Genomic DNA, 461,373 nt, shown 5'->3' on the forward strand with positions numbered 1-461,373 from the left:
ATGTTTGGCCATCGTGGCGCCGAACAGCTGGGCATCTATCGCCATAATCACAATCACCGCCATGATTTACAGGGACGAATTGTCCTGCGTCGGGGAAATGGACACTCATGATTGAACTGTTACTGCCCGGCTGGCTGGCCGGGATTATGCTTGCCTGCGCCGCGGGTCCACTCGGCTCGTTTGTCGTCTGGCGCAGAATGTCCTATTTCGGCGATACGCTGGCCCATGCTTCATTGCTGGGTGTCGCGTTTGGTTTGTTACTGGACGTGAACCCGTTTTATGCGGTGATTGTCGTCACGCTGCTGCTGGCTGCCGGTCTGGTCTGGCTGGAAAAACGCCCTCACCTGGCAATTGATACCCTGCTCGGCATTATGGCGCACAGCGCCCTGTCGCTGGGCCTGGTGGTAGTGAGCCTGATGTCAAACATCCGCGTAGACCTGATGGCCTACCTGTTTGGCGATCTGCTGGCCGTCACGCCCGAAGATCTCATTTCCATTGCCATTGGCGTGGCGGTGGTGCTCGGGATCCTGCTGTGGCAGTGGCGTAGTTTACTGGCGATGACCGTCAGCCCGGATCTGGCCTTTGTCGACGGCGTGAAGCTTCAGCGCGTGAAGCTGCTGTTGATGCTGGTGACGGCGTTAACCATCGGTGTGGCGATGAAGTTTGTCGGCGCGCTGATCATCACGTCGCTGCTGATAATCCCTGCCGCCACGGCGCGCCGTTTTGCGCGATCGCCGGAGCAAATGGCCGGTATCGCGGTGATTATCGGAATGATTGCGGTGACGGGCGGGTTAACCTTCTCGGCGTTTTATGACACGCCAGCGGGGCCGTCGGTGGTATTGTGCGCGGCGGTGTTGTTTATTTTCAGTATGATGAAAAAGACCGCGCAGTAGTCAGCATGTCCCCGGTGGCGCTTCGCTTACCGGGGCTAGAATTTATCGCTACTTACGGCATCGCGGGCGGCGTAATGCCGAAATGATTCCACGCCCGCACCGTGGCCATACGCCCACGCGGGGTACGTTGCAGGAAGCCCTGTTGGATCAGATACGGTTCAAGCACGTCCTCAATGGTTTCACGCTCTTCCCCGATTGCTGCCGCCAGGTTATCCAGCCCGACCGGCCCCCCAAAGAACTTGTCCAGCACCGCCAGCAGCAGCTTGCGGTCCATGTAGTCAAAACCTTCGGCATCAACGTTCAGCATATCCAGCGCCTGCGCGGCGATCTCAGCGGAGATCGAACCGTTGTGCTTCACCTCAGCAAAGTCACGCACGCGGCGCAGCAGGCGGTTGGCGATACGCGGCGTACCGCGGGAACGCTTCGCCACTTCAAACGCCCCCTCTTCGCTCATCTCCAGCCCCATATAGCGGGCGCTGCGACCAACGATGTGCTGGAGGTCGGCCACCTGGTAAAACTCCAGACGCTGCACGATACCGAAGCGGTCGCGCAGTGGAGAGGTCAACGACCCGGCTCGCGTCGTGGCGCCAATCAGGGTAAACGGCGGCAGATCGATTTTGATGGAGCGTGCCGCCGGACCTTCACCGATCATGATATCCAGCTGATAATCTTCCATCGCCGGATAGAGCACCTCTTCCACCACCGGTGACAGGCGGTGGATCTCATCGATAAACAGCACGTCATGCGGTTCGAGGTTGGTCAGCATGGCCGCCAAATCGCCCGCCTTCTCCAGCACCGGGCCGGAGGTGGTGCGCAGGTTCACGCCCATTTCGTTGGCGACGATATTCGCCAGGGTGGTTTTACCTAACCCCGGCGGACCAAAAATCAGCAGGTGATCGAGCGCATCGCCGCGCAGCTTTGCCGCCTGGATGAAAATCTCCATCTGAGAACGAACCTGCGGCTGGCCGATATACTCATCCAGCAGTTTGGGACGGATCGCGCGATCCACCACGTCATCTGGCTGAATGGTGCCTGCCGATACCAGGCGGTCTGCTTCAATCATCCTTTACCTCACAATGCAGCGCGCAGCGCTTCACGAATCAGGGTTTCACTGCTGGCATCCGGTTTAGCAATTTTGCTCACCATCCGGCTGGCCTCCTGAGGTTTATAGCCCAGCGCCACCAGCGCGGCAACCGCTTCCTGCTCGGCATCATCATCCGATGCAGGCGCGCCCGGGGAAGTCAGCACCAGATCGGCTGCCGGCGTGAACAGATCGCCATGCAGACCTTTAAAGCGGTCCTTCATCTCGACAATTAAACGCTCGGCAGTTTTCTTCCCGATGCCCGGAAGTTTAATTAACGCAGCCGGATCTTCACGCTCAACGGCGTTCACAAACTGTGGCGCTGACATACCGGACAGAATCGCAAGCGCCAGCTTCGGCCCGACGCCGTTGGTTTTGATCAATTCGCGGAACAGGGTGCGTTCCTGTTTGTTATTGAATCCGTACAGCAGCTGAGCGTCTTCACGCACCACAAACTGGGTAAAGACAACCGCCTCTTTGCCCGCCTCCGGAAGCTCGTAGAAGCAGGTCATCGGCATATGGACTTCATAGCCCACGCCACCCACTTCCAGCAGCACTAACGGGGGTTGTTTTTCAATGATGATGCCTCTGAGTCTGCCTATCACGTGACGCTCCTGCGTTCTGGAAGAAATTATCTGCCGACATAATAAAAAAAGGCTGGATAAACATCCAGCCTGATTTGTCATTATCGTAACCTGCCTCGCGCCAGATTGAGCCGCGACTCGCTCATTTGCATCGCATTCTGGCTGACGTGACAGTGGGTAATCGCAATGGCCAGCGCATCCGCGGCGTCGGCCTGCGGGTTCGCAGGGAGCTTCAGCAGGGTACGCACCATGTGCTGCACCTGGCTTTTCTCCGCGCTACCAATGCCCACCACCGTCTGCTTAACCTGACGGGCCGCATACTCGAACACCGGCAGATCCTGGTTCACGGCGGCAACAATCGCCACGCCGCGCGCCTGACCGAGCTTTAACGCCGAGTCAGCGTTTTTCGCCATAAAGACCTGCTCGATGGCGAAATAGTCCGGCTGAAACTGGGTGATGATCTCCGACACGCCCGCATAGATGAGCTTCAGGCGCGACGGCAGATCGTCCACTTTGGTGCGAATACACCCACTGCCGAGGTAGGTTAACTGGCGTCCCACCTGACGGATAACGCCATACCCGGTGACGCGTGAGCCTGGGTCAATCCCGAGAATAATCGACATCACGCGTCTCCTGTAACGGATCTACACGCTCTCATCAGAGAGTCGCTGCAACCTCATCAGAGATTTCACCGTTGTGGTACACTTCCTGTACGTCGTCGCAGTCTTCGAGCATGTCGATCATACGCAGCAGTTTCGGTGCGGTTTCCGCATCCATGTCCGCTTTGGTAGACGGGATCATGGAGACTTCAGCGTTATCCGCCTTCAGGCCAGCCGCTTCCAGCGCATCGCGCACGGCACCCATCTCTTCCCATGCGGTGTAAACATCAATAGCGCCGTCGTCGTAGGTCACCACGTCTTCCGCACCGGCTTCCAGCGCCGCTTCCATGATCGCATCTTCGTCGCCTTTCTCGAAGGAGATGACGCCTTTTTTGCTGAACAGGTACGCTACAGAACCGTCAGTGCCCAGGTTGCCGCCGGTTTTGGTGAACGCGTGGCGCACTTCCGCAACGGTACGGTTACGGTTGTCGGACAGACACTCAACCATCACCGCCGTACCGCCAGGACCGTAACCTTCATAAATGATGGTTTCCATGTTCGCGTCTTCATCACCGCCCACGCCACGTGCGATTGCACGGTTCAGGGTGTCACGCGTCATGTTGTTGGACAGGGCTTTATCCACCGCTGCGCGCAGACGTGGGTTAGAGGCCGGATCGCCGCCGCCCAGACGCGCCGCTGTCACCAGCTCACGAATGATTTTGGTAAAGATTTTACCGCGTTTGGCATCCTGTGCCGCTTTGCGGTGTTTGGTGTTGGCCCACTTACTATGACCTGCCATAAAAAGTTCTCCAAAAATCGCGCCTTCTCAGGCAGCGTTAATTACAAATTCTTCAATCGCCTGCCGGTTGCTCCACGACTTGGTCAGTGCGGCGGCATCCGCCGCATCCACCCAGCGGTAGGTCAGGTGTTCCGTGAACACGATCTCCCGCTCATGGGGAAGCGCAAGGCAGAACCATGATTCCGTATTGCGCTCAATTCCCGGTGCATAGCGATGACGTAAATGGCTAAAAATTTCAAACTCCACCGTGCGCTGACAGTCCTTCAGGGTCAGTTGCTCGTAAGCAACATCAATGGCGACCTCTTCCTTTACTTCACGCGCGGCGGCCTGCGGTGCGGTCTCCCCCTCTTCCAGGCTGCCGGTAACCGACTGCCAGAAATCCGGATCGTCGCGCCGCTGCAACATCAGCACCCGCTTCGTGTCTTCTGCATAAATGACCACCAGAACCGAAACGGGACGCTTATATGCCATATCAGTTTTTCTCTTCCTTCTTCACCACCTCAATGCCCAGCTCAGCCAGTGCGGCCGGGTTGGCAAAGCTTGGCGCTTCGGTCATCAGACACGCGGCGGCAGTGGTTTTCGGGAAGGCGATCACATCACGGATGTTATCGGTGCCGGTCAGCAGCATGGTCAGACGGTCAAGACCGAAAGCCAGACCCGCGTGCGGAGGCGTACCGTATTTCAGCGCGTCCAGCAGGAAGCCGAACTTCTCGCGCTGCTCCTGTTCGTTGATGCCCAGGATGCCGAACACGGTCTGCTGCATTTCACCGCTGTGAATACGCACGGAACCACCGCCCACTTCGTAGCCGTTGATGACCATATCGTAGGCGTTTGCCACTGCGTCTTCCGGTGCTGCCTTCAGCTCTGCCGGCGTCATGTCTTTTGGCGAGGTGAACGGGTGGTGCATCGCGGTCAGGCCGCCTTCACCGTCGTCTTCAAACATCGGGAAGTCGATCACCCACAGCGGCGCCCATTTACTTTCGTCGGTCAGGTTCAGGTCTTTGCCGAGCTTCAGACGCAGTGCGCCCATCGCATCCGCAACCACTTTCTTGTTGTCTGCGCCGAAGAAGATCATGTCGCCGTCCTGCGCGCCGGTGCGCTCCAGGATCGCTTCCACGATGTCCGCGTTCAGGAATTTCGCAACCGGGCTGGTGATACCTTCCAGACCTTTCGCACGCTCGGTCACTTTAATATAGGCCAGACCTTTCGCGCCGTAGATCTTGATGAAGTTGCCGTAGTCGTCGATCTGCTTACGGCTCAGAGCCGCTCCGCCCGGCACGCGCAGTGCCGCCACGCGGCCTTTCGGATCGTTAGCCGGGCCAGCAAAGACCGCGAACTCAACGGCTTTCACCAGGTCTGCCACGTCCACCAGCTCCATCGGGTTACGCAGGTCTGGTTTGTCGGAGCCGTAGCGACGCTCGGCTTCCGCGAAGGTCATGATTGGGAAATCGCCCAGCTCGACGCCTTTCACGTCATTCCACAGGCTACGCACCAGGGCTTCCATCACTTCACGCACCTGCTCAGCGGTCATGAAGGAGGTTTCCACATCGATCTGGGTAAATTCTGGCTGACGGTCAGCGCGCAGGTCTTCGTCGCGGAAGCATTTCACGATCTGATAGTAGCGATCGAAGCCAGACATCATCAGCAGCTGTTTGAACAGCTGTGGAGACTGCGGCAGCGCATAGAATTTGCCTTTATGGACGCGGGATGGCACCAGGTAATCGCGCGCGCCTTCCGGCGTGGCTTTGGTCAGCATCGGGGTTTCGATATCAAGGAAACCGTGGTCATCCATAAAACGGCGCACCAGGCTGGTGATTTTCGCACGGGTTTTCAGGCGCTGAGCCATTTCCGGACGACGCAGATCCAGGTAGCGGTATTTCAGACGCGCTTCTTCAGTGTTGACGTGGTTGGAGTCCAGCGGCAACGCTTCCGCGCGGTTGATGATCGTCAGATCGGACGCCAGCACTTCGATAGCGCCGGTCGCCATGTCGGCGTTGACGTTTTTCTCGTCACGCGCACGCACGGTGCCCGTCACCTGAATGCAGAACTCATTGCGCAGCTCAGAAGCCAGCTTCAACGCATCAGCGCGATCCGGATCGAAGAACACCTGAACGATACCTTCGCGGTCACGCATATCAATAAAGATAAGGCTACCAAGATCGCGACGACGATTGACCCAACCACACAGGGTGACCTGCTGCCCGACGTGGGACTGACGCAGCTGCCCGCAATATTCTGTACGCATGAGATATCCCTTAATTAGCCGCAGGCTGATTGTCGCCTGTCTCGCAGGCTACGATGTCGCAGCTTTCTGTATGTCACAACTGGATGAAAAAAGGCGGCTATTATACTGGAAATTCTGCCGCACGATAAGAGCGAAGCACGACCTGACGCGCGTTTGCTGAACTCTTATTGCCTATTCTCACAAAAATTAACAAAATTATCCGACCGATAACAGGCCATCACGTCGTAAGGTGTAGAAAAGCAATCATTTGACGGGAGCGACGATGTTTACACTTGATGCCACCAAAACCGCCCTTGTGGTCATTGATTTACAGGAAGGCATTCTGCCTTTTGCCGGTGGTCCGCACACCGCTGACGATGTGGTCAGCCGCGCTGCGCGCCTGGCAGAAAAATGCCGCGCCAGCGGCTCGCCTGTTGTTATGGTGCGCGTCGGCTGGTCCGCTGATTTCGCCGAAGCGTTAAAACAGCCGGTTGATGCTCAGGCCCCGGCGCAGGCGCTGCCGGACAACTGGTGGACATATCCTGTCTCGCTCGGTAAACGCGACAGCGATATAGAAGTCACCAAACGCCAGTGGGGCGCATTCTACGGCACTGACCTGGAGCTCCAGCTGCGCCGTCGCGGGATCGACACGATTATTCTGTGCGGGATCTCCACCAATATCGGTGTGGAATCCACCGCCCGTAACGCCTGGGAGCTGGGCTTTAACCTGGTGATCGCGGAAGATGCGTGCAGCGCAGCCTCTGCGGATCAGCACCAGTGCAGCATGACCCATATCTTCCCGCGTATCGGTCGCGTGCGCAGCACGGATGAGATCCTCAGCGCGCTATGATGTACGTGGGCCTGCCCCAGTGGTCGCACCCGAAATGGGTGCGCCTGGGTATTACCAGCCTTGAAGAGTATGCCCGACACTTTAACTGCGTGGAGGGCAATACCACGCTGTACGCCCTGCCCCGCGCGGAGATCGTCGAACGCTGGCGTGAGCAAACCACCGACGACTTCCGCTTTTGCTTTAAATTCCCGGCGACCATCTCCCACAACGCCGCGCTGCGCAACTGCGATGATTTAACCCACGATTTTTTCACCCGGATGTCGCCTCTGGCCAACCGTATTGGCCAGTACTGGCTCCAGCTTCCCGCCGCGTTTGGCCCACGCGACCTGCCCGCCCTCTGGCAGTTTCTCGAGGCCCTGCCACTTGATTTCACCTACGGCGTAGAAGTGAGGCATCCGGAATTCTTTGCCAAAGGCGACGCGGAGAAAGCGCTCAATCGCGGCCTGCATGAACGATCGGTCAACCGCGTGATCCTCGACAGCCGCCCCGTGCACAGCGCAATCCCGCACAGCGAAGCCGTTGTTGATGCCCAGCGCAAAAAACCGAAAGTGCCCGTCCATGCGATCGTAACGGCGCAGAACCCGATGGTCCGGTTTATCGGCAGCGATAACATGCAGCAAAATGAGGAGATGTTCGCCGTCTGGCTGCAAACGCTGGCGAAATGGGAGCACACCACCACGCCGTACCTTTTTTTACATACGCCGGATATCGCACAGGCGCCTGAACTGGTCGATGCTCTCTGGCAGGCCTTGCAGCAGGCGGTTCCGTCGGTTGGCCCCGCGCCGTCCATCCCACAACAATCTTCTCTTTTCTGAAATCACCCCCTATCATAGAGACGTGCCATCTGCCAAAAACAGGGAGTTAGTATGGTCAGCGCGCTGTATGCGGTGTTAGGTGCATTACTGCTGATTAAGTTTTCATTTGATGTTGTGCGCCTGAGAATGCAGTACCGCGTCTCGTACGGTGACGGGGGCTTTTCTGAGCTGCAAAGCGCAATCCGGATCCACGGCAACGCGGTCGAGTACATTCCCGTCGCGTTAATTTTACTGCTGTTAATGGAGATGGATGGCGCTGAAACCTGGATGGTGCACGTCTGCGGGCTGCTGCTGATAGCAGGGCGTTTGATGCATTATTATGGTTTTCACCACCGCCTGATCCGCTGGCGTCGTTCCGGCATGAGCGCGACCTGGTGCTCGCTTTTGCTGATGGTGCTGGCTAACCTTTGGTATATGCCGTGGGAGTTGGTTTTCTCCTTCCATTAGCGCACAATATGCCCCTTTATTTTTCCCGGATTTTTACGTTATGTCAGATCGCGACACGCTTTTTTCCGCGCCTATCGCCAGCCTGGGCGACTGGACCTTTGATGAACGGGTAGCCGAAGTCTTCCCGGATATGATCCAGCGCTCTGTTCCCGGTTATTCCAATATTATCTCCATGATCGGCATGCTGGCGGAGCGTTTTGTTCAACCCGGCACGCAGGTCTATGACCTGGGCTGTTCGCTGGGAGCGGCAACGCTGTCCATTCGTCGTAACGTTCATCACGAAGGCTGCAAGATTGTGGCTGTCGATAACTCACCGGCCATGGTCGAACGCTGCCGTCGCCACATTGACGCGTATAAAGCCCCTACGCCTGTGGAGGTGGTAGAAGGCGATATCCGCGATATCGACATCCAGAACGCCTCGATGGTGGTTCTGAACTTTACCCTTCAGTTCCTGGTGCCGGACGATCGTCAGCGGCTGCTGGATAAAATTTATCAAGGCCTTAACCCGGGCGGCGCGCTGGTGTTGTCTGAGAAATTCAGCTTTGAAGACGCCAGCGTGGGCGAACTGCTGTTCAACATGCACCATGATTTCAAGCGTGCAAATGGCTACAGCGAGCTGGAGATCAGCCAGAAGCGCAGCATGCTTGAAAACGTCATGCTGACGGATTCCGTAGAAACCCACAAAGCGCGCCTGCGCAAAGCCGGATTTGAACACAGCGAACTGTGGTTCCAGTGCTTTAACTTTGGTTCTCTGGTGGCGCTGAAAGCCGGAGACGCAGCATGATCGAGTTCGGTAATTTCTATCAGCTGATTGCCAAAAACCATCTTTCCCACTGGCTGGAAACCCTGCCTGCGCAAATTGCCACCTGGCAGCGCGATCAGCAGCATGGTCTGTTGAAGCAGTGGTCCAACGCCGTGGAGTTTCTGCCTGAACTGACGCCTCATCGTCTGGATTTACTGCACAGCGTGACGGCGGAGAGCGAAGAGCCGCTCCCGGCCGGGCAGATCAACCGCATCGAAACGCTGATGCGTAACCTGATGCCGTGGCGCAAAGGGCCGTTTTCACTTTACGGCGTAAACATCAACACCGAGTGGCGCTCTGACTGGAAGTGGGATCGCGTTCTGCCGCATTTATCCGACCTGACCGGGCGCACCATTCTGGACGTGGGCTGCGGTAGCGGCTATCACATGTGGCGCATGATCGGCGCAGGCGCGCATCTGGTCGTCGGTATCGATCCGATGCAGCTGTTCCTGTGCCAGTTTGAAGCGGTGCGTAAGCTGTTGGGTAACGACCAGCGTGCGCACCTGTTGCCGCTGGGTATCGAGCAACTCCCTGCCCTGAAAGCCTTTGATACCGTTTTCTCGATGGGCGTGCTGTACCACCGTCGTTCCCCGCTGGAGCATCTCTGGCAATTGAAAGATCAGCTGGTCAGCGGCGGCGAACTGGTGCTCGAAACGTTGGTTATCGAAGGCGATGAACATGCCGTTCTGGTGCCGGGCGATCGCTATGCGCAGATGCGCAACGTTTACTTCATCCCTTCCGCGCTGGCGCTGAAGAACTGGCTGGAGAAATGTGGGTTTGTCGATGTACGCATCGCCGATGTGTGCGTGACGTCGATTGAAGAACAGCGTCGCACCGACTGGATGATCACCGAATCGCTGGAGCAATTCCTCGACCCGGACGATCACAGTAAAACCATCGAAGGCTATCCGGCCCCGATGCGTGCGGTATTGATTGCGACGAAGCCGTAGTTTGTGCCGGGTGGCGGCTGCGCCTTACCCGGCCTACGCGTCGCACGTTTTCTCCAAAATAGTTCAAGTTGCAGCAAGGCGGCAACGCAGCGAATCCCCGGGAGCTTACATCAGTAAGTGACCGGGGTGAGCGAGGCGGCCAACGCGGCTGCGGCTTGAAATATGAAGGAGAAAAAAAGGCCCCTGTGTAATTTGCAGGGGCCTGGTACAAGCAAGCATCATATTGGGCGACATGATGCGCGGTAAAAATCGGTACGTTGCTACACGTGATGACGTTCAATCAACGATTTCATTACCGCAACCGACTCTCCATCCACACCGTAGCGCGAGTACTCATCCGCTTCAGCATCCGTCGACATTGACAACCCTGTATTGCGATAACGCATGGGTGAAGGTATCCATTTACCCGCTGAGCTGTGCAGCTCTTCCACCCCTGCGTTTAAAAACAGTTCCAGATTGCTGGCGCGTACTCCTGCGCCCGCCATGATTATTGGAACACCGGAATGTGCTTTTAGTTCCGTAATTAATTTCAGTCCTTTTTCAGCCGAGGACTGCTGGCCCGACGTCAGAACGCGCGCCACGCCCAGTTCTGCCAGCGTATCAAAGGCTTGTATCGGATCCTGACACATATCGAACGCACGATGAAAAGTGACCACCATCCCCCGGGCGGCGCGCATGACCTGACGCATACGCGGAAGATCGATGTTGCCGTCTTCGTCCAGTACACCGATCACCAGCCCCGGAAAACCTAAATCACGGACGAGGGCGATATCCTCAAGCATGGCACTGAACTCACCCGCCGTATAACAAAAATCACCGCCGCGCGGGCGAATAATCGGGTGCACCGGAATAGTGATGGCCTGACGGGCTGATTTCAGCACGCCAGAGGACGGGGTTAATCCTCCTTCTTTCGGTGCCGCGCAAAGCTCGATGCGATCGGCCCCGTGCCGTTGCGCAGTGACGGCACACTCCACGCTGTAACAACAAATTTCCAGCAGCGCCATGTCATCCTCCTTAAATTTCACTCAACGTATCATCGTGGCACGTTGCCCGATTGGTGTCTGGATCGACGCTCACAATGCTTACGCTTCGCTGGCGACGATCTGCTCGATAGTCCAGGGATGGAATTTCACCGTCACGTTGCCGTCCGTTACGGCAAGCGTAGGGTTCGGTAAGCGTTCGCGCTCCCCTTTTGGCGAGCTGGTTTTGACGAAAATACCCGGCTGGCTTAACCCCTCGTCGGAAAGCAGCGCCAGCGCACGGGCGTTCAGCGTCTCGGGTTCCCCTGGCAGAACAATTTCGATATGCTCCCAGCCTTCGTGCGGATAACGCTTCTCTCCTGGCCAGGGCAGTTCCACAACGGTGAATTGCCAGTGCGCCACCGTTACCGGCGCGTGAAGTTTGAACAGGCAAATCGGGCGACCGTTAATGATATTCTCTGACAGCAGTTCTCCGCACTGTTCAAAGCCACGCCGCCAGCGTTCGGCGGTGGCATTCTGGTGGCAGCGCAAAGAGATGTGATCGGCCTCAAGCGGCGCGATATCCAGCCCGAGACGGGTGGCAAGTTCTGTGAACGCCTGGGTGAAGCGCGGTAAATCTGCGGAAATATCATGCAGTTCGTCAATGGTGTGCCAGTTCGCCATAGGTCAGTCTCGTTTCGTGTCGCAAAGCCGCTAATTTACTCTGTTGCCCTCTGTCGACCAACAGCAGAATCACGGTTTTTTCGACTGCATGATTATGCATACCGTCTTCGCCTGGATTCTGAGCGATCTTCGCCCCCCGCAGGGCTGACGCCCGAAGGCATTTGCAGTATACTCCCGCCCTAAATTCTTAAACTGGCGTGGGTGTTTTTTACCCGCATCAAAAACGTAAGGTATCCAGGTGAATATTCAGGCTCTTCTCTCAGAAAAAGTCAGTCAGGCACTGATTGCCGCAGGTGCGCCTGCGGATTGCGAACCACAGGTTCGTCAGTCAGCGAAAGTACAGTTTGGCGACTATCAGGCTAATGGCGTGATGGCAGTGGCTAAAAAACTGGGCATGCCGCCGCGACAGCTCGCTGAGCAGGTACTGACGCATCTGGATCTCACCGGCATCGCCAGCAAAACCGAAATCGCCGGTCCAGGCTTTATCAACATTTTCCTTGAGCCTGCATTCCTGGCAAGCCACGTTGACGCGGCGCTGAAATCTGACCGTCTGGGCGTGGCTCAGCCAGAAGCGCAGACCGTGGTGGTTGACTACTCCGCGCCAAACGTGGCGAAAGAGATGCACGTCGGTCACCTGCGCTCCACCATCATCGGTGACGCGGCAGTGCGTACCCTGGAGTTCCTTGGTCACAAGGTGATCCGCGCTAACCACGTAGGCGACTGGGGCACGCAGTTCGGCATGCTGATCGCGTATCTGGAAAAACAGCAGCAGGAAAACGCAGGCGAAATGGCGCTGGCAGACCTGGAAGGTTTCTACCGTGAAGCCAAAAAGCACTATGACGAAGACGAAGCCTTCGCCGAGCGCGCGCGCAGCTACGTGGTGAAACTTCAAGGTGGCGACCCGTACTTCCTCGAGATGTGGCGCAAGCTGGTGGACATTACCATGTCCCAGAACCAGCTTACCTATAATCGTCTGAACGTGACCCTGACCCGTGACGACGTGATGGGTGAAAGCCTGTATAACCCGATGCTGCCAGGCATTGTGGCGGACCTGAAAGCTAAAAATCTGGCGGTGGAAAGCGAAGGCGCAACGGTGGTGTTCCTTGATGAGTATAAAAACAAGGAAGGCGAACCGATGGGCGTGATCGTCCAGAAAAAGGATGGCGGCTATCTTTACACCACCACCGACATCGCCTGTGCGAAATACCGTTACGAAACCCTGCATGCGGACCGCGTGCTGTATTACATCGACTCCCGTCAGCATCAGCATCTGATGCAGGCGTGGACTATCGTGCGTAAAGCGGGTTATGTGCCGGATTCCGTGCCGCTGGAACATCACATGTTCGGCATGATGCTGGGTAAAGACGGTAAGCCGTTCAAAACCCGTGCGGGCGGCACCGTGAAGCTTTCCGATCTGCTGGATGAAGCGCTGGAACGCGCGCGTCGCCTGGTGGCCGAGAAGAACCCGGACATGCCTGCTGACGAGCTGGAGAAACTTGCTAACGCGGTGGGAATTGGCGCGGTGAAATACGCGGATCTCTCCAAGAACCGTACCACCGACTATATCTTCGACTGGGACAACATGCTGGCGTTTGAAGGCAACACGGCGCCATACATGCAGTACGCTTATACCCGGGTACTCTCCGTCTTCCGTAAAGCCAATATCGACGAAAGCGTGCTGGCGAATGCTACGGTGTCTATTACCGAAGACCGTGAAGCACAGCTGGCTGCCCGCCTGCTTCAGTTCGAAGAGACGCTCTCCGTGGTCGCGCGTGACGGTACGCCGCACGTTATGTGTGCTTACCTGTACGATCTGGCCGGTCTGTTCTCTGGCTTCTACGAACACTGCCCTATCCTCTCTGCCGAGAACGAAGCGGTGCGCCACAGCCGCCTGAAGCTCGCGCAGCTGACGGCGAAGACCCTGAAGCTCGGTCTGGATACTCTGGGTATCGAAACCGTAGAGCGTATGTAAAAAATAAACCCGGCAAGCGCCGGGTTTTTTATTATCAGAAATACTTCCGCAAATACTCCGTCAGGCACAGTATCGCCATCGCCTGCCCGTACGGCATCGACGTGAGCGGTATCTGGCGATAAAACTCAAGATCGCTTCCCATCCCGGTCCCGAACGAGGTTTGCAGCAGCTCCCCTTCCGGCGAGATGTTTTTCACGATACCGCGAATCGCTTTCTCCGCCACCTCTGCGTACTCTGCGCCGACATAACGCTTGCGCACGGCTTTCAGAATGCCGTAGGCAAACCCTGCCGTGGCCGACGCCTCCAGATAAGATTCAGGATCGTCCAGCAGCGTATGCCACAAGCCACTCTCGTCCTGACATTTTGCCAGTGCGGCGATCTGCGCGTTCAGTACCTGCACCAGATAGCGACGAACGGCGTTGTTTTCCGGCAGATCCACCAGCTCGAGGAAATCCGGGATCACGATGGTCAGCCAGCTGTTGCCGCGCGCCCAGCGGGCCCGGGCAAAGTTGTGATTGCCGTCGTAATTCCAGCCGTGGAACCACAGCCCCGTCTCCCGATCCATCAGGTTCTGTACGTGGAGCAGGAACTGATAGATCGCCTCCTCGACGTACTCCGGCTTGTTCAGCAGCTTGCCGATTTTCGCCAGCGGCAGCACCGTCATCATCAGCGTGTCATCCCACATTTGCTGATGGTTCTCTTCCGCCAGGGTGATGTGCTGCATGCCACCATGTTCGGTGCGCGGCATCTCATTCATCGCCCATTCCGCCCAGCTTTCCAGCCACGGCAGCCAGGCCGGGTTTTTGGTCTCTTCGTAGCGATACGCCAGCGTCAGGAACGGCGACATGGTATTCACGTTTTTGGTGGTTGCGCCTTCAGCGAAACGGTCAGTAAACCAGCTGTCGATAATCTCGCGCATGCCTTCGTCACCGGTCTGGCAGTAATACTGCCAGATACCGTATAAACCGACGCCGTGGGTCCATTCCCATCCGGCCCAGCCTTTGGTGTCGATCACGCGCCCGTCGTCCAGCCGCAGCAAAAACTCACCCGTTTTGTCGTGGATATTGACCAGGTTATGCGTCACCTTTTGAATCAGCGATTTCAGCTCATCCCTGGCGATAAAGCGCTCAGGCTGACGCAGTAATGGGCTATGTTTGACAGGCCAAACTTTCATCATCTTAACCTCTGTTGTATGTCGAATTCAGTACCGCGCGATCCTTCAGCGAAGGGGCCGCCGGCTTATTGCGATTCAGATAACCGATATTGTTGTTGCCCCACAGGGATTCATACGGCATACCGGCCAGCATCTCCACGGTGGCGCGGGCCTGCGGGGTCACCGCCTCCGGCATCGCATGGCCGGACTCGCGCATTTTCGCGGTCTCTTCACGCAGGGGGCTGTGGGTCTGCAAATTGAGTTTGAAGCGCAGGGAGACCAGGAAGCCGCAGAACAGTACCAGAATGGTGCCGACGCTCAGGATCATCAGAATGGTGTGGCTCACTTCCGCAGGCTGCACTTTTTGACCGCTGACAAAGCCCGACATCTGCATCACGATCCCCACCAGCATTACCGCACCGGCCTGCGACGCTTTACGGGTCAGCGTCATGATGCCCGCGAAGATCCCTTCGCGACGCTGACCGGTGATCACTTCGTCCACGTCAGCAATGTAGGTGTAGGTATTCCACGGTACGTAGTTGATCCCCCCGCGACCAAGACCGGCAACCGCAGAGATCAGCAGCAGCAGAGCGTAAACGTCGCTCAGGCCCGCGTAATAAAGCACCGCGTAAGAGAGCGAGGCCAGGCCAAACAGCACGACCACCATGCGGTAAGACGGCGCAGGTCCGAAGCGAATGCACAGCGGGATCATGCCGATCACGGCGAGGAACTGGAAGATGGCCATCGTGCCCAGCAGGTTGGACGCCATTGACGCCTCCTGCATCAGCACAAATACCACGTAATAGGTAAACACGGCATTAAAGACGTCCTGTGCGATGTAGCCGCCAAGGTACATCCCCAGATGCTGGCGGAAAATCTTGATACGCAGCGTCGAACTTAATTCAACAAAAAGGCGATTCAGGCTCTGCCCCAGGGTCAGCTTTTTCTTCTCTTCTTCGGCACGCAGGGCCGCTTCAGACCACTCTTCCCGCGGGCGCTCCCAGGTAAAGAACCAGACGAACGTAAGCATCAGTGCGCAGAGTACGGAGAAGACCAGGCTTGCATAGAAGAAGGAGATCGCGTTGTCTTTGCCGAAATGCGTGAGCAGGATCCCCGGGAGGAAGGAAGCCAGAATAGCGGACATCTGCGCCATAGAGATACGCGCCCCGGAGAATTTGGTTTTCTGTTTGAAATCGTCCGTCATCTCCGGCACCAGCGTTTCGTATGGCACCAGGATCATGGTGTAGACGATATCAAAGATCAGATAGGTCAGCAGGTAGTACCAGAAACTCATGTCCCCTACCCACATCAGCGAGTAGCTGAAAACGCAGGGAATACCGAGCAGGATGAAGAACTTACGACGGCCAAAACGCTTGCCCAGCCAGGTGGTGCCAAAGTTATCGGTTAAAAAGCCCATTAACGGGCTGACAACCGCATCCAGCACCCTTGCGGCGGCGAAGATAAAGGTTGCTTCAATCGGTGTGAGTCCACAGAAGGTGGTATAAAAATACAAAAGCCAGGCGGCCGTCAGGGCGGTGGTTCCCGCCCCGAGGAAGTCCCCTGACCCGTAAGCAAGATAATTTGCGAGTCCAATTTTACGTGTTTTCATTGCCGTCAACCCTAATCAGTTTTGGGAGACTCCCTGTAAGCAAACCTCGTCCGGGAGTTTTTACACGGCTACAGTAAAAGTATCGACCTGTTGATACCTTTCTGTTTCTGCCATCACAAAGGGGTGAATGGCAAAAATGCAAAGAGTGTCAATACGCGTGTCACTGATTTATAAAACGGCGTTTCTTTTGTATCAAAAGGGAAGGTCAATTTTGCGAGCCAGCCTTCAGAAATGCCTGAAGACTGGTGAAAAGGCAGGCAGTTAGCGGTAGTTGACGAGCACCTCGTTGCGCTGAACTTTCAGCGCCGGGATCAGACGTCCACCGCCTGGCACTTCCCAGATAAAGCGTAAAGGCTCCTGAGCAGACACCCCGTTGAAGGCCTGGGTGGTGCCACTTTGTCCCTCGATTTCCGCGCAGCGGGTCAGAGAGCACAGCCGCACCCGCAACCCGGCCGGTGTGGGTCCCGTCAGGGTGTAATTCCAGGCCACCAGCGTCATCTGCCCGGACACGGGCTCAGAGGCGGACAACGGACGGGAGGAGATCGACTCCCCGCGATGGTTGAGCGTTAAGCCTATACTGCTGGCCTGCCATGCCCCCTCGCCTGCGGCCTGCGCCGCCAGCGGGAAAAGTAAGATCCCCAGCCACTTCCGCATTATTTCCCTCCTATGGTCGCCGTCATGCGAATATTGCGGTTATCGGACAGCTCCATATTCGACAGCACCACCAGCTGGTTCAGGCTCCGGCGCAGGAAGCGCGACAGCAGCGGACGCAGCGCATGATTCACCAGCAGCACCGGCGGCGCGCCCAGCATCTCCTGACGCGCCAGCGCCTCCTGGGTTTGCGCCAGTAATCTGTCCGCCAGACCCGGCTCCAGCCCGCCACCGCCCTGCAACGCCTGAAGCAGCAGCCGTTCCAGCGGTGTATCCAGGCCAATGACCTGCACTTCGCCGGTTCCCGGGAACCATTGCTGGGTAATGGCGCGTCCGAGCGCCACGCGTACCACCGCCGTCAGTTCGTGCGGAACGCTTTGCAGCGGCGCATGTTCGGCCAGCGTCTCAAGGATGGTACGCATATCGCGAATGGGCACCTTCTCGTCGAGCAGGTTTTGCAGCACTTTATGCAGGGTGGTTAAGGTCAGCACGCCCGGCACTAAATCTTCGGTCAGCTTCGGCATCTCCTGCGTTACGCGGTCGAGCAGCTGCTGCGCCTCCTGACGACCAAACAGTTCCGCAGAGAACTGGCCAATCAGATGGTTGAGGTGCGTCGCCACCACGGTACTGGCCTCAACAACCGTGTAACCCTGGATCTGCGCCTGCTCTTTCAGAGCGCTCTCAATCCAGATTGCCGCCAGACCAAAGGCCGGGTCGGTCGTCTGCTCACCCGGCAACGTGCCTGCGGCCGTGCCCGGGTTAATTGCCAGCCAGCGGCCGGGGTACGCATCACCGCTGCCGATTTCTACCCCTTTCATCAGGATGCGATAGCGCGCGGGCGGGAGATCCATGTTGTCCCGGATGTGGACCACCGGCGGCAGGAAGCCCATATCCTGGGCGAATTTTTTACGAATGCTGCGGATACGGCCAAGCAGTTCACCATCCTGCTGGAAATCCACCATCGGGATCAGGCGGTACCCCACTTCCATCCCCAGCGAATCTTCGAGCTGAACGTCGTTCCAGGTGGCCTCCACCGCCTGGGTGTTCTCAGGCATTTTGACCGGCGCTGGCTCTGCCTTAGGCTGCGTTTCACGGCCACGCATCCACCAGGCAAGGCCCAGCAGCGCGGCAGTAAACAGCAGGAATACCAGGTTTGGCATGCCAGGCACCATACCGAGCAGGCCCAGTACCGCCGCGGAGAGCAGCATAACGCGCGGGTTGCTGAACAACTGCCCCACCATCTGCTCGCCTACATCCTGATCGGTGCTGACGCGGGTCACAATCACACCCGCCGCGGTGGAGATCACCAGCGCCGGGATCTGCGCCACCAGACCATCACCAATGGTCAGCAGCGTATAGCTTTCCGCTGCGTGGCCCATGTCCATGCCGTGTTGCAGCACGCCGACAAGCAGGCCGCCGACGACGTTAATCACCATGATCAGAATGCCCGCGATGGCGTCACCGCGCACAAACTTACTCGCACCGTCCATGGAGCCGTAGAAATCTGCCTCCTGGGTCACTTCGGCACGGCGTTTTTTTGCTTCATCTTCCGCGATCAGCCCGGCATTCAGGTCGGCGTCGATGGCCATCTGCTTACCCGGCATCCCGTCGAGCACGAAGCGCGCGCCCACTTCTGCGATACGCCCCGCCCCTTTAGTGATAACCATGAAGTTGATAATCACCAGAATGACGAACACCACGATACCGATGGCGAAGTTGCCGCCCACCAGGAAGTGACCGAAGGCTTCGACCACCTTGCCCGCCGCCGCCGCGCCGGTGTGCCCTTCCATCAGGATGATACGCGTGGAGGCAACGTTCAGCGCGAGACGCAGCAGCGTGGTGAACAGCAGGATCGTTGGAAACGCGGCGAACTCCAGCGTGCGCTGGGTGAACATCGCCACCAGCAACACCATGATGGACAACGCAATGTTGAAGGTGAAAAGCAGGTCGAGAATAAATGCCGGTAACGGCAGCACCATCATCGACAGAATTAGCAGGATCAGAATCGGTCCGGCAAGGATCTGCCATTGCGTCGATTTCAGGTTGCCGGGCAGGCGCAACATTGCCACCAGATTAGCCATCAGTGTCCTTCTCGTTCAAAAAATCCAGTGCTTCAGGCACCGGAAGGTTCTCAGGTTTTACAGGTCGTTGACCGCCCGCTAAACGCCAGCGTTTCAGTTGCCACACCCAGGCCAGCACCTCTGCGACAGCGGCGTAGAGCTGGCCCGGGATCTGTTGTCCAATTTCCGCGTGGCGATACAGCGCACGGGCCAGCGGCGGTGCTTCCAGGATCGGTACGCGGTTTTCCGTCGCGATTTCACGAATGCGCAGCGCAATCAGCCCGGCCCCTTTCGCCACCACTTTCGGCGCGCTCATTTTGTTTTCGTCGTACTGAAGCGCCACGGAGTAGTGGGTCGGGTTGGTGACGATGACGTCGGCTTTCGGCACATCTTCCATCATGCGCCGACGCGCGGCGGCACGCTGCATCTGCCGGATACGGCCCTTAACGTGGGGGTCGCCTTCCATCTGTTTATATTCATCGCGGATGTCCTGACGCGACATTCGCAGCTTTTTGATATGGGAATAGATCTGGAAGATAACGTCGAACGCCACCATCGGAATAATGCTGAGTACCACCAGCAGCGAGCATAACCCGACCAGGTTCAGGGCATTTTTCATCGCCGTCATCGGGGACTCGCTGATCAGGCGCATCATCTCCGGCCAGTCGTGCCACAGAAAAAACCCGGCTGTACTGCCCATAAGAAGCGATTTCAGGATCGCTTTAAGAAGCTCAGCCCCGGTTTGCGCGGAGAACATTTTCGCAATACCGGGTAGCGGGTTGAGCTTGGAGAATTTCGGTTGCAGCGATTTACCGCTGAACACCAGGCCACCGAGCATGACCGGCGAAACAAGGGCCACGATGACCACGCCCGCGATCAGCGGCAGCAAGGCGATCATCGCGCTTTTCACAAGGTTGATGATTTGAATGAGGATCAGATTGGGGTCATTGACCATGCTGTGATCAAAACGTAAGCCAGCAGAGAGCATTCCCGCCAGTCTGCGGGCGAGCATCTCCCCGCCCCACCAGATTATGCAGACGCCCACCACCAGGATCAGCAGGGATGTCAGCTCTCGGGATCGGGGGATCTGCCCATCCTCACGGGCTTTTTCAAGTCGGTGGGGTGTGGGGGCTTCTGTTTTGTCGTCGTTCTCTTCTGCCACTGTGCCTGCTCGCAGCCCATTAATTCACGGGTATCATGCCAGCGCAGAGAAAATCCAATGGCGGGAAAAGCCCGTTTATTCGGGCTCTTTTCGCTGTTTTTGTTCTGAGCTGCCTCAGGCCGCGTTAACGACCTGAGGCAGAACGGGCAATCAGAAACCAAGGCTATCCAGCAGATCGTCCACCTGATCCTGGCTTGCCACCACGCCCGCTTTGCTGGTGTCAAGCTGTGGACCATTGAGCAGGCTTTCGTTCTCGCGTTTCGGACGGGCAGCCGGTTCCGGAATGTTCTCCAGCAGCACCATCAGCAGCTGACGTTCAATCTCCTGAATCACATCCATCATGCGCTTGATCACTTGGCCGGTAAGGTCCTGGAAATCCTGCGCCATCATGATGTCCAGCAGCTGGGCGTTAGTGAAGCTGGTGTGGCCCGGCACGTCACCCAGGTACTGACGGGTATCCGTTACCAGTTCGCGGGCATCCGCCAGCTCAATAGGGTTCTCAAACCACTCATCCCAGCGTTTGCTCAGCGCTTTCGCACCCTTCTCCATGGCATCCTGGTGCGGCTGCGAGGCTTCAACGCTGTTCAGCGCACGCTCGGCCGCCTGCGCGGTCATCTGCACGACGTAGTCCAGACGGTCGCGCGCGTCAGGGATGGCTTCCGCCGCTTCGGCGATCGCCTGGTCCAGCCCCAGCTCACGCAGGCTGTCGCGCAGCATGCGGGTCAGGCTACCAATGCGGGCAATAATGTCGCTCGGCGAATGTTCTTCAACGGGTTTCATAGCAGGTTGCAACATATCCATCACCTCACATGCCGAGTTTCTCGAAGATCTTCCCGAGCTTCTCTTCCAGAGTCGCCGCGGTGAATGGCTTCACCACGTAGCCGCTTGCGCCCGCCTGTGCAGCGGCAATAATGTTCTCTTTCTTCGCTTCTGCGGTCACCATCAGCACCGGCAGAGAGGCCATGCCTGCATCCGCGCGGATGGTTTTCAGCAGTTCGAGACCGTCCATGTTCGGCATGTTCCAGTCGGAAATCACAAAACCAAACCCGCCAGCCTGGAGCTTGTTCAGCGCATCCACCCCGTCTTCTGCTTCTTCAACATTGTTGAAGCCCAGCTCTTTCAGCAGGTTGCGCACAATGCGACGCATGGTGGAAAAGTCATCCACAACCAAAAACTTAAGCTCTTTATCCGCCATAAAATAATACTCCTGAGTCAAATACGTATTGCCTGTCCGGCACTGATTTTCGCCAGCATCTGCTGGCTTACCTGGCTAAGATCGACCACTTCGCTTACGCCACCCATATTGATGGCCTCGCGCGGCATGCCGAACACCACACAACTTGCTTCATTCTGCGCAATCGTCCAGGCGCCAGCCTGGTGCATCGCAAGCATTCCGGCGGCGCCGTCGTTACCCATCCCCGTCAGGATCACCCCAACGGCGTTGCGCCCCGCATGTTTCGCCACCGAATGAAACAGCACATCCACCGACGGACGGTGCCGGTTAACCGGCGGCCCGTCATGAATTTTGATTTGATAGTTCGCCCCGCTGCGCGCCAGCTCCATGTGCTTGTCACCCGGGGCGATATAGGCCTGACCCGGCAGCACGCGCTCGCCGTCTTCCGCCTCTTTCACGCTGATCTGGCACAGCTTATTCAGGCGCTCCGCGAACGAGCGGGTAAAGCCCGGCGGCATATGTTGCGTAATCAGAATACCCGGGCTTGAGAGCGGCAATGGCTGGAGTACATGGCGAATTGCCTCTGTTCCTCCGGTTGACGCGCCAATCACCAGCAACTTTTCCGAGCTGAGTAACGGCCCCGCCTTCAGGGTTGCCGGGGCTGCCGTCGGTTTATGCGCGGCAAGCTTCGCCCGGGACGCGGTGCGGATCTTCTCGGCGATCATCTCGCTGTACGCCAGCATCCCCTCGCGAATGCCGAGCTGCGGCTTGGTGACAAAATCCACCGCCCCCAGCTCCAGCGCGCGCAGGGTGATTTCTGAACCCTTACCGGTCAGAGATGACACCATCACCACCGGCATCGGGCGCAGGCGCATTAATTTTTCCAGGAAATCGATGCCATCCATGCGCGGCATTTCAACATCCAGCGTCAGCACGTCGGGGTTATATTTTTTGATTAAATCCCGCGCGACCAGCGGATCGGGCGCTGTCGCCACCATCTCCATATCGCTGTGGCTATTGATGATTTCGGTCATGATCTGACGCATCAGCGCCGAATCATCGACAGACAATACCCTGATTTTACTCATGCTTTTTCCTTACTCAGCGCATATACCGTTTGCCCACGCAGGCTAAACTCACGCACGAGGTTGCTGAAGTTTTCCGAGTGCCCGGCAAACAGTAAACCGTCAGGCTTGAGCAACGGAACAAAGCGACGCAAAATGTCCTGCTGCGTCGTTTTATCAAAATAGATCATCACGTTACGGCAAAAAATGGCGTCGAATGGCCCCGGCACGTTGTACTGCTTATCCAGTAAATTAACGGGGGCAAATTCCACGCAGTTCGCCAGCTCCTGGCGTACGCGCACCAGTCCTTCATGCGGGCCGGTACCGCGCATGAAGTAACGCTGTAGCTGCTGGGGAGACAGCGTTTTCAGCTCATCCTGGCGATAAACGCCGTTACGGGCTTTTTCCAGCACTTCCGTGTCGATGTCGCTGGCGTATACTTTCCAGCGACCCGGCGCCATGCCCAGGGTGTCCGCCAGGGTGATGGCCAGCGAGTACGGCTCTTCCCCGGTAGAGGCCGCCGCGCTCCAGACGCGATACTCTCCGCCACGGCGGCGGGCGTGTTCCGCCAGCACCGGGAAGTGATGCGCCTCGCGGAAAAACGCGGTCAGGTTGGTGGTTAATGAGTTGATAAATGCCTGCCATTCGGCGCTGTTCTGGTTCGCTTCGAGCATGCTCAGATAGCGGCCAAAATCGTCCAGCCCCAGCGTGCGCAAGCGCCGCACCAGCCGGTTGTAGACCATGTCTCGCTTATGGTCCGCAAGCACGATCCCCGCACGCTGGTAGATTAACTGACATATCCGACGAAAATGCGCGTCGGACAGCGCGAGGCGCTGTGTCATCTGCAACAATAATGACGTTTGCCCTGAGGGCATGGGTGATGTCATAGCGCCTTCTCAATCACATTCAGGATACAACGGGCACGGCCTGTGACCGTCCGACTTCTGTTACTGCTTCAACGTGCTCTTTCACATTAAATACGGCGACTAACCCGGTAAGGTGATCCGCCTGGTTTGCCAGCTGATCGGTCGCAGCCGCCGCCTCTTCCACCAGTGAGGCGTTCTGCTGTGTAACCTGATCCATCTGTGTAACGGCCTGCGCCACCTGCTCAATACCACGGCGTTGTTCATCAGACGCCGAGGCAATCTCGCCCATAATGTCGTTAACCCGCGTCACGGAGGTGACTATCTCGTGCATGGTCTGCGCGGCGGTATCCACCAGCGCGGAGCCCTGCTGAACGCGGGAGACCGACTCTTCTATCAGCCCTTTGATCTCTTTCGCCGCATTGGCGCTGCGGCTGGCGAGGTTTCGGACTTCACCGGCAACCACCGCGAACCCGCGCCCCTGCTCGCCGGCACGCGCCGCTTCCACCGCCGCGTTCAGCGCCAGAATATTGGTCTGGAACGCGATCCCGTCGATAACGCTGATAATGTCGCCAATTTTCTGCGAGCTGGCGGCAATCTCCTGCATCGTGCTGGCAACATGAGAAGCCTGATCGCCCCCACGTTTCGCCGTCATCGCTGCCTGTTTTGACAAGTCGGACGCCTGACGCGCGTTATCGGCGTTCTGGCTTACCGTCGCGGTCAGCTGCTCCATGCTGGCCGCCGTCTGCGCCAGCGATGCCGCCTGCTGTTCAGTGCGGGAAGAGAGGTCGTTATTGCCTGCCGCAATCTCGGAGATCCCGGTATGCATGGCGTAACTGCCCTGGCGAACGTTGCTTACCGTTTCCCGCAGCGAACTCTGCATCGCCTTCAGGCTGGCGAAAATCGCTGATATTTCATTCCTGCCATACACGGCCACCGGACGCGCCAGGTCGCCCTTCGCAATACTGTCGAAGTGACTGCTGACGATGGCCAGCGGCTGGACGATCATTTTGCGCGACCACCACAGCGAGCCGCCGGTCAGCAGGGCCGCCAGGATTACCATAGTCAGGAATATCACCCCTGACATGCGGTAACTGGTACGGCTGTCCGCACCGGCACGCGCCACAAACTGGTTAATATCCTGCTGCCATGCGTTAAAGCTGTCGTCAAACGCCGCCTGAGACGCCTGCACCGGCGCGGTCAGGAAGTCAGAAAGCTGGTTGTTCTCCAGCCACGTCGCCTGATGGTCGAGATCGCCGTACCACACATCAAAGGTCTTTTTCATGGCGACTTTGAGCGCTTTCTCTTTCTCACTGACCGCCTCCTGCGCCGTAAAGGCCTTGAACTGCGCGTCGGCCTGCTTCAGGCTGCTGCGGGCCACAACCATCAGCGCCTTAATATCCTCCGGCGGATAGCTCAGCGCGGTTAACGTCCCTGCTTTGTTCAGCGCAGTGCTTGCCTGCAACAGCACGGCACGCGTTTGTGCCAGTGCGGAGCGCTGCTGATTACTCGTCTCAACTTCCTGCAAATTCTGATAGCCATCGCGAAACGCCCAGAAAGACAACCCGTTACTGCCAACCTGCAAAACCCCACACAGGATCAGAATCAAAAACAGTGTGGTCGAGATACGAATACGATTTAACATCCACGCTCCCATCAAGCGGCAAGCAGCCGCGGTTTAATTGTCAGTCAAAATGTTTCCCAGTTTTCATCTCGTCCGGTCACCGCTGCGCGCGTACGTGCTGTCACGGGCGCCGGGGCTGCTTCGCCGTACACCGATCGCGAGCTGACCGTATTTGTTGTTTTTGAAGTAAGGCGGAACGCCGAGACGGCCATTTTCAGGCGGCTCGCCTGGTCCTCCAGCGCAGCGGCCGCGGCAGCGGACTCCTGCACCAGGGCGGCGTTTTGCTGCGTCACACGATCCATTTCCGATACCGCCAGGGCGACCTGGTCAATACCACGACTCTGCTCATCCGATGCAGAGGCGATTTCACCCATGATGTCCGTCACGCGCGTCACGGCATTCACGATGTCATTCATGGTTTCACCCGCACTTTCCACCAGCACCGAGCCGGTATCCACGCGTGAAACAGAGTCTTCAATCAGAGCTTTGATCTCTTTCGCCGCATTGGCGCTGCGGCTGGCGAGGTTACGCACTTCGCCGGCGACTACGGCAAACCCGCGGCCCTGCTCGCCCGCACGCGCCGCTTCAACGGCCGCGTTCAGCGCCAGGATGTTGGTCTGGAAGGCGATGCCGTCGATAACGCTGATGATGTCGGCGATTTTCTTCGAGCTGTCGGCAATGTCATGCATGGTTTTCACCACGCCGTCGACCACCCGACCCCCGCGCTGGGCGGTATCGGACGCGCTTTCTGCAAGCTGCGACGCCTGACGGGCGTTGTCGGCATTCTGCTTCACGGTCGCGGTGAGCTGCTCCATGCTGGCCGCCGTCTCTTCCAGAGCGGACGCCTGCTGTTCGGTACGGGACGAAAGATCGTTGTTGCCCATCGCGATTTCACTCGTGCCGGTATAGATGGCATCCGCCCCCTCGCGCACGTTGGCGACGGTATCAATCAGCGAACGCTGCATATGGTCGACGCTGGTTGCCAGCTCGGAGATCTCATTGCGGCCAATAACGGACAGCGTTTTCGTGAGATCGCCCCGGCCTATATCACGGATATGGGCAATGACGCGGCCAAGCGGGTTAAGAAGGATATGACGAATGCCGTACCACACGGCCACCAGCACAATGACCAGCGCGAGGGCGAGAACCGCCATCTGCCATTTCGCGAAACGGTAGTCGTTCTGGCTTTGCGTAAAGGCGGAGTGATAAAGCTCGCCACTGACTTTGGCGTACTCGCCGAGCGCCGCGCCGAGGGCGTTCTGCATTCCCTGGGTCGGCTGCGCGAAATAGGCGTCCATATTGCCCTTCTCCAGGAACTGCACCAGCTCCGTGAGGCCGGCGAAGTAGGCCTGATATTTTTCATCTATGTTCGCGCTCGCCTGCGCCATTGCCGGCTGAGGGGCGATTTTTTTGAAGGTGTCGTAATGTTTCGCCGCGTCTGCCAGCGTGGCGCGCGCATTCTTCAGCAGTTCCGTTTTTGCGCTGCTCTGCTGGTTATTTGGGTCCATCATCATGCGGGCAGACGAGCGGCTCAGGTTGATACGCGTCTGCAACATCAGATCCCAGGTCGTGGTCAGTTCGCTTTGCTGCATTCGCAAATCGTTCGAGGCCGCGAAGCTGTCCTGGTTCTGTTTTAACGACGAGAAAAAGAGGCCGCCAGAAGTAAGCTGAAGAAGTGCGAAAATGACCAGCACCATCATAAGCATTGTGACAACGCGGATACGGTTCAACATGCAACACCTTCTCATAGATTTATTAACGGTGTTATCGGCACAGGCCACAGGAACTTTACATTTGCGAAAGGGAAAAGCGCAGGAGTCAGAATGCGACGTCGACAATCAGCGTATCGGTGTAGGTTCCGGCAGGCGGCGTGGCCTGGCTGGTCAGAACTTTGGCGGTGTAGTTGTAGGTACGTAAAAGCCCGTCCGTACTGACCTGCGATGAGCTGGCGCTGGCCCAGCGCTCGCTGCCGCTGCCGCCCCAGCGGTTGCTGGTCGCCTCTTTGTAGATGTCGTAACTCATGAAGTTGCTGCCGCTGACCATACGACGCACGTTGTTCAGGGCATTTGCACCATTATTAATGCCTATGGTGTAGGTGCTGCCCTTGGTGCAGGTGACGGCAACCGACTGTGAAACGGTAGGAAAATTTTGCACCAGCGGCGCGCTGTTAAAATTCACGTCCGGCGTGGTCATGGTGCTGCAATCGTTGGTGACGGTCATGTTGAGGAGGATCGAGGTGGTTGCCGTGCCGGTTTGCGGGGTCAGGCACGCTCCGACCGCGCCAACGGCGCACACGTTGTAGTTAATGCTGAACGTTAACAACACCTGATATGGCCCGGCGGTGACGTTCTGCCCCATTACGGTCCGGAAATAAAGGGGAATGTTGTAGCGCCTTGAACCCAGCAGCCCGAGCAGCGTGTTTCCGCTCCAGGTATAGGCTTTGCTGATTTGTACTTCACTGTTTCCGCCGCAGCCGGACGCCCCGCACAGGCGCACAGGGATGACATCGGTAATAGCCGCGTTGTCCGTACGCTTCATGGTCGCCCGGCTATTCGCGAAGACGGATGCCGAAGTGTAATTCAGCGTCACCGAGTCGTTGGTTAACAGGTTGAGAACGGTATCGCAGGTCACCACCAGCGTGCCCGTCGTTTCCACTTCCCCGGTACCGCTGAGTGCGAACGAGGTGACGCTGCCAAACGAGGCATTCACCGTACTGACGGTACAGGCCGCCCAGCTGCCGCCGGAGCACAGCAGCAGAAGCGCGATTAACAGGCGTCTCACGGCGCCTCCCGACAGGTCAGCGGACCGTAGGTTTGCAGCTTATGCTCAGGGTTTGCGCCAACGGTCAGCGTTGCCGTACAGCGTTTACCCTCCGGGGTGATGACCTCAAGCGGATTCACATCGTTGAGGTTTTCCAGCCAGGCGAGGCCGTCATAGCCGACAACCGCGCTGCTGCGGGATGCGCGTCTGACCTGGCTTCCCACCGGGATCGCATTGCCCTGCGCATCGTGCAGAATGACGCTGGCAACCCGCTCCTGCTCCATCGGGAAATCCACCAGATAACCGTTATGCCGACGAATCGCCACCCGACGCTCGGTCTCTTTCAGCCGGGTATCCGCAGGTAAGTTCAGGGTATCAATGCGGTAGCTTGCCGGGTAATAGGCGGAAACGCCGCTGACCAACAGATAACCTTTGTTATTGGTTTTACCAACCGGCTGGTTTTCGTAGCTGACGGGTACGTCCGGATGTCCGTCGGTGCTGATCACCACAAACGCATCGTTGATTTTGTTCGCCGCAAATAGCTCACCGTCCATCAACACGACAGAACCCATCGCCTCGCCCCACCAGGTCATCATGCCCTTCTCACCGTAGCCGCCGCCCTGTAGCTCCACGTTGTTATTCCGCCAGCCGAGCGTGGCCTGCTGATAGTTACTCGACCGCGACTGGTTGGCCCAGGCCATGTTCCAGCTAAAGCCGCCGTCTGAAGGCATCGAGTGGTTGTAGTTAATGCGTTGAGTACTGCCTGCGTCAGGAGTGTTTTCAAAGGTGACGGCGGCGCTGTCACGTTCGCCGAGGGGAACCTGCAACGACAGCGCAACCGTCCAGTCGCCCCGCTGCTGGTCACGGCTGGCAGCCAGATAAATACTGCTTGAGCCCCACAAATTACGGCTCCAGGAGAGGTTGAGCAGCTCAGTTTTTTTGCTGTCAAAACTTTCAACCCCGATCCACGCCGCGCCGATATTGCCGTAACCGCCGAGGTTAAAGGTTAAGGAATACTGGTCGGTATTGCGGCTCAGGCTGGCAACGGGGTTATCATTTTCATCATAAACGGTGGGCTGATCGTACAGGGCGAGGTTGCCGAAGCCACGGTCGCGCCGGGTATGCTGGGTCGCTACGCTAAACTCGCTGGTGTTGTACTGATAGCCCCAGTTTATCTGGCCGCCGCTATCGCCGCGCATGCGGCTTTGGGTCCACGAGGTATTTACCACGCCAAAACGCCCGAGCTTCAGCACCGTGCCCGCTCCGCCGAGCGCCAGCGACTCCGCCCCTTCCGCATGCCCCTCCAGCGTCAGCCAGTCGGTCACCCCGTAGCGATACGATCCGCTGCCCGCCGCCGGGCCATAGTCAAAATTCTCAATACCGTAGTTACGCCGCAGGCTGCCCAGCGTCACGGCGCCGTCGCTTAACCCCTGCTTAAGCAGATCGCTGCTGACATAAAACGGCAGCGTGGTACTCACCTGACGACCCAGCGCATCAGTGGTAACCAGCACCGCATCCCCGGCACCGTTGATATACGGCAGATTGGTGAGGGGAAACGGCCCCGGCTGAAGGCGGGTGGAGCCGGAACGGTAGCCATTAATAAAGAGATCGACCGAGGTCGGGACAGCCGCCTCGCCGGAAAACGCCGGCAGCGGCCAGGTCACCAGATCAGGACGCAGGGAGAAGTCGCGCCCGTAGCTGATCCCGCCCATGCGCACGCTGGTGCTCCAGCTCAGCGCATCGCTGATGACGTCCCCGACGGTCCAGGTGGTGGCATCTTCCTCGTTGGTGATCAGAAACGTTGAGTCGTAGCGCACGTACCCTTCCTGCTGCCCGCTGTTACCGGTGAAATTCTGCCGGGCGTAACCCGTCGATGAAAACGAATAATCCTCATTGAAATAGCGGAACTCGTGCCAGACCGACGCCTGGCCGCCCGTGTGCTCGGAATGGTTGGTATAAACGTCGTAATTGAGCAACGCGCCGCGGCCATAGTGCGGCTTGCTATGCGTGTTCTGTTCGCTGAACGGCGTGATCCGCGCGGCGACCCAGTCCCGGGGGACCGTCAGCAACAGACGCTGGGCCGTGCTGTCGTACTCTGCGCGTACCGACGTAAGCGTCGAGAGATTCACCTCTCCGGCAGGCACATGCGCGGGCGGCAGCCCGGCGCGGAGCAAATCCGCGCCCGAAATAAACCAGGCACCCTCGCGCTGCGTCACCGGCACCACCAGACCCGTGTCATAGTGGTTCAGCACCAGGGCGAGCTGGAATACTGCTTCGCCGTTCATCGTCCGTGCATCCGGCGGCGGCGGTAAACTGTCGTCGCCGGTTTCGGCAAAGGCGCAGGTACTGACGCAAAGCAGGATCATCATCGCCGGTTTCAGTTGACGGGCGTCGATTGCCATTGCGTATCCCTGGCATTAATTTGCGCGCTCATCCGGTTCGGCTGATAAATCCCTGCCGGAAGCGGCCAGCTTCGGGTGCTGCCTGGCAGCACATAACCCAGCAGCCCCTCGGCAACCGTGCGTTTTTGCCCGCCCTGCTCAACCGCAACCTGGCTGAGCCGGACGTGAACATCCCCCTGATTACGGACCTGAAGCGCGGGTTTCCCCCCCTCCTGAACGACCCGCCAGCTCAGCTGTTGGGTATTCGCCAGCGCGTGGTGTGCCCCTTCGTTGAGGGTGGGGATCCCCTGCCCATAAACAAATAAAGGAATCGAATAGCGCATTTGCAGTTTGAGGCCCATGGACGGTTCCGCTTTGGCATCCGGCTGGGGAATTTCATCCACAATAATGCGGTAGGCCTGCTCAACCCCCGACGGGATCGTCCCCTGCTTGATCAGGCGAATAAGCTGTTTACTGCCTTTAGCGATAGTCACGATCGGCGGGCTGGCGACCACATCCTGCTGGGCGGTGTAACGCTCATATCCGCCCTCCTGTTTCCAGCGCACAATGCGTATCTGCATTGTCGTGGCGCTGTTGCCCTGATTCTGGATCCACAATTCAGTTGCTCTGGCCTCTGCCGAAAGCCACGGATCGATGGGCCACAAAAGAATGGTTGCCGCTGCCTGCGCCTGGCCCGCTGCCAGAGCCGTTGCCCCCAACAGACCCACCAGGCCTGATCGCCTGAAAAATGGCTTCATCGATGTTCTCCCTTTCCTACCATGACAAGGTCACGGTGAGTTGATCTGAATATGTTCCCGGCAGGCTAAACCCCGTCAGGAGCGCGACGCCAAAAAGAGGCAACGCGATGTTATTGCTGTTGGTATAGGTAATCGGTATGGCCTGGTTAACGCCAATTTCACTGTTCGCGGCCAGTGAGCTGCTGCTGTAGAGCCGGTAACCGACCACCTCTGTCCCGCCTGAACGCGTCATCCGCCTCACAGAGCTATAATTCTGACCGCCGTTAATGCTCATACTTAGCGCCACACCCGGTGTGCAGGCGATGGACAACGCGCCGTCGGCGACAAAGCTGGTGCTGACCGGCGTGTTGTCCACGCCATTGCGGGTTCCAAAATCCAGCGTCCCAAAGCGCCCGCCCGTGCCGGTACTCACCGAGCATCCTGGTACTACCGTCGCGCTCACCCTGAAGGACTGGGAGGTCACCGCCCTGGCGTCGCAGATCATCATCAGCCCGACGATCAGGGCCAAAAAAGGGTGCACGACGCCCTCTGCGCTTTCGCGCAGACATAAACACAATGCCTTCATGGCTGAATCAGTAGGTGACGCTGACGTTAATCGTGTCGGTATAGGTTCCCGGTACAACCGTTACGCTATTGCCGCCGCCCGTTATGCGCCCGTAGAGGGTATAGCTGTTCACCCCGCCCGCTGTGGAAGCTACGGGCAACGCGGCGTTGTTAGCAATCACGTTGTTGTACCCGCTGTCGCTATAGAGGCTGTATGCCACGCCCTGTGCCGCATTGGCGGTGTTCACCAGATATCGGGCGGGTGTGCCGGGGGTGCCGACAACAGTTCCGGGTGCGGTCGCGTTGGTGTTGCCGGTGATCGCCACCGTGTAACTGGCAGTGGTACATTGAATGGTAAAGGTATTTCCGCCGCTGGCCCCGGTTAACTGGGTTGTCAGGGTGGAGCATGTCGCAGGATGGGTGCCGAAATCGAGTGTCCCGAAGTTAATGCCGTTTTGCGTTGGCGAGCCGTTGATCAAACAACCGTTCGTCAACGTCAGCGTCGCCCCGGTAGTACCGCTACTGGTGACTGCCAGCGCCTGACCGACAGTCGCCGCCGTCAGCAGTGTACCCGCCCAGATAAAAAGAAGTTTTCTTTTCATTTACCACCCTCCAGAAGAAATAATGGTCCGCTTGCCATATTTTATTCATACTGTTCAGTATGTTAGCCCCGCTTAAACATTCCCCGGCGCGGTTACTGAGAATTTAGTTTATGGTTCACGCTTCAACCACTTTCAACGAAGGTGAGACACCCGCCCCCAATTAACAGACTATTAACAAACATTACAAAGAGTTAGCAAAATAAAACGGGCATTATTCTTGCTTAATCTGAGGATATATCGCGTGTAATGTGATCTGCATCACAATATATCGTTATGATAAAAACAACGAATTTCATAAAAATTAAAAACAAGTTGTAACTCACGCAGCTTTACTTCAATTTATGCCTCGAATATTTTCCTGCGCTTAAATAAAAATTTTGTATGCATCGACGCAGGAAACTCTTTTAGCGCATAGAGGATCTTTTTGTGGCAAGTGCAAACAAACTCACGCTCTTCATCGTGATTTTCATGCTGGCGGGTATTCTTTCAGGTGCGGCGATCCATGAGTATGCTTCGTCCGACGCGATACAGGCCTGGTCGGAGAACATTACGCTACTGACCGATATTTTCCTGCGGCTGATTAAGATGGTGATTGCCCCGCTGGTGTTCAGCACCCTGACGGTGGGCATTATGAAGCTGGGTGAAACGTCGACGATTGGGCGCGTCGGGGGTAAAGCGATGGTGTGGTTTATCAGCTCATCTGTGCTTTCCATTCTGGTGGGGCTGTTTATTGTTACCCTTGAACAACCCGGCAGCGGTCTGAACCTGAGCATTCCCACAGAGACGGTTGATACCGGCCTGGCCGTTAGTGGGATGTCGCTGAAAGCCTTCCTGTCACATACCATTCCAACCAGCATTGCCGGCGCGATGGCGAACAATGAGATCCTGCAAATTGTGGTCTTCTCGATGTTCTTCGGCATTGGCGGCGCGTCACTGGGCCAAAAATTCAACGCCCCGCTGGTCGCGGCGCTGGATGTGGTCTCCCACATTATGCTGAAGGTGACGGGCTACGTGATGTACGTTGCGCCGCTGGCCATTTTTGCCGCAATTTCGTCCGTCATTGCCACCCAGGGGCTGGGCATTTTGCTGAACTATGCCTCGTTTATTGGCGGTTACTATGTGGCGATCCTTCTGACCTGTCTGGTATTGCTGGCGGTAGGTTACATGGTGCTGAAAAAAGAGATTTTTCGTCTGGTGGCGATGCTGAAAGATCCGGTGCTGGTCGCGTTTACCACCAGCAGCTCTGAAGCGGCATACCCGAAAACGCTGGAGCAGTTAGCGCGCTTCGGCTGTTCACGGAATATCGCCTCTTTCGTCCTGCCGATCGGCTACTCGTTTAACCTGGTCGGCTCCATGGTTTACTGCTCGTTCGCCTCAATGTTTATCGCCCAGGCGTACAACATTCACCTGAGTTTCACCGAGGTGACGGTGCTGATGTTAACGCTGATGCTGGCCTCGAAAGGCATTGCGGGTGTACCGCGCTCGTCGCTGGTGGTGCTGGCGGCAACCATTCCGAGCTTTAACATTCCGGTGGCCGGGATCCTGCTGCTGATGGGGATTGATCATTTCCTGGATATGGGACGGTCCGCCATTAACGTGCTGGGGAACGGGATTGCGACGGCGATGCTGTCGCAGAATGAAGGGGCGCGGGAAGCGGAGGCAGAGCTGGTGGAGCAGGAGGCGTAAGGATACAAAAGAGCCGGGTGGCGCTGACGCTTACCCGGCTTCATTTTATGCTACATGATTCGCCGCAATATCCAGCAGCGCCATCTCTTCACTGTTCAGCAGCTTCTCAATATTCACCAGAATTAGCATACGCTCGCCGAGCGCACCCAACCCCGTCAGGTATTCCGTCGACAGCGTGACCGCAAACTCCGGCGCAGGACGGATTTGATCTGCGGTCAGCGACAGTACATCAGACACGCCATCCACCACGATCCCCACCACGCGCTGCCCCAGATTCAGGACGATCACCACCGTGTTATCGTTGTACTCCACATCGCCCTGGCTGAATTTCACGCGCAGGTCCACGATAGGCACAATCACACCGCGCAGGTTGGTCACACCCTTGATAAACGCTGGCGTGTTCGCAATGCGCGTTACCTGGTCGTAACCACGAATTTCCTGCACTTTCAGGATGTCGATACCGTACTCTTCATCACCTAAAGTGAAAACCAGGAATTCCTGCCCCGATGGCTCGCCCGCCAGTTTCGTTACGTTACTCATACCGGTCATGTTATTACCTTTTACTTAATCAGGCGGCTGTGTTCGCCACACGTTGTTCACGATTTAATCCCTGAAGTGCCGATACATCGACGATCAGCGCGACGCTACCATCACCCAGGATGGTGGCAGCAGAGATCCCCGGCACTTTGCGGTAGTTGCTTTCCAGGTTCTTAACCACCACCTGATGCTGACCAATCAGCTGATCAACCAGCAGCGCGTAGCGGCGTCCGGCGCTTTGCAGGATCACAACGATACCCTGCGTGGCCTCGGTTTTTGCCCCGTCCACTTCGAACACTTTCCACAGTTCCACCAGCGGCAGATACTCGCCGCGTACTTCGAGCACGCGCTCCCCGCCCGCCAGCGGATGCAGATCTTCTTCACGCGGCTGGAGGGACTCCATCACCGCGTTCAGCGGCAGAATAAAGACTTCGTCCGCCACTTTAACGGACATGCCGTCAAGAATGGCCAGCGTCAGCGGCAGCAGGATACGAATCGTGGTGCCTGCACCCTGCTTAGACTGGATCTCAACGTGACCGCCCATCTCCTGAATGTTACGTTTCACCACGTCCATGCCCACGCCACGGCCGGAAACGTCGGTGACCTGCTCTGCGGTTGAGAAGCCCGGGGCAAAAATCAGCATGCCCACTTCTTCGTCCGTCATGTTTTCGTTGACCGCCATTCCCTGCGAGATCGCCTTCGCCAGAATGCGCTCGCGGTTCAGGCCCGCGCCGTCATCGGTCACTTCGATGCAGATGTTGCCGCCCTGATGTTCCGCTGACAGGATCAGGTTGCCCACGGGCGATTTTCCGGCTGCCACGCGATTTTCCGGCAGCTCGATGCCGTGGTCGAGGCTGTTACGCACCAGGTGCGTTAACGGGTCGATAATGCGTTCGATCAGGCTCTTGTCCAGCTCGGTGGAGCTGCCCATCAGCGTGAGTTCGATCTGTTTGTTGAGCTTGCCGGCCAGGTCGCGCACCAGGCGCGGGAAGCGGCTAAAGACATATTCCATCGGCATCATGCGGATGGACATCACCGATTCCTGCAAATCGCGGGCGTTACGTTGTAACTGGCCCATGCTGGTGATGAGATCGCCGTGAGTCACCGGGTCCAGCTCGTTGGAACGCTGGGCCAGCATCGACTGGGTGATCACCAGTTCACCCACCAGGTTGATTAGCTGATCCACTTTCTCCACCGCCACGCGAATGCTCGTGGACTCGCTGGAACGCGCCGCCGGTTTTTCACCGCGGGCCGGGGCAGCCGTCTCTTTTGGCACGGCTTTCAGTGCCGGGGCAGCGGCAACTACCGCAGGGGTATTCTCTGCCGGAGCTGGCGCTTCAACGGCCGCCGCCTCGGTTTCAAACGCAATCTGATCCGCTTCAATGACGAAGCAGAGCACTGCCACGATGTCATCCTGACCGATCCCGCCGTCAAGCGTCGCGGCCAGGCTGTCTTTGCCCTTCACCACGTTGCTGAGCGTCGCCAGGTTCCCCAGCTCCTCTTCCAGCAGGTTGACCTCGTTCTCCTTCAGACGTGACAGCACCACGCGCAGTTTTCCTGCGGGCGCGTCAGGCGCCGTAGCGGGTTCGGCCACGGCGTCAACAACGCTCAGTTTTGCCGCAGGGACAGCGGGCGCAGACGCCTCACCTTTGGCTTCCAGCGCTAACTGACGCAGCGCGTTGCAGATGTATTCAAAGCTGGCGGCATCAGGCTCTGCCGAACTTTTATAGGCGTCGAGCTGTTCCTGCATAATATCTTTCGTTTCCAAAAACAGGTTGATAATGTCGGTATTGAGCTGCATCTCACCGCGTCGTGCTTCATCCAGCAGGTTTTCCATTAAATGGGTGGTTTCCTGCAAAATGGTAAATCCAAACGTTCCGGCTCCGCCTTTAATGGAATGCGCCGCACGGAAGATGGCATTGAGCTGTTCTGAGTCCGGCGCCTCGGGCACCAGATCCAGCAAATGTTGCTCCATATCGGCCAACAATTCGTCGGCTTCATCAAAAAATGTCTGGTAAAAATCGGTAATATCCATGCTCACGCTATCACCTCGGATTGGCTGGTGGCGATGTTGGAACGGCAGCCGAAGGGACGGCCCCAGGCTGTTTTAAATCGTCCAGTGACTCATTCTGACTTTCGGCGTTTTCATGCAGGATGGCCTGCTCCGCCTGCTGGTTCAGCACTAAAAGACTGATACGACGGTTGATGGCGTCATCCGGTCCGCGGTCGGTAAGGCGCATGGTTGCAGCCATGCCGACCACGCGCAGGACCTTGCCATCATCAAGCCCACCCGCCACCAGCTCGCGACGCGAGGCGTTGGCGCGATCGGCAGAAAGCTCCCAGTTGCTGTATCCTTTCTCTCCCGTGGCGTACGGGAAATCATCCGTGTGTCCGGACAGGCTAATGCGGTTAGGAATACCGTTCAGTACCGGTGCAATCGCACGCAGAATATCGCGCATGTAGGGCTCGACATCGGCGCTGCCGGTTTTAAACATCGGCCGGTTCTGGCTGTCGATGATCTGAATACGCAGCCCTTCCTGTACCAGGTCAATTTTCAGATGCGGACGCAGCGCACGCAGCTTGGGGTCCGCTTCAATCAGCTGATCCAGGTCACCGCGCAGTTTTTTCAGGCGCGCCTGCTCCATCCGTTTTTTCAGCTCGTCGATGTTAGGCTGTTTTTTCACTTCGCCCTGCTGCTGGGTGTAATCGTCACCGCCGCCGGGGATCGGGCTGTCGCTGTTCGAAATGCGCGGCCCGCCGGTGACCGCCGTCGCCAGCGGCGTCCTGAAATATTCCGCAATCTGGATAAGCTCTTTCGGGCTGGAGATGGAGATCAGCCACATCACCAGGAAGAACGCCATCATGGCGGTCATAAAGTCGGCGTACGCGATCTTCCAGGAGCCGTGAGAACCGTGCCCGTGCCCCTTATGCTTGCGCTTTTTTACGATGACGATCGGATGGGACTGGTTTTTCATGCGTCCTCAGTTGTCGTCTGTTGGTTGGGGTTTTTCACCGCGCGCACGTGCTCTTCCAGTTCGATAAACGACGGACGTTCGCTGGAGTAGAGCGTCTTACGACCAAATTCGACGGCGATCGGCGGAGCATAACCGTTGAGGTTTGAGAGCAGCGTAATTTTCACGCACTGCATCATTTTGGTGGTTTCGGCGCTCTTCTGGCGCAGCACGCTCGCCAGCGGGGAGATAAAGCCGTAGGCCAGTAAAATACCGAGGAACGTCCCCACCATCGCGTGGGCAATCAGCGCGCCCAGCTCAGCCGCCGGGCGATCCGCCGAGGCCAGAGCATGTACCACGCCCATTACCGCCGCCACGATGCCGAACGCCGGAAGCGAGTCGCCCACCAGCGCCAGGCTGTTGGCCGGCACTTCGGATTCGCTCTCATGGGTTTCAATCTCTTCGTCCATCAGGGCTTCAATTTCGAAGGTGTTCATGTTGCCGCTGATGATCAGGCGCAGGTAATCGACGATAAAATCGAGCATCATCGCGTCGGCCAGAATACGCGGGTAGCTGGCGAAAATTTCGCTCTCTTTCGGATTTTCGATGTCCCGCTCCAGCGAGAACATCCCCTGCTGACGTGACTTCGCCATCAGGCGATAGAGCAGCGCCAGCAGATCCATATACATGCTTTTGGTGTATTTCGAGCGACGAAACAGCAGCGGAATCGCCTTCAGCGTGCCCTTAATCGATTTACCGTTGTTACCAACGATAAAAGCCCCTACCCCTGCACCGCCGATGATGACAAGTTCAGCCGGTTGATAGAGTGCTCCAAGGTGCCCGCCGGTCATCATGTAACCGCCGAAAACTGTACCGAGAACTACCAGGTAACCTAATAAGATAAGCACGACATCATCCTTCCGCTAGTGACTATGGCAGGACGTTCATTTCGAGCGCGAGACCTGAACGCAGGGTAAAAAAAAGCAGCGGTAATCGCTTACCGCTGCTGGAATCTTGCCCACAGGTTCGGGTTAAACAGCGTGTTCGATCTGTTCATCCAGCAGTTGTGGAATAATATCGGCAGCATCCCGGGAAAGTTTACGTCTTTTTACGGCTCGGGATGGAGGCTGGCACAAACTACAGGCGAAGCTGCCCGCAGGCTGATGCGCGTGGGTAATAAAATTGCCGTCACAGCAGTTGCAGCGCGACAATTCAAGCATGCCGCTTTCAACAAAACGCACCAGCGTCCAGGCGCGGGTCAGCGCCAGCAGAGGTCCCTCTTCCTGCTGCGGGCATTGCTCAAGGTAAAGTTTGTAGGCTTTGATCACGGCATCAACGCCGCTGCATAACCCCGTTTTAAGCAGGTACTGCCAGGCATTACAGAACATGGAAGCATGAATGTTCTGCTCCCAGGTCATGAACCAGTCAGTGGAAAACGGCAGCATGCCTTTTGGCGGCGGGCTACCACGCAGTTCTTTGTACAGCTTGATCAGACGACCACGGCTCAACTGCGTCTCGCTTTCCAGCATTTGTAAACGCGCGCCCAGCGTGATGAGTTCCATTGCCAGCTGGATATCACGGGCTTCCTGAACAATGCTTTTTTCGCTCATTGTTAAGCCCTTTTCTTCCGGGCTACGTCATCAGGCTGGCTGATTTCGTTGAGCAGACGGGTGGAGAGAAGAATACCGGTGTGGATTTGTTGCAGATCGTCCACGCGAGATTCCTGAGTCAGACGCGTAATGGTCTGCGGGTTATCAAAACGGAACTGGCAGACAAGTTGATTGGTTTCAGCCAGCTTGACCATTTGCGGGAGGGTTAATCCACCCAGCATGGTTGCCATCTCTTCGTTAACACCCAGACGAAACATCGCTGACGGTTTGTCCTGACTAATCAAACGCTGCGCGAGCAATAAATACGACAAATTGATGTCATAAATATGTTTTAGCAACTCGGATGTATGCATTTTTCCCATCCCGAATAACCAACTATTATTTTTATGCGGAAAGACCGCACCCCGTGATGTCGCCGGGAAATCACCCGGTATAAAAAGAAAAGGCCAAATGCATAGTTGAATTTAGGTTTGTACGTCGTAAAGCGCGTGACCGGTTAACATGGCCAAAATGTCGGTTACACATTTTATCTTTTCTTACAAATAACTAAGATTTTTCCTAATTTGACGCAAACTCTACTCGTCAGTTTTGACACATACAATGCAGCCCCCCCTGGAATTTAAAAAAAATGTGACCTTCGTCACATAATTTACGCGAATGTAACCCATAAATCCATCAGCGTGACTTGTAATTTGACTATTTATTGAGCAACCGAAGCTTGGTTATATTCTTATGGAACGAATACTCATGCAGAGGGATGAGTGGATCGGGTATGAAAATTGCTATGTCGGAGAAGCGCTGCCCTTCCGCGTCTGAACGGGCGCGAACGTCAGGGAACAGCCAGAGTTAATTAAGTAAAAACAGCAGGTTAAGCTTTCAATTCGAGACAGGAGCTTCCAGGGGTCAGCATCACGCTTGCGTTGACGATCGGTTAACGCGATTTAACAGCACGGAAGGCTAAATGTGTGATTTACGTTAAGTTGTTAATTACTTTCATTTAGCGCCGCCATTTCGTTATTCTTCTTATAAGAATAATTAATGAATAATTATGATAAGGTTCACACTATTGTCGCATGTACCTCTTGCAGAAGCGGCAGATTCGCGGTAAAGCTTGAGAAACGTGTCATTCTGACATAAAAGGAGTGTGTGATGAGTTACTCCCATCTTCTTGTTTCTGTTGCGGTTTCCCCAGAAAGTCATCAACTCGTCGCCCGTGCCGTTTCCATTGCCCGCCCGAACAACGCCCGCATAAGTCTGATCACCCTGGCAGCTGAACCCGAAATGTATAACCAACTGGCAGCGCCTATGCTGGAAGATATTCGTGAGGTTCTTCAGGAAGAAACGCAGCAATTTCTGCGCGAGCTGGTTGAGCGGGCAAACTATCCTGTCCATCAGACGGTGATTGCCACCGGGGAATTAAGTGAACATATTCTCGACATTTGTCGGAAACAGAATATTGATTTGGTCATTTGCGGAAATCATAACCAGAGCTTTTTTTCCCGGGCGGCATGCTCGGCAAAATCCATCGTTTCGTCAAGCCAGGTGGATGTCCTGCTGGTGCCTCTCGGGGGCAATTAATGCCCCCGAAGGAAATCAGGCGAGTTTAGGGAAGGTCGCGATCTTTTTTTGCAGATCACCTTCCTGACTTTGCGGCTGGATCGCGCGTAAATCGTCAATAAAACGCGCCTGCCAGCGGTTGATATCATTCTTGACGATGGTCTCCATCATTTCCGAATGACGTGAAATGCGTTCCGCAAGCGGCATGGTTAACGCGCGATTCAGGGCATTTGCCACGTCATCGCGATCGTAAGGGTTCACAACCAGCGCTGAGGTTAACTCGTTTGCCGCACCGGCAAATTGGGACAGCACCAGCACGCCCGGGTCAGCAGGATCTTGTGCTGCGACATACTCTTTTGCCACCAGATTCATCCCGTCGCGCAGCGGCGTGACCAGCCCGACGTCCGCATAGCGGAACACTTTCATCAGGATTTTGCGCTCAAAATGCTGATTCAGATAGAAAAGTGGAGTCCAGCCGAGCTGGCCATAGCGCCCGTTGATGCGCCCTGCTTCGGTCTCAAGCTGGTGACGAATATCCTGGTAGGCCTGAACCTCACCGCGCGAGGTCGGCGCTATCTGGGTGTAGCGGATCTTGCCATGATGCTGCGGGAATTTATCCAGCAGGGTTTCATAGGCGAGGAATCGCTCCGGCAACCCTTTGGAATAATCCAGTCGTTCAACCGAAAAGATATTCTTAACGTGCTTGAGTTCGTCCTTGAGCTGGGCAAGCTTCGGCGGCAGCGGACCGGAGGCCTGCTCGGCAATTTCGTCTGGCTCAATACCGATCGGGTAGACTTCGGTATGGAAATTTCGTCCCCACGCGGTATGAGATTTACCGCCGTGAGTGACCAGCCGGGTTTTGCCCGACACGCTGTCGAGGAAGGCCAGCCTGTCATTTTCCGTCTGGAAACCGAGCAGGTCGTAATCTGACAGCGCCTCCAGGATCTCCTCGTGCTGCGGCAGCGCCGTAAAGATCTCCGGGGTCGGGAACGGAATATGCAGGAAGAAACCGATTCGGTTATTCACACCCCGTTTCCGCAACTCCCTGGCGAAGGGCAGCAGATGATAATCGTGGATCCATAAGATATCGTCTTCTTCGATCAGCGGCAGTAGTTTATCTGCCAGCAGCGCGTTGACGCGCATGTAGCCTTCATAGGATTCACGCTGGAATTTCACCAGATCCAGACGATAGTGAAACGCTGGCCACAGCACGGCGTTTGAGAACTCGGAATAATATTCATCATAGTCCTTCTCGCTAAGGGCGAAGGAGGCCCACGTGATATTGCCCCGTGACACCTTTTTTAGCGGTTTCTCTTCGTTACTGATTTCCCCGCTCCAGCCAAACCAGAGACCACCCGCGGCTTTGAGGGCACCTAATACCCCGACCGCCAGGCCACCGGCACTGGCTTTTTTATCATCCGGCGGTGCGATGCGATTAGAGACGACGACTAAGCGACCCATAATGATTTCTCCCGTTGTTTTGCGCTATTTGTTGTTGTTGCTGGTTAGCGACGTCAGATATCCACTGCCAGACGCTGGCGACATTATCCAGCCGCCATCCGGCAATGGTTTCACCAGATCCAACCTTGACAGACATGCCCTGGGCCTGGTTTACCACCCTGAACCCGGCCTCGTCGGTCAGGTCATCCCCAAAAAAGACTGGCGTACGCCCTTTGAACGGCGCTTCCGCCATAAACGCTGCAATGGCAGCGCCTTTGTTAATTCCTGCCGGTTTAATCTCGACCACACATTTACCCGGCTGTAACGCCAGCTCCGGATGGGCTTCGGCCACGCTTCTTGCTATCGAAAATATCGCCGCCTCATGATGGGGCGCCTGACGGTAGTGCAGCGCAAAAGCCATGCCTTTGGCTTCCAGTTCCGTACCGGGAAGCATTTCCAGAGCCGAAGAGAGTTGCGCATGCAGCGCCTGAATCAGCGTGTCGGGGAGTGAAACTATATGCAGTTGATCATGGATATCGCGGCGCTCCGCTCCGTGCACACCGGCCAGCGGAAAGTGATAAGGACTGGCGAGCACGTCCAGCTCGGCCATTGAGCGCCCTGAAATCAATGCCAGTGCCCCCTCGTTCTGTCGGGAGAGCTGCTGCAAATTCTCTAACACCGTGTCCGGTACAACAACGTCATCCGGATGCGGTTCAATCCCGGCGAGCGTCCCGTCGAGGTCAAAAAAGAAAGCAAATTTTCCGGGCAGTACAGGCGGTGCGGTTAACAAGTCAGCCACCCTAATCCTCCTTACAGTGAACAAAACAGCCATGTAAGTATAGACAGTGTGACGGTGCTCGCCATTTAGCAACCGGCCCGTCAACAAAACTGGCGGGCCGGTCAGGGGGTCAACTATGGTTAATAGTTGAGCAGGTTAGTGGCTAAAAATAAATCAGACGGTACGCTTCGCTTTTTGCTTGTAACGGTCGAAGATCACCGCTGCCAGCAGGATCAGGCCGCGTACGACGTACTGAGAGAACGGAGAAATATTGAGCAGGTTCATGGCGTTCTCTACGGTCCCCAGAATCAAGATCCCCGCCACCACATATGAGATTTTTCCGATGCCGCCCTTGAGGGAAACGCCCCCCAAAACGCAGGCTGAGATGACTATCAGCTCATAACCAATGGAGGTCATAGGCTGGCCGCTGGTCATGCGCGACGCCAGAATAATCCCCGCCGCCGCCGATACCAGCCCGGAAAGCACGAAGATAATGATCTTGGTCCGTACGACCGGGACACCCGCCAGACGCGCCGCCTCTTCATTGCCGCCAATCGCCAGGGTATTTCGGCCAAAGGTGGTGCGGTTGAGCAGGAAACCGAACAGGATCAAACAGCCTACCGTCAGCCAGATTGGCGCAGGCAGCCCCAGCCAGTTGGCATAGCCCAGAGTGAAGAAACGCTCGTCTTCGATCCCGACCGCTTTGCCGTCGGAGATGATATAGGCCAGACCGCGCACGATTTGCATGGTCGCCAGCGTCGTAATCAGGGCGTTAATCTTCAGGCGCGCAATGACAAACCCGTTCACCAGGCCGCTCAACACGCCGAGCAGCAGCCCGGCCAGCACGCCGATCCACAGGCTTTCGGTCATGTTGATCACCACGGCAGTGGTGACGCCTGCACAGGCAATCACCGAGGCGACCGACAGGTCAAAATCACCGGAGGCCAGGCAGAACAGCATTCCGCAGGCCACCATGCCGGACATGGAGATAGCCAGCCCCAGCCCCTTCATATTGATGAACGTGGCGAAGTTCGGCACAAAAATCGCGCAGGCGACGAAGAGGGCAGCAAAGACCACCAGCATGCCGTACTGGTCCCAGATGCGGCCAAAACTGAAAGCCGACTTCGGCGCTCCGGATGTAGTAACAGAGGACATCATTGACTCCTTACTCAGGCGACAGCCTGGCTAACTTTAGGCATGGCGAGACTCAACGCCTGTTGTTCATTCGCCTGTTCATGCAGCAATTCACCGGCAATTTCGCCTTCACGCATCACTACAATGCGGTCGGCGACGCCCAGCACCTCGGGCAGATCGCTGGAGGCGAACAGGACCGCCACACCACGTTTTGCCAGTTCATAGATGACGTTATAGATTTCGTGTTTCGCCCCCACGTCAATACCGCGCGTTGGTTCATCCAGCAAAATGACCTTCATATCTTCCGATAGCCAGCGCCCCAGAATGGCTTTTTGCTGGTTACCGCCGGACAGGTTCATGATCAGCTGTTCAGCGCCGGGGGTTTTAATGTTCAGCGAACGGATATGGTGATCCGCGTTGCTCGCCTCCCAGCCGTCGTTAATCAGACATCCCGCGCGGATAAACTTGCGCCGGGCAGAGATGTTGATGTTGTCGCGCACCGAGTGCACCGGAATAATGCCCTCCGCCTTTCGATCCTCCGGGCAGAGCATAATCCCCGCGTTAATCGCCTGCGCAGGCTTCTGAATATCGACCTTTTTCCCGTCGACGAAAACCTGGCCCTGGGTTATGCGCGTCCCGCCAAACAGCCCTTTCATCAGCTCGCTGCGCCCTGCCCCCACAAGGCCAAACAGCCCGACGATTTCGCCGCTGCGCACCGAGAGTGAAATGGGCGTGCGCACGCCTGGGGCTTTGACGTTATCCAGACGCAGACGCTCCGGGCCATACTCGCGCGGTTTCCAGTGGTAAATGTCACCCAGATCGCGTCCGACCATCGCCTGCACCAGCTGATCGTGATTAACCTGCTGCATATCGGTGAAGGTGCGCACGTAGCGTCCATCTTTAAACACGGTGATGGCATCGCTTAAGGCAAAAATCTCTTCCATACGGTGAGAAACGTACAGAATGATGCGGCCCTCTTTGCGCAGCTCGCGGATCACGCGAAAGAGATTTTCTATTTCACGCGCCGAGAGCGAGCTGGTTGGCTCATCGAAGGCGATAATTTTGGCGTTACGCGCCAGCGCTTTGGCAATTTCCACCATCTGCCACTGGCCGATGGAGAGATACTTAAGGGGCGTTTGCGGATCGACATCCAGCCCAAGGTGCTTGAGCTGCAAGCCCGCTTCATAATTGAGCAGCGAGCGGTTGACCACGCCGCTTTTATGCGGAAGCTGGCCCAGATAGATGTTCTCCGCCACGGTCATTTCAGGAATGAGATGCAGCTCCTGATAGATGATGGCGACGCCCGCATTTAACGCTGCCGTGGTGTCGGCAAAGGCCACCTCTTCGCCGCGAATAGCCAGCGTGCCGGTGGTGGGCGTGTAGTTGCCGCTGAGAATTTTTAGCAGCGTGGATTTTCCCGCGCCATTCTCCCCCATCAGGGCGTGAACCTGGCCGGCATAGCAGTCGAAGCTGATATCGGTCAGCGCGTTTACACCGGGGAACGTTTTACCGATGCCGCGGAAAGAGAGATACGGATCAGACTGTTGCATAACGACTCCGTGATTCCTGTAGTGTGTACGTCTGGCCCCTCACGGTGAGGGAGGGGCGCAATCACAGCGTATTACTTACCGCCCAGTCCTTTTTTCGCCAGCTCCTCTTTGAAGTTATCGCGGGTGATCAGCACCACATCGGTCACTTCAGTGAATTTCGGCGGTTCAGCCCCTTTGGTCACCCAGTTGTAGAGCATTTCGCTGGATTTATAGCCGTGGACATCCGGGCTTGGCAGCAGTGAGCCATAGAAGCCGGTCGCCTGCGCTTTAGACAGTTCGCTCACGGCGTCAACACCGTTAATGCCGATCCCGATCACGTCCGGTGCTTTAAAACCCTGGCCTTCCGTTGCACGCACGCCGCCCAGTACGGTGTTGTCGTTCATCCCCACCACCAGCCAGTGCTTCACTTCCGGATGCTGGACGAGCATGGAGTTCGCCGCATCAAAGGCGCCCGGAATATCGTTGGATTTGGTCGGGACTTTGTAGATCTGTTTTTCAGGGAAGCCAGCCGCTTTCAGGGCGTCCATGGACCCGGTGGTACGACGACGGGCGGTGTCCAGCTCGTCTGCGGTAATAGCCATCACGGCGGTCTCTTTGACATCCCAGCCGCGTTTTTGCATCTCTTTATAGAGCTCCTGGCCCTGACGCTCACCGATTTTAGTGGCCGCCATCATTACCAGCGGAACGGTATCCATCGGTTTGCCTTTGGCATTCACGAACTGATCGTCCACCGCAATCACTTTCATGTCGTAACCGCGCGCTTTCGCGGCAATCGCTGACCCCAGTTTTGGATCCGGCGTACAGATAACGAAACCTTTCGCACCGCTGGCCGCCAGGCTATCAATGGCGTTCAACGTTTTCTCACCGTCAGGTACAGCGATTTTAATTACCTCAAATCCCAAATCTTTTCCGGCTTTATCAGCAAATTTCCATTCGGTCTGGAACCACGGTTCTTCAGGCTGTTTAACCAGAAAACCGAGCTTTAAATTTTCAGCGATAGCGGATTGTGACATAACGGCAGCCAGGCCGATGGCCGCCAGCGCTTTAGTAAATTTGTGCATGGTAAACTCCAGCTTAAGCATTCTTATCTGTAGGGAATAATGGCGAACAACTTATTTAATCGGACTTAAAACAAGGCATTAGCGCTTACCTTGTTATAAGCGTTATTGCTGGAGATAGTTTTAGCGGGAAATTAATCATCCATAAGAGAGCGACATCACACCGCAGAATTACAGTAATTGCGTACATAAATTCAGCGAAAAATGACATAAAAAAGGACGTAATTGTCCTACAAATGGAAAGGAGTTAAGCAGGATTATCCATAAGGTCAGCTAAGAAATCCCTGTAAGCCGGACGCCTTAGCGTCCGGCAGAAAATTTACCAGCGGTAATAGATGTGTTCAGCATGATCGCGCACGGGGGCGTCGACACCCAACAAACGAGCAGAGAGCGTCAGCGCAAAGTCAAAAGCGTGCCCCAGCCCCTTGCCGCTGATGAGGTTATTATCCTCCACGACCGGCGCATCTACATATACTCCATCATCAACGCTCTGCCACAGATCGCCGGAACAGACGTAGCGGCGCCCCTTCAGTAGCCCGTTACCGCCCAGCACCCGCGCGGCCGCAGAGCAGATCGGGCAGATAAGTTTGCCGTGCTCGTCATGCGCGGAAACAAAGCGGATCACCTCCTGGTTAGCAGCAAGATTGACGCTCCCCTGCGGCCCACCGGGCAACACGACCGCGTCATACAGCCTATTAATGCGCTCCGTTAACGTACTGTCAGCCACCATGGGGATATTATGGTAACTCACTACCGCACGGGACTCCGCGCAGGCCAGCGTCTCCACCTCAATCTGTAAACGCCGCAGAATATCAATAGTGATAATCGCTTCTGCTTCTTCAAAACCAGGTGCCAGCAGCACCGCAACGTTAGCCATCATAAACCTCAAATAATGAAACAATGTAAAACATCGTTTCATTTTCTCGCGTTATCAGATCACAATCTTGCGCCGCGATCACAGAACCGTATATTGAGTGAAAATTGATTTAGCTCAAATTTGATACGACAGGATATATTTGCAAATATTATTTCTGATTTATCACTTTTACAGAATTTCCCGCCAAAGAACGTTTACTGAAACGATAAAAATGAGCAAAATTAATTTTACACCCTTTTAAATCAACATGTTATATAATTACCAATCTCGTAACCTTCTTTCTATTCTGGGCTATATTTAAATTTGTAATCTATGGTAAACACAGCCCAATTAAGAGTTTTCTTAAGTCGAAGAGAAGCGTATGCTTATTTAAATCGAACACAGGAAGTGAATTTTCGAGTTTTTACCTTGCAGAAATCTATTTCTGCCATTCAATCGTCAATACCTGCCGGGTCAGGTTAAGTAGCGGACATCAAGTCCCACAGTCAATAAGGATATGAGAATGACTACCCAAACGATGATGCAAAAACTGAATGCCCAGATGAACCTGGAGTTTTATGCTTCAAATCTGCATCTGCATTTGAGCGCGTGGTGTTCCAGAAAAAGCCTCAACGGCACTGCCACCTTCTTTCGTACTCAGGCGCAAAGTAACGTCACGCACATGATGCGTGTCTTTAACTTTTTGAAAGCTGTCGGGGCAAACCCTACCGTCAAAGAGCTTGAAACGATTGAAGATAATTACACTTCTCTGGAAGAACTGTTCCAGAAAACGCTCGAAGAGTATGAGCAACGCTGTGCGAAGCTGAGCAAACTGGCTGATGAAGCCAAAGCGCAACGGGACATCATTACCCTCACGTTTTTACGCGATATGGACAGAGAGCAGCAGCAGGATGGCATGCTGCTAAAGACGCTCGCAGATGAAATCCGCAACGCGAAACGTGCGGGGATTTGTCTGGAGCAGACGGACCGCCATCTTCTCGACATAGCTACCGTGCAACACCACTAAGTCCCTTCACCCGCTCCCGTCAGGGGGTGGGTACCAACTCCCTGCTTTTGCTGACATTTAACAAATCAGATCTTGCTCCCAATGAATAACCACACATCGTGTAATGATTTGTTTAATTACATTCATTGACGAGGGAGCATCATGATCACCATTGAGTTTATTGTCATTATCCTCTGCCTGCTGATAGGCACCCGCTTCGGCGGGATGGGCCTGGGGCTGATAAGCGGTATCGGCCTGTTTATTTTAAGTTTTGTCTTTGGTCTGCAACCCGGTAAACCGCCCGTTGACGTGATGCTCACAATCCTCGCCGTCATCGGCTGTGCGGCCACGCTACAGACCGCCGGTGGCCTTAATGTAATGATGCAGTTTGCAGAGCGCCTGCTGCGTAAACATCCCCAACACATCACCCTTCTCGCACCGTTTACCACCTGGATGTTGACCTTCCTCTGCGGGACCGGTCACGTCGTCTACACCATGTTTCCCATTATCGCGGATATCGCCCTGAAAAAAGGCATTCGCCCGGAACGGCCGATGGCGGTGGCCTCGGTGGCCTCTCAGATGGCGATCACCGCCTCCCCCGTTTCCGTGGCCGTCGTTTCGCTGGTCTCGATTCTGGGTGCGCAGCACGGCATCGGTCACGCGTGGGGGATCCTCGAAATCCTCGCCGTTTCCGTACCGGCCTCACTGTCTGGCGTCGCCATTGCGGCACTGTGGAGCCTGCGCCGGGGGAAAAACCTCGCAGACGATACTGAATTTCAGGAAAAGCTGAAAGATCCGAAACAGCGGGAGTTTATCTATGGAGGAACGGAGACGTTGATGGATCAGCGTTTCCCGAAACAGGCCTACTGGTCCACGTGGATCTTCTTCGCCGGAATTGCCGTAGTGGTCCTGCTGGGTGCGCTGCCCGAGCTGCGTCCGGCGTTTGAGATCAAAGGCAAAATGACGGCCCTGTCGATGAACCTTGTCATTCAAATGATGATGCTGATCGCCGGGGCCATCATGCTGATGACCTGCAAGGTGAATGCGTCGGCCATTTCAAACGGGGCGGTATTTAAGGCGGGGATGGTCGCGATTTTCTCGGTGTTTGGCGTGGCGTGGATGAGCGATACCTTTTTTCAGGCGCATCTCGACGAGCTAAAAATGGCGCTGGAGGGGGTGGTGAAGAGTCATCCCTGGACGTATGCCATCGTGCTGTTCCTGGTATCAAAACTGGTCAACAGCCAGGCTGCGGCCTTGACCGCGGTCGCCCCGATGGGGTTGATGCTGGGTATCGATCCGAAAATGCTGGTGGCCTTCTTCCCGGCATCCTACGGCTACTTTGTGCTGCCGACCTATCCGAGCGATCTGGCCTGTATCGGATTCGATCGCTCCGGTACCACCCGCATCGGTAAATTCATCATCAACCACAGCTTTATTCTGCCGGGGCTGATTGGCGTCAGCTGTGCCTGCGTGGTGAGCTATCTGCTGGTGCAGTCGTTCTTCTGATCCTTCTGCGGGCGACAGGCTTTGTCGCCCTTCGACGTAAAAGCAGAAAAGGGTTTCTAATTTTAAAACATCGATTTATTTTAGTGTGACTCACCCTGCGGTGTGAAGCGGAGTTCAATCAGCGCAATCGCTTTCTGGATCGCGCGGAGCGTAACCGGGTCCGCCGCAGCAGGATGGTTGGTGAAATCGATATTTTTCAGTTGGGTCGACATCTTTTCGCGTACCTCAACCGGCGCGATAACGTCAATCACATCAAGGATTTGTTTGATAACCAGCTGACAGGCGACGACGTCAGATACCAGTTCCTGATCGGCGCTCAGGTTTTGTGACATGGGGTTCTCCTTATTCAAAGGCCGCCATAGTAGCAAAACAGACGCCCTTCCATCTCCCTCTCGTCGTCCGCAGACATAAAAAAACCTGCCGAAGCAGGTATTTTTATCAGAACATCGCACCCGGTGGGACGTCTTTAAACGTTGTGCAGTAGTTTGCCCACATGCTTTTCAGGATTTTGCGCAGTTTCATTATGTTGCTCCAGTAACGTGTTATGCAGGTGTTATTATCAATACGCTTATAATATGACCACCATCACAAAAATCAACCATTTTGTGACCTGCATCACGGTTATTAAACCCTCAGTGCTGCTGGTTTGTTAAAAAAAGCCATGATAAATCCGCACGTTACAGGCTTATAAATTCCAGTAAATGTTTATAAAATTTTTTGAGCGGGCAGGAAGAGAATGAGTGAAAACGTATCCGGCAAAGAGAGCCGTGGATTATCGCCTGCGGCGCTGCTGGTGGCCGGTGCTTTCTTTATGGAGTTTCTGGACGGGACGGTGATTGCCACCGCGCTGCCGGACATGGCAAAAAGCTTCGGTGTACAGGCCGTGGATCTGAATATCGGCATCAGCGCCTACCTGATCACCCTGGCCGTGCTGATCCCCGCCAGCGGCTGGATCGCCGACCGCTTCGGCGCGCGAAAAGTGTTTGCCCTCGCGCTGGCAATCTTCACGCTGGCCTCGGTATTTTGCGGCCTGTCCACCACGCTCGATCAGTTCGTCGCGATGCGCGTCCTTCAGGGCATGGGTGGCGCGCTGATGGTGCCCGTGGGTCGCCTGGCCGTGCTACGCACCACGCCAAAACATCAGCTCATCACGGCAATCGCCACCCTGACGTGGCCTGCGCTGGTCGCGCCGATCATCGGCCCGCCGCTGGGTGGGTTCATTACCAGCTATGCCGACTGGCGCTGGATCTTCTTTATTAACGTGCCGCTGGGGATAATCGCCATTTTGCTGGCACTGCGCATCATTCCAGACCTGCATGAAGATACGCGCCGACCGTTTGATTTACCGGGTTTTGTTGTCACCACCCTTGCCATGGTGAGCCTGGTTTATGCGATGGAGTTGATGGGCGCAGAGCCACTGCGGACAGGATTAACCGCCACGCTGTTTATCGTCGGTATCGTCGCGTTAAGTCTGGCACTGCGTCACTTTAAGCGGGCAACCTGGCCGATGATCAGACTCGATGCGATGCAGGTGCCGACGTTTCGCATCACCCTGTACGGCGGATCGCTGTTTCGCGCCTCCATCAGCGCGGTTCCGTTCCTGTTACCGCTGATGTTCCAGGTCGGCTTTGGCATGGACGCGTTCCATTCGGGCCTGCTGGTGCTGGCGGTTTTCGTTGGCAATCTCACCATTAAACCGGCGACGACGCCGCTTATCCGCAGCCTGGGGTTTAAGCGGCTGTTGCTGATTAACGGTGCGTTGAATGTCCTGGCGTTGCTGGCCTGCGCGTTTCTGACGCCGCAGACGCCCGCGTGGCTCGTCATGCTGATCCTCTATCTGGGCGGCGTTTTCCGTTCGATTCAGTTTACAGCCATCAGTACGCTGGCTTTTGCGGATGTGCCATCGGTGCAGATGAGCTATGCCAATACTCTGTTTTCAACCGCAACGCAGCTTGCCGTGGGGCTTGGGATCACGCTCGGGGCGATTGGTATTCGTATCGGGGAAAAAGTCAGTGAGGCGATGGGGATTGCCGGCATGCCGGGAATGAGCTTCCGGCTGGCATTTGTGGCGATCGCACTAATCTGCCTGGTGGGAATGGTTGACACGCTGCGTCTGACCAAAGATGCAGGCAGCGCGGTCTCATCGAAAAAGTAACGCTATCTGCCGGGCAGGCAACGCATCGCCCGGCAAAACGGAATCAGCCAACAATACCGCGCACGAAGGCTTCGATCTCTTTGTCCTGGCAGTTCTCGAAGAAGCACTGCTGGAAGCGCTGGCCTGAGACGGCGGTTTTAACCAGCTCAGGATCGATTGCTCGCAGGGTATCCAGATAGTTTTCTTTCACCACCGCCGCTTTCACCTGGTTCAGGATCCCGGCGTTACGCACCTGCGGCTCTTTACGCTCTGGTGGATAACCTTCGCCATTGCGTCCGGTAAACGCTTTCTCAAAGATAAAGCGTACGTTCAGTTCTGCCCCCCAGCCGAAGCCCTTCGCAAAAGGCAGAGAAAGCGCGTTACCGTTGTTGATTTGCGCAAACAGGAAGGCATCCGCAGGATCGATGCAGTAACCGCAAATCACACCCGGATGGATGTTCAGGGACATCAACGCGCCCTGCCCGGTACCGCAGCCGGTGACAACAAAATCGACAGCTTTAGCGTTAAGCAGAATGCTCGCCATGATGCCCAGGTGAATATAGGTGAGATGATGATCGTTCTCATCACTCATACCGACGTTATAGACCGGGAAACCTTTCTCATCAGCAACGGCTTTCAGCTCATTAAGGATGATGGGATTTTTAGCGGCCTGGCTGTTTTCCATCATCAGTGCAATTTTCATCTTGTCTCTCCTGAATGCATGGCGGGCGATCCCGCTGTGGATACTTTTACCACTTAACCTTACTATCAAACAAACACACTTTCAAATTAAGTGAAAACTTGTTTTAAAAAACAAAGATGCGCTCACAATTTCGCGCGGTGGCCCGGCTCGTTGCACAGTGAGAGGGCAGATCCTCCGGCTATTCCGGCCATTGCGTCATATCGCGTTGGTTACAATGGCGTATTTCCCGTCACGCAGAGTGAACCATGAAACGTGTAATCATAGCCGGAACGATCCTGTTGCTCGCTGGGTGCAGTATCAACCGTCAGGCAGAAATCAGCAGTACGGATGCCCCAAACGGAATTGTGCGCCTCGACTATGGCCAGGCCATGCTGCAAAACGCCTGGTCTGATGAGTATGTTAATAACGGTACGGCAACCAAAGCCTGTCAACATATGGGCTACGCCACTGCGTCAGCCTACGGGCAGCCAATTAAAACCTGCACCCTGATCAGCGGTTCACTCTGTCTGAACGAAAGTGTGACCATTCAGTATAAATGTCAGGGATATGCTGTTACCTCTTCCAGCCAGAATCCGTGGTATTAACCGCTACTGCCAGTCACGCTGGCAGTTTATTTAATAAGAACTAAAACAATTCTCATTAATAAATATAAATATCGGCAATGCGTTTTATTCCCATTCGTATTTTTAATAAAGAAATATTTATTTTACTTTTTGCAAATAATTAAATAACAAATTATAGTGTCGCTCATCGTGAACCAGAATTAATAAACCGGAGCTGCACCATGTTAAAAACTGAAATGATCGACAAGCTCAATGCGCAAATGAATCTTGAGCTTTTTTCTTCCCTGCTTTATCAGCAGATGAGCGCCTGGTGCAGCTATCACAGCTTTGAAGGAGCGGCCGCCTTCCTGCGTCGTCATGCCCAGGAAGAGATGACGCACATGCAGCGTCTGTTTGATTACCTGACGGACACCGGCAGCCTGCCGCGTATTGATAACGTGGCATCCCCTTTTGCCGAATACGGCTCTCTTGATGAACTGTTCCGCGCCACCTATGAGCACGAACAGCTGATCACCCAGAAAATTAATGAACTGGCTCATGCCGCCATGACCAGCCAGGATTATCCAACCTTTAATTTTCTTCAGTGGTATGTGGCTGAACAGCACGAAGAAGAGAAGCTGTTTAAATCCGTGCTGGATAAATTATCTCTGGCAGGTAAATCCGGGGAAGGTCTGTACTTCATTGATAAAGAGCTGTCGACGCTCGACACGCAGAATTAACAGAAAAGCGGTGCTGAGTTTTCAGCACCGTTTTATTTAATGACGGCAAATTTTACTTTCGTGAGTGGAAAATCCGTCTGCTGCCGGAATGAATTTTCCGCGCGCCGCCAGAAACGCCACCAGCTCCGCGGCCGTCATCTCTGAAGCTGAACAGGTATGGAAACGCGCCGCTTCGCCAAAGCGGGCATGTATCGCCTCAACCAGACTCTCCTCAGTATACCTCTCACCTGACTCAATCATCATATTCAGCACGTCGTGTCCGTGAATTGACATGGTTACCTCTCGTAAATAAAAAGCAGACTAAACGCTCCCTCCACGGCACGCTTTGCGCTGGCTCAGGTTACCCTTTTCTTTTTGTAAATTAATTTTTACACCCTATGTAACGGTGATTTGACGAGACCGGGCTTTTCCCTTACTCTGCGCCGCAGAATGAGTCGCGGTATGGAAGCGTTGTAGAGGAAAGCGTGAAGAACAGAACTCTGGGAAGTATTTTTATCGTCGCCGGAACGACAATTGGCGCAGGAATGTTGGCCATGCCGTTGGCTGCCGCTGGCGTCGGGTTTGGGGTTACCGTAGTGCTGCTGGGCGGTCTGTGGGCCCTGATGTGTTACACCGCGCTATTATTGCTGGAGGTTTATCAGCATGTCCCTGCCGATACTGGCTTAGGCTCCCTGGCTGCACGCTATCTTGGACGCTACGGGCAGTGGATCACCGGTTTCAGCATGATGTTCCTGATGTACGCCCTGACTGCCGCTTACATCAGCGGCGCCGGAGAGTTGATTGCGTCAAGTATCAATGACGGCTTCGGTGCGTCGCTTTCACCGGAAACAGGCGCCATTGTCTTTACGCTGATTGGTGGCGGCGTGGTTTGCGCGGGCACATCGCTGGTCGATCTGTTTAACCGTTTTTTGTTCAGCGCCAAAATTCTTTTCCTTGTTGTGATGCTGGTGCTGCTGGCACCGCATGTTCACAAGATTAACCTGCTCTCCCTCCCGCTGGAGAAAGGTCTGGCGCTTTCGGCCATCCCGGTTATTTTCACCTCCTTCGGTTTTCACGGCAGCGTACCGAGCATCGTGAGCTATATGAACGGTGATATTCGCAAGCTACGCCGCGTCTTTGTTATCGGCAGCGCCATTCCGTTGATTGCTTACCTGTTCTGGCAGCTGGTAACGCTGGGCAGTATTGATTCCAATACTTTTATCGGCCTGATGGCAGAGCATTCTGGTCTGAATGGATTCCTGGTTGCCCTGCGTAACGTGGTGGCCTCTTCACACGTGGAGCTGGCGGTACATCTGTTTGCAGACCTGGCGCTGGCAACCTCCTTCCTCGGCGTGGCGCTTGGCCTGTTTGACTATATGGCGGATCTGTTCCAGCGGCGCAATACCGTTGCGGGACGCTTACAGACGGGGGCGATGACCTTCCTGCCGCCGCTGGCCTTCGCGCTCTTTTACCCGCGCGGGTTTGTGATGGCGCTGGGGTATGCCGGCGTGGCGTTATCGGTACTGGCCCTGCTGCTGCCTTCCCTGCTGGCGTGGAAGAGCCGCCAGCAACATCCGCAGCAGGGGTATCGCGTAGCGGGCGGTACGCCAATGCTGTTCGTGGTGTTTGGGTGCGGTGTGGCGATTATTCTGGTGCAGATTTTGATTGCAGCGGGGATGCTGCCGGAAGTGGGATAACTTATTTATACAGGTCCTGAGGTACTGTTCCGTTCACCTTAAGATCAACAGAATATAATTTTTTCACAGCATGTGAACGGGATAAGGGGGCCGCGGCGGCCCCCTTATCAATCCCCGCGGCCCCGCGGAAAATCGGTGCTTCGCACTACGCTCACCTCCCGACCATCTGCCTGCGGTCGGCTCAACTCGACATCCTGTCTCGATTCGCCTCTGGCCGCCATCCATGGCGTCCAGCCCTTGTCATCTGGTCTCCGGTTCGCCGATTTTAGCGGGGACTCAACACCCGTGCCCCATTCAGGCCACAGTAATTAATGATTTAATGCAGGCAGCAGCTTTTAAACTTCTTCCCACTCCCGCACGGGCACGGGTCGTTACGCCCCACCTTCGACCCGTTCACGATCGGCTTTTTCGCTTCCGGCTGCTGCGGGTTAGCCACCCAGTAGTTATACAAACGCAGCACCGCAGGCTGAATGCTCTCGATGCTGGCCATATACTCCTCTTCGGTCAGCGCATCCAGCTTCTCGCTGTTCTCTTCCGTCCCGTGCAGGGCAATCACCGCCAGGTCCGCTTCCAGCGCTTCCGGCAGGGATGACCAGTCCGTCAGCGCCACGCCGCGCATGTAGCCATAGCACCACTCTTCCACCACGGTATAGCTCTGACCGTCAACGTCGTTATAGCCAAACAGCGGTTCAAACTGATCCGGGTATTCGCTCAAACGCTCGGCAATATCGTTCATGTGCTTAAAGCAGAGATCGATAAAACGGTTCATCTCACGATCGTTTTTCCAGCGAGGAATATATTTCTCACCACCCCAGACCGCCACCAGCCAGGTGTCGGGCTCCACCACAACGGGACCGGAAAGTACTGCGGTAAGCATGCCGTCCAGTTCGGACACGTCAATCACGGATGCATCGTCGTGACCGTAAGAGATTAATGTCTCTTCCAGCCACGCCATCTCGCTTTCATTTAATGGGCCTTCAGCCATTGCTGATACTCCTGATAAAAAAAACGATCCTGACATATATCGCCGCGCGTGCCTATCTGAAGTTTAGGTCTTTATTGCTGCAAAAACGTGCAAATCGTGACCGTTGCACAACTTATGGGCTTTGTTGTTAAGGAGATGTGATCTCCGCTGTAAATTCATATCATCCCGCAAAGGCGCATAAAACGGCGCTCTATACTCAACGTGTTGTGACCCGGTCAAGGGATTAACCATTCTGGCAACCTTTTTGCTTAATGTTCTGCGCGCTTCGCGGTGCGTGGGATCCTCGCCGTATTAAGCATGAGATTGCTTCTAAAGTGCATTTTGTTCTCGCTCTTGTTTTTGGATTTACGATGCCATCAGGCGTTCGGGTTTATACCTGGTGCAAAAACCTCTTTGCTAAGGAACATAATAATGTCGCTGAAATTTACCAAAACTCCCCTCTCCCTGGTGCTGGCCGGTTGTCTGGTGACGGCCTTTTCCGCGCAGGCCGATATCGTCATCGGCGTGGCCGGGCCGTTCACAGGCCCGAACGCAACCTACGGCGATCAATACTGGCATGGCGCTACGCAGGCGGCGGAAGACATTAACGCCGCCGGCGGGATCAACGGTGAGAAAATCAAACTGGTTCAGGGCGACGACGCCTGCGAGCCCAAACAGGCCGTCGCCGTTGCCAACCGCTTAGTCGATCAGGATAAGGTGAAAGCGGTCGTCGGCCACTTCTGCTCTTCGTCGACCATGCCCGCCTCCGAGGTCTATAGCGATGCCGGGATCCTCTCCATCACTCCCGGCTCAACGAACCCACTGATTACCGAACGTGGCATGAGCGACATATTTCGCATGTGCGGACGTGACGACCAGCAGGGCCAGGTCGCCAGCGATTTTATTCTTGATAAGCTGAAAGCCAAACGGGTGGTCATCATCCACGATAAAGACACCTACGGTCAGGGGCTGGCGGATGCCACTAAAGCGGCGCTGGCGAAACGCGGCGTTAAGGAGGTGATGTACGAAGGGTTGTCCCGCGGGGAGAAAGACTTTAACGCGCTGGTGACCAAAATCGGCGCACAAAAACCGGACGTGGTGTTCTTCGGGGGCTGTCACCCGGAAGCGGGCCCGCTGGTTCGCCAGATGCGTGAACAGGGCGTGCAGGCGAAGTTCTTCTCGGGAGACTGTATCGTCAATGAAGAGATGGTCACCGCCGCCGGTGGGGCACAGTACACCAACGGTATTTACATGACCTTCGGTAAAGATCCGCGCCTGATCCCGGACGGAAAAGCCGTCATCGAGAAATTCCGCACCGGTAAATTTGAACCTGAAGGGTACACCCTCTACGCCTACGCGTCTGTGCAGGCTATCGCGGCGGCATTCAAGGCCACGAAAAGGACGGATTCCGCAAAAGCCAGCGAGTGGCTGAAGGCCAACCCTGTCGACACGGTGATGGGTAAAAAAGCCTGGGACAGCAAAGGTGACCTCAAAGTCTCTGACTACGTGGTCTACCAGTGGGATGACAAAGGCAAATATAAAGAAGTGCCATAACGGGACGGAATCTGCTCAGCGCCGGCAGGTCTGACTGTCGGCGTAACCCTTTATTCAGGTGCGCGACCATGAGTACATTCTTTCTGCAACAATTAATTAATGGCTTAACGCTGGGGTCGGTCTACGGTCTTATCGCCATCGGCTACACCATGGTGTACGGCATCATCGGTATGATCAATTTCGCTCACGGCGAAGTGTATATGATCTCCGCCTATCTCTCGGCCATTGGCCTGGCCCTGCTGGCGTTTTTTGGACTCCACTCCTTTCCGCTGCTGATCCTGGGGACGCTGGTTTTCACCATCGTGGTCACTGGCGTTTATGGCTGGACGATTGAGCGCATCGCCTATAAGCCGCTACGCAACTCGACGCGTCTGGCGCCGCTGATTTCGGCCATCGGGATGTCGTTGATACTGCAAAACTACGTCCAGCTCAGCCAGGGCCCGCGCCAGCAGGGCGTGCCCACCATGCTTGATGGCGTGCTGCGTTTTCACCTTGGCGAAGGGTTTGTCCAGATAACCTATACCAAAGTCTTTATCCTCATCGCCTCGTTCGCGGGCATGCTGGTGCTGACCTGGATTATCAACCGTACCCGCTTAGGACGCATGTGCCGTGCGGTACAGCAGGATCGTAAGATGGCCTCCATCCTGGGTATCAACACCGACAGAATAATTTCGCTGGTGTTTGTTATCGGCGCAGCCATGGCCGGGCTGGCGGGCGTGCTGATCACCATGAATTACGGCACCTTTGATTTTTACGTCGGGTTTGTTATCGGCATCAAGGCCTTTACGGCGGCGGTGCTGGGCGGCATCGGCTCTTTGCCCGGTGCGATGCTTGGCGGGCTGATTCTGGGCGTTGCAGAAGCGCAATTCTCCGGGATGGTGAACTCGGATTATAAAGACGTGTTCTCGTTTGGATTGCTGGTCTTAATTCTGATCTTCCGTCCTCAGGGGCTGCTGGGCCGCCCTGTCGTGGCTAAAGTGTAAGGAACAACGCGATGACCTCTGACGGTTTTTCCCTGAAGCGCTGCATTCTGGACGCAATTTTTTCCGGAATGATCGCCCTGATTATTTTCGGCCCGATTGCGGGTGTGATACTGGATGGTTACAGCTTTACCTTTGACGGCCAGCGGCTGGCGTGGATTGTTGGCACGGTGATGGTGGGACGTTTTTTGCTGAGCGCCTTTTCAGCTACGGCGGCCGGAAGACGTTTACAGACGCGGTTTGAATCCGACAATGCGGGCGTGTATGTCCGGCCGCCGGCGTATAAAAGCCGCATGCGCTGGATCATTCCGCTGATTGTCACGCTGGCGATCTGCTTCCCGTTTGTAGCAACGAAATACCTTCTGACGGTTGCCATTCTCGGACTGATCTACGTCCTGCTCGGTCTTGGGCTGAACATTGTTGTTGGCCTGGCAGGGCTGCTGGATCTGGGTTATGTCGCCTTCTATGCCATCGGCGCTTACGGGCTGGCGCTCGGGTATCAGTATCTGGGGCTTGGGTTCTGGAGCATGCTGCCGCTGGCGGCGCTAATGGCCGCGGGCGCAGGCGCCCTGCTTGGCTTTCCGGTGTTGCGCATGCACGGGGATTATCTCGCCATCGTCACGCTCGGGTTTGGCGAGATCATCCGCCTGGTGCTGAACAACTGGCTTAACTTCACCGGAGGGCCTAACGGCGTTTCAGCCCCTGCCCCAACCTTTTTTGGCCTTGAGTTTGGCCGACGCGCCAAAGAAGGCGGCGTCCCCTTCCACGAGTTCTTCGGCCTGACCTATAACCCCAACATGAAGTTTATTTTCATCTATGCGGTACTTTTCCTGGTAGTCATGCTGGTGCTCTACATTAAACACCGGCTGACCCGAATGCCCATTGGACGGGCGTGGGAAGCGCTCCGTGAGGATGAGATTGCCTGCCGTTCCATGGGGCTGAATCACGTTCTGGTCAAACTCTCGGCCTTCACCCTGGGCGCATCGACGGCAGGTATCGCCGGGGTGTTTTTTGCCACCTACCAGGGGTTTGTTAACCCGACCTCTTTCACCTTTTTTGAATCGGCCCTGATCCTCGCCATTGTGGTCCTGGGCGGGATGGGCTCCACCGTCGGCGTCGTACTGGCCGCCTTTGTGCTGACCGTCACGCCGGAACTGCTGCGCAGCTTTGCGGAATACCGGGTGCTGCTGTTTGGCATGCTGATGGTGGTGATGATGATCTGGCGTCCTCGCGGTCTGATCCGCATCAACCGCAGCGGATTTACCGTGCGTAAAGGAGTGGCGCCATGAACGCAACGATTTTACGTGTAGAACATCTGATGATGCACTTCGGCGGGATCAAGGCCTTAAACGACGTCAATCTTGAGGTGCAGCGCGGCTCCATTACCGCACTCATTGGGCCTAACGGCGCAGGAAAAACGACCGTCTTTAACTGCCTGACCGGTTTCTACCGGGCCTCCGGCGGCAACATTCTGTTCAATGCACGAAATAAAACCACCAATGTCATTCAGGTGCTCGGCCAGAAATTCCAGCCGGGCGACTGGCTCAACCCGGCGCAGCTTGGTCAACGCCTGTTCTATAAAATGTTTGGCGGCACGCATCTGGTGAACCGCGCGGGTCTTGCGCGCACGTTTCAGAACATCCGCCTGTTCCGCGAGATGTCGGTGGTGGAAAACCTGCTGGTGGCACAGCACATGCGCGTCAACCGCAATCTGCTGGCGGGGGTGCTGAATACCCCTGCGTATCGTCGGGCAGAGAACGATGCGCTGGACCGGGCGTTTTACTGGCTGGAGGTGGTGGATCTGGTGGATTGCGCGAACCGTCTGGCCGGGGAAATGTCCTATGGTCAGCAACGACGCCTCGAAATCGCCCGCGCCATGTGTACCGGCCCGGAGATGATTTGTCTCGATGAACCTGCTGCCGGCCTGAACCCGGTGGAGACGCACAAGCTGAGTGAGATCATCCGGTTCCTGTGCGACCACCATGACATCACGGTTTTGCTGATCGAGCATGATATGGGGATGGTGATGGGCATTTCAGATGACATCATTGTGCTCGATCACGGCGATGTAATTGCCAGAGGTAAACCGGCTGAGATTCAGCACAATGAAAAAGTGATTGCCGCGTATCTGGGCACCGACGAAAGCGAGGTAAATCTGTGAGCGAACCGATGCTTCAGTTTCAGGATGTGGATGTTTTCTACGGGGTGATCCAGGCGTTGAAGCAGGTTTCGCTTGAGGTTAACGAAGGGGAAACCGTTGCCCTGATTGGCGCTAACGGCGCGGGGAAGTCAACATTACTGATGTCTGTCTTTGGTCAGCCCCGGATCCGCAACGGGCAGATCCTCTTCTGCGGCGAGGATATCAGCCACAAATCTACCCACTATGTTGCCACCGGCGGCATCGCGCAGGCACCTGAGGGACGACGCATTTTCCCGGATATGTCTGTAGAAGAGAACCTGCTGATGGGGACAATCCCCGTCGGCAATCAGCATGCAGCGGAAGATATGCAAAGCATGTTCGACCTCTTCCCTCGCCTCAAAGAGCGACGTAACCAGCGGGCGATGACGCTTTCAGGCGGTGAACAGCAAATGCTGGCTATCGCCCGCGCGCTGATGAGCCGTCCTAAACTTCTGCTGCTGGATGAACCCAGCCTCGGCCTCGCGCCAATCGTGGTTAAACAGATCTTCCAGACGCTGCGCGAACTGGCCCGTAACGGAATGACGATTTTTCTGGTCGAGCAGAATGCGCACCACGCGCTGAAGTTGTCCGACCGCGGCTATGTGATGGTTAACGGCCAGATTCGGTTAAGCGGCAGCGGCGAGGCGTTGCTGAAGGATCCGGAGGTGAGGAAGGCGTACCTGGGTGGAGTGTGAAACGAAAAGGCTATAGTGAGAAAAACTCACAGTGATTGCCATTATTAATCGTTTTTCTGATGCGACCGCATTCAAATATCATCTTCACGACCCGCCTTTGCGCGGGTCGATAAAACGTTCAGCCGCAAACTGAATAATAATGATAAGAGGATCCGGGGCAAATATGACACTTGATGCGTTATATCAGTTATTGAAAACTGTATTACCACCTGACACCGATTCAGCCGATGATTTACAAGATTTTATGGCCATGCTTATGGCGACGAAACATCACTCTGAGGCTCTGTCACCGTTTGCGCAGCGCGTATACATGCTATCCGTTGCCCATCGCGACCCTAAGCAAGCGGCTGCGCTGATTTCAGCCTGTCATCCTGAAGCAGGAAAGCCCCTTCCGCTGCTCGACTTCTCCGGCTGGCCGGACGTGCGTTACGCCACGTCGGGTGAATTACAGACGCCCGAGACTGAAGAATATTTTCACAGAATTTCGTCTGCCGCCACGCTATTACGCGCGGCAATCATTGACGCTGAGCAACAGAAAAACACGCCAGCATTTTATATTCTGGATAAGGTACTCAGCCTGAACAGCGCTTTGCCAGAACGTTATAAAAAGATGGCAAACATATCTTATTCATAACGGTATTAATAAACCCGACTGTCATCGTATTCCAGATAATCGATATCCAGCGCCGGAACGACCGGGGTATGGTTTTGCAGCCAGGCCAGAAGATGCTGAATGCTCTCTCTTTTGAGTGAATTTTTTGGCCAGACGAGGTAGTAGCCATCCCCCGTCGCAATAGCTTCCCTGAACGGCAGGCCCAGCAGGCCACTTTTCAGGGCATCAAGCGTGAGATGCAGGTCGGCGATAGCGATGCCGTGCCCGTTCATCGCGGCAATACTTCCCTGTTCAAGGGTATCGAACACCATACCGCTGCTCATATCGAGCCCCGGGAACAATCCTGTTCTTCGCAGCCAGCGCCGCCAGTCACGTCTGTCCGGTGAAGGATGGATCAAATCGCATTGCGGAAGCCGTTGCCGGGCCGGTTCGATAAGTGATGGGGTACAAACCGGGATAAGCCATTCATGAAAAAGCAGCTGACTCTCCGTTGTGTCACCAAAACGGCCATTACCAAGAAGGATGGCGCAGTCGTAGGGCTCAAGATTGAAATCAACGGTATCAATGTCCATCCAGACGCTGGCAATCTCAACCTGTGGTTTTGCATGGTTGTTGCGAAAAGATCGCAGCACGTCGAGAAGCCATCTCATGGTCAGGGTGCTGGGTGCTTTTAACCGCAGCAGGTGGTTTTCACTGCGAAATGCCCGGCAGGCCCATTCAATGCTCGTGAAGCTCTCGTTCAGCTGTCCGGCAAGCACTCGCCCGGCTTCAGTGACCTCCACGCGAGGACCTTGCCTTTTGAAAAGCTCGCAGTCGAACCACAGTTCAAGGGTACGAACATGTCTGCTGACCGCACCCGGCGTAATATTGAGCGTTTCAGCGGCTTTACTGAAGGAGTTCAACCGCGCAGCAACTTCAAACGCACGCAGTGCATACAATGGCGGTAAAGACATAACGTCCCTTAAATGAAAATTTCATTATGCTAAAACTTGTTCCGGGGCAACGCCAGCAAGTAAATTATGGAGAAAAACAATGATCCCCAATATACCGAGTCATATCGATAGGGGTCAAAATCGATATGCAAAAAGCTGCGGACAAACTCGTAGCCATTAGCAAAGATGTTTATCTGAACGGCTGCAACAGCGATTACAAACACCATATATGCGATAAATAGCGGGTATTTATGCAGCCTGTTAACTTTTAGTTTCCCGAGATAAAGCAAGAAAAAAATTGCAACAGATACAACAAAATAGACGATGGCAGGCCAAACGGGTGGATGAAGCGAAAATTCTAATTCTTGTGACATAATCAATTCTCTTTAGCTATCTGGTACATCTGCCATCCCGTAATGCTCCCAGTGGTCAAATCCAGCGCCATTGCGGTTTTAGATGCCTCTTGTCAACCGTAGTTCATATCCTGTACGTTCGAGAGCTTGTCGCCGGAGAACAATGTTTTGATCATTTGTTGATACCCTTGCCCAGCCCATTTGCAAGCTCTTCCACTTTTTCTAAGGAAAATCCAAATGAAGTTATCTGCGAAGCTGCCGCAGGGCAATCGATGAAACGGAGATATAAGAATTTACGCGATAAGGAAACGCCCTCGACGCATAATGATCGAAAAATTATGGTTGTGCATGGGTCAGGCACGAAAAATAAGATTTGTTGTCAGGAAGGGGGAATTGCAGGCACAAAAAAACCACCTTTCGGTGGTTTCACGACACTGCTTATTGCTTTGATTATTCTGCGTTTTCCCATGGTAGCCGGAGTGGGACTTGAACCCACACAGCGCGAACGCCGAGGGATTTTAAATTCTACGCAGGATCAATGTGTTACATAGCAGTGTATTGCGAAACTTTGCTGTAGTTGTCCTTCTACTTGACTGTAATTGGCAGTAAATAGATAGACTTGGATTACGCTGAGCACAGAATCAGCACATAGCTTAAACTCACCGTGTGTCACGTTGTATCTGACCACACGGTGGTTTCGTGTTATTCCTACTCGCTTTCGCTCAGACAATAAAAGTACTAACAAAGAATTGATTGGAAGTACCAACTACAAGAATTACTTCTCAATAGATTATTCAAAGTCTCTTGTAGTCGCCACGCAGTGAACCGCCGAAGGTGTGAACGAGTCGCCCCCCGCTACTGGGAGAAACTAAAGTAATCCCTATTGATTCTCATGTACCTCATGCGAAATTCTAATATGTACTAAAAAGGAGAGCCGGAAGGGAAAGAGCAATAACCTATTGAACTATTACCATTCTTTATCTGGTATGATAAGATTTTGACTTTAGTACTACACACATATGGAATAGTAACGCATGAAAAATAATATACCTCTAATTGTTTTAGGTACCACATTATTATCTGGCTGTGCTCCGGGTAGTGTTGCTCCAAAAGTCACAACTCAAGAATATGTGGAACCAATGGTTGGTACAACTAACAAAGCATACATGGGTGATCACATTATAAGGTCAGCTACTGGGTATAAAACTGAATTACTCAAACTTGGTAACGCGTCAGGGTCACTATCGGAAATTAAAGAAGGGACATATTGCCATACCGGAAACAATGTTTATGTAAATCCGATTGATAAGAATTCAATTGGACTTAAAAACTTATATGGCGTAGTTGTTAACTCAGTAAACTATGTAACATATGATAAAGCGAAAAATACAATATCACCGCCTAATGGTACAACATACAATTCGAGTGAAATCTCAATACAATATGTACCAAATGGATTATGTATGGTTAGTGATTCATTTGTAAAGACGATAGAGTATAATGGAAAGTCAGGGAACACATTAAAATTCACATATCGTGAATTCTCTAATAATATGGCGAGATCTGCATATACAACAGACTTTACTTTTGACCTTACTGAAGGAACAAAAGTTGTCGCATATAAAGGTGCTAAAATTAGAATTAACGAGGCAAATAATTCTCTTATAGACTATACAATTGTAAGTGGATTCGATTCAAGAAAAGAATTTTAAGTGTAAATTCTTTGTTCCCCTTTGTTGGTTAAGGGGAACAAATTGTTTGAGTATCATATGTTGATAATATAGCGTATTAGTATGGAATTAAAAATAATCTAGAGTTAATTGCATAGAGATATATTAGATGCGAAATAGCACATACAAACTAGAAAGTAACATATCGATAATAACATTAATCACATTTATGTCATATGCGACATATGTATTTTATAAACTCGGCAACTCTGTTTATTATGGATATCCAATAAGTTTAATATGGATAGATTTCAATTCATTAGTATTAACCCTTGTGCAGAATGCAATTATAATAATTGCAGTTTTTTTGTTGTTAAGAAATGCATATAGAAGTTCGAATACTTTATTTCATCATATTACTATAATTAGTGCTGGAATGATGGCACCTATGCTAATATTGGGTGACATATTATTAGAATGGAAATTCTTTATCATAAACCTGATTTTATTTGTATCAATATTCTTACTAAACAGTTGTCTTAAAAAAATATTCCAGGAAAAATCTAAATCATTTTTTTTCGAAATGGGCTGCATGGACTTTAATAACTTATTTCTTCTTGGCTTTCTATATAGGTAATTATACACCAAATATTTTCAACCACATATATACAGGTGAAGATGAAATAATAATTAGTACAAATGGAAGTGAGGCTCTATTGCTTTCCTGTGATATTGAAGGTAATAAAACAATAAAAATAAAATCTATCTTAGATAAGAAGATACATAGTAAAAGCAACGATATCCTAAATAGCTGCGCGGAATAGTAGATCACTGAAAGGGAACTCAGCCCGGATTGTGCGATCTGATCAATCGCCAAACCAACCAAAATCACCAACCGGACTGAGCGATGCCGATCATAGTACCAATACCCCGTGGCGAACGACGCCTGATGCAGAAAGCTATTCATAAAACGCGTGATAAAAATCATGCCCGCAGGCTCACGGCCATGCTGATGCTTCATCGGGGTGAACGGGTCAGCGATGTTGCCAGAACTCTCTGTTGTGCCCGTTCATCCGTTGGTCGCTGGATTAACTGGTTTACGCACTCAGGTATTGAAGGCCTGAAATCCTTACCCGCAGGGCGCTCCCGACGCTGGCCTTTTGAACATATCTGCACCCTGTTACGTGAGCTGATAAAGCATTCTCCCGGCGATTTTGGTTATCAACGTTCACGCTGGAGCACCGAATTACTGGCAATAAAAATCAATGAGATAACCGGTTGCCAGTTACATGCAGGAACCGTTCGCCGCTGGTTGCCATCTGCGGGGCTTGTATGGCGCAGGGCCGCGCCAACTCTGCGTATCCGTGACCCACATAAAGATGAAAAGATGGCGGTAATCCACAAAGCGCTGGATGAATGCAGCGTAGAGCATCCGGTATTTTATGAAGATGAAGTGGATATCCACCTTAATCCTAAAATCGGTGCGGACTGGCAGTTGCGCGGACAGCAGAAACGGGTAGTGACGCCGGGGCAGAACGAAAAATACTATCTGGCCGGCGCACTGCACAGTGGCACGGGTAAAGTCAGCTACGTGGGCGGCAACAGCAAAAGTTCAGCGCTGTTTATCGCTCTGCTGAAGCACCTGAAAGCCACTTACCGGCGGGCGAAAACAATCACGCTGATCGTTGATAACTACATTATCCATAAAAGCCGCGAAACACAGCGCTGGTTGAAAGCAAATCCCAAGTCCAGGGTAATTTACCAGCCGGTTTACTCGCCGTGGGTGAATCATGTGGAACGGCTATGGCAGGCACTTCATGACACGATAACCCGTAATCATCAGTGCCGCTCAATGTGGCAGTTACTGAAAAAGGTCCGCCATTTTATGGAAACCGCCAGCCCATTCCCCGGAGGAAAACATGGTCAGGCAAAAGTGTAGCGGTATTAGGCGCAGCTATTTAGACGTAAATATGAAAATGCGTTAAATCAGAAAAGCGCGTTAAAGGCCGAGCGAATATAGCAAAAAGTTATATCGGCAAACTCTACGCATTGGCACAATAGGCGAAAAGTAAAAACCTAACCCCAGATGAACGCTACCAACTTCGACAAGAAAAAGTATTGCCTATCTTAGCAAAGTTCAAAGCTTGGCTCGATTCTGTATTCCAACTTATTGATTACAATTAAAAACTGAATGACAATCTAAAAATTAAAGAACCATATTCATAGCCAAGAATCCGACACCTCCAGCCAACACCAAGATACCTAAAACAACTATGGTTCGTAGCCCGCTTATCGATCTTTGCTGAGACTCCACCGCTGCCTCTAACTTGCTTTTCAATTCCGCTAATTGTTTAGCAATGCGGCTATCAATTGCTGTGCAGCCTTGTTCAAACTGATCAGGTGTTACAAACTTCAAGGCTGCAACCTCACGCCTTAGTTTCAACTGTTCATCTTTGATCTGGCCTAGAAGATCATTCAGTGACGTAAGGCGACCGTCAAACTCTTCAAATTTATTCGAGTTCTTCGTAACCAATTCAGCCTGTTCATAAGCTAGACTTGCGAGCGTTGATTTCGCTGCCTCTATCTCAGTTCTTGCATCGTTGACGGCGCTCAACAGGCCATTAAACTCTGCCACTTGCGTCGATTGCTCTTCGAGTGAATCGATTACCCGGTGTAGTTTCTGTATGTCATTCACCAATTAATCCCCTTGTATAGGCTGGTAAGTTTTTCAAGTCTAATTGCTAGTGGAGCTAACAAAGTGTGATAGGAGAACGGATCTCCTAGCTCTTCATTTACCTCCTCAAGAAAATCCAAATCTTCAAATTTCTCATGGACCAAACGAGCAAAGCGGCTTCGCGCATTTTCAGAGAACATTGGCTTTAGCTGCATAGTTTTTCGGACCAGCTCTAGTGCTTCATCCCTATTATCACTGATCAACCGATCAAATGACGATGCCATTCTTCGCTCTCCATCTGCATCATCAAACTCATCGGAAGCTAGTCGCAGCACACCACTCAAGTAGTTCAAGAATGCATTATCTTTGTATGACTCTAGGAATCGAGAAATCTGACCTCGTAGGATCGTCATCTTCTCGCTGCCTACTAGATGTTCCGTGCCCTCTTCTTCATCAGTTTCAAAAAAAACTGATGGCCATAACTTCGCCGATGCAGAATTCTCAGCCATATAGAGCAAAAGTTGGCTCGACTTGTCGTGTCTGAAATAACCCTCCAACTTCTCCTTAAATTCTTTGCCATCCATCCTGCCTTCAGCAAATGAACTACAGTGTTCATAAACGTTCTTCTGTGACTGGCGGCGGTTGTAGACAAAATGGTCATAGGACCAAAGTAAAAGAACAAGAAAGATAAATTGCGATTTATCGATAGACCCTTTTCTCAGCTTGTCGCAGAGAATTTTGTAGTACTGGTTATCACTACTGAACACATCAGCGAGCTTAAACTCAGGATCATACTTTCTGACGGTATGCTCAATTTTCTTTTCCAGGCCTTCTTCCGATAGGCACTGGAACTCGACATAGAGCGTTCCATTAAAAAAGTCTTCGATTACCCAGTCAGAGACAATACCTAATTGAGAAAGACGGTAGATAGCCTTTTCCAATTTAAACTTTTCCGTACCAAACTGCCTGGCAGTAATGATCACCGTGTTGTGTTCCTGATTGTACTTAAAGAATTCGTATACATTTGCCATCAACTTGAACTCATCATTGATTGTGTCCAAGCCGTTTGTCATCAGGAATAGATTTGTGTTCAGGTCGCTATCGCGACTCAATGACTTCACGTACTCCTTCAGATCTTTGACGTTCGTGCTAGCGTCCCAAATCTTGTCGAGAATAGCTGAATTGGGCTCTTTTGTGAGAAGCACATAGCAATCTGCGGGTACTTCCTTGAATAGTTTTTTATCTCGCCCGGCCCTGCCTGCTTCCTGATACAAGGCCTCCATCGACCCAGGTATTCCGAAGTGAATCGTATAGGCAATATTCCCCTTATTCACGCCCATTCCGAATGCCTTAGTGGCAGTAAGTAGGCGGTATTTATTTTCTTTAAATTCGTCTTGAACTTGGCGCTTATACCTATCGAAAGCCTCTCCCTGCAATCCACCCATTTTCGGAGCCGACCCCGAAAAATATCTAACATCCATCTTCAAGAGTGTTGAAATTCGGCCCGCTAAGCTATGACAACCCTTAGCTCCGTTGACGGTAGGTGTGAATATGATCCCCGCCTTATTGCCGTCTTCCCGATCGGAATTCCATTTACCCTCCATTTCAGAAACAAGCTTGACGACTGCATCACCTTTAAGGCCTTTATCGTCGATAACGTGGAATGAGAGTTCCTCGCGAGTGAAGTCCATTGGGGTACGGACAAAATCATCGGGGATATCAAACTCTGTTTGAATATCCTTTAAGACGTTAACTGATGCTGTTGCCGTTAGGCCTATATAACTTGCACTAGGAGCAAACCGTTCGATTGTATTTGCTAGGTTCAGATAAGAAGTCCTGAAATCATGTCCCCACTCAGACAAACAGTGAGCTTCATCGATCACCGCGTAGGCAAATGAGAGATCTAGTCCGATAGCCAACATCTCTTTTCTAAACGCATGGGTTTGGAATCGCTCAGGCGATATGAAAACGAAGAAGTACTTACCACGTCCGAAATCTCTCTGAACTTTGGCCTTCTCTCCTGCCTTCAAATCACTTGTAATAAAATTGCTTCGAGTGAAGCCGATGCTATCCAAATCTGCTTTCTGGTCATACATCAAACTTTTTATCGGGCACACGACAAAGCTAACGGCTGGTTGCAGGACCGCTGACAGCTGGTAACAAATCGACTTACCCGAACCTGTAGGCAGCAATCCTATTGTGCCGTTTTTCGAAAGTGCAGATCCTATGATACCAACCTGCCCTTCCCTGAAATCTACATCCTCTAGGTATGGTAGAAACAGGTTGCTGAGGAAGTATCTCAGCGACTCTCGCTGCTCGCTGCCTGGGCTAAGATCTAGCTTGTAGGTAATGGGGTTACTACATGAAAGCTCGAAAAAGTCATAGTCAATCAATTGACTGGTTTCTATTGAAACAGCATCAGAATCTTCGAAGTTTCGATAGAAATCGAAGTAATCCGTACGTGAATATATGACGTCTTGGTTAACTTGAAAGGAATCGTCATAACGCTCCAGTAAGCTGAAGTCGATGAATATATTTTCACCAGACCGTTCGCTCGGAAGCTCATCTGATTCGATCAGCGCAACCTCAATTCGCTTTTCTTCAATGCCGATGAGACGAAAGATATTCGATAACAAATCGTTCAGGTCGTCCAGTGCCGCTTCAGCAAAATCAGTTCCATCACGATTGACTATGAATAGTTTTTTCAACTCCCCTAGTCTGATCTGACCTCGTTCAAGAAGCTCTAATAACAGTATCTGGAAACGCAACGCCGAGGTCAGCCTCAATCGCGAGTCAGTAACATCGACTCCATTTTCATAAGCCTCTTGGTAATTCAATAAAGAAATACCATTAGGAGGCGTTAGGACACCATTTCGCTCTAGACTATCAACGATCTGAATTTGAGAAATAATCGAATTTATCTTACTGATAAATGACTGATTCTCAGATGCCACTTCTTGAACAGTGAAACGAACTGTCTTCAGTCCCAAGGTTTCAGTAAACGCATCCCTCATCTCATCTAAATGCTGAGAATTTTGGTGCTGTTGACCATCTATCTCAATAATTAAACCAACTTGAGGAATGTAAAAATCTACCTGTCGGTTCTGGAATTGTTCAACGTAGACCTGAGTCATATCGTAAATCTGAACTTCAGGGAGCATTAGTTGTTTTACAAAAATGTACTCACCGAAATACTTTGGAATCAGCTCATCAAAAAACCTTTTCGCTGGGTAGTACCCAGAATGCTTGTTGCCTCGAATCAATCTATTCCAAAAAACTGGCTTATCTGACACAAGAGCCTGAGCTGATGTATTAAGACCGCTCTTCTCCAGTTCAATGCCAAATGCCTTCCTCAGTTTCCGCGAGGCTATTGTTGGCTTCCCTCTCTGAAGCATATTCTTAAGAACTTGAATTGCTGCAAATAGCTGTCCAGACGCCGTTTCAGACGAGATAGAATACTGGAGAAGATTGTGGAAAATGAAGTTATGGTTGGTTCTCGCGTAGTTAGCAGAAAACTTCTTGCTTACAAGCCTGCTACTAGACTTCGACCTGACATGTCTAGATAGTTCACTTTCGTCCGCCAGCGAGTCGATGATTGGGTTGTACAAATCTGAAAACAGTTGGTTATTGTGTTGTTGTTCTTGGCTGTCAGTGCCTAGCTCCAATCTATAGAGAGTTTTAACCAACGTAAAAATGTAAATACTTGAATTCGGAAAAGCTTGAGATAGACAGCGTGTTATCTCATCAGTTGTAGCCCCCGAAGTTAATACGTCGTCAACGATCAGAAATGTCGGATTTGAATTAGCTTCTATTGAATCAAAATCGGCTTTATAGGCACCTCTGACCTGGTGGAGTCTTTGTGCTGCAGTGCAATTAGTCGATTTATCTAATACGTGATCTTTCTCTAATATCTTAGGTTGGTAAGAAGCCCCTAAAGCAACAGCCAGCGATTTGCCCAAGGTATCTAATGCTTTATCGCCATCTTCAGCCCTAAGCTCAGCGTGACCTAACGCTCGAACAACTATATCTATGGCTGGGAATGAAGGAGCTAGCTCAACAGTCTTGTTAACCCAGCGGCGAACAGAAGTATTCTTGTTATCTTTGAAAGACCAAACTTCCTGTTTGATACCATCTAAATAGAATCCCAGATGAAGTTTATTCCCAGATTGTATTAACTCAGAACGTCCAGTTCTTGCGGAGCTCCGCGTCGAGTTTTTTCCAATAAGCTCGGTGAGACCGCTTATTCCCTTATGTGACGAATCGATCTCCGAGGCAGAACCCCAATCTACTGAGAAAAACTCAACTCCTGCATTGGAAGCAGCGTCTCGATCTAGGTTACTATCTCCTAAATAAATTGACTCGTCGGCGCTAACACCGAAGTACTCGAGAATACGAGTAACGCCCTCAGGGCTCGGCTTATGCTGAGTTACATCATGGTAGGCTACTACATAATCAACAGTGATACTGAAGTGTTTGAGTAGCCCCTGAACGTAGTTCGAAGGCGCATTCGAGAAGATAGCAACCTTGATTCCAACCGACCGAGCCGTTGTAACAAGGCCGACAACGTCCTGATAGATGACACAACCATTAAAGTACCTGGGTATGTCTCTCCATCGGCCAGCTGACCGAAGTGGTTCGAGGCTTGATGTATCAATAAGCGTGTCATCAAGATCGAGGACGATGACCTTTATCACAGCAGGCCACCTTTTGCTTTCAACGACCTAAATGAACTCGCGATATCTTCTAATTGAAGACGAATATCTTCATAAGATTCGCTCGTGTAGGGTATCGCCCTCCCTTCGTTAACTAGCTGTTGAGTTCCTGAAATTGCCTTGATAGTAAGATCTGGATACTTAGCTTTATGTGCGTCAGGAACGAAGACAGGACGCATCATAGAGATAGCAGATTTGACTGCGTGCATCGTCCCACCATCTATCGAAGTTTCAATAGCAAAGACGGCAGTAGATAAACCTGCTTGTATCCTGTCTCGCTTAGCAAAGAACGCAGGTATTGCTTTGGTTCCTGGTGCATTCTCTGCAACTAGAAGTCCGCCCTCGTCCAATATTTCCTTAGCGAGTTCCCGATTACTTGCGGGAGAAATAGACTCCACATCGACAAGAACAGAAATCGTTGGTGTTTTGGCGTCTAATGCCGCGCGATGAGCAATTGTATCGATACCCAGTGCAAGTCCACTGACTATCGTGAAGCCATAAGTCGCAAACTTTTGAATAGTTTTAATCGTTATGGTTTCCCCCTTGGGGGTGTTTTCACGAGTGCCTACAACCGCTAATGAAAGCCTATTATCTAAGAGGTTCAGATTGCCTTTGCAGTATAGAAAAGGAGGAGGTTTCGGGAGACCGTATAACGCAATTGGATAGGTTTTCGTACCGAAGAGAACAATCTCAACACCTTTATTTTTGAACGAATCAATCTCAGCTTGTACTTCGACCCTGAGAGCTTGGAAGTTCGCAGTATCTAAGAAGCTTTCGAGAGTTGCTCGAGATTTACCGTTTGATATTTTTAGATTGGAGGAGTGGTGTGCCAGTTCTTCGAGTGTTGCCACTCCGCTATACGCTGAAAACTTTAAGATGGACAGAACAGTTTCATCACCAACGTTCATTAGCCTCTTGACAACAAGAGCATCTACTATGTTCACATCCACTCCAAAAACACAACAAATTCTAGTCCATTAACCACAAATTTACTTGTATTCGACCGAAAACACAATAAAGTCAATCTCTATAAGTAGATATACCCCACGGCAAGTGTTGTGGTCAACTAAAACTGGCCACCGCGTTAGAGTTTTTCCAGTATCGGTTTTCTGATTCGTTTGGTGGTAACCCACCATGGTAATGACTCCAACTTATTGATAGTGTTTTATGTTCAGATAATGCCCGATGACTTCGTCATGCAGCTCCACCGATTTTGAGAACGACAGCGACTTCCGTCCCAGCCGTGCCAGGTGCTGCCTCAGATTCAGGTTATGCCGCTCAATTCGCTGCGTATATCGCTTGCTGATTACGTGCAGCTTTCCCTTCAGGCGGGATTCATACAGCGGCCAGCCATCCGTCATCCATATCACCACGTCAAAGGGTGACAGCAGGCTCATAAGACGCCCCAGCGTCGCCATAGTGCGTTCACCGAATACGTGCGCAACAACCGTCTTCCGGAGCCTGTCATACGCGTAAAACAGCCAGCGCTGGCGCGATTTAGCCCCGACGTATCCCCACTGTTCGTCCATTTCCGCGCAGACGATGACGTCACTGCCCGGCTGTATGCGCGAGGTTACCGACTGCGGCCTGAGTTTTTTAAGTGACGTAAAATCGTGTTGAGGCCAACGCCCATAATGCGGGCAGTTGCCCGGCATCCAACGCCATTCATGGCCATATCAATGATTTTCTGGTGCGTACCGGGTTGAGAAGCGGTGTAAGTGAACTGCAGTTGCCATGTTTTACGGCAGTGAGAGCAGAGATAGCGCTGATGTCCGGCAGTGCTTTTGCCGTTACGCACCACCCCGTCAGTAGCTGAACGGGAGGGACAGCTGATAGAAACAGAAGCCACTGGAGCACCTCAAAAACACCATCATACACTAAATCAGTAAGTTGGCAGCATCACCGACAAATGAGCCCATTGGAATAAGTTAGAAACTACATATCTGCCAACAACATCCCAGCCATACCATCCAGTCGCTTCTTAACCTTTTCCCAGCCCGGCATAACCTGCCCCATCAAGCGGTAAAACTCCTCACTATGGTTGTGCTCAGCAACATGACATAACTCATGTAGCAAGACATAATCGATACATTCTGAGGATGCCTTAACCAGCCATGGATTCAGGGTCAGACAGCCTTTTGCAGAGCAGTTGCCCCATTGCGTTTGCATCGCCCGCAGACGTATCGGAGGACGCTCACTGACCCAAAGGGTCTGCGGAATCAGTAAATCAAGCCTGCGCTGAAAAACATCTCTGGCACGTTCCCGATACCATTCAGCCAGCAAGGCTTTAATCTTTTCTGCCGATTTGTGTCTGACAGTCACTTCCAGACGCCCACGCAACATTTTCACTCGTTGCGGCACAGTAGCGTCTTCTGTCACTTTCAACTGATATTGCTTACCGAGATAATAATGGCTTTCTCCGCTGACATACTGACGCGGAACAATGTGTGTCTGTTGCTCCCTGAAATCACGCAGTTGCTGGTATATCCAGCGCCCACGTTTTTTCAGCGCAGACAATACCTCGTGCTCCGGTGTTTCAGGCGGTACAGAGGCCACAACCCGGCAGTCGGGATGCACCTTGATGAGCACCCTGCCCTTTACGACCTGACGCGGAACACACTTTACGACGATGACCTCATCACCATAGACAATGCGTAACGCTTTCATTGATGGCGATTCTTTTTCACTCATGATTTCATCAAACCAACGCGCAGTATCTGGATGATGGTTTCCACAATACGGTTAACCTGATTCATTCCGGCACCAATTTCCCGGCAGGCCGTAAACAGCAGTGGTAGCAGACTTGTCTTAACGACTTTCTCAATGTCCTGGGGGTTCAGGGAGTTTTCTGCCACCGCTCTAACGATAATGCTGTCCACTTCAAAAGCCAGCTTCGTCCACTTATCCTGCACCTGAACGTCTTTTACCACAAAAACCTCAGGTAGCTCTTTTTTAAATACACCGTAATACGCCTGAGCATGCTTGTTTACCGCCAGTGCATCCGGGATATCGCTGAGCTTACGGGCTTCAACCTGTTCTTCAAACTCACGGAATAAGAGGTACTGCTTAAGTGGATGGTCGAACAGTTTTTCAGCCTCTTCGATTGCCATACGCAGGAGTCTGGAAAAGGCCTCCTGAGCATACGGATCATCACGCAGCTCCTGCTCAATCATCTTCGTCACACGGGTTTTAATGATGTCGGTTTCATTGCGGGTTTTATTGTTGTCCCACTCTTCGGGCTTTTCGCTCTTACCCATTTTACCGACTTCATACACGCCATCCGGTTCACGAACCTCAACGCCGGTGACATGCTTATCCAGCAGTTTTTTCACCTGCTCGGCGTAGTCGTCATAATTGACCTGCTCTCCACTGACCTGCATCGCCCACTGGCGCAGGCTGGACATCTGTTTTACGGTTTCTTTATAGAGGTTTCGGTCTTGTTCCGTAAAGCTCTTGTCGGTGAAGAAGGTGGCGGACTGCAGTGCCACTTTCAGGCATCCGGCAAAGGCCGTTAACGCCTCGAAGAAATCATCACGGGTTTTCTGATGGATATCGACCATCTCTCCGTCACGTTCTTCCATTTTAGGCACCAGTACCGCACGTAACTGCTCAGTATCATTTTTGTTTTTGACACCAGCAAATATGGCCCACAGCTGGTTATACAGATGCGGCAGGCGCTTGTATTCAGAGCTCATGGCGCTGTACAGCCCGTCAATATCTTTGATATCGTATCCGCCCTGAGTTCGGGAGGCGAGGTCCTGATATTTGCCGATAGTCGTGTCCAGCTCAGCCAGAATACCGCGATAATCAATCAGCAGACCGAACTTTTTCAGTGGATGCAGTCGGTTCACCCGCGCAATCGCCTGGATAAGGTTGTGGGACTTAAGCGGCTTGTCGATATACAGCACGGTATTCTTCGGCTCATCAAACCCGGTGAGCAGTTTATCAACGACTATCAGCAATTTGAGCTTCTCATCGGTATCGAAACGACTGATGATATTGCGGGTATACACAGACTCATCCTGCGTGCCGACGTTATCTTTCCACCATTTCGTCACTTCCGGCAGTTTGCTTTCATCCACCTCAGTATTCCCTTCCCGGGTATCCGGCGGGCTGATAACTACAGCTGACTCAAACAACCCGGCTTCATCAAGATACTTTTTATATTTGATGGCGGAAATCTTGCTGTCGCAGGCAAGCTGGCCTTTCAGTCCCTCATCAATATTCTTCGAGAAGTGCGTGGCGATATCGAGTGCGATCAGACGGATGCGATCATCTGCACTATAAACCTCACCTTTACGGGCATATTTACGCTTAAGGTCGGCTTTTTGCGCTTCGCTTAACCCATCGGTAATACGATCAAACCAGGCATCTATTGCCCGATCGTTAACCTCAAGGTCGGGAATACGTTCTTCATACAGCAAAGGTGTAACGGCTTTATCTTCTACCGCTCGCTGCATGGTATAAGCGTGGACAATCGGTCCGAATTTATTGGTGGTCTTATCTTCTTTTAGCAATGGCGTACCAGTAAATGCCACAAAGGCGGCGTTCGGCAGTGCCAGTTTCATTCGCACATGGTTCTCACCACCCTGGCTACGGTGTCCTTCATCAATCAGAACGATGATATCGGGGCTGGTATTGACGCATTCAGGAAGTTTTGTCGCTGAATTAAATTTCTGGATTAGGGTGAAAATGATGCGTTCTTTACCGGAGCCAATCTGTTTCGCCAGCATCTGCCCGGATGTCGCCATTGCATTGGCTTTGTCTTTTTTCCCGGCCAACTCGCCGCCGGATGCAAAGGTACTGCTGAGCTGTTCTTCAAGATCGATACGGTCCGTCACCACCACGATACGACACCGCTTCAGGCTGTCATGAAGAATCAGCGCCTTGCTGAGGAACACCATGGTGTACGATTTGCCAGAGCCGGTGGTATGCCAGATAACACCACCTTCCCTGCCCCCATCGGGTCTGCGGGTACTGATGCGCTCCAGCAGTCTTTTAATACCGAACACCTGCTGATAGCGGGCGACAATTTTCCCGGTCTTTTTATCAAACAGAGTGAAGAAGCGGGTCATCTCCAGCAGACGTTCCGGCGAAAGCAGGCTGATGAGCAGTTTGTCCTGTCCACTGACAGCCAGTTCACCGGCGGCGATTAACTGTTGGTACCAGTTGAGATCGGCTGATGGACGATGATCAAACAACGCATGAATTTGTTCAGTCGATAAAGGATGGTTGCGCAGAGCATACATCTGCGCATCGGTAATATCTTCTTCGCGCCATGCCGCCCAGAATTTCATTGGCGTATGGCATGTACCGTAGCGCCCGTCATGACCGTTAATCGAAAGTAATAACTGGCTGTAGACAAACAGCTGCGGGATTTCATCGTTGAACTGGTTGCGGATACTCTGGGATATCCCCTCGTCAATGGTTGGCCCTTTCTTGCCATGACCAGCCGGGCTTTTCGCTTCAATAACAGCCAGCGGGATACCATTAACAAAGCAGACAATATCTGGCCTCCGGGTTTCAACACCACCTGACCGCAATACCGTAAATTCTTCAGTAAAGTGGAACTGGTTATTTTCCGGATGTTCCCAGTCGATCAGCGCAATGGTGGGGTTCACCTTTTTGCCATCGACAAACTCCGTAACGGCGATCCCGTAAAGCAGATGGTTATACATCCGCTCATTGGCTTTCAGCAGCCCTTCATTCAGCGCCGGAGAACAGACCTGTGATATCAGGTTATCCAGCGCTTTTTCCGATAAGCGGCATGTTTTACCGCCCGCCATAAAGGAACGCTTCGACAGCTCTTCACGCAGAACCGGACGCAGCACCACCTCATCCTGTTTATAGCCCCGGTAATCCATAATCTGTTTCGGAGATAAAAACGTCCAGCCGAGGCTGGTCAGTAACGTCAGTGCCGGAATTTTGGCGCTGTATTCTTCCTGGAATTTTGGCGTGTACGTCTGGTTCATCATTAATCCTTTTCTTTCTGGCGCTACTCGCTACTGGTCACATGAAGATTCATCAATGCAGACAGCACTTCTTAAATTTTTTACCGCTGCCACACGGACACGGGTCATTTCGCCCGGGCATGTTTTCTGCCCCCTTCACTGGAACAGGCCGGGATGATGCCTCTGACATTCTCACTGACAACCAGTACTGATAAAGTGCCAGTGCAGCAGGCTGAATAAGGGAAATACTTTTCTCAAACTGCTCTCCGGTCATTTTCTCAAGTACAGGAAAATTCTTCTCCACGCCATGAAGAGCGATCACTTCCAGAGAAGGCCGTAACTCACCGGGAAGACCAGACCAGTCATCCAGTGACTTTCCTTTCATATAACCAAAACACCACTCTTCCACAATGGTATATTTTTCCCCCTTTACCTCACGCTCATTGAAAATCGGCTCAAACAGTTCAGGGGCGTCATAAAGGCAACCAGCGATATCGTTCATATGCTGAAAACACAGACTGACAAAACGCTCCATCTCTCTCTCAGATGACCATTTCGGATGATAATCGCCTCCTCCCCAAATAGCACTCAGCCAGATATTGGGTGAAACCATATTTGGACCTGATAAAATCGCCGTCAGCAATCCATCCAGCTCAGAGAAACAGAGTACAGAATCATCCATTCCATACTTCATTAATATTTCTTCCAGCCAGTCGATTTCCCGGTCAGTCAGTGGACCGCTTTTCGTCAGTTTCATACGGCAACCGCCTCATCCACTTTCACCCGACGTTTCCCGGTCAGCAGTTGCTGCATCAAGGCTTTCTTCTCGTCTTTCAGGCAGGCGAGTTTATTCTCAAGTGTGGAGATTTCAGCATCAGCAGCGGACAGGACGGCGGCGATTTTTTGTTGTTCTTTGATATCTAATGGCAACCTAAAGTCTTTCTCTTTAAGTTCTCGCATATGTCTGCTGTAACCTAAATTCGGAATATCTGTATTTGAAAGAAGATAGTATCCAAGTTTTGGTTCAAGTATTTTGCTAGTTTTTATTACTTGCGTTCCATCAGCACCGGGACAAAACACAAACTCAATCCATTTGACGCATCTTGTATGATCGCCAAAAACAATCACAGGCACGTCCGAATAAACCTCTAAATTATTACAGTACCCAGCAATTCGACTTTGCCCTTGATCGATTATAGGGATGGAACCTGACTGTAAATAATCGGAAGATTTGACTTGCGTCGATTTTTTATTTGCAACAATGAAAGCATTATCAAACGTTAAATATACCCACTCCCCACTAAACCTCACCCCATTCTCATCCAGCAACCGTTTCTTCCCGGTAAGCAATTGCTGCATCAGGGCTTTTTTCTGCTGCTGGCTGTTGACGAGAAGCTTTTCCGTCACCGTAATTGCCTTATCCCAGGTGGACAGGATTTGAGCAATTTTCTTTTGTTCAGGAAGGGGGGCACACAGAACTTTAACTTTACGTAGCTCTTCTAGTGAAATTTCCTTAAATGTACTCCCTTTGCTCAAGGAATTAATATAATTACGTAATTTATCCATCGCAAATTGTTGATGGTAAAACTCATTACATTGATCACCAGATACTGATATCCGTGCTGTACCTTGCGTTAAATTCGCTTCTAATAAATTAGAAGGCACTATGGCTGTCTCGCCAATGTTGCCTCTCAAGGAGAATATAATATCCCCAGGGTGCACAGCTGAACGTCTGTACTTATAATGTATTTCAGGCGCTGTCCTCTGCAGTGACGCAGGATCAATAGCCCCTCTAATGTCAGAGCTTTTTATATAAGGTATTCCATTAGGAATATGTGGTCCCGCCTGAACAATTCCATAAGATATTTTTTCTTTTACAATATCCGACAACTGTTTAAGCATCCAACCTTTAGGCACCATAACCTAACTCCTTCAAATAACCTGCCATCTCCGTTTCCAGTTTCGCCAGTTCCACCTTCAGTTGCTCTCGCGCTTTACGCACGGCCAGCAAATCGACCTCTTCCTCTTCCTCAAAGGTATCAACATAGCGCGGAATATTCAGGTTATAGTCGTTGTCCTGAATCTCTTTCAGGCTGGCGAGATAGGCGTATTTCTCGACGTTATCGCCTTCTCGATAGGTGTTAACGATCTTCTGGATATTTTCAGCGCTGAGCTGGTTCTGATTTTTACCAGCCTTATAATCACGGCTGGCGTCGATAAACAGCACCTTGTCATCCACTTTCTGTTTTTTGAAAATCAGAATCGCAGCAGGAATACCTGTACCGTAGAACAGTTTTTCCGGCAAGCCAATGACGGCATCCAGCAGATTTTCGTCGATCAGTTTCTGGCGAATTTTACCTTCGCTGGAACCACGGAACAGCACACCGTGTGGCACAACTACGCCCATACGCCCCGTTCCTGGTTTCAGGGTTTCGATCATATGCGAGATAAAGGCGTAATCGCCTTTAGTCTTCGGCGGTACACCGCGACGGAAACGACCAAATTTATCGTTCTCAGCCTCGTCATGGCCCCACTTATCCAGGCTGAAGGGAGGGTTAGCTGTCACGATATCAAACAGCATCAGGTCGCCATTTTTATCGAGCAGTTTCGGGTTACGAATGGTATCGCCCCACTCGATTTTGTGGTTATCTTCGCCGTGAAGGAACATATTCATTTTCGCTAGCGACCATGTAGATCCAATCGCTTCCTGACCGAACAAGGCATAGTTACGGCTGTCATGCCCGGAGACAATTTTACGTCCGCACTTCATCAACAACGAACCGGAACCACAGGCCGGATCGCAGATGGTATCACCGGGTTGTGGGTCGAGCAGTTCAGCAATCAGGTCTGATACTTCCGGCGGAGTATAGAACTCCCCGGCTTTCTGCCCGCCGCTGGCCGCAAAGTTTTTAATCAGATATTCATAGGCATTACCGATAACGTCCAGAGTACCTACACGGCTCGGCTTCAGGTTGAGATCTTCACCAGCGAAGTCTTCCAGTAGCTGACGCAGGATGGTGTTTTTCTGTTTTTCTTCGCCAAGACGATCGGTGTTAAACGAAATATCCTGGAACACGCTTTTCCCGGCATCTTTCAGTTTGGTTCCGTTGGCTTCTTCGATTGCATGCAGAGCCTGATCGATACGCTCACCGTTACCCGGCTCATGGCGGCGTTCGTACAGCGCATAAAAGCTGGCACTTTTTGGCAGTACAAAACGCTCGTTGGCCATCATCGCTTCAATCAGTTCCGGCGCATCGCCATACTGTTCTTTGTATTCGTCATAGTGATCCTGCCAGACATCTGAAATGTACTTGAGGAACAGCATGGTAAGGATAAAGTCTTTATAGGTATCAGCACTGATGGTGCCACGGAACGTATCACACGCGGCCCACAGGGCTTTGTTGATCGTGTCCTGACTGATTTTGTCGTTCATGAATCATCCTGGTCTGAAGAAAAAGCTAGCGATGCAGGGCTTTGCATCTTAAAAATTGCGGTAAATGATACCGTAAGATGCCTCCCCTGACACGCCAATATCGCAGCATTCAGGTTTGCATCATCCCCGTAATATCGACATGAGACAGACTGACACAACCTGGCTCGTCACTCGCTAAAAACCAATTATCTTAGTAAGATAGCATCCATATTAGCCATGGTGTAAAACTGCCGTTGGGGTAATGATGATCCATATATCACCCGTTCTGGTGTGTGAAGCTGACATCATCCATAATCGGCAACGTTGATGCCCTTTGATAGTAATGATGACCGTCAATGTGATTCCCCTGTTGACTGGAGGTCTCCGGATAGAATGAGTATTGCCAACTGCGCTATCGGCCCACTTTATGATGAGCAAATAAAAAAAACACTTATGTATGCTGACCATAAATTCAAGCGGCTAATGAATACACGAATGTCGTTACTCGAACATTTATCACCCCACTATGACTTATCTTCCATGTTCAGCTATGAGTTGGAGGGAAGAGTTTTCCGGATTAAATTGATCAAGCCTGAGATTAAATTATCTCGCCAGCAGTTGATCTTCTCCTCACTCTTTTTAGAGCAAGATTTTCTAAAAGAATATAAAAAACACATCTCAAATACTCTACAAAAAACAATCAAACAGTGCATTAAAAAATACAAACAAAAAATCAAAATCGAGCCTTCTGTTTTAGATTACATATCAACGTCACCCCGCAATACGTCGAGTTATGTATTACATGAGATAGTTTCTCAATGTGAACATTGCGATGAAATTCGCAATATTAAAAATGATATACTGCTTGATGAACTAACGTTGAATGGTCGGATCACTAACATTTCAAAATACATTAAAAACAGTCAAGATAAAATCGTCGAACATATAGAGTTCTGCACTCATAAACTTGTCAATATAAGTCGTAAGAATCGTCACATTTTCAACAGCACCACAATCTCTGGCAGAAAACCCAACATCACTGGTGTTTTACTTTGCCTTTCAGAATTGATAAGCAATCTGCATATTTACCCAACTGCAATTAATAATATAAGTAACGCCATAATTATAAGCATTGTATACTCTGTACTTCAACATCTTCAATCCGGAAGAGAAACAGAAAAAACCAAAACCTCTCCAGCACTGGATTTTATCCCCACCATCATCGCACCTCATGTTTTCTACCTGGCGAAACGCGAAAAATCCTCTCAATATAAATACATTGAAAAAGAATATCTTCTCGGCCAGTTACTTATATTTTTGATGTATAAAACAGTTTACTACTCGATTCATAACATCAGGGTAAGCCATAAGCACTTCTATAACGATATAAAACCAAAATTAATGGCATTAAAAAAAGAAAGCTTATTAAGCACCAATTTCATGAAAAATCGAAGTGAGATTAGAGGTGAAGTCTTTGGTGATGTTGGTAGTATTGAGGCTGATTTGAGGGAAATCAGCACACTGATTCATCGGCGGAAGGCATTATTTATTTCCTTTTAACTTTAAAACGATAAAAACAAATGAGAGACTGAATAAATATCAGCCTCTCACATAGTTAATAAGTTTCAACTTTAATATCTGAGAAATCATTCTATCTGGGCCTTGTGGACATTAATCCTCCTGGCAACATACGACTCAAAGTTTCAGCCTTGCATAGATCATTATCAATGCCATAGACAGTGTTAATCATATGACATCGTTCCGGTATTGATACTGATTATCAGGCCTTGGTTTTATGTAATTTCAAAACCATCATATCTCAAACCTCACACCGCTCATATTTTAACCATAAAAACTAACCGATTTACACCCGCCACACACCGTCATAACTTATTGTATTTAAATAGCTATAAGCCTCTAACCCACTAATTACACCATTAAATTCAAGCCATATCCTTACGCAGATTCAAGCTTGCCCCTGCTGCCATTCACGTTTTAGGATTACCTCGCTAACACGACATGCTACTTTTTAAATCAGTGTAATAATTCAAACGAGGATAAAATTATGTTCGAGAAAATGAAAAACAATGTAACCCGTATACCGGGGAATTTAACAAAACTTAATCAATACCAAAAAGACATTGATCACCTGTCTAAACTATTTTCTGAACAGCAATTACTGGAACTAATGACGACTACCGAATCCGATCAAATATTGCAAATGAAGCCTGCTGTAGATATTCTTCATGTACTGTCTCCATCAGCATCTACTGCTAAGCATATCAATTTTTTTCAGCACGTCCCAGTGCTCGAACAATGGTTAAAAAAGGAGTGCACTGCCTTTAATTTACTGGCAGTACATTTCTATTCACAGCAATCCCGTAAAAATGTCATTCCGAAAGAAATCTGTATGCTACTGGATGCATTTATTAAAACTGAACTTTCATCTGCGGTTAATGGTAATAATAATGCCGAACTCCTTTCTTGTTTTCAAAACACGCTGGATAAAATGTGCAATACACTAACATTTATAGACCACACAGTTACGGAACAATCAGGTCAAGTAGCAATGCTTGATTTCAGCGCAAAAATGCATGAATATACTGTTGAAATCAGGACCTTTTTGAAGTCTGAATACTGGCTAAACAAACTACCTAAGGATATTAACATTCCAGCCATTGACCTATCCTGGCTTGTGTTTTGTTACTTTTGCTCTGAATATCTTTTTGTATTTATTCAAACAACGCTCAATACAATGAAGGCAGGAAAAATCATTCGTGATAACTACCTTTATCATCCTAAAATGATTGCATTGATCATTTTATCTATGCTGCCTTATGAAGTCATTCATAACGATGGATCACTGAATAAGTTTAAAACGCCTTTAACCAGCCCTGATGAGTTCATAATCAAATCTATTTGCATTAAAGGTAAGCAAAACACTACAGGGCATAAAAAAGATATCGAACAATTGCTTCGTAAGACATATATCTATATTGCATTACTCTTAAACCCTGAGTGGGCACCATCTTCCAAGGAGTTGATTTCCTTTTTATCAGGAAAGTCCACAGTGATAAGTGGTTCAATGAATTTCCAGTCAACGTCCAGTGGTCTGGGTGTTCAAACTAACAATATCACTCTTCTTAAGAATGAGGTTTACTTCGAAAAAATAGCGAACAAGATCATGAAACTGTAGTTTCTTAATATAATGGCGACATGGAATTGTGTTGCCATTATATCCGAATCAGCATTTTTCACCTGATGAACTGTGAAAGCTGTAACTGGCAGACTATAACCTCACATCGTATTTTTCCAGTGTCATTTACAGGAGAAATACGATGCCTATTCTGGATCTGCGTTTCAGCAATAAATCAATTCACCAACTTCCACATCCCCTCACGGGTTGTCAGGAATACCGTGATATTCACTGCCAAAACCTGCGTGCTCTGGTGTATCCCAATCGGATCACGCTGGCCTTTCGTGCCACTATAAACAATCAGCGTATATATGAAACCCTGGGTCAGTTCCCTCAGCTCTGCGTTGAGGATGCCCGTCAGCATGTGATGAAACTGCTTGCTGATAAAAATCGTCTTGCGGTTCAGTCCCGTCGATTCACTGTGGAACAGGCCATCAATGACCTGTGGCTACCGGATTTGCAGTTGTATAAAAAGAGTCCTCAGTCAGAGTTGTCAAAACTCAACCTCTACGTTCGCCCGTTCTGGGGCAAGCGGCAACTTCGCGACATCACGGCAGGAGAACTAGAACAATATGCTGCTGGCTTACGGGAAAAATTACGTCCGTCAACAGTAAACCGTATCCTCGCAATATTGTCCAAAATATGCTCTCTGGCAGTACGTGCTGGATGGATCACGCATTCCCCGATGACACATGTCCGCTATCTGAAAGAAAATAACATTCGCTATCGCACACTATCAGCGACAGAAATCCCGCGCTTTATTGACGCGGCAACAGCGCTGCAAACACCGGCAGCTGATTCTATATTGCTTGCTCTTTATACGGGGATGCGTATTGGTGAGGTATGTACCCTGAAATGGGAGTACTGGCACCCGGATATGCATCAACTCATACTGCCTGATACAAAGTCCGGACACCCTTTCACCTGCCCACTTGCACCTCCAGCCATTGCAGTTGTCCAGTGCCAGCAGGACCTGATGCTCAGCAAAACTTACATTTTTCCGCGACTAACCGACAATGCCCGCCCTCTGGCATATCCGCGTGCAACCTTTGCCCGTATTTGCCGGGATGCCGACATTGATAACCTGCGGATGCATGACCTGCGCCGTACCTTTGCCACCCGGGTACTACAGGCGACCGGGGATATTGCAATCGCTTCCCATCTGCTCAATCATCACTCACTTACGGCAACCCGTCGCTACGCTTTTCACAATGCAGCGACATCGCACGCAGTGGTTTCTCAGGTCATTGAAAGTTATGACACGAAAAAATGAACCAATGATCTGTGATTCGTGATTGATGCAACACTCGTTTAAGGACGGTATTGTCATTGCATGCTTCTGCAGGGCCCTGCATTAAGTCATCACAGAATGTGGATTGATATTAAATCCGCGTGGCTTCTTATTCTCTGAAACCGGAGGTTTATGTATTTAACCATTAAGCAGTTCGCAGAAAGATTTAATCTTTCTGCATCCACGGTTGCGTCAGATATATCTCGCAATCCCGGAAAACTCCCGCCCTTCATCAGAATTGGGCGGGCTATACGATTCTCTCTTGACGATATTGTTGAGTGGGAAAATGCACATCGTCAAAACAAACTTAAAGGTGATATAAATGGTTACTAAGAACACGGAAAATAACGCTAATAATGCACTGAACATTCTTCCCGAATCGGCAAGCACAGCTGTAGACAACGATGAAAAATATCTGTCCTTTGCATTAGTTCTCGCTATCACGATTATGGACAACTTAGTAAAGCTCATCGGCACAGATGGCTTCGTTCTTTATACCTACACCCTGCAGGACACGGCTACTGCTCGTGCTGTTTTTAATGAATTAGCCAGGCGTCTCAAAAATTTCAATCGTCAGGAGGAGGTCTACACCACCGATTACCTCACCTTTCGAATGAAATACATTTACGGTGTTACCCTGTTCGAACATGATAGTAAATCTATCCTTAACCTTTTTGATAAGAAGGGTTATTCGGTATTGAGTGAATCAGGAGAACCCGGTTCTCTTGATGATATGTATCTTGACATTCAAGCACGATTACATGGCGGCTACGCCTCAAAAAAGTTTCTTCACTTACATGAACATTGTCTGTTATCTGCACACGTTACCCCGTCTGTGGAAAAGACGCAACGTGGCATCCTGATTAAAGCAGGCAGGAAACTCGTTTCCTTTATCTATGTAGATAATGAATCTCGCAAAAATGATATTTTCAAAGCTGTAGTAGACGTCATTAAATCCTGATTCATTATGCCGGGGGGGGACAAACTCCCGGCGTTTTTTCGGAGTTAACTATGAGCAATAATTTGCAGGACATCCTCGCTGCCGCATCGGGGTATCAGTCCGTGACTTCAGAGCCAGCGCTCAATCGTAAAAGACCTAAAACGCTTGATGATTATCCTGTGATACCACCTGCATCAAAAAAAGTGTCTGTGATTTCAAGTGACCTGACACTCTATATCGGTTTTGATACCGAATATGTTTTCAATCCTGAAACACAACAGAATGATATTCTGTCATATCAGAGTTATGTTGTCTTACCCGATAATACAGGTATATCGAACATTATCTATCCACCTGACTCACAGAAAAAATCCCGGCTGTCTTTTAAGGAATTTCTCTGTCAAACGATTACACCGCTTCTTGAAACGGGTGTGATTACAAAATGGCCCGGTATTATTAATATATATGCGCATTTCATTCGTGCGGATATCGCCTCCTTTGCCAATTTCTGGTCAGACTACAAAATTCTTCTGAAAGGAATACGCGGTACTGTCAGCAGCTTCAAAAATCGTTACGGTATCGATTTTGATGAACAGCAGGAACGTCGCGTAAAGACTGAACAGATAATGTTTGACAAACGAACTTCCCCTCCGCGTTGCAGTAACGTAGCTTTCATCGATACACTGCTTATCACTCCCGGGGGTATGGGTCTGGCTGAATGTGGTGAATTACTGGGTCTTCCCAAACTCACCATTCCTGCACCTTATTCCATAACCGATATGCGTGAATATCTTCTGGGCGACAGAGCAGGGTTTGAAGCCTATGCTCTGCGGGATGCCGAGATTGCGGTTCGTTATGCTTTACAGGTTCGCAATTTTTGCGCCCGGGAGCTGATGATTGATCGTGTCCCCGCCACCATCGGGGCGATGGCAGTTTCACGGTTCACCAAAACACTTAAAGAAAACAATATGTCTCCTGAAGTCTGCCTTGGGACACACATTAAAACCCGTGAACTCTGGCTCACGGAAAAACAGGCATTCCGGACGATTAAAAACCCCGCCAGTGTTCCTTCAAGAGAGTTGTTTGAAACGTTCCCGATCAATTGTTACCACGGCGGACGCAATGAGTGTTTTATGATGGGGGTTACACCGTCTGATCACTGGTATGACTACGATCTGGCTGGAGCGTATACCACCGGGCTATTAGATATCCTCACACCCGATTACGGGAACATCCGCCTCAGTAAAAATCCGGACGATTACTGTGGGCATGTAATGGGATTTGCGCTTGTCACATTTCGGTTCCCGGAATCAGTTCCCTATCCCAGCCTGCCGGTTCGGACCGATCAATATGGGTTATTCTTTCCATTAAGTGGCGAATCATGGGCAACGGCACCTGAAATCGAACTTGCTCTGTCGCTCGGGGCAGAGATGACGATCCATAATGGGATCATCGTCCCCTGGATCTGTGACACCTCCCCACATAACAGCGAATCAACATCGGTGTTTCTTCCCTTTGTTCAACAGGTCCGTGAGAACCGTAATCGCCATATTAAAGGTTCTCTGGAGGAGAAATTCTGGAAAGAAATTGGCAACTCGCTTTATGGCAAACTTGCTCAGGGCCTTCGCGCCAAAACCGCCTTTGATACTGCTCGTGGATTAAACAGATCCCTCCCACCATCATCGGTTACTCAGCCATTCTTTGCTGCGCATGTGACGGGATTTATCCGCGCCGTTGTCGGGGAACTCATGAATGCTTTGCCTTCTGATTCATCGGTTGTCAGCGTCACAACCGATGGCTTTTTGACAAATTGCCCACTTAACAAGATAAACATGAGCGGTCCACTGTCTTCCCGCTTCCAGTCGCTGTGCGATATTGTTGATCCGGGTTCATCAATGTTGACATGTAAGCATGAGGTCAGCCAGCTTATCGCCATGAAAACCCGGGGGCAGTTAACCTATAGAGCTATTCAGGGAAAACCTGTTGTTCATGCCAGGGCTGGCGTCAAACCTCCTGCCGATATTCCACGCAGTGACTATAACGACTATATGGTAGATCTTTACCTTAATCGTTTACCCGGTCAGACGTTATCCCGAAGTACGTTGATATGAAGTGGTTTACTGAATTTGGCCACCTGAACAGAGGTGATATGCTCACCTCAGAACAACACAGGTGTCATAATGAAAAAAAGAAATTTCAGCGCAGAGTTTAAACGCGAATCCGCTCAACTGGTCGTTGACCAGAACTACACCGTGGCAGATGCAGCCAGCGCTATGGATGTCGGCCTTTCCACAATGACGCGATGGGTGAAACAATTACGTGATGAACGGCAGGGCAAAACACCAAAAGCCTCCCCCATTACCCCGGAACAAATTGAAATCCGTGAGCTCAGGAAAAAGCTACAACGTATTGAAATGGAAAATGAAATATTAAAAAAGGCTACCGCGCTCTTGATGTCAGACTCCCTGAACAGTTCTCGATAATCGGGAAACTCAGGGCGCGTTATCCTGTGGCCACTCTCTGCCATGTGTTCGGGGTTCATCGCAGCAGCTACAAATACTGGAAAAACCGTCCTGAAAAGCCAGACGGCAGACGGGCTGTATTACGCAGTCAGGTACTTGAACTGCATGGCATCAGCCACGGCTCTGCCGGAGCAAGAAGCATCGCCACAATGGCAACCCAGAGAGGTTACCAAATGGGGCGCTGGCTTGCTGGCAGACTCATGAAAGAGCTGGGGCTGGTCAGTTGCCAGCAGCCGACTCACCGGTATAAGCGTGGCGGTCATGAGCACGTTGCTATCCCGAATCATCTTGAGCGACAGTTCGCCGTAACGGAACCAAATCAGGTGTGGTGCGGTGATGTGACCTATATCTGGACGGGTAAGCGCTGGGCGTACCTCGCCGTTGTTCTCGACCTGTTCGCAAGAAAGCCAGTGGGCTGGGCCATGTCGTTCTCGCCGGACAGCAGGCTCACCATGAAAGCACTGGAAATGGCATGGGAAACCCGTGGTAAGCCCGTCGGGGTGATGTTCCACAGCGATCAAGGCAGCCATTATACGAGCAGGCAGTTCCGGCAGTTACTGTGGCGATACCGGATCAGGCAGAGTATGAGTCGGCGTGGAAACTGCTGGGATAACAGCCCAATGGAGCGCTTCTTCAGGAGTCTGAAGAACGAATGGGTGCCGGCGACGGGCTATGTAAGCTTCAGCGATGCAGCTCACGCAATAACGGACTATATCGTTGGATATTACAGCGCACTAAGACCGCACGAATATAATGGTGGGTTAACGCCAAACGAATCAGAAAACCGATACTGGAAAAACTCTAACGCGGTGGCCAGTTTTTGTTGACCACTTCAATATCAACGCGTGAGATGTGGCTGTCGGAAAGCGATCTGGTATCCCGGGAACAGGATATCCGTCTTAATCTGGAATTCGATTTCAAACGCCAGCCCGTACAGCCCGCCATGAATGAAGGGCATTTACTGATGTCTTCCCGCCCATGGGATAATATGGAAGAGGCTCTGCAGCAACGCTCCCTTTTCGACGACTGGCGGCAAACGCATACACTGAAGACTCTGGCTGACTGGGATGACTGGTGTGATTTTCTCTATTGCCGGACGGTGTTTTCTGATATGAAACTAAAAGTCGGAAGCAAACGTAGTGATGATATTTTAGTCAGACTATTTCTCCGGGCGCTGACTCAGTGCCAATGGGGGCTGATGCTGAAAGATAAAAAAAGTTATTCCTGTAAAGAGGTTGCTGAATGGCTGACGTCAGAAGGCTATTCAGTAACGGTGACTGATGTAAAAAATGCGGTAAGAGCAAAAATACCCCAAATGAAATTTAGTTCTGTAACACCGCGAATGAAGTCACTGATGGATATCATAGCCCGTAAATATCCGACATTCTGTCTTCCAGTCTGATAACCGTTAAATCTCCCCCAACTCCTTTAACAGAAGTTGGGGGCTTAATCACAGGCAATCGGCATCAAAACAGTGAAATAACTGCCGCGCGTCAGGATGGCCATTTACATGATAGATCCGCATGGCATGACAGGTGATACTCTGGAGATTAGCCGCCAGCCTTTTCCCCATATTCACCAGTATGCCGTGTGGTATTTTACTGCTTGTACTGTTTACTGTCAGAGTAAAACAATTTGTTTCAACGCTGACCTCAATAAAATCATTTCCAAATAATGTACCGACAACCTGCCTGATTGTTTCTTCATAATCTGTCAGATCAATGACATCACGCCATCTCGCATTTACGAGTTGATACTTTCTGATATGTAAATACATAGAACCACCTTTATGTTATTTCAACTAATATGATGTTCTCCGACATTATGAAAATATTAATCATCATTGTAATTGCTGATAACCTCTCTAACCTTCGGATCTTACGTTCCCCCCTGCCTCTCCGACTTGATGGCAAAAGTGCATGGTCAAATATGCAGCAAAAACATGTCATGTACAGGTCAGGATAATAATTATCACCCTGAACGTAAAAATACACATGGACAGGATGAGTCCACATGTTATTCGATGATTCCAGCAATGTTTTAATATATTGATAATTAATGAGTTAATTTTTTTCTCCGTCACAGTAAAAGTGGACTCATCCCGTCCGTTACTTTGCTGAAAATATCCTCTTCGCTGGCATTAATCGGATAAACGAATGGGTAAGCACGATAAACTTGGATATCGACTCGGATTGATATTAACTCGCCTGAACAATGGTGAGTCACTAGCCGTCCGGGAGTTATCTGAGGAATTTAACGTTTGCGAAAAAACTATCCGTCGTGATCTTACTCAGCGCCTGTCCTATCTTAATCTGATTCGACAAAATGGTCGCTATCGCCTGTCTGACGGTGTTCTCGGTCAACGCAGCAATGCTGATTTACGTCATTTCACGCGCATCCTGGGTATTGAAGGGCTGTTCCCTCGCTGGGATGACAGACTACTGAGTATTTTGTTAGGTAACACGAAAAACAACCCGTTTCTGATAAAACAACGTCCATACGAAAACTGCGGATCATTCATGTCAATTCTGAATGTATTATCCGATGCCATCCTGTCACAGAAGAAAGTAAATTTTAATTACAAAGATAAAGAGTTTCGGGCTGTTGAGCCATACAGACTGGTTAATGACAACGGATTGTGGTATCTCGCTGCCGCCCATGACAGTACATTAAAAAGCTTTGTTATCTCATCTGTCAAAGACGTTTGCATGAGTAATATCTCTTTCAGGATAATCCCCGAAATTAATGAAAAAATAGAAAAGACAGATGGTATCTGGTATAGCGAAGACCTTATCGAAGTTCTTATTTCAGTTTCCGCACATGTTGCTCCGTGGTTTACCCACCGTCATCTATTGCCAGGACAGGAAATAATTCATACTTCCCGGTCTGGCGATTTACTGGTGATATCACGTGTAACACACACAGATCAGATAATGCCTTTAATGAAATACTGGATACCGGATGTCGAAGTAATACAACCGGCCTCAATCCGTCAACAACTTGCTGAAGATATACAATCCGCACTGAAACGTTACACCCAGCCAAGTAACGCCCCGTAATGACACGGATAATATAATTTTCATTGAGTGCTATTTTTGTAAGCTAAAAAATGGAGTTACCATGAAAAAATGCCCGGTTCTTCTTGTTGTATCAGGGTTTCTGACCGAAAATGATATATCATGGTTTAACCGAATTAAAGCAGGGTGTGGCCTTGATGTCAGATACTATAAATGGGAATCGGCAAATCTACTATCCATATTAAGTTCTGACATAGCGAACAAGTGGGGGTTATATACTCTCTTCCCCCTGAGAACATCTCCTTTATTGTCATCAATCTCCATTCCATTTAAAGCGCGTCAGGCCTGGTATAATGCAACGAAAGCAGCAGTTAATAACAGAGAAAAATTAGCACACGTAATAAACGAGATATACGTTAAAGAAAAGCGTAATGTGATCATAATGGGTCATTCTTTAGGGACTCGATTAATAAACAATACATTACCCTATATTAAAAATGATAATATTCTCTTAACAATCTCTATGGCCGGAGCCACCCCAATAACAAGTTATACAGAGAACATAATGAAAATGGCTTACGGTTCAAAAATGGGGCATTTAAATATCTACAGTGAACATGATAAAGTACTTAACACGATATACCCTCTCGTAGAGTCAGTAACGCCAATTGGGGTTCGGGAGGTGAGATTCAGACCTGCTCGGGTGATCAACTGGAAGTGGGATATTGGTCACACTGAATATATTACTTCAAACAGGATTGATTCATTAACACACTGGTTAAATGTTACCTGTGCCGATTTAGCTGATCCAGACGTAGAGCTCACTGACGACGACATAAAATTGTTTAATGATATTATTGATCTTGCGAATTTAACATGTCATAAAAACACTGTCGCACCTAAATTAATATCATTTGAGTAGTTAAAAAAAGGTTGCATTATAACGGGAGTGTATATTTACTCCCGTTAAGTTTCATATTTTATAGTATTGATATGGATTCGATTAAAAATTTCGTCTAACTCGTTCCCTTATCAAATTTGCCAGCCTTACCCTTCCAGGTGAAATAGTTTCCGTTACAGTTTCAACTCTCAACAAATCACGCTGTCCGGTTCGGCGACTGACCGCGAAACGCTGACATATATCATTAACCGATACCGTATTACCGGTATACAGTTGAAGTAATATCCAGCACAGCCTTTCTGCGATCCTTTCACCGCGAGTTTTATACATCTGTAAAACCTTCAGTTATCGTCAACGATGACATAGCCCACCTCAAAACCCACATAACTGACTGTATTCATGAACATTTATTACCGGTGTAATACTGTCGTTGGGGTAATGGATTAACCGTTATCACCCTGCTACAGGAGAATGCTCCATAGGGGGCAAAAACCACGAGGGATCTGAGATCCCCCGTGTCTGCACATGTTTATGCGAACGGTCCAGTACAACCAGTATCATCATCATGCTGCGATGTACTGCGCATGAAGAGGATTACAAAGATGCCCGTTTTCTTCCTGTTCATAACAGGTCAACAACTTTCCACAGTTACCGTTACCCGGTAAATCCCCATAGACAGGTAATCCATAAAATTACCCTCCCATAAGGACCAGAGTTCATTCCTCTCTGCCGCCAGTGAAATATCCCCAGCCAGATAATGGAAGACGTATTGGCCTGACCAACAAAAGTCCATTTCCTTTTCCAGCTCCGGATAGACTCGTCCCATGTAACTAAAGTCTGTGACATAATCGAAATACCATTCGTTATCCAGGCGGATGAACCGCATTTCAACCGGATGAAATCCGCCGGATTCTGCACTGTAGTCCGGGTCACGAAAATTAATGACTACTGCCCTGACCGATATTTGCTGAGATTGTTCTGCCAGAAGCGTAACGATGTGCTGCTGAAATAATTTAGTGACAGGCAGCGTTAATCCTGCCTGTTTTAGGGCATACTGTGTTTGCATAATAGATTTTCCTGTAAAAGGTGAGAAGAGGTGTGTAGTAGTTTCTGGTTGTATAACAGTTCTGGTAAAGAATTAATTCTTCGCAATCCTTTCTCAATCGCCAACCTTACTGAGTGTTTTAAAACGCGCCCGCCAGTCAGCATATAAAACATGCGTAAACAACTTCTCAGGGTGCGCCTCAAGCAGACATATATCCGGTGAGCGTAAAACAGCGGCCAGAAAACCGGCATTATTGGCACTTGCTCCTTTAAATAATGATCTGAATACGCCTGATGTGAAGCCCGTTGTCGGTTGAACTTCGAGTACACTTTCAATCTTAGAAAGTGGGACCCAGTCTTTAGAGAACAATCCACCGCTGCCATTTGCCATGAGACGCAGGTAAAGTTCATTATCCGTTTCAGACATAGCCAGTTGCCATGTCAGAATACCGCTGGCTTTAGGGCTGATTTTTTCCGCCTGACCTGATTCAATTAGCAGCTTATAACTCTCTTCAGGTAATATTTGGCCATCTTCAGTGATACCTTTTTCAATATCACTTAAATCATTATTTAACCCCAGCTTCTCGTGTTCATTATTATTTTTCTCTAACTCTGATTTTCTCATTTTCATCTCCTGGTTTTAATCTGATTTACAGACGGGATTCCGCCATAGACATTAATGTGTCAATCCCCTTCAAAGGGCATTCCGGATGAAATAGCAGATAAATACCATTTCCATTATCTTCTGTAATTGATAGCATCAAGTAATATTCATCTGTCAGATGGACCACGAACTCAGGGTTTGCAATTAAATGATGAATTACATCCAGTACGTGTCGTTTAATATCTTCGGGAACATCACCGGGTTCAATGTACATTAATGTTACACCCACCTCGCACCAAAAATTCATTGCGGAAAGTTCATCATCAAATGGAAGTATCAGTTCTTTTCTCAAGACAGTCATAACTGAATCGGGAAGAAGGAGCGACGGCAGGTCTTGCCAGTTCGAGATAAATTTCATTGAATAATCCTCATAAACAAAAAACCCGATACGTTTTAAGTATCGGGGTTACATAGACAGGGTAAAGAATCTGGAATTGCCTTCAGGCGTCATCTAAATTCTTTCATAATATCCACAATCCTTGCAGATAAGCACTGGAGCATTATTCCTTTCACGCTGTTTAAGGAATCCAAATAGACGCTGTATCGCCCTGATGATTTCTTTAAGCAATTCTGGTAATTGCTCCGGGCTAATATAACCGGATGTCGATGTCAGAAACCGGTCATCGCGAGTCACCTTTGCTATATTTCCGGCAGTTTCTGTGACTGTATTCCGACTACCGCACTTAGGGCACTTTAACGGCATAATCATTCTCCACGTTTAAGAGATGCAAAAATCACTGTTCTTTACTGGTAGCTACGGGGGGTAAAAGAAGGTCGGTAACACCCTGCCCGGTCTGACGCATTCGCTCTGGTGTCAGTTTTGCGTAGCGCTCCGTACTCTGAATACTGGCATGCGCCAGTTGGGCTTTAACGTCATACAGACTGTACTGTCCGCTGGAGACAAGTAATGATGCGACGGAATGGCGCGTAGTGTGGAAACAGACTTCACTTTTATCTATCCCGCACTCTGCCAGTATTTTTTCATAGGCCCACCGGGGTTCTGATATTGGTTTTCCATTATCTTTTACGGCAAACAGATAGGGGTTGCTGCCAGCCCGTGGGATCGAATCAATAATGGATAATGCAACATCACTGAGATACACAGTTCTGCTGCGACCATTCTTAGTATAAGGAATGAATAACGACCTGTTATCCCGATCAATATGTTTGTGCATGACGTTAAGCATTTCTGATTTGCGGGTACCGGTTAACAACAGCATTGCTATCAGTCCCCCGGCTGCCTTATTGGGATATCGTGCCGCAGCGTCGAGGATTCTCCTGATCTCATCAGCGTCAAAAAAGCGCGTCCGCTGGTTATTCTCCTTTAGCAAAGGGATTTTATCGGCTTCATTCTTCTCCAGGATATCCTGTCGTAGCGCATAACGCCCCATAGTTTTCATAATAGCCAGTGCCCTGTTACAGGTAGACGGTGCATACTGTTGGCCGTGAATACGGCCCTCAAGCATGTCAAAAAGCACCTGCTGGATCCCCCGGGCCCGAAGGTCGCAGTAACGTATCTTCCCCAGACGAGGTTCAATGTATTGCGTGAAACGCTGAACATCCTTATCCCAGGACTTTTTATGGCGCTTGATGAACGGAACATAGGTCTGGTGAAAAAACTCACTAAGCGTTGGCATCGCTCGATAATTATCGCGCTCTGCCTTAGGGTCATTTCCCAGTGCAATCGCCTCCTTGTGACGACGAGCTATCTGACGGGCTGTCCCCACATCAATTTCAGGGAATCTGCCAATACTGATACTTTTTTTGGTACCGTGGAATGTGTAGCGCAGGAGGAAACGTTTGTTGCCCGTTCGACCTGAGAGGCATTTGAGGCCAATGACCTCAGTATCGGATACCTCAAGCTCTGTAGATCGGGTATCTGTGTTTGCCGGAAGGGCTTTGATGGATGAATTGGTGAATCGGAAGGATTTTTGCATATTTATCCTCATGTTTCTGATTGATATCATGAAAATAATATATATCTGAAGGTATTTTTATTACGGGGCAGGATTGAAGAATGGAAAGGCTATTAGACGCGTACAAACGGATATTACAGGAAGTTGACGCCCAGTCATTTAACCTGAATGAAGATAAATACTCAGGCGTCTTTTTACCCGTGCCGTTTGAAGAATACTGGCATTCACCGGTAAAAATCATGCTGGTTGGACGTGAAACCGCTGGCTGGAATACGCTGAATGGTAAGAATACGATATCACGGGTGTTGGGACTTATGCCTGACGTCACCATCGGGCAGGTGGTTGAAGAAGCTGTAGATCGTTACAGGAAACATCTTCCGGTACAAAATTATGGCACCACCAACCTCAAATCACGTAGCCGCTTCACGCAATATCATTTCAGGCTGGCCCGGGAGCTAAATTTTCCTCCTCAGGCTATCGTGTATGCCAATCTACTGGCGTGGGATTACGACGGACTGACCCCTCTCAATCGCCCTCAAAATGAAGTGCAGGAAGTCATATTAGCCTCGCTGAAGCTGCTGGCGGTACAAATTAAACACCTTGAGCCTGATTTCATCATCTTTGCATCCGGAGCCCGGAGAACAGACTACATCATAAAACAGGTGCTTACTGAGCTAGGCGTCTATGAGACTTCTTCAGTCATACCGGGGAAGCTATGGGAGTTCAAAACAAGTAATGCAATCTGTTTCAGAATTGCCCATCCAAGGGCTATGCGCGGACACCAGAAGTACAGAAATGAGGTGATTGCACGAATTAAGCAACTTTGTACTCAGGGTGGCTAGAGCATTACAGCTTGCTCAGCAGGGTCCCCTTCCCGGAGGAGTACCGGAAAACAGGCAAAACGACCTGGTTCTCTATGCTGGAGGCGACACGTTCGATTCGGCATTACCACGCTGGAGATTGCAGCTCATTGCACCCCGTGAGCACAGGATATGCACAGGGCGTGAATTTCAGGCACAAAAAAACCACCCGTAGGTGGTTTCACGACACTGCTTATTGCTTTGATTATTCTGCTTTTTCCCATGGTAGCCGGAGTGGGACTTGAACCCACACAGCGCGAACGCCGAGGGATTTTAAATCCCTTGTGTCTACCGATTCCACCATCCGGCCAGGGAAGAAAGTGGAGGCGCGTTCCGGAGTCGAACCGGACTAGACGGATTTGCAATCCGCTACATAACCGCTTTGCTAACGCGCCTTAAATCTGTTGTCTTTCGACCTGCACCCGCAAACTGCCGATGCTTTAATCTGGAGCGGGAAACGAGACTCGAACTCGCGACCCCGACCTTGGCAAGGTCGTGCTCTACCAACTGAGCTATTCCCGCATGTCATCAAGTAACTATTTAACGACTTCCTAACCACTTGATTTCATTATCGTCCGGCTAACTGTGCCGCCGTTCGATGCGTTGCATTCTACTGATATGACGTTATGAGTCAACGTTATTTTTTGCATCTCAGGACCGTTTGCTGAAAATTAAGCCGAAACGATCACTGTTCAAGCAAATCACCGCGCGCAGCGTTCAAATATTGCAGCATTGACCACAATGTCAGCACCGCCGCAACCCACAGCAGACCAATGCCGGCCCACTCAACCCAGGCATTCGGACGCCACAGCATCCACACCAGCGCCGCCATCTGCGCAGTGGTTTTAACTTTCCCAATCCAGGACACCGCCACGCTGCTGCGTTTACCCAGCTCCGCCATCCACTCGCGCAGGGCAGAGATAATAATCTCACGTCCAATCATGGTCGCGGCAGGCAGCGTCACCCACCAGGTATGATAATGTTCCGCCACCAGCACCATCGCGATTGCTACCATCACCTTATCCGCAACCGGATCGAGGAATGCGCCAAAGCGGGTGCTCTGGTTCCAGCGACGCGCCAGATAACCGTCAAACCAGTCCGTCACGGCAGCGATCAGGAAAATAAGCGCACAGGCAAAAGGCGCCCAGACGACCGGCAGGTAAAATGCCAGGACGAAGAACGGAATGAGCACAACGCGAAAGAGAGTGAGCAACGTAGGGATATTAAATCGCATGATGACGGTAACTGTCTGTTGTCAGTAAAATTTAGCTCTATGTTGCTACAGAGCCCTCAATGTTTCAACGAGTAGTAGATCTTTTCTGCCAGCCCTTGCGAAATACCCGGCACTTTTGCAATTTCTTCCATACTGGCGTTGAGTAATCCTTGCAATCCGCCCATATACTTCAACAGCATCTGGCGACGTTTTGGCCCGACGCCTTCAATCGTCTCAAGGGTACTGGTATTTTTCACTTTCGCCCGTTTTTTACGGTGCCCGCTGATGGCATGATCGTGCGACTCATCGCGAATATGCTGGATCACGTGCAGCGCAGGGGAATCCGGCGGCAGGCTAAAGCCCTCGCCTTCCGGCTCAAAGAACAGCGTTTCCAGGCCAGCCTTACGATCTGCCCCCTTCGCTACCCCTAGCAGCAGCGGATGGTTCTTGTCCCACTCTACGTCGAGCGATTCGAATACCGCCTTCGCCTGCCCCAACTGCCCTTTCCCGCCGTCGATAAGGATAACGTCCGGGATTTTGCTCTCTTCAATCGCTTTACCATAGCGACGGCGCAGCACCTGGTTCATGGCGGCATAATCATCACCGGGCGTAATGCCGGTGATGTTATAGCGACGATACTCTGCCCGCAGGGGGCCATTCGCATCAAAGACCACACACGACGCCACGGTCTGCTCACCCATCGTATGGCTGATGTCGAAGCATTCCATGCGTTTCACTTCCGGCAGCTTAAGCAGCGTAGCAAGGGCGGTTAAACGCTGGCTGACGGTCGACTGCTGGGACAGTTTGGTGGTCAGCGCCGTGGCGGCATTGGTTCGTGCCAGCTTCAGATAACGTGCGCGATCGCCCCGCGGTTTCGTCTGGACATTCACCCGGCGGCCTGCCAGCTCTGAAAGCGAATCTGCCAGCAGGGTTTTATCGTCGAGCGTGAAGTCTAGAAGGATCTCCGAGGGCAGCGTACGCATCTGGCTGCCCTGCAAATAAAACTGGCCGACAAAAGTCTCCACCACTTCACCCAGCTCAGTGCCGCCCGGCACTTTCGGGAAGTAGCTGCGGCTGCCGAGCACTTTGCCCTGACGAATAAACAGCACGTGAACACAGGCCAGACCGGCGTCAAAGGCTACGCCGATAACATCGAGGTCGTCGCCCGTATTAGAAACAAACTGCTTCTCGGTCACCCTGCGCACCGCCTGGATCTGGTCGCGGATGCGTGCGGCCTCTTCAAATTCCAGCGCCGCGCTGGCTTTTTCCATACGAGTAATCAGTTGCGTCAGCACCTGATCGTCTTTCCCGGCTAAAAACAGGCGGACATATTCCACCTGCTGCGCGTACTCTTCTTCGCTTACCAGCCCTTCAACGCACGGCCCCAGGCAGCGGCCAATCTGATATTGCAGGCACGGCCGGGAACGGTTGCGGTAGACGCTGTTTTCACACTGGCGAACGGGGAAGATTTTTTGCAACAGCGCCAGCGTTTCGCGTACGGCATAACCGTTCGGGAAAGGGCCAAAGTATTCACCCTTCGCATGCTTAGCGCCACGATGCATCGCCAGGCGAGGATGGGTATCACCGCTCAGGAAAATAAACGGGTAGGACTTATCATCGCGCAGCAGGACGTTGTAGCGCGGCTGATACAGCTTGATATAGTTGTGCTCAAGCAGCAGCGCTTCCGTTTCCGTGTGCGTCACGGTGACATCAATGTTGTGGATGAGTGCGACCAGTGCTTCGGTTTTACGAGAGGCAAGATTGCTGCGGAAATAGCTGGAAAGGCGTTTTTTCAGATCTTTTGCCTTACCGACATAGATAACCGTACCGCCAGCGTCGTACATTCGGTAGACGCCCGGCTGGCTGGTGACGGTTTTCAGAAATGCTTTTGAATCGAACGCTTCACTCACTGACTTATTAACGACTCCGCATTGCACAAACCATGGCGAATGGCCAGGTGAGTCAGTTCGACATCACCGTGAATGTTCAATTTACTGAACATCCGATAGCGATAGCTGTTGACCGTTTTCGGGCTGAGATTCAACTGCTCTGAGATCTCATTCACCTTCTGACCTTTAGTGATCATCAGCATAATCTGCAATTCGCGCTCAGACAAACTGGCAAACGGAGATTCCGTTTTTTCCGGTTCAATCTGACTCAGAGCCATCTGTTGAGCAATATCAGAAGCGATGTAACGCTGCCCGGCGTATACGGTGCGAATCGCATTGACAACTTCCTGCGGCGCGGCGCCTTTACTGAGATACCCGGCAGCACCCGCCTGCATAACCCTGGCAGGCAGCGGATTTTCGGTATGGACGGTCAGCATGATAACTTTGGTATCAACGAACATGCGCGCGATTTTGCGCGTGGCTTCAAGCCCGCCAATACCGGGCATGTTCATATCCATCAGCACCACGTCTGCGGAGTTAGCGCGACACCATTTGACGGCATCTTCGCCACAGCACGCCTCGCCGGCAACTTTAATACCCTTTATATCTTCAAGAATGCGTCGTATCCCTGCGCGCACCAGTTCGTGGTCATCAACAAGAAGGACGTTGATCAAAGGAAATGTCTCCAGAATAGGGATAACGCTACTGACTGCTAATTGGGTTTATATTAACGGTTTTCCATGCAAGATTAAAACGCTAAAAAATCGGCTATACGATTCTGGTCTCGTTTTTGGAAATTAGGCTGTACAGCAAGTGGAAAGAAAACCCTTGTCCGCTGGGCTTTTACCGCTATTTTCTAGCATCGATATTCAAAAAGTTACTAAAACAGTTGTTAACCCAAACGAAAAAGAGCGCGCGATTTTTTGTAACAACAATTAACGAATGACGAACCGGGGATAAACATTTAATTGCCGCTAACATATTGGACAGAGTACCTTCATAATCCGCGTCGACCAATAATCGCGGCGCGACAAGTATAAAAAACAACCACTGCATTTTTTGCCATAGCTTGTGGTATACTCCGCCGCCTTAACTTTCATCGTCGCGCTCATGCGCTGTTTTATAATGAGGAAAATAAATGAGCACACCTGAATTTGCCACTGCCGAGAATAACCAGGAACTGGCACAGGAAGTAAACTGCCTGAAGTCGCTGCTGACGCTTATGCTACAGGCGATGGGCCAGGCTGATGCTGGTCGTGTGATCATTAAAATGGAAAAACAGATCGCGCAGATGGAAGACCAGGCGGAATCCGCTGTTTTTGCCAATACGGTTAAGCAAATTAAACAAGCCTACCGCCAGTAACAAAAACGGCTGGATGCAAAGCATTCAGCCGTTTTCTCGTCTGACACGCAGAACGTGATATCAGTCAGATAAGTCCCGTCGCCGCGGCATAACACGCTATCTGGATCTTATTCGGTGCGTTGAATTTCTTCTGCATATTCTTCTGGTGGAAATTGACGGTATTTTCCGAGATGGAAAGAATGATGGCGATTTCTGCCGACGTCTTCCCTTCTGCGGTCCACTTCAGAATTTCCCGTTCACGCTTGCTGAATTTCATTTCAGGCGGCATCACCGTCTCATGTTCAAAGCGCAACAGCGTAGTGAGCGCCATCTGGACCAGCATTTGTAAACGCAGCTCAACTTCTTCACTGGATATCGAGTGTGCCTGTAAGCTGGTACATGACACGGAAAGGAAACCGAGCGCATGATTTGGCATCATCAGACACTGCGTTATTCCCTTGCGTAAACCGTGATCCCGCGCGCCGTCCCATAATTGCTGGGCATCCGTGAATAATTCATCCGTCCAGGGCAAATGTCCCTGAATGAAATTCTCCGGCTTCAGTACCGGGTCAATGGCGAAATAATTCTCGGACTGATATTGCGCCATCCATTGTTGCGGATAACTGGAATGGACGGATGTTCGCGGGCGGGTAAATGGCACAGGGTGTCGAACACAAAGCGCATAATAATCGAATTCAAGCGCCTGCGTTTGTCGCTGAAGTTCCTGATATACCTCGTCAGCACAGGTCATTTGCTGAAACCGGAGGACGCATTCCCGTCGCCAGGTGAAAAAGTCTATATCCCTCATACTTGCCGAATGAAGCCTCTGATAAAGATAATCATTATTATGGTGAATATAACCTAACACATTTAGCATGATTATTTATATAAAATATCGGCCACAGGCAGATTATCTTTAATTTGGCGATGGCTTATCCACTTCAGGCGGAATAAAAAAGCAACAGAACGGAGTTTAAGGGAGGATTATTTGCTCCAGAAGCGGCATCTGGAGCAAATTGAACGCTAAAATGCTACTGCATTAAGAATTTTTCAAGGAACTGACGGGTACGGGGCTGCTGCGGATTGGCAAACAGCGCTTTAGCTGGCCCCTGCTCAACTATTCTCCCCTGATCCATGAAAATAGCCCGATCGGCAACGTCGCGGGCGAAGCTCATTTCATGCGTCACAATCACCATCGTGCGTTTCTCCTGCGCCAGCTGTCGGATGGTGTTCAGCACTTCCCCGACCAGCTCAGGATCGAGCGCGGATGTGGGTTCGTCAAACAGGATCACATCAGGGCGCATCGCCAGCGCGCGCGCAATGGCGACACGCTGCTGCTGCCCGCCAGATAAGCGACGCGGATAGCTCGTCTCCTTCCCTGCCAGGCCAACCTTCGCCAGCAGCTCGCGGGCGCGGACCGTGGCGTCTTCCTTAGGTTCCCCCTTGACGATGACCGGCCCTTCAATAATGTTTTCCAGCACCGTGCGGTGCGGGAAGAGATTAAAGCTCTGGAACACGAAGCCGACATGCTGGCGCAGGCGGCGAATCAGCCCTTTTTGCTGGCTGATAGGTTTCCCGGTATCAATGGTGATATCACCCACGCGGATCGTCCCGCCTTCGGGCTGCTCCAGTAAATTGATGCTGCGCAGCAGCGTGGTTTTGCCTGACCCGCTCGGGCCGATAATTGCCACCACTTCGCCCTGCTCAACCTCAAGATCAATGCCATGCAGCACCGTTTGCCCGTGGAATTTTTTCACCAGGTTTTTGACGTCAATTGCACTCATTTTGGATCACGCTCCTGGCGGTTAAGCTGGTTTTCAAAATAGTTTTGCAGAGCGGACAGCACCGTCGCCATCACCCAGTAAATCAGCGAGGCCGCCAGATACATAGTAAACACTTCCAGCGTACGCGAGGTGATCAGCTGCGCCTGACGGAACAGCTCCGGCACCTGAATGGTCGCCGCAAGGGAGGTGTCTTTCACCAGGCTGATAAAGCTGTTGCTCAGCGGCGGCAGCGCCACGCGCGCCGCCTGGGGCAGGATCGCCCGGCGCAGCGTCTGCCACGGGGTCATCCCGATACTGGCCGCCGCTTCCCACTGCCCTTTATCGATGGAGGAGATCGCCGCACGCAGCGTTTCAGAGGTGTACGCCGCCGTATTCAGCGACAGGCCAATCATCGCCGCCGGGATCGGATCCAGCTCGATACCGAACTGTGGCAGCCCGTAGTAAATCATAAACAGCTGGGCGATAAGCGGCGTTCCGCGGAACACGGAGATGTAAAACCGCGCCAGCCACCGCACCGGCCAGATGTTGGACATGCGCATCAGTGCCAGCACAAACCCGAGCACCAGCCCGAAGAACATCCCGCCGATACTGAGCTGTAAAGTAAACACCGCGCCTTTAAGCAAGAACGGCAGCGAATCAATAACCAGTTGAATACTTTCTTGCATTATTATTTTTCTACCTGATTTTTAGACATGAGGATGATAGGCAAACAGCGCAGGCGCTCCGCCAGTATGAACAAACAAAATGGGTCCTTCATCCTTAAAGCGCTTGCGGGCGATGCCGTCGATCAGGCCCGCCATTGCCTTACCGGTATAGACCGGGTCAAGCAGAATACCTTCGAGACGGGCCAGCAGCTTAACGGCCTCCATCCCTTCATCATTGGGGGTGCCATAGCCCGGCGCGAAATAGTCATCCCACAGCAATATTTCCGCCTTCGCCTGAAGCGCAAGCTGTTCAGCCACCGCCTGTTGCAGGGTGACGACTTTCGGCTTTTGGTCCGCAACGCTTCTGGAAACCGTCACGCCAATCAGCTCGACCTCCGGCATCAGCTGCTCAAGCCCGACCGCTAAACCGGCATGGGTCCCCGCACTGCCGGACGCCACCACCACCGAGGATAAACTTACCGCGCCTTCGCACTGCTGAGCGATTTCCAGCGCGCTCTCAACATAGCCGAGGGCACCCAACGCATTCGAGCCGCCAACCGGGATCACGTACGGACGAAAACCCTGCGCTTCCAGACGCGTCGCCAGCTCGTCGAGCTGTGCTGTCGGGTCGGTCAACGCGTCGACCATTTCAACCTGCACGTTGAACAGATCCAGCAGCAGACGGTTACCGTTAGTCAGGTAATTCTCTGCCTGCGTCCCGATCGGGTTCTCCAGCAGGGCTACGCAGTGGAGTCCCAGCTTCGCCGCCACTGCCGCCGTCTGGCGAACGTGGTTAGACTGAATTGCCCCGGCGGTGATCAGCGTATCCGCCCCCTCGCGCAGGGCATCGGCGGCGAGAAATTCCAGCTTGCGCAGCTTATTTCCGCCCATCGCCATGGGCGTCACATCGTCACGCTTAATGAATATATCGCGCCCCAGATAGTCAGAAAATCGCGGCAGATACTCCAGCGGCGTGGGTGCGCCGATAAATTCCAGACGGGGAAAGCGCGTTAAATTCTGTAGTGACATGGTTCCTCCGGTCACGCAAACAATTGTTATTTCATTATGCACGCAGACGCGCGAGAAATAAAAAAGGCGCTTTTAAAAGCGCCTTTTTTTGTCAGTCAGAGACTTATTTCGTCACGTCTGCGCCGAACCACTTCTCAGAAAGCGCCTTCAGGCTACCGTCTTTCTGCATCTCAGCAATGGCGCCATCGATGGCTTTCAGCAGATCCTCGTTACCCTTACGCACCGCCACGCCGGACTCCTGACGGGAGAACGCATCACCCGCGACAGCCAGGGTATTGTTGGTTTTCTTCACCAGATCCAGCGCTGCCAGGCGGTCCACCAGAATGGCGTCAATACGGCCTACGCGCAGATCCTGGTATTTCGTCGGGTCATCATCGTAGGTACGGATGTCCACGCCCTGCACGTTCTGGCGCAGCCACTCTTCGTAGTTGGTGCCCAGACCGACGCCGACTTTCTTACCTTTCAGATCCGCTGCGGACTTGATGCTGCCTTCGTTACCTTTCTTCACCAGCGCCTGAATACCGGACACGGTGTACGGCGTGGAGAAGTCATACTTCTTCTTACGTTCGTCAGAAATGGTTACCTGGTTAATCACCACGTCAATACGTTTGGAATCCAGTGACGCCAGCATCCCATCCCATTTGGTGGGTTTCAGGGAGGCTTTAACGCCGAGGTGTTTTGCCAGCTCCTGCGCAAACTCCACTTCAAAACCGGTCAGTTTACCGTCGTCACCCTGGAAGCTGAACGGAGGATAGGTTCCTTCCAGCCCAACCAGCAGCGTGCCGCGCTCTTTAACTTTGTTGAGCAGATTCTCTGCCGCGAACGTTTTCACGCTCATCCCCGCGACCAGCGCAACGGCCATCATCCCCATCAGCGCCTGACGACCCAGAAGTGCTAATTTCATAAGTACTCCGATACAGTGGAATTTTTGAGTAGTGTAGAGAAATCGCCTGCAACGTCAAAGGCGGCTGCGCTACATCTTATTCTTTTTTAATATATATCAGAAGTTGTTCCGGCGCGGACTTTCTGCTTTATGACGCCCGGCATCTGGACTTTATATTGTGCATACTTTCGCAGCGCGATGCGGTAATTGTTGGTACTGGTGGCGGGCAGCCAGGGCTCCAGATTTTCATCCAGGTATCCGGTCGTCAGCAGATCGCGGGAGATATTTTGCATGGTCAAATGCTGACCCAGGCGGCGCAGGCGAACCACGTATTCACGCACGGTGCCGTGACTCATCTCGGTTTGTTCAAACAGGAACTGCTTGAAGCCGATAATATCGAAGAAGTCGCTTTGCTCTTTGCAGTGGAGATCGCCACAGAAACGGCAAAGCGCTACCCACTCTTTTTGCTCTTCAAGCCAGGCGGCTTCATCCATCAGCGTATCGAGGCGGGAAATCGCAATCTTATTCACGATTTCACCGCGACGAACCAGCGTGATGCGGTCGAGTAATTTTTTACAGTGGGCGCAATGCGTCTGGCTGTGTTTAAAGTCTTTCAGGTAGCGGCTTAAAGGCCGTCTTTTAGATTGCTGCACCGTCATGATAACTCCTGGTTGTCAATACGTTGTGCGGCATTTCCAAGGCGAATGACTCACCTATAACTTACCCAGTTTTGTGCGCAGGCGTTTAATGGCCTGACTGTGCAGCTGGCTCACCCGTGACTCGCCCACCTCCAGCACGGCGCCAATCTCTTTGAGATTGAGCTCTTCCTGGTAATAGAGGGTTAACACCAGTTGCTCACGTTCCGGTAAAGCTTCAATCGCTTCCATCACGCGCTGGCGTAAATTCCCTTCCAGTAAATGGTGTAACGGGTTCTCTTGCTGGTGTTCATCCGTCACCAGCTCGATGCTATCGCCATGCTCTTCGCGCCACTCATCATAAGAGAAGAGTTGGCTGTTATTGGTGTCGAGCAACATCTGGCGATACTCTTCAACAGGAATGCCCAGACGCTCCGCTACTTCGGTTTCCGTCGCGTTGCGCCCCAGTTCCTGTTCCAGCTGCCCCATCGCATGCGCCACTTCGCGCGCGTTGCGGCGAACGCTGCGCGGCACCCAGTCGCGGCTGCGCAGCTCGTCCAGCATCGCACCACGAATACGCTGCACTGCGTAAGTCGTAAATGCCGTTCCTTGCAGAGCGTCGTACCGGTCAACTGCATTCAATAACCCGATACCGCCCGCCTGTAGCAGATCGTCCAGTTCCACGCTCGCCGGCAAACGCACCTGGAGGCGCAATGCTTCGTGACGCACCAGCGGAACATAACGCTGCCACAGCGAGTGTTTATCCATTACACCTTCAGCGGTATAGAGTGAATTCACGATAAACAGCCCTGCGTTAGTTGAGTTATCGGCATGATTATCCGATTCTGGAGGGGTTTTAATCGGGTGAATAGTGGGTGAAATGAGGGGTTATTTGGGGGGTTACGCGTAAATGCGGACAGAAAAAACCCCGCCGAAGCGGGGTTTAAGCGTAATCAGGCGATTAGCCTTGCAGCAGAGACAGAACCTGCTGAGGAACCTGGTTAGCTTTGGACAGCACGGAGTTACCGGCCTGCTGAACGATCTGCGCTTTAGACATGTTGGACACTTCGGTCGCATAGTCGGCGTCCTGAATACGGGACTGCGCTTCAGACAGGTTGGTGGTGGTGTTGTTCAGGTTGGTTACGGCAGAGCTCAGACGGTTCTGAACCGCACCCAGTGAAGAACGGAATTTGTCTACGGACGCGATAGCTTTGTCCAGCAGAGCCAGTGGATCGTTGGTAGCAGCGCCTTTAAATTCTGCAGTCGCTTCAATTCCTGGTACGGCAGCAACGGCATCGCCTGCACCCGGTGAAGTTTCAGGAATTGCAGCAACGGCAGCCTGAGCTGACAATTGGATAGTTGTAGCAACAGACGTTGGAGTAGTTGTACCGCTATTTGCAATTGCATCTTTACCTGTTCCTGTAGCTCCAGCCAGGTAGTTTTTACCCTGCACAGTAACAACGCCAACAGCTTCACCATTAGCATTAGTTGAAACTTTGATTGGCTGAGCTGTTTGTGTTGCACCAGTAATGCCGCTTGCAGGGTCGTTATAAGTAACGTTAGTGGTATTTAATGTTACTTTACCTGTTGCAGAGTCCAGTGAAGCTGAATAAGAATTACTACCCGACTGAATAACGTAAGTACCGGTTGCGTCGCCTTTTGAGTCCAATACGTTATGCAGGCTGAGGCCTGAAGTATCCGCAACCCCTAACGTTTTAGCAATTGCAGCCGCACCATCTGCGTCAGCACCAAAAGTTACAGCGATCGGGGCAGAGCCTGCTGTGGCTCCCGGAACGCTGGTGATTGCATCACTAACTTTAAGCGCGTTACTTGATACAGAGAAACCTTTCAAATTGAGAGTAGAAGAGTCAATCTTCTGCAGGTCGATAGAGATGGTCTGACCATCGTTTGCGCCAACCTGAATCTTCATGGTGCCGTCTTTAGCCAGCACGTTCACGCCGTTGAACTGAGTCTGACCAGATACGCGGTCAATTTCGTCCAGACGGGATTTGATTTCGTCCTGGATTGAAGACAGGTCAGAATCAGAGTTAGTACCGGTAGTTGCCTGAACGGTCAGTTCACGAACACGCTGAAGGTTGTTGTTGATTTCAGACAGCGCGCCTTCAGTGGTCTGCGCCAGAGAGATACCGTCGTTAGCGTTACGTGCAGCCTGAGTCAGACCTTTGATGTTAGAGGTGAAGCGGTTAGCGATAGCCTGGCCCGCAGCGTCATCTTTCGCGCTGTTGATACGCAGACCAGAAGACAGACGCTCGATAGAAGAAGACAGAGCGGACTGGTTCTTGTTGATGTTGTTCTGAGTGATCAGCGAGAGGCTGTTGGTATTAATGACTTGTGCCATGATTTCGATTCCTGTTGTTCATCAAATCTGTTTGGTTAGATTTGGGTTTCCACCCTTCGGCTTCATCGCCGTCAAAGGTGTTATCATCTGGTCCAAACCAACCTTTAGATTTTTTTTCAGGATCGCGTTAATTTTTTTAGCCACGGAAAAGCTCTTCTCTATTACCGTTATTCCCGCCATTAAAAAAAAGAAATTAACCGTAAACTTTCCCCCATAAAAGCCGATAACCCCACTATTCGTTCTACGTGTCGATAGATTAAGGAATAAATATGGCAAGTATTTCATCATTGGGGATTGGATCGGGTCTTAAGTTAGCAGACATTCTGGATAGTCTGACCAAGGCCGAAAAAGAGCAGCTGACGCCGATTTCCAAACAACAGTCATCTTATACCGCCAAGCTGAGCGCTTACGGCACGTTGAAGAGTTCACTGGAAGCCTTTCAGACTGCCAACACCGCGCTGAATAAAGCCGACCTGTTTACGGCGACCAGCACGTCGAGCAGCTCCACGGCATTCAGCGCCACCACTACCGGCAGCGCGATTGCCGGTAAATACACCATCAGCGTGTCGCAGCTGGCGCAGGCGCAAACCCTGACGACCAAAAACGCGCAGCCGGATACCAAAACGGCCATTGCCACGGCTGACAGCAAGATCACCTTTACCGCCGGTAACGGTAAAGATCCGGTGACCGTCGATATCAGCGCGGCAAACTCCTCGCTGACCGGCATTCGCGATGCGATTAACAAAGCTGACGCCGGCGTGACCGCCAGTATTATTAACGTCGGTAATGGTCAGTATCGTCTGTCCATCACCTCCACCGAAACCGGGGCGGACAACGCGGTCAGCATCAGCGTGAGCGGCGACAGCGCCCTGCAATCCTTTATGGGTTACAACGGCACCAGCACCGACGCCAGCAACGGCATGACGGAAAGCGTCACCGCGCAGAACGCGAAGCTGAAGGTGAATAACGTCGATATCGAAAACAGCAGCAACACCATCAGCGATGCGCTGGAAGATATCACCCTGAACCTGAACGATGTCACCACCGGTAACCAGACGCTGACGATCGCTAAAGATACGTCGAAAGCGGAAACGGCGATGAAAGCCTGGGTGGATGCCTACAACACCCTCCAGGACAGCTTTGCATCGTTAACCAAATATACGGCGGTTGATGCGGGTACAGATGCGCAGGACTCCAGCAACGGCGCCCTGCTCGGAGACAGTACGCTGCGTACTATCCAGACGCAGCTGAAAACCATGCTGGGCAACTCCGTCGGCGGAACCGCCTATAAAACGCTGTCTCAGGTCGGTATTACTTCCGATCCAAGCACGGGCAAGCTGGAGCTGGATAGCGACAAGCTGAAAAAAGCGCTGACGGAGAACCCGGCTGCCGTGAAAGATTTGGTTGTGGGTGACGGTAAAACCACCGGGATCACCACCACCATGGCCACCCATCTGACTGACTGGCTTTCCAGTAAAGGGATTATTCAGGCTGCCAAAGATGGCGTAAGCAAAACGCTGAACAAGCTGACGGATCAATATAACTCAGTAAGCGAACGTATTGACGCAAGAGTGGCACAGTACAAAGCCCAGTTTACCCAACTGGACGTACTGATGACCTCGCTGAACAACACCAGCAGCTACCTGACGCAGCAGTTCGAAAATACGTCCAGCAACAAGTAGTAAACGCTAATCAGACCCGAGGGGGATAACATGTACGGCGCAAAAGGCACGCAAGCCTACGCAAAGATAGAAGTTGAAAGCGCGGTGATGAGCGCCAGCCAGCAGCAGCTGGTTATCATGCTATTTGATGGAGCCCTCAGCGCGCTGGTACGCGCGCGTCTGTTCCTGGCAGACGGTAATATCCCGGCAAAAGGGCTGGCGCTCTCAAAAGCCATCAACATTATCGAAAACGGGCTGAAGGTTGGCCTGGTGGAAAATAATGGGGATGAGCTTACGCAAAACCTGATTGCCCTTTATGCCTATATGGTACGTCGCCTCCTGCACGCCAACGTGAATAACGACGCCAGCGCCATCGAAGAGGTGGAAAACCTGCTGCGCAATATCGCTGACGGGTGGAAGGAGGTTGCCGGTACGCCACAACTGATGCAGGACGCCGTCTAATGAGTAACGCACCGCAACTTTATGCCCTTTATCAGCAACTCCTTGAGCAGAGCCAGTTGATGTTGCGACTGGCCCGGCAGGGACTATGGGATGATCTGATCATCTGTGAAACCGACTATGTTAATGCGGTGCACTCACTGGCTCGTCTCACTCAGGAAAGTGAACCTTCGACGCAGATTCAGGAGCAGCTTCGCCCGACGCTGCGGGTGATCCTGGACAACGAAGGCCAGGTAAAAACGTTGCTGCAAGCCAGAATGGATGAGCTGGCGAAGCTGGTCGGGCAATCTTCCATCCAGAAAACCGTTCTCTCCACCTACGGTAACCAGGGCGGTCATGTCCTGGTTCCGCAAAGTAATAGCGATATCAATTAGCCATTTAACTGGCGGGCAAACGTTAACCGTTTCGTTCGCCAGGCATTTCTGCCAAACCTGCTCCATACTTGAGTTTCGCGACCTCATGGAGATGGTGCATGCGCAACCCAACACTTTTACAATGTTTTCACTGGTACTACCCCACCGGCGGTGAACTGTGGCGAGAAGTCACGGCATTAGCCCCCAATCTGAACGAAATCGGCATCAATATGGTCTGGTTACCGCCGGCCTACAAAGGGGCATCCGGCGGCTATTCCGTCGGGTATGACTCTTATGACCTTTTCGACCTCGGTGAGTTTGACCAGAAAGGCAGCGTCGCCACCAAATACGGCGATAAAGCCCAGTTGCTGGAGGCCATCAACGCCTTAAAAAGTAACCAGATTGCGGTGCTTCTGGACGTGGTGGTCAACCACAAAATGGGGGCCGATGAGAAGGAACCCGTCCGCGTGCAGCGCGTGGATGCGCAGGATCGCACCCAAATCAGCGATGAGATCATCGAATGCGAAGCCTGGACGCGCTACACCTTTCCCGTTCGGGCCGGCCAGTATTCGCAGTTCATCTGGGATTACAAATGCTTTAGCGGTATCGACCACATTGAAAACCCCAATGAGGACGGTATCTTCAAAATCGTGAACGACTACACTGGCGAAGGCTGGAACGATCAGGTCGACGACGAGATGGGCAATTTCGATTACCTGATGGGTGAAAATATTGATTTTCGCAACCACGCGGTGACGGAGGAGATCAAATACTGGGCGCGCTGGGTGATGGAGCAAACCCACTGCGACGGCTTCCGCCTTGACGCGGTAAAACACATCCCGGCCTGGTTCTATAAAGAGTGGATTGAGCACGTCCAGGAGGTGGCCCCGCAGCCGCTGTTTATCGTGGCGGAATACTGGTCACACGAAGTGGATAAATTGCAGCACTACATCAATCAGGTGGACGGCAAAACCATGCTGTTTGATGCGCCACTGCAAATGAAATTTCACGAAGCCTCACGCCAGGGACGCGACTACGATATGAGCCAGATTTTCACCGGTACGCTGGTGGAAGCCGATCCGTTCCATGCCGTGACGCTGGTTGCCAACCACGACACCCAACCCTTGCAGGCGCTGGAAGCCCCAGTTGAAGCCTGGTTCAAACCGCTGGCCTACGCGCTCATCCTGCTGCGTGAAAACGGCGTGCCGAGCGTGTTCTACCCGGATCTTTTTGGCGCCAGCTATGACGACACCGGCGGGGATGGCGAGACGTATCACATCGATATGCCGGTGATTGAACAACTCCACGAGCTTATCCTCGCCCGGCAGCGTTTTGCCCACGGCGTGCAGACGCTGTTTTTCGATCATCCAAACTGCATTGCGTTCAGCCGCAGCGGGACTGAGGAGCACCCGGGCTGTGTGGTGGTGCTGTCGAATGGTGATGACGGCGAGAAGACGATCTGCCTCGGGGAAAATTACGGCAATAAGACCTGGCGTGATTTTTTAGGCAACCGCGAGGAAACCGTGACCACGGCGGCGGATGGCGAAGGGACGTTCTTCTGTAACGGGGGAAGCGTCAGCGTCTGGGTGATTGAGGACGCGCTGTAGGGCTGGAACAGTGCGGTCTGCGGACCCGCTCCCGAAGCGTACGCCATCCTCACAAAATAATGTCTGCACAGACGGCCCCCTCTCCCTTGAGGGAGAGGGCTGGGGTGAGGGGGAACATACGGCTCTGGTGGTCATTCCGTTCACTTTATGTTCCTTGCTACTCTGTCACAACATAACCGGTGAACGTGCCAGGGTGGCTCAGTCGCCACCACCCTGGCGACCCGGGCTTCCGGCGGAAAATCGCCGCTTCGCGGTGCCTTCGGCTTATTCCTTCCGGCTTATCGGGGACGGGCGGAGGTAACATCCCTGTAAAGCCCGCCCTCTCGGCGCAACCCTGCGCCTCGCCCCGGCCTACAGGAAACGCCTCAGCGATTTACAGCCGGACCAGAGCATCGCTGAAAGCCTTCAGTCGTTCTCAAACAAGTTTTTTGCTTCGGGTTAAAAGTTACGGAAGCTTACTCTCCAGCGGATTCTTACTCAGGTAATCTGCGCATTCCACCGTTGGACGGTCAACCTTGTACAGTTCCATACCGTCATACTCCAGCGCCGCCCCATCACGCTCCAGCGGATAGACATCCAGCTTACGCGTCACGTTATAATAATCATCTGAACGCAGCATGATCTTACCCGGCACCGCGATAACGCGCTGCCACTGACGGCAATCCAGCGTATCCCCTTCTGGCGTCACCACCAGCGTGGCGATCGCTTCCGGGCTCACCATCGCGCTCTGCGGACCTTTCGACTGCCAGTAACCTGCCAGTTGCGAAGGTACCGGGTGCTTAATCACTTCCTGATAGTTATCAACCTGAACACATCCCGCTAACGTCAGCATCGCAGCCACAATTGCTACTTTTTTCATCATCTTTCCTGCATGCGAAGAAAAAAATATTGTGGCATTAAAGCCATCAGGCTGCCAGCGTAAGATTGGAAGGTTTACACCTGCATCCCCATGACTTCCTGGTATGCCGACACCAGCTTGTTACGCACCTGCAACCCCATCTGCAATGACACCGACGCTTTTTGCAGATCGGCCATCACATCGTTGAGCGCCACGCCGGGTTCGCCAAGGGTAAATCTCTCAGCCTGGGTACGGGCCGCGTTTTGCTTGTCGCTGATCCGGTCCAGCGCCGCATGCAGTTGACCGGCGAAACTGACGCCCGGCGGCTGGTCAGCCACGCTCTGATTACGGGCGGTCATCGCCGTTGCCTGTAACTGACTGAGTACCCCTTCAATGCCCTGTATAGCCATGACTCTCCCCTGGATGGTTTTTTACGAGGTCAAGACTAACAGCTTGTCAATAAGATAATGGCGGTAAATAGCGTTAAAAAACCAGGTTATTTGACGCATAGAAAATCCCGAATCATCAAATAATGGCAGGGCCATCAGTATGGAACTTTTGTCGTGTTTGCCGACCCGGGAGTCAGTTTTGTTTCTCTACACGAATAACGTAAACCACCAGGATTTAAGAGGTGCGCAATGAGTGCGACAGCAGCATCGACAGCGCCACAGAATAAATCACTCGAGTGGATGAACCGCCTTCGCGCCAACCCTAAGATCCCGTTGATTGTGGCAGGCGCTGCCGCCATTGCGATCGTTGTCGCGATGGTCTTATGGGCAAAAAGCCCCGATTACCGCACGCTCTACAGCAACCTTTCCGACCAGGATGGCGGTGCCATCGTCACCCAGTTGACCCAGATGAACATCCCGTATCGCTTTGCCGATAACGGCGGTGCACTTGAAGTACCGGCAGATAAAGTGCACGAGCTTCGCCTGCGTCTCGCCCAGCAGGGGCTGCCGAAAGGCGGCGCGGTTGGGTTTGAGCTGCTGGATCAGGAAAAATTCGGCATCAGCCAGTTCAGCGAGCAGGTTAACTACCAGCGCGCGCTGGAAGGTGAGCTGGCCCGTACGATTGAAACCTTAGGCCCGGTGAAAAGTGCCCGTGTGCACCTGGCGATGCCTAAGCCGTCCCTGTTTGTCCGCGAACAAAAGTCCCCTTCTGCCTCTGTGACCGTTAACCTCGAACCTGGCCGTGCGCTGGATGAAGGGCAGATCAGCGCCGTCACGCACCTGGTCTCCAGCGCGGTGGCCGGTCTGCCGCCGGGTAACGTCACGCTGGTGGATCAGAGTGGTCATCTGCTGACGCAGTCCAACACCGCCGGGCGCGATCTCAACGACGCCCAGCTGAAATACGCCGCCGACGTGGAAGGCCGTCTTCAGCGTCGCATTGAAGCGATTCTGGGCCCGGTGGTCGGCAGCAGCAATGTGCACGCGCAGGTCACCGCGCAGATTGATTTCTCGAATAAAGAACAGACCGAAGAGCAGTACGCTCCGAACGGGGATGCCTCCCGCGCCGTGTTACGCTCGCGTCAGATCAATGAGTCGGAACAGGTCGGCGGCCAATATCCTGGCGGTGTGCCGGGTGCGCTCTCTAACCAGCCTGCACCTGCCAACGCCGCGCCAATCTCCACCCCGCCGGCAAACCCGCAGAACGGTCAGCAAACGAATCAGCAGACGACCTCGACCGCGAACAGTGCCGGCCCGCGTAACAGCAGCCGTAACGAAACGACCAACTACGAAGTCGACCGGACCATCCGCCATACCAAACTGAACACGGGCGATATTCAGCGTCTCTCTGTTGCCGTGGTGGTGAACTACAAAACGCTGCCGGACGGTAAACCGCTGCCGCTCACGGCGGAGCAGATGAAGCAGATCGAAGATTTGACCCGCGAAGCGATGGGCTTCTCTGAAAAACGTGGCGATACCCTCAACGTTGTGAACTCACCGTTCAACCCGGTGGATGAGACCGGTGGCGAACTGCCGTTCTGGCAACAGCAGGCGTTCTTCGATCAGCTGATGTCCGCAGGCCGCTGGCTGCTGGTGCTGATTGTCGCGTGGCTGCTGTGGCGTAAGGGCGTTCGTCCTCAGCTACAGCGTCGTGCTGAAGCCGAGAAAGCCGCGCTGGAACAGAAGAACGCGCGTCCGGACGAGGAAGAAGCGGTTGAAGTTCGTCTCAGCAAAGATGAACAGATGCAGCAGCGTCGTGCTAACCAGCGCATGGGCGCAGAGGTGATGAGCCAGCGCATTCGCGAAATGTCAGATAACGATCCGCGCGTCGTCGCGCTGGTCATCCGCGGTTGGATGGGTAACGAACATGAGTAATACGCTTACAGGCACCGATAAGAGCGTCATCCTGCTGATGACCATTGGCGAAGATCGCGCGGCGGAGGTGTTTAAACACCTCTCCCAGCGAGAAGTGCAGATCCTCAGCGCGGCGATGGCCAACGTGCGCCAGATCTCTAACAAGCAGCTGACCGAGGTGCTGGCGGAGTTTGAGCAGGAAGCCGAGCAGTTTGCCGCCCTCAACGTCAACGCCAACGAATACCTGCGCTCCGTGCTGGTTAAGGCGCTGGGCGAAGAGCGCGCCGCCAGCCTGCTGGAAGATATTCTCGAAACGCGCGACACCGCCAGTGGGATCGAAACGCTCAACTTTATGGAGCCGCAAAGCGCCGCCGATCTTATTCGCGACGAGCACCCGCAGATTATCGCCACCATTCTGGTCCACCTCAAACGGGGCCAGGCGGCCGATATTCTGGCGCTGTTCGACGAGCGCCTGCGCCACGACGTGATGCTGCGTATCGCCACCTTCGGCGGCGTCCAGCCAGCCGCGCTGGCGGAGCTGACCGAAGTGCTGAACAACCTGCTCGACGGCCAGAACCTCAAGCGCAGCAAAATGGGCGGCGTGAGAACGGCAGCGGAAATCATCAACCTGATGAAAACGCAGCAGGAAGAGGCGGTTATTACGGCGGTACGCGAGTTCGACGGCGAGCTGGCGCAGAAAATTATCGACGAGATGTTCCTGTTCGAAAACCTGGTCGAAGTGGACGACCGCAGCATCCAGCGCCTGCTTCAGGAGGTGGACTCCGAATCGCTGCTTATCGCCCTCAAAGGCGCCGAGCAGCCGCTGCGCGAGAAGTTCCTGCGCAACATGTCCCAGCGTGCGGCCGATATCCTGCGCGACGACCTGGCCAACCGTGGCCCGGTACGTCTGTCTCAGGTGGAAAACGAACAGAAAGCGATCCTGCTTATTGTTCGTCGACTGGCCGAAACCGGCGAGATGGTGATTGGCAGCGGAGACGACACCTATGTCTGATGAACTGTCGTGGAAGCGCTGGACGCCTGACGACCTCTCCCCTCCCAGCGCAGAGTTCACCCCTGCCGTTGTGTCGTCCGACGAGGGCGACGCCGGGGCGGGCGAACCCGAGCTGAGTGAAGAGGAACAGCGCGCCCAGTTGCTGGCCCAGATGCAAATGCAGGCGCACGAACAGGGCTTCAATGCAGGGATGAACGAAGGCCGTCAGACCGGGCACGCACAGGGTTATCAGGAAGGGCTGGCGAAAGGTTTAGAGCAGGGCATCGAGCAGGCGCGCCAGCAGCAGGCGCCGCTACATGCTCGCATGCAGCAGCTGGTGAGCGAGTTTCAGCATACGCTGGATGCGCTCGACAGCGTGATTGCCTCGCGCCTGATGCAGATGGCGCTGGAGGCGGCCCGTCAGGTAATCGGCCAGACGCCGGTAGTGGATAACGCCGCGCTGATTAAGCAGATCCAGGGGCTGCTCCAGCAGGAGCCGCTGTTCAGCGGCAAACCGCAGCTGCGCGTTCATCCTGATGATTTGCAGCGCGTGGAAGAGAGCCTCGGCGCGACGCTGAGCCTGCACGGCTGGCGGCTGCGCGGCGATCCGTCACTTCATCACGGAGGCTGTAAGGTCTCGGCGGATGAGGGCGATCTGGATGCCAGCGTCGCGACCCGCTGGCAGGAACTGTGCCGCCTGGCGGCACCGGGAGTCGTCTGATGACCGCTCGCCTTACGCGCTGGCTTAACACGCTTGATAATTTTGAAACGAAGATGGCGCAGCTGCCATCCGTTCGTCGTTATGGACGCCTGACGCGCGCCACCGGTCTGGTTCTGGAAGCCACGGGGCTGCAACTTCCGCTCGGCGCCACCTGCGTGATTGAGCGTCAGGACGGGGGCGACACGCGTGAAGTGGAAAGCGAAGTGGTCGGGTTCAACGGTCAGCGCCTGTTTCTGATGCCCCTTGAAGAAGTGGAAGGGATTTTGCCCGGCGCCCGCGTCTACGCGAAAAACATTAGCGGTGACGGCCTGCAAAGCGGCAAACAGCTCCCGCTCGGTCCGGCGCTGCTGGGCCGCGTCCTGGACGGAAGCGGCAAACCGCTCGATGGCCTGCCCTCCCCTGATACCACCGAAACCGGCGCGCTGATCACCCAACCCTTCAACCCGCTGCAACGCACGCCAATCGAGCACGTACTGGATACCGGCGTGCGGCCGATTAACGCCCTGCTCACCGTGGGACGCGGCCAGCGTATGGGGCTGTTTGCCGGCTCCGGCGTGGGTAAATCGGTCCTGCTCGGCATGATGGCGCGTTATACCCAGGCGGACGTGATCGTCGTTGGCCTGATTGGTGAGCGTGGTCGCGAAGTCAAAGATTTCATTGAAAACATTCTGGGTACGGAGGGCCGCGCCCGCTCGGTGGTGATCGCGGCGCCTGCGGACGTGTCGCCGCTGCTGCGTATGCAGGGTGCCGCCTACGCCACGCGTATTGCGGAAGATTTCCGCGACCGGGGCCAGCACGTGCTGCTGATTATGGACTCCCTGACCCGCTACGCGATGGCGCAGCGTGAGATTGCGCTGGCCATCGGCGAGCCGCCCGCGACCAAAGGCTACCCGCCGTCGGTCTTCGCCAAGCTCCCGGCGTTGGTTGAGCGCGCGGGGAACGGCATCAGCGGCGGCGGCTCCATCACCGCGTTCTATACGGTACTGACCGAAGGTGATGACCAGCAGGACCCGATTGCCGACTCCGCGCGCGCGATCCTCGACGGCCATATCGTGCTGTCGCGCCGTCTGGCCGAAGCCGGGCACTACCCGGCGATTGATATTGAAGCGTCGATCAGCCGTGCGATGACGGCCTTGATCACCGAGCAACACTACGCCCGCGTGCGTAACTTCAAACAACTGCTCTCCAGCTTCCAGCGCAACCGCGATCTGGTAAGCGTCGGGGCGTACGCCAAAGGCAGCGACCCGATGCTCGATAAAGCGATTGCCCTCTGGCCGCAGCTGGAGGCATTTCTGCAACAGGGTATTTTTGAACGCGCCGACTGGGAAGATTCCCTCCAGGCACTGGAGCTGATTTTCCCGCAGGTGTAACACAGGTGGAGGGCGAAGGTCATGGCGCAGAACAGCGCGTTATCAACGCTGAAAGATCTGGCTGAAAAAGAAGTTGATGATGCCGCATTGCAGCTTGGCGCAATGCGACGCGGGTGCCAGCAGGCTGAAGAACAGTTGAAGATGTTAATCGACTATCAGCATGAATATCGCACCAACCTTAACACCGACATGACGCAGGGCATTGGTAGCCAGCGCTGGATTAACTATCAGCAGTTTATCCAGACGCTGGAAAAGGCGATTGAACAGCATCGCCAGCAGCTCAACCAGTGGACGCAAAAAGTCGATACCGCGCTGAATTTCTGGCGCGAGAAAAAACAGCGGTTGCAGGCCTGGCAAACCCTACAGGACCGGCAGATTGCAGCCTCGACCCTGGCGGAAAACCGTCTGGATCAGAAAAAAATGGATGAGTTTGCCCAGCGCGCATCAATGAGGAAACCTGAATGATCACACTGCAACAACTGCTGATGACCGACAGCGACCCGTCCGGCGGCACGCTTGCCGGGAAAGGCGCTGAGGGCGCGCAAGATTTTCTCTCTCTGCTGGCGGGCGCGCTGACCGAGACCACTGGCAAAGGCAAAGATGCCCCGCTGACGCTGGCGGATCTGAAAGCGGCGGGCAGCAAGCTCTCGACAGCGGCAAAGGAAAAAAACGGTGATACCACGCTCCAGGCCAAAATCGCCGAACTGCTCTCCCGTCAGGAGACTCTAACTGATGAAGATACCGCCGTCTCCCTGCAAAGCCTCGTCTCCGGCCTAAAACCCGCCGCGAATACGGATGCGCTGAAGGCGCTAACCCAGCCGGAGGCGAAAACAAACAGCGAGACCACGACTGAAGAAGAGGAGCTGGCCGGGTTAAGCGCGCTGATGGCGATGTTACCGCACCAGCAGACCACCACCCCGGTAGCGACGCAGCCTGCGAGCACCGGGGAGATCGCCCCCCGTGCCGCCCTCCCCTCTGCGCTAGCCCAGACGGATAACGGCCAGCATCAGCCGCTTAGCCATGCGTTAACGGGTCAGGAAAAAATGCCGGTTCAGGACAGCGACACCTCGCTGCCCGCCACGGCAGCCGTTACGCCAGCCGTCGCCGCCGTCGCGGAGAAGCAGGACGTAGCGAGCGCGGCGTCGCCTGCCGCCAGCCCAACCGCGACGCTGGCCCCGATCGTCAGTCACCTGGCGCCTTCACAGCCTGCCGCTACAGTTGCGACAGCGCCGGTGTTAAGCCAGCCGCTGGGCACGCACGAATGGCAGCAGAATCTGAGCCAGCACATCACCCTGTTCACCAGACAGGGACAGCAGACCGCAGAGCTGCGTCTGCACCCGGAAGATCTGGGTCAGGTGCAAATTTCGCTTAAGCTGGATGACAACCAGGCACAGTTGCAGATGGTTTCGCCCCACAGCCACGTTCGCGCGGCGCTGGAAGCGGCCCTACCGATCCTGCGCACGCAGCTTGCGGAAAACGGCATTCAGCTTTCCCAAAGCAGCGTCAGCAGAGAGGGCTTTACCGGGCAGCAGCAGTCCTCATCCGGGCAGCAACAGCACGCTTCGCGTTCCGGCCAGCATGGCGGGTTTAACGATGAGAGTGAAGAGTTATTGCCTGCCCCTGCCGCCCTGCAATCCGCCGCGCGCGGCAGCCGTGCCGTAGACATCTTTGCCTAAACGCCAGAGGTAACGTGATTATCCCCGTCTTTTCCACGCTTTGACCTAAGCCGGACACGGGATAATCACCGTATTAAGCTGTACCGAAACAGGAAGCTCGTATCAGATGACAGACTCCGCTATCACCAAAAAAAGCAAGCGTTCCATCTGGATCCCGCTGCTGGTGTTGATTACCCTCGCGGCCTGCGCCACCGCAGGCTACAGTTACTGGCGTATGCAGCAGGAACCCTCCAGCGCGGCCGCCAAAGCTGAAGCGCCGCCTCCACCGGCGCCGGTCTTCTACCCGCTGGATACGTTCACCGTGAACCTGGGCGATGCGGATCGCGTGCTTTACGTGGGTATTACGCTGCGTCTGAAAGATGAAGCGACCCGTGCACGTCTGAACGACTACCTGCCAGAAGTGCGTAGCCGTCTGCTGCTGCTGTTTTCTCGTCAGGATGCCTCCGCGCTCGCCACCGATGTGGGCAAGCAAAAGCTGGTCGATGCCATCAAACAGACGCTGGCGACCCCGCTGGTAAACGGCCAACCTAAGCAGGAAGTCACTGACGTTCTGTATACAGCCTTCATTCTGCGGTAACGACATGGGCGACAGTATTCTTTCTCAGGCAGAAATCGATGCGCTGCTCAACGGCGACAGCGATAAGAGTGACGAACCGAAACCGGGTCTGACCGGCGACGATAATATTCGTCCCTACGATCCCAATACCCAGCGTCGCGTGGTGCGCGAGCGTTTACAGGCGCTGGAGATCATCAACGAACGTTTCGCACGTCAGTTCCGTATGGGGCTGTTTAACCTGCTGCGTCGTAGCCCGGATATCACCGTCGGTGCCATCCGCATTCAGCCGTATCATGAGTTTGCCCGCAACCTGCCGGTGCCAACCAACCTTAACCTGATCCATCTGAAACCGCTGCGCGGTACCGGCCTGGTGGTGTTTTCGCCAAGCCTGGTGTTCATCGCAGTGGACAACCTGTTCGGTGGCGATGGTCGTTTCCCGACCAAAGTGGAAGGCCGCGAGTTTACCCATACCGAACAGCGCGTGATTAACCGCATGCTGAAGCTGGCGCTGGAATCCTACAGCGACGCGTGGAAAGCGATTAATCCGCTGGAAGTGGAGTACGTGCGTTCCGAGATGCAGGTGAAATTTACCAACATCACCACCTCCCCGAATGACATCGTCGTGAATACCCCGTTCCACGTCGAGATCGGCAACCTGACGGGCGAGTTCAACATCTGCCTGCCGTTCAGCATGATTGAACCGCTGCGCGAACTGCTGGTGAACCCGCCGCTGGAGAACTCACGTCACGAAGATCAGAACTGGCGTGAGAACCTGGTGCGTCAGGTGCAGCACTCGCAGCTGGAGCTGGTAGCCAACTTTGCCGACATCTCCATGCGGTTATCGCAGATCCTGAAATTACAACCCGGCGACGTTTTGCCGATAGATAAACCCGACCGCATTATTGCCCATGTGGATGGCGTACCCGTGCTGACAAGCCAGTACGGCACGATTAACGGCCAGTATGCGTTACGCGTTGAGCACTTGATCAACCCGATTTTGAATTCGCTGAATGAGGAACAGCCCAAATGAGTGACATGAACAATCCGTCCGATGAAAACAGCGGAGCACTGGACGATCTGTGGGCTGACGCGTTAAACGAGCAGAAAACGACGCCGACGAAAAGCGCGGCAGACGCGGTCTTTCAGCAGTTAGGCGGCGGCGACGTCAGCGGCACGTTGCAGGACATCGACCTGATTATGGACATTCCGGTCAAGCTCACCGTTGAGCTGGGTCGTACCCGCATGACCATTAAAGAGCTGCTGCGCCTGACGCAGGGTTCCGTGGTGGCGCTTGACGGTTTAGCGGGTGAGCCGCTGGATATTCTGATCAACGGCTACCTGATTGCACAAGGCGAAGTGGTGGTGGTGGCCGATAAATACGGCGTACGTATCACCGACATCATTACCCCTTCCGAACGTATGCGTCGTCTGAGCCGTTAAGTATGAAAACCCAGGCAACACTGTCCGCGCCCTCCGCCGTACCCGGCTCACCGCTGCTCCAGGTGAGCGGCGCGCTGTTCGGTATTATTGCCTTTATCCTTATCGCCGCCTGGCTGGCAAAGCGTTTCGGTCTGGCGGGGAAAACGGCCGGTACCCGCGGGTTGAAGGTCAGCGCCAGCACCCCGCTAGGACCGCGCGAACGCGTGGTCATTGTGGAGGTGGAAGATGCGCGACTGGTGCTGGGCGTGACCGCCTCCAGCATTAACGTTCTTCACACGCTGCCCCCTGCGCCTGCCACGGTGGAGGCTAACGCCCAGGCCCCTGCGGATTTCCAGTCCGTTATGAAGAGTTTGCTCAAGCGTCCCGGGAGATCCTGATGCGCCGTTTGTTATTCCTTACGCTGGCAGGCCTGGGCCTGTTCGCGCCCTCTGTGTATGCGCAACTGCCGGGGCTGGTTTCCACGCCGCTGGCGAACGGGGGACAAAGCTGGTCCCTGTCCGTGCAGACGCTGGTGTTCATCACCTCGCTGACCTTTATCCCGGCGATCTTGCTGATGATGACCAGCTTCACCCGCATCATCATTGTGTTTGGTCTGCTGCGAAATGCGCTCGGCACACCGTCCGCACCGCCCAATCAGGTGCTGCTGGGTTTAGCCCTGTTCCTGACCTTTTTCATTATGTCGCCGGTTATCGACAAGATTTACACCGAGGCGTACCAGCCGTTCAGCGAAGATAAAATTTCCATGCAGGTTGCCCTGGAAAAGGGGGCTCAGCCATTACGTGAATTTATGCTTCGCCAGACGCGCGAAGCGGATTTGGCCCTGTTTGCCCGTCTCGCTAACACGGGCGAGTTACAGGGACCGGAAGCGGTGCCGATGCGCATCCTGCTGCCAGCGTATGTCACCAGCGAGCTGAAAACCGCGTTCCAGATTGGCTTCACCATTTTCATTCCGTTCCTGATTATTGACCTGGTGATCGCCAGCGTCCTGATGGCGCTCGGGATGATGATGGTTCCGCCCGCGACCATTGCCCTGCCCTTTAAGATCATGCTGTTCGTGCTGGTCGACGGCTGGCAGCTGCTGGTCAGCTCGCTGGCGCAAAGTTTCTACAGTTGAGGAGCGCGCAATGACGCCTGAGTCGGTCATGATGATGGGCACGGAGGCGATGAAAGTCGCGATTGCCGTCGCCGCGCCCCTGCTGCTGGTTGCGCTAGTCACCGGTCTGATTATCAGTATTCTCCAGGCCGCCACGCAGATTAACGAAATGACCCTGTCGTTCATCCCGAAGATCATTGCCGTCTTCGTGGCGATTATCGTTGCCGGGCCATGGATGCTCAATTTGCTGCTGGACTATATGCGCAACCTGTTCACCAATCTGCCTTACATCATCGGCTGACGGACGATGCTGCATTTCACCAGCGATCAGTTTGTTCAGTGGCTCGGGATCTATTTCTGGCCGATGCTGCGCATCATGGCGCTGATCTCCACCGCCCCCATACTCAGTGAAAAGTCGGTGCCTAAACGCGTCAAAATTGGGCTGGGCATGGTTATCACGATTATCGTTGCCCCTTCCCTGCCGGCGGTGGATATTCCGATTTTTTCCCCGAACGCCGTCTGGATTGCCCTGCAACAGGTGATGATTGGCGTGGCGGTCGGGTTCACGATGCAGCTCGCCTTCGCCGCGGTACGAACGGCGGGTGAACTTATCGGTTTGCAAATGGGCCTGTCTTTCGCGACGTTCGTTGACCCGGGCAGCCACCTGAATATGCCCGTGCTGGCACGTATTATCGACCTGCTGGCGATGCTGTTGTTTCTCTCGTTCAACGGCCACCTGTGGCTCATCTCAGTGCTGGTGGACACCTTCCACACGCTGCCGATTGGCGACAACCCGGTCAACAGCAACGCGTTTCTGGCGCTGGTGAGGGCTGCCGGGCTGATCTTCCTCAACGGGCTGATGCTGGCGCTGCCGATCATTACCCTGCTGCTCACCGTTAACCTCGCATTAGGTTTACTCAACCGAATGGCTCCGCAGCTGTCGGTATTCGTCATCGGCTTTCCGGTGACGTTGACGGTTGGCCTTTTATTAATGTCATTATTGATGCCACTTATCGCCCCCTTCTGCGAACATTTATTCAGTGAGATATTCAATCTGTTAGCGGATATTGTTAGCGAACTACCACGCAAATAATAACCCGCAGTGTTTGCAATGTCTTTCTGAGGATATTCCTAAAAATAATCTCGAAAAACATCTACCAGGATATATCTGACGCGGTTTAAATGTTTCTAACCACCTCACAATACTTAATATTTACTTTACTTTAAGATGATTCCTGGCAAATTATACGTAACTTTACGGGATAGTGAGTTCGCCTGAAAGTCTTTGTCATGCTCACAGGTTTTATTAGATTTTTTCCATCCCGTATGGCTGTTTATGAGCTCTCAGGCAGGTGGTGAATTATCGTTACGCATTGAGTGAGGGTATGCCATGTCAACGATCATTATGGATTTATGCAGCTACACCCGGCTAGGGTTAACCGGGTACTTAGCAAGCAGAGGGGTTAGAAAGAGAGACATCAACGATGCACACACCGTTGAAGAACTCGCAGCCGCTTGTGACGCCCACAAGCCCGGCGTGGTGTTTATTAATGAGGACTGTTTCATTCACGACCCCGCTAACAGTCAGCACATTAAGCAGATCATTAATCAGCATCCTAAGACCCTGTTTATTGTTTTTATGGCGATCGCCAATATTCATTTCGATGAGTATTTGTTGGTGCGTAAAAACTTATTAATCAGCTCGAAATCGATTAAACCAGAGTCACTTGATGACATTCTGGGCGATTATTTGAATAAAGAAGTTAAGAATGTAGGGGCGATTAACTTACCCACCCTATCATTAAGCAGAACTGAATCAAGTATGCTAAGAATGTGGATGGCTGGACAAGGGACAATTCAGATCTCAGACCAGATGAATATCAAGGCAAAAACAGTATCGTCACACAAAGGAAATATTAAAAGGAAAATTAAAACGCATAATAAGCAAGTGATATACCATGTCGTACGCCTGACAGATAATGTGACGAATGGGATTTTCGTTAATATGCGCTAATTTGCACGGCCATGTTGTACCCTACCTTGATCTCTGGCCTGGCCAGAGATTTTGCTTTTAAGCAGCCGGAGCCGGGGAGAAGACGCCCCCGACGCCGCCCTATTCCGCCGTTTCCACAAAGATCCCATCCGGGTGCCCCAGTTCGTTGAAGAACCAGATGCCGAGCGGGTAATCTTCCAGCGACACCAGATACATTGTGCCTTCATTAAACTCTTCTATTGCCAGAACCACGCCCGGGCGGCGCGGCCCACCGTCCGTTTTGACGGTTACCCGATCGTTGACCTTCATACATTCCTCCTGTGGTTTTGAGCCAGTGTAGAACAAATTACATTGCCTGGCATCGCCGCCTGGCGCGAATGGCGTTTTTGTGTGCGGTCTATACTTAGCTGTTGAGACGGTTAAATGAGGAGCCCGCCATGAAGACTGACAAAGAGTACAGCGACACCATTAAGCGTGAGGTTGAAGTGGATGTCGATGCCCTGCTTGCCGCCATCAATCAAATTAGTGAGTCCGAAGTTCATCGCGCGGAGGATAATTCAGACCGTGTCGTGGTCAATGGTCGGGATTACCATACCTACCGTGAACTGGCTGAAGCATTCGAGCTGGATATCCATGACTTTAGCGTCTCGGAGACGAACCGCTAAGACGAAAAAAATCCCGGTCAAGGGGATGACCGGGATCAAACTTGCTTATGCAAGAAGCACTTGTAAATTCGTTACACCAGGAAATCTGATGCAGGTAAGACATTATCCCCAACAGAATTGTCTTACAAGCATATATTCTCTTAGCGAATATTATATTTTATACATGTGAATTTTGGTTATGAGTATAAACCTGCGCCGCGTGTGGGTTTGTCGGGATCGTTTCCACTTAAACGGCGCTTCAATGCCTATTTTTTTAAGATTTTTCTTAGGAAAAATCATTATCCGGGAGACATTATGCCTTCGCTTGAGGAGACTCTTCTTGTCTTTACCGACCTCGACGGCACGCTGTTGGATTTTCACACCCTTGACTGGCAGCCTGCGGCCCCGTGGCTGGAAAAATTAATGGATGAACAGATACCGGTCATTCTGTGCAGCAGCAAAACCGCGTCCGAGATGGATGACATCCAGCAGGAACTGGGGCTTGGCGGGCTGCCCTACATTGCGGAAAACGGCGCGGTGATCCAGCCTGACGTACGGTGGGAAAACGCCGCACGGTTCATCTCAGAAAAGAAGCATGACGATATCCGGCAGTGTATTGCCCGGGTACGCCAGGAGATGCATCTGAAATTCACCACCTTCGATGATGTGGACGAGCACGTAGTCGCCGAATGGACCGGGCTGAGCCGTCCCCGTTCGGTGCTTGCGCGCAAGCACGAGGCTTCCGTGACGCTGATCTGGCGTGACAGTGATGAACAAATGAGATACTTTGCCGCCGAACTCGCCCGGCAGCGGCTGAAGATCGTCCAGGGTGCACGCTTCTGGCATATTCTGGACACCTGCTGCGGCAAAGACGTGGCGGTTCACTGGCTTGTGGACCAGTATCGCCTGCACGAGGGCTACGAACCGACGACGCTGGGCCTGGGCGACGGCCCCAATGATGCCCCGCTGCTGGACAGCGTAGGCTTCGCCGTGGTGGTGAAAGGCTTCAACCGGGAGGGTATCAGCCTTATAAACAACGATCCAGCCCGGGTTTATCACACTCAGCACACCGGGCCGACCGGCTGGTGCGAGGGACTTGATTACTTTTTGAGGTGATCTTGCCAGATGACCCGGTTACGCCCGCGCTGTTTCGCCTCATACAGACGCGCATCGGCGGTGGATTGCAGATTTTCGAAGTGATAATTGCCCTTCTCCTGCGCACCAGAGACGCCAAACGACGCACTCACGCGCAGGGTGGTACTTTTCTTAATCAGGATCTCTTTGCTGTCGATACGCTCGCGGATCTGCTCTGCGACTTCCGCCGCCTCTTCAAGCGTCATGCCGGGCAGCACCACACAGAACTCTTCCCCCCCGACACGTCCGGCAATATCTTTATCACGGAGGGTGCTGGCAATCAGCCCCGCGGCATGGGACAACACCTTATCACCCGCCTGATGCCCGAACCGATCATTGATACTCTTGAAACAGTCAAGATCGATCTGAATGACCGAGAAAGGCAGCGACTGCTGTTCACACTGCTTCGCCAGTATTTTCGCCTGATCAAACAGCGATCCACGATTATTCAGCCGGGTCAGAGGGTCATGCCAGGCCTGCCATTGCAGCGAGTTCTGCATCGAATACATATTACTGACCATGCGCCGGATCACCAGCCATGAGATGAGCAGCATCGCGGTGAACAGCGCCCAAAGCAATGCCAGCACAATGCTGATGCTACCGAAATCGCCGCGCACCCCTTCATCCAGGGTGTGCACGCGCAGGATGACGCCATCAAAATGGTCAAGACGCTCCCAGCTGACAAAACGACTCCCCAGACGAATGCCGCCTTCGGAATCCGATTCTATCGCGTGCGCTATTTGGGCTAATTCGCGCGCGTCAAAATGATTAACGTCCACAGCAGGTGACTCAGATGTCGCAAGCAGGGTAAGCCGGCTGTCATACAGCTGGTATTCCCCTTCCGGGTTATCGCCCACGGCTTCCACCAGCAGGCGACGCAGGGTGGCAAAGGTGAAATCCATCGCCACCACGCCATACCAGACGTGATGGTAATAAACCGGCACGCTGGCGGTAATCAGCGGCTTTTTGCCCACAAAAGAGGAAGGCGGCGAGATAAACCAGCGCACGGCACGCGCACGGTTTTCACGCTCGGACTGTTGGGTAAACCAGGGCTGAGTGACCAGATGATAATAGCGCTGCACGATATCGCTGGAATTTCCCGGCGTATCCGTTTCCAGAAAGAATCCGGCGCGAGAGACATAAATCACGCGCTCTTCGTTGCGGGAAGGGCTGGATGCCAGACGCAGTAAATACCCCACTTCAAGCGCCGCGGACAATTCATTATCAAGGTACTCATCATCACGGTTCAGAAGAGTGGTCTTTTCAACGAAGGCATCCGAAACACCGTTGATCGGTAATGTGCGCCGTTTATCAACCGCAATTTGCCAGGTGGGAGACGTGCGCAAATGCGCAAAACGCTTTACCGCATCATGCAGCGCGCCAAACGCCAGCGGCGTTTCCAGCGCATCATGCATGCTGTGGCGAAAAAACAGCATTTTATCGACGCTGAACTGAAGCTGTCTGTCCAGCGCACTGGCAACCGTTTCCAGATGGTTACGCTGGCTGGAGATATAAGCATCTTCCAGTACCACAACTTCGCGCCAGGTCAGGAGAGTGGAAAAAATCAGGACAACGATAAAACAGAGGTTAACAATCAAACTGGGATTGCTACGCTTATGCAGCCACTGCAAAAAAGATTGTTTTACAACAAAGGTATCGTGCTGCACACACACTCCCTGATTGTCGCTCACCATCCGATATGATAAGTCTTCTGCCAGTAAAAACGCCCGGCAAGGCCGGGCGTTGTGTGATTAAGCCTTGTCGCGTTTTTGCCTTTTATTAGCAGGCTGAAGCTCGTCTTCACGAAAAGCCTCCCGCTTAATGCCGTATCCATCATGCCACCGACACTCCACCATTCCGATGGAATACCCGGTGACGATCATGCCTGGACCACCATTTTTAGGCTTAACTTCATCACTGATCAAAAAGACCATACCTGCCTCCTGTATCAGGGTGAAACGTTTTCAATTTAGACGAGGAATAGTCTTTTTGCACCCGGGGTCAGCAATAATTAATGCGATTTCCCGCGTACTTTTTCAACCAACTTAACAACGGCTACCACAATCAGACCGACGATAAAGCCCAGCACGAGGTTAAGCAGTGTGGGCAGGATCGCAGCGACTACCGCTCCCTGGCCTGACGCAAAATGTTCAATCATGTGATGCAGCGAAGCAACACCGTGCACGATAATTCCGCCGCCGACCAGGAACATTGCCAGGGTTCCCACCACGGATAAGGTTTTCATCAGCCACGGCGCTACCACCAGCAGGCTTTTCCCGATGCCGCGCGCAATTGCGCTGGATTTTTTTTCCAGCCAGAATCCGATATCGTCCAGCTTGACGATCAGCCCGACCAGACCATAAACCCCTATCGTCACGAGGATCGCAATGCCGGACAGGATCAGCACCTGGTTCATCAGAGGGGCTTCTGAGACGATCCCCAGCGTAATCGCCACAATTTCGGCCGAGAGGATGAAGTCAGTACGGATCGCGCCTTTGACCTTATCGCGCTCGAACGTTTTTGGATCCTGCGCGGCCAGCGCTTCCAGACGCTGCTGGCGCATTTCCGGGGTGTCTTTCTCTTTGCGTGCAGCGAACATATGCAACACTTTTTCGGCACCCTCGAAGCACAGGAACGCCCCGCCAATCATCAGCAGGGGCGTAATGGCCCAGGGTATAAAGGCGCTAATCAGCAACGCCAGCGGAACGAGGATCACCTTGTTAATAAAGGACCCTTTCGCTACGCCCCACACCACCGGCAACTCACGGTTCGCCCGCACGCCGCTGACCTGCTGCGCGTTCAACGACAAATCATCTCCCAGTACCCCGGCGGTTTTTTTCGCCGCCAGTTTTCCCATAACCGAAATGTCATCCAGCAAGGTGGCGATATCATCCAGCAATGTTAATAAGCTACTTCCTGCCAAAATCTCTATCCTTCTTTTTTTGCTAATTAAGTGAATAGTATGGAACAAAACTCACCGCCCGGAAACAGGCACCTCACGTCAACAAAAATTTCACATTAACTACACAATTAAAGCACTCGCCAGCCCGATAGTTTTGGCGTTAACTATGAGCGAACTTTTTATTTCGTCGTGAGGGACTATGCGTTTTCGGCATTTATTACCGCTCATTGGAGCACTCTTTTCTCTTTATATCATCTGGGGATCCACCTATTTTGTCATTCGTATAGGCGTGGAAAGCTGGCCCCCGCTGATGATGGCCGGTATTCGTTTCCTTACGGCCGGCGTGCTGCTGATGGCATTTTTATTGCTGCGCGGCCACAGGCTACCGCCGCTGCGTCCCTTGCTTAACGCCGCCCTGATTGGCCTGCTGCTGCTGGCGGTGGGCAATGGCGCGGTAACCGTCGCCGAGCACCAGAACGTACCGTCGGGCATCGCCGCCGTGGTCGTCGCGACCGTGCCGCTGTTTACGCTCTGCTTTAGTCGTCTCTTCGGGATCCGCACCCGTAAGCTCGAATGGCTGGGCATCGCGATTGGGCTTGTGGGTATCATCCTGCTGAACAGCGGCGGTAACCTGAGCGGGAACCCCTGGGCTGCCGTTCTGATCATGATCGGCTCCATGAGCTGGGCCTTCGGCTCGGTCTACGGTTCCCGCATCGAGCTGCCTTCCGGGATGATGGCGGGTGCCATTGAGATGCTCGCGGCAGGCATTGTGCTGCTGATGGCCTCCGCGTTGACGGGTGAAAAACTGACGGCGATGCCAGACCTTTCAGGTTTCCTGGCCGTCGGGTATCTGGCGCTGTTTGGCTCCATTATCGCCATTAACGCCTATATGTACCTGATCCGCAACGTCTCACCGGCGGTTGCCACCAGCTACGCCTACGTTAACCCGGTGGTGGCCGTGCTGCTGGGTACCGGTTTTGCGGGCGAAGTGCTGTCGACGATTGAATGGCTGGCGCTGGGCGTGATTGTCTTTGCCGTGGTGCTGGTCACGCTGGGTAAATATTTGCTGCCCGCGAAACCGATTGTTACGACGTGTGAGGTGGAGAAACCGTGATCGGGTGAATGCCCTGGGTATCGATCTGCGCGGCCTGACCGCCGCCGCAGATCCACTCTTCCAGCCGCTCCGTCAGTTCCACGTCATTCAGCTTCATTCTTCCGCGCAGCGCGCACTCCCAGACAATCAGCACCCGCCAGCCCTGAGCGTAAAGCTGCGAAACATCGCGTTTATCACGCTCGACGTTCCTGCCAATTTTGTCCAGCCAGAAGTCGGTGCGTGTCGCCGGGACTTTAAACAGATAGCAGTCATGATGATGCCAGAAACAGCCGTGGGTAAAGATGATGCACTGGTACGCGTCGATGACGAAATCAGGACGCCCGGCAAGCGTGGCATCCTGAACCCTGAATTCAAACCCGACGGCGGTCAGGAGGCCCGCGATCCGTTTTTCGATCGCGGTATCACGCGTGCCGATGGCACGCATGTTTTTACTGCGCGTGGCCTTATTGTGAACGTCCGCCATTGACGGCCTCACTCTGACGAAGCTGAACGGCCTTGCTGATACGTGAGGCCAGCAGTTTAGCTACGGCGGCAAAGGCGGGCACTACCACCGAGTTGCCAAACTGACGATAGGCCTGGGTGTCCGACACGGGGATGCGAAAACTGTAGCCCTGCGGCGTCTCAAAGCCCATTAAGCGAGCGCACTCGCGCGGCGTTAAGCGCCGCGGTCGGTGCTGTTGGTTCTGTGGATCGTCGAAATCTTTTTCGCCCAGCGCCTTATCCCAGCCCCGATCGATAAGAATTTCCGCGCCATCTTTGTAATAGCGCGCCGACAGCGTACGCGTCACGCTGTCAGGATTAAGCGGATTGACCATGCCAAACCCAAAGCCATTGCCTTTGGCCTGATGCTTTTTGGCATAGCGATAGAGGTATTTCCACAGCACCGGGGTCAGAATGAATTTTGCATCGACGGCCGGCTCCAGCAGATCGGCTACCGTCGGGCGGCGCGCCGGATACAGCGAAGGCAAATCACGCAGCGTAAAATCGCCTTTCAGGTTGAGATCGCGGCGGAAGCCCACCAGCACAATACGTTCGCGGTGCTGTGGCAGGAAGTGTTTACCGTCGATAATTTTCGGATCGTCCGGCCCCATATCCTCTGCATCCGCCACGTCGTAACCCAGTTCATCCAGCGTTTGCATGATAATGCGGAAGGTTTTGCCGCCGTCATGACTCTTTAAATTCTTGACGTTCTCCAGCACAAAAATTGCCGGGCGGCGGGCATCAATAATCCGGGCAACGTCAAAAAACAGTGTGCCCTGCGTATCACAGGCAAAGCCGTGTGCGCGTCCCAGCGCGTTCTTTTTCGACACGCCAGCCAGCGAGAACGGCTGACACGGAAAGCCTGCCAGCAGCACATCGTGCGCCGGAATGGTATTGCGAATGTGTTCGGCGGCCTCTTCATCGCTGACGCCAGTTTTGTGGCTCAGCGTGACATCACGAATATCCGCGTTGAACTGGTGCGCGTCGGGGTCGCAATACCAGTTGGCTTTATAGGTACGGACGGCATGTTTATTCCATTCACTGGTGAACACACACTGCCCGCCAATAGCTTCAAAGCCATGGCGAATGCCGCCGATACCGGCAAAGAGATCGATAAATCGAAAGGCATAATTCGGATGCGCAGCAGGAGGACGCGGCAGCAGGTTGCGCAGATAACGGAACTCGCCGTCGCTCAGGCGGTGCCCTGCCCTGTCGCTTATCAGCAACCGCTTGAGTATCGCCGGGCTCCAGTGACTCTCGCCATGGGCCACCAGCTGGTTTGCCAGCGTTTTAGCATCATACATTTCCAGCAGCTGACGCAGGAGTGCCTGCACGGCTGCCGTTGATTTCTCAACCCGCTCAGGCGCGGGCACAGTCACTGATCGATTTTCCTGCATTCTCTTAACCGGACAATAAAGACAGAAAACAGAGTACCACAGTTCAGGATCGCACACTGCGACGGAAATGGGTCAATATCTGGCTGTCGGTTCCGAGGTAATCGCCCTGTAATTCGGCACTCAGCTTCGCCATAAACTGGATCAGAAAATCGGCATTGTGACGCGCAAGTTTGCGCCCCCGCGCGGTTTGCATAGTGTCCGGCAGGCGCAGGAGTTTGGTCTGAAAGTGGTCGAGCGCGAAGGCTTTATCATCCAGCGCTCGTGTTCCGGCGAACGGGTCGTCGGCATCAAACAGCGCGGCGCCCAGCGCACCGGAGACGGCAAAGACGCGCGCCAGGCCGATAGCGCCTAACGCCTCCAGCCGGTCGGCATCCTGCACAATTTTGGCCTCCAGGCTTTGCGGCGCGATACCGGCACTGAAGCTGTGCGCTTCAATAGCATGCTCAACGGCTGCATAACGATCCGGCGGAAAATCAGGAAAGTCGCGACTGAGGATCTCGCGCGTTTTTCGCGCTGCCAGCCGCGAGGAGTGGCTACGTTCCGGGTGATTTTTCGGCAGGCTGACAATGTCATGGAAGTAGCATGCGGTCAACACAACCAGCGGATCGCTATCCTCGTCAGCCATAATACCCTGCGCCGTCATCCAGACGCGGCGAAAATGGGCGATATCGTGCGCCGCATCATCAGTAAAATGATTTTCGTCGAGCCAGCGCTCATAACGGTGCTGCCACTGCGCAAGTTCCATCATCCCATCCTGTTGCTCAAAAGAGAGTGAATTATAATACATCCGAATCAAAATCTTTAATAAATAGAATTACGAAATACTTAATAATAATTACCCGCTATATTTTCAATTAATTAATTCACATGAAAAATAAAGAGATAAAAAGAAATATTTTGTAATATTTTTACCAGTTTAATTACATTTATTTTTGAACCTAAATAATAATCCATAGAATAGTATCAGTCATGTAGTTACGGAGGGTAATTACATATATTCAGACAATTTATATTTAAAGGGAATATATAATGAAAAGAAAAGTTCTGGCAATTCTCGTACCCGCGTTATTAATGGCTGGCGCAGCAAATGCAGCGGAAATGTATAACAAAAACGGCAACAAAGTTGACCTGTACGGTAAGGTTGATGCGCGTCATACCTTCTCCGACAACCCAGGCGACGACGGCGATGAAACCTATGTACAGGTGGGTTTCAAAGGCGAAACGCAGATCACGAACGACCTGACAGGTTACGGCCAGTGGGAATATAAAACCTACGCTAACGATACCGAAGGCGCAGGCGACACCTCTTTTAACCGTCTGGCCTTTGCTGGCCTGAAATACGGCGAATATGGCTCATTCGATTATGGCCGTAATTACGGCGTCGTGTATGACGTTGAAGCCTGGACAGATATGCTGCCGGTATTTGGTGGCGACTCCTATACCTGGACCGACAACTATATGGTTGGCCGTACTAACGGTGTGGCGACCTACCGTAATAATGACTTCTTCGGTCTGGTCGACGGCCTGAACTTTGCGCTGCAATACCAGGGTGCTAACGAAGGTGCTAACGCAAACGAAAATCAGGAAGGCACCAAAAACGGTCATGATGATGTTCGTTTCCAGAACGGCGACGGCTTCGGTATGTCTACCACCTATGACTTCGATTTCGGCCTGACGCTGGGTGCGGCTTATTCTTCCTCTGACCGTACTAACGACCAGGTCGCTTACGGCGCTGGCACCTATAACCGCTTCAGCAAATATGCTGGCGGTGAACGTGCGGAAGCGTGGACAATCGGCGCTAAATACGATGCTAATGATGTCTACCTGGCCATGATGTATGCGGAAACCCGTAACATGACTCCGTACGGCAACGATGGCATCGCCAACAAAACCCAGAACTTTGAAGCCGTAGCACAGTACCAGTTTGACTTCGGTCTGCGTCCATCCCTGGCGTGGGTCTATTCTAAAGGCATCGATTTGGGTGGTAACGATTATCATCCAGGCAATGGTTATGACTATGTAGACCAGGATCTGGTTAACTATATCGACGTGGGCATGACCTACAGCTTCAACAAGAACTTCTCCACCTACGTTGATTATAAAATCAACCTGCTGGACGAAGATGATGCCTTCTACAATGACAACGGTATTGCTACCGATGACATCGTTGGCATCGGTATGATCTACCAGTTCTGATCCCCATAAATAGCAAAGCCCGCAACGCGGGCTTTTTTATTTGACGCTGAAATGTTATGGCGCTTCCTGCAAGGCCAGGCGAACAAACCCGTTATTCTGCGCCAGCAATTCATGCGCTTTCCAGGCATTCAGACCCGTCAGCACCATCAGTACCGCCGTTTTGCACTGGTGGTTACAGCTTTCCAGCGCGGCCTTCGCCTGCGCCCGGCTACATCCCCCCGCTTCCATCACAATGGCAATTTGTCGTTCGGCCCATCTGGTGTTGCTTGCCTCCAGATCAACGCGCAGGTTGCTGTACACCCGTCCTGTCCGTATCGCCAGACCGGTGGTGACCATATGCAGGATCATGCTTTGCGCAATGCCTGCTTTAGCGTTGGTATACCCGGCCACCACATCCGCGCCCAGATCGGGAGCAATGACCATACTCGCCAGCTGCGCCGCTTCACTTTGCGCATCCTCCGTAATGAGCGCAACCGTTGAGCCCAGAGACCACGCATGACGCATCGCGCCCCATATCCATGGGGTTTTGCCGCTGACGGACAGCGCCAGCATCATGTCATGCTCGCCAAATTCTATCGTCTGAAGGTCGGCAACGCCGCTCGCGTAGCTTCCGGCGTTATCACCTGCTGTTAACGCAATGACGGGGTGTTTGCCCGGCGCAAACGCTTCTGCCGCCTGCTCAGCCATGCGTCCGGACGCGCCCGCGCCGGTCAGCACCAGACGTCCGCCGTGGCTAAGCGTCGCCGCCGCGTTATCCACCACGCGGGCCAGCATACTTAAGTGTGGGGTAAGTGCAGAAGAGATTTGCGCGTCATCCTGGTGTATGACGTTAAGCATATCCAGCGTCGATAATCTGTCGATGTTCATCGTGCTGGCGTGCCGTCTTTCCCTGGCCGTACCGGTAAGCATAATGCTCATAAACTGCCTCCTTATTATGAGTACCCACACACTATAAAGTGTTTTATATAGGTCACCTGAGAGGAGGCTCACGAAACGCCTCTCTTTACATGGCTTTATGAAACGCCCGTCATCAGCGATAATTAGCCCTTTCTTTTTCATCGCGGAGTGTTAATGAGCGATTTGCAGCCCTTCCCCCCGACGCGCAAGCGCCCTATGAAGCTGAATACGCTGGTTACGCTGATGGTGTGCGCGATTATCGGCTCGGTGCTGCTGGTGGTCTTCGCGCTCTACTCTGTGCAGATCACCCGCGCCACGCGCGATGACGTGAAAGATACCGCGCTGGGTATCGCCCGGACGCTGGCCGACAGCCCGGAGATCAAGCGTGGCCTGATGGAATCGCCGCAGGCTGGCATCATCCAGCCGATAGCCGAGGCGGTGACGAAGCGCAACGACTTGCTGTTTACCGTGGTCACCGACCTGCGTGGGATCCGCTATTCCCATCCAAACGAAGCGCTGTTAGGTTTGCATTTTATTGGCGACGATCTGACGCCCGCCCTGGAAGGGAAAGAGAACGTCTCCGTTAACCGCGGTGCGCTCGCGGAAGCGCTGCGCGTCTTTACCCCCGTGTATGACGACCAGCACGACCAGATCGGCGTGGTGGTGGTGGGTATTTCGCTGAATAAAGTTGAAGATCAGATTGCCCGCGGGCGGCTCAACGCCGTGTGGACCATCTTATTCAGCGTTCTGATGAGCTCGGTGGCGATATGGGGTCTGGTCCGGGTGCTGAAGCGTATCCTCTTTGGGCTGGAGCCTTACGAGATCTCAGCCCTCTTTGAGCAGCGCCAGGCCATGTTGCAGTCCCTGCGCGAAGGCGTGATGGCCGTGGATATGCACGGGCGCGTGACGATGATTAACCACACCGCCAGAGAGATTTTGCTCCTGAGCTCGGGTGAGCACTCCGAGAGCAGCGGCGAACCACTGCTGGCCAGCCTGCGGGAAGTGGCGAAAACCGGCATTGCTCGCCAGGATCAGGAGATCGGCTGTAACGGACGGCTACTGCTGTGCAACATGGTCCCCGTGAAAAGCCAGAATCAGGTGATCGGGGCAATCAGCACCTTCCGCGATAAGACCGAAATCAGCCAGTTAATGCAGCGTATCGATGGCATGGTCAACTATGTTGATGCCCTGCGCTCCCATACGCATGAGTTTATGAACAAGCTGCACGTGATCCTCGGCCTGCTGCACATGAAGCGCTACGATAAGCTGGAGGAGTACATCATCCAGACCGCGCAGAATTATCAGACGGATATCGGCGCGATACAGCGCAAAGTTAAATCGCCGGTCATTGCGGGTTTCCTGCTGGGTAAAATTAACCGCGCCAAAGAGGCTGGAGTGACCCTGACGCTGGCGGAGGAGAGTCAGCTTCCTGACACCGCCAATGAAGAGCAGGTTGCGGTGCTGATCACCGTGCTGGGCAATTTAATCGAAAATGCCCTGGATGCGATGGAAGGCCAGCCGGAAGGCGAGATCGGCCTGCTGCTGCATTATCAGAACGGCTGGCTGAGCGGTGAGGTCAGCGATGACGGTCCCGGTATTGATCCCGAGCGGCTGGAGGCTATTTTTACAAAGGGCTACTCAACAAAAGGTGAAAACCGCGGCGTTGGGCTGTTCCTTGCGCGTCAGCAGATCCAGAATCTGGGCGGAGATATTACCGTCGAGTCTGAACCTGGCGTATTTACCCAATTTTTTGTTCAGATCCCCTGGGATAGCGAGAGGAATATCGCGTGATAAATGTGTTAATTGTCGATGATGACGCCATGGTAGCCGACCTCAACCGTCTGTATGTTAACCGCGTTGAGGGTTTTAGCTGCTGCGGCGTCGCTTCCACGCTCAACCAGGCCGAGGCGTTGATCGCCAACCCAGGCCAGCCGATCGATCTGGTGCTGCTGGATGTCTATATGCAGCAGGATAACGGGCTGGATCTGCTGCCCATCATTCGCGCGTCGGGCCGCCCGATTGACGTCATCATGATCTCGTCGGCCTCCGACGCCGCAACAATCCAGACGTCCATGCACTATGGCGTGGTGGATTACCTGATTAAACCATTCCAGTTCCCGCGTTTTGAAGAGGCGCTGAACGGCTGGAAGGCAAAGCGCAGCCTGATGGGATCGCATCAGTATTATGAACAGGCCGACGTCGACAGGCTGATCCACGGCGGCGCGCCGGAGCTGGCTGACAGCAAAAAATTACCGAAAGGCCTAACGCCGCAGACGCTGCGCACCATTTGCCAGTGGATCGACAGCCATCCGGAGATAGAATTTTCCACCGACGATCTGGCGAATGCGGTGAACATTTCCCGCGTCTCCTGCCGCAAATACCTGATCTGGCTGGCGCAAATTAATATCCTGTTCACCAGCATTCATTACGGCGCTACCGGCCGACCGGTATATCGCTACCGTTTGCAGCCGGAACAGGTCGGACTGCTCAAACAGTACTGCCAGTAATTCGGTAGCTGTCGTCCAGAAGGGTAAAACGGAAGTGGTGCATCGAGGAGATCACCACTTCTTTTGTTTTGGTGACAAAGATGGCTTCAATATCGGGGCGCGAACGCAGCGCGGCGCAGCCCTTTTCCACACCCATGCCGTAGATCAGCGTGGTCCAGATATCGCCGTCGAGAGAGTCTGGCGAAATAATCGTCACGCTGTCCAGTTCGTTATCCAGCGGGTAGCCGGTGCGCGGGTCAAGTATGTGGTGATAACGTTTGCCGTTCTGCTCGAAATAGCGCTCATAGGTGCCTGACGTTACCACCGACCGGTTCTCTACCGTCATAGCGCCAATCAGCGCGTCACCGGCGAACGGTTTTTTCAGGCCGACGCGCCAGCCGCCCTCCGGCGAACCTAACGTCTGGACGTTGCCGCCAAGGTTGATCAGCCCAAGTTCAACGCCCTCTTTATGCAGGTGATCCCGCACCCTGTCGGCGATATAGCCTTTAGCAATAGCACCCAGATCGATCTCCATTCCCTGGCGCGTAAGAAACACGTTGCTATTGGCTTCATCCAGCACCACGTCCGCAGGATCCGTGATGCCCATCAAGGCGGCGATCTCGTCCGCGGGCGGTACCGCGTCCCCCTTAAAGCCAATTTTCCAGCATTTCACCAGCGGGCCGATCGCCAGGTTAAAGGCGCTGTCTTTAAGCAGGCTTGCCGCTTTCGCGCAGCGGATCAGCTCAAACACCGGACGACTGACGGCAACCGGATGCTGGCCGGCCGCATGGTTGATGTCCATTACCTGGGAGTGCGCACGGTTAACGGTGAGCAGATCTTCGTACTGTTTGATCAGGCGAAACACGCGGGAGGCAAGCGCTTCGTCATGGGAAAAGAGTTTCAGGAGGATGGGCGAGCCCATCAGAACGGCGGAGTAGCTGTAAACGCGATGGCTATCAGGCATTGCATGAGTCCTCAGGTGTAGCCCCGGCAGGCACCGCGCCGCCGGGGAAACAGGAGCCTTACCGTGTTTTCGAACGCATAGCCGCCTGATGTCCTGCAAGCGTACCAAAAATAATGATATCTGCCACCGCATTACCGCCGATGCGGTTACCGCCGTGGATGCCCCCGACAACCTCACCCGCAGCAAACGCTCCCGGCAATACGTTGTGGTTGCTGTCCAGCACGCAGGTATCGGTATTGATGGTCACGCCGCCCATGGTGTGGTGAACCCCTGGTGCAATCTGAATGGCGTAGAACGGCCCTTCGTTGATTGGCGCACGCAGCGCGGTGGTACGTCCAAAGTCGTCATCGTGCTGTTTCTCCACAAAGACGTTGTAGCGTTCCAGCGTTGCCAGGAACTGGTGGTGATCCATCCCCAGCGCTTCCGCCAGGGCTTTTGGCGAGCTGGCGCTGGTAACAAACCCTTTCGCGATGTACTCATCCGCGGCTTTATTTTTGACGCGAACATGCTCGTCAAAGACGATGTAAGCGTATTTCTCCGGCAGCGCGATGATTGACGCCGAGACTTTATCGCGGGTCGACATTTCGTTATAGAAGCGGTTGCCCTGCTGGTTTACCAGAATCGCCCCGCCGCCGCGGATGGATTCGGAAATCAGATACGACGTTTTCTGCTCAACGGTTGGGTGGATCTGAATTTCGCCCATATCCACTGTGCCTGCACCGATACGCTCCAGCAGCGCGATACCGCCCCCGGTCGCCCCTTTGTGGTTAGTGGTAACGAACCCTGCAAGATCCGGACGGTATTTCACCACCATCTGGCTGTTGGCGCTGAAGCCGCCCGTTGCCACAATCACGCTTTTGGTTGCCACGGTGAGGGTTTCGTTCTCTTCGGTGGTCAGACGCACGCCGGTCACTTCGCCGTTTTCGAAGATGATGTCGTTCACGGAGGTATCCAGCATCACCTCGATGTTGCGCTTGTTGACGTTACGCACCAGGCCGCTGATCAGATACCCGCCCACTGCGGAACCGTCTTTCGGACGGTGCGTACGGTCGATGCTCATCCCGCCGGTGGTGGTGATGTCGTTCAGCATAATGCCGCGCGTTGCCAGCCATTCGATGGCCTGCGGCGCGTTCTCGACAAAGCGACGCAGCAGTTCAGGGTTGTTCTTGTTGCCACCGCCTTTCAGGCTTTCCTGGTAGAACAGCTCTTTGCTGTCCTGAATACCTTTCACGCGCTGGAAGCGGGTCTCCGCCGCGTTCATCCCGGCCGAGGCTTTAATGGTGTTCCCGCCGATGGTTGGCATTTTCTCGACGATCAGCACGCTCGCGCCTTCGTCATGCGCCTGAATCGCCGCCGCAAGACCGGCGCCGCCGCTGCCGACCACTACAACATCCACGCTTTTAGTCTCATTCGGGTCAGCGCCCTCTTCCGCTGCCAGCGCTTTGCTGGATTTCAGCATCGCCTTCGAGACCGCTTTTTTCACCGCCTCGCTTTGGCTGGTCGCGCCGGTGATAGCATCCACGTGCGGAGTGTTGGCATCAAGAATACGGGAGCGGATCTCTTCGAAGCTGGTGACAAACTCGACGTCTTCACTCGGGCCGGAGGCCAGTTCGATATCGGCAATACGATCGGTTTCGAGGCTGACGTTAATCACCAGTTCGTTAGCATCGTCCTGCACTTTTTCAATAAAGGTGCCCGGTTTGAATTTAGATTCGCCCATGCTCATGTCGCGGATCATCGCTTCCACCAGCGAGAAGCGCCACAGCGGTTCCGGGATGCTCAGTTCTTCGCGTCGGGTACTGTCCATAAACAGCTCCAGGCTTTCGCCCGCCGCGATGCGATCGGTCCAGTCCGGATAGGCGATGGTGGCACGACCAACGGCAATCAGGTCGTAACCGTAATCCAGCGCTTCATTCACATCCGTGGCATTCACCACGCCGCCAACGCCCATCACCGGTACCTGAGCCAGCGTGTCTGAGCGCATGGCGCAGTATTTTTCGATAAGTGGCGTCGGGTCCTGAGTATCGACGATAGAAGGACGCAGGGCGTCGCCGAGGGAAAAGTGGAGATAATCCACCCCGCGCGCGGCCAGTTTTTCCAGCAGATACAGGGTATCTTCGAAGCGAATGCCCGGGACTTCCAGCTCTTCCGGAGAGAAACGGTAGCCAATGATAAACGCGTCGTCCGCGTACTGGCGCACCATCTTGTGGGTAATGTCCAGCACCGCCAGCGGGAATTTCGCGCGGTTTTCGCGGCTGCCGCCCCACTCGTCGTCGCGCTGGTTGGAGTTCGGGGAGAAGAACTGCTGGATCAGATAGGTATTCGCCCCGTGGATTTCGACGCCGTCGAACCCGGCCTGAATTGCGCGGCGCACGGCTTCGCCAAACTTGCCGATCATGCCTTCCACCTCTTCCGCGGTCAGGGCAACCGGCGTGGCGGCACCGTCACGCGGCGCGGCAACGGCGCTTGGGCCAACCGGCGTGCGACCGCCGATCAGTTTTGGGTCGACCATACGGCCGCCGTGGTAGATTTGCAGCAGGGCTTTGGAGCCTTTTGACTTGATGGCGTCAGCGATTTTTGCCAGCCCGGCGATTTTCTCGTCGTTATCAATGCCAATTGCGCCCGGGAACGCCAGGCCGAGATCGTCAACAAAACAGCACTCAACGATGATGGTGCCGATGCTGCCCGCGCGGGCGCGGTAGTACTCCACCAGCTCGCTGGTCACGGTGCCATCGTAATAACCGGTACAGGTTGTCATCGGGGCCATTAACAAACGGTTTTTCAGTTCAGTACCATTCGGTAATGTGAAGGGGCTTAAAATACGTTCGTTAGTGCTCATAATAGAAACTCCAAACTTTAAAAATTAAGAATTCGTTATCGGGATGATTTTTTTATTTCGTGTTTTTTGCCGATGTCATGATAGTAATATAAAGCTTTTTTTAGTTTATAAAGCCATTACGTTAGTTAATAAACTATTTAATCCCTTCGATAACATTAATAACACATTGGTGTTAGCGCGAATGTTTCACTCGTTCACAATAATTTAAAAAAAGTTAAATCACAAAAGGTCAAACCAATACACCACAACTACTAAAAAACCAAATAAAACAACAACAAGAAAAATCACCAAAATTTAAATGTTATAGTTTTGATACATAAAATGCGTAAAATCAGCGAATAACCACACTACTCAGAGTGGTTATTATAAAAAATATAAAAATAGCCATTCAGTTCCGTTTTTTTGATCGTGATCAATAGTTATGGCATTCAAAAGAGCAATATAAAAACATCATCATTTTTTATTTGGCGCAAACAAAAATGCGTTAAATCGCTATTACTGAAAACACAAAAACGCACCTTAAATAACTAAAAAAAGCAAAACGAATAAAGCAATCGAATTTGTGTTTTCGCTGTACGACGAATTTTTGACAACTTAAGACGTGAAACTATGAATACAAAAACTGCTGTAACGCCTCCTGCGGCGAATCTGGCATCAAATGGAACAGCAAAACGACTGCTGATGATGGCTTTGCCCGTCATTGTTGCCGTCCTGCTGTTGTTTGTTCCCGTTCCGGACGGGCTGCCGCCTTATGCGTGGCACTACTTCGCCATCTTTGTTGGCGTCATCGTCGGGTTGATTTTCGAACCTCTGCCGGGCGCCGTGATCGGTCTTACCGGCGTCGTGGCGATTGCGCTGTGCAGCCAGTGGGTGCTCTTTAGCCCGGAACAGCTGGCTGAGCCAAAATTCAAGCTGGCGGGCGCCTCCTTTAAATGGGCGGTCAGCGGGTTTGGTAACTCCACCGTCTGGCTGATCTTCGGTGCCTTTATGTTTGCTGCGGGCTACGACAAAACCCGCTTCGGCCGCCGCCTGGCGCTGATACTGGTGAAATATCTGGGCCGTCGCAGCCTGACGCTCGGTTACGCCATTACGTTTGCGGACCTGCTGCTGGCCCCGTTTACCCCGTCCAATACCGCGCGCAGCGGTGGGACCATCTACCCGATCATCGCCAACCTGCCGCCGCTGTACGGTTCAAAACCCAACGACCCAAGCGCGCGTAAAATCGGTTCGTATCTGATGTGGGTGGCAATTACCGCGGCCTGTATCACCAGCTCGATGTTCCTTTCCGCTCTGGCGCCTAACCTGCTGGCGCTGGCGCTGGTAAAAAGCACGGTCGGAATTGATATCTCATGGGGGACCTGGTTCCTCGCCTTCCTGCCGCTGGGTATTCTGCTGATCCTGACCATGCCGCTGCTGGCTTACTGGTTCTACCCGCCGGAAGTGAAGGTAAACAACGAAGTACCGTTGTGGGCGACCCGTGAACTGGAAAAACTGGGCAAACTGTCGCGCAATGAGATCCTGCTGCTGGTGTTCGTGTGCTGTGCGCTGCTGATGTGGATCTTCGCCGCGGCGTGGATTGAACCGGCCATGGCTGCCCTGCTGATCGTTGGCCTGATGCTGTGGACCGGCGTGCTGGAGTGGAACGATATCACCGGTAACAAAGCCGCGTGGAATACCTTCGTGTGGTTCGCCACCCTGGTGGCGCTGGCGGATGGCCTCTCCTCCACCGGCTTTATCAGCTGGCTGGGTAAAGAAGGCGGCCTGCTGATGAGCGGTATTTCTCCGGGTGTCGCCACCATCGTGCTGCTGCTGGCGTTCTACCTGCTGCACTATCTGTTCGCCAGCACCACCGCGCACACCACGGCGCTGCTGCCTGCGATGCTGACTATCGCCTCCACCATTCCGGGCATGAATATGGAAGTGTTCGTCCTGCTGATGGTGACCTCACTGGGCGTGATGGGGATCATTACCCCCTACGGTACGGGTCCAAGCCCGATTTACTACGGTAGCGGTTACCTGCCAACCAAAGACTACTGGCGCCTCGGCACCATCTTCGGTGCCATCTTCCTGGCGGCCCTGCTGCTGATTGGTTACCCGTGGATGTCCATGATGTTCTGATTCCTGACCGCCGGACATATCCTCCGGCGGTTTTATTTTTGTGGAGCAAGCTATGTCAAACAAACCCTTTATCTACCAGAACCCCTTCCCTCTCGCGCATGACGACACCGAATACTATCTGCTGACCAAAGAGCATGTCTCCGTTGCCGAGTTCGACGGTCAGGAAGTGCTGAAAGTGGAGCCGGAAGCCCTGACCCTGCTGGCGCAGCAGGCTTTCCACGACGCCGCGTTTATGCTGCGTCCGTCTCATCAGAAGCAGGTTGCCGCCATTCTTAACGATCCGGAAGCCAGCCAGAACGATAAGTACGTTGCCCTGCAATTCCTGCGCAACTCCGAAATTGCGGCGAAAGGCGTGCTGCCCACCTGTCAGGATACCGGTACGGCAATCATTATGGGTAAGAAAGGCCAGCGCGTCTGGACCGGCGGCGGCGACGAAGCGGCGCTGAGTCAGGGCGTGTATAACACCTATATTGAAGACAACCTGCGCTACTCGCAGAATGCGGCGCTGGATATGTATAAAGAGGTGAATACCGGCACCAACCTGCCCGCGCAGATCGACCTCTACAGCGTTGATGGTGACGAGTATAAATTCCTGTGCATGGCGAAAGGCGGCGGTTCCGCCAACAAAACTTATCTGTATCAGGAAACCAAAGCGCTGATCACCCCGGCGAAGCTGAAAAATTATCTGGTTGAGAAGATGCGGACCCTGGGCACCGCGGCCTGCCCGCCTTACCATATCGCCTTCGTTATCGGCGGCACCTCTGCGGAAGCCACGCTGAAAACCGTCAAGCTCGCCTCTGCGCGCTACTACGATGGCCTGCCAACCGAAGGCAACGCGCACGGCCAGGCGTTCCGCGACGTCCAGCTCGAGCAGGAACTGCTTCAGGAAGCGCAAAACCTCGGCCTGGGCGCGCAGTTTGGCGGGAAATACTTCGCGCACGATATTCGCGTGATCCGTCTGCCGCGCCACGGCGCCTCCTGCCCGATCGGCATGGGCGTCTCCTGCTCCGCTGACCGCAACATCAAGGCGAAGATTAACCGCGAGGGGATCTGGATTGAGAAGCTGGAGCACAATCCGGGCCAGTATATTCCTGAATCCCTGCGCCAGCAGGGGGAAGGCGACGTGGTAAGCATTGATCTGAATAAGCCGATGCCCGACATTCTGGCGCAGCTTTCCGCGCACCCTGTCTCCACCCGCCTGTCGCTGAGCGGCACCATCATCGTGGCGCGTGACATCGCCCATGCGAAGCTGAAAGAGCTGCTCGACAACGGGGAAGAACTGCCGCAGTACGTTAAAGATCACCCGATTTACTATGCAGGCCCGGCGAAAACGCCAGAAGGTTACGCGTCTGGCTCCTTAGGCCCGACCACCGCCGGGCGTATGGACTCCTATGTAGACTTACTGCAATCCAACGGTGCGAGCATGATCATGCTGGCCAAAGGTAACCGCAGCCAGCAGGTCACCGACGCCTGCCATAAGCACGGCGGCTTCTACCTCGGCAGCATTGGCGGCCCGGCGGCGGTACTGGCGCAAAACAGCATCAAGAGTCTGGAGTGCGTGGCGTATCCTGAACTGGGAATGGAAGCCATCTGGAAAATTGAAGTGGAGAACTTCCCGGCGTTTATCCTGGTGGATGACAAAGGCAACGACTTCTTCCAGCAGATCCAGAATAAACAGTGCAAAGGGTGCTCACAGCGCTGAGCGTTTCCATAACGCCGGAAGCTGCGAGAGCGTATCGTTGATCAACCCGCGCTTGTCGCTGCCCGGCTTCCAGATGGTGACCATCGTCTGGCTTATCCCCTGGCTGCCCACTTCGGTGGGCAGCCTTTTTACGTTTTTCCACTGCGTTGCGTGAAGATGGGTCGGCAAAAACCCCCAGCCGCAGCCCTGCTCCAGCAGGCCGCGCAGCATCTCCAGTTCGTTAGTGAAAAGCGTGTGCCCTGAAATTTGCAGGCGACGGGCAACCGGCTCGTCTGACGCGGGATGCATAATCACCTGTGGCACCAGAGAGAGATCGAGCAGCGACACCGGCGACGCAACCTCCGCAAAAAGCGCCGTTGCGGCGTAAAAATCCATTTCGATCGCCCCCAGCGCCCGCCACTCCATCTCATTGCCCACGCTGCGGTTGCGCGCCTGGCAGATCCCCAGATCGGCCTGACCGTTTGCCAGCATCGCTTCCGCCTCATCGCGCGATGCGCTGGTCAGGCTCAGGCGGATCTTTTTCGTCGCCAGCGTAGCGATCAGCGCCTGCAAAAAGGCTCTGGGGGTGAACGGATCGTAAACGAGGGCAATGTCCTGCGTCGCGCTGTCCGGCACCGTACGGGCAAACGCCTCAAACGCTTTGACCTGCCGCATCAGCAGGTGCGCCTGCCGCTGAAGCTGCTCCCCCTCCGGCGTCAGGCGCAGGCTACGCCCCTCCCGCAGGAACAGCGCGTAGCCCAGCCCATCCTCAAGGAAATCGATCAGATCCCGCAGGGTTGTACGATCTTTGCCGAGTTTACTGGCCGCCTTCATCAGGCTGCCGTGCTCAGCGACGGCGGTGAACGCCTCAAGCTGGGCAAAGGAATAGATCAGTGATGCCACGTCATTCTCCACGCGATTTTTCCGGGGGATTTTCCCCCATAACGCGTTTTTTATTATAGGCCTCAGGTTCTTAAACTGAAGTCCTTCCTGAGCCAAACGAGATAAATATGAAAATCAAAACAAACCGCACACTGCTCACGGCGCTGGTTATCAGCAGCCTGCTCTCGCCCGCCGTCATGGCGGCCTGCAACGGTACCGACCTCACGACCTGTCCGGCGCCTTTCGATGCCAGACTCCCGGACGCACATACCATGCTCACCTGGAGCCAGGCCGATCGCGTGGTGGGCTTTCGCAATGACTACCGCAACTACGCGGGGGATGTGTTCCGCCACGGCAACGCTACGCCACTGCTGCCCGCAGAAAAACCGCTCACCGATGCCCGCTATCAGGTGAAGGGTAAGATTTACAATCTTCAGGATTACCTGAAACGCCAGAACGTCAGCGGCATGCTGGTGCTGAAAAATGGCAAAGTGGCCTATAAATATCTGGGAGAAGGCAATACCGACTCTACGCTCTGGACGTCGCGTTCCGTGGGCAAATCCGTGGTCTCCGCGCTGGTGGGTGTTGCGATTAAAGAAGGGAAAATCCACTCCCTGGACGACCTTGTCACCCAATACGAACCGGATTTAAAAGGCACCGCCTGGGAGGGCGTAACGCTGAAACAGCTCATCACCCACACCTCGGGCGTGGCGTGGACTGAAGATTACACCAACGCGCAATCTGACTTCGCCCGGCTTACCGAATGCGAAGCGAAACCGGGCACCTACGACTGTGTGCGCACCCTGGTGAAGGGGTTACACCGTGAACACCCGGCGAGCGAAAACTGGTCCTATTCCTCGGGTGGTGCCTGGCTGTTAGGCGATGTGCTTGAGCGCGCCACCGGCATGACGCTCGCGGCGTATCTGGAGAAAAGCATCTGGCAGCCGTACGGTATGGCGAGCGACGGCGTGTGGCATGCCTACAGCAAAGGCCAGCACGACGTGGGTGCGCATGGGTTCAACGCCACGCTGGAAGACTGGGGGCGTTTCGGGGAGTTTATCCTGCATAACGGTACCCTGCCGGACGGAAAGCAGATCCTCCCCGAGGGCTGGGTGAAACAGTCCTCAGCCTGGACACAGGCCAAAGGATCGGTGTCCGAGGCGCATCCGAAGGGGTTGTACGGCTACCAGTGGTGGAACAATGAAGTGCCAGCCACCGCCACAAATGTGGAGCCGAAAGTCGAAAATTCGCTGAAGGATTCCCTGTGGGCGCTGGGTATTTTTGGGCAGATGATCATGGTTAATCAGAAAGAAAATCTGGTTATCGTCCAGTGGTCCACCTGGCCGCAGGCAGAGCCGTCATTCAGCGCCCAGCCGCTGGAAGCGTCGCTGATGTTTAGCGCGATTGCGAACGCGCTGCGCTGATAATCCCAAGCCAGGCCCCGCCTGGCTTCTCATCTGCGCGGTGTCACAAAACTGATATATCAGCGACTTAGCGAAACGTGGTAAATAAAAGATCATCGAAATGTTAAGTTATTGTTGAATATGTAAATACTGGTCAACGCATTGTCATTAATGCACCACACGCATCGGTTTATGCGCTATTTGCGCTTATTAATTTCCACTTCCTGATCCAGTTTTCAGAAACAGACGAGCATAACGTCGCTATAAAACTGGAGATAATCATGGTTTCCTCAACCTCACCTGCAACGGTTCGTGCGAAAGCGGGCGCGATTTTTCGCGTCACGTCGGGCAACTTTCTTGAGCAATTCGACTTCTTTCTGTTCGGCTTTTATGCCACCTACATCGCCCATACTTTTTTCCCGGCAAGCAGTGAATTTGCGTCACTGATGATGACCTTCGCCGTCTTTGGCGCGGGCTTCCTGATGCGTCCGATCGGGGCCATTGTGCTGGGGGCTTACATTGATAAAGTGGGTCGCCGTAAAGGGCTGATCGTCACCCTGTCAATTATGGCCGCCGGAACCTTCCTGATCGTGCTGATCCCTTCTTACCAGAGCATTGGCCTGTGGGCGCCGCTGCTGGTGCTGACCGGCCGCCTGTTGCAGGGTTTTTCGGCAGGCGCCGAGCTGGGCGGGGTTTCGGTTTATCTGGCGGAGATCGCCACGCCGGGCCGCAAGGGTTTCTACACCAGCTGGCAGTCGGGTAGCCAGCAGGTCGCCATTATGATCGCGGCGGCGATGGGCTTCGCGCTGAATGTGGTGCTGGAAGAGATTGCCATTCGCGAATGGGGGTGGCGTATTCCGTTCCTGTTTGGCTGTCTGATTGTGCCGTTCATCTTTTTCCTGCGCCGCAAGCTCGAAGAGACCGAGGAATTCAGCGCCCGTCGCCACCATCTGGCGATGCGTCAGGTCTTCACAACGCTGCTCGCCAACTGGCCGGTCGTCGTCGCGGGCATGCTGATGGTGGCGATGACCACCACCGCGTTTTACCTGATCACCGTTTACGCGCCGACCTTCGGTAAAAAAGTCCTGATGCTCAGCGCGTCGGACAGTCTTCTGGTCACGCTGCTGGTGGCGGTGTCCAACTTCATCTGGCTGCCGGTGGGCGGCGCGCTGTCGGATCGCTTCGGGCGTAAACCGGTGCTGATCGCCATGACGCTGCTGGCGCTGGCAACCAGCTATCCGGCGCTGACGATGCTGGCGGCAGCTCCGAGCTTCTCAATGATGCTGACCGTGCTGCTGTGGCTCTCTTTCCTCTACGGTCTGTATAACGGCGCGATGATCCCGGCCCTGACTGAGATCATGCCAGCAGAGGTGCGCGTGGCGGGCTTCTCGCTGGCTTACAGCCTGGCAACGGCGGTCTTTGGCGGTTTCACGCCGGTGATTTCGACCGCCTTAATTGAGTACACCGGCGACAAAGCCTCCCCGGGCTACTGGATGAGCTTTGCCGCCGTTTGCGCCCTGCTGGCAACGCTCTATCTCTATCGTCGTCGCACGTTAATCCTGCAAACTGCCGTTAAGGAGTGATCCCTCATGCTTACATTCAGAACGGTGATTGCCGCCCTGACCTTCGCCACCCTCAGCGCGGGCGCGCTTGCGCAGGATGTGACGGTGATGATTTCTGGCGGCTTCAAAGCGGCGCTGGAGAAGCTGACGCCGCAGTACGAAGCGCAAAGCGGCGACAGGCTCATTGTGATCTCCGGCCCGTCGATGGGCAAAACGCCGCAGGCCATTCCGGCCCGGCTCGCCCGGGGCGAAAAAGCGGACGTGGTGATTATGGTGGGCGATGCGCTGGCGAAACTGGAACAGGATCGCAGGACGGCGGCGGGCTCCCGCGTGGAGCTGGCGGATTCGCCCGTCGGGATGGTCGTCAAAGCGGGCGCGCCGGTGCCGGATATCAGTACGGTGCCTGCCCTGCGGCAAACGCTGCTGAAGGCGCATTCCATGGCTTATTCCGACAGCGCCAGCGGCCGGTATGTTGAGAGCCAGCTGTTCCGTAAGCTGGGCATAGACGGCCAGGTCCACGATAAAGCGCACCGGGTTGAGCGTATCCCGGTGGCGTCTGAAGTGGCAAAAGGGAAATACGACCTCGGCTTTCAGCAGGTGAGCGAGCTTCTGCCGGTCCCGGGGGTGACGTTTGTCGGTAAGTTGCCTGACGACATTCAGTACATTACCCGTTTCGCCGGAGCCGTAACGCAGAAGGCCGACCATCCTGAACAGGGAAAAGCGCTGCTGACTTTTCTCGCCTCGCCACAGGCCGCCAGCGTCATTACGGCAACGGGCTTAACGCCCGTCAGTGCACCTCGCGATACTGCTCGGTAATCAGCGTTTCGAGTTCGGCAGCAATATAGGACTGGATCCGACCGCGGCGGCGGATCAGCCCCACGGTTCGCCTGACTTCAGGCTCGGTTAAAGGTACCGACGTCAGCAGCGAATGCTCTGCGCGGGGCATTGACATGGCGGGAACGGCCGCAATGCCGATCCCGGCTTCAACCATCCCCAGCATGGTCGTCACGTGCCGCGTTTCGCAGATGCTGGGGCGCTCAGGCCGAATATGCCCGACCCGCTGGTCGAGAAGATTGCGGTTGCCGGAGGTCTTATCCAGACCGATATAATCCTGCTGATAAAAAGCCTGCCACGTCAGGCTTTTTCTTTTTGCAAGCGGGCTGTCGCGTCGGCAGGCGGCCACGTAGACATCCTCCACCAGCGGGACAAACTCGATGTCGGGCTGCAAACTCCGGGCAAAGCAGATACCAAAATCCGCCTGTCCGCGGGTGACGGCCTCGATAACATTTCCGGCGCTGCTGTCGATCAGTTTTATGCGCACGCGGGGGTAACGGGACTGAAAGCGGCGGATCACATCCGGCATAAAGTAACAGGCGGCTGACGGCACCGTCGCCACGGTGATCAGCCCCGTGCGCTCTTCGCTGGCCTTATCGATATCCGAAAGCATGGACTCCACGTCAGCAAGCAGTTGCCCGCACCGGTCGGCAAAGGTCTGTCCATACAGGGTCAGCGTGACGCGCCGGGTGGTTCTGTCGAACAGTTTTGTCCCCAGTGCCGCCTCCAGCTTTTCAATTCTGCGACTCAACGCCGACTGGGAAAGGCAGATAGATTCTGCCGCAAGACGGAAATTGCCGTATTCCAGTAAAGCGCGGAAGGCATAGAGATCGTTGAGGTCAAAATTGACGGGCATACTGACGGGATCCTTAAGCACGGTAGGGTAAGAAGAGATTTATCATAGCCGCGCACGACATACTTCACAAAATGAAGGGGATACCCCTAAAGCGCTATCAACCTGACGGCACATAGTGATAGTTTATGCGGGCTGGATTCCTCTTAAACAGGCCGCCACTCTGCATGCAGCCGATGAGGAGTGTCATACTGCTTAACAGAGTATGTTGGCATGCTAACAGCCCCTGACCTTTCCATTTTGTTCACGTGCGAGTAACGAGCAAAGCGATGATTAAGTGGCCCTGGAAAACGAACGACGCTGGTCGAAATATGGCGCTCCCCTGGGATGAGGCTCTGGCGATCCCCGTGCTGGCGAATCTCTTGCCTGAAGAGCAATCAAAGCTGATTCAGCTGGCCGAGCGTTTTTTACAGCAAAAACGGCTGGTACCGCTACAGGGCTTCGAACTGGATCCGCTTAAAAATTCGCGCATCGCCCTGCTCTTCTGCTTGCCGGTGCTGGAGCTGGGTATCGAATGGCTGGATGGCTTCCACGAAGTGCTGATCTACCCGGCGCCGTTCATCGTCGATGATGAGTGGGAGGATGACATCGGGCTGGTGCACAACCAGCGTATGGTGCAGTCCGGGCAGAGCTGGCAGCAAGGGCCAATCATCCTCAACTGGCTGGATATTCAAGACTCGTTCGATGCCTCGGGCTTCAACCTGATTATTCACGAAGTGGCGCATAAGCTGGATACCCGTAACGGCGATCGCGCCAGCGGCGTGCCGCTGATCCCGCTGCGTGAAGTCGCGGGATGGGAGCACGACCTGCACGCGGCGATGGAAAACATTCAGGATGAGATCGACCTGGTGGGTGAAAGCGCGGCCAGCATTGATGCCTACGCCGCGACCGATCCCGCCGAGTGTTTTGCGGTGCTGTCCGAGTATTTCTTTAGCGCACCTGAGCTTTTTGCCCCGCGCTTCCCGGCGCTGTGGCAGCGTTTTTGCCAATTTTATCAGCAGGATCCACTCCAGCGTCTGCGGCAAAGTGAGGACGCAGCCAGCACATCCTCTCATCCGTTCCACTAATGTTTAAGGGGTACGATCGGTCGATCGTACCCACACGCTCACCGCGAGAAACAGCAGGGCCATTCCCCATGCGGCAGTAATCAAAAACTGCTCACCGTAAAAGCGCGTCACCACGGGTACCAGCAGCGCGCTGGCGCCGTAGCCCAGCGTATGGCTGGTGGCGATCACCCCTGCGCCTTTGCCCGTCGTCAGCCGATCGTTGAGCAAAAGCTGGTATCCCGGCGTTGCCATGGCGGCCCCCAGCGAAGTGATGACAATGCCCACGTAGAACAGGGCTAAACTGGCGAGAGACATCAGCCCAAGACCCGCCACCATCAGCACTGCGGCAATTAAGAGCAAAACTCTCGGGGTAAAATGCTGCGGGCGTACCACCAGAAACTGCGCCGCCAGGGTCGCCAGGGCGGCCAGACTTAGCAGCAGCGCGACATGATGGCTGATTTGCACGGCATCGCCATTGAATAACGGATGAAGATGCGGCGATAAGCCAAGCTGCATCAGGCTGACCAGCGCTGCCAGCAGCAGCGCCAGCACCAGGAAAGGCAGCATGGAGGCCTGTAACCGCGTCGACTGGTGCGCCACCGGCGGCAGCGGGGGATCGGCGGCTTCGCGCAGCACCAGCAGCAGCGCGATCAACGGCGCCAGCGCCATCAGCCAGAGCGGTGCGACCGGGCTGACGCCGAGCATCAGCGCGGCAAGAGGCGGTCCCAGCAGACGCCCGCAGCTCAGGCCAGAGCTTATCGTCGCCAGCGCCGCCATCCTTTTATCCAACCCCGCGCGTTGAATGGCCCACGTCTGGGCCGCAGGCACCAGCCCTGATACCGTCAGGCCGTACAGCATGCGCGACAGAACCAGGCCCGCCATTCCCCAGAGGGCATTCAGCGCGCCGTTCGCCATCGCCCAGACTACCAGCGCCATCACGACGAAGCTCGCCAGGTAGCCGCCCAGCGAGGCCAGCATAACGATCTTACAGCCGTGCCGCTCGCTCTGGCGTCCCCACCAGGGCGATGCGGGTAAAAAGAGCATCGAGCCGAACATCAACAGCCCGGCCCAGACGGAGAGCGACAATCCGGTCAGGGAGACCAGCTGCGGCAGCATGACCAGCAAACCGTTTTGTCCAATACCTAATAAACCGGCGCCCAGTGCCAGGGGCCAGTTAGCTTTGGGGGCCACAACGTCAGTGAGATTCTCGGTACGGGTGCGCATAAAATTGTGAAGATAATGTCAATAAATGTGTGGAAATTATGAAGTTTATGAAAACAAATATTGCAAAAATAGTTGCCACTGTAAACAGAATGAATATCATAACGAGAATTATTATCAGTCATGGAATGAGGTACAACTATGCGTACTCTGCCCCGCTCCGCCGGTACAGATGTTGCGGCCCAGTGTTTTTTGAACGCGCTGCTGCGCGAAACGAAGGACTGGCACTATCTTCCCGCAACCCGTGCGGATGAGTTATCACTGATTCATATCCCGCTCTCCCCAACCCAGGCCATTCGGGTTCCGGTACGCTATTTCTCCCCCACACAGCATCACCAGTATCTTTTCCCGGCAACGCTGATTCAGGCCGACAGCGACGGCGGTGACACGGTCACATTCCATCAACTGATTGATTTAATTATTGAAAAAGAGACGGTTAAAGGCGCTCTGGATGCCGATACGCTGGCTCGCTTTAAGCAGCGCGTCCTGGAAAGCCATACACACACCTGGCAGGCCATTGATTTACGCCACAACTGGGCAAACCTGCGCGATAAGCCGCTGACCTTTGCCGAAGCGGAACAGGCGCTGCTGGTCGGCCATGCTTTTCATCCTGCCCCAAAGTCGCACGAGCCGTTTAACGAGGCCGAGGCGCGTCGCTATCTGCCGGATTTCGCCTCCCGCTTCCCGCTGCGCTGGTTTGCGGTTGAGCATGAGCTGATTACCGGCGACAGCCTGAATGTCTCCCTGCGGGAACGTCTGCTGCGCTTTGCAGCGCAGAGCGCGCCGGCTCTTCTCGGTCACTTCACCGACACCTGCTGGCTGCTGCCGATGCACCCGTGGCAGGCCGACTATCTGCTGGAGCAGGACTGGTGCCAGCGTCTGGTAGAAAAAGGCGCCCTGCGCGATCTGGGCGAAGCCGGTGCGCCATGGCTACCCACCAGCTCTTCCCGCTCGCTGTACAGTGAAACCAACAGCGACATGATTAAATTCTCCCTGAGCGTGCGCCTGACCAACTCCGTGCGCACGCTGTCGGTGAAAGAGGTTAAGCGCGGCATGCGCCTGGCGCGGCTGGCGAAAACGGCACGCTGGCAGGAACTTCAGGCGCGCTACCCGACCATGCGTGTGATGCAGGAAGACGGCTGGGCGGGGCTGCGCGATGAGCACGGCGTCATTCAGGAAGAGAGCCTGATGGCCCTGCGCGTCAATCTGCTGTTCGATACCCCTGAAACGCAAACCAACGTGCTGGTGAGCCTGACCCAGGCCGCGCCGGACGGCGGCGACAGCCTGCTCGCCGCGGCGGTGCGTCGTCTGAGCCAGCGTCTGGACTTACCCCTCGCCCAGGCCGCGCGCTGCTGGCTGGATGCCTACTGCGACCGCGTATTGCTTCCGCTGTTCAGCGCCGAGGCGGACTACGGTCTGGTCCTGCTGGCGCACCAGCAAAATATCCTCGTTGAGATGCAGCAGGATTTCCCCGTTGGGCTGATCTACCGTGACTGCCAGGGCAGCGCCTGGACCGAAGGGGCCGACGCGTGGCTGAATGAGGCAGGTGAAACCGAAGTTGAAAACCGCTTCGGTGAGAGCCAGCTGCTGCGCTACTTCCCTTATTACCTGCTGCTGAACTCTACCCTTGCCGTCACCGCCGCGCTCGCCGCTGCCGGTTTCGACAGCGAAGAGAACCTGATGTCCCGCGTGCGTGACGCGCTGGCCGAACTGCGCACGACGGCGAAGCAGACCCGCTGCCTTGATTATGTGCTCGACAGCCCGACCTGGAACTGCAAAGGCAACTTCTTCTGCTACCTGCACGATCGCAACGAAAACACCATCGTCGATCCGGCGGTGATCTATTTCGACTTTAGCAACCCGTTTTATAAGGAGAAGGCGTGATGGCAAACGCGAATATCGTCCATTCCGGCTACGGCTTTCGCTGCACGGTCACGGAACAAAACCTGCCGCTGACGCTGGGTCTCGACGGCTGCGCGGTGCTGGAGCGGCTGACCGGGCTCCCGGACGGCTGGCTGGTGGACGCCCTCGACCAGCTGTTTGTTGCCGCGCCCGCCCTGACCGGCATTACCCTGCCGTGGGCAGCCTGGCAGGATGAACCTCAGGCGCAGGCGCTGTTTAGCCTCGTTCACGGAGATTATCTGGCGCGTGAAATTTTCTGGCAGCTGCCGCTGTGGCTGAAAGGCGAGCGTCCGCAGGCGAGCGGCGGAATGCAGTTTGATGAAAGCCGTCAGCTGTACTTCCCGCTGCGCCCTCACCGCCCGCAGGGCGAGGTGTATCGCCGTTACGATCCGCAGATTAAGCGCACCCTGAGCTTCCGCGTGGCGGACGTGGCGCTGGACGGCGAGCGTTTTACCCGCTGGATGAACACCCCACGCGTGAACGCTTTCTGGGAGATGGCCGGCCCGCAGGCCGAGCAGGAGAACTACCTGCGTCGCCAGCTCGACTCGACCTATTGCTATCCGGTGATCGGCTGCTTTGACGATCAGCCATTCGGCTATTTTGAACTCTACTGGGCGGCGGAAGACCGCATTGGCCGCCACTATCGCTGGCAGCCCTTTGACCGCGGGCTGCATATGCTGGTGGGCGAAGAGAACTGGCGCGGAGCGCAGTATATCCGCAGCTGGCTGCGCGGCCTGAGCCACTATCTGTATCTCGATGAACCGCGCACGGCGCGCATTGTGGCGGAACCGCGCTTCGACAACCAGCGTCTGTTCCGCCATCTGGCGTCCGCCGGTTTCGACACGGTGAAAGAGTTCGACTTCCCGCACAAACGCTCCCGTCTCATCATGAGCGAGCGTCATCGCTTCTTCCACGAGGTGGAACTGTGAACGCGCTCTGGCAGAAAGTGAACCGCGAGATGGTGGCGAAGATCCTCGCCGAACTGGAATATGAACGCACCCTGCGCGCCGAGCCGGATTCGGCGGACTACTGGCGCATCAGTATGGGCAACGCGTGCTGGCAGTTTCGCGCCACGCGTGGGATCTGGGGCTGGCTGCATATTGACCCTGATACCCTGACCACCACCAGCGGCGCGGCGGTCGAAGCGGAAAACGCGCTGCTGCAACTGGCCACCGTACTGGAGATGAGCGACGCGCAAACGGCGGAGCACATGGAAGATCTCTACGCCACGCTGCGGGGCGACATGCAGCTGTTGCAGGCGCGTGAAACGCTGGATGCCGATGCGCTGATCCACCTTGACCCGGACGAGCTACAGTGCCTGATGCGCGGTCACCCGAAGTTTATTTTCAATAAGGGACGCCGCGGCTGGGGGCTGGATGCCCTGCGCCTGTACGCGCCGGAATATCGCGGGCGTTTTCGCCTGCACTGGGTCGCCGTGCAGCGCGATCGTCTGGTCTGGAGCAGCGACGCCGATTGCGATATTAACGCCCTGCTCTCCAGCGCCATGGACGATGCCGAGCGCGAGCGGTTCGACGCCCGCTGGCAGGAGCTGGATCTGGATGATAGCTGGCTGCCGGTGCCGCTGCACCCGTGGCAATGGCAGCAAAAAATTGCCATTCATTTCCTGGCGCAGCTCGCACGCGGTGAAATGGTGGAGCTGGGTGAGTTCGGCGATGAGTATCTGGCGCAGCAGTCCCTGCGCACGCTGACCAACGCCAGCCGTCGCGCGCCGTATGACATCAAGCTGCCGCTGACCATCTACAACACCTCCTGCTATCGCGGTATTCCGGGCAAGTATATTGCCGCCGGTCCGCTGGCCTCGCGCTGGCTACAGCAGCAGTTTGCCAGCGATGCCACGCTGATTCGCTCCGGGGCGCAGGTGCTTGGCGAACCCGCTGCCGGATATCTGTCGCATCCGGGTTATGCCGCATTGCCTGAGGCGCCGTACCGCTATCAGGAGATGCTGGGGGTGATCTGGCGCGAGAACCCATCCTGCTATTTACAGGATGGTGAACAGGCGGTGCTGATGGCGGCGCTGATGGAAACCGATAATCAGGGGCGCCCGCTGATTGACGCATGGATCAAACGCTCGGGGTTAACCGCTGACGCATGGCTGGAAAAGCTGTTTGAGGCGACGGTGATCCCCTTCTATCACCTGCTCTGTCGCTACGGGGTGGCGCTCATCGCCCACGGCCAGAACGTCACGCTGGTGATGAAAGATTACGTTCCGCAGCGCATTTTGCTGAAGGATTTCCAGGGCGATATGCGCCTGGTGGATGAAGATTTCCCGCAGGCGCAGAGCCTGCCGGAGCAGGTAAAAGCGGTGACGGCGCGCCTCAGCGCGGATTACATCATCCACGACCTGCAAACCGGCAACTTTGTCACGGTGCTGCGCTTTATATCCCGCCTCACCCTGCAATGCGGCGTGAATGAAACCCGCTTCTATCAGATCCTGGCGCTGGTGTTACATCGTTATATGGCCGCCCATCCGGATCTTGCGGCGCGCTTCGCGAAGTTCGACCTGTTTAAGCCGCAGATTATTCGCGTGATCCTCAACCCGGTCAAACTGACCTTCTCTGAACACGACGGCGGCAGCCGCATGCTGCCGAACTACGTCTGCGATCTTGATAACCCTCTTTTTCTGGTCTCCCGGGAGTCAGCGCAATGAAAACCTATGATTTCATCGGCATTGGTATCGGTCCGTTCAACCTCAGTATTGCCGCGCTGGCGGAGGGGCTGGACGGTTTTAGCTCGCTGTTTCTTGAACGCAAGCCGCACTTCTCCTGGCACCCGGGGATGATGGTGCCGGACTGCCATATGCAGACCAGCTTCCTGAAGGATCTGGTCAGCGCCGTAGAGCCAACCAACCGCCACAGCTTCCTGAACTACCTGGTACAGCGCAAAAAGTTCTACCGTTTCCTCACCACCGAGCAGCGAACCGTGTCGCGCGAGGAGTTTGCCGACTACCTGTGCTGGGCGGCGGATAACCTCACCAACCTGGCCTTCAGCCAGCAGGTACAGCAGGTCAGCTTTGATGAGCAAAACGGCCTGTTTGAGATCGTGACCCAGCGGGATCGCTTCCTGGCGCGGCACGTCTGCGTGGGGATTGGGAAGCAGATCAATCTGCCAGACTGCGTCACCGCGCAGGACGATACCTGCTTCCACGCCAGCGAAATGATGCTGCGCACGCCGGATTTAGCGGGCAAGCGCGTCACCGTCGTCGGCGGCGGCCAGAGCGGTGCGGATCTGTTTTTGAATATCTTCCGTGGGGAATGGGGCCAGCCGCTGAGCCTCAACTGGGTGTCGCGCCGCAACAACTACAACGCGCTGGATGAAGCCGCGTTTGCTAACGAGTATTTCACGCCAGAGTATGTGGACAGCTTCTCGACCCTCGGTGACGACGCCCGACGTCAGATGTTGCAGGAGCAGAAAATGACCTCCGACGGGATCACCACCGAGTCCCTGCTGGCGATTTACCGCGCCATGTACCACCGTTTCGAAGTGCTGCGTGAAAAACCCTGGGCGCACCTGATGCCGTCCCGCTCGGTGACGGCGCTGACGCGCCAGGAAACCGGACCTCGCCTCAGCATCCAGCATCACCTGGACGGCGGGCGCGAACAGCTTGAAAGCGACGTGGTGATTTTCGCCACCGGCTACCGCGCCGTGCAGCCCGCGTTTCTCGCCCCGCTCTCTTCCCGACTGCGTCTGGATGAGGATGAAGCCTTCTGCATCAACAACGATTTTACCCTTGAATGGGACGGCCCGCAGAGCAACCGCCTGTTTGCCGTGAATGCCGGGATGCACCGTCTCGGTATTGCCGAACCCCAGCTCAGCCTGATGGCCTGGCGCGCGGCGCGAATTTTGAATCGCGCTCACGATGACGAGCCGTTTGAGCTGGCAACCACCCCCGGCGTGATCCACTGGCGGAGCACCACCAGCCCGGAGAGCAGCCAGGTTTTTAAATCATTAATAAAGACCACCGAGTACTGACACACACATTCAGGATCAACATAACAATGAAACGTTCTCATCTTTGGGTTTTAAATCCGTGCTTGCTTGCCATGCTTTCTACCTCTGCGTGGGCGGAAGAACAAAAGGAAGAAGATATTGTGGTCTCCGCCAGCCGGGCACATCGCAGCGTGGCAGAGATGGCGCAAACCACCTGGGTTATTGAGCGGGCGGAAATTGAGCAGCAGGTTCAGGGCGGGAAAGAGATTAAAGACGTTCTGGCCCAGCTGATCCCCGGCATGGACGTCAGCAGCCAGGGACGTACCAACTACGGCATGAACCTGCGCGGTCGCTCCATGATGGTGATGGTGGACGGCGTACGTCTGAACTCGTCCCGCAGCGACAGCCGCCAGCTCGACTCTATCGATCCGTTCAACATTGACCGCATCGAAGTGATCTCCGGCGCCACCTCGCTGTACGGCGGCGGCAGTACCGGCGGGCTGGTGAACATCGTCACCAAAAAAGGCCAGCCGGAGACCGAAGTGGAGTTCCAGACCGGGGCAAAAAGCGGGTTTAACAGCCATAACGACCATGATGAGAACGTCTCCGCAGCCGTGAGCGGCGGCAATGACAACGCCTCTGGTCGTCTGTCGGTCTCCTATCAGCGCTACGGCGGCTGGTATGACGGCAACGGCGACGAGGTGATTATCGATAACACCCAGACCGGCTTGCAGTATTCCGACCGTATCGACGTGATGGGGACAGGCACCATCAACATCGACGATCATCAGCAGCTCCAGTTAACCACGCAGTACTACAAGAGCGAATCTGACGGCAAGCACGGCCTGTTCCTTGGGGAGAATTTCGCTGCGGTCACGGGCGATGCCAAAGCCTATAACAAAGACAACCTGAACTCTGACCGTATCCCGGGCACAGAGCGTCACCTGATCAACCTGCAATACTCGAACACCGATTTCTGGGGTCAGGATCTGGTTGCGCAGATTTACTACCGTGACGAGAGCCTGACCTACTACCCGTTCCCGACGCTGAGCAAAGGCGCGGTGACCAGCATTGGCGCGTCCCAGCAGAAAACCGATTTTTACGGCGGCAAGCTGACGCTGAACAGCAAGCCGATGGACGACCTGACCCTCACCTGGGGCGTGGATGCCGACCATGAAACGTTCGATGCCAACCAGCAGTTCTTCGACTTAAGCAAAGCGGCGGCGAGCGGCGGCATGGAGCTGGACAATGCCTACAACGTGGGCCGTTATCCGGGTTACAGCATTACCAACCTCGCGCCGTTCCTGCAAGCCAGCTATGACATTGACGCCATCACCCTGAGCGGCGGCGTGCGTTATCAGTACACCGAAAACAAGGTGGACGATTTTGTCGGTTACGCCCAGCAGCAGGCAATCGCCACGGGCAAAGCCACCTCCGCTGACGCGGTGCCGGGCGGGAAAACCGACTACAACAACTTCCTGTTTAACGCCGGGATCCTTGGACGTCTGACCGAACAGCAACAGCTGTGGTTTAACTTCTCCCAGGGCTTCGAGATCCCGGACCTGGCGAAGTACTACGGCTCCGGCACCTATCAGCTGGTCGATGGTCACTATCGTCTGCAAAACAGCGTCAATGTGAACGACTCAACGCTGGACGGGATTAAGGTCAATGCTTACGAGCTCGGCTGGCGCTTCACCGGCGATAACCTGCGTACCCAGGTGGCGGCATACTACTCGCTCTCGGATAAAACCATCACCATCAACAAGAGCGACATGACCATCAACCTGGAGGACGACAAACGTCGTATCTATGGGGTTGAAGGCCAGGTGGACTATTTCTTCACCGACAGCGACTGGAGCACCGGGGCGAACTTTAACGCCATCAAGTCCGAAACGCGTGAAAACGGGAAATGGGAGAAGCTGACGGTCGACAGCGCCAGCCCGTCTAAAGCCAGCGCATGGGTCAACTGGGCGCCGGGCGACTGGACGCTACGCGTGCAGAGCACACAAACCTTTGACGTGTCTGACGCCGACGGTAAGAAGATTGATGGCTATAACACCGTTGATTTCCTGGGTAGCTACGCCCTGCCGGTGGGCAAAGTCAGCTTCAGCGTGGAGAACCTGCTGGACAAAGACTACACCACCGCCTGGGGCCAGCGCGCACCGGGGCTGTATAGCCCAACCTACGGCGCACCGGGTCTTTATACTTATAAAGGCCGTGGACGTACGTTTGGTCTGAACTACTCCGTTCTGTTCTGATCCTGCGCGCCGCCTGTCTGCGGGCGGCGCGATTTGCTGTGCAATTTGAAAGCAAATTTGCTATTAAATCATCGGTTTGCTGAAATTGTCGACAAACGAACAAAAACGGTGTTTTCCCCTTTGACAAGGCGCACGCAGGTCGATAATATGCGCCTCGTTCACACGATTCCTCTGTAGTTCAGTCGGTAGAACGGCGGACTGTTAATCCGTATGTCACTGGTTCGAGTCCAGTCAGAGGAGCCAAATTTGAAAAGCCTGCTTTTAAAGCAGGCTTTTTGCTTTTGTGGGTTCGGTAAATTTGCCGGGTGGCGGCTGCGCCTTACCCGGCCTACTGATTAGCGACTAAATCTGATAATCAATCGCCACCTCTTCCGGCTCCATCACCTGGCGTTTGATCTCATCCACCGACAGCCCCGCATTGCATAGCTCAATAAAACGCCACACGTAGTTACGCTGAAGCTGCCCGCGCTTTAGCCCCAGCCAGACGGTATTCGCATCGAACAGGTGACGCGTATCCAGACGCACCAGATTTCCGGCCTCATATTCTCCGCCAGACTGCTCGGCCACCAGGCCAATCCCCAGCCCTAACTCGACGTAGGTTTTGATCACGTCGGAATCCTGCGCGCTCAGCACCACGTCCGGCGTGAGCCCTTTACGCTTGAACGCTTCATCAATGCGCGAGCGCCCGGTAATGCCCTGCCGGTAGGTAATCAGCGGCCATTTGACGATCTCTTCCAGCGTCAACGGCGAAACCTGATTCAGCGGGTGATCGGCGGGTAACAGCAGGCTGTGGTGCCAGCGGAACCACGGGAACGCCACCAGCAGCGGGTCGTTGCTCAGCCGTTCACTGGCGATACCGATATCGGCTCCGCCGTTATGCAGCAGCACTTCGATTTCCTGCGGCGTGCCCTGGATCAGTTCGAGACGTACGTCCGGGAAGATCTCACGAAATGCTTTGATAACCGTCGGAAGACTGTAGCGCGCCTGTGTATGGGTGGTGGCGATAGTCAGCACACCGGAAGCGTCGTTGGTAAAGAGATCCGCCAGCCGGCGAACGTTGCTGGCCTCGTTGAGAATGCGCTCAGCGATGGTCAGTAATGCCTTGCCTGGCTCGGTCATACCCAGCAGGCGCTTGCCGCGACGGATAAAAATCTCAATGCCTAACTCCTCCTCCAGCTCGCGGATATGCCGGCTGACGCCCGACTGAGAGGTGTAAAGCATATTGGCGACTTCGGTCAGGTTGTAATCCCGCCTGGCCGCCTCACGAATAATTTTAAGTTGCTGGAAATTCACAATTCACTCCGGCGCATCTGACATAAGGCTATTGTTAGAGTCAGCCGGGCTGGAGAACAAATAATAAAAACCAGCATCTTATGCTTATTTGGAATATCAGCTGACCAGTTGCAGCTCGCGATTTTCCAGCGACGGCTTACTGACCAGAGACATCAGGATCTCTTTCACCGCCTGCGCCTGCGGTGACAGGGAGCCGCGCGCGGACATATTTAACGACAGCGGTAAGCTCATGGATGGCGTGGTGATACGCGCCATCCAGCCGTTTGCCGCGCTGCACAGTGAACGTGCGGCAGACTCGGGCAGAACCGTTACACCCATGCCGCTGGCAATGGCGGCAGTCAGCGTGGAGATGGAGTCGATCTCGCCGATGATCTTCGCCGTCAGACGGCGCAGCGAAAACGCTTCGTCAACGCGCACGCGCACGGCACTGTAGTCGCGCGGCAGAAACAGGTTCATCTCTGCCACAGCGGTTAAATCAATGCTCTGGCCAGGGCAATCACGGGTACCGACCAGATAAAGATCTTCCTTCAGCAGCGGCTGGCTGGTGATCCCGGCAACCGGGGAGCGATCGTACAGCACCGCCATATCCAGCTGACCGTTGAGCAGTTTGTCATTGAGCACGGAACCACTGTTCTCATGCAGATAAACCAGCACTTCCGGTAGCTCTGCGCGCACCGCCTGAAGCAGCGGCATGGTTACCGACGATGCGGCCGTTCCCGGCGCCAGCCCGATGGAGACATGGCCACTCAGGGTCTGACCCACATTGTGCACGGCCAGCTGCGCCTGTTCACACTGACGCAGGATCGTGCGGGCATGGGTATATAAAATTTTTCCCGCTTCGGTAGGCGTTACGCCGCGCTTGGTGCGGATCAACAGTTGCTGGTCCATTTCGCCTTCCAGAGTCGCGACCTGCTGGCTCAGCGCAGGCTGCGCGATATGCAGCACTTCAGCCGCCTGGGTCAGGCTGCCGATATCGACGATTTTTACGAAGTATTTCAGTCGTCTTAAGTTCATGTTGCCCCCTGTTCGAAAATAGCGTGCCGGTAACGGCTGTGTTGTTAAACAGGTTTTGCAATATGGATGCCAGTTTTTTGCAGCGGGTGTATGTCTCTGCTAAGCGGCTGAAAATAAGGAAAGCCAATCACTGATGCCTGTTTTGAGATGGGGACAACGGTTTCCGATCTGCCCCATGCGGGGTATATCTGCACAATAATGGTGCATTCCGTTGGCAAAAACGTCACTTTGCTGGTTTTGTCAGCAAACAGTCTAAAGTGGGCGATCCATCCTTTGACAAGGCGTACGGAGGTCGATAATATGCGCCCCGTTCACACGATTCCTCTGTAGTTCAGTCGGTAGAACGGCGGACTGTTAATCCGTATGTCACTGGTTCGAGTCCAGTCAGAGGAGCCAAATTTGAAAAGCCTGCTTTTAAAGCAGGCTTTTTGCTTTTCTGCGTTCGGTAAGTTTGTCGGGTGGCGCTCCGCTTACCCGACCTACGGTACTCAAGGCCCGGCAAGCGAAGCGCTACCAGTCATAGCAAGCTTCACCGGCATCCCCGACCGCCGTTCCAGTTCAGCGCCCGCCCCTTCACTTATCAGCTGCGTCCTTTGTGCGGCTGAAATGGGCAGCGGCACCTTATTTGTCGATTCAAATTCCGCGCGATTGCGTGAAAGCGGCTCGTGAACCTCTACCCAACGGCTACCGTCCGGCTCCGTGGTCACTTTTACGGGCTGATCGATAAGCTGTACCCGCGTCCCCACCGAAACGTTATCGAACAGGTATTTGATATCGTTATTACGCAGGCGAATGCAGCCCTGGCTGACGCGCAGACCAATGCCGAAATTTGAGTTGGTACCGTGGATCGCGTACAGCCTGCCGATATAAAGGGCATACAGCCCCATCGGGTTATCCGGCCCGGCGGGAACGAACGCGGGCAACGTTTTCCCTTCCTTCGCGTAAGCGCGTCGCGTATTTGGCGTGGGTGACCAGGTTGGGCCTTCCTGTTTGCGCTCAACGGCGGTTACCCAGTTACGCGGCGTTTCGCGCCCGGCCTGACCGATGCCAATAGGCAGCACCTCAACCGTGTTGCTGCCGGGTGGATAATAGTAAAGTCGCATTTCCGCGACGTTCACCACAATTCCCTCGCGCACCGTTGGCGGCAGAATAAGCTGCTGCGGCACCGCAAGCTGTGTTCCGGCTCGCGGTAAAAACGGATCCACCCCCGGGTTGGCTTCCAGCATATTGCTCAACCCCTGTCCGTGCTGCGCTGCAAACGCTTCGAGCGGCAGAGTATTGCCCTCAGGCACGGTGATGGTGATCGGCGCCCCCACCAGGCGGCTGCCCTCGGGAGGGAGGGGGTAGGTTACAGCAGATGCAGCGGGAACCAGAATACCAAGCGTAAAAACGAACGAGGCAAATCGAATCATAGTGTTCTGTACTCAGTCAAAGAGAAAGCCTGCCGGCGGGCAGGCTTAGCCTGCTCATTCAGTCATCTTTTCGTCGTGCGCCATCTCCGGGTAAGGACTTTTTCTGCTTCAACAATCATGAACATCGCAAACCCAATCAGGAAGGTAATGATCCAGTAGCGGAACGGTAGCGCTTCGGTACCGAACAGCATTTGCATGAACGGCGCATAGATGATCAGAAGCTGAAGGGCCAGAAGTACGCCGCTCACGATCCATATCCCCTTATTAGCCAGCAGACCTTTACTCAGGGAGAAACCGTCGGTGACGCGGCAGTTGAGCATGTAAAACCACTGGGCGGTGACCAGCGTTTGCAGCAACACGGTGCGGATGAACTCCGGCGAGTAGCCGCGAGGTTGCAGCCAGGCCTCCAGCACAAAGGCGCTGATGGCAATCATCAGGCCGACAAACACCACTCGCCAGATGGCATAACCGTCCATCACATGCAGGTTAGACTTACGCGGAGGCCGGTTCATGATGTCCTTCTCACCCGCTTCAAACGCCAGGCCAAACGACAGCGTTGCCGAGGTTGCCATGTTCATCCACAGGATCAGTACCGGTGTTAACGGGATCAGGTTCCCCGCCAGCAGGGCAATAATGATCAGCAGGGCCTGGGCGATGTTGCTCGGGATAACGAACAAAATGGTCTTTTTCAGGTTGTCGTAGACCCGACGCCCTTCATGGACCGCCCGGGCAATGGTGGCAAAGTTATCATCCGTTAACACCATATCGGCGGCTTCTTTGGTGACTTCAGTACCTTTGATCCCCATCGCGATGCCGACATCCGCCCGCTTCAGCGCAGGCGCATCGTTCACCCCGTCCCCGGTCATTCCGACCACTTCCTGCTTACTTTGCAGCGCCTGCACCAGGCGGAATTTATCTTCCGGGCTGGTTCGGGCAAAGATATCGTATTTTTGCGCCGCCTCGCTCAGCTGGTGGTCGTCCATCGCTTCCAGCTCGCGCCCGGTAATGGCGCTCGCCGCGTTGCCAATACCCAGCATCTGTCCAATGCTCATCGCCGTTTGTGGATGATCCCCGGTAATCATTTTCACGCGAATGCCCGCCTGCAAGCAGTCGGCAATGGCCGAAATGGCTTCCGGGCGCGGGGGATCCATCATGCCCGCAATGCCGAGCAGTATGACCCCCTCTTGCAGATCCGCATGCGTCAGCTCGCGCTGCCCGCTGGCGGCCGGTTTCCAGGCCGCAGCCACCATGCGCAATCCCTCGCGCGCATACTCTTCAATCTTCTCTTCCCAATAGTGCAGGTTGAACGGCTCCAGCCCGTTTTGGGTCTGCTGGTGCTGGCAAAGACGGAAAAGGACGTCCGGCGCACCGGTGATTAACATCACCTCTTCGTCGCCCAGGCGATAAAGGGTGGACATGTATTTATATTGCGAATCGAATGGGATTTTACTGCGCAATTCGGCGTCAATTGTCGGAAGCGGGATTTTGGCGGCCAGCACCTTCAGCGCGCCTTCGGTTGGCCCGCCGGTGATTTTCCACAGCCCCTGCTCATCTTTGATCAGCTGGCTGTCATTACAGAGATCGACGGTGCGCAGATAGCGCTCAAGCACAGACCCCTGGGTCACGGTGACCGGTGTTGGATCGTCAACAGGGTGAATAGCGCCCACCGGTTCGTAACTGTCTCCCTCGACGCGGTAGGTGGTGTCCGCGGTAATCACCGCTTTTACCGTCATCTCATTCATGGTCAGGGTGCCGGTTTTATCCGAGCAGATAACCGTCATCGCCCCCAGCGTTTCCACGGTAGGCAGCTTGCGAATAATCGCCTTGCGACGCGCCATCGCCTGCACGCCCAGCGAGAGGATGATCGAGATAATGGCCGGTAATCCTTCCGGCACCGCCGCCACCGCAAGGCTAATCAGCGACAGCACCAGCTCTGAAACGGGCATATCGCGGAAGATGAGGCTGAAAACGAACAGCGCCAGCATCATCACCAGAATGGTGATAAAAATGGTCTTGCCGAGCTTGTCCATTTGCACCATCAACGGGGTACGGTGTTTTTCAATGTCTGACATCATCTGGTTGATATGGCCGAGTTCGGTCTCCCCACCGGTTGCCACCACCAGCCCTTTTCCCCCGCCGGAGCTGACGGTGGTGCCCGAATACAGCAGATTGTAACGGTCACCTAACGGGAGTTCGCCGCTGAGCACATCGCTGCTTTTCTCCACTACCGTGGATTCGCCGGTGAGAATAGCTTCTTCCACCCGCAGGTTGTGCGCCTCTATCACGCGAAGATCGGCAGGAATGCGATCCCCGGCGCGTATCACCACGATATCTCCGGGCACCAGCGCTGTCGTCGGGATAGTTTCATGGTTGCCCTGCCGGATGACCACAGCCTCGCTGGAGAGCATATTACGAATGCTTTGCAGCGATTTCTCCGCATTGCTCTCCTGAATATGGCCAATCAGGGCGTTAATGATAGCCACCCCAAGAATGACAAACATATCCACCCAGTGTCCCATTATCAGCTTCAGCAGCGCCGCCGCCAGAAGGACGTAAATAAGGACATCGTTGAAATGGGCCAGAAAGCGCAGCCAGCCGGGTTTACCCGGTTTTTGCGGTAAGGCGTTTTCGCCGTATTTTTCCAGCCTGGCGGTCGCTTCTGTACTGCTGAGTCCGTCGAGGCTGGATTGGATATTTGTCAGGGTTTCATCAACGGTCTGTTGATAATACGGGCGGTGAGGCTTTTCTGTTATCATCGTTCCTTCCTCGGGTTCTTTTCAGAAATCACCTTGCTTTCATGTCATTAACGAATAACGAAAACAGGAACATGCGCATAACGAACGATACTCGCCGCCTCTGACCCTAATAAATGGGTTTGAATATTGGGATTACGCGATCCCACAATAATCGCACCGACGTTAAGTTCATCCGCCAGTTTGATTACCTCATCACGTATATTCCCGCTGCGAACATGCAGATGGACATTTGCTTCCGGCAGGTTGATTTTTTTTACCAGCGCAGCCAGTTTTTCTTTAGCATTATTAATCATATATTCATCCATCTTTCTCGCGTCTGCAATAAAACCGCGGGTCAGTTCCGCCGAGAACTTTGGCATAACGTACAGCAGATGGACATTACCCGATGCGCTTTGCGCCAGGAATTGGGCATGCTGTAGCGCTTTATCAGACAACGCTGTTTCGTATACATCCACCGGCACCAGAATCGTTTTATACATATCAAGCATCCTTTTTATAACCAACACAACAGTGAGTGAATCAGGAGAGATCGCATCAACCCCATGGGTACAGGCGTGAATGCCTTTTACGGAAAAAAGGAATGGATGCTATTAAACGTAGCACAGGAATATCAGGATGTTATTCAAAGGGGATACGCTATTGTAACGCTTGTTTCGCCTGAGTATGTCACGCCACTAATAATGGTTATTTAACATTTATTTATTCACCGACTATGCTCATAGTCAGGCATGCAACACGTTCATTCTCTTTATCCCGCGCCACCTTCAACCTCATGGAGGAATGCATGTACGGTTTAAGCCTGATTCGCCTTGGTTTGTTTATTGCGCTCGCCATTATCGCCAGCACAGCAATCGGTTTATTTACCTATGTGGTCGTCTCGGCCCTGGCAGAATAGCGCCACCCCAGCATTGATGACGAAATAAATAAAACAATTATTATCAGGGGAATACTGTGAAGCGCTACCTCTCTCTTCTGCCTGCTGTTTTATTGCTGCTGACGGCGTGCGATCCGAAATCCGACCGCGCCGCGCCCCTGCCGAAAATGGTAAAAGTCGCAGAGGTGGTGAAGGCTGGCAACGCGCAGCAGCGCGTCTTTCCCGCCCGTATCGAATCCGGCGACGCCACGGATCTTGCGTTCAAACGTGCCGGGCAGATTGAGACCCTGGACATTCGCCAGGGTGTCGTTGTCAAACAGGGGCAACGGCTCGCCAGTCTTAACGATCGCGAAGCCCGGCAGCGTCTGAACGACAGGCAAACGGCGGCGACCCTGGCTCAGCGGCAATTCGACCGCTTCCAGACCCTGGCAGGACGCCAGGCCGTGTCGAAGGCCGAGATGGATGTCCAGCGCGCAAACCGCGATTCTGCAAACGCCGCGCTTCAGATTGCACGCGAAGAATTGAGTCAGATGACGCTCGTCGCCCCCTTTAGCGGGACAGCGGCCAGCGTACATGTGCGAAACCATCAGGTCGTCTCAGCCGGCCAGCCCGTCGTCACATTGACCCGTACCGATCTGCTGGACGTGGTGTTCAGCCTTCCAGAGAACCTGTTTAACACCTTCGATATCCGCAATGCGCAGTACAAACCGGTAGTGAGGATCAACGCCCTGCCCGGTCGCGAGTTTACCGCTGTGTACAAAGAGCACTCAGGCAGTAGCGACAGCAACACTTTGACCTGGCAGATAATTTTAACCATGCCCCGCCCGGATGATTTTCCCGTCGTGGGCGGCGTCAGCGGAACGGTCACCATCAATTTAACCAACCTACCGGCGGGCGTGGGCAGTGAGGCGCTGGTGGTGCCGGTTGAAGCGGTCTTTAACCCGGATAACCGCCCGCGCAATGAGCCACACGTCTGGGTGGTGACGGGCGAAGGCGATACGTTGCACCTTGAAGATCGTAAGGTCAGCGTGGGACAAGTCAGCGCTGAGGGGGTCATCATCGTCGGTGGGCTTAAGGCGGGTGAACGCGTGGTGGCCGCAGGCGTTGGGGAGTTACATCCCAACCAGCCGGTACGTATCTGGACGCGTGAACGGGGACTGTAATGGATATCTCTCGTCAGTTTATCAGCAACCCGGTTCGCGTCTGGCTGACGATTTTGCTGCTGGGCGTAGGCGGCATTATTGCCCTGTTGAACATCGGCAGACTGGAAGATCCGGCGTTTACCATCAAAACGGCAGTGGTGATCACCCATTATCCGGGCGCGTCGGCGCAGCAGGTTGAGGAAGAGGTCACCCTGCCACTGGAAAACGCGCTTCAGCAATTACCTTACCTGGATAACGTCAGCTCCATCTCCTCCAGCGGCCTGTCGCAGATCACGGTCAATATAGCCTCGCGCTACCACTCAAATGCGCTGCCGCAAATCTGGGATGAACTGCGTCGCCGGGTGGGAGATGCCGCCCGACAGTTTCCACCCGGCGTAGTGACCCCGTTTGTGAATGACGATTTTGGCGATGTGTTCGGCTTTTTCTTTGCCATTTCCGGCGATGAATTCAGCAATCCGGAACTGGTCCGGTATGCCGAGCAGCTGCGCCGGGAGTTGGTCCTCGTGCCAGGCGTGGGCAAAGTGGCCATCGGCGGAGCCCTCACCCAGCAGATTAACGTGGATATTTCTCTGAGCAAAATGGCCGCGCGCGGGATAACGCTGAACCAGCTTTCTGTCCAGCTCAGCAGGCTGAACGTGGTCTCCAGCGCGGGAGAGATCCCCTCCGGTACTGAGTCAATTCGTCTGCATCCTACCGGTGAATTCGAGAGTATTGACGAGCTGGCCGATCTCATCGTGACCCCGCCGGGCGTTGGGGCGGCTACCCGCTTACGGGATATTGCCACCCTGTCACGCGGGCTGGATGCCTCCCCTGCCAGCATCTACCATGCCAACGGCAGAGAAGCCGTAACCATGGGCGTCTCCTTTATCCCCGGCGTTAACGTGATCGACGTGGGACATGCCCTGGAGGCGAAGCTTGAGCAGATGTCAGCCGAGAAACCGGCAGGTATCCATATCGACCTGTTTTACGATCAGGCGGCGGAGGTCGGGCATTCCGTTAACGGATTTATCATTAACTTCCTGATGGCGCTGGCGATTGTTATCGGTGTGTTGCTGATCTTTATGGGCTTACGCAGCGGGATCATTATCGCCTTTTCCCTCGCGCTTAATGTGCTGGGTACGCTGCTGATCATGTATCTCTGGGGTATTGAACTACAGCGCATTTCACTGGGCGCGCTGATCATCGCCCTCAGCATGCTGGTCGACAATGCCATTGTTATTGTCGAAGGGGTACTGATAGCCCGGCAGCAGGGCTCGTCCCTGATGAACGCCATTAGCAACATTATTCGCCGTTCTGCGCTGCCGCTGCTGGGTGCGACGGTGATCGCCATCCTGGCCTTTGCGCCCGTCGGGCTGTCGCAGGACTCTACCGGCGAATACTGTAAGTCGCTGTTTCAGGTTCTGCTGATTTCGCTCATGCTGAGCTGGTTCTCTGCCCTCACCATTACACCGGTGCTGATCAAATGGTGGCTGTTTAAACGGGACGCTGCGCCGCCAGAGGCTGACGAAACGGATCCCTATGACAAACGCATCTATCGGATCTATCAGGCGGTGCTCAACGCGCTGTTACGGCGTAAAGCGCCAACGCTGGTGGTGATGACCGCACTGCTGGCAGCCGCCATCTGGGGCTTTGGCTCGGTGCGGCAGAACTTCTTCCCCTCCTCCAGCACGCCGATTTTCTTTGTCGACCTCTGGCTCCCTTACGGTACCGACATTAAATGGACCGAGAAGATGACCGGTGATATCGAGAAAACCATTAACGGCCAGCCTGGTGTGGAAACCACGGTCTCGACGATTGGTCAGGGAAGTATGCGATTTATTTTGACCTACAGCGGACAGCGGCAGTACAGCAACTATGCGCAAATCATGGTGAGAATGGACGACCAGCGTAACATCCCCGCCCTGACCCGCCACGTTGATGAGTACATCACCCGGAACTATCCGCAGGTTAACGCCAGCACGAAGCGGGTGATGTTTGGCCCCTCCGGCGACAGCGCTATTGAAGTGCGTATTAAAGGCCCCGATCCCGACAGGCTGCGTCTGATCGCCAGCCAGGTAGACAACATTCTTACGCGCGATCCGGCGACGGACAGCGTCAGGAACGACTGGCAAAACCGCAGCAAAGTGATCCGCCCGCAGTACGTCACCGCGCTCGGACGTGAGCTTGGCGTGGATAAGCAGGACGTCGATAACGCACTGGAGATGAATTTCTCCGGCAGCCGGGCAGGCCTGTACAGAGAAGGAAGCGATCTGTTACCCGTGGTGGTGCGCCCGCCGGAAAGCGAGCGGCTGGACGCCAACCACCTGAACAACGTCCTGGTCTGGAGCCAGACCCGGCAGCAGTATATTCCGCTGAGCAACGTCGTCAGCGGCTTCGCGCTGGAGTGGGAAGATCCGCTGATCCTGCGTCGCGACCGCTCGCGCGTGCTGACCGTGCAGACCGACCCTGACCCGTTGAGCCAGCAAACGTCCGGCGATATTCTCGCCCGCGTGAAGCCGCAAATAGATGCCCTGCCCCTGCCTCACGGCTACAGCATTGAGTGGGGCGGGGACGCGGAGAATTCCAGCGAAGCGCAGCAGGGGCTATTTACCACGCTGCCGATCGGGTATCTGGTGATGTTTGTGATCACGGTGCTGATGTTCAGTTCGGTGAAAAACGCCGTCGCTATCTGGCTGACCGTGCCGCTGGCGCTGATCGGCGTGACGCCGGGGTTTTTAATTTCCGGCATCCCCTTTGGCTTTATGGCGTTGATTGGCCTGCTGAGCCTGAGCGGGATGCTGATCCGCAACGGCATTGTGCTGGTGGAAGAGATAGAGCAGCAGAAAGCGCAGCAGGATCAGCACAGTGCGATCGTTTACGCCGCCACGTCGCGCCTGCGTCCCATCCTCCTCACCGCCTTTACGACCGTACTCGGCCTCGCCCCTCTGCTGCTGGATGTGTTCTTCCAGAGCATGGCCGTTGTGATTATGTTTGGGCTTGGGTTTGCTACAATCCTGACGCTGCTGGTACTCCCCGTAATTTACGCGTGTTTCCATCGTAAGGACAAAGCTGAACAACAATGAATGCGACAGGGCTGAATATCATCAAGACGCTGGGCTGTATGACGGCGGTTACCTTTTTCACCATCTACAACACCTGGGATCATTACGATTATGACTATCACTGGATCCTCGGTTTTTTAACCTTCATTTCGACCATCGCCACACCGTTATTTTTTGTGGTTGCAGGGTATCTGGACGGGCAATCCCGACACGGCACGCGCTGGCAGCTGGATAAGATCAAACGCCTGGTGATCGTCTTTCTGTTCTGGGTAACCATTTACTACCTGTGGGAGCCCTACCAGCGCGGATATCTGATCCAGCCCTGGTTCGTGTTCGCGTTTATCGTGATTTACACGTTTCACCCGGTGGTGGAGCGGCTCAGCCAGCGACGAACGCTCTTTTGCGGGGTGATTGCCGCCCTGCTGCTTTTCTCATACGGGTACGATTTGCTGTCGGCCCTCTATCCTGATGCCCACGTCCTTTCATTGTCGCCGCAGTATCGCCTGTGGACGTGGCTGCTGTTTTATCTGACAGGCCAGCTCTTTTGCGATCCGCAGATCGCGGCGTGGATCGGCCGCAAAAACGTGGTCGGGGCCGCGGTGATTGCGATACCGTTTATCTATCTCTTCACATGGTTTTACGAACGGCACTTCTTTTTTGCGCTATTTAAAGCAGACAGAAACGCCTTTATCCTCACCGGATCGCAAATTTACATTCTGATTATTGCCCTGGTGATTGCGGCAAATGGCGTGCGGTTTCGCCGCAATGCGGAGTTTAAAGAGTCCGTGCTGGCCGCCATTAGCAAAACGATGACCGGGGTCTATATCATGCACTACTCGGTGTTTCACCTGCTGACCGCGCTCATTCCGGTGACGTCCCTGAGCACCAAACTTGCTCTGATTGTGCTTACGTTTGTTACGTCGGTACTGTTTTCGCTGCTGATCCTGTCCAACGCAGTGGCCAAAAAAGTGATCACCCTCTAAAAGCCCAGGCGCAGCCAGGCAAACAGCACGTTGCCGTTGTTGTAGGTCCCGGGAATATAGGTGAACTGGACGGTGACGCGCTTATATCCGGCAGAGAAAAGCGGGAAGATAAACGGCAGCGGGACATAGTTGGCAAAGTCGTCGCGCGCGGTGATCCCCGCGGCGGCCCCCAGCCCCAGACGGAAATCTTTTGCGTTATCCAGATACCACCCCTTCTCCCAGCCGTAACCCATCGCGGGCTGCCACTCGTTGTGGGAATCTTTAAACATCATGGCAAACAGCGCGCTCCAGTTGCCCTCGTCGTTGTAGCGAGACACGCCCAGCCCCCCGCCCCACGGCATTTCGTTGTAATTATCCGTTTTCTCTTTGTCATACATGAAGCGTGCATGCCAGCTCAAAAACGGAAGGTAGAGATCGTAACGATCCGGCTGTTCCCAGGTTTGCGCAATATCGTCCGTTACTGCATCCCACCAGCGATGAATACGCTGTTCGCCATAGACTTTCTGCTCCGCATGCAGCGGAGATACGACTAAAAACAGGACTACCCACAGTGCAGGAAAGAGGCGTTGCATCGTTATTCCCTCAGCTTACGTCACACAGCGATCATTATTACTGTAAACCATTCAGCCCTAGCCGGAGCCAAACAGGCTGATTTATGTTGTCGCCCGATAAGATGAAATTTATTTATTCTGCGCTTTCAGGAAAGATAAAAACGTTTTCTCAGGCCGCGTGTCGCGGTAGTCTCATACGTTCCGCCAATATGACGGCCGTGATGTGAGTGACCTTTTCTTATACCAATAATTAAAAATCAGTACAGACAGGACAACTATGGACTCCACCCTTATCTCCGCTCGCCGCAACGAGGAGACACCTTCGCTTAACCGCGCCCGCCGCGCCGCTTTAGGTAGCTTCGCAGGCGCCGTCGTCGACTGGTATGACTTTCTGCTCTACGGTATTACCGCTGCGCTGGTCTTTAACCGTGAATTCTTTCCCCAGATCAGCCCCGCCATGGGTACGCTTGCTGCGTTTGCCACCTTCGGCGTCGGTTTTCTGTTTCGTCCGCTGGGCGGGATAATTTTCGGCCACTTCGGCGATCGCCTTGGCCGTAAACGTATGCTGATGCTCACCGTGTGGATGATGGGTATTGCCACCGCGCTAATCGGTATTTTGCCCTCCTTTGCATCGATTGGCTGGTGGGCCCCGGTGTTGCTGGTGACGCTGCGCGCCATTCAGGGCTTTGCCGTTGGCGGCGAATGGGGCGGCGCGGCATTGCTGTCCGTGGAAAGCGCGCCGAAGAACAAGAAAGCGTTCTACAGCAGCGGCGTGCAGGTAGGTTATGGCGTGGGTCTGCTGCTCTCCACGGGTCTGGTGTCGCTAATAAGCCAGCTCACGACAGACGAGCAGTTCCTGAGCTGGGGCTGGCGTATTCCGTTTATCTTCAGCATTGTGCTGGTCGTGGTGGCCCTGTGGATCCGTAACGGCATGGAAGAGTCGGCTGAGTTTGAGCGGCAGCAGCGCGAAAAACCGGTCGCCAAAAAACGGCTGCCGGTAATGGAAGCGCTCGTGCAGCACCCTGGCGCTTTTCTGAAAATTATCGCCCTGCGCCTGTGCGAACTGCTGACGATGTATATCGTCACCGCCTTTGCCCTCAACTATTCCACGCAAAACCTCGGCCTGCCGCGGGAATTGTTCCTGAATATTGGCCTGGTGGTGGGCGGGATCAGCTGCCTGACCATCCCCTGCTTCGCCTGGCTGGCGGATCGCTTTGGCCGTCGACGGGTGTATATCACCGGGGCGCTCATAGGCACACTTAGCGCCTGGCCGTTCTTTATGGTCCTGGAGGCACAGTCGGTCTTCTGGATTGTCTTCTTCGCGATCATGCTTGCGAACATCGCTCACGATATGGTGGTCTGCGTGCAGCAGCCGATGTTTACCGAGCTGTTTGGCGCAAGCTACCGCTACAGCGGCGCGGGCGTGGGATATCAGGTGGCGAGCGTGGTCGGCGGCGGGTTTACGCCGTTTATCGCCGCCGCGCTGGTGACGTTCTCCGGCGGTAACTGGCATAGCGTGGCGATTTATCTGCTGGCGGGTTGCCTGCTTTCTGCTGCCACCGCCCTGTTGATGAAGGAAACCGCGCACAGCTGATCTCCTCACTTTTGTTTCACAGGCGTGTGACATACTATCGGGTATAGCCGCACACCTGTGGAACAAGGAGACAGACATGAATAATAAGGGCTCCAGCCTGACCCCGGCTCAGGCGCTGGAAAAACTCGACGCGCTGTATGAACAGTCCGTCAATGCACTGCGCAGCGCCATCAGTGACTATATCGAAACAGGGAAACTTCCCGATGAAAAGGCCAGAACCCAGGGCCTTTTTGTTTATCCATCGCTCTCTGTCACCTGGGACGGTAGCGCCAGCAGCAATCCGAAAACCCGCGCCTATGCGCGTTTCACCCACTCCGGCTGTTACAGCACAACCATCACGCGACCTGCGCTGTTCCGCCCCTACCTGGAAGAGCAGCTTACCCTGTTGTATCAGGATTACGGCGCGCATATCAGCGTTGAGCCGTCCCTGCACGAGATCCCTTACCCGTACGTGATAGACGGCTCAGCGCTGACGCTGGATCGCTCCATGAGCGCAGGCCTGACCCGTCATTTCCCGACCACTGAGCTGTCGCAGATTGGCGATGAGACGGCGGACGGGATCTATCACCCGGCAGAGTTTTCACCGCTGTCGCACTTTGATGCCCGCCGTGTCGATTTCTCGCTGGCACGCCTGCGCCACTACACCGGCACGCCAGCCGAACATTTCCAGCCGTTCGTGCTGTTTACCAACTACACCCGCTATGTAGACGAATTTGTCCGCTGGGGCTGTAGCCAGATCCTCGACCCGGACAGCCCTTACGTCGCCCTCTCCTGCGCGGGCGGGATCTGGATCACCGCCGAAACCGAAGCACCGGAAGAGGCCATCTCCGACCTGGCGTGGAAAAAGCACCAGATGCCAGCCTGGCACCTGATCACCGCCGACGGTCAGGGCATTACGCTGATTAACATCGGCGTTGGCCCGTCGAATGCGAAAACCATCTGCGACCATCTGGCGGTACTGCGCCCGGACGTCTGGCTGATGATCGGCCACTGCGGCGGCCTGCGTGAAAGCCAGCTGATTGGCGATTACGTCCTCGCCCACGCTTATCTGCGTGACGACCATGTTCTTGACGCGGTTCTGCCGCCGGATATTCCTATCCCGAGTATCGCGGAAGTGCAGCGCGCTCTGTACGACGCCACCAAAGAGGTGAGCGGCATGCCGGGTGAAGAGGTGAAACAGCGCCTGCGTACCGGTACGGTCGTTACCACCGACGATCGTAACTGGGAGCTGCGCTATTCCGCCTCCGCCCTGCGTTTCAATCTCAGCCGTGCGGTCGCAATCGATATGGAAAGCGCCACCATTGCCGCGCAGGGCTACCGCTTCCGCGTCCCTTACGGCACGCTGCTGTGCGTGTCCGATAAACCGCTGCACGGCGAGATCAAACTGCCGGGCCAGGCGAACCGTTTTTACGAAGGGGCGATCTCAGAGCACCTTCAGATTGGTATTCGCGCCATCGATTTACTGCGTGCAGAGGGCGACAAACTGCATTCCCGCAAGCTGCGCACCTTCAATGAGCCACCGTTCCGCTGATAACAAGGACACATCACGCACACCACTCACCCGGCCTGGGATTTCGTAGGTCGGGTAAGGCGAAGCCGCCACCCGACAATTTTACCGAACGCAGAAAAGCAAAAAGCCTGCTTTAAAAGCAGGCTTTTTAAATTTGGCTCCTCTGACTGGACTCGAACCAGTGACATACGGATTAACAGTCCGCCGTTCTACCGACTGAACTACAGAGGAATCGTGTGAACGGGGCGCATATTATCGATGCGCCCTGAGGATGTCAAAGGGTGAATGCAGATTTTCAATCGTTTGCCGATTTATTCTCCACTTCGCACATTTGTCAGGCACTTGCCGTTTCCGAAACCTCCTGCTCCGGTTTTTTTCGCGGATATTTCCACAGCCAGCGCCCGCTCACCATGCGCCAGTAGAACAGCGCGCCGCGCACGGCCCAGTCAAGGAACATCCCCAGCCAGACGCCGACAACGCCCATACCTAACATTACCCCCAGCGTGTAGCCCGCCACGACGCGACAGCCCCACATGCCGAGCATGGAGACCCACATCGCAAACCGGGCATCGCGCGCCCCTTTCAGCCCGGCAGGAAGTACCCAGGACGCGGCCCAAATTGGCATAAACGCCGCGTTGAGCCAAATGAGCACCTTCACGACCTCTTTCACGTCATTTTCATGCGTATAGAACGAGGCCATCAGCCCGGCAAAAGGCGCAGTTCCCCACGCAATCGCCGTCAGTCCAATGGTTGAAAGCCAGAAGACATGCCGAAGCTGCCGTTCCGCCTGCCCTATCTGCCCCTTTCCGAGACGTCTGCCGGTGATGATCGTCGACGCCGACCCCAGCGCGTTTCCCGGCAGGTTAATGAGTGAGGCAATGGAGAAGGCAATAAAGTTGCCAGCGATGACGTCTGTTCCCATCCCGGCAACAAACATCTGCGTCAGCAGTTTCCCGCCGTTAAACAACACGGATTCGATACTGGCCGGAATCCCGATCCCCATCACTTCCCAGATGATGGCGAAGTTAAGCGGACGGAAATAACTTTTCAGCGTCAGGCGCAGCGATGGCGTAATTCCCGCCATCAGTACGCCAATTATCGCTGCCGCACCAATATAGCGGGAAATGGTCAGCCCTAAACCCGCGCCGACAAAGCCCAGCCCCTCCCAGGAAAAGACGCCATAAATCAAAACGCTGCTGATAATGATGTTCAGGATGTTCATGCCGCCGTTGATCAGCAGCGGGATTTTGGTATTCCCTGCTCCACGAAGCGCACCGCTACCAATCAGCGCGATGGCAGCCGCCGGATAACTCAGCACCGTCATTTCCAGGTAGGTGAGAGCCAGATCCTTCACCTCACTGGTCGCTTCTCCCGCGACAAAGTCGATAATTTCTTTGCCGTAATAATGGATAACCGCCGCAAGGATGATCGAAAAGAGGGTCATGATCATCAGCGACTGTCTGGCCGCTTCGCGGGCACGCTTCGGATCGAGCTTACCCAGGCTAAACGCCACCACCACCGTCGTACCGAGATCGATAGCGGCAAAGAAGGACATCACCACCATATTGAAACTATCCGCCAGCCCTACCCCGGCCATAGCTTCTTTACCGAGCCAGCTCACCAGGAATGTGCTCAGCACGCCCATCAACAGGACGCAGGTATTCTCCAGGAAAATAGGCACAGCAAGGGGGGTGATTTCACGCCAGAAGAGAACTCGATAACTTTTACGTTTTGCATACCAGGGCGTGCGCATAATCGCCTGGCGTAGGGGTGCGGTGACGTTCAAAATGGACCTTAGCGAGAAAGTTGAAACTCCATTTCAAATGATGGGGCAGAAATGCGTATCCTGCAAAGTATTTTCCATAAAATTATGTTTGGATTTACAACAAAATGACGACAGAATCATCAAACAAACGCTTTTGCCTGAGATCAGGTTTGACAAAAGTTTTTTCGCCGCTAAGATAAGCCTCCACAACGATTCCTCTGTAGTTCAGTCGGTAGAACGGCGGACTGTTAATCCGTATGTCACTGGTTCGAGTCCAGTCAGAGGAGCCAAATTTAAAAAGCCTGCTTTCAGAGCAGGCTTTTTGCTTTTTTGCGTTCGGTAAAATTTTCGGGTGGCGGCTTCGCCTTACCCGACCTACGTGATAACAGTCCTGTAGGCCCGGTAAGCGCAGCGCCACCGGGCAACAGAGTGTGCGATTACTCGCCTTTCGCGTCGACGTTTTTGATTTCGCCCATCACTTTCAGCTTCTTGGAGATGTCGCGACGCTCTTTGGACAGCTCAGCGTTTTTGATGATGTAGTCATCAACGCGATCTTCATAATCGCTCTTCATGCTGGCGATGATGCCCTGAATAGCTTCAACGCTCATACCTGGCTTGATGTAGTCGCTCAGGTTGTCCAGCAGCAGGACACGTTTCTGGTTGTCACGGATCTTCTTCTCTACGTCCTGGATTTCGCGCTGTAGCTTGTTTTTGCGGCGGAACAGGCGGACGAACTCCAGAACATCCTGGAACGAAGGCTTGGTAGTTTCCATTTTTACACCCCTGATAATGTGAGATTCGGATTCGTTAAAGCAACCGTTTTAACAGACAGCGGCTGCGAATGACAATGAGTATATCGTTTAAAACCATCATAACCCTAATTGTTGCTGAATCGAAGCAGCAGGCATCACATACGCTTTTTATTTGCGCAGAGCCCGGCAAATCAGCTGCGATAACAACTCCAGCTGCCGCGCCAGCTCCATACTCAGCCAGACATAACCATGGATGGGCGTTTCCGCCACATTGTCGCCCTGGCGCTCATTCATCAGCTGTTTGAGCTCGGCGACGATTTCGTTCAGCCGCTCGCTGTTCGCCCGTATCGGCTGCGGGTTACCTTCATAGAGCGCATGAGCGATGGTCAGCAGGGTTTGTTGCGTCATCTGCTGCGTCTCTTTCAGCGTATGCGCGTTGAGCATCAGAAGATGGCTGGGGCGTGAGGCCCAGTGGGCATTGATTTGCAGTTCAAGCATACAGACCAGATTACGGCTGACCGTCTGAATAGCTTCAAAGATGGCTTTCTGGATATGGGTTTCTTTGCTTGCTGGCGTAATTAACCCGCGCATTTTGACCACATCATTGAGGATTTTTTGCAGATGCTTTTCCAGCCGCGGACGCTCAATCAGATTCGGCGAAAACCCGGCCTGGTAGACCCGGTTAAATGCCGTGACGTAGTTTGCCATCTGAATGCGCCAGTGCAGGAAGGCGCGCTGCGGCCAGATGCCGGTAAACAGCATGGCGAGCAACGAGCCGAGGATCACGTCCCCGCTTCGCCACAATGCCGTGGTCATATCGCCCGCCGGTGCGCCGACCACAACCGCGAGCGTAATGCCAATCAGCAGCGCCTGATACGGTTTCTTGCCAAGGGCCAGCCATCCGCAAAGAAACATCGCCACCGCGCACCACAGCAACATGAACGGAAACGAAATCAGCTCCAGCTTCAGGGCAATAAGCCCAAGCGCTGAGCCTAAAACGGTACCGCCTATGCGTTCGAAAGCGCGCGGGACCACGTTCCCCCAGAATGAGATCGGCCCCATCACCACCACCAGCGTGATCAGCGGCCACGTCCCTTCCGGGATATCCAGCAAACGAACCAGTACGAAGGTCAACACAAACGCCAGCGCAATGCGGCAACCGTGCACCACGCGATAATGTTTGTATAACCGAATTTCAAAAGGGGTTAATGACTTGTCGGGGCGCACACCCGTCTCCAGCTCTACGGCAAACCACAATTGTACTGTGTTTTCAGCCGGGTGGATCGCGCCCGGCTGAAAAACCCTGCGTTTCGCAGGATTATCCCACTTTGTGCTCTACCGGTACAAACATCTCAATATCCCAGTAGCCGTCAGCATTGCCATCGTTCAGATAGCGTTCGAAGCAGGGTTTTGCTGCAATCTGGAATTTGCTGTCTTCCAGCAGGGAGTTGAAGAACTGATACCACGGCGTGGCGAAATCATGATTTTCGACGCGCGCGGCAGCAATAGCATACTCTCCGGCAGCAATTTCGGTCATCATCACCCCTTCGCTGTTTTCAGGAATAGTGAAATCGTCTACTACCGTTACGGCGGTAACGCAGCGGAGCTTTTCTGCCGGCACGTCATCCGGATTGTCATAATAAACGGCCACCCACTCCTGCGGCTGAATATGACGACCATCTACCCACATGACCAGCTGTTCAAATCCCTGCTTGACCGTCTTTTCCCACGGCCCCACGAGATGAAAGCCTGCAATCGTACGTTTCTGTTGCTGCCTGATGCTGTAGTCCATGCTGCCTCCGTTTATTACTGTATATATATACACTGTAAAGCAGAATCGAGATTATCGGCAATCCAGGAGTGTTTATTATGTGAGCAGACTCGCAACACTGCCAGTCTGCCCGAAAAGGTTAGAGTTTATGATGCAGATAATCGCCAAGACGGGAGAAAAGTCCACCCTTTTCAACGCTTTCCAGCGTAACCAATGGCCAGTGCGCGACCACCTTGTCACGATCGTACAGCTGGATCTCCCCTACCCGCTGATGCGCTGCGATCGGCGCTTCCAGCTCTTTTTTATCCATCACGTATTTCGCCTTGATGTTCGGCACTTCCGATTTGGGTAATGCCAGCCAGAAGTCCTGATCCGTGCCCAGCGCGATCTGCTCTTTATCGCCGTACCAGATGCGCTCGGTTCCCACTTTTTTACCGTTATGCAGGATCTGCACCGTATCAAAATTTTGCTGTCCCCAGTGCAGCAGCTTGCGCGCCTGATCTTCACGTCCTTTCGGGCTGTCTGCCCCCATCACCACCGCAATCAGTCGACGCTGACCGTCCACCGCGGAGGCAATCAGGTTAAAGCCCGCGCCCGAGGTGTGTCCCGTTTTCAGGCCATCCACGTTCATGGTCTTATCCCACAGCAGGCCGTTGCGGTTCTGCTGGGTGATGCCGTTCCAGGTCAGGCTCTTCTCGCTGTACATGTGGTAGAACTCAGGCTCGCCGTGAATGATGGCCCGGGAAAGCACGGCGAGATCGTAGGCGGAGCTGTGCTGACCCGGTGCATCCAGCCCGTGTACGGTTTCGAAGTGGGTATCGCGCAGGTTCAGCTTTTCAACGTAGTCATTCATCATCCTGACGAACTGCGGCTGACCGCCCGCCACGTGATCCGCCAGCGCCACGCAGGCATCATTGCCGGAATCAACAATCAGGCCGCGGCTGAGATCGCGCACGGAAACCCGATCGCCCTCCTTCAGAAACATCAGCGACGAACCGTCAAAGACCGGATTGCCTTTTGCCCAGGCGTCACGTCCGACCGTCACAATGTCATCGGGGCTGATGCGGTGGCTATCAATGGCGCGATCGACAACGTACCCCGTCATCAGTTTGGTCAGGCTCGCCGGATTGCGCTGCTGATGTTCGTTGCCCGCCGTTAAGATTTGACCCGTGGTGTAATCCATCAATACCCAGGAGCCAGCCTGGATGGCAGGCGGCTGAGGTGAAAAATCCAGCGGCTCGGCAGCCAGCGAGGATGAAATACTCGAAGCGAGTAAAGAAACAGCAATAAACAGACGGCGTTTCAACGGTATATCCTCAGGTCAGTAAAAATCGATGACCTTTTTACGGAAGTTCTGATGTCGTTACCTGCCTTAATTGCAAAAAAATGTGACAGCACGCAGATTTTTTCGGAACAAATCTCGCAAATTTCTTGCCTGACGGTGCTTTTTGTTCGGACTGCTCACCCCAATCGTTTACCATAGAGACGTCAACTTTTAACAGGATGAGATTACTGGAATAAACACCAGAGATTTATTCCATGCCTTGTTGATTTCCCCCTACTTCATTCATTACAATAAGGTGGTGGATAATTGTGTATCGTTGTAAGAAACCTCTTTTAAACGCTCAATAAATCGGTTCTGGGTTAGCTTTCCTGATTTTAGTTATCGTTCTACCTGAGAAAAAAGTCAAAAATTATTGATTTCATATTACTATTGTTATTCAGACGTCCAGTTAATTTCAAAATACTTGTTCAACAGCTCGTGTATTTAGTGAAAAAAATTAACTTTCCATATCGATTTTGGAACTTTCGATAAGGGCTATGGGAAAATACCACTCGAGATTTAATATCTTTAACCATTCGCCACAAGTGAAGGTTTTTCAACTAATATTATTTGTTTTATTATCACTTCAGCTATTATGAAGCTGGATAACATTCCCCAAATGAAATAGCTTCATTCTGATATACCTGCCTCACCATAAACTTTACTTACGCTGCGTCCCAATTCGTGCACTTTCAAAACAATGCTCAAGGAGTGCATATACGGAAGTTTATTTTTACCTCGACAACCTGCGTCAAGGTTGAAATTATTATATTTGCTTAACAAACATGTTCACAGTCAGATTTATCAATATTTTTAAGCATACTCCCAACTTAAACTACATTAACAGACGCGGTTATCAAACGCATGGAAAAATATTTACAAAGACTTTCTATAAAATGCTGACAAAGCATCTCTTTCAACTCCAGTTATAAACACATAATCAGGTCTAAAAGCTTTAACAAGATTTTTTATTGTTGAAGCATCAACTTTTCCATAATGAACCTGGAGCGTTTCCTTAAACGCCTGCACCATAAATGGAGACTTCGCTGTGCCAAATGAATCACGTAACCATAGTACTTTTACATTATTTAACGCTCCATTTGAAATAAACAGCACTGGTGATGAAGGAGCGCCAATTTGTGAAAATTTTGATTTTGATATAAGCTTACCCGATTCAAAATCATACTTCTTTATAATTAAATTATCAATAGACTTATCTTTGTGCAAAACAACTTGATCCTCGATAAATTTATTAATACGAAGAAATGCAGCTAAGTCACCGGCCCGGCTATTTTTAAGATAGAAATCATTTTCGGTTGGTTCAGCATGAAAATTAAGATCAGATCCATCAAGAGTTTTAACCAAAGCACTGAATGCAACTACCGCACCTAACTCATTCCAGTGAGTATCGGTATGGAAATACATTGGCATAATGAACTTTGATTTAGCAATTTTGAAAGCATCGTAGGTATTAACAAATAGAAGATTTTGCCCCGCAGTTAATGTTTTTAGTATTTTTTCATCACTTTGCCTATTCCAAGCGGGTGTTTTTTCACTATAAACACTGTCCTTATCGGGTCCAATTATAACTCTAAATTCCTTCACTCCGCATCGCTTAAAGAAATTATTCCACTCATACATATTGTTGTGAATTGCATTTATTGTTGAATTTATTTTATCGTCCACACCCCGGATTTTTGTCGTTATTGGGGATGATATGTCATCCCCCAAAAACAACCAACCGTCATGCCCTACAACCACCTTACCTGGGTCAGATGACATGCCAATTGCATATCCTGCATAACCGATAAATGACTCGATTATATCCAGATTATAGAGTTTTTTGAAGGTTTCCGGGAAAGATTTTGGCATAGCATTTCGCCCAAGCGTTAAATTAATTGCAGGAACGATCAATAGAGAAATAAAAACAATAACCACAAATACCCTCAGCCTACATTTCATTCATAACCACCATCTTTAAAAATTAAAATACAAGAAAACCGCACTAGTTGTGTGTAATGTCATATAAAGACCAAGCACTGTAACAAAAGCTGTTTTCATTACTGTATGGTAGCCCAAGCGCGAAGATGTAAACATTTCGATGGAGTTTTTTCTAGATATAATAAAGAAACCAAATAATATTGCCATCATTTGTGTCACATATGCGGCAACCCCCAGAGGCACAAAATCTACCATATTATCTGCGAGGACTCCTAACGCGGAAAGGTTTTTAATCGGTATATCATTTATAGGGACAGAACTAATCGAATCAATATCAATCATGGCTTTCAAAATATTAATTGCGTCTTGTATCGATGATGCTCTAAAAAAAACCCATGCTGTATTAACGTACAAGAATGTAACTATCCATGCAAGAGGATTAGGCATGCTCATGCCTAATGTTTTCCAGGCTCTATGAATAGCCAAGGCGAGCCCATGTAAGGCCCCCCAAATGATAAACATCCAACTCGCACCATGCCATAACCCCCCCAAAACAAATGTTATGAAAAGATTGATGTAAACCCTGAAAGTGGGACATCTATTGCCGCCCAAGGGTATATAGAGATAATCTCTCAGGTAACGCCCCAAGGTAATATGCCAACGTCTCCAAAAATCCTGTATATCAAGAGCTTTATATGGAGAGTTAAAGTTTATAGGCAGCCATATATTAAACAAAAGTGCAGCTCCTACAGCCATATCACAGTAGCCGCTAAAATCAAAATATAGTTGAAATGTGTAAGATAAACTCGCTACCCATGCACTAATGAAGTTGTGTTCAAAACCTGGAGCAAAACCTATGTTGGCTGATATAGCAAAAGTATCAGCAATAATTGTTTTTTTTAAAAAGGCCTACACCAAATATCATCACTCCCATTATAATATGTCTGTATCGTATGGCATAGGTCCATTTTGACTTAAATTGACTCATCATTTCTTTGTGATGCAATATCGGACCAGCAATCAGATGTGGAAAAAAAGTCACAAATAAAGTATAATTAATAATATCGAATTCTTTAACATAACCTTTATAGTTATCTACCAAGAAGGCTATTTGTGTAAAGGTATAGAAGCTAATTCCTATTGGCAATATTATCGACATAGTATGGAAATCGCTTCCTGATAAAGCGTTTATATTATCCAGGAAGAAATTCGCGTACTTATAATATCCAAGTATGGCTAGGTTACTAATCACACCTACACTTAAGAAAAACTTTTTAGCTCTCCCAGTTTTACTGGATATTAGGACGCCAACAGAATAATTAAATATAATAGATCCAACCATTAAAGGGAGGTATTCTAAGCTCCAATAACTATAAAAATAGAGACTTGCAAGAACAAGGCTAATTTTGGCCAATTTGTGCTTACGAGCCTTATTCAAAGAAAAATATATCAAGAACGTAACAGGAAGGAAAATGAATATAAATTCAGGAGAGCTAAAAATCATTTTATTTCCCAAGAAGTTGTAATTTTTTTGAATATTAGCACTGCAATGCAGCATTTTCAATTTTTTATTAGTAGCCTATCAATACCGAACGACTCCGCCACCAAGCAAAACCAGCTATCCCTTTGATTTAAATCATTTATTATGATAAAAATTGACCAATAGGTTTTCTATTGCTCGCAACCAGATGCATGCTAGTAAAGCCAACAGTTGTCGTCTTTACTCATTCTAAACGGTCATGTCAATAATATAGATGCTATGCATTATCTAACTTTGGGGTTAAAACATAACGCATTTCTCTCAAAATATAGTTATCATTTCTGAGCTTAATTTGACACTCACAAAAAGAAGCACATAAAACTAAGGCCATCTGAAATGTTTTTGGCTTTTCTTTGGGAAACCTAAATTTTTACAGGTTATAGAATCTTTTTGGATAAAAACAGCCCCTTTAATATCAACCGCTAAAATTCAGCCAGTGAACTGGCGACTACAGATTGAAATAAGTTGAATTGCTAACGAAAGAAAGATACCGAAAAGAAGCGCTTACTTAGTAAGTAATTTTTACTGAGCTAGATTTTAACCATATTAACTTTATCAATATATCCTCCATTATTTTTCCGTCTTCCGGATATAGCTCTCGATAAAGGTTATTCCTGACTAAATTAGCGGATTATTAACCTTACCATTCAGGTTACATGCTTGATGCCCAGAAGTGCTGGAGTCAAGGCTTATGTAAAGTATAAAAGCCTGCGGGCTAAAAAATCGAACTCAGTATCGTAGCAACCAGCAAGCTTCAATGGCAATCTACAAAATTCTAAATGATACAAGATTTAAACACCATGAATGTGTTATATGATAAAAAAAAGATAGAGCAAAAAATGCTAATATTAAATTTAGGAGCACAAGCAACCATATATCAGCTTAAATATAGTTTATTATGAACATATGCTTGTTATGGGTCGCTGATATCATAAATAATTTTTATACATTTAAAAAACATTTGGCATACAACTTTAAAAAATTATTAGCTGAACAATATTATACAGTACAAAACTATCTCACGCTCAAGTAAAAGACCAAATGATAATGTCTTTTTTCTGATAATCAGACGTTGTAAACTGTTGTAAATTAATGTGGACAAAAATAAGTTATGGCAGACACCGAAAAAAAACCAACCTTCCTGTTCCATGATTACGAAACCTTTGGCACCCATCCGGCGCTGGACCGACCGGCGCAGTTTGCGGCTATCCGTACCGATGACGAATTTAACGTCATTGGCGAACCCGAGGTGTTTTACTGTAAACCCGCCGATGACTATCTGCCGCAGCCGGGCGCGGTGATGGTGACGGGCATCACGCCTCAGGAAGCGCGGGATAAAGGCGTTAGCGAAGCAGAATTTGCCCGTCGCATCCACGACCTGTTCACGGTGCCCAATACCTGCGTGGTGGGTTACAACAACATCCGTTTTGACGATGAAGTGACGCGCAATATCTTCTACCGCAACTTCTACGATCCGTATGCCTGGAGCTGGCAGAACCGTAATTCACGCTGGGATTTGCTGGATATCATGCGCGCCTGCTATGCGCTGCGCCCGGAGGGTATTAACTGGCCGGAGAACGACGACGGCTTGCCGAGCTTCAGGCTCGAGCACCTGACGCGGGCCAACGGCATTGAGCACAGCAATGCCCACGACGCGATGGCAGACGTTTACGCGACCATCGCAATGGCGAAACTTGTAAAAACCGCGCAGCCACGCCTGTTTGAGTATCTGTTGAGCCATCGCAGCAAGCAAAAGCTGATGACGCTGATTGACGTGCCGCAGATGAAACCGCTGGTGCATATTTCAGGGATGTTCGGCGCGTGGCGCGGGAACACAAGCTGGGTGGCGCCGCTTGCCTGGCATCCGGACAACCGTAACGCCGTCATCATGGTGGATCTTGCCGGAGATATCTCCCCGCTGCTTGAGCTCGACAGCGACACCTTACGTGAACGGCTCTATACGCCGAAAGAGGCGCTGGGTGACCTGCCAGCCGTACCGGTAAAACTGGTGCACATTAATAAGTGCCCGGTGCTGGCGCAGGCCAACACGCTACGCCCGGAAGACGCCGACCGGCTGGGGATTAACCGTCAGCACTGCCTCGATAACCTGAAAGTGCTGCGCGACAACCCGCAGGTGCGCGAGAAAGTCGTCGCCATTTTTGCCGAAGCAGAGCCTTTCGTGCCGTCTGAGAATGTGGATGCGCAGCTTTATAACGGCTTCTTCAGCGATGCCGATCGCGCGGCGATGAATATCGTGCTGCAAACCGACCCGCGTAACCTGCCCGCGCTGGATATCACCTTCGCAGATAAGCGCATTGAGAAGCTGATGTTTAATTATCGCGCGCGCAACTATCCCGGCACGCTGGATGAAGCAGAGCAGGAGCGCTGGTTACAGCATCGGCGCAACGTGTTTACGCCGGAGTTTCTTAATAGCTACGCCCAGGAGCTGGAGATGCTTTACGGTCAGTATGAAGGGAATGCTGAGAAGCAGGCGCTGCTGAAAGCGCTGTTCCAGTATGCGCAAGAGATTGTCTGAATAGCGGGTACAAAAAAGCCGGAGGCGATGTCTCCGGCTTTTTTTTTGCCCGATGGCGCTTCGCTTACGCGGGCCTGCGGGGTATTTAGGTCGGGTAAGACGTAGCCGCCACCCGACGCAGTCTTACGCGACGTCTTCGTACTGAGGAACCGGGTTGCGGAAGCTCTTCGTCACACAGGCCAGGTAAACCAGGCCGATACCTGCCCAAATCAGGCCAAGCACCATTGAGCTCTCTTCCAGGTTAACCCACAGCGCGCCCACGGTCATAGCACCACACATCGGCAGGAACAGATACTGGAAGTGGTCTTTCAGCGTCTTGTTACGCTTTTCACGGATCCAGAACTGAGAGATCACCGACAGGTTAACAAAGGTAAACGCCACCAGCGCACCAAAGTTAATCAGCGCCGTTGCCATCACCAGGTCAAAGTTAATCGCCAGAAGCGCGATCGCACCGACCAGAATGATGTTCATCGCCGGGGTACGCCATGTTGGATGCACGTAGCCGAAGAAGCTTTTCGGGAATACGCCATCGCGGCCCATAACGTACATCAGACGCGCAACGCCTGCATGCGCGGCCATACCGGACGCCAGTACGGTGATGGTGGAGAAGATCAGCGCGCCGACCTGGAACGCTTTACCCGCCACATAGAGCATAATTTCCGGCTGAGAAGCATCCGGATCTTTGAAGCGAGAGATATCCGGGAAGTACAGCTGGAGGAAATAGGTCGAGAAAATAAAGATCAGGCCACCAATCAGCGCCGTCAGGAAGATTGCACGCGGAATTACGCGCTCTGCATCTTTCGTTTCTTCAGACAGGTTGCTGATACCATCAAAACCGGTAAAGGAGAAGCACAGAATCGTCGCCCCGGTAATCATCGGGATCACATGCGCATCACCAGACCAGAACGGCTTGCTGCTCGCCAGAGTGCCCGCGCCTTCACCGTGGAACACACCGTAAATCACCATGCCGAGGATCACGGCAATCAGTACAACCTGAAGCACAACGATAACGGAGTTAAAGTTGGCAACGGACTTGATGCTGCGAAGGTTGAAGGCCGTCATAAAGGCCACCAGCGCCACGACGAACATCCAGGATGGAATCGATGGCACCAGCGCTTCAAAATAAATTTTTGCCAGCAGAATGTTGATCATCGGCGCGAACAGATAGTCGAGCAGCGAAGACCAGCCCACCATAAAGCCCACCGTCGGGCTGATGGATTTCTGGGCATAGGTGTAGGCGGAACCGGCAGACGGATAGCGGCGCACCAGTTTACCGTAGCTGAGCGCGGTAAAGAGGATCGCAATCAGTGCAAAGCCGTAAGCCGTCGGCACATGACCGTCCGTGAGGCCTGAAACGATACCGAATGTATCGAACAGCGTCATCGGTTGCATATAGGCAAGGCCCATCATGACAACCGGAATCAACGTAAGCGTTTTACGTAATTCCACGCGAGAGGTGTTTGGAGTTGCGTTATGCGACATAGTTATTCTCCTTTACGGTGATAACCGCCACGTAAGCGAAAAATTGCCCCATTTCTTTCTTCCTCAGCGACAACAACTGTCGGATTTTAGTAAGTATCTATCCGGTACGAAGCCCGGCCTCTTGGTTTTTAGTTTCGTTTCGTACATGCAAAAAAAAATAACCGACGCCTTTTATATCGTCGATTATTTATTTGTTTGCAGCGGCGGCATTTTGCCCTATTCAAGATACAAAAGGCAATACATTGAGAAACCTGCCCATAAAATAATTTTTCTAACTGGTTGATTTACCATCATCTGCCTGAGTGTAAACTGTCGCGATAGCACTATTTGCTAAAATTTCGTCTCGCCACCAGGCGCTGGCAAGGCCGGCGGTCTGTTCATTCCAGCCCACCCATACCGATTCGTTACTGCTCTGCGCTAAAACTTGTTTTTCCACCAGCGCTCCGCTGTCAATAAACCGCTGCGCTAAATAACGGGGAAGGTAACCGCACCCCAGGCCGCTTATTTGCAGCTCCAGCTTGGTTTTAAAATCAAAAACGGTGATGGCCTCCTGCTCATCCAGCAGCTGCGATGAAATGCCGCACTCGGGGCGAGAACTGTCTCCAACCACAATGGCACGATAGTTTTTAATGACGCGTCGGGTAACCGGCTCCGGTTCATTCGCCAGCGGGTTATGAGGCGCAACGGCAAAAACCTGCTCCAGAACACCCAGCCGCGCAAAACCAAATTCGCTCAACTGGGGAGGCTCATGCAGCGCGCCAACGATGATATCCGCCCTGCCCTGCGTCAGGGCCTCCCAGGAACCGCCCAGCACGCCATTGATAAAAACCAGCCGGGTGACGCTGTGGCGCTGATAGAACGCCTCAATAAGCGGGGTAAGCAGGGAGAAAGGGAATGTATCATCAACCCCAATCACCAGCTCATTTTCCCAGCCCTGGTGAAGCTTAACGGCCTGTTTTTCCAGCTCGCGAACCGTATGCAGCACGTCACGCCCTTTTTCCAGCAGCATCTGCCCTGTACGGGTGAAACGCGCGCGATGCCCGGTGCGGTCAAGGATTTGGATATTAAGATCGCTCTCGAGCTTTTGCACGGTGTAGCTCAGAGCCGAAGGGGTTTTATAGAGCTTCGCCGAGGCGGCGGCAAAGCTCCCCTCTTTTTCCAGCGCATCCAGAATAACAAGAACATCCAGCAGCGGTTTCATCTTCGCCCCCTTGCGGTGTGCGATTGTCTCCGCCGGCGCAATTATTCCATGGGCATTACCAGCGGATCGGGATACTGATATTCAAATCCCAGTTCATGGCAAATACGATTGCCATCAATAATTTTGCCTTTGCGCTCCCCCTGCGCATCACTGAATACCGGCGGCGCCAGGCCAAGCTGGCGCGCCATCAGCGGATAAAAGGTGCTACGCGGCGGGTGCGAAGGCGCACATATATTATAGATGTGCCCCCCTTTCGGAGCCTGTAAAAGCAGTTCTATGGCGCCGATAACATCCTCAAGGTGCACAAGATTAACCCCGTGCTGGCCATCCGGCGCGGATTTACCGGCAAAGAAGCGCCCCGGATGACGCCCCGGCCCCACCAGCCCGGCCAGACGTAAGATATCCACCTGCGTGCCAGGCAGATTGTGCAGCCAGTCTTCCAGCTCTTTCAGCACCCGGCCGCTGGCGGTCACCGGACGGCGTTCGGTGTTTTCTTTCGCCGTACCGTCGATATCGCCATAGACGGAGGTGGAGCTGGTGAAAATGATGCGCGGGATATGGTGCGCCAGGGCGCTGTCGACAATCTCCTGCACCGCCTGCAAGTAAAACGTCTCGCCCGGGCCGCTGCGCCGCGCCGGTAAGGTAATGACCAGCGCGTCCACATTCATCAGTTCATCCAGCTCGTCGGTATCGCAGATAAGCTCGGGTTCGAGACGCAGCTCGACACCATCAATGCCGCACATGCGTGCCGCTTCAACCCCATCTCGGGTGGTCTTACTCCCTGTCACCTGCCAGCCTTTCGCGGCTAATGACATCGCTAGTGGCATTCCTAACCACCCTAACCCGACAATCGCGACCTTTTTCATTACATTCTCCGCTTAACGATGCCTGTTATAAGGCTACGCCAGCCTGGTGGAACGCACAATTCATACCATCAATATGAAATGAATTAATGATCAAAAAAAGCCCTTGCTTTATGGCGTACAACTGGTTTAGGTTAAAAGACATCAAATGCATAAGCATTCAACGAGAATTTATATGACACGCGTTCCTTTTAAAAACCACCATCATCACCATCATCCTGACTAGTCTTTCAGGCGATGTGTGCTGGAAGACGTTTGGATCTTCCAGTGGTGCATGAACGCATGAAAAAGCCCCCGGAAGATCTTCTTCCGGGGGCTTTTTTTTGGACCGCATTCAGACAGGTTAAAACAGGTTAACGAGGAACACAGAATGTTAGATAACTCACGTTTACGCATAGCTATTCAAAAATCAGGCCGTTTAAGCGACGATTCACGCGAACTGCTCGCCCGCTGCGGGATTAAAATCAACCTGCACACCCAGCGCCTGATCGCCCTGGCTGAAAATATGCCGATCGACATTCTGCGCGTACGTGATGACGATATCCCGGGCCTGGTGATGGATGGCGTCGTTGATCTCGGCATCATCGGCGAAAACGTACTGGAAGAAGAGTTATTAACCCGCCGAGCGCAGGGCGAAGATCCGCGTTACTTTACCCTGCGTCGTCTGGACTTTGGCGGCTGCCGCCTGTCGCTGGCCACGCCGGTCGATGAAGCCTGGGACGGCCCGGCCGCGCTGAACGGCAAACGTATCGCCACCTCTTACCCTCACCTGCTGAAGCGTTACCTCGATCAAAAAGGCGTGCAGTTTAAATCCTGTCTGCTGAACGGCTCCGTTGAAGTGGCGCCGCGTGCGGGCCTGGCCGATGCCATCTGTGACCTCGTCTCCACCGGCGCCACGCTCGAAGCGAACGGCCTGCGCGAAGTGGAGGTAATCTACCGCTCCAAAGCGTGCCTTATCCAGCGCGACGGCGAGATGGCCGACGCCAAACAGCAGCTCATCGACAAACTGCTGACCCGCATTCAGGGCGTGATTCAGGCGCGTGAATCCAAATACATCATGATGCATGCGCCAACCGAGCGTCTGGAGGAAGTGATTGCCCTGCTGCCGGGCGCTGAGCGTCCAACCATTCTGCCGCTGGCGGGCGACCAGCAGCGCGTGGCGATGCACATGGTGAGCAGCGAAACCCTGTTCTGGGAAACCATGGAAAAACTGAAGGCGCTGGGCGCAAGCTCCATTCTGGTGCTGCCAATTGAGAAGATGATGGAGTAACGACCATGAGCTTTAACACAATCATCGACTGGAATACCTGTAGCGACGCGCAACAGCGCGAGCTGCTGATGCGCCCGGCAATTTCCGCTTCGGAGAGCATCACCCGCACCGTGGCGGAGATCCTCGATAACGTCAAAGCCCGCGGGGACGACGCGCTGCGCGAGTACAGCGCAAAGTTTGACAAGACGGAAGTCGGCGCTTTACAGGTTACCGAGCAGGAAATCAATGATGCCAGCAATCGTCTGGGTGATGACATCAAACAGGCGATGGCCGTCGCGGTGAAAAATATTGATACCTTCCACACCGCGCAGAAATTGCAGGCGGTGGATGTGGAAACCCTGCCCGGCGTGCGCTGCCAGCAGGTGACGCGCCCGGTGGCGTCCGTTGGCCTCTATATTCCCGGCGGCTCTGCTCCGCTGTTTTCGACCGTCCTGATGCTGGCCACCCCGGCACGTATTGCCGGTTGTCAGAAGGTGGTGCTCTGCTCTCCGCCACCGATCGCCGACGAGATCCTGTACGCGGCGAAGCTGTGCGGCGTGCAGGCAATTTATAAAGTGGGCGGTGCGCAGGCGATTTCCGCCCTGGCGTTCGGGACGGGATCCATTCCTAAGGTCGACAAAATCTTTGGTCCGGGCAATGCGTACGTAACCGAAGCGAAGCGTCAGGTCAGCCAGCGTCTGGACGGCGCGGCGATTGATATGCCTGCCGGTCCGTCTGAAGTGCTGGTGATTGCCGACAGCGGCGCTACACCAGATTTCGTGGCCTCTGACCTGCTCTCGCAGGCCGAGCACGGCCCTGACTCGCAGGTGATTTTACTGACGCCAGATGCCGACATGGCAAAACGCGTGGGCGACGCCGTTGAGCGTCAGCTGGCTGACCTGCCGCGTGCGGAAACGGCGCGTCAGGCGCTATTGGCCAGCCGCCTGATTGTGGCCCGCGATCTTGACCAGTGCATCGCCATCTCCAACCAGTACGGTCCTGAGCACCTGATTATTCAGACCCGTAACGCGCGCGATCTGGTCGACAGCATAACCAGCGCAGGCTCAGTGTTCCTCGGGGACTGGTCACCGGAATCCGCCGGGGATTACGCCTCCGGCACCAACCACGTGCTGCCCACGTATGGCTATACCTCAACCTGCTCCAGCCTGGGGCTGGCGGATTTCCAGAAGCGCATGACCGTGCAGGAACTCTCCCGCGAGGGATTTGCCTCGCTGGCGTCGACCATTGAAACCCTGGCCGCCGCCGAGCGCCTGACTGCCCACAAAAATGCCGTGACGCTGCGCGTTGCCGCCCTGAAGGAGCAAGCATGAACATCGAAGAATTAGCCCGCGAAAATGTCCGTCGCCTGACGCCCTATCAGTCTGCGCGTCGTCTTGGCGGCAACGGCGATGTCTGGCTGAATGCCAACGAATATCCCACGGCGGTGGCCTTTGAGCTCTCGCAGCAGACGCTGAACCGCTACCCGGAGTGTCAGCCGAAAGCGGTGATCGAGAACTATGCGCAGTATGCAGGCGTAAAGCCTGAGCAGGTGCTGGTCAGCCGTGGGGCGGATGAAGGGATTGAGCTGCTGATCCGCGCCTTCTGCGAGCCGGGTAAAGACGCGGTGATGTACTGCCAGCCCACCTACGGCATGTACAGCGTCAGCGCCGAAACCTTTGGCGTGGCCTGCCGCAACGTGCAGGCGCTGGACAACTGGCAGCTGGATTTGCAGGGCATTGCCGATAACCTCGACGGCGTGAAGGTGGTGTTTGTCTGTAGCCCGAACAACCCGACCGGGCAGATTATCAATCCGCAGGATATCCGTTCTCTGCTGGAAATGACGCGCGGCAAAGCGCTGGTCGTGGCCGACGAAGCCTACATTGAGTTCTGCCCACAGGCGACACTGGCAGGCTGGCTTGAAGAGTATCCGCATCTCGTTGTGCTGCGTACCCTTTCCAAAGCCTTCGCCCTCGCCGGCCTTCGCTGTGGATTTACGCTGGCAAATAAAGCAATTATCGACCTGCTGCTGAAAGTCATCGCCCCGTATCCGCTCTCGACGCCGGTTGCCGATATTGCGGCACAGGCGCTGGCCCCGCAGGGCATCAGCGCGATGCGCGAGCGTGTGGCGCAGATCCTGGAAGAGCGTCAGTATCTTGTCGATGCCCTGAAAACGATTCCGTGCGTGGAAGAGGTGTTCGACTCGGAAACCAACTACATCCTGGTGCGCTTCACCGCCTCAAGCGCGATATTTAAATCGTTGTGGGATCAGGGCATTATCTTACGAGACCAGAATAAACAACCTACCCTGAGCGGCTGCCTGCGTATTACCGTCGGCACCCGTGCAGAGAGCCAGCGCGTGATTGACGCCCTGAAAGCGGAGAAAGTATGAGTCAGAAGTATCTCTTTATCGATCGTGACGGCACCATCATCTCGGAGCCACCCAGCGATTTTCAGGTCGATCGTTTCGACAAGCTGGCGTTTGAACCCGACGTGATCCCGGTGCTGCTGAAGCTTCAGAAAGCAGGCTATAAGCTGGTGATGATCACCAACCAGGACGGTCTGGGCACCGACAGCTTCCCGCAGGCGGACTTTGACGGCCCGCACAACCTGATGATGCAGGTGCTGACCTCGCAGGGCATCGCCTTCGACGAGGTGCTGATCTGCCCGCATATGCCTGCCGACGAGTGCGACTGCCGCAAGCCAAAATTGAAGCTTGTTGAACGTTATCTGGCTGAAGAGGCGCTGGATAAAGCCAACAGCTATGTGATTGGCGATCGCGTCACGGATATCACGCTGGCGGAAAACATGGGCATTGCGGGTCTGCGCTATAACCGCGACACGCTAAACTGGGCGATGATTGGCGAGCAGCTCACCAGACGCGACCGCTATTCCCACGTTGAACGCAACACCAAAGAGACGCAGATCGACGTGAAGGTCTGGCTCGACCGCGAAGGCGGCAGCAAGATCCACACCGGCGTCGGTTTCTTTGACCACATGCTGGATCAAATCGCCACGCACGGCGGCTTCCGTATGGAGATCACGGTTAAGGGCGACCTGTATATCGACGATCACCACACCGTGGAAGATACCGGCCTGGCGCTGGGCGAAGCCCTGAAGCTGGCGCTCGGCGACAAGCGCGGCATCAACCGCTTCGGCTTTGTTCTGCCGATGGACGAGTGCCTGGCGCGCTGCGCGATGGATATCTCCGGACGTCCGCACCTGGAATATAAAGCTGACTTCACCTACCAGCGCGTGGGCGATCTCAGCACCGAGATGGTGGAACACTTCTTCCGCTCGCTTTCTTACACTATGGGCCTGACGCTGCACCTGAAAACCAAAGGCAAAAACGATCACCACCGCGTCGAGAGCCTGTTCAAAGCCTTTGGCCGTACCCTGCGCCAGGCGATCCGCGTGGAAGGTGACGCCCTGCCCTCGTCGAAAGGAGTGCTGTAATGAACGTGGTGATTCTGGACACCGGATGCGCCAATCTGAACTCCGTACAGTCGGCGATTATGCGCCACGGCTACGAGCCGGTGGTGAGCCGCGACCCGGACGTGGTTCTGCGCGCAGATAAACTCTTTCTGCCGGGGGTTGGCACCGCCCAGGCGGCGATGGATCAGATCCATGAGCGCGAGCTGGTAGATCTCATCAAAGCCTGTACTCAACCGGTGCTGGGCATTTGCCTCGGCATGCAGCTGCTTGGCCGCCGCAGCGAAGAGAGCAACGGCGTTGATCTGCTGGGCATTATTGAAGAAGACGTACCGAAAATGACCGACCACGGCCTGCCACTGCCGCACATGGGCTGGAACCGCGTTTATCCGAAGGCGGGCAACAGGCTGTTCCAGGATATTGAAGACGGCGCGTACTTCTATTTCGTCCACAGCTACGCCATGCCCGTGAATACCTACACCATCGCCCAGTGCAATTACGGCGAGGCGTTCACCGCCGCCGTGCAGAAAGATAACTTTTACGGCGTGCAGTTTCACCCGGAACGCTCCGGTGCCGCCGGTGCGCAACTGCTGAAAAATTTCCTGGAGATGTGATGATAATTCCCGCTTTAGATTTAATTGACGGCACGGTTGTTCGTCTCCACCAGGGCGATTACGGGCAGCAGCGCGATTACGGCAACGACCCGCTGCCGCGATTACAGGCTTACGCCGCCGAGGGCGCTGAGGTGTTGCATCTGGTCGATCTGACCGGCGCGAAAGATCCGGCGAAGCGCCAGATCCCGCTGCTTAAAACACTGGTGGCTGGCGTGGACGTCCCGGTGCAGGTGGGCGGCGGCGTGCGTACGGAAGCCGATGTTGCCGCCTTACTGGACGCGGGCGTGGCGCGCGTGGTGGTCGGTTCGACCGCTGTGAAAGATCCTGAGACGGTCAAGGGCTGGTTCCGCCGCTTCGGTACGGATGCGCTGGTGCTGGCGCTGGATGTACGCATTGACGAGCAGGGTAATAAGCAGGTCGCGGTCAGCGGCTGGCAGGAAAACTCCGGCGTAACACTGGAAGAGCTGGTCGGGATGTATCTCCCCGTAGGGCTGAAGCACGTCCTGTGCACGGATATTTCACGCGATGGTACGCTCGCAGGCTCTAACGTCTCGCTGTATGAAGAGGTTTGCGCGCGTTATCCGCAGGTGGCGTTCCAGTCCTCTGGCGGTATCGGCGACCTGGCGGATATCGCCGCTCTGCGCGGAACCGGTGTACGCGGCGTGATCGTGGGTCGCGCGCTGCTGGAAGGCAAATTTACGGTGAAGGAGGCGATTCAATGCTGGCAAAACGGATAATTCCCTGCCTGGACGTGCGTGATGGTCAGGTTGTAAAAGGCGTGCAGTTCCGCAACCACGAGATCATTGGCGACATCGTTCCGCTGGCAAAACGCTATGCCGAAGAAGGCGCAGACGAACTGGTATTTTACGATATCACCGCCTCCAGCGATGGCCGCGTGGTGGACAAAAGCTGGGTGGCGCGCGTGGCAGAGGTGATTGATATTCCCTTCTGTGTAGCGGGCGGGATTAAATCTGCTGACGATGCGGCGAAAATTCTCTCTTTCGGTGCGGACAAAATTTCGATTAACTCCCCTGCGCTTGCAGATCCGGCGCTGATTACGCGTCTGGCGGACCGCTTTGGCGTGCAGTGCATTGTCGTGGGGATCGACACCTGGTTTGATACCGCGACGGGAAAATATCACGTTAACCAGTACACCGGCGATGAAAGCCGCACGCGCGTCACCCAATGGGAGACGCTGGACTGGGTGCAGGAAGTGCAAAAACGCGGTGCGGGTGAAATCGTTCTGAACATGATGAACCAGGACGGCGTTCGTAACGGCTACGACCTCGAGCAGCTGAAAAAAGTGCGCGCGGTCTGCCAGGTTCCGCTGATTGCCTCCGGCGGCGCAGGCACCATGGAACACTTCCTTCAAGCCTTCCGCGATGCGAACGTGGACGGCGCGCTGGCCGCCTCCGTGTTCCATAAACAGATTATCAATATTGGTGAGTTAAAAACGTACCTGGCCGACCAGGGCGTGGAGATCAGGGTATGTTAACAGAGCAACAACAGGCGCAGCTGGACTGGGAAAAAACTGACGGATTACTGCCGGTGGTTGTACAGCATGCCGTTTCAGGCGAAGTGCTGATGCTGGGATACATGAACCTGGAGGCACTGACAAAAACGCTCGACAGCGGCAAGGTAACGTTTTTCTCGCGCACCAAACAGCGCCTGTGGACGAAAGGGGAAACCTCGGGTCACTTCCTGAATGTGGTCAGCATTACGCCAGATTGCGACAACGACACCCTGCTGGTGCTGGTCAACCCGATTGGGCCTACCTGCCACAAAGGCACCAGCAGCTGCTTCGGCGAGACGAGCCACCAGTGGCTGTTCCTCTATCAGCTGGAACAGCTGCTGGCAGAGCGTAAATCAGCGGATCCCGAGAGCTCGTACACGGCGAAACTGTACGCCAGCGGCACCAAACGTATTGCGCAGAAAGTGGGTGAGGAAGGCGTTGAAACGGCGCTGGCGGCCACCGTGCATGATCGGGAGGAGCTGACGAACGAAGCGTCGGATTTAATGTATCACCTGCTGGTACTGCTTCAGGATCAGGAGCTGGATTTAACGACGGTGATTGAGAATTTGCGGAAACGGCATAAATAAAAAAGACCGGGGAAACCCGGTCTTTTTTTGTGTGTAAATCAGGCTCTTGGTTTGTAGTTTCTCAGCGCGTTACGGCCGAGGACGACAGCAGAACCGATGATCCCGCCGAGGAGAACGGCAAGGATGAGGGTAATAGCAATTTTCGGGCTGTCGCGTCGGATAGGAAGGTTCGGCTTCATGACGTAACGATAGACGTGAATAGTGTCTGGGTTAACGTTGAGATTCTGGATATCCAGTAAGTTCTGTTTGGTTTGGTAGTAAGCGCCTGAGAAGACCAGCGGACGTGACGCTTCGTTATCAATCATTGATTTCAGCGCTGCTGTCCCCAACAGGAACATAGTTTCTTGAGTCACATCCTGTGTTTGCTGAATCTGGGGTGTAGTAATCTTCGCGGCTTCCGCATTCTTAAATGACTCAGTGATCTGTTTAATACGCAGATCTTTTTGCTCCTGTGCGACTTTCTCCTGGTTCTGGAGGGAGTCGTTCAGGGTTGTGATCTGCTGCTTGAGATTGTCATTGAGGTCAAGCGTCAGTTCTTTTGCTGTCTGTTCATCGATCTGCTGGATATATTGCGCAAGCTGCTTTTGTGCCGCTTCAGCTGTCTCCCCCTGGTAGGTTACGGTCAAAGGTAAACCTTGACCTTTTACAGTAGGTTCAATAGTCAGTTCTTCGGGGTCTTCCTGATTCTCAAGTGCTTGTGCCAAAGCAGAGAAAGAAGAGTTGAAACGACTGATAGCTCGAGATTGAATGTCCAGCATTGAGGGAGCAGCACCGCCATAGAGAATATTCAACGCATTGGAATAAGTAGCTATTTGAGCAGCATCAGGTTGAGCAATGATAGCCGATGATGTCCATTTCTCTTTAGCAACAGTGATGTAAACAACGGCGAGAACGATAAAAGCAGCAATAACGGCCCCTATTACCCACTTACCACGCCACAGCTGTAGCACTAAATCCAGTAAATCAATTTGCTCCGGGTCATTGTTGCGTGTGACCAGGTTATCGTTGTTGTGCGTCATACAATCCCTAACAGATGAAAAAGGGCAAAAACAATCTTGTTTCCATAGTGTATCTGTTGCTGGCGATTTTTCTATAAGAATCCGATGAGTTATATCGGAAAGATGGGTTATGTAAGTGAAGTGCGACGCGCTATCATAGTCGGATTCTGATGTCCTGGGACATCAACAAGAACACTGTGAATGAGGGAAGCTATGAAATTTCTTGTAACGGGCGCCGCGGGCTTTATCGGTTCTCATGTCAGCAAGCGCCTGCTTGATGCAGGGCATGAAGTTGTTGGGCTTGATAATCTGAATGATTACTATGACCCAAACCTCAAGCTCGCTCGCGTCGAACTGCTCAAATCCGAGAGTTTCACTTTCCACAAGCTGGACTTAGCGGACCGCGAGGGCATGGCTGCGCTCTTCGCCAATGAAAAATTTGACCGCGTGATCCATCTTGCCGCCCAGGCGGGCGTGCGTTACTCGCTGGAAAACCCGCATGCCTATGCGGATGCGAACCTGGTAGGTCACCTGAACGTGCTGGAAGGCTGTCGCCACAACAAGGTTCAGCATCTTCTGTATGCTTCATCCAGTTCTGTTTACGGCCTCAACCGTAAGATGCCGTTTTCTACTGACGACTCCGTGGATCATCCGGTATCCCTGTATGCGGCAACCAAAAAAGCTAACGAGCTGATGTCGCATACCTATTCGCATCTGTACAACCTGCCGACCACTGGCCTGCGCTTCTTTACCGTCTACGGCCCGTGGGGACGCCCGGACATGGCGCTGTTCAAATTCACCAAAGCCATGATTGAAGGCAACAGCATCGACGTATACAACTACGGCAAGATGAAGCGCGACTTCACCTATATCGATGATATTGCGGAGGCGATTATCCGCCTACAGGACGTTATTCCTCAGGCCGATGCCGACTGGACGGTCGAAGCCGGTTCGCCAGCAACCAGCTCTGCCCCGTATCGCGTGTATAACATCGGTAACAGCTCACCTGTCGAACTGATGGATTACATCACCGCGCTTGAAGAGGCGCTGGGGAAAGAAGCGGTGAAAAATATGATGCCGATCCAGCCGGGGGACGTGCTGGAGACCAGTGCGGACACCAAAGCGCTGTATGACGTTATTGGGTTTAAACCACAAACCTCAGTCAAAGAAGGCGTGAAAAACTTCGTCGACTGGTACCGCAACTTCTATAACGTTTAAAAACAAAAAACCCGGCACAGTGCCGGGTTTTTTTATATCACGATTTTGATCAGTCGCTGCCGAACAAATCGCGGGTATAGACTTTATCTTTCACGTCCGCGAGCTCTTCCGCCATACGGTTGGAGATAATTACATCCGCTTCTTTCTTAAACGCATCCAGATCGCGGATCACACGCGAATGGAAGAACTCATCTTCCTGCATGGCCGGTTCATAAATAATGACCTGCACGCCCTTCGCCTTAATACGCTTCATGATCCCCTGAATGGAAGAAGCGCGGAAGTTATCGGAACCGCTCTTCATGATCAGGCGATACACGCCCACCACTTTCGGCTGACGCGCGAGAATGGAATCCGAGATGAAGTCTTTACGCGTGCGGTTGGCATCCACAATGGCGGAAATCAGGTTGTTCGGCACCGCCTGATAGTTAGCCAGCAACTGCTTGGTGTCTTTTGGCAGACAGTAGCCGCCGTAACCGAAGGACGGGTTGTTGTAATGGTTACCGATACGCGGGTCAAGACACACGCCCTCGATGATCTGACGGGTGTTTAGACCTAAGCTCTCGGCATAGCTGTCCAGCTCGTTGAAGTAAGCCACACGCATCGCCAGATAGGTATTAGCGAAAAGCTTAATGGCCTCTGCCTCGGTGGAATCGGTGAACAGCACCGGAATATCTTTTTTGATTGCGCCTTCCTGAAGCAACGCAGCAAAACGCTCCGCACGCTCGGAACGCTCGCCAATCACGATACGGGATGGGTGCAGGTTATCGTATAACGCCCTGCCCTCGCGGAGAAATTCCGGCGAGAAGAAGACATTATCAATACCCAACTCTTCTTTAATCGATTTGGTGAAACCCACTGGAATTGTCGACTTGATGATCATCACTGCGTTCGGGTTGATTGCCGTAACGTCTTTGATCACCGCTTCAACGGTTGAGGTATTGAAGTAGTTGGTTTTAGGATCGTAGTCTGTTGGCGTGGCAATGATGACGAAATCCGCATCGCGGTATGCGTCTTCTTTGTCCGTGGTTGCGCGGAAATTAAGCGACTTATTAGAAAGGTAATCCTGAATCTCTTTATCGACAATCGGAGACTTCTTCTGATTGAGCATATCCACTTTGGCCTGCACGATGTCCAGCGCAACCACTTCATGGTTTTGTGCAATCAGAATACCGTTCGAGAGTCCGACATAGCCTGTTCCGGAGATAGTTATTTTCATTCGCTAATGACTTCTTTAAGTTAACTGAACAGATGGTCGCCTGACCATCGCGATAAACTTGGCTGTTGGGCTTTGTACCTCCTGCCCGACAGAACTGTCAAGGCAAACCAGGAGTAATCCCCGCGAGAGGACAAACATTCAGACAACTTCGAAACGAATCGTTATTTTTAGCATAAAAAAACCCGGAGAGGTCTCCGGGTTATATTCACAACGAATCAATCAACTCATTCCAGCCATTCGGTGTGGAACACGCCTTCTTTATCAGTACGCTTATAGGTATGCGCACCGAAGTAGTCACGCTGTGCCTGAATCAGGTTAGCTGGCAGAACGGCAGAACGATAGCTGTCGTAGTATGCCACCGCAGCGGAGAAGGTCGGAACCGGGATACCATTCTGCACCGCGTACGCAACCACATCACGCAGCGCCTGCTGATATTCGTCAGCAATCTGCTTGAAGTAAGGTGCCAGCAGAAGGTTTGCGATACCCGCATTTTCAGCATAGGCATCGGTGATTTTTTGCAGGAACTGAGCACGAATGATACAGCCGGCACGGAAGATCTTCGCAATCTCACCGTAGTTCAGATCCCAGTTGTTCTCGTCTGAAGCTGCACGCAGCTGAGAGAAGCCCTGCGCGTAAGAGACGATTTTACCCAGATACAGCGCGCGACGGACTTTCTCAACGAACTCCGCTTTATCACCAGCGGGTTTGGCCTGAGGACCAGACAACACCTTAGATGCCGCCACACGCTGCTCTTTCAGAGAAGAGATATAACGTGCAAATACAGACTCGGTGATCAGGGACAGTGGCTCACCCAGATCCAGAGAGCTCTGGCTGGTCCATTTCCCGGTGCCTTTGTTCGCGGCTTCATCCAGAATCACATCAACCAGGTATTTACCCTCTTCATCTTTCTTGGTGAAGATATCTTTGGTGATGTCGATCAGGTAGCTGTTCAGCTCGCCTTTGTTCCACTCGGTGAAGGTCTTTGCGAGCTCCTCGTTGGAGAGGTTCAGACCGCCCTTCAGCAGAGAGTAGGCTTCAGCAATCAGCTGCATATCACCATATTCAATGCCGTTGTGAACCATTTTCACGTAATGACCAGCGCCATCAGGACCGATATATGTCACGCATGGCTCGCCGTCTTCAGCAACGGCTGCGATTTTAGTCAGGATTGGCGCAACCAGTTCGTACGCTTCTTTCTGACCGCCAGGCATGATGGATGGACCTTTCAGAGCGCCTTCTTCACCGCCGGATACGCCAGTACCAATGAAGTTAAAGCCTTCAGCAGACAGTTCACGGTTACGACGAATGGTGTCCTGGAAGAAGGTGTTGCCGCCATCGATAATGATGTCGCCTTTATCAAGATACGGTTTAAGTGAATCGATAGCAGCGTCGGTTCCTGCGCCCGCTTTCACCATTAACAGGATACGACGAGGTGTTTCCAGAGACTCAACGAACTCTTTAACCGTATAGAAAGGAACCAGTTTTTTGCCTGAATTCTCAGCGATGACTTCTTCGGTCTTATCACGGGAGCGGTTGAAAACGGAGACGGTATAACCACGGCTTTCGATGTTGAGCGCCAGGTTGCGCCCCATCACTGCCATACCGACAACGCCGATCTGTTGCTTGGACATTACATACTCCTGTCAGGTGTGGTCGCCACGCAAAAGACGTGGCTTGAATGTATCAATTATGTTAACTCAAATTAGCCGCAACTGTGTAGTAAAGTTGTGCCTTAAAGGCTTTTCCGCACTGACATTTTTCATGTATCAGTACAGATCTTCATATTGTTTAGTAACATTAATCCAAGTATATCGTTGGTCCGCAATATGCTTTAATTTATTTGCGCAAATCTCATCTTCAGCTGTGTGGAGCACCTGTGATCGTTGTTCCAACAAGTTAACTAGTTCTTTAGAATTTTTAAAGTAAAAGGCTGAATTCTCAGTGGAATACCTATTGAAATCACAATCAAACGCAAAAATAGCCGTATTGAAATGCATTGCTTCTACTAATGAAGGATTTGTTCCCCCAGCAGAATGACCATGAATGTATCCTCGACACTTACTTCTGTACTCAAAGAGAATGTTGATGTCATATATCGGATCCAGCAATTCAATATTTTTGAAAGGACTATATCGATTTCTTAGTTCACGCCCATACGCGCTTGAATTCCAGTTACCTACCATTTTAAAGCAGCTATTTGTCTGGCTGAATGCTTCAAGGATCATTTCAATATTATTTTCTGGCTCTATGCGACAAACTGTAAAGTAATAATTATCCTTATCTTGAGACACTACTTTATTCCCGATAGCATGATCGCCACCATAAGCTATCACACTACTTTTAACTCCATATTCTTTTAACACATAGTTTGATATCGCTTCGTTATCTGCAATTATAGTATCAGAATAATGAACCGCAATTTTTTCCGAATATTTCAAGAACCATTTTGCAAATTTCCCCCATTTATCACGTCGCCATTCAAGCCCATCAATATTTGTAATAATCTTAGCTGAAGAAAAGAATTTAAAAAGAGGCAAAAAAATACAACCTGAAACACCTAGCACGAGAACAACATCAGGCTTACAGAACATGGATCTCATCAGTGAGAATATATCATAAGGGATACTCGAACTGCCGTTAGCCTTCAATGGTACATATTTAAGTTGAGCGTCTTTATAATTTTTACTTTTTGACTTATAAGACTTTCCAGAGCAATAAATCGTATAATTAATTTTTTCACTTTGATGATCAACAAGATTTTGAACAAGTGACTCAAAACCACCATAACAAGCCGGCACCCCCACAATCCCAATGATATCGATATTTTTTTTTGCATTCTCATTACGCATATAAAACCTAAATCCTTAGCAAGGATATGCATTTCAATTTGATTTGATAAAGTCTTTGAAATTATATCTTTTTCGTATTAAATCAGATAATACACGAGCACTGACAAAAATTAAAGAAAGGGCATACTGGAAAATATGTGATACGTTGTTTTTCCGAAGTAGATTTTCCTTACCTTTAATTTCACCTTTACGCATTTTAATTAAATTACCAGACACCCCGCCAGTAGTACCAATTGCTCGTGGTACCGTAGTATGCACGCTATCACAATACTTAACCCTAGTTGTGGATTCTACATATGATAAAAGAAATGCATAATCTTCCGAATATCTTAATGTTGGATTAAAAAGGCATTTTTTAACTCTAATCACCACACTAGGCGTTACACATGGATTAAGGAGACATATAAACCAGCGAAAATGGAGTAATTTACCGAAAGTTTTAAACCATAAATTTGAGATTTTATTGTACTTTTCGCAACCATCAACGGCATGATATAAAAGATCAATGTCTTGATTCGCTAAAATTTGTAAAAGCCAGTCAATCTTATCAGGGCTAAAATAATCATCTGAGTCGAGGAACGCAACAAACTCAAATGAAGCACGCCTAATCCCTACATTTCTGGAGACCTGTGGCCCTTTATTTGTGCTATTTTTAAAAATACGAATTGGAATATTATTTTTATTATAACGCTGTAACACCGAATAAATATCAAAATCTGAGCAATCATCTACAACTATAATCTCCACCTTTTCTTTTTGACAAGAATCAATTGAATCTACAGCTCTAAGTAAAGTATCAATTCTATTATAAGATGGAATTACAACAGAGATACCAAATTCTCTTGTTTTCATATTATACTCACAAAAGGTATTGCACGCATATGAGCCGAACCACATAACCACAAAATGGTAATAAAGATGTTACCACATGTCACATATGAAAGAAATTTGTACGATTGTTGACTATACCGTTTAACGCTAATATACGTCATTAATAAAAATAAAGGATATACTCCGTAAACCACTCTAAAGCCTAAATATGGCACGATTGAAACTATTGAGCATATAGCAACTATGTTAATAATAACATTTAATGTAAGGACATCTTTTACTAAGAACTTTCTTGCAAAGGACAAATAAACAAAAAAAGTTAGCATTAAATTTATTAGACTAATTAACCTTACGATAAAATCATCACTGGCATATGGCATATATTTATAAATTGAAGCTTTGAAACTTAATACACCTGGCACAAAATCTAGATATGCCGTTCCAAATAATAAGAATATACCCATTACCATTGATGGAACGATTAACTTATAATTTAACCTTGATATTATAAATATAACAATAATTAGTGCAGATGCCTGATGAAAAAGTAGAGATAGTGCAGCCAGGACTCCAAAAGAAACATAGCGTCGTTTGAAATAAAATGAAAAAGATAAAAAAAGTATTGCAATTGAAAACCCTTGCCTCATGGCATTTGTTAATAATTCAATACCAATAAATGAAGAGAAGAGCGTTATTATTATCAGTTTATCAAGCTTAAATACCAGCGTTGTAATGAAAATAATGCTAATAACAAAATACGGCCATAGCCAAATTATCCAATTCACTTCACATCTTTCGGCCATTAAAAAATTCAAAAGGTTAAAGATTATTTTATAGGTATAGTCTAAGCCAGTGTAAGATTCTGGATTTAAACAATAGTCCGTAAATTCATTTAGATAGTTCTTGGTATCAGCACCAAAATATTCATTTTTGAATAAAAATAGCACCAGAAGTGTAAGAAATACAAAAAATGATAAAAATCTATTTAAAACCTGAGAATTTACTTTATTACCTTCAAGATATAACGAAAGGAATTGTAGTAAAAGTAATATTGCGAGTAGTGCTATTAGCATTTAAAAACTCATCTAAGAAGTAGAACAGTTATCGATATTCAGTAGGAAACGCCTTAAGCAAATCTTCTTTACTACGAGTAAATTGGTTACAACGACACTTTGCTAATAAATCTTCAAGCGAATAATTGCCAGCTCCGCTAACGATACATACCTTCGGCGCATTGTTATCAGTGGTACTATAGTAATCACAGAATTTATATTCACCTCCAAGAACTTTGTCACTAAAAGCAACCCAAAGATTAGGTATGCCATAAGTATCTGCGGCTATCAACCCATGTAGTGAGGAGGAAATAATGAATTCGCACTCATTCATTTTATCAATAAATGGTTCAATATCATTCTGAATATCAACCAAAACACAACCGTTTTTGAGTAATGACTGCACCGCAGGCAATTCTTTATCTTTGTAATGTGGAATTACTCCCACTTTGTATTTTTTGGTAATGTGTTTCGCATCATAGAACAGAGGAAGCAACACAGCAGGATCCCCCAGCACATCTGGGCAATTGATACCAAATTCATTCCTCAGACGATTACGAGTTAAAACACCACGTACAGATCTAATATCTAAATCTTTGGTTTTTAACGGGGCATCCTTGGATATAAAACCACTTCCCCATATTATACTTTTTGACGATGCACTGGACAAAACACTACCGATCGCAAGTATATGAGGTGATTGTTTGAAATTATTTTTTACTACCGTTTTCTTCGTTATTTTCTCAATCAAATATTTGTTAAGCTGATCACCCCAATTATTATGTCGAGTGTAATAATTAACAGGCACTTTATCTTTTCCAATTGCTAACAATCGATCTTTGAACTCAGTCGACAGAGCAAAAAATGCCTCAGTATACTTACCCATGTTGTTTTTCCTTTTTAGAAACGATGATCAATGAGAAAACAAATATTAGGAAATTGGCGAGTGCTATCGACTCTACAATGTATTGGAAATCACTATTGTTTTTATTTAACAAAAGATAAGCAAATGATATAAACAGAGACACTAAGTACAATATTAATATCAGTGTGAGATTATATCTTAACTTCATTATTAAAATAGGCATCCGTGAAAACAAATAAAATAATTGTCCCATAGCAAGATAAAAGGCATATTCAAAAACATCAATGTGAATATAAATGGTTATAGAAAGAAAATAGAGTATTAAGTAATTGACAATGATCAAACCTATAGCAACAAATATAAAATGAAAATATTTTTTCCAGATAAATATTTTCTCATCATTGTTGATATTACTTTTGAGAAATATTGAATCGTACAATGTTATCAACATTGTTACAATGCCGAATACATTTTGAGTAATTCTTAACTTTACTAATTCATTTGCTGGAATTTCATTTTTGAAAAGGATAAAAAAGCCTTGGTTAGTGACCCAATAAATGATCGTGATTATTGAGAATACCCCTCCCAGCTTCAAAGAATCCTGAATTATATGCTTGAAAGGATCATTACACACAGCATGGGCTTTGCTTTTTTGTTTGCTTTTGAAGAAAAACGGAACCACTATTAAAAAAGGGAGAAATTTTGCTAGGCAATAGAAATAAACATAGCTAGTAGAATCGAAAGTTATTATTTTAAACCATGCCAAAAGCATCATTACTGTAAATATCGTGGCTGTTGAGATCATTGCGCAACCAGATATCAATGACTTATCAGTATAATAGCAATAACGTTTAAAAAATTCAGAGACAATACCTATAACAAAAAGTGACAGTATCAGAGGTGACTTGAACCAAACAACAATAATAGCAGCAGTAATAACCACAAAGAATAAAAACAACTTTAACCAATAACTATGAGTTTGGTTTTTATATCTTAGCAAAAGATACTGTGTTGTAAAACAAGAACAAAATAATACACATACTAAGGCAATAGACTGAGCGACAACAACCTTTGCCATCTCTGTCCCACTAAGTAAATTTCCGCCAATTGCGATAAAAAGAAATATAAGACCAGAGTCCATAATCTGGTCCACAGTAAAAATGAGGCTTTGTGCTTTTTTATTGTATGTCATAGATCGATAAAATTCGACTGATTAGCATCTTTTGCTGATAAGCTAGGTTTTTCACTTAAAGGCCAATTAATACCAATCGTTGTATCATCCCATTTTATACCACGATCACTATCCGGATGATAATAGTTGGTTGTTTTATATACGAATTCCGCAGTGTCACTTATCACGTAGAAACCATGAGCGAACCCTTCAGGGATCCATAATTGTCGTTTATTTTCAGCAGAAAGATAAAACCCTACCCAGCTCCCATAAGTAGGTGAAGATTTTCGAATATCAACCGCTACATCAAATACTTCCCCAGCGACACAACGCACCAATTTACCCTGTGCGTACGGTTCCAGTTGATAATGCAGACCACGCAAAACGCCTTTACAAGATTTAGAATGATTATCCTGCACAAACTCGACTTTACGACCTACCGCCTCTTCAAATACTTTTTGGCTGAAACTTTCAAAGAAAAAACCACGATCGTCACCAAATACCTTTGGTTCAAAAATCAGCACATCAGGAATATTAGTTTTAATTACGTTCATGTCTTAATAACCTTTAATCATCTTCAGCAGGTATTGGCCATAGGCATTTTTCTTCAATGGTTCAGCCAGCTTCTTCACCTGCTCAGCATCAATAAACCCTTTGCGATACGCAATCTCTTCAGGGCAGGACACTTTCAGCCCCTGACGCTCTTCAATCGTTGCAATAAAATTGCTCGCCTCGATCAGGCTCTGATGGGTTCCTGTATCCAGCCACGCATAGCCACGCCCCATCATCGCAACGGACAAACGCCCCTGTTCCAGATAAATACGGTTAATGTCGGTAATTTCCAGCTCACCGCGTGCAGAAGGCTTCAGGTTCTTCGCCATCTCCACTACATCGTTATCATAGAAATAGAGTCCCGTTACGGCATAGTTGCTCTTCGGCTCCAGCGGTTTCTCTTCCAGGCTAATTGCCGTGCCATCCTTATCGAACTCCACCACACCATAACGTTCAGGATCATTAACGTGGTAGGCGAATACGGTTGCACCATCACCTTTGTTTACTGCGGCTTCCAGCTGTTTCGGCAAGTCATGACCATAGAAAATATTATCGCCCAGCACCAGCGCACAGCTATCGTCACCAATAAACTCTTCGCCAATGATAAAGGCCTGTGCCAGTCCGTCCGGGCTTGGCTGGACTTTATATTGAAGGTTTAACCCCCACTGGCTGCCGTTACCGAGCAACTGCTCAAAGCGCGGAGTATCCTGCGGCGTACTAATGATCAGAATATCTTTAATCCCTGCCAGCATCAGCGTAGACAACGGGTAGTAAATCATGGGTTTGTCGTAAATTGGCAGTAGTTGCTTGCTAACCGCCATGGTCACTGGGTAGAGACGAGTGCCGGATCCGCCGGCAAGGATAATACCTTTTCGTGTAGCCATTATAATTTCTCTATAAACACGAAATGCCCGTAAACGGGCATTTATTTAATGATTAAATGGATTGCGCCGTGAAAAGCTCAGCCAGCATACGCTTCACACCAACATGCCATGCTGGTAATACCAGGTTGAAGTTCTGCTGGAACTTCATGGTATTTAAGCGTGAGTTATGCGGGCGACGCGCAGGCGTCGGATATGCCGTGGTTGGTACAGCATTCAGCTTTTCAATCGCCAACTCAACGCCTGCCTTTTGGGCTTCCTCAAACACCAGCGCCGCATAGTCGTACCAGGTTGTCGTCTCAGAAGCGACCAGATGATAAAGCCCGGCAACTTCTGGTTTCACCATCGCGATACGAATGGCGTGGGCGGTACAGTCGGCTAACAGCTCAGCGCCTGTTGGGGCACCCACCTGATCGTTAATGACGGAAAGTTCTTTGCGTTCTTTCGCCAGACGTAGCATGGTCTTAGCAAAATTGTTGCCTTTACCTGCATATACCCAGCTTGTACGGAAAATCAGATGATTAGGGCAATTATCCTGCAATGCTTTTTCGCCATCCAGCTTCGTCTGACCATAAACATTCAGCGGTGCCGTCGCATCCGTTTCACTCCAGGGGGTTTCGCCATCACCGGGGAAGACGTAATCCGTGGAGTAGTGAACAACCCAGGCGCCGATTTTTGCAGCTTCTTTCGCGATAGCCTCAACGCTTGTCGCATTCAGTAACTGCGCAAACTCAGGTTCCGACTCTGCTTTATCCACTGCGGTGTGTGCGGCTGCATTGACGATCACGTCAGGTTTAATATTACGAACCGTCTCAGCAATCCCTTCCGGGTTGCTGAAATCACCGCAGTAATCTTTAGAATGCACATCAAGCGCAATCAGATTGCCAAGTGGAGCCAGCGCGCGCTGAAGCTCCCAGCCCACTTGCCCTGTTTTGCCGAACAGAAGAATATTCATTATTGACGTTCCCCGTAGTTCTGTTCGATCCAGGTTTTATAAGCACCGCTTTTTACGTTATTAACCCACTCCTGGTTGCTCAGATACCATTCCACGGTCTTACGAATTCCGCTTTCGAACGTCTCTTCAGGCTTCCAGCCCAGTTCCACCCCAATTTTATGCGCATCAATCGCATAGCGGCGGTCATGTCCTGGGCGATCGGCAACATACGTAATTTGGTCGCGGTACGAGCCTTCTTTCGGGACGATCTCATCCAGCAGATCGCAAATAGTGTGCACAACGTCCAGGTTTTGCTTTTCGTTATGACCACCGATGTTGTAAGTCTCACCCGGTTTGCCCTGAGTCACAACGGTGTAAAGCGCACGCGCATGATCTTCTACATAAAGCCAGTCACGGATCTGGTCGCCTTTGCCGTAAATCGGCAACGCTTTACCGTCAAGGGCGTTCAAGATCACAAGTGGGATCAGCTTCTCAGGGAAATGATACGGTCCGTAGTTATTCGAACAGTTAGTCACGATGGTCGGGAAGCCGTAAGTGCGCAGCCAGGCACGAACAAGATGGTCGCTGGATGCTTTGGAGGCAGAGTACGGGCTGCTTGGCGCGTAGGCTGTGGTTTCAGTGAAAAGCGGCAGGTCTGCGGATGCCGGATGTTCATCCGGGTGCGGCAGATCCCCGTACACTTCATCGGTGGAGATATGATGGAAGCGAAACGCTTTTTTCGCTGCGTCATCGAGGGTTGACCAGTAAGCACGTGCAGCTTCCAGAAGCACATACGTCCCAACAATGTTGGTTTCAATGAATGCCGCCGGGCCAGTAATGGAACGGTCAACGTGGCTTTCGGCCGCCAGATGCATTACCGCATCCGGTTTATGTTCAGCAAAAATACGATCCATAGCCGCTTTATCACAAATATCTGCATGCTCAAAAACATAACGTTCACTGGCGCTGACATCGTTAAGGGACTCGAGGTTGCCGGCATACGTCAGTTTATCCACATTGACGACTTCGTCATGGGTATTAGTAATAATATGTCGTACAACCGCTGAGCCGATAAAGCCGGCTCCACCCGTCACAAGAATTTTCACGTTATCTATTCCGTTTTGTAGATATATCGAGATATTGGCGTTCTAAACCCTGGTATTAATTTAGGATTAGAAATTTTGCACGCTACCGCCCCTGGCTTGACAGCTACCAGTGCACTGAGCGAGTGTTGAATATAAGATTGGCTGTCTGATTTCAGACAAAAACTGGCGTTAATTGTCGTCTTAAATGGTCTCGGAAACAAGCACAAATCGTTACAAATCAGCCCAGATTTGAAGCAGGTAACTCTCTGTTATCATGGGAATTAATAATAAAAAGCGGCAGTCATCATTTTTGTTATGTAACAACATAACTAAAATGATGACTGCCGCGCATGAAGACTTTAAGGCTGCGGAAGAAGTATCAGTCGTTAGCCAGCAACTTCTCAATCCGGCTTCTGAACTTCGCCCCTTCCTTCAGGTTACGCAGGCCATAGTTCACAAACGCCTGCATATACCCCATTTTCTTACCGCAGTCATAGCTATCGCCGGTCATCAGCATGGCATCAACGGACTGCTTCTTCGCCAGCTCAGCAATCGCATCGGTCAGCTGGATACGATCCCAGGCACCCGGCTCGGTTTTTTCCAGCTCAGCCCAGATATCCGCATTCAGCACATAACGGCCGACTGCCATCAGGTCGGAGTCCAGGGTCTGCGGCTGATCGGGTTTTTCGATAAACTCAACGATCCGGCTCACCTGCCCTTCTGTCTCCAGAGGCTCTTTAGTCTGAATAACAGAATACTCGGAGAGATCGCCCTTCATACGTTTCGCCAGCACCTGGCTGCGGCCCGTCTCGTTGAAGCGAGCGACCATTGCCGCCAGGTTGTAACGCAGCGGATCCGCAGATGCGGTATCAATAATGATGTCCGGCAGAACCACGATGAACGGGTTATCGCCCACCACTGGCCGCGCGCAGAGGATTGAGTGGCCCAGACCCAGCGGCTGCGCCTGACGCACGTTCATGATGGTCACGCCAGGAGGACAGATAGACTGAACTTCTGCCAGAAGCTGACGCTTAACGCGCTGCTCAAGAAGCGCTTCGAGTTCATAAGAGGTGTCGAAGTGGTTCTCGACGGCGTTCTTAGAAGAGTGCGTCACCAGAACGATTTCTTTGATCCCCGCAGCAACAATCTCGTCGACGATGTACTGAATCATCGGCTTGTCAACGATCGGCAGCATCTCTTTAGGAATGGCCTTTGTGGCGGGCAACATATGCATGCCCAAACCCGCTACCGGTATGACTGCTTTCAAATTAATCATTATTTCTTCCACCTTAAAATGGTTGACGAATTATAGCTTTTAAACCTGTTTTCGCCAGCATGTTTTGCCGTAAATATGAAGTAATCCTAGGTCACCCCACCACAAATTACAGTAGTTGTAATCTGAATAGATCGCGATTTCGTTCCAGGAATTGTCGCAAAATAGTCTGGATGATTACCTGTGCGGCAGCGCAAAATTCAACCGTTCCGTATTCACCACATGTTGATCGACCCGATCAATATCCACCGAGCTCTGCCCCTTTTCATTAACCGCTTTTATGTTCGCAAGCGACAGCAACGTCTCGTTTTTAGCCATAAACTTCCCGCGCACGTCTTTGCGCAAGTCGAAGTTCATCTTAAGCGCTGGCCCCGTCGCTGATTCCTGCATCACGTTGATATTACGCAAGAAAAGATGTTGTGGCTTGTTGTGCAGCTCAAGTGTTGCCCGCTGCATGTTGACATTGGTGATGGCAACAAACGACGTGGCATTGCCGGAGGAAATCTGTATCCCGCGCAGCTTATAGGCAAGCTGTCGGTTATCCAGGCGAATATCGTTAAGTTTGAAGTTTTGCGGTATCGACAGATAATCGCCCTTGATCACGCCATACCCGATTAACATTCCGGCGCTGTTCACCATATCGATATTATCGATAACGAAATTATCACAACCATAAATAGCTACCGTTGCGTTATCAATTCCGGCCTTTTTACTGAAGTCGGGAGTAATATTGCTGGCCTTGATATTACGGATCACAAAGTGTTTACCGTTTTCAACATGCACCAGCTGCCGACAGTTGCTGCCGGTGATATTCGCCACCACGAAGTTTTTAACGGTCTGCTGTTCCGGATAGTCATTGTCGTACGTGCTGCCAGCCAGCCCAATGCCTATGCCCCAGTTGATCTTGCCGTTTGTGCAGTTGATGTTATCGATCACGTGGTCAGAGATCAGGATGTTACGGTCGTTAATCGCCACGTTCCACTCAATCGCGTCACCCTGCAAATGGCTGAATTTGCTATTGGTAATGCGCGCACCGTCCACCTGATTATGAAAACCCTGGCGCAGAATGGCGTAGTTGGCCTGACTCACGGCAATGCGATCGATAAGCAGGTTACGCATCACTCTCGGCTTTTTACCGCCAATGTAGATCTGGGTGACGGGGCCGAAGCCGCTCATCGTCAGCCCTTTAATGACACAGTCGGAGCCACGCACGTCCAGCGTGATGTTATGTGTGCGCCCCTCATCTTCCCCAATGACCTTGCAGCCTTCCTGGAGCACAAACCGCCCGCGCCCGTTGCCCTTCAGCGCGCCGCGGATCAGCAGGGTTTTGCCATCAGGAATGAAAATGCCGGTATTGATGTTTTCACAGGTTAACCCGGCGGGAACAACAACGGTATCGCCCTCGGTAAATGCCTGCTTAAAGGCGGCGATCCAGTCGTTATTGTTGTAGCGATCGACAGAAACCGTCTTCCCGGTCGCCGCCCGCGCAGCGCGGGGCGACAGCAGCGGCATGGCAGCCAGGACGGATAAAGAAGAGACAAATCGGCGTCGGGTAATCTTTTTCAGCATACAACCTCAGCGTTACAGCGTTTGCAGCAGGCTCGCTAACTGGCGATTAATCACCTGCTGATTGAATTCTGCTTCAACTTTTTGCCGCGCATTTTGCAGCACAGGGATCAGCGTCTGCTGATCGATATCACTGAACGCGGCCAGACGATCCGCCAGCGCCAGCGCATTGTTTTCAGGGACCAGCCAGCCGGAATGCTCAGAGGTGATCAGCTCCGGGATCCCGCTGTGCAGGGTCGAGACTACCGGAATGCCGACCGCCATCGCCTCCATCAGCGCCACGGGAATGCCTTCCATATCGCCGTCGGCGCCGGTTACGGAAGGCAGCAGGAACACATCCGCGTCATCAAGCATGGCTTTCACTTCATGGCTCGGCTTGAAGCCCGGCATCTCGACCACGTCTTCCAGCTGATACTGTTCAATCAGCGTGCGCAGGCGACGCTCCCACGGCCCGATACCCAGGATGCGGTAGTGGAAGTCCACGCCGCGCGCCTTCAGCTGGCGACAGGCTTCGATGGCTACGTGCAGCCCTTTCTTTTCGGTCAGGCGGGCAACAGAGATAATTTGCAGCGGCTTGCCCGGCACCTTGACCGGTCGCTGGGTGAAGCGTTCCATGTCTACGCCCATGCGTGAAACGGTGATTTTCTCGCTCGGGCACCCCATGGTTTTCAGGCGCCCGGCCCACAGGTTGCTTATCGGCAGCATCATGTCGCCACGGCGGAACAGCTGCTGATATTCCGGCGTGTAGTGGTTCAGCACTTCCCGGCTGGAGATGTCGATACCGTGGAAAATGGTCGCGATTTTGCCGTCAATCACCCCCAGCTCACGCAGTTTTGCCGCCGTTACGCCCGCCGGGCCAAAGTGGGCGATAAAGACATCGGCCCGGTACGGCTGGGCCGTTTGCCCGCAAATGGCGGATAAGATCAGGTTGCGGGCCTCCGCCCCATAGCGCGACATATTCAGCGCCCGCCACGTCGAGGCGCGATGCAGGCCGCGCAGCGTCTGTCCGGCGCGATGGCGTAATTTGTTCATCCGTCCGGCGGGTTCATCCTGCAACCAGCGGGTTTTTGCCTCCAGCCCATACCGGGTATACGCCGCATGGGTGTTTTGCGTATCGCCCTTTTGCAGGGCGATAATCTCCACGTCATACCCCATATCGATAAACGCGGTGATTTGGTTCAGCACAAAAGTTTCAGACGACAGCGGAAATTTCAGTAAGAAGAAACCAACCTTCATTTCCCCTCCCGGACGCGGTCGAGTACGGATTTCACCATGCCAATACCTTTTTCGCGTTCGGCTTTTACCGCCACCGCCAGACGTTCGTTGATCGCAGGCAACTGGCCGAGCGTGTCGCCCACCATCGCACCCAGCGATCCGTCCAGCAGATGACGAATATCGACGGCCATTTCAGGCATACCGAGCTGCTGCATAATGCCCGCGGACTTGTGTTCGTAGTTGATGGCGATGGCTGGCGTGCCGAAGTTCATCGAGATAATGGCCGAGTGCAGACGCGTGCCCACGGTCAGGTCGCAGGCGGAGAGCAGCTTGCCCATCTCCAGATCGTTCAGCTCGTCCATCACCACGTGATAGCGGGACGGATCGTTCACCAGGTTGCGCAGGTTGAGCGCCACCATACGGTCATCTTTGTTGTAGCTGTCGATACCGGTACAGGTGGAAAGCGCCAGCACCTGGTAACCGCTGTCCAGCACGCGGTTCACCACGTCGGCAAAGGCTTTCTCGTACGCCGCCTGGGTCGTGCCGAGGCGTTTATCGAACGGCGCAAGTTCACGCAGGGTAATGGCGACGGTTTTCTGCTTTGCCGCCACGTCCAGCCAGTGCTGTACCGCGTAGCTGGCCTGGAAGCTGTCATCCTGATGATCCACCAGCCAGGCGGTGTCTACACCGTGCTCCACTTTGGTGGTGTCGATTTCGCTGCGCTTCATCATGTCGAGGCTGACCGATTCACGCAGGATCAGCGCGTCGCAGTGGCCGAAGACATAGTTCGCCAGCTGGTTAAACTGCGGATCCTGGAATGGCCCGACGCTGTGGCCAATCATAAACAGCGGCTTTTTCGCCATGAAGGTACAAAGCGCATGCTCAAACTGCGGCACGCCGTAGAGATCGACGAAGAACGAACCGCCCACCTGAATAATGGCGTCATAGCCGGACAGCAGACGCACAAAATCGGTAAAGCCCTGCGCGATGGCGATGTTGCGCAGCTTGCCGGTGTCGGTTACGCGAGAAAGCAGCACCTGATGCTGATAGCGGCGACGCAGGACTTTCTTCACGCGCCCCATCACGCCCGCGGCGTTGTTGTGCTGTTTCATCTGGCTGTAGAGCGGGTCGCCCATCACCGGGCGGTTCAGTAACCAGGATGAGCTGACCGGATAACGACTCATCACATCCACTTCTGTCTCAGGCTTAAGAGTGTTAATTGCATCCAGTAAACCGCGCAGGATGGCGCTGTCGCCACGGTTGCCGCAGGTATGGTTGCCAAGAATAAGTAATTTCATAATGGCCTCGTAAAATTAGCCTGCGCGAAGCAGCGTTTTCATTTTTTCGTTACGGCAAAACTGGCGCTTCATCTCGACCACCAGCGCATTGCGTGACAGCACAATCATCACGCCGAACGCCAGCGCGCCTGCCGCGACCTGCACCGCAAGCAGCGCCGCCAGCGGCAGATGCCCGTTGAGCACCACGCCCAGGCCGTAGCTCACCGCAAGCGTCGGCAAGGAGAGATAAAACGGCAGCCACAGGCTGAGGATGTACTGACGGTAGCTGGAGCCCAGCACCGGTTTGATCATCACGAAGTAGCTCAGCACGGTATTGACGATTTGCACCAGCAGGAAGCCGAGCGTCACGCCAATGGCGCCCGCCATGTGCCCGCCCACAATAATTGCCGGAATAAACAGGAAGGTTTTAAACACGTTGAACTTGAAGCTGATATCCACGCGCGCCTTTGCCATCAGCAGAGAACCAATCGGGTTCCCCACCGAGCGCAGCAGCCCCACGACGCACAGCAGTTGCAGGATTGGGATGATACTGTTCCACTTCTCGCCAAACACCAGCGGTACGAAATTGCTGGCGACCACCATCAGCCCCAGCAGGACCGGGAAGTTGATTATCCCCACCACGGAGAGCAGCTTGTAAAAGTTCACGCGCAGCTTCTCGGTATCGTCCTGAATTTTGGCGAACGCCGGGAACAGGACGCGGGTAATAATCGGGTTGAGCTTCATCGGCGGGACAACCGCGACGTTATACGCCAGGTTGTAGCCACCCGCGACGCTCGCGCCCAGAATGCGCGCCAGCACCAGCGTGGAAAGGTTGGTATTGACGTAGTTGATGATGCTGTCTGCCGTCAGCCACGCGCCGAAGCGCAGGTTGGATGAAACAGACGCCAGCGAAAAATGCAGCCCCGGGCGATAAATCTTGCGGCCAAAGAAGCCAAACAGCAGCGTGCGCACGGCAGAGTTAACGAGGTAGCCGAGGATGGCGGTCATCGCCAGCGGCCAGAAATGGGCGCTGACCACGGTGAAGGTAAAGCCCGCCAGCACGGCGCTGGTCTCAATCATGCCGATTTTGTTGAACTCCAGCTCTTTCTGCATCAGCGCGCGGAACTGCTGCCCGTGCGGGATCACCACGAAAGCGAACGACAGGGTGCGCATCAGCGGCGCCAGGTCCGGGTTATGCAGCACGCCGGCAATCACATCGCTCAGCAGGAACACCAGCACAAAAACGAAGATACCCAGCCCGACGTTCAGCCAGTAGAGGGTGGTCAGCTCCAGATGGCTGATCTCTTTGCGCTGGATAATGGAGTTGGCGATACCAAAGTCCGACAGCGTATCGGCCAGGGCGATAATCACCAGCGAGACAGTCAGCAGACCAAACTGGTGATTATCGATAATGCGCGCCAGCACCGTCATCTGCACCAGGCCGAGGCCAATGATGACGATGGTGGCCATGGCTGACCATTTCGCACCGCTGATGGTTTTTTCTCGTAAGCTCATCTTAGTACGCCGCTTTGTTCACGAAACCTTTGAAAATGGTCAGAAAAACAATCTTGATATCGAACCAGAGGCTCCACTCGCGGATGTACTCCAGATCGAACTCGATGCGTTTTTCCATTTTTTCCAGCGTGTCGGTCTCGCCGCGCCAGCCGTTGATCTGCGCCCAGCCGGTGATGCCTGGCTTCACCTTATGGCGCAGCATGTAGCCTTCAATCAGGGTGCGGTACTGCTCGTTATGTGCCACGGCGTGAGGACGAGGCCCGACGATGGACATCCCGCCGGTGAACACGTTGATGAACTGCGGCAGCTCATCGAGCGAGGTACGGCGCAGGAAGTTGCCCACGCGGGTAACGCGCGGATCGTTCTGCGTCGCCTGGGTCACCACCTTGTCGTTCTCCATCACCTTCATGGAGCGGAATTTCCACACCATGATCGGCTTACCGTCCATGCCGTAGCGGGTCTGACGGAAGATGATCGGCCCCGGCGAGCTGAGCTTCACCGCCAGCGCAATGCAGCACAGCACCGGGGAGATGAGCAGCAGGATCAGGGACGAAAGCACGATATCTTCCGCGCGCTTCAGCACGCGGTTAATCCCCGACAGCGGCGTGTCGTACAGCGGAACAACCGGTACCCCGTTCACCTCTTCAATACGGGAGTGGAGAATATTGAAGGTGAAGACATCCGGGATGAGGATCACCGAGCAGGTGGTATCCGCCAGCTCGCGCATCAGTTTCTTGATGCGGGACTCATCTTTCATCTGCATGGCGATGTAGACGTTATGAATTTTGCCGGCTTTCGCATCGTCAATAAGCTGTTCGTAGTTACCAGCCCAGTCGGACGGCACGCCGCCGGGCTTCGCGTCGTGATAAATCCCGACCACTTCAAAACCTAACCACGGCTCTTTGCGGAAGCTGTCGAGCAACACCTGCCCCACCGGCAGATCGCCCGCCACGGCAACGAAGCGACGGTTATACCCACGGTTGCGCAGCCAGCCCGCGCCAAAGCGGATCAGCGAGCGGCAGACCACCATGCCAATGCTGGTTAACAGATACCAGCAGAGATAGGTCACAAGACGGTTATCAAAATCATGGCTGAACGCCACCAGGCCTGCGCTGAAAACCAGGCTTAAGGTCCAGTTCTGGAGCAGCAGCATCAGTTCGGTGGTCATTTTGACGCCGCGCCATGAACGATAAAAATCGGTCATGCCGCCGATCATCTGAAACACCACCAGCGCAATCAACGCCATCAGCAAGTGCATGTATAAGAACGACTGCCCGCTGACCCAACACACCGCCCACAGTCCGCCGACCATGATGGTGATATCAGAAAAACGCTGCACCATAGAGATTAACGATGCATTCGTTCTCGCTCGTTCGCGCTTTTTTAGATTTGTCATCGTTGTTCCTTTAGTTCTAAACCTTACCCCTCGCCCCTCACCCCGGCCCTCTCCCCAAAGGGGAGAGGGTGTTCAAGTTCCCTCTCCCCTTTGGGGAGAGGGTTAGGGTGAGGGGTAAGGTTTTCTTTTTACTGATTCAACAGCGCCAGAATGTCCTTCGTTCGGGCTTCCATCAGCGCGGTGTCAGCGCGGGACTCCACGTTCAGGCGCACCACCGGCTCGGTATTGGACGAGCGCAGGTTGAAGCGCCACTGCGGGAACGCCATGCTGATACCGTCGGTACGGTCAATCTCCAGCGCATGAATGGCAAAGTGCTGTTCCACGCGGGCAATGGCCTCAGCTGGCTGTGCCAGTTTGCTGTTGATCTCACCGCTGGCCGGGAACGCCGCCATGCGGTCGCGCACCAGTTCGCCCAGGCTCTGCCCTTTCAGGCACAGCAGCTCGGTCACCAGCAGCCACGGGATCATCCCGCTGTCGCAGTAGGCAAAATCACGGAAATAGTGGTGGGCGCTCATCTCGCCGCCGTAGATGGCGTCTTCCTCACGCATACGCTCTTTGATAAACGCGTGGCCGGTTTTGGACATCACCGGCTCGCCGCCCGCGGCCTTCACCACGTCGACGGTGTTCCAGGAAAGACGCGGATCGTGAATGATTTTCGCCCCCGGGTTTTTCTCGAGGAACGCTTCCGCCAGCAGGCCAACGATGTAGTAGCCTTCGATAAACTGCCCTTTCTCGTCGAACAGGAAGCAGCGGTCGAAATCGCCGTCAAAGGCGATACCCATATCGGCGCCGTGCTCAATCACCGCGTTGCGGGTGTCGTCGCGGCACTCCGGCAGCAGCGGGTTAGGAATACCGTTCGGGAAGTTGCCGTCTGGCGCGTTGTGCACTTTGACGAAGGTCACCGGCACGTTCATCGCCTTAAAGCGGGCTTCAAGTGCATCGACAACCGGGCCTGCCGCGCCGTTGCCGGAGTTAATCACCAGCTTCAGCGGTTTGAGGTTTGCCACATTGATGTAGCCCAGCAGGTGGTCGATGTACTCTTTTTGCAGGTTAATCTGCTTATAGCTGCCGCGCTTCGCTTCGTTCACCGGCGGGAAGTCGTTGGCCTCGGCCAGACGCTGCACGTCGCGCAGACCGGTGTCGCCGCTGATAGGACGCGCGCCCTTGCGCACCAGCTTCATGCCGTTGTAGTCCATCGGGTTATGGCTGGCCGTCACTTCGATACCGCCGTCCACGCCCAGGTGGAATGTGGCAAAATAGATCTCTTCGGTACCGGAAAGGCCAATGTCCAGCACATCGACGCCCGCGTCCTGTAGCCCTTTCGCCAGCGCCAGCTTCAGGGATTCGCTTGTCAGGCGCACGTCGCCGCCCAGCACGATAGTTTGTGGTTTGAGGTATTCGCCGTACGCGCGGCCGATGCGCCACGCAATGTCTTCGTTCAGCTCTTCGCCCAGCTTGCCGCGAATATCGTAGGCTTTAAAACAGGTTAATTTTTCCATGATGACCCCTTTTTCAGGCAACAGTTGGCCCTGACCATGTAATGGCCAAATTTATTTTTTTCATTCGTAGGCCCGGTAAGCGCAGCGCCACCGGGCATGATGCGGAGTGCTACACGCGCCCGTAGCGATCCTGGAAGCGGATGATGTCGTCCTCTTCCAGATAGGAGCCGGAACGCACCTCAATTAAGTCGAGCGGAATTTTCCCCGGGTTTTCCAGACAGTGCGTGGCGCCCAGCGGAATATAAATGGACTCGTTTTCACCGAGCAGCTTCACTTCACCGTCGATGGTCACTTTGGCGGTCCCTGCCACCACCACCCAGTGTTCGGCGCGGTGATGGTGCATCTGCACCGACAGCCCTTCTCCCGGCTTCACGGTGATGCGTTTCACCTGATAACGCTCGCCGGCGTCGATGGAGTCATATTTGCCCCACGGGCGGTAGACTTCACGGTGAATATGGTGTTCGTGACGGCCATCGGCCTTGATCTTCTCCACCACTTTTTTAACGTCCTGCACGGCATTACGGTCGGCAATCAGCACCGCGTCTTTGGTCTGCACGACCACCAGATCCTTCACCCCTACCGTAGTGACGAGGCCAGATTCGGCGTAGACGTAGCTGTTTTCCGTTTTGTGGCTGATCACATCCCCGTGATGGACGTTACCCTCCGGGGTATGCGCGCTGATCTCCCACAGTGACGACCAGGAGCCGACGTCGCTCCAGCCCGCATCCATCGGTACCACTACCGCATCTGCCGTACGTTCCATCACCGCATAGTCAATGGACTCTTCCGGACAGGCGAGGAAGGCTTCTTCGTCCACGCGGATAAAATCGAGATCCGGATCCACCACCGCCATCGCTTTTTCGCAGGCGCTTAAGATATCCGGACGGTATTTTTCCAGCTCTTCCAGGTAGCGCCCGGCGCGGAACAGGAACATGCCGCTGTTCCAGTAGTATTCACCGCTGGCGACATACGCCTGCGCGGTTTCCAGATTCGGTTTTTCGACAAACTGCGCCACGTCAAAGGCCACGCTGTCGCCTTCACCAGGCGTAACGCTGCCGCGGCGAATGTAGCCATAGCCGGTTTCCGGGAGATCCGGCACGATGCCGAAGGTCACCAGCTTGCCGTTCTCAGCGTAAGGAATCGCGGCGCGTACCGCGTCGCGGAAGGCCTCTTCCTGCTGGATGACGTGGTCAGCCGCCAGCACCAGCATCAGCGGGTCGCAGTCCGGGCTGCTGCGTTTTGCTGCCAGCGCCGCAAGGGCAATGGCAGGCGCCGTGTTGCGTCCGGCAGGCTCCAGAATGATATTTTCGGTCAGTTTGTTCAGCTGGCGCAGCTGCTCCGCAACGATAAAGCGGTGCTGCTCGTTACAGATCACCACCGGGCTTTCACACTCCACGCCGTGCAGACGGTTAACCGTCGTTTGCAGCATGGTGAGGTCGCCTTTCAGGCACAGAAATTGTTTTGGATAAAGCACGCGGGACAGTGGCCACAACCGGCTCCCGGATCCACCCGCCATTACGACCGGATACAAAGTGGTTTGACTCATGATTTATCCCCGTATATCTGCAATAAATTGGCTCAGCACGTTCTCTTTCTCGAGCGTGCGTTCGGCATATTCACGTGCCACCGTGTTCTCTTTTGGCATGGCGAGTGCCTGCTCAATTCCGGTCACCAGCGCAGGAACCGATTCAGGCTCCACGCAAACGGCAATGCCCGGGTAGCTGTTGCACAGCTGGCCTAATTCTGTTGCGGCTTCTGCCGTAATCACCGCGTTTCCGCCCACTGCCAGAATGTTGGTCAGCTTGGACGGCAGCACCGCATCCGCCGCGCCGCGTTTTTGCACCACCAGATGGCAGTCCGCCATTTTCAGCAGCGCGGGCAGCGCGTCATAAGACTGAAGCGGGAAGAAGCGGATGTTGGTCAGTCCGCGCTCGCTGGCCATTTTTTCCAGCCGCGCTTTACCACCGCCCTGCCCGACTATCACGAACATCCACGGGTGTTCGCTCAGCTGAAGCGCGGCGTCAATCACGCTCTCCAGCCCCTGTTTTTCGCCGATGTTGCCTGAGTAAAGAATGATTTTTTGCTCAGCAGGCAACCCGAGTTGCGCGCGCAACGCCTGCGCGTCCTGGTCTGTCACATCGCGGAAGCGCGCCACTTCGGACCAGTTCGGAAAGAAGATCACTTTTTCCGCCGGGACGCCCTTCTCCTGCGCCTTGTTCATCATCGAGCGCGAGATGGTCGAGACGTAATCCACGTTGTGCAGGCCGCTGCGCTCAAAGGCGCTGGCGAGCTTCGCCACCTTGCCGCCCTTGCCTTTCCCGGCCATACCCAGCCCGAGCATGGCGTCCACTTCATAATCCTGAATGTGCAGCAGGGTGCGCGCGCCGGAGAGTTTTCCCAGCAGGCGCATGCCTGGCGTGCAGAACAGGGTCGGCACCACGCCGATGATGCGATCCGGCTTCCAGCGACGCTGCGCCATCAGCGGGAAGAAACTGCTCAGGGCAAAGCTGCCCAGATGAATTAAACGTTTCAGCGTCGAGGGCTGTTTCGGCACGTAGAGCGGGCAGCGCCAGACGGTCGCGGCGCCCTCTTCGCGGCGGTAGCGCCAGCTGGAATAGCGTTCGCCTACCTTCCACTCCGGGTAATACGGCGGGGCAGTAATCACCCGCACGTCATGTCCCTGGCTCGCCATCCACTCGACCATCTCGCCGGTGTATTTCCCGATACCGGTAAGCTCCGGCGAGTAGTTAATTCCGTAGACGAGGATTTTCATAGACCTGGCACCTCGGCCTGACGTTCCGCAAGGAAGTACGCCCGACTGTTGTCATGGACGTTGTTGCTTGCCAGCAGCGCCTCTGGCGTTAACCAGCGGTAATCGTCATGCTGAGAATCAGGCAGACGCAGGTCTGCCTCACTCACCTTCAGGCGGAACCCCAGCACGACGTAGTGCGTGGTGAACCCGGTGCCTGAAAAGTTATCGTCATAGAAGTGCTGCCAGACCCCGTAAAACTGGCCCGCTGCCATCGGCAGTTGCAGGCCCAGTTCCGCCAGAGTGAGACGCTCAAACGCATCGGTAAGCGTCTCATCCTTCTGCACGCGCCCGCCGGGCACGAACCAGAAGCCCTGTGCAGGACGATTGGTTCGTTTCCCCAGCAAGAACTCGCCGCGTTCGTTCTCCACGATCAAATCAATTGAGATCAGCGGAGTGGAACGCACTACCGTGGCAAAATCTTCCTGACTTAAAAACATCATTACCCCCGGAAGCGGTGCTGGTTTTCCAGGAACCACTGGTAGGTGCTGGCCAGCCCCTGCTCCAGTGAGACCTCGTGATACCAGCCCAGCTGATGCAGACGGGTCACGTCCAGCAGCTTGCGCGGCGTGCCGTCCGGTTTGGTGGCGTCAAACACCACGCGTCCTTTGTAGCCCACCACCTGCGCGATGGTCTGCGCCAGCTCGCGAATGGTGCAGTCCACGCCGGTCCCGACGTTAATGTGCGACAGCATCGGCTCGGTGTTTTCCTGCCACACTTCGCGATCCAGCTCCATGACGTGAATGCTGGCCGCCGCCATATCGTCCACGTGCAGGAACTCGCGCATTGGCGTACCGCTGCCCCACACGACCACGTCCGGGGCGTTTTCGGCAGTCGCCTCGTGGAAACGACGCAGCAGCGCCGGGATCACGTGGGAATTGCTCGGGTGGAAGTTGTCGTGCGGTCCGTACAGGTTGGTCGGCATCACCGAGCGATAGTCGCGGTTATACTGACGGTTGTAGGATTCACACAGCTTGATCCCGGCAATTTTGGCAATCGCATACGGCTCGTTGGTGGCTTCAAGCGTGCCCTGCAACAGTTCGCTCTCGGCGATCGGCTGCTTCGCCATTTTCGGGTAGATACAAGATGAGCCGAGGAACAGCAGCTTATTCACGTTGTGCAGATGCGCCGCGTGAATGATGTTGCTCTCAATCATCATGTTCTCGTAGATGAAATCCGCCGGGTAGGTGTTGTTAGCGACGATGCCGCCCACCTTCGCCGCCGCCAGATACACCTGGTCGATACGTTCACTGGCGAAGAAGTCCTGCACCGCTTTGCTGTCAAGCAGGTTCAGCTCGTCGCGGGTGCGAACAATCACCTCCACGTCACCGCGCTGTTCCAGCTGGCGAACAATCGCGGAACCCACCATTCCGCGATGACCGGCGACAAAAATACGTTGTTTTGTCATTCTCAGGACTCCAGCGCGATGGCAACCTCGTAGCCATGAGACTTGAGCAGGGAGTGTTTTTTCGCTGCTTCAAGATCTTTGGCCACCATCTCGGATACCATTTCTTGCAGGGTGGTTTCTGGTTTCCAGCCCAGCTTCTCGTGCGCTTTGGTTGGGTCGCCCAGCAGGGTTTCCACTTCAGCAGGACGGAAGTAACGCGGATCAACCTGGACAATCACGTCGCCTGGCTTCACGCCCGGTGCGTCATGGCCGGTCACGGAAACAACGATACCCTTCTCTTCCACGCCGGTGCCTTCGAAGCGCAGCTTGATGCCCAGCTGTGCCGCAGCCATCTCAACGAACTGACGTACGGAGTACTGCACGCCGGTCGCAATCACGAAGTCTTCTGGCTGCTCCTGCTGCAACATCATCCACTGCATTTTCACGTAGTCTTTCGCATGGCCCCAGTCACGCAGGGAATCCATGTTGCCGAGGTGCAGGCAAGACTCCAGGCCCTGAGCGATGTTAGCGATCGCGCGGGTGATTTTGCGGGTCACGAAGGTTTCGCCGCGACGCGGAGATTCGTGGTTGAACAGAATGCCGTTACAGGCGTACATGCCGTAGGATTCACGGTAGTTCACGGTGATCCAGTAGGCGTACAGTTTCGCCACAGCGTACGGAGAACGCGGGTAGAACGGCGTGGTCTCTTTCTGTGGAATTTCCTGCACCAGACCGTACAGCTCAGAGGTGGATGCCTGGTAGAAACGGGTTTTCTTCTCAAGACCCAGGAAGCGAATCGCTTCCAGCAGACGCAGGGTACCCATTGCGTCCACGTCAGCGGTGTACTCCGGGGACTCGAAGGAAACCGCAACGTGGCTCATCGCCCCCAGGTTGTACACTTCATCCGGCTGTACTTCTTGCAGGATACGGGTCAGGTTGGAGGTATCGGTCAGGTCGCCGTAATGCAGGTGGAATTTCGGGTTCGCCGCGTGAGGATCCTGGTAAATATGATCGACACGCTCGGTATTAAATGAAGAGGCACGACGCTTAATACCGTGAACTTCATACCCTTTTTCCAGCAGTAACTCTGCCAGGTAAGAACCATCCTGCCCGGTAACGCCGGTGATGAGAGCGACTTTAGACATGTTTATATTCCTCTACTTATGAATTTAATCAGTTTCAACGCGTTCGCGTATCACCACTGCGGGGTTGCCACGGCAAATTTTATTTGCCGGAAGCGATTTAAAAACGCTGCTGCGGGCACCGACTACCGTGCCATCGCCAACAGAAACACCGGGTGCAACAAAGACGTCTGTTGCCAGCCAGCATTTTTCACCGATCACAACAGGCGAAGCGGTAATATCAAAATGCGGGCTCATAAAATCGTGGCTGCCGGTGCACAAATAACACTTCTGTGAAACCACCGAATTTGCGCCAATCGTAATCTCACCAAGGGTATATAACACTGCGTCATCCCCAACCCAGGCGTAATCCCCAAGCGTTAATTTCCAGGGATAAGTAATTTTCACCGAAGGTCGAATGACTACGTTTTTTCCTATTTTTGCGCCAAACAGACGCAGTAAAAATGCGCGCCAGCGGTACAGTATTTGCGGCGACCAGGCAAATAACGTTGCCTGTACAGCCCACCACAGTTGAACTTTAATACCGCTCCCGCCCCGAAAACCTTTCGGTACGGAGAATCCATTTAATTCCTGCATTACGTTTCCTTATATCTCAGGCTTTGTTATATAAGGCTTTCGCTTTACCCGTCGTTTTCAGACGTAAGAAATAAGATAATTCCGCCCAGAACCCCGGCACGCGTAATATTTTACGCTGCACGTTTTTCGCATCCTGGCACAGTTCCAGATTATTCGAGGTTGACACGCCGCCCATTGAAAATTCAGATACCAGTCCTTTAATTCGACGGAACGGGTAGCCAGATTTGTAAAGGCTGGCGGCCAGGGCATAATCTGATGACACTTTATAGCGCAAATCGTAAGGCTGTTTTTTCAGGCCGCTCATTGGGAAGAAAATAGCCTGATGGCTGGCCGGGAGGCTGTGGTAGATATACCAGCCTGGTTTCGCACCGCGCAGCACTTTTTTCCCCTCGCCGAAATCAAGCAGCGCATCACCGATAAACATGGCATCTTCTTTCTGGCGCGCCAGCTGACGGGCAAACAGCGCCACATCTTCATGGAACACATCGCCGGAATTGAGGAAGATGGCGTAACGCCCCTGCGCCATGTTGATGCCTTTATTCATGGCATCGTAAATGCCTTTATCTTTCTCGCTGATGTAACGTAAGTTGAACTCACCGTTGAGTTTTTCCAGGAACTCCGCCGTGCCGTCGTTCGAGCCGCCATCGACCACGATCCACTCAAACGTGAGGCTCGGATCGCGCGCCAGGTTGCGCAGCGAGCGCCAGGTTTTTACCACCCCTTCGTAGTTACGAAAGGCGACAGTAATGACGCTAAGAAACATAAATCACCTCATTTCGTCATACGCTCGTAATATTCAGCGCCTTGCGCAAAATAAACGGACATACAATTAAGAATGCATATTCCGGGCTAAATATTGACCCGGTAAAAAACAACGACACCGGTGTGAACAGATAAAGTTGCACGCGAAAGTTCTGGTTATCACCAAACGCGTTAATCATCATTTTGAAAACTTTAAACAGATACCACAGTGTCAACAGTACGGCGAACCAGGAAAAATAGATAATTAACAGATACAGACCATTGTCTATGGTTTTACCGACATCCGCACCGTTAAAGATTCCGAATGATGCAACATATTCATAAAGTGAGCCGAATCTTACTACGCCATCTATATGGGTTAAGGAATAACCCACCATCACCAGTGGACCAATGATGCGATAATAGGACGATGAACCTTCCGTTCCCAAATCACCCAGACGCTCAGAAATGTACGGAAACGCAAATATCACGCCCACTAAAAATACCGTCAGAGAGATTATCGCCAGCGGCAGTTTTTTCTTAATCGCCTCTTTGTTCAGGTACTGGAACGCCCACTCCAGCAGGTAAAACAGAATAAACGTCATTACCCCGGAGAACGACCCTGACAGAACGATTCCTGCAAGAATCATAGCATCGGTCTTGGGGGTTTTGATACCGAACTGTTTGATGCTGAGCCAAATTGAGATTAATGCCAGAGCAAAAAACGCCGGTTCAAAATAGAGCGCGGTTGTACGCTTGCCACCAAACTTAATGAAGTTCAGTACATAGCTGTTACTGTATATAAGATATTTCGAAATTATTTCCATCAGGCTGCTTCCGCCTGTGAGAATAATTTGCGCCATCTCCATTGCCGCAAGCACAACAATCAGCCCGACGACAATATAAAAGAACCTGAGGATTTTCCTATAATTGTGCGGAGAAATAGTTTTAAAGCGAATACTCCACACCATGCCAATAATGATAACGATATAAACAAACAGCATGGTGGAGGTGACATATTTGCTGGCGTCCAGCGACTGACCAAAGATGTAGTTAAACGCCGTCAGACCAAACCCGATGCCCAGCGCAATCATCAGCTTTTTGAGGTTAAGCTTGTCAACGTAAAGCAACAGCAGAACCGGCAGGAAGGTGACGATAGTGATCGGGAAGCTTTCGCCGAGCTGGGCAATCTTGACGTTGACCAGCAGGTAGATCAGCGGCAGCAGCAGATAACTACAGATTCTGATAGAACGAGACATACTCCTCCAGCATCTGTTGTCCACTGTACGCTTTACGGCTGCGGTTGCGGAACGATTCCAGGTCAGTGCCAAAAACAGCCTGCGCGATATCGGCCTTCGACAACTGCACCAGCGGCAGCACCTCGTTTTCACTGAAGGTTTTACCGCCGGATTTCTCCAGCACTTCCCGCGCGGCGTCGCTGTGGGTGGCAATCACCGGCACGCCGATGGAAAGCGCTTCGCACAGGATCAGCGGGTAGTTGTCCACGCGGGAGCTGAACACCAGCGCGTCCATACCGTTCAGCGCGCTCATCAGTTTGCGTTTGTCGGTTTCAAACCCGTGGTTCACCACGTTAGCGCCTTCAAACGGGGAGAATTTGCCAAAGGTATGCAGCTCAATCTTGTCGCCGAGCGCCATAATGTCGCGCACCAGCTGCTGGTTGGTTTTGCCGTCGTAGCGCAGGTCATGGGCGACGACCGCAATTTTCGGCTTACCGGCGGTAACGGCTACGGGCGTCAGTTCGGCCAGGATCGCTTCCGTCGCCACATCAATACCGTTGTTGATGATCTGGCAGCGCCCTGCTCCGTACAGGCTATTAAAAGCATCCGCCACGTGCTGGCTTGGGGAGATAAAGGTGCAGCCGAGCGAGAGCATATCGCGGAACAGCTGACGCTTACCCTCAACCAGCTGATGCGCGCGATCGATCTTCACCGGCGGGTAGTTGCTGAGCGTAGGGCATTTCTGACAGTTATCTTTCCAGCCTTCGCAGCCGTCGGTAAAGGCGCAGCGTCCGGTCACGCTCCAGTGGTCGTGCAGCGTCCAGACGAATCGGGTATCCGGCTTATGCGCCTTCACCTTGCCACAAAACGCCACCACCTCTTCCAGATTCAGCCAGTAGCTGTGCAGCACGTGAAAGTGCAGCACAACCGGGCCGCGAGTGCGGGTGACGGTGCGGTAGAGATTATTCAGGTTGCCGAACAGGTCGCGGTTGAACAGGCGGAACAGCGCGATATTGGCGATGGAGGTCAGACGTGGCGTCTGCTTCAGCACCTGCGGATAGTTATCATGGCTGACGCTTTTCTTGCCACCTTTGCCGTAACCGTAAACGAAGCGCGACTGTAATCCTTTTTGCAGCGCGCGCTGGTGCAGATCCAGCGCTACGCCTGCCGCCCCGCCCTCTGCGAGGCGTACGTTAAATTGCAGAATGTTCATTTTATCACCTTCACGCGGGCTTTCTCGCCCACCACCAGCGCGTTGTCCGGAATGCTGTCCAGCACCACGCTGCCTGCGCCAATCGTCACGTTATTGCCCACGGTAATGTCCCCGATCATCACCACGTTGGCGCCCAGCTCGACGTTATTGCCGATGACCGGGCAGGCCAGGCTGTCCGGCCCGCGGTTGCCGATCGTCACCCCGTGGCGAATGGTGAAATCATCACCCGCGACGACGAACTTGTTGATGACCACCGCATAACCGTGATGAATGGTAAAGCGGCGGCCAATGGTGGCTGCGGCCTGAATTTCATAGCCAAAAAAGCATTCGGTGATGATGCGGTACAGCACCAGCACCGGCGCGGCCCAGATATTGTTCAGCACATTTTTTTTGCGCCACACCGAACAAAAGTGCGCAATACGGTAGGCCAGAACCATGCAGCACGGGCGCAGGCTCCAGCTGTTAGCGCGACAATCTTCCAGAAACATTATTTCCCCCGAAGCCCGTCAGCCAGACGCTTGCCGTTACGTACCGACAGCAGCGTCAGCAACGTGCGCCAGTTCATGCGCTTGTTACGGATCTGATACAGGGTGAAGAGCTGATACTTCCGGCTGGCACGGTCAAACTTGTCCTTGTGCTTGCGGTAAAAATGGAAGTAGCCCGAGAATTTCTTCGGCGACGAGGTGATTTGCATCTCCCCGTGATTGATGTGCAGGATCTGCGTGGCCTCTTCCACCTTCCACGGCTCGCCGTACTCCACCACCATCCGCAGGAAAATGTCGTAATCCTGCGCGGCCTTCAGCTCGGTATCGAACAGGCACTCCTTAAAGCGCCATGCCCAGGTAAACACCTGATTGCCGATAATGTTGCGCTTGTAGAACAGGCGTCGGGAATACGGTGATTTCGGATACAGCGGCAGGCTGGCCGGCTGCGAATAGACCTCGCCCTGGCAGACATAGTCATTGGCATACAGAAACGCGTGGGTCACCAGCTGCGCTTTGTGCGACAGGAAGATCGACAGACGGTTTGGCGTCCATTCGTCATCGTCGTCGATACCGGTCAGATACTGCCCTTTCGCCTGCATAATCGCCTGGTTGCGCACCGCACACGCCCCGGAGTTGATAGCGTTGTGCGTGTACACCACGCGCGGGTCGTTCAGGTCTTCAACAAACTTTTGCAGTTGTTCGTAAGAGGAGGAACAGTCATCCACGATAATCAGTTCCCAGTTATCGTAATCCTGACGCAGGACCGATTTAATCGCGCGGATCGCCAGCTGCTGACGATTCCATGTCGGCATATAGATAGAAATCAAAGGGCGTTGTGTGGTCATGGTCTTCCCCTTATCCCTCACCCCGACCCTCTCCCCAGAGGGGAGAGGAAGAAAAGCTGCACCATGCAGTCCTCTCTCCCCTCTGGGGAGAGGGTTAGGATGAGGGGGATTATTATTTACTGTCAGACTTGTATTCGTACTCGTAATAGCCGTAATCCTGATACCCGGTCGCGCGGCGGAAGATGGAGTTCAGAATGACCCCCTTCACCTCAATACCGTTCTGCTCAAAGCGGCTCAGGCTGGTTTCCACTTCCTTCAGGGTATTCACCGCATAGCGTGCGACCATCAGCGTGGTGCCCGCATGACGCCCTACCACGGCAGCGTCGGTGACCGCCAGAATTGGTGGGGTATCGATCAGCACCAGGTCATAGTTTTTGCTCGCCCACTCAATCAGCTGCGTAAAGCGCTCGCTCATCAGCAGTTCAGACGGGTTCGGCGGCACCTGGCCACGCGGGATCAGGTCAAATTTCGGAATCGACGTCGGCTTGGCGCTCTCGCTGATTTCCCCTTTACCGAGCAGGATTTCCGACAGTCCGTTAACGTTGTTGGTCCCCAGCAGCTCGTGGGTGTAGCCCTTACGCATGTCGCAGTCGATCAGCAGCACGCGCTTGTTGGTCTGGCTCACCACCGCCGCCAGGTTGGCGCAGACGAAGGTTTTACCGATTGATGGGCTAACGCCGGTCATCATCAGGACGTTGTTTTTGGCCTGCATCATGGCGAAGTGGAGGCTGGTACGCAGGCTGCGCACCGCTTCAATCGCCAGGTCAGTCGGGTTACCCACGGCCAGCAGCTGGCTCTGTTTGTAACGCTTGACGCCCTTAACGGTTTTGACGCTGTCACGGGACTTCTGCCACTCGGAGAGCGGGATGCTGGCGTACACGCTGATCCCGTTCTCTTCCAGCACCTGCGGACTTTCGATACCGCGGTTGAACAGCGAGCGCAGCAGCACGCCGACAATGGAAAGCATCAGGCCGAGAATAATGCTGCCGAGGATAATCAGCGCCTTCTTCGGCTTCAGCACGCCCGGCTGGGTAATCGCCGGGTCAACGATACGCACGTCGCCGACGGTGCTGGCTTCGGTGATTTTCAGCTCCTGCTGTTTGTTCAGCAGCTGCATGTAAACCTGCTGGCCGGATTCCACATCACGCGTCAGGCGTACAATTTCCTGCTGCGTCTTCGGCATCGCGGTCACGCGGTCATTCAGCTTCGCCTTCTCTTCTTCCAGGGTACGACGTTTCTCCAGCAAAGTGCGGTACGCCGGGTGACGTTTGGTATAGAGCTTGGAAATCTCCGCCTCTTTGAAGGTCAGCTCGTTCAGCTGCGCATCAATATTCACCATGGAGTCGAGAACCGATTTCGCCTCCAGCGGCAGATCGACGGAATCTTTGTCCTGACGGTACGCGTTCAGCTTGTTCTCAGCGTCATCCAGACGGGCGCGCACCTCCGGCAGCTGTTTACTGAGGAACGCCAGGCTTTTTGCGGCTTCCGCTGACTTGCGCTCTACGTTCTGCTCAAGATAGTTGCGGGTGATGCTATTAAGGATGTCGCGGATTTGATCCTTGTCTTCACCGGTGAAGGTCATGCTCAGAACGCCGGTATCCTTGCCGTTTTCGGTGACGGTCAGGTTGTTTTGCAGGTTGTTGATCATCCCGAGCGTCGAGAATTTGGTGACCGTAAACTCCCCGCCCTCATGCGCCTGAATTGCGCTGACCTTGATGCTGACGCCCTCTTTAGTCAGCATCTGCCCCACCTCGCCGCGTGCGCTGAAGCCCGCGTCGCTGGTCAGCTGATACTGTTTTGGTCCCAGCACGGTCAGGGTAAAGGTTTGGTCCCCTGCCCCTTTTGGGATCACGAAGTCGGTCACTTTTACCGTATCGTTACTGCGCCCCATCAGGCGATCCCAGCCTGCGCCAAACACCGGGAAGGTGTTTTTGGTGACCGCGATATCCAGCCCCAGGTCGTGAACCGTTTTGCCCAGTACCAGGCGCGACTGAATCAGCTGAATTTCGGCTTCCGATGCCGGCGGCTTGTTGGCCAGCGCCGAGCCGATATCCTGAACCAGCGAGTTTCCGGTATTTTGTTCGATCTGCACCAGCGCGTCGGCGCTGTAAATAGGCGTCGCGAACAGCGTATAAACGATCGCCGCCACGGCAAAAATGGCGGTAATACCCAGCACCCACCATTTCGCTTCAATAACGGTCCCGACCAGGCGACCGATATCGATTTCATCACTGCCCGACGTCGGGGCGGCAGAAGGTCTTGTTTTTTCTGTCATTGTTATCCCTGCTGAGCTTTCAGTGCCTGCGCCCACTGACGGGCAGACTGGTCTAGTAAGGTGTATACCGCCTCAAAGGCCTCGCGGCTCTTGCGATACGGATCGGGAATTTCGCGCTCACCATCCCAGTGACCAAACAGCATCACCTTGCCGCGCATCTCCGGTGCGATATCGCACAGCGCGTGAATGTGGCGTTTTTCCATCGCGAGGATCAGGTCATATTCCCGGCACATCCGGCCAGAGACCTGACGGGCAACGTGCCCGTCGAGTGAGAGGTTATGCTCAAGGGCAACGCTTGCGGCACGTTCGTCGGCACCTTTTCCGACCAGCGCGCCCAGCCCTGCGGAGTCGACCGTTAACGCAGGCTGGTAATTTTTCAACAGCCTTTCAGCCGTGGGGGAACGGCAAATGTTCCCCACGCACACCACCAGAATTTTGTTAAACATCGCGGCTTACCAGTTATGAACGTCGCTCGCCGTATCCGTCATGTAGCGAACGCCACTGATGGTAGGCAGCAACTGGTTGATCAGACGGTTCCAGCGGGCAACCGGCGCGGTGGTGACATAGACCACATCGTACGGCTGGAGACGGAACGACGTTGCCATGACCAGCGACGTCGCGTCGGACATATCCAGCTGGTAGATGTTGGCAATCTTGCCCTTCGCGTTCTCGCCTTTGATAGGACGGATCACGAAGATACCGCTGGCGTTGGAGGCGGTCAGGTCGATGCCTTCCGCATTGCCCAGCGCTTCGGTCAGGGTCATACCGCTGAAGTCCATCTTGAGGGTGCTCTGTTTCTTCACTTCACCCATCACGAACACTTTCAGATCGTCATTGCGCGGCACGTACAGAATGTCGCCCGGATAGAGGAGGCGGTTCTGGGTCAGGTCACCGTTTTGCATCAGCGCCTGAAGCGAAATGCGCTGCTCTTTGCCGTTGTGGGTTAGCACCACGTTGCGCCAGTCAGCGCCGTCGGTTAAGCCGCCTGCGGCATTGATCGCATCGAGAACGGTGAGCGGGACGTTAGTGATGGCCTGCTGGCCGGATTTATTGACCTGGCCAGAGATATAGGCTTTCTGGGATCGGAACGCGGCGATATTAACGTCCACCTGCGGGTCAGCAATGTACTGCGCCAGGCGGCCGGTAATATCACTACGGATCTCAGCAAGCGTTTTACCCGCGACGTGCACTTTGCCAATGTAGGGATAGAACATGGTGCCATCGGACTGTACCCAGTTACCGGTGTCGCTTGAGCTACGGTACTGGCCCGCAGGCGTGGTCAGCTCCGGGTGATCCCAGACGGTCACGTTAATGACGTCACCCGGACCCACGCGATACTGGTAAGAGGCAATTTCCTGGTCCAAGGACATATTTGGCTGAGCAACATTTGGACGTGGGCGTAATTGTTCCACCAGACGTGGGGTTAATGGATACACATTCACCATTTTGTCGAGATCAAAATCAGCATCCTGCTGTTTAATCACATCCTTGCCCATTGTCGACATATTGCTGCCGGGAAAGACCGTGCAACCACTCATCAAGGTCACAGACACCAATAATGGCATCAATTTCATTTTGGATTTCATCATTGATTATTTATCACTTTGGCAGAGTAATTATCCTGTGCAATTAAAATAAGCGCGGGTCGTGGTGACAATCAGAATGCAGTTAATCATTTAGCAATATAACTGGCATCAGTCCTAAAAAAAGCTTATTCATCCATTGGCTATTGACAGAATAATTGAGGCTGATTCACACGCTTTCAGGCACGCTACCGCCCTTGGCTTTCAGTTACCAATCCACAGACTAAACAATGCGTTATGGTTAGACACCCTCTTGGATAAGGCCTTTTGCGAAATATATCAAACGCCTCACAGGGGCGATTGATAATGTATAACCTTCACCAAAGACCGAAACAAAAATAGCAACAAGGAGTTTTAACATTTGATGCTGGAAGAATTGTTGCAGCTAACCTAATAGCAGGCAAGGAGACAACCGTCCTAATATTCGTTTTTAAGATTAATATTAAGAGCAAAGTTTTAAGGTTTTCGGATTTTCTTTATATTGACAAAATAGATCGCCGGACCATTTATTGCGATATTTCCTAAATAACGACTTCTGTAATTAAATCTTCGCAATTAACTTATTTACACCGCCCGGCAAATGGGGTTTACCTGAGTGTAGCATTAAGAGAAATCTCACCCCGGCATTGCAATTTCCGTCGGCTTTATCCATGATCGAAGTGTGACATTAGTCATATAACAGAAGGTATTGCATTTACTATGGAATGGATTGCCGATCCATCAATCTGGGCCGGGCTGGTGACGCTGGTCGTCATCGAATTAGTGCTCGGCATTGATAACCTGGTGTTTATCGCCATCCTTGCCGATAAATTACCCCCTTCACAACGCGACCGCGCCCGCGTGACGGGTCTTCTGCTCGCCATGGTGATGCGTCTGCTGTTACTGGCCTCAATCTCGTGGCTGGTGACGCTGACCAAACCCTTATTCAGCGTGCAGGGTCTGAGCTTTAGCGCCCGCGACCTGATCATGCTTTTCGGCGGATTGTTCCTGCTGTTCAAAGCCACGGTTGAGCTTAATGAGCGGCTGGAAGGAAAAGACAGTGAAAACCCCACCCAGCGACGCGGCGCTAAATTCTGGCCGGTGGTCGCACAGATAGTGGTGCTGGATGCCGTCTTTTCTCTCGACTCCGTGATCACGGCCGTCGGGATGGTTGACCATCTGGCGGTGATGATGGCCGCCGTGATCATCGCCATCACCCTGATGGTGCTCGCCAGTAAAGCCCTGACGCGCTTCGTGAACAGTCACCCGACTATCGTCATCCTCTGTCTGAGCTTCCTGCTGATGATTGGCTTTAGCCTGGTAGCGGATGGTTTTGGCTTCCATATCCCGAAAGGGTATCTGTACGCCGCCATTGGTTTCTCGGTGCTGATTGAGTTTCTCAACCAACTGGCCATTTTCAACCGTCGCCGTTTTCTTTCCGCGAACCAGACATTACGTCAGCGCACCGCAGATACGGTGATGCGCCTGCTGAGCGGCAAAAAAGAGGATGCCGAGCTGGATGCTGAATCCGCGGCGATGCTTGCCGACCACAGCGACGGGCAGATCTTCAACCCGCAGGAACGCCGGATGATAGAGCGCGTGCTTAACCTCAACCAGCGCACAGTGAGCAGTATAATGACCTCCCGCCATGACATTGAGCATATTGACCTGACGGCGCCGGAAGAGCAGATCCGTGCCCTGCTGGATAAAAACCAGCACACCCGCGTGGTCGTGACCGGCGGTGAAGAGGAAGAAGAGCTGCTGGGCGTGGTACACGTGATTGACCTGCTGCAACAGCAGCTTCACGGCGAGCCGCTCAACCTGCGCGCGCTGGTGCGCCAGCCGCTGGTCTTCCCGGAAGCGCTGCCGCTGCTCTCCGCGCTGGAGCAGTTCCGCAACGCGCGCACCCACTTCGCGTTTGTCGCTGATGAGTTTGGTTCTGTGGAAGGGCTGGTGACGCTCAGCGACGTGATGGAAACCATCGCCGGTAATCTGCCTAATGAGGTGGATGAGATCGATGCGCGCCACGATATTCAGAAAAACGCCGACGGCAGCTGGACCGCCAACGGCCACATGCCGCTCGAAGATCTGGTGCAGTTCGTTCCGCTTCCGCTGGACGAGAAGCGCGAATATCACACCATCGCCGGTTTGCTGATGGAAAATCTGCAACGTATTCCGCAGCCGGGGGAAGAGGTTCAGGTGGGGGATTACATGCTCAAAACCTTGCAGGTTGAGAGCCATCGCGTGCAGAAGGTGCAGCTGATACCGCTGCGCGGTGAAGATGAGATGGATTTTGAGGTGTAGGTAAAAAGCAAAACGGCAACCTCGTTGCCGTTTTTAGTGTTTGCTCCCTCTCCCCGTCGGAGAGGGCCAGGGTGAGGGCATCAGGCCGTACATGCCACCAGGCACAACAGGCATCACAGCTTATCGAGCAGTTTTTTCACGTCCTTACCTGACTGAGTCTCTTTATTGCGGTCCGCCCAGTCATTCAGCCGACGTTTCGCTTCATCCTGAAGGTGCTTACGCAGGATCTGATCGACCTGCAAACTGTAATTCAGCGCCTGCCATTTTCCGTAAACGCGCAGCGGTATCGGCGTCTCTTTCAGGAACTCTACAAGCTGGCCTTCGCCTTCCCAGCCAGCCTTCACGCGGACGTTGAAGCGGGTGTCTGCCGTCTCTTTCACCAGATCCAGCGCGCCGGTTCCGGTCAGCGCCAGCAGTGACGAAGTGCCCAGCATGTCGTCCAGCGAGAGCTGACCGTCGTCGAGGGCAAGCTCACTGGTAAAGCTGTCGAGACGGGTTGCGCTGTCGTAGTTTTCATTCGCTTTCACGCTGCTGCTGCGCTCTACCGCCTGCTGCACCAGCTGCTGGAAGTTCAGCCCTTCCATGCGCGTATCTTTCAGCTCAACGTGCGCCTGCCCCTGCCAGCTACGACGGAAGGCATCCGCATCAATCTTCGTGCCAGAGAAATCCCCTGCCAGCGACAGCTGCCCCGTGAGGGCAATTGGGTAATTAAAGGCTTTCAGGATGGTGCCAATTTCAACGTTTTCCAGACGCGGCTGGAACGCGGCGCTGGCAACGTCTTTGCGTACATCCAGCGTGCCCGGCAGCGAGAGGTTCCCTGCTCCCATTTTTCCGCTGAGCTCGGAGATGACCAGCAGGCCGTTGTGGTTGAACATCTGGCTGCTGACGTCGGTAAAATCAATTCCACGCCAGCGCACGCTGTTCGCTTTCAGCAGAATGTCGGCGGTAAATCCGCGCAGGCCGTTGTAGTCAGGCAGATCGAGATTTGAGGAGATCACCGGACGCGACTGCGTGGCCTGGCTTTGCCCTACCTGCGTGGCTCCCTCATCGGTCGCGTTCACCGGTTGGAGCGGAAGCAAGTTCTCGAGATTCAGCTTGTCGAATTGCAGATCCAGCACCCACTTAGGTTTCTCATCAAGCGTGACGCGCGCCTGCCCCTTCAGGGAACTGTCGTTGGCCTGGAGGTTGAGCGCGTTCAGTTCGAGCTGTTTGCGCTCTTCATGCCACACCGCCTGCATCGTGCCCTGGCCGGCAATCCCCTTCGCGGGTAAATCCGCGCCGGTCAGCTGCCAGTTGAGCTGCTGAACGTCCGCCGTCAGCTGGTGCGGATAGTCAGAAGCGTTCACGTTTGCGTTCATCGACAGGTTGAGATCGCGCTGATTGCGGTTGATCCGCCCGGAGAACTCCATGGTGGCGTGATGATTGGCGTCCTGCTCCATCCTGAGATTGATATTGCGTACGGTGATCTGTTCGTCATCCTCATGCTGGAAAACCAGCACGCTGTCAGCAACTTTCAGATTACCAATATCGAACGACCAGCCGGTATCAGAGGGGACGTCAGGCAAGGTGTTTTCACGCGGTGCGACCGGCGCATCCGCCTGACGAACGGCTTCGGTTTGCGGCGTAAGCTGAATCACCGCCCCTTTCAGCATCACCTGTTCAACCTGGAGCTGATGGGATAAGAGCGGGATGAGCGCAACATCAAGACGCATGTTATCCGCCGTCACCAGCGGCTGCGCGGCGCCCGGCGCGGTGAGCGACATACGTCCGGAGAGAATGCTGAGCTGCGGCCAGACGTGCCAGCGCAGGGGCCCGTCCAGCTTGAGTTCATACCCGCTGCGCGCTTCCACCTGCCGCACCATGTAGGCCCGGAAGTCATTCGGGTTAACCAGCAGCACCAACGCTGAAAGGCCAGCCACCAGCACCACCAGCAAAATCATCAGCGTTGTCAGAACTCTTCTCATGGCTTCCTCAGTGAACTCACAGATCAGTCTTTATCGATACGACTGGCAACCGCACCCTGCTGGTCGCGATATTTTGCGTCCTGACGGCGGTTATAAGGACGGTCTGCCGGGCCGGTCAGCGGTTCGAAGCTCAACGCACCAATCATCATTCCCGGACGAAGCGCCAGCGGCAGTTTACCGGCGTTAAAGAACTCCAGCACGATACGGCCCGACCAGCCCGGATCGATACGGTGCGCGGTGACGTGCACCATCAGGCCCAGACGCGCCAGGGAAGAGCGTCCGTCAAGCCAGCCGACCAGATCCGCTGGCAGCGTGACCGATTCAAAGGTCACCGCCAGCGCCAGTTCGCCAGGATGGAGATAAAACGCCTCTCCTTCGTCGATGACGATTTCGTCGCTCATGACGCGATCCAGCGCCGCGCTGACTTCGTCTTTCGGCCCGCTGAGGTCGATAAACGGTGCCGTGTGGCCGCTGAAGGTGCGGAATTTATTCCCCAGACGCACATCGACGGTCACGCCGTTAATACGCTCAACCGGCGGACGCGGGGTGATAGACAGGCGGCCTTCATCCAGCCAGGCTTCTATATCGCGGTCACAAAGACGCATGGCACTTTCTCCTTTCGTGCATCGCGCCCTGAAGCCTTACGGCGTCAGGGCAAAACCAGGTTATCTCTGAACGGTACACAATTCACACGGCTTATTCAAAAAACTGACTGATTTTCGCTTTTAAGATATCAATGGCAATACGGTTTTTACCGCCACGAGGCACGATAATATCGGCGTATTGTTTCGAAGGCTCAATAAATTGCAGGAACATCGGGCGAACGGTTTTCTGATATTGCGCCATCACCGAGTCCATGGAGCGGCCGCGTTCGTTAACGTCGCGTTTGATACGCCGCATCAGGCAGATATCCAGCGGGGTGTCGACGAAAATCGAGAAGTTCATTGATTCGCGCAGACGGGCGTCGGTGAGCAGCAAAATCCCTTCAAGGATAATCACCTTCTTGGGCTCGATACGGATCGTTTCCTGGGTGCGGGTATGTTCCACGTAGCTGTAGACGGGCAGCTCAATTGCCTCGCCGCGCTTTAGCGCTTCCAGATGCTGGAACAGCAGGCTGTGATCCATCGCACTGGGGTGGTCGTAGTTGGTTTTTACGCGCTCTTCCATCGAAAGATGGGATTGATCTTTGTAATAGCTATCTTCGGGAATAACACCGATATGCTCATCACCCACTTGTTCACGTAGTTCGCGATAAAGCGTACTGGCAATAAGACTTTTACCTGAAGCCGATGCGCCGGCGATGCCTATGATGACGCACTGATGAGACTTATCAGTCATAAATTTAGCGACCTGATTAACCTGGATGTAAGGAAGGACGACGCCGGAGCGTCAAACGCGGCAATTATAGGGATTTCGGGGGCGTGATACCAGTCGAATGCGCAGGTTATGCGAGGCGGGCTGAAAAGCGACGTTTCACGCCTTTAGCGAAATTTTTACGCGCGGATTTTCACCATTTCATCACCATTCTTCGCAGAGTAACTATTTTATAAGTCTATGAAGTCAAAATCTGAGCACTCGGCATATGAATTGTAAAATGTTTGTACTAGCATAAACCAAATTATTAATTTCACGCGTCCGGACCTGGCTCCTGACAACATGGCGTCCCTGGATAGAGCGGTAATGAATAAACAATACCAGCGGGTTTTGGTTACTACCCCACATCCTTTACTGCGGCTTGTCTGTCTGGGTCTGGTCACGTTCATCTTCACCTTATTTTCCCTCGAACTGACTCGCTTCGGTACGCTGCTGGCGCCATTGTGGTTCCCGACTTCAATAATGATGGTAGCGTTTTACCGCCACGCGGGAAAAATGTGGCCCGGCATTGCCCTCGCCTGCTCTTTTGGCAATATCTTTGCCTCGTGGATGCTCTTCTCATGGGAATCGCTCAACATCACCTACACGGCGATTAATATCATTGAGGCCACGGTTGGCGCGCTGTTACTGCGTAAACTGCTCCCCTGGTATAATCCGCTGCAAAACCTCAACGACTGGGTCCGGCTTGCCCTCGGCAGTGCCCTTGTGCCGCCGCTGGTGGGGGGCGTTCTGGTTCATTTTCTGGTGCCGAGCGCGGAGCCGCTGCGTAATTTCCTTGTCTGGGTACTTTCAGAGGCCATTGGCGCGCTGGCGCTGGTGCCTTTAGGTCTGCTGTTTAAACCGCATTACCTGCTGCGCCACCGCAATCCGAAACTGCTGCTGGAAACGCTGGTGACCCTGGTCGTTACGCTGGTTCTTTGCTGGACGGCAATCACCTGGCTGCCGTGGCCATTCACCTGCATCATCGTTCTGCTGATGTGGAGCGCGGTTCGTCTGCCGCGTATGGAAGCGTTCCTGATATTTTTATTCACCATCATGATGGTGTCCCTGATGATGGCGCGAAATCCGCTCTCCATGACGCCCTCCTCCATGATCGTCACCTTCAACGCGCCGTGGCTCCCCTTCCTGATGATGCTGCTCCCCGCCAATATTATGACGATGGTGATGTATGCCTTCCGGGCCGAGCGTAAACATATTACGGAAAGCGAAGAACGTTTTCGTAATGCGATGGAATATTCCGCGATTGGTATGGCGCTGGTGGGCATTGAGGGCCAGTGGCTCCAGGCCAACAAGGCGCTGTGCAATTTCCTCGGTTACAGCCAGTCTGAACTCCAGTCGCTCACGTTTCAGCAGTTAACCTGGCCAGAAGATTTAAATACCGACCTGGAGCAGTTGGGACAGCTGATTAACGGGGAGATCAATAGCTACAGCCTCGAAAAACGCTACTACACTCGCAGCGGCGCGGTGGTGTGGGCGCTGCTGGCCGTCTCCGTTGTGCGCCATGCCGACGGCACCCCGCTCTACTTTATTGCCCAGATTGAAGATATCAACGACCTGAAACAGACCGAGTGGGTCAATAAGCGCCTGATGGAGCGTATCACCCTCGCGAACGAAGCCGGTGGCATCGGGATATGGGAGTGGGATCTCGAGCCGGACGTGATCAGCTGGGATAAGCGGATGTTTGAGCTGTACGAGATCCCCCAGCACATTAAACCCACCTGGCAGCTCTGGCATGCGGCCATGGTGCCTGAAGATCGCACCCACGCCGAACAGGTGCTGCGAGAATCCCTTCAGGCCAGGGTGCCTTTCAAGCTGGAATTTCGCATTCGCGTCAAGGATGGCATCCGCCACATTCGTTCGCTGGCGAACCGGGTACTGAACAAACAGGGCGAAGTGGAGCGGCTGTTAGGGATCAACATGGATATGACCGAGGTGAAGCAGCTGAACGAGGCGCTGTTCCAGGAAAAAGAGCGCCTGCATATCACCCTCGACTCCATCGGCGAAGCGGTGCTGTGCACCGATATCGACATGAACATCACCTTTATGAACCCGGTCGCCGAGAAGATGAGCGGCTGGTCGCAAAGCGAAGCGCTGGGTCAGCCCGTTCTGAAGGTGCTGCACATTACCTTTGGCGAGAACGGTCCGTTAATGGAAAACATCCACAGCGGCGATATGTCCCGTACCGATATCGAACAGGACGTGGTGCTTAACTGCCGCAATGGCGGCAGTTTCGACATTCATTACAGCATTACCCCCCTCAGCACTCTGGAAGGTAACACCATCGGCTCGGTGCTGGTGATTCAGGACGTGACCGAGTCGCGCAAAATGCTGCGCCAGCTGAGTTACAGCGCCTCACATGACGCCCTGACTCACCTGGCGAACCGCGTCAGCTTTGAAAACCATCTGAAGCGTCTGTTGCAGACAGTACAGGATACCCATCAGCATCACGCGCTGGTCTTTATCGATCTTGACCGTTTTAAGGCGGTGAACGATACGGCAGGCCACGCGGCGGGCGACGCGCTCCTGCGCGAACTCTCTTCGCTGATGCTGACCATGCTGCGCTCCAGCGACGTGCTGGCGCGTCTGGGCGGCGACGAGTTTGGCCTGCTGCTGCCGGACTGCAACGTCGAAAGCGCACGCTACATTGCGGGCCGGTTGATCGACGCCATCAACAACTATCATTTTTCCTGGGAAGGACGCCTGCACCGTATTGGTGCCAGTGCGGGGATTACGCTGATTGACGACACCAATTATCTGGCAGCGGAAGTGATGTCTCAGGCCGATATCGCCTGCTACGCCTCGAAAAACAGCGGGCGCGGTGTAGTCACCGTCTACGAACCCCAGCAGGAGCGGATCCACAGCACGCGCAGCATGATGTCGCTGGATGAGCAGTGGCACATGATTAAAGATAACCATCTGCTGATGATCGCCCGCAGCGTCGCCTCGCCGCGCATTCCCGAGAGCAGTAGCTTCTGGCTGATTTCCTTGCGGCTGTGGACCAGCCAGGGGGAAGTGCTGGAAGAGCATGCCTTCCGCGCCGGGCTGGCGGAGCCGGAGCTGCTGCACGCCCTGGACCGACGTATCTTCAGCGAATTCTTCCGTACCTATGCCGCACAGGTGGCGGCCAAAGGAATGGGCGTCGCGCTGCCGCTCTCAGAAGCGGGTTTAGCCAGCGTCACGCTGGTGGATGAGCTGCTCGACCTCATTACCAAAGGTCCGCTGCCGGCGCGGCTGCTGCATCTGGCGATCGCCGCTGATGTGCTGAGCAATACGGATGAAAACGTGCAGCAGGGTCTGCAAAAGCTTCGTCAGGCTGGCTGTCGCGTGGTGCTGACGCGGGTTGGACGCGATATGAACGTCTTCAGCCAGCTCAGCGCCAACACCGCTGATTATCTGCTGCTGGATGCAGACGTGGTGACCAACGTCCACGGCAATCTGATGGACGAGATGATGGTGACCATCATTCAGGGCCATGCCCAGCGTCTGGGCATAAAAACCATTGCCGGGCCATGCCATCAGTCGATCATGATGAATACGCTGTCGGGCATCGGCGTTGACTTTATCTACGGCGACACCATTGGGGAAGCGCAGCCGCTCGATCTACTGCTGAATACCAGCTATTTCGCCATCAACTGACGGCGACCAGCCGTCGGTGTACCAAATATGTAACAGCGCATACGAGCGCCACGGCTGCCAGCGCTCGGCGTAGCGACGGATCTGCGCGGGCGTCATACCGGCAAAGCGCTGTTTAATCAGATAATCATCCGGCAGGAAAACATCCTTCGCCTGCCAGCCGCGCAGGGCCAGATAATTCGCGGTCCAGCGCCCGATGCCGGGGCGCTGCTGTAGCGCCTTCATCCCGTCCTCAACGTTCGCGGGCGGGAACAGCGGGAATTCACCGTCCACCACCGACTGCGCCAGATGAATCAACGACTCCGCACGCTTGAGCGGCATCCCGAGTGCTTTCAACGCCAGCGGATCCACCGCGGCCAGTACCTCTGGCGGAGGAAAGCAGAGGTAGCCCGGCGCGTCCTGGATGGGTTCACCGCACAGCGCCACCACCCGTGACGCCAGTTTAGCCGCCATCGCCACGCTTACCAGTTGTCCAAGAATGGCGCGCACGCCCTGCTCGTAAGCATCCATTGCACCGGGCAAACGTAACCCCGGCCGCGCCGCGCCGAGATCGCCGAGGGTCTGTGCAATGTGCTGCGGGTCGCAATCGAGGTCAAAAAGGCGGGCGATGCGGTCCAGGCAGATATCCGCCACCGGGATCAGGCCAGGGCTAAGCGACACCGCAAGCGTATGGGTTGCGCTATCTGGCGTAACCCGGAAAACGCCCTGGTGCCCGGCATAGCCAAAACTGCGCTCGTAGTAATCCTTCGTAACGGTCTCAACCCCCGTGACCGCACGCGCGGCAAGAAAGCCAAACATCCACGACCAGTCGTAAGGCGGTTGCCAGTTCAGGGTGTACATTGTCTCTCCTTTTGTATTTACCTCAGCATAAACCGAAAGATCGCGTTGCGCCTTGCTTTCATATTCCTGTTGTCGCCTGGCAGACATTTCGCTAAAGTCTCGCCCCTTCTCACCGGCATGGGGATTTATTGTGTTTATTGGATTCGACTACGGCACCGCAAACTGCTCGGTTGCGATAATGCAAAACGGACAACCGCAGCTCCTGAAAATGGAAAACGGCAGTACGCTGTTGCCGTCAATGCTCTGTGCGCCGACGCGTGAAGCGGTGAGCGAGTGGCTGTTCCGCCATCATCAGGTTCCTGCTACCGCAGCGGAAACCCAGGCGCTGCTGCGCCGTGCGGTCAGCTTTAACCGCGAGGAAGATATCGACGTTACCCCTTCCAGCGTGCAGTTCGGCCTCTCTTCCCTCGGGCAGTACATTGAAGATCCGGAAGAGGTCTACTTCGTTAAATCGCCGAAATCCTTCCTCGGCGCCAGCGGCCTGAAGCCACAGCAAGTGGCGATGTTTGAAGATCTGGTCTGCGCGATGATGCTGCACATCCGCAATCAGGCGCAGTCCCAGGTGCCGGATGCCATCACCCAGGCGGTGATTGGCCGTCCGATCAACTTCCAGGGGCTGGGCGGCGACGAAGCCAACCAGCAGGCGCAGGGGATCCTTGAGCGTGCAGCGCACCGGGCTGGCTTCCGTGACGTGGTATTCCAGTATGAGCCGGTTGCAGCGGGGCTGGATTTTGAAGCCACGCTGACAGAAGAACAACGGGTGCTGGTAGTGGACATCGGCGGCGGAACGACGGACTGCTCATTACTGCTGATGGGTCCGAAGTGGCATCACCGTCGCGATCGTGAAAACAGTCTGCTGGGGCACAGCGGCTGCCGAGTGGGCGGTAACGATCTGGATATTGCCCTGGCATTCAAGAGCCTGATGCCGCTGCTCGGCATGGGCGGTCAAACCGAGAAAGGCATCGCCCTGCCGATCCTGCCGTGGTGGAACGCGATTGCCATCAACGACGTCCCTGCCCAGAGTGATTTTTACAGCACCGCGAATGGCCGTTTCCTCAACGATCTGGTGCGTGATGCACAGGATGCAGAGAAGGTCGCGCTGCTGTATAAGGTGTGGCGTCAGCGCCTGAGCTACCGCGTGGTGCGCACCGCCGAAGAGAGCAAAATCGCCCTTTCCGATCGTCCTGAGCATGCGGTTTCGCTGCCGTTTATCAGTGACGATCTGGCTACGGCTATCACCCAGGAAGGGCTGGAAATGGCGCTGACTCAGCCGCTTCAGCGTATTCTGGAGCAGGTGCAGCTGGCGCTTGAGAATGGCAAAGTGAAGCCGGACGTGATTTACCTGACCGGCGGTAGCGCCCGTTCGCCGCTGATCAAGAAAGCGTTGGCGGAACAGCTGCCGGGGATCCCGATTGCCGGCGGCGATGACTTTGGCTCCGTTACAGCAGGGCTGGCGCGCTGGGCGCAGGTGGTGTTTAGCTAATGGAGTTGTGCCGGGTGGCGAAACCGCGGCACCACACTCAGACCATTCCTGACAGTCTTCCATATTTCCTCCATTTTTCCACTGTGTTACCTGACTAAACTAGTATCATTCCCCGAAAGAGTTTCAGGATGAGAACGTATAACGATGAAAGGCAGTAACAAATCCCGCTGGGCAATCGCCGCTGGTCTGATTGTGGTGGTCCTGGCCGCCGCCTGGTACTGGCACAGCCAGTCCGCGAACTCCACGGCACCTGCTGGCGCCAGTAGCCCCTCACAACGCCCAACGGGCGGCGGGCGCCACGGTATGCGCGGCGGTGCGCTGGCACCGGTGCAGGCGGCAACGGCGGTGAATAAAGCGGTGCCTCGTTATCTCTCCGGGCTGGGAACCATCACTGCCGCCAACACCGTGACGGTACGTAGCCGCGTAGACGGTCAGCTGATGGCCATCCACTTCCAGGAAGGTCAACAGGTGAAAGCGGGCGATCTGCTGGCGGAAATCGATCCAAGCCAGTTTAAGGTGGCCCTGGCGCAGGCGCAGGGGCAACTCGCGAAAGACAAAGCCACCCTCGCCAATGCCCGCCGCGATTTAGCCCGCTATCAGCAGTTGGTAAAAACCAACCTCGTGTCGCGCCAGGAGCTGGATACCCAGCAATCTCTGGTCAGTGAATCTCAGGGCACCATCAAGGCCGACGAAGCCGCGGTCGCCAGCGCCCAGCTCCAGCTCGACTGGAGCCGGATCACCGCGCCGATTGACGGCCGCGTGGGCCTGAAACAGGTTGATATCGGGAACCAAATCTCCAGCGGCGATACCACGGGCATCGTGGTGATCACCCAGACGCACCCTATCGATCTCGTCTTTACCCTGCCGGAAAGCGACATTGCGACGGTGATACAGGCGCAGAAGGCCGGAAAATCGCTGGTGGTTGAAGCCTGGGATCGCACCAACAAGCAGAAGCTGAGCGAAGGTTCGCTGTTGAGCCTGGATAACCAGATCGACACCACCACCGGCACCATCAAGTTAAAAGCACGCTTCAACAATCAGGACGATGCCCTGTTCCCGAATCAGTTCGTCAATGCGCGAATGCTGGTCGCGACCGAAGAAAACGCCGTGGTGATCCCGACGGCGGCCCTGCAAATGGGCAGTGAAGGCAACTTTGTCTGGGTGCTGAACAGCGAAAACAAGGTCAGCAAACACCTGGTGAAAACCGGGATCCAGGACAGTCAGACGGTGGTGATCAGCGCCGGGCTGTCCGCAGGCGACCGAGTCGTAACCGACGGTATTGACCGGCTGACCGAAGGGGCGCAGGTCGAGGTGGTGGAAGCGCAGAATACAGGAGCAAAAGCCTGATGCAGGTGATGCCGCCGAGCTCTACAGGTGGGCCATCACGCCTGTTTATCTTACGTCCAGTTGCGACGACCCTGTTGATGGTGGCGATCCTGCTGGCCGGGATCATTGGCTACCGTTTTCTGCCCGTGTCGGCGCTGCCGGAAGTGGACTACCCGACTATTCAGGTTGTCACCCTCTATCCGGGCGCCAGTCCGGATGTGGTGACGTCCGCCATCACCGCCCCGCTGGAGCGTCAGTTTGGCCAGATGTCTGGCCTGAAGCAGATGTCCTCCCAGAGCTCGGGCGGCGCCTCGGTCGTCACGCTTCAGTTCCAGCTCGCCCTGTCGCTGGACGTCGCGGAACAGGAGGTGCAGGCCGCCATTAACGCCGCCACCAACCTGCTGCCGTCTGACCTGCCGAACCCGCCGGTTTACAGCAAGGTGAACCCGGCAGACCCGCCGATCATGACGCTTGCCGTCACCTCCTCCGCCATGCCGATGACGCAGGTGGAAGACATGGTCGAAACCCGCGTGGCGCAGAAGATTTCGCAGGTGACCGGCGTCGGGCTGGTTACGCTCGCAGGGGGACAACGCCCCGCGGTGCGCGTTAAGCTCAATGCCCAGGCCATTGCCGCGCTGGGGTTAACCAGCGAAACCATTCGCACCGCCATCAGCAGCGCCAACGTTAACTCAGCGAAGGGCTCGCTGGACGGCCCGACCCGCGCGGTCACGCTCTCCGCCAACGACCAGATGCAGTCCGCCGATGAATACCGTCAGCTGATTATTGCCTACCAGAACGGCGCACCGATCCGCCTGGGCGACGTGGCAACCGTCGAACAAGGCGCGGAAAACAGCTGGCTCGGGGCGTGGGCTAATAAGCAGCAGGCGATTGTCATGAACGTTCAGCGCCAGCCGGGCGCGAACATTATTGATACCGCCGACAGCATTCGCACCATGCTGCCGCAGCTGGTGGAAAGCCTGCCAAAATCGGTCAGCGTGAAAGTGCTCTCTGACCGCACCACGAATATTCGCGCGTCAGTGACTGACACCCAGTTCGAGCTGATGCTGGCGATTGCGCTGGTGGTGATGATCATCTACCTGTTCCTGCGCAACGTTCCGGCAACCATTATTCCCGCCGTTGCCGTGCCGCTCTCGCTGGTCGGGACGTTCGCGGTAATGGTATTTCTCGACTTCTCGATTAACAACCTGACGCTGATGGCGCTCACCATCGCCACCGGGTTTGTGGTGGACGACGCCATCGTGGTAATCGAAAACATCTCGCGCTATATCGAGAAAGGTGAAAAGCCGTTAGCCGCCGCGCTGAAGGGCGCGGGGGAGATCGGCTTTACCATTATTTCGCTCACCTTCTCGCTGATTGCGGTGCTGATCCCGCTGCTGTTTATGGGCGATATCGTCGGGCGGCTGTTTCGCGAGTTTGCCGTGACGCTGGCGGTCGCCATTCTGATCTCTGCCGTGGTGTCGCTGACGCTGACGCCGATGATGTGCGCCCGCATGCTGAGCCACGAATCTTTGCGCAAGCAAAACCGCTTCTCCCTCGCCTCCGAGCGGATGTTCGAGCGCATTATTGCCGCCTACGGCCGCGTGCTGGCGAAAGTCCTGAACCATCCCTGGGCGACGCTCGGCGTGGCCCTCGGCACGCTGGCGCTCAGCGTCATGCTGTGGATTTTCATTCCGAAAGGCTTCTTCCCGATTCAGGACAACGGCATTATTCAGGGCACGCTTCAGGCGCCACAGACGGTCTCCTTCGCCAACATGGCGCAGCGCCAGCAGCAGGTGTCTGAGATCATCATGAAAGATCCGGCGGTGGAAAGCCTGACTGCCTACGTGGGCGTGGACGGCACCAACCCGTCGCTTAACAGCGCGCGCCTGCAAATTAACCTTAAACCGCTCGATGACCGTGACGATCGCGTCAACGCGGTTATTGAGCGTCTGCAAAGCGCTGTGGCGCGCGTACCGGGCATTGAGCTGTATCTGCAACCGATCCAGGATTTAACCATTGATACGCAGGTGAGTCGCACGCAGTACCAGTTTACGCTCCAGGCCACCTCGCTTGATGCACTCAGCACCTGGGTGCCGCAGCTGGTGGACAAGCTGAAAGCACTGCCGCAGATTTCTGACGTCAGCAGCGACTGGCAGGATAAAGGGCTGGCGGCGTACGTCAACGTCAACCGTGACACCGCCAGCCGTCTGGGCATTACCATGTCCGACGTGGATAACGCGCTGTATAACGCCTTTGGCCAGCGCCTTATCTCCACCATTTACACCCAGGCGAACCAGTATCGCGTGGTGCTGGAACATAACACCGAGAACACGCCCGGGCTTGCCGCGCTGGACTCGATACGCCTGACCAGCAAAGACGGCGGGATTGTGCCGCTCAGCGCCATTGCCAGCGTGGAAGAGCGTCACACCCCGCTGTCGATTAACCATCTCGATCAGTTCCCATCCACCACCATTTCGTTCAACGTGCCGGACGGTTATTCCCTGGGCGAAGCGGTGGAGACCATTCTGGGTGCGGAGAAAGAACTCAGCTTCCCGTCAGATATTCAGACCCAGTTCCAGGGCAGTACTCTGGCGTTCCAGGCCGCGCTGGGCAGCACCGTCTGGCTGATTGTCGCGGCGGTGGTGGCGATGTATATCGTGCTTGGCGTGCTGTATGAAAGCTTTATCCACCCGATCACCATTCTCTCCACCCTGCCGACGGCGGGCGTGGGGGCACTGCTGGCGCTGATGCTGGCGGGGAGCGAACTGGACGTGATTGCGATCATCGGCATCATTCTGCTTATCGGCATCGTGAAGAAAAACGCCATCATGATGATCGATTTTGCGCTGGCCGCAGAGCGCGAGCAGGGTATGGCGCCGCGCGAGGCCATTTACCAGGCCTGTCTGCTGCGTTTTCGCCCGATCCTGATGACCACCCTCGCCGCCCTGCTGGGCGCGCTGCCGCTGATGCTGAGCACCGGCGTGGGGGCCGAACTGCGCCGTCCGCTGGGCATCGGGATGGTCGGCGGCCTGCTCGTAAGCCAGGTGCTGACGCTGTTTACCACGCCGGTTATCTACCTGCTGTTTGACCGTCTGGCCCTGTGGACGAAAAGCCGCTTCCCGAAACGTGAAGAGGAGGCGTAAGTGAAGTTTTTCGCCCTCTTCATTTACCGTCCGGTGGCGACGATTTTACTCTCCGTCGCTATCACCCTGTGCGGCGTGCTGGGCTTCCGGCTGCTGCCGGTGGCCCCGCTGCCGCAGGTCGATTTCCCGGTGATCATGGTCAGCGCCTCGCTGCCGGGTGCCTCGCCGGAAACCATGGCCTCATCGGTGGCGACGCCGCTTGAGCGCTCGCTTGGTCGAATTGCCGGGATTAACGAGATGACCTCCAGCAGTTCGCTGGGCAGCACGCGCATCATTCTGGAATTCAATTTCGACCGGGACATCAACGGCGCGGCGCGTGACGTGCAGGCCGCGATTAACGCCGCCCAAAGCCTGCTGCCGAGCGGCATGCCGAGCCGTCCAACCTATCGCAAGGCCAACCCCTCCGACGCGCCGATCATGATCCTGACGCTTACGTCAGAGACCTACTCCCAGGGCGAGCTGTACGATTTTGCCTCCACCCAGCTGGCGCAAACCATCGCCCAGATTAACGGCGTGGGCGACGTGGACGTCGGCGGCAGCTCCCTGCCCGCCGTGCGCGTGGCGCTGAATCCGCAGGCGCTGTTTAACCAGGGCGTGTCGCTGGACGACGTGCGTTCCGCCATCAGCAACGCCAACGTGCGTAAGCCGCAGGGCGCGATTGAGGACAACAGCCACCGCTGGCAGATCCAGACTAACGACGAGCTGAAAACCGCCGCCGAGTATCAGCCGTTGATTATTCACTACAACAACGGCGCGGCGGTGCGCCTGAGCGACGTCGCCAGCGTCACCGATTCGGTGCAGGACGTGCGTAACGCCGGGATGACCAACGCCAAACCGGCGATTTTGCTGATGATCCGCAAGCTGCCGGAAGCCAACATCATTCAGACGGTGAACAGCATCCGCGCGCGCCTGCCGGAGCTTCAGGAAACGATTCCGGCGGCCATCGATCTCCAGATTGCGCAGGACCGCTCCCCCACCATCCGCGCCTCGCTTGAGGAGGTAGAGCAAACGCTGATCATCTCCGTCGCGCTGGTGATCCTGGTGGTGTTCCTGTTCCTGCGCTCGGGGCGCGCGACGCTGATCCCGGCGGTGGCGGTGCCGGTATCGCTGATAGGCACCTTTGCCGCCATGTACCTGTGCGGCTTTAGCCTTAACAACCTGTCGCTGATGGCGCTGACGATTGCCACCGGGTTTGTGGTGGATGACGCCATCGTGGTGCTGGAGAATATCTCGCGCCATCTGGAAGCGGGCATGAAGCCGCTCCAGGCGGCGCTTCAGGGGACGCGCGAAGTGGGCTTCACGGTCCTGTCCATGAGCCTGTCGCTGGTGGCGGTATTCCTGCCGCTGCTGCTGATGGGCGGCCTGCCGGGGCGACTGCTGCGCGAATTTGCCGTCACGCTCTCCGTCGCCATTGGTATCTCACTGGTGATTTCGCTGACGCTGACGCCGATGATGTGCGGCTGGATGCTAAAGCGCAGCCAACCGCACTCGCAGCCGCGCAGGAAAGGCTTTGGCCGCGTCCTGATGGCGATGCAGTCCGGCTACGGCAAATCGCTGAAATGGGTGCTGAACCACACGCGTATTGTCGGGCTGGTGCTGATCGGCACCATCGTCCTCAACGTCTGGATGTATATCACCATCCCGAAAACCTTTTTCCCGGAGCAGGATACCGGCGTGCTGATGGGCGGTATTCAGGCGGACCAGAGCATTTCGTTCCAGGCGATGCGCGGCAAACTGCAAGACTTTATGAAAATCATCCGGGAAGATCCGGCCGTGGATAACGTCACCGGCTTTACCGGCGGCTCGCGCGTTAACAGCGGGATGATGTTTATTACCCTTAAGCCGCGCGGTGAACGTCACGAAACGGCGCAGCAGATCATTGACCGCCTGCGGCTGAAGCTTGCCAAAGAGCCGGGGGCAAATCTGTTTTTGATGGCCGTTCAGGATATCCGCGTCGGCGGACGACAGGCTAACGCCAGCTATCAGTACACCCTGCTCTCGGATGACTTAGCCGCCCTGCGCGAGTGGGAGCCGAAGATCCGTAAAGCGCTGGCCGCGCTGCCGCAGCTGGCGGACGTGAACTCTGACAGCCAAAACAACGGTGCGGAGATGGCGCTCACCTACGATCGTGAAACCATGGCCCGCCTGGGCATTAACGTGGAGGCGGCCAACAGCCTGCTGAACAACGCCTTCGGGCAGCGTGAAGTCTCTACCATCTATCAGCCGATGAACCAGTACAAGGTGGTGATGGAGGTGGATCCGCGCTACACCCAGGACATCAGCGCGCTGGACAAGATGTTTGTGATCAATGATGACGGTAAGGCGATTCCGCTGTCGTACTTCGCCAGCTGGCAGCCGTCGAACGCCCCGCTGTCGGTGAACCACCAGGGGCTTTCCGCCGCCTCGACCGTCTCGTTTAACCTGCCAACCGGCTCGTCGCTGTCTGAGGCCAGCGATGCCATTAATCGCGCCATGACCCAGCTCGGGGTGCCCTCCTCGGTGCGCGGCAGCTTTGCCGGTACGGCGCAGGTGTTCCAGGACACCATGAACTCGCAGGTTATTTTGATTCTGGCGGCCATTGCCACGGTTTATATCGTGCTGGGCGTGCTGTACGAAAGCTACGTGCACCCGTTGACCATTCTCTCCACGCTTCCCTCTGCGGGCGTGGGGGCGCTGCTGGCGCTGGAGCTGTTCGGTGCCCCATTCAGTCTTATCGCGCTTATCGGGATCATGCTATTGATTGGCATCGTGAAGAAAAACGCGATAATGATGGTCGACTTTGCCCTGGACGCCCAGCGCAACGGCAACCTGACGCCGGACGAGGCGATATTCCAGGCCTGTCTGCTGCGTTTTCGCCCGATCATGATGACCACGCTGGCCGCGCTGTTCGGCGCGCTGCCGCTGGTCATATCCGGCGGTGACGGCTCTGAACTACGCCAGCCGCTGGGGATCACGATCGTTGGCGGCCTGGTGATGAGCCAGCTGCTGACGCTCTACACGACGCCGGTAGTCTATCTGTTCTTTGACCGCCTGCGGCTGCGTTTTTCGCGTAAAAAGAGAACCACGGTGACCGAGTAAATGACCGACCTACCCAGTAACGTTCGCTGGCAATTGTGGATCGTCGCGTTCGGCTTCTTTATGCAGTCGCTGGACACGACTATCGTGAACACCGCCCTCCCCTCGATGGCGAAAAGCCTGGGGGAGAGCCCGCTGCACATGCATATGGTGATTGTCGCCTACGTGCTGACGGTCGCCGTGATGCTGCCTGCCAGCGGCTGGCTGTCGGATAAAGTCGGCGTGCGAAACATCTTCTTCACCGCCATTGTGCTGTTTACCACCGGGTCGCTGTTTTGCGCCCAGGCCAATACCCTCGACCAGCTGGTGATGGCGCGCGTGCTACAGGGCGTCGGCGGCGCGATGATGGTACCCGTCGGGCGGTTAACGGTGATGAAAATTGTTCCGCGCGCGCAGTATATGGCGGCGATGACCTTCGTCACCCTGCCCGGTCAGGTCGGCCCGCTGCTTGGCCCGGCGCTGGGCGGGATTCTGGTGGAGTATGCCTCCTGGCACTGGATCTTCCTGATCAACCTGCCGGTCGGTATTATCGGCGCGATTGCCACCCTGACGCTGATGCCGAACTATAAAATGCAGACCCGGCGCTTTGATTTCTTTGGCTTCATCCTGCTGGCAGCTGGCATGGCGACGCTTACCCTCGCGCTCGACGGGCAAAAAGGGCTGGGGATCTCCTCCCTGTCGCTCGCCCTGCTGGTAGCGCTGGGTGTCACCGCCATTCTCTGGTATCTGTGGCATGCCAGAGGTAACGCTAACGCGCTGTTCAGCCTAAATCTGTTCAAGAATCCCACCTACCGTCTTGGTCTGTTCGGCAGCTTTGCCGGACGCATCGGCAGCGGCATGTTGCCGTTTATGACGCCGGTATTTTTACAGATTGGGATGGGCTTCTCGCCGTTCCATGCCGGGCTGATGATGATCCCGATGGTACTTGGCAGCATGGGGATGAAGCGTATTGTGGTGCAGGTGGTGAACCGCTTTGGCTATCGCCGCGTGCTGGTGGCCGCCACGATCGGGCTGGCGTTGGTCTGCCTGCTGTTTATGGCCGTGGCGCTGCTGGGCTGGTACTACATCCTGCCGCTGGTGCTGTTCTGCCAGGGGATCATCAACTCCATGCGATTCTCGTCGATGAACACCCTGACGCTGAAAGATCTGCCGGACGAGCTGGCAAGCAGTGGTAACAGTCTGCTGTCGATGATCATGCAGCTCTCCATGAGCGTGGGGGTCACGGTCGCCGGATTGCTGCTCGGCATGTACGGTCAGCACCATCTCAGCGCCGACACCCCCGTCGCGCATCAGGTCTTTTTATACACTTACCTCAGCATGGCGGTAATTATCGCTCTGCCCGCTTTTATCTTTGCCAGAGTGCCGAATGACACGACCAAAAACGTCGTGATCCGACGCGGCAAAAGGAGTGCACCATGAAATTCTGGCGTCCGGGGATCACCGGTAAGCTTTTTGTGGCGATTTTCGCCACCTGTATCGTCCTGCTGATTACTATGCACTGGGCGGTGCGGGTCAGCTTTGAGCGCGGCTTTATTGACTACATCAAGCACGGTAACGAACAGCGTTTACAGGGCTTAAGCGACGCGCTGGGGGAACAGTATAGCCTGCACGGTAACTGGCGTTTTCTGCGCAACAACGATCGCTTTATATTTCAAATTCTGCGCTCGCTGGAGCACGATAATGACGACGACCGTCCGGGACCGGGCATGCCGCCGCACGGCTGGCGCACCCAGTTCTGGGTAATTGATCAGGAGATGCGCGTGCTCGTTGGCCCACGCTCTCCGGTACCGCCGGACGGCACAAAGCGCGCCATTACCTCGAACGGCGCCACGGTGGGCTGGGTTATCGCCTCCCCGGTCGAGCGGCTGACGCGCAACACCGACATCAACTTTGACCGCCAGCAGCGTCAGACCAGCTGGTTGATTGTCGCGCTTTCTACCCTGCTTGCGGCGCTCGCCACCTTCCCGCTGGCGCGCGGCCTGCTGGCGCCGGTTAAGCGCCTGGTGGAAGGCACGCACAAGCTGGCGGCGGGTGATTTCTCGACCCGCGTGGACACCCGCAGCCAGGATGAACTGGGCAAGCTGGCGCAGGACTTCAACCAGCTCGCCAGCACGCTGGAAAAAAACCAGCAGATGCGCCGCGATTTTATGGCCGACATTTCGCACGAGCTGCGCACCCCGCTGGCGGTGCTGCGCGGCGAGCTGGAGGCGATTCAGGACGGCGTGCGGCAGTTCACCCCCGAGTCGGTGGCCTCGCTTCAGGCGGAAGTCGGTACGCTGACCAAACTGGTGGACGATCTGCATCAGCTTTCCATGTCCGACGAAGGCGCCCTGGCTTACCAGAAAGCACCGATCGATGTGATCAATATCCTTGAAGTCGTGACCGGCGCATTCCGCGAGCGCTTCGCCAGCCGTGACCTGAAAATCAACCTTTCGCTGCCGGACAGTGCGGTGGTGTTCGGCGACAGAGATCGCCTGATGCAGCTGTTCAATAATCTGCTGGAGAACAGCCTCCGCTACACCGACGGCGGCGGCGCGCTGCATATCTCCGGCAGGCAGGAAAACGGGCGCTTTGCCCTGACCTTTGCGGACTCCGCCCCTGGCGTGAAGGATGCGCAGCTGGAAAAACTGTTCGAGCGCTTCTATCGCACCGAAGGTTCACGCAACCGCGCCAGCGGCGGTTCCGGCCTTGGGCTGGCCATTTGCGTTAACATTGTGGAGGCCCATGGCGGCACCATCCGCGCCGCCCATTCGCCTTTTGGCGGGGTTAGCATTACAGTAGAGTTACCTCTGGAACGGGATTTATCGAGGGAAGCATGACCGAGTTACCGATTGACGACAACACACCGCGTATTTTGATCGTGGAAGACGAGCCTAAACTTGGGCAACTGCTGATCGACTATTTGCGCGCTGCGAGTTACGCGCCAACGCTTATCAGCCACGGCGACCAGGTGCTGCCCTACGTGCGCCAGACGCCGCCGGATCTGATCCTGCTGGATCTGATGCTGCCGGGTACCGACGGCCTGACCCTGTGCCGCGAAATTCGTCGTTTCTCCGATGTGCCCATCGTGATGGTGACGGCCAAAATCGAAGAGATCGATCGTCTGCTGGGGCTCGAAATCGGCGCCGACGATTACATCTGCAAGCCTTACAGCCCGCGGGAGGTGGTCGCTCGGGTGAAAACCATCCTCCGCCGCTGTAAGCCGCAGCGTGAATTGCAGGTGCTCGATGCGCAAAGCCCGCTGATCGTCGACGAAAGCCGTTTCCAGGCGAGCTGGCGCAGCAAACTTTTGGATCTCACCCCCGCAGAGTTTCGCCTGTTGAAAACGCTCTCCCACGAGCCGGGCAAAGTGTTTTCCCGCGAGCAGCTGCTCAACCATCTGTATGACGATTACCGCGTGGTGACCGACCGCACCATCGACAGCCACATCAAAAACCTGCGCCGCAAGCTGGAGGCGCTGGACGCCGACCAGTCGTTTATTCGCGCGGTGTACGGCGTGGGGTATCGCTGGGAAGCGGATGCGTGCAGGATTGCCTGAATAACCCCCCTCACCCTGCCGTCTCCCCAAAGGGAGAGGGTTCCCCAGCAATTTGAAAGCAAAAGCTATAACGCTGCCTCAGAATAACTGAGGGCTTTCAGCGATGCCTCGGTCCGGCTGTAAATCGCTGAGGCGTTTCCTGTAGGCCGGGGCGAGGCGCAGGGATGCGCCGAGAGGGCGGGCTTTACAGGGATGTTACCTCCGCCCGTCCCCGATAAGCCGGAAGGAATAAGCCGAAGGCACCGCGAAGCGGCGATTTTCCGCCGGAAGCCCGGGTCGCCAGGGTGGTGGCGACTGAGCCACCCTGGCACGTTCACCGGCCATGTCGTGACAGAGTAGCAAGGAACATAACGTGAACGGAATGACCACCAGAGCCGTATGTTCCCCCTCACCCCAGCCCTCTCCCTCAAGGGAGAGGGGGCCGTCTGTGCAGGCATTATTTTGTGGGGAACCCTCAGCCCCAAAGGGGAGAGGGTTAGGGTGAGGGGCAAAGCTTTACCTCTCTTCCCCGCAGCGCTACAATGCCCGCCCTTAAAGTGGGGGATCTCCCCTTACCGCTGCATCAGGTGCATGCGGATCTGACCTGTCATCAGAACGAGAACAAACATGTTTAAACCGGAACTCCTTTCCCCGGCGGGAACGCTGCAAAATATGCGTTACGCTTTCGCCTATGGCGCCGACGCCGTCTACGCGGGCCAGCCGCGCTACTCGCTGCGCGTGCGTAACAACGAATTCAACCACGAGAATCTTCAGCTCGGCATCAATGAAGCGCATGCCCTGGGCAAAAAATTCTACGTGGTGGTGAACATCGCGCCGCACAACGCCAAGCTGAAAACGTTCATTCGCGACCTGAAGCCGGTCGTGGAGATGGGGCCGGACGCGCTGATCATGTCGGACCCGGGTTTAATCATGCTGGTTCGGGAGAATTTCCCGGAGATGGACATTCACCTCTCAGTGCAGGCTAACGCCGTCAACTGGGCAACGGTGAAATTCTGGAAACAGATGGGGCTGACCCGCGTCATTCTGTCCCGCGAGCTGTCCCTCGAAGAGATCGAAGAGATCCGCACCCAGGTGCCGGATATGGAGATCGAAATCTTCGTTCACGGCGCGCTGTGCATGGCCTACTCCGGACGCTGCCTGCTCTCTGGCTACATCAACAAGCGTGACCCGAACCAGGGTACCTGCACCAACGCCTGCCGCTGGGAATATAACGTTCAGGAAGGCAAAGAGGATGACATCGGTAACATCGTGCATAAACACGAGCCGATTCCGGTCACCAACGTTGAGCCAACGCTGGGAATTGGCGCGCCTACCGACAGCGTGTTTATGATCGAAGAAGCCAAACGTCCGGGTGAGTACATGACCGCCTTCGAAGACGAGCACGGCACTTACATCATGAACTCTAAAGATCTGCGCGCCATCGCGCACGTCGAGCGTTTAACCAAGATGGGCGTACACTCCCTGAAAATCGAAGGCCGCACCAAGTCTTACTACTACTGCGCTCGTACCGCACAGGTATATCGCAAAGCCATCGACGATGCCGCTGCCGGTAAACCGTTCGACACCAGCCTGCTGGAAACGCTGGAAGGTCTGGCGCATCGCGGCTATACCGAAGGTTTCCTGCGTCGTCACACTCACGACGACTACCAGAACTACGAGCATGGCTATTCGATTTCCGAACGCCAGCAGTTTGTAGGCGACTTCACCGGCGAGCGTAAAGGCCCGCTGGCCGCCGTCGCCGTAAAAAACAAATTCACTAAAGGCGACAGCCTGGAGCTGATGACGCCGCAGGGCAACATGAACTTCCGACTGGAGCACCTGGAAAACAAAAAAGGTGAGGCGATTGAGGTCGCACCTGGCGACGGCCATGTGGTCTGGCTGCCGGTTCCTGAAGAGGTGGAGCTGGAGTTTGCGCTGCTGATGCGTAATTTTGAAGGTGAAAATACCCGAAATCCACACGGCAAATAGTCAATCAACGGGATTTTTTCACGCTGGGATAATTCTTAGAATCGGATCACATACCGCTTCGTTCAATACGGGTATTATCCCCCCCGCTGAAAAACATAACCCATAAATGCTAGCTGTACCAGGAACCACCTCCTTAGCCTGCGTAATCTCCCTTACGCGGGCTTATTTTTTTTGTTAACTCCTGAAATTTTTCCCCCTGATAAATATGGCGTTGGATTGACCCGGGAAAGGTTTGTGTCAGCATTAGGCGTATCATCTAAGCAAATCGAACGAACAAAGGATCCTAATCACATTTTTTAATGGATTTGAGAGGGATGAACACTATTCGGAACATTCCTAATTTTAAGTGTTAACGGGACCTTTACTCTTGATTTATTAACAATCAACGTTTCACATGGACGGAGAGATGAAGTGACATTCACAGGACAATTTTCAAAGGATCTTCCAGATTACGAACTCGCACGCAGTCTTGGTCTTGCCTCTGGCGGCGATATAAATTTCACAGCACTTGCAGGTCAACTGGACTGTAGCAGAAATTTTAGCCAGGCCGGGATTATCTACTCAGACGGTACACGTCAGTGGCTAGTACGGCCATCAAGAAGGATTGCGACACCAAACGAAAGCTCGGTTAGTCATGTAGTCATAACCAAAGTAAATGCCTCATTAGTTAACCCTGTTCAGGCAACAACGGCGACGATTAATTCCCCTTCCCTGGCAACTGAAATTGGTTCAACGGCCATTTCCTGCGGAGCCGCAATTCTTACTGTTGTACTTGCGGCAGGGGCCGGTATGGCTATACCTCTCACTGCAGGGTCTTCCGGTGCTATAGCCGCTGTGATTTTAGCCGGTGGTGTAGCAACTGGAATTCAATGTGCAAATGGGCTTGGCCGACTATCGTTGATTGCTATGAATCATGATGATTACGTTGCGTGGATGGACTCCCAGGAGTGGTATACAGCAACCAACACAGCCCTGGATGCGATTTCTCTTGCCGGGGCTGCTGCGGGTTTAAAAAGCGCTGCATTGACCTATCGCCTTCTTAACCGTTCATCGTCTGAGAGTTTGCTCTCCTTATTACAAAAAATGAGCCGGGCCGACCGTACGCGATTAACAGAGGAGATTATTCGTATCCGCAATCCCGGCATCTCGAATTCAGGTGTAAAAGCAGCAATGAAGGCAGGCGTGTATCCCAAACGTTATCCGTCAGAAGCGTTGCAGTTGCTCTTACAGCGTGAGTTGCTGAATACCATTTCAAATTCTTCTGCCTTCGTTGGAAGTGCCATCTCAGGAAATATCAGAAATCCACAGAATGTTGCACAAACGGGTAAATACATTTTTGGTTTAATTCAGTCTTTTTCATTTACAGGAAGTTATTGACCCGTCCATGATGAAATACATTAAAGATAGCCTTGCATTAAGTGCTTTGGTTAAAAGTAAAATGGCGACCGATGATCTCAACCAGCTTGAAACATTAAAAGAACAGTTAAAAGATCGGTTCGGCGTTCCTGTGGGCGTCCATATGACAGGAATTCCTTTGGCAGTGAGCACGTTACTGGCTATTTTTTGCTACGCCATGGTGCAAGTTTCCCTCTGGTTGTTGCTGTTTCGCTGGCTCGGCTTAGCTGAATTTAAGGTTATGATGGGAGTATTCATTGCAGCAATTGTGTATTGTCTGTTAGTGATGAGCACGATGTTTCTGACTACACGGGGTTCTTTGCCTGGATATAAGCTGCATATTTTCGTCATTACGCTGACAGGCATAATGAGCATTATTTATTTCATCTGGACGGGGATTTCGCTTTTATTCGGCCCTGTTGAGAACTACACACCGCAAATAACCTCTTTGCTGGGGCTGGGATGTTTCTTTCTGAACATTATGTGGATGAATTCATCGATTTTTTACCGCTCCATTGCGCTAACGCTACATAATCGGGTCTGGCGTAAGCAGCTCAAAATCGAGGCAAGGCCAATGTCACACCTCAAACGTTGACCACAATAGTCAATTGAGCGGCAGTAGTATGCACTGTAAGCGCTACGGGGTTCTTTAGTCGATTTCAAAGCCCTTACGCGGGCTTATTTTTTGCCTTTCATCCTGTTCTTACCCGCTTTTTCCCTCCCTGGGATACACTCTTTCTATAGCTAAAAAAGGGAGCAACCCGGATGGCAACCTATCCAGACAGTTTATTAATTCTTAACGGCAAGAGTGCAGGCAACGATCTGTTGCGCCAGGCGATCACCGAATTGCGTGAAGATGGCGCGCGCATTCACGTGCGCGTGACATTTGAAAAAGGCGATGCGGCGCGCTATATCGACGAGGGCATCAGGTTAGGTGTTCAGACCATCATTTCCGGCGGCGGCGACGGAACGATCAACGAGATCGCCGGTGCGCTCATTGACCTCAACGCCGCAGCTCGCCCGGCGATGGGGATTTTACCGCTCGGTACCGCCAACGATTTTGCCACCAGCGCCGGTATTCCGGAGGATGTAGGCAAAGCACTGCAACTGGCTATCCTCGGGAAAGCGACCGCCGTCGATATTGCGCAGGTGAATGAAAGAACCTGCTTTATCAATATGGCAACGGGCGGTTTCGGCACGCGGATCACCAGCGAAACACCGGAAAAACTGAAAGCCGCGCTGGGCGGCGTCTCGTATCTCATTCACGGCCTAATGCGCATGGACACCCTCAAGCCCGACAGCTGTGAAATTCACGGTGAGAACTTCCACTGGCAGGGCGACGCGCTGGTGATTGGTATCGGCAACGGGCGGCAGGCGGGGGGCGGTCAACAGCTTTGCCCGGAAGCATTGATCAACGACGGTCAATTACAGCTGCGTATTTTTACCGGCGACGGGCTGCTGCCTGCGCTGTTTACGACGCTGACGCAGCCAGAGGAGAGCCCCAATATCATCGACGGGAAATCCGCGTGGTTTGAAGTGATCGCCCCACACGGCATGACCTTTAACCTCGACGGAGAGCCGCTCAGCGGCGAGCGATTCCGCATTGAGGTGTTGCCCGGGGCGTTGCAGTGCCGATTGCCGCCGGACTGCGTGCTGTTGCGCTGATTTTTTACAGCGTGCGCGATAATGCCCTCTCCCCACAGGGCTGAGGGTTCCCCAGTAATTTGAAAGCAAAAGCTATAACATTGCCTCAGAATCACTGAGGGCTTTCAGCGATGCCTCGGTCCGGCTGTAAATCGCTGAGGCGTTTCCTGTAGGCCGGGGCGAGGCGCAGGGATGCGCCGAGAGGGCGGGCTGTACAGGGATGTTACTTCCGCCCGTCCCCGATAAGCCGGAAGGAATAAGCCGAAGGGACCGCGAAGCGGCGATTTACCGCCGGGAGCCCGGGTCGCCAGGGTGGTGGCGACTGAGCCACCCTCTCCCTCAAGGGAGAGGGGGCCGTTTGTGCAGGCATTATTTTGTGAGGAACCCTCAGCCCACGGGGGAGAGGGATACGGTGGCGTCAGGCAATCGTGACTTTACTGTCCAGATAGACATCCTGAACCGCATTAATCAGCTTCACGCCGTCGGCCATGGATTTTTTAAACGCCTTACGGCCCAGGATCAGCCCCATACCGCCCGCACGTTTGTTAATGACCGCCGTGCGCACCGCGTCGGTCAGGTCGGTTTCACCGCCTGCCGCACCGCCGGAGTTAATCAGCCCGGCGCGGCCCATGTAGCAGTTCGCCAGCTGGTAGCGCACCAGATCGATCGGGTTGTCGCTGGTCAGCTTGCTGTACACGCGGTCGTCGGTATAGCCAAAGTTCACCGCTTTATAGCCGCCGTTATTCTCGGCCATTTTCTGCTTCACGATGTCCGCGCCGATGGTTGCCGCCAGGTGGTTTGCCTGACCGGTCAGATCGGCCGACACGTGATAATCCACGCCGTCTTTTTTGAACGCCGAGTTGCGCAGGTACGCCCACAGCACGGTCACCATACCCAGCTCGTGCGCGCGCTCAAACGCCGCAGAGATCTCTTCAATTTGACGACGAGACTGTTCTGAGCCGAAATAGATGGTCGCCCCAACGGCAACCGCCCCCATATTGAACGCCTGCTCGACGCTGGCATAGAGCGTCTGGTCATATTCGGTGGGGTAGCTCAGGGTTTCATTGTGGTTCAGCTTCACGAGGAACGGAATGCGGTGAGCATAGCGGCGGGAAACGGAGGCCAGCACGCCATACGTCGATGCCACACAGTTACAGCCCGCTTCAATCGCCAGCTCGACAATGTTTTTCGGGTCAAAGTAGAGCGGGTTAGCAGCAAACGACGCTCCCGCCGAGTGCTCTACGCCCTGGTCAACGGGCAGAATGGAGAGATACCCGGTCCCGCCCAGACGACCGGTATTGTAAAGCGTCTGCATGTTTCGCAGTACGGCAGGCGGACGGTTGTTGTCAACCATGACCCGGTCTACGTAATCATGGCCAGGCAGATAAAGCTGGTCGGCTGGAATGGTCATACAACGATGCTGTAAAAGGCTGTCGGCGTCTTTGCCAAGCAGCTGCGCAATATCAGTCATAGTGATGCTCCCGTAAGTCCGACATGATGTCGGAGCGTGTGATCCAAGCCCACGTTTTTGCAGGCAGAGTAAGCCTGGTACCGACTTAACCTATTTTCCACCATTTGCAACTTTTTTAAGCACAATCTGCTGGCTCGTTTCGTGTACAACATTTTTGTTACACTGATCAAACAATCGCCTTAAAGGTATTTAAAAGGTATTATCACATGGTATGTTACATGCGTACCTCTGACATGCAGGATTAAAAAATGAAAACGAAAGTCCAACTGTCATTCATGATGTTCGTTGAATGGTTTATCTGGGGCGCATGGTTTGTGCCGCTGTGGCTGTGGCTGAGTAAGAGCGGGTTTACCGCCGGGGAAATTGGCTGGTCGTATGCCTGTACCGCGATTGCCGCGATCCTCTCTCCTATCCTGGTCGGCTCGCTGACGGACCGTTTCTTCGCCGCCCAGAAAGTGCTGGCTGTGCTGATGTTCGCTGGCGCGATTCTGATGTATTTCGCAGCACAGCAAACCCAGTTCAGCACCTTCTTCCCGCTGCTGCTGGCCTACTCCCTGACCTATATGCCGACCATCGCGCTGACCAACAGCATCGCCTTCGCGAACGTCGATGACGTAGAGGCTGATTTCCCGCGCATCCGCGTGATGGGCACCATCGGCTGGATTGCCTCCGGCCTGGCGTGCGGCTTCCTGCCGCAGATGATGGGCTATAGCGACATCTCTGACACCAATATTCCGCTGCTGATGACCGCTGCCAGCTCCCTTCTGCTCGGCGTCTTCGCGCTGTTCCTGCCGAACACGCCACCAAAGAGTACCGGCAAGCTGGATTTCAAAGTGATGCTGGGGCTGGATGCGCTGATCCTGCTGCGCGATAAAAACTTTCTGGTGTTCTTCTTCTGCTCGTTCCTGTTCGCCATGCCGCTGGCCTTCTACTACATCTTTGCCAACGGCTATCTCACCGAAGTGGGAATGAAAAACGCCACCGGCTGGATGACCCTCGGCCAGTTCTCTGAAATCTTCTTCATGCTCGCTCTGCCGTTCTTTACCAAACGCTTTGGTATTAAGAAGGTCTTGCTGCTGGGCCTGATCACCGCCGCCATTCGCTACGGTTTCTTTGTTTACGGTGGCGCCGAGCAATACTTCACCTACGCCCTGCTGTTCCTCGGCATTCTGCTGCACGGCGTAAGCTATGACTTCTATTACGTCACCGCGTACATCTACGTGGATAAAAAAGCGCCCGTGCATATGCGCAACGCGGCGCAGGGCTTGATCACGCTGTGCTGTCAGGGCTTTGGTAGCCTGCTGGGTTACCGTCTCGGCGGCGTGATGATGGAAAAAATGTTCGCATATAAAGAGCCGGTGAATGGGCTGACCTTCAACTGGGCCGGAATGTGGACGTTTGGTGCAATCATGATTGTGGTGATTGCCGTGCTGTTTATGCTGTTTTTCCGCGAATCGGATAAAGAGATCACCGCAATTGAGGTGGTTGATGGCGATACCGCGCTGACACGAGGGGAAGTTAAATGAAACAAGACCGTATTCTCGGTGCTCTTTACGGGCAGGCGTTAGGGGATGCGATGGGAATGCCGTCGGAGCTGTGGCCGCGCAAGCGGGTGAAAGCGCACTTCGGCTGGATCGACCGTTTCTTACCCGGCCCGGCTGAGAATAATGCCGCCTGTTACTTTAAGCAGGCCGAATTTACGGATGATACGTCGATGGCGCTGTGCCTGGCCGATGCGATTATCGAATGCGAGGGGGAAATTAACCCTGACGTTATCGGTAAGCATATTCTGGACTGGGCGCTGGATTTTGACGCGTTCAATAAGAATGTGCTCGGCCCGACCTCCAAAATTGCCCTGAACGCCATCCGTGACGGCAAGCCGGTGAGCCAGCTGGAGAACAACGGCGTCACCAACGGTGCGGCGATGCGCGCCTCCCCGCTGGGATGCCTGCTGCCGGCCACGCGTCTGGCGCACTTTGTGGAACAGGTTGCGTTAGCCTCCAGCCCGACCCATAAATCGGATCTCGCTATCGCCGGTGCGGTGGTGATCGCCTGGGCGGTTTCACGCGCTATCGACGGCGAGCGCTGGCAGAACATCGCCGATGCCCTGCCGGGTATTGCCCGTGCGGCACAGGAGGCGAACACGACCACCTTCAGCGCATCGCTTTCCGCTCGTATTGAGCTGGCCCTGAAAACCGTGCGCGAAGCCAACGGTACCGAGTCCGCCAGCGAGCAGATCTATCAGCTTATTGGCGCGGGCACGAGCACCCTTGAGTCCGTTCCGGCGGCGATTGCGATGGTCGAACTCGCGGGCACCGATCCGAACCGCTGCGCGGTGTTATGCGCCAACCTGGGCGGTGATACTGACACTATCGGCGCGATGGCAACGGCCATCTGCGGTGCGCTGCACGGTGTACAGGCCATTGATCCGGCACTCAAAAACGAACTTGATGCCGTAAACCGGCTCGATTTCGGCCACTACTGTGAAAAACTGCTGCACTTCCGGGAGCACAGGGAGGGCGTATGAGTGCTTTTGCCCGCCGTCTCGAAACCCTTCACGCCACGCGTCCCGTAACGGTGCTCGGCGCGGCGGTCATCGACGTGATTGCCGACGCCTACGCTCTGCCCTGGCGCGGGTGTGATATCGAACTGAAGCAACAGGGAGTGAATATTGGCGGCTGCGCGCTGAATATCGCCATCGCCCTGAAGCGGCTCGGCATTGCTGCGCAAAACGCGCTTCCTGTCGGCCACGGCGTGTGGGCCGATATTATCCGTAACGCCATGGCGAAGCAGGATCTGCACAGCGCCGTGGAAGCGGAAACGGGCGATAACGGCTGGTGCCTGGCGCTGGTGGAGCCTGACGGTGAACGGACCTTTATGTCGTTCAGCGGCGTGGAGAATCAGTGGCAGCAGCGCTGGCTGGACGGGTTAAGCGTGCCGGCAGGGAGCCTGATCTCTTTGTCCGGCTACCAGCTGGCGTCCCCCAGCGGTGAGCTGCTGACGGCCTGGCTGGAAAGTCTTCAGGATGCGACGCTCTTTATCGATTTCGGTCCGCGCATCGCGGATATTCCCGACCCGCTGATGGCAAGGATTATGGCCTGCAAACCGATTGTCTCGCTTAATCGTCAGGAGGCGGAACTTGCCGCAGAATGGCTTGGCGTAAGCGTGGAAGAGCTCGGCACACGGTGGCAGCAGAGGTTTGGCGCTGCGCTGATCATACGCCATGATAAAGACGGGGCGGTCTGGTATGACGGTGACGCTTCCGGACACGTTCCGGCGTTTCCTGCTACCGTGGTCGATACCATCGGCGCGGGTGACAGCCATGCGGGAGGTACCCTTGCCGGTCTGGCCGCGGGATGGTCACTGCCAGAGGCGGTGCAGCTTGGCAATGCCGTAGCCGCCTGGGTAGTCAGCCATCGCGGTGGCGACTGCGCCCCCACGCGCGAGGCCCTACTCCTCGCACACAAAGACGTATAGGTCGCTGCGGCAGTAGCTGATGCTGTACTCAATTGGCCGGTGCTGTTGATCGAGCGCGACTTGCTTGATCACCAGCACCGGTATCTTATCGTCCATCTTGATATGCGCCTGAAACTCGCTGTCCGGCATCCGGGCGCTGACGCGGGACCGGGTGCGCTGCGGCAAGATATTCTGGCTGCGGAAGTAATCATAAAGCGAGACGCCAATGTCGTCCGGGTTGGGAATTAATCCTACTGGTACCCAGGACTCCTCTATCGATACTGCATCGTCATCCACATAGCGGATGCGCTTAAGCAGAAATACATCACTGTCTGGCGCAAGGGAAAGGTGGCGGGCGATCTCCTCCGGACATTTCACGACGCGTTTATTGACCCACAGCGTGTTGGGCGTTTTGCCCCGCAGCACCACCTGCTGAGAAAACCCGCGCGCCTCTTTTAGCGAATATTCAAAGATATTGTTGATTTGCGTCCCGTATCCACGCGCGCGGGTGACGACGCCAGCCTCTTCCAGCGCCTGCATCGCTTTACGCACCGTAATGCGCGACACACCGGCAAGCTGGCTCAGATCGCGCTCGCCAGGCAAAATATTACCGTGCGCGAGCACGCCGCTGCGTACCGCGTTTTTAACCGTTTCGGCAAATTTCAGATACAGCGGCGTGTTGTCCGGTGCGGCAATTCGTTCCTTGAGTTGAGCAATTAACCGGGTATGCGCTTGTTCCATCTCTGTTTTTCTCTGGCATAAGGTTTTATGCCAGTATACGGCTTACCACCATGCATGAAAATGGTGAACCGGCCCAATACCGTGACCCACTTCCAGAGAATCGGCTTTTGCCAGCGCGTCCGAGAGCCAGATCTTCGCCTCCTGTACCGTATCCGCCCAGTTCGCGTTTCGGGGACGCAGCGCCGCCAGCGCCGCCGAGAGCGTACAGCCCGTGCCGTGGGTGTTTTTGGTCTGTACGCGCGGGGCGGTGAAACGTTGCGCGCCATCGTGGGTGAAGAGCCAGTCCGGGCTTTCTGCATCATCGAGATGACCGCCTTTCATCAGCACCGCGCGACACCCCATCGCCAGCAGCGCATTGCCCTGCTCTTTCATTTCACGTTCGTTTTGCGCGTGTGGCGCATCCAGCAGCGCGGCGGCCTCAGGCAGGTTTGGCGTGATCAGCGCCACCTGCGGCAGCAGCTTTTTACGCAGGGTGTCGACGGCCGAGGCGGAGAGCAGCGGATCGCCGCATTTGGCCAGCATCACGGTATCGAGCACCACGTTTTTTATCTGATAACGTTTGAGACGTTCCGCGACCGCTTCAACAATGTCCGCCTCTGCGAGCATGCCAATTTTGGTGGTGTCGATACGTACATCGCTGAATACCGAATCCAGCTGTGCGGCGACAAAATCCGGCTCAATGCGATACACCGACTGTACACCGCGCGTGTTTTGCGCCACCAGCGCGGTGATAACCGAACATCCGTAAGCGCCGAGCGCAGAGAAGGTTTTCAGGTCTGCCTGGATCCCCGCTCCGCCGCTGGGATCGGTTCCCGCAATAGTCAGGGCATTTATGCGTGTCATACCTGTTCCTCCAGCGCGTAAAGCGCGTCCAGAAACGCGGAGGAAAAGCTGCCGGGCCCCCGGCTTTGAGTCAGGGCAACTGACCCTGCGCGCTTCATAAAGCCGCAGGCAGCCGTCGCGTTATCAAGCCTGTCGCCAGGCAGCGAGCAGCAGGCGGCGACGACCGCCGAGAGCGCACAGCCAGTTCCTACCACGCGGGTCATCAGCAGGTCGCCGCCCGCGACCGTACGGGTTCGCTGACCATCAGTGATGTGATCCACTTCTCCTGTGACGACCACAACGGCATGGGTCTGACGGGCGAGCGTCTGCGCAGCGGTCAACGCGCTCGCTGCCGTATCGGTGGAATCAACCCCGCGCCCGCCCGCACTCATTCCGGCAAGGGCGAGGATTTCGGAGGCGTTTCCACGAATGGCCGCAGGTTTAAGGGATAATATTTGCTGGCAAAAACGGGTGCGGAACGCCAGCGCGCCAACCGCAACCGGATCCAGAACCCAGGGTGTGCCCGCGGCTACAGCGCTCTCAATAGCCCGACGCATCGACTGGGCGCGCGGTGCGGTGAGTGTACCCACGTTGATGAGCAGAGCATCGGCAAGCGCGGCAAACTGTTCCGCTTCCTCGGCTTCGATCACCATTGCCGGGGAAGCGCCCAGCGCGAGCAGCACATTGGCGGTGAAGGTCTGCACGACATCGTTGGTCATACAGTGCGTGAGCGGGGAACGGGTTCGGAATTGATGTAAAACGTGTGAGTCGAGCAGGTCAGGCTGCATGGTTTCGCTCCTGCCGTGCGTGAAGAAGCGATGACCGGGTAGGCATCTGACTTCCCTACGCTGGCATTATCCAGATCAGGTAATACGGGTATTTCTCAGCCTTCACAAAGAAGGGCACCCCGAGTCAAATTACTTATAAAACAGTTACTTACAAAATGGCATTTCGTAGTCATGTAGTGTAACCGGGGGGTAACCCGGGTGCAAGGAGTTTTGGCTGTCCGTTAACCCCCTGTAACGAACAATAAACGACAAGATATTAACTACGCTCAATATGTATACATTATTGTTCAGTTAATTATCCCGCCATATTTGTTAAGAACTCATTAAATATAATATTCACTTTCTGTGCTGAGAAATTTTATTTTTATCCATAATGACTCACCGGGAGTGATTTTATAAGACAGCCCACCTGCTTTCGTATGAAATAAACTCAGGCATCAATGTAAACATTTATTTTGCAGAAATTTATTTCTGTCAATTACTTAATCTGACCCTCTCATTTCCCTCGTCATTTTCACTTTAATGTTTACATTAATAACAACCGCAAAATGACTTTTACGCCCTCGGAACTATTCATAGTATTTATGACTTAGATCAACATCATTGGTTTGCGTTTAATTGATAGTTCACTCGCGTTACTAAATAAGATTTAGATAATCTTCAACCGTTTTTTAAATCCAAAAAATAAAGCTGTTCAGCTTCAGTATTTTCGATAATTAATGATGTGAGCTTTTTAAATGAAATCTATGAATAAAAACTTTACTGCTATTTTTGTAATGGGCGTTGTCTTAGCGGGTACAATGAGCCAGGCTGAAGCCGCGAATACGGTTTGGGACGATCAGCAAATCACTAATATTGTAAATGACCATCAAGATCAAATTACACAAAACAACGCTGATAGTATTAACCGTGATGGCGCAACGGATAACCGCTTAACGCAGGTTAACGACGACCTTCAGTCCACAAAACTGGGCGTGTTAGTCGTGGATAAAATGGCTAACGACGCACATCAGAAAGCGTTGCTTGCTGGCGCGCTTGCCGATTCCGCCAGTCTGAAAAGTGAGACGGCCTTACAGGGTGTGGCGACTAACGGCACAGCCATTAACAACCTTCAACACGTCGATAATATTCAGGATAGCCGCCTTACTGCTCTCGAAAATGCACCTAAACCCATCAACGGTGCAGATGGAGCGAAAGGTGATAAAGGGGATACCGGTGCGACTGGCGCAAAGGGTGATAAAGGGGATACCGGTGCGACTGGCGCAAAGGGTGATAAAGGGGATACCGGCGCGACTGGCGCAAAGGGCGATAAAGGGGATACCGGTGTAACTGGCGCGAAGGGTGAAAAAGGCGATGCTGGCGCGACAGGTATGAAAGGTGATAAGGGTGATACTGGCGCACAAGGCATTGCGGGAAGAAACGGTCGCGACGGTGCAGACGGTCATAACGGTAAAGATGGTGTGACAACCACCGTGACACAACGACAGCTGGATACAGCTACCCAGGCGAAGGTCGCTAAAAATAGCCTGGCTGTTACTGCCGCCACGCAGGATCTGCAAGCCACCAGGCAGTCATTACAGGCAATGAATACTAACACCAGCCAGCAATTTAAATCTCTACGTGATGAAGTGGACAAGAATAAGAAGCAGGCTAATGCCGGTATTTCAGGGGCGATGGCGATGGCGGGTTTGCCACAAGTGCAAACCAATCAGCGCGTCATGTTCTCTGCTGGTGGTGCGACTTACAACGGTGAGAGCGCGCTTGCTGTCGGTGCGTCCGTTAACTTTAATTCCCATGTCATCGCGAAAGTGAGCTTCTCAGATGACACTGCGAATAATATGGGCGCTTCGGTTGGGATTGGTATGGGCTTTTAAAGCGTAAAACAATCGTCGGGACAAGTATAAAACCTCATTTTAACGGATGAGCATTTCGTTGATACAAAAAGATGTCTAAATATATTTTTATTTCGGTAGCCCTGTACCTAATGCTGATTTCGTTCGAGATCTGGATCGGCGTGATGTATGTCTCCTGGTATTTGTGTCGTTTTTAAGGCAATAAAATGAAAAAATTAATGATGTTAGTCATAAGTGGTACCGTGCTTGCAGGTTGTGTCTCGCCTGCGCACGCCATAAACGCCCATTATCGCGCTCAATTAGAACGTTCGGGATGCACGCAAATTAGCGCTGGCAATGGCTCTTGCGATGTCAGCAAAACCAAAGCGGAAAACACGGCACAACACGAACCAACGGCATCCGTTCACGATCCCCTGCGTGAAGCCTCGTTCTCGTCGGATACGGTTAACGCCACGCTTTCTAACGGCTTTTTTAGCGCTACCGTGAACGGCAAAAAAGCCAGCGTTAAACGTCTGAATGCGAATTTCTATGAGATCCATGGTAACGGTTTTGTGATATCGATAAGCCTGGATGAAAACGGTATTACGGACGCGTCATGGAATAAAACGAAGGGACGCGAACACGGCGTTTTACGCGTTAGTCAGAAATAAACAGCGTAAGGAGGCTCTCTGCCTCCTTTTCGCCTGCCAATCGCACGATTTGTCACACTCTTTTGTCTGATTTTACAATGCTGACAAATCATACGTAAGCTGCTGTTTTTATTTAGCATAAAGTGCAATCTTCCCCATACAAACGGCGTTCTTCCCTGCCCTGTGCCCTGTGTCACAAAACAGTAAACAAATTAACCATTGAGCCCGGTGACAAAAGGCTCTATATTGGCGGCGTTTTTTTCAGGCCCCATCTGTTTTTTAACTTTTTATTCAATCGTGGCTCATAACGAAGCGGCGGTTGTAGGAGTGATATGATGACGGATAAAGTCCGTATTGACACCGTAGATGCCCACAAAAGCAACGAAACCTATCTGGCCCGTCAGGCCGAATTTGAATCTAACGTCAGGAGTTATCCGCGCAAACTGCCTTTAGCGATCACAAAAGCAGAAGGCGTGTGGATCACCGATGCAGATAATAAAGAATACCTTGACTGTTTAGCAGGCGCAGGCACCCTCGCGCTTGGACACAATCATCCTGATGTGCTGAAAAGCATCCAAAATGTCATTACCAGCGGCTTGCCGTTACATACCCTGGATCTGACCACGCCGCTGAAAGACGCGTTTTCAGAATACCTTCTCTCTCTGTTGCCTGGTCAGGGCAAAGAGTACTGCCTGCAATTCACTGGCCCGTCCGGGGCTGACGCCGTTGAAGCGGCGCTGAAGCTGGCGAAAAAAGTGACCGGTCGTAGCGGTATCATCAGTTTCTCTGGTGGTTACCACGGTATGACCCACGGCGCACTGTCCGTCACCGGCAACCTGTCTCCTAAAGAAGCGGTTGACGGTATGATGCCAGAAGTCCAGTTCATGCCTTACCCACACGAGTACCGTTGCCCACTGGGTATCGGTGGTGAAGCGGGCGTGAAGGCGCTGACCTACTACTTCGAAAATCTGATTAACGACGTTGAAAGCGGCGTGCGTAAACCTGCCGCGGTGATCCTCGAAGCCGTTCAGGGTGAAGGCGGCGTGAACCCGGCGCCTGTTGAGTGGTTGCAGCGCATCCGTAAAGTCACTCAGGAACACGGTATCCTGCTGATCCTCGACGAAGTCCAGGCTGGCTTTGCCCGTACCGGTAAATTCTTTGCCTTCGAACACGCAGGTATCGAGCCAGACATCATCGTGATGTCTAAAGCAGTCGGTGGCGGTCTGCCGCTGGCCGTGCTCGGTATCAAAAAGCAGTTCGATGCATGGGCGCCAGGCCACCATACCGGTACCTTCCGCGGCAACCAGCTGGCGATGGCAACCGGTCTGACGACGCTGAAGATCCTGAAAGACCAGAATATCGCGGGCAAAGTGGCCGCACAGGGCGAATGGCTGAAAGGCCAGCTGAAAGAGATGGCGAAACGCTATCCGGTTATCGGTCACGTTCGCGGTCTGGGCATGATGATCGGTATTGAGATCGTTAAGCCGCACGAAGCCGCTGACCACATGGGTTGCTTCCCGGGCGACGGCGAGCTGTCTGCACTGATTCAGAAGAAGTGCTTCGAAGCAGGCTTGATTCTGGAGCGTGGCGGCCGTAACGGTATCGTTCTGCGTCTGCTGCCTTCTCTGCTGATCAGCGATGACGAGCTGAAAGTCTTCCTGGATAAATTCGAGCAGGCACTGCTTGCTGCGGGCGTTAGCCCGGCGTAACCGGAGTTATTGATTACGATGTCTGATTCAAACCCAATTTTGTTCTCCTCTGCGCAGAGCATTGAAGCTTACCAGCAGGCGATTGAACAAAGCACTCAGGCTGTGATGCAGTGGCTGAAACAGCCTGAGATGTACCAGGGCAAAACGGTCGCGGAGCTGCGCGACCGTATTAAGCTGGATTTCAACCCGAAAGGGCTGGGTAACGAAGCGGCGATTGAACGCGCCGTGGAGTTCTTCCTGAAAGACAGCTTGTCCGTTCATCACCCGCAGTGTGTGGCGCACCTGCACTGCCCAAGCCTGGTGGTTAGCCAGGCGGCGGAAGTACTGATTAACGCCACCAACCAGAGTATGGACTCCTGGGATCAAAGCCCGTCCGCAACCATCATCGAGATCAAACTGATCGAGTGGCTGCGTACCCGCGTGGGTTATCAGGCTGGCGACGCAGGCGTCTTCACCAGCGGCGGTACCCAGAGTAACCTCATGGGGCTGATGCTGGCGCGTGACGCGTTCTTTGCGCGTCAGGGCCACTCGGTTCAGCAGGACGGTCTGACAGGCGATCTGCGTAAGATCCGCGTGCTGTGCTCGGAAAACGCACACTTCTCCGTGCAGAAAAACATGGCGCTGATGGGTCTGGGCTACCAGTCCGTGGTGCAGGTGAAAACGGACGAATTTTCCCGCATGGATCTCACCGATCTGGCGGCGAAAATCGAACAGTGCAACGCGAACGGCGAGCAGATCCTGGCGATTGTGGCCACGGCCGGTACGACCGATGCGGGTGCTATCGATCCGCTGCGTGCTATTGCTGAGCTGGCTGCGAAACAGAATATCTGGGTGCACGTTGATGCGGCCTGGGGCGGCGCGCTGCTGATGTCTGAGCAGTATCGTCACTACCTGGACGGTATCGAGCTGGTGGATTCCGTCACCCTGGACTTCCACAAGCAGTTCTTCCAGACCATCAGCTGCGGTGCGTTCCTGCTGAAGGAAGCGCGTCACTATGAGCTGATGCGCTATCAGGCGGCCTATCTGAACTCTGAGTTCGATGAAGAAGCAGGTGTACCTAACCTGGTCTCCAAATCTCTGCAAACCACGCGCCGTTTCGACGCGCTGAAACTGTGGATGAGCCTGGAAGCGCTGGGTCAGGAGCAATACGCGGCAATCATCGATCACGGCGTGACGCTGGCACAGCAGGTTGCGGCTTACGTGAAAGAGCAGTCGGCTCTGGAACTGGTGATGCAACCCCAGCTGGCAAGCGTGCTGTTCCGCTTCCGTCCGCAGGCGCAAATGGATGACGCCGGTATTGCCCTGCTGAACCAGAAAATTGGCGATGCGCTGCTGGAGTCTGGCCGTGCAAACGTCGGTGTGACCGAGCATAACGGTATCACCTGCCTGAAGCTGACTCTGCTGAACCCAACCGTGACGCTGGAGGATGTTAAAGTCCTGCTGTCTCTGGTTGAGCGTACCGCGCAGGAAGTGATGGCGAAGTAATGCTTATCCCTCTCCCACCCGGGAGAGGGATTGTTTTTCCCGCGCTAACGCCTGTCTCCTTTTTTCCTCGAAGCATAACCGTAGTCACACTGGCTGTACCCCGAGCTGTAAAACAGCGCTGCGGATTTAACAATATCGTTGAGGATTGTGCCGCTGACCTTCACACCAACATGCTGGAGACGTTTAACGGTATTCTCCATCTCTTTCACGCTGGTTTTATCGAAACGGGCAACCATTAGCGTTGTTCCGGCTGCTCTGGCGACCAGCGAGGCATCGGTGACGGCCAGGACTGGCGGTGTATCGATGATGACAATGTCATATTGCTCGTTAACCCAGGACATGATGTCAAGGAAGCGTTCGCTTAACAGCAATTCTAACGGACGCAGGGGTTCCGGGCCGCAGGTGATGACGTCAATTCCCGCTTTTTCAGCATGCTGAATGACCTCCGTAAAGTCGCATTTCCCTTCAAGCAGGCAGGACAATCCGTAGCGGTTCTCCAGGCCAAAAATATTATGAACATAGCCCTGGCGCATATCCGCATCAATAAACAGCACCCGCTGACCGCTCTGCCCGGCGACGGCCGCCAGATTCGTCGCCACCAGCGTTTTTCCGCAGTCCTGAGTGGGGCCAGAAATCATCACAATGCGGTTCTCAGCCTCCATCATGGCGAAATACAGACTGGTTCGCAGCCCGCGTACCGCTTCAACAAACATATCAGCAGGGCGATCGACGGGCAGGAAAGGCACATCCGAGGTTTTGTGTTTCCAGCGACGAGAGAACGGATTTTTTCTGCGCAAATGCGTTTTACTCCACAGCCACTGGGAACGTGGCAACGTAGCCAGAACCGGCAGCCCCTGCGCTTCCAGCTGCTCGGAAAGCGTGATCCCACGTTTGAACGCCTGGCGTACCAGCACGGTCCCCATTGCGAGCATTAGGCCGAACAGCGCGCCAAGAATGATGATTAACGCTTTTCGCGGCTTTATCGGATCCGGGTGCGTAACCGCCTCATCAATGATCCTCACGTTCCCGACAGCGCTGGAGCGGGAAATATTCAGCTCCTGCTGACGCGTCAATAGCTGTAAATAAATGGTGCGGCCCGACTCAACATCGCGGCTCAGGCGTAAAATCTCCTGCTGCGTGGAGGGCATAGCTGACACACGGTTATTCAGGCGATCCCGTTCCCGCTCAAGGGTCTGTCTCTTTTCATGCAATGCACGATAGGTAGGGTGACTCTTTTTAAAGAGCTGGGAGATCTCTGCCTCCCGGAACGTCAGCTCATTTAGCTGGTTCTCAACGTTCACTACCTGATCCAGTACGGATTTTGCCTCTAAAGACAGATCCACCGAGTCACGCTGCGCCCGATAAGCATTCAGCCGTGCTTCAGCCTGATCCAGATCCGCTCTGATTTTCGGCAACTGCTCTTGTAAAAAATCCAGACTACGAGAATCCTGAGCCTCCTGGCGCGCGATATTTTGCTGAAGATAATTGTCAGCAATCGCATTCAGCACCCGGGCGATGTTGTCAGGATCTTCACCCGTCAGGGTTAAGGTCACGATACCACTCTGTTTCTCCGACTCCGCAACCGTGAGGCTCTTCTTCAGGGCGTTGATCGTCTCCAGCCGCGTCAACGATTTAAGCGAAAATTGCGTGCCTGGCGTCGCCTCAATCGACGTCACCAGCAGAACGATCCCTTGCGTGACCAGCGTTTTCCCAACCCGACCGTCTGCCTCAATGTTTTCGCCCGTCAGGTGATATTTTCCCGCTTCCTGTACGGTCAGCGTGAGCCCTTGCGCCTTGCCTTCCACCTGCGGGATCTGGAGTTCGCCTAACGTGATCTTACCCTGCCCGCGCCCTTGCAGACGCTGCCAGAGACGCCCCACCACAGGCAAAACGCGCTGCTTTGCCTGCTGCGTCAGACCTAATTTGTCGACGGTCTCGCCGAGGATCATGCGTGATTTCAGCAGTAAAATTTCAGGGGCAACATCCGGCGAAACATCGGTGCCCAGCTGACTCAGCCCTTTAAGCAGACTGTTATCCTGTTTGCTTTCTATTTGCACCATGGCATCCGCCTGATAAACAGGGGGTGTAACCCAGGCATAGAGACCGGCGCATAGAGTGAACAGGAATGTTACGCACAGAATCATCGTGCGGTGGTCGATCATCTCGACGAGCAAACGAACGAGATCGACTTCATGTTGTTGGGGTGCCGCTGCACCATAATTGTCTGTTGTGTAAGACGACATTAATGCTTCATTCCTTTCTGACCTAAACGACGTGCCCATTCCTGGCTGGCTTTACCCAATAGCCCGAACACATATTCAAACGCTTCCCGGCTTTTACGGTAGGGATCGGGGATATCCTGCGGCTCCAGCCATTGCCCAAAAAGCAGCGACTTTCCCCTGCTCTCCGGCGCCATGGCCGCAATGAAGCGAAGATGTTCCGGCTCCATCACCAGGATAAGATCGGATCCCTGCATCAGATTGCGTGTCAGCCGGCGCGCCACATGACCGTCGAGGGAGATCCCATGCCGCCAGGCGACGTCCTGGGCGCTGTCATCCGCCGGGCACCCCTCAAGCCCGTATATCCCCGCCGAGGCGATATGTCTGTCGGGCAGGTGCTGGCGTAAAAGCCGCTCCCCAATCGGAGAACGGCAGATATTTCCGGTGCAAACCACGAGTATTGATTTGAACATTATTGCGGCCACGATCTGATGTAACGAACCGTTTCGGTAAGGTCATGCACCCCGCTGATGGTCGGAACAAGCTGTGATATCACGCGATTCCAGCGGGACAGTGGTGCAGTGGTGACATAGACAATGTCATAAGGCTCAAGCTGAAACTCGGTGCCTAACACCATGGCTGATGCGTCCTGAGCATTGAGCTGGTAGATGTTGGCAATTTTCTCTGAACGCTCGCTTTTCGGCAGCGAACGAATGACAAAAATTCCGGTGGCATCGGCCATATTCTGGTTCAGCCCACCCGCATTGCCCAGCGCTTCGGCCAGGGTCATGCCGCTGCGATCCATTTTCAGCGTGCTCTGTTTAACGACCTCGCCCATGACGAACACTTTCAGCGCATCGTTACGGGGGACAAACAGAATATCGCCGGGATAGAGCAGCTTATTTTGGGTGAGATCGCCATGCTGCATCAGCGCATATAGCGAGAGGCGCATATCCTTCCCATTATGCGTCAGCACGACATTGCGCCAGTCCGCGTCGGCAGAGAGCCCCCCTGCGGCGTTCACGGCATCCATTACCGTTAACGGGATATTGGTGATAGCCTGCTGCCCCGACTTCACCACCTCGCCCGTCACATAGGCTTTTTGCGAGCGGAAAGAGGCGACGCTGACGTCCACCTGCGGACTTTCAATGACATTGTTCAGCCGGGCCGTGATCTCCTCGCGTACCCGTGCGACCGTTTTGCCTGCCACCTGCAATTTACCGACATAAGGATAGAAAAGCGTACCGTCGGCATTAACCCAGTTACCGGTGTCACTGGCGCTGCGATACTGCCCTGCCGGGGTTGTCAGTTCAGGGTGATCCCAGACGGTGACGGTCAAAATATCCCCAACGCCGATACGGTATTCCCAGTTTTTGACCTGTTCATCCAGCTTAGGATTTGCCTGAGATTTCAGGGCCGATGGTCGCAATTTTTCAATTAACGAAGGCGTAAGAGGATAAACATCAATCCGCTTCTCCAGACGATCGTTTGCATTTTCTGTGGCCATCACCTGTTTTCCAGCAAGATCCAGATGCTGACCCGGTGAAAATACGCAGCCAGATAATGGCGTAATAATTAAAAACAATATCGAAAAGACTGTTGTGTTTTTCATTGAGTAAAAATATCTTTTTATAGTATTGATTATCGAATAAGTGCCGAAATGATGCTTTCCATTCTAAAACAACCCCTTACCGCTAAATTAATTAACAGTGATGGCAGTAATATTTAAAAAACCACAGCATTCCTGCGGCCTGGCTTTTACAGCCATGCATCGTCTGACTTACGGATTAGGAAAGAGGGTTTCGGGCAATCTTAAATGTTCTATTCGTTTAATGCATGCCTGGATCTTTGTAAATTTGCTTTGAAAAAGTTTTTTCAGAATTAATTAATAAACCCATAATTATGTTATCTGCGTAAGCCAATATTTATTCATCGAAGAAATAATTAATGACGGTTGCGACTACACAAAACCGTGCGCTTTTGTTACATTTTTTGCAAACTCACCCTGTGAGGATACTTAAAATGAACTGTCTGCCATCCGTTTGCGGATCTGCACACAAAAAGTATCAGTAACGATATGACTGGAGAAAAAATGGCTAAGCGTAAATTGTTGCTTCTGGGTGTATTAGTGTCACTGGCGGGGGCCGCGCACGCTGCACCGCAAGCGTCGACAGCGCCTTCCGGCATCAAGGCCTACGAAGAACAAGAGTTTATTGCCGATTTTACGAAGTTCAAAATTGGCGACACCGCGCCCGCGCAGTATCAGACGCCCGAGTACACCATCAAACAGTACCAGCTACGTAACCTTCCTGCGCCCGATGCCGGCACACACTGGACCTACATGGGCGAGAATTATGTTCTGATTGGCGATGCCGATGGCAAAATCTACAAAGCCTATAACGGAGATATTTTCTATCACCGCTGATACGATCCTAATCCGTCCGTGGCAGGAGAGCGATCGCCCTTTCCTGCGCACGCTGTTCCTCCACGCCCGGCGTGAAGCCTGGCCGTGGCTGGACAGTTCTGCGTGGCAGCTTGAAGATTTTGACGCGGCAACCCTGGACGAAGAGATTTGGGTGGCGGAGCAGGATGGGCACCGACTTGGCTTTGCCTCAGTCTGGACGAACGATAATTTTCTGCACAACCTGTTTGTCGATCCGCAGTATCAGCGTCTGGGAGTGGGTCATTTGTTACTGGAACAGGTACAGAAGACGTTTACCAGTACAGGCGCGCTGAAGTGTCTGGTGAAGAATGAACGGGCTATTGCGTTTTACCATCGCCACGGCTGGCACATTGAAGCGACGGGAGATTCTCCGGACGGGGAGTATTATTTGATGCACTATCGGCTTGGGTAAAGTCAGGTGGCGCTATGCTTACCTGACCTACAAAATCGAGGTAGGCCGGGTAAGGCAAAGCCGTCACCCGGCACTAACGCGCAGAGGCGTTACACCGCGCGGAAGGCGATTTCACCCGGGATCACTTCCCCCTGCCAGTAGAGCTGCGCCGCAACGCGCCCTGCAAGCTGGCGATACATCTGGGCAAATTCGCTGTCCGGGCGGCTGACCACCGTTGGTTTCCCGCTGTCCAGGTCTTCACGCAAGGAAATATGCAGCGGCATCTGCCCCAGCAGCTGGGTGTGATACTGCGCAGCCAGCTTCTCCGCACCGCCGGTACCAAAGATGGGCTCATGGTGCCCGCAGTTGCTGCAAATATGCATGCTCATGTTCTCGACGATACCCAGTACCGGCACCTCTACCTTCTCGAACATGACGATGCCTTTTTTGGCGTCGATCAGCGCGATATCCTGCGGCGTGGTGACTACGACGGCGCCGGTAACCGGAATGTTCTGCGCCAGCGTCAGCTGGATATCACCGGTGCCCGGCGGCATGTCCAGCACCAAATAATCGAGGTCTGGCCACATTGTCTCCTGCAACATTTGCAGCAGCGCCTTGCTGGCCATCGGGCCACGCCAGACCATCGCGTTATCGTCAGTAACCAGATATCCAATGGAGTTGGTCGCCAGACCGTGCGCCACGATTGGCGCCATGTGGGTGCCGTCCGGCGAAGTTGGACGCTGGTTTTCCGCCCCCAGCATGTTTGGAATGGACGGGCCATAGATATCCGCATCCAGAATGCCGACCTTCGCCCCTTCTGCCGCCAGTGCAAGCGCCAGATTCACGGCGGTAGATGATTTACCCACCCCGCCCTTGCCAGAGCTGACGGCGATGATGTTCTTCACGCCGTTAACGCCCGGCTGATTTTTCACGCGCTTGAGCGTGGCGATGCTGTGGCTTAGCTTCCAGTCAATTGCTTTTGCGCCGGTAATGCGCAGCAGCTCAGAGCTGGTTTGCTCTTTCAGGGCATCAAAGGCGCTGGTCCAGACGAACGGCATCTGTAGCTCGATGTGCAGCGTATCGTCCAGCCATGCGACGTGATGAAGCGCTTTCAGCGTCGTGAGATTGTGCTTCAGGGTTGGATGCTGAAAATTAGCCAGCGTCCCGGCGACCATTGCTCGTAAGGCTTCCGGTGATTTGGCCTGGGATTGAGAACTCATCCCGACTCCTTTGTTCTTGTGAATAAGACCTTAGACAAACAAGTTTACCTGAAAGGCCGCGGTTTGTGCTTACTTAATAATGCCCCTTTTGGTAATATCGAAAACCCTTTTCACAGTTAAAAGAAGTAATGCCTACTATGACTCAAGTCGCGAAAAAAATTCTGGTAACGTGCGCCCTGCCGTACGCCAACGGCTCAATCCACCTCGGCCACATGCTGGAGCATATCCAGGCTGATGTCTGGGTCCGTTACCAGCGAATGCGCGGCCACGAGGTGAATTTTATCTGTGCGGACGATGCCCACGGCACGCCGATCATGCTGAAAGCGCAGCAGCTGGGCATTTCCCCGGAACAGATGATCGCCGAAATGAGTCAGGAGCATCAGACCGATTTTGCTGGCTTTGACATCAGCTATGACAACTATCACTCCACACACAGCGACGAAAACCGCGAGCTGTCGGAGCTGATCTACACCCGTCTGAAAGAGAACGGTTTCATTAAAAACCGCACCATTTCTCAGCTGTACGATCCGGAAAAAGGCATGTTCCTGCCGGACCGTTTCGTTAAAGGCACCTGTCCGAAATGTAAATCCCCGGACCAGTACGGCGATAACTGCGAAGTGTGCGGCGCGACCTACAGCCCCACCGAGCTTATCGAACCGAAATCCGTGGTTTCCGGCGCGACGCCGGTGATGCGTGACTCCGAGCACTTCTTCTTCGACCTGCCGTCGTTCAGCGAAATGCTGAAGGCGTGGACCCGCAGCGGTGCATTGCAGGAGCAGGTCGCGAACAAAATGCAGGAGTGGTTCGAATCCGGTCTGCAACAATGGGATATCTCCCGCGATGCGCCATACTTTGGCTTCGAAATCCCGAACGCGCCGGGCAAATATTTCTACGTCTGGCTGGATGCGCCGATTGGCTACATGGGCTCCTTCAAGAATCTGTGTGACAAGCGCGGCGACACCGTAAGCTTCGACGAATACTGGAAGAAAGATTCCGATGCCGAGCTGTATCACTTCATCGGTAAAGACATCGTTTACTTCCACAGCCTGTTCTGGCCAGCAATGCTGGAAGGCAGCAACTTCCGCAAGCCGACCAACCTGTTCGTACATGGCTACGTAACGGTGAACGGCGCGAAGATGTCTAAATCTCGCGGGACGTTTATTAAGGCCAGCACCTGGCTGAACCACTTCGACGCGGACAGCCTGCGCTACTACTACACCGCGAAGCTCTCTTCCCGCATCGACGATATCGACCTGAACCTGGAAGATTTCGTGCAGCGCGTGAACGCGGACATCGTCAACAAGGTGGTGAACCTGGCGTCACGTAACGCAGGTTTTATCGCCAAACGCTTTGACGGCGTGCTTTCTGCCGAACTGGCCGATCCTGAGCTGTATAAAACCTTCACCGACGCCGCCGCTGCGGTTGGCGAAGCCTGGGAAAGCCGTGAATTCGGTAAAGCCATTCGCGAAATCATGGCGCTGGCAGACGTGGCCAACCGCTATGTGGACGAGCAGGCGCCGTGGGTGGTGGCGAAACAGGAAGGTCGCGACGCCGACTTGCAGGCGATCTGCACCATGGGTCTGAACATGTTCCGCGTGCTGATGACCTGGCTGAAGCCGGTTCTGCCGCAGCTGGCAGCCCGCGCGGAAGCATTCCTGAACACCGAACTGACCTGGGATGCCATCCAGCAGCCGCTGCTCGGCCACAAGGTGAACACCTTTAAAGCGCTGTACAACCGCATCGAGATGAAGCAGGTTGAAGCCCTGGTGGAAGCATCCAAAGAAGAGGTGAAAGCGGCTGCCGCACCGGTGACCGGCCCGCTGGCGGACGATCCGATTCAGGAGACCATCACCTTTGATGATTTCGCTAAAGTCGACCTGCGCGTGGCGCTGATCGAAAACGCGGAGTTCGTGGAAGGCTCTGACAAACTGCTGCGTCTGACGCTGGATCTGGGCGGCGAGAAACGTAACGTCTTCTCCGGCATTCGTTCCGCGTACCCTGAACCGCAGGTGCTGATCGGTCGTCAGACCGTGATGGTGGCAAACCTGGCGCCGCGTAAAATGCGCTTCGGCATCTCCGAAGGGATGGTGATGGCCGCTGGCCCGGGCGGAAAAGACATCTTCCTGTTAAGCCCTGACGAAGGTGCGAAGCCGGGTCAGCAGGTGAAGTAATAAAAAAGCCGGATGAGAATCCGGCTTTTTTTTGCCTGGCGGCGCTACGCTTGCACGGGCCGACGGGTTTTGTAGGCCGGGTCAGGCGAAGCCGCCGTCCGGCTAAAAATCACCCCTTCTGGTTATGCACCCGCTGCGTCAACCCACGCAGGAAATAACGCAGAAATTGATCCCCACACTCGCGGTAATTCTTATGATCCGGCGCGCGCATCATGGCGGTGATTTCCGGCATCGACACGCGAAATTTCTGCTTGGTCATGATCGCCAGAATGTCGTCAGTTTTCAGGGAGAAAGCAATACGCAGCTTTTTCAGCACCGTGTTGTTATTCACCCGACGCTCCAGCGCCAGCTCAGGAGCAGATTCATCTTTGCCGCGCTTGTCGTAGATCAGGCCGTTCAGAAAGCCCGACAGAATGATGTCCGGGCAGCGAACAAAACCCTCTTCATCTTCTTTAGTCATCCAGGTGTCGAACCCGGCGGACGTGGATTCCATGTCGGAGAGCGCAAGAATGCGCACCATGTCATTATTGTTCGCTTTCAGGGTGTAGCGCAGGCTACGAAGAATATCGTTACTTAGCATAGAGCCTTCGAATGTCGATGATGCAATGGCGCGCAGTGTATCAGTTTTACAGCCCTATCGCCTCTTTCAAACTTTTCAGGTAGCGACGACTGACGGGAACGGTTTGCCCGGCACGTAACACCAGCTCGGCCTGGCCGTTATCTTCCAGGCGGATCTCCTTCAGGTGCGCCATGTTCACCAGATACTGACGATGGCAGCGGATCAGCGGCGTGCGGCTCTCCAGCGTGCGCAGGGTCAGCTCGGTAAAGCCTTCGTTGCCTTCGGCGCTGGTGACGTATACCCCGCTCAGACGGCTGCTGACAAAAGCAACGTCGTCCATTTGCAGAAGGTAAATCCGGCTGTGCCCGGTACAGGGGATAAACTTCAGGGGCTGCTGATGCTCCGGCAGCAGCGTCACGTCCTGCGCGGTACGCTCCTGGCGCAGACGGGTCAGGGTCTTTTCAAGCCGTTTCTCTTCAATCGGTTTCAGCAGATAATCAAACGCGTGCTCTTCAAACGCCTTTACCGCGTACTCATCAAAGGCCGTCAGAAAGACGATATAGGGACGGTGCTCCGGGTCGAGCATGCCGACCATCTCCAGCCCGCTGATGCGCGGCATCTGAATATCGAGGAACAACACGTCAGGGCGCAGTTTATGCACCGCACCGATGCCTTCAATGGCATTGGCACATTCCCCCACAACCTCGATATCACTCTGCTCCTGCAACAGGACACGCAGGTTTTCCCGTGCTAACGGCTCATCATCAACAATCAGCACTCTTAACATGCGTTCTCCTCCAGCGGCAATCGTAAGGTAATTCGGGTATAGCGGTCTGGCTCACAGGCAACGGTGATACCGCAGTCGTCACCAAAATGCGCGCGCAGGCGTTTATCCACCAGGCTCATGCCCAGACCGCCTGACGCGGAAGCTTCATACAGCCCCGCGTTGTCTTCGATATCCAGCACCAGATGGTGGTTAAAACGGGAAGCGGAAATCATGATTTCTCCGGTACCCAGCAGCTGCGAGGTCCCATGCTTAATGGCGTTCTCTACAATCGGTTGCAGGGTAAAGGCCGGAAGATGCTGATACGCCAGCTCATCCGGGACGGATAACGACACCTGTAAACGTGACTGGAAGCGCGCTTTTTCAATTTGCAGATAGGCGTTTACGTGCTCAATCTCGTCCGCGAGGGTGACGATCTCCGAGGGACGCTTCAAATTTTTGCGGAAAAAGGTCGACAGAAATTGCACCAGCTGCGCGGCCTGATCGCTGTCGCGGCGGATCACCGCTTTCAGCGTGTTAAGCGCGTTAAACAAGAAATGCGGATTCACCTGAGCGTGCAGGAGCTTAATTTCTGACTGCGTCAGCAGCGCTTTTTGCCGTTCATACTGCCCCGCCAGGATTTGCGCCGAAAGCAGCTGGGCGATCCCCTCCCCCAGCGTGCGGTTGATGGAGCTGAACAGGCGGTTTTTGGCTTCGTAAAGCTTAATGGTGCCCATAACGCGCTGATTTTCGCCCCGCAGGGGAATGACCAGCGTAGAGCCGAGTTTGCACTGCGGATGCAGGGAACAGCGGTACGGCACTTCATTTCCGTCGGCATACACCACTTCACCCGTTTCAATAGCGCGCAGGGTATAGGCCGATGAGATCGGTTTGCCCGGCAGATGGTGGTCGTCGCCGGTGCCGGTAAACGCCAGCAGCTTTTCGCGATCGGTAATCGCCACGGCCCCGATATCCAGTTCTTTATACAGCACCTGCGCCACCTTCATGCTGTTCTCCTCGTTGAATCCCTGCCGCAGGATCCCTTCCGTCGACGCCGCAACTTTTAAGGCGGTGGCAGAAAATGCCGAGGTGTATTTTTCGAACATGGCGCGTTTGTCGAGCAGAATGCGCATAAACAGCGCCGCACCTACGGTATTGGTGACCATCATCGGTGCGGCAATACTGCTGACCAGATGTAACGCATCGTCAAACGGGCGCGCGATCAGCAGGATGATCGCCATCTGCGCCATTTCCGCCACGAAGGTGATCGCCCCGGCGGTAAGGGGACTGAACACTTTATCCGGCCGTCCGCGCTTAATCATATAGCTGTGGACGAGACCACCGAGCAGCCCTTCGACAATGGTGGAGATCATGCAGCTTAGCGCCGTCATACCGCCCATCGAATAGCGGTGCAGGCCGCCGGTTAACCCCACCAGACCGCCGACAACCGGGCCTCCGAGCAGCCCGCCCATTACCGCGCCGATGGCACGCGTATTGGCGATGGAATCCTCAATATGGAGACCAAACCAGGTCCCCATAATGCAGAATATGGAAAATACGACGTAGCAGAGGAATTTGTGCGGCAGACGGACGGTGACCTGCATCAGCGGGATAAACAGGCGCGTTTTGCTCATCAACCAGGCGATGACAAGGAACACGCACATCTGCTGAAGCAACAGCAGCACCAGATTAAACTCGTACATACTCACAAACCGCACATTCTAAAAACGCGTAACATACACTGATGGCGGTTAACTTTCTTTGAAACGTGCCAAAAAAGCGATAAATCGTGTCCGTCATCACACCTTTTGCCGGAGATAACCTTTCTTTCGTATAATTTGTACAAAAAAGAATCAAATCTTCCTGGTTCCGCAAAGTGGGTCTACAGTTAAGCTGGGGACGCGCAAGCCTGGGGGCGAAAATGGCGCTTTACACAATAGGTGAAGTGGCACTCCTGTGTGATATCAATCCCGTTACGCTACGGGCGTGGCAGCGACGGTATGGATTGCTTAAGCCGCAAAGAACGGACGGCGGGCACCGCCTGTTTAACGATGCGGATATTGACCGGATCCGCGAGATAAAAAGCTGGATCGACAACGGCGTACAGGTCGGCAAGGTAAAATCGCTTCTAAGCCAGGACGATCCTGATACGCAGCATCTCTGGCGCGAGCAGCAGGAAACCCTGCTGAGGCTGTTGCAGAGTGGCAATTTGCAGCGTCTGCGCGGCTGGATCAAAGAACAGGGTCGAGACTACCCGGCGCAAACCCTGATCACTCATCTTTTTATTCCCCTACGGCGTCGGCTTCAGTGTCAGCAAACCACCTTACAGGCGCTGCTCAGCATGCTTGATGGCGTGCTGATTAACTATATTTCCGTCTGTCTTGCCTCAGCGCGGAATAAAAACAGCAAAGATGCACTGGTGATCGGCTGGAACGTACACGATACCACCCGGCTGTGGCTCGAAGCCTGGATTGCCACCCAGCAGGGCTGGCGCGTTGACGTGCTTGCCCACTCCCTGGCCCAGCTCAGGCCGGAACTGTTTGAGGGACAGACGCTGCTGGTCTGGTGCGGCGAAGTCCCCTCCGCTTCCCAGCAGCAGCTCCTTACGGAGTGGCGCGAACATGGTTATCCCGTTTACTCACTGGGTCCAAATGCGTCGTAACGGCATTTAATGGTTCATTAACAGCTGCGCTTCACCGTATAATTGTTCCGTTAACAACAGGAGCACATGATGAAGGCAACGAAACTGGCCGTAATTACCCTTTTTGCACTGATGGCTGTCAGCGGTATCGGTGGCGTTATGCTTGCAGGTTATTCATTTATTGTTCGCGGCGGTGTTGGCTGAGGTATCCGGCCAGGCGTTCAAACAGGCGATCCACCACAATTGCCGCCAGCGCAACCAAAACCGCCCCCTGAATGATGTAAGCCGTATTAAACCCGCTTAACCCGATAATGATCGGCGTTCCCAGCGTATTGGCTCCGACCGTCGAGGCGATGGTTGCCGTACCAATGTTGATTATCACGGACGTTCGCACGCCAGCGATTATCACCGGTGCGGCCAGCGGCAGTTCGACCTTCACCAGCCGCTGCCAGGCGCTCATCCCCATTCCTTCCGCTACGCTCAGCACCGATGCAGGCACCGCCGCAATCCCTGCCAGCGTCCCTTGCAGAATGGGCAACACGCCGTACAAAATCAGCGCAATGATGGCAGGCTCCTGCCCAAAACCGATCGCCGGCACGGCAATCGCCAGCACGGCCACCGGCGGGAAGGTCTGCCCCGTTGCGGCGATGGTCTCCACCAGCGGACGAAACTCCCTGCCCGCAGGCCGCGTCACCGCAATACCGGCGCCTGTGCCCAGGACGATGGCAATCACGCTTGACACTGCCACCAGCCAGAAGTGCGCCAGGGTGAGATTAACAAAGCTCTCCTGCTGGTATACCGGGCGCGGCAGCCCGGGAATAAGCGCATTAAACAGCGCCGCGCTGTGCGGCATCAGGTAGAGTAAGGCGATAAACAGCCCTGTCAGCCAGAGTAACGGATCACGGACCCACTTCACGCGTCACCTCCCCCGCCAGCAGATCGCGAAAATGGATCGTCCCGCATGGCGTCCCCTGCCCGTCCGCAACGGGTAACACCTCACACTGCCGGGCGACAAACGCCGACAGGGCATCGCGCAGGCTCATCCCGTCATGCAGCGGTTCACCACCGATTTGCGCATCCTGCGGACGCAGATAGTCCCTGACGGTGCGCAGCGAGAGCAGCCTGACGCCCAGCTCGCTGCGGCCAAAAAATTCACGCACAAAATCATTCGCCGGCGAGGTTAACAGCTCAAGCGGCGTACCCTGCTGGACGACTTCGCCGTGATCCATCAGTACCAGACGATCGGCCAGCCGCAGTGCTTCGTCGATATCATGCGTCACCAGCACGATGGTGCGCCCGAGAATACGGTGGATGCGGCTCATCTCGGCCTGAAGTGCGCCGCGGGTGACCGGATCCAGTGCGCCGAAGGGCTCATCCATCAGCAGTACCTGCGGGTTAGCGGCCAGCGCGCGCGCCACCCCGACCCGCTGCTGCTGTCCGCCGGAAAGCTGGTGCGGATAGCGGTTACGAAGCAACGCGTCCAGGCCCAGCAGCGCCATCAGTTCGTCGACACGCTCATTGACCTTCCCCCGGGACCATTTTTCCAGCTGTGGCACGGTGGCAATGTTCTGCGCCACCGTCCAGTGGGGAAACAGGCCGATGGACTGAATGGCGTAGCCCATACGCCGCCGCAGCTCCAGCACCGGCAGGCTGCGGATCTCCTCTCCGGCAAAGCGAATCGTCCCGCTGTCGTGTTCCACCAGCCGATTGATCATCTTCAGCGTCGTCGATTTTCCCGACCCCGATGTCCCGATCAATACCGAGAACGCCCCCTCGGCAAAATGCAGATTAAGGTGGCTTGCCGCCGGACGGCCCGCAAAGGTTTTACTCACATCATGAAATTCAATCATTGGCTCTTCTCCTGAGCAGCGCGAGCCACAGGGCAAACAGGGCATCCAGTACGACCGCCAGCGCAATTGTGGGCACGACGCCCAGCAACACCAGATCCAGCGCGCTACTGAGCAGCCCCTGGAAGACCAGTGCCCCAAAGCCGCCCGCCCCGATCAGCGCGGCAATAACCGCCATCCCCACGGTTTGCACTGTCACCACCCGCAGGCTGCGAACCAGCAGCGGAAGCGCAAGCGGCAGCTGTATTTTCCAGAAACACTGGCGCGCGCTCATCCCCATCGCATGGGCGCTTTCCAGCACGTCGGGCGGAACCTGGCTTAACCCCGCCACCACGCCGCGCACCAGCGGCAGCAGCGCATACAGCACAAGGGCAATCAGCGCTGGCGTCAGTCCGGTTCCGGCAATGCCTGCCGCGGCCAACGCAGGGAAGGATTTCACCAGACCGGCGAGGGGGGCAATCAGCAGGCCAAACAGGGCGACGGAGGGGATGGTCTGAATAACGTTGAGCACGGTAAAGACGGCGCCCTGGCGGCTGGTATGTCGGTAGCACCACATGCCCAGCGGCACGCCCAGCAGCAGCGCCGGGATCAGCGTCCCGAACAGGATCGTCAGATGTTGCGCCAGCGCGTTGTCAAATACCTCCTGGCGGTTGACGTACTCTTTTAACAGCGAGAGCTGATTCAGATCGCCGCTGAAGAGGATCAGCAGAGGGATAACCCAGAATTGCGCGTTCAGCAGCCAGCGCCAGACGGGTTGCGGCGTCAGACGGCGAATGGCATCGCTACAGACCAGCAGACAAAGTGCCAGCCACAGCCACAGCCCGCTACCAACCGACGTGCGCGCCAGCGGGCTTTCAACCGCGGCCATCTGCGTTGCCGCCTGTCCCGCGCTCCAGAACAGTACGATAAACAGCGCTTCGCTGAGCAAAAACGTCAGCCACAGGGCGATTCGCCCCGGCCAGAAGGCTAAAGCAACAGTACTCGCCAGCGCCGCGCCCAGCAGCAGCGGCGTAAATGCCCAGATCTGCCAGAGCGCGCGCGGTTCGCCCGACACCAGACGGTTTGGCGCGACATTCACAAAAGGTAACGCGACCGCCGCGATGGCCACACAGGCCAACAGCAGCAGGACGCGGTTATGGCATTTTATTGGCACAGCCTTATCCCGTTACTTCACAAGCCCTTGTTGTTTCAGGAAGTCGGCAGCCACTTTTTTGGCATCCAGCCCCTCAACGGCAATGCTGGCATTCAGCTGTTGCAGCGTTTTCGCATCCAGTTTTTCAAATACCGGTTTGAGCCATTCCGCAATATCCGGGTAGGCTTTCAGCACCGCCTCGCGCACGACCGGGGTTGGGGCGTAAATAGGCTGAACGCCTTTCGGGTCGGTCAGGGTTTGCAGGCCAAGCGCCGCGACCGGGCCGTCTGTGCCGTAGGCCATCGCCGCGTTGACGCCGGAGGTTTGCTGCGCCGCCGCCTTAATGGTCACTGCCGTGTCGCCGCCTGCCAGAGAGAGCAGCTGTGCCTGATCGAGCTTGAAATCATAGGCTTTTTCAAACGCTGGCAGGGCATCAGCGCGCTCGATAAACTCTGCCGAGGCCGCGAGCTTAAACTCGCCCTTCTCTTTCAGGTAGCGGCTGAGATCGTCAAGCGAGGTGAGCTTGCCTTTCTCGGCGATATCTTTGCGCACCGCGATGGTCCAGGTGTTGTTGGCCGGTGCCGGCGTTAGCCAGACCAGCTTATTTTTTTCTGCGTCCAGCTTTTTGACTTTTTCGTACCCGGCTTTGGCATTTTTCCAGGCCGGATCGTTTTCATCCTTGAAGAAGAATGCCCCGTTGCCGGTGTATTCCGGGTAGATATCCAGCTCGCCGGAAGTGATGGCACCGCGCACGACAGGCGTGGTGCCAAGCTGTACTTTATTGACCGTTTTCACGCCGTGACTTTCGAGTACCTGCAAAATGATATTACCGAGCAACGCGCCCTCGGTATCAATTTTGGAACCCACCTTAACCGGCTCTGCGGCCTGTAACGGCAGGCTCAGCGCCGCCAGAAGCACCGCCGACCCTGTTATCCCCTTAATCATCGTCATTCTGCTTTCCTCATTATTTTGTGGCCTTTTTCATAGGCTTGAGAGAAAAGCGTAGCTTAAAACAGTGAATTTAACCGTTTTTCGTACAAGATGAGAGGCATCCCCCGCCAGGCGGGGGATAGGGAGAAAGGTAAGATTATTGCAGTTCGAACTCGGCTTTGTTCACGCGGGCGGAATCCACGCCGATGAAGACGTTGAATTTGCCAGGCTCAGCATCGTATTTCATCTGCTGATTCCAGAACTTCAGCGCATTTACGTCAATCGGGAAGCTGACCGTTCTGGTTTCGCCCGGTTTCAGGTTGACCTTTTCGAAGCCGCGCAGCTGTTTCACCGGACGGCTCATGGAGGCCGTGACGTCCTGAACGTACATCTGGATCACCGTCGCGCCTTCGCGTTTGCCGCTGTTGGTCACCTCTACGCTGGCGGTCACTTTGCCGTCACGCTTCAGGGTCGGCGCCGACATTTTGACGTCAGACACCTTGAAGGTGGTGTAACTCAGGCCATAGCCAAACGGATAGAGCGGGCCGTTAGCTTCGTCGAAGTAACGGGACGTGTACTTGTTCGGCTTGTCGGCGTTATACGGACGACCAGTGTTCAGGTGGCTGTAGTAAACCGGGATCTGCCCGACGGAGCGCGGGAAGGACATCGGCAGCTTGCCGGACGGATTGTAATCGCCAAACAGCACGTCGGCAATGGCGTTACCGCCTTCGGTACCGGCGAACCAGGTTTCCAGAATGGCATCAGCCTGCTGATCTTCTTTCACCAGCGCCAGCGGGCGCCCGTTCATCAGCACCAGCACCAGCGGCTTGCCGGTGGCTTTCAGGGCCGCGATCAGATCGCGCTGGCTCTGCGGAATGGTAATATCGGTACGGCTGGAGGCTTCGTGCGCCATCCCCTGCGCTTCACCCACCACCGCGACCACCACGTCGGACTGCTTCGCGGCGTTAACCGCTTCGTCGAGCATCTCTTTCGGCGTGCGCGCATCCACCTTCACCGCTTCCTCATACTGGTTGAGGAAGGTCACGATGCCTTTATCGTCGGTGACGTTCGCACCTTTGGCGTAAACCACTTTTGCGTTATCACCCACGGCGCTCTTAATGCCGGTCAGCACGGTAACGGACTGATCCGCCACGCCTGCGGCGGACCAGCTGCCCATGACGTCGCGCTTGCTGTCGGCCAGCGGACCGACCACGGCAATGGTGCCGGATTTTTTCAGCGGCAGCGTGTCGAGACGGTTTTTCAACAGCACCAGGCTTTCGCGAGCTACTTCCCGGGCTTCTTTACGGTGCAGACGGCTTTCGGCGTTGGTGTCCGCCGGGTCTGAATCCTTCGGCCCCAGATGGCTGTAAGGATCGTTAAACAGTCCCATGTCATATTTCACGTTCAGCACGTGGCGAGCGGCGTCGTCCAGCTCTGCCATCGTCACCTTGCCGCTCTTCACCAGCCCCGGCAGGTATTTGCTGTAGTACTCGTCGCTCATGCTCATGTTGATGCCGGACTTGAGCGCCACGCGTACCGCATCTTCCGGGTCAGACGCCGTGCCGTGTTTGATCAGCTCTTTAATCGCGCCGTGGTCAGAAACGGTGATGCCCTTGAAGCCCCACTGGTCGCGCAACACGTCTTTCAGCAGCCACGAATCGGAGGTGGCAGGCGTGCCGTTGAGAGAGTTCAGCGCTACCATCACCGCCCCGCTGCCCGCGTCCAGCCCTGCCTTGTATGGCGGCATGTAGTCGTTAAACAGGCGCTGCGGGCTCATGTCGACGGTGTTGTACTCTTTACCGCCCTCCACCGCGCCGTAGGCGGCGAAGTGCTTGACGCTGGTCATCACCGAGTAACGATCTGCCGGACTTTTGCCCTGCATCGCTTCCACCATGGTTTTGCCCATCGTGGCGGTTAAATACGTGTCTTCTCCAAAGCCCTCCGAAGCGCGGCCCCAGCGCGGATCGCGAGAGACGTCAACCATCGGCGCCCAGGTCATGTTCAGGCCGTCGTCTGCGGCTTCATATGCCGATACGCGCCCGACGGTTTTCACCGCATCGAGGTTAAAGGAGGAGGCTAAGCCGAGGCTAATCGGGAAGACGGTACGCTGGCCGTGCACCACGTCATAAGCGAAGAACAGTGGGATTTTCAGGCGGCTCAGCTCCATCACCTGATCCTGCATCTTGCGGATATCCTGGCGGGTAACGGTGTTAAAAATGGCGCCTACCTGCCCGTCTTTGATCATCTCGCGAATGGCTTCTTTCGGGTTATCCGGGCCGACGCTGATCAGGCGCAGCTGGCCGATTTTCTCATCGACCGTCATCTTTTTGAGTAAATCCGTGACAAAGGCGTCGCGGGCTTCGGGCGTGAGCGGGTGATTACCAAACAAATCCTCTGCCAGCGCAGGTTGCAGCGCCAGGCTGACGGCGACACCTACAGAACATAGCCATTTCATGTTGTTATTCTCTCTCATCAATAACCGCGGGAAGCACCCGGCCAGACCGTGCGAAAAGCGCAGTGTGCCACAAAGCCTGAAAACCTTGCAGGGTTATTCTCTGATTTTTCTCATGAATACCCGACCGCTCAACGGCTAATCGCGCTATGCTTTACAGCGAGAAATTTGCCCCACCACAAGGAGTGGAAGATGTCTTCTGTTCGAACTGACGATAACACTACATTTATTAACGAACTGTCGCGCCTGGTTGGTCACTCTCACCTGCTTACCGACCCGGCTAAAACCGCCCGCTACCGCAAGGGCTTCCGCTCCGGTCAGGGCGAGGCACTGGCGGTGGTCTTCCCCGGTACGTTGCTCGAACTGTGGCGCGTGCTCAGCGCCTGCGTTGCGGCAGACAAGATTATTTTAATGCAGGCTGCTAACACCGGCCTGACTGAAGGCTCCACGCCGAACGGCAACGATTACGATCGTGACATCGTGATTATCAGCACCCTGCGCCTCGACAAACTGCACCTGCTGGACAAGGGCGAACAGGTACTCGCCTTCCCCGGCACCACGCTCTACTCGCTGGAAAAGGCGCTTAAGCCGCTGGGTCGCGAACCGCACTCGGTGATCGGCTCGTCGTGCATTGGTGCCTCGGTGATCGGCGGGATCTGCAATAACTCCGGCGGCTCGCTGGTGCAGCGCGGCCCAGCCTACACGGAGATGTCGCTGTTTGCCCGTATCGATGAAAACGGCAAGCTGACGCTGGTTAACCATTTGGGGATCGATCTGGGCGTAACGCCAGAGCAGATCCTCAGCAAACTTGACGATGACCGCGTGAAGGACGAAGACGTTCAGCACGATGGCCGTCACGCGCATGACCACGATTACATCACCCGCGTGCGCGATATCAATGCCGATACACCGGCGCGCTATAACGCCGATCCGGATCGCCTGTTTGAATCCTCCGGCTGCGCGGGCAAGCTGGCCGTTTTTGCGGTGCGCCTCGATACCTTCCCGGCAGAGAAAAAGCAGCAGGTGTTTTACATCGGCACCAATCAGCCGGAGGTGCTGACGGAGATCCGCCGTCATATTCTGGCCGAGTTCACTCACCTGCCGGTGGCGGGCGAGTATATGCACCGGGACATTTACGACATCGCCGAGCGCTACGGCAAAGATACCTTCCTGATGATCGACAAGCTCGGCACCGACAAAATGCCGTTCTTCTTCACCATGAAGGGCCGCACCGATGCGATGCTGGAGAAAGTGTCGCTCTTCAAGCCGCACTTCACCGACCGCTTTATGCAGAAGCTGGGCAACGTCTTCCCGGCGCATTTACCGGAGCGGATGAAGACCTGGCGCGACAAGTATGAGCACCATCTGCTGCTGAAAATGGCCGGGGACGGAATTGACGAAGCGCAGAGCTGGCTCACCGAATTCTTCAAAACCGCCGACGGGGATTTCTTTGCCTGCACGCCGGAAGAAGGCAGCAAAGCCTTCCTGCATCGTTTCGCCGCGGCGGGTGCCGCTATCCGTTATCAGGCGGTGCATTCCGAAGAAGTGGAGGATATTCTGGCGCTGGATATCGCCCTGCGTCGCAACGATACCGAGTGGTTTGAACATCTGCCGCCGGAGATCGACAGCAAGCTGGTGCATAAGCTCTATTACGGCCACTTTATGTGCTATGTCTTCCACCAGGATTACATCGTGAAAAAAGGGGTTGATGCACACGCGCTGAAAGAACAGATGCTGGCGCTGCTGCACGAGCGTGGCGCGCAATATCCTGCCGAGCACAACGTGGGACACCTGTATAAAGCGCCGGAGACGCTTAAACAGTTTTATCGCAAAAATGACCCTACAAACAGTATGAACCCCGGCATTGGTAAGACAACGCGGAAGAAATACTGGAAAGAGAGTGCCGAATCAGAGCAGCACAATACGCAAGCCTCTGATGAACTCATATAGCCAAATTTAAGAGATTGTTAAGCTCTCCTCAAACGTACTAGAGTATCTGCCTGTTGCCAGAGAAACGTTTCTCTGGCTTTCCAAACAAGGAGCGGGCAGAACATGTCGGCTGTAGAAACTTTCCCCGAAACTGAAATCGAGGTGCGCGACGCCCTTCCTGACGATGCGCATGCCATCTCGGCGATATACGCCTGGCATGTGCTTCATGGCCGTGCGTCCTTCGAGGAAGTTCCCCCCACCGTCGATGAGATGCGTCAGCGGATGAAGAGCGTGACCGACAGCGGTTTACCGTGGCTGGTTGCGCTGTATCGCGGCATTGTTGTCGGCTACTGCTACGCCACGTTTTATCGTCCACGCCAGGCTTATCGCTATACCCTTGAAGAATCCATTTATGTGGATGCCAGCACCACCGGCCGCGGGTTTGGCTCGGCCTTACTCCAGGCACTGATCGCCCGTTGTGAACAAGGACCGTGGCGGCAGATGATTGCCGTGGTCGGCGACGGGCAAAATAACCCCGGGTCGTTGCGGCTGCATAAAAAGCACGGTTTCGAAATTGTGGGTCAGCTCAGAAGTGTGGGATATAAAAAAGGCGACTGGCGGGACACGGTGATGATGCAGCGCCCGCTCAACGACGGGGACTGGACGCTGCCGGAATAAACGCAGTGCGGTCTGGTGCCCTCACCCCGGCCCTCTCCCACAGGGAGAGGGAGAAAACATAAAAAACGGTAACATGCGTTACCGTTTTGCTTTTTCCTAATCGTTCTGCGCCGTCGCCATCTGTTCCGCTTTCTGCTTTTTATACGCCAGCGCTGAAGCCGGCACCGGCTGCACTTTCCCGGTTTCAATCCAGGTACGCAGGCGGCTGGCATCCGCGAAGTGGGTATATTTGCCGAAGGCGTCCATCACCACCAGCGCCACTGGCTTACCGTTAAATACGGTGCGCATCACCAGGCAGTGTCCTGCCGCATTGGTGAATCCGGTCTTGGTTAACTGAATATTCCAGTTATCGCGATACACCAGATGGTTAGTGTTGCGGAACGGCAGCGTATACGCCGGGTTCGAGAATGTCGCCATCTCCTCACGCGTGGTGCTGAGCTGACCAATCAGCGGGTATTGCTTACTGGCGATCAGCAGCTTTGTTAAATCACGCGCCGTCGAGACGTTATGGATCGACAGACCGGTTGGCTCCACGAAATGGGTATTTTTCATCCCCAGCGCTTTGGCTTTGGCATTCATCGCGCGGATAAACGCGTCGTAACCGCCAGGATAATGGTGGGCAAGGCTCGCCGCCGCGCGGTTCTCTGAGGACATCAGCGCCAACAGCAGCATATTTTTACGGCTGATTTCACTTTTCAGACGCACGCGAGAGTAGATCCCTTTCATCTCTGGCGTGTGGCTGATATCCACTTTTAGCTTTTCGTCCAGCGGCAGTCGTGCATCAAGCACCACCATCGCGGTCATGACTTTGGTTATGGAAGCGATCGGGCGCACCAGATCCGGATGACTGGCGTAGATCACCTTGTTGGTATTCAGGTCAACGATCATCGCGCTGCCGGACGCAATCTGGGGTTGCGCAGCAGCGGTGGCGACTGCGGTCGTTTTGGCGATGGCTGGCGCGGTAGCGGAGACGCCCAACAGCAGCGCAAGACTAAGGAGTGACACTCGAAATTTCAGCATGATGAGACTTCTGATAATGATTCACGCACGTTATGACGTACACCGCCTGTGTCGACGGATAAACACAGGCTGGCTTCGGCATCATAGCGGTCACCGTGCGTTGTCGCCAGCTGAGAATCATAACCAGATGCTGCATTGCTGGCATTTACGCCAGCAATGCAGGGAACTTAGAAGAGACGGTATCCATAACCCCAAAGAATAACTGTCAGGGCCAGTAGCGCCTCCAGGACCAGTACGCCGATGGCAAGCGTAGAGCTGGAGAAGCTCAGGCCCTCTTCTTTATTGATATTGAGGAAGGTTGGCACCCCTACATACAGCAGATAACCGGTATAAAAGAGGGCAACCGTACCGATCAGCGCGCACAGCCAGACCAGTGGATAGAGCGCGACAATACCGCTTAAAAACAGCGGGGTCGCGACGTATCCGGCGAAGACCATACAGTGTGCCAGCGACGGGCGCTGCGGATAGTTGCGCGCCATCCAGTGGATGACCCGCCCCATCACCGCCACCCCGGCCAGCATCAGGCCATAAAACAGAATGGCCAGGTACAGTCCGGTAAACCACGAAAGCTGAACCACGGTGCCGTCACCAAAGTTCCAGCCTATCTGCGTAGTACCAATAAATGCGCAGACCACCGGCACCGCTGCCATCAGCAGGACATGGTGGGTATAGTGATGCGCGACCGTTTCGTTCTCGTTACGGATGACCTGCATTTCACGATCGGGATGGGAGAAAAGTCCCCAGACATGGTTCATAACGCCCCCTTGTTGTCGGCCCGTCAGCGATAGCTTAAGTATAATGCAGGCTTTAGATTATTTTATGTACAGTGGGAAATTTCCGTTGATTGCCGCGCGGTTGATGGATGGGGTATATGATTAACGCAGGCATAGTAAGGGAGACGACGTTTACTTAATGGATATCAACGGTCTTATTGAACAATATGGATACGCCGCGCTGGTGATCGGCAGCGTGGCAGAGGGCGAAACCATCACGCTGCTGGGCGGGGTGGCTGCACATCAGGGATTGCTGAAATTTCCGCTGGTGGTCGCCGCTGTCGCGTTGGGCGGTATGATTGGCGATCAGCTGCTCTACTTTCTGGGGCTGCGCTTTGGCCCGACGCTTTTGCAACGTTTTGCCAGGCATCAAAAGAAAATTCGCCGTGCTCAGCGGCTTATCCAGCGACGTCCCTGGCTGTTTGTGATTGGCACCCGCTTTATGTACGGCTTTCGCATCATTGGGCCAATATTGATTGGCGCGAGCCGCTTACCGCCGAAAATCTTCCTGCCGCTGAACATTCTCGGGGCGATTGCCTGGGCGCTGATTTTCACCACGCTTGGCTACGTGGGTGGCGAAGTAATAGGCCCGTGGCTGCATAATCTCGATCAGCATCTTAAACACTGGGCCTGGTTGATCCTGGTTGTTGCGGTGGTGATTGGGGTACGGCTGTGGCTGAAGCATCGTGAAAAGCGGCGGGATGAAGAGTGAGTTCGGCCTGCTGCCCTCACCCCGCCCCTCTCCCACAGGGAGAGGGAGAAGGGTATCTACCCTTCCGGCTTAAACTGCGGATTCGCCAGCATAAAACCGCCGTCAACGATAAACGACTGCCCGGTGGTGTAGCTGGCGTCACTGTCACACAGCCACGCCACCAGGCTGGCAATTTCTTTGGTATGCCCTGGCCGTGCCAGCGGGATTTCCGGCATTGAGCCTTCTTTCACTTCGCTGTCGTCCATATCATTCATCGGCGTGGCGATCGCACCGGGCGCAACGGCGTTCACCAGAATCTTATGTTTAACCAGCTCCAGCGCCATCGACTTGGTTAACCCGCCCAGCGCATGTTTGGCCGCCGTATAGGCGCTGGCGTCCGGCAATGGCGTATGTTCATGCACCGAGGTGATGTTCACGATCCGCCCCCCTTCCCCCTGCTTCACCATCTGACGCGCCGCGATTTGCGAGCAGAGAAACGCGCCGTCCACGTCAACGGTGAATATGTGCCGCCAGTCGTCAAACGACAGGTCCAGAAATGGCGCTTTGTTCATCGCCCCGGCATTATTAACCAGCACATCCAGCCGCCCGAAACGCGTAATCAGGGTTTCAATGGCCTTTGCGCCTTCCGGTAAATGGCTTAAGTTGAGTTGAATGGCCTCGGCACGCTGCCCGCGCGCTTCAATTTCACGGCAGGTTGCCAGCGCCCCTTCCTCATCTGAGTGCCAGGTCACCCCGATATCAAACCCGCGCTCGGCCAGCATCAGGGCCGTCGTTTTGCCAATTCCTGAATCCGATGCGGTAACAATTGCGACTCGCGTCATACTCACCTCCTGAAAATCTGCAAAGAGGTAAGTATAGATAATGCGCAATGTTAGCCGCGATGATATCCGCCACCCAGCGCGGAGGTGAGCTGGAGCGTGGCATCCACGTACTGACCTTTCAGCATCAACCCGGCAATACGCTCTTTGAGCGCCGGAATTTTTGCTTCACTCACCCGGGAGCTGGCAATGATCCCCGCGCTGAAGCGCGCCTGCGCCAGCGCGACGACGCGCGCCGCATCTTTTTCGATCTGCTGCTGGTGCTGATTTTTGGCGGTCAGCGTTTCCACTTCGCTGGCCGTCCGGGCGACCTGGTTTACGGCATCTACCACGGCCTTGTTGTAGTTCGCCACGGAGAGGTTGTTTTGCGCCTGGGCGATATCCAGGTTCGCATTCAACCGACCGCTGTCAAAAATTGGCAGCGTCAGCCCCGCGGTTACGCCCATTTGCTGCGCAGATGAGCGGAACAGGTCGCTCAGGTGCAATGCATCCTGCTGCAAAAACGCCATCAAATTGATGTCAGGGTAGAACGCGGCTCTGGCGGCATCGACTTCGCTCATGGATGCTTCGATATACCAGTGCGCCTCCTGCAAATCCGGGCGCCGAGCCAGCAGTTCATAACCGAGCGTTGATGGCAGCGATGCCTCTGCGTCAGGTAAGGCATGCCGTGCGAGCGTGACTGAAGGGGTATTGGTCAACGCATTCAGACGCGCCTCAATGGCCTTCATTTTGCCGTGCACGTCAGCGAGCTGTTCATCGGTTTTGCTGGCACTGATATCCGTTTCAACCCCTTCCACCGAGGAGGTAATGCCGTGCTGATAAAGCTCCCTATCGGCACCGATGATATTTTCCTGCTCCCGTTTGATCTGCGCGAGCACGTCACCCACCGCGGCCTCGGTCTGCCAGTCCCAGTACAGCCGCGCGACGCTGCTGGCGAGCAGCTGGCGGGTCTGCTCCAGCTCCGCTTTTTGCGCATTCACCTTACCGATGCGGGCCTCAATTTGGGCGCGGTTTTTACCCCATAAATCCAGATCCCAACCCGCCGTCAGACCAAAGGTGCCGTTGGTATACCAGGGGCCGGTGGTCCCCGCTGCCGGGTCGGTCAGTGCAAATGGCCCCATCAACCCCTCTGCCGACATCTTTTGCCGTTCCACATCTGCGGAAAAATCCATTTGTGGACCCTCAGCAGCGACAGCGGCTTTCGCCTGTGCTTCCGCCAGGGTGATACGCTGACGGGCAATTTGCATATCCGGCGCATCCGCCAGCGCTTTGTCGATCAGCGCGTTGAGCTGGGGGTCGTTAAAGTCTTTCCACCATTCGCTTTTTGGCCAGTCGGCATGACGCAGTTGGGTATTTACAGTTGCGGCGGCGGCTTGCGTTTTTACTGGTGACACCGTGGCATGTTCCGGCGCGCAGGCGGCCAGCATAAAAACAAGAGGAGCACTCAGAGATAAAGTAAGAGAACGTTTCATTACGCCATGAACTCAAAAAAAATAAAGGCGCAACTTACGCTTACTGACGTTCCGTTTTTTAGTAACGCGTGGCAATCCGCATATTGTTATACATTTTCATATCCGGAAATTTATTCCCCAAGACAATGAGTTAATTTCATGTATTCATGCTAATTATGAATTGACTGCTACACTTACTTCGACAGACATACGCAGGAGAGGCGAATGAAAATATTATTGTGGGTTATTTTGATTATATTTCTGATAGGGCTGCTGGTGGTAACCGGCGTATTCAAGATGATTTTCTGATTCCGTTGCCCGGCTCCGCGCCGGGCAAACTCTTCACACTTCGCTCAGGACTTCGACTGGATCACCCGGGCAATATCCGCAGACGTCTGTAGGGTACGGATCTCCTGAAATAATCCCAGCGCGTCGTCGTACTCTTTACGCAAATAACTCAGCCACTGTTTAATGCGCGCGACGTGATACAAGCCGGTATCGCCCTGCTTTTCCAGCCGCGTGTATTTTTGCAGTAGTTTCACCACATCCGCCCACGGCATCCGCGGTTCATTATATTTCACCACCCGGCTGAGGTTCGGCACGTTCAGCGCACCGCGGCCAATCATCACGGCATTACAGCCGGTCTCTTTGAGGCAGGCCTGCGCGCTCTCGTAATCCCAGATTTCGCCGTTGGCAATCACCGGAATCGTAAGCCGTTTGCGGATCTCGCCAATCGCCTGCCAGTTAATGCGCTCGGCTTTATAACCATCCTCTTTGGTTCGCCCGTGCACCACCAGCTCGGTGGCGCCCGCCTGCTGCACCGCGTCAGCAATTTCAAACTGCTTATCGCCGCTGTCCCATCCCAGACGGACTTTGACCGTCACCGGCAGATGCGATGGCACTGCCTCACGCATGGCCTTTGCGCCGCGATAAATCAGCTCCGGATCTTTAAGTAGCGTCGCCCCCCCGCCGCTGCCGTTGACCAGCTTTGACGGACAGCCGCAGTTAAGATCGACGCCGTACGAACCAAGCGCTACCGCGCGGGCGGCGTTTTCAGCCAGCCACTCAGGATACTGGCCGAGCAGCTGGACGCGCACCAGCGTACCGGACGGCGTGCGGCTCTGACGATGCAGTTCCGGACAGAGACGATAAAATGATTTTTCTGGCAGCAACATATCGACCACGCGCAGAAACTCCGTCACGCAGAGATCGTAATCGTTCACCTCGGTAAGCAGCTCGCGCACGAGAGAGTCGAGCACGCCTTCCATCGGGGCCAGTAAAACACGCATTCTGAGTACCTGTGAAAAAAGACGCGCTATAGTAGCTGCTCTCTATGTATGTTGAAAGCCCGGCGTTCCATTCCGGAATGTCTGGTATGCCCAAAATTCATGATGTGATCCGTGGCACATTTTCAGGTTTAATTGTATGATGAATACGTCTCAGCAAGGACTTTCACCATGAGCAAATCACTGAATACTATCTGGCAATACCTTCGCGCCTTCGTCCTCATTTATGCCTGCCTGTACGCCGGCATTTTTATCGCTTCGCTGCTGCCGATTACGATACCCGGCAGCATTATCGGCATGCTGATCCTGTTTGTACTGCTGGCATTACAGGTGCTGCCCGCAAAATGGGTCAACCTAGGGTGCTTCGTTCTCATTCGCTACATGGCCCTGCTTTTTGTGCCTATCGGCGTTGGGGTTATGCAGTATTACGATGTGCTTAAAGCGCAGTTCGGCCCGATTGTGGTCTCCTGCGCCATCAGTACGCTGGTGGTTTTCCTGGTCGTCAGCTGGAGTTCACACATTGTGCATGGCGAACGTAAGGTCGTCGGGGAGAAAACAAAAAAATGATGGCGAATATCTGGTGGTCCCTACCGTTAACCCTGGTGGTGTTCTTTGCTGCGCGTAAGCTTGCGGTGCGTTTCAAAATGCCGTTGCTCAACCCGCTGCTGGTCGCCATGGTGGTGATTATTCCTTTTCTGCTGCTCACCGGCATTTCTTATGAGCGTTACTTCGCCGGGAGCAAGATCCTTAACGATTTGTTGCAGCCTGCCGTGGTGGCGCTGGCGTTTCCTTTATATGAGCAACTGCATCAGATCCGCGCGCGCTGGAAATCCATCATAACCATCTGCTTCGTGGGGAGCCTTGTTGCGATGATCACCGGCACCTCGGTGGCCTTAATGATGGGCGCATCGCCGCAGATCGCCGCCTCTATCCTGCCTAAATCCGTCACCACGCCGATTGCCATGGCCGTGGGCGGCAGCATCGGGGGCATTCCGGCCATCAGCGCCGTGTGCGTGATTTTCGTCGGTATCCTGGGCGCGGTGTTTGGTCATACGCTGCTGAATATCATGAAAATTCGTACCAAAGCGGCACGCGGTCTGGCGATGGGTACCGCCTCGCACGCGCTGGGCACCGCACGCTGCGCGGAACTCGATTATCAGGAAGGGGCATTCAGCTCGCTGGCGCTGGTGATCTGCGGGATTATCACTTCCCTGGTCGCGCCGTTTATCTTCCCGATTATTCTGGCAGTAATGGGCTAAAATTTGCGATGCGTCGCGCAAATTTCATTTTCATTTCATAAGTTGCACACATAATGAGATTTGGATCACATATAAAGGCCGTACGGCTCCGTACACTACCGATCCATTAACCTTGATGAGGCAACGTCATGCATCCACGTTTTCAAGCTGCTTTCTCTCAGCTTGCAGAGAATTTGCAATCAGCCCTGGCTCCGGTTCTGGCGGATGCGCATTTCCCCGCCCTGCTGACGGCAGATCAGGTCACGACGCTTAAACAGGCAACGGGGCTGGACGAAGACGCGCTGGCTTTCGCCCTGCTGCCCCTGGCGGCTGCCTGCGCCCGCGCTGACCTTTCCCATTTTAACGTAGGCGCAATTGCGCGCGGTGTGAGCGGGACCTGGTACTTCGGCGGAAACATGGAGTTTCTCGGTGCGACCATGCAGCAAACCGTCCACGCGGAGCAGAGCGCCATCAGTCACGCCTGGCTACGCGGCGAAAAAGCCCTGCGCGCCATCACCGTCAACTATACCCCTTGCGGCCACTGCCGCCAGTTTATGAATGAGCTGAACAGCGGTCTTGAACTGCGTATCAACCTGCCGGGACGCGCACCGCATACGCTGCGTGATTACCTGCCGGATGCTTTCGGCCCGAAAGATCTTGAGATCAAAACCCTGCTGATGGACGAGCAGGACCACGGTTATGCGCTCTCAGGGGATGAGCTGAGCGAAGCGGCCATTGCCGCCGCCAATAAAAGCCACACGCCATACAGCAAATCACCAAGCGGCGTCGCCCTTCAGTGCCGCGACGGCCGCATCTTCACCGGCAGCTATGCAGAGAACGCCGCATTTAACCCGACGCTGCCTCCGCTCCAGGGTGCACTGAACCTGCTTAGCCTGAACGGGTATGACTACCCGGATATTCAGCGCGCAATCCTGGCTGAAAAGGCCGATGCGCCGCTGATCCAGTGGGACGCGACCGCAGCCACGCTGAAAGCGCTGGGCTGTTCAACCATTGACCGCGTGCTGCTGGCATAATCTGTTCGGCGGGCAGAGTTGCCCGCCAGTCTGACGAAAAACCCCTCAGTTGAATCGCTGTTTCTTGCGCTAACCAGGCGGGTACAGTAGCCTGAGGGAAATTTCATCATCGGTACGAGCCATCTGCATGTTAAAGCGCGTGTTTTACAGCCTGTCTGTCCTGGTCGGCATACTGCTGTTGATCGTGCTGGGTCTCGACCGCTGGATGAGCTGGAAAACAGCCCCCTACATTTTTGATGACCTACAGGACCTCCCCTACCGTCAGGTTGGCGTGGTGCTTGGCACCGCCAAGTATTACCGCACCGGCGTCATAAATCAGTATTACCGGTATCGTATTCAGGGCGCGCTGAACGCCTATAACAGCGGCAAGGTGAACTATCTGCTGTTGAGCGGCGATAACGCGCTGCAAAGCTATAACGAGCCGGTGACGATGCGCAAAGATCTGATTGCCGCAGGCGTCGACCCGGCCGATATCGTGCTCGACTACGCCGGATTCCGCACGCTTGATTCCATCGTGCGTACCCGTAAGGTGTTCGACACCAATGATTTCATCATCATTACCCAGCGTTTCCACTGCGAGCGGGCGCTGTTTATCGCCCTGCATATGGGCATTCAGGCGCAGTGTTATGCGGTGCCATCGCCAAAAGATATGCTGAGCGTGCGCGTGCGTGAGTTTGGCGCCCGTTTCGGCGCGCTGGCTGACCTGTACCTGTTCAAACGTGAACCGCGCTTTTTAGGCCCGCTGGTGCCGATCCCAACGATGCATGAAGTGCCGGAAGATGCGCAGGGTTATCCGGCGGTAACGCCGGAGCAGTTGCTGGAAATTCAGAAGAAGTAATCCAGATCTACAGTGCGTGATATAAAACGCATTACTCTCTTTTTAGACACCTAATGAGTGATATAAGTAGCAATACTTGTTTTTATCACTGACTATGAGTAATATTTTACACATTGTCGCGTTATGGAGGTGAGATGGAGACGTTAACCGTACAGGCATATCTGAACGAAACATGGACGGATATCGCTCTCATCAAATATCCTGGAAGTGAAAAAAATGACTGGAATACCACGCAGTTAGACTATCTTACTGAGTATGCGATTAATTTTCTCGACTATGATGATTTTCACGCAGTCTCAGTCAATCACCCTGTATCACTCTTTTTTGATGACCATGGCCAACCGGGCTGGCTGCGATTTATCGACGATATCATTCCCGCCGGAGCAAGCCGCCGTTACTGGATTAATGCGCTCGACATCAGTGAGTTACCCGTTGGCCAGCAAAATTTCTTATTGCTGAAATTTGGCACAATGTCCCCTGTGGGGAATTTGCGCATAAAGGAATCCGTCCCAGAATGGAATAAATTCGCCAGCACTAAAACGTTTACGGTTGCGGACGTCATCGATCGTGCGGCCGATTTTCTGGATTATGCCCAGGAAAGAGGCGCGGCGGCGGGTGGTGCAACCGGTGCTGGCGGTGAAGCGCCTAAACTTTTGCTGCGCTGTAGTGAAACTGATGCCATCTGGATCGATACCTGGCAAAACGAGCCGGATAACCGGGACCGCTATTATTTGGTTAAATATCCACGCGGTAACAGGACAGAAGTGGATTGTAATATTCTGCGAGCTGAATTCCATTATTATCATGAGCTTAACGCGATGGGTTTTTCCACGATCCCAGTGGAAACAATGCGCCTTGAAGAAGGTAGCCATTACCCGTCTCTGTGGTTACCGCGTTTCGACATAGTGAGAAATGAGCAGGACCAACTGGTCAGGCTGGGTATGGAATCGGTGTATTCGCTATTACAAAAGGCACCCGGCACCCTCCTTGATCATGAGACAACGTTGCGCGCGTTAATTAATAAAATCACCTCCAGCCATATGGTCCAGCAGCAGGGTTATCAGTTTGATATTCCGGGATTTGTAACAGAATGGGTGCGTCGCGATCTGCTAAATATTATTTTTGGAAATAGTGACAACCATGGGCGAAATACCGCCTTTGTGAAGGCTGAAAATCAAATTATGCTCTCCCCTGTATATGACTTTGCGCCGATGAAAGCCGATCCTGAAGGGATACCAAGAACCCTGAAGTGGTCATTATCTTGCGAATCAGGGGGGGATTATAATTTCAACACTATCGCACAAACGCTGGCGGAGTGGATCCCTCCCGCAACATTACTTGATGCTCTGCATGAAACAGCCGTTCAGCTTATTGATCTCCCGGAAAGGCTGGCGGCGCGAGGCGTTCCCGAACAGATAATGGAAATGCCCGCGATGGGTTTTCGCTACATCCCGGATAAACTTTCCCGTTGGGGTTTATTATGAAAACACCTAATGAAGCTGAATCAGAGCTTTTACAGACATTAGCTCAAGTACGCAGCGTAAATAAAAAGCGACATCATGACGAGGCGGAAGAGCCGGATAAACCATCGGTAGTGAAGAGGCAACGCGTTACACAAGGCTTAACGCGGATTAGTACTCTCGATCGCCAGGCTGTACTGCATGCAGCCATACGGGACATTTTGCTGGGGAAAATCACACAGGGAGAGGCGCTGAAAAGGCTCAGGGTCGAGGTGTTAGGGCTGAAGCAGGATGAATATGCAAAGCTGGTCAGCGTATCCCGGAAAACATTGTCGGATGTAGAAAATAACAGAGGCAATTATTCCGCTGACGTCATAAATAAAATCTTTAAACCCTTTGGGCTTCAAACCGGACTAGTGCCCGTTTCAAAATCGCTTATCGCTTCACTTTTCTCATAAAAAAACCCGCATCGCTGCGGGTTCTTTCATTCCAGCGCTTATTTCTTACGCGCGTACTTCAGTGAATCCAGGGCAACCGCGAAGATGATGATCGCACCCTTGATAATGTACTGCCAGTACGGGTTCACACCGATGTAGGTCAGGCCGTAGTTGATAACGGTGAAGATGATCACACCGGTCACCACGCCCAGCACGGTACCCACGCCGCCGCTGAAGGAGACGCCGCCAACCACGCAGGCCGCAATCGCATCCAGTTCGTACATAAAGCCGAGGTTGTTGGTTGCAGAGCCGATACGGCCTGCTTCCAGCATCCCGCCGAAGGCGTAGAAGACCCCGGACAGGGCATAAATCATCAGCAGGTTCAGAGCCACGTTGACCCCGGAGACCTTCGCCGCTTCCGGGTTACCGCCGATAGCAAAGATGTTTTTACCGAAGCGGGTTTTGTTCCACAGGATCCAGACGAATGCCACCGCAATCAGCGCATAGAAGGTGATATAGGAGAGACGGAAGCTGCCGAGCGCAACAAACCCCTGCGTGAAGGTCGAGAAGCCGCTGTCGAAGCCAGAGATTGGAGACGCGCCGACGAAATCGTAGTACAGGGAGTTGATACCATAAACGATGATCATCGTGCCAAGCGTAGTGATGAATGGCGTCACGTTCAGGTAAGCAATGATGATGCCGTTAATCAGGCCAATTACCGCGCCGATGGCACACACGATCAGGATCACCACGAAAATCGGCATGGTCGCCATCTCCGGGAATACCTTGTTGGCGTTTTCCATCGACTGCAACAGGGTCGCCGCAATGACCGCCGCCAGACCCACCTGGCGCCCTGCCGAAAGGTCAGTCCCCTGGGTAACGATAAGTCCCGCCACGCCAAGCGCGATAATAATACGTACGGAAGACTGGGTCAGAATGTTACTCAAGTTCAGCAGACTTAAGAACGTAGGGTCCTGGAAAATAATAATCGCCAGCAAGACTAAAAGAACAACGTAAATACCGCCTTCTTTCAGATAAGTGAGAAAACTTTTTTTATTTAACGCACTCATGAGGAGCCCCTGATCTTAAAGGTGCAAAGACGCAAGACGCAAAATTTCGTTTTGCGTTGTCGTTTTGGTTTCAACAATACCGGCAACGAGACCATTGCTCATAACCAGAATACGGTCTGTGATCCCTAACAATTCCGGCATTTCGGAAGAAATAATAATGATCCCTTTATCTTTTTTCGCCAGCTCTGCGATAAGCTGGTAAATCTCAAATTTTGCACCCACGTCGATACCGCGCGTAGGTTCATCCAGCATCAGAATTTCAGGCTGGGTTAATAGCCAGCGACCAATAATGACTTTCTGCTGGTTTCCTCCCGAAAGTGAGCCAATTTGCGTGCGGTGGCCCGGCGTTTTCACGCGCATGGAGTCAATCACCCACTGGGTATCGCTCTTCATGCGGGAATTATCCAGCAGCCCGACTTTGTTTTTGTAATTGCGTATATTAGAAATTAACGAGTTAAAGTTAATATCCAGATAAGCGTAAATACCGGTAGAACGACGCTCTTCCGTCACCAGCGCAAAGCCATTATTAATGGCTTCGTTGGCGTTGTGGTTGTTGATCTTCTTACCGTGCAGCGTAATGGTGCCTTCGGCTTTCTCACGGATACCAAACAGGGTTTCCACGATATCGGTGCGCTTAGCGCCCACCAGCCCTGCGATGCCAAGGATCTCCCCCTTGTGCAGATCGAAAGAGACATCGCGGATAGACGGCTGACGCAGCGAGGTCAGGTTACGCACCTCCAGAATCACTTCGCCTGGCTTGTTTTCTTTATCCGGGAAGCGCTGGTTCAGAGAACGGCCAACCATCATGGCGATGATCTTGTCCATGTCCAGCCCTTCCAGCGGCTGGGTGGCAATCCACTGACCGTCGCGCAGGATGGTGATTTCATCGCACAGCTGGAAGATCTCTTCCATTTTATGTGAGATATAGACAATGCCACAGCCGCGATCTTTCAGCTTACGAATAATGGTAAAAAGGTGGTTAACCTCTTTTTCCGTTAATGACGATGTCGGTTCATCCATGATCACAATTTTCGCATCATAGGAGAACGCTTTGGCAATTTCGATCATCTGCATCTGGGAAACGGATAATGTCCCGACGCGGGCGCGCGGGTCGATATCAATATCCAGCTCATCAAAAATGGCTTTGGTGTCGCGATACATTTTATCCTGATCGACAAAGACACCTTTGGTTGGATAACGACCCAACCACATATTATCCATAACTGAACGTTGCAGGACCAGGTTTAATTCCTGGTGTACCATCGAGATACCGTTCTCCAGCGCTTCTTTCGCTGAATGGAAGTCGATCTCTTTTCCCTGAAAAAGAATGCTGCCAGAATCTTTTTGATAGATCCCAAAAAGGCATTTTAATAATGTTGATTTACCCGCACCGTTTTCACCCATTAATGCATGAATAGAGTGAGGACGAACTTTTAAATTAACATTATCGAGCGCCTTAACACCGGGGAATGACTTATTGACACCGGTCATTTCCAACAAGTATTCACCGGACGACTGAGTAGTTGTGCTGACCATAATTATACCTTGTTGGCCTCGCATATCGCGTTATAAAAGGGCGCAACGAATTGCGCCCAGTGAAGACAATGCAGATAACTTATTTACCGATAAACTCAGCCAGGTTGGACTGGTCTACGCCCACGTAGGGAACGCGAACGATTTTGTTGTCAATTTTCCAGTTAGTCCCGTCAGCGGCACCTTTACCATCGGCCAGGTTTTTCGCCAGATCGAAGGTGGCTTTCGCCTGGTTGTTAGCATCGTTCAGCACGGTACCGGCCATAGCGCCAGATTTCACCAGCGCCAGCGCTTCTGGCAGGGCATCCACACCGAATACAGGAATGGCGGATTTGTTGTGTGCTTTCAGCGCTTCTACCGCACCCATTGCCATCGCATCGTTGTTGGCAATGACCACTTCAATTTTGTTGGCGTTAGGGCCGGACAGCCACGCGTCCATCTTATCTTTCGCCTGAGCGGTGTCCCACATTGCGGTGTCTAACGCCAGCTGCTGGGTTTTAAGGCCCTTGTCGTTCAGCTCTTTAATAACGTAGGTGGTACGTGCTTCAGCATCCGGATGGCCCGGTTCGCCTTTCAGCAGAACGAACTGAATCTGACCATCTTTGTTCAGATCCCAGTTTGGGTTCGCCGCCCAGTGTTTCGCAATCAGATCGCCCTGGATAATCCCGGACTCTTTGGAGTCGGTACCCACGTAATACGCTTTGTCGTAGCTGTCCAGCGCTTTACGGGAAGGTTCTTTGTTGAAGAAGACAATTGGCACGTTCTGGCCGCGCGCTTTCTCGATCACCGTGCCTGCCGCAGCCGGGTCAACCAGGTTAATAGCCAGCGCTTTCACGCCTTTTGCCAGAAGAACGTCAATCTGATCGTTCTGTTTGGACTGGTCATTCTGGGAGTCATTCATCAGCAGCTGCACGTCTGGCACTGATTTAGCATCTTTTTCAATTGCTTTACGCACAACGGACATGAAGTTATCGTCGTATTTATAGATAGTCACGCCAATACGGGTATCCGCTGCGTGTGCTGCTGCGCCAAAAAGCATGCTTGCCATGACAGCAGACAGAGTCAACACCTTCTTATTCATGGTATCTCCGGTTTTTTTTATGCAGGGTAGTTCTTGTGAAAAACGGTCGGCGGGCAGATGTTAATAAAACGTTACTGATCGCCGAAGTTCACTTATAAAATGTCCAGCTTCCGTGTTCGGTAACGCTCCAGAAATGCGTTTTATTCGTTGTTTGAGGCATTGCGATAACGGTAAAAGTGAATAATCACCGTTACATTGTGTTTCAGCCCCTAAAACGCTGACATCATAGACAGCGGCTTGTTAAGATACTGTGAATTTACTCACAGATTGAAAACGGTTACATCACGTGATGTTATCAGTTAGTGATCGGAGCCACAGTTTGTCGGATAGCGACCGAATGGCGGCGTACTAAAGTCGGCATAAAACAATGCGTTGCGTCAGGATCTAACAGTCCTGCCGCCCCCTGTAACGCCAGCTCTGTCGCCAGTTTCGCCATCGACGCAATAGGGTAACGCACCGTTGTCAGCTGCGGATCGGTGTAACGGGCAATCGGGATATCATCAAAACCGATCAGCGATAAATGCTGCGGCACCGCAATGCCATTATCTTTCAGCGCGGTAAGCGCACCTGCCGCCATGCTGTCGTTATAGGCAAACACGGCCGTCAGCTGAAGATTACGCCCCAGCAGTTCCACCATTGCCGCTTCACCGCCCTGCATGTCCGGCGAACCGGTACCTACCCAGCTTTCCAGCGGCGCAATGCCCTGCTCTTTCAGGGCGTTTTGCCAGCCCTCGCGGCGCATCATGTCGTCTTCAATACCGTGGCTGGAAGCCAGATAACCTATGCGCTGATGGCCGTTGCTGATGAGCATCCGCGTCGCCATCATCGCGCCGCTGATGTTATCCAGACCGACGCAGCGATGCGCGTAGCCGGTGACGATACGATTGATCAGCACCATGCCGGGGATCTGCTCCATAAACCCGGCCAGCTCTTCATCGCTCAGGGCTTTAGAGTGCACAATCAGGGCGTTACAGCGCTGGCGGATCAGTACCTCAATGGCATAACGCTCTTTTTCAGCCTCGTGATAGCTGTTGCCAATCAGCACGTATTTCTGGTGCTGCTGGGCAACCACATCCACCGCTTTGACCAGCGCGCCGAAGAAGGCGTCCGACACGTCCATCACCACTACGCCAATGGTATCGCTGACCTGCGTCGCCAGCGCCTGGGCATTGGCGTTTGGCCGGTACCCCAGCTGGGTCACGGCTTTCATTACGGTTTCACGCGTTTCAGGGCTGACCAGCGCACTGTTGTTCAGCACACGGGAGACAGTAGCAACAGAAACACCCGCCTGGCGGGCGACGTCACGAATGGTGATCATATTCACCACCCTTTAAAGGATTGCAGCAACTCACAGACACCCCCTGTGTTTAGCAAGGTGGCTATTCTGGCAGCGAGAGAGAGGAGACTACGTGAAGAAGCTCACACAGATGAAAACGCTTACATCCGTTTTGTTAATGATTGTGATCCAGATCGTTATCTGGATGTATTACGCAATGACACGCCCGAAGCACGAGCGGTTAACTGTCGCCATGCCCATTCCAGCGGGCCCTGACGGAAAAAACGCAGCCAGACAACTGAAAACACCACGTTAACAATCCAGACCGGAATAACAAACGCCAGCAGCGTCAGGCGATCGAATTTCATAAACAGGCCGAATCGGTAGAAAAGCGTGGTGCATATCAGCGTTTGCAGGATGTAATTGCTTAACGCCATCCGCCCAACGCAGGCCACCGCACTGACGATCCACAGGCGAGAAAGCTGGGGCCAGAAGCCATAGATCAGCGCCGCATAGCCAATGGTCTGGAACGGCGCGCTCAGTTCGCGCGGCACCTGCAACAGGAACGCACACCAACGGTAATCCCATTGTAGATGCCACTGCATCATCACCGCCGGGAGGTTGATGATCACGCCGAGCAGCACCAGCCCTGCACCCGTACGACGATAGTGTCGCAGGCTAAATTCCCCTTTCAGCCAGCCGGTGCGCATCAGGGCTGCACCCATCAGCATCATCCCCGCCAGCTGCCAGCCGTATTGCGCGCCCAGCGCCAGCAGGTTATCGCCGAGCATATCGGCCCGGTTGCCGATCGCTTCCATGCCGCCTTTCAGCTTCCAGAACTGCTCATATTGCAGGTTGGCCGCATCCGGGATCCATGAACGACTGGTGGAATCATCGGCAATCATGCCAAGCAGCAATAACACGGCCAGTCCCATGACATAGAGCATCACGCCGGTGTTAAACAGGCTTTTCACACCGGGTGCGTCGCGGATCAGCCGCCAGCAAATCAGGCCCACCAGACCATACGCGAGCAGAATATCGCCGTCCCAGAAAAGCAGCCCGTGAATAAAACCGAGGATAACCAGCAGCGTTAAACGCGACTGGATCCAGCGCGTACCGCGTTTGAGGAGAAGCTGAAGTCCCGCGCCAAACAGAAGCGCAAAGAGGGTCAGGAATTTCACCTGTGCAAAGAGATCGAGGATTGCCCACGTCCAGGCGTCGCTACGCGTGATGTCGCCATACCACGCAGGATTCAGATAGGCGGCCTTCGGCAGACCGAAGGCGCTGATATTCAGCAGCAGGATACCGAGAATGGCGACGCCGCGAACAAAATCGAGCGTGACGTTTCGCTCCATGGTCCCTGCCCTGTCTGATTAGTTGTGGTGACGCACGGCGCGCAGGAACTCCTGGCGGGTGTTCTGGCTCGATTTGAACAGGCCGCCCAGCGAAGTGGTGGTGGTTGCGCTGGTAGCATCACGCACGCCGCGCGCTTTCACGCAGTAGTGCACCGCGTCGATAGACACCGCCACATTGTTAGTCCCCAACAGGGTTTGCAGTGCGGTCAGGATCTGCTGCGTCAGACGTTCCTGCACCTGCGGACGCTGGGCAAAGAACTGCACGATGCGGTTGATCTTGGACAGGCCAATGACCGTATCTTTTGGAATATAGGCCACCGTCGCTTTACCATCGATGGTCACAAAGTGATGCTCGCAGGTGCTGGTCAGCGTGATATCGCGTACCGTCACCATCTCATCGACCTTCATCTTATTTTCAATGACGGTGATTTTCGGGAAGTTCGCGTAATCCAGGCCGGAGAAAATTTCGTCGACGTACATCTTCGCGATGCGGTGCGGCGTCTCCATCAGGCTGTCGTCGCTCAGATCGAGATTCAGCAGTTGCATGATCTCCGTCATATGGCCGGCGATCAGACGCTTGCGGGTAACATTGTCCAGCTCCTGCACGGGCGGGCGCAGTGGCGTTTCAAGACCGCGCGCAACCAGCGCTTCATGGACAAGGGCTGCTTCTTTACTGAGTGATGACATTCTTTTCTCCTGCAGGTGTGGCGTCTTTTGCCCTCGTTGTGGCAAAAGTGTGCGCTCATTGTGCGTGAGGCGACGCACATAATCCAGTATTCACGACGATAATTATTGCAATTGCTGTTGCCTTTCAGCCTGACGGTTCCAGACTAACGCTCCGCCAACGAACAGCGCGATCCCCGCCAGCCCCAGCGCAGGTTCCAGACGGTGCGTGAGCCAGGTCGACAGAGCCGACGTGACCGGACCCACCAGCTGACCAATGGCATACCCGGTGGTTAGCAGTCCCGCCATGTAACGCGTGTGGTCTGGCGCCAGCTCGCGACCGTACAGAAGAGAGAGCTGCACGGCGCAGAGGAACCCGCCGCCCACCAGCAGCCCACCCGTCAGCAAGCCGCCTATGCCCGGCAGCAACCAGGCCGCCAGCACGCCAATCCCCTGTAACCAAAGAACAATCGCCAGCCTGCGGTTAGCGCTTGATGTATGCCGCAGGGCAATGCTCAGCGCAATCCCCACCACCGAGGCGGCGCCAAATATTGGCCAGACAAACTGGGCAAACAGGCTGCCGGGAAAACGCACCGCCGCCATTTGCGATAAAAAGGTCGCCGGGAGGATATAGCCGAACCCTGCCAGGCTGTAGCTCCAGACCAGACGCCGGAGATCCGCAGTCAGCAGCAACGGCTCAGGCGCGGTACCAGGGCGATGAAGCTGACCTGCGCGCGGCAGGTAGCGCGCCACCAGTACGATCAGCACCAGCGCCAGTACGCCGTAGATTTGCCATGCCGCCCCGGCGGACAAGGATTTCGCCTGAATATAGACCGCCAGCAGGCCGCTCAGGGCGATGCCGGCCCCGGGTCCGGCAAAGACGGCCGCACTGAGTCCCGGTTTGCCCAGCTGCCCCAGCCGCTCGTTGGTCCAGGCGGCAATCAGCACCATCGACCAGCCGCTCATGCATCCGATCACAAAGCGCAGCAGACCGTGAACGACGGCATTCTCTGCCGCCGCGGAGAGCAGCGTCAGCGCCACCGCACCGGTGATGCCAAGCCAGAGGCGCGTTTCAACGAAGCGATGGGCGCGCATGGCATCCCATGCCCCCACCAGATAGCCCAGATAGTTCATTGCCGCCACCAGCCCCGCGCTGGTAAGCGTGAGTTGCCCGGCGGCTATCATCAGCGGCACCTGAGGCGTGAAGGCGAAGCGTCCTATCCCCATCGCCACGACCAGAACCACAAATCCGCTGAGCGCGATACGCAGCGACATGATCGCTCCAATTGTTAAAGAAAAGTAAATTTATGATGCAACATCTCGCCGTCCTGCGAAAGTGAAAGTTGCTCACAGGTCAATGAAAACTCTGTATTATGCGTTTTATGAATAGTCTTTCGTATAAGGAGCCCTGCATGGAACTGCTCGAAGAGCATCGTTGTTTTGAAGGTCGACAGCAGCGCTGGCGGCACGACTCCACCACGCTGAATTGTGCTATGACGTTCAGCATTTTCCTGCCCCCTGCGGACAATCCACCGGTGCTGTACTGGCTTTCAGGCCTGACCTGCAACGACGAAAACTTCACCACCAAAGCGGGCGCCCAGCGTATTGCCGCCGAACTGGGCATTGCGCTGGTGATGCCAGATACCAGCCCGCGTGGCGAGGACGTGGCCGACGATGCCGGATACGACTTGGGTAAAGGCGCTGGCTTCTATCTCAACGCCACGGAACAACCGTGGGCGAGCCATTACCGCATGTATGACTACATTCGCGATGAACTGCCTGCCCTGGTGCACTCTCAGTTCGCGGTCAGCGAGCGCTGCGCGATAAGCGGACATTCGATGGGTGGCCACGGGGCGCTGATAATGGCGCTAAAAAATCCGGGGAAATACACCAGCGTGTCCGCATTTGCGCCGATTGTGAACCCAACGCAGGTGCCGTGGGGGCAAAAAGCCTTTAGGCACTATCTGGGTGAAGATGTAGAGAAATGGCAGGAATGGGATAGCTGCGCGCTGATGCTGGCGAGCCAGTCAGAAGACGCTATCCCGATGCTGGTGGATCATGGTGATGCCGATCAGTTCCTCGCCGGGCAGTTACAGCCTGCGGTGCTGGCGGAAGCCGCGCGCCAGAAGGACTGGCCGCTAACGCTGCGCATTCAACCGGGATACGACCACAGCTATTACTTCATGGCGTCCTTTATTGAGGATCATCTCCGCTTCCATGCGGAACATCTGTTCAGGTAAGTTCCGCCTTTTGCCCGGTAGCGCCTCCTGCCTGCCGGGTCTTTCCCCTCCCCCTCTTTACATACTTCTATCCGCTTGAATCCAGCCTGTTTTCCGTCGCCATCACTCAAACACAAATGATTTCAATTATCATTTGTGTTTACAATTCTACATTCTTTTGTACAATTCCAGGCTCTTCTCCATCTCAAAGAGTTCTTACAAGACAAAAACATACAGTTCTCAGGGTTATCCCGATGGAGTTTTTTTCATTTTTATACGGAATGTACAAATGACAATACCACGCATTAAGCTCCTGGCCGTCGCCATTGGCGCTGCCACATGTTCCCCCTTCGTTCACGCAGCCGATCAGGACACCGTTGTCGTCACTGCAACGGGTTTTGAACAAAAGATCCAGAATGCCCCCGCCTCCATCTCTGTGATTTCAAAACAGCAGATTGAAGATAAAGCCTACCGTGATGTTACCGATGCCCTGAGAGATGTCCCGGGTGTTGTCGTCACTGGCGGCGGGAGCAGCAGTGATATCAGTATTCGCGGCATGGCCTCTCAGTACACCCTGTTCCTGGTGAACGGCAAACGCGTCAGTACGCGAAGCACCCGCCCCAACAGCGACAACTCGGGTATTGAACAAGGCTGGCTGCCGCCGCTGGAGTCCATTGAGCGCATCGAGGTCATCCGCGGCCCGATGTCCTCGCTTTACGGCTCCGATGCGATGGGTGGCGTCATTAACGTCATTACCAAAAAAGTCTCGAACACCAAAGCCTGGACCGGTTCGTTGCATGGCGATGCAACCTTCCAGGAAAATCATGATTCCGGCGATATCTTCCAGACCAACGCCTACGCCTCTGGTCCCCTGATCGATGGACTTCTGGGCGCAAAGGTGACGGGGCTGTTGTCACGCCGCGCAGAAGATAAAATCGTGAACGGCTATAACGAGCAGAAAATGCGTAACGGTGGCATTACGCTGAACTTCACGCCGGACGAGAAGAACGATTTCGACCTCGACTTTGCTCGCGAACTTCAGGACAGAAACAGCACCCCGGGGATGTCGAAAGCGGCTGAAACCTGCCGGGGAACAACCTGTACGCCAAATACCAAAAGCGACTCGCGCTATGAGCACACGACCTACTCGTTAACCCACAGTGGTTATTACGAAGACTTCAATACCACCAGCTATATCCAGCAGGAAGAGACCAATAATCCAGGTCGCGAAATGCGCTCCTATAACACCACCTTCAACAACCAGAACCAGATTTTCCTCGGCGATCATACGTTGACCCTCGGCGGGCAGTATCGCTATGAGAAACTGCGCGACAACGGTAATCAGCTGGAAGCTGCTGACGGCCTGAACAAACTGACGCGCTGGAGCTGGGCCCTGTTTGCCGAAGATGAATGGTCAATGACGGAAAGCTTTACGTTGACCGGCGGCCTGCGTATGGACAAAGACCAAAACTACGGTACTAACTGGACGCCGCGCGGTTACGGCGTATGGCACCTGGCCGATCAGTGGACGTTGAAAGGCGGGGTTTCTGCTGGCTATCGTGCGCCGGATCTGCGTCAGTCGTCTGCCAGCTGGGGCCAGGTGACAGGTGGCGGCCGTCTTGACGGTATCATCGTCGGCAACCCGGATCTGAAACCAGAGAAGAGCCTGAGCGAAGAGCTCGCCCTGCTCTGGGATAACAACGATAACCTGAATGCCGGCGTAACGCTGTTTAATACCGACTTCAAGGACAAAATTACGGAAGTTCGCCGCTGTAACAGCAGCGCCGATCCCGCCTGTACGATTGGCGGTCACAGCTATGATTTCGTCAGCGATCGCGTCAACGTGGACAAAGCCAACATGCGCGGTGTGGAGTCCTCCTTCGGGTGGAAGATCACGCGTGATGTGAACTGGACTGCAAACTACACCTATACAGAGTCCGAGCAGAAGAGCGGCCAGTTCTCCGGCAAGCCGCTGAACAAAATGCCGAAACACATGTTCAACACCACCCTGGACTGGCAGGCGACGCCAGACGTCGGGTTCTGGAGCCGTCTGAACCTGCGCGGTAAAACGTCTGAGTACCTGAGCCGCACGTCAATGTCCCAGGGTACGCCGTCCTACACTCAGGTTGATGTCGGTATGCGCTACAACGCCAACAAAAACCTGCTGGTTACTGCCGGTGTGTATAACGTGCTCGATAAGCAGATTGATTACGATACGTATGACACCGTGCTGGATGGCCGCCGCTATACCGTTGGCATGACCTACAGCTTCTGATCTGCCATAAAAAAGCCCGCTCAACTGAGCGGGCTAAAAGAGAGGAAGTGCGGTTATTATTTAAATCGTTCCGGGAAATCCATTTCACTGTAGCGAACGAAGCGTGTTCCTTTCGTCAGTTTGTAGCCAAACCAGATGATCAGGAACAGCGGAATGCCAATATAGGTGGCCGTGACGGCGCCCCAGTCAATGGTGTCCGCAAGGAAGGCCTCATAGTTCTGACCCAGGGTAATAATCAGGCACAGAACGAAGGCGAAGATCGGCCCCAGCGGGAAGAATCCTGACCGGTACGGCAGGTTATTCAGATCATGCCCCTGCTTGACGTACCCGCGACGGAAACGGTAGTGGCTGATGGCAATGCCCAGCCAGGCAATGAAGCCCGTCATACCAGAGGTGTTCAGCAGCCACAGGTAGACCGTCTGGTTGCCGAACATGGAGGTCAGGAAACAGAGACCCGCAATCACCGTGGTCGCATACAGCGCGTTGCGTGGCACGCCACCGCGAGACAGTTTCGAGAAAATACGCGGCGCTTTACCGTCGCAGGCCAGGGTGTAGAGCATGCGGGTGGAGGCGTACATCCCGGAGTTACCCGCAGACAGTACCGCCGTCAGGATCACCGCGTTCATCACCGCCGCGGCTGAGAGCAGACCCGCGTGCTGGAAGACCAGCGTGAACGGGCTGACGCTGATGTCTTTTACGTCGTTACGCAGCAGGCTTGGGTCGGTATACGGAATGATCAGGCTGATAATCAGGATCGCGAACACATAGAACAGCAGGATACGCCAGAACACCTGACGCACCGCGCGCGGAATATTCTTCTCCGGGTTTTCGGATTCACCGGCCGCAATGCCAATCAACTCGGTACCCTGGAAGGAGAAGCCGACAATCATCGCTACGCCAATCATCGCCGAGAAGCCCCCGGCAAACGGCGCATCGCCTATTGTCCAGTTACTCCAGCCCGCCGGTTCAGCCCCTTTGAAAATACCAACGATCATCGCCACACCGACGACGATAAAGATGATGACGGTTGCCACTTTAATCAAAGAGAACCAGTATTCCGCTTCGCCGAAACCGCGCACGGAGATGTAGTTCAACAGGAAGATGACCGCCAGGAACAGGGCGCTCCAGATCCAGCCGGGCGTGTCCGGGAACCACCAGGTCATTACCAGCTGTGCCGCGACGAGGTCAACGGCGATGGTCACCGCCCAGTTGTACCAGTAGTTCCAGCCCAGCGCGAAGCCGAAGCCTTCCTCAACGTATTTTTGTCCGTAGGTCGAAAACGAACCAGACACCGGCATGTATGCCGCCAGTTCGCCCAGGCTGGTCATCAGGAAGTAGACCATCAGGCCAATCAGGATATAAGAGAATAATGCCCCACCCGGGCCGGCTGCCGAAATTGTTGCGCCAGAGGCAACGAAAAGACCCGTACCGATGGAGCCGCCAATGGCGATCATCGTCAGGTGACGCGCCTTAAGTGCGCGACGTAGCGCGGGCGCTTGTGTGGTTTTAGTTTCTGAAACCATGTGAAAATGCTGTCCATTCAATAAATGAGGCGCGATTGTAGCAGACGATCTGCGTTGCTTCCGGCAGAAATACTCAGTTATAAGAGAGCTTCATGACTCGGCCAGGATTATAAGTAAAGCATAATTTTTCCCTCTCCCCTTTGGGGAGAGGGCCAGGGTGAGGTGCGCTTTTACATCTCGCAGTAGCGCAGAAAACGCTGGAGCGAGCTGGAAAGGTGTTTCTGACGATGATGGATGCACCACAGCGTGCGCACCAGCTTCGGCAGCGGAACGGGGATCTCAACCAGTGAGCCGGTTTCCAGCTGTTCGGCAATCACCCGTCGGGAAAGACAGCTAATGCCCAGACCATGGCGTACGGCATGCTTAATGGCCTCGGAGTTACCTAATTCCATCCCTAACTGGAACTGCGGTAGATGGGACAGCAGCAGATAATCGACAATCTCACGCGTGCCGGAGCCCTGCTCTCGCAGGATCCACTGCGCTTGCGCCAGCCGCTCCAGCGTGACCTCGCCCTGGAGTAAAGAAGAGGCCGGAGAGGCAAACACCACCAGCTCATCCTCCAGCCAGGGCTCCGCAATGATATCCACGTTGTGGCACGGCCCTTCGATAAGCCCGATGTCCACGCGGAAATCAATCACCGCGTTGATCACGTCCTGGCTGTTGCCGACGCTCATCTCCAGCGGCAGGGTCGGAAAATCCCGGCGGTAGCGGGCAATCACTTCCGGCAGGATGTAGTTACCGATCGTGCTGCTAGCGTAGACGCGAATAGCGCCGTTGTCCTCGCGGAACAGCTGTTCGATCTCCGTCGCCTGCTCCAGTAAAGCCAGGGCACGCGGATACAGCAGGCGGCCATGTTCGTTCACCACCAGCCGCTTCCCTACCCTGTCGAAAAGCTGGACGCCCAGTTGCCCTTCAAGATCGGTCAAGGCCGCGCTAACGGCGGACTGCGAGAGCGCCAGCATTTGTGACGCCTGGGTTGTCGAGCCGCTTTTCAGCACCTCGGCAAAAACTTCCAGCTGACGCAATGTAATGTGCATGGTTGCTTACCACTTATAAAGATTGATTATAAATATATAATCAATTTTATTTTTAAGCCAGAGCGCCGTAACCTTTAGCCAGACAAAGGAGAAGGTTATGTCAGAAATCACCTTACAACATCATCGTACAGTGTGGCACTTCGTGCCGGGTCTCGCGCTCAGCGCCGTGGTTACCGGCGTGGCCTTATGGGGCGGCAGTATACCGGCGGTTGCCGGTGCAGGGTTCAGCGCCCTGACGCTGGCCATTCTGCTCGGCATGGTGGTCGGGAACACCGTTTACCCGCACATCTGGAAATCCTGCGACGGCGGCGTGATTTTCGCCAAGCAGCATTTATTACGTCTCGGGATCATCCTTTATGGCTTCCGTCTCACCTTTTCGCAGATTGCGGATGTGGGGGTCAGCGGGATTGCCATTGACGTCCTGACCCTTTCGAGCACCTTTTTACTGGCGTGCTTTATCGGCCAGAAGATCTTTGGGCTGGACAAACAGACCAGCTGGCTGATCGGTGCGGGTAGCAGCATCTGCGGCGCGGCGGCGGTACTGGCAACAGAACCCGTCGTTAAAGCCGAAGCCAGTAAAGTCACGGTTGCCGTCGCGACGGTAGTTATCTTCGGTACGCTGGCGATCTTCCTGTATCCGGCCATGTATCCGCTGGTGGCGCACTGGTTTAGTCCGGAAACCTACGGCATTTATATCGGCTCAACCATGCACGAAGTGGCGCAGGTGGTGGCGGCAGGTCACGCCATTAACCCGGAAGGGGAAAACGCGGCGGTCATCGCCAAAATGCTGCGCGTGATGATGCTGGCCCCGTTCCTGATTTTCCTCGCGGCGCGGGTTAAACAGCTTGCTCCGGCAGGCGGCAGCGAGAAAAGCAAAATCACCATTCCGTGGTTTGCGATCCTGTTCATCGTGGTCGCTGTCTTCAACTCTTTCCACCTGCTGCCAAAAGCGATGGTGGATATGCTGGTCACGCTGGATACGGTCCTGCTGGCGATGGCAATGGCGGCGCTGGGCATCACCACGCACGTCAGCGCGCTGAAAAAAGCCGGGGCGAAACCGCTGCTGATGGCGCTGGTGCTGTTCATCTGGCTGATAGTTGGCGGCGGTGCGATTAACCTTGCGGTACACAGCCTGTTGGCATAAACCATCTCGTCCTTCTCCTGTTAACCCGTTATCATAGGCATTTCGGGTTAACAGGAGTCTTTTTATGAAATATGTTGGAGCGCACGTCAGCGCTGCCGGTGGCCTTGCGAATGCCGCCATTCGCGCCGCCGAAATCGAGGCGACCGCTTTCGCCCTGTTCACCAAAAACCAGCGCCAGTGGCGCGCAGCTCCCCTCACCGCGGAAGTGATTGATGACTTTAAAGCCGCCTGCGAGAAATACGGCTACGGGCCTGGCCAGATCCTTCCCCATGACAGCTACCTCATTAACCTCGGTCACCCGGTTGCCGAGGCGCTGGAAAAATCCCGCGAAGCGTTCCTGGATGAGGTTCAGCGCTGTGAGCAACTGGGGCTAACGCTGCTGAATTTCCATCCCGGCAGCCATCTGATGCAAATCGACGAAGACGCCTGTCTGACGCGCATCGCCGAGTCAATTAACATGACGCTGGATAAAACCCAGGGTGTGACGGCGGTGATTGAGAATACCGCCGGTCAGGGCAGCAACCTCGGCTTTAAGTTTGAGCATCTGGCGGCGATCATCGACGGCGTGGAAGACAAATCCCGCGTGGGCGTGTGCATTGATACCTGCCACGCGTTTGCGGCCGGTTATGACCTGCGCACAACCGAGGCCACAAAAAATACCTTCGAGGAGTTCGAGCGTATTGTTGGTTTTAAATATCTTCGCGGTATGCACTTAAACGATGCGAAAAGCGCGTTCGGCAGTCGCGTTGACCGCCACCACAGCCTGGGCGAAGGCAACATCGGCCACGATGCGTTCCGCTTTATCATGCAGGATGCCCGCTTCGACGGCATTCCAATGGTGCTGGAAACCATCAATCCGGATATCTGGGCGGAAGAGATTGCCTGGCTGAAGGCGCAGCAGACCGCTGAACAGGCAGCATAAAAAAAGCCGGGTTGCATTAGCACCCGGCTTTTTTATTGCTTACCGCTTACGCTGCTTTCGCCACAACTTCCGCTTCCGGACGTTTCAGCACCGCGTAAGAGAGGCCCGCCACCAGCGTACCGGCAACAATCGCCAGCAGATAACCCAGCACCGGCGTGATGGCGCCAGGGATCAGCAGGACAAACAGACCGCCGTGCGGCGCCATCAGTTTCGCACCTACCGCCATGGAGATAGCCCCCGTCACCGCACCACCCACGATACAGCACGGCAGAACACGCATTGGATCGCGCGCCGCAAACGGAATTGCGCCTTCGGTGATGAAGCACAGGCCCAGCACCAGCGCAGCTTTACCGCCTTCCTGCTGCGCTTTATCGAACTTACGACGGGCAATGATCGTCGCCAGGCCAAGCGCCAGCGGTGGCACCATACCTGCCGCCATGATCGCCGCCATCGGCGCGTAGGTCTGGGTACTCAGCAGGCCAACGCCAAACGCATATGCCGCTTTGTTCACCGGACCACCCATGTCGGTACACATCATACCGCCGAGGATTGCGCCCAGCAGCACCGCGTTCGCCGTCCCCATGGTTTGCAGCCAGTGGGTCAGACCTTCCAGAATGCCCGCGACCGGCTTACCAATCAGGTAAATCATCGCCAGACCGACCACCAGGCTGGAAATCAGCGGGATGATCAGAATAGGTTTCAGCGCTTCCATACTCTGCGGCAGCTTCAGCTTCGAGCTGATCAGCTTCGCCACATAACCGGCGAGGAAACCGGCAATGATACCGCCGATAAAGCCAGAACCAGTGCTCACGGCCAGCATACCGCCGATAAGACCCGGCGTCAGACCCGGACGGTCAGCAATGGAGAAGGCGATAAAGCCCGCCAGCACTGGCACCATCAGCGCAAACGCGGAGCCGCCGCCAATCTGCATCAACGCGGCCGCCAGCGTGCCCGGCTCTTTAAACGCCTCGATACCAAAGGCGAAGGAGAGCGCAATACACAGGCCGCCCGCCACCACCATCGGCAGCATGTAGGACACGCCGGTCAGCAGGTGACGATACGCACCCGCAGACTCTTTTTTCCCTTCAGTCGCAGTTTTAGCCGCACCGGTTGTCTGATACGGTTTGGCTTCTGCCAGCGCCTTATCAAACTCCTGCGCGGTTTTCTTCAGCGCCAGGCCGGTAGAGGTACGGTACATAGGCTTGCCGGCAAACTTCGCCAGATCCACTTCGATATCCGCCGCCACAATCACCAGATCGGCTTCCGCCACCTCTTCAGGCGTGATGGTATTGCCCGCGCCAACAGAGCCGCGGGTTTCAACCTTCACCCACCAGCCACGTTTTTTCGCTTCGGTTTCAATGGCTTCAGCCGCCATAAAGGTGTGCGCCACACCTGTCGGGCAGGCCGTTACCGCAACAATGCGTTTCGGCCCAACGGCGGCAACCGGCGCCGCCTCAACAGGTGCGCTGTAAACCGTCGCATGACCTTTTGCTTCGCTCAGAAACAGTTCAGGATGTGCCACCGCGCGATTAATATCACCCAGCCACACTTTTTTGCCGTTCAGGGCGCTGTCAGCGGGGATTCTGTCGCCCAGAACAATCGCCATTTCAGCATCACCCGGGTTATCAATGATATCCAGGTGCGCTTTTTGTGCCGCCGCGCCCAGCAGGGTCTTCGCCATATAGGCACGAGCCTGTCCGAGACCGGAGTCAATGATCAGCAGCGTTTTCATTATTCCTCTCCTGCTGTTAGTTAAAAGGTTTTAAGTCAACGCGCGCCATCATCGCGGCTAACTGGGTACGATCGGTAATACCGACATTGCTCTGGCTCACGGCCAGGGCCGCAACGGCGGTAGCAAGACGTAAGGTATGTTCACTGGATTCGCGCATCAGCAGACCGTAGATCAGACCGCCAACCATCGAATCCCCGGCACCCACGGTGCTGACCACCTCCATTGAAGGCGGTTTGGCAATCCATTCCCCGGAGGCGTTAACCCACAGGGCACCTTCTGCACCCAGCGAAATCACCACGTGAGCGATACCCTGCTCGCGCAGCGCATGGGCAGCGTCAATCACATCCTTTAATTCTGGCAGCTTACGGCCCGCCCAGATCTCCAGTTCGCGGCGATTAGGCTTAACCAGCCACGGAGAGGCTTTCAGACCGGCGACCAGCGCGTCGCGGCTGCTGTCGAAAATAATGCACGGGCACTGGCTGCGCAGGCGCGTCATCCAGTCGGTGAACGCTTCCGGGCTGACGCCGGAGGGCAGACTGCCGCTGACGCACACCATGTCAAACTGGCCCAGCCAGCTCAGGGAATCGGCAACAAAGCGCTCCCAGTCAGCCGGGGTCACTTCGAAGCCGGAGAAGTTCAGATCGGTCACTTCACCGTCTTTCTCGGTCAGCTTAACGTTAATGCGGGTACGGCCCTGCACAACCTGAAAACGGTTGGCGATGCCCAACTCGCTGAACAGCTGCTGAAAACCGTCCTGGTTGTCTTTACCGAGGAAGCCGCCAACGGTGACGTCGATGCCGAGATCTTTCAGCACTTTCGCCACGTTAATGCCTTTCCCTGCGGCATGCAGGCCGGTCGTCCGCACCAGGTTAACTTCGCCACGCTCAATTTCCGGGCAGAACCCCACCAGATCGTAAGCCGGGTTCAGCGTAATGGTCGCAACACGTCTGCTCATTATGCGCCCTCCCCCAGACCGGCCGCGATGGCGTCGCCAATCGCTTTCAGCGCCTGTTCAGCATCCGCACCCTGCGCGGTAAAGCGCAGACGATGGCCTTTCTTCACGCCCAGCGCGACAACTTTCATCAGGCTGCGCCCGTTGGCTGGTTTACCCGAACCGTCCAGATTGGTCACGGTGATCTCACTTTCAAATTGTTTAATGGTATTCACCAGCATGGTGCCCGGACGGGCATGCAGGCCATGTTCGTTACGCACCACGTACTCTGCGCTCAGCAGGTCATCCGTCAGCGCATCGTCGCTGGTCAGCAGAGCCAGCACCGTCGCCGCGTCTGCGTTCAGCAGTTTTTCAGCTTTATTGTTCAGCAGCAGATCGCCCAGACGCTTCAGCACGGAAACCGGCTGATCGTCAGTCATGGCAACCGTTACCAGCATCGCGGCGCGTTCGCCGTCGGTCTCAAAGGCAACCGCAGCACGGCTGACCGCGATAGCGCTGCGCAGGTTACCTTCAGCGCTGTCGTTCAGCCAGATGCCCTGCCCCAGGTTTAATGGCTTATCATTGATTGCGCGCGTCACAAAAGCGGTATCCGCCGCACCGACCTCTTTCAGGCGAGCCGCATTCAGCGCCTGGAGCGTTACCAGACCGGACGCAACGACGTCCAGCGTCAGGGTTTCATTATCCAGCTTCAGCGCTTCGCTCTGTTTTTCGCCCATCAGCAGGGCACGCAGTTCTTCAGCAGTGGTGGCGGATTTAAGCTGTTCCGCGACGGCATCATCACTCAGCACGTGCGTCAGCTGACGCAGCAGGCCCAGGTGTTCGTCACCGCTGGCCGCGATGCCGATCGCCACATAAGCCACCTGACCCTCGCCCCACAGCACGCCCTGCGGGAACTGGAAGACCTGCACACCGGTTTTCAGCACCTGATCGCGGGTGTCCGTGGTGCCGTGCGGAATTGCAATACCGTTACCGAGGAAGGTGGAGGTCTGCTGTTCACGCGCCAGCATGCCGTTGACGTAGCCGTCAGCCACGTTGCCAGCCTGCACGAGCGCAGCGGCGACCTGGCGAATAGCCTCTTCTTTATTCCCGGCCTGTTCGCCCGGGTGAATATCCTGAACAGATAACTGGAACATGATTCTCCTCTCCTGCTGAAATTGAATCGTTTCAGCTTAACTGAGAAAATAAGCGCTAACCTGCTTCTTCAGGACATGCAAGATAGCGCTGAAACGTTTCAAGAAGTCTTGTCTTTTCTACAAAAGGTTGCAAGAAAAGTTACATTTCTTGTTGCAGAATTTAGAAGTGCAGCACATTTCTTCTTCAGTTCAGGGGATTTTGTTGATGTTCAACAAACAGGTTCAGCACGCTTCAGCGAGGCGGCGCGAAAGTGAAATGCCATTTTGATTTTTTGTAGCAATCTAGACTTTACCCTCTGTTTATTTAATGACGGGCGGCGTAAACTCCGCCTCTCTCTGTTACTCGCAAAGACTGAACATGCATAACACCCCCGCTGCCGCCTCACCAAAGCCCTTTGATTTGACGTCAACGGCGTTTTTGATCGTTGCTTTCCTCACCGGTATTGCCGGTGCGTTACAAACGCCTACGCTGAGCCTCTTTCTGACCAACGAAGTCCACGCCCGCCCGGCGATGGTTGGCTTCTTCTTTACCGGGAGCGCCATCATTGGCATTTTTGTCAGCCAGTTTCTTGCCGGTCGTTCAGACCGCAAAGGCGATCGCAAAAGCCTGATCGTTTTTTGCTGCCTGCTCGGGGTATTTGCCTGCCTGCTGTTTGCCTGGAACCGTAACTACTTCATTCTGCTGTTCGTGGGCGTCTTCCTGAGCAGCTTCGGCTCGACCGCCAACCCGCAGATGTTCGCCCTTGCCCGCGAGCATGCCGACCACACCGGGCGGGAAGCGGTGATGTTCAGCTCGATACTGCGCGCGCAGGTGTCGCTGGCGTGGGTGATTGGCCCCCCGCTTGCCTACGCGCTGGCGATGGGTTTTGGCTTTACGGTGATGTACCTCAGCGCAGCCGTGGCCTTCGTGGTATGCGGCGCGATGGTCTGGTTCTTCCTGCCCTCCATGCGTAAAGAGCCGAAAGTGGCGACTGGTACGCTGGAAGCTCCGCGACGCAACCGCCGCGACGCACTGCTGTTATTCATTATCTGTACGCTGATGTGGGGAACGAACAGCCTCTATATCATTAATATGCCGCTGTTTATTATTGATGAGCTGCATCTGCCGGAGAAGCTGGCCGGGATCATGATGGGAACCGCCGCGGGGCTTGAGATCCCCACCATGCTGATTGCGGGTTATTACGCGAAGCGCTTCGGCAAGCGCTTTTTGATGCGCGTCGCCGCCGTAGCCGGGCTGCTGTTTTATGTCGGTATGCTGACGGTTCATACGCCAGCCCTGCTTCTGGCTTTACAGCTGCTGAACGCCATTTACATCGGTATTCTGGCCGGTATCGGCATGCTCTACTTTCAGGACCTGATGCCGGGTCAGGCAGGCTCTGCCACCACCCTTTATACGAATACCACCCGCGTGGGCTGGATTATTGCAGGCTCACTGGCGGGCGTTGTGGCTGAAATCTGGAACTATCATACGGTGTTCTGGATTGCGCTGGTGATGTGCGTCATGACGCTGAGCTGCCTGACGCGAATCAAAGACGTTTAAGGCGCGGTGAGCGCTTCCAGCTCAAGCAGATAAGTGATGGCCTGCTGGCGCGTACTGCCGCACATTTCGGCGGTTGGCTGGAGCCCGGAGCACACCTTCGGGCGTAAAGGCGAGCCAAAGATCATGCACAGGTTAGTGTCAGAGAGCTGAACGCAGCGGGTATTGGCAGGCTTGCCCTCCGGCATGCCTGGAATGGGGCTTGAGATGGACGGTGCGGTACAGCACGCGCCACAGTCGGAACGACAATCCATACATGCTCTCTGTTGGTGGCAGATGCCCGCGCAGTCGGGCATTGCGCGCACAGTAACACCTTTTATGTATTGATAGCAAAACCCACGAATTCCGCTTGCCTGAAAGGCCGCGCGCGAGTAATTTGGCGCGATATTTTTTACCTCCCGTAAACAGGATTACTGCAATGCCAAGAGCGAACGAAATTAAGAAAGGTATGGTACTGAATTACAACGGCAAACTGCTGATTGTGAAAGATATCGACATTCAGGCACCCAGCGCCCGTGGCGCAGCAACGCTGTACAAAATGCGTTTCTCCGATGTCCGCACCGGCCTGAAAGTGGAAGAACGTTTTAAAGGCGACGATATCGTCGATACCGTAACCCTGACCCGTCGCTACGTTGATTTTTCCTACATTGACGGCAACGAATACGTGTTCATGGATAAAGAAGATTACACCCCGTATATCTTCACCAAAGATCAGATCGAAGAAGAGCTGCTGTTTATTCCTGAAGGTGGGATGCCGGACATGCAGGTGCTGACCTGGGATGGCGTGCTGCTGGCGCTGGAGCTGCCGCAGACGGTTGATCTGGAAATTGTTGAAACGGCACCGGGCATCAAAGGCGCGTCTGCAAGTGCGCGTAACAAACCGGCTACCCTGACTACCGGTCTGGTCGTACAGGTGCCAGAGTACCTGTCGGCGGGCGAGAAAATCCGTATCCATATCGAAGAAAAACGCTATATGGGTCGTGCTGACTGATTGTGGCATTTGCCGGGTGGCGGCTACGCCTTACCCGGCCTACAAAAACACAAAAACCGGCCTCAGAGCCGGTTTTTCGTAGGCCCGGTAAGCGTAGCGCCACCGGGCAATGAGACTTAAAGAAGTTCAGGATACTTCGTCATTTTCAGCGCCAGCTCGATACCGCGCACTTCCGCCATCCCTTTCAGACGGCCAATCGCCGAATACCCTGGATTCGTTTTCTTGCGCAGATCGTCCAGCATCTGGTGCCCGTGATCCGGACGGAACGGGATAGGACGAACATCTCCCGCCTGCTTACGACGAACCTCTTCAGAGAGAATGGCATCCACCACCGCAACCATGTTCACGTCGCCGCCAAGATGGGCTGCTTCGTGGAAGGTTTTTGGATTCTCTTCACGGCAGGTTGCACGCAGGTGGGTGAAATGAATGCGATCGCCGAAGGTTTCGATCATCCGCACCAGATCGTTATCCGCCCGCACCCCATACGAGCCCGTACACATGGTAAAGCCGTTGTAGATGCTATCCACCGTCTCTTTTAGCCACTGCATATCTTCAATCGTAGACACAATACGCGGCAGGCCGAGGATAGGACGCGGTGGATCGTCCGGATGAACCGCCAGCCGCACGCCGACTTCTTCTGCCACCGGCACGATAGCGCGCAGGAAGCGCGCCATGTTTTCACGCAGCTGGTTTTTATCGATATCGCCATATTCCGCCAGGCGCGCGCGGAACTGATCGAGGGTATAGCCCTCTTCCGCCCCCGGCAGGCCCGCGATGATATTGCGAACCAGCTTCTCAATGTCCGCTTCACTGGCGGCATTGAACCACGCCAGCGCCTGCTGCTGCTCTTCGGCGGTGTAGTCTGCTTCCGCACCCGGACGCTTCAGAATGTGCAGCTCGAAAGCCGCAAAAGCGATTTGATCGAAACGCAGCGCCTTCGAACCATCGGCCATTACATATTCCAGGTCGGTACGCGTCCAGTCCAGAATCGGCATAAAGTTGTAGCAGACGGTATCAATACCGCAGGCTGCCAGGTTACGAATGCTCTGCTGATAATTCGCAATCCAGGTATCACACTCACCGGAGTGGGTTTTGATATCTTCGTGAACCGGAATACTTTCCACAACAGACCAGGTTAACCCCTTCTCTGCCAGCTGAGCCTGACGCTTTTGGATTTCCTCCACCGGCCACACCTGACCGTTCGGAATATGATGCAGCGCCGTGACCACACCCGTTGCGCCAGCCTGACGCACATCATCAAGAGAAACCGGATCGTTCGGCCCGTACCAACGCCAGGTTTGTTCCATTGCCCCACCCTCTCAAGTTGTTATACCAATACGTGTTACCTCAATGACGACTACCATACATGTTTAATCGAAGTGGTCAATACAGCGCGTGACATTGATTGATCAAACTCACATAACAGGGATATTTACGGCTTACCAATTTAATTTGTTGTCATATAACTTTACACTGGCATTGTTAATTAATGGTTAATCAGGTGTGTACTACATGAAGACTATTGCCTCCACCGCGCTTCCTGCTCATGTCCAGCAGCCCCGCTACGATCGCGAGCAGTTACGCTCCCGCATCGTCCATTTCGGTTTTGGCGCGTTCCACCGGGCGCATCAGGCGTTGTTAACAAACCGGGTACTGAATGCCAGAGGAGGCGACTGGGGAATTTGTGAGATTAGCCTCTTTAGCGGCGATGTCCTTATGCGCCAGCTCCGGGCGCAGGATCATCTGTTTACCGTTCTGGAGAAAGGTGCCGAAGGCAATCAGCCCATTATTATCGGTGCAGTAAAAGAGTGCCTGAACGCCAAACTCGACTCGCTGGCAGCCATTATTGAGAAGTTCTGCGAACCACAGGTGGCAATTGTCTCCCTCACCATTACCGAAAAAGGCTACTGCATCGATCCGGCGACGGGAAAACTGGATATGCAGAACAGCCGTATCCTGCACGATCTCGAGCATCCGTCTGAACCACATTCCGCACCGGGTATTCTGGTCGAAGCGCTTCATCGCCGCCGCGAGCGTGGCCTGCCGGCGTTTACCGTGCTCTCCTGCGACAATATTCCCGACAACGGCCACGTGGTGAAAAATGCCGTTCTCGGCATGGCCGGAAAGCGATCCGCAGAGCTGGCCGGATGGATCGAGGCGCACGTGAGCTTCCCTGGTACCATGGTCGACCGAATCGTGCCCGCCGCCACTGACGCCTCACTCGCGGAAATCACCCAGGAACTTGGCGTTGAAGATCCCTGCGCCATCAGCTGTGAACCGTTCATTCAGTGGGTAGTGGAAGATAACTTTGTCGCCGGGCGTCCGGAATGGGAGGTTGCAGGCGTACAGATGGTTGAGGATGTCCTGCCCTGGGAGCAGATGAAGCTGCGGATGCTGAACGGCAGCCACTCCTTCCTCGCGTATCTGGGCTACCTTGCTGGCTACGCGCACATAAATGAATGTATGCAGGACGACAGTTTCCGCGAGGCTGCCCGCAGGCTGATGCTGAATGAGCAGGCCCCTACGCTGCGCATCACCAACGTTGATCTGACAGCCTATGCTGACAGCCTGCTTAACCGCTTCGCCAACCCGGCCCTTCAGCATCGTACATGGCAAATCGCCATGGACGGCAGCCAGAAACTGCCTCAGCGCATGCTGGATGGGATCCGCATGCATCTTGAGCGTAACACCGCCTGGCCATTACTGGCGCTGGGGGTGGCGGGCTGGATGCGCTACGTCAGCGGGACGGACGAACAGGGCAACGCCATTGACGTGCGCGATCCGCTGAGCGAAAAGTTTAATGCGATTGCTGAAGCCAGCAGCGACGCGGAGCGCGTTAACGCCCTGCTGACGCTGAAAGAAATTTTTGGCGACGACCTGCCGCAAAACCCTGTCTTTGTCGACGCGATAGCCGGGGCGTACCGGCGCATCACCCGCCTCGGCGCGCGTCAGGCCGTTATCGAAACGTTAAAAATTTAGCGATTATTGCGTTTATGGCGAACGGCATTACGCTCCGTTCGCCCTCCCTCTTCTCAATGCCCGATTTTTTCGTCAGGATGATAGATAGTTGTTACTACATCACAATTATTTATCGGAGCGCACGTGACCAAAACCAACCTGATCACCGGTTTTCTCGGCAGCGGTAAAACTACGTCCATTCTGCATTTGCTGGCCAATAAAGATCCGGCGGAAAAGTGGGCCGTGCTGGTCAACGAATTTGGCGAAGTCGGCATCGACGGCGCGTTGCTCGCCGACAGCGGCGCGATGGTGAAAGAGATCCCGGGCGGGTGTATGTGCTGCGTGAATGGTCTGCCGATGCAGGTCGGGCTGAATACGCTGCTGCGTCAGGGCAAGCCGGACCGGTTGCTGATTGAGCCTACCGGGCTGGGTCATCCTAAGCAAATCCTTGATTTACTGACCGCCCCGGTCTACGAGCCGTGGCTTGAGCTGCGTGCGACGCTTTGCCTGCTCGACCCCCGCCAGCTGCTGGATGAAAAAACGATCAACAACGACAATTTCCGCGACCAGCTCGCCTCGGCAGATATTATCGTGGCGAATAAATCCGATCGCGCGACGGCTGAGAGTCAGGCCGCGTTCGAGTCCTGGTGGCAGCAGGCTGGCGGTGGACGTCAATACGTGCAGACCACCCAGGGCAACATTGATGGCGCCCTGCTCGATCTTCCCCGCCTCAACCAGACGCAACTGCCTGCCAGCGCAGAGCATTCGCATAGCCACGGCGCGAAGCAAGGCCTGGCTGCACTGAGCCTGCCGGAACATCAGCGCTGGCGTCGAAATTTGAACAGCGGTCAGGGGCACCAGGCCTGCGGGTGGATCTTCGATGCCGATACGGTTTTCGACACCATTGGTATACTGGAATGGGCGAGACTGGCGCCGGTTGAGCGGGTAAAAGGGATCATGCGCACTCCGGATGGTCTGGTGCGCATTAACCGTCAGGGCGAGGATTTCTTTATTGAAACCCAGAATGTCGCGCCACCCGACAGCCGGATAGAGTTAATTAGTGCGGTTAATACCGACTGGAATGCTCTCCAGTCAAGCCTGTTGAAGCTTCGTTTAAGTTTGGGCGGCTAACGTTGCCCCTGATTTCACACATTGCTGAAGACTATGACGACTCGACTTCCTGCTATTTTATTGCTCAACGCTGCCGGTCTGGCGCTCTTTTTCTCCTGGTATATCCCGGCGGATCACGGTTTCTGGTTCCCGCTGGATTCCGGGCTGTTCCACTTCTTTAACCAGGCGCTGGCGAAGAGTGAAGCCTTCCTGTGGCTGGTGGCGATCACCAACAACCGCGCGTTTGACGGCTGTTCGCTGCTGGCAATGGGCTGTCTGATGCTCTCCTTCTGGCTGAAGGAAGACAAAACGGGTCGTCGCCGTATTCTGATTATCGGCCTGGTGATGCTGCTGACGGCCGTGATTATCAACCAGCTGGCGCAGCATCTGATGCCGGTTAAACGCGCCAGTCCGTCGCTCTTTTTCCCGAATATTAACCGCGTCAGCGAGCTGCTTCATATTCCAACCAAAGATGCCTCGAAGGACAGTTTCCCGGGAGACCACGGTATGATGCTGCTGATTTTTGCAGGCTTCATGCTGCGCTATTTTGGTAAAAAAGCCTTCGCCATCGCCCTGGTTATTGTGGTGGTATTTGCATTCCCGCGAGTGATGATTGGTGCTCACTGGCTGACAGATATCGCCGTAGGCTCCCTCACGGCGGTGTTAATTGGTTTACCGTGGGTGCTGATGACCCCACTGAGCGATCGCGTAATAGGTATTTTTGATCGCTATCTTCCCGGTAAATTTAAACAAGTCAGAAACAAATAAATAACGCAAATTAACACCATTCATCGGGGATCGTTTTCGGTCCCTGAGTCTCTTCTTTCCGGCGTCATTCAACGCTGTCATCATCCTGTCATACAATTCGTGATAAAAATGAAGCAATTGCAGGGATTATCGGTATGAATGGCGGCATTTTGAGCAATTCCGCGCTGTAACTTTGTGTATCACATTTTCTTATAAAAAATCGGACTTTTTTGCTCGCAATACCCCGTGCAATCGGTTAACCTCGAAATCGTTTTGCCCCACTGAGATAATTATTATCATGGTGAATAATTTTGTGCGTTGAGCCACAGTTTTCACCATAAAGAATTGTCTCATTGTGAACAGATAATTAGTCTCGTCACGGTTGGCATTTTTATAACGATATTTTCGTTAAGGACTTCAAGGGAAAACAAACAAAATGGTCAAATCTCAACCAATCTTGAGATATATCTTGCGGGGGATCCCGGCGATTGCAGTGGCGGTTCTGCTTTCGGCATGTAGTACGACGAATACCGCGAAGAATATGCATCCTGAGACGCGTGTTGTGGGAATGGAAGATTCCTCTTCACTGCAAGCCTCTCAGGATGAATTTGAAAATATGGTACGTAATCTCGACGTTAAGTCGCGTATTATGGATCAGTATGCTGACTGGAAAGGCGTGCGTTACCGTCTGGGCGGCAGCACCAAGAAAGGCATCGATTGTTCCGCTTTCGTACAGCGTACGTTCCGTGAGCAGTTTGGGTTAGACCTTCCGCGTTCTACCTATGAACAGCAGGAAATGGGCAAGTCCATTTCGCGTACTAAACTACGCACGGGCGATTTAGTCCTGTTCAGAGCAGGTTCAACCGGTCGACACGTTGGCATCTATATCGGTAACGATCAGTTTGTCCATGCTTCCACCAGCAGCGGTGTGACGATTTCCAGCATGAACGAACCTTACTGGAAGAAACGCTACAACGAAGCTCGCCGCGTTCTGAGCCGTAGTTAATATTGTTGTCGTATCGTTGGTTATCCCTTGGCTGGCGATACGATAAAAAAAGCACTGCTCCGGCAGTGTTTTTTTTTGCCCGTTACACTGATAACTATCCAGCGGCATTTCAGGAATCACGACATCTATGTTTACCCGCTACTTCTCCAGCAACCGCAAGATACTGTTTATCAGTTTCCTTACGGGGTTATTCACTGCCCTGCTTCTGGGAGCATTACAGTTTTACTGGAGTTATCACAAGCGAGAAGTCAGATTCGATACTCTCATTACCGATTTAAGCGTCTACATGGAGAGCTATTTCGATGAGCTCAAAATGTCGATTGATACGCTCCAGCCACTCACGCTGAACAGCTGCGAGGAAGTGAGTGCCGCCCTGACATCCCGGGCGGCCTTTAGCATCAACGTGCGCGCCTTTTTGCTGGTCAGGGATAAACAGGCCTTCTGCTCCTCGGCAACAGGCCCGATGAATACCCCGATGGAAAAGCTTATCCCTCAGCTACATATCAGCAAACCTGTTGATATCGCGCTCCTGCCGGGCACGCCAATGCTGCCGGATAAGCCCGCGATCGCCATCTGGTATCGCAATACGCTGGTGAAAGACGGCGGCGTGTTTACGTCCGTCAACCTCAACCTGTCGCCCTATCTTCTCTATACGTCACGTCAGGATGAATTTGCCGGGATATCGATCGTCATTGGCGATTCCGCGTTATCTACACAGTCCGGAATGCTGATCCAGGCGCGGGATTTGCCTGACGTCCCTGCCCGTAGCGCCACGCTGAAAAATATTCCATTGACCGTTAACGTTTATGCGCAAGCCTGGACAACCGATGAACTGCTCTACGCGGTGTTTTTCGGCCTGGTCTGCGGTATCGCGGCGGGCCTGTTGAATTTCTATATTCTTACTATCCGTCTCAATCCGGGGAAAGAGATCCTCACGGCCATCAAGCACGACCAGTTTTACGTGGTCTATCAACCCGTCGTGGATGCGCAGTCGCTCAGAATGACCGGGCTGGAAGTCCTGATGCGCTGGAAGCATCCGGTGATGGGCGAAATTCCACCGGATGCCTTTATTAACTTCGCTGAAGCGCAGAAGCTGATTGTCCCGCTGACGCTGCATCTTTTTGACCTGATTATCCGCGATGCCCCTGTTTTGCAAACGGTGCTCCCGCCTGGGGCCAAGTTTGGGATCAACATCGCGCCCGGGCATCTGCATGCGGAAAGCTTTAAAGGTGATATGCGCGCGTTTCTCGCCGCCCTTCCGCCCGATCACTTCCAGATTGTGCTGGAAATAACCGAGCGCGACATGATTAACCACCGCGAGGCAAATCAGCTGTTCGAATGGCTGCACAATGAAGGTTTTGAAATCGCCATCGATGATTTTGGCACTGGCCACAGCGCGCTGATCTATCTGGAACGCTTCACGATGGATTACCTGAAAATTGACCGTGGCTTCGTGAATGCCATCGGGACTGAAACCGTCACCTCGCCAGTGCTTGACGCGGTGCTGACGCTGGCAGAACGTCTGAGTATGATAACCGTCGCCGAGGGTGTTGAAACGCCCGAGCAGGCGGCGTGGCTGCGCGAGCATGGCGTAAACTATCTTCAGGGCTACTGGATTGGCCGCCCGATGCCGCTGGAGCAGTTCAGGACGTGGCAACCCGATATCACGCTCGGGGAATAATTTCACAATCACGGCACTGTCCCTTATTATTCTGTTCAACCGAGCCTGTCTGTGAACAAAGGGATCCGCCGCACTATGATTATGCGCGTTGTGTTGACGCTGTTGGCGCTGGTGAGCCTGTCGAGCCAGGCGCAGACCATCAAAGAGAGCACGGCCTTTGCCGTCATTGGCGAGCCGAAGTACGCAGTTAACTTTAACCACTACGATTATGTCAACCCAGCCGCCCCGAAAGGCGGAAACGTGACGCTTTCCGCCACGGGAACATTTGACAACTTTAACCGCTTTGCCCTGCGCGGCGTAGCGGCAGCGCGTACCGAATCCCTCTATGACACGCTGTTCGTCACCTCCGACGACGAGCCCGGCAGCTATTATCCCCTGGTCGCCGAGAACGTACGTTACGCCGAAGATTTCAGCTGGGCAGAAATCGCGATTAATCCGCGGGCGCGTTTTCACGATGGTACGCCGGTTAGCGCCCGCGACGTGGCGTTCACCTTTCATAAATTTATGACCGAAGGCGTGCCGCAGTTTCGTCTGGTGTACAAGGGCACCACGGTGAAAGCCATCGCCCCGCTGACCGTGCGAATCGAACTCCCTGAGGCGAACAAAGAGAATATGCTAAGCCTGTTCTCCCTGCCCGTCATGCCCGAATCCTTCTGGAAAAACCATAAGCTGAGCGATCCCCTCTCTACCCCGCCGCTGGCCGGAGGGCCGTATCGCATTACCGACTGGCGAATGGGCCAGTATGTGATCTATTCCCGTGTGAAAGATTACTGGGCAGCCACGCTGCCGGTAAACCGGGGCCGCTGGAACTTCGATACAATCCGCTACGACTACTACCTGGATGATAACGTGGCCTTCGAGGCATTTAAGGCAGGCGCATTTGATTTACGTGTCGAGAACAGCGCCAAAAACTGGGCGACCCGCTATATCGGAAAAAATTTCGCGAAAGGCTATATCGTTAAAGACGAACACAAAAACGAATCCGCGCAGGACACGCGCTGGCTGGCGTTTAATATTCAGCGCCCGGTTTTTTCCGATCGTCGGGTGCGTGAAGCCATTACTCTGGCGTTTGATTTCGAATGGATGAACAAAGCGCTGTTTTACGGAGCCTACAGCCGGGCGAACAGCTATTTCCAGAATACTGAATATGCCGCCCGTGATTATCCCCACGCGGACGAGCTGGTTTTGCTGGCGCCATTGAAAGCGGAGCTACCGCCGGAGGTGTTCACCCGCATATTTGAACCGCCCAAATCCGACGGAAACGGGTTCGACCGGGACAACCTGCTGAAAGCCAGCAGCCTGCTGGATGACGCTGGCTGGGTGCTGAAAAATCGGCAACGGGTTAATGCGCAAACCGGTAAACCGCTCAGCTTCGAACTGCTGATTGCCTCTGGCGCAAACGATCAGTGGGTGCTGCCGTTTAAGAAGAACCTTGCCCGGCTTGGCGTCACTATGAATATCCGCCAGGTCGATATGGCCCAGTTGACTAACCGCAAGCGCAGTCGCGATTACGATATGATGCAGACCCTGTGGGCCGCCCAGCCGTGGCCGAGTTCAGATCTGCAAATCTCCTGGGCATCGGGGTATATCGACTCCTCCTACAACGCCCCGGGCGTAAAGAGCCCGGTGATTGATGCGCTGATTGCAAAAATTGTGGCCGCTCAGGGCGATAAGAACAAGCTTCTGCCGCTTGGCCGCGCGCTCGATCGGGTATTAACCTGGAACTATTACATGCTGCCGATGTGGTATATGGGCGAAGATCGCGTGGCCCGCTGGGATAAATTCTCCCTGCCTGCCGTTCGCCCGGTTTACACCCTCGGCTTTGACACCTGGTGGTATGACGTGAATAAAGCCGCAAAATTGCCCGCAGAGCGGCGTTAAGGAGTGACGATGGGCGCTTATCTTATCCGCCGGCTGCTGTTAGTGATCCCGACGCTGTGGGCCATCATTACCATTAACTTTTTTATCGTCCAGATCGCCCCCGGCGGTCCGGTGGACCAAGCGATTGCGGCAATAGAATTTGGTCACGCTGGCGGCATGCCGGGCGGCGGCGGCGAAGGAATGGGGGCCAGCCATGCCCGGACGGGCGTGGGCAACATCAGCGAAAGCCACTACCGGGGCGGTCGGGGACTGGATCCGGAGGTGATCGCCGAGATCACCCATCGCTATGGTTTTGACAAGCCGCTGCACGAGCGCTATTTCAGGATGCTATGGGATTATGTCCGTTTCGATTTTGGCGACAGCCTGTTTCGCAGCGCCTCGGTGTTAACCCTGATCAAACAAAGCCTGCCGGTTTCCATCACGCTCGGACTGTGGGGGACGCTGATTATTTATCTGGTCTCCATTCCGCTGGGGATAAGGAAAGCGGTCTACAACGGTAGCCGTTTCGATATCTGGAGCAGTACGTTTATTATCATCGGCTACGCTATTCCGGCGTTTCTGTTTGCCGTGCTGTTGATTGTGTTTTTCGCAGGCGGCAGTTATTTCGACCTCTTCCCGCTGCGCGGGCTGGTCTCCGCGGATTTCAGCACGCTGCCGTGGTATCAGAAAATCACCGATTACTTCTGGCACATCACGCTGCCGGTGCTGGCGACGGTCATCGGCGGTTTTGCGGCGCTTACGATGCTGACCAAAAACGCCTTTCTTGATGAGATCCGCAAACAGTACGTCGTCACCGCGCGCGCCAAAGGCGTCGGTGAAAAGCAGATCATGTGGAAGCACGTTTTTCGTAACGCCATGCTGCTGGTGATTGCAGGTTTCCCCGCCACGTTCATCAGTATGTTTTTTACCGGCTCGTTGCTGATAGAAGTGATGTTCTCGCTCAACGGATTAGGGCTGCTGGGCTATGAGGCCACCGTCTCCCGTGATTATCCGGTGATGTGTGGCACACTCTACATTTTCACCCTGATCGGCCTGCTGCTGAACATCATCAGCGATATCAGCTATACGCTGGTCGATCCCCGTATCGATTTTGAGGGCCGCTGATGTCGCGTTTAAGCCCCGTCAATCAGGCCCGCTGGGCGCGCTTTCGCCACAACCGTCGCGGCTACTGGTCGCTGTGGATCTTCGCCGTCCTGTTCGCCTTAAGTATGTGTTCGGAACTGATTGCCAACGATAAACCCCTGCTGGTGCATTTCAAAGACCGCTGGTACGTGCCGGTGCTTACTACCTATAGCGAAAGCGATTTTGGCGGCCCATTTGCGACGCCAGCCGAGTACCAGGATCCCTGGTTACGTGAGCAGATAGCGCAGCACGGCTGGGCTATCTGGGCACCGATTCGTTTTGGCGCGAACAGTATTAACTTCGCCACGTCTACCCCCTTCCCTTCGCCGCCTTCCGCGCAAAACTGGCTGGGAACGGACGCCAACGGCGGCGATGTGCTGGCGCGCATCCTCTATGGCACCCGCATCTCGCTCCTGTTTGGGCTGCTGCTGACGCTCTTTAGCAGCGTAATGGGCGTTGTGGCGGGCGCCGTGCAAGGCTATTACGGGGGTAAAATAGATTTATGGGGACAGCGCGTGATTGAAGTCTGGTCCGGTATGCCAACGCTGTTTCTGATTATCCTGCTGTCCAGTGTGGTACAGCCTGGCTTCTGGTGGCTGCTCGGGATCACCGTCCTGTTCGGCTGGATGGCGCTGGTCGGCGTGGTGCGCGCGGAGTTTCTGCGCACGCGGAATTACGACTATATTCGCGCCGCGCAAGCGTTAGGCGTGAGCGATCGCGCAATCATCTTCCGCCACATGCTTCCCAATGCGGTGGTGGCGACCCTCACCTTCCTGCCGTTTATTTTGTGCAGCTCCATTACCACCCTGACGTCGCTTGATTTTCTTGGTTTCGGTTTGCCACTGGGCTCACCGTCCCTTGGCGAACTGCTGTTGCAGGGCAAAAACAATCTCCAGGCCCCCTGGCTGGGCATCACCGCATTCCTCTCCGTGGCGGTGCTGCTTTCCCTGCTGATTTTTATTGGCGAAGCCGTGCGCGATGCCTTCGATCCCAACAAGGCGGTATGACATGACCCGGCCTCTTCTGAGCATAGAAAACCTGTCGATTGCGTTTTCAAAGCAGGGCGAATCACGCACGGTAGTGACGGATTTATCGTTGCAGATCCAGCGCGGAGAGACGCTGGCGCTGGTCGGGGAATCCGGTTCCGGTAAAAGCGTCTCGGCACTTTCGGTGCTGCGCCTGCTCCCCTCCCCGCCGGTCAGCTATCCGCAGGGGGATATTCTGTTCCATGGACAATCGCTGCTGAACGCTGACGAGCAAACCCTGCGCGGCATTCGTGGCAATAACATCGCCATGATTTTTCAGGAGCCGATGGTGTCGCTCAACCCTCTGCATACGCTGGAAAAACAGCTCTATGAAGTGCTGTCCCTTCATCGGGGAATGCGTAAAGAGGCAGCGCGGGGTGAAATTCTGGACTGCCTTGAACGCACCGGTATTCGTCATGCGGCGAAACGGCTGAACGATTTCCCGCACCAGCTTTCCGGCGGCGAGCGCCAGCGCGTGATGATCGCAATGGCCCTGCTCACACGCCCCGAACTGCTGATTGCCGATGAACCCACCACCGCGCTGGACGTCACGGTGCAGGCGCAAATTCTGCAACTGCTGCGCGAGCTTCGCGACGAGCTGAACATGAGCCTGTTGTTCATTACGCACAACCTGAGCATCGTGAAAAAGCTTGCTGACACGGTGGCCGTGATGCAAAACGGCCGCTGCGTGGAACAGAACCGGGCATCCGCCCTGCTGAGCGCGCCTCAGCACCCGTATACACAGCGCCTGCTCGATAGCGAACCCGCTGGCGACCCGGTTCCGCTTAACGCTGACTGCGCGCCGTTGCTGAGCGTTGAGGGGCTGTCGGTGTCATTCCCGATCCGCAAAGGCATTCTCCGTCGCGTGGTCGATCACAATCATGTCCTGAAAGACATGAGTTTCGCTCTGCGTCCGGGTGAGTCGCTTGGGCTTGTGGGCGAATCCGGCTCGGGCAAAAGCACCACCGGCCTGGCGCTGCTGCGCCTGATCGCCTCTCAGGGAAGCATTGTCTTTGACGGCATGCCGCTGCAAAACCTGAATCGCCGGATGATGCTTCCTGTCCGCCCGCGGATGCAGGTGGTATTTCAGGATCCAAACTCTTCGCTTAACCCGCGCCTGAGCGTATTACAGATTATTGAAGAGGGCCTGCGCGTCCACCAGCCGACAATGACGGCGCAACAGCGTGAAATCGACGTGAAGCGGGTGATGGAGGAAGTGGGTTTAGATCCCGAGACCCGGCACCGGTATCCGGCTGAGTTTTCTGGCGGACAGCGCCAGCGTATAGCGATTGCCCGCGCGCTGATCCTGAAACCGGAGCTGATCGTGCTGGACGAGCCAACCTCTTCCCTGGACCGCACCGTGCAGGCGCAAATTCTGGCGCTGCTGAAGGGGCTACAGGAAAAGCATCGGCTGGCCTATATCTTTATCAGCCACGATTTACAGGTGGTGCGTGCGCTTTGCCATCAGGTGGTGGTATTGCGGCAGGAAGAAGTCGTGGAGCAGGGAGAGTGCCAGCGCGTATTCACCGCGCCGACGCAGGATTACACGCGCCAGCTATTGTCCGCTGACTAGCACTCAGAAAGGGTATTGACCGGAGAACGGCTCGGCAATGGCCACGCCGAAGTTTTTCAGACGACAGGTGGCGGCAAACTCATCCTGGCTGTTAACAAACAGGCACGGCTCACCTTCGCATTCCAGCACGGAGCTGTCCACTTCGATGTCCGTCAGCGCCTGGCTGAGACGTTCCATAACCGGCCACGCATTTTCATCGCTCGGGCTGAGCAGTTTGAGCGCCACCAGGCAATTATCCTCCCCGGCAACGCTTTGCGGAATCGGTTCAACTTTCGAACCTGCAAAACCCGTCGACCAGCGATAGCTCTGGGGCAAGCGATGGACAATGGAGAGTTGTAATGTATTCACGTTCAGATCCCCGGAAGCAAATTTACTTCACAATTTATTTACATTTATAGTAACACATCATCGACAACCTGCACTGTTTAGCGGATTTTATAGGCGTTGCAGGCTCGCGTCGGCGCTATATGTACCCGTTTCTGCGATCTAACTCAACCTTTTTAAATACAATGATGTGACTTTTTACATAAATAGATTTTACATAAAAGAAACAAACACAGGGTAAACGAACGTAGGGTTGGTTGATATGGGTCAACAAAAAGGCCCGTATCGGGCCTTAAGTGGTCATTTATGCGCCGTCTTTCGCGGCCGGCTGGCGTAAAGATAAAAAAGAATGGAGCAGGTCGCGCAGAGGGCAATCGCCCACAGCATCGGCCAGGCGGTATTAAACGTCGCCGTCGAGAGCAGCGCCCCGACTATCGCGCCAATCCCGAAACGGAACGTTCCTGCCAGCGACGAGGCGGTACCCGCCATATGCGGGAATTCGTCGAGGATCACCGCCATCGCGTTGGATGAAACCATCGACACGCAGCCGACAAACGCCGCCACGCCCACCACCAGCGCCCAGAAACCGACGCCCAGCAACGCGCTCAATACCAGCCAGATAGCCATCACGAACTGGATCCACAGCCCGGCGCGGAACATATTCAGCGCCCCAACCCGCCGGACAAAGCGGCTGTTGATAATGGTCATCACAAACAGGAACACAATATTCAGCGCGAAGTAGTAACCAAAATGCTGGGGTGACACATGGTTCAGTTCGATGTACACAAACGGCCCCGCACTCAGGAACGAGAACATTCCGGCAAAGCTGAAGCCGCTGGCAAGCATATAACTGAGCACACGCTTATGGCGAAACAGCGAGGCAAAGTTGCCAAGCGTGGTGCGAACGTGGAACTTCTGACGTCGCTCGACCGGCAGCGTTTCATCGATAAAGACGAAGATCATCACCGAGGCCAGCAGCGCGGCAATCGCCAGGATCCAGAAAATCGCATGCCAGCTGAACCAAACCAGCACCGCCCCGCCCACCATGGGGGCGACCAGCGGCGCAATTGTCGTGACCAGCATGACGAACGACATCATGCGTGAGAACTCTTCCTTCGGGTAGACGTCGCGCATCAGCGCGTTAATTACCACGCTTGCCGCAGCCGCCGCCAGGCCATGGAAGAAACGCATCACAATCAGCTGATCGATACTCTGCGCCAGCGCGCAGGCCACCGCCGCCGCGGCAAATATCAATGTCCCCCCCAGAATAACTGGTTTACGCCCCAGGCTGTCTGCCATTGGGCCATAAAAGAGCTGGCCGAGCGCAAAACCAAGAATGTAGGTGCTGAGCGTCATCTGTGCGCTGCCTGCCGGTACGCCAAACTGCGCGGAAATCACCGGCAGCGCGGGCAGATACATATCGATAGACAGCGGCATCAGCATGGCCAACAGGCCAAGGATAAATACGATTTTAAACGACGAGTGTGGCCTGGTGGTCACAGGGTTCTCCTGAATTTAGCGTGAAAGCAGCCCGACGCTGGCAATCTCTTCTTCCGTCAGCGGGCGATATTCCCCTGGCGCCAGGTCTGGATCGAGTGCAATCGCGCCGATACGTTCACGATGCAGCCCCACAACGTGGTTGCCCACGGCGGCAAACATCCGTTTCACCTGGTGATAGCGGCCTTCACTGATGGTCAGGCGCACGTCGGTTGGAGTGATGATTTCCAGCACCGCCGGTTTGGTCAGATCTTTTTCATTATGCAGCTGAACGCCTTTTGCGAACTGCTCTGCCGTGTCATCCGAGACCGGAGACTCAAGCGTCACCCTATAGGTTTTCTCACAGTGATGGCGCGGGGAGGTGATGCGATGCGACCACTGGCCGTCATCGGTCATCAGCACCAGGCCGGTGGTATCAATATCCAGTCGCCCTGCCGCATGCAGCTTGTGCGCCACAGGTTCGTCGAGGAAGTAGAGCACCGTCGGGTGATCCGGATCGTCCGTTGAACAGACGTAACCTTCCGGTTTGTTGAGCATGAAGTAGCGCGGGCCATTCTGCTGGGTCAGCGGGTTGCCGTCATACTCCACCTGGTGCTCAGGCTGGAGTTTAAAAGCGCTGTCTTTCACAATGTCGCCGTCCACGGTTACGCGGCTGGCGCGAATTTCACGCCCGGCAATAGCGCGGCTTACGCCGAGTTGCTGAGCGATAAACTTATCAAGTCGCATGAAATCTTTTTAGCCTTAATGGTGCTGGAAGTCGGACTACGCGTCCGAAAAAGAAGCAGTCAGAAACAGTTCAGTATAATGGTCTGGTTGCGCCACTCAAGGGAAAAAGTTTCGTGGCATACTATATGCGAGTTAACTGAATAGAGAAGCCATGACGTTCACATTACGCCCCTATCAGCAGGAAGCCGTTGATGCCACCCTCGCCTGGTTTCGCAAGCATCGGGAGCCCGCCGCCATCGTACTCCCGACCGGAGCCGGCAAAAGCCTGGTGATTGCCGAACTGGCGCGCCTGGCCCGCGGACGCGTGCTGGTGCTGGCGCATGTCAAAGAGCTGGTGGCGCAAAACCACGCCAAATATTGCGCGCTCGGCCTGGAGGCCGACATTTTTGCCGCCGGACTGAAGCGCAAAGAGAGCCACGGAAAAGTGGTGTTTGGCAGCGTACAATCCGTTGCGCGCAACCTGGAACTGTTTCGCAGCGAGTTTTCCCTGCTGATTGTCGATGAGTGTCACCGCATCAGCGATGACGACGACAGCCAGTATCAGCAAATCCTCACTCATCTGAAAAAGGTGAATCCTCACCTCCGTCTGCTTGGCCTCACCGCCACGCCGTTTCGTCTGGGCAAGGGCTGGATTTATCAGTTTCATTATCACGGCATGGTGCGTGGCGATGAAAAGGCCCTGTTCCGCGACTGTATCTATGAGCTTCCGCTGCGCTACATGATCAAGCACGGCTACCTGACGCCGCCGGAGCGGCTGGATATGCCCGTCGTGCAGTACGATTTCAGCCGCTTACAGGCGCAGAGCAACGGGCTGTTCAGCGAGGCAGATCTTAACCATGAGCTGAAAAAACAGAAGCGGATCACGCCCCATATCATCAGCCAGATTGAAGAATTCGCACAAACGCGCAAAGGGGTGATGATTTTTGCTGCCACTGTCGAACACGCGCGCGAAATTACGGGGCTGCTGCCCGCCGACGACGCGGCGTTAATTACCGGTGAAACCCCCGGCCCGGAGCGCGACAGCCTGATCGAGGACTTCAAAGCTCAGCGGTTCCGCTATCTGGTGAATGTCTCCGTACTAACCACCGGCTTTGACGCCCCGCACGTCGACCTGATTGCGATTCTTCGCCCGACGGAATCCGTCAGCCTGTATCAGCAGATTGTTGGCCGCGGGCTGCGTCTGGCGCCGGGCAAAACCGACTGTCTGATCCTTGATTACGCCGGTAACCCGCACGATCTCTATTCGCCAGAAGTAGGCACGCCAAAAGGCAAGAGCGACAACGTTCCCGTTCAGGTTTTTTGCCCTGCCTGCGGGTTTGCCAACACCTTCTGGGGGAAAACCACCGCCGACGGCACGCTGATTGAACATTTTGGCCGCCGCTGTCAGGGCTGGTTTGAAGACGATGAAGGCCATCGCGAACAGTGTGATTTCCGCTTCCGCTTCAAAAACTGCCCGCAGTGCAACGCTGAAAACGACATTGCCGCCCGCCGCTGTCGGGAGTGCGACACGGTCCTGGTCGACCCGGACGACATGCTGAAAGCAGCGCTGAAACTAAAGGATGCGCTGGTGCTGCGCTGTTCCGGCATGGCCTTACAACCCGGCGCGGATGAAAAAGGCGAGTGGCTAAAAATCACCTATTACGACGAGGATGGCGCAGACGTCAGCGAGCGGTTCCGGGTCCAGACGTCCGCCCAGCGCACCGCGTTCGAGCAACTCTTTATCCGCCCGCATACCCGCACGCCTGGCGTACCGCTGCGCTGGCTAACCGTTGCCGATATCGTGCGCCAGCAGGCGTTGCTGCGGCATCCTGATTTTGTTGTCGCCCGCAAAAAAGGGCAGTTCTGGCAGGTACGTGAGAAGGTCTTTGACTATGAAGGACGCTTTCGCCGGGCAAACGAATTGCGCGGTTAACGGGACTTTTCGTTGATGCGCGAGCCATTTGAGTATAAAATGCCGCCCGCTTCACATCCGTGAGGCAGAACACTCACCTGCTGCTGGGTCGCCTGTAGTAGGGTTTTAAATACAGAGAGAAATCAATGTTCACTATCGAAGCAGAAGTACGTAACGTGCAGGGTAAGGGTGCGAGCCGCCGCCTGCGTACCGCAAACAAGTTCCCGGCTATCGTTTACGGTGGCGAAGCTGCTCCAGTTGCTATTGAACTGGATCACGACAAAGTATGGAACATGCAGACCAAAGCTGAGTTCTACAGCGAAGTTCTGACCATCGTTGTTGGCGGTAAAGAAGAAAAAGTGAAAGTTCAGGCTGTTCAGCGTCACGCGTTCAAGCCAAAACTGACTCACATCGACTTCGTTCGCGCGTAATCGCAAACCTGTCGAGAAAAACCCCGCGTTTGCGGGGTTTTTTTATGGCTGTTACTTACCGCCTGAGGTGCGACGCTGAAGCTGGTCGCGCAGATTCGGCGGCGTGCCTTTAATGGTCAGCGTGTCGGTGGCCGGGTCCCAGAAGATACGTTCCCCGAGCAGCATGGCATCAAAGTTAATGGTTAACCCACCGCCGCTACCGGCAAATTTCGTCAGCTGACGCAGCGTACTGCGATCCGCCGGGAAGCTCTCTTCCAGCTCATAGCCTTTTTCCGCGGTAAATTCCTGGAAGCTGACTTCGCTGACGCCTGCCAGCTCTTTGGACAGCGACTCCAGCTCAATCTCTTCCCCGGCCTGTAACTGCTCGTTGCAGTAGCTGTAAACCTGCTGACGCACGTTTTGACGCTCAGATTTATCAAGCTGCGCCTCAGCCGTAAAGTCATCCACCGCCTGGAGGAGACCTTTGTTCTGCGCTTTGGCATTCAGCCCTTCGCTGGCACCGAGGAAGTCCATAAAGAAATCGGCCACTTTGCGGCCCACGCGACCTTTAAGGAAGGTCAGGTAGCGCGTCGATTCCGGGTTGGTTTCCCATTCGGTTAAATCGATACGCGCCACAATATCCGCATGGTTGATATCCAGGTAGTGCGTTGAGCTGATATCCAGCTGCTCGTTCACGCGCATGCTGCTTAAGTTATTCAGCACGGTGACCAGGAGATACTCTACCGCCAGATAGCGGTAGTGGCAGAACAGGACGATACCGCCATCGGCGAAGGGATATTTCGCCAGTTCGTCACGCAGACGGCCAGTAGCAGCGCGGCTGAATGCCAGGAAATCCTCTTCGCCCTGACGTTGCAGGCGCAGGCTATCCGCCAGTTCGCTCTCTTCGCTGAACAAGCCATAGGCTTTATTTTTCGCGCTGTAGACGCGATGCAACTCCGCCATCATCTCGACAACGGTAGGCGTTGGTTCCAGTAACGAATCGCGCAGCACCACTTCAAGGGTTTGCTCATCACGCTTGATAAGCTGGTGCAAGGCAATCTGGTTGATTTCCAGACTCATGATAAACTCTCCTTTTAGACCGGGCGGTATTCAACCACCACCAACGCATGTGTGCAACAGAAGATAAAAAAGGGGAAAAAAAGCTGTTGCTACGGTAATATGTCGCCCTTCTCTCAACAAACTGATTTTGATTTATGCCACAACATTCCCGCTACAGTGACGAACACGTTGAACAACTGCTCAGTGAGCTGGTCAACGTACTGGAAAAACATAAAACGCCAACCGATCTCTCCCTGATGGTTTTGGGAAATATGGTTACCAACCTGATCAATACCAGCGTTGCTCCGGCTCAGCGTCAGGCGATCGCCAAATCTTTCGCCCAGGCTTTGCAGTCCTCCGTTAGCGACGACCAGGCACACTAAGGGAAACGAACAACAGTTTATGGTGACGAATCGTCAGCGCTACCGTGAAAAAGTCTCCCAGATGGTCAGCTGGGGGCACTGGTTTGCCCTGTTCAACATTCTGTTGGCGATGGTGCTCGGCTGCCGTTATCTGTTTGTGGCGGACTGGCCAACCACATTAACCGGGCGCGTCTACTCGTGGATGAGCCTTGTGGGTCACTTTAGCTTTCTGGTCTTCGCCACCTATCTGCTGATCCTGTTCCCACTGACGTTTATCGTCATGTCGCAGCGGCTGATGCGCTTCCTGTCTGCCATTCTTGCAACGGCGGGCATGACGCTGTTGCTGATCGACAGCGAAGTCTTTACCCGATTCCACCTGCACCTGAATCCTGTCGTCTGGGAGCTGGTGATTAACCCGGATCAGAACGAGACCGCGCGCGACTGGCAGCTGATGTTTATCAGCGTACCGATTATCCTGCTGATCGAAATGCTGTTCGCCACGTGGAGCTGGCAAAAACTCCGCAGTCTGACCCGACGCCGCCATTATGCGAAGCCCGTCGCGGCGCTCTTTTTCGCCTCATTTATCGGTTCGCACCTGATGTATATCTGGGCAGATGCGAACTTCTACCGCCCGATTACCATGCAGCGCGCAAACCTGCCGCTCTCCTATCCGATGACGGCGCGTCGTTTCCTCGAAAAACACGGCCTGCTGGACGCGCAGGAGTATCAGCGTCGTCTGGTCGAACAGGGTAATCCGGAAGCGGTCAGCGTGCAGTATCCCCTGAGCGATCTGAAATATCGCGACATGGGGCGCGGTCAGAACGTGCTGCTGATTACCGTCGATGGCCTGAACTATTCTCGCTATGAGAAGCAGATGCCAGCGCTGGCTGAATTCGCTGAGAACAACATCGTATTCACTCAGCATATGAGCTCAGGTAATTCGACCGACGCGGGTATTTTCGGTCTGTTCTACGGTATTTCACCGAGCTATATGGACGGCGTGCTGTCGGCCCGTATTCCGGCGGCATTGATTACCGGGCTTAATCAGCAGGGCTACCAGCTGGGGCTGTTCGCCTCTGATGGTTTCAACAGCTCGCTGTACCGCCAGGCGCTGCTGTCTGATTTCTCACTGCCCGCCGCGCAGAGCCAGTCTGACGATCGGACCGCTGACCAGTGGATAGACTGGCTGAAGCGCTATGCGCAGGAAGATAACCGCTGGTTCTCCTGGGTTGCGTTTAACGGCACAACGCTTGATGACAGCAATCAGAAAGGCTTCGCGCGCCGCTATAGCCGTGCGGCGGGCGATGTTGATGCGCAGATCGGCCGCGTGCTGACCGCCCTGCGCGACGCGGGCAAGCTGGACAATACGGTCGTTATTATCACGGCGGGGCATGGCGTGCCGCTCGGCGACGAGGCGAAGGGCATGGAGTGGTCGCGTCCGAACCTGCATGTTCCCCTGGTGATCCACTGGCCGGGCACTCCCGCGCAGCGCATCAACATGCTGACCGACCATAAAGACGTCATGACCACGTTAATGCAGCGGCTGCTGCACGTCAGCACACCGGCAATTGAGTACTCGCAGGGCCAAGACCTCTTTAGCGCCACGCGGCGTCATAACTGGGTCACGGCTGCTGGCGGAAACACGCTGGTGGTGACCACACCGACGTTGTCCCTGGTGTTGAACAGCAACGGCAATTACCAGACGTATAGCCTCGAAGGTGAGAAACTGAAAGACCAGAAACCGCAGCTCAGTTTGCTGTTGCAGGTGCTGACAGACGAGAAGCGCTTTATCGCTAACTGATTATTTATGAATCAGTTAGCGTTGCTTGCCCCTTGCATTCAAAAAGGAATAGAGTAGTATTCCTTTTATGCGTCGGCACGTAGCGCAGCCTGGTAGCGCACCGTCATGGGGTGTCGGGGGTCGGAGGTTCAAATCCTCTCGTGCCGACCAAAACTACACAAAAAAACCAGCCGCTTATGGCTGGTTTTTTATTGCCTGTCTCCGCATGCGCAATGCTTAGTGTTTTTCACGCCCACCGAGAAAGAAAATCCCCAGCGGAATCGCCAGCAGCACGGTGAACACCAGGCTGTAAACAAAGATCATCGCCGATTGCAGGACAAACATGCTGGTTGTCCAGGCAGATAGCGGGATGTTGTACTGCTCAATCACACCGACAATGGTTGCTCGCCCCACGCATGCAGCAGCAATCATAAACACAACCAGTAACGCCAGCAGGAACTTGCGGCCTTCAGGTGTCTTCAGTTTTTCCCGTACCATATCTCCTCCCTTTACAGATAAATAACAATAATTAACGCGTAAAATAACACGATCGCCGCATCGACTCCACCACAGCATTAAACACCAATAAAAGAACACAAAAGCAGTGCATTACTCCGTTTAAAATGAAAATGTGAGTAAATTACGCCAACCATTCACGTATATTATGTTAGTCTTTCCAGGATCGTTTTAACAAAAAGGAATGACAGTGAAAAACGCACCTAAATTTGGCCCTCATCGCCGCTGCGTGCGCCAGCAGCAGTGCTTTCGCCAGCGAAACCCAGAAAGAGCAGCCGCTGGAAAAAGTTGCTCCGTATCCGCAAGCGGACAAAGGGATGAAGCGCCAGGTTATTCAGCTCCCGGCTCAGCAGGATGAAGCAAATTTCAAAGTTGAGCTGTTAATCGGCCAGACGCTGGAAGTGGACTGCAACCAGCATCGTCTGGGCGGCCAGCTGGAAAGCAAAACGCTGGAAGGCTGGGGCTATGACTACTATGTCTTCGACAAAGTAACCTCGCCAGTCTCCACCATGATGGCGTGCCCGGACGGCAAGAAAGAGAAGAAATTTATTACCGCGTATCTGGGCGATAACAGTCTGCTGCGCTATAACAGCAAGCTGCCGATCGTCGTATATACGCCGGAAAACGTGGATGTGAAATATCGCGTATGGAAGGCGGATGAGACGGTAGGACAAGCGGTAGTTCGTTAAAAATAAGTCGGGTGGCGCTCACGCTTACCCGACCTGGAAAGGGTGCGTTCTGGCACCCTCACCCCAACCCTCTCCCACAGGGGAAAGGGGTCCCCAGTAATTTGAAAGCAAAAGCGATAACGTTGCCTTCAGAATAACTGAAGGCTTTCAGCGATGCCCTGGTCCGGCTGTAAATCGCTGAGGCGTGTCCTGTAGGCCGGGGCGAGGCGCAGGGATGCGCCGAGAGGGCGGGCTTTACAGGGATGTTACCTCCGCCCGTCCCCGATAAGCCGGAAGGAATAAGCCGAAGGCACCGCGAAGCGGCGATTTACCGCCGGAAGCCCGGGTCGCCAGGGTGGTGGCGACGGAGCCACCCTGGCACGTTCACCGGTCATGTCGTGACAGAGTAGCAAGGAACATAACGTGAACGGAATGACCACCAGAGCCGTATGTTCCCCCTCACCCCAGCCCTCTCCCTCAAGGGAGAGGGGGCCGTCTGTGCAGGCATTATTTTGTGGGGAACCCTCAGCCCACCGGGAGAGGGAGAAAACACTAGAAACGGTAACGGATGTTACCGTTTTGCGTTTATCTTACAGCGCGATATCCGCTACCGGCTTGCTTTCCGCCTGAGGCTTCAGCTCTGCCTTTGGCGCAGCATCCGCAGCCTGCGGTTTGACGTATTGCAGTTGCAGAACGCGGCTGGTGTATTCCAGCTCTTGTTCCGTGGCCTCAACGTTACCGTTCAGCTTCGTACCGTAGGATGGAATAATGGTTTTCAGCTTCGCCTGCCATTCCGGGCTGGATACTTTGTCTTTAAACACTTTTTCCATCAGGTGCAGCATGATTGGCGCAGCGGTAGACGCCCCCGGAGATGCCCCCAGCAGCGCGGCAATGGTGCCATCCTTATCGCTTACCACTTCGGTACCCAGACGCAACACGCCGCCCTCTTTCGGATCGCGTTTGATGATCTGCACACGCTGACCTGCCTGCCACAGACGCCAGTCTTCTTTCTTCGCCTGCGGATAGTACTCTTTCAGCGCCTCGAAGCGTTCTTCATCAGAGAGCATCACCTGGCTAATCAGGTATTTCACCAGATCGAAGTTATCCAGCCCCACGTCCATCATTGGCTTGACGTTTGACGTTGTGGTCGCGCTCAACAGATCCCACAGGGAACCGTTTTTCAGGAACTTGGTGGAGAATGTGGCGAACGGCCCGAACAGCACTACACGCTTACCGTCCAGCATGCGGGTGTCGATATGCGGAACGGACATCGGTGGTGCGCCCACAGAGGCCTGACCGTACACTTTCGCCAGATGACGGTTAACCACTTCCGGGTTTTCCGACACCAGGAACTGGCCGCCAACCGGGAAGCCCGCGTAGTCGTCCGCTTCCGGAATACCGGACTCCTGCAACAGTTTCAGCGCCGCGCCGCCCGCACCGATAAACACGAACTTCGCCTTAATCACATGCTCGGCTTCGTTGTTTTTCAGATCGGCAACGGTCACGCTCCAGCTGTTATCCGCATTGCGCTTGAAACCACGCACTTCGGAGCTGAGTTGCAGGTTAAAGTTCTCTTTTTTCTTCAGAGAGGCCACCAGCTGACGGGTGATTTCACCGTAGTTAACGTCAGTACCAATTTCAGTGCGGGTCGCCGCCACTTTCTGGTTCGGATCGCGGCCTTCCATGACCAGCGGCGCCCACTCTTTGATTTGAGCGTGATCTTCAGAGTATTTCATCCCGCGGAAAAGCGTGCTCTGTTGCAGGGCAGCGTAGCGCGCGCGCAGGAAGTTGACGTTTTGATCGCCCCACACAAAGCTCATGTGCGGTACGGTGTTGATGAAGGAGTGCGGATTGTGCAACACACCGCTGTTCACCTGGTGAGACCAGAACTGACGTGAGATCTGGAACGCTTCGTTGATCTCTACCGCCTTCTCGATACTAATGGAACCGTCCTTTTTCTGCGGCGTATAGTTCAGTTCCATGAGTGCCGAGTGCCCCGTCCCGGCGTTGTTCCAGCCGTTAGAGCTTTCCTGTGCCACGCCATCGAGGCGCTCGACCATGGTCATGGACCAGTTCGGCTCTAATTCCTGAAGATACGTTCCCAGCGTGGCGCTCATGATGCCGCCACCAATTAAAAGGACATCCGTTTCCTGCTCTTTTGGTGCGTCAGCCTTCGCCGCCAGCGAGACGGCGTTCAGCCCCACGGCCAGAGAAAAGAGCACGGCAGTCATTTTTTTCATCATTTATGCCTTAGTTGAATAGTGCTTGATGCGTGGAAATTACAGGTGAAACACGCTGCGGTGGCACGGTAGCAACTTTTAAATATTGTTTAAAGGTTACGAAATTATTGTAATTGTGAAATTTAATGATGGATTGTTTGTAGGGTTTTGGCAGACAGGCTGGCACCCGACGATTTTCCTGGCTATGATGCTGCACTTTGTGATCGCGCGCACGGAAGCCTGCCCCTACCAGCGAATTGTTATGTCATTACCCCACTCGTCTTTACCTCAAGAAGGCCATGTCGCCACTGTTTTACGTTCGCCTCACCGTCTGATGCGCGAAACCCTGGCCGGTGTGATTACCGCGCTGGCGCTGATCCCGGAAGTGATTTCGTTTTCCGTGGTCGCGGGCGTGGATCCGAAAGTGAGTCTTATCGCCTCCGTGGTGCTCTGTTTCGCCCTTTCCCTGCTCGGCGGGCGTCCGGCCATGGTGACGGCGGCGGCAGGTTCCGTCGCGCTGGTGATTGGCCCGATGGTCCATCAACACGGCGTACAGTACATTCTGCCCGCGGTGGTGATGGCAGGCATGATTCAGATCCTGTTCGGCGCGCTGGGTATGGCGCGGCTGATGCGCTTTATTCCCCAGTCGGTGATGACCGGGTTTGTTAACGCCCTTGGCATTTTGATTTTCTTTGCCCAGGTGCCCCATTTCTGGAGCCGAAGCCCGGTGATTGTGGGCCTGTTCGTGCTGACGCTGCTGATTGTGCTGTGGGTGCCACGCTATATCAAAAGCGTGCCCTCCCCGCTGATTGCCATTGTGCTGCTGACTTTGTTCACCGTCACCAGCGGGCAAATTCTGCCGACGGTAGGGGATGAAGGCTCCATGAGCGGCGGTTTGCCGGGCTTTACGCAACTGCTGGTGCCGCTCAATCTGGAAACCCTGAGCATTATCTGGCCGTGCGCGCTAAGTATCGCTTTCGTTGGCCTGCTGGAATCCTTGCTGACGGCAAAACTGGTGGATGAACTGACCGCTACCCCCTCCAGTAAGCGTCGCGAGAGCATCGGTCTGGGCGTGGGGAATATTATGGCCGGGTTCTACGGTGGCATTGCGGGCTGCGCGATGATTGGGCAGACCATCGTAAACGTGGAGATGGGGAAAGGCAGAAGCCGTATCTCCACCCTTGCGGCGGGTATCGTACTGCTGGTGCTGGTTACGGCGCTCAGCGAGGTGATGGCCAAAATCCCGATGGCGGTACTGGCGGGTATTATGGCCATTGTGGCCGTCAAGACCTTTAGCTGGCATAGCGTTCAGCCCGGAACGCTGAAAAACGCGCCGGTGGCTGAAACCGTCGTGATGCTGGTGACGGTTGTGGCAACGGTTTACACCGGCAACCTGGCGATTGGCGTGCTGGGCGGGATTGTGATGATGTTCATCCTCCCCGCCCGACTTAAGCAAAAAGCACTGGCTAGAGAAGAAAAATCGTCGCCAGTCCAAGAAAAATAAAGAAACCGCCGGTATCGGTAATGGCGGTGATCATCACGCTCGACCCCACCGCGGGGTCGCGCCCCAGCCGGGTCATCGTCAATGGGATAATCACGCCCATCATCGCCGCCACCAGCAGGTTCAGCACCATCGCCAGCATCATGACCCCGCCCAGCGCCATATCATCGTACAGCCACCAGGTAATGCCGCCCATGATGCCGCCCCAGACCAGGCCGTTAATCAGCGCGACGCCCATCTCCCTGAAAATCAGCCACGAAAAATTACCCGGCTGAATGTTTTCCAGCGCCAGGGCGCGAACGATCATGGTGATAGTCTGGTTGCCGGTGTTCCCGCCGATCCCCGCCACAATCGGCATCAGCGACGCCAGGGCCACCAGCTGGGAAATGGTATGTTCGAAGCCGTCAATAACGCGGGACGCCACGAACGCGGTGCATAAATTGATGGCGAGCCACGCCCAGCGGGTTTTGACGGCCTTGCCGACGGAGGCATGAACATCGTCTTCGGCACTGATCCCGCCAAGGGCACGCAGGTCGTTATCGGTCTCTTCATAGACCACGTCAACGATCTCATCGATGGTCAGACGCCCCATCAGCTTGCCCACCGAATCCACCACCGCCGCGCTCACCAGGTCATCACGTTCGAAAGTACGCGCCGCTTTTTCGGCATCGTCTTCCGGCGAGAAGACCATCGGCTCGGTTTCCATGACCTCACTCACCCGCTGCTGGGTGCTGTTCAGCAGGATCGTTTTCAGCTCCAGCTCCCCGAGCAGGGTTTTATCCCGCGAGGTGACGAACAGTTTATCGGTGTTGTCCGGCATACTGCCCAGGCGACGAAGATAGCGCTGCACCGTACCCAGGGTGACGTCCGGACGCACGGTGATGACGCCAAACTCCATGATCGCGCCGACGCTGTTTTTCTCGTAGTGCATCACCTGACGCACGCGCGCCCGCTCTTCGGCAGGCAGGGAAGCCAGCAGGCGTCCGGTCAGGTTGCGCGGAAGATGCTGAACGAGGTAAATCTGCTCATCGATATCCAGCGTTTGCAGTGCGTCAAGAATGTCCCGGTCGCTCATCTCATCGATAAGGTCATCCCAGACGTTTTCCGAGGCTTCCAGCAGCACCTGACCGCGCTCGTGATCCTGCACCAGCCGCCACAGGGCGTGGCGCTCCTCGGAAGGCAATGCCTCCAGGGTGTCCGCCAGATCCGGAGGTGGTAAATGTGCAACCAGCGCACCTACCTCAGCAATATCGTCGGCCAGCGTGCCGACATCATATTGCTCAGCCAGGGTTAGCTTACCCAATAACGTTGACGTGACCGCTTTATCGGTCGTCAGGAGCCAGATGAGCCGCGCACGCTCCTGGTCACGCTGCCTGGCGCTGTTTTTCTTTAATACCGACATCAATCATAAATCCATTAAATGAGTTGGCGTTAAGCATAGCGCGGGGATATGTAAATAAGAATAAACGGCGGGTCGGGATGGAGAAAAAAACGGCATATATGAAAAATTAGTGTGCCGGGGTTCACCCGGCACAATTGCAATCAGGCCGTACGCGCCACCGCGTCCCGTGACGCCGCATCGCGCTCATCGCCGGTCAGCTCGCTCAGCTTGCCGTCGCGCATCTCCAGCAGACGGTCGGCGTGAATGAAGTAGTGATCGTCATGGCTGATGGCAAAAATGGTTTTTCCCATCGCCTGCATCAGCGGCAGCAGGACCTGATAAAACTCGCGACGGAAGTGCGGGTCCTGATCGGCGGCCCATTCATCCAGAAGGATGATGTCGCGCTCTTCGGCCAGCGCCAGCAGCAGCGCCACGCGCTTCTTCTGCCCTTTCGACAGCTTGAGATTCAGGATTTTGCCATCCTGAAGCTCCAGCTTGTGCGACATTTGCAGGTGCGCAAGCCACTTCTCCACCAGCGCCGGATCCGCCTGCTGCCCTTCCGGTCCCAGCAGCCGGTCGAACAGCCAGACGTCGGTAAATACCGCCGAGAAGAGCTTGCGGTAGTCCTCCGGTTTCTCCGCGCTCAGCGCTTTACCATCCAGCAAAATTTCACCCGACTGCGGCTGGTAGAGGCCCGTCAGCAGCATCGCCAGCGTGGATTTGCCGCTGCCGTTACCGCCGATCAGGAACAGCAGTTCGCCGCGGTGAATGGTCAGGTTGATCGGCCCCACTGAGAAGGCGTTATCCTGATAGCGGAAGGTAACGTTACGCAGCTCCAGCGTTTGCCAGTTCGGGAAGGCCTGCGGGCGCGGGAACTCAGCCTTAAACGGCGCAAGGTCGAACTTCTTCAGCTTGTTGAAGGCCACCTGTGCGCTCAGCAGCGTCGGCAGTGCGCCAACGGCCGACAGCAGCGGCGTGCGTAAAAACAGCAGCGTCAGGGAGTAGGTTGCCGCCACGTTGGTATCCGCCCACCCCAGGCTGTTCGCCATCCAGAACACCAGGCCAATCGCGCCCAGCATCATGATGTTGGACCAGTTCACGGCGCTCAGGTGGAACGTATCGGCGCGAATAATGTGATGACGATATTCGTGCGCATCCGGGATATAGAGATGGTTGAAGATATGTTCGGCGCGCTCGCGGTTCAGCGTCAGCTCTTTACGCCCTTCCAGCACCGTCTGGTAATCGTTATAGAGCTTGTCTTCCGTTTCGCGCAGCACCGCCATGTGCTTATAGACGCGTGATACCAGCAGGAACCCGCCCCAGATGGTAATAACAATCCACAGCGCCGTTACCGCCAGCATTTTGCTGGAGAGCCAGGCGAGATAGGCTGCCGAGCCAAAGGTCAGGATGATCCCCTGCACCAGCTCCGGCAGGCGCACAAAGGCGATGGTAATGGCGCGCACATCGCTGGTCAGCCCCGCCAGCAGAGAAGCACTTCCCAGCTGTTCGATGCGTTCCACTTGAGTATCAAGGATCCGTTTGATGAACTCACTGCGCAGACGGAAAACGAAGTGGTGGCCGAGCGCGGTCAGCGCCAGCTGTGACCCGAGCGTGACTGCCATCAGCAGCAGCAGTAAACCCAGAAATTCCGGCAGGACGGAGAGTGACGTGTCGACCATTTCGATCAAACGCACGTTAATGAAGGCAATCAGGCCGATCCCCAGCGCCGCGCTGGCAAGGCTTAACGCCATCACCGCGATAAAAGGCCAGCGATACTGCCGCCAGACAAGAAGAAGTAGTTGCATGCAGAGCAATCCGGACAAGAAAAATCAGCCAACAGTGTAAACTGCCTTTCACACACATCAAGAATAATTCTTATTTTTATTCTCTGTACGCTGCCTGGCGGAACGTGAGGTTGTAGCGAAACGCCCCCGCCACCGGGTGATCGCCTGGTTTAAGCGGCTGAATACCGTGATAAAAAAGCCGTGATTCACCGCCCCAGACAACCACATCGCCATGCTCCAGCATCAGCCGTTTGAGCGGGTCGTTGCGCCGCAGGCCGCCAAACTGAAAGACAGCGGGAAGCCCAAGGGATACCGAGACAATCGGCGCGCGCAGGTCCGGCTCGTCCTTATCCTGATGCAAGGAGAGCTTTGCCCCAACGGCATAGCGGTTAATAAGACAGGCATCGGGTCGAAAATCAGGATAGCCGGCCGCCACGGCGGCATCATGACACAGCGCCTGAAACGCCTCCGGCATCGGCGGCCACGGCTGATCCGTCAGCGGATCGTACGCGGCATATACATAGCCCCGCTCATTCGTCGCCCATCCCAGTTCGCCGCAGTTGGTCATCGCCACGGACATGGTATACCCGCCCGGCGTAACCATATGGCGAAACGGCGAACGGGCGGTGACGGCTTTAATGCCGTCGAACAGCGCCGCCGCGCGGGAAAGCGCGAAGCGTCTCAGGATCGTCGCCCCCGGCGCGAGCGACTCCTGCCAGGGTTCAGCATCAGCAAAAAGATCGAGCATTATTCCTCCGGGTTGTTCGCCTCACGTTTCAACAATAGCACCTTACGCGCTGCGCCCCAGCGATAACCCGACAGCGCGCCGTCGTTACGCACCACGCGGTGACAGGGGATGACTATCGCCAGTTTGTTGGCACCGCAGGCCCCCGCCACGGCACGTACGGCATTGGGTTTACCAATGGCCTTTGCCACCTGCTGATAGCTTGCCGTTTCTCCGCAGGGGATAGTCCGCAGCGCCTGCCAGACCTGCTGCTGGAAGGCGGTACCCCGGATATCCAGCGGCAGCGTCAGCGGCGTCGCGCGGCTGTCGACAGAGGCAATCACCTGACGTACACGCCCGGCAAATGCGCCTTCCATCGGTTCACGGACGGCAAGCGGAAACAGTGACAGCAGCTCAGCCGTCAGCCCGGCGTCGTCATCACCCAGCAGTATTGCGCAGATCCCGCGCTCGCTTTCCGCCACCAGACAGCGGCCTAGCGAGCAGTCACTGATGGCATAGCGGACCGCAGCCTCTCCGTTGCGGTACTGTTTTGCCGTCATGCCCAGCGCGCCGTTGGCTTTACGGTAGTAACTGCTGCCGTCCGGAAAGCCAGCGGCCAGTACGGCGTCGGTGATTTTACCGCCCTGTGCAAGCAGGGTGCGCAGGCGTTGTTCACGCGCGGCCTGCTGCCATGCTTTCGGCGTCATGCCGGTGACGGATTTAAACAAGCGGTGGAAATGGAACGGACTCATGGCAACCTGCTGCGCCAGTGCCTCCAGGTTCAGCGCGGCATCCTGTTCAAGCAGTCGACAGGCCAGCGCAATGTTGGCCTTTTTCTGCGCCATAGGGTCGACCTGGTCCGGCCTACAGCGCTTACAGGGGCGGAAACCCGCCTGCGCGGCCTGGTGAGCATCAGGATAAAAGCAGACATTTTTACGCAGCGCGTGGCGGGCGCGACAGGACGGACGACAATAAATGCCGGTCGTCTGCACGGCAAAGACAAACTGGTTATCCGCACGCGGATCGCGGGCCAGTACGGCCTGCCAGCGATCCTCATCGGTAAGATAGGTTGTGTTTTTCATTATCGGCTCCTCTTACAAGCATACGCTCAGCTTGCCTGAACGCCACCGAACAAAAACCCGCAACCTTGCTTTTTAATTTTTTTCGCTCACCAGGAAGCTATTGAACTGCGGCGAACTCCAGGTTTTAAACCCGTCAGCCTCTTTAGTGATCATATAGACGGCCAGCCCTTCCTGACGCACTACCTCTTTGGCCTTCTCCGTGCCGAGCACCATCAATCCGGTATCCCAGGCATCCGCCTCCAGCGCGGTTGGGGCTATCACCGTCACGGACACCAGGTTATGGGTAATCGGGCGTCCGGTTTGCGGATCAATCACGTGCGAGATACGTTTTCCATCTAGCTCGTAATAGTTGCGGTAGCTTCCGGAGGTGCTGATACCATGCCCGTTGATGTCGACAATCGCCTGCACCGCGTTCTGCTGATCGGTTGGTTTTTGGATGGCCACTCGCCACGGCCTGCCGCTGGCGTTCATGCCCCGGCTGACGAGCGCGCCCCCGACGGAAACCAGATAACGGGGAATGCCTTCCTGCGCCATCAGGGCCGCGAGATGATCCGCAGCATACCCCTCGCCTACCGTGGAGAGATCCACAAACAGGTCGGGAATATCTTTTTGCAGGTATTGCTGACCATACTGGGAGATCACCGCCAGATGCTGTAACCCTGTACGCGCGCGGGCGTCGTCGATGGCGGCTTGATCGGGTGTAGTCACCGGCTGCTTGTTGGGGCCAAATCCCCACAGGTTCACCAGCGGCCCCACGGTCACATCCATTGCGCCGTTGGTTTTGTAGCCCACGCGCATGGCTTCCGTGACGATATCGGCCATTGCTTCGCTCACCGGCCACAGCGAGGTGCTGCTGGAGCGATTGAAACGCATCAGCGCTGAGTCATTTTTATAGGTAGAGAGTAGCTGATCGTCGGCATCCAGCTGCGCCTGAATTTTACCGCGTAATTCTTCAGCGCGGGATTTATCAATATCCATCACGCTGACGCGCCAGAAGGTCCCCATGGTTTTCCCTTCCAGCACCGTCGCGGCGGGTGCGTCGATTTTTGCGGGCTGTGTGGAAGAGTCACACGCGGTCAGGAGTAAAAAAGTCGCCAGAACGCTGGCGCGTAAAAAAGTCATATCCATTGGTTATTATCCTCATGCCAGGGCGGCAAGAGTACACTAAAACAGCGTATTTGTAAGACCCTAAAAAAGCATGAAAAAAGGGGCCTAATGGCCCCTTTGTCGCTGTATGAGCAATTAGAACTGGTAAACCAGACCCAGCGCGACGATATCGTCAGTACCGATACCTGCTGCGCGAGTGAAGTCGTTCTCATCAACCAGGTTGATTTTGTAATCAACGTAGGTGGACATGTTTTTGTTGAAGTAGTAAGTCGCGCCAACATCAACATATTTCAGCAGATCCTGGTCGCCGTAGCCGTTTTCCAGGTCCTTACCTTTAGATTGCAGGTACGCCACGGATGGACGCAGACCGAAGTCGAACTGATACTGCGCAACCACTTCGAAGTTCTGCGCTTTGTTAGCCCAGCCCAGGTCGCCCGCACGGGTCGCGTTGTAAGTCTGAGTATACTGTGCAGCCAGGTAGATGTTGTTCGCGTCATATTTCAGACCACCGGTGTAGGTCTCTGCGCGATCGCCTTCACCGTAGTAGCCCGCAGCGTTCTGGTCAGCAGTACGTTTAGAACTGGTGACTGCCGTACCGATAGCGAAGCCTTCGCCCAGATCATAGGTCAGAGAGCCGCCGTAGCCATCACCGTTCTGACGCAGTGCCTCACGACCGTTGTTGGTCTGGCCTTCGCCGCTTGCGCTGCCGTTTTTACCCTGGTACTGCAACGCGAAGTTCAGACCATCAACCAGACCGAAGAAGTCCTGGTTACGGTAGGTCGCGAAGCCGTTACCACGCTGCTGCATGAAGTTGTCAGAACCGTAGGTATCGCCGCCGAATTCCGGCAGAACGTCGGTCCAGGAAGTTACATCGTAAACAACGCCGTAGTTACGACCATAGTCGAATGAACCCGCATCAGCGAATTTCAGACCTGCGAACGCTACACGCGTCCATGAGTTGTTTTCGTTCTCACCAGAGTTACCCTGGATCTGGTATTCCCACTGGCCGTAACCGGTCAGCTGGTCGTTAACCTGAGTTTCGCCTTTGAAGCCCAGACGCATGTAGGTCTGGTCGCCGTCTGCACTGTCGTCATCAGAGAAATAGTGCAGGCCATCCACTTTACCGTACAGATCTAATTTGTTGCCGTCTTTGTTATAAATTTCAGCCGCATTTGCTGCGCCTGCCACCAGCAGAGCTGGTACCAGGAGGGACAGTACTTTAACTTTCATTTTATTAACCCTCTGTTATATGCCTTATTATTTACCACTGCTTACTGGTCAACCCTCTTAACCAGTCGGCAAGTTCATTCTCCTCAAAAATGCAGAATAATCCAACAGGAATATGATACGAAAACTTTGAAGATGTTTCACTTTGCCATCAAGATGTTTCAATTTGTAAATTTGGAGGAACTTTTACAGAGCATTAATAGTTTAAAAATATAGCACGGATAATCAAAACAAAAATATATCGCATTAAATTCAGCAAATTGCCGTAAAAAACAGTACAGCACTGAATGACAAAAAAATTCCCTTCAATACCACTAAAATAACCCTCGCTATCATCATTAACTTTATTTATTACCGTCATTCAGTTCTGAATGTCTGTTTATCCCTAATTGAACCGGATGCTTCGCATTCGGTTTTTTTTACCTTTCTTTACGTCAACCTACATTTAATGTGCTACCGCTTGGTAATGATAACGACTATTAACTAAATCCCGAATACGGCTTGCACTTAATTGTTTTTATGCTATAGAAATTAATTTCTTGTTTATTCGTGCTATTTTTCTGCCGGTGCGACGGCGTATTTATACATTTCACGGGGTTTTGTACACCTTTCACCCGGGGACGTTGAAGCCGGTTACCCGGATAAAAAGTCAAGGTTATACCGATAACGACGCTGGAAATTCAGTTATTACCCTTTATACTGCCCTATCCCATTACCGCGCGGCCATTACGGGTTAAACACATCGATGAGTCAGACTGAAACTACCGCCCCGAGCAAATTCTCCCTTCTACCGGGCAGCATCACCCGTTTCTTTCTTCTGTTGATCGTTGTGCTGTTAGTCACAATGGGAGTGATGATCCAGAGCGCCGTTAACACCTGGCTTAAAGATAAAAGCTATCAAATCGTCGATATCACCCATGCGGTGCATAAGCGCATTGATACGTGGCGCTATGCGACCTGGCAAATCTACGACAATATCGCTGCCGCGCCCGCCACCTCATCAGGCGAAGGGTTGCAGGAAACGCGCCTTAAGCAGGATGTGTATTACCTTGAAAAACCGCAGCGTAAGACGGAAGCCCTGATTTTCGGCTCGCACGACAGCGCAACGCTTGAGATGACGCAGCGGATCTCCTCCTATCTGGACACCCTGTGGGGCGCCGAGACCGTACCGTGGTCCATGTATTACCTGAACGGTCAGGACAACAGCATGATCCTGATCTCGACCCTGCCGCTTAAGGATCTCTCGTCGGGCTTTAAAGAGACCACCGTTGGCAGTATTGTCGATTCCCGTCGGGCAGAAATGCTGCAACAGGCCAACGCGCTGGACGAGCGCGAAAGTTTCTCGTCATTACGCCGTCTTGCCTGGCAGAATGGTCACTACTTTACGCTGCGAACCACCTTTAACCAGCCGGGCCATCTGGCGACCGTGGTTGCCTTCGACCTGCCGATTAACGATCTCATCCCACCGGATATGCCGCTGGACAGCTTCCGTCTGGAGCCAGACAACAGCACCCAAAATATGCGCTCGCCGTCGGATAAAGAAGGCGCGGACAGCGTAGCCATCTCATTTAATGGCTCAAAGATTGAGATTGCCTCATCGCTCAACTCAACCGGTATGCGTCTGGTGTGGCAGGTGCCTTTTGGCACCCTGATGCTTGATACTCTGCAAAACATTCTGCTGCCGCTGCTGCTGAATATCGGCCTGCTGGCGCTGGCGCTGTTTGGTTACAGCACCTTCCGTTTCCAGTCGGGCCGCCAGAGCGACTCGACATCGGTATCAGCCGGGACCAGCAACGAGCTGCGCATTCTTCGTGCCCTGAATGAAGAGATTATTTCCGTGCTGCCGCTTGGGGTGCTCGTTCACGATCAGGAGGCAAACCGCACGGTAATGAGCAATAAAATTGCCGATCACCTTCTGCCGCATCTTAACCTGCAAAATATTACGGCCATGGCGGACCAGCATCAGGGCGTCATCCAGGCCACCATTAATAATGAACTGTATGAGATCCGTCAGTTCCGCAGTCAGGTCGCGTCGCGCACGCAAATCTTCATCATTCGCGATCAGGATCGCGAAGTGCTGGTGAATAAAAAGCTCAAGCAGGCGCAAAGGCTGTACGAGAAAAACCAGCATGGCCGCGCCGCGTTTATGCAAAATATTGGCGATGCCTTTAAACAGCCGTTGAAGTCACTCGCCACGCAGATTGCTGATCTGAGCACGCCAGAAAGCCGACAGCTAAGCAGCCAGGCCGATTCACTGGTTCGTCTGGTGGACGAAATCCAGCTTGCGAACATGCTGGAGAATGACATCTGGAAGGGCACCCCTACGCTCTTCTCCATCCAGGACCTGATTGATGAGGTGGTGCCGGAAGTCCTGCCGGTGATCAAGCGCAAGGGACTCCAGCTGCTGATCAACAACCATTTACCGGCCAACGACGAACGTCATGGCGATCGCGATGCCCTGCGTCGCATCCTGATGATGTTGATTCAGTATGCCGTCACCACGACGCAGATCGGCAAGATCACCCTTGAAGTCAGCACCGATGAGTCCACCGACGATCGTCTGACGTTCCGCATCCTTGATACGGGTGAAGGCGTGACCGTGAGCGAAATTGATAACCTGCACTTCCCGTTCCTGAACGATACCCAGCGCGACCACTACGGTAAGGCGAATGCCCTCACCTTCTGGCTTTGCGATCAGCTGGCGCGTAAGCTGGGCGGTCATCTGAACATTAAGGCGCGCGAATCCCTCGGCACCCGCTACTCTTTACACGTTAAAATGGCGGCGAATCCACAGGAAGAGGATGAAGAGCGTCTGCTGGACGATGTGGTGGTGATGGTGGATGTGACCTCCAGTGAGATCCGAAATATCGTCGTACGTCAGCTGGAAAACTGGGGTGCGTCCTGCATTACCCCGGACGAAAGGCTCGCGAGTCAAGAATTTGATCTATTTTTAACTGATAATCCGTCTAATCTTACTGCCTCAGGCTTGCTTTTAAGCGATGATGAGCCAGGCGTGCGGAAAATCGGCCCTGGGCAGCTGCGCGTCAATTTTAATATGAGCAATGCAATGCAGGAAGCTGTATTACAACTGATTGAAGAGAATCTGGCGCAGGAAGAGATCCTGGAGTCACCGTTAGGCGGCGATGAAAATGCCGAACTCCATGCCAGCGGATATTATTCGCTCTTCGTTGATACAGTACCAGATGATGTTAAGCGGTTGTATACTGAGTCCGCTGCGCAGGATTTTGCAGCGCTGGCACAGACAGCACACCGGCTTAAAGGGGTGTTTGCCATGCTTAATCTGGTTCCCGGCAAGCAGTTATGTGAAACGCTGGAACATCTAATTCGTGAGAAAGATGCCTCTGGCATTGAAAAATACATCAGCGACATTGACGCTTACGTCAAGAGCTTGCTGTAGCAAGGTAGCCTTATACATGAACAATATGAACGTAATTATTGCCGATGACCATCCGATTGTACTGTTCGGTATTCGCAAATCACTTGAACAGATCGAGTGGGTGAATGTAGTCGGTGAATTTGAAGATTCCACAGCCCTCATTAACAACCTGCCTAAACTTGATGCGCACGTGCTCATTACCGATCTCTCCATGCCTGGAGATAAATACGGTGATGGGATCACGCTCATCAAATACATTAAACGCCACTTCCCGGACATTTCGATCATTGTTCTGACCATGAACAATAACCCGGCGATCCTGAGCGCCGTTCTGGATCTCGATATTGAAGGGATTGTGCTGAAACAAGGCGCACCTACCGATCTGCCAAAAGCGCTGGCGGCGCTACAGAAAGGGAAGAAATTCACTCCTGAGAGCGTCTCACGCCTGCTTGAAAAAATCAGCGCGGGTGGTTATGGCGACAAGCGTCTCTCGCCTAAAGAGAGTGAAGTTCTGCGTCTGTTCGCTGAAGGTTTCCTGGTCACTGAAATCGCCAAGAAGCTGAACCGCAGTATTAAAACCATCAGTAGCCAGAAAAAATCCGCGATGATGAAGCTGGGTGTGGATAACGATATCGCCCTGCTGAACTATCTCTCTTCCGTGACGCTGAGCGCAACGGACAAAGACTGATCTTCGCTGTCTATGCCGGGTGGCGCTCGCGCTTACCCGGCCTACAAACCCCGCAGGCCCGCGCAAGCGCAGCGCCGCCGGGCACATAAAAAAGGCCCTTTCGGGCTTTTTTATTGTCTCGCTTTTCGTACCCGCTCCGCATAGACGGATAGCGTCTGCTTCAGTACATCCAGCGTGACCGGCTTCGACAGGCAGCTGTCCATTCCCGACTCCAGACAGCGCTGCTTCTCCTCCGCCAGCGCGTTGGCTGTCACCCCCACCACCGGCAGCGTCAGCCCCAGCTGTCGGATACGCTGCGTCAGACGGTAGCCGTCCATGTTAGGCATGTTCACATCGCTGAGCACAATATCAATATGGTTCTTACTTAAGACATTCAGGGCATCCACGCCATCATTGGCCGTTTTACACTGATAGCCCAGAGAGCCAAGCTGGTCTGCGAGCAGACGACGGTTAATCGGATGATCGTCGACGACCAGAATCATCATATCGTCATTCACCGACGCCAGCTCATCAGGGGAAGCCAGCACGGTGGCGCCGTCGCTGTCTTCAAGCTGCACGCTGTAAATGCGCGCCAGCAAGCCCAGCAGCTCGTGCGGTGTCGCCACGCTGTGCACCCATACCCCAGGCGAACGCTCAAGCGGAATACCGATATGACGGCGGCAGAACATCACCACGCCGCGCCCCGCCCATGCCTGCTCCGGCTCAACGTCGGTGATCAGCATGTCATCCGCGCCCGGCGTCTGGCCTTCGTAGCGCGAAACCCGCACGCCGCTGCTGGTCAGCATTGAGGTCAGGAAATCATGTAAGGAGGCGTTGTGCACCGCCAGCCAGCAGTGCTTATCGCTCAGGCCGTCGACCGTGGTTTTCGCCGGATAATGCGCCGAATAGAGCGGAATACGAATGGTGAACTGGCTGCCCATACCCGGCTCAGTATCGACGGAGATATCCCCGTCCATCATGCTGATTAGCTTCTCGCAAATCGCCAGACCTAGCCCGGTCCCCTGAAAATTACGCTGGACGCCGGTTCCCACCTGGAAGAACGGATCGAACAGGCGAACAACTTCTTTCGCCGGAATCCCCACCCCCGTGTCGCGCACGCGAATGGTCAGGTACTCCCCTGCCCGACACACGTGCAGCACAATACAGCCGATATCGGTGAATTTGATGGCGTTGCTCAGCAGGTTTGAGATGACCTGTTGCAGACGCATCGGATCGCCATGCAGCGTCAGGGGCACATCCGGCTCGATAAAGCAGTACAGCCCAAGCTGTTTACGCACCACCAGCGGCAGATAGTTGGCGCAGATATGGTTCATCACCTCGCGCGGGGAGAACTCGCGCGGCTCTATTTTCAACTGCTCGGATTCAATTTTAGAGAAGTCGAGAATATCGCTGATGATTTTCAGCAGCAGGCTGGACGAGTTGTTCATGGCCGTCACCAGCCGGTCGACCCCTTTCGGCAGCTCTTTGGTCTGGAGCAGATCGAGGTTACCGATAATACCGTACAGCGGCGTACGCAGCTCATGGCTGACGGTCGCGAGGAACATCGATTTCGACTGACTGGCCTGCTCCGCCGCCTGCGCCATATCCTGCAACGACTCTTCCATTTTCACGCGCGCAGAGACGTCCACCAGCACGCAAATCGCCACGTTTTCATTACGGTAGCGCGAATGGACAAAGCTGATTTGCAGGTTGGTGTGGGTGCTGGTCAGCACATCCACAAAGTTAACCTGTTGCCCACAGATGATCTGCGTTAACCGCTGACGGTCTTCATGCGTTAGCATGTTCAGGTAGTTATGGGCAAGCTCGTTACTGAGGATATTTGTCCCGTCCTGAGTACGCAGGATGCAGATCCCCACCGGTGCCGAGGCGACAATTTTACGGTTAAACTGCTCGTGCTCCTCCAGACGCTGAGCATCCGCCTCCGCCGGAATAAAGATCCGCCGCTCATACATTCTCGCCAGCATAAACAGCGCGACGCCTACCGCGATGTTCAGCAAAATGGCGTTAAGGATCAGGATGCGAATGCGCTCCAGGACCTTGTCCACCGGCAGCGAGTAGACAATGCTCAGCGACGATGGCGGTAAACTTTTCTTCAGCACCAGCTCGCGGAACCCGGAGGTATAGCCAAACCATGACCGCTCCTGCATCCAGCTGGGTTCCACCTTCAGGCGGTTTTCAGGCCCGGTAAGGGAGATGAGCGGATGGCCGTTTTCATCCAGAATGGTCACGCCCATCGGCAGACTGCCCGGCGTGAAGAAGTTTTCCATGCGGATGGTTTGTTCAATCCCCAGCAGCGCTTGCAGGCGGTTTCCGAGGTAAACCGGAGTCAGGGCATAGAAATAGCCGACCCCCATGCGCGGCCCCTGGCTTATCCAGAAGATGTTGTTCCCGCGCTCTTCCTGAGGCGCATTACGGTATTTCACTATGCGCTCATGCAGGCTTTTCAGCGCGTCTTCGCGTTCGACGGGCATATCCCGCAGGCCGAAATCCGCCATGCAGAGATTTTCGTTGCTAATCAGGTAGACACGGTTCAGATCGTAAGCGGCCGAGAAGTTATCGCGCCAGTAGCGCATAAACCATGACAGGGACTCCAGTGAACCACGCCAGGCTTTGCCCATGGCGGAACAATCGGAATCCGGGAAGAGCGGTTCGAAATCAGGCACTTCGGTTTTTTCATCCCGACCGCGGATGGCAAGAATGCCGTTCTCCGCCGTCAGTCGATTCTCAGCAATATACTTAAGCTCTTTCATCACGTCAGACGTACGCTGGATATAGCGCTGAGCCTGATCCGAGCTCAAATTAAACTCCTGGCGGATCTCCGCTTCTTTCTGGTGTAACGCGTTAACGATGTAAAACACCGAGAGCAGTGCCACCAGCAACCATAGCAGTAGCGCAAGCGCCCGAAACAGATAGCGGGAGACTTTTAACGTGGTACGAAAGGAGACGAGGTATTTCAAAGGGGCGAGGCTCCGCCGTCGGGGTCAAAAAGAATGTGGTTAAGGTAGCGGTAAACGCGGCTTGTCGCAACGTTCACTTGTCTGCTTGCGCAAAACAAAAGGGCCGGAAACCGGCCCTTTATGCGTCAGGAGACGTTACTCGTCAGCGTCATCCGCTGCTTCATCATCGGTGTCCGCTTCCGGGGCGATTTCATCATCCCCTTCCGCGACGCTGCCGTCGATAGAGTCAAGCTCTTCGTCATCCACCGGCTCAGCAACGCGTTGCAGACCGACGACGTTTTCATCTTCCGCAGTGCGGATGAGGATAACGCCCTGGGTGTTACGACCTACCACGCTGATCTCTGACACGCGGGTACGCACCAGCGTACCGGCATCGGTGATCATCATGATCTGGTCCGCGTCGTCCACCTGCACCGCGCCAACAACGGAACCGTTGCGCTCGGTCACTTTGATGGAGATAACGCCCTGCGTGCCGCGTGACTTGGTTGGGTATTCACTTTCCGCCGTACGTTTACCGTAGCCGTTCTGGGTGACGGTCAGGATTGCGCCTTCGCCACGAGGAACGATCAGGGAAACAACGGAGTCTTCACCCGCCAGCTTGATACCACGCACGCCGGTCGCCGTACGACCCATTGCGCGCACGGCGTTCTCTTTAAAGCGCACCACTTTACCGGCGGCAGAGAAGAGCATCACTTCATCAGAACCGGACGTCAGATCCACGCCGATCAGTTCGTCGCCTTCGTTCAGGTTCACCGCGATAATCCCGGCAGAACGTGGACGGCTGAACTCGGTCAGTGCGGTTTTCTTCACGGTACCGCTCGCGGTCGCCATAAAGACGTTCACGCCCTCTTCGTACTCGCGTACCGGCAGTATGGCGGTGATACGTTCGTTCGCTTCCAGCGGCAGCAGGTTGACGATTGGACGTCCACGCGCGCCACGGCTTGCTTCCGGCAGCTGATAGACTTTCATCCAGTACAGACGGCCCCGGCTGGAGAAGCAGAGGATCGTGTCATGGGTGTTCGCCACCAGCAGACGATCAATGAAGTCTTCTTCTTTAATACGCGCCGCAGATTTGCCTTTACCGCCCCGACGCTGAGCTTCGTAGTCGGTCAACGGCTGATACTTCACGTAGCCCTGGTGAGACAGCGTCACTACCACGTCTTCGCGGTTGATCAGATCTTCAATGTTGATATCAGAGCTGTTGGCCGTGATTTCGGTGCGACGCTCGTCGCCGAACTGATCGCGAACCAGCTCCAGCTCTTCACGGATCACTTCCATCAGGCGCTCTGCGCTACCCAAGATATGCAGCAGCTCGGCAATCTGCTCCAGCAGCTCTTTGTACTCGTCGAGCAGTTTTTCATGCTCAAGGCCGGTCAGTTTCTGCAAACGCAGATCCAGAATCGCCTGGGCCTGCTGTTCAGTCAGGTAGTACTGACCGTCACGCACGCCGAATTCCGGCTCCAGCCACTCAGGACGCGCAGCGTCATCGCCGGCACGTTCCAGCATCGCCGCCACGTTGCCCAGATCCCATGGACGCGCAACCAGCGACGCCTTCGCTTCTGCTGGCGTCGGCGCACGGCGGATCAGCTCGATGATCGGGTCGATGTTCGCCAGCGCAACGGCCAGTGCTTCAAGGATATGGGCACGGTCGCGCGCTTTGCGCAGTTCGAAGATGGTACGGCGAGTCACCACTTCACGGCGGTGACGCACGAACGCGCTCAGGATCTCTTTCAGGTTCATGATCTTCGGCTGGCCATGGTGCAGCGCAACCATGTTGATACCGAAGGAGACCTGAAGCTGAGTCTGGGAGTAAAGGTTGTTCAACACAACTTCACCCACCGCGTCGCGCTTGATTTCAATCACGATGCGCATACCGTCTTTGTCAGACTCGTCACGCAGCGCGCTGATGCCTTCAACGCGTTTTTCTTTTACCAGCTCGGCGATTTTTTCAATCAGTCGCGCTTTGTTCACCTGATACGGGATCTCGTGAACAATAATGGTTTCACGGCCGGTTTTGGCGTCCGCTTCCACTTCGGCGCGGGCACGGATGTAAATCTTGCCGCGACCGGTACGGTACGCTTCTTCAATACCGCGACGGCCATTGATGATTGCCGCCGTCGGGAAGTCCGGGCCCGGGATGTGTTCCATCAGCCCTTCAATGCTGATGTCTTCATCGTCAATGTAGGCCAGGCAGCCGTTGATCACTTCCGTGATATTGTGCGGCGGAATGTTGGTTGCCATACCGACGGCGATACCGGACGAACCGTTCACCAGCAGGTTTGGGATCTTCGTTGGCATGACGTCAGGAATTTTTTCCGTGCCGTCGTAGTTATCAACGAAATCAACCGTCTCTTTTTCCAGGTCAGCCATCAGCTCATGGGCAATCTTCGCCAGACGGATTTCCGTATAACGCATTGCCGCGGCGGAGTCGCCGTCGATAGAACCAAAGTTACCCTGACCATCTACCAGCATGTAACGCAGCGAGAAGGGCTGCGCCATACGGACAATGGTGTCGTACACCGCGGAATCACCATGAGGATGGTATTTACCGATTACGTCACCAACGACACGGGCAGATTTTTTGTAGGCTTTATTCCAGTCATTGCCCAATACGTTCATGGCGTATAGTACGCGACGGTGTACCGGCTTCAGGCCATCGCGGACGTCCGGCAGCGCACGGCCAACAATGACCGACATCGCATAGTCCAGATAGGAGCTTTTCAGCTCTTCCTCGATGTTAACCGGTGTAATTTCTCTCGCAAGGTCGCTCATCTAACCGCTATCCCTCTACTGTATCCCGGATTCAAAGGTCGCAAATTATAACACAGCCGCGGTGATACAGGTAAACCTATACGCTTTATTCACAGGGATTGCCTGATATACTCATTTGTCTTGCTAAATAAGGAGTAAAAGCGCCCATGAATGCCGAAAAATCCCCGGTGGCTCACAACGTTGACCACGAAGAGATTGCCAAATTTGAAGCGGTGGCGTCCCGCTGGTGGGATCTCGAAGGTGAGTTCAAACCTCTGCATCGCATTAACCCGCTGCGTCTGGGCTATATCGCGGAGCGTTCCGGCGGTCTGTTCGGTAAGAAAGTGCTCGACGTCGGCTGCGGCGGCGGCATCCTGGCGGAAAGTATGGCGCGTGAAGGGGCCACCGTCACCGGTCTGGACATGGGCTTCGAACCTCTACAGGTTGCGCGTCTTCATGCGCTGGAGTCCGGCATACAGGTAGAATACGTTCAGGAAACCGTGGAAGAGCACGCGGCAAAACATGCGCACCAGTATGACGTGGTGACCTGCATGGAGATGCTGGAGCACGTTCCCGATCCGCAGTCGGTCGTCAGCGCCTGTGCAAACCTGGTGAAACCGGGTGGACAGGTCTTCTTCTCGACCATCAACCGCAACGGTAAAGCCTGGCTGATGGCCGTCGTTGGCGCGGAGTATGTGCTGCGCATGGTGCCGAAAGGCACGCATGACGTGAAGAAATTCATCAAGCCTGCGGAACTGTTAAGCTGGGTCGACCAGACGTGGCTCAAGGAGCAGCACATCACCGGCCTGCACTACAATCCGCTGACCAATAAATTCAAACTCGCACCGGGCGTTGATGTTAACTATATGTTGCATACAACCGCCAAAAACGACTAACGTCATTCGTTATTCTTATAAAGATTGCGCGACATCATGTTGCGCAATTCTGACCGCCCGTTGAAGAAATCAGCACTCGATCAAATTTTGAATTTTTTTTCTTAATTATTGACATGTCTTCCAGGCCTTACAGCACGAGGACTTAGCCTTTTTTACCCTTTCACAACCTCAATTTAACGTCAAAATCAACCCTTGTACTGAAAAGAATCCTTACTAGAATACTCACCATATAGCGTTTTTCTTATCGCAAACCCCCTATATGTAGTATTTATCCACAGAGTTAGTCACAAGACGGTTCTGTGGATAAGCGGGGGATATTTTTTTATTTCACGGACAGGTAAACCCCACATGAATCAGAGTCTGCTGGTGACAAAGCGCGACGGTACTACCGAGCGTATCAATCTGGACAAAATCCATCGAGTTCTCGACTGGGCAGCAGAAGGACTGAACAACGTATCTATCTCCCAGGTTGAACTGCGTTCACACATCCAGTTCTACGACGGCATCAAAACGTCTGATATCCACGAAACGATCATTAAAGCGGCGGCGGACCTCATCTCCCGCGAAGCACCGGATTATCAGTACCTCGCTGCACGTCTGGCGATTTTCCACCTGCGTAAAAAAGCCTACGGCCAGTTTGAGCCGCCGAAGCTTTACGATCACGTGGTGAAAATGGTTGAGCTGGGCAAATACGACACGCATCTGCTGGAAGACTATACGGAAGAAGAGTTCGAGCAGATGAACGGGTTTATCGATCACTGGCGCGACATGAACTTCTCCTACGCGGCGGTGAAGCAGCTCGAAGGCAAATACCTGGTTCAGAACCGTGTAACCGGTGAGATCTACGAAAGCGCCCAGTTCCTCTATATTCTGGTGGCCGCCTGCCTGTTCTCCAACTATCCGCGTGACACCCGTCTGGATTACGTGAAGCGTTTCTACGATGCGGTATCGACGTTCAAGATTTCACTGCCGACGCCAATCATGTCTGGCGTGCGCACCCCAACCCGTCAGTTCAGCTCCTGCGTACTGATCGAGTGCGGTGACAGCCTGGATTCCATCAACGCCACCTCCAGCGCCATTGTGAAATACGTTTCCCAGCGCGCCGGTATCGGCATCAACGCCGGCCGCATTCGTGCGCTGGGCAGCCCGATTCGCGGCGGTGAAGCGTTCCACACCGGCTGTATCCCGTTCTATAAGCACTTCCAGACGGCAGTAAAATCCTGCTCTCAGGGCGGCGTGCGCGGTGGCGCTGCGACCCTGTTCTACCCGATGTGGCACCTGGAAGTGGAAAGCCTGCTGGTTCTGAAGAACAACCGCGGCGTGGAAGGCAACCGCGTGCGTCACATGGACTACGGCGTGCAGATCAACAAGCTGATGTACACCCGCCTGCTGAAAGGGGAAGACATCACCCTGTTCAGCCCGTCCGACGTCCCGGGCCTGTATGACGCGTTCTTCGCCGATCAGGATGAGTTCGAGCGTCTGTACACCAAATATGAAAAAGACGACAGCATCCGTAAGCAGCGCGTGAAGGCGGTCGATCTGTTCTCCCTGATGATGCAGGAACGTGCTTCTACCGGCCGTATCTATATCCAGAACGTTGACCACTGCAACACCCACAGCCCGTTCGATCCGGTGGTTGCGCCAGTGCGCCAGTCCAACCTGTGCCTGGAGATCGCCCTGCCGACCAAACCGCTGGACGATGTGAACGACGAAAACGGCGAAATCGCGCTGTGTACGCTCTCTGCGTTCAACCTGGGTGCGATTAAGAGCCTGGACGAGCTGGAAGAGCTGGCGGTGCTGGCTGTTCGTGCCCTCGACGCCCTGCTGGACTACCAGGATTACCCAATCCCGGCGGCAAAACGCGGCGCAATGGGTCGTCGCACTTTAGGTATCGGCGTAATCAACTTCGCCTACTGGCTGGCGAAAAACGGCAAGCGTTACTCCGACGGCAGCGCCAACAATCTGACGCACCAGACGTTCGAAGCGATCCAGTACTACCTGATGAAAGCCTCTAACGAGCTGGCGAAAGAGCAAGGCGCGTGCCCGTGGTTCAACGAAACCACTTACGCGAAAGGCATTCTGCCGATCGACACCTATAAAAAAGACCTGGATGCGATCGTCAGCGAGCCGCTGCACCTCGACTGGGAAGGCCTGCGCGAGTCCATTAAAACTCACGGCCTGCGTAACTCCACGCTCTCTGCCCTGATGCCGTCCGAGACCTCTTCGCAGATCTCCAACGCCACTAACGGTATTGAGCCACCGCGCGGGCACGTCAGCATTAAAGCGTCGAAAGACGGCGTGCTGCGTCAGGTGGTACCGGATTACGAAACGCTGGGTGACAACTACGAGCTGCTGTGGGAAATGCCAAACAACGACGGCTACCTCCAACTGGTGGGTATCATGCAGAAGTTTATCGACCAGTCGATCTCTGCCAATACCAACTACGACCCGACGCGCTTCCCGTCCGGCAAGGTACCGATGCAGCAGCTGTTGAAGGACCTGCTGACAGCCTACAAATTTGGCGTGAAAACGCTGTACTATCACAACACCCGTGATGGTGCGGAAGACGCCCAGGACGACCTGGCGCCGTCAATTCAGGACGATGGCTGCGAAAGCGGCGCATGTAAGATCTAATAAATTCCCTCACCCTAACCCTCTCCCACAGGGAGAGGGAACTCTTTCCCCCTCTCCCTGTGGGAGAGGGCCGGGGTGAGGGGAAATAACACCACAGGACTCACCGCAATGGCATATACCACCTTTTCACAGACGAAAAACGACCAGCTCAAAGAGCCGATGTTCTTCGGCCAGCCGGTCAACGTGGCACGCTACGATCAGCAAAAATATGACATCTTCGAAAAGCTGATTGAAAAGCAACTCTCCTTCTTCTGGCGTCCGGAAGAAGTTGACGTTTCCCGCGACCGTATCGATTTCCAGGCGCTGCCGGAACACGAAAAGCACATCTTCCTCAGCAACCTGAAGTACCAGACGCTGCTGGACTCCATTCAGGGACGTAGTCCGAACGTGGCGCTGCTGCCGCTAATCTCGATTCCTGAGCTGGAAACCTGGGTAGAAACCTGGGCGTTCTCCGAGACGATCCACTCCCGCTCTTACACCCACATCATCCGCAACATTGTGAACGATCCGGCGGTGGTGTTTGACGATATCGTCACCAACGAACAGATCCAGAAGCGCGCCGAAGGCATTGCGCACTACTACGACGAGCTGATCGAGATGACCAGCTACTGGCATCTGCTGGGCGAAGGCACGCATAACGTGAACGGCAAAACCGTTACCGTAAACCTGCGGGCCCTGAAAAAGCAGCTCTATCTGTGCCTGATGAGCGTCAACGCGCTGGAAGCAATCCGCTTCTACGTGAGCTTCGCCTGCTCCTTCGCCTTTGCCGAGCGCAAGCTGATGGAAGGTAACGCCAAAATTATCCGTCTGATCGCCCGTGACGAAGCCCTGCACCTGACCGGCACCCAGCATATGCTAAACCTGCTGCGCAGCGGTGCGGACGACCCAGAGATGGCGGAAATCGCCGAAGAGTGCAAACAGGAGTGCTACGACCTGTTCTTGCAGGCCGCCCAGCAGGAGAAAGAGTGGGCAGACTACCTGTTCCGCGACGGCTCCATGATTGGCCTGAACAAAGACATTCTGTGCCAGTACGTGGAGTACATCACTAACATCCGCATGCAGGCTGTGGGTCTCGATCTGCCATTCCAGACGCGCTCTAACCCAATTCCGTGGATCAATACCTGGCTGGTGTCCGATAACGTGCAGGTTGCGCCGCAGGAAGTGGAAGTGAGTTCTTATCTGGTCGGTCAGATTGACTCTGAAGTCAACACCGACGACCTGAGCGACTTCCAGCTCTGATGAGCCGCGTAACGCTAAGCCTTTCTGGTACAGAGGTGTTGTGCCATGAAGAGCATCCTTCTCTGCTGGTGGCGCTTGAAGCGCATCAGGTTGAGGTAGAGTACCAGTGTCGTGAAGGCTATTGCGGTTCCTGCCGCTGCCGTCTGGTCGCAGGCCAGGTGGACTGGCTGACCGAACCGCTGGCCTTTATCAGTGAAGGGGAAATTTTGCCCTGCTGCTGCCGGGCAAAAGGCGATATTGAGATCGAGATGTAAAAAAGGGCCTTACGGCCCTTTTTCTATTTTAAGAACGTCACCGCTTTATCCGGGAAATCCGTAAACAGCCCGTCCACGTCCGCCTGCTTATACAACACCTCGTAAAGCTGATTCACATCGGTGGCATATGGCGGCAGCTGATCGGCACGCACCGTGTACGGATGCACCTGCATCTTGCTGGCGTGCGCCTCTTTCACCATCGCCGTCAGCTTCACGTGACCCGGCGTTGCGCCTTCCGCCACCAGCATGTGGTAATCCGGCCCGATGCCGTCGGCGTACTGCGCAATCTGCTTCATCGCGCCCGGCTTAAACATCCAGTCGTAGCTGTAGTTCACCCACTTCCCGTCCGGCTGTTTTTCCTGAGTTTCATTCCAGTCGGTATAGGCAATCAGCTGCACCAGATTGAGATCCATCCCCATCTTCGGCTCCAGCTCAGTTTTGATGCGCTTCAGTTCCGCGGCATCGAAACATTGCAGGAAAACCTTATCCTGCTTGCTGGTGTAGCCGTACTTTTTCAGTACCTCCAGCGTCTTCGCGGCAATGTCCTTCCCTTCCTGATGGTGGAACCATGGGGCTTTGATTTCCGGGTAGATGCCGATGTTTTTACCGGTGGAGTGGTTCAGTCCCTGAACAAACTCAATCTCTTCCTGGAAGGTATGGATCCGGAAGTCAGATTTGCCCATCGGGAAACGTCCCGGATAGACCTGCACCTTCTTGCCGTTTTCAATCTCGAAGCCTTCGGTGAACTTCAGGGAGCGGATCTCCGCCAGCGTGAAGTCGATAGCGTAGTAGCGACCATCTTTACGGGCGCGATCCGGGAAACGCTCCGCCACGTCCGTGACGCGGTCAAGATAATGGTCGTGCAGGACGACCAGCTGGTCGTCCTTCGTCATCACCAGATCCTGCTCCAGATAATCCGCGCCCTGGGCATAGGCCATCGCTTTTGCCGGCAGCGTATGCTCCGGCAGATAACCGCTGGCGCCACGGTGGGCGATCACGATCTTATCTGCCGCCAGCGCGGAGCCTGTCATCAGGCCCGCCAGCAGCAGGCCGGTTGCTAACTGAGTTAATTTCATCGCAATGCTCCTTATTGACGACGCGCCAGCACTTCGGCGTGGTGACGTTTTTCACCAATCATCACAACAACCAGCAGCAGTACCGCCAGCACGCTTCCGCCGATCATCACCATAAAGCCGCCGTCCCAGCCGAAGAAGTCAACGGTATAGCCCACAATGGCGCTCGCCGCGACCGAACCGCCGAGATAGCCGAACAGACCGGTAAAGCCCGCAGCCGTGCCTGCCGCTTTCTTCGGTGCCAGCTCCAGCGCGTGCAGGCCGATCAGCATAACCGGACCATAAATCAGGAAGCCGATGACGATCATACAGGCCATATCCACACCCGGATTACCCGGCGGGTTGAGCCAGTACACTACCGTCGCGATAGTCACCAGGGTCATAAAGAAGACGCCCGTCGCACCGCGGTTGCCCTTAAACACCTTGTCCGACATCCAGCCGCAAATCAGGGTGCCCGGGATACCGGCGTATTCATACAGGAAGTACGCCCAGGAGGATTTATCCAGCGCGAAGTGCTTCACCTCTTTCAGGTAGGTCGGAGACCAGTCCAGAATGCCGTAGCGCAGGAGATAAACGAACACGTTGGCGACCGCGATGTACCACAGCAGCTTGTTCGGCAGGACGTACTTCATGAAGATTTGCTTCGCGGTCAGCTCTTCTTCGTGCTTCTCGCTGTAATCATCCGGATAGTCATTTTTGTACTCTTCAATCGGCGGCAGGCCGCAGGACTGCGGCGTATCGCGCATCAGGGCGAAAGCAATAATCGCCACCAGAATGGCACCAAAGGCAGGCATATAGAGCGCCGCGTGCCAGTCGTTGAACCAGGCCATCCCCAGCAGGAACAGCAGCGGCGGAATACCGCCGCCCACGTTATGGGCGCAGTTCCACACCGACACGATGCCGCCGCGCTCTTTCTGCGACCACCAGTGCACCATGGTGCGTCCGCACGGCGGCCACCCCATTCCCTGGAACCAGCCGCAGAGGAACAGCAGCACGAACATGATGGCAATGCTGGAGGTTGCCCATGGCACAAAGCCCATAAACAGCATCACCGCTGCCGCCAGGATCAGACCGGCAGGCAGGAACACGCGCGGATTCGAGCGATCCGACACGGAACCCATGATGAATTTGGAAAAACCGTAGGCGATGGATATCCCCGACAGCGCGAACCCCAGATCGCCGCGGGAGAAGCCCTGCTCTACCAGGTACGGCATGGCGAGCGCAAAGTTTTTACGTACCAGATAGTACGCCGCATACCCGAAGAAGATCCCGAGGAAGATTTGCCAACGCAGACGGCGGTAGAGAGGATCAATCTCTGCCTCTGGCAGTCGCGCCCGATGTGGCGCAGGTTTAAAGATACTGAGCATAACAGCCTCCGTGGCCTTTCAAAAAATGACCGGGCATCTCGCGCCCGGCTACAGAGGCGGCGATGTTAAGAAATCACGGTGAATGTTACTGTGAATCAACGCACAGATTGTTACAGAAATATGACAGAATGCGCAAAAAAGCGCATGAAATCACGTTTCACTTTCGAATTTCGCGCGTTTATGTTCGAAATCAAACAAACCACACGATCAATGTGGCTAAATGCAAAAAAACGAACATAGAGGAAAGGCAATGACAATTCACGATCCACGCTTCAGCGATGTGATTATCATTGGCGGTGGCGCGACGGGTGCCGGCATCGCACGCGACTGCGCCCTGCGGGGATTGAGCGTCACGCTTCTGGAACGCCACGATATCGCCACCGGCGCGACGGGACGTAACCACGGTCTGTTGCACAGCGGCGCCCGCTATGCGGTCACTGACGCTGAGTCAGCGCGCGAGTGTATCGCTGAAAACCAGATCCTCAGGCGCATCGCCCGCCACTGCGTTGAACCGACCAACGGTCTTTTTATCACCCTTCCAGAAGACGACCTCGGCTTTCAGCAAACCTTTATCACCGCCTGCACGGCGGCAGGCATTCAGGCCGAGGCGATCGATCCTGCGCAGGCGCGCCGTCTTGAACCCTCGGTAAACCCGGCGTTACTGGGCGCGGTAAAAGTACCGGACGGAACCGTTGATCCTTTCCGCCTGACCGCCGCCAATATGCTCGACGCGCGGGAACATGGCGCCCAGATCCTGACCGGGCATCACGTCACCGGGCTTATTCGCGAAGGGAATACCGTGCGCGGAGTGCGCGTGTTTGATGCGCAGTACAACGAACACCGCGAGCTGTATGCCGCCGTCGTGGTCAACGCGGCGGGGATCTGGGGCCAGCGCATCGCGGAATACGCGGACCTGTCGGTGCGCATGTTCCCGGCGAAAGGCTCGCTGCTGATCCTCGACCACCGCATCAATAACCATGTCATCAACCGCTGCCGTAAACCGTCTGACGCCGATATCCTCGTGCCGGGGGACACCATTTCGTTAATCGGCACGACCTCAATGCATGTGGACTACAGCGAAATTGATTACAACCGCGTCACCGCTGAAGAGGTGGATATCCTGCTGCGCGAAGGGGAAAAGCTGGCCCCGGTGATGGCGCAGACGCGTATTCTGCGTGCCTACGCGGGCGTGCGTCCCCTCGTCGCCAGCGATAACGATCCGAGCGGGCGTAACGTCAGCCGCGGCATCGTACTGCTCGATCACGCCGAACGTGACGGCATGGACGGATTTATCACCATTACCGGCGGCAAGCTGATGACCTACCGGCTGATGGCCCAGTGGGCCACCGATGCCGTCTGCCGTAAGCTCGGCAACACCGCGCCGTGCGTGACGGCGGAACAGGCCCTGCCCGGCTCGCAGCAATCGACAGAAAAAACGCTGCACAAAATCATTTCACTCCCTGCCCCGCTTCGCGGTTCGGCTATTTACCGCCACGGCGACCGCACCCCGACCTGGCTCGGTGAAGGGCGACTCAGCCGCAGCCTGGTGTGCGAATGCGAAGCCGTGACCGCAGGCGAGGTGCAGTATGCCGTGGAAAACCTGACGGTGAACAACCTGCTCGATTTACGCCGCCGCACGCGCGTCGGGATGGGCACCTGTCAGGGGGAGCTGTGCGCCTGCCGTGCCGCCGGGCTGCTGCAACGTTTTCACGCCACCACGCCAACCCAGTCGCTTGCCCAACTCAGCGATTTTTTAAACGAGCGCTGGAAAGGCATTCAGCCCGTCGCCTGGGGCGATGCCCTGCGCGAAAGCGAATTTACCCGCTGGGTCTATCAGGGGCTTTGCGGTCTGGAGAAGGAGCACAACCATGAAATTTGATACCGTGATTGTGGGTGGGGGGCTGGCGGGCCTGCTGTGCGGCCTCAAACTGACGCAGCGGGGTCTGCGCTGCGCCATTGTCACTCGCGGTCAGAGTGCTCTGCACTTCTCCTCCGGCTCGCTGGATTTACTGGGCGCGCTATCGTTCGCCGATCTGCCGCCTGAACATCCCTACCGCCTGACGGGCGCAGAGAATATGGCCCGCTTTGCCTGCGAAACCGAACACCTGCTCACTGCCTGCGGCGCACGCATGCAGGGTGACGCCGAGCAAAACCATCAGCGCGTCACGCCACTCGGCACCCTGCGCGCCGCCTGGCTTAGCCCGGAAGAGGTGCCTGTCGCTCCCATCGCTGCCGAGCGCGTGCGGGTGGTGGGGATCAGCGGTTTCCTTGATTTCCAGCCACATCTGGCCGCCGCGTCTCTCAGACAGCAGGGTGTTCAGGTGGATACGGCGGAGATTGATCTCCCCGAACTCGACGTGCTGCGCGAAAACCCCAGCGAGTTTCGTGCGGTGAACATTGCCCGCCTGCTGGATAATGAAAGTTACTGGCCGCAGCTGTACGCGGCGCTTCAACCGCTCGGCGAGACCTGCGACGCCCTGTTTATGCCCGCCTGTTTTGGCTTAACGGACAACCGGCTCTGGCGCTGGCTCTCGGCGCGCCTGCCCTGTACGCTCGGTTTACTGCCGACGCTCCCCCCTTCCGTGCCCGGCATTCGTCTGCATACCCAGCTTCAGCGTCAGTTTGTCGCCCAGGGTGGCGTCTGGATGGCAGGCGACGAAGTGAAAAAAATCACCCTGGCTGAGGGCGCGGTAAGCGATATCTGGACCCGCAACCACGGCGACATCCCGCTTCGCGCACGCTATACGGTGCTGGCAAGCGGCAGTTTCTTCAGTAACGGTCTGCTAAGCAGCCGGGATGGCGTGCGTGAGGCAATACTCGGGCTGGATGTCCGGCAAAGCGCTTCCCGCGCGGACTGGTATCAAAGCGATTTCTTCACCCCGCAGCCCTGGCAGCAGTTCGGCGTGATCGTCGACAGCCAACTGCGCCCGCGGCTGGGCGGGGAACCGGTTGAAAATCTTTACGCCATCGGCTCGGTTCTGGGCGGGTACGATCCCGTGGCGCAGGGCTGCGGTGGCGGCGTCTGCGCCGTCACCGCGCTGCATGTCGCGGAGCAGATTATCCAGCGCAGGGAGAGAGCACAATGAACGACACCCGATTTGAAAGCTGTATCAAATGCACGGTCTGCACCACGGTTTGCCCGGTCAGCGGCGTCGATCCGCGCTATCCCGGCCCGAAACAGGCCGGTCCCGACGGGGAGCGTCTGCGCCTGAAGGATGGCGCGCTCTACGACGAGGCGCTGAAATACTGCATCAACTGCAAACGCTGCGAAGTTGCCTGCCCGTCGGACGTGAAAATAGGCGATATCATCCAGCGCGCCCGCGCCCGCTACAGTACGAAAAAACCGACGCTGCGTGACGCGATACTGAGCCACACCGATCTAATGGGCAGCCTCTCGACGCCTTTCGCACCGGTCGTCAATGCCGCCACCGCCCTGAAGCCGGTGCGCAGGCTGCTGGATGCGACGCTCAAAATCGACCATCACCGCAGTCTGCCGAAATATTCTCACGGCACCTTCCGCCGCTGGTATAAATCCGTGGCGGCAGAACAGGCGCAGTTCGCTGAGCAGGTCGCCTTCTTCCACGGCTGCTACGTGAACTACAACCATCCGCAGCTGGGGAAAGACCTGCTGAAAGTGCTTAACGCCATGGGGACGGGCGTTCAGCTGCTGAGCAAAGAGAAGTGCTGCGGCGTTCCGCTGATTGCCAACGGTTTTACCGACAAAGCGCGCAGGCAGGCGAAAAGCAACGTCACCTCTTTACGCGAGGCGATCGTCGACAAAGGGATACCGGTACTGGCGACGTCGTCAACCTGTACCTTCACGCTGCGCGATGAATATCCGCATCTGCTGGATGTGGATAACACCGGCCTGCGCGAGCACATTGAGCTGGCGACCCGTTTTCTCTGGCGCAAGCTGGACAGCGGGCAGACGTTACCGCTGGGCAAATTGCCGCTGAAGGTGGTGTATCACACGCCATGTCATATGGAGAAGATGGGCTGGTCGATCTATACGCTTGAGCTGCTGCGGCTGATCCCGGGGCTGGAGCTGACGGTGCTGGACTCACGCTGCTGCGGCATCGCTGGCACCTACGGATTCAAGCGTGAAAACTACCCAACGTCACAGGCCATTGGCGCGCCGCTGTTCCGGCAGATTGAAGAGAGCGGCGCAGATATCGTGGTGACGGACTGTGAAACCTGCAAGTGGCAGATCGAGATGTCCACCAGCAAACGCTGTGAACATCCCATTACCTTGCTGGCAAAAGCGCTGGCGTAACCGTTGCCGGGGACACTGCCCCGGCACACTCTCACTCTACGAACAGCGATTCCACGACGTTGATCCAGCCGTGCTCACTGGCGACCTCTTTCCCGTTCAGCCAGCGGCGCAGCATGTTCAGCGCCATCATCGCGCACACCTCCTGACGTACGGCCAGGCTGTGGCGGGTAATGCTCATCCTGACGCGCAGGGCGTGCGTTCCTTCCGGCGTTGCCAGGGCAAAGTTGAGGTGCTCCTCATCCAGCCCGCCCACAAACAGCGCCAGTCCGGCGAAATGCTTCACTCTGCGCTCGGATGCCCAGCGCGCCGTCTGCGCCAGCGTCTCCTGCTGGAACGGCACCACTTCACTGGCCAGCAGCGGCGCACCCGCCCGGGTAAGCTGAAGCGCCAGAAGCCCACCGGTAAACTGCTCGCTTAACGTCACGCTCAGCTGGCGGGACTGCAAATGCGCTGCGATCTGCGCCGGCAGCCCTTCCGTTCCTTCGAAAATCAGGCTTTCCCCGGCGACGCGCCGCACTTCCGGCCACAGTGCCAGCATAGCGGCTTTCTCTGACGCCGGTCCGGTCAGCTTCAGTTCAATAATCGGCATGGAGGAGCGATAGCCCATCGACACGCCGGGAGGCAGTTGCAGGTGATCGAGGCTCTGAGCCAGATCGCTTTCCGAGCGACCAAAGGTGGTCAGACGCAGGCACAGCGGCGGTTCAGGCAGCGTAAAGCGCGCGCGCAGGCGCGGCAGGATCTGCTGCTCGACCATCACTTTAAATTCCGACGGCACACCCGGAGTGAAGAACATCAGGCTGCGGTTCAACTGAACGGCAAACCCGCAGGCGGTGCCGACCGGGTTATCAATCAGTTCCGCGCTGGCGGGAATTTCAGCCTGCTTGCGGTTGCTGGGGGCCATCACGCGGCCACGCCCGGAGAAAAAGCGCTCCATCTGCGCCAGCCACGCCTCGTGCAGGACCAGGCCTTCGCCTTTGGCCGTGGCGGCGGCCAGCGCGCTGAGATCGTCGCTGGTGGGTCCCAGCCCGCCGTTCACAATCAGCACGTCGCAGCGTTCGCTGCGCTCGCGCAGAACGTTGACCAGCGACTCAAGGTTGTCACCTACGGTGTTGCGGCGCGTTAACGGTAATCCTTGCTCAAAGAAGAGATCGGCGAGCCAGGCGGCATTGGTATCAATGATTTGCCCATGAAGCACTTCGTCGCCAGTGGATAACATTTCCACGTTTATCATTGTGTTCTCCCATTTCAATGGTCAAAACACTATAGCGCAATCAAAGACTGGGGGAAGAGAGAAACTGGCGCGACTGAACGCCGCGCCGAGAGGATTAGAAACCGGCGCTAACGCCAACGTACGGGCCGTCTGCCAGGGCGTTGTCGCGGTTGCCGTCTTTACCGGCCAGGTTCAGATAGCGATAACCCGCTTCGATGGTGATTGGACGCACGATGGTCCAGCGCGCGCCGGCGTTAGCTTCCTGATAACTGTCGATGCCGCTGGAGAGGGAATCAGGAGAGTAGTAGTACTCACCGAACAGGCCAAAGCTGTCGCCAATTTTCCACTGCAAGCCGCCGCCCACTGCCGCCGCGTAGCCTTCGTCGCCGTCGTTCGGGTTGGTGTAAATGCCTTTACCGCCGACGGTCGCCAGGAAGGGACCCAACGGCACGTTGAAGCCGAGGCCCAGGCTTGCCGCATCGCCGTCGTCGTCGTTATGCGTCCAGCCGCCGGTCATTGCCAGGCCTGCGCTGTCCGTGCCAAGACCGAAGCCCAGATGGGTATAATCTTGTCCCGCCGAGCCGTTGAAGGAAATTGCGTTTGCCGCTGCTGAAACAAACATCAGGCCGCTTAAGCCCATTAATGCCACTTTTTTCATTGTCGTGATCCCGCACAATTTATTCAGAGATGTCCAAAAACCGCGAGATTTTAACCTGCCTGCCTGTGTGATCAATGGACTCCGCGTGCGGCAGGCAATTAGTTTGTAACGATTTGATAATATCGGCATTTATATCAGCATCAGAAAGCGCATTTTCACGCTCAGCCCACCCAGATTTTCACTGGGCATCAGCTGAAGATGGCTGCGGTGCAGGCGGGCAATATCGTTAGCCAGCGCCAGGCCAATGCCGGACCCGGCGGCATCACCCACGTTTTCCAGACGATGAAACGGCAGCATGGCCTGGGAGATCTGGTCTTCAGCAATACCCGGTCCGCTGTCCTCCACGCTCAGCTCAACGGCATCGTTAGCCGTGCGCAGGTACACCGTCACGATGCCCTGCTCCGGCGTGTATTTGATCGCGTTCTCCAGCAGGTTGGCGCAGAGTTCACCCAGCAGCACGTCATCACCGTCAATCATTACCGGCTGCTGTACGCCGTCATAACCGAGATCGATACCCTTGCTGCGCGCCTGCGCCAGCCGGGAAAAGCAGCAGTTTTGCACCACCTGCACCAGATCGACAGGGGCAAACTGTCGCTCCCCCTGCTCTTTTCGCTTCACCGCTGAAAGCTGCAACAGCCTTTCCGTCAGCACGATGGTGTTATCCAGCGTGACGTTCATCGCCCGTAAGCTCTCCTGCCACAGGGCCGGATCGTTACGCGTCAGGGCAACCGATACCTGGGTTTTCAGCACCGCCAGCGGCGTTTTGAGCTGGTGTGAGGCGTCAGCATTAAAGCGCGCCTGTCGCGAAAGCACGCCGCGTAACCTGTCGATATAGCGGTTAAATGCCACAATCAGCAGCCGCGTTTCCGACCAGGGCAGCAGCTCCGGCAGCGGAGCCAGCAGCCCGGGCTCACGGCGCACCATCAGCGAAGAGAGCTGCCGCATCGGGCGCAGCACGCGACGCAGCAGCCACGCGGTCAGGACCAGCGTCAGCAGCACCAGCAACCCCTGCGACACGAGCGAGGAAAACAGCAGCTGAGTGGCCAGATAGCGCCGCGACTGCAACGTTTCGGCGACGTAGATTTCCGCCATGCCGAACACACTGTCCTCGTTAACCGGCTGGAGCAGCTTCGCCACGCGGATCGCCTGCCCGCGATACTCGGTATGATAAAACCACGCCAGCGCCGGATAGTGGGAGGTGCGCGACGTGGAGGGGGGCATATTCGGCAGATCGTCATAGCCGGAGATCGTCCGCCCGTCAGGGTCCACGACCTTGTAGTAGAGGCGATCGTTCATGTTCAGCTCGAAGCTGTCGAGCACGACCCACGGCACGTTCACCTGGAGCTTGCCGTTGTGCACCACCAGCCGCTCTGACACCGTGCGCGCCGAGGATAACAGCGTGCGGTCATAGGCCTGCGTCGCCGCCTGTAGCGCGCTAACGTAGCTGTTAAAGGCTGACAGCCCCCATAACAGCAGCAGCGGCAAACCCAGAAAAAGCAAAAGTTGCAGGTAAAGCGACTGCGGCTTAACCCACTTCATCGCCGCACTCCAGCACGTAGCCCAGCCCCCGGAGGGTGGTGATCCGCACGCCGCTGCCGGTCAGCTTCTTACGCAGGCGGTGAATATAGAGATCGATGCTCTCGGGGCTGACGTCGTCGTTCAGGCTGAACACCTGGTCGAAAAGCTGTTGCCGGGAGACGGGACGGGTCCGACGGTGCATCAGCACCTTCAGCAAAGAGAGTTCGCGCGGCGTGAGGGAAAGGGGTTCATCGCGCAGCAGAAAAAAGCCTTCATCATCGTACTCCAGCTCTCCCAGCCGCTGGCGCTCCTGGGTTCGCCCTTCACTGCGGCGCAGCAGCGCACGCAGGCGGGCATCAAGCTCCTCCAGCTCGAACGGTTTCGGCAGGTAGTCATCCGCCCCGGCATTCAGCCCCTTAACCCTGTCTGCCACGTTGCTGCGGGCGGTAAGAAACAGCACGGGCAACGTCTGCCCGCGCTTTCTCAGCCGATGCACCACCTCCAGCCCGTCGAAACCGGGCATGCCGATATCAAGGATCGCGACGGCATAGTTTTCTCCCTGCAAAAGATGATCGGCCGCCCGTCCATCGTTGACGCAATCCACGGCAAATCCGTTTTGTACCAGCGCTTTTTCCAGCCAGTGAGCCAGCTCACGATTATCTTCCGCCAGTAAGAGACGCATATCACATCCTGTAAAGTTGGTGTCGCAGTGAAAGGGAAATGAAAGGTTATTGTTTTAACAATCACGCAACGGAACCGCTACAAGGTGGTTCACATAATCAGAAAAAAGACACCCGTACCCGTACTCCCGGTTCTCCGGCGTGAGGATAAACGATGAAAAAACAATTACTTTCTACCCTTGCTGCAAGCGTATTGCTGTTGAGTGCCTCTGTCGTCCAGGCGCAGGACGCGCCATCCCGTACCGAATGTATCGCCCCGGCCAAACCCGGCGGCGGCTTCGACCTGACCTGTAAGCTGATTCAGGTCAGCCTGCTGGAGACGAAGGCCATTGAGAAACCGATGCGCGTTACCTACATGCCCGGCGGCGTGGGCGCGGTAGCCTATAACGCCATCGTCGCCCAGCGCCCTGCCGAAGCGGGCACAGTGGTGGCCTTCTCCGGCGGTTCGCTGCTGAATCTGTCACAGGGGAAATTTGGTCGTTATGACGTGAATGACGTGCGCTGGCTCGCCACCGTAGGCACCGATTACGGCATGATCGCCGTGCGCGCGGACTCTCCGTGGAAATCCCTGAAAGATCTGCTGACCGCCATGGAAAAAGATCCGAACAGCGTGGTCATTGGCGCGGGCGCCTCTATTGGCAGCCAGGACTGGATGAAAGCCGCGCTGCTGGCGCAGCAGGCCAAAGTGGATCCGCACAAGATGCGTTACGTGGCCTTTGAAGGCGGCGGCGAGCCGGTGACGGCGCTGATGGGCAATCACGTCCAGGCGGTATCGGGCGATCTCAGCGAAATGGTGCCCTACCTGAGCGGGGATAAGATCCGTGTGCTGGCGGTCTTCTCAGAAAACCGTCTGCCGGGCCAGCTGGCAGACGTCCCAACCGCCAAAGAGCAGGGTTATAACCTGGTCTGGCCGATCATCCGCGGCTTCTTCGTCGGGCCAAAAGTGACCGACGCCGAATACCAGTGGTGGGTGGATACCTTCGCAAAACTTCAGCAAACCGAGGAGTTCAAAAAACAGCGCGATCTGCGCGGGCTGTTTGAGTTCAACCTGAACGGCAAGCAGCTGGACGAGTATGTCAAAAAACAGGTGAATGACTACCGCGTACAGGCGAAAGCCTTTGGTCTGGCGAAATAACCGGAGGCGCTATGAGCGATCGCATTTTTGCCGGGATATGGCTGCTGCTCTGCATTGGCGGCATGTTCGTCGCCTGGCAGATCCACAGCGAATACAGCTATGAACCCGTGGGGCCACGCCCCTTTCCCGTCGGCATTGTCGGCCTGATGCTGCTCTGCTCGGTAGCGCTGCTGCTGCGCCATCCGGATACCGTGGAGTGGCCGCCACGCCGAACGCTGCAACGTCTGCTGGTAATGGTGATTGTCCTGCTGATGTACGCGTGGGGCTTTGAATGGCTCGGCTTCCCGATTGCCACCGCCCTGCTGACGATGGTGATTGGCATACTATTTAACGCCTCGCTGCCTGCGGCGGGGATCTCCGGGGTCGTACTGGGCATTTTACTCTGGTACGCCTTCGACCGCCTGCTGGACGTGACCCTGCCGCTTGGCGCATGGTTTAACTAACGGAGCACGCTATGGATACCTGGATCTATCTCTCTCAGGGGTTCGCGGTAGCGATGACCCCGGAAAACCTGGTGATCGCCCTGATCGGCTGTTTCGTCGGGACCATCGTCGGCCTGCTGCCGGGCCTTGGACCTATCAACGGCGTGGCGATTTTACTGCCGCTGGCCTTTGCGCTGCACCTGCCTGCGGAATCGGCGCTGATCCTGCTGGCGACGGTTTATATCGGCTGCGAATACGGGGGGCGTATTTCCTCGATTCTGCTTAACGTGCCCGGCGATGCCGCCGCCATTATGACCGCGCTGGATGGCTATCCAATGGCGCAGCAGGGACGCGGCGGCGTGGCGCTCTCTATTTCCGCCGTCAGCTCGTTCTTTGGCTCCCTGATCGCCATTGGCGGCATCATCCTCTTCGCCCCGGCGCTGGCCCAGTGGTCGCTGGCGTTTGGTCCGGCCGAGTATTTTGCCCTGATGGTGTTCGCCATCGCCTGTCTCGGCAGCATGATGGCGCAGAATCCGCTGAAGTCGTTTTTGTCTGCGTTGATTGGCCTCAGTCTGGCCACCGTCGGCGTGGATGCCAACACCGGGGTTTATCGTTTTACCTTCGACAGCGTTCATCTCTCCGACGGCGTGCAGTTTATCGTCGTGGTGATTGGTCTGTTCTCTGTCTCAGAAATCTTACTGATGCTGGAACATACCAGCAGCGGGCAGACGCTGGTGCGTAAAACCGGACGTATGCTCTTTAATGCCAAAGAGGGGGCGCAGTGTGTGGGTGCCACCCTGCGTTCGTCGGTGATCGGTTTCTTCGTCGGCATTCTGCCCGGCGCGGGGGCGACTATCGCCAGCGCCATCACCTACATGACCGAGAAAAAGCTGAGCGGTAACAGCGACAGCTTCGGCAAAGGCGATATCCGCGGCGTGGCGGCGCCGGAGGCGGCGAATAACGCCTCGGCCTGCGGCTCGTTTATCCCGATGCTGACCCTCGGCGTGCCGGGCTCCGGCACCACGGCGGTAATGATGGGCGCGCTGACGCTCTATAACATCACCCCGGGTCCGGCGATGTTTACCGAGCAGCCCGATATCGTCTGGGGTTTGATTGCCGCCCTGCTGATCGCCAACGTGATGCTGCTGGTAATGAACATCCCGCTGATCGGCCTGTTCACCCGCATGCTGACCATTCCCCTGTGGTTCCTGGTCCCGGCCATCGCCGCCGTCTCTGCGGTTGGGGTGTACGCAGTGCACAGCACCACCTTCGACCTGGTGTTGATGGTGCTGCTCGGCGTGCTGGGCTACATTCTGCGCAAGATGCACTTCCCGATGTCGCCGCTGATTTTAGGGTTTGTGCTGGGGGAAATGCTGGAGCAGAACCTGCGCCGCGCCCTCTCCATCAGCAACGGCAACATGGGGATCCTGTGGGAGAGCAGCGTGACGAAGATCCTGCTGGCAATGGCGATTATGGTGATTGTCGTGCCGCCGGTGCTGCGCTGGATCCGCCGACGCCAGCACAAACCGCAGCCGGATATCGGCTGATTAGCCCCTCAACAGGGCATTGACCCACTGCTTTAACGCCTGGCGGGAGATTTTAATCCCGCCATTTTTCAGTTCTGACGGCAGCGCCAGCCAGTGTACCGGCTGCTCAAAGCGCGCCAGCCTGCCCTGAACCCACTCCGGCAGCAGCGTGATATCCGTGCCCGGCTGGCATTCCACCACCGCCACCGGGCGTTGCCCGTACTCGGCATCATCCAGCGGAACGACAAACGCCTGGCTTACCTGCGGATGCGTGGCGATAACGCGCTCCAGCGCTTCCGGCTGGATCCCTTCTCCGCCGCTGAAAAAGAGATTGTCCATTCGGCCCAGAATGGTCAGGCGCCCGTCATGCCACTCGCCGCGATCCCGGGTGGCGAACCAGCCCTGCGCATTGACCAGCGGCAATAATGCGCCGTCTCGCCAGTAGCCCGCCGCCATGCTTTCCGCCCGGATCCAGACTTCACCGTTTACCACCTGAACGTCTCTGCCCGGCAGCGCGCTGCCCACGTCCGGCGCGCCGTCGGCCTCTTTGGCGCAGACGGTGGAGGCGAACTCGGTCAGACCGTAGCCGCAGAATGTACGGATCCCCTGCTCGCGCGCCTGTTCGGTCAGCGCAACGGGGATTTCCGCCCCGCCGAGCAGCACGGCTTTCAGCGCGACGGGATGGTGTGAATTAAGCAGTCGCCACAGCTGCGTTGGCACCAGCGAGGCGTGGGTACAGCCCTGTAGCGCCTGCTCAAGCGGCTGTTTTTCGCGTACGGTGAGACGGCCTCCGCCCTGTAACCAGCGCCACAAAATCCCCTGACCGGAGACGTGAAACAGCGGCAGAGAGAGCAGCCAGTCGTCGCTTTCGCCGTAAGGCATCAGCGCCAGCACCCCTTTTGCGCTGGCAAGGTGGGCGGCACAGGTGTGCACCGCCGCTTTTGGCAAACCGGTGGAGCCGGAGGTGAGCGTCATTGAGGCCAGTCGTTCTGCCCGCCACGTCACGCCCCCCTGCCCCTCGCCCTCTCTTAATACCAGCGCGGGCAGACCGTCATACTCACCGTTAAGCACCAGCGCAAAACGCAGGGTCATCTGCGGCAGGAGGACGTCCAGCAGCGGACGGGGAAGCTGAGGGTTCACCGGCAAAATGCGGGCGCCGCACTGAAGCAGCGCCAGCCAGGCCAGCAGGGTCTGCGGGTGGTTGTGGGCGAGCAGCATGACGCCGTCACCGTCAGCAACGCCCTGAGACTGAAAACCGGCTGCCAGACGATCGATACGCTTGCCCAGCTGAGTCCAACTGAGCGTTACATCGTCTAAACGCAGCGCGGGTTTATCGGCACGCCGGGTGCGCCAGTGCCGCCACGGCCAGTCGGTAAAACTCATCGCAATGGCTCCAGCGCCCCGACGTCGAGGCACGGCAAGGTGCTGCCAGGCCACTGGCGAATCAGCTGGGCCTGCATCAGGTTTAGCGTATCGAGACCGGGAACGGTGTCCGGCGTTAACCATGCAGCGATGCGCGACAGCTGCGTCAGGCCGAGGCTGGACTCGATGGATGAACTGATCACCGCCGTCAGCCCTGCGGCATGGGCCGCCGCAACCTGCTCGCGCACCTTGTCGAGGCTGCCGGTCAGCGTTGGCTTAATCACCACGGCCCTGACGCCCGGCTCGGCGGCAAACGCGAAATCGGCTTCGCGCAGGCTCTCATCCCAGGCGATGGCGATGCCGGTTTCCCGGGCGAAGGCGCGAGAGTCGTCGCGCGTTTTGCACGGCTCTTCGAGAAACGCGATGCGGCTGCGGTACGCCGGGTTGACGTACTTCGCAAACTGCTGCGCCCTGAGCGGTGTCCAGGCGCGGTTGGCGTCCAGGCGCAGGTGCAGATCGGGAATGGCTTCCAGTAACAGATTAACCACCATCCCGTCGCGCACCGCTTCGTACAGGCCGACCTTTATTTTCGCCACCTTCTCGCCAGGCATCGCGGAAAGGAGCGCGAAAAGTTCATCCGGATCGCCAGTACAGAGCGGCGCGGCGCGATAGTTCGCCGTCTCCGGCAAACTGCCGTCCAGCTCTGCCAGCGCGCAGCTGATGCCGAACGCGACGGAAGGAACGTCCGGCAGCGCCGGATCTTCTCCCTCGCGCCAGGCGTGCGTCCAGGCCATCAGCGCGGCCTGCGCCTCGTCGAGCGTTTCCAGGCTAAAGCCTGGAAGCGGGGCGATTTCGCCCCACCCTTCCCGCTCGCCCTGCCGGAGATGCATGAAAAAGCCGTCACGGGTTTTTAACCGCCGTTCACGCAGCACCACGCCCGCGTCCATCGGTATCTGCCAGCGGTAAACCTGCGCGCGACGCATTACGGGTTCCGTTTGTATTTGCTGAAGTCTGGCTGGCGTTTTTCGTTGAACGCGTTGCGCCCTTCCTGACCCTCTTCGGTCATATAGAACAGCATGGTGGCGTTACCTGCCAGCTCCTGAAGGCCCGCCTGACCGTCACAGTCGGCGTTGAGGGCCGCTTTCAGGCAGCGCAGCGCCATTGGGCTGTTTTGCAGCATTTCGCGACACCAGCGCACGGTCTCTTTTTCCAGATCGGCGATCGGCACCACGGTGTTGACCAGCCCCATATCCAGCGCTTCCTGCGCGTTGTACTGGCGGCACAGGAACCAGATTTCGCGGGCTTTTTTCTGGCCGACAATGCGCGCCATATAGGACGCGCCCCAGCCGCCGTCGAAAGAGCCGACTTTCGGGCCAGTCTGACCGAAAATGGCATTTTCCGCCGCGATCGTCAGGTCACACATCATGTGCAGCACGTGACCGCCGCCGATGGAATACCCTGCCACCATCGCGACCACCGGTTTTGGACAGGTGCGGATCTGGCGCTGGAAATCCAGCACGTTCAGGTGGTGCGTGCCCGCATCATCCTGGTATCCGCCGTAGTCACCGCGGACTTTCTGATCGCCGCCGGAGCAGAAGGCTTTCTCCCCTTCCCCGGTGAGGATGATAACGCCGACAGTGTCGTCATAGCGGGCATCCGCCAGCGCCTGGATCATTTCTTTTACGGTCAACGGACGAAACGCGTTGCGCACCTGTGGACGGTTGATGGTGATTTTGGCGATACCATCGGCGGATTTGTGGTAACGAATGTCGGTGTAGCCTTCGGAGCAGTCCTGCCATTCAACCGGCGCGTAAAGCATGTGTTCATCAGGATAGATCATAGCGTGTCCTTTGTTCGATAACGCAGTATCTGAGCCAGACTCGCGGCAACCGCTTCCGGGTTGTCCCGGTGGGCGTTGTGTCCGGCGTGAGGGATAGCATGACGCGTGGCGTTAAGTTCAGCGGCGATAGCTGCAAACTTCCCGTCACGTTCGCCATAGAGATAGTCAAAAGAAAAATCACGCGCGATGAGCGCGGGACGTAAATCAGGCTGAACGGCAAGCGAGGTGGCCTCCAGCATCTCTGCCAGCCTCGGGCCGTTGTTCCGGCTGCGCAGCGCGATCAGCGCCTTGCGCTGTTCATCAGTAAGGGAGGCAAAGACCGGCTGTTGATACCAGTCGGCAAAGACGGCCTCCAGCGGCTCACTGCGTAAACGTGATGCCCAGCGGCGGTCAGAGGTCAGCCGCGCCTGGCGCGCATCGGGGTCTTGCAGGCCCGGGTGTCCACCTTCCACAATAACCCCGTCTAACCCCGCTGGATGCTGGCAGGCATGGAACATCGCAATGCGGCCGCCGAGGGAGTACCCTATCAGCCAGTACTTTAGTATGTTGTAACTAAAAAGGGTGTGCGTGAGCAAATCGCTCACCTCTGCAAACCCCGTCACGTCCGTATCCGCTGAACCACCGTGCCCGGGCAGGTCAAGGTAGAGCCGGGGGTAGTCATGCAGCGACGCCCCTACAGCCTGCCACTCGCGACAGTCGCCGGAAAAACCGTGCAGGAAAACCAGCCAGGGGTAGCCTGGATTTCCTGGCTGGGTGACGCCTGCGAGGATCACAGGTGACTCACCTGCGCCAACAGATGTTGCAGCTTCTGCGCGCCGTCAGCATCGTTTACCACCAGTTCAATGAGCGTCACGCCAGGCTGCCGCCAGGCGGTGTTCAGCGCCGTCTCCAGCGCGTCCCAGTTTTCCGGGCAATGGTATTTAAGGCTGAACATGGCGGCGGCGTGTTCGAACTGCACGTTTTGCGGCATCAGATAGAAGCGCTCACGCTCGCTTTGCGGCGTCGGCAGCAACGAGAAAATCTGCCCGCCGTTATTGTTCACAACAATCAGCACGAACGGGGCCGACGCCTGACGCAGGAGCGCCAGCGCGTTGAGATCGTAGAGGGCTGAGAGATCCCCCACAATCGCCAGCGTGGATTTCGCGCTGGCCCTCTGTACGCCAGCGGCGGTGGAGATCAGGCCGTCAATGCCGCTCGCGCCCCGGTTGCTGTACACCGGATAACCCGCCGGCAGCTGCGAAAAGGCGTCAATCAGGCGCACCACCAGGCTGTTACCGACAAAAAGTTGTCCCTGCTCGGGAAGATATTTGCGGATACGGTGCGCCAGCCCGGCTTCACTGAACGCCTCGCACTGCGCTTTGGTGAGTTCCCACGCCTGACGTGACAGCGCCGGGATCTCCACCGCCCAGGGTTTGCGTTTTTCCGCCGGATGCAATTCCAGCCAGCTGTTAATATCGCTCACCAGGCGGCGGCCACGATGGTGTGCCGGGTCAAGGCGTCCTTCGAGCGGGTCCACCAGCCAGTACTCTTCAGGCGTACAGGTGGCCTGCCACTGGAGCAGACGCTTCCCCGTCAGGCTCGATCCCAGCTGGACGACAATCTGCGCCTGCGCCAGCTCGGTGACCGCTTTCGCGTTCCCCAGCCAGAGGTCGGCGCAGGGCAGCGGCTGGCCCGTCTGGGAAAGCACGTCACCAATCAGCGGCCAGCCAAGCGTTTGTGCCCACTCCGCCGCAAGCTTACCTTCCGCCGCACTCATCCGCCCGGCTATCACCACGCCGCGCTTCTGACGCCAGAAGAACCAGTCGCGCTGTTTAGCGCTTTCCAGATGCGTCTGCTCGCGCAGCCAGGGTTTTTCGCTCTCCCACCAGTCTCCCAGCTGCTGTTGCCAGACGAGGCCAGTATCGTTCATTTCACCGTACAGCGGCTCGGCAAACGGGCAGTTAATGTGTAGCCCGCCGCTGCGCAGTGCGTTCATGGCGTGGTCGAGGGTTGAGACCAGCCAGCTGGCGGGAATGTCCTGGGTGGGGCGCGGCAACGAGACCGTCTGTGAAGGATGCGAGGCAAAAATGCCAGGCTGACGAATCGCCTGGTTAGCGCCGCAGTCGATAAGTTCCGGGGGACGGTCGGCGGTGAGTAAAATCAGCTTTTCGCCGGTTAATCCCGCTTCTATCAGCGCCGGATAGAGGTTCGCCACCGCCGTGCCGGAGGTGACGATCACCGCCACGGGCGCTTTACTGACTTTCGCCAGCCCGAGCGCCAGATGGCCCAGACCACGCTCATCAAAATGGGTGTGGTGAATAAAAGCCCGGTTTTCCGCGGCAGCAAGGGTGAGCGGCGTGGAGCGAGAGCCCGGGGCAATACACACATGCCTGACACCATGACGGGTCAGGGCTTCAAGGATCACCGCCGCCCAGCGTCGGTTAAAAGAACTTACTGACATGAGATTGTCCAGTATCAAGAATGCGACACAGTATAAATAATAGAAAAAGTCAGAATTTTGATATGAATCGGGATTGCACGAATCAGTATTAATCCCTTAGGAGAAGGGAACGCAGCCCGGCGGCCTTGTTTTCGATCTCCTGCCACTCCTGCTCAGGATCGGAGCCGCTGACGATGCCCGCCCCCGCATAAAGACGTAGCGCAGCGTTGTGAACGCGGGCGGAGCGTAATGCCACACAGAATTCGCTCTGATCGCGCGATAAATAGCCCGCCGAACCGGCGTACCACTCCCGGTCAAACGGCTCTACTTTCGCAATAAATTCTCGGGCCGCCTGTCGCGGCAGCCCGGCCACCGCCGCCGTCGGTTGCAAAATATGCAGACACTGTTCGTCGTCAGGCTGTTTAAGTTCGGTCCAGATACAGCGGCGTAAATGCTGCACCTTGCGCAGACGCAGCACCTGCGCAGGCAGGATCTCCAGCGTCCGGGTATGGTGCTGAAGACGCTGGCAGATATCTTCCACCACCAGCATATTTTCCCGCTGATTTTTATCGTCGTTCATCAGCCAGTCGCCCAGACGCTGGGCCTGCTTATCGTCAGAATGGCTGGCGACGGTGCCTGCCAGCGCTTCAGTGCGCAGCAGCGTGCCGCGTCGCCGCCACAGGCGCTCGGGCGTCGAGCCGAGGAAGGCATTGCTGGCGTCAAAGACCATACAAAAATGATAGCAGTTGAGGTTTAGGGCGCGGCTGGCAGCCATCAGCGCGATGGCGTTCACGGGCTGCTGGCACTGAACGTCTGTAGCACGTGCGAGCACCACTTTCTCAAAATCGCCGCGAGCAAGGGTATCCGTCGCCTGACGAATCAACGCCAGCCAGTCCGGTTTTTCCGGATGATGGGTTTCCTGGACAATCTGCACGGACAACGGGCGGATCGGCGCGGCGTCGCGCAGGTTATCGACAAAATTCAGCGCCTCACGGGCATCTTCCCGCAGCGACGTTTCGCTCCACAGTTGCAGACGCAGCGTGGCGACCCCGCCAGACCGTCGCCAGAGAAGGCGCGGTAAAAACAGCTTGCCCTGCGCCGGGTTGAAGGCGTTCAGGCCGCAGATACGGGTGTCATTGGCTACGTCATGGGCATGCAAAAACCGCGAGGCCGAAGCCAGAGAATCAAACTGGGCGAGGCTTCCGAGCGCGGCAAGTTCTTCATCGCCGCTGCGCTGTTGCCAGTAAAACTGAGGATAGCATCGCTGCACACCCAGCCAGGCCAGCGGATCGAAGGCGTCGTTTAACGGGAAAGAGACATCGAAATGGCGTAAACCGGGTGTAGCGGGTAACGCTTGCGCAAGCTGAGTGCGCAGGCTTTGCAGCGCGAGGAAAATCGAGTGCACGCGAACCTCTCCCTGTTAAAGCCTTATATTATACGGGGTACTGACGATAAATAGCAGTACCCACGTGTAGGGAGTGGTTTACCGGCTTAACGACGGGCTAACAGCAGACCCAGCACCAGCCCTACGGCCGCACCGACCCCAATGCCCTGCCACGGTTTTTCATGCACATAATCGTCGGCACGATAAACCGCCTGTTTGGCGCGGTAGTAATAATTGTCGGAGGCGTTACTGACGCGGTTTTTCACGTCATGCAGCGCCTGCTCGGCGCGGGCTTTGAGCTCAATGTACTTCTGATCGGCAGGATCGCCTGAAGAGCGCAGCACTTCTTCCAGCGTTTCGCTTAGCAGCGTCAGGTCGTCGTCGACTCGGGTATCCCAGGATTGAAATGACATATTTTTCTCCATGTTAGTACACCAGTCCGGTAACTATAGACAACGTATTGCTATTACGCCTGTTTCGCTTCGCGTGCCATGCCGATGTGTGGGATGCCGTCTTCGTCGTAAATGTCCGTGACCGGGGTAAAACCAAAATGGCCATAGAATGATTGCAAATGCGCCTGCGCGCCCAGGTATAACGCCTTGTCCGGCCACTGTTTCTGGCATGCGTCCAGCGTTTTTTCCATCAGCTGATAGCCCAGCTTTTCACCGCGCGCGCGGCCGCTGATAATGACACGGCCAATGACGACAGGGTCAAAATCCTGTTCGCTTTTCAGAATCCTCGCATACGCCACCAGCTCGTTATCGCGCCAGCCGAGGATGTGCCGGTTCTCGCCGATTAAGTCATCGCCGTCGATATCCTGATACGGGCAGGTTTGTTCAACCACGAAGACTTCACAGCGCAGCTTGAGCAGGGCGTAGAGTGACTGCACGGTCAGTTCGCTGTGGTGTAGATCTTGCCACTGGATCATGTGTTTCTCCTTCCTGGGGTTCATCACGTTATACTAAACCCCTTCCCATTCGGCAAAGGGCTGATTGCGTTATGGAACTGATTTTTCTGGGTACGTCCGCCGGGGTGCCAACCCGCTCACGAAACGTGACGGCGATTCTGCTGGATCTTAAGCATCCTACCCGCGGTGGGCTGTGGCTGTTTGACTGCGGCGAGGGTACGCAGCATCAGCTGCTGCATACCTCATACCACCCGGGGAAAGTGGATAAAATATTTATCACCCATCTACACGGCGACCATCTGTTTGGCCTGCCGGGCCTGCTGTGTAGCCGTTCGATGGCCGGTAACGCTAACCCGCTGACCATTTATGGCCCTGCGGGTATTCAGGAATTTGTTGAAACCACGCTGCGCCTGAGCGGCTCGTGGACCGATTATCCGCTGGAGGTGGTGGAGATCGGCGAAGGTCTGGTGTTCGACGACGGAGATTATCAGGTGCGCGCTTACCCGCTTAACCATCCGGTGGAATGTTACGGCTATCGCGTTGAGGAGCATGACAAGCCCGGGGCGCTGAATGCCGCCGCGTTGCAGGCCGATGGAGTGAAACCTGGCCCGCTGTTCCAGCGTCTGAAGCACGGCGAGACCGTCACGCTGGAAGACGGGCGCGTCATCAACGGTCAGGATTACCTCGCGCCGCCGCAGCCAGGCAAAAAACTGGCTATTTTTGGGGATACCGCCCCCTGCCCTTCGGCGCTCAGGCTTGCCGGGGGTGTGGATGTGATGGTGCATGAGGCGACGCTGGAAGCGGCGATGGAAGAAAAAGCCAACAGCCGGGGGCACAGCTCAACGCGTCAGGCGGCGCAGCTGGCGCGTGAGGCTGGCGTCCGGAAACTGATTGTTACTCACGTCAGCTCACGCTATGACGTCCGCGGCGCTGAAAGCCTGCTGGCAGAGTGTCGGGAAGTATTTCCGGCATGCGAGCTGGCGGAAGATTTTGCTCAGGTCAGCGTTTAGTCCTTCATTTTTCCCTCAGCGTGCCGATAACGATTAAAAGGCCAGCATTTCTCTTGAGGGTAGAATGGATAATTTCCAGAAAGATATTGATGACAGGGCGAACCTGACCCTGTCCAACCGTTTTGAACTGTTGCTGTTCCGTCTTGGCACCTCTCTGAACGAAAATAAATCCGAGCTGTTCGGCATCAACGTGTTCAAATTGCGCGAAATTGTGCCGATGCCGACCTTCACCAAACCGGCGGGAATGAAGTCTCCGCTGATGGGGATGGTGAACATTCGCGACCAGGTGATCCCGGTGATCGATCTGGCCGCCGTCGCCGGCTGCAAGCCAGCCACCGGGCTGAACATCCTGCTGATCACCGAATATGCCCGCAGCGTGCAGGCGTTTGCTGTGGAATCGGTGGAAAACATCATGCGTCTGGACTGGAAGCAGGTGCATGCTGCGGAAACTGCCGTCAGCGGTCGCTACATTACCAGCATTGCCTGCCTGGACGAGAAGACGGATACCAACGATCTGGCGATGGTGCTGGACGTGGAGCAGATCCTGTACGACATCACCCCGGCGAACCACGATCTGCACGCCACCCATCTGGAAACCACCAAATTCAACATCAAGCCTGGCTCTGTCGCGATTGTTGCAGAAGATTCGAAAGTGGCGCGCTCAATGCTGGAGAAGGGATTGCAGGCGATGGAGATCCCGGCCCAGCTGCATATCACCGGCAAAGACGCGTGGGAGAAAATCACTCAGCTGGCCGCGCAGGCTCAGGCTGAGGGCGTCCCCGTTACCGATAAGATTGCCCTGGTATTGACCGACCTCGAAATGCCGGAGATGGACGGCTTTACGCTGACGCGCAAAATCAAAACCGACCCGGTACTGAAAGATATTCCGGTGGTGATCCACTCGTCTCTTTCCGGCAACGCGAACGAAGATCATATTCGCAAAGTGAAGGCGGACGGCTATGTGGCGAAGTTTGAGCTAAATGAGCTATCGTCGGTGATTGAAGAGGTGCTGGACCGCTCGATGAAGAAGATTGAAGGGCCGCTTATAAGCAGGAAGCAGTTAGCTTAGTCGGGTGGCGCTTCGCTTACCCGACCTACAAGACCCGTAGGCCCTGCAAGCGTAGCGCCCTGGGCATATTTTACTCTGTGCGGGCTGGTGCCCTCACCCCGGCCCTCTCCCACGGGGAGAGGGAGAAAACAATAAAAAACCCGCCGAGGCGGGTTTTTTGTTTTTACATCAGCGGCATCGCTCGCTGCACGATATCAATCAGCGGCTGCGGATAGATACCGAAGATCAGCACCAGCAGCGCGGAGATTAGCACCACGATACCGCCGGCGCTGTACTGCCAGTTGGACGGCGCATCGCGGTTGAGCTGCTGAGGCGCGCTCAGGTACAGGCTCACGGCAACGCGCAGGTAGTAGTAGAGACCAATCGCGGAGCCGATAACGACACCCGCCGTCAGCCACCACAGACCCGCCTGCACACCGACGGCCAGCACGTAGAACTTACCGATAAAGCCCAGCGTCATCGGGATACCCGCCAGAGAGAGCATCATCACGGTCATTACCGCAGACAGAATCGGACGGTGCCAGAACAGTCCACGGTAGGAGAACAGGGAATCTGCATCCGGGCCACGGTACGGGCTGGACATCAGGCTCACCACGCCGAACGCGCCGAGGCTGCTGAACAGGTAACCGGCCAGATACACACCCACGGTTTCCATCGACATCTCACCGCTTTGCAGCGCAATGAGCGCCACCAGCAGGTAACCCAGATGGGAGATAGAGGAGTAGCCCAGCAGACGCTTGATGTTGGTCTGGCTCAGCGCCATCAGGTTACCGAAGATGATAGAAACGAACGCGATAATGCCCAGCACCACGCGAACCGCTTCGCTATCACCCACCGGGGCGTACAGGAACAGACGCATAACCACGCCGAAGATAGCGATTTTACTCGCCGTCGCCAGGAAGGTAGAGACCGGTGCAGGCGCACCCTGGTAGACGTCTGGCGTCCACAGGTGGAACGGAACCAGAGAGAGTTTAAAGCCAAGGCCAACAATCATCATGCCCAGACCCGCCAGCAGCAGCGGCTCATGCATCATGCCGTCGCCGAGGCTCTTACCGATGGCCAGGAAGGAGAGGTTACCCGTCTGTGCATACAGCAGCGCGATACCGAACAGCAGGAACGACGACGCGGCAGCAGACAGAATGGTGTACTTGATAGCCGCTTCCAGAGAGCGCTTCTGACGGAAGGCGTAACCAATCAGGCCGAACAGCGGCAGTGAGATCAACTCAATACCAAGGAACAGCGCGGCCATGTGGTTCGCGTTCGCCAGCAGAATGCCGCCCAGTGCAGCAATCAGTACCAGCAGGTAAAACTCTTCTTTGTTGTCGTTGTACCCTTCGAGCCACGGGTACGCAAAGGTACAGGTTGCCAGGCTCGCCAGCAGCACCAGACCGGTGTAGAGCATGGCGTAGCCGTCAACGCGCATCAGCGGCGTGACGTCCATCGCTCCCGCCTGGCCAACAAACCAGAGGGAGACTAACGCAGCGTTCAGACCCAGAACGGACAGGGTCGCATTCAGGAAGTGATTGCGTCGCCACGCAATGGAGAGCATCACAACCACCACCGTCAATCCGACGATCAGCAGCGGTAGCAGCGCGATCAGTTGTTGTGGAGTTATTGTCATGGCGAATTACGGCCTTGTAGTAGAAGCAGAATTAACAAACCACTGCTGGATGTTACCCATCGCGGAGTGCGAGGTATCCAGAATCGGCTGCGGATAGAAGCCCAGCAGCACCAGCAGTACGACCAGCAGCAGGATGATGAACAGCTCTCGCAGCGACATCCCCGGCAATTCTTGTGCAGCAATTTCACTCTTCGCTTTACCGAAGTAAGCGCGGTGCAGCATCGCCAGCGAGTACACGGAGGCAAACACCAGACCAAAGGTGGAGATGACGGTGATCGTCGGTACCACGTTGAAGCTGCCGAACAGGATCATAAACTCGCCGACGAAGTTACCGGTACCCGGCATACCCAGAGTCGCCACCGCGAAGAACATGGAGAGCGCCGGCAGCCATTTCATTTTGCCCCACAGACCGCCCATCATACGCATGTCGCGGGTATGCAGACGTTCGTACAGCTGACCACACAGGATGAAGAGACCGGCAGCGGACAGGCCGTGCGCAATCATCTGGATCACCGCGCCTTGGTACGCCAGCTGGCTGCCGGTGTAGATGGCAATCAGCACGAAGCCCATGTGGGAAACGGAGGTGTAAGCAATCAGACGTTTGATGTCGTACTGCGTGAAGGCCATCCATGCACCGTAGAAGATACCGATCACGCCCAGCCACATGGCAATCGGCGCGAACTCTGCGGAGGCGTTAGGGAACAGCGGCAGGGAGAAACGCAGCAGACCGTAAGCCGCGGTTTTCAGCAAGATACCCGCCAGGTCAACGGAACCTGCCGTTGGTGCCTGAGAGTGCGCGTCCGGCAGCCAGCCATGCAGCGGAACCACCGGCATTTTCACCGCGAAGGCGATAAAGAAGCCCAGCATCAGCAGGTATTCCACGCCGTGGGACATCGGGGTCTTCAGCAGGTCTTCGTAGTTGAAGGTCCAGACACCGGTCGCGTTGTAATGCACAAACACCAGCGCCAGGATGGCAATCAACATCACCAGACCACTCGCCTGGGTGTAGATGAAGAACTTGGTGGCCGCCGTGATACGCGTTTTACCGTCGGATGCCTTGTGACCCCACAGCGCGATCAGGAAGTACATCGGCACCAGCATCATCTCCCAGAAGAAGAAGAACAGGAACATGTCGATGGCCAGGAACACGCCGATCACGCCGCCCAGGATCCACATCAGGTTCAGGTGGAAGAAGCCCTGGTATTTTTCGATTTCTCGCCAGGAGCAAAGTACCGCCAGAACGCCGAGCAGACCGGTCAGCACCACCATCAGCAGCGACAGACCGTCAATCGCGAGGTGGATCGTGATACCGAAACGTGGGATCCACGGCAGGATAAACTCAGACTGCCACTGCGGAAGGCCCGCAGACTGGGTCAGTGAGTAGCCACCCTGCAACCACAGTTGCAGGCCAAGCGCGAGCGTCAATCCCATGGTGATCAGCGCGATCCAGCGCGGCACCTTCACGCCAAAGCGTTCGGTCTGCCAGCACAGGAAGCCGCCGATGAAGGGAATTAATATTAGCCAGGGTAGTAACATGGCGATTTACATTCCTTTTTAAGGCCCCCAGCAGGGGCCTGATTTTCAACGAATTCGAATAAAATTCACTTTACGATCAACGCAACACCATCAGCAGCGCCAGTACGACAACCGCACCGATGCTCATGGACGCCACATACCAGCGCAGATAACCGTTCTCGCTGAACAGCAGGCCTTTACCTGCAAAGCGAGAGAGGATCGCCGGGATATTCATCAGGCTGTTCAGTGGATCGCGCTTCAGCAGCCACGCAATGCCCAGGAACGGCTTCACGAAGATCATGTCGTACAGCCAGTCGAAGCCCCACGCGTTGTACCACCAGGTGCCCAGCAGACGGCCCGGCGCGCTGTTGGCAACGGCAGTCACCAGCGTGCGTTTGCCCAGCCACAGCCATGCGGCAATCAGGATGCCCGCTATAGCCACTACGCCGGAGGTGATTTCAAGCGTCAGAACGCGACCGTGCTCAAGCTCGGTTGTTGCCGGCAGTACACCCTGCAACGGTGGCACAATCATCGCGCCAACGAAGGTGGACAGGACCAGCAGCACAATCAGCGGCAGGTGGTGGGTAATCCCCTTCCCTGCGTGAGCGTGAATTTGTTCTTTACCGTGGAAGACGATGAAAATCATACGGAAGGTGTACAGGGAGGTCATGAACGCACCGACCAGACCCGCAACCATCAGATTGATATGACCATTCGCCATGGCGCCCGCAAGGATTTCGTCCTTACTGAAGAAGCCCGCGGTAATCAGCGGCAGTGCCGCCAGCGCCGCGCCGCCCACCAGGAAGCAGACATAGACCAGCGGGATGGACTTACGCAGTCCGCCCATTTTGAAGATGTTCTGCTCGTGGTGGCAGGCCAGGATCACCGAACCGGATGAGAGGAACAGCAGCGCTTTAAAGAACGCGTGCGTCATCAGGTGGAAAATGGCTGCGTCCCACGCCTGAACGCCCAGCGCCAGGAACATGTAACCAATCTGGCTCATGGTGGAGTACGCGAGAACGCGTTTGATGTCGGTCTGCACCAGCGCGGCAAAGCCTGCCAGCACCAGCGTAACCGCACCGACAATACCCACCAGATACAGAATTTCCGGGGTCATCAGGAACAGGCCATGGGTACGCGCAATCAGGTAGACACCGGCGGTAACCATGGTCGCGGCGTGGATCAGCGCGGAGACAGGGGTTGGACCCGCCATCGCGTCGGCCAGCCATGTCTGCAACGGCAGCTGCGCGGATTTACCCACGGCGCCACCCAGCAGCATCAGCGTTGCCCACCACAGCATGTTGTTGCCTGCTTCGAAGTGCGCCGGCGCCAGTTCCACCATTTCGCGGAAGTTCAGCGTGCCCAGTTCGTTGTAGAGAATGAACAGCGCGAAAGCGAGGAAGACGTCACCCACGCGGGTCACGACGAACGCTTTCATGGCCGCTGCGCCATTCTTCGGATCGGTGTAGTAGAAACCGATCAGCAGGTAAGAGCACAGACCCACGCCTTCCCAGCCCAGATACATCAGCAGCAGGTTATCGGCCAGCACCAGAACCACCATGCTGGCGATAAACAGGTTGGTGTAGGCGAAGAAGCGGGAGTATCCCTCTTCACCGCGCATGTACCAGGAGGCGAACATGTGGATCAGGAAGCCGACGCCGGTGACCACGGAGAGCATGGTCAGAGACAGACCATCCAGCACCAGGTTGAAACCGATGTTGAAGTTACCGACCGACATCCAGTTCCACAGCGGTACGCTGTAGGCCTGACGTCCATTGTTAAAGAAGTCGATACCCGCATACGCTGTGACCAGCGCAGCCAGGCCGATAGAGCCAATGCCCACGGTGGCAGACAGATTCTCAGACCAGCGGCCGCGAGAAAACGCCAGCAGCACGAAGCCAATCAGCGGAAAAATAATGGTTAAGGCAAGCATGTTCATCCACGCAACTCACTTACTGAATCGATGTTCAGGTTCTGGCGGCGACGATGGAGCTGTAGCAACAGCGCCAGGCCAATACTCGCTTCAGCAGCCGCGAGGCTGATGGCGAGAATGTACATCACCTGACCATCGGTCTGGCCCCAGTAGCTGCCGGCGACCACAAAGGCCAGCGCGGAAGCGTTGATCATGATTTCCAGACCGATCAGCATAAACAGCAGATTGCGGCGGATAACCAGACCGGTTAAGCCCAGAACGAATAAAATCGCAGCGAGGATCAGTCCATGTGTTAAGGGGATCATGCGCGTTCCTCCGTTTTTCTTTTCGCGCGGTCGTCAGTGCGGTTGCTCAGCACCTCGCCGACACGCTCTTCGCGGCCAACGTGGAAGGCCACAACCAGACCCGCCAGCAGCAGCATCGAGGCCAGCTCAACCGCCAGAACGTACGGACCAAACAGGGTGATACCCACGGCTTTCGCGCTGATTGGCGTCCCGTCGATACCCTGGTCGTTGACGCCCAGAATGGCGTAAACAATCACCGCCAGCATGATGGCCGAAAGAATCGCCGGGCCAATCCACACCTGCGGTTTTAACCACTGACGTTCCTGCTCAATTTCAGAGCCGCCCAGGTTGAGCATCATCACCACGAACACGAACAGCACCATGATGGCCCCGGCGTAGACGATGATTTCCAGCGCACCGGCGAAGTGCGCGCCCAGCGCAAAGAACACCCCGGAAATAGCCAGCAGCGAGATGATTAAATACAGCAGCGCATGCACCGGATTGGTGTGCGTGATCACTCGCAGCGTAGCCAGGATGGCGATAAGGCCACAGATATAAAAAGCGAATTCCATTGCCCTCTCCTTACGGTAACAGGCTCTTGACGTCGATAGGCTTAGCTTCGTTCTCAGCTTCGCCTTTATCTTTGCCGTCGATTGCCATACCCGCCATCCGGTAGAAGTTATATTCCGGGTATTTGCCCGGACCGGAAATCAGCAGATCCTCTTTCTCGTACACCAGATCCTGACGCTTGTACTCACCCAGCTCGAAGTCTGGAGTCAGCTGAATCGCCGTGGTTGGGCACGCTTCTTCACACAGACCGCAGAAAATGCAGCGTGAGAAGTTGATGCGGAAGAACTCAGGATACCAGCGGCCGTCTACCGTCTCTGCTTTTTGCAAAGAGATACAGCCCACCGGACACGCTACCGCACACAGGTTACAGGCAACGCAACGCTCGGAACCGTCCGGGTCGCGCGTCAGCACGATACGTCCACGGTAGCGCGGCGGCAGATATACCGGCTCTTCCGGGTACATCCGGGTTTCGCGTTTGGCAAACGCATGCAGGCCGATCATCCAGATACTGCGTACCTGGGTGCCGAAACCTACCAATAATTCTTTTAAGGTCATGATCTCAAAGCCCCTTATGGCTGCTGCCAGAGAATGACAGCCGCCGTTACCAACAAGTTGACGAGCGTCAGCGGCAGGCACACTTTCCAGCCGAAGGACATTACCTGGTCATAACGCGGACGCGGTAACGCTGCGCGAATCAAAATGAACATCATCATGAAGAACGCGGTTTTCAGCGCGAACCAGATGAACGGCGGTAAGAACGGGCCATGCCAGCCACCAAAGAACAGGGTTACCATCAACGCCGAAATGGTGACGATACCGATGTACTCGCCCACGAAGAACAGACCGAACTTCATACCGGAATATTCAATGTGGTAACCGTCGGCCAGTTCCTGTTCGGCTTCTGGCTGGTCAAACGGGTGACGGTGACACACCGCCACGCCCGCGATGGCAAAGGTAATAAACCCAAAGAACTGCGGGATAACGTTCCAGATGTCGGCCTGGTTGTTGACGATGTCGGTCATGTTAAATGAACCGGCCTGCGCCACCACGCCCATCAGGGAGAGACCCAGGAACACTTCGTAGCTCAGCGTCTGCGCGGAAGCACGCATCGCACCCAGCAGCGAGTATTTGTTGTTACTGGACCAGCCTGCGAACAGCACCGCGTAAACCGCGAGGCCTGCCATCATCAGGAAGAACAGAATGCCGATGTTCAGGTCAGCGACCACCCAGGTCGGGCTGACCGGAACGATAGCAAACGCCAGCAGCAGCGAGGTGAAGGCGATCATCGGCGCCAGCGTAAAGATCACGCGGTCCGAGAAGCGCGGAACCCAGTCCTCTTTAAAGAACATCTTGATCATGTCCGCGACCAGCTGGAGTGAACCACCCCAGCCCACGCGGTTCGGTCCGTAACGGTTCTGGAACAGACCGAGCAGACGACGTTCACCAAAGCTCATGAACGCGCCGCAGGTGACCACCACCAGCAGAATCACAACCGCTTTCAGAATGCTCAGCAGGATGTCGATAAGATCCGGCGTTAACCAACTCATGCTTTTGCCTCCTGAAGGTTATCAAGATGCGCACCCGCCAGGACCGGCGCGATGCCAGGCATACCCATCGGCAGACCCACCTGCCCTGCTGACAGGCGTTCAGAAATAATCAGCGGCAGGCTGATTGTCTGGCCGTCGTAGCTAAAGGCAATGTTCGCACCCGCGTTAACGCCAAGCTTCGCGGCATCCGCCGGGTTGAGCTTGATGTACGGCTGCGGCATACGCTGCTGGAATACCGGAGATCGCTGGGACATTTCGTCGCTACCGAACAGATGGTAGTACGGTGCAATACGCCAGTGACCTTCCTGCGCCTGGAAGCTCGCCGGAACGGTGGTGAAGAAGTCCAGACCGGTTTCGGAGGCTTCAATCAGACGCACGCCCGGATCGCCGTGGCGCAGGTGACCGCCCACTTCAGCCTGGAATTTGTTCCATGCCTGCGGGGAGTTCCAGCCCGGTGCCCATGCAAACGGGATTTGCGAACGCGGCGCAGACGGCTGGTTGTTCCCTTCCATCGAGAAGGCGAACATGGTGTCTTTATCCTGCGGCTGACGCGGTTCGTGCACGCTGATGTTGGCGCGCATCGCGGTACGACCGCTGTAGCGGTGCGGCTCACGCGCCAGTTTCTGGCCGCGAATGCGGAAGCTTGCATCCGGCGCGGCATCTTTAATACCCGCCAGCTGAGGCAGTTTCTCAACAACCGCGTCGATAACGTGGTCGAGCTGCGTCCAGTCAACTTCACGGCTCTGCACGGTGCTGTGCAGAGAGTGCAGCCAGCGCCAGCTTTCCAGCATCACGGTGTTGCTGTCGTAGTAGGCCGGGTCATAAACCTGGAAGAAACGCTGGGCGCGACCTTCGTTGTTGATCACCGTCCCGTCGCTTTCTGCGAAGCTTGCCGCAGAGAGAACGAGATGCGCTTTGTCCATGATCGCGGTGCGCTGATGGTCGATAACCATCACCAGCGGCGCTCTGGAGAGCGCGGCATCAACGCGAGCGGCAGAAGCATGGCGATGCAGGTCATTTTCCAGCACCACAACGGCGTCAGCGGCACCGGATTCCAGTTCGCTTAACGCGTCTTCCAGCGAGCCGCCGCCAATCATACCCAGACCGATGCTGTTCACCGCACGGGCAATCATGGTCACACCAACGTCAGCGCCGCGTCCCTTCAGGGCTTTGGCAACGTTCGCTGCGGCCTGAATGATTTCAGCGCTACCGGCGTTGGTACCGGAAATAATCAGCGGTTTCTTCGCCCCCGCCAGCGCCTGAACAATCACGTCGACCTTGTTTTGCAGGTCGCGATCCAGTTCAACGGCCGGCGAGTTGCTGTCCAGCGCGTGGGCAATGGCAAATCCGAGGCGCGCCTGATCTTCAACCGGCGCGCAGTAGGTCCACGCCGCGATATCGTCCAGACGGGTGTTGTCGACGTTAGTCACAAACAGAGGATGCTTCGCGCGCTGACCGATGTTGAGGATGGCCGCAATCTGCCAGTCAGCCACTTTCTGCGCCGCTGCCATTTCACGTGCTTTGCCTTTCACCGCCTGACGAACCGCCAGGGCCGCGCGTGCGCCAGTCTGCGTCAGATCTTCACCCAGCACCAGAACCGCATCATAAGATTCGATTTCGCGCAGCGCAGGCGTGTGAATGCCGCCTTCACGCAGCACTTTCAGCACCAGCTGGAGACGTTCCTGCTCGCCCTGGGCGATACCGGTGTAGAAGTTTTCCGCCCCAACCAGCTCGCGCAGCGCGAAGTTGCTTTCGATGCTGGCGCGCGGGGAGCCAATGCCGATCACTTTCTTCGACTGACGCAGAATATCTGCCGCGCCCTGCATCGCCTGCTCAGCGTTGAGGGTAATGACGTCATCGCCACGGCGCTGAACCGGCTGACGCGGACGGTCTTTCAGGTTCACATAGCCATAGCCGAAACGACCGCGGTCGCAGAGGAAGTAGTGGTTAACGGTACCGTTGTAACGGTTTTCGATACGACGCAGTTCGCCGTAACGTTCACCCGGGCTGGTGTTACAGCCAAGGGAGCACTGCTGGCAGATGCTTGGCGCAAACTGCATGTCCCATTTACGGTTGTAACGTTCAGAGTGGGTTTTATCCGTGAATACGCCGGTCGGACAGATTTCTACCAGGTTACCGGAGAATTCACTTTCAAGCGTACCGTCTTCCGGACGACCGAAGTAGACGTTGTCATGCGCGCCATACACGCCCAGATCCTGACCGTCTGCATAATCTTTGTAGTAACGCACGCAGCGGTAGCAGGCGATGCAGCGGTTCATTTCGTGAGAGATGAACGGCCCCAGATCCTGGTTACGGTGGGTACGTTTGGTAAAGCGATAGCGACGGAAGCTGTGACCGGTCATGACGGTCATATCCTGAAGGTGGCAGTTACCGCCCTCCTCACACACCGGACAGTCGTGCGGGTGGTTGGTCATCAACCACTCCACCACGCTTTCACGGAACTGTTTGGCTTCTTCGTCATCAATCGAAATAAAGGTGCCTTCGGCGGCTGGCGTCATACAGGACATCACCAGGCGACCACGCGTGTCTTCCGCGTTTTGATATTGCTTCACCGCACACTGGCGGCAAGCACCGACGCTGCCCAGCGCCGGATGCCAGCAAAAGTACGGAATATCGAGGCCAAGAGACAGACAAGCTTCCAGCAGGTTGTCCGCCCCGTTGACTTCGTATTCTTTGCCGTCTACATGAATCGTAGCCATTAGCATGCTTCCAGTTGGCTCGGCCGAAACCGAGCGTTAATCAAAATTCTGTTTTTACCAGCGCGCTTTCAGCAGGTTCGGCTGAATACCATTGATCGAATGGGTATTGCTGAACGGCTGCTTGATGCCTGCTTCGAATTCGTCGCGGAAATATTTAATCGCGCTTTGCAGCGGCTCGACGGCGCCCGGTGCGTGGGCACAGAAGGTTTTACCCGGTCCTAAGAATCGACACAGTTGCTCAAGTGTCTCGATATCGCCAGGCTGGCCTTCGCCACGTTCGATAGCACGCAGGATCTTCACGCTCCACGGCAGACCATCACGGCACGGTGTGCACCAGCCGCAGGACTCGCGGGCGAAGAACTCTTCCAGGTTACGCACCAGGGATACCATGCCGATCTCGTGGTCGACGGCCATCGCCAGCGCGGTACCCAGACGGCTACCTGCTTTACCAATGCTTTCGAACTCCATTGGCAGGTCAAGGTGGGCTTCGGTCAGGAAGTCCGTCCCTGCCCCACCCGGCTGCCAGGCTTTGAATTTCAGGCCATCGCGCATGCCGCCGGCGTAGTCTTCAAGAATTTCCCGTGCGGTGGTGCCGAACGGCAGCTCCCAGACGCCAGGGTTCTTCACCCGACCGGAGAAGCCCATCAGCTTAGTACCAGCATCTTTGCTTGAGGAGATGCCCTGATACCACTCCACGCCGTTCGCAAGGATCGCCGGGACGTTACACAGGGTTTCGACGTTGTTGACGCAGGTCGGTTTACCCCACACGCCGGAGCTTGCCGGGAACGGTGGCTTGGAGCGCGGGTTCGCGCGGCGGCCTTCCAGGGAGTTAATCAGCGCGGTTTCTTCACCGCAGATATAACGCCCGGCACCGGTGTGCACGAACAGCTCGAAGTCAAACCCGGTGCCCAGGATGTTTTTACCCAGCAGTCCCGCTTCGGTGGCTTCGGCAATCGCGCGACGCAGGTTTTCCGCCGCTTCGATGTATTCGCCGCGCAGGAAGATGTAGCCACGGTACGCTTTCAGCGCGAACGCGGAGATCAGCATGCCTTCCACCAGCAGGTGCGGCAGCTGTTCCATCAGCAGACGGTCTTTATAGGTACCCGGCTCCATTTCATCGGCGTTACACAGCAGGTAACGGATGTTCATGGATTCATCTTTCGGCATCAGGCTCCACTTCAGACCGGTGGAGAAGCCTGCACCACCGCGGCCTTTCAGGCCAGACTCTTTCACCGCGTTAACGATGTCGTCCGGCGCCATGCCGCCAAGGGCTTTACGCGCACCGGCATAGCCGTTTTTGCTCTGATATTCGTCGAGCCATACCGGCTGTTTGTCATCACGCAGACGCCAGGTCAGCGGATGCGTCTCAGCAGTACGAATTACAGTTTTCATTTGTACTGCTCCAGCAGGTCAGGAATCGCTTCCGGCGTCAGATGGCTGTGAGTGTCCTCATCAATCATCATGGTCGGCCCCTTGTCGCAGTTACCCAGGCAGCAGGTTGGCAGCAGAGTAAAACGTCCGTCGAAGGTGGTCTGGCCCGGCTTAATATTGAGTTTCTTCTCAATCGCAGCCTGAATGCCCTGATAACCGGTGATGTGGCAGACCACGCTGTCACAGTAGCGGATCACATGGCGGCCTACCGGCTGACGGAAGATCTGGCTGTAGAACGTGGCTACGCCTTCTACGTCACTTGCCGGAATGCCCAGCACTTCTGCGATCGCATAGATCGCCCCATCCGGCACCCAACCACGCTGTTTCTGTACGATTTTCAGCGCTTCAATGGACGCCGCACGCGGGTCTTCGTAGTGGTGCATCTCGTGCTCAATGGCGGCACGCTCTGCTTCACTCAGCTCAAAAGCCTCGGTTTGTGGTTGTTGATTCTCGTGCATAATTAGCGGTCCACATCTGACATAACAAAATCGATACTACCCAGATACACAATCAGGTCGGAGACCAGACTGCCGCGAATGGCGGCCGGGATCTGCTGCAAGTGCGCGAAGCTTGGCGTACGCACGCGGGTGCGGTAGCTCATGGTGCTGCCGTCGCTGGTGAGGTAGTAGCTGTTGATACCCTTGGTCGCTTCAATCATCTGGAAGGATTCCTGTGCCGGCATGACCGGGCCCCAGGAAACTTGCAGGAAGTGGGTGATCAGGGTCTCGATATGTTGCAGCGTGCGCTCTTTCGGTGGCGGCGTCGTCAGCGGGTGATCCGCCTTGAACGGGCCTTCCGGCATGTTGTTGAGGCACTGCTCAAGGATGCGCAGGCTCTGGCGCAGCTCTTCCACTTTCAACATCACGCGGGTGTAGCAGTCGGAAACACCGCCGCCAACCGGGACTTCAAAGTCGAAGTTCTCGTAACCAGAGTAAGGACGCGCTTTACGCACGTCGAAATCAATCCCGGTCGCACGCAGGCCAGCACCGGTAGTCCCCCACTCCAGCGCTTCTTTCGCGCCGTAGGCAGCAACGCCCTGGGAACGGCCTTTCAGGATGGAGTTACGCAGCGCGGCTTTCTCGTAAGACGCCAGACGTTTCGGCATCCAGTCGAGGAATTCACGCAGCAGACGGTCCCAACCGCGCGGCAAATCGTGCGCCACACCACCAATACGGAACCAGGCTGGGTGCATACGGAAACCGGTAATCGCTTCCACCAGATCGTAGATTTTCTGACGGTCGGTAAAGGCGAAGAAGACCGGCGTCATCGCGCCGACGTCCTGAATGAACGTGGAGATGTACAGCAGGTGGCTGTTAATACGGAACAGTTCAGACAGCATTACGCGAATCACGTTAACGCGATCCGGGACGGTGATGCCTGCCAGTTTCTCAACGGCCAGCACGTATGGCATTTCGTTCACGCAGCCGCCGAGGTATTCGATACGGTCGGTATACGGAATGTAGCTGTGCCAGGACTGACGTTCGCCCATCTTCTCGGCACCACGATGGTGGTAGCCGATGTCAGGGACGCAGTCGACAATCTCTTCGCCGTCAAGCTGAAGGATGATACGGAACGCACCGTGCGCAGAGGGGTGGTTTGGACCCAGGTTGAGGAACATGAAGTCCTCGTTTTCGGTGCCGCGCTTCATGCCCCAGTCTTCCGGCTTGAAGGTCAGCGCTTCCATCTCCAGATCCTGCTTGGCTTTGGTTAGCTCAAACGGGTCGAATTCGGTGGCGCGTGCCGGGTAGTCTTTACGCAGCGGGTGGCCGGTCCAGGTCTGCGGCATCATGATGCGCGTCAGATGCGGGTGGCCGTCGAAGGTCATGCCGAACATTTCCCAGGTTTCACGCTCGTACCAGTTGGCGTTCGGGAAAAGTTTGGTGATCGTCGGCAGATGCATGTCGTTTTCAGACAATGCCACCTTGAGCATGATATCCGTGTTGCGGTCTATTGAGATCAGGTGGTAGAAAACGGAAAAATCCGCGGCAGGGAGACCCTGGCGGTGCGTTCTCAGACGTTCGTCCATGCCGTGTAAGTCAAACAGCATGACGTAAGGTTTTGGCAATTTCTTGAGGAAATCGACAACTTCCAGTAATTGCTCACGCTTCACCCAAACAACGGGTACCCCGGTGCGGGTGGCCTGAACAGTAAAGGCATCCGGCCCAAAACGGTTGCGCAGTTCGCCAATGACCGGGTCATCGAGATGATCCCGAGTCTGCCAGGCGGCTTCTTGCGCGGTTAAGTCGGTCATATTGTTCACCATTGCAAATGGTCCGTGGTGACTGTTAAGCCTGGCTTCGCGCTATTTGAGTAGTGATATGCGAAGGTGTTCTCCAGGCCCACAGGCGCAAATTAAATTTCGTCAGGCGTACGCAGGTTGGTGACGGCAATACGTTCACCACGTTTACGCTCGCGCTCAGACTGCATGTTCGCGCGATAGACACCCTGATCGCCAACAACCCATGAAAGCGGGCGGCGTTCTTTACCGATGGACTCCTGCAGCAGCATCAGCGCCTGCATATAGGCCTCTGGACGCGGCGGGCAACCCGGGATGTACACATCCACCGGAATGAACTTATCAACGCCCTGCACAACGGAATAAATGTCGTACATACCGCCGGAGTTTGCACATGCGCCCATGGAGATAACCCATTTTGGCTCCAGCATCTGGTCATAAAGACGCTGAATAACCGGTGCCATCTTGGTAAAGCAGGTCCCTGCCACCACCATCAGGTCAGCCTGACGCGGAGAAGCACGCAGTACCTCGGCCCCAAAACGCGCAACGTCATGCACCGCAGTGAATGACGTCACCATTTCAACGTAGCAGCAAGAAAGGCCAAAGTTGTATGGCCAGATGGAGTTCTTACGACCCCAGTTGACCATGTCGTGCATGGCATGTTCGAGCTTGCCCATGTACACGCTTTTGTTGACTTCTTGCTCCAGGGGGTCGGTTACGATCTCCTGTTTTTGCAGGGGGTAACGGTCATTCTCACCGTTAGGATCTATGCGGGTGAGCGTATAATCCATCTTATTGCCTCGCTGTTACTGCTGACGATTAGAGATACTGTTTTCCGGGTTGATGTGTTCACGGCGTGAACGCACAGGTGTCCAGTCCAGCGCGCCAATACGCACCAGATAAACCAGACCGGCCAGTAACACTAAAATGAAAATTGCGGCCTCGACAAAGCCCACCCAACCACTTTCGCGAATGGAGGTAGACCACGCGAAGAGGTAAAGCGCTTCCACGTCAAAAATGACGAAGAACATGGCTACCAGGTAAAACTTGGCAGACAGGCGTAAGCGAGCGCTACCTACTGAATCAATACCTGATTCGAAAGGTGTGTTTTTGTGCCTTGCGCGGGCGCGACCGCCCAGGAACCAGCCGCCGACTAACATCAGGCAGCACAGGCCAATGGCTACAATAAGAAAGATTGCGAATGCCCAGTGATGAGCGATGACTTCTGTGGATGTTGACATACTCATTGCTTACTCATCAAAAGTGATACCGACGACACTGCTCTTGCTGGCAGATGGGCATCACATCGATTCATGGGGAGGAACAAAATAACCTTACACTAACTGTCAGAAATGAGACATAGACAGCAAAATGATGGGGTTTTTTACTCCTTTCTATAACCTTTTGTCAACTTTAACAAAGGTTTCTTCACATTAAATTACAACGTGCGATTCTCATTAACATTTGGTGCCCTTTAACCCTGGTGGGTACATGACTTTCCGTCAAATGCATCTTGTTGAATCGTGTCCGTTTTGGAAGTAAAAAAAATAACCCTCCTATTTTGACAGGATTTGCCAACGATTCCTCCCCCCAAATGGGAGTATTTTCTTGATCTGAGACACGCTTTTGTTAATTCAATCAAAAAAACAGCAACATATTTCCTGTTTTTTTAACATCGGTGGGGTATGAGGTAAGTTAGACCAGGTCTTGTTTACATCTTAATCAAAAGCATTTTCTGCATTGATAAATAAGCGGTATTTGCTTTATCCCTGCTCCGCCCGCGGTTATGAATAGCAAAAAAAACCACTCGCAGGAAAAAATCATGCGAGTGGCTCTTTTTTGCACTTACATTTTGTTACGAGAATTTTGAGGGAATGATCACTCAAAATCCCCTTCCACAATCAGGGAGTCATCCCCTCCTTCGGGAGTAACAGCCGCGTACTGCCATGGATTGTGGTAGTTTTCCATTGCCTCGAATACCACTTTTGCCAGCTCGTTGTTGCTGGCGGCGTTATGGCACAGCAGGTACTCCGTATCCGGCAACGACGGGAGTCCCTCGGATTGACCCAGCACACGCAGATCGGGGCTCATCATTTCCACCGGACGGGCCGTTACGCCAAGCCCAGCCTTCACCGCCGCTCGCACTGCGGGCAAGGTTGACGCCACGTACGCCAGGCGCCATGGAATACTGGCTTCGTTGAGTGCTGCCAGCACCATATCGCGGAATGGACTGGGATCATCCAGCAGGACCAGGGGTATCGGCTCACCTTTCTGCAATACATACTCCGCGGCACAGTACCAGTGCGTTGGAGAAGTACGCAGCGTCAGGCTGTCAAACTGGCCAGGTCGATGCGTGGTGACCACCAGGTCAACCTCGTTTTCTGTCAGCATCTCAACCATGAAGGCATTGCGTTTAACGCTAACGTCCAGGGCAAGCTTCGGATAAACCGAGCTAATTCGGTTGAGAAGGAAGGGTAAAATGGTATCTGCTGATTCATCTGACGCCCCTAATGTTAACACTCCCTGAAGGTTGCTAAACATTAATGACATACAGGCTTCATCATTAAAGCGCAGTATCTTTCTGGCATAACCCAGAAGCTGAATACCATGTTCTGTTAAAAGCTTATTACGCCCATGACGCGCAAAAAGCTCTTTACCAACCAGTTGTTCCAGCCGCTGCATTTGCTGACTCACGGCGGACTGGGTACGGCAAACGGCGGCAGCAGCTGCTGCAAAAGTGTTGAGATCGGCGACCGCAACAAACGTTCTCAGCAGATCGAGGTCGAGATTCATTATCGGACGATTTGCATTTATCATATCTTTTCACTTTCAGGTTGCTCGTGCGGAGCTGCCCGGGTTGAAGCTGTGTGTAACAGTTAAGCAATTCCTTCTGAAGAGTTTCCCTCGCATCCCGGCCCGGCAGACTGCCTGACAGATAGTTATTGTACTGCGGTATATCACCAGTCAGAAATCACGTTTCATGACGTTATTTTTATTCTCTTGCGTCCAGGATATTTCTTTGTTTGCAGGTCGATGTAAATACCATAAAGAGTAAGACATGTTTTCTGCCATCTATATCGCAGCGTTGCCAGCGTAGCAAGATGTGACTTACCCAATCAGCCAGAGATAACTTTAACAATAACAATCGATTAATACAGAAAAGCAGAAGCCGATATACGTAACAGGCCTATCGCTATGCTGCATTCCCGAAACACATCTTAACCCAAATCCACTATATTTATAAGTCTTATTGCAATATTAAGGAGTTACCGCCAATGATAAGCAACTACACTCTTTTTATTAAAATTAACGAAAGTTGCATTTTCGTCGTTAATAATAAATAAAGTTTAATTTAGATTCAGGCCATTCATTAATAACCCTTAACATTAATTTCACATGAGTAACTTTTAGCCTGGCTTTGCTAATATGGCAATCGGTATCTCAGCATTCAGGTTTTACGAATGATCACTCAGGGGACTAATGCATCAGCCCGAATCGTCTTTTTATTTACACCAGAATAAAATTCCTAGTTACATGCAATTTTTAGCATAAAAAACCCATTAATAACCTTTATTACGATAAATTCAGGCACAAAATCACTCCCTCGTTAGAGTAAGCGATCACAGCGACATTCCCCGGTGGAACGAAATCTTCTTCTGTGCGCCCTTCAAAACGAAGCGCGGGGGGAGTACATTGTTCTGTGCACACTTCCACGGCAGGAAGTTGCAATAATAGCGAAAAGGTTAAAGGTTCATGTCCCCTATCGAAAAATCCAGCAAGCTCGACAACGTCTGTTACGACATCCGTGGCCCGGTACTCAAAGAGGCAAAACGCCTTGAAGAGGAAGGCAATAAGGTTCTGAAACTCAACATCGGCAACCCCGCGCCATTTGGTTTTGAAGCGCCGGATGAGATCCTGGTGGATGTGATCCGTAACCTGCCCACTGCACAAGGCTACTGCGATTCAAAAGGGCTTTACTCCGCCCGTAAAGCCATCATGCAGCACTATCAGGCTCGCGGTATGCGCGACGTCACCGTTGAAGATATCTACATTGGCAACGGTGTCTCGGAGCTGATCGTTCAGGCGATGCAGGCGCTCCTGAACAGCGGCGATGAAATGCTGGTTCCTGCCCCAGATTATCCGCTGTGGACGGCTGCGGTGTCCCTGTCCAGCGGTAAAGCGGTGCACTACCTGTGCGACGAATCCTCTGACTGGTTCCCGGATCTGGATGATATTCGCGCCAAAATTACCCCGCGCACCCGGGGTATCGTGATCATTAACCCGAATAACCCGACGGGCGCGGTCTATTCAAAAGAGCTGCTGATGGAGATCGTCGAGATCGCCCGCCAGCACAACCTGATCATCTTTGCCGACGAGATTTACGACAAGATCCTGTACGACGCGGCGCAGCACCACTCTATCGCCGCGCTGGCACCCGATCTGCTAACGGTCACCTTTAACGGACTGTCTAAAACTTACCGCGTTGCCGGTTTCCGTCAGGGCTGGATGGTACTGAACGGTCCGAAAAAACATGCGAAAGGCTACATTGAAGGGCTGGAGATGCTGGCATCCATGCGTCTGTGCGCCAACGTACCGGCGCAACATGCGATCCAGACAGCACTCGGCGGCTATCAAAGCATCAGCGAGTTTATCGTCCCAGGCGGCCGCCTGTATGAACAGCGCAACCGTGCATGGGAATTGATTAATGATATTCCGGGCGTCTCCTGCGTGAAGCCTAACGGCGCGCTGTACATGTTCCCGAAAATCGACGCGAAGCGCTTTAATATTCACGACGACCAGAAAATGGTGCTCGACTTCCTGTTGCAGGAAAAAGTGCTGCTGGTTCAGGGTACGGCGTTTAACTGGCCGTGGCCGGATCACGTGCGTATCGTCACCCTGCCGCGCGAAGACGATCTCGAAATGGCCATCAGCCGCTTCGGGCGCTTCCTCTCCGGGTACCATCAGTAGCGCTGACTATCCGCCGGGTAGCACTGCGCTTACCCGGCCTGCAACATCCGCAAATTTGCATCTTCCCTCCCCTCCCCGCACAATGAAGTCTGTCGCAGTGAAGACATAAGGTAACCTATGAGTCAGAGTCATTTCTTTGCCCACCTCTCCCGCCTGAAACTCATCAACCGCTGGCCGCTGATGCGCAACGTGCGCACTGAAAATGTGTCTGAGCACAGTTTACAGGTTGCCATGGTCGCGCACGCGCTGGCCGCGATTAAAAACCGCAAATTCAACGGGCAGGTGAATGCCGAACGTATCGCCCTGCTGGCGATGTACCACGATGCATCGGAAGTGCTGACCGGGGATCTGCCTACGCCGGTGAAATATTTCAACTCGCAGATTGCCCAGGAATATAAAGCTATTGAGAAGATTGCCCAGCAGAAGCTGATCGACATGGTGCCTGAAGAGCTGCGCGATATCTTCGGGCCGCTCATCGACGAGCATCAGTATACGGAAGAGGAGAAATCCCTGGTTAAGCAGGCCGATGCGCTGTGCGCCTACCTGAAGTGTCTGGAAGAGCTGTCCGCCGGGAATAACGAATTTTTACTGGCAAAAACGCGTCTGGAAAAAACGCTGGAATCTCGTCGCAGCGAAGAGATGGACTACTTTATGCGCGTGTTTGTGCCGAGCTTCCATTTGTCACTGGATGAGATTAGCCAGGATTCGCCGCTGTAGTTTTTTGCCGGGTGGCGGCTCCGCCTTACCCGGCCTACGTTTCTGCACTCACGCTAAAACGGGAATAACACCGGAATTAACACCACGCACACCACCATCACCAGCACGGTGAACGGCACACCCAGCTTCACGAAATCACTGAACCTATAATTCCCGGGCCCCAGCACCAGCGTATTGACCGGGGAAGAGACCGGCGTCATAAATGCCGCGGACGCCGCCATCGCAACCATCATCGCAAACGGATACGGCGAAACACCCATCGATTTTGCCATCGCCAGTGCAATGGGCGCCATCAGCACCGCCGTTGCGGTATTGGAGATGAACAAACCAATGGTGGCGCACATGACGAACAGGCAAACCATCATCAGGTACGGACCATATCCCCCGCCCGCGTCCATTAAGCCTTTTACGATCAAATCCACCCCGCCGGTTTTCTGTAGCGCCAGGGCGAAGGGCATCATCCCGACGATGAGAATAATGCTCGGCCAGTGAATCGCTTTGTAAGCGCTTTCGGCGTCGATACAGCGGAATTTGCCCATTAACAGACAGGCGATTATCGCCGCCACCGGGTTAGGGATCTCGTCCGTCAGCATCAGGGCAACCATCAATACCAGGCAAAAAATCGCATGGGGCGCCTGGCTGTGCGCCGGTGATGCATCGCTCTCTTCAATCGGCATATTCAGCACCACAAAATCGCGGCCTTTCTGCCCGAGCTGGCTAATCAGTTTCCAGTTGCCGACCACGAGGAAGATATCCCCCAGCAGGATCGGCTCATCCACCACCGCCCCTTCAAGGGCTACGCCATCGCGCTTCAGGCCTACCACGTTGAGGCCATAGCGGGTACGAAAGCCGATTTCACGCACGGTTTTGCCCAATAACTCCGATTCCGGGATCAGCGACACCTCGGCCATTCCCACATCCAGCGCCTGGTCAGAGAAATACTCGCCGCGCAGGACCATCGGCTCCAGCAGCTGCTCACTACAAAACTCCCGCAGATCCACGTCTGCGGTGGACATATCAATCAGCAGGACGTCACGCGCGCGAAACTCTGACACCCCGTTCACGTTAACGATCACCCGACGAAAACGACGCCAGCGCTCAACCCCGATGACGTTCGCGCCATAGCGTTCGCGTAGCTTAAGGTCATCCAGCCGCTGCCCCACCATAGGCGACCCCGGGCGGATAGCCAGACGTCGGGCACGCCCGGTCAGACGATACTCTTTAATCAGATCGCGGAAAGAGCGCCGCTTCCAGCCCTCTTTGGCTTTATCCTGCTTCTCCCCTTTCAGCGCAAAACGGGTCAATAGCATATAGATAATGCCCATCACCAGTACCACCAGCCCGATCGGCGTAACGCTGAAAAAGCTAAACCCCTCAAGCCCCTCACGGATCAGTTCGCTGTTCACGACGAGGTTCGGCGGCGTCGCGACCAGCGTCATCATGCCGCTGATGAGCCCGGCGAAGCTCAACGGCATCATCAGCCGCGAAGGGGAGATCTGCATCCTCATGCAGACGCTCAGCACGACCGGAATAAAGATGGCCACGACGCCCGTAGAGCTCATAAACGCGCCCAGCCCGGCGACCGTCAGCATCAGGTAAATCAGCATTTTGGTTTCGCTGCTGCCCGCCACTTTCACCAGCCACGACCCCATCATTGTCGCCACGCCGGTGCGGACCAGCCCGTCGCCAATAATAAACAGAGCGGCAATCAAAATTACGTTGGGATCGCTAAACCCGGAAAAGGCTTCCGGCAGGGAAAGGGTACCGCTTAGAACGAATGCGACAATCACAAACAGGGCGACGGCATCCATGCGCACCTTGCCCGTGGCAAAAAGAATGATGGCGATTAACAGCAGGCTCAGGACCCAAATCAGTTCACCGTTCACAACATGTCCTTGTCAGTGGAGGAGAAGCAATTCTGCCATAAAAAAGCCCCGGTAATGCGGGGCTATATCATGGGATTACATTTTTAGCGAGACGGTTACAACTCCGTCTGACGCCTTCGAGACGTCGATGGCGGTCAGGGTGTTAAGCACGAAATCCGCCTCCTCCAGCCGGGGGGAACCCGCCGGGACGTTAACGGCAATGACGTGGCTGCCGGCGTTCAGCCCGGCCAGCACGCCTGCCGCCGCGTCTTCCACCACCACGCACTCTGCTGGCGCAAGGCCGAGCAGTTCAGCGCCGAGCAGGAACGCATCCGGTTCAGGCTTGCCGCGCTTCACGCGCTCAGCGGTAATGAAGACGTCCGGCGTCGGCAAACCTGCCGCCTTATGGCGTGCATGCGCGACGGGAACCGAGCCGGAGGTGACGATAGCCCACGGGATCTGCGCTTCATTCAGGTGCTCAAGCAGTTCGCGCGCACCGGGCAGCGCGGTGATACCCTCGGTATCGGTAGCTTCAATCTGCTCAAGATAGCGGAACTCCGCCTGAATCTCTTCCTCAGAACGTCCCGCAAGGAAGTGCCGCAATGAGGTAATGGCCTGTTTGCCATGGATGAAATTTAGTACGTCCTGATGGTCAATGCCGTGCCGGTCGGCCCAGTGGCACCACGAGCGCTCCACCACCGGCAGCGAATCCACCAGCGTACCGTCCAGATCAAACAGAAAACCTTTACTCTGCACACGCACCTCCGTCAGGCATTAATGATTTGTTGAATTTCGTTGCTGCTTAAATGGTACTGGCGCGGACAGGCGTGCCACGCGCTCAGCATACGTTGATACTTATCCCACATCGGGGTCTGGGCGTTGAAGCCGTGCGTACCCGCATCAAAATGGGTGTAGCGCCCTTCGGTATTCACCATAAAGCGTACATAGCTCAGATAGCGCGCTTCCGTCGCAGCATCAAAGCCCAGGAACGTCACGCGGCGCTCGTCAATGGTCTGCTGGTCCTTCAGATTGGTCCAGGACACATGCAGCGCATGGTACATCTCCATGATGTCGATAACGATACGGCAGGTTTCCTCTTTCAGTTCGCCAAATTCGCGATCCAGTTCGCGCATCTGCAAGCCAAAACCACGTTCAACAATGGTTTGCAGGCGGCTGTAGCGCGCAGCGTTATCGGGATCAAGCATAGTCATCATCTTGTACTGGTTAGACAAAATCAGACGTTGAGCATGGGTCATTTCCATCTTTCGACTCCTGTAGCGCATTGCACTGTAAAAAAAAGACACGGTAACTGATTGTTACTGTGCCTTCTTTTGGTCGTCGTTTCGATGATCAATCACAAGTCATCGAGGAATGTTTTATCAAGCTGTTTAAACGCACGCTTGAGGGTATCCGCCAGCGCCTGATAGTCCGGCTTACCTTCAACCGGTGCCAGCGCCTGGCCAGCCTCTTCCAGTTTTCCACGCACTTCATAAAACCAGTGTAAAATAGAAGGCGGAAGTGGCGTGACGGAACGTTTACCTAACCACCATAGCCCCTGCATCGGCAGGCTTAACGCAAAGAGCGCCGTCGCGACGGCAGGGCCAAGCTGCCCACCTAACGCTATCTGCCAGCACAGGGTAAAAACGGCAATCGGGGGCATAAAGCGAATCGCATAGCGCGTGGCGCGAATAGTGCGATTTTCAATAAACATGGGCGCGAGGCGCTTTTCCATCGGCCATGTCTTTGCGTAATGCTGTCCCCGACGAAACAGACTAAAAAAGTTCACGGACGGGATTTCGGGTGTCGACATGGCTGTACCTCAACTTCACATATAAAAATTAAAATTTTCGTGCAAAACCACAACAGGCTATGACAACGTTCAAAATATTTTGTCATCGCTACCCCGTATCGGGTATCCTGTGCCAGCCTGATAGGGCCGTAGACGATAAGCGTTAACTCGTCAAATTATCGCATATTATGCCATTGTCTGAAAAATGTTCAAAATGGCTTAAAATCATAGGTATTTCTTTCATCCTGCCAGAATGTTCGTTTGGCATGATGTTAATCATAAATGTCTGGGTCAGCATGCGTTACGCTTTTAGACTCACTGACGTTTTTTTAGCCACGTATCAATAATAGGTACTTCCATGTCGAGTAAGTTAGTACTGGTTCTGAACTGCGGTAGCTCCTCACTGAAATTCGCCATCATCGATGCGCTCAACGGTGACGAGTACCTCTCTGGTTTGGCCGAATGTTTCCATCTGCCTGAAGCACGTATCAAGTGGAAGATGGACGGCAGCAAACAAGAAGCGGCTTTAGGTGCAGGCGCCGCTCACAGTGAAGCGCTGAACTTTATCGTTAACACTATTCTGGCACAAAAACCAGAACTGTCTGCTCAGCTGACCGCAATTGGTCACCGTATCGTCCACGGCGGCGAAAAATACACCAGTTCCGTGGTAATCGACGACTCCGTGATTCAGGGTATCAAAGACTCTGCGTCTTTCGCACCGCTGCATAACCCGGCTCACCTGATCGGTATCGCTGAAGCACTGAAATCCTTCCCGAGTCTGAAAGACAAAAACGTGGCCGTGTTTGATACTGCGTTCCATCAGACCATGCCGGAAGAGTCTTACCTCTATGCCCTGCCATACAGCCTGTACAAAGAGCACGGCGTCCGTCGTTACGGCGCTCACGGTACCAGCCACTTCTATGTGACTCAGGAAGCCGCAAAAGTGCTGAACAAGCCGGTTGAAGAAGTCAACATTATCACCTGCCACCTGGGCAACGGTGGTTCTGTTTCCGCTATCCGCAACGGTAAGTGTGTTGACACCTCTATGGGTCTGACCCCGCTGGAAGGTCTGGTGATGGGTACCCGTTCCGGTGATATCGACCCGGCGATCATCTTCCACCTGCACGACACCCTGGGCATGAGCGTTGACGACATCAACAAAATGCTGACCAAAGAGTCTGGCCTGCTGGGCCTGACCGAGGTCACCAGCGACTGCCGTTACGTTGAAGACAACTACGCAGAAAAAGCTGACGCTAAACGTGCAATGGACGTTTATTGCCACCGCCTGGCGAAGTACATCGGTTCTTACACCGCGCTGATGGAAGGCCGTCTGGATGCTGTTATCTTCACCGGTGGTATCGGTGAGAACGCGGCAATGGTACGTGAACTGTCCCTGGGCAAACTGGGCGTTCTGGGCTTCGAAGTTGATCATGAGCGTAACCTGGCTGCCCGCTTCGGCAAGTCTGGCTTCATCAACAAAGAAGGCACCCGCCCTGCTATCGTTATTCCAACTAACGAAGAGCTGGTCATCGCGCAAGACGCACACCGCCTGACTGCCTGATTCCACACCGCCAGCAATGCTGGCGGTGCTGTTTTGTAACCCGCCCAACGCGGCGGTAACGAAAGAGGATAAACCGTGTCCCGTACTATTATGCTGATCCCTACCGGAACCAGCGTCGGCCTGACCAGCGTCAGCCTCGGCGTGATCCGCGCTATGGAACGCAAAGGCGTTCGTCTGAGCGTCTTTAAGCCTATCGCCCAGCCACGTGCCGGTGGCGATGCGCCAGACCAGACCACCACCATCGTTCGCAAGAACTCCAATCTGCCAGCGGCTGAACCGTTGAAGATGAGCCACGTTGAATCTCTGCTCTCCAGCAACCAGAAAGACGTGCTGATGGAAGAGATCATTGCCAACTACCACGCAAACGCGCAGGACGCGGAAGTGGTGCTGGTTGAAGGCCTGGTCCCGACCCGTAAACACCAGTTTGCCCAGTCTCTGAACTTTGAAATCGCGAAAACCCTGAACGCAGAGATCGTTTTTGTGATGTCTCAGGGCACGGATACCCCAGAGCAGCTGAAAGAGCGTATCGAACTGACGCGCAGCAGCTTCGGCGGTGCGAAAAACACCAGCATCACCGGCGTGATTGTTAACAAGCTGAACGCGCCAGTAGATGAGCAGGGCCGTACGCGTCCTGACCTGTCCGAAATTTTTGACGACTCCTCCAAAGCGAAAGTCATCAAAGTTGACCCGGCTAAGTTGCAGGATTCCAGCCCGCTGCCTGTTCTGGGCGCGGTGCCATGGAGCTTCGATCTGATTGCCACCCGTGCAATCGATATGGCGCGTCACCTGAACGCCACCGTGATCAACGAAGGCGATATCAACACCCGCCGCGTGAAGTCCGTAACCTTCTGCGCACGTAGCATTCCACACATGCTGGAACACTTCCGCGCAGGTTCACTGCTGGTGACCTCTGCTGACCGTCCAGACGTGCTGGTTGCAGCGTGCCTGGCTGCAATGAACGGCGTGGAAATCGGTGCAATTCTGCTGACCGGCGGCTATGAAATGGACGCGCGTATCAGCAAGCTGTGCGAGCGTGCGTTCGCCACTGGCCTGCCAGTCTTCATGGTGAACACCAACACCTGGCAGACCTCCCTGAGCCTGCAAAGCTTCAACCTCGAAGTGCCGGTTGATGACCACGAGCGTATCGAGAAAGTTCAGGAATACGTTGCGGGCTACATCAATGCGGACTGGATCGAATCCCTGACTGCGACCTCCGAGCGCAGCCGTCGTCTGTCTCCTCCAGCCTTCCGTTACCAGCTGACCGAGCTGGCGCGTAAAGCGGGCAAACGCGTGGTTCTGCCAGAAGGCGACGAACCACGTACCGTTAAAGCGGCAGCCATCTGTGCAGAACGCGGTATCGCGACCTGTGTGCTGCTGGGTAACCCGGATGAGATCAACCGCGTTGCGGCGTCTCAGGGCGTTGAGCTGGGCGCTGGCATTGAGATCGTTGACCCGGAAGTGGTTCGCGAAAGCTACGTTGCTCGCCTGGTTGAACTGCGTAAGAACAAGGGCATGACCGAAGCCGTTGCGCGCGAGCAGCTGGAAGACAACGTCGTGCTGGGTACGCTGATGCTGGAGCAGGACGAAGTTGACGGTCTGGTTTCCGGTGCGGTTCACACCACCGCGAACACCATCCGTCCACCGTTGCAGTTGATCAAAACCGCACCGGGCAGCTCTCTGGTCTCCTCCGTGTTCTTCATGCTGCTGCCTGAACAGGTTTATGTTTACGGCGACTGCGCGATCAACCCGGATCCAACCGCAGAGCAGCTGGCAGAAATCGCTATCCAGTCTGCGGACTCCGCGATTGCCTTCGGTATCGAACCGCGCGTCGCGATGCTCTCCTACTCCACCGGTACCTCTGGTGCAGGTAGTGACGTAGAGAAAGTCCGTGAAGCGACCCGCATTGCGCAGGAAAAACGTCCGGATCTGATGATCGACGGCCCGCTCCAGTACGATGCCGCGGTAATGGCTGACGTGGCGAAATCCAAAGCGCCGAACTCGCCGGTTGCAGGTCGCGCTACCGTGTTCATCTTCCCGGATCTGAACACCGGTAACACCACCTATAAAGCGGTACAGCGTTCAGCAGACCTGATCTCCATCGGGCCAATGCTGCAAGGCATGCGCAAACCTGTGAACGACCTGTCCCGTGGTGCGCTGGTAGACGATATCGTCTACACCATCGCGCTGACGGCGATCCAGTCTTCGCAGCAGCAGTAATGTTTTGCCGGATGGCGCTTCGCTTATCCGGCCTACAGGACCGTAGGCCCGGTAAGCGCCAGCGCCACCGGGCAACAAAAAGGCGACCACACGGTCGCCTTTTTTTATTACAACAGCTCCCGCGCCGCCGACACAATGTCATGTGCCGTCAGGCCATACTCCTTTTGCAAGAAGTCCTGCGTGCCCACCTGACCATATCGTTCCTTCACCCCCACCCGACGCAGGGGCACCGGACAGGTTTCCACCAGCACTTCCGCCACCGCCGACCCCAGCCCGTTGTGAATGCTGTGGTTTTCGCAGGTCACAATACGCCCGGTTTTCTCGGCATAGTTTTTCACCAGCATCCGATCGATAGGCTTCAGGGTAAACATGTCGATGACCGCTGCGCTTACCCCCTCCTGCTCCAGCTGGCGCGCCGCCTCCAGCGCTTCCGCCACCATAATGCCGTTAGCAATCAAGGTAATATCGGTTCCCTCGCGCAGCACGTTGCCCTTGCCGATGGTGAAGGTTGACCCCGGGGCATACACGCTCGGGGCCTGTTTACGGATGGTCCTCACCCAGTAGAAGCCTTCCAGGTCGATAAGCTGACGCAGCACATCTTCGAACATCACCGCATCGGTCACCTCCAGCACCACTGAATGCGCCAGACCGCGCACGATGCCCATGTCCTCGAACGACATATGCGTCCCGCCGTTGTGGCAGGCCGTCACGCCCGCATCCGAGGCAATCACCTTCACGTTATTGCGCTGGTAGTCCAGGGACATAAACAGCTGGTCGAAGCAGCGACGGCTGGCAAAGGCGGTAAAGGTATGGACGAACGGCTTACGTCCGGTGAGCGACAGCCCGGCGGCCGTCCCAATCACGTTAGCCTCCATAATGCCGCAGTTGATGACGTGCTGTGGATAATCACGCGCTACGCCGTCCATCGCCATCGAACTCATCAGATCCGCTTCGAGCGCAATAATCTCGCTCCCGGCCTCAATCTGTTTTGCCACAAAACCCGCGTAGACCTTACGCATCTCAACGGCATCTTTCTGTCCTGTCGGTGCAACCTTAATCATGTGAAGCCTCCAGTTGGCGAATCGTCTCGTTGAGCGCCGCTTTGCTCTCCTCAGTTAATCGCAGGTGATGCGAGTTGCTGAGCTGTTCCAGGTATGGCACCCCCTGCCCTTTGATGCTGTCGAGGAGCACCACCCGCGGACGCGCATCGGCCGCAGCGATCGGCGCGGTCACCTCCAGCAGCGCCGGAATGTCATCCCCTTTCACCGTTACCACGTCAAAACCAAAGGCGCGGAATTTGCCTTCCAGGTCGAAGGCGCTGATGATTTCGTCCAGCTCGCCGTCGAGCTGCTGTTTGTTCCAGTCCACGAATACCGTCAGGTTGTTCAGTCGATGGTGAGCAATAAACTGGAAGGCTTCCCAGCACTGTCCTTCGTTCAGCTCCCCGTCACCGACGATGCAGAACACCCGGTTTGGCCTTCCTGCCAGCTTGTGCGACAGCGCCATGCCGCCAGCGATGGAGATCCCCTGCCCCAGTGATCCGGTGGTGGCATCCACGCCGCGTGTTTTCAGGCGATCCGGGTGACTTGGCAGACGCGTCCCGTTCTGGTTCAGCGTGCTCAGCTCTTCAATCGGGAAGTAGCCCTTAATCGCCAGCGTGCTGTACAGCGCCGGGCCCGCATGGCCTTTCGACAGCACAAAGTAATCGCGCTCTGGCCAGTCCGGATCGGCCGGGTCAATTTTCATCACCGCGCCGTACAGCACCGCCAGCGTTTCAACGACTGACATGCTGCCGCCGTAGTGCCCAAAACCCAGCTGCGTAAGGGATTTCAGCGTCTCAAGGCGAATCTGACGCGCCAGTTCGGTTATTTCATTCTCATTCATGATTTGGCTCCGGGGTTTTCCTGCGCGTTACCGCTGGCAGGTTTGTTTTTAGCGAAGACGTTGTAGGCCACCAGCAGCGCGAACAACACAACAACCAGTCCGGTGATGGCAAACGGCGACAGGAAGCGCGCCAGGTTGCCCAGCACAATCCCGACCGCACCAAAATCAGCGTCCGAGAAGGTCGTATTCGCAAAGCCAATTGCGCCCAGAACAGGCAGCAGCAGGACCGGGAGGAAGGTGATCAGCAGGCCATTAGCAAAGGCGCCAATCATTGCCCCGCGGCGTCCACCGGTGGCGTTACCAAACACGCCCGCCGTTGCACCGGTGAAGAAATGCGGCACGACGCCCGGCAGGATCAGCACCCAGCTAAACTGACCGCAGATGAACAAGCCCACAATCCCGCCGAGGAAGCTAAACAGGAAGCCAATCAGCACCGCGTTTGGCGCATACGGGTAGACTACCGGACAGTCCAGCGCAGGCCGCGCATTGGGCACCAGTTTTTCCGAGAAGCCAGTAAAGGCCGGGACGATTTCCGCCAGAATCAGGCGCACGCCCTGCAAGATGATGAACACGCCTGCCGCGAAGGTGATGGCCATAATGATGGCGTACACCAGGTAGTTCTGGCCGCCGCTGAAGGTGGCCTCCACGTACTCACGTCCGGCGCTCACCGCCATGATCAGGTAGATAATCATCATGGTCAGGGAGATGGAGATTGAACTGTCACGCAGGAAGCTAAGGTTCTTCGGCAGGTTCATCTCTTCGGTGGAGCGCGAACCTTTACCGACCTTGCTGCCAATCCAGCCGGACAGCACGTAGCCCAGCGTGCCGAAATGACCGAAGGCGATCTCATCGTTGCCGGTAATACGCTTCATATAGCGCTGCGCAATCGCCGGGAAGAAGGCCATAATCAGGCCGAGGATCAACGAGCCGGTAAAGACCAGCCCGACCCCCTCGAAGCCTGCAACCGTCAGGATCACGCCAATCATGCATGCCATGTAGAAGGTGTGATGCCCGGTGAGGAAGATGTATTTCAGGCGGGTAAAGCGCGCAACAATAATATTCGCCACCATCCCGAAGGCCATAATGAGCGCGGTGGAAGCGCCATATTTTTCCAGGGCAATCGACACAATAGCTTCATTGTTGGGAATAATGCCCTGAATATTAAAGGCGTGCTCAAACATACCGCCGAGCGGATTTAATGAGCCCACCAGCACGGTTGCGCCGCCGCCCAGTACAATAAAGCCGAGAATGGTTTTAATTGTGCCTTTTACCACATCCGAAAAGGCTTTTTTCTGCGCCACAAGACCAATCAGAGCAATTAAACCGACCAGCACTGAAGGGACTTTTAAAATATCAACAACGAAGTTCAGCGTTTCAAGGATAAACATATCCACCTCGCCTTATCAGGATTATTGTCTTTCGAACCAGGCGCGCAGCTGCGCTTCGAGTTCGTTAATATCGATGATATTGTTGATCACCACCAGCTGGCTTTCCGGCACGCTGGCGCTGGCGGCAATGTCTTTCGCCATTACAAACAGGTCCGCCGCGCCCGGCGTAGCCGAGGAGAGATCGGAGTGTTCAACCTCGGCCTCAATTTCCAGTTTTTTGAGCACCTTTTTAATATTCATTTCGACCATAAAACTGCTGCCCAGGCCGGAGCCGCAAATAGCCATGATTTTCATTGTTATCCCCTTTTTTGAGTAGAGTACGCCCCATCACGCTGATGCGTAATGTTGAGATGAATCGGATTAAATAATTAAATCAGAAGCGATCGATGATGGTTTTTATCTCCTCCAGCGTATTCGCCCGATGTAATTCAGCCATATCTTCGTCGCTGGAAAATAATTCCGCTAAGGCTGAGATCATTTCGATATGGCTATGCTTGTCCGGCGCCGCCAGCATCACAATCACATCGACGGGGTCAAACTCACCGGCACCAAAAGAGACACCCTGTTTCAGTTTTAATAATGACAGGCCAAGTCCTTTCGCCCCTTCTTCCGGTCGCGCATGGGGCATTGCCAGCCCTGGAGCCAGCACATAGTAGGGACCTAACGTGTGATGCTGCTCGATGATAGCCGTGACATATTCCGGCGCAATGACCTGCAAATCCAGCAGCGGTTTCGCGCACAGTTCCAGCGCCTGGGGCCAGCTTTCAACGCTATCCTGTAGGATGATGGTTGTATCATATATCCACTTTTTGAGCATTTTTCACTCCCGCTAAAGACCAGACATGGGCAAACTCTATTCAACCCATCAATTAATGACTGCGATCGCGATCACAAAGATAGCGCTACCAACAACTAACATGCAGAACTGTGATAGCGCTATCAAATTACTATCATGGTGCGAAATCACAGCAAAAAAAGGGATTTAAGGCGTATACTGCCTGTCACGTAAAATGAAGGATGAAACTGAATCGCGTCCTGTCAGCAGGAAGAGGTATGTCTTTAACCCGAAAACGGCGCAGTACCGGAAAAGTAACGCTCGCGGATGTCGCGCAGCTTGCCGGCGTAGGCACGATGACTGTTTCCCGTGCCCTCCGCACGCCCGAACAGGTTTCCGATAAACTGCGTGAAAAAATTGAAGCCGCGGTGCAGGAGCTGGGATACATGCCCAATCTTGCCGCCAGCGCACTGGCATCGGCATCGTCATGGACGATTGCGATGGTTGTACCCAATCTTTCCGAAGCTGGCTGTTCCGAGATGTTCGCCGGGCTACAGCAGGTGCTCCAGCCAGCCGGATATCAGATCATGCTGGCGGAATCTCAGCATCGTCTTGAACAGGAAGAGAAACTGCTTGAAACGCTGTTGGCCTCGAACATCGCCGCGGCGATACTGCTCAGCGTCGAGCACTCTGATACCGTGCGACACTGGCTAAAAAACGCCTCTATCCCGGTGATGGAAATGGGTGCAATGCGTGCCGATCCGATTGATATGAATATCGGGATTGATAACGTCGCCGCCATGTATGAACTTACCGAGATGGTGATTCAGCGCGGCTACCAGAATATCGGCCTGCTGTGCGCTAACCAGGAACAGTGGATTTTTCAGCAGCATTTGCAGGGCTGGTACAAGGCGATGCTGCGCCAACACCTGGCGCCGAACAGAGTGATTAATGCCGCCATGCCGCCGAACTTCTCCACCGGCGCGGCACAATTGCCAGAGTTCCTGCTGGCGTGGCCGGAGCTGGATGCGCTGGTGTGCGTGTCAGATGAACTGGCCTGCGGCGCGCTGTATGAGTGCCAGCGTCGGCGCATCAAGGTGCCGGACGATTTAGCGGTCGTAGGTTTTGGCGACAGCGACGTCAGTCGCGTCTGTCAGCCGCCGCTGACGACGATGGCAGTACCGCATCGCAAGATTGGGATTGAAGCCGGGAAAGCGTTACTGGAACGTCTTAATGACGGAGACTGGCGCGACCATAAACCCATCGCGTCCAGCCTGTGTCTGCGGGAAAGCTGTTAAGGCTTACTCAGCCTCTTCCTCTTTTTCCGCCTTATTTTCCGGTTTAGCGGATTCGTTTTTGGCGTTGCGGGTCATCCACAGCGCCAGTGCTTTAAGGGAATCCGGCGTGAATTCGTCGCAACGCGCGGTGATCTCTTCCGGCGTCATCCAGCTGACTTCGCTCACTTCCTCTTCCTGCAAGGCGAAAGGCCCATGGGAAACGCAGCTAAACAGCCCGCCCCAGACGCGACAATGCTCATCTTCGAAATAAAACTGCCCGTGCTCGGCAAACGGCACACCAGCGATACCTAACTCTTCTTCCGCTTCACGACGCGCGGAATCCAGCAGCACTTCATCGGCCTGCACGACGCCACCCGCTGTGGCATCCAGCATACCAGGAAGAAAATCTTTGGTGTCGGTGCGACGCTGGACCAGAATCTTGCCCATGCCGTCATGAACAACGATGTACGTCGCGCGGTGACGCAGACGCTCCGCACGCATTTGTTCGCGGCTGGCCTGCGCGATCACTTCATTTTCTTCGCTGACAATGTCAACCCATTCAGTACTTGCCAAATGATTCTGCTCCACCATCGGGAAACCTTCTCGTCTAAGCGCTCTTTCGGCGCGTTTGCAGTTGTGGTGTAACTTACGGATTAATCGCTATCTGCGCAATAACTTGCTGATCATTAAGTGCGATAACGCTTAATGTCCCGTCTTCATACATGCCGTAGCTTGCCGGGTTGCCGCCTTTAGGAATGCTGACAGACCCGGGGTTAAAGTGATAAAACGCCCCGCGCTTTTCCGCCACCGGAATATGAGTATGACCATAAACCAGGACATCGCCAGCGGCGAGTGACGGCAGGTTATCCGGGCCGAACAGGTGCCCGTGGGTCAGGAACAAACGGCTGTTTTCCATCAACACCTGTTGCCAGGGAGCGGTAATGGGAAAATGCAGCAGCATCTGGTCAACTTCACTGTCACAGTTGCCGCGAACGGCGATAATGCGCGAGGCAAAATGATTAAGTTTTTCCGCCACCTGCGCGGGAGCATAGCCTTCCGGCAACGCATTGCGTGGGCCGTGGTTTAACACATCGCCCAGGATCACCAGCCACTGCGCCCCGCTTTGGGCGAACAGAGAAAGCACGCGTTCGGTCGCGGGCAGCGATCCATGAATATCCGACGCAAACATCAGTTTCATCAGTTACTCCTCGGGAATACAGACTGCCCCTATCATACCTCAAGCGTCCCGTCTTATCAGCCCGCGCGCTTAGCAGAGAGTGCCAGATAGCGCTGTACCGACGCGCGTTGCCACTGGAATGTGGCGTAATCCACCAGCAGTTGTGGGACGTCATCCCCGTTGAGGATCAGGCGATTGAGCATCAGCGCCAGATCGGTGTCGGCAATACACCACTCGCCAAACAGGTTGGGGTTACCCTGCGCCAGCAGCGATGACGCAGTTTCAATCAGCTTCCGGGCGCTGGATAAGCCTTCCTCACTGAGGGCGGGCTTTTTGACGCCAGCGAACACCACGTCCGTGGAGCGTTCTGTGCGAATCGGCACCAGGTCGCTACGCAGCCACGCCTGGATCTGGCGGGCGCGGGCGCGCTTTTGCAGATCGTGAGGATAGATGCGTTCCCACTCAGGCGGGGCAAATCGGTCCTCAAGGTACTCGTCAATCGCCGAAGATTCACTCAACTCAAAACCGTCGATCTCCAGCACAGGGACTCGGCGAGTGAGCGCGTAGCCCTGCCACTGAGGCTTCAGGTGTTCGCCGCTGTCCAGGTCAACGGTTTTCAGAGTAAAAGTAAGCCCCTTTTCTGCCAGCGCCACATAAACGCTCATGACATAAGGAGAAAAAAAGTTCGCATCGGACCACAACGTTATTACAGGCTGGCTCATAACATCCTCTTCGGCTGATCGGTTTTCACTCAACATATAATCTCTTTGCCTCGCTGTCACTTGATGAAAACTCACGATTTACAACAAGCACCTATACTGATTTTTCATGGCAACACTATTCGCACTGACAGGAGTTGAGAATGATAGATCTCTATTATGCCCCCACCCCTAATGGCCATAAGATCACACTCTTTCTTGAAGAAGCCGAAGTGGACTACCGGATCATTCGCGTGGATATCAGTAAAGGCGACCAGTTCCGCCCCGTTTTTCTGGCCATCTCGCCCAACAATAAAATTCCGGCCATCATTGATAACCTGCCCTCTGACGGCGGCAAACCGTTAAGCCTGTTTGAGTCCGGAGAGATTTTGCTCTATCTGGCAGAGAAAACCGGCAAGCTCCTGAGCGGTGAGTTGCGCGAGCGTCATCACACGCTGCAATGGTTATTCTGGCAGTCGAGCGGCCTCGGGCCGATGCTGGGGCAGAATCACCACTTTACGGCCTATGCGCCGCAGACGATCCCTTACGCCATTGAGCGATATCAGGTCGAAACCCAGCGCCTGTACGGGGTACTGAACCGTCGGCTGGAAAAATCACCGTGGCTGGGAGGTGAGCATTACAGCATCGCAGATATCGCCTGCTGGCCGTGGGTCAACACCCATGAACGCCACCGGATCGACCTGGCCACTTATCCGGCGGTGAACAACTGGTTTGAGCGCATCCGGACCCGCCCGGCCACCGAACGCGCCATACAAAAAATCCATCAGATTTGATCCTGCGCCCCGTTGGGTGCAGGTGTTCTCCTCATGTATGATGAGGTGAAAATACTGACACGGAGAAGACCTGCAATGTCCCAGCATGACGCTATTATTCGTATAAAAAACTTACGCTTACGCACGTTCATTGGTATCAAAGAGGAGGAGATCGCGAATCGCCAGGATATCGTGGTGAATGTGGTGATCCACTACCCGGCAGACAAGGCGCGCGCCAGTGAAGACATCAATGACGCGTTGAACTATCGCACGATCACCAAAAGCATCATCCAGTACGTAGAGAACAACCGTTTTGCGCTACTGGAAAAATTAACTCAGGATGTGCTCGACATCGCACGCGAACACCACTGGGTCACTTATGCTGAAGTGGAGATCGATAAACTTCACGCCCTGCGCTACGCCGACTCCGTCTCCATGACGTTAAGCTGGCAGCGCCAGGCGTAAACCTGGAGGTTGTATGAAGATCCTGCTCACCGGCGGTACGGGCCTGATTGGTCGCCATCTCATTCCACGTTTGCAGGCTTTGCATCACGACATTACCGTGGTCACGCGCAGCCCGGAGAAAGCGCGCCAGGTGCTGGGCACCGGCGTTGAGATCTGGAAAGGCCTGGCGGAAAGGCAGGATCTGAACGGCTTTGACGCCGTCATCAACCTTGCAGGCGAACCAATCGCCGATAAACGCTGGACCGAAGAGCAAAAACAGCGTTTATGCAGCAGTCGCTGGAATATGACCGAAAGGCTGGTTGAGCTGATTCGCAACAGCGAGACGCCGCCCTCGGTGCTGATTTCAGGCTCTGCTACAGGCTACTATGGCGATCTTGGTGAAGTGGTGGTGACCGAAGAAGAGCCGCCGCACAACGAGTTTACCCATAAACTCTGCGCCCAATGGGAGCGTATCGCCTGCGGGGCGCAGAGCGATAACACCCGCGTCTGCCTGCTGCGCACCGGCGTGGTGCTTGCTCCGAAAGGCGGTATTCTCGGTAAAATGTTGCCGCCGTTTAAAATGGGGCTTGGCGGGCCCATCGGAAACGGTCGTCAGTATCTGGCGTGGATCCATATCGACGATATGGTCAACGGTATTCTCTGGCTGCTGGATAACGACCTGCGCGGGCCGTTTAACATGGTGTCTCCGTATCCGGTACGTAATGAGCAATTTGCTCATGCCCTGGGTCATGCCCTGCATCGCCCGGCGGTGCTGCGCGTGCCTGCGACGGCGATTCGTCTGCTGATGGGTGAGTCTTCGGTGCTGGTACTGGGCGGGCAGCGCGCGCTGCCAAAACGGCTGGAAGCGGCCGGGTTTACGTTCCGCTGGTATGACCTGGAAGAGGCGCTGGGGGATGTGGTGCAGTGAATATGTTAGAGTTATACGCCATGTCTGGATGATATGGCGTAACTATGGCAACCATCACCACAACCCGACTTCACCTCACCCCTTTCGAACCTTCTGACTGGGCATTCTTCCGCTCTCTGCGCGAAGACCCCGCCATCATGCGCTATATGGCCGCTATTACACCGGAAAAAGAGACGCGCCGCGTATTTGCCGCACGCCTGATGGCGGAGCATGTCTTTGTAATCCGTCTGCATAACGACGTTACGCCGCTCGGGGATATCGGCCTGCAAATCAGTGCGGCGAACCGTGAAGAGGCGGATATTGGCTACACGGTTGTGCCTGCCGCGCAGGGAAAAGGCATTGCCAGCGAAGCGCTGCGCGCGGTGTGTGAGTATGCATTTAACCAGACGGGCGTGAAGGCGATAAACGCGTACGTGCTGGCGGATAACGTCGGGTCGGTGCGGGTCCTTGAGAAAGCGGGTTTTGTGCGCACGCAGGTGCTGGAGAAGGCGTACGAGATTAACGGCGTACGGTATGACGACTGGGTGTATCGGCTCGAGTGTTGAATGCCGGGCGGCACTGCGTTTGCCCGGCCTACGGTTTTTGTAGGCCCGGTAATCGAAGCGCCACCGGGCAATTGGGCGGCTCTGCGGCCTGATGCCCTCACCCCGGCCCTCTCCCACAGGGAGAGGGAGAAAGGCCAAACCTACTTCAACGAGCCTTTCAGGAACTGCTGCAAACGCGGGCTTTGCGGGTTCGCCAGCACCTCGTCCGGATGACCCTGCTCTTCAATCTTGCCCTGATGCAGGAAGATAACGTGGTTAGAAACGTTACGGGCGAAGCCCATCTCATGCGTCACCACCACCATTGTTTTGCCCTCTTCCGCCAGCTTCTGCATGATGCGCAGCACTTCGCCAACGAGTTCAGGATCCAGCGCGGAAGTCGGTTCGTCAAACAGCAACACTTCCGGCTCCATCGCCAGCGCACGGGCGATAGAAACACGCTGCTGCTGCCCCCCTGACAGGTGCACCGGATATTTGATCTGCTGCCGCTCGTCGATACCCACTTTCGCCAGGTATTTGACCGCACGCTCGCGGGCTTCCTGCTTGCTTAAGCCGAGCACCTGAACCGGCGCTTCCATCACGTTCTCCAGCACCGTCATGTGGCTCCAGAGATTGAAGTGCTGGAACACCATTGTCAGACGCGTACGCAGCAGGCGTAGCTGATTTTTATCCGCCACTTTAAGCTGGCCGTCTTTATCACGGACCATGTTGATGTTCTGTCCGCTCACCACAATCGACCCTTCGCTCGGCTTTTCGAGGAAGTTGATGCAGCGCAGGAAGGTACTTTTACCCGAACCTGATGAGCCGATAATACTGATCACGTCGCCCGCGTTAGCCTCCAGCGACACCCCTTTCAGCACTTCATGTTCGCCGTAGCGCTTGTGCAAATCAATTACGTTTAATTTGTTCTTAGCCATCATAAATTCTCAGTGCGTCGACGGTTTTATATGCTGCAACCAGCGTTTTTCAGCCTTACGGAACAGGCTGATCAGGACGTAAGAAATGATCAAATAGAGCACTGCTGCAATGCCAAACGCCGTAAACGGCTGGTAGGTGGCAGAGTTAATATCGCGGGCAATCTTTAACAGATCCGGTACCGTGGCGGTAAACGCCAGTGCCGTCGAATGAAGCATTAAAATCACTTCGTTGCTGTACGCCGGCAGCGCAATACGCAGCGCCGAAGGCAGAATAATACAGCGGTAGAGCTTCACGGACGAGAAGCCGTACGCGCGCGCCGCCTCGATCTCACCGTGCGGCACAGAACGGATGGCCCCGGCGAAGATCTCGGTGGTATAGGCGCAGGTATTGAGGGTCAGCGCCAGCACCGTACAGTTCAGACCGCTGCGGAAGAACGCATTCAGCATTTCAGTGCCTTTTACGATCTCAAGCGTGTACATCCCGGAATAGAACACCAGCAGCTGTACGTACAGCGGCGTACCGCGAAACACGTAGGTGAACAGCCAGATAGGGAACTGAATAAATTTATTGTTCGACACGCGGCCAATGGCAAGAAACACCGCCAGAATGCCGCCCATTACCACCGAGGAGATCAGCAGCCACAGCGTGATCGCCACGCCAGTAAAGCGGTAGCCATCCGTCCAAAGCAGGGATTTCCAGTACTCCTGAATAATCTCAATCACAGGTCAGCCCTCTTCACACCCACGGAGTAGCGACGTTCGAGCAGAAGCAGCACACCATTGGAGACGGTCGTAAAGACCAGATAGATTACGCCGCAAACCACCGCAAAATAGAACGGTTCCCAGGTGCTTTTACCTGCCAGCTGCGTGGCCTTCACCACATCTTCCAGACCCAGCAGGGAGACCAGCGCCGTTGCCTTGAGAATAACCTGCCAGTTGTTCCCGATGGCCGGCAGCGCGTAGCGCATCATGGCCGGGAACATGATCCGGCGAAACGTTTGTGAAGAGGTAAAACCGTAGGCGGTCGCCGCTTCAATATGCCCTTTCGGCACGGCCATGTAAGCGCCGCGGAAAGTCTCAGTGAAATAGGCACCGTAGATAAAACCAAGGGTAATAATACCGGCCACCATCGGGTCGATATCGATCTGCTCCATGCCGATGGCATCCGTTACGCCGTTAAGTGCGATTTGCAGGCCGTAAAAGATCAGCAGCATCAGCACCAGGTCAGGCACGCCGCGAATCAGCGTGGTATAGCCTTCAAATATCAGCGCCAGCGGTCTGTTGGCGGATAATTTTGCCCCCGCGCCCGCCAGGCCTATCAGCACCGCCAGCACCACGGAGCTGATAGCCAGCTCAAGGGTGACAAGCGCGCCCTGTAAAATAACGCCAGAAAATCCGTACAGCATACCGCGTGCCCTGTCGTCTCGTGAGTGGTGGAACTGTGTCTTTTCCCCTCCCGGAACGGGAGGGGCCGCACGTTATCAGACGGGGCGATTAGCCGCCGTAAACATTAAAATCGAAGTACTTTTTCGCCAGCTTGTCGTAGGTGCCGTCCGCACGCATCTCGGCGAACGCTTTGTTCAGGGCTTCACGCAGTTCGTTGTCTTCTTTACGCAGGCCCATACCGGTGCCAACGCCAAAGAGTTTTTCGTCCTTAATGGACGGACCGCCGAACTTGTAATCTTTACCCACAGGCTGTTTCAGGAAACCTTCGCTTGCCGCCACTTCATCCTGGAATGCTGCATCAATGCGGCCTGCCGTCAGGTCTGCGTAGATGTTTTCCTGGCCCTGGTAAGAGACAATTTCAATCCCCTTTGGCGCCCAGTGCTCGTTGCCGTAGGTTTCCTGCGTAGTACCCTGCAACACGCCCACGCGTTTGCCTTTCAGAGATTCAAGGGTTGGCTGAATGTCAGAGGATTTCGCCACCACCAGACGTGAGTCCGCCGCGTAGAGTTTGTCCGTGAAGGCAATCTCCTGCTGACGTTTTTCTGTGATGGACAGGGAGGACATGATCACGTCAATTTTCTTCGCTTTCAGAGACGGGATCAGCGCATCCAGCGGGTTTTCAACGTAGGTACATTGCGCTTTAATGCGTTTGCACAGCTCGTTAGCCAGATCGATGTCAAAACCAACCAGTTCCCCCTTCGCATTCTTCGATTCGAAAGGTGCATAGGTTGGGTCAGTTCCAATACGAATTTTCTGCGGAATTGCTGCGAATGCCGCGGTGGCGCTGGAAAAAGCCAGTACCAGAGAAAGTGACAACACCAGTTTTTTCATATCTGTCCTCAACAAACTGTCTTAATACGAGATTTTTACGACGACGGGGTGTTGTTAATGTGCCATTAATCCCCTCATTCAGGCAAAGATTAATGCCTTTGAACGGGAATTTTTGCATTATAAATGCTTAACTATGCACACAGCGATCCAGCATGGTGCATGCATTGCACCATACTGGAACATAACCCCGCAGAGATGCACCACTTCAGTGCATCTATTTCAGGCATTAATCACCGTAGACGTTGAAATCGAAGTATTTCTTCGCCAGTTTGTCGTAGGTACCGTCTTTACGCAGCTCATTAAACGCTTTGTCGAAGGCGGCTTTCAGCTCGGTATCATCCTTACGCAGGCCAATACCGGTACCGTCGCCAAAGTATTTTTTGTCTTTTACCGACGGGCCGGCAAAGGCGTACTCTTTACCCGCAGGCTGTTTCAGGAAGCCTTCGCTCGCGGCGACTTCATCCTGAAACGCCGCATCCAGACGGCCTGCCGCCAGGTCAGAGTAGATCAGATCCTGGTTCTGGTAAGCCACAACATCGACGCCCTTCTCGCGCCAGTTTGCATTGGCGAAACCTTCCTGGGTCGAGCCCTGAAGCACGCCAACATGTTTGCCTTTCAGCGAGTCGATGGTCGGCTGGATTGGCGAGCCTTTCGCGGCAATCAGACGTGAGTCGGCAGCGTAGAGCTTCTCAGAGAAGGCAATCTCCTGCTGACGTTTTTCCGTGATGGAGAGAGAAGAGATAATGGCATCAATTTTCTTGGCTTTCAGCGACGGGATCAGCGCGTCAAAGTCACTGCCCACCCATGTGCATTTCACTTCCATGCGTTTGCACATCTCATTTCCCAGATCGATATCAAACCCCACGAAGTCGCCTTTCGCATCCTTGGAGGAGAATGGCGCGTAGGTTGCGTCTGTACCGATACGAACTGTCTGTGGAAGCGCTGCATAGCTACTTGCTGCCGCACTAAAGCCCACGAGCAAAGACAGAGCCAGAACCGTCTTCTTCATACATTTACCCTCAAGAACCGTGATTTTATTATGGTTTATGTTGTGTGTTGTGTTGCAGGCTGCTCTTGCAGGTCTTATGCCACATTGTCGTCGGGATAGAACTACGACGTTAAATATGTTAATAAAACGTTGCGATACTGCCTTAATGGTGAAAGATAGCAGGTCTGCCGAACGAACCGGAAAGAGAAAAAAGGAAAAAGCGAATTAAATGTCGAGGATATGATCGCGGTTGCAGTTTTGCCCTGAAACAGGGCAAATTGTCTTTCCATGCACCTTGTTTGTGCACGGCTTCACGCCCCCTGCCAGCGGGTAAAGAGATCTTCCGGCAGGTCGATATCGAACTGATCCAGCACGCGGTTAACGGTCTGGTTGATGACATCGTCCAGCGTTTGCGGACGATGATAGAACGCGGGGACCGGCGGCATAATCACGGCCCCCAGTTCGGCTGCCTGCGTCATTAAACGCAGATGTCCCAGGTGCAGCGGCGTTTCCCGCACGCAGAGCACCAGAGGACGACGCTCTTTCAGCACCACATCCGCTGCACGCGTCACCAGCGTGTCGGTATAGCTGTTTACAATGCCGGAAAGGGTTTTAATCGAACAGGGCAAAATAACCATGCCGGCCGTTTTAAACGAGCCCGAAGAGATGCTGGCGGCGATATCGCGGGCATCGTGGACAACGTCAGACAGGGCCTGAACGTCGCGCAGAGAGAGATCGGTTTCAAGAGAGAGGGTCTGACGCGCCGCCTGGCTCATCACCAGATGGGTTTCTACGCCTGCAACGTCACGCAGCACCTGTAACAGCCGGATGCCATAAATCGCGCCGCTGGCACCGCTGATCCCTACAATGAGTCGTTTCATGATTTTCGCCCTTGCTGATTTCAGGGCAGACTGTGCAGGATTTTACGGGGAGTTGCAAGTGAGGGCGAGCGCCCTCACCTGCATACGCATCAACCTTCGTTGTGCATCTCTAAGCTTTCGAGATCGTTTTGCAGCTGGACGGCTTTCGCATCGTCGTTACGCAGAGAATCCAGATAGTCGAGATACTGCTGGTCAACGTCTTTCGTCACGTAGATCCCATTGAATACCGAGCATTCGAACTGCTGAATATCCGGGTTCTCGGCGCGCACCGCGTCGATCAGATCGTTCAGATCCTGGAAAATCAGACCGTCGGCACCGATGATCTGCCGGATTTCGTCTACTTCACGACCGTGAGCAATCAGCTCGTTAGCGGTTGGCATATCAATGCCATACACGTTCGGGAAACGAATTTCCGGCGCTGCGGAGGCAAGATACACTTTCTTCGCCCCGGCCTCACGCGCCATCTCGATGATCTGCTCAGACGTCGTGCCGCGCACAATAGAGTCGTCCACCAGCAGCACGTTCTTGTCGCGGAACTCGGCGCGGTTAGCGTTCAGCTTACGACGTACTGACTTACGACGCAGCTGCTGGCCCGGCATGATAAAGGTGCGGCCCACGTAGCGGTTTTTCACGAAGCCCTGACGGTACGGCTTGTCCAGAATACGGGCAATCTCCAGCGCGATATCACAGGAGGTTTCAGGGATTGGGATGACGACGTCGATGTCGAGATCGTCCCACTCGCGGGCAATCTTCTCGCCCAGCTTCGTCCCCATATTGACGCGCGCGCTGTAAACGGAAATCTTGTCGATGAACGAGTCCGGACGCGCGAAGTAAACGTATTCGAACAGGCACGGGTTGCTCACCGGATTGTCGGCGCACTGACGGGTAAACAGCTGGCCCTTCTCAGTGATGTAGACCGCTTCGCCTGGCGCGACATCACGCAGGAATTCGAAGCCCAGAGTATCCAGCGCCACGCTTTCGGAGGCAACCATGTACTCGGAACGGCCATCGCCGAGATCACGTTTGCCGAGCACCAGCGGGCGAATGCCGTTTGGATCGCGGAAGGCTACCATGCCATGACCGATGATCATCGCCACGCAAGCATACGCGCCACGGATCTGGCGATTAGTCGCGGCAACGGCAGCAAAAATGTTGTCTGCTTCCAGCGGATAATGGCGGAAGTTATCCAGCTCGCTGGCAAAGATATTGAGCAGGATTTCAGAATCAGAGGTGGTGTTAATGTGGCGACGTTTCTCTTCAAACAGCTTTTTACGCAGCTCGTGGGCATTGGTCAGATTGCCATTGTGGGCAAGCGTGATGCCATACGGGGAGTTAACGTAAAAAGGCTGAGCCTCAGAGGCGCTGGAACTGCCAGCAGTAGGATAACGAACGTGACCGATCCCCATATTACCTTGCAGACGCTGCATATGGCGGGCTTCAAATACATCGTTTACCAGGCCGTTCGCCTTGCGTAAACGGAAGCAGTTGTTTGCATCAATGGTGATGATACCCGCAGCATCCTGCCCACGGTGCTGAAGCACCGTTAACGCGTCATAAATCGACTGGTTTACCGGCATGAAACCGGCGATACCGACAATACCGCACATTCGTCTTTTCCTCGTTAAGCCACATCTCAGGGTTTATGCCCTGGGCAAGAAACTCGACGAGCTTTGCAGATAGTCAAAGAACCATCTGATGATGAAGCTGAACTCCGGAATGAGCTGCGATTTTTGCCAGTCTTCACTTTTGGAGAACCCGGTAAAGGTATCCAGGAAGAACAGGATCGCGGCCACAATGAGCACGCCTCGCAACGCGCCGAAACAGATGCCGAGCACCCTGTCCGTTCCTGACAGACCGGTTTTCTCGACCAGCTGACCTATCACGTAATTGACGATAGCGCCGACAATCAGCGTCGCGATAAACAGCACCGCGATGGCGATTCCGTTTCGGACCAGTTCATCTTCAAAGCCCGTGAACCAGACAGACAGGTAAGTGTAGTAATGACTGGCAACAAAGAAAGCACAACCCCAGGTTACCAGCGATAACGCTTCACGAACAAAGCCACGGATCAGGCTAACCAGACAGGAAAAACCAATCACCGCAATGATGGCGTAATCAATCCAGACCATATGTGTCCCACGATTTAACGCCCTGTCATCCAGTTCGGGGCGAATTCTAACAGAAAAAGAAAACGTTTGCGTAGGGATTTCCTTCCCACGCGTAAATAAAAAAGGCGCTGAAAAAATGCTCAACGCCCCGCACCTTTGACGTTTCTGTGAACGTCTGCCTCCCCCTCACCTCGGCCCTCTCCCTCAAGGGAGAGGGAGTAAACCGACCCCTCGCCCCTTTAGGGGGAGGGCCAGGGTGAGGGGATAATTTCTATCAGTTGGCGCTGTAGTTCATCACCACACCGCTCAGGCCGGAGATTTGCTTCAGCTCGCCAAGCGAACCTTTGAGCTTATCTTTCGACGCATCCGGCCCCACGAGGATACGCGTAATTTTACCCTGTACCGGCGTGGTGGGTGAAGTATAAACACGGTATCCCGCGCCGCGCAGTTTACTCACGATCTCATTGACCTTATCTGCATTTTTCAACGCACCGAGCTGAACGACATAGGCTTTGCCGGTAGGGGCCGCGTCCTGTTTTGCCTGCGGTGGCGTTTCTGAAGCGGCTGCCAGTTGCTCGGCCGCTTTATCCCGCTGCGGTTTCGGCTGCGGCTTCTCCACCGGTTTCGGCTTCTCAACAGGCTTAGGCTGTTCTACCGGCACCGGATCAATCTCGATGTTATTGTTCGTCGCCAGGCGCGAGGGATCGAGCGACGGCGCGGCTGCATCACCTGCGCGCACCTCTTCCGCTGCGCCTTCTGGCGGCTGGGCAGGCAGCGCCTGCGTTGCCGCTGGCAACATATCGGGCTCGTCGCGATCGCCCGGTTTGGGTACCAGCGGAATGGCCGCAAATTCATCCTGGTAATGCTTTTTCTGCCCGTCGAGCAATCCCGGGAGAATAATCACCCCGAGCGCGACCAGCACAATGGTTCCTGTTAAACGGTTCTGAAACTTACTCGCCACCGGTTCTCCCCGCGTCCATCACTTCCATGACATGTGCCACCGTGTGGAATGACCCACACACCAGCACGGTATCTTCTGGTTTAGCCTCCGCCATCGCGGCACGCCAGGCCGAAACCACACTGCTGTAGATTTCGCCTTTGCCGAGATGTTCCATCAACTGCTCAGCAGTCGCGCCGCGCGGCCCTTCCAGAGGAGCACAATACCAGCTATCGACCACACTCTCCATGCAGGCCAGCGTGCCGCCGATATCTTTATCATGAAGCATACCGATAACCGCCAGCACGCGCCCGGTTTTTGGTAACGATTTGAGACGTCCTGCGAGGTACGCCGCCGCATGCGGGTTATGTGCAACATCCAGAATCAGACGCGGTGACTCACTCACAATCTGAAAACGTCCTGGTAACAGTGCGTTCTGAATGCCATCGCGGATTGCCTGCTCGCTTACCGCTAATCCGCTGGCGCGCAGGGCTGCCAGCGCAGTCGCCGCGTTAGGCTGTGGCACCTGCGGCAGGGGCAGACTCTCCAGCACGCCCTGCGCATCGCTGAAGCGCCAGCCGTTGTCCTGCACCTCATACTGCCAGTCCACGCCGCGACGCAGCAGACGAGCGCCCTTCTCTTTCGCTACCTCAGCGATGGTATGTGGCATGTCCGGTTCGCCTACCACGGCAGGCTTATTGGCCCGGAAAATACCGGCCTTCTCACGGCCAATGCTCTCGCGGTCCGGGCCCAGCCAGTCGGTGTGATCCAGCGCGATGCTGGTGACGACGGCGACATCCGCATCCACCATATTGGTGGCATCCAGACGCCCGCCCAGCCCCACTTCCAGGATCACCACGTCCAGCTGCGCCTGCTTAAACAGCCACAGCGCCGACAGGGTGCCATATTCGAAATAGGTTAATGAGGTTTCGCCGCGCGCCGCTTCGATAGCGGCAAACGACGCCGTATGGGCCGATTCCGCCAGCTCGGTGTTTTGCACCCGCACGCGCTCGGTATAGCGCACCAGATGCGGCGAGCTGTAAACGCCAACTTTGTACCCCGCCGCCATCAGGACAGATTCCAGCGTGCGGCAGGTGGTGCCTTTACCGTTAGTGCCGGCGACGGTAAACACGAAAGGCGCGGGTTTCAGCACGTCAAGACGCGCGGCAACCTGGCTTACGCGCTCAAGGCCCATGTCGATAGTTTTACTGTGCAGGTTTTCCAGATAAGAAAGCCACGCGGCCAGGGGCGACGTGGCTTGAGGAATGCTTTTATTTTCCATGATGCCCGGTTGTCATTAACGGTTTAGAAAGCAAAAGGGCAGCGCCATTCGGCCCTGCCCTTTTCAGTTATCAGGCCTCGGGTTCCTGATCCGGTACCACCACGCCTTCGCGCGGCTCGTCCGGGTTAGGCGCTGGCAGATTCATCAGCTTCGCCAGAATGCTGGCCAGTTTCAGGCGCATTTCCGGACGGCGGACGATCATATCGATAGCGCCTTTCTCAATGAGGAACTCACTGCGCTGGAAGCCCGGCGGCAGTTTCTCACGTACGGTCTGCTCGATAACGCGAGGACCGGCAAAGCCGATCAGCGCTTTTGGCTCCGCGATGTTCAGGTCGCCCAGCATGGCGAAGCTTGCAGAAACGCCGCCCATGGTTGGGTCGGTCAGTACCGAAATGTACGGCAGACCGCGCTCCTGCATTTTCGCCAGCGCCGCAGAGGTTTTCGCCATCTGCATCAGGGACATCAGCGCTTCCTGCATACGTGCGCCACCGGAGGCGGAGAAGCAGATCAGCGGGCAGTTGTCTTCCAGCGCCTGCTCAACGGCACGCACGAAACGCGCGCCGACCACGGAGCCCATTGAGCCGCCCATAAAGGAGAACTCAAACGCGGCGGCAACCACCGGCATTTCATGCAGGGTGCCTTTCATGACGATTAGCGCGTCTTTCTCGCCGGTCTCTTTCTGCGCAGAGGCCAGACGATCTTTGTATTTTTTGGAGTCGCGGAACTTGAGCACATCTTTTGGCTCCAGTTCGCTGCCCAGTTCTACCAGAGAACCTTCGTCCAGCAGGCTATGCAGGCGGTTGCGCGCCGACATACGCATATGGTGGTCACACTTCGGACACACCTCAAGATTGCGTTCCAGCTCTGCGCGATACAGAACCTGGCCGCAGCTATCACACTTCGTCCATACCCCTTCAGGAATGCTCGCTTTACGCGTTGGGGTAATGTTGCTTTTAATTCGTTCAATCCAGCTCATTGATAACCTTTCTGCCTGAACCTGGTCGTATGCCAGTTTTGCTGTAAGAGGCGAATAATGCCATTTTTGCCTCCAACAGACCATGAATGTTGCACATTAAAACATAACAGCCCGAAACTTTGGATAAAAAAGTGGTCGAACCGCCAGCGTGCATTTACTTCGCTTGCTTTGCCGCCGCGCGTTTGTGACGGATAATTTCGATGACGCCAGGCAGTACGGAAAGCACAATAATCGCTACAATCAGTAACTTAAGGTTTTCCTGAACCACCGGCAGATCGCCAAACAGGTAGCCTGCATAGGTGAACAGCAGCACCCACAGCAGCGCGCCCACCACGTTGTACATGGCAAAATGACGATAGGACATGTGACCCATTCCCGCCACAAACGGTGCAAATGTACGCACAATAGGCACAAAACGGGCAAGGATAATGGTCTTACCGCCATGGCGCTCATAGAACGCATGGGTCTTATCTAAATAACTGCGGCGGAAAATCTTCGAGTCCGGATTACTGAACAACCGCTCGCCAAACACCCGCCCGATGGTGTAGTTGACCGCATCACCAACAATCGCGGCGATGATCATCAGGACGACCATCAGATGGACATTCAGGTCATTCGTTGGCAGTGCGGATAACGCGCCCGCCACGAACAGCAGTGAATCTCCAGGCAGGAACGGCGTAACCACAAGGCCGGTTTCACAGAACAGAATGAGGAACAGAATGGCGTAAACCCAGACGCCGTACTGCGCGACCAGCTCCGCCAGGTGAACATCAATATGCAGGATGAAATCAATCAGAAAACGTATTACGTCCATATTGTCTAAGCCCTAATTGCACCTTTGTTTAGTCCGCTAAAAACAGCGGGCCCATTGGCGGTTTTGGCAGGTCGAACCGGTCCGGATAATCCACCGAAACCAGATACAGCCCTTCCGCTTTCGCCGTTGCTGCCGCAAGCGTTCTGTCCTTCGCTGCAAGCAGTTCTGCAATCCAGCTCTCCGGCTGGTGTCCGGCGCCCACTTCCATCAGGCTGCCCACAATATTCCGCACCATATGATGTACAAAGGCATTGGCTTTGATATCCACCACCACATACGCGCCATACCGACTGACGTTAATGTGCATGACGTTACGCCACGGCGTACGGGACTGACACTGCACCGCACGAAACGACGTAAAATCATTCTCTCCAATCAGACACTGCGCCGCACGCTGCATACGTTCTGCATCCAGCGGTTCATAAAAATGCGTCACGCCCTGGCTTAACACCGCCGGGCGCAGGCGCTGGTTATAGATGACATAACGGTAGCGCCGCGCCGTCGCGCTGAAACGCGCGTGAAAATCATCCGGCACAGCTTTCACCCAACGCACGGCAATGTCACCAGGCAAATTCGCATTTACACCCAGCGTCCAGGCCGCGTCTTTGCGCACGGCGGTGGTGTCAAAATGCACCACCTGCCCCGTGCCGTGAACGCCGGCATCGGTGCGGCCCGCGCAGAAGACGCTTATCGGTTCATTCGCTACCTGAGAGAGCGCTTTCTCCAGCTTCTCCTGGACGCTGCGCACCTCATTCTGCCGCTGCCAGCCATAGTATTTACTGCCATCGTATTCAATGCCGAGGGCAATTCTGTGGACCGGCTTTTGTTCCACATCTGACATCAGTACAGATACTCCTGCACCAGTTTTTCCGCGATTTTGACCGCCATCAGCGCGCCGCCGAAACGCACGTTGTCGGCAACAGACCAAAACTGCACCTGCTCAGGCATACCGTAATCGTTACGCACACAGCCCACAGAGAGATACGCGCTGCCGGTGGCGTCGCCCACCTGCGTCGGGAATTCGCTCTCTTCGGACAGGACAATGTCCTCTCCGCGGCCAAACGCGTCGCGGGCTTCTTCAGCCGCCAGCGGACGCAGGGCTTCAAACCCGACCATCTGCGCGTGGCCGTAAAAGACCGGAGACTGCACGACATTCGCGGAGATCATCAGCCCGTCATCCTGCAAAATTTTGCGTGCTTCATCGACGATACGACGCTCTTCCCGCACCGAACCTTCACGATCCGGCAGTAGCGGCAGCATGTTGAACGCCAGCTGGCGGCCAAAGAAATCATCTTCGTCGATCGGGATACCGTTCAGCAGCTTCGCGCTCTGCCCTGCCAGTGCGTCTACGGCTTTTTTGCCGTTAGCGGAGGCTGACAGCAGGCTGGTCACGGAAATACGCGACAGGCCACCGTCGTCGATCAGCGGCTTCAGCGCGGTCAGCAGCTGGCTGGTGAGGCTGTTCGGTACTGCAATGATGTTGCGGTTGCGGTAGTCAGCCAGCACAAACGGGTTGACGTCCGGCACCACCAGCGGCACATCCGGCTCCAGGGAGAACAGGCCGCTCAGGTCGATCACCAGACAGCCTGAATTTGTCGCTTCTTCAATGTAAGACGCCGTGGCTTGCGCACCTGCGGCAAAAAACGCCAGCTGAGCCTGCGTCCAGTCAAACGCGGCGGCGTCCTGCACCATCAAGGATTTCCCGCCGAAACGCAGCTGTTCTCCTGCGCTGTCGGTACGCGCCAGTGCGTAAATCTCACCCACCGGGAACTGACGCTCAGCAAGGGTTTCAAGCAGGGCTTCGCCCACGGCGCCAGTGGCACCCAAAATGGCAATGTTCCAGCCTTCAGACATGGTGGTTTACTCCAGAAATAAAAAGCGTCCCTGCCGGAACATCCGACAGGGAGCATTAAGAAGACATTAACGTGCCGGGTGGTGAACGGCGTTAAATCCCAGTTTATGCAGCAGCCCCGCCGCTGACGCGTCATCGCACATGACATACAGGGAAGACCACTCGCGGCGCTCAAGGTAATTTTTGCGTAGCTTGTCAAACTCACCCGGAATACCCGCCACTTTACGCAGCAGCGCGTCATCGCGGCGCACATCATACACCAAATGCACCAGTCTTTTCAGCGTTGCCTCATCCAGCAGGCCATGAAGGGTAATGCGGCCAAATTCCGGGGCGGGCAGCAGCGTATCCAGCGCCACCTGCTGCGGATGGCCGATAAAGGCGCTGTAAGCCTCAAACACCTGGGTTGTGCCACGCGCTTTGCCTTCAAGGGTATAACCCGCGATATGTGCGGTACCCACGTCTACCTTATCCAGCAATGCGACGTTGAGATCAGGCTCTGGCTCCCAGACGTCCAGCACGACGCTAAGCTCTTGTCCTTCGTCGAGACATGCCAGCAGCGCCGCGTTATCCACCACCGGTCCCCGGCAGGCATTTATCAGAATAGTGCCAGCCTTCAGACGGCGGATCAGCTTTTCGTCGGCCAGGTGCAGGGTCTTATACGGCCCCTCTTTAAAGAGCGGCGTATGGAAGGTGATGACGTCGCACTCGTCGACCAGCTCATCCAGTGTGCGGAAGTCGCCTTCATCACCGTTATCCTTACGCGGCGGATCGCACAGCAGGGTGCGGATTCCCCAGGCTTCCAGACGCTTTTGCAGACGTCCGCCCACGTTGCCCACCCCCACAATCCCGACGGTGCGGTCTTTCAGCGTAAAACCATCGCGCTCGGCCAGCATCAATAGCGAGGAGAAAACATATTCCACGACGGCAATGGCGTTACAGCCTGGCGCCGCGGAAAAACCAATCCCCGCTTGCTTAAGCCACTGGTCATCCACATGATCGGTCCCGGCCGTTGCCGTCCCGACAAATTTAACCCCTTTGCCGGTGAGCAGCGCCTCATTTACTTTAGTCACCGAGCGCACCATCAGGGCGTCTGCATCGTCCAGTTCGCTGACCGGAATCGGGCGACCAGGGACAGCCTTAACCTCACCCAGGCGGCTGAACAGCTCACGGGCGTAAGGCATATTTTCATCAACGAGGATTTTCACGTCTGAGTACCTGTTTGAGAGGAAGTAAACCTACCAAGTGTGCCATAATCTCGCCGCCGGGCATATATCTCCGCCCGGTTACGCAGAGTTTGACTTTAAGGATTTTTGACGATGCAGCCCATTTCAGGTACGCCTCCGCGCCCTCCGGGTGAAGGCCCCGTAACGCCCAACACGCCAGGCGAACAACCGCTCTCCACGCAGCAACGCACCGTACTGGAGCGTCTGATCACGCGTCTTATTGCGTTGACCTCACAGCAAAACGCAGAGGTGTGGGCCGGCGTGAAGCACGATTTGGGCGTCAGAAACGATGCGCAGCTACAGTCGCGCCATTTCCCTGCCGCCGAACAAAACCTGAACCAGCGTCTTACCAGCGCACAGCAGCAACATACCACCCGCCAGATTATCTCGCAGCTGACCGAGCTGTTGGGCCAGGGGAATAATCGTCAGGCGGTGAGTGATTTTATCCGTCAACAGTACGGTCATACCGCCCTGAGCCAGCTTTCGCCGGAACAGCTGAAAACCGTGTTGACCCTGCTGCAAAGCAATCAGCTTTCTATCCCGCAGCCGCAACAGCGCCCGTCTACAGAACGGCCATTGCAGCCTGCGGAGCATAATACGCTCAAGCAGATGGTCACTAAGCTGGCTGCCGCAACCGGCGAACCCACAAAGCTTATCTGGCAATCCATGCTGGAACTTTCCGGTGTGAAAGCGGGCGAGATGATCCCGGCAAAACAGTTTACCCATCTGGTCACCTGGCTCCAGGCGCGTCAGACGCTCAGCACCCAGAGCGCCCCGACCCTGCACAGCGTACAGGCGGCGCTGAAACAACCGCTGGAACCGCACGAGTTCGATACGATCCGGGATTACGCTCAGCAGAGCTGGCAGGCTACGCCGCAAACGGTGCTGACCACCGCCCAGGTGCAGGATGTGCTCAATCAGATCTTCGTTCGCCGCGCCGAGCGGGAAGGCGGCGTGCCGGAGGTAAGAAACATTCAGCCGATCTACAACCCGCTGTTTGCCCCCGTAGTTGATACGTTCAAAACGCTTTCTGCCTGTCCGGGATTGATGTTGATCGCGTTGGTGATTGCGCTGGCGATTTTCTGGCTGGTTGCGTGAGGATTTGCCCGGTGGCGCTTCGCTTACCGGGTCTACAACGGCTCGAACCGTAGGCCGGGTAAGGCGAAGCCGCCACCCGGCAACATACTACCGCTTGCGAAACGCCACCATCGTCACCACAATCCCCACCACCGCTGACACCGCACCGGCGAGAAATACGGAAGGATAGCCAAACGACGTTGCAAGCAGCCCCGCCAGCGGCCCGGTGATGCCGTATGAGATATCCTGAAACGCCGCATAGCCGCCCAGCGCCGTGCCGCGCACCTGCGGAGCCACGCGCTTCACCACTTCAACGCCCAGCGCCGGGAAGATCAGCGAGCAGCCGCAGCCGGTTAACGCCGCACCCAGCAGCGCAACGGATGCAGAGGGCGCCTGCCAGAGCAGTACCAGACCCACGGTCTCAATGACAAGTGACGACACGGCCACCTTCACGCCGCCAAAGCGATCCGGCATCCAGCCAAACAGCACGCGCATCAATACAAACGCGCCGCCAAAGGCCGTCAGCGTAAAGCCCGCCATCGCCCAGCCGCGGCTCATGAAATAGAGGGAGACAAAGGTACCAATAACCGCGAAGCCCACCCCCTGAAGCGCCAGCCCAAGCCCCGGCTGCCAGATTTGCCCCACCACGCTCCACAGCGAAGGACGCTCGCCTTTATGGGCGGGCACCTTACGCACCGAACCGTTAAACGCCCACGCCAGCAGCGGCAATACCATGGTGGTGCCTGCCAGCGCCGCAAAACCAAACTGGCTGTGGATCAGCAGCCCCAGCGGCGCGCCTGCCGCCAGTGCGCCGTAAATCGCCATCCCGTTCCAGGACATCACTTTTCCGGAACGCGCAGGTCCCACCAGCCCCATTCCCCAGGTCAGGGTGCCGGTCAGCAGCTGGCTTTCGCCAAAGCCGAGGATCAGGCGCCCTACCACCAGCAGCGCGAATTTATACGCTGCATCTATTGGCAACAGCGCCGCCAGCAGCCAGGCTCCCCCCGCCAGCCCGCAGGCAAACATGCCCTGCAACG

410 protein-coding genes, 8 tRNA genes, 2 pseudogenes, 1 riboswitch and 1 other annotated feature (2 of these 422 running past the window's edge) are annotated in these 461,373 nt (G+C 54.6%); of the genes and pseudogenes, 174 read left to right on the top strand and 246 right to left on the bottom strand.

The window, feature by feature from the left end; translation table 11 throughout:
• Together znuC and znuB are read left to right on the top strand one after the other, a co-directional pair.
• Window positions 1-111, top strand: partial view of a zinc ABC transporter ATP-binding protein ZnuC gene (gene znuC / locus O1724_RS13940; protein ID WP_003859757.1) — the end only. It extends 645 nt beyond the left edge of the window; only the last 111 of its 756 coding nucleotides appear in the window; its start codon lies beyond the left edge, outside the window; it ends in the stop codon at window positions 109-111.
• On the top strand, window positions 108-893 hold the full coding sequence (gene znuB, locus O1724_RS13945; protein ID WP_126296990.1) for a zinc ABC transporter permease subunit ZnuB: 786 nt from the start codon (window positions 108-110) through the stop codon (window positions 891-893). The genes znuC and znuB overlap by 4 nt, the downstream gene beginning before the upstream one ends.
• Window positions 894-945: 52 nt before the next feature.
• Here the strand turns inward: znuB and ruvB are convergent, their stop codons facing one another.
• The 6 genes from ruvB to aspS all read right to left on the bottom strand — a co-directional run bounded on the left by ruvB (window position 946) and on the right by aspS (window position 6,201).
• The gene (gene ruvB, locus O1724_RS13950) at window positions 946-1,956 is read right to left on the bottom strand and encodes a Holliday junction branch migration DNA helicase RuvB (protein WP_126296991.1); all 1,011 of its coding nucleotides are present in this window, start codon (window positions 1,954-1,956) and stop codon (window positions 946-948) included.
• A gap of 8 nt (window positions 1,957-1,964) precedes the next feature.
• Window positions 1,965-2,579 (bottom strand): Holliday junction branch migration protein RuvA, encoded by a 615-nt coding sequence (gene ruvA, locus O1724_RS13955; RefSeq protein WP_003859751.1) that lies wholly within the window; start codon window positions 2,577-2,579, stop codon window positions 1,965-1,967.
• Window positions 2,580-2,659: 80 nt separating this feature from the next.
• Window positions 2,660-3,181 carry a crossover junction endodeoxyribonuclease RuvC gene (gene ruvC / locus O1724_RS13960; protein WP_003859749.1) on the bottom strand — a complete coding sequence of 174 codons (522 nt, stop codon included), beginning with the start codon at window positions 3,179-3,181 and terminating at the stop codon, window positions 2,660-2,662.
• Window positions 3,182-3,215: 34 nt separating this feature from the next.
• Window positions 3,216-3,956, bottom strand: coding sequence for a YebC/PmpR family DNA-binding transcriptional regulator (locus tag O1724_RS13965; protein ID WP_126296992.1), 741 nt, complete (start codon window positions 3,954-3,956; stop codon window positions 3,216-3,218).
• 27 nt (window positions 3,957-3,983) lie between these two features.
• Complete coding sequence (gene nudB, locus O1724_RS13970; protein ID WP_003859745.1) at window positions 3,984-4,427, bottom strand: dihydroneopterin triphosphate diphosphatase; 444 nt, start codon at window positions 4,425-4,427, stop codon at window positions 3,984-3,986.
• A 1-nt stretch (window position 4,428) separates the two neighbouring features.
• Window positions 4,429-6,201, bottom strand: coding sequence for an aspartate--tRNA ligase (gene aspS / locus O1724_RS13975; RefSeq protein ID WP_003859743.1), 1,773 nt, complete (start codon window positions 6,199-6,201; stop codon window positions 4,429-4,431).
• Window positions 6,202-6,463: 262 nt separating this feature from the next.
• Here aspS and O1724_RS13980 point away from each other — a divergent pair, with 262 nt between their 5' ends.
• From O1724_RS13980 to cmoB, 5 genes are read left to right on the top strand one after another with little or no spacing between them, the layout of a single operon-like run.
• Window positions 6,464-7,030: a hydrolase gene (locus tag O1724_RS13980; RefSeq protein WP_032609519.1), complete on the top strand. Its 567-nt coding sequence runs from the start codon at window positions 6,464-6,466 to the stop codon at window positions 7,028-7,030.
• Complete coding sequence (locus tag O1724_RS13985; protein WP_126296993.1) at window positions 7,027-7,845, top strand: DUF72 domain-containing protein; 819 nt, start codon at window positions 7,027-7,029, stop codon at window positions 7,843-7,845. Before O1724_RS13980 ends, O1724_RS13985 begins: the two co-directional genes overlap by 4 nt.
• A 51-nt stretch (window positions 7,846-7,896) precedes the next feature.
• Window positions 7,897-8,292, top strand: coding sequence for an MAPEG family protein (locus tag O1724_RS13990; protein WP_003859737.1), 396 nt, complete (start codon window positions 7,897-7,899; stop codon window positions 8,290-8,292).
• A gap of 40 nt (window positions 8,293-8,332) precedes the next feature.
• On the top strand, window positions 8,333-9,076 hold the full coding sequence (gene cmoA, locus O1724_RS13995) for a carboxy-S-adenosyl-L-methionine synthase CmoA (RefSeq protein WP_003859735.1): 744 nt from the start codon (window positions 8,333-8,335) through the stop codon (window positions 9,074-9,076).
• Window positions 9,073-10,044, top strand: a complete 972-nt coding sequence (gene cmoB / locus O1724_RS14000) for a tRNA 5-methoxyuridine(34)/uridine 5-oxyacetic acid(34) synthase CmoB (RefSeq protein WP_003859733.1) — start codon at window positions 9,073-9,075, stop codon at window positions 10,042-10,044. Before cmoA ends, cmoB begins: the two co-directional genes overlap by 4 nt.
• A 260-nt stretch (window positions 10,045-10,304) precedes the next feature.
• Here cmoB and cutC read toward each other — a convergent pair whose 3' ends face one another.
• Window positions 10,305-11,048, bottom strand: a complete 744-nt coding sequence (gene cutC, locus O1724_RS14005) for a copper homeostasis protein CutC (RefSeq protein WP_023314351.1) — start codon at window positions 11,046-11,048, stop codon at window positions 10,305-10,307.
• Between the two features lie 78 nt (window positions 11,049-11,126).
• Window positions 11,127-11,687, bottom strand: coding sequence for a VOC family protein (locus tag O1724_RS14010; protein WP_015570274.1), 561 nt, complete (start codon window positions 11,685-11,687; stop codon window positions 11,127-11,129).
• A gap of 238 nt (window positions 11,688-11,925) precedes the next feature.
• Between O1724_RS14010 and argS the strand changes: the two genes are divergently transcribed.
• Window positions 11,926-13,659, top strand: a complete 1,734-nt coding sequence (gene argS / locus O1724_RS14015) for an arginine--tRNA ligase (RefSeq protein ID WP_003859730.1) — start codon at window positions 11,926-11,928, stop codon at window positions 13,657-13,659.
• 34 nt (window positions 13,660-13,693) lie between these two features.
• On the opposite strand, the gene bglB is transcribed toward argS, so the two are convergent.
• The 16 genes from bglB to O1724_RS14095 form a co-directional block, all read right to left on the bottom strand.
• Complete coding sequence (gene bglB / locus O1724_RS14020) at window positions 13,694-14,833, bottom strand: beta-galactosidase BglB (RefSeq protein WP_003859729.1); 1,140 nt, start codon at window positions 14,831-14,833, stop codon at window positions 13,694-13,696.
• A gap of 4 nt (window positions 14,834-14,837) precedes the next feature.
• A complete protein-coding gene (locus O1724_RS14025; protein ID WP_126296994.1) occupies window positions 14,838-16,421 on the bottom strand; it encodes an MFS transporter in 1,584 nt (527 codons plus the stop codon).
• Window positions 16,422-16,682: 261 nt separating this feature from the next.
• Window positions 16,683-17,075 (bottom strand): flagellar protein FlhE, encoded by a 393-nt coding sequence (flhE, locus tag O1724_RS14030; RefSeq protein WP_048240552.1) that lies wholly within the window; start codon window positions 17,073-17,075, stop codon window positions 16,683-16,685.
• Window positions 17,075-19,153 (bottom strand): flagellar biosynthesis protein FlhA, encoded by a 2,079-nt coding sequence (gene flhA, locus O1724_RS14035; protein WP_126296995.1) that lies wholly within the window; start codon window positions 19,151-19,153, stop codon window positions 17,075-17,077. The genes flhE and flhA overlap by 1 nt, the downstream gene beginning before the upstream one ends.
• Complete coding sequence (gene flhB / locus O1724_RS14040) at window positions 19,146-20,294, bottom strand: flagellar biosynthesis protein FlhB (protein WP_126296996.1); 1,149 nt, start codon at window positions 20,292-20,294, stop codon at window positions 19,146-19,148. The genes flhA and flhB overlap by 8 nt, the downstream gene beginning before the upstream one ends.
• Before the next feature lie 150 nt (window positions 20,295-20,444).
• On the bottom strand, window positions 20,445-21,089 hold the full coding sequence (gene cheZ, locus O1724_RS14045) for a protein phosphatase CheZ (protein WP_003859718.1): 645 nt from the start codon (window positions 21,087-21,089) through the stop codon (window positions 20,445-20,447).
• A gap of 10 nt (window positions 21,090-21,099) precedes the next feature.
• Window positions 21,100-21,489 carry a chemotaxis response regulator CheY gene (cheY, locus tag O1724_RS14050; protein WP_000763862.1) on the bottom strand — a complete coding sequence of 130 codons (390 nt, stop codon included), beginning with the start codon at window positions 21,487-21,489 and terminating at the stop codon, window positions 21,100-21,102.
• A gap of 17 nt (window positions 21,490-21,506) precedes the next feature.
• Complete coding sequence (locus O1724_RS14055) at window positions 21,507-22,556, bottom strand: protein-glutamate methylesterase/protein-glutamine glutaminase (protein ID WP_126296997.1); 1,050 nt, start codon at window positions 22,554-22,556, stop codon at window positions 21,507-21,509.
• Window positions 22,553-23,419 (bottom strand): protein-glutamate O-methyltransferase CheR, encoded by an 867-nt coding sequence (cheR, locus tag O1724_RS14060; RefSeq protein ID WP_003859714.1) that lies wholly within the window; start codon window positions 23,417-23,419, stop codon window positions 22,553-22,555. The genes O1724_RS14055 and cheR overlap by 4 nt, the downstream gene beginning before the upstream one ends.
• A gap of 19 nt (window positions 23,420-23,438) precedes the next feature.
• Window positions 23,439-25,040 carry a methyl-accepting chemotaxis protein IV gene (gene tap / locus O1724_RS14065; protein WP_022651450.1) on the bottom strand — a complete coding sequence of 534 codons (1,602 nt, stop codon included), beginning with the start codon at window positions 25,038-25,040 and terminating at the stop codon, window positions 23,439-23,441.
• A gap of 44 nt (window positions 25,041-25,084) precedes the next feature.
• Window positions 25,085-26,752, bottom strand: a complete 1,668-nt coding sequence (tar, locus tag O1724_RS14070) for a methyl-accepting chemotaxis protein II (protein ID WP_126296998.1) — start codon at window positions 26,750-26,752, stop codon at window positions 25,085-25,087.
• Between the two features lie 85 nt (window positions 26,753-26,837).
• Window positions 26,838-27,800, bottom strand: a complete 963-nt coding sequence (locus tag O1724_RS14075; protein ID WP_047051630.1) for a Csu type fimbrial protein — start codon at window positions 27,798-27,800, stop codon at window positions 26,838-26,840.
• Entirely contained in the window at window positions 27,797-30,181 is a 2,385-nt protein-coding gene (locus tag O1724_RS14080; protein ID WP_414539869.1) for a fimbria/pilus outer membrane usher protein, read from the bottom strand. The genes O1724_RS14075 and O1724_RS14080 overlap by 4 nt, the downstream gene beginning before the upstream one ends.
• Entirely contained in the window at window positions 30,157-30,918 is a 762-nt protein-coding gene (locus O1724_RS14085) for a fimbrial biogenesis chaperone (protein WP_022651454.1), read from the bottom strand. The genes O1724_RS14080 and O1724_RS14085 overlap by 25 nt, the downstream gene beginning before the upstream one ends.
• Window positions 30,919-30,934: 16 nt before the next feature.
• Window positions 30,935-31,483, bottom strand: a complete 549-nt coding sequence (locus tag O1724_RS14090) for a Csu type fimbrial protein (RefSeq protein ID WP_032609535.1) — start codon at window positions 31,481-31,483, stop codon at window positions 30,935-30,937.
• Window positions 31,484-31,490: 7 nt separating this feature from the next.
• Window positions 31,491-32,063 (bottom strand): spore coat protein U domain-containing protein, encoded by a 573-nt coding sequence (locus tag O1724_RS14095; protein WP_126297000.1) that lies wholly within the window; start codon window positions 32,061-32,063, stop codon window positions 31,491-31,493.
• Between the two features lie 426 nt (window positions 32,064-32,489).
• On the opposite strand from O1724_RS14095, the gene O1724_RS14100 reads away from it, so the two are divergent.
• A complete protein-coding gene (locus tag O1724_RS14100) occupies window positions 32,490-33,749 on the top strand; it encodes a dicarboxylate/amino acid:cation symporter (RefSeq protein ID WP_003859700.1) in 1,260 nt (419 codons plus the stop codon).
• A gap of 45 nt (window positions 33,750-33,794) precedes the next feature.
• Here the strand turns inward: O1724_RS14100 and cheW are convergent, their stop codons facing one another.
• The 6 genes from cheW to flhD all read right to left on the bottom strand — a co-directional run bounded on the left by cheW (window position 33,795) and on the right by flhD (window position 39,200).
• Window positions 33,795-34,298 carry a chemotaxis protein CheW gene (gene cheW / locus O1724_RS14105; RefSeq protein WP_003859699.1) on the bottom strand — a complete coding sequence of 168 codons (504 nt, stop codon included), beginning with the start codon at window positions 34,296-34,298 and terminating at the stop codon, window positions 33,795-33,797.
• A gap of 19 nt (window positions 34,299-34,317) precedes the next feature.
• A complete protein-coding gene (gene cheA, locus O1724_RS14110) occupies window positions 34,318-36,327 on the bottom strand; it encodes a chemotaxis protein CheA (RefSeq protein WP_003859698.1) in 2,010 nt (669 codons plus the stop codon).
• 4 nt (window positions 36,328-36,331) lie between these two features.
• A complete protein-coding gene (gene motB, locus O1724_RS14115) occupies window positions 36,332-37,261 on the bottom strand; it encodes a flagellar motor protein MotB (protein WP_003859697.1) in 930 nt (309 codons plus the stop codon).
• Complete coding sequence (gene motA, locus O1724_RS14120) at window positions 37,258-38,145, bottom strand: flagellar motor stator protein MotA (protein WP_003859696.1); 888 nt, start codon at window positions 38,143-38,145, stop codon at window positions 37,258-37,260. Before motA ends, motB begins: the two co-directional genes overlap by 4 nt.
• A gap of 123 nt (window positions 38,146-38,268) precedes the next feature.
• Complete coding sequence (gene flhC, locus O1724_RS14125) at window positions 38,269-38,847, bottom strand: flagellar transcriptional regulator FlhC (protein ID WP_003859695.1); 579 nt, start codon at window positions 38,845-38,847, stop codon at window positions 38,269-38,271.
• A 2-nt stretch (window positions 38,848-38,849) separates the two neighbouring features.
• Complete coding sequence (flhD, locus tag O1724_RS14130) at window positions 38,850-39,200, bottom strand: flagellar transcriptional regulator FlhD (RefSeq protein ID WP_003859693.1); 351 nt, start codon at window positions 39,198-39,200, stop codon at window positions 38,850-38,852.
• Between the two features lie 796 nt (window positions 39,201-39,996).
• Between flhD and uspC the strand changes: the two genes are divergently transcribed.
• Window positions 39,997-40,425, top strand: a complete 429-nt coding sequence (uspC, locus tag O1724_RS14135; RefSeq protein ID WP_003859692.1) for a universal stress protein UspC — start codon at window positions 39,997-39,999, stop codon at window positions 40,423-40,425.
• Window positions 40,426-40,440: 15 nt separating this feature from the next.
• Here uspC and otsA read toward each other — a convergent pair whose 3' ends face one another.
• From otsA to O1724_RS14165, 6 genes are all read right to left on the bottom strand, one after another.
• Complete coding sequence (otsA, locus tag O1724_RS14140; RefSeq protein ID WP_058659455.1) at window positions 40,441-41,865, bottom strand: alpha,alpha-trehalose-phosphate synthase; 1,425 nt, start codon at window positions 41,863-41,865, stop codon at window positions 40,441-40,443.
• The gene (otsB, locus tag O1724_RS14145) at window positions 41,840-42,643 is read right to left on the bottom strand and encodes a trehalose-phosphatase (RefSeq protein ID WP_003859690.1); all 804 of its coding nucleotides are present in this window, start codon (window positions 42,641-42,643) and stop codon (window positions 41,840-41,842) included. Before otsB ends, otsA begins: the two co-directional genes overlap by 26 nt.
• A gap of 153 nt (window positions 42,644-42,796) precedes the next feature.
• Window positions 42,797-43,777: an arabinose ABC transporter permease AraH gene (araH, locus tag O1724_RS14150; RefSeq protein ID WP_003859689.1), complete on the bottom strand. Its 981-nt coding sequence runs from the start codon at window positions 43,775-43,777 to the stop codon at window positions 42,797-42,799.
• Between the two features lie 14 nt (window positions 43,778-43,791).
• Window positions 43,792-45,306 carry an L-arabinose ABC transporter ATP-binding protein AraG gene (gene araG / locus O1724_RS14155; protein WP_003859688.1) on the bottom strand — a complete coding sequence of 505 codons (1,515 nt, stop codon included), beginning with the start codon at window positions 45,304-45,306 and terminating at the stop codon, window positions 43,792-43,794.
• Between the two features lie 71 nt (window positions 45,307-45,377).
• Window positions 45,378-46,367, bottom strand: a complete 990-nt coding sequence (gene araF / locus O1724_RS14160; protein ID WP_003859687.1) for an arabinose ABC transporter substrate-binding protein AraF — start codon at window positions 46,365-46,367, stop codon at window positions 45,378-45,380.
• 316 nt (window positions 46,368-46,683) lie between these two features.
• Entirely contained in the window at window positions 46,684-47,241 is a 558-nt protein-coding gene (locus O1724_RS14165) for a DJ-1/PfpI family protein (protein WP_023314363.1), read from the bottom strand.
• A 502-nt stretch (window positions 47,242-47,743) separates the two neighbouring features.
• On the opposite strand from O1724_RS14165, the gene O1724_RS14170 reads away from it, so the two are divergent.
• Both O1724_RS14170 and O1724_RS14175 read left to right on the top strand, forming a co-directional pair.
• A complete protein-coding gene (locus O1724_RS14170) occupies window positions 47,744-48,247 on the top strand; it encodes a non-heme ferritin-like protein (protein WP_032609548.1) in 504 nt (167 codons plus the stop codon).
• A gap of 141 nt (window positions 48,248-48,388) precedes the next feature.
• Window positions 48,389-49,732 carry an anaerobic C4-dicarboxylate transporter gene (locus tag O1724_RS14175; RefSeq protein ID WP_023324892.1) on the top strand — a complete coding sequence of 448 codons (1,344 nt, stop codon included), beginning with the start codon at window positions 48,389-48,391 and terminating at the stop codon, window positions 49,730-49,732.
• Window positions 49,733-49,812: 80 nt separating this feature from the next.
• Here O1724_RS14175 and O1724_RS14180 read toward each other — a convergent pair whose 3' ends face one another.
• Together O1724_RS14180 and azuC are read right to left on the bottom strand one after the other, a co-directional pair.
• Window positions 49,813-50,064, bottom strand: a complete 252-nt coding sequence (locus O1724_RS14180; RefSeq protein WP_003859683.1) for a DUF2766 family protein — start codon at window positions 50,062-50,064, stop codon at window positions 49,813-49,815.
• 106 nt (window positions 50,065-50,170) lie between these two features.
• Window positions 50,171-50,254 carry a stress response protein AzuC gene (azuC, locus tag O1724_RS14185; protein WP_003859682.1) on the bottom strand — a complete coding sequence of 28 codons (84 nt, stop codon included), beginning with the start codon at window positions 50,252-50,254 and terminating at the stop codon, window positions 50,171-50,173.
• A gap of 214 nt (window positions 50,255-50,468) precedes the next feature.
• On the opposite strand from azuC, the gene O1724_RS14190 reads away from it, so the two are divergent.
• The gene (locus O1724_RS14190) at window positions 50,469-51,887 is read left to right on the top strand and encodes an MFS transporter (RefSeq protein WP_479983887.1); all 1,419 of its coding nucleotides are present in this window, start codon (window positions 50,469-50,471) and stop codon (window positions 51,885-51,887) included.
• 43 nt (window positions 51,888-51,930) lie between these two features.
• Here the strand turns inward: O1724_RS14190 and O1724_RS14195 are convergent, their stop codons facing one another.
• The gene (locus tag O1724_RS14195; protein ID WP_003859680.1) at window positions 51,931-52,569 is read right to left on the bottom strand and encodes an RpiB/LacA/LacB family sugar-phosphate isomerase; all 639 of its coding nucleotides are present in this window, start codon (window positions 52,567-52,569) and stop codon (window positions 51,931-51,933) included.
• 245 nt (window positions 52,570-52,814) lie between these two features.
• Between O1724_RS14195 and yecR the strand changes: the two genes are divergently transcribed.
• A complete protein-coding gene (yecR, locus tag O1724_RS14200) occupies window positions 52,815-53,153 on the top strand; it encodes a YecR family lipoprotein (protein WP_045329919.1) in 339 nt (112 codons plus the stop codon).
• Between the two features lie 200 nt (window positions 53,154-53,353).
• Window positions 53,354-53,851, top strand: coding sequence for a non-heme ferritin (gene ftnA / locus O1724_RS14205; RefSeq protein ID WP_003859676.1), 498 nt, complete (start codon window positions 53,354-53,356; stop codon window positions 53,849-53,851).
• A gap of 36 nt (window positions 53,852-53,887) precedes the next feature.
• Here ftnA and O1724_RS14210 read toward each other — a convergent pair whose 3' ends face one another.
• Window positions 53,888-54,124, bottom strand: a complete 237-nt coding sequence (locus O1724_RS14210; RefSeq protein WP_003859673.1) for a YecH family metal-binding protein — start codon at window positions 54,122-54,124, stop codon at window positions 53,888-53,890.
• A 191-nt stretch (window positions 54,125-54,315) separates the two neighbouring features.
• On the opposite strand from O1724_RS14210, the gene tyrP reads away from it, so the two are divergent.
• Window positions 54,316-55,527 (top strand): tyrosine transporter TyrP, encoded by a 1,212-nt coding sequence (gene tyrP, locus O1724_RS14215; protein ID WP_126297001.1) that lies wholly within the window; start codon window positions 54,316-54,318, stop codon window positions 55,525-55,527.
• Between the two features lie 316 nt (window positions 55,528-55,843).
• Here tyrP and O1724_RS14220 read toward each other — a convergent pair whose 3' ends face one another.
• Complete coding sequence (locus O1724_RS14220; RefSeq protein ID WP_063855810.1) at window positions 55,844-56,512, bottom strand: YecA/YgfB family protein; 669 nt, start codon at window positions 56,510-56,512, stop codon at window positions 55,844-55,846.
• Window positions 56,513-56,923: 411 nt separating this feature from the next.
• Between O1724_RS14220 and O1724_RS14225 the strand changes: the two genes are divergently transcribed.
• The 6 genes from O1724_RS14225 (at window position 56,924) to O1724_RS14250 (ending at window position 62,533) form a co-directional block, all read left to right on the top strand.
• The gene (locus O1724_RS14225; RefSeq protein ID WP_126297002.1) at window positions 56,924-58,045 is read left to right on the top strand and encodes a branched-chain amino acid ABC transporter substrate-binding protein; all 1,122 of its coding nucleotides are present in this window, start codon (window positions 56,924-56,926) and stop codon (window positions 58,043-58,045) included.
• 68 nt (window positions 58,046-58,113) lie between these two features.
• Window positions 58,114-59,028, top strand: coding sequence for an ABC transporter permease subunit (locus O1724_RS14230; protein ID WP_003859667.1), 915 nt, complete (start codon window positions 58,114-58,116; stop codon window positions 59,026-59,028).
• Between the two features lie 11 nt (window positions 59,029-59,039).
• A complete protein-coding gene (gene livM / locus O1724_RS14235) occupies window positions 59,040-60,314 on the top strand; it encodes a high-affinity branched-chain amino acid ABC transporter permease LivM (protein ID WP_045329924.1) in 1,275 nt (424 codons plus the stop codon).
• A complete protein-coding gene (locus O1724_RS14240; RefSeq protein ID WP_126297003.1) occupies window positions 60,311-61,186 on the top strand; it encodes an ABC transporter ATP-binding protein in 876 nt (291 codons plus the stop codon). The genes livM and O1724_RS14240 overlap by 4 nt, the downstream gene beginning before the upstream one ends.
• Window positions 61,183-61,899, top strand: coding sequence for an ABC transporter ATP-binding protein (locus O1724_RS14245; protein WP_003859661.1), 717 nt, complete (start codon window positions 61,183-61,185; stop codon window positions 61,897-61,899). The genes O1724_RS14240 and O1724_RS14245 overlap by 4 nt, the downstream gene beginning before the upstream one ends.
• Before the next feature lie 163 nt (window positions 61,900-62,062).
• Complete coding sequence (locus tag O1724_RS14250; protein WP_023314369.1) at window positions 62,063-62,533, top strand: hypothetical protein; 471 nt, start codon at window positions 62,063-62,065, stop codon at window positions 62,531-62,533.
• Between the two features lie 5 nt (window positions 62,534-62,538).
• On the opposite strand, the gene O1724_RS14255 is transcribed toward O1724_RS14250, so the two are convergent.
• The gene (locus tag O1724_RS14255) at window positions 62,539-63,465 is read right to left on the bottom strand and encodes a LysR substrate-binding domain-containing protein (protein ID WP_022651459.1); all 927 of its coding nucleotides are present in this window, start codon (window positions 63,463-63,465) and stop codon (window positions 62,539-62,541) included.
• A gap of 29 nt (window positions 63,466-63,494) precedes the next feature.
• Window positions 63,495-63,818 (bottom strand): hypothetical protein, encoded by a 324-nt coding sequence (locus tag O1724_RS14260; protein ID WP_003859653.1) that lies wholly within the window; start codon window positions 63,816-63,818, stop codon window positions 63,495-63,497.
• Between the two features lie 89 nt (window positions 63,819-63,907).
• Here O1724_RS14260 and O1724_RS14265 point away from each other — a divergent pair, with 89 nt between their 5' ends.
• The 3 genes from O1724_RS14265 (at window position 63,908) to O1724_RS14275 (ending at window position 67,406) form a co-directional block, all read left to right on the top strand.
• Window positions 63,908-64,348 (top strand): hypothetical protein, encoded by a 441-nt coding sequence (locus tag O1724_RS14265; protein ID WP_176691010.1) that lies wholly within the window; start codon window positions 63,908-63,910, stop codon window positions 64,346-64,348.
• A gap of 483 nt (window positions 64,349-64,831) precedes the next feature.
• Window positions 64,832-65,509: a hypothetical protein gene (locus O1724_RS14270; protein ID WP_126297004.1), complete on the top strand. Its 678-nt coding sequence runs from the start codon at window positions 64,832-64,834 to the stop codon at window positions 65,507-65,509.
• Between the two features lie 865 nt (window positions 65,510-66,374).
• Window positions 66,375-67,406 carry an IS630-like element ISEc33 family transposase gene (locus O1724_RS14275; RefSeq protein ID WP_414539886.1) on the top strand — a complete coding sequence of 344 codons (1,032 nt, stop codon included), beginning with the start codon at window positions 66,375-66,377 and terminating at the stop codon, window positions 67,404-67,406.
• A 267-nt stretch (window positions 67,407-67,673) separates the two neighbouring features.
• Here O1724_RS14275 and O1724_RS14280 read toward each other — a convergent pair whose 3' ends face one another.
• The 9 genes from O1724_RS14280 to O1724_RS14320 form a co-directional block, all read right to left on the bottom strand.
• A complete protein-coding gene (locus tag O1724_RS14280; protein WP_032469931.1) occupies window positions 67,674-68,162 on the bottom strand; it encodes a hypothetical protein in 489 nt (162 codons plus the stop codon).
• Window positions 68,159-72,835, bottom strand: a complete 4,677-nt coding sequence (locus O1724_RS14285; RefSeq protein WP_126297007.1) for a RecQ family ATP-dependent DNA helicase — start codon at window positions 72,833-72,835, stop codon at window positions 68,159-68,161. Before O1724_RS14285 ends, O1724_RS14280 begins: the two co-directional genes overlap by 4 nt.
• The gene (locus tag O1724_RS14290) at window positions 72,832-73,761 is read right to left on the bottom strand and encodes a DNA-processing protein DprA (RefSeq protein WP_045896958.1); all 930 of its coding nucleotides are present in this window, start codon (window positions 73,759-73,761) and stop codon (window positions 72,832-72,834) included. The genes O1724_RS14285 and O1724_RS14290 overlap by 4 nt, the downstream gene beginning before the upstream one ends.
• A gap of 243 nt (window positions 73,762-74,004) precedes the next feature.
• Window positions 74,005-74,702, bottom strand: a protein-coding gene (locus tag O1724_RS14295) for an IS1-like element IS1A family transposase (protein ID WP_252061407.1) whose coding sequence is annotated in 2 segments (ribosomal slippage) — window positions 74,005-74,453 and window positions 74,453-74,702 — 699 coding nt in all. Because the reading frame shifts where the segments join, the coding sequence is not laid out codon by codon here.
• 86 nt (window positions 74,703-74,788) lie between these two features.
• Window positions 74,789-75,544 carry a M48 family metallopeptidase gene (locus tag O1724_RS14300; protein WP_126297408.1) on the bottom strand — a complete coding sequence of 252 codons (756 nt, stop codon included), beginning with the start codon at window positions 75,542-75,544 and terminating at the stop codon, window positions 74,789-74,791.
• Window positions 75,541-78,825 (bottom strand): type I restriction endonuclease subunit R, encoded by a 3,285-nt coding sequence (locus tag O1724_RS14305; RefSeq protein ID WP_126297409.1) that lies wholly within the window; start codon window positions 78,823-78,825, stop codon window positions 75,541-75,543. The genes O1724_RS14300 and O1724_RS14305 overlap by 4 nt, the downstream gene beginning before the upstream one ends.
• 52 nt (window positions 78,826-78,877) lie before the next feature.
• The gene (locus tag O1724_RS14310) at window positions 78,878-79,561 is read right to left on the bottom strand and encodes a YecA/YgfB family protein (RefSeq protein ID WP_000779013.1); all 684 of its coding nucleotides are present in this window, start codon (window positions 79,559-79,561) and stop codon (window positions 78,878-78,880) included.
• Window positions 79,558-80,724 (bottom strand): restriction endonuclease subunit S, encoded by a 1,167-nt coding sequence (locus O1724_RS14315; RefSeq protein ID WP_126297407.1) that lies wholly within the window; start codon window positions 80,722-80,724, stop codon window positions 79,558-79,560. Before O1724_RS14315 ends, O1724_RS14310 begins: the two co-directional genes overlap by 4 nt.
• The gene (locus O1724_RS14320; RefSeq protein ID WP_007868837.1) at window positions 80,714-82,237 is read right to left on the bottom strand and encodes a type I restriction-modification system subunit M; all 1,524 of its coding nucleotides are present in this window, start codon (window positions 82,235-82,237) and stop codon (window positions 80,714-80,716) included. The genes O1724_RS14315 and O1724_RS14320 overlap by 11 nt, the downstream gene beginning before the upstream one ends.
• Window positions 82,238-82,543: 306 nt before the next feature.
• On the opposite strand from O1724_RS14320, the gene O1724_RS14325 reads away from it, so the two are divergent.
• From O1724_RS14325 to O1724_RS14360, 8 genes and pseudogenes are all read left to right on the top strand, one after another.
• A complete protein-coding gene (locus O1724_RS14325; protein WP_058691006.1) occupies window positions 82,544-83,776 on the top strand; it encodes a hypothetical protein in 1,233 nt (410 codons plus the stop codon).
• A gap of 505 nt (window positions 83,777-84,281) precedes the next feature.
• Window positions 84,282-85,412, top strand: a complete 1,131-nt coding sequence (locus O1724_RS14330; protein WP_032170412.1) for a hypothetical protein — start codon at window positions 84,282-84,284, stop codon at window positions 85,410-85,412.
• A gap of 142 nt (window positions 85,413-85,554) precedes the next feature.
• On the top strand, window positions 85,555-86,685 hold the full coding sequence (locus O1724_RS14335) for a tyrosine-type recombinase/integrase (protein ID WP_048961851.1): 1,131 nt from the start codon (window positions 85,555-85,557) through the stop codon (window positions 86,683-86,685).
• Between the two features lie 150 nt (window positions 86,686-86,835).
• The gene (locus O1724_RS14340) at window positions 86,836-87,036 is read left to right on the top strand and encodes a helix-turn-helix transcriptional regulator (RefSeq protein WP_000281555.1); all 201 of its coding nucleotides are present in this window, start codon (window positions 86,836-86,838) and stop codon (window positions 87,034-87,036) included.
• A complete protein-coding gene (locus O1724_RS14345) occupies window positions 87,026-87,664 on the top strand; it encodes a hypothetical protein (RefSeq protein ID WP_000256735.1) in 639 nt (212 codons plus the stop codon). Before O1724_RS14340 ends, O1724_RS14345 begins: the two co-directional genes overlap by 11 nt.
• A 50-nt stretch (window positions 87,665-87,714) precedes the next feature.
• Window positions 87,715-89,754 carry a DNA polymerase type-B family protein gene (locus O1724_RS14350; RefSeq protein ID WP_479983888.1) on the top strand — a complete coding sequence of 680 codons (2,040 nt, stop codon included), beginning with the start codon at window positions 87,715-87,717 and terminating at the stop codon, window positions 89,752-89,754.
• Between the two features lie 69 nt (window positions 89,755-89,823).
• A protein-coding gene (locus O1724_RS14355) for an IS3-like element ISEc52 family transposase (protein WP_108454466.1) occupies window positions 89,824-90,992 on the top strand; the annotation gives its coding sequence in 2 pieces (ribosomal slippage) (window positions 89,824-90,073 and window positions 90,073-90,992; 1,170 coding nt in all).
• Window positions 90,992-91,567, top strand: a pseudogene (locus O1724_RS14360) (hypothetical protein); the annotation flags it as partial. The gene O1724_RS14355 and the pseudogene O1724_RS14360, both read left to right, overlap by 1 nt.
• Before the next feature lie 48 nt (window positions 91,568-91,615).
• Here the strand turns inward: O1724_RS14360 and O1724_RS14365 are convergent.
• Window positions 91,616-91,942, bottom strand: coding sequence for a hypothetical protein (locus O1724_RS14365; RefSeq protein WP_000280683.1), 327 nt, complete (start codon window positions 91,940-91,942; stop codon window positions 91,616-91,618).
• A 379-nt stretch (window positions 91,943-92,321) separates the two neighbouring features.
• Between O1724_RS14365 and O1724_RS14370 the strand changes: the two genes are divergently transcribed.
• Both O1724_RS14370 and O1724_RS14375 read left to right on the top strand, forming a co-directional pair.
• Window positions 92,322-93,224 (top strand): helix-turn-helix transcriptional regulator, encoded by a 903-nt coding sequence (locus tag O1724_RS14370; RefSeq protein ID WP_000515818.1) that lies wholly within the window; start codon window positions 92,322-92,324, stop codon window positions 93,222-93,224.
• 61 nt (window positions 93,225-93,285) lie between these two features.
• Window positions 93,286-94,104 (top strand): DUF726 domain-containing protein, encoded by an 819-nt coding sequence (locus tag O1724_RS14375; RefSeq protein ID WP_032200901.1) that lies wholly within the window; start codon window positions 93,286-93,288, stop codon window positions 94,102-94,104.
• Between the two features lie 610 nt (window positions 94,105-94,714).
• Here O1724_RS14375 and O1724_RS14380 read toward each other — a convergent pair.
• The 4 genes from O1724_RS14380 to O1724_RS14395 all read right to left on the bottom strand — a co-directional run bounded on the left by O1724_RS14380 (window position 94,715) and on the right by O1724_RS14395 (window position 97,728).
• Window positions 94,715-95,149 (bottom strand): DUF2787 family protein, encoded by a 435-nt coding sequence (locus O1724_RS14380; RefSeq protein ID WP_048961844.1) that lies wholly within the window; start codon window positions 95,147-95,149, stop codon window positions 94,715-94,717.
• Between the two features lie 93 nt (window positions 95,150-95,242).
• On the bottom strand, window positions 95,243-95,752 hold the full coding sequence (locus tag O1724_RS14385; RefSeq protein ID WP_126297405.1) for a hypothetical protein: 510 nt from the start codon (window positions 95,750-95,752) through the stop codon (window positions 95,243-95,245).
• Between the two features lie 25 nt (window positions 95,753-95,777).
• Window positions 95,778-96,149: a hypothetical protein gene (locus O1724_RS14390; protein WP_232967238.1), complete on the bottom strand. Its 372-nt coding sequence runs from the start codon at window positions 96,147-96,149 to the stop codon at window positions 95,778-95,780.
• Window positions 96,150-96,525: 376 nt separating this feature from the next.
• Window positions 96,526-97,728, bottom strand: coding sequence for a site-specific integrase (locus O1724_RS14395; RefSeq protein WP_048961839.1), 1,203 nt, complete (start codon window positions 97,726-97,728; stop codon window positions 96,526-96,528).
• Between the two features lie 80 nt (window positions 97,729-97,808).
• On the opposite strand from O1724_RS14395, the gene O1724_RS14400 reads away from it, so the two are divergent.
• Window positions 97,809-98,549, top strand: a complete 741-nt coding sequence (locus O1724_RS14400; protein ID WP_126297404.1) for a hypothetical protein — start codon at window positions 97,809-97,811, stop codon at window positions 98,547-98,549.
• Window positions 98,550-98,790: 241 nt separating this feature from the next.
• Here the strand turns inward: O1724_RS14400 and O1724_RS14405 are convergent.
• From O1724_RS14405 to uvrY, 6 genes are all read right to left on the bottom strand, one after another.
• Window positions 98,791-98,877, bottom strand: a tRNA-Leu gene (locus O1724_RS14405).
• Between the two features lie 11 nt (window positions 98,878-98,888).
• Window positions 98,889-98,962: transfer RNA gene (locus tag O1724_RS14410), tRNA-Cys, on the bottom strand.
• Between the two features lie 51 nt (window positions 98,963-99,013).
• Window positions 99,014-99,089 (bottom strand) — tRNA-Gly (locus O1724_RS14415).
• 163 nt (window positions 99,090-99,252) lie between these two features.
• Window positions 99,253-99,801, bottom strand: a complete 549-nt coding sequence (gene pgsA, locus O1724_RS14420; RefSeq protein WP_003859652.1) for a CDP-diacylglycerol--glycerol-3-phosphate 3-phosphatidyltransferase — start codon at window positions 99,799-99,801, stop codon at window positions 99,253-99,255.
• 56 nt (window positions 99,802-99,857) lie between these two features.
• Window positions 99,858-101,690: an excinuclease ABC subunit UvrC gene (uvrC, locus tag O1724_RS14425; RefSeq protein ID WP_045337574.1), complete on the bottom strand. Its 1,833-nt coding sequence runs from the start codon at window positions 101,688-101,690 to the stop codon at window positions 99,858-99,860.
• Entirely contained in the window at window positions 101,687-102,343 is a 657-nt protein-coding gene (gene uvrY, locus O1724_RS14430; RefSeq protein WP_003859647.1) for a UvrY/SirA/GacA family response regulator transcription factor, read from the bottom strand. Before uvrY ends, uvrC begins: the two co-directional genes overlap by 4 nt.
• A 397-nt stretch (window positions 102,344-102,740) precedes the next feature.
• Between uvrY and O1724_RS14435 the strand changes: the two genes are divergently transcribed.
• Entirely contained in the window at window positions 102,741-102,821 is an 81-nt protein-coding gene (locus tag O1724_RS14435; protein WP_418235935.1) for a hypothetical protein, read from the top strand.
• Window positions 102,808-103,032 (top strand): DUF2594 family protein, encoded by a 225-nt coding sequence (locus O1724_RS14440; RefSeq protein WP_003859644.1) that lies wholly within the window; start codon window positions 102,808-102,810, stop codon window positions 103,030-103,032. The genes O1724_RS14435 and O1724_RS14440 overlap by 14 nt, the downstream gene beginning before the upstream one ends.
• A 64-nt stretch (window positions 103,033-103,096) precedes the next feature.
• Here the strand turns inward: O1724_RS14440 and sdiA are convergent, their stop codons facing one another.
• From sdiA to O1724_RS14480, 8 genes are all read right to left on the bottom strand, one after another.
• Window positions 103,097-103,819, bottom strand: a complete 723-nt coding sequence (sdiA, locus tag O1724_RS14445; protein WP_003859639.1) for a quorum-sensing transcriptional regulator SdiA — start codon at window positions 103,817-103,819, stop codon at window positions 103,097-103,099.
• 223 nt (window positions 103,820-104,042) lie between these two features.
• A complete protein-coding gene (tcyN, locus tag O1724_RS14450; protein WP_003859634.1) occupies window positions 104,043-104,795 on the bottom strand; it encodes an L-cystine ABC transporter ATP-binding protein TcyN in 753 nt (250 codons plus the stop codon).
• Entirely contained in the window at window positions 104,792-105,460 is a 669-nt protein-coding gene (tcyL, locus tag O1724_RS14455) for a cystine ABC transporter permease (RefSeq protein ID WP_003859632.1), read from the bottom strand. The genes tcyN and tcyL overlap by 4 nt, the downstream gene beginning before the upstream one ends.
• A gap of 21 nt (window positions 105,461-105,481) precedes the next feature.
• Window positions 105,482-106,468 (bottom strand): D-cysteine desulfhydrase, encoded by a 987-nt coding sequence (dcyD, locus tag O1724_RS14460; protein ID WP_048208438.1) that lies wholly within the window; start codon window positions 106,466-106,468, stop codon window positions 105,482-105,484.
• A gap of 103 nt (window positions 106,469-106,571) precedes the next feature.
• Complete coding sequence (gene tcyJ / locus O1724_RS14465; RefSeq protein ID WP_003859627.1) at window positions 106,572-107,372, bottom strand: cystine ABC transporter substrate-binding protein; 801 nt, start codon at window positions 107,370-107,372, stop codon at window positions 106,572-106,574.
• Window positions 107,373-107,458: 86 nt separating this feature from the next.
• Window positions 107,459-108,010 carry a flagella biosynthesis regulatory protein FliZ gene (fliZ, locus tag O1724_RS14470; RefSeq protein WP_015570235.1) on the bottom strand — a complete coding sequence of 184 codons (552 nt, stop codon included), beginning with the start codon at window positions 108,008-108,010 and terminating at the stop codon, window positions 107,459-107,461.
• Window positions 108,011-108,064: 54 nt separating this feature from the next.
• Window positions 108,065-108,784 (bottom strand): RNA polymerase sigma factor FliA, encoded by a 720-nt coding sequence (locus O1724_RS14475; protein WP_003859623.1) that lies wholly within the window; start codon window positions 108,782-108,784, stop codon window positions 108,065-108,067.
• Between the two features lie 163 nt (window positions 108,785-108,947).
• Window positions 108,948-110,345 carry a flagellin N-terminal helical domain-containing protein gene (locus O1724_RS14480; protein WP_045906588.1) on the bottom strand — a complete coding sequence of 466 codons (1,398 nt, stop codon included), beginning with the start codon at window positions 110,343-110,345 and terminating at the stop codon, window positions 108,948-108,950.
• 269 nt (window positions 110,346-110,614) lie between these two features.
• On the opposite strand from O1724_RS14480, the gene fliD reads away from it, so the two are divergent.
• The 4 genes from fliD (at window position 110,615) to amyA (ending at window position 114,425) form a co-directional block, all read left to right on the top strand.
• Entirely contained in the window at window positions 110,615-112,027 is a 1,413-nt protein-coding gene (gene fliD / locus O1724_RS14485) for a flagellar filament capping protein FliD (RefSeq protein WP_023324904.1), read from the top strand.
• 30 nt (window positions 112,028-112,057) lie between these two features.
• Complete coding sequence (fliS, locus tag O1724_RS14490; RefSeq protein WP_003859616.1) at window positions 112,058-112,468, top strand: flagellar export chaperone FliS; 411 nt, start codon at window positions 112,058-112,060, stop codon at window positions 112,466-112,468.
• A complete protein-coding gene (gene fliT, locus O1724_RS14495) occupies window positions 112,468-112,839 on the top strand; it encodes a flagella biosynthesis regulatory protein FliT (protein WP_003859615.1) in 372 nt (123 codons plus the stop codon). The genes fliS and fliT overlap by 1 nt, the downstream gene beginning before the upstream one ends.
• A gap of 98 nt (window positions 112,840-112,937) precedes the next feature.
• Complete coding sequence (gene amyA / locus O1724_RS14500; protein WP_003859614.1) at window positions 112,938-114,425, top strand: alpha-amylase; 1,488 nt, start codon at window positions 112,938-112,940, stop codon at window positions 114,423-114,425.
• A 445-nt stretch (window positions 114,426-114,870) separates the two neighbouring features.
• Here the strand turns inward: amyA and yedD are convergent, their stop codons facing one another.
• Both yedD and fliE read right to left on the bottom strand, forming a co-directional pair.
• Window positions 114,871-115,284, bottom strand: coding sequence for a lipoprotein YedD (yedD, locus tag O1724_RS14505; protein ID WP_003859613.1), 414 nt, complete (start codon window positions 115,282-115,284; stop codon window positions 114,871-114,873).
• 74 nt (window positions 115,285-115,358) lie between these two features.
• Window positions 115,359-115,673, bottom strand: a complete 315-nt coding sequence (fliE, locus tag O1724_RS14510; protein ID WP_003859612.1) for a flagellar hook-basal body complex protein FliE — start codon at window positions 115,671-115,673, stop codon at window positions 115,359-115,361.
• Window positions 115,674-115,901: 228 nt separating this feature from the next.
• Here fliE and fliF point away from each other — a divergent pair, with 228 nt between their 5' ends.
• From fliF to rcsA, 14 genes and pseudogenes are all read left to right on the top strand, one after another.
• Window positions 115,902-117,584: a flagellar basal-body MS-ring/collar protein FliF gene (gene fliF, locus O1724_RS14515; protein WP_099544398.1), complete on the top strand. Its 1,683-nt coding sequence runs from the start codon at window positions 115,902-115,904 to the stop codon at window positions 117,582-117,584.
• A complete protein-coding gene (gene fliG, locus O1724_RS14520) occupies window positions 117,577-118,575 on the top strand; it encodes a flagellar motor switch protein FliG (protein WP_003859608.1) in 999 nt (332 codons plus the stop codon). The genes fliF and fliG overlap by 8 nt, the downstream gene beginning before the upstream one ends.
• Entirely contained in the window at window positions 118,568-119,275 is a 708-nt protein-coding gene (gene fliH / locus O1724_RS14525; RefSeq protein WP_045330338.1) for a flagellar assembly protein FliH, read from the top strand. Before fliG ends, fliH begins: the two co-directional genes overlap by 8 nt.
• A complete protein-coding gene (gene fliI / locus O1724_RS14530) occupies window positions 119,275-120,645 on the top strand; it encodes a flagellar protein export ATPase FliI (protein ID WP_003859604.1) in 1,371 nt (456 codons plus the stop codon). The genes fliH and fliI overlap by 1 nt, the downstream gene beginning before the upstream one ends.
• A gap of 21 nt (window positions 120,646-120,666) precedes the next feature.
• The gene (gene fliJ / locus O1724_RS14535; RefSeq protein WP_006811155.1) at window positions 120,667-121,110 is read left to right on the top strand and encodes a flagellar export protein FliJ; all 444 of its coding nucleotides are present in this window, start codon (window positions 120,667-120,669) and stop codon (window positions 121,108-121,110) included.
• Entirely contained in the window at window positions 121,107-122,321 is a 1,215-nt protein-coding gene (gene fliK / locus O1724_RS14540; protein ID WP_126297394.1) for a flagellar hook length control protein FliK, read from the top strand. Before fliJ ends, fliK begins: the two co-directional genes overlap by 4 nt.
• A gap of 106 nt (window positions 122,322-122,427) precedes the next feature.
• Window positions 122,428-122,898 carry a flagellar basal body-associated protein FliL gene (gene fliL / locus O1724_RS14545; protein WP_003859598.1) on the top strand — a complete coding sequence of 157 codons (471 nt, stop codon included), beginning with the start codon at window positions 122,428-122,430 and terminating at the stop codon, window positions 122,896-122,898.
• A gap of 4 nt (window positions 122,899-122,902) precedes the next feature.
• Window positions 122,903-123,907 carry a flagellar motor switch protein FliM gene (gene fliM, locus O1724_RS14550; RefSeq protein WP_003859594.1) on the top strand — a complete coding sequence of 335 codons (1,005 nt, stop codon included), beginning with the start codon at window positions 122,903-122,905 and terminating at the stop codon, window positions 123,905-123,907.
• The gene (gene fliN, locus O1724_RS14555; protein ID WP_003859592.1) at window positions 123,904-124,317 is read left to right on the top strand and encodes a flagellar motor switch protein FliN; all 414 of its coding nucleotides are present in this window, start codon (window positions 123,904-123,906) and stop codon (window positions 124,315-124,317) included. Before fliM ends, fliN begins: the two co-directional genes overlap by 4 nt.
• 2 nt (window positions 124,318-124,319) lie before the next feature.
• On the top strand, window positions 124,320-124,694 hold the full coding sequence (fliO, locus tag O1724_RS14560; protein ID WP_003859591.1) for a flagellar biosynthetic protein FliO: 375 nt from the start codon (window positions 124,320-124,322) through the stop codon (window positions 124,692-124,694).
• On the top strand, window positions 124,694-125,431 hold the full coding sequence (gene fliP, locus O1724_RS14565; RefSeq protein WP_003859589.1) for a flagellar type III secretion system pore protein FliP: 738 nt from the start codon (window positions 124,694-124,696) through the stop codon (window positions 125,429-125,431). Before fliO ends, fliP begins: the two co-directional genes overlap by 1 nt.
• Window positions 125,432-125,441: 10 nt before the next feature.
• The gene (gene fliQ / locus O1724_RS14570) at window positions 125,442-125,711 is read left to right on the top strand and encodes a flagellar biosynthesis protein FliQ (protein WP_003859587.1); all 270 of its coding nucleotides are present in this window, start codon (window positions 125,442-125,444) and stop codon (window positions 125,709-125,711) included.
• A 6-nt stretch (window positions 125,712-125,717) separates the two neighbouring features.
• A pseudogene (gene fliR, locus O1724_RS14575) lies at window positions 125,718-126,510 on the top strand (flagellar biosynthetic protein FliR); the annotation flags it as partial.
• Between the two features lie 290 nt (window positions 126,511-126,800).
• The gene (gene rcsA, locus O1724_RS14580; protein ID WP_003859584.1) at window positions 126,801-127,424 is read left to right on the top strand and encodes a transcriptional regulator RcsA; all 624 of its coding nucleotides are present in this window, start codon (window positions 126,801-126,803) and stop codon (window positions 127,422-127,424) included.
• A 99-nt stretch (window positions 127,425-127,523) separates the two neighbouring features.
• On the opposite strand, the gene dsrB is transcribed toward rcsA, so the two are convergent.
• Entirely contained in the window at window positions 127,524-127,712 is a 189-nt protein-coding gene (dsrB, locus tag O1724_RS14585; protein WP_003859583.1) for a protein DsrB, read from the bottom strand.
• Between the two features lie 128 nt (window positions 127,713-127,840).
• Here dsrB and yodD point away from each other — a divergent pair, with 128 nt between their 5' ends.
• Window positions 127,841-128,068 carry a YodD family peroxide/acid resistance protein gene (yodD, locus tag O1724_RS14590; protein ID WP_126297396.1) on the top strand — a complete coding sequence of 76 codons (228 nt, stop codon included), beginning with the start codon at window positions 127,841-127,843 and terminating at the stop codon, window positions 128,066-128,068.
• A 294-nt stretch (window positions 128,069-128,362) separates the two neighbouring features.
• Window positions 128,363-129,163, top strand: a complete 801-nt coding sequence (locus tag O1724_RS14595; protein ID WP_003859579.1) for a mannosyl-3-phosphoglycerate phosphatase-related protein — start codon at window positions 128,363-128,365, stop codon at window positions 129,161-129,163.
• Here O1724_RS14595 and dgcQ read toward each other — a convergent pair.
• The 3 genes from dgcQ to O1724_RS14610 form a co-directional block, all read right to left on the bottom strand.
• The gene (dgcQ, locus tag O1724_RS14600; RefSeq protein WP_003859577.1) at window positions 129,148-130,848 is read right to left on the bottom strand and encodes a cellulose biosynthesis regulator diguanylate cyclase DgcQ; all 1,701 of its coding nucleotides are present in this window, start codon (window positions 130,846-130,848) and stop codon (window positions 129,148-129,150) included. The genes O1724_RS14595 and dgcQ overlap by 16 nt on opposite strands.
• Before the next feature lie 84 nt (window positions 130,849-130,932).
• Window positions 130,933-131,115, bottom strand: coding sequence for a YodC family protein (locus O1724_RS14605; RefSeq protein WP_479983889.1), 183 nt, complete (start codon window positions 131,113-131,115; stop codon window positions 130,933-130,935).
• Window positions 131,116-131,192: 77 nt separating this feature from the next.
• Window positions 131,193-132,104, bottom strand: a complete 912-nt coding sequence (locus O1724_RS14610) for a DUF808 domain-containing protein (protein WP_003859571.1) — start codon at window positions 132,102-132,104, stop codon at window positions 131,193-131,195.
• Between the two features lie 178 nt (window positions 132,105-132,282).
• Between O1724_RS14610 and yedA the strand changes: the two genes are divergently transcribed.
• On the top strand, window positions 132,283-133,197 hold the full coding sequence (yedA, locus tag O1724_RS14615) for a drug/metabolite exporter YedA (protein ID WP_003859569.1): 915 nt from the start codon (window positions 132,283-132,285) through the stop codon (window positions 133,195-133,197).
• Here the strand turns inward: yedA and O1724_RS14620 are convergent.
• The 3 genes from O1724_RS14620 to O1724_RS14630 are packed head-to-tail and all read right to left on the bottom strand — an operon-like array spanning window position 133,169 to window position 135,819.
• Window positions 133,169-133,660, bottom strand: a complete 492-nt coding sequence (locus O1724_RS14620) for a very short patch repair endonuclease (protein WP_023324908.1) — start codon at window positions 133,658-133,660, stop codon at window positions 133,169-133,171. The two genes, yedA and O1724_RS14620, sit on opposite strands and share 29 nt — an antisense overlap.
• The gene (locus O1724_RS14625) at window positions 133,641-135,074 is read right to left on the bottom strand and encodes a DNA cytosine methyltransferase (RefSeq protein WP_057979973.1); all 1,434 of its coding nucleotides are present in this window, start codon (window positions 135,072-135,074) and stop codon (window positions 133,641-133,643) included. Before O1724_RS14625 ends, O1724_RS14620 begins: the two co-directional genes overlap by 20 nt.
• Before the next feature lie 43 nt (window positions 135,075-135,117).
• Entirely contained in the window at window positions 135,118-135,819 is a 702-nt protein-coding gene (locus tag O1724_RS14630; protein ID WP_023324909.1) for a phosphohydrolase, read from the bottom strand.
• A gap of 284 nt (window positions 135,820-136,103) precedes the next feature.
• Here O1724_RS14630 and ompC point away from each other — a divergent pair, with 284 nt between their 5' ends.
• Window positions 136,104-137,270, top strand: coding sequence for a porin OmpC (gene ompC, locus O1724_RS14635; protein WP_032659241.1), 1,167 nt, complete (start codon window positions 136,104-136,106; stop codon window positions 137,268-137,270).
• A gap of 54 nt (window positions 137,271-137,324) precedes the next feature.
• On the opposite strand, the gene O1724_RS14640 is transcribed toward ompC, so the two are convergent.
• Complete coding sequence (locus tag O1724_RS14640; RefSeq protein ID WP_045896106.1) at window positions 137,325-138,188, bottom strand: N-acetylmuramic acid 6-phosphate etherase; 864 nt, start codon at window positions 138,186-138,188, stop codon at window positions 137,325-137,327.
• Between the two features lie 153 nt (window positions 138,189-138,341).
• On the opposite strand from O1724_RS14640, the gene O1724_RS14645 reads away from it, so the two are divergent.
• Entirely contained in the window at window positions 138,342-139,958 is a 1,617-nt protein-coding gene (locus O1724_RS14645) for a sensor histidine kinase (protein WP_032659246.1), read from the top strand.
• Window positions 139,955-140,674: a two-component system response regulator DcuR gene (gene dcuR, locus O1724_RS14650; protein ID WP_003859556.1), complete on the top strand. Its 720-nt coding sequence runs from the start codon at window positions 139,955-139,957 to the stop codon at window positions 140,672-140,674. Before O1724_RS14645 ends, dcuR begins: the two co-directional genes overlap by 4 nt.
• Here the strand turns inward: dcuR and O1724_RS14655 are convergent.
• Both O1724_RS14655 and O1724_RS14660 read right to left on the bottom strand, forming a co-directional pair.
• Entirely contained in the window at window positions 140,655-141,617 is a 963-nt protein-coding gene (locus O1724_RS14655; protein WP_104469377.1) for an FAD:protein FMN transferase, read from the bottom strand. The two genes, dcuR and O1724_RS14655, sit on opposite strands and share 20 nt — an antisense overlap.
• Window positions 141,618-141,675: 58 nt before the next feature.
• Window positions 141,676-144,456 carry a flavocytochrome c gene (locus O1724_RS14660; RefSeq protein ID WP_126297399.1) on the bottom strand — a complete coding sequence of 927 codons (2,781 nt, stop codon included), beginning with the start codon at window positions 144,454-144,456 and terminating at the stop codon, window positions 141,676-141,678.
• A 609-nt stretch (window positions 144,457-145,065) separates the two neighbouring features.
• On the opposite strand from O1724_RS14660, the gene O1724_RS14665 reads away from it, so the two are divergent.
• Window positions 145,066-146,574, top strand: a complete 1,509-nt coding sequence (locus O1724_RS14665) for an anion permease (protein ID WP_126297400.1) — start codon at window positions 145,066-145,068, stop codon at window positions 146,572-146,574.
• Window positions 146,575-146,626: 52 nt separating this feature from the next.
• Entirely contained in the window at window positions 146,627-148,276 is a 1,650-nt protein-coding gene (fumA, locus tag O1724_RS14670) for a class I fumarate hydratase FumA (protein ID WP_023324915.1), read from the top strand.
• Here fumA and O1724_RS14675 read toward each other — a convergent pair.
• Complete coding sequence (locus O1724_RS14675; RefSeq protein WP_126297401.1) at window positions 148,265-149,170, bottom strand: LysR family transcriptional regulator; 906 nt, start codon at window positions 149,168-149,170, stop codon at window positions 148,265-148,267. The genes fumA and O1724_RS14675 overlap by 12 nt on opposite strands.
• Before the next feature lie 95 nt (window positions 149,171-149,265).
• Here O1724_RS14675 and O1724_RS14680 point away from each other — a divergent pair, with 95 nt between their 5' ends.
• From O1724_RS14680 to O1724_RS14690, 3 genes are all read left to right on the top strand, one after another.
• On the top strand, window positions 149,266-150,561 hold the full coding sequence (locus O1724_RS14680) for a serine hydrolase domain-containing protein (RefSeq protein WP_126297402.1): 1,296 nt from the start codon (window positions 149,266-149,268) through the stop codon (window positions 150,559-150,561).
• A gap of 260 nt (window positions 150,562-150,821) precedes the next feature.
• Entirely contained in the window at window positions 150,822-152,123 is a 1,302-nt protein-coding gene (gene tcuC / locus O1724_RS14685; RefSeq protein ID WP_045346625.1) for an MFS transporter, read from the top strand.
• 6 nt (window positions 152,124-152,129) lie between these two features.
• A complete protein-coding gene (locus O1724_RS14690) occupies window positions 152,130-152,918 on the top strand; it encodes a substrate-binding domain-containing protein (protein ID WP_032609610.1) in 789 nt (262 codons plus the stop codon).
• Here O1724_RS14690 and psrA read toward each other — a convergent pair.
• Window positions 152,890-153,792: an L-proline-binding transcription factor PsrA gene (psrA, locus tag O1724_RS14695; RefSeq protein ID WP_003859540.1), complete on the bottom strand. Its 903-nt coding sequence runs from the start codon at window positions 153,790-153,792 to the stop codon at window positions 152,890-152,892. The two genes, O1724_RS14690 and psrA, sit on opposite strands and share 29 nt — an antisense overlap.
• A gap of 266 nt (window positions 153,793-154,058) precedes the next feature.
• Here psrA and mtfA point away from each other — a divergent pair, with 266 nt between their 5' ends.
• The gene (gene mtfA / locus O1724_RS14700) at window positions 154,059-154,856 is read left to right on the top strand and encodes a DgsA anti-repressor MtfA (RefSeq protein WP_003859539.1); all 798 of its coding nucleotides are present in this window, start codon (window positions 154,059-154,061) and stop codon (window positions 154,854-154,856) included.
• 3 nt (window positions 154,857-154,859) lie between these two features.
• Here the strand turns inward: mtfA and O1724_RS14705 are convergent, their stop codons facing one another.
• The gene (locus O1724_RS14705; protein WP_023324919.1) at window positions 154,860-156,059 is read right to left on the bottom strand and encodes an MFS transporter; all 1,200 of its coding nucleotides are present in this window, start codon (window positions 156,057-156,059) and stop codon (window positions 154,860-154,862) included.
• Window positions 156,060-156,197: 138 nt separating this feature from the next.
• Here O1724_RS14705 and O1724_RS14710 point away from each other — a divergent pair, with 138 nt between their 5' ends.
• From O1724_RS14710 to O1724_RS14735, 6 genes are all read left to right on the top strand, one after another.
• Window positions 156,198-157,940, top strand: a complete 1,743-nt coding sequence (locus O1724_RS14710) for an IucA/IucC family protein (protein ID WP_003859537.1) — start codon at window positions 156,198-156,200, stop codon at window positions 157,938-157,940.
• Complete coding sequence (locus O1724_RS14715) at window positions 157,940-158,887, top strand: GNAT family N-acetyltransferase (protein WP_003859536.1); 948 nt, start codon at window positions 157,940-157,942, stop codon at window positions 158,885-158,887. The genes O1724_RS14710 and O1724_RS14715 overlap by 1 nt, the downstream gene beginning before the upstream one ends.
• Complete coding sequence (iucC, locus tag O1724_RS14720; RefSeq protein ID WP_032609616.1) at window positions 158,884-160,626, top strand: IucA/IucC family protein; 1,743 nt, start codon at window positions 158,884-158,886, stop codon at window positions 160,624-160,626. Before O1724_RS14715 ends, iucC begins: the two co-directional genes overlap by 4 nt.
• Window positions 160,623-161,948: a lysine N(6)-hydroxylase/L-ornithine N(5)-oxygenase family protein gene (locus tag O1724_RS14725; RefSeq protein ID WP_045346630.1), complete on the top strand. Its 1,326-nt coding sequence runs from the start codon at window positions 160,623-160,625 to the stop codon at window positions 161,946-161,948. The genes iucC and O1724_RS14725 overlap by 4 nt, the downstream gene beginning before the upstream one ends.
• A gap of 26 nt (window positions 161,949-161,974) precedes the next feature.
• Window positions 161,975-164,164 (top strand): TonB-dependent siderophore receptor, encoded by a 2,190-nt coding sequence (locus O1724_RS14730; protein WP_023324924.1) that lies wholly within the window; start codon window positions 161,975-161,977, stop codon window positions 164,162-164,164.
• A 167-nt stretch (window positions 164,165-164,331) separates the two neighbouring features.
• Window positions 164,332-164,407 (top strand) — tRNA-Asn (locus tag O1724_RS14735).
• Between the two features lie 99 nt (window positions 164,408-164,506).
• On the opposite strand, the gene cbl is transcribed toward O1724_RS14735, so the two are convergent.
• Together cbl and nac are read right to left on the bottom strand one after the other, a co-directional pair.
• On the bottom strand, window positions 164,507-165,457 hold the full coding sequence (cbl, locus tag O1724_RS14740) for an HTH-type transcriptional regulator Cbl (protein WP_003859532.1): 951 nt from the start codon (window positions 165,455-165,457) through the stop codon (window positions 164,507-164,509).
• A 96-nt stretch (window positions 165,458-165,553) separates the two neighbouring features.
• Complete coding sequence (gene nac / locus O1724_RS14745; RefSeq protein ID WP_003859531.1) at window positions 165,554-166,471, bottom strand: nitrogen assimilation transcriptional regulator NAC; 918 nt, start codon at window positions 166,469-166,471, stop codon at window positions 165,554-165,556.
• Window positions 166,472-166,791: 320 nt separating this feature from the next.
• Here nac and O1724_RS14750 point away from each other — a divergent pair.
• Window positions 166,792-166,867: transfer RNA gene (locus tag O1724_RS14750), tRNA-Asn, on the top strand.
• Between the two features lie 92 nt (window positions 166,868-166,959).
• Here O1724_RS14750 and ldtA read toward each other — a convergent pair.
• The 3 genes from ldtA to O1724_RS14765 form a co-directional block, all read right to left on the bottom strand.
• Window positions 166,960-167,883: a L,D-transpeptidase gene (ldtA, locus tag O1724_RS14755; RefSeq protein ID WP_032659287.1), complete on the bottom strand. Its 924-nt coding sequence runs from the start codon at window positions 167,881-167,883 to the stop codon at window positions 166,960-166,962.
• A 62-nt stretch (window positions 167,884-167,945) separates the two neighbouring features.
• Window positions 167,946-170,639 (bottom strand): cation-transporting P-type ATPase, encoded by a 2,694-nt coding sequence (locus O1724_RS14760; RefSeq protein ID WP_023324926.1) that lies wholly within the window; start codon window positions 170,637-170,639, stop codon window positions 167,946-167,948.
• A gap of 47 nt (window positions 170,640-170,686) precedes the next feature.
• Window positions 170,687-171,118, bottom strand: coding sequence for a universal stress protein (locus O1724_RS14765; protein WP_003859525.1), 432 nt, complete (start codon window positions 171,116-171,118; stop codon window positions 170,687-170,689).
• A 472-nt stretch (window positions 171,119-171,590) separates the two neighbouring features.
• Here O1724_RS14765 and O1724_RS14770 point away from each other — a divergent pair, with 472 nt between their 5' ends.
• Genes O1724_RS14770 through O1724_RS14780 form a run of 3 tightly spaced genes read left to right on the top strand, consistent with a single transcriptional unit; the run spans window position 171,591 to window position 176,700 of the window.
• A complete protein-coding gene (locus O1724_RS14770) occupies window positions 171,591-172,676 on the top strand; it encodes an efflux RND transporter periplasmic adaptor subunit (protein ID WP_176691019.1) in 1,086 nt (361 codons plus the stop codon).
• Window positions 172,676-175,738: an efflux RND transporter permease subunit gene (locus O1724_RS14775; RefSeq protein ID WP_126297262.1), complete on the top strand. Its 3,063-nt coding sequence runs from the start codon at window positions 172,676-172,678 to the stop codon at window positions 175,736-175,738. Before O1724_RS14770 ends, O1724_RS14775 begins: the two co-directional genes overlap by 1 nt.
• On the top strand, window positions 175,735-176,700 hold the full coding sequence (locus O1724_RS14780; protein WP_126297261.1) for an acyltransferase: 966 nt from the start codon (window positions 175,735-175,737) through the stop codon (window positions 176,698-176,700). Before O1724_RS14775 ends, O1724_RS14780 begins: the two co-directional genes overlap by 4 nt.
• On the opposite strand, the gene pagP is transcribed toward O1724_RS14780, so the two are convergent.
• Window positions 176,697-177,272, bottom strand: a complete 576-nt coding sequence (gene pagP / locus O1724_RS14785; protein ID WP_032609626.1) for a lipid IV(A) palmitoyltransferase PagP — start codon at window positions 177,270-177,272, stop codon at window positions 176,697-176,699. The two genes, O1724_RS14780 and pagP, sit on opposite strands and share 4 nt — an antisense overlap.
• Window positions 177,273-177,528: 256 nt before the next feature.
• Here pagP and shiA point away from each other — a divergent pair, with 256 nt between their 5' ends.
• Entirely contained in the window at window positions 177,529-178,845 is a 1,317-nt protein-coding gene (shiA, locus tag O1724_RS14790) for a shikimate transporter (protein WP_479983890.1), read from the top strand.
• A gap of 76 nt (window positions 178,846-178,921) precedes the next feature.
• Window positions 178,922-180,376, top strand: coding sequence for an AMP nucleosidase (locus O1724_RS14795; RefSeq protein WP_023324933.1), 1,455 nt, complete (start codon window positions 178,922-178,924; stop codon window positions 180,374-180,376).
• 134 nt (window positions 180,377-180,510) lie between these two features.
• Here O1724_RS14795 and O1724_RS14800 read toward each other — a convergent pair.
• Together O1724_RS14800 and emmdR are read right to left on the bottom strand one after the other, a co-directional pair.
• Window positions 180,511-180,586: transfer RNA gene (locus O1724_RS14800), tRNA-Asn, on the bottom strand.
• A gap of 103 nt (window positions 180,587-180,689) precedes the next feature.
• The gene (gene emmdR, locus O1724_RS14805; protein WP_023324934.1) at window positions 180,690-182,108 is read right to left on the bottom strand and encodes a multidrug efflux MATE transporter EmmdR; all 1,419 of its coding nucleotides are present in this window, start codon (window positions 182,106-182,108) and stop codon (window positions 180,690-180,692) included.
• Between the two features lie 226 nt (window positions 182,109-182,334).
• Here emmdR and O1724_RS14810 point away from each other — a divergent pair.
• A tRNA-Asn gene (locus tag O1724_RS14810) sits at window positions 182,335-182,410 on the top strand.
• A gap of 147 nt (window positions 182,411-182,557) precedes the next feature.
• Here O1724_RS14810 and O1724_RS14815 read toward each other — a convergent pair.
• The 6 genes from O1724_RS14815 to O1724_RS14840 form a co-directional block, all read right to left on the bottom strand.
• Window positions 182,558-182,893, bottom strand: coding sequence for a DUF496 family protein (locus O1724_RS14815; protein ID WP_000450410.1), 336 nt, complete (start codon window positions 182,891-182,893; stop codon window positions 182,558-182,560).
• A 147-nt stretch (window positions 182,894-183,040) separates the two neighbouring features.
• Complete coding sequence (locus O1724_RS14820) at window positions 183,041-184,099, bottom strand: FUSC family protein (protein WP_003859506.1); 1,059 nt, start codon at window positions 184,097-184,099, stop codon at window positions 183,041-183,043.
• Between the two features lie 91 nt (window positions 184,100-184,190).
• On the bottom strand, window positions 184,191-184,664 hold the full coding sequence (gene sbmC, locus O1724_RS14825; RefSeq protein WP_023314443.1) for a DNA gyrase inhibitor SbmC: 474 nt from the start codon (window positions 184,662-184,664) through the stop codon (window positions 184,191-184,193).
• Window positions 184,665-184,782: 118 nt separating this feature from the next.
• A complete protein-coding gene (gene dacD / locus O1724_RS14830) occupies window positions 184,783-185,955 on the bottom strand; it encodes a serine-type D-Ala-D-Ala carboxypeptidase DacD (protein ID WP_479983977.1) in 1,173 nt (390 codons plus the stop codon).
• A gap of 888 nt (window positions 185,956-186,843) precedes the next feature.
• Window positions 186,844-187,929: an alginate O-acetyltransferase AlgX-related protein gene (locus O1724_RS14835; protein ID WP_479983891.1), complete on the bottom strand. Its 1,086-nt coding sequence runs from the start codon at window positions 187,927-187,929 to the stop codon at window positions 186,844-186,846.
• Window positions 187,930-187,944: 15 nt separating this feature from the next.
• A complete protein-coding gene (locus O1724_RS14840) occupies window positions 187,945-188,799 on the bottom strand; it encodes an MBOAT family O-acyltransferase (RefSeq protein ID WP_214595422.1) in 855 nt (284 codons plus the stop codon).
• Window positions 188,800-190,559: 1,760 nt separating this feature from the next.
• Here O1724_RS14840 and sbcB point away from each other — a divergent pair.
• Window positions 190,560-191,984 carry an exodeoxyribonuclease I gene (sbcB, locus tag O1724_RS14845; RefSeq protein ID WP_126297258.1) on the top strand — a complete coding sequence of 475 codons (1,425 nt, stop codon included), beginning with the start codon at window positions 190,560-190,562 and terminating at the stop codon, window positions 191,982-191,984.
• Window positions 191,985-192,107: 123 nt separating this feature from the next.
• On the opposite strand, the gene plaP is transcribed toward sbcB, so the two are convergent.
• The 4 genes from plaP to O1724_RS14865 form a co-directional block, all read right to left on the bottom strand.
• Window positions 192,108-193,466: a putrescine/proton symporter PlaP gene (plaP, locus tag O1724_RS14850; RefSeq protein ID WP_003859499.1), complete on the bottom strand. Its 1,359-nt coding sequence runs from the start codon at window positions 193,464-193,466 to the stop codon at window positions 192,108-192,110.
• Complete coding sequence (gene yoeI / locus O1724_RS14855; protein ID WP_099458931.1) at window positions 193,456-193,518, bottom strand: membrane protein YoeI; 63 nt, start codon at window positions 193,516-193,518, stop codon at window positions 193,456-193,458. Before yoeI ends, plaP begins: the two co-directional genes overlap by 11 nt.
• Before the next feature lie 219 nt (window positions 193,519-193,737).
• Window positions 193,738-194,667 carry a LysR substrate-binding domain-containing protein gene (locus O1724_RS14860; RefSeq protein ID WP_126297257.1) on the bottom strand — a complete coding sequence of 310 codons (930 nt, stop codon included), beginning with the start codon at window positions 194,665-194,667 and terminating at the stop codon, window positions 193,738-193,740.
• 41 nt (window positions 194,668-194,708) lie between these two features.
• Complete coding sequence (locus O1724_RS14865; protein WP_023314447.1) at window positions 194,709-195,533, bottom strand: SDR family oxidoreductase; 825 nt, start codon at window positions 195,531-195,533, stop codon at window positions 194,709-194,711.
• Between the two features lie 172 nt (window positions 195,534-195,705).
• On the opposite strand from O1724_RS14865, the gene hisL reads away from it, so the two are divergent.
• The 9 genes from hisL (at window position 195,706) to hisIE (ending at window position 202,922) form a co-directional block, all read left to right on the top strand.
• Window positions 195,706-195,756, top strand: a complete 51-nt coding sequence (hisL, locus tag O1724_RS14870) for a his operon leader peptide (RefSeq protein ID WP_099516347.1) — start codon at window positions 195,706-195,708, stop codon at window positions 195,754-195,756.
• Window positions 195,732-195,855: a sequence feature (His leader region), on the top strand. Its footprint overlaps the gene before it by 25 nt.
• 45 nt (window positions 195,856-195,900) lie before the next feature.
• Entirely contained in the window at window positions 195,901-196,800 is a 900-nt protein-coding gene (gene hisG, locus O1724_RS14875) for an ATP phosphoribosyltransferase (RefSeq protein ID WP_003859492.1), read from the top strand.
• Window positions 196,801-196,805: 5 nt separating this feature from the next.
• Entirely contained in the window at window positions 196,806-198,110 is a 1,305-nt protein-coding gene (hisD, locus tag O1724_RS14880) for a histidinol dehydrogenase (RefSeq protein WP_126297256.1), read from the top strand.
• Window positions 198,107-199,168: a histidinol-phosphate transaminase gene (gene hisC, locus O1724_RS14885; RefSeq protein ID WP_045337604.1), complete on the top strand. Its 1,062-nt coding sequence runs from the start codon at window positions 198,107-198,109 to the stop codon at window positions 199,166-199,168. Before hisD ends, hisC begins: the two co-directional genes overlap by 4 nt.
• On the top strand, window positions 199,165-200,232 hold the full coding sequence (hisB, locus tag O1724_RS14890) for a bifunctional histidinol-phosphatase/imidazoleglycerol-phosphate dehydratase HisB (RefSeq protein WP_003859487.1): 1,068 nt from the start codon (window positions 199,165-199,167) through the stop codon (window positions 200,230-200,232). The genes hisC and hisB overlap by 4 nt, the downstream gene beginning before the upstream one ends.
• Window positions 200,232-200,822 carry an imidazole glycerol phosphate synthase subunit HisH gene (gene hisH / locus O1724_RS14895; RefSeq protein ID WP_126297255.1) on the top strand — a complete coding sequence of 197 codons (591 nt, stop codon included), beginning with the start codon at window positions 200,232-200,234 and terminating at the stop codon, window positions 200,820-200,822. Before hisB ends, hisH begins: the two co-directional genes overlap by 1 nt.
• Entirely contained in the window at window positions 200,822-201,559 is a 738-nt protein-coding gene (gene hisA, locus O1724_RS14900) for a 1-(5-phosphoribosyl)-5-[(5-phosphoribosylamino)methylideneamino]imidazole-4-carboxamide isomerase (protein WP_126297254.1), read from the top strand. Before hisH ends, hisA begins: the two co-directional genes overlap by 1 nt.
• Entirely contained in the window at window positions 201,541-202,317 is a 777-nt protein-coding gene (gene hisF, locus O1724_RS14905) for an imidazole glycerol phosphate synthase subunit HisF (RefSeq protein ID WP_058659479.1), read from the top strand. Before hisA ends, hisF begins: the two co-directional genes overlap by 19 nt.
• Window positions 202,311-202,922 carry a bifunctional phosphoribosyl-AMP cyclohydrolase/phosphoribosyl-ATP diphosphatase HisIE gene (hisIE, locus tag O1724_RS14910; protein ID WP_116290963.1) on the top strand — a complete coding sequence of 204 codons (612 nt, stop codon included), beginning with the start codon at window positions 202,311-202,313 and terminating at the stop codon, window positions 202,920-202,922. The genes hisF and hisIE overlap by 7 nt, the downstream gene beginning before the upstream one ends.
• 38 nt (window positions 202,923-202,960) lie before the next feature.
• Here hisIE and wzzB read toward each other — a convergent pair whose 3' ends face one another.
• Window positions 202,961-203,941 carry an LPS O-antigen chain length determinant protein WzzB gene (gene wzzB, locus O1724_RS14915; RefSeq protein ID WP_045896129.1) on the bottom strand — a complete coding sequence of 327 codons (981 nt, stop codon included), beginning with the start codon at window positions 203,939-203,941 and terminating at the stop codon, window positions 202,961-202,963.
• Between the two features lie 192 nt (window positions 203,942-204,133).
• Here wzzB and O1724_RS14920 point away from each other — a divergent pair, with 192 nt between their 5' ends.
• Window positions 204,134-205,138, top strand: a complete 1,005-nt coding sequence (locus O1724_RS14920; RefSeq protein ID WP_126297253.1) for an NAD-dependent epimerase — start codon at window positions 204,134-204,136, stop codon at window positions 205,136-205,138.
• Between the two features lie 49 nt (window positions 205,139-205,187).
• Here the strand turns inward: O1724_RS14920 and ugd are convergent, their stop codons facing one another.
• The 32 genes from ugd to O1724_RS15080 all read right to left on the bottom strand — a co-directional run bounded on the left by ugd (window position 205,188) and on the right by O1724_RS15080 (window position 240,615).
• Window positions 205,188-206,354 carry a UDP-glucose 6-dehydrogenase gene (ugd, locus tag O1724_RS14925; protein WP_045343191.1) on the bottom strand — a complete coding sequence of 389 codons (1,167 nt, stop codon included), beginning with the start codon at window positions 206,352-206,354 and terminating at the stop codon, window positions 205,188-205,190.
• 224 nt (window positions 206,355-206,578) lie between these two features.
• Complete coding sequence (gene gndA, locus O1724_RS14930; RefSeq protein ID WP_045896134.1) at window positions 206,579-207,985, bottom strand: NADP-dependent phosphogluconate dehydrogenase; 1,407 nt, start codon at window positions 207,983-207,985, stop codon at window positions 206,579-206,581.
• Window positions 207,986-208,120: 135 nt separating this feature from the next.
• Window positions 208,121-209,203: a DUF1972 domain-containing protein gene (locus tag O1724_RS14935; protein ID WP_126297252.1), complete on the bottom strand. Its 1,083-nt coding sequence runs from the start codon at window positions 209,201-209,203 to the stop codon at window positions 208,121-208,123.
• Window positions 209,204-209,236: 33 nt separating this feature from the next.
• Window positions 209,237-210,055, bottom strand: coding sequence for a glycosyltransferase family 2 protein (locus O1724_RS14940; protein WP_072050905.1), 819 nt, complete (start codon window positions 210,053-210,055; stop codon window positions 209,237-209,239).
• A complete protein-coding gene (locus O1724_RS14945) occupies window positions 210,052-211,107 on the bottom strand; it encodes an EpsG family protein (RefSeq protein ID WP_061856585.1) in 1,056 nt (351 codons plus the stop codon). Before O1724_RS14945 ends, O1724_RS14940 begins: the two co-directional genes overlap by 4 nt.
• 28 nt (window positions 211,108-211,135) lie before the next feature.
• The gene (locus O1724_RS14950; protein WP_049126683.1) at window positions 211,136-211,972 is read right to left on the bottom strand and encodes a polysaccharide pyruvyl transferase family protein; all 837 of its coding nucleotides are present in this window, start codon (window positions 211,970-211,972) and stop codon (window positions 211,136-211,138) included.
• Entirely contained in the window at window positions 211,965-213,092 is a 1,128-nt protein-coding gene (locus tag O1724_RS14955) for a hypothetical protein (RefSeq protein ID WP_126297251.1), read from the bottom strand. The genes O1724_RS14950 and O1724_RS14955 overlap by 8 nt, the downstream gene beginning before the upstream one ends.
• A 47-nt stretch (window positions 213,093-213,139) precedes the next feature.
• The gene (rfbC, locus tag O1724_RS14960; RefSeq protein WP_045896139.1) at window positions 213,140-213,676 is read right to left on the bottom strand and encodes a dTDP-4-dehydrorhamnose 3,5-epimerase; all 537 of its coding nucleotides are present in this window, start codon (window positions 213,674-213,676) and stop codon (window positions 213,140-213,142) included.
• A gap of 3 nt (window positions 213,677-213,679) precedes the next feature.
• Window positions 213,680-214,558 carry a glucose-1-phosphate thymidylyltransferase RfbA gene (gene rfbA, locus O1724_RS14965; protein ID WP_045896140.1) on the bottom strand — a complete coding sequence of 293 codons (879 nt, stop codon included), beginning with the start codon at window positions 214,556-214,558 and terminating at the stop codon, window positions 213,680-213,682.
• Between the two features lie 52 nt (window positions 214,559-214,610).
• Window positions 214,611-215,510: a dTDP-4-dehydrorhamnose reductase gene (rfbD, locus tag O1724_RS14970; protein ID WP_045896141.1), complete on the bottom strand. Its 900-nt coding sequence runs from the start codon at window positions 215,508-215,510 to the stop codon at window positions 214,611-214,613.
• Complete coding sequence (gene rfbB / locus O1724_RS14975) at window positions 215,510-216,595, bottom strand: dTDP-glucose 4,6-dehydratase (RefSeq protein ID WP_045896142.1); 1,086 nt, start codon at window positions 216,593-216,595, stop codon at window positions 215,510-215,512. Before rfbB ends, rfbD begins: the two co-directional genes overlap by 1 nt.
• 358 nt (window positions 216,596-216,953) lie before the next feature.
• A complete protein-coding gene (gene galF, locus O1724_RS14980) occupies window positions 216,954-217,850 on the bottom strand; it encodes a GalU regulator GalF (RefSeq protein WP_017383282.1) in 897 nt (298 codons plus the stop codon).
• 174 nt (window positions 217,851-218,024) lie between these two features.
• Window positions 218,025-219,416 carry a colanic acid biosynthesis protein WcaM gene (gene wcaM / locus O1724_RS14985; protein WP_126297250.1) on the bottom strand — a complete coding sequence of 464 codons (1,392 nt, stop codon included), beginning with the start codon at window positions 219,414-219,416 and terminating at the stop codon, window positions 218,025-218,027.
• Between the two features lie 12 nt (window positions 219,417-219,428).
• On the bottom strand, window positions 219,429-220,649 hold the full coding sequence (wcaL, locus tag O1724_RS14990; protein WP_023324940.1) for a colanic acid biosynthesis glycosyltransferase WcaL: 1,221 nt from the start codon (window positions 220,647-220,649) through the stop codon (window positions 219,429-219,431).
• Window positions 220,646-221,926 (bottom strand): colanic acid biosynthesis pyruvyl transferase WcaK, encoded by a 1,281-nt coding sequence (gene wcaK, locus O1724_RS14995; protein WP_006811234.1) that lies wholly within the window; start codon window positions 221,924-221,926, stop codon window positions 220,646-220,648. The genes wcaL and wcaK overlap by 4 nt, the downstream gene beginning before the upstream one ends.
• A gap of 15 nt (window positions 221,927-221,941) precedes the next feature.
• A complete protein-coding gene (gene wzxC / locus O1724_RS15000) occupies window positions 221,942-223,420 on the bottom strand; it encodes a colanic acid undecaprenyl disphosphate flippase WzxC (RefSeq protein WP_003863527.1) in 1,479 nt (492 codons plus the stop codon).
• A 1-nt stretch (window position 223,421) separates the two neighbouring features.
• Window positions 223,422-224,816: an undecaprenyl-phosphate glucose phosphotransferase gene (gene wcaJ, locus O1724_RS15005; RefSeq protein ID WP_032659376.1), complete on the bottom strand. Its 1,395-nt coding sequence runs from the start codon at window positions 224,814-224,816 to the stop codon at window positions 223,422-223,424.
• 128 nt (window positions 224,817-224,944) lie between these two features.
• Window positions 224,945-226,315, bottom strand: coding sequence for a colanic acid biosynthesis phosphomannomutase CpsG (gene cpsG, locus O1724_RS15010; RefSeq protein WP_126297249.1), 1,371 nt, complete (start codon window positions 226,313-226,315; stop codon window positions 224,945-224,947).
• Window positions 226,316-226,424: 109 nt separating this feature from the next.
• Window positions 226,425-227,861, bottom strand: coding sequence for a mannose-1-phosphate guanyltransferase (gene cpsB, locus O1724_RS15015; RefSeq protein ID WP_003863522.1), 1,437 nt, complete (start codon window positions 227,859-227,861; stop codon window positions 226,425-226,427).
• Between the two features lie 3 nt (window positions 227,862-227,864).
• The gene (gene wcaI / locus O1724_RS15020; RefSeq protein WP_022651482.1) at window positions 227,865-229,088 is read right to left on the bottom strand and encodes a colanic acid biosynthesis fucosyltransferase WcaI; all 1,224 of its coding nucleotides are present in this window, start codon (window positions 229,086-229,088) and stop codon (window positions 227,865-227,867) included.
• Window positions 229,085-229,564 carry a GDP-mannose mannosyl hydrolase gene (locus O1724_RS15025; RefSeq protein ID WP_126297263.1) on the bottom strand — a complete coding sequence of 160 codons (480 nt, stop codon included), beginning with the start codon at window positions 229,562-229,564 and terminating at the stop codon, window positions 229,085-229,087. The genes wcaI and O1724_RS15025 overlap by 4 nt, the downstream gene beginning before the upstream one ends.
• Before the next feature lie 2 nt (window positions 229,565-229,566).
• Entirely contained in the window at window positions 229,567-230,532 is a 966-nt protein-coding gene (gene fcl, locus O1724_RS15030; protein ID WP_015572377.1) for a GDP-L-fucose synthase, read from the bottom strand.
• A gap of 2 nt (window positions 230,533-230,534) precedes the next feature.
• Complete coding sequence (gene gmd / locus O1724_RS15035; RefSeq protein ID WP_003863514.1) at window positions 230,535-231,656, bottom strand: GDP-mannose 4,6-dehydratase; 1,122 nt, start codon at window positions 231,654-231,656, stop codon at window positions 230,535-230,537.
• Window positions 231,657-231,680: 24 nt separating this feature from the next.
• Complete coding sequence (gene wcaF, locus O1724_RS15040; RefSeq protein WP_003863512.1) at window positions 231,681-232,229, bottom strand: colanic acid biosynthesis acetyltransferase WcaF; 549 nt, start codon at window positions 232,227-232,229, stop codon at window positions 231,681-231,683.
• Between the two features lie 16 nt (window positions 232,230-232,245).
• A complete protein-coding gene (gene wcaE, locus O1724_RS15045; RefSeq protein ID WP_003863510.1) occupies window positions 232,246-232,992 on the bottom strand; it encodes a colanic acid biosynthesis glycosyltransferase WcaE in 747 nt (248 codons plus the stop codon).
• Between the two features lie 16 nt (window positions 232,993-233,008).
• Entirely contained in the window at window positions 233,009-234,229 is a 1,221-nt protein-coding gene (gene wcaD / locus O1724_RS15050; RefSeq protein WP_003863508.1) for a colanic acid polymerase WcaD, read from the bottom strand.
• Entirely contained in the window at window positions 234,204-235,421 is a 1,218-nt protein-coding gene (gene wcaC, locus O1724_RS15055) for a colanic acid biosynthesis glycosyltransferase WcaC (RefSeq protein ID WP_126297248.1), read from the bottom strand. The genes wcaD and wcaC overlap by 26 nt, the downstream gene beginning before the upstream one ends.
• Window positions 235,418-235,909 carry a colanic acid biosynthesis acetyltransferase WcaB gene (gene wcaB, locus O1724_RS15060; protein WP_003863505.1) on the bottom strand — a complete coding sequence of 164 codons (492 nt, stop codon included), beginning with the start codon at window positions 235,907-235,909 and terminating at the stop codon, window positions 235,418-235,420. Before wcaB ends, wcaC begins: the two co-directional genes overlap by 4 nt.
• Window positions 235,909-236,751 carry a colanic acid biosynthesis glycosyltransferase WcaA gene (wcaA, locus tag O1724_RS15065; protein ID WP_017383272.1) on the bottom strand — a complete coding sequence of 281 codons (843 nt, stop codon included), beginning with the start codon at window positions 236,749-236,751 and terminating at the stop codon, window positions 235,909-235,911. Before wcaA ends, wcaB begins: the two co-directional genes overlap by 1 nt.
• A gap of 112 nt (window positions 236,752-236,863) precedes the next feature.
• On the bottom strand, window positions 236,864-239,026 hold the full coding sequence (wzc, locus tag O1724_RS15070; protein ID WP_015572374.1) for a tyrosine-protein kinase Wzc: 2,163 nt from the start codon (window positions 239,024-239,026) through the stop codon (window positions 236,864-236,866).
• Between the two features lie 2 nt (window positions 239,027-239,028).
• Window positions 239,029-239,472, bottom strand: coding sequence for a low molecular weight protein-tyrosine-phosphatase Wzb (gene wzb, locus O1724_RS15075; protein ID WP_003862078.1), 444 nt, complete (start codon window positions 239,470-239,472; stop codon window positions 239,029-239,031).
• A gap of 6 nt (window positions 239,473-239,478) precedes the next feature.
• Window positions 239,479-240,615 carry a polysaccharide export protein gene (locus tag O1724_RS15080; protein ID WP_003862079.1) on the bottom strand — a complete coding sequence of 379 codons (1,137 nt, stop codon included), beginning with the start codon at window positions 240,613-240,615 and terminating at the stop codon, window positions 239,479-239,481.
• Window positions 240,616-241,308: 693 nt separating this feature from the next.
• On the opposite strand from O1724_RS15080, the gene O1724_RS15085 reads away from it, so the two are divergent.
• Entirely contained in the window at window positions 241,309-242,892 is a 1,584-nt protein-coding gene (locus O1724_RS15085; RefSeq protein WP_479983892.1) for a TerC family protein, read from the top strand.
• A gap of 113 nt (window positions 242,893-243,005) precedes the next feature.
• Here O1724_RS15085 and asmA read toward each other — a convergent pair whose 3' ends face one another.
• The 3 genes from asmA to udk all read right to left on the bottom strand — a co-directional run bounded on the left by asmA (window position 243,006) and on the right by udk (window position 246,194).
• On the bottom strand, window positions 243,006-244,856 hold the full coding sequence (gene asmA, locus O1724_RS15090) for an outer membrane assembly protein AsmA (protein ID WP_126297247.1): 1,851 nt from the start codon (window positions 244,854-244,856) through the stop codon (window positions 243,006-243,008).
• A 23-nt stretch (window positions 244,857-244,879) separates the two neighbouring features.
• Window positions 244,880-245,461, bottom strand: coding sequence for a dCTP deaminase (dcd, locus tag O1724_RS15095; RefSeq protein WP_013097886.1), 582 nt, complete (start codon window positions 245,459-245,461; stop codon window positions 244,880-244,882).
• 91 nt (window positions 245,462-245,552) lie between these two features.
• The gene (udk, locus tag O1724_RS15100) at window positions 245,553-246,194 is read right to left on the bottom strand and encodes a uridine kinase (protein WP_000130320.1); all 642 of its coding nucleotides are present in this window, start codon (window positions 246,192-246,194) and stop codon (window positions 245,553-245,555) included.
• A 342-nt stretch (window positions 246,195-246,536) separates the two neighbouring features.
• Here udk and O1724_RS15105 point away from each other — a divergent pair, with 342 nt between their 5' ends.
• Window positions 246,537-249,866, top strand: coding sequence for a diguanylate cyclase (locus O1724_RS15105; protein WP_126297246.1), 3,330 nt, complete (start codon window positions 246,537-246,539; stop codon window positions 249,864-249,866).
• On the opposite strand, the gene alkA is transcribed toward O1724_RS15105, so the two are convergent.
• Complete coding sequence (gene alkA, locus O1724_RS15110) at window positions 249,831-250,703, bottom strand: DNA-3-methyladenine glycosylase 2 (protein WP_047055230.1); 873 nt, start codon at window positions 250,701-250,703, stop codon at window positions 249,831-249,833. The genes O1724_RS15105 and alkA overlap by 36 nt on opposite strands.
• Window positions 250,704-250,833: 130 nt before the next feature.
• Here alkA and yegD point away from each other — a divergent pair, with 130 nt between their 5' ends.
• The 11 genes from yegD to yegS all read left to right on the top strand — a co-directional run bounded on the left by yegD (window position 250,834) and on the right by yegS (window position 268,296).
• Window positions 250,834-252,186, top strand: a complete 1,353-nt coding sequence (yegD, locus tag O1724_RS15115; protein ID WP_023314478.1) for a molecular chaperone — start codon at window positions 250,834-250,836, stop codon at window positions 252,184-252,186.
• 144 nt (window positions 252,187-252,330) lie between these two features.
• Window positions 252,331-253,533 carry an MdtA/MuxA family multidrug efflux RND transporter periplasmic adaptor subunit gene (locus O1724_RS15120; protein WP_022651490.1) on the top strand — a complete coding sequence of 401 codons (1,203 nt, stop codon included), beginning with the start codon at window positions 252,331-252,333 and terminating at the stop codon, window positions 253,531-253,533.
• Entirely contained in the window at window positions 253,533-256,655 is a 3,123-nt protein-coding gene (locus tag O1724_RS15125) for an MdtB/MuxB family multidrug efflux RND transporter permease subunit (protein WP_126297245.1), read from the top strand. The genes O1724_RS15120 and O1724_RS15125 overlap by 1 nt, the downstream gene beginning before the upstream one ends.
• Window positions 256,656-259,733: a multidrug efflux RND transporter permease subunit MdtC gene (gene mdtC, locus O1724_RS15130; protein WP_126297244.1), complete on the top strand. Its 3,078-nt coding sequence runs from the start codon at window positions 256,656-256,658 to the stop codon at window positions 259,731-259,733. It begins immediately after the preceding gene.
• Complete coding sequence (gene mdtD / locus O1724_RS15135; protein WP_126297243.1) at window positions 259,734-261,149, top strand: MFS transporter; 1,416 nt, start codon at window positions 259,734-259,736, stop codon at window positions 261,147-261,149.
• A complete protein-coding gene (baeS, locus tag O1724_RS15140) occupies window positions 261,146-262,549 on the top strand; it encodes an envelope stress sensor histidine kinase BaeS (RefSeq protein ID WP_006811258.1) in 1,404 nt (467 codons plus the stop codon). Before mdtD ends, baeS begins: the two co-directional genes overlap by 4 nt.
• Window positions 262,546-263,268, top strand: a complete 723-nt coding sequence (gene baeR / locus O1724_RS15145; protein WP_015572364.1) for an envelope stress response regulator BaeR — start codon at window positions 262,546-262,548, stop codon at window positions 263,266-263,268. Before baeS ends, baeR begins: the two co-directional genes overlap by 4 nt.
• A 606-nt stretch (window positions 263,269-263,874) precedes the next feature.
• On the top strand, window positions 263,875-265,236 hold the full coding sequence (gene trhP, locus O1724_RS15150) for a prephenate-dependent tRNA uridine(34) hydroxylase TrhP (RefSeq protein ID WP_022651495.1): 1,362 nt from the start codon (window positions 263,875-263,877) through the stop codon (window positions 265,234-265,236).
• A gap of 411 nt (window positions 265,237-265,647) precedes the next feature.
• The gene (locus O1724_RS15155; protein WP_023324949.1) at window positions 265,648-266,613 is read left to right on the top strand and encodes an Ssp4 family T6SS effector; all 966 of its coding nucleotides are present in this window, start codon (window positions 265,648-265,650) and stop codon (window positions 266,611-266,613) included.
• Between the two features lie 7 nt (window positions 266,614-266,620).
• Window positions 266,621-267,226: a hypothetical protein gene (locus tag O1724_RS15160; protein WP_096947346.1), complete on the top strand. Its 606-nt coding sequence runs from the start codon at window positions 266,621-266,623 to the stop codon at window positions 267,224-267,226.
• Between the two features lie 170 nt (window positions 267,227-267,396).
• On the top strand, window positions 267,397-268,296 hold the full coding sequence (yegS, locus tag O1724_RS15165) for a lipid kinase YegS (protein WP_058658056.1): 900 nt from the start codon (window positions 267,397-267,399) through the stop codon (window positions 268,294-268,296).
• A 397-nt stretch (window positions 268,297-268,693) separates the two neighbouring features.
• On the opposite strand, the gene fbaB is transcribed toward yegS, so the two are convergent.
• Window positions 268,694-269,746, bottom strand: a complete 1,053-nt coding sequence (gene fbaB, locus O1724_RS15170; protein WP_126297215.1) for a class I fructose-bisphosphate aldolase — start codon at window positions 269,744-269,746, stop codon at window positions 268,694-268,696.
• Window positions 269,747-269,994: 248 nt separating this feature from the next.
• On the opposite strand from fbaB, the gene O1724_RS15175 reads away from it, so the two are divergent.
• Genes O1724_RS15175 through O1724_RS15185 form a run of 3 tightly spaced genes read left to right on the top strand, consistent with a single transcriptional unit; the run spans window position 269,995 to window position 273,223 of the window.
• Entirely contained in the window at window positions 269,995-271,272 is a 1,278-nt protein-coding gene (locus tag O1724_RS15175; protein WP_003859236.1) for a nucleoside permease, read from the top strand.
• Window positions 271,269-272,273: an ADP-ribosylglycohydrolase family protein gene (locus O1724_RS15180; protein WP_023314524.1), complete on the top strand. Its 1,005-nt coding sequence runs from the start codon at window positions 271,269-271,271 to the stop codon at window positions 272,271-272,273. The genes O1724_RS15175 and O1724_RS15180 overlap by 4 nt, the downstream gene beginning before the upstream one ends.
• The gene (locus O1724_RS15185; protein WP_058659494.1) at window positions 272,270-273,223 is read left to right on the top strand and encodes a PfkB family carbohydrate kinase; all 954 of its coding nucleotides are present in this window, start codon (window positions 272,270-272,272) and stop codon (window positions 273,221-273,223) included. Before O1724_RS15180 ends, O1724_RS15185 begins: the two co-directional genes overlap by 4 nt.
• Here the strand turns inward: O1724_RS15185 and O1724_RS15190 are convergent.
• From O1724_RS15190 to thiM, 3 genes are read right to left on the bottom strand one after another with little or no spacing between them, the layout of a single operon-like run.
• On the bottom strand, window positions 273,197-273,943 hold the full coding sequence (locus tag O1724_RS15190) for a GntR family transcriptional regulator (RefSeq protein ID WP_126297214.1): 747 nt from the start codon (window positions 273,941-273,943) through the stop codon (window positions 273,197-273,199). The genes O1724_RS15185 and O1724_RS15190 overlap by 27 nt on opposite strands.
• 42 nt (window positions 273,944-273,985) lie before the next feature.
• Complete coding sequence (gene thiD / locus O1724_RS15195) at window positions 273,986-274,786, bottom strand: bifunctional hydroxymethylpyrimidine kinase/phosphomethylpyrimidine kinase (RefSeq protein WP_126297213.1); 801 nt, start codon at window positions 274,784-274,786, stop codon at window positions 273,986-273,988.
• Window positions 274,783-275,553: a hydroxyethylthiazole kinase gene (thiM, locus tag O1724_RS15200; protein WP_032609682.1), complete on the bottom strand. Its 771-nt coding sequence runs from the start codon at window positions 275,551-275,553 to the stop codon at window positions 274,783-274,785. Before thiM ends, thiD begins: the two co-directional genes overlap by 4 nt.
• Before the next feature lie 35 nt (window positions 275,554-275,588).
• Window positions 275,589-275,685, bottom strand: a riboswitch (TPP riboswitch).
• Between the two features lie 614 nt (window positions 275,686-276,299).
• On the opposite strand from thiM, the gene O1724_RS15205 reads away from it, so the two are divergent.
• The 4 genes from O1724_RS15205 (at window position 276,300) to O1724_RS15220 (ending at window position 281,229) form a co-directional block, all read left to right on the top strand.
• Window positions 276,300-277,427 (top strand): YadA-like family protein, encoded by a 1,128-nt coding sequence (locus tag O1724_RS15205; protein WP_126297208.1) that lies wholly within the window; start codon window positions 276,300-276,302, stop codon window positions 277,425-277,427.
• Between the two features lie 185 nt (window positions 277,428-277,612).
• Window positions 277,613-278,056, top strand: a complete 444-nt coding sequence (locus O1724_RS15210) for a hypothetical protein (protein ID WP_032609683.1) — start codon at window positions 277,613-277,615, stop codon at window positions 278,054-278,056.
• 311 nt (window positions 278,057-278,367) lie between these two features.
• Window positions 278,368-279,744 (top strand): diaminobutyrate--2-oxoglutarate transaminase, encoded by a 1,377-nt coding sequence (locus O1724_RS15215; RefSeq protein ID WP_015572345.1) that lies wholly within the window; start codon window positions 278,368-278,370, stop codon window positions 279,742-279,744.
• A gap of 18 nt (window positions 279,745-279,762) precedes the next feature.
• Window positions 279,763-281,229 (top strand): pyridoxal phosphate-dependent decarboxylase family protein, encoded by a 1,467-nt coding sequence (locus O1724_RS15220; RefSeq protein ID WP_003859252.1) that lies wholly within the window; start codon window positions 279,763-279,765, stop codon window positions 281,227-281,229.
• Window positions 281,230-281,273: 44 nt separating this feature from the next.
• Here the strand turns inward: O1724_RS15220 and O1724_RS15225 are convergent, their stop codons facing one another.
• From O1724_RS15225 to O1724_RS15235, 3 genes are read right to left on the bottom strand one after another with little or no spacing between them, the layout of a single operon-like run.
• Window positions 281,274-283,472 (bottom strand): polysaccharide biosynthesis tyrosine autokinase, encoded by a 2,199-nt coding sequence (locus O1724_RS15225; protein ID WP_072139462.1) that lies wholly within the window; start codon window positions 283,470-283,472, stop codon window positions 281,274-281,276.
• Window positions 283,472-283,921 (bottom strand): arsenate reductase/protein-tyrosine-phosphatase family protein, encoded by a 450-nt coding sequence (locus tag O1724_RS15230; protein ID WP_003859256.1) that lies wholly within the window; start codon window positions 283,919-283,921, stop codon window positions 283,472-283,474. Before O1724_RS15230 ends, O1724_RS15225 begins: the two co-directional genes overlap by 1 nt.
• Entirely contained in the window at window positions 283,921-285,060 is a 1,140-nt protein-coding gene (locus O1724_RS15235) for a polysaccharide export protein (protein ID WP_045331179.1), read from the bottom strand. The genes O1724_RS15230 and O1724_RS15235 overlap by 1 nt, the downstream gene beginning before the upstream one ends.
• Before the next feature lie 480 nt (window positions 285,061-285,540).
• Between O1724_RS15235 and O1724_RS15240 the strand changes: the two genes are divergently transcribed.
• Both O1724_RS15240 and O1724_RS15245 read left to right on the top strand, forming a co-directional pair.
• On the top strand, window positions 285,541-285,873 hold the full coding sequence (locus tag O1724_RS15240; RefSeq protein ID WP_003859260.1) for an RcnB family protein: 333 nt from the start codon (window positions 285,541-285,543) through the stop codon (window positions 285,871-285,873).
• Window positions 285,824-286,303, top strand: a complete 480-nt coding sequence (locus O1724_RS15245; protein WP_032609688.1) for a GNAT family N-acetyltransferase — start codon at window positions 285,824-285,826, stop codon at window positions 286,301-286,303. Before O1724_RS15240 ends, O1724_RS15245 begins: the two co-directional genes overlap by 50 nt.
• Before the next feature lie 89 nt (window positions 286,304-286,392).
• Here O1724_RS15245 and apbC read toward each other — a convergent pair whose 3' ends face one another.
• The gene (apbC, locus tag O1724_RS15250; RefSeq protein WP_003859263.1) at window positions 286,393-287,502 is read right to left on the bottom strand and encodes an iron-sulfur cluster carrier protein ApbC; all 1,110 of its coding nucleotides are present in this window, start codon (window positions 287,500-287,502) and stop codon (window positions 286,393-286,395) included.
• 137 nt (window positions 287,503-287,639) lie between these two features.
• Between apbC and metG the strand changes: the two genes are divergently transcribed.
• Window positions 287,640-289,673, top strand: a complete 2,034-nt coding sequence (gene metG / locus O1724_RS15255; protein ID WP_045343065.1) for a methionine--tRNA ligase — start codon at window positions 287,640-287,642, stop codon at window positions 289,671-289,673.
• Window positions 289,674-289,782: 109 nt separating this feature from the next.
• Here metG and O1724_RS15260 read toward each other — a convergent pair whose 3' ends face one another.
• Genes O1724_RS15260 through O1724_RS15270 form a run of 3 tightly spaced genes read right to left on the bottom strand, consistent with a single transcriptional unit; the run spans window position 289,783 to window position 292,698 of the window.
• Window positions 289,783-290,253 carry a YehS family protein gene (locus tag O1724_RS15260; RefSeq protein WP_126297206.1) on the bottom strand — a complete coding sequence of 157 codons (471 nt, stop codon included), beginning with the start codon at window positions 290,251-290,253 and terminating at the stop codon, window positions 289,783-289,785.
• Window positions 290,254-290,299: 46 nt separating this feature from the next.
• Window positions 290,300-291,019, bottom strand: coding sequence for a two-component system response regulator BtsR (btsR, locus tag O1724_RS15265; protein WP_022648676.1), 720 nt, complete (start codon window positions 291,017-291,019; stop codon window positions 290,300-290,302).
• Entirely contained in the window at window positions 291,013-292,698 is a 1,686-nt protein-coding gene (locus O1724_RS15270; RefSeq protein WP_003859271.1) for a sensor histidine kinase, read from the bottom strand. The genes btsR and O1724_RS15270 overlap by 7 nt, the downstream gene beginning before the upstream one ends.
• 218 nt (window positions 292,699-292,916) lie before the next feature.
• Between O1724_RS15270 and mlrA the strand changes: the two genes are divergently transcribed.
• Complete coding sequence (mlrA, locus tag O1724_RS15275; protein WP_003859273.1) at window positions 292,917-293,657, top strand: HTH-type transcriptional regulator MlrA; 741 nt, start codon at window positions 292,917-292,919, stop codon at window positions 293,655-293,657.
• Between the two features lie 69 nt (window positions 293,658-293,726).
• Entirely contained in the window at window positions 293,727-293,840 is a 114-nt protein-coding gene (locus O1724_RS15280; RefSeq protein WP_022648678.1) for a protein YohO, read from the top strand.
• On the opposite strand, the gene O1724_RS15285 is transcribed toward O1724_RS15280, so the two are convergent.
• The 5 genes from O1724_RS15285 to bglX form a co-directional block, all read right to left on the bottom strand.
• Window positions 293,815-294,552: an ABC transporter permease gene (locus O1724_RS15285; protein WP_017383373.1), complete on the bottom strand. Its 738-nt coding sequence runs from the start codon at window positions 294,550-294,552 to the stop codon at window positions 293,815-293,817. The two genes, O1724_RS15280 and O1724_RS15285, sit on opposite strands and share 26 nt — an antisense overlap.
• Window positions 294,536-295,486 carry an ABC transporter ATP-binding protein gene (locus tag O1724_RS15290; RefSeq protein WP_058648601.1) on the bottom strand — a complete coding sequence of 317 codons (951 nt, stop codon included), beginning with the start codon at window positions 295,484-295,486 and terminating at the stop codon, window positions 294,536-294,538. The genes O1724_RS15285 and O1724_RS15290 overlap by 17 nt, the downstream gene beginning before the upstream one ends.
• A complete protein-coding gene (locus tag O1724_RS15295) occupies window positions 295,479-296,636 on the bottom strand; it encodes an ABC transporter permease (RefSeq protein WP_126297205.1) in 1,158 nt (385 codons plus the stop codon). Before O1724_RS15295 ends, O1724_RS15290 begins: the two co-directional genes overlap by 8 nt.
• A 12-nt stretch (window positions 296,637-296,648) precedes the next feature.
• Window positions 296,649-297,566, bottom strand: a complete 918-nt coding sequence (gene osmF, locus O1724_RS15300; protein ID WP_003859284.1) for a glycine betaine ABC transporter substrate-binding protein OsmF — start codon at window positions 297,564-297,566, stop codon at window positions 296,649-296,651.
• A gap of 136 nt (window positions 297,567-297,702) precedes the next feature.
• A complete protein-coding gene (gene bglX, locus O1724_RS15305; RefSeq protein WP_063869007.1) occupies window positions 297,703-300,000 on the bottom strand; it encodes a beta-glucosidase BglX in 2,298 nt (765 codons plus the stop codon).
• A 189-nt stretch (window positions 300,001-300,189) separates the two neighbouring features.
• Here bglX and dld point away from each other — a divergent pair, with 189 nt between their 5' ends.
• Window positions 300,190-301,947 (top strand): D-lactate dehydrogenase, encoded by a 1,758-nt coding sequence (gene dld, locus O1724_RS15310; RefSeq protein ID WP_003859288.1) that lies wholly within the window; start codon window positions 300,190-300,192, stop codon window positions 301,945-301,947.
• 102 nt (window positions 301,948-302,049) lie between these two features.
• Window positions 302,050-302,604 (top strand): GNAT family N-acetyltransferase, encoded by a 555-nt coding sequence (locus O1724_RS15315; protein WP_003859289.1) that lies wholly within the window; start codon window positions 302,050-302,052, stop codon window positions 302,602-302,604.
• Between the two features lie 96 nt (window positions 302,605-302,700).
• Here the strand turns inward: O1724_RS15315 and pbpG are convergent, their stop codons facing one another.
• Both pbpG and O1724_RS15325 read right to left on the bottom strand, forming a co-directional pair.
• Complete coding sequence (pbpG, locus tag O1724_RS15320) at window positions 302,701-303,624, bottom strand: D-alanyl-D-alanine endopeptidase (RefSeq protein ID WP_003859292.1); 924 nt, start codon at window positions 303,622-303,624, stop codon at window positions 302,701-302,703.
• 167 nt (window positions 303,625-303,791) lie between these two features.
• Window positions 303,792-304,379, bottom strand: a complete 588-nt coding sequence (locus O1724_RS15325) for a Yip1 family protein (RefSeq protein ID WP_003859296.1) — start codon at window positions 304,377-304,379, stop codon at window positions 303,792-303,794.
• A gap of 157 nt (window positions 304,380-304,536) precedes the next feature.
• On the opposite strand from O1724_RS15325, the gene O1724_RS15330 reads away from it, so the two are divergent.
• Window positions 304,537-305,109, top strand: a complete 573-nt coding sequence (locus O1724_RS15330; RefSeq protein WP_126297204.1) for a DedA family protein — start codon at window positions 304,537-304,539, stop codon at window positions 305,107-305,109.
• A 56-nt stretch (window positions 305,110-305,165) separates the two neighbouring features.
• On the opposite strand, the gene O1724_RS15335 is transcribed toward O1724_RS15330, so the two are convergent.
• The gene (locus O1724_RS15335; protein WP_023324964.1) at window positions 305,166-305,930 is read right to left on the bottom strand and encodes an SDR family oxidoreductase; all 765 of its coding nucleotides are present in this window, start codon (window positions 305,928-305,930) and stop codon (window positions 305,166-305,168) included.
• A 50-nt stretch (window positions 305,931-305,980) separates the two neighbouring features.
• On the bottom strand, window positions 305,981-307,399 hold the full coding sequence (gene mdtQ, locus O1724_RS15340) for a multidrug resistance outer membrane protein MdtQ (protein WP_032609692.1): 1,419 nt from the start codon (window positions 307,397-307,399) through the stop codon (window positions 305,981-305,983).
• A 204-nt stretch (window positions 307,400-307,603) separates the two neighbouring features.
• On the opposite strand from mdtQ, the gene yohP reads away from it, so the two are divergent.
• Window positions 307,604-307,687 (top strand): small membrane protein YohP, encoded by an 84-nt coding sequence (gene yohP / locus O1724_RS15345; RefSeq protein WP_015572324.1) that lies wholly within the window; start codon window positions 307,604-307,606, stop codon window positions 307,685-307,687.
• A 44-nt stretch (window positions 307,688-307,731) separates the two neighbouring features.
• Here yohP and dusC read toward each other — a convergent pair whose 3' ends face one another.
• Entirely contained in the window at window positions 307,732-308,667 is a 936-nt protein-coding gene (gene dusC, locus O1724_RS15350) for a tRNA dihydrouridine(16) synthase DusC (RefSeq protein ID WP_003859306.1), read from the bottom strand.
• 168 nt (window positions 308,668-308,835) lie between these two features.
• Here dusC and O1724_RS15355 point away from each other — a divergent pair, with 168 nt between their 5' ends.
• From O1724_RS15355 to O1724_RS15380, 6 genes are all read left to right on the top strand, one after another.
• Window positions 308,836-309,231: a CidA/LrgA family protein gene (locus O1724_RS15355; protein ID WP_126297203.1), complete on the top strand. Its 396-nt coding sequence runs from the start codon at window positions 308,836-308,838 to the stop codon at window positions 309,229-309,231.
• Window positions 309,228-309,923 carry a CidB/LrgB family autolysis modulator gene (locus O1724_RS15360; RefSeq protein WP_003859310.1) on the top strand — a complete coding sequence of 232 codons (696 nt, stop codon included), beginning with the start codon at window positions 309,228-309,230 and terminating at the stop codon, window positions 309,921-309,923. The genes O1724_RS15355 and O1724_RS15360 overlap by 4 nt, the downstream gene beginning before the upstream one ends.
• A gap of 128 nt (window positions 309,924-310,051) precedes the next feature.
• Window positions 310,052-310,936, top strand: a complete 885-nt coding sequence (gene cdd, locus O1724_RS15365) for a cytidine deaminase (RefSeq protein ID WP_003859312.1) — start codon at window positions 310,052-310,054, stop codon at window positions 310,934-310,936.
• Window positions 310,937-311,063: 127 nt separating this feature from the next.
• Window positions 311,064-311,774 (top strand): outer membrane permeability protein SanA, encoded by a 711-nt coding sequence (gene sanA / locus O1724_RS15370; RefSeq protein WP_003859314.1) that lies wholly within the window; start codon window positions 311,064-311,066, stop codon window positions 311,772-311,774.
• A gap of 134 nt (window positions 311,775-311,908) precedes the next feature.
• Window positions 311,909-313,258, top strand: coding sequence for a type II toxin-antitoxin system HipA family toxin (locus tag O1724_RS15375; RefSeq protein ID WP_003859316.1), 1,350 nt, complete (start codon window positions 311,909-311,911; stop codon window positions 313,256-313,258).
• Complete coding sequence (locus O1724_RS15380) at window positions 313,255-313,692, top strand: helix-turn-helix transcriptional regulator (RefSeq protein ID WP_003859317.1); 438 nt, start codon at window positions 313,255-313,257, stop codon at window positions 313,690-313,692. Before O1724_RS15375 ends, O1724_RS15380 begins: the two co-directional genes overlap by 4 nt.
• A 38-nt stretch (window positions 313,693-313,730) precedes the next feature.
• Here O1724_RS15380 and mglC read toward each other — a convergent pair whose 3' ends face one another.
• The 7 genes from mglC to O1724_RS15415 form a co-directional block, all read right to left on the bottom strand.
• Entirely contained in the window at window positions 313,731-314,741 is a 1,011-nt protein-coding gene (gene mglC, locus O1724_RS15385) for a galactose/methyl galactoside ABC transporter permease MglC (protein ID WP_003859318.1), read from the bottom strand.
• 15 nt (window positions 314,742-314,756) lie between these two features.
• Entirely contained in the window at window positions 314,757-316,277 is a 1,521-nt protein-coding gene (gene mglA / locus O1724_RS15390; protein ID WP_003859320.1) for a galactose/methyl galactoside ABC transporter ATP-binding protein MglA, read from the bottom strand.
• A 79-nt stretch (window positions 316,278-316,356) separates the two neighbouring features.
• Window positions 316,357-317,355, bottom strand: a complete 999-nt coding sequence (gene mglB, locus O1724_RS15395; RefSeq protein WP_045337654.1) for a galactose/glucose ABC transporter substrate-binding protein MglB — start codon at window positions 317,353-317,355, stop codon at window positions 316,357-316,359.
• Window positions 317,356-317,650: 295 nt separating this feature from the next.
• On the bottom strand, window positions 317,651-318,673 hold the full coding sequence (gene galS / locus O1724_RS15400; protein WP_045331145.1) for an HTH-type transcriptional regulator GalS: 1,023 nt from the start codon (window positions 318,671-318,673) through the stop codon (window positions 317,651-317,653).
• Between the two features lie 155 nt (window positions 318,674-318,828).
• Window positions 318,829-319,986, bottom strand: a complete 1,158-nt coding sequence (yeiB, locus tag O1724_RS15405; protein WP_032659578.1) for a DUF418 domain-containing protein YeiB — start codon at window positions 319,984-319,986, stop codon at window positions 318,829-318,831.
• Between the two features lie 18 nt (window positions 319,987-320,004).
• Entirely contained in the window at window positions 320,005-320,673 is a 669-nt protein-coding gene (folE, locus tag O1724_RS15410; protein WP_003859328.1) for a GTP cyclohydrolase I FolE, read from the bottom strand.
• A gap of 102 nt (window positions 320,674-320,775) precedes the next feature.
• The gene (locus tag O1724_RS15415; RefSeq protein WP_048240461.1) at window positions 320,776-321,924 is read right to left on the bottom strand and encodes a YbfB/YjiJ family MFS transporter; all 1,149 of its coding nucleotides are present in this window, start codon (window positions 321,922-321,924) and stop codon (window positions 320,776-320,778) included.
• Between the two features lie 137 nt (window positions 321,925-322,061).
• Here O1724_RS15415 and fghA point away from each other — a divergent pair, with 137 nt between their 5' ends.
• Entirely contained in the window at window positions 322,062-322,889 is an 828-nt protein-coding gene (gene fghA, locus O1724_RS15420) for an S-formylglutathione hydrolase (RefSeq protein ID WP_479983893.1), read from the top strand.
• 268 nt (window positions 322,890-323,157) lie between these two features.
• On the top strand, window positions 323,158-325,143 hold the full coding sequence (locus O1724_RS15425; protein WP_045337659.1) for a ligand-gated channel protein: 1,986 nt from the start codon (window positions 323,158-323,160) through the stop codon (window positions 325,141-325,143).
• Between the two features lie 56 nt (window positions 325,144-325,199).
• On the opposite strand, the gene O1724_RS15430 is transcribed toward O1724_RS15425, so the two are convergent.
• Both O1724_RS15430 and yieE read right to left on the bottom strand, forming a co-directional pair.
• Entirely contained in the window at window positions 325,200-326,666 is a 1,467-nt protein-coding gene (locus O1724_RS15430) for an amino acid permease (RefSeq protein ID WP_003859336.1), read from the bottom strand.
• 170 nt (window positions 326,667-326,836) lie between these two features.
• Window positions 326,837-327,703, bottom strand: coding sequence for a DNA-binding transcriptional regulator YeiE (gene yieE, locus O1724_RS15435; protein WP_003859337.1), 867 nt, complete (start codon window positions 327,701-327,703; stop codon window positions 326,837-326,839).
• Window positions 327,704-327,800: 97 nt separating this feature from the next.
• Here yieE and O1724_RS15440 point away from each other — a divergent pair, with 97 nt between their 5' ends.
• A complete protein-coding gene (locus O1724_RS15440; RefSeq protein WP_126297202.1) occupies window positions 327,801-328,847 on the top strand; it encodes a YeiH family protein in 1,047 nt (348 codons plus the stop codon).
• Between the two features lie 64 nt (window positions 328,848-328,911).
• Window positions 328,912-329,769, top strand: a complete 858-nt coding sequence (nfo, locus tag O1724_RS15445; RefSeq protein WP_126297201.1) for a deoxyribonuclease IV — start codon at window positions 328,912-328,914, stop codon at window positions 329,767-329,769.
• Between the two features lie 46 nt (window positions 329,770-329,815).
• Here nfo and fruA read toward each other — a convergent pair whose 3' ends face one another.
• The 3 genes from fruA to fruB are packed head-to-tail and all read right to left on the bottom strand — an operon-like array spanning window position 329,816 to window position 333,586.
• Entirely contained in the window at window positions 329,816-331,501 is a 1,686-nt protein-coding gene (gene fruA / locus O1724_RS15450) for a PTS fructose transporter subunit IIBC (RefSeq protein ID WP_126297200.1), read from the bottom strand.
• A gap of 16 nt (window positions 331,502-331,517) precedes the next feature.
• Entirely contained in the window at window positions 331,518-332,456 is a 939-nt protein-coding gene (gene fruK / locus O1724_RS15455; protein WP_006811313.1) for a 1-phosphofructokinase, read from the bottom strand.
• Window positions 332,456-333,586 carry a fused PTS fructose transporter subunit IIA/HPr protein gene (fruB, locus tag O1724_RS15460; RefSeq protein WP_126297199.1) on the bottom strand — a complete coding sequence of 377 codons (1,131 nt, stop codon included), beginning with the start codon at window positions 333,584-333,586 and terminating at the stop codon, window positions 332,456-332,458. Before fruB ends, fruK begins: the two co-directional genes overlap by 1 nt.
• Window positions 333,587-333,661: 75 nt before the next feature.
• Between fruB and O1724_RS15465 the strand changes: the two genes are divergently transcribed.
• The gene (locus tag O1724_RS15465) at window positions 333,662-333,841 is read left to right on the top strand and encodes a hypothetical protein (RefSeq protein ID WP_136129487.1); all 180 of its coding nucleotides are present in this window, start codon (window positions 333,662-333,664) and stop codon (window positions 333,839-333,841) included.
• Window positions 333,842-333,944: 103 nt separating this feature from the next.
• Window positions 333,945-335,126, top strand: a complete 1,182-nt coding sequence (gene setB, locus O1724_RS15470) for a sugar efflux transporter SetB (protein WP_032609703.1) — start codon at window positions 333,945-333,947, stop codon at window positions 335,124-335,126.
• Here the strand turns inward: setB and O1724_RS15475 are convergent.
• Window positions 335,123-335,377, bottom strand: a complete 255-nt coding sequence (locus O1724_RS15475; protein ID WP_003859353.1) for a YkgJ family cysteine cluster protein — start codon at window positions 335,375-335,377, stop codon at window positions 335,123-335,125. The two genes, setB and O1724_RS15475, sit on opposite strands and share 4 nt — an antisense overlap.
• A gap of 164 nt (window positions 335,378-335,541) precedes the next feature.
• Between O1724_RS15475 and yeiP the strand changes: the two genes are divergently transcribed.
• A complete protein-coding gene (gene yeiP, locus O1724_RS15480) occupies window positions 335,542-336,114 on the top strand; it encodes an elongation factor P-like protein YeiP (RefSeq protein WP_003859355.1) in 573 nt (190 codons plus the stop codon).
• 116 nt (window positions 336,115-336,230) lie between these two features.
• On the opposite strand, the gene uxuA is transcribed toward yeiP, so the two are convergent.
• Window positions 336,231-337,421, bottom strand: a complete 1,191-nt coding sequence (gene uxuA, locus O1724_RS15485; RefSeq protein ID WP_023324974.1) for a mannonate dehydratase — start codon at window positions 337,419-337,421, stop codon at window positions 336,231-336,233.
• A 205-nt stretch (window positions 337,422-337,626) separates the two neighbouring features.
• On the opposite strand from uxuA, the gene O1724_RS15490 reads away from it, so the two are divergent.
• The 9 genes from O1724_RS15490 (at window position 337,627) to yejF (ending at window position 349,217) form a co-directional block, all read left to right on the top strand.
• On the top strand, window positions 337,627-339,093 hold the full coding sequence (locus tag O1724_RS15490) for a mannitol dehydrogenase family protein (protein ID WP_063855600.1): 1,467 nt from the start codon (window positions 337,627-337,629) through the stop codon (window positions 339,091-339,093).
• Window positions 339,094-339,216: 123 nt separating this feature from the next.
• The gene (locus O1724_RS15495) at window positions 339,217-340,203 is read left to right on the top strand and encodes a CobW family GTP-binding protein (protein WP_003859361.1); all 987 of its coding nucleotides are present in this window, start codon (window positions 339,217-339,219) and stop codon (window positions 340,201-340,203) included.
• A 33-nt stretch (window positions 340,204-340,236) separates the two neighbouring features.
• On the top strand, window positions 340,237-340,950 hold the full coding sequence (locus O1724_RS15500) for a phosphatase PAP2 family protein (RefSeq protein ID WP_003859363.1): 714 nt from the start codon (window positions 340,237-340,239) through the stop codon (window positions 340,948-340,950).
• Between the two features lie 415 nt (window positions 340,951-341,365).
• The gene (mepS, locus tag O1724_RS15505) at window positions 341,366-341,935 is read left to right on the top strand and encodes a bifunctional murein DD-endopeptidase/murein LD-carboxypeptidase (RefSeq protein ID WP_003859364.1); all 570 of its coding nucleotides are present in this window, start codon (window positions 341,366-341,368) and stop codon (window positions 341,933-341,935) included.
• Between the two features lie 127 nt (window positions 341,936-342,062).
• Window positions 342,063-343,616 (top strand): cyclic di-GMP phosphodiesterase, encoded by a 1,554-nt coding sequence (locus tag O1724_RS15510; RefSeq protein WP_126297196.1) that lies wholly within the window; start codon window positions 342,063-342,065, stop codon window positions 343,614-343,616.
• 75 nt (window positions 343,617-343,691) lie between these two features.
• Window positions 343,692-345,497, top strand: a complete 1,806-nt coding sequence (locus tag O1724_RS15515) for an extracellular solute-binding protein (protein WP_032634211.1) — start codon at window positions 343,692-343,694, stop codon at window positions 345,495-345,497.
• A gap of 9 nt (window positions 345,498-345,506) precedes the next feature.
• Window positions 345,507-346,601 carry a microcin C ABC transporter permease YejB gene (locus O1724_RS15520; protein ID WP_479983894.1) on the top strand — a complete coding sequence of 365 codons (1,095 nt, stop codon included), beginning with the start codon at window positions 345,507-345,509 and terminating at the stop codon, window positions 346,599-346,601.
• On the top strand, window positions 346,601-347,626 hold the full coding sequence (locus O1724_RS15525; protein ID WP_023324979.1) for a microcin C ABC transporter permease: 1,026 nt from the start codon (window positions 346,601-346,603) through the stop codon (window positions 347,624-347,626). Before O1724_RS15520 ends, O1724_RS15525 begins: the two co-directional genes overlap by 1 nt.
• A 1-nt stretch (window position 347,627) precedes the next feature.
• A complete protein-coding gene (gene yejF / locus O1724_RS15530) occupies window positions 347,628-349,217 on the top strand; it encodes a microcin C ABC transporter ATP-binding protein YejF (RefSeq protein ID WP_126297195.1) in 1,590 nt (529 codons plus the stop codon).
• Between the two features lie 3 nt (window positions 349,218-349,220).
• Here the strand turns inward: yejF and O1724_RS15535 are convergent, their stop codons facing one another.
• The 3 genes from O1724_RS15535 to rsuA form a co-directional block, all read right to left on the bottom strand.
• Window positions 349,221-349,565, bottom strand: coding sequence for a YejG family protein (locus O1724_RS15535; protein WP_003859372.1), 345 nt, complete (start codon window positions 349,563-349,565; stop codon window positions 349,221-349,223).
• 276 nt (window positions 349,566-349,841) lie between these two features.
• Window positions 349,842-351,041: a Bcr/CflA family multidrug efflux MFS transporter gene (locus tag O1724_RS15540; RefSeq protein ID WP_003859373.1), complete on the bottom strand. Its 1,200-nt coding sequence runs from the start codon at window positions 351,039-351,041 to the stop codon at window positions 349,842-349,844.
• A 15-nt stretch (window positions 351,042-351,056) separates the two neighbouring features.
• Window positions 351,057-351,764: a 16S rRNA pseudouridine(516) synthase RsuA gene (gene rsuA / locus O1724_RS15545; protein WP_047653824.1), complete on the bottom strand. Its 708-nt coding sequence runs from the start codon at window positions 351,762-351,764 to the stop codon at window positions 351,057-351,059.
• A gap of 151 nt (window positions 351,765-351,915) precedes the next feature.
• On the opposite strand from rsuA, the gene radD reads away from it, so the two are divergent.
• Both radD and rplY read left to right on the top strand, forming a co-directional pair.
• Window positions 351,916-353,676 (top strand): DNA repair helicase RadD, encoded by a 1,761-nt coding sequence (gene radD / locus O1724_RS15550; RefSeq protein WP_022651520.1) that lies wholly within the window; start codon window positions 351,916-351,918, stop codon window positions 353,674-353,676.
• Between the two features lie 125 nt (window positions 353,677-353,801).
• Window positions 353,802-354,086 carry a 50S ribosomal protein L25 gene (rplY, locus tag O1724_RS15555; RefSeq protein ID WP_003859376.1) on the top strand — a complete coding sequence of 95 codons (285 nt, stop codon included), beginning with the start codon at window positions 353,802-353,804 and terminating at the stop codon, window positions 354,084-354,086.
• 51 nt (window positions 354,087-354,137) lie between these two features.
• On the opposite strand, the gene yejK is transcribed toward rplY, so the two are convergent.
• A complete protein-coding gene (gene yejK, locus O1724_RS15560; RefSeq protein ID WP_017383403.1) occupies window positions 354,138-355,145 on the bottom strand; it encodes a nucleoid-associated protein YejK in 1,008 nt (335 codons plus the stop codon).
• Window positions 355,146-355,279: 134 nt separating this feature from the next.
• Here yejK and O1724_RS15565 point away from each other — a divergent pair, with 134 nt between their 5' ends.
• The 3 genes from O1724_RS15565 (at window position 355,280) to O1724_RS15575 (ending at window position 357,437) form a co-directional block, all read left to right on the top strand.
• Window positions 355,280-355,507: a YejL family protein gene (locus tag O1724_RS15565; protein WP_001135586.1), complete on the top strand. Its 228-nt coding sequence runs from the start codon at window positions 355,280-355,282 to the stop codon at window positions 355,505-355,507.
• Between the two features lie 19 nt (window positions 355,508-355,526).
• Complete coding sequence (gene yejM, locus O1724_RS15570) at window positions 355,527-357,287, top strand: LPS biosynthesis-modulating metalloenzyme YejM (RefSeq protein ID WP_003859380.1); 1,761 nt, start codon at window positions 355,527-355,529, stop codon at window positions 357,285-357,287.
• A gap of 73 nt (window positions 357,288-357,360) precedes the next feature.
• A tRNA-Pro gene (locus O1724_RS15575) sits at window positions 357,361-357,437 on the top strand.
• A 66-nt stretch (window positions 357,438-357,503) separates the two neighbouring features.
• Here the strand turns inward: O1724_RS15575 and O1724_RS15580 are convergent.
• Window positions 357,504-357,764, bottom strand: coding sequence for a DUF2534 family protein (locus tag O1724_RS15580; protein WP_006811332.1), 261 nt, complete (start codon window positions 357,762-357,764; stop codon window positions 357,504-357,506).
• A gap of 227 nt (window positions 357,765-357,991) precedes the next feature.
• On the opposite strand from O1724_RS15580, the gene eco reads away from it, so the two are divergent.
• The gene (gene eco / locus O1724_RS15585) at window positions 357,992-358,471 is read left to right on the top strand and encodes a serine protease inhibitor ecotin (RefSeq protein ID WP_126297194.1); all 480 of its coding nucleotides are present in this window, start codon (window positions 357,992-357,994) and stop codon (window positions 358,469-358,471) included.
• A gap of 569 nt (window positions 358,472-359,040) precedes the next feature.
• On the opposite strand, the gene mqo is transcribed toward eco, so the two are convergent.
• Window positions 359,041-360,690: a malate dehydrogenase (quinone) gene (gene mqo, locus O1724_RS15590; RefSeq protein ID WP_003859385.1), complete on the bottom strand. Its 1,650-nt coding sequence runs from the start codon at window positions 360,688-360,690 to the stop codon at window positions 359,041-359,043.
• Window positions 360,691-360,877: 187 nt separating this feature from the next.
• Between mqo and O1724_RS15595 the strand changes: the two genes are divergently transcribed.
• Window positions 360,878-362,173 (top strand): SulP family inorganic anion transporter, encoded by a 1,296-nt coding sequence (locus O1724_RS15595; RefSeq protein WP_063944325.1) that lies wholly within the window; start codon window positions 360,878-360,880, stop codon window positions 362,171-362,173.
• Here the strand turns inward: O1724_RS15595 and mgtE are convergent.
• From mgtE to O1724_RS15625, 6 genes are all read right to left on the bottom strand, one after another.
• Window positions 362,136-363,572, bottom strand: a complete 1,437-nt coding sequence (gene mgtE / locus O1724_RS15600; RefSeq protein WP_006811337.1) for a magnesium transporter — start codon at window positions 363,570-363,572, stop codon at window positions 362,136-362,138. The two genes, O1724_RS15595 and mgtE, sit on opposite strands and share 38 nt — an antisense overlap.
• A gap of 140 nt (window positions 363,573-363,712) precedes the next feature.
• On the bottom strand, window positions 363,713-365,356 hold the full coding sequence (locus O1724_RS15605; RefSeq protein ID WP_003859392.1) for a multidrug ABC transporter permease/ATP-binding protein: 1,644 nt from the start codon (window positions 365,354-365,356) through the stop codon (window positions 363,713-363,715).
• A 76-nt stretch (window positions 365,357-365,432) separates the two neighbouring features.
• A complete protein-coding gene (gene alkB, locus O1724_RS15610) occupies window positions 365,433-366,083 on the bottom strand; it encodes a DNA oxidative demethylase AlkB (RefSeq protein WP_032609716.1) in 651 nt (216 codons plus the stop codon).
• Window positions 366,083-367,141 carry a bifunctional DNA-binding transcriptional regulator/O6-methylguanine-DNA methyltransferase Ada gene (gene ada, locus O1724_RS15615; RefSeq protein ID WP_032659603.1) on the bottom strand — a complete coding sequence of 353 codons (1,059 nt, stop codon included), beginning with the start codon at window positions 367,139-367,141 and terminating at the stop codon, window positions 366,083-366,085. Before ada ends, alkB begins: the two co-directional genes overlap by 1 nt.
• Window positions 367,142-367,213: 72 nt before the next feature.
• A complete protein-coding gene (gene apbE, locus O1724_RS15620; RefSeq protein ID WP_023300605.1) occupies window positions 367,214-368,269 on the bottom strand; it encodes an FAD:protein FMN transferase ApbE in 1,056 nt (351 codons plus the stop codon).
• A 114-nt stretch (window positions 368,270-368,383) separates the two neighbouring features.
• A complete protein-coding gene (locus tag O1724_RS15625) occupies window positions 368,384-369,478 on the bottom strand; it encodes a porin OmpC (RefSeq protein WP_003859401.1) in 1,095 nt (364 codons plus the stop codon).
• Window positions 369,479-370,220: 742 nt separating this feature from the next.
• On the opposite strand from O1724_RS15625, the gene rcsD reads away from it, so the two are divergent.
• Together rcsD and rcsB are read left to right on the top strand one after the other, a co-directional pair.
• Window positions 370,221-372,893 carry a phosphotransferase RcsD gene (rcsD, locus tag O1724_RS15630; RefSeq protein ID WP_003859403.1) on the top strand — a complete coding sequence of 891 codons (2,673 nt, stop codon included), beginning with the start codon at window positions 370,221-370,223 and terminating at the stop codon, window positions 372,891-372,893.
• Between the two features lie 16 nt (window positions 372,894-372,909).
• On the top strand, window positions 372,910-373,560 hold the full coding sequence (rcsB, locus tag O1724_RS15635) for a response regulator transcription factor RcsB (protein WP_003859405.1): 651 nt from the start codon (window positions 372,910-372,912) through the stop codon (window positions 373,558-373,560).
• 110 nt (window positions 373,561-373,670) lie between these two features.
• Here rcsB and rcsC read toward each other — a convergent pair whose 3' ends face one another.
• Both rcsC and gyrA read right to left on the bottom strand, forming a co-directional pair.
• Complete coding sequence (rcsC, locus tag O1724_RS15640; RefSeq protein ID WP_022651523.1) at window positions 373,671-376,517, bottom strand: two-component system sensor histidine kinase RcsC; 2,847 nt, start codon at window positions 376,515-376,517, stop codon at window positions 373,671-373,673.
• Window positions 376,518-376,652: 135 nt separating this feature from the next.
• Window positions 376,653-379,289 carry a DNA topoisomerase (ATP-hydrolyzing) subunit A gene (gyrA, locus tag O1724_RS15645; protein WP_015572288.1) on the bottom strand — a complete coding sequence of 879 codons (2,637 nt, stop codon included), beginning with the start codon at window positions 379,287-379,289 and terminating at the stop codon, window positions 376,653-376,655.
• A gap of 146 nt (window positions 379,290-379,435) precedes the next feature.
• On the opposite strand from gyrA, the gene ubiG reads away from it, so the two are divergent.
• From ubiG to yfaE, 4 genes are all read left to right on the top strand, one after another.
• Window positions 379,436-380,164: a bifunctional 2-polyprenyl-6-hydroxyphenol methylase/3-demethylubiquinol 3-O-methyltransferase UbiG gene (ubiG, locus tag O1724_RS15650; protein ID WP_126296722.1), complete on the top strand. Its 729-nt coding sequence runs from the start codon at window positions 379,436-379,438 to the stop codon at window positions 380,162-380,164.
• A 348-nt stretch (window positions 380,165-380,512) separates the two neighbouring features.
• Window positions 380,513-382,798, top strand: a complete 2,286-nt coding sequence (gene nrdA, locus O1724_RS15655) for a class 1a ribonucleoside-diphosphate reductase subunit alpha (protein ID WP_126296723.1) — start codon at window positions 380,513-380,515, stop codon at window positions 382,796-382,798.
• Window positions 382,799-382,906: 108 nt separating this feature from the next.
• Window positions 382,907-384,037, top strand: coding sequence for a class Ia ribonucleoside-diphosphate reductase subunit beta (nrdB, locus tag O1724_RS15660; protein ID WP_023314567.1), 1,131 nt, complete (start codon window positions 382,907-382,909; stop codon window positions 384,035-384,037).
• Entirely contained in the window at window positions 384,037-384,291 is a 255-nt protein-coding gene (yfaE, locus tag O1724_RS15665; RefSeq protein WP_061856628.1) for a class I ribonucleotide reductase maintenance protein YfaE, read from the top strand. Before nrdB ends, yfaE begins: the two co-directional genes overlap by 1 nt.
• A 23-nt stretch (window positions 384,292-384,314) precedes the next feature.
• On the opposite strand, the gene glpQ is transcribed toward yfaE, so the two are convergent.
• Together glpQ and glpT are read right to left on the bottom strand one after the other, a co-directional pair.
• Window positions 384,315-385,367, bottom strand: a complete 1,053-nt coding sequence (gene glpQ, locus O1724_RS15670) for a glycerophosphodiester phosphodiesterase (RefSeq protein WP_126296724.1) — start codon at window positions 385,365-385,367, stop codon at window positions 384,315-384,317.
• A gap of 11 nt (window positions 385,368-385,378) precedes the next feature.
• Complete coding sequence (gene glpT / locus O1724_RS15675) at window positions 385,379-386,731, bottom strand: glycerol-3-phosphate transporter (RefSeq protein WP_021241541.1); 1,353 nt, start codon at window positions 386,729-386,731, stop codon at window positions 385,379-385,381.
• A gap of 250 nt (window positions 386,732-386,981) precedes the next feature.
• On the opposite strand from glpT, the gene glpA reads away from it, so the two are divergent.
• Genes glpA through glpC form a run of 3 tightly spaced genes read left to right on the top strand, consistent with a single transcriptional unit; the run spans window position 386,982 to window position 391,004 of the window.
• Entirely contained in the window at window positions 386,982-388,610 is a 1,629-nt protein-coding gene (glpA, locus tag O1724_RS15680) for an anaerobic glycerol-3-phosphate dehydrogenase subunit A (RefSeq protein ID WP_126296725.1), read from the top strand.
• Window positions 388,600-389,817: a glycerol-3-phosphate dehydrogenase subunit GlpB gene (gene glpB, locus O1724_RS15685; protein WP_003859428.1), complete on the top strand. Its 1,218-nt coding sequence runs from the start codon at window positions 388,600-388,602 to the stop codon at window positions 389,815-389,817. The genes glpA and glpB overlap by 11 nt, the downstream gene beginning before the upstream one ends.
• Complete coding sequence (gene glpC / locus O1724_RS15690; protein ID WP_047653838.1) at window positions 389,814-391,004, top strand: anaerobic glycerol-3-phosphate dehydrogenase subunit GlpC; 1,191 nt, start codon at window positions 389,814-389,816, stop codon at window positions 391,002-391,004. The genes glpB and glpC overlap by 4 nt, the downstream gene beginning before the upstream one ends.
• A gap of 31 nt (window positions 391,005-391,035) precedes the next feature.
• Here glpC and O1724_RS15695 read toward each other — a convergent pair whose 3' ends face one another.
• The 4 genes from O1724_RS15695 to tctD all read right to left on the bottom strand — a co-directional run bounded on the left by O1724_RS15695 (window position 391,036) and on the right by tctD (window position 395,072).
• Window positions 391,036-392,235 (bottom strand): nicotinamide mononucleotide deamidase-related protein YfaY, encoded by a 1,200-nt coding sequence (locus O1724_RS15695; RefSeq protein WP_126296726.1) that lies wholly within the window; start codon window positions 392,233-392,235, stop codon window positions 391,036-391,038.
• A gap of 94 nt (window positions 392,236-392,329) precedes the next feature.
• The gene (locus O1724_RS15700; RefSeq protein ID WP_045331086.1) at window positions 392,330-392,872 is read right to left on the bottom strand and encodes a YfaZ family outer membrane protein; all 543 of its coding nucleotides are present in this window, start codon (window positions 392,870-392,872) and stop codon (window positions 392,330-392,332) included.
• A gap of 129 nt (window positions 392,873-393,001) precedes the next feature.
• Window positions 393,002-394,411 (bottom strand): sensor histidine kinase, encoded by a 1,410-nt coding sequence (locus tag O1724_RS15705; protein ID WP_126296727.1) that lies wholly within the window; start codon window positions 394,409-394,411, stop codon window positions 393,002-393,004.
• The gene (gene tctD, locus O1724_RS15710) at window positions 394,398-395,072 is read right to left on the bottom strand and encodes a transcriptional regulator TctD (protein ID WP_017693014.1); all 675 of its coding nucleotides are present in this window, start codon (window positions 395,070-395,072) and stop codon (window positions 394,398-394,400) included. The genes O1724_RS15705 and tctD overlap by 14 nt, the downstream gene beginning before the upstream one ends.
• Window positions 395,073-395,224: 152 nt before the next feature.
• On the opposite strand from tctD, the gene O1724_RS15715 reads away from it, so the two are divergent.
• Genes O1724_RS15715 through O1724_RS15725 form a run of 3 tightly spaced genes read left to right on the top strand, consistent with a single transcriptional unit; the run spans window position 395,225 to window position 398,174 of the window.
• A complete protein-coding gene (locus O1724_RS15715) occupies window positions 395,225-396,205 on the top strand; it encodes a Bug family tripartite tricarboxylate transporter substrate binding protein (RefSeq protein WP_023314576.1) in 981 nt (326 codons plus the stop codon).
• Between the two features lie 11 nt (window positions 396,206-396,216).
• The gene (locus O1724_RS15720; protein ID WP_003859443.1) at window positions 396,217-396,648 is read left to right on the top strand and encodes a tripartite tricarboxylate transporter TctB family protein; all 432 of its coding nucleotides are present in this window, start codon (window positions 396,217-396,219) and stop codon (window positions 396,646-396,648) included.
• An 11-nt stretch (window positions 396,649-396,659) separates the two neighbouring features.
• The gene (locus O1724_RS15725; RefSeq protein WP_003859445.1) at window positions 396,660-398,174 is read left to right on the top strand and encodes a tripartite tricarboxylate transporter permease; all 1,515 of its coding nucleotides are present in this window, start codon (window positions 396,660-396,662) and stop codon (window positions 398,172-398,174) included.
• On the opposite strand, the gene menE is transcribed toward O1724_RS15725, so the two are convergent.
• The 8 genes from menE to O1724_RS15765 all read right to left on the bottom strand — a co-directional run bounded on the left by menE (window position 398,175) and on the right by O1724_RS15765 (window position 406,086).
• Window positions 398,175-399,536: an o-succinylbenzoate--CoA ligase gene (menE, locus tag O1724_RS15730; RefSeq protein ID WP_126296728.1), complete on the bottom strand. Its 1,362-nt coding sequence runs from the start codon at window positions 399,534-399,536 to the stop codon at window positions 398,175-398,177.
• Window positions 399,533-400,498, bottom strand: coding sequence for an o-succinylbenzoate synthase (menC, locus tag O1724_RS15735; protein WP_126296729.1), 966 nt, complete (start codon window positions 400,496-400,498; stop codon window positions 399,533-399,535). Before menC ends, menE begins: the two co-directional genes overlap by 4 nt.
• A complete protein-coding gene (gene menB / locus O1724_RS15740; RefSeq protein WP_023314580.1) occupies window positions 400,498-401,355 on the bottom strand; it encodes a 1,4-dihydroxy-2-naphthoyl-CoA synthase in 858 nt (285 codons plus the stop codon). The genes menC and menB overlap by 1 nt, the downstream gene beginning before the upstream one ends.
• Window positions 401,352-402,128: a 2-succinyl-6-hydroxy-2,4-cyclohexadiene-1-carboxylate synthase gene (gene menH, locus O1724_RS15745; protein WP_126296730.1), complete on the bottom strand. Its 777-nt coding sequence runs from the start codon at window positions 402,126-402,128 to the stop codon at window positions 401,352-401,354. The genes menB and menH overlap by 4 nt, the downstream gene beginning before the upstream one ends.
• Window positions 402,125-403,795 carry a 2-succinyl-5-enolpyruvyl-6-hydroxy-3-cyclohexene-1-carboxylic-acid synthase gene (gene menD, locus O1724_RS15750; RefSeq protein ID WP_126296731.1) on the bottom strand — a complete coding sequence of 557 codons (1,671 nt, stop codon included), beginning with the start codon at window positions 403,793-403,795 and terminating at the stop codon, window positions 402,125-402,127. Before menD ends, menH begins: the two co-directional genes overlap by 4 nt.
• A gap of 88 nt (window positions 403,796-403,883) precedes the next feature.
• Window positions 403,884-405,179, bottom strand: a complete 1,296-nt coding sequence (gene menF, locus O1724_RS15755; protein WP_126296732.1) for an isochorismate synthase MenF — start codon at window positions 405,177-405,179, stop codon at window positions 403,884-403,886.
• A gap of 86 nt (window positions 405,180-405,265) precedes the next feature.
• Window positions 405,266-405,571 (bottom strand): stress response protein ElaB, encoded by a 306-nt coding sequence (gene elaB, locus O1724_RS15760; protein WP_017693006.1) that lies wholly within the window; start codon window positions 405,569-405,571, stop codon window positions 405,266-405,268.
• A 53-nt stretch (window positions 405,572-405,624) separates the two neighbouring features.
• On the bottom strand, window positions 405,625-406,086 hold the full coding sequence (locus tag O1724_RS15765; protein WP_126296733.1) for a GNAT family N-acetyltransferase: 462 nt from the start codon (window positions 406,084-406,086) through the stop codon (window positions 405,625-405,627).
• Window positions 406,087-406,157: 71 nt separating this feature from the next.
• Between O1724_RS15765 and rbn the strand changes: the two genes are divergently transcribed.
• Together rbn and O1724_RS15775 are read left to right on the top strand one after the other, a co-directional pair.
• Window positions 406,158-407,075, top strand: a complete 918-nt coding sequence (gene rbn, locus O1724_RS15770; RefSeq protein ID WP_003859463.1) for a ribonuclease BN — start codon at window positions 406,158-406,160, stop codon at window positions 407,073-407,075.
• Window positions 407,076-407,139: 64 nt separating this feature from the next.
• Entirely contained in the window at window positions 407,140-408,144 is a 1,005-nt protein-coding gene (locus O1724_RS15775; protein ID WP_003859465.1) for a chemotaxis protein, read from the top strand.
• A gap of 163 nt (window positions 408,145-408,307) precedes the next feature.
• Here the strand turns inward: O1724_RS15775 and nuoN are convergent, their stop codons facing one another.
• The 14 genes from nuoN to lrhA form a co-directional block, all read right to left on the bottom strand.
• Complete coding sequence (gene nuoN / locus O1724_RS15780) at window positions 408,308-409,765, bottom strand: NADH-quinone oxidoreductase subunit NuoN (RefSeq protein WP_003861500.1); 1,458 nt, start codon at window positions 409,763-409,765, stop codon at window positions 408,308-408,310.
• A gap of 6 nt (window positions 409,766-409,771) precedes the next feature.
• Window positions 409,772-411,301 carry an NADH-quinone oxidoreductase subunit M gene (nuoM, locus tag O1724_RS15785; RefSeq protein ID WP_126296734.1) on the bottom strand — a complete coding sequence of 510 codons (1,530 nt, stop codon included), beginning with the start codon at window positions 411,299-411,301 and terminating at the stop codon, window positions 409,772-409,774.
• Between the two features lie 76 nt (window positions 411,302-411,377).
• Window positions 411,378-413,219, bottom strand: a complete 1,842-nt coding sequence (gene nuoL, locus O1724_RS15790; protein WP_047653847.1) for an NADH-quinone oxidoreductase subunit L — start codon at window positions 413,217-413,219, stop codon at window positions 411,378-411,380.
• Window positions 413,216-413,518 carry an NADH-quinone oxidoreductase subunit NuoK gene (nuoK, locus tag O1724_RS15795; RefSeq protein ID WP_003861496.1) on the bottom strand — a complete coding sequence of 101 codons (303 nt, stop codon included), beginning with the start codon at window positions 413,516-413,518 and terminating at the stop codon, window positions 413,216-413,218. The genes nuoL and nuoK overlap by 4 nt, the downstream gene beginning before the upstream one ends.
• Entirely contained in the window at window positions 413,515-414,069 is a 555-nt protein-coding gene (gene nuoJ, locus O1724_RS15800; protein WP_003861493.1) for an NADH-quinone oxidoreductase subunit J, read from the bottom strand. The genes nuoK and nuoJ overlap by 4 nt, the downstream gene beginning before the upstream one ends.
• A gap of 10 nt (window positions 414,070-414,079) precedes the next feature.
• Window positions 414,080-414,622, bottom strand: coding sequence for an NADH-quinone oxidoreductase subunit NuoI (gene nuoI / locus O1724_RS15805; RefSeq protein ID WP_003861491.1), 543 nt, complete (start codon window positions 414,620-414,622; stop codon window positions 414,080-414,082).
• Between the two features lie 14 nt (window positions 414,623-414,636).
• Window positions 414,637-415,614: an NADH-quinone oxidoreductase subunit NuoH gene (gene nuoH, locus O1724_RS15810; RefSeq protein WP_003861490.1), complete on the bottom strand. Its 978-nt coding sequence runs from the start codon at window positions 415,612-415,614 to the stop codon at window positions 414,637-414,639.
• Window positions 415,611-418,334, bottom strand: a complete 2,724-nt coding sequence (gene nuoG / locus O1724_RS15815; RefSeq protein WP_003861488.1) for an NADH-quinone oxidoreductase subunit NuoG — start codon at window positions 418,332-418,334, stop codon at window positions 415,611-415,613. Before nuoG ends, nuoH begins: the two co-directional genes overlap by 4 nt.
• A 54-nt stretch (window positions 418,335-418,388) precedes the next feature.
• The gene (gene nuoF, locus O1724_RS15820; RefSeq protein ID WP_003861487.1) at window positions 418,389-419,726 is read right to left on the bottom strand and encodes an NADH-quinone oxidoreductase subunit NuoF; all 1,338 of its coding nucleotides are present in this window, start codon (window positions 419,724-419,726) and stop codon (window positions 418,389-418,391) included.
• A complete protein-coding gene (gene nuoE / locus O1724_RS15825) occupies window positions 419,723-420,223 on the bottom strand; it encodes an NADH-quinone oxidoreductase subunit NuoE (protein WP_003861486.1) in 501 nt (166 codons plus the stop codon). Before nuoE ends, nuoF begins: the two co-directional genes overlap by 4 nt.
• 2 nt (window positions 420,224-420,225) lie before the next feature.
• Window positions 420,226-422,028: an NADH-quinone oxidoreductase subunit C/D gene (gene nuoC, locus O1724_RS15830; RefSeq protein ID WP_003861484.1), complete on the bottom strand. Its 1,803-nt coding sequence runs from the start codon at window positions 422,026-422,028 to the stop codon at window positions 420,226-420,228.
• Window positions 422,029-422,117: 89 nt separating this feature from the next.
• Window positions 422,118-422,792 (bottom strand): NADH-quinone oxidoreductase subunit NuoB, encoded by a 675-nt coding sequence (gene nuoB / locus O1724_RS15835; RefSeq protein WP_003861482.1) that lies wholly within the window; start codon window positions 422,790-422,792, stop codon window positions 422,118-422,120.
• Between the two features lie 15 nt (window positions 422,793-422,807).
• A complete protein-coding gene (gene nuoA, locus O1724_RS15840) occupies window positions 422,808-423,248 on the bottom strand; it encodes an NADH-quinone oxidoreductase subunit NuoA (protein WP_014071109.1) in 441 nt (146 codons plus the stop codon).
• Window positions 423,249-423,879: 631 nt separating this feature from the next.
• Complete coding sequence (gene lrhA, locus O1724_RS15845; protein ID WP_003861473.1) at window positions 423,880-424,818, bottom strand: transcriptional regulator LrhA; 939 nt, start codon at window positions 424,816-424,818, stop codon at window positions 423,880-423,882.
• 936 nt (window positions 424,819-425,754) lie between these two features.
• Here lrhA and alaA point away from each other — a divergent pair.
• Both alaA and yfbR read left to right on the top strand, forming a co-directional pair.
• Window positions 425,755-426,969 (top strand): alanine transaminase AlaA, encoded by a 1,215-nt coding sequence (alaA, locus tag O1724_RS15850; RefSeq protein ID WP_003861471.1) that lies wholly within the window; start codon window positions 425,755-425,757, stop codon window positions 426,967-426,969.
• A 117-nt stretch (window positions 426,970-427,086) separates the two neighbouring features.
• Window positions 427,087-427,686 carry a 5'-deoxynucleotidase gene (gene yfbR / locus O1724_RS15855; protein WP_003861468.1) on the top strand — a complete coding sequence of 200 codons (600 nt, stop codon included), beginning with the start codon at window positions 427,087-427,089 and terminating at the stop codon, window positions 427,684-427,686.
• Window positions 427,687-427,739: 53 nt separating this feature from the next.
• Here yfbR and O1724_RS15860 read toward each other — a convergent pair whose 3' ends face one another.
• The 4 genes from O1724_RS15860 to yfbV form a co-directional block, all read right to left on the bottom strand.
• On the bottom strand, window positions 427,740-429,572 hold the full coding sequence (locus O1724_RS15860) for an SLC13 family permease (protein ID WP_045350222.1): 1,833 nt from the start codon (window positions 429,570-429,572) through the stop codon (window positions 427,740-427,742).
• Window positions 429,573-429,647: 75 nt separating this feature from the next.
• Window positions 429,648-430,307 carry a sugar phosphatase gene (locus O1724_RS15865; RefSeq protein ID WP_126296735.1) on the bottom strand — a complete coding sequence of 220 codons (660 nt, stop codon included), beginning with the start codon at window positions 430,305-430,307 and terminating at the stop codon, window positions 429,648-429,650.
• A gap of 11 nt (window positions 430,308-430,318) precedes the next feature.
• On the bottom strand, window positions 430,319-430,813 hold the full coding sequence (locus O1724_RS15870; RefSeq protein WP_003861461.1) for a YfbU family protein: 495 nt from the start codon (window positions 430,811-430,813) through the stop codon (window positions 430,319-430,321).
• 92 nt (window positions 430,814-430,905) lie between these two features.
• Window positions 430,906-431,361 (bottom strand): terminus macrodomain insulation protein YfbV, encoded by a 456-nt coding sequence (yfbV, locus tag O1724_RS15875; RefSeq protein WP_003861459.1) that lies wholly within the window; start codon window positions 431,359-431,361, stop codon window positions 430,906-430,908.
• A gap of 337 nt (window positions 431,362-431,698) precedes the next feature.
• Here yfbV and ackA point away from each other — a divergent pair, with 337 nt between their 5' ends.
• Together ackA and pta are read left to right on the top strand one after the other, a co-directional pair.
• A complete protein-coding gene (gene ackA / locus O1724_RS15880) occupies window positions 431,699-432,901 on the top strand; it encodes an acetate kinase (RefSeq protein WP_015572267.1) in 1,203 nt (400 codons plus the stop codon).
• A 75-nt stretch (window positions 432,902-432,976) separates the two neighbouring features.
• On the top strand, window positions 432,977-435,118 hold the full coding sequence (pta, locus tag O1724_RS15885) for a phosphate acetyltransferase (RefSeq protein WP_022651538.1): 2,142 nt from the start codon (window positions 432,977-432,979) through the stop codon (window positions 435,116-435,118).
• A gap of 107 nt (window positions 435,119-435,225) precedes the next feature.
• Here the strand turns inward: pta and O1724_RS15890 are convergent, their stop codons facing one another.
• From O1724_RS15890 to O1724_RS15910, 5 genes are all read right to left on the bottom strand, one after another.
• Entirely contained in the window at window positions 435,226-436,179 is a 954-nt protein-coding gene (locus O1724_RS15890; protein WP_003861452.1) for a transketolase family protein, read from the bottom strand.
• Window positions 436,172-437,002, bottom strand: coding sequence for a transketolase (locus tag O1724_RS15895; protein ID WP_126296737.1), 831 nt, complete (start codon window positions 437,000-437,002; stop codon window positions 436,172-436,174). The genes O1724_RS15890 and O1724_RS15895 overlap by 8 nt, the downstream gene beginning before the upstream one ends.
• Window positions 436,999-438,390, bottom strand: coding sequence for a PTS ascorbate transporter subunit IIC (locus O1724_RS15900; protein WP_022651540.1), 1,392 nt, complete (start codon window positions 438,388-438,390; stop codon window positions 436,999-437,001). Before O1724_RS15900 ends, O1724_RS15895 begins: the two co-directional genes overlap by 4 nt.
• Window positions 438,391-438,411: 21 nt before the next feature.
• Window positions 438,412-438,684 (bottom strand): PTS sugar transporter subunit IIB, encoded by a 273-nt coding sequence (locus tag O1724_RS15905; protein WP_003861447.1) that lies wholly within the window; start codon window positions 438,682-438,684, stop codon window positions 438,412-438,414.
• A gap of 79 nt (window positions 438,685-438,763) precedes the next feature.
• Window positions 438,764-439,207, bottom strand: a complete 444-nt coding sequence (locus O1724_RS15910; protein WP_022651541.1) for a PTS sugar transporter subunit IIA — start codon at window positions 439,205-439,207, stop codon at window positions 438,764-438,766.
• A gap of 236 nt (window positions 439,208-439,443) precedes the next feature.
• Between O1724_RS15910 and O1724_RS15915 the strand changes: the two genes are divergently transcribed.
• On the top strand, window positions 439,444-440,463 hold the full coding sequence (locus tag O1724_RS15915) for a LacI family DNA-binding transcriptional regulator (protein ID WP_463726354.1): 1,020 nt from the start codon (window positions 439,444-439,446) through the stop codon (window positions 440,461-440,463).
• 3 nt (window positions 440,464-440,466) lie between these two features.
• On the opposite strand, the gene yfcD is transcribed toward O1724_RS15915, so the two are convergent.
• The 3 genes from yfcD to yfcF are packed head-to-tail and all read right to left on the bottom strand — an operon-like array spanning window position 440,467 to window position 442,341.
• A complete protein-coding gene (gene yfcD, locus O1724_RS15920; RefSeq protein ID WP_003861439.1) occupies window positions 440,467-441,033 on the bottom strand; it encodes an NUDIX hydrolase YfcD in 567 nt (188 codons plus the stop codon).
• A gap of 55 nt (window positions 441,034-441,088) precedes the next feature.
• Complete coding sequence (gene yfcE / locus O1724_RS15925) at window positions 441,089-441,640, bottom strand: phosphodiesterase (protein WP_017692997.1); 552 nt, start codon at window positions 441,638-441,640, stop codon at window positions 441,089-441,091.
• Window positions 441,641-441,696: 56 nt separating this feature from the next.
• Window positions 441,697-442,341 (bottom strand): glutathione transferase, encoded by a 645-nt coding sequence (gene yfcF / locus O1724_RS15930; protein ID WP_003861435.1) that lies wholly within the window; start codon window positions 442,339-442,341, stop codon window positions 441,697-441,699.
• A gap of 140 nt (window positions 442,342-442,481) precedes the next feature.
• Here yfcF and yfcG point away from each other — a divergent pair, with 140 nt between their 5' ends.
• The 4 genes from yfcG (at window position 442,482) to O1724_RS15950 (ending at window position 445,007) form a co-directional block, all read left to right on the top strand.
• Window positions 442,482-443,111, top strand: coding sequence for a GSH-dependent disulfide bond oxidoreductase (gene yfcG, locus O1724_RS15935; RefSeq protein ID WP_126296739.1), 630 nt, complete (start codon window positions 442,482-442,484; stop codon window positions 443,109-443,111).
• Window positions 443,112-443,186: 75 nt separating this feature from the next.
• Entirely contained in the window at window positions 443,187-443,555 is a 369-nt protein-coding gene (folX, locus tag O1724_RS15940; protein ID WP_003861432.1) for a dihydroneopterin triphosphate 2'-epimerase, read from the top strand.
• Between the two features lie 13 nt (window positions 443,556-443,568).
• Window positions 443,569-444,462: a TIGR01777 family oxidoreductase gene (locus O1724_RS15945; protein WP_003861430.1), complete on the top strand. Its 894-nt coding sequence runs from the start codon at window positions 443,569-443,571 to the stop codon at window positions 444,460-444,462.
• A 44-nt stretch (window positions 444,463-444,506) separates the two neighbouring features.
• Complete coding sequence (locus O1724_RS15950; protein WP_032102739.1) at window positions 444,507-445,007, top strand: GNAT family N-acetyltransferase; 501 nt, start codon at window positions 444,507-444,509, stop codon at window positions 445,005-445,007.
• 140 nt (window positions 445,008-445,147) lie between these two features.
• On the opposite strand, the gene hisP is transcribed toward O1724_RS15950, so the two are convergent.
• The 15 genes from hisP to pdxB all read right to left on the bottom strand — a co-directional run bounded on the left by hisP (window position 445,148) and on the right by pdxB (window position 459,241).
• Window positions 445,148-445,921, bottom strand: a complete 774-nt coding sequence (gene hisP, locus O1724_RS15955; RefSeq protein ID WP_463726355.1) for a histidine ABC transporter ATP-binding protein HisP — start codon at window positions 445,919-445,921, stop codon at window positions 445,148-445,150.
• A 9-nt stretch (window positions 445,922-445,930) separates the two neighbouring features.
• Window positions 445,931-446,644 carry an ABC transporter permease gene (locus tag O1724_RS15960; protein ID WP_003861424.1) on the bottom strand — a complete coding sequence of 238 codons (714 nt, stop codon included), beginning with the start codon at window positions 446,642-446,644 and terminating at the stop codon, window positions 445,931-445,933.
• The gene (locus O1724_RS15965; protein WP_109948974.1) at window positions 446,641-447,327 is read right to left on the bottom strand and encodes a histidine ABC transporter permease HisQ; all 687 of its coding nucleotides are present in this window, start codon (window positions 447,325-447,327) and stop codon (window positions 446,641-446,643) included. Before O1724_RS15965 ends, O1724_RS15960 begins: the two co-directional genes overlap by 4 nt.
• An 88-nt stretch (window positions 447,328-447,415) precedes the next feature.
• Window positions 447,416-448,198 carry a histidine ABC transporter substrate-binding protein HisJ gene (gene hisJ / locus O1724_RS15970; protein WP_003861421.1) on the bottom strand — a complete coding sequence of 261 codons (783 nt, stop codon included), beginning with the start codon at window positions 448,196-448,198 and terminating at the stop codon, window positions 447,416-447,418.
• A gap of 226 nt (window positions 448,199-448,424) precedes the next feature.
• Entirely contained in the window at window positions 448,425-449,207 is a 783-nt protein-coding gene (gene argT / locus O1724_RS15975; protein WP_109948973.1) for a lysine/arginine/ornithine ABC transporter substrate-binding protein ArgT, read from the bottom strand.
• Between the two features lie 290 nt (window positions 449,208-449,497).
• Window positions 449,498-450,067: a UbiX family flavin prenyltransferase gene (locus O1724_RS15980; protein WP_032659653.1), complete on the bottom strand. Its 570-nt coding sequence runs from the start codon at window positions 450,065-450,067 to the stop codon at window positions 449,498-449,500.
• 89 nt (window positions 450,068-450,156) lie between these two features.
• Entirely contained in the window at window positions 450,157-451,674 is a 1,518-nt protein-coding gene (gene purF, locus O1724_RS15985; RefSeq protein WP_008502595.1) for an amidophosphoribosyltransferase, read from the bottom strand.
• Between the two features lie 33 nt (window positions 451,675-451,707).
• Window positions 451,708-452,196 carry a colicin V production protein gene (gene cvpA / locus O1724_RS15990; RefSeq protein WP_000262116.1) on the bottom strand — a complete coding sequence of 163 codons (489 nt, stop codon included), beginning with the start codon at window positions 452,194-452,196 and terminating at the stop codon, window positions 451,708-451,710.
• 253 nt (window positions 452,197-452,449) lie between these two features.
• A complete protein-coding gene (dedD, locus tag O1724_RS15995) occupies window positions 452,450-453,136 on the bottom strand; it encodes a cell division protein DedD (RefSeq protein ID WP_003861412.1) in 687 nt (228 codons plus the stop codon).
• Complete coding sequence (gene folC, locus O1724_RS16000; RefSeq protein WP_017692992.1) at window positions 453,126-454,394, bottom strand: bifunctional tetrahydrofolate synthase/dihydrofolate synthase; 1,269 nt, start codon at window positions 454,392-454,394, stop codon at window positions 453,126-453,128. The genes dedD and folC overlap by 11 nt, the downstream gene beginning before the upstream one ends.
• A gap of 70 nt (window positions 454,395-454,464) precedes the next feature.
• Complete coding sequence (gene accD, locus O1724_RS16005) at window positions 454,465-455,370, bottom strand: acetyl-CoA carboxylase, carboxyltransferase subunit beta (protein WP_003861408.1); 906 nt, start codon at window positions 455,368-455,370, stop codon at window positions 454,465-454,467.
• A gap of 154 nt (window positions 455,371-455,524) precedes the next feature.
• Window positions 455,525-456,184 carry a DedA family protein gene (locus tag O1724_RS16010; RefSeq protein WP_003861406.1) on the bottom strand — a complete coding sequence of 220 codons (660 nt, stop codon included), beginning with the start codon at window positions 456,182-456,184 and terminating at the stop codon, window positions 455,525-455,527.
• A gap of 28 nt (window positions 456,185-456,212) precedes the next feature.
• Window positions 456,213-457,025, bottom strand: a complete 813-nt coding sequence (truA, locus tag O1724_RS16015) for a tRNA pseudouridine(38-40) synthase TruA (protein ID WP_001286071.1) — start codon at window positions 457,023-457,025, stop codon at window positions 456,213-456,215.
• Entirely contained in the window at window positions 457,025-458,038 is a 1,014-nt protein-coding gene (locus tag O1724_RS16020; RefSeq protein ID WP_126296740.1) for an aspartate-semialdehyde dehydrogenase, read from the bottom strand. The genes truA and O1724_RS16020 overlap by 1 nt, the downstream gene beginning before the upstream one ends.
• 66 nt (window positions 458,039-458,104) lie before the next feature.
• A complete protein-coding gene (gene pdxB, locus O1724_RS16025; protein WP_023314591.1) occupies window positions 458,105-459,241 on the bottom strand; it encodes a 4-phosphoerythronate dehydrogenase PdxB in 1,137 nt (378 codons plus the stop codon).
• A 111-nt stretch (window positions 459,242-459,352) separates the two neighbouring features.
• On the opposite strand from pdxB, the gene flk reads away from it, so the two are divergent.
• On the top strand, window positions 459,353-460,357 hold the full coding sequence (gene flk / locus O1724_RS16030) for a flagella biosynthesis regulator Flk (protein ID WP_126296741.1): 1,005 nt from the start codon (window positions 459,353-459,355) through the stop codon (window positions 460,355-460,357).
• Between the two features lie 87 nt (window positions 460,358-460,444).
• On the opposite strand, the gene O1724_RS16035 is transcribed toward flk, so the two are convergent.
• On the bottom strand, window positions 460,445-461,373 hold the 3' portion of the coding sequence (locus O1724_RS16035) for an MFS transporter (RefSeq protein WP_003861397.1). The gene runs 250 nt beyond the window's last position; only the last 929 of its 1,179 coding nucleotides appear in the window; the start codon falls outside the window, past its right edge; the stop codon is at window positions 460,445-460,447.

The sequence above is a fragment of the Enterobacter cloacae complex sp. HYC074_NIDB genome (genome assembly GCF_056673345.1).

Excerpts from the sequence above, each read along its gene's own strand:
- znuB (WP_126296990.1), top strand. The coding sequence starts at position 108 with ATGATTGAACTGTTACTGCCCGGCTGGCTGGCCGGGATTATGCTTGCC.
- ruvB (WP_126296991.1), bottom strand. The coding sequence starts at position 1,956 with ATGATTGAAGCAGACCGCCTGGTATCGGCAGGCACCATTCAGCCAGAT.
- ruvC (WP_003859749.1), bottom strand. The coding sequence starts at position 3,181 with ATGTCGATTATTCTCGGGATTGACCCAGGCTCACGCGTCACCGGGTAT.
- O1724_RS13965 (WP_126296992.1), bottom strand. The coding sequence starts at position 3,956 with ATGGCAGGTCATAGTAAGTGGGCCAACACCAAACACCGCAAAGCGGCA.
- nudB (WP_003859745.1), bottom strand. The coding sequence starts at position 4,427 with ATGGCATATAAGCGTCCCGTTTCGGTTCTGGTGGTCATTTATGCAGAA.
- aspS (WP_003859743.1), bottom strand. The coding sequence starts at position 6,201 with ATGCGTACAGAATATTGCGGGCAGCTGCGTCAGTCCCACGTCGGGCAG.
- O1724_RS13980 (WP_032609519.1), top strand. The coding sequence starts at position 6,464 with ATGTTTACACTTGATGCCACCAAAACCGCCCTTGTGGTCATTGATTTA.
- O1724_RS13985 (WP_126296993.1), top strand. The coding sequence starts at position 7,027 with ATGATGTACGTGGGCCTGCCCCAGTGGTCGCACCCGAAATGGGTGCGC.
- O1724_RS13990 (WP_003859737.1), top strand. The coding sequence starts at position 7,897 with ATGGTCAGCGCGCTGTATGCGGTGTTAGGTGCATTACTGCTGATTAAG.
- cmoA (WP_003859735.1), top strand. The coding sequence starts at position 8,333 with ATGTCAGATCGCGACACGCTTTTTTCCGCGCCTATCGCCAGCCTGGGC.
- cmoB (WP_003859733.1), top strand. The coding sequence starts at position 9,073 with ATGATCGAGTTCGGTAATTTCTATCAGCTGATTGCCAAAAACCATCTT.
- cutC (WP_023314351.1), bottom strand. The coding sequence starts at position 11,048 with ATGGCGCTGCTGGAAATTTGTTGTTACAGCGTGGAGTGTGCCGTCACT.
- O1724_RS14010 (WP_015570274.1), bottom strand. The coding sequence starts at position 11,687 with ATGGCGAACTGGCACACCATTGACGAACTGCATGATATTTCCGCAGAT.
- bglB (WP_003859729.1), bottom strand. The coding sequence starts at position 14,833 with ATGAAAGTTTGGCCTGTCAAACATAGCCCATTACTGCGTCAGCCTGAG.
- O1724_RS14025 (WP_126296994.1), bottom strand. The coding sequence starts at position 16,421 with ATGAAAACACGTAAAATTGGACTCGCAAATTATCTTGCTTACGGGTCA.
- flhE (WP_048240552.1), bottom strand. The coding sequence starts at position 17,075 with ATGCGGAAGTGGCTGGGGATCTTACTTTTCCCGCTGGCGGCGCAGGCC.
- flhA (WP_126296995.1), bottom strand. The coding sequence starts at position 19,153 with ATGGCTAATCTGGTGGCAATGTTGCGCCTGCCCGGCAACCTGAAATCG.
- cheZ (WP_003859718.1), bottom strand. The coding sequence starts at position 21,089 with ATGTTGCAACCTGCTATGAAACCCGTTGAAGAACATTCGCCGAGCGAC.
- cheY (WP_000763862.1), bottom strand. The coding sequence starts at position 21,489 with ATGGCGGATAAAGAGCTTAAGTTTTTGGTTGTGGATGACTTTTCCACC.
- O1724_RS14055 (WP_126296997.1), bottom strand. The coding sequence starts at position 22,556 with ATGAGTAAAATCAGGGTATTGTCTGTCGATGATTCGGCGCTGATGCGT.
- cheR (WP_003859714.1), bottom strand. The coding sequence starts at position 23,419 with ATGACATCACCCATGCCCTCAGGGCAAACGTCATTATTGTTGCAGATG.
- tap (WP_022651450.1), bottom strand. The coding sequence starts at position 25,040 with ATGTTAAATCGTATTCGTATCTCGACCACACTGTTTTTGATTCTGATC.
- tar (WP_126296998.1), bottom strand. The coding sequence starts at position 26,752 with ATGTTGAACCGTATCCGCGTTGTCACAATGCTTATGATGGTGCTGGTC.
- O1724_RS14080 (WP_414539869.1), bottom strand. The coding sequence starts at position 30,181 with ATGGCAATCGACGCCCGTCAACTGAAACCGGCGATGATGATCCTGCTT.
- O1724_RS14085 (WP_022651454.1), bottom strand. The coding sequence starts at position 30,918 with ATGAAGCCATTTTTCAGGCGATCAGGCCTGGTGGGTCTGTTGGGGGCA.
- O1724_RS14090 (WP_032609535.1), bottom strand. The coding sequence starts at position 31,483 with ATGAAGGCATTGTGTTTATGTCTGCGCGAAAGCGCAGAGGGCGTCGTG.
- O1724_RS14095 (WP_126297000.1), bottom strand. The coding sequence starts at position 32,063 with ATGAAAAGAAAACTTCTTTTTATCTGGGCGGGTACACTGCTGACGGCG.
- cheW (WP_003859699.1), bottom strand. The coding sequence starts at position 34,298 with ATGACCGGTATGAGTAACGTAACGAAACTGGCGGGCGAGCCATCGGGG.
- motB (WP_003859697.1), bottom strand. The coding sequence starts at position 37,261 with ATGAAAAACCAGTCCCATCCGATCGTCATCGTAAAAAAGCGCAAGCAT.
- flhC (WP_003859695.1), bottom strand. The coding sequence starts at position 38,847 with ATGAGCGAAAAAAGCATTGTTCAGGAAGCCCGTGATATCCAGCTGGCA.
- flhD (WP_003859693.1), bottom strand. The coding sequence starts at position 39,200 with ATGCATACATCCGAGTTGCTAAAACATATTTATGACATCAATTTGTCG.
- uspC (WP_003859692.1), top strand. The coding sequence starts at position 39,997 with ATGAGTTACTCCCATCTTCTTGTTTCTGTTGCGGTTTCCCCAGAAAGT.
- otsA (WP_058659455.1), bottom strand. The coding sequence starts at position 41,865 with ATGGGTCGCTTAGTCGTCGTCTCTAATCGCATCGCACCGCCGGATGAT.
- araH (WP_003859689.1), bottom strand. The coding sequence starts at position 43,777 with ATGTCCTCTGTTACTACATCCGGAGCGCCGAAGTCGGCTTTCAGTTTT.
- araG (WP_003859688.1), bottom strand. The coding sequence starts at position 45,306 with ATGCAACAGTCTGATCCGTATCTCTCTTTCCGCGGCATCGGTAAAACG.
- araF (WP_003859687.1), bottom strand. The coding sequence starts at position 46,367 with ATGCACAAATTTACTAAAGCGCTGGCGGCCATCGGCCTGGCTGCCGTT.
- O1724_RS14165 (WP_023314363.1), bottom strand. The coding sequence starts at position 47,241 with ATGGCTAACGTTGCGGTGCTGCTGGCACCTGGTTTTGAAGAAGCAGAA.
- O1724_RS14170 (WP_032609548.1), top strand. The coding sequence starts at position 47,744 with ATGACTACCCAAACGATGATGCAAAAACTGAATGCCCAGATGAACCTG.
- O1724_RS14175 (WP_023324892.1), top strand. The coding sequence starts at position 48,389 with ATGATCACCATTGAGTTTATTGTCATTATCCTCTGCCTGCTGATAGGC.
- O1724_RS14180 (WP_003859683.1), bottom strand. The coding sequence starts at position 50,064 with ATGTCACAAAACCTGAGCGCCGATCAGGAACTGGTATCTGACGTCGTC.
- azuC (WP_003859682.1), bottom strand. The coding sequence starts at position 50,254 with ATGAAACTGCGCAAAATCCTGAAAAGCATGTGGGCAAACTACTGCACA.
- O1724_RS14190 (WP_479983887.1), top strand. The coding sequence starts at position 50,469 with ATGAGTGAAAACGTATCCGGCAAAGAGAGCCGTGGATTATCGCCTGCG.
- O1724_RS14195 (WP_003859680.1), bottom strand. The coding sequence starts at position 52,569 with ATGAAAATTGCACTGATGATGGAAAACAGCCAGGCCGCTAAAAATCCC.
- yecR (WP_045329919.1), top strand. The coding sequence starts at position 52,815 with ATGAAACGTGTAATCATAGCCGGAACGATCCTGTTGCTCGCTGGGTGC.
- ftnA (WP_003859676.1), top strand. The coding sequence starts at position 53,354 with ATGTTAAAAACTGAAATGATCGACAAGCTCAATGCGCAAATGAATCTT.
- O1724_RS14210 (WP_003859673.1), bottom strand. The coding sequence starts at position 54,124 with ATGTCAATTCACGGACACGACGTGCTGAATATGATGATTGAGTCAGGT.
- O1724_RS14220 (WP_063855810.1), bottom strand. The coding sequence starts at position 56,512 with ATGGCTGAAGGCCCATTAAATGAAAGCGAGATGGCGTGGCTGGAAGAG.
- O1724_RS14225 (WP_126297002.1), top strand. The coding sequence starts at position 56,924 with ATGTCGCTGAAATTTACCAAAACTCCCCTCTCCCTGGTGCTGGCCGGT.
- O1724_RS14230 (WP_003859667.1), top strand. The coding sequence starts at position 58,114 with ATGAGTACATTCTTTCTGCAACAATTAATTAATGGCTTAACGCTGGGG.
- livM (WP_045329924.1), top strand. The coding sequence starts at position 59,040 with ATGACCTCTGACGGTTTTTCCCTGAAGCGCTGCATTCTGGACGCAATT.
- O1724_RS14240 (WP_126297003.1), top strand. The coding sequence starts at position 60,311 with ATGAACGCAACGATTTTACGTGTAGAACATCTGATGATGCACTTCGGC.
- O1724_RS14250 (WP_023314369.1), top strand. The coding sequence starts at position 62,063 with ATGACACTTGATGCGTTATATCAGTTATTGAAAACTGTATTACCACCT.
- O1724_RS14255 (WP_022651459.1), bottom strand. The coding sequence starts at position 63,465 with ATGTCTTTACCGCCATTGTATGCACTGCGTGCGTTTGAAGTTGCTGCG.
- O1724_RS14260 (WP_003859653.1), bottom strand. The coding sequence starts at position 63,818 with ATGTCACAAGAATTAGAATTTTCGCTTCATCCACCCGTTTGGCCTGCC.
- O1724_RS14270 (WP_126297004.1), top strand. The coding sequence starts at position 64,832 with ATGAAAAATAATATACCTCTAATTGTTTTAGGTACCACATTATTATCT.
- O1724_RS14275 (WP_414539886.1), top strand. The coding sequence starts at position 66,375 with ATGCCGATCATAGTACCAATACCCCGTGGCGAACGACGCCTGATGCAG.
- O1724_RS14290 (WP_045896958.1), bottom strand. The coding sequence starts at position 73,761 with ATGAACGTTGGTGATGAAACTGTTCTGTCCATCTTAAAGTTTTCAGCG.
- O1724_RS14300 (WP_126297408.1), bottom strand. The coding sequence starts at position 75,544 with ATGAGTGAAAAAGAATCGCCATCAATGAAAGCGTTACGCATTGTCTAT.
- O1724_RS14305 (WP_126297409.1), bottom strand. The coding sequence starts at position 78,825 with ATGAACCAGACGTACACGCCAAAATTCCAGGAAGAATACAGCGCCAAA.
- O1724_RS14310 (WP_000779013.1), bottom strand. The coding sequence starts at position 79,561 with ATGAAACTGACGAAAAGCGGTCCACTGACTGACCGGGAAATCGACTGG.
- O1724_RS14315 (WP_126297407.1), bottom strand. The coding sequence starts at position 80,724 with ATGGTGCCTAAAGGTTGGATGCTTAAACAGTTGTCGGATATTGTAAAA.
- O1724_RS14320 (WP_007868837.1), bottom strand. The coding sequence starts at position 82,237 with ATGAACGACAAAATCAGTCAGGACACGATCAACAAAGCCCTGTGGGCC.
- O1724_RS14325 (WP_058691006.1), top strand. The coding sequence starts at position 82,544 with ATGCCCTTTGATAGTAATGATGACCGTCAATGTGATTCCCCTGTTGAC.
- O1724_RS14330 (WP_032170412.1), top strand. The coding sequence starts at position 84,282 with ATGTTCGAGAAAATGAAAAACAATGTAACCCGTATACCGGGGAATTTA.
- O1724_RS14335 (WP_048961851.1), top strand. The coding sequence starts at position 85,555 with ATGCCTATTCTGGATCTGCGTTTCAGCAATAAATCAATTCACCAACTT.
- O1724_RS14340 (WP_000281555.1), top strand. The coding sequence starts at position 86,836 with ATGTATTTAACCATTAAGCAGTTCGCAGAAAGATTTAATCTTTCTGCA.
- O1724_RS14345 (WP_000256735.1), top strand. The coding sequence starts at position 87,026 with ATGGTTACTAAGAACACGGAAAATAACGCTAATAATGCACTGAACATT.
- O1724_RS14350 (WP_479983888.1), top strand. The coding sequence starts at position 87,715 with ATGAGCAATAATTTGCAGGACATCCTCGCTGCCGCATCGGGGTATCAG.
- O1724_RS14365 (WP_000280683.1), bottom strand. The coding sequence starts at position 91,942 with ATGTATTTACATATCAGAAAGTATCAACTCGTAAATGCGAGATGGCGT.
- O1724_RS14370 (WP_000515818.1), top strand. The coding sequence starts at position 92,322 with ATGGGTAAGCACGATAAACTTGGATATCGACTCGGATTGATATTAACT.
- O1724_RS14375 (WP_032200901.1), top strand. The coding sequence starts at position 93,286 with ATGAAAAAATGCCCGGTTCTTCTTGTTGTATCAGGGTTTCTGACCGAA.
- O1724_RS14380 (WP_048961844.1), bottom strand. The coding sequence starts at position 95,149 with ATGCAAACACAGTATGCCCTAAAACAGGCAGGATTAACGCTGCCTGTC.
- O1724_RS14385 (WP_126297405.1), bottom strand. The coding sequence starts at position 95,752 with ATGAGAAAATCAGAGTTAGAGAAAAATAATAATGAACACGAGAAGCTG.
- O1724_RS14390 (WP_232967238.1), bottom strand. The coding sequence starts at position 96,149 with ATGAAATTTATCTCGAACTGGCAAGACCTGCCGTCGCTCCTTCTTCCC.
- O1724_RS14395 (WP_048961839.1), bottom strand. The coding sequence starts at position 97,728 with ATGCAAAAATCCTTCCGATTCACCAATTCATCCATCAAAGCCCTTCCG.
- O1724_RS14400 (WP_126297404.1), top strand. The coding sequence starts at position 97,809 with ATGGAAAGGCTATTAGACGCGTACAAACGGATATTACAGGAAGTTGAC.
- pgsA (WP_003859652.1), bottom strand. The coding sequence starts at position 99,801 with ATGCGATTTAATATCCCTACGTTGCTCACTCTCTTTCGCGTTGTGCTC.
- O1724_RS14440 (WP_003859644.1), top strand. The coding sequence starts at position 102,808 with ATGAGCACACCTGAATTTGCCACTGCCGAGAATAACCAGGAACTGGCA.
- sdiA (WP_003859639.1), bottom strand. The coding sequence starts at position 103,819 with ATGAGGGATATAGACTTTTTCACCTGGCGACGGGAATGCGTCCTCCGG.
- tcyN (WP_003859634.1), bottom strand. The coding sequence starts at position 104,795 with ATGAGTGCAATTGACGTCAAAAACCTGGTGAAAAAATTCCACGGGCAA.
- tcyL (WP_003859632.1), bottom strand. The coding sequence starts at position 105,460 with ATGCAAGAAAGTATTCAACTGGTTATTGATTCGCTGCCGTTCTTGCTT.
- dcyD (WP_048208438.1), bottom strand. The coding sequence starts at position 106,468 with ATGTCACTACAGAATTTAACGCGCTTTCCCCGTCTGGAATTTATCGGC.
- tcyJ (WP_003859627.1), bottom strand. The coding sequence starts at position 107,372 with ATGAAATTAGCACTTCTGGGTCGTCAGGCGCTGATGGGGATGATGGCC.
- fliZ (WP_015570235.1), bottom strand. The coding sequence starts at position 108,010 with ATGACGGTGCAGCAATCTAAAAGACGGCCTTTAAGCCGCTACCTGAAA.
- O1724_RS14480 (WP_045906588.1), bottom strand. The coding sequence starts at position 110,345 with ATGGCACAAGTCATTAATACCAACAGCCTCTCGCTGATCACTCAGAAC.
- fliD (WP_023324904.1), top strand. The coding sequence starts at position 110,615 with ATGGCAAGTATTTCATCATTGGGGATTGGATCGGGTCTTAAGTTAGCA.
- fliS (WP_003859616.1), top strand. The coding sequence starts at position 112,058 with ATGTACGGCGCAAAAGGCACGCAAGCCTACGCAAAGATAGAAGTTGAA.
- fliT (WP_003859615.1), top strand. The coding sequence starts at position 112,468 with ATGAGTAACGCACCGCAACTTTATGCCCTTTATCAGCAACTCCTTGAG.
- amyA (WP_003859614.1), top strand. The coding sequence starts at position 112,938 with ATGCGCAACCCAACACTTTTACAATGTTTTCACTGGTACTACCCCACC.
- yedD (WP_003859613.1), bottom strand. The coding sequence starts at position 115,284 with ATGAAAAAAGTAGCAATTGTGGCTGCGATGCTGACGTTAGCGGGATGT.
- fliE (WP_003859612.1), bottom strand. The coding sequence starts at position 115,673 with ATGGCTATACAGGGCATTGAAGGGGTACTCAGTCAGTTACAGGCAACG.
- fliF (WP_099544398.1), top strand. The coding sequence starts at position 115,902 with ATGAGTGCGACAGCAGCATCGACAGCGCCACAGAATAAATCACTCGAG.
- fliG (WP_003859608.1), top strand. The coding sequence starts at position 117,577 with ATGAGTAATACGCTTACAGGCACCGATAAGAGCGTCATCCTGCTGATG.
- fliH (WP_045330338.1), top strand. The coding sequence starts at position 118,568 with ATGTCTGATGAACTGTCGTGGAAGCGCTGGACGCCTGACGACCTCTCC.
- fliI (WP_003859604.1), top strand. The coding sequence starts at position 119,275 with ATGACCGCTCGCCTTACGCGCTGGCTTAACACGCTTGATAATTTTGAA.
- fliJ (WP_006811155.1), top strand. The coding sequence starts at position 120,667 with ATGGCGCAGAACAGCGCGTTATCAACGCTGAAAGATCTGGCTGAAAAA.
- fliK (WP_126297394.1), top strand. The coding sequence starts at position 121,107 with ATGATCACACTGCAACAACTGCTGATGACCGACAGCGACCCGTCCGGC.
- fliL (WP_003859598.1), top strand. The coding sequence starts at position 122,428 with ATGACAGACTCCGCTATCACCAAAAAAAGCAAGCGTTCCATCTGGATC.
- fliM (WP_003859594.1), top strand. The coding sequence starts at position 122,903 with ATGGGCGACAGTATTCTTTCTCAGGCAGAAATCGATGCGCTGCTCAAC.
- fliN (WP_003859592.1), top strand. The coding sequence starts at position 123,904 with ATGAGTGACATGAACAATCCGTCCGATGAAAACAGCGGAGCACTGGAC.
- fliO (WP_003859591.1), top strand. The coding sequence starts at position 124,320 with ATGAAAACCCAGGCAACACTGTCCGCGCCCTCCGCCGTACCCGGCTCA.
- fliP (WP_003859589.1), top strand. The coding sequence starts at position 124,694 with ATGCGCCGTTTGTTATTCCTTACGCTGGCAGGCCTGGGCCTGTTCGCG.
- fliQ (WP_003859587.1), top strand. The coding sequence starts at position 125,442 with ATGACGCCTGAGTCGGTCATGATGATGGGCACGGAGGCGATGAAAGTC.
- rcsA (WP_003859584.1), top strand. The coding sequence starts at position 126,801 with ATGTCAACGATCATTATGGATTTATGCAGCTACACCCGGCTAGGGTTA.
- dsrB (WP_003859583.1), bottom strand. The coding sequence starts at position 127,712 with ATGAAGGTCAACGATCGGGTAACCGTCAAAACGGACGGTGGGCCGCGC.
- yodD (WP_126297396.1), top strand. The coding sequence starts at position 127,841 with ATGAAGACTGACAAAGAGTACAGCGACACCATTAAGCGTGAGGTTGAA.
- O1724_RS14595 (WP_003859579.1), top strand. The coding sequence starts at position 128,363 with ATGCCTTCGCTTGAGGAGACTCTTCTTGTCTTTACCGACCTCGACGGC.
- O1724_RS14605 (WP_479983889.1), bottom strand. The coding sequence starts at position 131,115 with ATGGTCTTTTTGATCAGTGATGAAGTTAAGCCTAAAAATGGTGGTCCA.
- yedA (WP_003859569.1), top strand. The coding sequence starts at position 132,283 with ATGCGTTTTCGGCATTTATTACCGCTCATTGGAGCACTCTTTTCTCTT.
- O1724_RS14620 (WP_023324908.1), bottom strand. The coding sequence starts at position 133,660 with ATGGCGGACGTTCACAATAAGGCCACGCGCAGTAAAAACATGCGTGCC.
- O1724_RS14625 (WP_057979973.1), bottom strand. The coding sequence starts at position 135,074 with ATGCAGGAAAATCGATCAGTGACTGTGCCCGCGCCTGAGCGGGTTGAG.
- O1724_RS14630 (WP_023324909.1), bottom strand. The coding sequence starts at position 135,819 with ATGGAACTTGCGCAGTGGCAGCACCGTTATGAGCGCTGGCTCGACGAA.
- ompC (WP_032659241.1), top strand. The coding sequence starts at position 136,104 with ATGAAAAGAAAAGTTCTGGCAATTCTCGTACCCGCGTTATTAATGGCT.
- O1724_RS14640 (WP_045896106.1), bottom strand. The coding sequence starts at position 138,188 with ATGAGCATTATGCTTACCGGTACGGCCAGGGAAAGACGGCACGCCAGC.
- O1724_RS14645 (WP_032659246.1), top strand. The coding sequence starts at position 138,342 with ATGAGCGATTTGCAGCCCTTCCCCCCGACGCGCAAGCGCCCTATGAAG.
- O1724_RS14655 (WP_104469377.1), bottom strand. The coding sequence starts at position 141,617 with ATGCCTGATAGCCATCGCGTTTACAGCTACTCCGCCGTTCTGATGGGC.
- O1724_RS14660 (WP_126297399.1), bottom strand. The coding sequence starts at position 144,456 with ATGAGCACTAACGAACGTATTTTAAGCCCCTTCACATTACCGAATGGT.
- O1724_RS14665 (WP_126297400.1), top strand. The coding sequence starts at position 145,066 with ATGAATACAAAAACTGCTGTAACGCCTCCTGCGGCGAATCTGGCATCA.
- fumA (WP_023324915.1), top strand. The coding sequence starts at position 146,627 with ATGTCAAACAAACCCTTTATCTACCAGAACCCCTTCCCTCTCGCGCAT.
- O1724_RS14680 (WP_126297402.1), top strand. The coding sequence starts at position 149,266 with ATGAAAATCAAAACAAACCGCACACTGCTCACGGCGCTGGTTATCAGC.
- tcuC (WP_045346625.1), top strand. The coding sequence starts at position 150,822 with ATGGTTTCCTCAACCTCACCTGCAACGGTTCGTGCGAAAGCGGGCGCG.
- O1724_RS14690 (WP_032609610.1), top strand. The coding sequence starts at position 152,130 with ATGCTTACATTCAGAACGGTGATTGCCGCCCTGACCTTCGCCACCCTC.
- psrA (WP_003859540.1), bottom strand. The coding sequence starts at position 153,792 with ATGCCCGTCAATTTTGACCTCAACGATCTCTATGCCTTCCGCGCTTTA.
- mtfA (WP_003859539.1), top strand. The coding sequence starts at position 154,059 with ATGATTAAGTGGCCCTGGAAAACGAACGACGCTGGTCGAAATATGGCG.
- O1724_RS14705 (WP_023324919.1), bottom strand. The coding sequence starts at position 156,059 with ATGCGCACCCGTACCGAGAATCTCACTGACGTTGTGGCCCCCAAAGCT.
- O1724_RS14710 (WP_003859537.1), top strand. The coding sequence starts at position 156,198 with ATGCGTACTCTGCCCCGCTCCGCCGGTACAGATGTTGCGGCCCAGTGT.
- O1724_RS14715 (WP_003859536.1), top strand. The coding sequence starts at position 157,940 with ATGGCAAACGCGAATATCGTCCATTCCGGCTACGGCTTTCGCTGCACG.
- O1724_RS14725 (WP_045346630.1), top strand. The coding sequence starts at position 160,623 with ATGAAAACCTATGATTTCATCGGCATTGGTATCGGTCCGTTCAACCTC.
- O1724_RS14730 (WP_023324924.1), top strand. The coding sequence starts at position 161,975 with ATGAAACGTTCTCATCTTTGGGTTTTAAATCCGTGCTTGCTTGCCATG.
- nac (WP_003859531.1), bottom strand. The coding sequence starts at position 166,471 with ATGAACTTAAGACGACTGAAATACTTCGTAAAAATCGTCGATATCGGC.
- ldtA (WP_032659287.1), bottom strand. The coding sequence starts at position 167,883 with ATGATTCGATTTGCCTCGTTCGTTTTTACGCTTGGTATTCTGGTTCCC.
- O1724_RS14760 (WP_023324926.1), bottom strand. The coding sequence starts at position 170,639 with ATGATAACAGAAAAGCCTCACCGCCCGTATTATCAACAGACCGTTGAT.
- O1724_RS14765 (WP_003859525.1), bottom strand. The coding sequence starts at position 171,118 with ATGTATAAAACGATTCTGGTGCCGGTGGATGTATACGAAACAGCGTTG.
- O1724_RS14775 (WP_126297262.1), top strand. The coding sequence starts at position 172,676 with ATGGATATCTCTCGTCAGTTTATCAGCAACCCGGTTCGCGTCTGGCTG.
- O1724_RS14780 (WP_126297261.1), top strand. The coding sequence starts at position 175,735 with ATGAATGCGACAGGGCTGAATATCATCAAGACGCTGGGCTGTATGACG.
- pagP (WP_032609626.1), bottom strand. The coding sequence starts at position 177,272 with ATGCAACGCCTCTTTCCTGCACTGTGGGTAGTCCTGTTTTTAGTCGTA.
- shiA (WP_479983890.1), top strand. The coding sequence starts at position 177,529 with ATGGACTCCACCCTTATCTCCGCTCGCCGCAACGAGGAGACACCTTCG.
- O1724_RS14795 (WP_023324933.1), top strand. The coding sequence starts at position 178,922 with ATGAATAATAAGGGCTCCAGCCTGACCCCGGCTCAGGCGCTGGAAAAA.
- emmdR (WP_023324934.1), bottom strand. The coding sequence starts at position 182,108 with ATGCGCACGCCCTGGTATGCAAAACGTAAAAGTTATCGAGTTCTCTTC.
- O1724_RS14815 (WP_000450410.1), bottom strand. The coding sequence starts at position 182,893 with ATGGAAACTACCAAGCCTTCGTTCCAGGATGTTCTGGAGTTCGTCCGC.
- sbmC (WP_023314443.1), bottom strand. The coding sequence starts at position 184,664 with ATGGACTACAGCATCAGGCAGCAACAGAAACGTACGATTGCAGGCTTT.
- O1724_RS14835 (WP_479983891.1), bottom strand. The coding sequence starts at position 187,929 with ATGAAATGTAGGCTGAGGGTATTTGTGGTTATTGTTTTTATTTCTCTA.
- sbcB (WP_126297258.1), top strand. The coding sequence starts at position 190,560 with ATGGCAGACACCGAAAAAAAACCAACCTTCCTGTTCCATGATTACGAA.
- plaP (WP_003859499.1), bottom strand. The coding sequence starts at position 193,466 with ATGTCGCATAACGCAACTCCAAACACCTCTCGCGTGGAATTACGTAAA.
- O1724_RS14860 (WP_126297257.1), bottom strand. The coding sequence starts at position 194,667 with ATGAAACCGCTGCTGGATGTTCTTGTTATTCTGGATGCGCTGGAAAAA.
- O1724_RS14865 (WP_023314447.1), bottom strand. The coding sequence starts at position 195,533 with ATGAAAAAGGTCGCGATTGTCGGGTTAGGGTGGTTAGGAATGCCACTA.
- hisG (WP_003859492.1), top strand. The coding sequence starts at position 195,901 with ATGTTAGATAACTCACGTTTACGCATAGCTATTCAAAAATCAGGCCGT.
- hisD (WP_126297256.1), top strand. The coding sequence starts at position 196,806 with ATGAGCTTTAACACAATCATCGACTGGAATACCTGTAGCGACGCGCAA.
- hisC (WP_045337604.1), top strand. The coding sequence starts at position 198,107 with ATGAACATCGAAGAATTAGCCCGCGAAAATGTCCGTCGCCTGACGCCC.
- hisB (WP_003859487.1), top strand. The coding sequence starts at position 199,165 with ATGAGTCAGAAGTATCTCTTTATCGATCGTGACGGCACCATCATCTCG.
- hisH (WP_126297255.1), top strand. The coding sequence starts at position 200,232 with ATGAACGTGGTGATTCTGGACACCGGATGCGCCAATCTGAACTCCGTA.
- hisA (WP_126297254.1), top strand. The coding sequence starts at position 200,822 with ATGATAATTCCCGCTTTAGATTTAATTGACGGCACGGTTGTTCGTCTC.
- hisF (WP_058659479.1), top strand. The coding sequence starts at position 201,541 with ATGCTGGCAAAACGGATAATTCCCTGCCTGGACGTGCGTGATGGTCAG.
- hisIE (WP_116290963.1), top strand. The coding sequence starts at position 202,311 with ATGTTAACAGAGCAACAACAGGCGCAGCTGGACTGGGAAAAAACTGAC.
- wzzB (WP_045896129.1), bottom strand. The coding sequence starts at position 203,941 with ATGACGCACAACAACGATAACCTGGTCACACGCAACAATGACCCGGAG.
- O1724_RS14920 (WP_126297253.1), top strand. The coding sequence starts at position 204,134 with ATGAAATTTCTTGTAACGGGCGCCGCGGGCTTTATCGGTTCTCATGTC.
- ugd (WP_045343191.1), bottom strand. The coding sequence starts at position 206,354 with ATGAAAATAACTATCTCCGGAACAGGCTATGTCGGACTCTCGAACGGT.
- gndA (WP_045896134.1), bottom strand. The coding sequence starts at position 207,985 with ATGTCCAAGCAACAGATCGGCGTTGTCGGTATGGCAGTGATGGGGCGC.
- O1724_RS14935 (WP_126297252.1), bottom strand. The coding sequence starts at position 209,203 with ATGCGTAATGAGAATGCAAAAAAAAATATCGATATCATTGGGATTGTG.
- O1724_RS14940 (WP_072050905.1), bottom strand. The coding sequence starts at position 210,055 with ATGAAAACAAGAGAATTTGGTATCTCTGTTGTAATTCCATCTTATAAT.
- O1724_RS14945 (WP_061856585.1), bottom strand. The coding sequence starts at position 211,107 with ATGCTAATAGCACTACTCGCAATATTACTTTTACTACAATTCCTTTCG.
- O1724_RS14950 (WP_049126683.1), bottom strand. The coding sequence starts at position 211,972 with ATGGGTAAGTATACTGAGGCATTTTTTGCTCTGTCGACTGAGTTCAAA.
- O1724_RS14955 (WP_126297251.1), bottom strand. The coding sequence starts at position 213,092 with ATGGACTCTGGTCTTATATTTCTTTTTATCGCAATTGGCGGAAATTTA.
- rfbC (WP_045896139.1), bottom strand. The coding sequence starts at position 213,676 with ATGAACGTAATTAAAACTAATATTCCTGATGTGCTGATTTTTGAACCA.
- rfbA (WP_045896140.1), bottom strand. The coding sequence starts at position 214,558 with ATGGCTACACGAAAAGGTATTATCCTTGCCGGCGGATCCGGCACTCGT.
- rfbD (WP_045896141.1), bottom strand. The coding sequence starts at position 215,510 with ATGAATATTCTTCTGTTCGGCAAAACAGGGCAAGTGGGCTGGGAGCTT.
- galF (WP_017383282.1), bottom strand. The coding sequence starts at position 217,850 with ATGATTAATTTGAAAGCAGTCATACCGGTAGCGGGTTTGGGCATGCAT.
- wcaM (WP_126297250.1), bottom strand. The coding sequence starts at position 219,416 with ATGCTGAAAAAGATTACCCGACGCCGATTTGTCTCTTCTTTATCCGTC.
- wcaL (WP_023324940.1), bottom strand. The coding sequence starts at position 220,649 with ATGAAGGTTGGTTTCTTCTTACTGAAATTTCCGCTGTCGTCTGAAACT.
- wcaK (WP_006811234.1), bottom strand. The coding sequence starts at position 221,926 with ATGAAATTACTTATTCTTGGCAACCATACCTGCGGCAACCGTGGCGAC.
- wzxC (WP_003863527.1), bottom strand. The coding sequence starts at position 223,420 with ATGAGCTTACGAGAAAAAACCATCAGCGGTGCGAAATGGTCAGCCATG.
- wcaJ (WP_032659376.1), bottom strand. The coding sequence starts at position 224,816 with ATGACAAATCTAAAAAAGCGCGAACGAGCGAGAACGAATGCATCGTTA.
- cpsG (WP_126297249.1), bottom strand. The coding sequence starts at position 226,315 with ATGGAAAAATTAACCTGTTTTAAAGCCTACGATATTCGCGGCAAGCTG.
- cpsB (WP_003863522.1), bottom strand. The coding sequence starts at position 227,861 with ATGAGTCAAACCACTTTGTATCCGGTCGTAATGGCGGGTGGATCCGGG.
- wcaI (WP_022651482.1), bottom strand. The coding sequence starts at position 229,088 with ATGAAAATCCTCGTCTACGGAATTAACTACTCGCCGGAGCTTACCGGT.
- O1724_RS15025 (WP_126297263.1), bottom strand. The coding sequence starts at position 229,564 with ATGTTTTTAAGTCAGGAAGATTTTGCCACGGTAGTGCGTTCCACTCCG.
- fcl (WP_015572377.1), bottom strand. The coding sequence starts at position 230,532 with ATGACAAAACAACGTATTTTTGTCGCCGGTCATCGCGGAATGGTGGGT.
- gmd (WP_003863514.1), bottom strand. The coding sequence starts at position 231,656 with ATGTCTAAAGTCGCTCTCATCACCGGCGTTACCGGGCAGGATGGTTCT.
- wcaF (WP_003863512.1), bottom strand. The coding sequence starts at position 232,229 with ATGCAGGAATTAAATGGATTCTCCGTACCGAAAGGTTTTCGGGGCGGG.
- wcaE (WP_003863510.1), bottom strand. The coding sequence starts at position 232,992 with ATGTTTCTTAGCGTCATTACTGTCGCCTTTCGTAACTACGAAGGGGTG.
- wcaD (WP_003863508.1), bottom strand. The coding sequence starts at position 234,229 with ATGTCTCGTTCTATCAGAATCTGTAGTTATCTGCTGCTGCCGCTGATC.
- wcaC (WP_126297248.1), bottom strand. The coding sequence starts at position 235,421 with ATGAACATTCTGCAATTTAACGTACGCCTCGCAGAGGGCGGGGCGGCA.
- wcaB (WP_003863505.1), bottom strand. The coding sequence starts at position 235,909 with ATGTTTCTGGAAGATTGTCGCGCTAACAGCTGGAGCCTGCGCCCGTGC.
- wcaA (WP_017383272.1), bottom strand. The coding sequence starts at position 236,751 with ATGACCACACAACGCCCTTTGATTTCTATCTATATGCCGACATGGAAT.
- wzc (WP_015572374.1), bottom strand. The coding sequence starts at position 239,026 with ATGACAGAAAAAACAAGACCTTCTGCCGCCCCGACGTCGGGCAGTGAT.
- wzb (WP_003862078.1), bottom strand. The coding sequence starts at position 239,472 with ATGTTTAACAAAATTCTGGTGGTGTGCGTGGGGAACATTTGCCGTTCC.
- O1724_RS15080 (WP_003862079.1), bottom strand. The coding sequence starts at position 240,615 with ATGATGAAATCCAAAATGAAATTGATGCCATTATTGGTGTCTGTGACC.
- O1724_RS15085 (WP_479983892.1), top strand. The coding sequence starts at position 241,309 with ATGGAATGGATTGCCGATCCATCAATCTGGGCCGGGCTGGTGACGCTG.
- asmA (WP_126297247.1), bottom strand. The coding sequence starts at position 244,856 with ATGAGAAGAGTTCTGACAACGCTGATGATTTTGCTGGTGGTGCTGGTG.
- dcd (WP_013097886.1), bottom strand. The coding sequence starts at position 245,461 with ATGCGTCTTTGTGACCGCGATATAGAAGCCTGGCTGGATGAAGGCCGC.
- udk (WP_000130320.1), bottom strand. The coding sequence starts at position 246,194 with ATGACTGATAAGTCTCATCAGTGCGTCATCATAGGCATCGCCGGCGCA.
- O1724_RS15105 (WP_126297246.1), top strand. The coding sequence starts at position 246,537 with ATGAATAAACAATACCAGCGGGTTTTGGTTACTACCCCACATCCTTTA.
- alkA (WP_047055230.1), bottom strand. The coding sequence starts at position 250,703 with ATGTACACCCTGAACTGGCAACCGCCTTACGACTGGTCGTGGATGTTT.
- O1724_RS15120 (WP_022651490.1), top strand. The coding sequence starts at position 252,331 with ATGAAAGGCAGTAACAAATCCCGCTGGGCAATCGCCGCTGGTCTGATT.
- O1724_RS15125 (WP_126297245.1), top strand. The coding sequence starts at position 253,533 with ATGCAGGTGATGCCGCCGAGCTCTACAGGTGGGCCATCACGCCTGTTT.
- mdtD (WP_126297243.1), top strand. The coding sequence starts at position 259,734 with ATGACCGACCTACCCAGTAACGTTCGCTGGCAATTGTGGATCGTCGCG.
- baeS (WP_006811258.1), top strand. The coding sequence starts at position 261,146 with ATGAAATTCTGGCGTCCGGGGATCACCGGTAAGCTTTTTGTGGCGATT.
- baeR (WP_015572364.1), top strand. The coding sequence starts at position 262,546 with ATGACCGAGTTACCGATTGACGACAACACACCGCGTATTTTGATCGTG.
- trhP (WP_022651495.1), top strand. The coding sequence starts at position 263,875 with ATGTTTAAACCGGAACTCCTTTCCCCGGCGGGAACGCTGCAAAATATG.
- O1724_RS15160 (WP_096947346.1), top strand. The coding sequence starts at position 266,621 with ATGATGAAATACATTAAAGATAGCCTTGCATTAAGTGCTTTGGTTAAA.
- yegS (WP_058658056.1), top strand. The coding sequence starts at position 267,397 with ATGGCAACCTATCCAGACAGTTTATTAATTCTTAACGGCAAGAGTGCA.
- fbaB (WP_126297215.1), bottom strand. The coding sequence starts at position 269,746 with ATGACTGATATTGCGCAGCTGCTTGGCAAAGACGCCGACAGCCTTTTA.
- O1724_RS15175 (WP_003859236.1), top strand. The coding sequence starts at position 269,995 with ATGAAAACGAAAGTCCAACTGTCATTCATGATGTTCGTTGAATGGTTT.
- O1724_RS15180 (WP_023314524.1), top strand. The coding sequence starts at position 271,269 with ATGAAACAAGACCGTATTCTCGGTGCTCTTTACGGGCAGGCGTTAGGG.
- O1724_RS15185 (WP_058659494.1), top strand. The coding sequence starts at position 272,270 with ATGAGTGCTTTTGCCCGCCGTCTCGAAACCCTTCACGCCACGCGTCCC.
- O1724_RS15190 (WP_126297214.1), bottom strand. The coding sequence starts at position 273,943 with ATGGAACAAGCGCATACCCGGTTAATTGCTCAACTCAAGGAACGAATT.
- thiD (WP_126297213.1), bottom strand. The coding sequence starts at position 274,786 with ATGACACGCATAAATGCCCTGACTATTGCGGGAACCGATCCCAGCGGC.
- thiM (WP_032609682.1), bottom strand. The coding sequence starts at position 275,553 with ATGCAGCCTGACCTGCTCGACTCACACGTTTTACATCAATTCCGAACC.
- O1724_RS15205 (WP_126297208.1), top strand. The coding sequence starts at position 276,300 with ATGAATAAAAACTTTACTGCTATTTTTGTAATGGGCGTTGTCTTAGCG.
- O1724_RS15210 (WP_032609683.1), top strand. The coding sequence starts at position 277,613 with ATGAAAAAATTAATGATGTTAGTCATAAGTGGTACCGTGCTTGCAGGT.
- O1724_RS15215 (WP_015572345.1), top strand. The coding sequence starts at position 278,368 with ATGATGACGGATAAAGTCCGTATTGACACCGTAGATGCCCACAAAAGC.
- O1724_RS15220 (WP_003859252.1), top strand. The coding sequence starts at position 279,763 with ATGTCTGATTCAAACCCAATTTTGTTCTCCTCTGCGCAGAGCATTGAA.
- O1724_RS15225 (WP_072139462.1), bottom strand. The coding sequence starts at position 283,472 with ATGTCGTCTTACACAACAGACAATTATGGTGCAGCGGCACCCCAACAA.
- O1724_RS15230 (WP_003859256.1), bottom strand. The coding sequence starts at position 283,921 with ATGTTCAAATCAATACTCGTGGTTTGCACCGGAAATATCTGCCGTTCT.
- O1724_RS15235 (WP_045331179.1), bottom strand. The coding sequence starts at position 285,060 with ATGAAAAACACAACAGTCTTTTCGATATTGTTTTTAATTATTACGCCA.
- O1724_RS15240 (WP_003859260.1), top strand. The coding sequence starts at position 285,541 with ATGGCTAAGCGTAAATTGTTGCTTCTGGGTGTATTAGTGTCACTGGCG.
- O1724_RS15245 (WP_032609688.1), top strand. The coding sequence starts at position 285,824 with ATGGCAAAATCTACAAAGCCTATAACGGAGATATTTTCTATCACCGCT.
- apbC (WP_003859263.1), bottom strand. The coding sequence starts at position 287,502 with ATGAGTTCTCAATCCCAGGCCAAATCACCGGAAGCCTTACGAGCAATG.
- metG (WP_045343065.1), top strand. The coding sequence starts at position 287,640 with ATGACTCAAGTCGCGAAAAAAATTCTGGTAACGTGCGCCCTGCCGTAC.
- O1724_RS15260 (WP_126297206.1), bottom strand. The coding sequence starts at position 290,253 with ATGCTAAGTAACGATATTCTTCGTAGCCTGCGCTACACCCTGAAAGCG.
- btsR (WP_022648676.1), bottom strand. The coding sequence starts at position 291,019 with ATGTTAAGAGTGCTGATTGTTGATGATGAGCCGTTAGCACGGGAAAAC.
- O1724_RS15270 (WP_003859271.1), bottom strand. The coding sequence starts at position 292,698 with ATGTACGAGTTTAATCTGGTGCTGCTGTTGCTTCAGCAGATGTGCGTG.
- mlrA (WP_003859273.1), top strand. The coding sequence starts at position 292,917 with ATGGCGCTTTACACAATAGGTGAAGTGGCACTCCTGTGTGATATCAAT.
- O1724_RS15280 (WP_022648678.1), top strand. The coding sequence starts at position 293,727 with ATGAAGGCAACGAAACTGGCCGTAATTACCCTTTTTGCACTGATGGCT.
- O1724_RS15290 (WP_058648601.1), bottom strand. The coding sequence starts at position 295,486 with ATGATTGAATTTCATGATGTGAGTAAAACCTTTGCGGGCCGTCCGGCG.
- osmF (WP_003859284.1), bottom strand. The coding sequence starts at position 297,566 with ATGACGATGATTAAGGGGATAACAGGGTCGGCGGTGCTTCTGGCGGCG.
- bglX (WP_063869007.1), bottom strand. The coding sequence starts at position 300,000 with ATGAAATGGCTATGTTCTGTAGGTGTCGCCGTCAGCCTGGCGCTGCAA.
- dld (WP_003859288.1), top strand. The coding sequence starts at position 300,190 with ATGTCTTCTGTTCGAACTGACGATAACACTACATTTATTAACGAACTG.
- O1724_RS15315 (WP_003859289.1), top strand. The coding sequence starts at position 302,050 with ATGTCGGCTGTAGAAACTTTCCCCGAAACTGAAATCGAGGTGCGCGAC.
- pbpG (WP_003859292.1), bottom strand. The coding sequence starts at position 303,624 with ATGCTGAAATTTCGAGTGTCACTCCTTAGTCTTGCGCTGCTGTTGGGC.
- O1724_RS15325 (WP_003859296.1), bottom strand. The coding sequence starts at position 304,379 with ATGAACCATGTCTGGGGACTTTTCTCCCATCCCGATCGTGAAATGCAG.
- O1724_RS15330 (WP_126297204.1), top strand. The coding sequence starts at position 304,537 with ATGGATATCAACGGTCTTATTGAACAATATGGATACGCCGCGCTGGTG.
- O1724_RS15335 (WP_023324964.1), bottom strand. The coding sequence starts at position 305,930 with ATGACGCGAGTCGCAATTGTTACCGCATCGGATTCAGGAATTGGCAAA.
- mdtQ (WP_032609692.1), bottom strand. The coding sequence starts at position 307,399 with ATGAAACGTTCTCTTACTTTATCTCTGAGTGCTCCTCTTGTTTTTATG.
- yohP (WP_015572324.1), top strand. The coding sequence starts at position 307,604 with ATGAAAATATTATTGTGGGTTATTTTGATTATATTTCTGATAGGGCTG.
- dusC (WP_003859306.1), bottom strand. The coding sequence starts at position 308,667 with ATGCGTGTTTTACTGGCCCCGATGGAAGGCGTGCTCGACTCTCTCGTG.
- O1724_RS15355 (WP_126297203.1), top strand. The coding sequence starts at position 308,836 with ATGAGCAAATCACTGAATACTATCTGGCAATACCTTCGCGCCTTCGTC.
- O1724_RS15360 (WP_003859310.1), top strand. The coding sequence starts at position 309,228 with ATGATGGCGAATATCTGGTGGTCCCTACCGTTAACCCTGGTGGTGTTC.
- cdd (WP_003859312.1), top strand. The coding sequence starts at position 310,052 with ATGCATCCACGTTTTCAAGCTGCTTTCTCTCAGCTTGCAGAGAATTTG.
- sanA (WP_003859314.1), top strand. The coding sequence starts at position 311,064 with ATGTTAAAGCGCGTGTTTTACAGCCTGTCTGTCCTGGTCGGCATACTG.
- O1724_RS15375 (WP_003859316.1), top strand. The coding sequence starts at position 311,909 with ATGGAGACGTTAACCGTACAGGCATATCTGAACGAAACATGGACGGAT.
- O1724_RS15380 (WP_003859317.1), top strand. The coding sequence starts at position 313,255 with ATGAAAACACCTAATGAAGCTGAATCAGAGCTTTTACAGACATTAGCT.
- mglC (WP_003859318.1), bottom strand. The coding sequence starts at position 314,741 with ATGAGTGCGTTAAATAAAAAAAGTTTTCTCACTTATCTGAAAGAAGGC.
- mglA (WP_003859320.1), bottom strand. The coding sequence starts at position 316,277 with ATGGTCAGCACAACTACTCAGTCGTCCGGTGAATACTTGTTGGAAATG.
- mglB (WP_045337654.1), bottom strand. The coding sequence starts at position 317,355 with ATGAATAAGAAGGTGTTGACTCTGTCTGCTGTCATGGCAAGCATGCTT.
- galS (WP_045331145.1), bottom strand. The coding sequence starts at position 318,673 with ATGATCACCATTCGTGACGTCGCCCGCCAGGCGGGTGTTTCTGTTGCT.
- yeiB (WP_032659578.1), bottom strand. The coding sequence starts at position 319,986 with ATGGAGCGAAACGTCACGCTCGATTTTGTTCGCGGCGTCGCCATTCTC.
- folE (WP_003859328.1), bottom strand. The coding sequence starts at position 320,673 with ATGTCATCACTCAGTAAAGAAGCAGCCCTTGTCCATGAAGCGCTGGTT.
- O1724_RS15415 (WP_048240461.1), bottom strand. The coding sequence starts at position 321,924 with ATGTCGCTGCGTATCGCGCTCAGCGGATTTGTGGTTCTGGTCGTGGCG.
- fghA (WP_479983893.1), top strand. The coding sequence starts at position 322,062 with ATGGAACTGCTCGAAGAGCATCGTTGTTTTGAAGGTCGACAGCAGCGC.
- O1724_RS15425 (WP_045337659.1), top strand. The coding sequence starts at position 323,158 with ATGACAATACCACGCATTAAGCTCCTGGCCGTCGCCATTGGCGCTGCC.
- O1724_RS15430 (WP_003859336.1), bottom strand. The coding sequence starts at position 326,666 with ATGGTTTCAGAAACTAAAACCACACAAGCGCCCGCGCTACGTCGCGCA.
- yieE (WP_003859337.1), bottom strand. The coding sequence starts at position 327,703 with ATGCACATTACATTGCGTCAGCTGGAAGTTTTTGCCGAGGTGCTGAAA.
- O1724_RS15440 (WP_126297202.1), top strand. The coding sequence starts at position 327,801 with ATGTCAGAAATCACCTTACAACATCATCGTACAGTGTGGCACTTCGTG.
- nfo (WP_126297201.1), top strand. The coding sequence starts at position 328,912 with ATGAAATATGTTGGAGCGCACGTCAGCGCTGCCGGTGGCCTTGCGAAT.
- fruA (WP_126297200.1), bottom strand. The coding sequence starts at position 331,501 with ATGAAAACGCTGCTGATCATTGACTCCGGTCTCGGACAGGCTCGTGCC.
- fruK (WP_006811313.1), bottom strand. The coding sequence starts at position 332,456 with ATGAGCAGACGTGTTGCGACCATTACGCTGAACCCGGCTTACGATCTG.
- fruB (WP_126297199.1), bottom strand. The coding sequence starts at position 333,586 with ATGTTCCAGTTATCTGTTCAGGATATTCACCCGGGCGAACAGGCCGGG.
- O1724_RS15465 (WP_136129487.1), top strand. The coding sequence starts at position 333,662 with ATGCAAGATAGCGCTGAAACGTTTCAAGAAGTCTTGTCTTTTCTACAA.
- setB (WP_032609703.1), top strand. The coding sequence starts at position 333,945 with ATGCATAACACCCCCGCTGCCGCCTCACCAAAGCCCTTTGATTTGACG.
- O1724_RS15475 (WP_003859353.1), bottom strand. The coding sequence starts at position 335,377 with ATGGATTGTCGTTCCGACTGTGGCGCGTGCTGTACCGCACCGTCCATC.
- yeiP (WP_003859355.1), top strand. The coding sequence starts at position 335,542 with ATGCCAAGAGCGAACGAAATTAAGAAAGGTATGGTACTGAATTACAAC.
- uxuA (WP_023324974.1), bottom strand. The coding sequence starts at position 337,421 with ATGGAACAAACCTGGCGTTGGTACGGGCCGAACGATCCGGTTTCTCTT.
- O1724_RS15490 (WP_063855600.1), top strand. The coding sequence starts at position 337,627 with ATGAAGACTATTGCCTCCACCGCGCTTCCTGCTCATGTCCAGCAGCCC.
- O1724_RS15500 (WP_003859363.1), top strand. The coding sequence starts at position 340,237 with ATGACGACTCGACTTCCTGCTATTTTATTGCTCAACGCTGCCGGTCTG.
- mepS (WP_003859364.1), top strand. The coding sequence starts at position 341,366 with ATGGTCAAATCTCAACCAATCTTGAGATATATCTTGCGGGGGATCCCG.
- O1724_RS15510 (WP_126297196.1), top strand. The coding sequence starts at position 342,063 with ATGTTTACCCGCTACTTCTCCAGCAACCGCAAGATACTGTTTATCAGT.
- O1724_RS15515 (WP_032634211.1), top strand. The coding sequence starts at position 343,692 with ATGATTATGCGCGTTGTGTTGACGCTGTTGGCGCTGGTGAGCCTGTCG.
- O1724_RS15520 (WP_479983894.1), top strand. The coding sequence starts at position 345,507 with ATGGGCGCTTATCTTATCCGCCGGCTGCTGTTAGTGATCCCGACGCTG.
- O1724_RS15525 (WP_023324979.1), top strand. The coding sequence starts at position 346,601 with ATGTCGCGTTTAAGCCCCGTCAATCAGGCCCGCTGGGCGCGCTTTCGC.
- yejF (WP_126297195.1), top strand. The coding sequence starts at position 347,628 with ATGACCCGGCCTCTTCTGAGCATAGAAAACCTGTCGATTGCGTTTTCA.
- rsuA (WP_047653824.1), bottom strand. The coding sequence starts at position 351,764 with ATGCGACTTGATAAGTTTATCGCTCAGCAACTCGGCGTAAGCCGCGCT.
- radD (WP_022651520.1), top strand. The coding sequence starts at position 351,916 with ATGACGTTCACATTACGCCCCTATCAGCAGGAAGCCGTTGATGCCACC.
- rplY (WP_003859376.1), top strand. The coding sequence starts at position 353,802 with ATGTTCACTATCGAAGCAGAAGTACGTAACGTGCAGGGTAAGGGTGCG.
- yejK (WP_017383403.1), bottom strand. The coding sequence starts at position 355,145 with ATGAGTCTGGAAATCAACCAGATTGCCTTGCACCAGCTTATCAAGCGT.
- O1724_RS15565 (WP_001135586.1), top strand. The coding sequence starts at position 355,280 with ATGCCACAACATTCCCGCTACAGTGACGAACACGTTGAACAACTGCTC.
- yejM (WP_003859380.1), top strand. The coding sequence starts at position 355,527 with ATGGTGACGAATCGTCAGCGCTACCGTGAAAAAGTCTCCCAGATGGTC.
- O1724_RS15580 (WP_006811332.1), bottom strand. The coding sequence starts at position 357,764 with ATGGTACGGGAAAAACTGAAGACACCTGAAGGCCGCAAGTTCCTGCTG.
- mqo (WP_003859385.1), bottom strand. The coding sequence starts at position 360,690 with ATGAAAAAAATGACTGCCGTGCTCTTTTCTCTGGCCGTGGGGCTGAAC.
- O1724_RS15595 (WP_063944325.1), top strand. The coding sequence starts at position 360,878 with ATGCTGCACTTTGTGATCGCGCGCACGGAAGCCTGCCCCTACCAGCGA.
- mgtE (WP_006811337.1), bottom strand. The coding sequence starts at position 363,572 with ATGTCGGTATTAAAGAAAAACAGCGCCAGGCAGCGTGACCAGGAGCGT.
- O1724_RS15605 (WP_003859392.1), bottom strand. The coding sequence starts at position 365,356 with ATGCAACTACTTCTTCTTGTCTGGCGGCAGTATCGCTGGCCTTTTATC.
- alkB (WP_032609716.1), bottom strand. The coding sequence starts at position 366,083 with ATGCTCGATCTTTTTGCTGATGCTGAACCCTGGCAGGAGTCGCTCGCG.
- ada (WP_032659603.1), bottom strand. The coding sequence starts at position 367,141 with ATGAAAAACACAACCTATCTTACCGATGAGGATCGCTGGCAGGCCGTA.
- apbE (WP_023300605.1), bottom strand. The coding sequence starts at position 368,269 with ATGGATATGACTTTTTTACGCGCCAGCGTTCTGGCGACTTTTTTACTC.
- O1724_RS15625 (WP_003859401.1), bottom strand. The coding sequence starts at position 369,478 with ATGAAAGTTAAAGTACTGTCCCTCCTGGTACCAGCTCTGCTGGTGGCA.
- rcsD (WP_003859403.1), top strand. The coding sequence starts at position 370,221 with ATGAGTCAGACTGAAACTACCGCCCCGAGCAAATTCTCCCTTCTACCG.
- rcsB (WP_003859405.1), top strand. The coding sequence starts at position 372,910 with ATGAACAATATGAACGTAATTATTGCCGATGACCATCCGATTGTACTG.
- gyrA (WP_015572288.1), bottom strand. The coding sequence starts at position 379,289 with ATGAGCGACCTTGCGAGAGAAATTACACCGGTTAACATCGAGGAAGAG.
- ubiG (WP_126296722.1), top strand. The coding sequence starts at position 379,436 with ATGAATGCCGAAAAATCCCCGGTGGCTCACAACGTTGACCACGAAGAG.
- nrdA (WP_126296723.1), top strand. The coding sequence starts at position 380,513 with ATGAATCAGAGTCTGCTGGTGACAAAGCGCGACGGTACTACCGAGCGT.
- nrdB (WP_023314567.1), top strand. The coding sequence starts at position 382,907 with ATGGCATATACCACCTTTTCACAGACGAAAAACGACCAGCTCAAAGAG.
- yfaE (WP_061856628.1), top strand. The coding sequence starts at position 384,037 with ATGAGCCGCGTAACGCTAAGCCTTTCTGGTACAGAGGTGTTGTGCCAT.
- glpQ (WP_126296724.1), bottom strand. The coding sequence starts at position 385,367 with ATGAAATTAACTCAGTTAGCAACCGGCCTGCTGCTGGCGGGCCTGATG.
- glpT (WP_021241541.1), bottom strand. The coding sequence starts at position 386,731 with ATGCTCAGTATCTTTAAACCTGCGCCACATCGGGCGCGACTGCCAGAG.
- glpA (WP_126296725.1), top strand. The coding sequence starts at position 386,982 with ATGACAATTCACGATCCACGCTTCAGCGATGTGATTATCATTGGCGGT.
- glpB (WP_003859428.1), top strand. The coding sequence starts at position 388,600 with ATGAAATTTGATACCGTGATTGTGGGTGGGGGGCTGGCGGGCCTGCTG.
- glpC (WP_047653838.1), top strand. The coding sequence starts at position 389,814 with ATGAACGACACCCGATTTGAAAGCTGTATCAAATGCACGGTCTGCACC.
- O1724_RS15695 (WP_126296726.1), bottom strand. The coding sequence starts at position 392,235 with ATGATAAACGTGGAAATGTTATCCACTGGCGACGAAGTGCTTCATGGG.
- O1724_RS15700 (WP_045331086.1), bottom strand. The coding sequence starts at position 392,872 with ATGAAAAAAGTGGCATTAATGGGCTTAAGCGGCCTGATGTTTGTTTCA.
- O1724_RS15705 (WP_126296727.1), bottom strand. The coding sequence starts at position 394,411 with ATGAAGTGGGTTAAGCCGCAGTCGCTTTACCTGCAACTTTTGCTTTTT.
- tctD (WP_017693014.1), bottom strand. The coding sequence starts at position 395,072 with ATGCGTCTCTTACTGGCGGAAGATAATCGTGAGCTGGCTCACTGGCTG.
- O1724_RS15715 (WP_023314576.1), top strand. The coding sequence starts at position 395,225 with ATGAAAAAACAATTACTTTCTACCCTTGCTGCAAGCGTATTGCTGTTG.
- O1724_RS15720 (WP_003859443.1), top strand. The coding sequence starts at position 396,217 with ATGAGCGATCGCATTTTTGCCGGGATATGGCTGCTGCTCTGCATTGGC.
- O1724_RS15725 (WP_003859445.1), top strand. The coding sequence starts at position 396,660 with ATGGATACCTGGATCTATCTCTCTCAGGGGTTCGCGGTAGCGATGACC.
- menE (WP_126296728.1), bottom strand. The coding sequence starts at position 399,536 with ATGAGTTTTACCGACTGGCCGTGGCGGCACTGGCGCACCCGGCGTGCC.
- menC (WP_126296729.1), bottom strand. The coding sequence starts at position 400,498 with ATGCGTCGCGCGCAGGTTTACCGCTGGCAGATACCGATGGACGCGGGC.
- menB (WP_023314580.1), bottom strand. The coding sequence starts at position 401,355 with ATGATCTATCCTGATGAACACATGCTTTACGCGCCGGTTGAATGGCAG.
- menD (WP_126296731.1), bottom strand. The coding sequence starts at position 403,795 with ATGTCAGTAAGTTCTTTTAACCGACGCTGGGCGGCGGTGATCCTTGAA.
- elaB (WP_017693006.1), bottom strand. The coding sequence starts at position 405,571 with ATGTCATTTCAATCCTGGGATACCCGAGTCGACGACGACCTGACGCTG.
- O1724_RS15765 (WP_126296733.1), bottom strand. The coding sequence starts at position 406,086 with ATGATCCAGTGGCAAGATCTACACCACAGCGAACTGACCGTGCAGTCA.
- rbn (WP_003859463.1), top strand. The coding sequence starts at position 406,158 with ATGGAACTGATTTTTCTGGGTACGTCCGCCGGGGTGCCAACCCGCTCA.
- O1724_RS15775 (WP_003859465.1), top strand. The coding sequence starts at position 407,140 with ATGGATAATTTCCAGAAAGATATTGATGACAGGGCGAACCTGACCCTG.
- nuoN (WP_003861500.1), bottom strand. The coding sequence starts at position 409,765 with ATGACAATAACTCCACAACAACTGATCGCGCTGCTACCGCTGCTGATC.
- nuoM (WP_126296734.1), bottom strand. The coding sequence starts at position 411,301 with ATGTTACTACCCTGGCTAATATTAATTCCCTTCATCGGCGGCTTCCTG.
- nuoL (WP_047653847.1), bottom strand. The coding sequence starts at position 413,219 with ATGAACATGCTTGCCTTAACCATTATTTTTCCGCTGATTGGCTTCGTG.
- nuoK (WP_003861496.1), bottom strand. The coding sequence starts at position 413,518 with ATGATCCCCTTAACACATGGACTGATCCTCGCTGCGATTTTATTCGTT.
- nuoJ (WP_003861493.1), bottom strand. The coding sequence starts at position 414,069 with ATGGAATTCGCTTTTTATATCTGTGGCCTTATCGCCATCCTGGCTACG.
- nuoI (WP_003861491.1), bottom strand. The coding sequence starts at position 414,622 with ATGACCTTAAAAGAATTATTGGTAGGTTTCGGCACCCAGGTACGCAGT.
- nuoH (WP_003861490.1), bottom strand. The coding sequence starts at position 415,614 with ATGAGTTGGTTAACGCCGGATCTTATCGACATCCTGCTGAGCATTCTG.
- nuoG (WP_003861488.1), bottom strand. The coding sequence starts at position 418,334 with ATGGCTACGATTCATGTAGACGGCAAAGAATACGAAGTCAACGGGGCG.
- nuoF (WP_003861487.1), bottom strand. The coding sequence starts at position 419,726 with ATGAAAACTGTAATTCGTACTGCTGAGACGCATCCGCTGACCTGGCGT.
- nuoE (WP_003861486.1), bottom strand. The coding sequence starts at position 420,223 with ATGCACGAGAATCAACAACCACAAACCGAGGCTTTTGAGCTGAGTGAA.
- nuoC (WP_003861484.1), bottom strand. The coding sequence starts at position 422,028 with ATGGTGAACAATATGACCGACTTAACCGCGCAAGAAGCCGCCTGGCAG.
- nuoB (WP_003861482.1), bottom strand. The coding sequence starts at position 422,792 with ATGGATTATACGCTCACCCGCATAGATCCTAACGGTGAGAATGACCGT.
- nuoA (WP_014071109.1), bottom strand. The coding sequence starts at position 423,248 with ATGAGTATGTCAACATCCACAGAAGTCATCGCTCATCACTGGGCATTC.
- lrhA (WP_003861473.1), bottom strand. The coding sequence starts at position 424,818 with ATGATAAATGCAAATCGTCCGATAATGAATCTCGACCTCGATCTGCTG.
- alaA (WP_003861471.1), top strand. The coding sequence starts at position 425,755 with ATGTCCCCTATCGAAAAATCCAGCAAGCTCGACAACGTCTGTTACGAC.
- yfbR (WP_003861468.1), top strand. The coding sequence starts at position 427,087 with ATGAGTCAGAGTCATTTCTTTGCCCACCTCTCCCGCCTGAAACTCATC.
- O1724_RS15870 (WP_003861461.1), bottom strand. The coding sequence starts at position 430,813 with ATGGAAATGACCCATGCTCAACGTCTGATTTTGTCTAACCAGTACAAG.
- yfbV (WP_003861459.1), bottom strand. The coding sequence starts at position 431,361 with ATGTCGACACCCGAAATCCCGTCCGTGAACTTTTTTAGTCTGTTTCGT.
- ackA (WP_015572267.1), top strand. The coding sequence starts at position 431,699 with ATGTCGAGTAAGTTAGTACTGGTTCTGAACTGCGGTAGCTCCTCACTG.
- O1724_RS15890 (WP_003861452.1), bottom strand. The coding sequence starts at position 436,179 with ATGATTAAGGTTGCACCGACAGGACAGAAAGATGCCGTTGAGATGCGT.
- O1724_RS15895 (WP_126296737.1), bottom strand. The coding sequence starts at position 437,002 with ATGAATGAGAATGAAATAACCGAACTGGCGCGTCAGATTCGCCTTGAG.
- O1724_RS15900 (WP_022651540.1), bottom strand. The coding sequence starts at position 438,390 with ATGTTTATCCTTGAAACGCTGAACTTCGTTGTTGATATTTTAAAAGTC.
- O1724_RS15905 (WP_003861447.1), bottom strand. The coding sequence starts at position 438,684 with ATGAAAATCATGGCTATTTGCGGCTCCGGCCTGGGCAGCAGTTTTATG.
- O1724_RS15910 (WP_022651541.1), bottom strand. The coding sequence starts at position 439,207 with ATGCTCAAAAAGTGGATATATGATACAACCATCATCCTACAGGATAGC.
- O1724_RS15915 (WP_463726354.1), top strand. The coding sequence starts at position 439,444 with ATGTCTTTAACCCGAAAACGGCGCAGTACCGGAAAAGTAACGCTCGCG.
- yfcD (WP_003861439.1), bottom strand. The coding sequence starts at position 441,033 with ATGGTGGAGCAGAATCATTTGGCAAGTACTGAATGGGTTGACATTGTC.
- yfcE (WP_017692997.1), bottom strand. The coding sequence starts at position 441,640 with ATGAAACTGATGTTTGCGTCGGATATTCATGGATCGCTGCCCGCGACC.
- yfcF (WP_003861435.1), bottom strand. The coding sequence starts at position 442,341 with ATGAGCCAGCCTGTAATAACGTTGTGGTCCGATGCGAACTTTTTTTCT.
- yfcG (WP_126296739.1), top strand. The coding sequence starts at position 442,482 with ATGATAGATCTCTATTATGCCCCCACCCCTAATGGCCATAAGATCACA.
- folX (WP_003861432.1), top strand. The coding sequence starts at position 443,187 with ATGTCCCAGCATGACGCTATTATTCGTATAAAAAACTTACGCTTACGC.
- O1724_RS15945 (WP_003861430.1), top strand. The coding sequence starts at position 443,569 with ATGAAGATCCTGCTCACCGGCGGTACGGGCCTGATTGGTCGCCATCTC.
- O1724_RS15950 (WP_032102739.1), top strand. The coding sequence starts at position 444,507 with ATGGCAACCATCACCACAACCCGACTTCACCTCACCCCTTTCGAACCT.
- hisP (WP_463726355.1), bottom strand. The coding sequence starts at position 445,921 with ATGGCTAAGAACAAATTAAACGTAATTGATTTGCACAAGCGCTACGGC.
- O1724_RS15965 (WP_109948974.1), bottom strand. The coding sequence starts at position 447,327 with ATGCTGTACGGATTTTCTGGCGTTATTTTACAGGGCGCGCTTGTCACC.
- hisJ (WP_003861421.1), bottom strand. The coding sequence starts at position 448,198 with ATGAAAAAACTGGTGTTGTCACTTTCTCTGGTACTGGCTTTTTCCAGC.
- argT (WP_109948973.1), bottom strand. The coding sequence starts at position 449,207 with ATGAAGAAGACGGTTCTGGCTCTGTCTTTGCTCGTGGGCTTTAGTGCG.
- O1724_RS15980 (WP_032659653.1), bottom strand. The coding sequence starts at position 450,067 with ATGAAACGACTCATTGTAGGGATCAGCGGTGCCAGCGGCGCGATTTAT.
- purF (WP_008502595.1), bottom strand. The coding sequence starts at position 451,674 with ATGTGCGGTATTGTCGGTATCGCCGGTTTCATGCCGGTAAACCAGTCG.
- cvpA (WP_000262116.1), bottom strand. The coding sequence starts at position 452,196 with ATGGTCTGGATTGATTACGCCATCATTGCGGTGATTGGTTTTTCCTGT.
- folC (WP_017692992.1), bottom strand. The coding sequence starts at position 454,394 with ATGGAAAATAAAAGCATTCCTCAAGCCACGTCGCCCCTGGCCGCGTGG.
- accD (WP_003861408.1), bottom strand. The coding sequence starts at position 455,370 with ATGAGCTGGATTGAACGAATTAAAAGCAACATTACCCCAACGCGTAAA.
- O1724_RS16010 (WP_003861406.1), bottom strand. The coding sequence starts at position 456,184 with ATGGACGTAATACGTTTTCTGATTGATTTCATCCTGCATATTGATGTT.
- truA (WP_001286071.1), bottom strand. The coding sequence starts at position 457,025 with ATGTCAGATGTGGAACAAAAGCCGGTCCACAGAATTGCCCTCGGCATT.
- O1724_RS16020 (WP_126296740.1), bottom strand. The coding sequence starts at position 458,038 with ATGTCTGAAGGCTGGAACATTGCCATTTTGGGTGCCACTGGCGCCGTG.
- flk (WP_126296741.1), top strand. The coding sequence starts at position 459,353 with ATGCAGCCCATTTCAGGTACGCCTCCGCGCCCTCCGGGTGAAGGCCCC.